This is a genomic window from Prevotella disiens, assembly GCF_900454955.1.
Taxonomy (GTDB): domain Bacteria; phylum Bacteroidota; class Bacteroidia; order Bacteroidales; family Bacteroidaceae; genus Prevotella; species Prevotella disiens.
This window is the reverse complement of record NZ_UGTL01000001.1, coordinates 1384114-1845486: the sequence shown is the minus strand read 5'-3', so window position 1 is coordinate 1845486 and position 461373 is coordinate 1384114. Positions and strand designations below refer to the sequence as shown.

389 protein-coding genes, 14 tRNA genes, 9 pseudogenes and 1 riboswitch (2 of these 413 cut by a window edge) are annotated in these 461373 nt (G+C 38.7%); of the genes and pseudogenes, 212 read left to right on the top strand and 200 right to left on the bottom strand.

The annotated features are described in order from the left end of the window. Window positions 1-457: the final stretch of an ATP-dependent zinc metalloprotease FtsH gene (gene ftsH, locus DYI03_RS08150; RefSeq protein WP_021668158.1), read on the top strand. The gene continues 1622 nt to the left of window position 1, outside the view; 457 of the gene's 2079 nt are visible here — the last part of the coding sequence; the start codon falls outside the window, past its left edge; its stop codon occupies window positions 455-457. A gap of 3 nt (window positions 458-460) precedes the next feature. Next, window positions 461-1324 (top strand): phosphatidate cytidylyltransferase, encoded by an 864-nt coding sequence (locus tag DYI03_RS08145; RefSeq protein WP_021668159.1) that lies wholly within the window; start codon window positions 461-463, stop codon window positions 1322-1324. A 519-nt stretch (window positions 1325-1843) separates the two neighbouring features. On the opposite strand, the pseudogene DYI03_RS08140 reads toward DYI03_RS08145, so the two are convergent. Next, window positions 1844-2213, bottom strand: a pseudogene (locus DYI03_RS08140) (IS1380 family transposase); the annotation flags it as partial. Window positions 2214-2439: 226 nt separating this feature from the next. Between DYI03_RS08140 and DYI03_RS08135 the strand changes: the two are divergent. Then, window positions 2440-2781: a hypothetical protein gene (locus DYI03_RS08135; RefSeq protein WP_021668422.1), complete on the top strand. Its 342-nt coding sequence runs from the start codon at window positions 2440-2442 to the stop codon at window positions 2779-2781. A gap of 7 nt (window positions 2782-2788) precedes the next feature. Further along, window positions 2789-3238: a hypothetical protein gene (locus tag DYI03_RS13585; RefSeq protein ID WP_021668421.1), complete on the top strand. Its 450-nt coding sequence runs from the start codon at window positions 2789-2791 to the stop codon at window positions 3236-3238. On the opposite strand, the pseudogene DYI03_RS14040 reads toward DYI03_RS13585, so the two are convergent. The 5 genes and pseudogenes from DYI03_RS14040 to DYI03_RS08105 form a co-directional block, all read right to left on the bottom strand. After that, a pseudogene (locus DYI03_RS14040) lies at window positions 3131-3506 on the bottom strand (transposase); the annotation flags it as partial. The gene DYI03_RS13585 and the pseudogene DYI03_RS14040 overlap by 108 nt on opposite strands. A 200-nt stretch (window positions 3507-3706) precedes the next feature. Next, window positions 3707-4282: a tetratricopeptide repeat protein gene (locus tag DYI03_RS08120; RefSeq protein ID WP_081686605.1), complete on the bottom strand. Its 576-nt coding sequence runs from the start codon at window positions 4280-4282 to the stop codon at window positions 3707-3709. 12 nt (window positions 4283-4294) lie between these two features. Then, window positions 4295-5164: a CvfB family protein gene (locus DYI03_RS08115; protein ID WP_004356961.1), complete on the bottom strand. Its 870-nt coding sequence runs from the start codon at window positions 5162-5164 to the stop codon at window positions 4295-4297. A gap of 22 nt (window positions 5165-5186) precedes the next feature. Continuing rightward, the gene (locus DYI03_RS08110) at window positions 5187-5864 is read right to left on the bottom strand and encodes an ABC transporter ATP-binding protein (protein WP_021668417.1); all 678 of its coding nucleotides are present in this window, start codon (window positions 5862-5864) and stop codon (window positions 5187-5189) included. Beyond that, the gene (locus tag DYI03_RS08105; RefSeq protein ID WP_021668416.1) at window positions 5861-7987 is read right to left on the bottom strand and encodes a cation:proton antiporter; all 2127 of its coding nucleotides are present in this window, start codon (window positions 7985-7987) and stop codon (window positions 5861-5863) included. The genes DYI03_RS08110 and DYI03_RS08105 overlap by 4 nt, the downstream gene beginning before the upstream one ends. A 325-nt stretch (window positions 7988-8312) precedes the next feature. Between DYI03_RS08105 and DYI03_RS08100 the strand changes: the two genes are divergently transcribed. After that, entirely contained in the window at window positions 8313-9326 is a 1014-nt protein-coding gene (locus DYI03_RS08100) for an aspartate-semialdehyde dehydrogenase (RefSeq protein ID WP_021668414.1), read from the top strand. Window positions 9327-9404: 78 nt separating this feature from the next. On the opposite strand, the gene DYI03_RS08095 is transcribed toward DYI03_RS08100, so the two are convergent. Continuing rightward, window positions 9405-9800: an FMN-binding protein gene (locus DYI03_RS08095; RefSeq protein WP_021668413.1), complete on the bottom strand. Its 396-nt coding sequence runs from the start codon at window positions 9798-9800 to the stop codon at window positions 9405-9407. Window positions 9801-10414: 614 nt separating this feature from the next. Between DYI03_RS08095 and DYI03_RS08090 the strand changes: the two genes are divergently transcribed. The 5 genes and pseudogenes from DYI03_RS08090 to DYI03_RS08070 all read left to right on the top strand — a co-directional run bounded on the left by DYI03_RS08090 (window position 10415) and on the right by DYI03_RS08070 (window position 20501). After that, window positions 10415-14878: a choice-of-anchor J domain-containing protein gene (locus tag DYI03_RS08090; protein ID WP_021668412.1), complete on the top strand. Its 4464-nt coding sequence runs from the start codon at window positions 10415-10417 to the stop codon at window positions 14876-14878. A gap of 69 nt (window positions 14879-14947) precedes the next feature. Then, a complete protein-coding gene (locus DYI03_RS08085; protein ID WP_172462592.1) occupies window positions 14948-17515 on the top strand; it encodes a C10 family peptidase in 2568 nt (855 codons plus the stop codon). 215 nt (window positions 17516-17730) lie between these two features. Continuing rightward, window positions 17731-18849: a DUF5074 domain-containing protein gene (locus DYI03_RS08080; protein ID WP_021668409.1), complete on the top strand. Its 1119-nt coding sequence runs from the start codon at window positions 17731-17733 to the stop codon at window positions 18847-18849. 231 nt (window positions 18850-19080) lie between these two features. Further along, window positions 19081-19927, top strand: a pseudogene (locus DYI03_RS08075) (IS982 family transposase). A gap of 166 nt (window positions 19928-20093) precedes the next feature. Further along, window positions 20094-20501, top strand: coding sequence for a hypothetical protein (locus DYI03_RS08070; RefSeq protein ID WP_021669018.1), 408 nt, complete (start codon window positions 20094-20096; stop codon window positions 20499-20501). Window positions 20502-20568: 67 nt separating this feature from the next. On the opposite strand, the gene DYI03_RS14035 is transcribed toward DYI03_RS08070, so the two are convergent. The 4 genes from DYI03_RS14035 to DYI03_RS08055 form a co-directional block, all read right to left on the bottom strand. Next, complete coding sequence (locus DYI03_RS14035) at window positions 20569-20733, bottom strand: hypothetical protein (protein WP_458693112.1); 165 nt, start codon at window positions 20731-20733, stop codon at window positions 20569-20571. Continuing rightward, window positions 20730-21419, bottom strand: coding sequence for a hypothetical protein (locus DYI03_RS08065; RefSeq protein ID WP_458693111.1), 690 nt, complete (start codon window positions 21417-21419; stop codon window positions 20730-20732). Before DYI03_RS08065 ends, DYI03_RS14035 begins: the two co-directional genes overlap by 4 nt. Further along, window positions 21403-21897 (bottom strand): hypothetical protein, encoded by a 495-nt coding sequence (locus tag DYI03_RS14030; protein WP_115367923.1) that lies wholly within the window; start codon window positions 21895-21897, stop codon window positions 21403-21405. Before DYI03_RS14030 ends, DYI03_RS08065 begins: the two co-directional genes overlap by 17 nt. A gap of 604 nt (window positions 21898-22501) precedes the next feature. After that, a tRNA-Met gene (locus DYI03_RS08055) sits at window positions 22502-22575 on the bottom strand. Between the two features lie 238 nt (window positions 22576-22813). Between DYI03_RS08055 and DYI03_RS08050 the strand changes: the two genes are divergently transcribed. The 9 genes from DYI03_RS08050 (at window position 22814) to DYI03_RS13310 (ending at window position 32773) form a co-directional block, all read left to right on the top strand. Beyond that, window positions 22814-24721, top strand: a complete 1908-nt coding sequence (locus DYI03_RS08050; protein ID WP_021668649.1) for an LptF/LptG family permease — start codon at window positions 22814-22816, stop codon at window positions 24719-24721. Window positions 24722-24794: 73 nt separating this feature from the next. Beyond that, entirely contained in the window at window positions 24795-26003 is a 1209-nt protein-coding gene (locus tag DYI03_RS08045; protein ID WP_021668650.1) for a bifunctional 3,4-dihydroxy-2-butanone-4-phosphate synthase/GTP cyclohydrolase II, read from the top strand. Between the two features lie 458 nt (window positions 26004-26461). After that, window positions 26462-27301, top strand: coding sequence for a MotA/TolQ/ExbB proton channel family protein (locus DYI03_RS08040; protein WP_004355835.1), 840 nt, complete (start codon window positions 26462-26464; stop codon window positions 27299-27301). A 31-nt stretch (window positions 27302-27332) separates the two neighbouring features. Then, window positions 27333-27986 carry an ExbD/TolR family protein gene (locus DYI03_RS08035; RefSeq protein WP_021668652.1) on the top strand — a complete coding sequence of 218 codons (654 nt, stop codon included), beginning with the start codon at window positions 27333-27335 and terminating at the stop codon, window positions 27984-27986. Window positions 27987-27988: 2 nt separating this feature from the next. Beyond that, entirely contained in the window at window positions 27989-28660 is a 672-nt protein-coding gene (locus tag DYI03_RS08030; RefSeq protein ID WP_004355849.1) for an ExbD/TolR family protein, read from the top strand. 33 nt (window positions 28661-28693) lie between these two features. Continuing rightward, window positions 28694-29575, top strand: a complete 882-nt coding sequence (locus DYI03_RS08025; protein WP_021668653.1) for an energy transducer TonB — start codon at window positions 28694-28696, stop codon at window positions 29573-29575. 10 nt (window positions 29576-29585) lie between these two features. Continuing rightward, on the top strand, window positions 29586-30548 hold the full coding sequence (locus tag DYI03_RS08020; protein WP_021668654.1) for a PstS family phosphate ABC transporter substrate-binding protein: 963 nt from the start codon (window positions 29586-29588) through the stop codon (window positions 30546-30548). Between the two features lie 68 nt (window positions 30549-30616). Beyond that, complete coding sequence (locus DYI03_RS08015) at window positions 30617-32032, top strand: tetratricopeptide repeat protein (RefSeq protein ID WP_021668655.1); 1416 nt, start codon at window positions 30617-30619, stop codon at window positions 32030-32032. 552 nt (window positions 32033-32584) lie between these two features. Then, window positions 32585-32773 (top strand): hypothetical protein, encoded by a 189-nt coding sequence (locus DYI03_RS13310; RefSeq protein ID WP_004355889.1) that lies wholly within the window; start codon window positions 32585-32587, stop codon window positions 32771-32773. 108 nt (window positions 32774-32881) lie between these two features. Here the strand turns inward: DYI03_RS13310 and DYI03_RS08010 are convergent, their stop codons facing one another. Next, window positions 32882-33277 (bottom strand): DUF3127 domain-containing protein, encoded by a 396-nt coding sequence (locus tag DYI03_RS08010; RefSeq protein ID WP_004355689.1) that lies wholly within the window; start codon window positions 33275-33277, stop codon window positions 32882-32884. A 214-nt stretch (window positions 33278-33491) separates the two neighbouring features. Between DYI03_RS08010 and dnaN the strand changes: the two genes are divergently transcribed. The 8 genes from dnaN to DYI03_RS07970 all read left to right on the top strand — a co-directional run bounded on the left by dnaN (window position 33492) and on the right by DYI03_RS07970 (window position 42716). Then, a complete protein-coding gene (gene dnaN, locus DYI03_RS08005; protein WP_004355786.1) occupies window positions 33492-34616 on the top strand; it encodes a DNA polymerase III subunit beta in 1125 nt (374 codons plus the stop codon). Between the two features lie 70 nt (window positions 34617-34686). Next, window positions 34687-35541, top strand: a complete 855-nt coding sequence (locus DYI03_RS08000) for a 3'-5' exonuclease (RefSeq protein ID WP_004355818.1) — start codon at window positions 34687-34689, stop codon at window positions 35539-35541. Between the two features lie 3 nt (window positions 35542-35544). Then, on the top strand, window positions 35545-36747 hold the full coding sequence (gene coaBC / locus DYI03_RS07995) for a bifunctional phosphopantothenoylcysteine decarboxylase/phosphopantothenate--cysteine ligase CoaBC (protein ID WP_004355734.1): 1203 nt from the start codon (window positions 35545-35547) through the stop codon (window positions 36745-36747). Beyond that, window positions 36683-37609 (top strand): type IX secretion system protein PorD, encoded by a 927-nt coding sequence (porD, locus tag DYI03_RS07990; RefSeq protein ID WP_021668659.1) that lies wholly within the window; start codon window positions 36683-36685, stop codon window positions 37607-37609. The genes coaBC and porD overlap by 65 nt, the downstream gene beginning before the upstream one ends. 6 nt (window positions 37610-37615) lie before the next feature. Beyond that, window positions 37616-39277, top strand: a complete 1662-nt coding sequence (gene recN, locus DYI03_RS07985) for a DNA repair protein RecN (RefSeq protein WP_021668660.1) — start codon at window positions 37616-37618, stop codon at window positions 39275-39277. A gap of 18 nt (window positions 39278-39295) precedes the next feature. Continuing rightward, window positions 39296-40963 carry a tetratricopeptide repeat protein gene (locus tag DYI03_RS07980; RefSeq protein ID WP_021668661.1) on the top strand — a complete coding sequence of 556 codons (1668 nt, stop codon included), beginning with the start codon at window positions 39296-39298 and terminating at the stop codon, window positions 40961-40963. Between the two features lie 62 nt (window positions 40964-41025). Beyond that, window positions 41026-41103 (top strand) — tRNA-Arg (locus tag DYI03_RS07975). A gap of 326 nt (window positions 41104-41429) precedes the next feature. Further along, a complete protein-coding gene (locus tag DYI03_RS07970; RefSeq protein WP_036882319.1) occupies window positions 41430-42716 on the top strand; it encodes an MFS transporter in 1287 nt (428 codons plus the stop codon). A gap of 275 nt (window positions 42717-42991) precedes the next feature. Here DYI03_RS07970 and DYI03_RS13675 read toward each other — a convergent pair whose 3' ends face one another. The 5 genes from DYI03_RS13675 to mutY form a co-directional block, all read right to left on the bottom strand. Further along, window positions 42992-43255, bottom strand: coding sequence for a hypothetical protein (locus DYI03_RS13675; protein WP_244916338.1), 264 nt, complete (start codon window positions 43253-43255; stop codon window positions 42992-42994). 4 nt (window positions 43256-43259) lie between these two features. Beyond that, window positions 43260-44654, bottom strand: coding sequence for a Spi family protease inhibitor (locus DYI03_RS07960; protein WP_021668666.1), 1395 nt, complete (start codon window positions 44652-44654; stop codon window positions 43260-43262). 177 nt (window positions 44655-44831) lie between these two features. Then, window positions 44832-45710 (bottom strand): transposase, encoded by an 879-nt coding sequence (locus DYI03_RS07955; RefSeq protein ID WP_004355790.1) that lies wholly within the window; start codon window positions 45708-45710, stop codon window positions 44832-44834. Then, entirely contained in the window at window positions 45676-46107 is a 432-nt protein-coding gene (locus tag DYI03_RS07950; RefSeq protein ID WP_021668668.1) for a transposase, read from the bottom strand. The genes DYI03_RS07955 and DYI03_RS07950 overlap by 35 nt, the downstream gene beginning before the upstream one ends. 593 nt (window positions 46108-46700) lie before the next feature. Further along, window positions 46701-47684, bottom strand: coding sequence for an A/G-specific adenine glycosylase (mutY, locus tag DYI03_RS07945; RefSeq protein WP_021668670.1), 984 nt, complete (start codon window positions 47682-47684; stop codon window positions 46701-46703). 184 nt (window positions 47685-47868) lie between these two features. On the opposite strand from mutY, the gene DYI03_RS07940 reads away from it, so the two are divergent. From DYI03_RS07940 to DYI03_RS07870, 15 genes are all read left to right on the top strand, one after another. After that, on the top strand, window positions 47869-48222 hold the full coding sequence (locus tag DYI03_RS07940) for a hypothetical protein (protein WP_021668671.1): 354 nt from the start codon (window positions 47869-47871) through the stop codon (window positions 48220-48222). Between the two features lie 269 nt (window positions 48223-48491). Further along, on the top strand, window positions 48492-49085 hold the full coding sequence (locus DYI03_RS07935) for an MGS-like domain protein (protein ID WP_021668672.1): 594 nt from the start codon (window positions 48492-48494) through the stop codon (window positions 49083-49085). A gap of 101 nt (window positions 49086-49186) precedes the next feature. Further along, window positions 49187-50209 carry a rod shape-determining protein gene (locus DYI03_RS07930; RefSeq protein ID WP_004355637.1) on the top strand — a complete coding sequence of 341 codons (1023 nt, stop codon included), beginning with the start codon at window positions 49187-49189 and terminating at the stop codon, window positions 50207-50209. A gap of 70 nt (window positions 50210-50279) precedes the next feature. After that, window positions 50280-51161: a rod shape-determining protein MreC gene (gene mreC, locus DYI03_RS07925; protein ID WP_004355742.1), complete on the top strand. Its 882-nt coding sequence runs from the start codon at window positions 50280-50282 to the stop codon at window positions 51159-51161. 93 nt (window positions 51162-51254) lie between these two features. Continuing rightward, window positions 51255-51758, top strand: coding sequence for a rod shape-determining protein MreD (gene mreD, locus DYI03_RS07920; protein WP_021668673.1), 504 nt, complete (start codon window positions 51255-51257; stop codon window positions 51756-51758). After that, on the top strand, window positions 51755-53890 hold the full coding sequence (locus DYI03_RS07915) for a penicillin-binding transpeptidase domain-containing protein (RefSeq protein ID WP_021668674.1): 2136 nt from the start codon (window positions 51755-51757) through the stop codon (window positions 53888-53890). The genes mreD and DYI03_RS07915 overlap by 4 nt, the downstream gene beginning before the upstream one ends. Before the next feature lie 30 nt (window positions 53891-53920). Further along, the gene (gene rodA, locus DYI03_RS07910) at window positions 53921-55396 is read left to right on the top strand and encodes a rod shape-determining protein RodA (RefSeq protein ID WP_021668675.1); all 1476 of its coding nucleotides are present in this window, start codon (window positions 53921-53923) and stop codon (window positions 55394-55396) included. Window positions 55397-55542: 146 nt separating this feature from the next. Then, the gene (locus tag DYI03_RS07905; protein ID WP_021668676.1) at window positions 55543-58272 is read left to right on the top strand and encodes a TonB-dependent receptor; all 2730 of its coding nucleotides are present in this window, start codon (window positions 55543-55545) and stop codon (window positions 58270-58272) included. Next, window positions 58269-58652: a hypothetical protein gene (locus DYI03_RS07900; RefSeq protein ID WP_021668677.1), complete on the top strand. Its 384-nt coding sequence runs from the start codon at window positions 58269-58271 to the stop codon at window positions 58650-58652. The genes DYI03_RS07905 and DYI03_RS07900 overlap by 4 nt, the downstream gene beginning before the upstream one ends. Further along, window positions 58653-60158 carry a DUF6850 family outer membrane beta-barrel protein gene (locus DYI03_RS07895; protein WP_021668678.1) on the top strand — a complete coding sequence of 502 codons (1506 nt, stop codon included), beginning with the start codon at window positions 58653-58655 and terminating at the stop codon, window positions 60156-60158. It begins immediately after the preceding gene. 35 nt (window positions 60159-60193) lie between these two features. Beyond that, window positions 60194-61420, top strand: coding sequence for a DUF4876 domain-containing protein (locus tag DYI03_RS07890; protein WP_021668679.1), 1227 nt, complete (start codon window positions 60194-60196; stop codon window positions 61418-61420). A gap of 55 nt (window positions 61421-61475) precedes the next feature. Further along, the gene (locus tag DYI03_RS07885; protein WP_021668680.1) at window positions 61476-64286 is read left to right on the top strand and encodes a M16 family metallopeptidase; all 2811 of its coding nucleotides are present in this window, start codon (window positions 61476-61478) and stop codon (window positions 64284-64286) included. Between the two features lie 923 nt (window positions 64287-65209). Then, the gene (locus tag DYI03_RS07880; protein ID WP_021668683.1) at window positions 65210-66331 is read left to right on the top strand and encodes a DNA polymerase III subunit; all 1122 of its coding nucleotides are present in this window, start codon (window positions 65210-65212) and stop codon (window positions 66329-66331) included. A gap of 83 nt (window positions 66332-66414) precedes the next feature. After that, window positions 66415-67686 (top strand): PSP1 domain-containing protein, encoded by a 1272-nt coding sequence (locus tag DYI03_RS07875; protein ID WP_021668684.1) that lies wholly within the window; start codon window positions 66415-66417, stop codon window positions 67684-67686. Continuing rightward, window positions 67679-68176, top strand: a complete 498-nt coding sequence (locus DYI03_RS07870; protein ID WP_004355760.1) for a gliding motility lipoprotein GldH — start codon at window positions 67679-67681, stop codon at window positions 68174-68176. Before DYI03_RS07875 ends, DYI03_RS07870 begins: the two co-directional genes overlap by 8 nt. Before the next feature lie 154 nt (window positions 68177-68330). Here the strand turns inward: DYI03_RS07870 and DYI03_RS07865 are convergent, their stop codons facing one another. From DYI03_RS07865 to DYI03_RS07855, 3 genes are all read right to left on the bottom strand, one after another. Beyond that, window positions 68331-69926: a dipeptidase gene (locus DYI03_RS07865; RefSeq protein ID WP_021668685.1), complete on the bottom strand. Its 1596-nt coding sequence runs from the start codon at window positions 69924-69926 to the stop codon at window positions 68331-68333. A 38-nt stretch (window positions 69927-69964) separates the two neighbouring features. Then, complete coding sequence (locus DYI03_RS07860) at window positions 69965-71200, bottom strand: transposase (RefSeq protein ID WP_458693109.1); 1236 nt, start codon at window positions 71198-71200, stop codon at window positions 69965-69967. 245 nt (window positions 71201-71445) lie between these two features. Beyond that, window positions 71446-72117 (bottom strand): Crp/Fnr family transcriptional regulator, encoded by a 672-nt coding sequence (locus DYI03_RS07855; RefSeq protein ID WP_021669564.1) that lies wholly within the window; start codon window positions 72115-72117, stop codon window positions 71446-71448. A 168-nt stretch (window positions 72118-72285) separates the two neighbouring features. Here DYI03_RS07855 and hcp point away from each other — a divergent pair, with 168 nt between their 5' ends. Beyond that, entirely contained in the window at window positions 72286-73935 is a 1650-nt protein-coding gene (gene hcp / locus DYI03_RS07850) for a hydroxylamine reductase (RefSeq protein WP_004355599.1), read from the top strand. A 411-nt stretch (window positions 73936-74346) separates the two neighbouring features. Here hcp and DYI03_RS07845 read toward each other — a convergent pair whose 3' ends face one another. The 4 genes from DYI03_RS07845 to DYI03_RS07830 all read right to left on the bottom strand — a co-directional run bounded on the left by DYI03_RS07845 (window position 74347) and on the right by DYI03_RS07830 (window position 77746). Then, window positions 74347-74670 (bottom strand): HIRAN domain-containing protein, encoded by a 324-nt coding sequence (locus DYI03_RS07845; RefSeq protein ID WP_004355616.1) that lies wholly within the window; start codon window positions 74668-74670, stop codon window positions 74347-74349. An 82-nt stretch (window positions 74671-74752) separates the two neighbouring features. Continuing rightward, the gene (locus DYI03_RS07840; protein WP_021669565.1) at window positions 74753-75655 is read right to left on the bottom strand and encodes a helix-turn-helix transcriptional regulator; all 903 of its coding nucleotides are present in this window, start codon (window positions 75653-75655) and stop codon (window positions 74753-74755) included. Window positions 75656-75886: 231 nt separating this feature from the next. Next, window positions 75887-76792: a DMT family transporter gene (locus DYI03_RS07835; RefSeq protein WP_004355791.1), complete on the bottom strand. Its 906-nt coding sequence runs from the start codon at window positions 76790-76792 to the stop codon at window positions 75887-75889. A gap of 174 nt (window positions 76793-76966) precedes the next feature. Then, window positions 76967-77746, bottom strand: coding sequence for a tRNA threonylcarbamoyladenosine dehydratase (locus DYI03_RS07830; protein ID WP_021669566.1), 780 nt, complete (start codon window positions 77744-77746; stop codon window positions 76967-76969). Between the two features lie 370 nt (window positions 77747-78116). Between DYI03_RS07830 and DYI03_RS07825 the strand changes: the two genes are divergently transcribed. The 8 genes from DYI03_RS07825 (at window position 78117) to DYI03_RS07790 (ending at window position 84555) form a co-directional block, all read left to right on the top strand. Next, window positions 78117-78875, top strand: coding sequence for a TPM domain-containing protein (locus DYI03_RS07825; protein WP_036858655.1), 759 nt, complete (start codon window positions 78117-78119; stop codon window positions 78873-78875). A gap of 33 nt (window positions 78876-78908) precedes the next feature. Next, window positions 78909-79493 (top strand): LemA family protein, encoded by a 585-nt coding sequence (locus tag DYI03_RS07820; protein WP_004355571.1) that lies wholly within the window; start codon window positions 78909-78911, stop codon window positions 79491-79493. 298 nt (window positions 79494-79791) lie between these two features. Beyond that, window positions 79792-81249: a S1C family serine protease gene (locus DYI03_RS07815; RefSeq protein WP_021669019.1), complete on the top strand. Its 1458-nt coding sequence runs from the start codon at window positions 79792-79794 to the stop codon at window positions 81247-81249. A 158-nt stretch (window positions 81250-81407) separates the two neighbouring features. Further along, window positions 81408-82271 carry a sigma-70 family RNA polymerase sigma factor gene (locus tag DYI03_RS07810; RefSeq protein ID WP_025064449.1) on the top strand — a complete coding sequence of 288 codons (864 nt, stop codon included), beginning with the start codon at window positions 81408-81410 and terminating at the stop codon, window positions 82269-82271. A 7-nt stretch (window positions 82272-82278) separates the two neighbouring features. Beyond that, window positions 82279-82749 carry a hypothetical protein gene (locus tag DYI03_RS07805; protein ID WP_021669021.1) on the top strand — a complete coding sequence of 157 codons (471 nt, stop codon included), beginning with the start codon at window positions 82279-82281 and terminating at the stop codon, window positions 82747-82749. A 12-nt stretch (window positions 82750-82761) separates the two neighbouring features. Continuing rightward, window positions 82762-83673, top strand: coding sequence for a hypothetical protein (locus tag DYI03_RS07800; RefSeq protein ID WP_021669022.1), 912 nt, complete (start codon window positions 82762-82764; stop codon window positions 83671-83673). Further along, the gene (locus tag DYI03_RS07795) at window positions 83651-84136 is read left to right on the top strand and encodes a S24/S26 family peptidase (RefSeq protein WP_025064450.1); all 486 of its coding nucleotides are present in this window, start codon (window positions 83651-83653) and stop codon (window positions 84134-84136) included. Before DYI03_RS07800 ends, DYI03_RS07795 begins: the two co-directional genes overlap by 23 nt. A gap of 26 nt (window positions 84137-84162) precedes the next feature. Continuing rightward, a complete protein-coding gene (locus DYI03_RS07790) occupies window positions 84163-84555 on the top strand; it encodes a PqqD family protein (RefSeq protein WP_021669024.1) in 393 nt (130 codons plus the stop codon). A gap of 212 nt (window positions 84556-84767) precedes the next feature. Here DYI03_RS07790 and DYI03_RS07785 read toward each other — a convergent pair whose 3' ends face one another. The 4 genes from DYI03_RS07785 to galE all read right to left on the bottom strand — a co-directional run bounded on the left by DYI03_RS07785 (window position 84768) and on the right by galE (window position 90163). Further along, window positions 84768-85679, bottom strand: a complete 912-nt coding sequence (locus DYI03_RS07785; RefSeq protein ID WP_004355897.1) for a Cbp1 family collagen-binding glycoprotein adhesin — start codon at window positions 85677-85679, stop codon at window positions 84768-84770. A gap of 42 nt (window positions 85680-85721) precedes the next feature. Continuing rightward, complete coding sequence (gene rsmI, locus DYI03_RS07780; protein WP_021669025.1) at window positions 85722-86423, bottom strand: 16S rRNA (cytidine(1402)-2'-O)-methyltransferase; 702 nt, start codon at window positions 86421-86423, stop codon at window positions 85722-85724. A gap of 398 nt (window positions 86424-86821) precedes the next feature. Then, entirely contained in the window at window positions 86822-88879 is a 2058-nt protein-coding gene (locus tag DYI03_RS07775; RefSeq protein WP_021669026.1) for a protein-disulfide reductase DsbD family protein, read from the bottom strand. A gap of 246 nt (window positions 88880-89125) precedes the next feature. Continuing rightward, window positions 89126-90163 (bottom strand): UDP-glucose 4-epimerase GalE, encoded by a 1038-nt coding sequence (gene galE / locus DYI03_RS07770; RefSeq protein ID WP_004355635.1) that lies wholly within the window; start codon window positions 90161-90163, stop codon window positions 89126-89128. A 224-nt stretch (window positions 90164-90387) separates the two neighbouring features. Between galE and DYI03_RS07765 the strand changes: the two genes are divergently transcribed. From DYI03_RS07765 to DYI03_RS07745, 5 genes are read left to right on the top strand one after another with little or no spacing between them, the layout of a single operon-like run. After that, entirely contained in the window at window positions 90388-90816 is a 429-nt protein-coding gene (locus DYI03_RS07765) for a hypothetical protein (RefSeq protein ID WP_004355868.1), read from the top strand. A gap of 18 nt (window positions 90817-90834) precedes the next feature. Then, complete coding sequence (locus tag DYI03_RS07760; RefSeq protein WP_021669027.1) at window positions 90835-92091, top strand: type IX secretion system plug protein; 1257 nt, start codon at window positions 90835-90837, stop codon at window positions 92089-92091. A gap of 29 nt (window positions 92092-92120) precedes the next feature. Further along, window positions 92121-93875 carry a bifunctional metallophosphatase/5'-nucleotidase gene (locus tag DYI03_RS07755; RefSeq protein WP_021669028.1) on the top strand — a complete coding sequence of 585 codons (1755 nt, stop codon included), beginning with the start codon at window positions 92121-92123 and terminating at the stop codon, window positions 93873-93875. 32 nt (window positions 93876-93907) lie between these two features. Beyond that, window positions 93908-94684 carry an NAD(+) diphosphatase gene (gene nudC / locus DYI03_RS07750; RefSeq protein ID WP_004355667.1) on the top strand — a complete coding sequence of 259 codons (777 nt, stop codon included), beginning with the start codon at window positions 93908-93910 and terminating at the stop codon, window positions 94682-94684. A 27-nt stretch (window positions 94685-94711) separates the two neighbouring features. Then, window positions 94712-96013 carry an NCS2 family permease gene (locus DYI03_RS07745; RefSeq protein ID WP_021669029.1) on the top strand — a complete coding sequence of 434 codons (1302 nt, stop codon included), beginning with the start codon at window positions 94712-94714 and terminating at the stop codon, window positions 96011-96013. 113 nt (window positions 96014-96126) lie between these two features. Here the strand turns inward: DYI03_RS07745 and DYI03_RS07740 are convergent, their stop codons facing one another. The 7 genes from DYI03_RS07740 to DYI03_RS07705 all read right to left on the bottom strand — a co-directional run bounded on the left by DYI03_RS07740 (window position 96127) and on the right by DYI03_RS07705 (window position 104822). After that, a complete protein-coding gene (locus DYI03_RS07740) occupies window positions 96127-96468 on the bottom strand; it encodes a hypothetical protein (protein ID WP_147287673.1) in 342 nt (113 codons plus the stop codon). 100 nt (window positions 96469-96568) lie between these two features. Next, the gene (locus DYI03_RS07735) at window positions 96569-97027 is read right to left on the bottom strand and encodes a hypothetical protein (protein WP_021669031.1); all 459 of its coding nucleotides are present in this window, start codon (window positions 97025-97027) and stop codon (window positions 96569-96571) included. Between the two features lie 445 nt (window positions 97028-97472). Continuing rightward, window positions 97473-97883: a tRNA (adenosine(37)-N6)-threonylcarbamoyltransferase complex ATPase subunit type 1 TsaE gene (tsaE, locus tag DYI03_RS07725; RefSeq protein ID WP_021669033.1), complete on the bottom strand. Its 411-nt coding sequence runs from the start codon at window positions 97881-97883 to the stop codon at window positions 97473-97475. Window positions 97884-97913: 30 nt separating this feature from the next. Then, window positions 97914-99485 carry a T9SS response regulator signal transducer PorX gene (gene porX, locus DYI03_RS07720; RefSeq protein ID WP_025064451.1) on the bottom strand — a complete coding sequence of 524 codons (1572 nt, stop codon included), beginning with the start codon at window positions 99483-99485 and terminating at the stop codon, window positions 97914-97916. Between the two features lie 67 nt (window positions 99486-99552). Continuing rightward, window positions 99553-103083, bottom strand: coding sequence for a type IX secretion system periplasmic lipoprotein PorW/SprE (gene porW / locus DYI03_RS07715; protein ID WP_021669035.1), 3531 nt, complete (start codon window positions 103081-103083; stop codon window positions 99553-99555). A 70-nt stretch (window positions 103084-103153) separates the two neighbouring features. After that, the gene (locus DYI03_RS07710; RefSeq protein ID WP_004355888.1) at window positions 103154-103549 is read right to left on the bottom strand and encodes a hypothetical protein; all 396 of its coding nucleotides are present in this window, start codon (window positions 103547-103549) and stop codon (window positions 103154-103156) included. A gap of 19 nt (window positions 103550-103568) precedes the next feature. Further along, on the bottom strand, window positions 103569-104822 hold the full coding sequence (locus tag DYI03_RS07705; RefSeq protein WP_021669036.1) for a 3-phosphoshikimate 1-carboxyvinyltransferase: 1254 nt from the start codon (window positions 104820-104822) through the stop codon (window positions 103569-103571). 155 nt (window positions 104823-104977) lie between these two features. On the opposite strand from DYI03_RS07705, the gene DYI03_RS07700 reads away from it, so the two are divergent. After that, a tRNA-Pro gene (locus DYI03_RS07700) sits at window positions 104978-105051 on the top strand. Between the two features lie 456 nt (window positions 105052-105507). On the opposite strand, the gene DYI03_RS07690 is transcribed toward DYI03_RS07700, so the two are convergent. The 5 genes from DYI03_RS07690 to hemW form a co-directional block, all read right to left on the bottom strand. Further along, window positions 105508-105744 (bottom strand): type I restriction-modification enzyme R subunit C-terminal domain-containing protein, encoded by a 237-nt coding sequence (locus DYI03_RS07690; RefSeq protein ID WP_115367922.1) that lies wholly within the window; start codon window positions 105742-105744, stop codon window positions 105508-105510. Between the two features lie 6 nt (window positions 105745-105750). Further along, window positions 105751-107067 (bottom strand): suppressor of fused domain protein, encoded by a 1317-nt coding sequence (locus DYI03_RS07685; protein ID WP_021669039.1) that lies wholly within the window; start codon window positions 107065-107067, stop codon window positions 105751-105753. 79 nt (window positions 107068-107146) lie between these two features. Further along, window positions 107147-107893, bottom strand: a complete 747-nt coding sequence (locus tag DYI03_RS07680) for a polyprenol monophosphomannose synthase (protein ID WP_004355770.1) — start codon at window positions 107891-107893, stop codon at window positions 107147-107149. A 194-nt stretch (window positions 107894-108087) separates the two neighbouring features. Next, window positions 108088-108729, bottom strand: coding sequence for a hypothetical protein (locus DYI03_RS07675; protein WP_021669040.1), 642 nt, complete (start codon window positions 108727-108729; stop codon window positions 108088-108090). Between the two features lie 273 nt (window positions 108730-109002). Then, window positions 109003-110169, bottom strand: a complete 1167-nt coding sequence (hemW, locus tag DYI03_RS07670) for a radical SAM family heme chaperone HemW (protein ID WP_025064453.1) — start codon at window positions 110167-110169, stop codon at window positions 109003-109005. 271 nt (window positions 110170-110440) lie between these two features. Between hemW and DYI03_RS07665 the strand changes: the two genes are divergently transcribed. The 5 genes from DYI03_RS07665 (at window position 110441) to DYI03_RS07645 (ending at window position 117984) form a co-directional block, all read left to right on the top strand. After that, window positions 110441-112603 carry an elongation factor G gene (locus DYI03_RS07665; protein WP_021669042.1) on the top strand — a complete coding sequence of 721 codons (2163 nt, stop codon included), beginning with the start codon at window positions 110441-110443 and terminating at the stop codon, window positions 112601-112603. A gap of 281 nt (window positions 112604-112884) precedes the next feature. After that, window positions 112885-114417, top strand: a complete 1533-nt coding sequence (locus tag DYI03_RS07660; protein ID WP_025064454.1) for a glycosyltransferase family 2 protein — start codon at window positions 112885-112887, stop codon at window positions 114415-114417. A 41-nt stretch (window positions 114418-114458) separates the two neighbouring features. Continuing rightward, window positions 114459-115313 carry a DUF4922 domain-containing protein gene (locus DYI03_RS07655; protein ID WP_242401794.1) on the top strand — a complete coding sequence of 285 codons (855 nt, stop codon included), beginning with the start codon at window positions 114459-114461 and terminating at the stop codon, window positions 115311-115313. Between the two features lie 12 nt (window positions 115314-115325). Further along, complete coding sequence (locus tag DYI03_RS07650; RefSeq protein WP_021669045.1) at window positions 115326-116669, top strand: SpoIID/LytB domain-containing protein; 1344 nt, start codon at window positions 115326-115328, stop codon at window positions 116667-116669. 31 nt (window positions 116670-116700) lie between these two features. After that, complete coding sequence (locus DYI03_RS07645; RefSeq protein WP_021669046.1) at window positions 116701-117984, top strand: MFS transporter; 1284 nt, start codon at window positions 116701-116703, stop codon at window positions 117982-117984. Between the two features lie 31 nt (window positions 117985-118015). Here the strand turns inward: DYI03_RS07645 and DYI03_RS07640 are convergent, their stop codons facing one another. Together DYI03_RS07640 and DYI03_RS07635 are read right to left on the bottom strand one after the other, a co-directional pair. Further along, on the bottom strand, window positions 118016-119236 hold the full coding sequence (locus DYI03_RS07640) for a hypothetical protein (protein WP_147287672.1): 1221 nt from the start codon (window positions 119234-119236) through the stop codon (window positions 118016-118018). An 18-nt stretch (window positions 119237-119254) separates the two neighbouring features. Next, window positions 119255-120418: a hypothetical protein gene (locus tag DYI03_RS07635; RefSeq protein WP_021669049.1), complete on the bottom strand. Its 1164-nt coding sequence runs from the start codon at window positions 120416-120418 to the stop codon at window positions 119255-119257. 949 nt (window positions 120419-121367) lie between these two features. Between DYI03_RS07635 and DYI03_RS07630 the strand changes: the two genes are divergently transcribed. Both DYI03_RS07630 and DYI03_RS07625 read left to right on the top strand, forming a co-directional pair. Beyond that, on the top strand, window positions 121368-122618 hold the full coding sequence (locus DYI03_RS07630) for a nucleotide sugar dehydrogenase (RefSeq protein ID WP_021669052.1): 1251 nt from the start codon (window positions 121368-121370) through the stop codon (window positions 122616-122618). Window positions 122619-122641: 23 nt separating this feature from the next. Continuing rightward, window positions 122642-123559, top strand: a complete 918-nt coding sequence (locus tag DYI03_RS07625; protein WP_021669053.1) for an alpha/beta hydrolase — start codon at window positions 122642-122644, stop codon at window positions 123557-123559. 32 nt (window positions 123560-123591) lie between these two features. Here the strand turns inward: DYI03_RS07625 and DYI03_RS07620 are convergent, their stop codons facing one another. Further along, a complete protein-coding gene (locus DYI03_RS07620; protein WP_021669054.1) occupies window positions 123592-124374 on the bottom strand; it encodes a radical SAM protein in 783 nt (260 codons plus the stop codon). A 166-nt stretch (window positions 124375-124540) separates the two neighbouring features. Between DYI03_RS07620 and DYI03_RS07615 the strand changes: the two genes are divergently transcribed. The 6 genes from DYI03_RS07615 to folK all read left to right on the top strand — a co-directional run bounded on the left by DYI03_RS07615 (window position 124541) and on the right by folK (window position 128907). Next, window positions 124541-125419, top strand: coding sequence for a cell division protein FtsX (locus tag DYI03_RS07615; RefSeq protein WP_021669055.1), 879 nt, complete (start codon window positions 124541-124543; stop codon window positions 125417-125419). A gap of 69 nt (window positions 125420-125488) precedes the next feature. Then, on the top strand, window positions 125489-125731 hold the full coding sequence (locus DYI03_RS07610; protein ID WP_004355753.1) for a DUF3098 domain-containing protein: 243 nt from the start codon (window positions 125489-125491) through the stop codon (window positions 125729-125731). Further along, a complete protein-coding gene (locus DYI03_RS07605; protein ID WP_021669056.1) occupies window positions 125731-126546 on the top strand; it encodes an undecaprenyl-diphosphate phosphatase in 816 nt (271 codons plus the stop codon). Before DYI03_RS07610 ends, DYI03_RS07605 begins: the two co-directional genes overlap by 1 nt. A gap of 25 nt (window positions 126547-126571) precedes the next feature. Continuing rightward, on the top strand, window positions 126572-127279 hold the full coding sequence (gene truB, locus DYI03_RS07600; RefSeq protein WP_021669057.1) for a tRNA pseudouridine(55) synthase TruB: 708 nt from the start codon (window positions 126572-126574) through the stop codon (window positions 127277-127279). Beyond that, window positions 127276-128460 (top strand): S-adenosylmethionine:tRNA ribosyltransferase-isomerase, encoded by a 1185-nt coding sequence (locus tag DYI03_RS07595; protein ID WP_021669058.1) that lies wholly within the window; start codon window positions 127276-127278, stop codon window positions 128458-128460. The genes truB and DYI03_RS07595 overlap by 4 nt, the downstream gene beginning before the upstream one ends. A 36-nt stretch (window positions 128461-128496) precedes the next feature. After that, window positions 128497-128907 carry a 2-amino-4-hydroxy-6-hydroxymethyldihydropteridine diphosphokinase gene (gene folK, locus DYI03_RS07590; protein WP_021669059.1) on the top strand — a complete coding sequence of 137 codons (411 nt, stop codon included), beginning with the start codon at window positions 128497-128499 and terminating at the stop codon, window positions 128905-128907. Between the two features lie 70 nt (window positions 128908-128977). Here folK and DYI03_RS07585 read toward each other — a convergent pair whose 3' ends face one another. The 3 genes from DYI03_RS07585 to DYI03_RS07575 form a co-directional block, all read right to left on the bottom strand. Next, window positions 128978-130348, bottom strand: coding sequence for a WG repeat-containing protein (locus tag DYI03_RS07585; protein WP_025064455.1), 1371 nt, complete (start codon window positions 130346-130348; stop codon window positions 128978-128980). A gap of 143 nt (window positions 130349-130491) precedes the next feature. Further along, on the bottom strand, window positions 130492-131001 hold the full coding sequence (locus DYI03_RS07580) for a Dps family protein (RefSeq protein WP_004355569.1): 510 nt from the start codon (window positions 130999-131001) through the stop codon (window positions 130492-130494). Window positions 131002-131408: 407 nt separating this feature from the next. Further along, window positions 131409-133922: a YfhO family protein gene (locus tag DYI03_RS07575; RefSeq protein WP_025064456.1), complete on the bottom strand. Its 2514-nt coding sequence runs from the start codon at window positions 133920-133922 to the stop codon at window positions 131409-131411. 97 nt (window positions 133923-134019) lie between these two features. Between DYI03_RS07575 and DYI03_RS07570 the strand changes: the two genes are divergently transcribed. Further along, complete coding sequence (locus DYI03_RS07570; protein ID WP_021669063.1) at window positions 134020-134718, top strand: 5'-methylthioadenosine/adenosylhomocysteine nucleosidase; 699 nt, start codon at window positions 134020-134022, stop codon at window positions 134716-134718. Window positions 134719-134729: 11 nt separating this feature from the next. Next, complete coding sequence (locus tag DYI03_RS07565; RefSeq protein ID WP_021669064.1) at window positions 134730-135212, top strand: S-ribosylhomocysteine lyase; 483 nt, start codon at window positions 134730-134732, stop codon at window positions 135210-135212. A 321-nt stretch (window positions 135213-135533) separates the two neighbouring features. Here DYI03_RS07565 and DYI03_RS07560 read toward each other — a convergent pair. Beyond that, a pseudogene (locus DYI03_RS07560) lies at window positions 135534-135821 on the bottom strand (MobV family relaxase); the annotation flags it as partial. Window positions 135822-136104: 283 nt separating this feature from the next. Here DYI03_RS07560 and DYI03_RS07550 point away from each other — a divergent pair. Beyond that, window positions 136105-137184, top strand: a complete 1080-nt coding sequence (locus DYI03_RS07550) for an LPO_1073/Vpar_1526 family protein (protein ID WP_021669067.1) — start codon at window positions 136105-136107, stop codon at window positions 137182-137184. A gap of 342 nt (window positions 137185-137526) precedes the next feature. On the opposite strand, the gene mobV is transcribed toward DYI03_RS07550, so the two are convergent. The 3 genes from mobV to DYI03_RS07530 form a co-directional block, all read right to left on the bottom strand. Next, window positions 137527-138783: a MobV family relaxase gene (gene mobV, locus DYI03_RS07540; protein ID WP_021669068.1), complete on the bottom strand. Its 1257-nt coding sequence runs from the start codon at window positions 138781-138783 to the stop codon at window positions 137527-137529. Between the two features lie 334 nt (window positions 138784-139117). After that, window positions 139118-140062, bottom strand: coding sequence for a toprim domain-containing protein (locus tag DYI03_RS07535; protein ID WP_025064457.1), 945 nt, complete (start codon window positions 140060-140062; stop codon window positions 139118-139120). A 386-nt stretch (window positions 140063-140448) separates the two neighbouring features. After that, on the bottom strand, window positions 140449-141639 hold the full coding sequence (locus DYI03_RS07530) for a VapE domain-containing protein (RefSeq protein ID WP_021669071.1): 1191 nt from the start codon (window positions 141637-141639) through the stop codon (window positions 140449-140451). A 28-nt stretch (window positions 141640-141667) separates the two neighbouring features. On the opposite strand from DYI03_RS07530, the gene DYI03_RS13440 reads away from it, so the two are divergent. From DYI03_RS13440 to DYI03_RS07520, 3 genes are all read left to right on the top strand, one after another. After that, entirely contained in the window at window positions 141668-141967 is a 300-nt protein-coding gene (locus DYI03_RS13440) for a hypothetical protein (protein ID WP_159105324.1), read from the top strand. 152 nt (window positions 141968-142119) lie between these two features. After that, complete coding sequence (locus DYI03_RS07525) at window positions 142120-142392, top strand: helix-turn-helix domain-containing protein (RefSeq protein WP_081784113.1); 273 nt, start codon at window positions 142120-142122, stop codon at window positions 142390-142392. An 8-nt stretch (window positions 142393-142400) separates the two neighbouring features. After that, on the top strand, window positions 142401-142688 hold the full coding sequence (locus DYI03_RS07520; RefSeq protein ID WP_115367921.1) for a helix-turn-helix domain-containing protein: 288 nt from the start codon (window positions 142401-142403) through the stop codon (window positions 142686-142688). Between the two features lie 68 nt (window positions 142689-142756). On the opposite strand, the gene DYI03_RS07515 is transcribed toward DYI03_RS07520, so the two are convergent. Then, the gene (locus DYI03_RS07515; protein ID WP_021669225.1) at window positions 142757-144082 is read right to left on the bottom strand and encodes an MATE family efflux transporter; all 1326 of its coding nucleotides are present in this window, start codon (window positions 144080-144082) and stop codon (window positions 142757-142759) included. Between the two features lie 200 nt (window positions 144083-144282). Between DYI03_RS07515 and DYI03_RS07510 the strand changes: the two genes are divergently transcribed. Beyond that, the gene (locus DYI03_RS07510) at window positions 144283-145206 is read left to right on the top strand and encodes a helix-turn-helix domain-containing protein (RefSeq protein ID WP_021669227.1); all 924 of its coding nucleotides are present in this window, start codon (window positions 144283-144285) and stop codon (window positions 145204-145206) included. Window positions 145207-145225: 19 nt separating this feature from the next. Here DYI03_RS07510 and DYI03_RS07505 read toward each other — a convergent pair whose 3' ends face one another. Beyond that, window positions 145226-146404 (bottom strand): site-specific integrase, encoded by a 1179-nt coding sequence (locus tag DYI03_RS07505; RefSeq protein WP_021669228.1) that lies wholly within the window; start codon window positions 146402-146404, stop codon window positions 145226-145228. A 5-nt stretch (window positions 146405-146409) separates the two neighbouring features. Then, window positions 146410-147639 carry a site-specific integrase gene (locus tag DYI03_RS07500; protein ID WP_021669229.1) on the bottom strand — a complete coding sequence of 410 codons (1230 nt, stop codon included), beginning with the start codon at window positions 147637-147639 and terminating at the stop codon, window positions 146410-146412. A 14-nt stretch (window positions 147640-147653) separates the two neighbouring features. Here DYI03_RS07500 and DYI03_RS13305 point away from each other — a divergent pair, with 14 nt between their 5' ends. Next, window positions 147654-147932, top strand: coding sequence for a hypothetical protein (locus DYI03_RS13305; RefSeq protein ID WP_021669230.1), 279 nt, complete (start codon window positions 147654-147656; stop codon window positions 147930-147932). A gap of 76 nt (window positions 147933-148008) precedes the next feature. Here DYI03_RS13305 and DYI03_RS07495 read toward each other — a convergent pair whose 3' ends face one another. Together DYI03_RS07495 and typA are read right to left on the bottom strand one after the other, a co-directional pair. Beyond that, complete coding sequence (locus DYI03_RS07495; protein ID WP_021669231.1) at window positions 148009-148713, bottom strand: porin family protein; 705 nt, start codon at window positions 148711-148713, stop codon at window positions 148009-148011. Between the two features lie 109 nt (window positions 148714-148822). Further along, window positions 148823-150625, bottom strand: a complete 1803-nt coding sequence (gene typA / locus DYI03_RS07490) for a translational GTPase TypA (RefSeq protein WP_021669232.1) — start codon at window positions 150623-150625, stop codon at window positions 148823-148825. A 200-nt stretch (window positions 150626-150825) separates the two neighbouring features. On the opposite strand from typA, the gene rpsO reads away from it, so the two are divergent. From rpsO to DYI03_RS07460, 6 genes are all read left to right on the top strand, one after another. After that, a complete protein-coding gene (gene rpsO / locus DYI03_RS07485) occupies window positions 150826-151101 on the top strand; it encodes a 30S ribosomal protein S15 (protein WP_021669233.1) in 276 nt (91 codons plus the stop codon). A 263-nt stretch (window positions 151102-151364) separates the two neighbouring features. Beyond that, window positions 151365-152177, top strand: coding sequence for a GSCFA domain-containing protein (locus tag DYI03_RS07480; RefSeq protein ID WP_021669235.1), 813 nt, complete (start codon window positions 151365-151367; stop codon window positions 152175-152177). Then, window positions 152174-152602, top strand: a complete 429-nt coding sequence (locus DYI03_RS07475) for a Fur family transcriptional regulator (protein ID WP_021669236.1) — start codon at window positions 152174-152176, stop codon at window positions 152600-152602. Before DYI03_RS07480 ends, DYI03_RS07475 begins: the two co-directional genes overlap by 4 nt. 93 nt (window positions 152603-152695) lie before the next feature. Further along, entirely contained in the window at window positions 152696-155176 is a 2481-nt protein-coding gene (locus tag DYI03_RS07470; RefSeq protein ID WP_021669237.1) for a bifunctional UDP-N-acetylmuramoyl-tripeptide:D-alanyl-D-alanine ligase/alanine racemase, read from the top strand. A 54-nt stretch (window positions 155177-155230) separates the two neighbouring features. Beyond that, a complete protein-coding gene (locus DYI03_RS07465) occupies window positions 155231-156547 on the top strand; it encodes a DNA recombination protein RmuC (RefSeq protein ID WP_021669238.1) in 1317 nt (438 codons plus the stop codon). A gap of 97 nt (window positions 156548-156644) precedes the next feature. Next, on the top strand, window positions 156645-157844 hold the full coding sequence (locus tag DYI03_RS07460; protein ID WP_021669239.1) for a C1 family peptidase: 1200 nt from the start codon (window positions 156645-156647) through the stop codon (window positions 157842-157844). A 271-nt stretch (window positions 157845-158115) separates the two neighbouring features. Here the strand turns inward: DYI03_RS07460 and DYI03_RS07455 are convergent, their stop codons facing one another. After that, on the bottom strand, window positions 158116-158856 hold the full coding sequence (locus DYI03_RS07455) for a nitroreductase family protein (protein ID WP_004355752.1): 741 nt from the start codon (window positions 158854-158856) through the stop codon (window positions 158116-158118). A 93-nt stretch (window positions 158857-158949) separates the two neighbouring features. Here DYI03_RS07455 and DYI03_RS07450 point away from each other — a divergent pair, with 93 nt between their 5' ends. From DYI03_RS07450 to dnaA, 5 genes are all read left to right on the top strand, one after another. Next, the gene (locus tag DYI03_RS07450; RefSeq protein WP_004355562.1) at window positions 158950-161547 is read left to right on the top strand and encodes an adenosylcobalamin-dependent ribonucleoside-diphosphate reductase; all 2598 of its coding nucleotides are present in this window, start codon (window positions 158950-158952) and stop codon (window positions 161545-161547) included. 19 nt (window positions 161548-161566) lie between these two features. Next, on the top strand, window positions 161567-161977 hold the full coding sequence (folB, locus tag DYI03_RS07445; RefSeq protein ID WP_021669240.1) for a dihydroneopterin aldolase: 411 nt from the start codon (window positions 161567-161569) through the stop codon (window positions 161975-161977). A gap of 22 nt (window positions 161978-161999) precedes the next feature. Further along, window positions 162000-163286 carry an N-acetylmuramoyl-L-alanine amidase family protein gene (locus DYI03_RS07440; protein ID WP_025064461.1) on the top strand — a complete coding sequence of 429 codons (1287 nt, stop codon included), beginning with the start codon at window positions 162000-162002 and terminating at the stop codon, window positions 163284-163286. 9 nt (window positions 163287-163295) lie between these two features. Then, the gene (locus tag DYI03_RS07435; protein WP_021669242.1) at window positions 163296-164276 is read left to right on the top strand and encodes an MlaD family protein; all 981 of its coding nucleotides are present in this window, start codon (window positions 163296-163298) and stop codon (window positions 164274-164276) included. 500 nt (window positions 164277-164776) lie between these two features. Continuing rightward, window positions 164777-166183, top strand: coding sequence for a chromosomal replication initiator protein DnaA (gene dnaA / locus DYI03_RS07430; protein WP_004355731.1), 1407 nt, complete (start codon window positions 164777-164779; stop codon window positions 166181-166183). Window positions 166184-166270: 87 nt separating this feature from the next. Here the strand turns inward: dnaA and DYI03_RS07425 are convergent, their stop codons facing one another. The 3 genes from DYI03_RS07425 to DYI03_RS07415 all read right to left on the bottom strand — a co-directional run bounded on the left by DYI03_RS07425 (window position 166271) and on the right by DYI03_RS07415 (window position 169947). Next, the gene (locus DYI03_RS07425) at window positions 166271-166921 is read right to left on the bottom strand and encodes a thiamine diphosphokinase (RefSeq protein ID WP_025064462.1); all 651 of its coding nucleotides are present in this window, start codon (window positions 166919-166921) and stop codon (window positions 166271-166273) included. Beyond that, a complete protein-coding gene (gene pnuC, locus DYI03_RS07420) occupies window positions 166902-167528 on the bottom strand; it encodes a nicotinamide riboside transporter PnuC (RefSeq protein WP_021669244.1) in 627 nt (208 codons plus the stop codon). Before pnuC ends, DYI03_RS07425 begins: the two co-directional genes overlap by 20 nt. A gap of 61 nt (window positions 167529-167589) precedes the next feature. Then, entirely contained in the window at window positions 167590-169947 is a 2358-nt protein-coding gene (locus tag DYI03_RS07415; protein WP_021669245.1) for a TonB-dependent receptor, read from the bottom strand. A gap of 19 nt (window positions 169948-169966) precedes the next feature. Beyond that, a riboswitch (TPP riboswitch) is annotated at window positions 169967-170065 on the bottom strand. Between the two features lie 447 nt (window positions 170066-170512). On the opposite strand from DYI03_RS07415, the gene DYI03_RS07410 reads away from it, so the two are divergent. After that, window positions 170513-171475 carry an acyltransferase family protein gene (locus tag DYI03_RS07410; protein WP_147287671.1) on the top strand — a complete coding sequence of 321 codons (963 nt, stop codon included), beginning with the start codon at window positions 170513-170515 and terminating at the stop codon, window positions 171473-171475. A gap of 108 nt (window positions 171476-171583) precedes the next feature. Here the strand turns inward: DYI03_RS07410 and DYI03_RS07405 are convergent, their stop codons facing one another. Further along, window positions 171584-172870 (bottom strand): IS1380 family transposase, encoded by a 1287-nt coding sequence (locus DYI03_RS07405; RefSeq protein WP_115367856.1) that lies wholly within the window; start codon window positions 172868-172870, stop codon window positions 171584-171586. Between the two features lie 292 nt (window positions 172871-173162). Here DYI03_RS07405 and DYI03_RS07400 point away from each other — a divergent pair, with 292 nt between their 5' ends. Beyond that, window positions 173163-174116 (top strand): NAD(P)H-dependent flavin oxidoreductase, encoded by a 954-nt coding sequence (locus DYI03_RS07400; RefSeq protein ID WP_021669918.1) that lies wholly within the window; start codon window positions 173163-173165, stop codon window positions 174114-174116. Between the two features lie 143 nt (window positions 174117-174259). Here DYI03_RS07400 and DYI03_RS07395 read toward each other — a convergent pair. The 7 genes from DYI03_RS07395 to DYI03_RS07365 all read right to left on the bottom strand — a co-directional run bounded on the left by DYI03_RS07395 (window position 174260) and on the right by DYI03_RS07365 (window position 178858). Beyond that, a tRNA-His gene (locus DYI03_RS07395) sits at window positions 174260-174336 on the bottom strand. A gap of 86 nt (window positions 174337-174422) precedes the next feature. Further along, a complete protein-coding gene (secG, locus tag DYI03_RS07390; RefSeq protein ID WP_021669919.1) occupies window positions 174423-174800 on the bottom strand; it encodes a preprotein translocase subunit SecG in 378 nt (125 codons plus the stop codon). An 8-nt stretch (window positions 174801-174808) separates the two neighbouring features. After that, the gene (locus tag DYI03_RS07385) at window positions 174809-175567 is read right to left on the bottom strand and encodes a hypothetical protein (RefSeq protein WP_021669920.1); all 759 of its coding nucleotides are present in this window, start codon (window positions 175565-175567) and stop codon (window positions 174809-174811) included. Window positions 175568-175604: 37 nt separating this feature from the next. Continuing rightward, window positions 175605-176126 carry an LptE family protein gene (locus DYI03_RS07380; protein ID WP_021669921.1) on the bottom strand — a complete coding sequence of 174 codons (522 nt, stop codon included), beginning with the start codon at window positions 176124-176126 and terminating at the stop codon, window positions 175605-175607. Beyond that, window positions 176110-177339 carry a sigma-54 interaction domain-containing protein gene (locus tag DYI03_RS07375; RefSeq protein ID WP_021669922.1) on the bottom strand — a complete coding sequence of 410 codons (1230 nt, stop codon included), beginning with the start codon at window positions 177337-177339 and terminating at the stop codon, window positions 176110-176112. The genes DYI03_RS07380 and DYI03_RS07375 overlap by 17 nt, the downstream gene beginning before the upstream one ends. Before the next feature lie 294 nt (window positions 177340-177633). Next, on the bottom strand, window positions 177634-178263 hold the full coding sequence (locus DYI03_RS07370) for a hypothetical protein (protein WP_004355733.1): 630 nt from the start codon (window positions 178261-178263) through the stop codon (window positions 177634-177636). Further along, the gene (locus DYI03_RS07365; RefSeq protein ID WP_021669923.1) at window positions 178244-178858 is read right to left on the bottom strand and encodes a hypothetical protein; all 615 of its coding nucleotides are present in this window, start codon (window positions 178856-178858) and stop codon (window positions 178244-178246) included. The genes DYI03_RS07370 and DYI03_RS07365 overlap by 20 nt, the downstream gene beginning before the upstream one ends. Window positions 178859-179280: 422 nt before the next feature. Here DYI03_RS07365 and DYI03_RS07360 point away from each other — a divergent pair, with 422 nt between their 5' ends. Both DYI03_RS07360 and DYI03_RS07355 read left to right on the top strand, forming a co-directional pair. Beyond that, window positions 179281-180504 carry a site-specific integrase gene (locus DYI03_RS07360; RefSeq protein WP_021669925.1) on the top strand — a complete coding sequence of 408 codons (1224 nt, stop codon included), beginning with the start codon at window positions 179281-179283 and terminating at the stop codon, window positions 180502-180504. After that, window positions 180501-180872 (top strand): hypothetical protein, encoded by a 372-nt coding sequence (locus DYI03_RS07355; RefSeq protein ID WP_021669926.1) that lies wholly within the window; start codon window positions 180501-180503, stop codon window positions 180870-180872. The genes DYI03_RS07360 and DYI03_RS07355 overlap by 4 nt, the downstream gene beginning before the upstream one ends. A gap of 519 nt (window positions 180873-181391) precedes the next feature. Here the strand turns inward: DYI03_RS07355 and DYI03_RS13670 are convergent. The 6 genes from DYI03_RS13670 to DYI03_RS07320 are packed head-to-tail and all read right to left on the bottom strand — an operon-like array spanning window position 181392 to window position 186110. After that, the gene (locus tag DYI03_RS13670; RefSeq protein ID WP_021669928.1) at window positions 181392-182309 is read right to left on the bottom strand and encodes a hypothetical protein; all 918 of its coding nucleotides are present in this window, start codon (window positions 182307-182309) and stop codon (window positions 181392-181394) included. 33 nt (window positions 182310-182342) lie between these two features. Continuing rightward, the gene (locus tag DYI03_RS07340; RefSeq protein WP_021669929.1) at window positions 182343-183212 is read right to left on the bottom strand and encodes a DNA-methyltransferase; all 870 of its coding nucleotides are present in this window, start codon (window positions 183210-183212) and stop codon (window positions 182343-182345) included. 19 nt (window positions 183213-183231) lie between these two features. Next, the gene (locus DYI03_RS07335; RefSeq protein ID WP_021669930.1) at window positions 183232-184074 is read right to left on the bottom strand and encodes a type II restriction endonuclease; all 843 of its coding nucleotides are present in this window, start codon (window positions 184072-184074) and stop codon (window positions 183232-183234) included. A 2-nt stretch (window positions 184075-184076) separates the two neighbouring features. Next, window positions 184077-184898: a type II restriction endonuclease gene (locus DYI03_RS07330; protein WP_021669931.1), complete on the bottom strand. Its 822-nt coding sequence runs from the start codon at window positions 184896-184898 to the stop codon at window positions 184077-184079. Beyond that, the gene (locus DYI03_RS07325) at window positions 184891-185862 is read right to left on the bottom strand and encodes a DNA adenine methylase (RefSeq protein ID WP_021669932.1); all 972 of its coding nucleotides are present in this window, start codon (window positions 185860-185862) and stop codon (window positions 184891-184893) included. The genes DYI03_RS07330 and DYI03_RS07325 overlap by 8 nt, the downstream gene beginning before the upstream one ends. Window positions 185863-185891: 29 nt before the next feature. Continuing rightward, the gene (locus tag DYI03_RS07320) at window positions 185892-186110 is read right to left on the bottom strand and encodes a helix-turn-helix transcriptional regulator (protein ID WP_021669933.1); all 219 of its coding nucleotides are present in this window, start codon (window positions 186108-186110) and stop codon (window positions 185892-185894) included. Between the two features lie 481 nt (window positions 186111-186591). On the opposite strand from DYI03_RS07320, the gene DYI03_RS07315 reads away from it, so the two are divergent. The 5 genes from DYI03_RS07315 to DYI03_RS07295 all read left to right on the top strand — a co-directional run bounded on the left by DYI03_RS07315 (window position 186592) and on the right by DYI03_RS07295 (window position 192447). Further along, window positions 186592-186822 (top strand): hypothetical protein, encoded by a 231-nt coding sequence (locus DYI03_RS07315; protein WP_021669935.1) that lies wholly within the window; start codon window positions 186592-186594, stop codon window positions 186820-186822. A 22-nt stretch (window positions 186823-186844) separates the two neighbouring features. Next, the gene (locus DYI03_RS07310) at window positions 186845-188389 is read left to right on the top strand and encodes a RapZ C-terminal domain-containing protein (RefSeq protein WP_115367919.1); all 1545 of its coding nucleotides are present in this window, start codon (window positions 186845-186847) and stop codon (window positions 188387-188389) included. Window positions 188390-188488: 99 nt separating this feature from the next. Continuing rightward, window positions 188489-189283, top strand: coding sequence for a nucleotidyltransferase family protein (locus tag DYI03_RS07305; protein WP_021669841.1), 795 nt, complete (start codon window positions 188489-188491; stop codon window positions 189281-189283). A 44-nt stretch (window positions 189284-189327) separates the two neighbouring features. Next, window positions 189328-190869, top strand: coding sequence for a glutamine-hydrolyzing GMP synthase (gene guaA / locus DYI03_RS07300; RefSeq protein ID WP_021669842.1), 1542 nt, complete (start codon window positions 189328-189330; stop codon window positions 190867-190869). A gap of 222 nt (window positions 190870-191091) precedes the next feature. Then, window positions 191092-192447: a tyrosine-type recombinase/integrase gene (locus DYI03_RS07295; RefSeq protein ID WP_021669844.1), complete on the top strand. Its 1356-nt coding sequence runs from the start codon at window positions 191092-191094 to the stop codon at window positions 192445-192447. Between the two features lie 49 nt (window positions 192448-192496). On the opposite strand, the gene DYI03_RS07290 is transcribed toward DYI03_RS07295, so the two are convergent. Continuing rightward, on the bottom strand, window positions 192497-193474 hold the full coding sequence (locus DYI03_RS07290; RefSeq protein ID WP_021669845.1) for a tyrosine-type recombinase/integrase: 978 nt from the start codon (window positions 193472-193474) through the stop codon (window positions 192497-192499). Window positions 193475-193619: 145 nt separating this feature from the next. Here DYI03_RS07290 and DYI03_RS07285 point away from each other — a divergent pair, with 145 nt between their 5' ends. Next, complete coding sequence (locus tag DYI03_RS07285; RefSeq protein WP_115367918.1) at window positions 193620-195497, top strand: IS1634 family transposase; 1878 nt, start codon at window positions 193620-193622, stop codon at window positions 195495-195497. A 48-nt stretch (window positions 195498-195545) separates the two neighbouring features. Here DYI03_RS07285 and DYI03_RS07280 read toward each other — a convergent pair whose 3' ends face one another. Together DYI03_RS07280 and DYI03_RS07275 are read right to left on the bottom strand one after the other, a co-directional pair. After that, complete coding sequence (locus DYI03_RS07280; RefSeq protein WP_021669595.1) at window positions 195546-195938, bottom strand: hypothetical protein; 393 nt, start codon at window positions 195936-195938, stop codon at window positions 195546-195548. 319 nt (window positions 195939-196257) lie between these two features. After that, entirely contained in the window at window positions 196258-197727 is a 1470-nt protein-coding gene (locus DYI03_RS07275) for a hypothetical protein (protein ID WP_147287670.1), read from the bottom strand. A gap of 244 nt (window positions 197728-197971) precedes the next feature. On the opposite strand from DYI03_RS07275, the gene DYI03_RS07270 reads away from it, so the two are divergent. The 3 genes from DYI03_RS07270 to DYI03_RS07260 all read left to right on the top strand — a co-directional run bounded on the left by DYI03_RS07270 (window position 197972) and on the right by DYI03_RS07260 (window position 199607). After that, window positions 197972-198265 carry a hypothetical protein gene (locus DYI03_RS07270; RefSeq protein WP_021669597.1) on the top strand — a complete coding sequence of 98 codons (294 nt, stop codon included), beginning with the start codon at window positions 197972-197974 and terminating at the stop codon, window positions 198263-198265. Window positions 198266-198280: 15 nt separating this feature from the next. Further along, entirely contained in the window at window positions 198281-198703 is a 423-nt protein-coding gene (locus tag DYI03_RS07265; protein WP_147287669.1) for a hypothetical protein, read from the top strand. Between the two features lie 265 nt (window positions 198704-198968). Further along, window positions 198969-199607, top strand: a complete 639-nt coding sequence (locus DYI03_RS07260) for a recombinase family protein (protein ID WP_021669599.1) — start codon at window positions 198969-198971, stop codon at window positions 199605-199607. A 135-nt stretch (window positions 199608-199742) separates the two neighbouring features. Here DYI03_RS07260 and DYI03_RS13860 read toward each other — a convergent pair whose 3' ends face one another. Beyond that, on the bottom strand, window positions 199743-199871 hold the full coding sequence (locus DYI03_RS13860) for a hypothetical protein (protein WP_021669601.1): 129 nt from the start codon (window positions 199869-199871) through the stop codon (window positions 199743-199745). 417 nt (window positions 199872-200288) lie between these two features. Between DYI03_RS13860 and DYI03_RS07255 the strand changes: the two genes are divergently transcribed. The 4 genes from DYI03_RS07255 (at window position 200289) to DYI03_RS07240 (ending at window position 202303) form a co-directional block, all read left to right on the top strand. Next, a complete protein-coding gene (locus DYI03_RS07255) occupies window positions 200289-200552 on the top strand; it encodes a hypothetical protein (protein ID WP_021669603.1) in 264 nt (87 codons plus the stop codon). Window positions 200553-200560: 8 nt separating this feature from the next. Further along, window positions 200561-201031 carry a hypothetical protein gene (locus DYI03_RS07250; RefSeq protein WP_147287668.1) on the top strand — a complete coding sequence of 157 codons (471 nt, stop codon included), beginning with the start codon at window positions 200561-200563 and terminating at the stop codon, window positions 201029-201031. Window positions 201032-201048: 17 nt separating this feature from the next. Next, the gene (locus DYI03_RS07245) at window positions 201049-201516 is read left to right on the top strand and encodes a hypothetical protein (protein WP_021669605.1); all 468 of its coding nucleotides are present in this window, start codon (window positions 201049-201051) and stop codon (window positions 201514-201516) included. Window positions 201517-201613: 97 nt separating this feature from the next. Beyond that, entirely contained in the window at window positions 201614-202303 is a 690-nt protein-coding gene (locus DYI03_RS07240; RefSeq protein ID WP_021669606.1) for a porin family protein, read from the top strand. Between the two features lie 54 nt (window positions 202304-202357). Here the strand turns inward: DYI03_RS07240 and DYI03_RS07235 are convergent, their stop codons facing one another. Beyond that, complete coding sequence (locus tag DYI03_RS07235; protein ID WP_021669607.1) at window positions 202358-202810, bottom strand: hypothetical protein; 453 nt, start codon at window positions 202808-202810, stop codon at window positions 202358-202360. 561 nt (window positions 202811-203371) lie between these two features. Between DYI03_RS07235 and DYI03_RS07230 the strand changes: the two genes are divergently transcribed. Next, complete coding sequence (locus tag DYI03_RS07230; protein WP_021669609.1) at window positions 203372-205129, top strand: phosphoethanolamine transferase; 1758 nt, start codon at window positions 203372-203374, stop codon at window positions 205127-205129. A gap of 340 nt (window positions 205130-205469) precedes the next feature. On the opposite strand, the gene mscL is transcribed toward DYI03_RS07230, so the two are convergent. Beyond that, window positions 205470-205850, bottom strand: coding sequence for a large-conductance mechanosensitive channel protein MscL (mscL, locus tag DYI03_RS07225; RefSeq protein ID WP_021669611.1), 381 nt, complete (start codon window positions 205848-205850; stop codon window positions 205470-205472). A gap of 220 nt (window positions 205851-206070) precedes the next feature. On the opposite strand from mscL, the gene gap reads away from it, so the two are divergent. The 6 genes from gap to DYI03_RS07195 all read left to right on the top strand — a co-directional run bounded on the left by gap (window position 206071) and on the right by DYI03_RS07195 (window position 213395). After that, window positions 206071-207090, top strand: a complete 1020-nt coding sequence (gene gap, locus DYI03_RS07220; protein ID WP_004355579.1) for a type I glyceraldehyde-3-phosphate dehydrogenase — start codon at window positions 206071-206073, stop codon at window positions 207088-207090. Between the two features lie 87 nt (window positions 207091-207177). After that, complete coding sequence (miaA, locus tag DYI03_RS07215; protein ID WP_021669612.1) at window positions 207178-208116, top strand: tRNA (adenosine(37)-N6)-dimethylallyltransferase MiaA; 939 nt, start codon at window positions 207178-207180, stop codon at window positions 208114-208116. A 79-nt stretch (window positions 208117-208195) separates the two neighbouring features. Next, window positions 208196-209134: a diacylglycerol/lipid kinase family protein gene (locus tag DYI03_RS07210; protein WP_025064534.1), complete on the top strand. Its 939-nt coding sequence runs from the start codon at window positions 208196-208198 to the stop codon at window positions 209132-209134. A gap of 82 nt (window positions 209135-209216) precedes the next feature. Continuing rightward, window positions 209217-210050: an EFR1 family ferrodoxin gene (locus tag DYI03_RS07205; protein WP_021669614.1), complete on the top strand. Its 834-nt coding sequence runs from the start codon at window positions 209217-209219 to the stop codon at window positions 210048-210050. A 26-nt stretch (window positions 210051-210076) separates the two neighbouring features. Continuing rightward, complete coding sequence (locus DYI03_RS07200) at window positions 210077-211855, top strand: M6 family metalloprotease domain-containing protein (protein ID WP_021669615.1); 1779 nt, start codon at window positions 210077-210079, stop codon at window positions 211853-211855. A 118-nt stretch (window positions 211856-211973) separates the two neighbouring features. Then, on the top strand, window positions 211974-213395 hold the full coding sequence (locus DYI03_RS07195; protein ID WP_021669616.1) for a chitobiase/beta-hexosaminidase C-terminal domain-containing protein: 1422 nt from the start codon (window positions 211974-211976) through the stop codon (window positions 213393-213395). A 524-nt stretch (window positions 213396-213919) separates the two neighbouring features. On the opposite strand, the gene DYI03_RS07190 is transcribed toward DYI03_RS07195, so the two are convergent. The 4 genes from DYI03_RS07190 to hflX form a co-directional block, all read right to left on the bottom strand. Further along, window positions 213920-215560 carry a fumarate hydratase gene (locus DYI03_RS07190; RefSeq protein WP_025064533.1) on the bottom strand — a complete coding sequence of 547 codons (1641 nt, stop codon included), beginning with the start codon at window positions 215558-215560 and terminating at the stop codon, window positions 213920-213922. A 147-nt stretch (window positions 215561-215707) separates the two neighbouring features. Next, the gene (locus tag DYI03_RS07185; RefSeq protein ID WP_021669618.1) at window positions 215708-218626 is read right to left on the bottom strand and encodes a M16 family metallopeptidase; all 2919 of its coding nucleotides are present in this window, start codon (window positions 218624-218626) and stop codon (window positions 215708-215710) included. Between the two features lie 80 nt (window positions 218627-218706). Further along, window positions 218707-220557 (bottom strand): DUF4954 family protein, encoded by a 1851-nt coding sequence (locus tag DYI03_RS07180; protein WP_021669619.1) that lies wholly within the window; start codon window positions 220555-220557, stop codon window positions 218707-218709. A gap of 101 nt (window positions 220558-220658) precedes the next feature. After that, window positions 220659-221924, bottom strand: coding sequence for a GTPase HflX (gene hflX, locus DYI03_RS07175; protein ID WP_004355886.1), 1266 nt, complete (start codon window positions 221922-221924; stop codon window positions 220659-220661). Between the two features lie 575 nt (window positions 221925-222499). Here hflX and DYI03_RS07170 point away from each other — a divergent pair. From DYI03_RS07170 to DYI03_RS07160, 3 genes are read left to right on the top strand one after another with little or no spacing between them, the layout of a single operon-like run. Beyond that, window positions 222500-222832: a 2-amino-4-hydroxy-6-hydroxymethyldihydropteridine diphosphokinase gene (locus tag DYI03_RS07170; protein WP_025064532.1), complete on the top strand. Its 333-nt coding sequence runs from the start codon at window positions 222500-222502 to the stop codon at window positions 222830-222832. 13 nt (window positions 222833-222845) lie between these two features. Further along, window positions 222846-223739: a tetratricopeptide repeat protein gene (locus tag DYI03_RS07165; RefSeq protein WP_021669622.1), complete on the top strand. Its 894-nt coding sequence runs from the start codon at window positions 222846-222848 to the stop codon at window positions 223737-223739. A gap of 53 nt (window positions 223740-223792) precedes the next feature. Then, on the top strand, window positions 223793-224758 hold the full coding sequence (locus DYI03_RS07160; RefSeq protein ID WP_021669623.1) for a bile acid:sodium symporter family protein: 966 nt from the start codon (window positions 223793-223795) through the stop codon (window positions 224756-224758). Between the two features lie 258 nt (window positions 224759-225016). Here DYI03_RS07160 and DYI03_RS07155 read toward each other — a convergent pair whose 3' ends face one another. Together DYI03_RS07155 and DYI03_RS07150 are read right to left on the bottom strand one after the other, a co-directional pair. Further along, complete coding sequence (locus tag DYI03_RS07155) at window positions 225017-225559, bottom strand: hypothetical protein (protein WP_021669624.1); 543 nt, start codon at window positions 225557-225559, stop codon at window positions 225017-225019. An 84-nt stretch (window positions 225560-225643) separates the two neighbouring features. Further along, window positions 225644-227632: an OPT family oligopeptide transporter gene (locus DYI03_RS07150; RefSeq protein WP_036870367.1), complete on the bottom strand. Its 1989-nt coding sequence runs from the start codon at window positions 227630-227632 to the stop codon at window positions 225644-225646. Window positions 227633-227806: 174 nt separating this feature from the next. Here DYI03_RS07150 and tsaA point away from each other — a divergent pair, with 174 nt between their 5' ends. Then, window positions 227807-228487, top strand: coding sequence for a tRNA (N6-threonylcarbamoyladenosine(37)-N6)-methyltransferase TrmO (gene tsaA / locus DYI03_RS07145; protein WP_021669626.1), 681 nt, complete (start codon window positions 227807-227809; stop codon window positions 228485-228487). A 328-nt stretch (window positions 228488-228815) separates the two neighbouring features. Here the strand turns inward: tsaA and DYI03_RS07140 are convergent, their stop codons facing one another. From DYI03_RS07140 to DYI03_RS07120, 5 genes and pseudogenes are all read right to left on the bottom strand, one after another. Beyond that, entirely contained in the window at window positions 228816-229883 is a 1068-nt protein-coding gene (locus DYI03_RS07140; RefSeq protein ID WP_021669627.1) for a relaxase/mobilization nuclease domain-containing protein, read from the bottom strand. Then, window positions 229867-230298 (bottom strand): plasmid mobilization protein, encoded by a 432-nt coding sequence (locus tag DYI03_RS07135; protein ID WP_004346518.1) that lies wholly within the window; start codon window positions 230296-230298, stop codon window positions 229867-229869. The genes DYI03_RS07140 and DYI03_RS07135 overlap by 17 nt, the downstream gene beginning before the upstream one ends. A 341-nt stretch (window positions 230299-230639) precedes the next feature. Continuing rightward, on the bottom strand, window positions 230640-231101 hold the full coding sequence (locus DYI03_RS07130) for a DUF3408 domain-containing protein (protein ID WP_021669629.1): 462 nt from the start codon (window positions 231099-231101) through the stop codon (window positions 230640-230642). A 4-nt stretch (window positions 231102-231105) separates the two neighbouring features. After that, on the bottom strand, window positions 231106-232068 hold the full coding sequence (locus DYI03_RS07125; protein WP_025064530.1) for a toprim domain-containing protein: 963 nt from the start codon (window positions 232066-232068) through the stop codon (window positions 231106-231108). A 180-nt stretch (window positions 232069-232248) separates the two neighbouring features. Beyond that, window positions 232249-233685 (bottom strand): annotated as a pseudogene (locus DYI03_RS07120) (virulence-associated E family protein). A 479-nt stretch (window positions 233686-234164) separates the two neighbouring features. Between DYI03_RS07120 and DYI03_RS07115 the strand changes: the two are divergent. Both DYI03_RS07115 and DYI03_RS07110 read left to right on the top strand, forming a co-directional pair. Next, window positions 234165-234455: a helix-turn-helix domain-containing protein gene (locus DYI03_RS07115; RefSeq protein WP_019967629.1), complete on the top strand. Its 291-nt coding sequence runs from the start codon at window positions 234165-234167 to the stop codon at window positions 234453-234455. Continuing rightward, window positions 234452-234754: a helix-turn-helix domain-containing protein gene (locus tag DYI03_RS07110; RefSeq protein WP_025064529.1), complete on the top strand. Its 303-nt coding sequence runs from the start codon at window positions 234452-234454 to the stop codon at window positions 234752-234754. Before DYI03_RS07115 ends, DYI03_RS07110 begins: the two co-directional genes overlap by 4 nt. Before the next feature lie 235 nt (window positions 234755-234989). Here DYI03_RS07110 and DYI03_RS07105 read toward each other — a convergent pair whose 3' ends face one another. Then, the gene (locus tag DYI03_RS07105; RefSeq protein ID WP_021669636.1) at window positions 234990-239192 is read right to left on the bottom strand and encodes an NACHT domain-containing protein; all 4203 of its coding nucleotides are present in this window, start codon (window positions 239190-239192) and stop codon (window positions 234990-234992) included. Between the two features lie 270 nt (window positions 239193-239462). Here DYI03_RS07105 and DYI03_RS07100 point away from each other — a divergent pair. Both DYI03_RS07100 and DYI03_RS07095 read left to right on the top strand, forming a co-directional pair. After that, a pseudogene (locus tag DYI03_RS07100) lies at window positions 239463-239871 on the top strand (HU family DNA-binding protein). Window positions 239872-240166: 295 nt separating this feature from the next. Then, the gene (locus DYI03_RS07095; protein WP_021669204.1) at window positions 240167-240496 is read left to right on the top strand and encodes a DMT family transporter; all 330 of its coding nucleotides are present in this window, start codon (window positions 240167-240169) and stop codon (window positions 240494-240496) included. Between the two features lie 288 nt (window positions 240497-240784). Here the strand turns inward: DYI03_RS07095 and DYI03_RS07090 are convergent, their stop codons facing one another. The 10 genes from DYI03_RS07090 to clpB all read right to left on the bottom strand — a co-directional run bounded on the left by DYI03_RS07090 (window position 240785) and on the right by clpB (window position 253134). Continuing rightward, the gene (locus DYI03_RS07090; RefSeq protein ID WP_021669205.1) at window positions 240785-241399 is read right to left on the bottom strand and encodes a GNAT family N-acetyltransferase; all 615 of its coding nucleotides are present in this window, start codon (window positions 241397-241399) and stop codon (window positions 240785-240787) included. 59 nt (window positions 241400-241458) lie between these two features. Continuing rightward, window positions 241459-241863 (bottom strand): hypothetical protein, encoded by a 405-nt coding sequence (locus DYI03_RS07085; protein ID WP_021669206.1) that lies wholly within the window; start codon window positions 241861-241863, stop codon window positions 241459-241461. Further along, window positions 241860-243104 carry a site-specific integrase gene (locus DYI03_RS07080; RefSeq protein WP_021669207.1) on the bottom strand — a complete coding sequence of 415 codons (1245 nt, stop codon included), beginning with the start codon at window positions 243102-243104 and terminating at the stop codon, window positions 241860-241862. Before DYI03_RS07080 ends, DYI03_RS07085 begins: the two co-directional genes overlap by 4 nt. Window positions 243105-243116: 12 nt before the next feature. Continuing rightward, window positions 243117-244298 (bottom strand): site-specific integrase, encoded by a 1182-nt coding sequence (locus DYI03_RS07075; RefSeq protein WP_036858807.1) that lies wholly within the window; start codon window positions 244296-244298, stop codon window positions 243117-243119. A 73-nt stretch (window positions 244299-244371) separates the two neighbouring features. Continuing rightward, window positions 244372-246249: an IS1634 family transposase gene (locus DYI03_RS07070; RefSeq protein WP_115367885.1), complete on the bottom strand. Its 1878-nt coding sequence runs from the start codon at window positions 246247-246249 to the stop codon at window positions 244372-244374. Window positions 246250-246856: 607 nt separating this feature from the next. Continuing rightward, complete coding sequence (locus DYI03_RS07065; protein WP_004355617.1) at window positions 246857-247180, bottom strand: hypothetical protein; 324 nt, start codon at window positions 247178-247180, stop codon at window positions 246857-246859. After that, a complete protein-coding gene (locus tag DYI03_RS07060; protein ID WP_021669215.1) occupies window positions 247181-247687 on the bottom strand; it encodes a zinc-ribbon domain-containing protein in 507 nt (168 codons plus the stop codon). Window positions 247688-247877: 190 nt separating this feature from the next. Next, a complete protein-coding gene (locus DYI03_RS07055) occupies window positions 247878-248471 on the bottom strand; it encodes a Crp/Fnr family transcriptional regulator (protein WP_004355784.1) in 594 nt (197 codons plus the stop codon). Window positions 248472-248486: 15 nt separating this feature from the next. Next, on the bottom strand, window positions 248487-250268 hold the full coding sequence (gene lepA, locus DYI03_RS07050) for a translation elongation factor 4 (protein ID WP_004355793.1): 1782 nt from the start codon (window positions 250266-250268) through the stop codon (window positions 248487-248489). 274 nt (window positions 250269-250542) lie between these two features. Next, a complete protein-coding gene (gene clpB, locus DYI03_RS07045; protein WP_004355863.1) occupies window positions 250543-253134 on the bottom strand; it encodes an ATP-dependent chaperone ClpB in 2592 nt (863 codons plus the stop codon). 203 nt (window positions 253135-253337) lie between these two features. Here clpB and DYI03_RS07040 point away from each other — a divergent pair, with 203 nt between their 5' ends. The 3 genes and pseudogenes from DYI03_RS07040 (at window position 253338) to DYI03_RS07030 (ending at window position 255642) form a co-directional block, all read left to right on the top strand. Continuing rightward, window positions 253338-254036 carry a carboxypeptidase-like regulatory domain-containing protein gene (locus DYI03_RS07040; RefSeq protein ID WP_021669216.1) on the top strand — a complete coding sequence of 233 codons (699 nt, stop codon included), beginning with the start codon at window positions 253338-253340 and terminating at the stop codon, window positions 254034-254036. After that, the gene (locus tag DYI03_RS07035; protein WP_021669217.1) at window positions 254024-254650 is read left to right on the top strand and encodes a radical SAM protein; all 627 of its coding nucleotides are present in this window, start codon (window positions 254024-254026) and stop codon (window positions 254648-254650) included. Before DYI03_RS07040 ends, DYI03_RS07035 begins: the two co-directional genes overlap by 13 nt. A 146-nt stretch (window positions 254651-254796) precedes the next feature. Further along, window positions 254797-255642, top strand: a pseudogene (locus DYI03_RS07030) (hypothetical protein). A gap of 101 nt (window positions 255643-255743) precedes the next feature. Here the strand turns inward: DYI03_RS07030 and DYI03_RS07025 are convergent. The 3 genes from DYI03_RS07025 to DYI03_RS07015 are packed head-to-tail and all read right to left on the bottom strand — an operon-like array spanning window position 255744 to window position 259272. After that, window positions 255744-257663 carry a heavy metal translocating P-type ATPase gene (locus DYI03_RS07025; protein ID WP_004355845.1) on the bottom strand — a complete coding sequence of 640 codons (1920 nt, stop codon included), beginning with the start codon at window positions 257661-257663 and terminating at the stop codon, window positions 255744-255746. A gap of 19 nt (window positions 257664-257682) precedes the next feature. Further along, window positions 257683-257895, bottom strand: coding sequence for a heavy-metal-associated domain-containing protein (locus DYI03_RS07020; protein WP_004355798.1), 213 nt, complete (start codon window positions 257893-257895; stop codon window positions 257683-257685). 18 nt (window positions 257896-257913) lie between these two features. Continuing rightward, the gene (locus tag DYI03_RS07015) at window positions 257914-259272 is read right to left on the bottom strand and encodes an MATE family efflux transporter (RefSeq protein WP_021669220.1); all 1359 of its coding nucleotides are present in this window, start codon (window positions 259270-259272) and stop codon (window positions 257914-257916) included. Between the two features lie 216 nt (window positions 259273-259488). Here DYI03_RS07015 and DYI03_RS07010 point away from each other — a divergent pair, with 216 nt between their 5' ends. The 4 genes and pseudogenes from DYI03_RS07010 (at window position 259489) to DYI03_RS06990 (ending at window position 262737) form a co-directional block, all read left to right on the top strand. Continuing rightward, a complete protein-coding gene (locus DYI03_RS07010; RefSeq protein WP_021669221.1) occupies window positions 259489-259914 on the top strand; it encodes a hypothetical protein in 426 nt (141 codons plus the stop codon). 109 nt (window positions 259915-260023) lie between these two features. After that, window positions 260024-261310, top strand: a pseudogene (locus DYI03_RS07005) (IS1380 family transposase). Between the two features lie 165 nt (window positions 261311-261475). Then, window positions 261476-261658 (top strand): hypothetical protein, encoded by a 183-nt coding sequence (locus tag DYI03_RS13435; protein ID WP_115367917.1) that lies wholly within the window; start codon window positions 261476-261478, stop codon window positions 261656-261658. Between the two features lie 131 nt (window positions 261659-261789). After that, window positions 261790-262737: an IS30 family transposase gene (locus tag DYI03_RS06990; RefSeq protein WP_021669561.1), complete on the top strand. Its 948-nt coding sequence runs from the start codon at window positions 261790-261792 to the stop codon at window positions 262735-262737. A gap of 263 nt (window positions 262738-263000) precedes the next feature. On the opposite strand, the gene DYI03_RS06985 is transcribed toward DYI03_RS06990, so the two are convergent. After that, the gene (locus tag DYI03_RS06985; RefSeq protein WP_115367916.1) at window positions 263001-263201 is read right to left on the bottom strand and encodes a hypothetical protein; all 201 of its coding nucleotides are present in this window, start codon (window positions 263199-263201) and stop codon (window positions 263001-263003) included. 204 nt (window positions 263202-263405) lie between these two features. Here DYI03_RS06985 and DYI03_RS06980 point away from each other — a divergent pair, with 204 nt between their 5' ends. The 4 genes from DYI03_RS06980 to DYI03_RS06965 all read left to right on the top strand — a co-directional run bounded on the left by DYI03_RS06980 (window position 263406) and on the right by DYI03_RS06965 (window position 267540). Beyond that, window positions 263406-264170, top strand: coding sequence for a GLPGLI family protein (locus DYI03_RS06980; RefSeq protein ID WP_025064870.1), 765 nt, complete (start codon window positions 263406-263408; stop codon window positions 264168-264170). An 8-nt stretch (window positions 264171-264178) separates the two neighbouring features. Next, a complete protein-coding gene (locus DYI03_RS06975) occupies window positions 264179-264949 on the top strand; it encodes a GLPGLI family protein (RefSeq protein WP_025064869.1) in 771 nt (256 codons plus the stop codon). An 8-nt stretch (window positions 264950-264957) separates the two neighbouring features. Further along, window positions 264958-266124, top strand: coding sequence for a carboxypeptidase-like regulatory domain-containing protein (locus DYI03_RS06970; RefSeq protein ID WP_021668181.1), 1167 nt, complete (start codon window positions 264958-264960; stop codon window positions 266122-266124). Window positions 266125-266253: 129 nt separating this feature from the next. After that, the gene (locus DYI03_RS06965; protein WP_115367856.1) at window positions 266254-267540 is read left to right on the top strand and encodes an IS1380 family transposase; all 1287 of its coding nucleotides are present in this window, start codon (window positions 266254-266256) and stop codon (window positions 267538-267540) included. A gap of 114 nt (window positions 267541-267654) precedes the next feature. Here DYI03_RS06965 and DYI03_RS06960 read toward each other — a convergent pair whose 3' ends face one another. Further along, window positions 267655-269184, bottom strand: a complete 1530-nt coding sequence (locus DYI03_RS06960) for an IS5 family transposase (protein ID WP_115367854.1) — start codon at window positions 269182-269184, stop codon at window positions 267655-267657. A 138-nt stretch (window positions 269185-269322) separates the two neighbouring features. On the opposite strand from DYI03_RS06960, the gene DYI03_RS06955 reads away from it, so the two are divergent. Beyond that, window positions 269323-270291, top strand: coding sequence for a hypothetical protein (locus DYI03_RS06955; protein ID WP_244916337.1), 969 nt, complete (start codon window positions 269323-269325; stop codon window positions 270289-270291). Window positions 270292-270339: 48 nt separating this feature from the next. Here DYI03_RS06955 and DYI03_RS06950 read toward each other — a convergent pair whose 3' ends face one another. Continuing rightward, window positions 270340-272217, bottom strand: coding sequence for an IS1634 family transposase (locus DYI03_RS06950; RefSeq protein ID WP_115367915.1), 1878 nt, complete (start codon window positions 272215-272217; stop codon window positions 270340-270342). A gap of 327 nt (window positions 272218-272544) precedes the next feature. Then, complete coding sequence (locus DYI03_RS06945) at window positions 272545-274074, bottom strand: IS5 family transposase (protein WP_115367858.1); 1530 nt, start codon at window positions 274072-274074, stop codon at window positions 272545-272547. A 134-nt stretch (window positions 274075-274208) separates the two neighbouring features. Between DYI03_RS06945 and DYI03_RS06940 the strand changes: the two genes are divergently transcribed. The 3 genes from DYI03_RS06940 (at window position 274209) to DYI03_RS06930 (ending at window position 275203) form a co-directional block, all read left to right on the top strand. Further along, complete coding sequence (locus DYI03_RS06940; protein ID WP_021670258.1) at window positions 274209-274532, top strand: hypothetical protein; 324 nt, start codon at window positions 274209-274211, stop codon at window positions 274530-274532. 62 nt (window positions 274533-274594) lie between these two features. Continuing rightward, the gene (locus tag DYI03_RS06935; protein ID WP_021670257.1) at window positions 274595-275002 is read left to right on the top strand and encodes a cysteine peptidase family C39 domain-containing protein; all 408 of its coding nucleotides are present in this window, start codon (window positions 274595-274597) and stop codon (window positions 275000-275002) included. 18 nt (window positions 275003-275020) lie between these two features. After that, the gene (locus DYI03_RS06930; RefSeq protein ID WP_004355840.1) at window positions 275021-275203 is read left to right on the top strand and encodes a hypothetical protein; all 183 of its coding nucleotides are present in this window, start codon (window positions 275021-275023) and stop codon (window positions 275201-275203) included. Here the strand turns inward: DYI03_RS06930 and DYI03_RS06925 are convergent. Then, window positions 275173-275985 (bottom strand): class I SAM-dependent methyltransferase, encoded by an 813-nt coding sequence (locus DYI03_RS06925; protein WP_021670256.1) that lies wholly within the window; start codon window positions 275983-275985, stop codon window positions 275173-275175. The genes DYI03_RS06930 and DYI03_RS06925 overlap by 31 nt on opposite strands. A gap of 239 nt (window positions 275986-276224) precedes the next feature. Here DYI03_RS06925 and DYI03_RS06920 point away from each other — a divergent pair, with 239 nt between their 5' ends. From DYI03_RS06920 to DYI03_RS06875, 10 genes are all read left to right on the top strand, one after another. Continuing rightward, complete coding sequence (locus tag DYI03_RS06920; RefSeq protein ID WP_021670255.1) at window positions 276225-276734, top strand: hypothetical protein; 510 nt, start codon at window positions 276225-276227, stop codon at window positions 276732-276734. 247 nt (window positions 276735-276981) lie between these two features. After that, a complete protein-coding gene (gyrA, locus tag DYI03_RS06915) occupies window positions 276982-279585 on the top strand; it encodes a DNA gyrase subunit A (protein WP_021670254.1) in 2604 nt (867 codons plus the stop codon). 76 nt (window positions 279586-279661) lie between these two features. Then, entirely contained in the window at window positions 279662-280915 is a 1254-nt protein-coding gene (locus DYI03_RS06910) for a tetratricopeptide repeat protein (RefSeq protein ID WP_021670253.1), read from the top strand. Between the two features lie 110 nt (window positions 280916-281025). Beyond that, window positions 281026-282126 (top strand): tetratricopeptide repeat protein, encoded by a 1101-nt coding sequence (locus tag DYI03_RS06905; protein ID WP_021670252.1) that lies wholly within the window; start codon window positions 281026-281028, stop codon window positions 282124-282126. A 37-nt stretch (window positions 282127-282163) separates the two neighbouring features. Continuing rightward, window positions 282164-283333, top strand: a complete 1170-nt coding sequence (locus DYI03_RS06900) for a tetratricopeptide repeat protein (protein WP_021670251.1) — start codon at window positions 282164-282166, stop codon at window positions 283331-283333. Then, complete coding sequence (locus DYI03_RS06895) at window positions 283320-284636, top strand: DEAD/DEAH box helicase (RefSeq protein WP_021670250.1); 1317 nt, start codon at window positions 283320-283322, stop codon at window positions 284634-284636. Before DYI03_RS06900 ends, DYI03_RS06895 begins: the two co-directional genes overlap by 14 nt. A 201-nt stretch (window positions 284637-284837) precedes the next feature. After that, window positions 284838-285908 carry a 3-phosphoserine/phosphohydroxythreonine transaminase gene (gene serC / locus DYI03_RS06890; RefSeq protein WP_021670249.1) on the top strand — a complete coding sequence of 357 codons (1071 nt, stop codon included), beginning with the start codon at window positions 284838-284840 and terminating at the stop codon, window positions 285906-285908. 78 nt (window positions 285909-285986) lie between these two features. Continuing rightward, window positions 285987-286904, top strand: a complete 918-nt coding sequence (locus DYI03_RS06885) for an NAD(P)-dependent oxidoreductase (protein WP_004355651.1) — start codon at window positions 285987-285989, stop codon at window positions 286902-286904. A gap of 83 nt (window positions 286905-286987) precedes the next feature. After that, on the top strand, window positions 286988-288235 hold the full coding sequence (locus tag DYI03_RS06880; RefSeq protein ID WP_004355885.1) for a DUF1015 domain-containing protein: 1248 nt from the start codon (window positions 286988-286990) through the stop codon (window positions 288233-288235). 35 nt (window positions 288236-288270) lie between these two features. Continuing rightward, window positions 288271-288861: an IMPACT family protein gene (locus DYI03_RS06875; RefSeq protein WP_004355853.1), complete on the top strand. Its 591-nt coding sequence runs from the start codon at window positions 288271-288273 to the stop codon at window positions 288859-288861. Window positions 288862-289265: 404 nt separating this feature from the next. Here the strand turns inward: DYI03_RS06875 and DYI03_RS06870 are convergent, their stop codons facing one another. The 5 genes from DYI03_RS06870 to rlmN all read right to left on the bottom strand — a co-directional run bounded on the left by DYI03_RS06870 (window position 289266) and on the right by rlmN (window position 295256). Continuing rightward, on the bottom strand, window positions 289266-290954 hold the full coding sequence (locus tag DYI03_RS06870; RefSeq protein ID WP_021670247.1) for a right-handed parallel beta-helix repeat-containing protein: 1689 nt from the start codon (window positions 290952-290954) through the stop codon (window positions 289266-289268). 186 nt (window positions 290955-291140) lie between these two features. Further along, window positions 291141-292142 (bottom strand): lysylphosphatidylglycerol synthase transmembrane domain-containing protein, encoded by a 1002-nt coding sequence (locus DYI03_RS06865; RefSeq protein ID WP_021670246.1) that lies wholly within the window; start codon window positions 292140-292142, stop codon window positions 291141-291143. 38 nt (window positions 292143-292180) lie between these two features. Further along, entirely contained in the window at window positions 292181-293290 is a 1110-nt protein-coding gene (locus DYI03_RS06860) for a PdxA family dehydrogenase (protein WP_021670245.1), read from the bottom strand. A 24-nt stretch (window positions 293291-293314) separates the two neighbouring features. Beyond that, window positions 293315-294235: a DUF4837 family protein gene (locus tag DYI03_RS06855; protein WP_025064672.1), complete on the bottom strand. Its 921-nt coding sequence runs from the start codon at window positions 294233-294235 to the stop codon at window positions 293315-293317. Then, the gene (gene rlmN, locus DYI03_RS06850) at window positions 294216-295256 is read right to left on the bottom strand and encodes a 23S rRNA (adenine(2503)-C(2))-methyltransferase RlmN (RefSeq protein ID WP_021670243.1); all 1041 of its coding nucleotides are present in this window, start codon (window positions 295254-295256) and stop codon (window positions 294216-294218) included. Before rlmN ends, DYI03_RS06855 begins: the two co-directional genes overlap by 20 nt. 468 nt (window positions 295257-295724) lie before the next feature. Between rlmN and DYI03_RS06845 the strand changes: the two genes are divergently transcribed. The 4 genes from DYI03_RS06845 (at window position 295725) to DYI03_RS06830 (ending at window position 302168) form a co-directional block, all read left to right on the top strand. Then, window positions 295725-297668 (top strand): glycogen debranching enzyme N-terminal domain-containing protein, encoded by a 1944-nt coding sequence (locus DYI03_RS06845; RefSeq protein ID WP_021670242.1) that lies wholly within the window; start codon window positions 295725-295727, stop codon window positions 297666-297668. 16 nt (window positions 297669-297684) lie between these two features. Continuing rightward, on the top strand, window positions 297685-298956 hold the full coding sequence (locus DYI03_RS06840; protein ID WP_036870585.1) for a glycosyltransferase family 4 protein: 1272 nt from the start codon (window positions 297685-297687) through the stop codon (window positions 298954-298956). A gap of 38 nt (window positions 298957-298994) precedes the next feature. Then, complete coding sequence (locus tag DYI03_RS06835; protein ID WP_021670241.1) at window positions 298995-300395, top strand: glycoside hydrolase family 57 protein; 1401 nt, start codon at window positions 298995-298997, stop codon at window positions 300393-300395. 243 nt (window positions 300396-300638) lie between these two features. Next, complete coding sequence (locus tag DYI03_RS06830; RefSeq protein WP_115367914.1) at window positions 300639-302168, top strand: IS5 family transposase; 1530 nt, start codon at window positions 300639-300641, stop codon at window positions 302166-302168. A 4-nt stretch (window positions 302169-302172) separates the two neighbouring features. Here the strand turns inward: DYI03_RS06830 and DYI03_RS13665 are convergent, their stop codons facing one another. Both DYI03_RS13665 and DYI03_RS06825 read right to left on the bottom strand, forming a co-directional pair. Beyond that, entirely contained in the window at window positions 302173-302472 is a 300-nt protein-coding gene (locus DYI03_RS13665; protein WP_244916336.1) for a hypothetical protein, read from the bottom strand. After that, window positions 302462-303193 carry a transposase gene (locus DYI03_RS06825; RefSeq protein WP_244916335.1) on the bottom strand — a complete coding sequence of 244 codons (732 nt, stop codon included), beginning with the start codon at window positions 303191-303193 and terminating at the stop codon, window positions 302462-302464. Before DYI03_RS06825 ends, DYI03_RS13665 begins: the two co-directional genes overlap by 11 nt. A 653-nt stretch (window positions 303194-303846) precedes the next feature. Here DYI03_RS06825 and DYI03_RS06820 point away from each other — a divergent pair. From DYI03_RS06820 to truA, 4 genes are read left to right on the top strand one after another with little or no spacing between them, the layout of a single operon-like run. After that, on the top strand, window positions 303847-305070 hold the full coding sequence (locus DYI03_RS06820; RefSeq protein WP_021669393.1) for an AAA family ATPase: 1224 nt from the start codon (window positions 303847-303849) through the stop codon (window positions 305068-305070). After that, window positions 305057-305563, top strand: coding sequence for a hypothetical protein (locus DYI03_RS06815; protein ID WP_021669392.1), 507 nt, complete (start codon window positions 305057-305059; stop codon window positions 305561-305563). Before DYI03_RS06820 ends, DYI03_RS06815 begins: the two co-directional genes overlap by 14 nt. An 11-nt stretch (window positions 305564-305574) precedes the next feature. Next, window positions 305575-307128 (top strand): ComEC/Rec2 family competence protein, encoded by a 1554-nt coding sequence (locus tag DYI03_RS06810; protein WP_021669391.1) that lies wholly within the window; start codon window positions 305575-305577, stop codon window positions 307126-307128. 24 nt (window positions 307129-307152) lie between these two features. Beyond that, window positions 307153-307920 (top strand): tRNA pseudouridine(38-40) synthase TruA, encoded by a 768-nt coding sequence (truA, locus tag DYI03_RS06805; RefSeq protein ID WP_021669390.1) that lies wholly within the window; start codon window positions 307153-307155, stop codon window positions 307918-307920. A 261-nt stretch (window positions 307921-308181) separates the two neighbouring features. Here truA and hutI read toward each other — a convergent pair whose 3' ends face one another. The 4 genes from hutI to ftcD all read right to left on the bottom strand — a co-directional run bounded on the left by hutI (window position 308182) and on the right by ftcD (window position 314808). Then, a complete protein-coding gene (gene hutI, locus DYI03_RS06800) occupies window positions 308182-309426 on the bottom strand; it encodes an imidazolonepropionase (protein WP_021669388.1) in 1245 nt (414 codons plus the stop codon). Further along, window positions 309423-310898 (bottom strand): histidine ammonia-lyase, encoded by a 1476-nt coding sequence (gene hutH / locus DYI03_RS06795; RefSeq protein ID WP_021669387.1) that lies wholly within the window; start codon window positions 310896-310898, stop codon window positions 309423-309425. Before hutH ends, hutI begins: the two co-directional genes overlap by 4 nt. Window positions 310899-310976: 78 nt before the next feature. Continuing rightward, window positions 310977-312974: a urocanate hydratase gene (locus DYI03_RS06790; protein WP_021669386.1), complete on the bottom strand. Its 1998-nt coding sequence runs from the start codon at window positions 312972-312974 to the stop codon at window positions 310977-310979. 130 nt (window positions 312975-313104) lie between these two features. Further along, window positions 313105-314808, bottom strand: a complete 1704-nt coding sequence (gene ftcD, locus DYI03_RS06785) for a glutamate formimidoyltransferase (RefSeq protein WP_021669385.1) — start codon at window positions 314806-314808, stop codon at window positions 313105-313107. A 729-nt stretch (window positions 314809-315537) separates the two neighbouring features. Here ftcD and DYI03_RS06780 point away from each other — a divergent pair. Beyond that, window positions 315538-316491: an aldose epimerase family protein gene (locus DYI03_RS06780; RefSeq protein ID WP_021669383.1), complete on the top strand. Its 954-nt coding sequence runs from the start codon at window positions 315538-315540 to the stop codon at window positions 316489-316491. Between the two features lie 27 nt (window positions 316492-316518). Then, a complete protein-coding gene (locus tag DYI03_RS06775) occupies window positions 316519-317484 on the top strand; it encodes a hypothetical protein (protein WP_021669382.1) in 966 nt (321 codons plus the stop codon). A 108-nt stretch (window positions 317485-317592) separates the two neighbouring features. Here DYI03_RS06775 and DYI03_RS06770 read toward each other — a convergent pair whose 3' ends face one another. The 3 genes from DYI03_RS06770 to rfbA all read right to left on the bottom strand — a co-directional run bounded on the left by DYI03_RS06770 (window position 317593) and on the right by rfbA (window position 321577). Next, entirely contained in the window at window positions 317593-318018 is a 426-nt protein-coding gene (locus DYI03_RS06770) for a BT0820 family HAD-type phosphatase (RefSeq protein ID WP_004358083.1), read from the bottom strand. Window positions 318019-318182: 164 nt separating this feature from the next. Next, a complete protein-coding gene (locus DYI03_RS06765) occupies window positions 318183-320675 on the bottom strand; it encodes a GumC family protein (protein WP_021669380.1) in 2493 nt (830 codons plus the stop codon). A gap of 17 nt (window positions 320676-320692) precedes the next feature. Then, the gene (gene rfbA / locus DYI03_RS06760) at window positions 320693-321577 is read right to left on the bottom strand and encodes a glucose-1-phosphate thymidylyltransferase RfbA (protein WP_004357993.1); all 885 of its coding nucleotides are present in this window, start codon (window positions 321575-321577) and stop codon (window positions 320693-320695) included. 629 nt (window positions 321578-322206) lie between these two features. On the opposite strand from rfbA, the gene DYI03_RS06755 reads away from it, so the two are divergent. From DYI03_RS06755 to DYI03_RS06730, 6 genes are all read left to right on the top strand, one after another. After that, window positions 322207-322842, top strand: coding sequence for a hypothetical protein (locus tag DYI03_RS06755; protein WP_021669379.1), 636 nt, complete (start codon window positions 322207-322209; stop codon window positions 322840-322842). Window positions 322843-322933: 91 nt separating this feature from the next. Next, window positions 322934-323227: a hypothetical protein gene (locus tag DYI03_RS06750; RefSeq protein ID WP_004358077.1), complete on the top strand. Its 294-nt coding sequence runs from the start codon at window positions 322934-322936 to the stop codon at window positions 323225-323227. Window positions 323228-323238: 11 nt separating this feature from the next. Continuing rightward, window positions 323239-323532, top strand: coding sequence for a cell division protein ZapA (locus tag DYI03_RS06745; protein WP_004357991.1), 294 nt, complete (start codon window positions 323239-323241; stop codon window positions 323530-323532). Window positions 323533-323559: 27 nt separating this feature from the next. Beyond that, complete coding sequence (gene rny / locus DYI03_RS06740; RefSeq protein WP_004357919.1) at window positions 323560-325098, top strand: ribonuclease Y; 1539 nt, start codon at window positions 323560-323562, stop codon at window positions 325096-325098. A gap of 375 nt (window positions 325099-325473) precedes the next feature. Beyond that, window positions 325474-326430 carry a helix-turn-helix transcriptional regulator gene (locus DYI03_RS06735; protein ID WP_021669378.1) on the top strand — a complete coding sequence of 319 codons (957 nt, stop codon included), beginning with the start codon at window positions 325474-325476 and terminating at the stop codon, window positions 326428-326430. Window positions 326431-326486: 56 nt separating this feature from the next. Further along, window positions 326487-327098, top strand: a complete 612-nt coding sequence (locus tag DYI03_RS06730) for a helix-turn-helix transcriptional regulator (RefSeq protein WP_004358053.1) — start codon at window positions 326487-326489, stop codon at window positions 327096-327098. 7 nt (window positions 327099-327105) lie between these two features. Here the strand turns inward: DYI03_RS06730 and cls are convergent, their stop codons facing one another. The 3 genes from cls to kdsA form a co-directional block, all read right to left on the bottom strand. Further along, on the bottom strand, window positions 327106-328362 hold the full coding sequence (cls, locus tag DYI03_RS06725; RefSeq protein ID WP_004358019.1) for a cardiolipin synthase: 1257 nt from the start codon (window positions 328360-328362) through the stop codon (window positions 327106-327108). A 104-nt stretch (window positions 328363-328466) separates the two neighbouring features. Beyond that, window positions 328467-329417, bottom strand: a complete 951-nt coding sequence (locus DYI03_RS06720; RefSeq protein WP_021669376.1) for a KpsF/GutQ family sugar-phosphate isomerase — start codon at window positions 329415-329417, stop codon at window positions 328467-328469. 19 nt (window positions 329418-329436) lie between these two features. Then, on the bottom strand, window positions 329437-330195 hold the full coding sequence (kdsA, locus tag DYI03_RS06715) for a 3-deoxy-8-phosphooctulonate synthase (protein ID WP_021669375.1): 759 nt from the start codon (window positions 330193-330195) through the stop codon (window positions 329437-329439). A 721-nt stretch (window positions 330196-330916) separates the two neighbouring features. Between kdsA and DYI03_RS06710 the strand changes: the two genes are divergently transcribed. After that, window positions 330917-331780 carry a hypothetical protein gene (locus DYI03_RS06710; protein WP_021669374.1) on the top strand — a complete coding sequence of 288 codons (864 nt, stop codon included), beginning with the start codon at window positions 330917-330919 and terminating at the stop codon, window positions 331778-331780. 34 nt (window positions 331781-331814) lie between these two features. Here DYI03_RS06710 and DYI03_RS06705 read toward each other — a convergent pair whose 3' ends face one another. Then, window positions 331815-332549 (bottom strand): SDR family NAD(P)-dependent oxidoreductase, encoded by a 735-nt coding sequence (locus DYI03_RS06705; protein WP_021669373.1) that lies wholly within the window; start codon window positions 332547-332549, stop codon window positions 331815-331817. A gap of 272 nt (window positions 332550-332821) precedes the next feature. Here DYI03_RS06705 and DYI03_RS06700 point away from each other — a divergent pair, with 272 nt between their 5' ends. From DYI03_RS06700 to DYI03_RS06650, 11 genes are all read left to right on the top strand, one after another. Continuing rightward, window positions 332822-333172, top strand: a complete 351-nt coding sequence (locus tag DYI03_RS06700; protein ID WP_004358054.1) for an NADH-quinone oxidoreductase subunit A — start codon at window positions 332822-332824, stop codon at window positions 333170-333172. Continuing rightward, window positions 333163-334029, top strand: a complete 867-nt coding sequence (locus DYI03_RS06695) for an NADH-quinone oxidoreductase subunit B (protein ID WP_021669371.1) — start codon at window positions 333163-333165, stop codon at window positions 334027-334029. Before DYI03_RS06700 ends, DYI03_RS06695 begins: the two co-directional genes overlap by 10 nt. Window positions 334030-334043: 14 nt before the next feature. Beyond that, the gene (locus DYI03_RS06690; RefSeq protein WP_021669370.1) at window positions 334044-335618 is read left to right on the top strand and encodes an NADH-quinone oxidoreductase subunit D-related protein; all 1575 of its coding nucleotides are present in this window, start codon (window positions 334044-334046) and stop codon (window positions 335616-335618) included. Window positions 335619-335662: 44 nt separating this feature from the next. Continuing rightward, window positions 335663-336757, top strand: coding sequence for an NADH-quinone oxidoreductase subunit NuoH (gene nuoH / locus DYI03_RS06685; protein ID WP_004357934.1), 1095 nt, complete (start codon window positions 335663-335665; stop codon window positions 336755-336757). A 35-nt stretch (window positions 336758-336792) separates the two neighbouring features. Further along, complete coding sequence (locus DYI03_RS06680; protein WP_004357941.1) at window positions 336793-337326, top strand: NuoI/complex I 23 kDa subunit family protein; 534 nt, start codon at window positions 336793-336795, stop codon at window positions 337324-337326. A gap of 11 nt (window positions 337327-337337) precedes the next feature. Beyond that, window positions 337338-337877 carry an NADH-quinone oxidoreductase subunit J family protein gene (locus DYI03_RS06675; RefSeq protein WP_004357948.1) on the top strand — a complete coding sequence of 180 codons (540 nt, stop codon included), beginning with the start codon at window positions 337338-337340 and terminating at the stop codon, window positions 337875-337877. Then, window positions 337874-338182, top strand: a complete 309-nt coding sequence (gene nuoK, locus DYI03_RS06670) for an NADH-quinone oxidoreductase subunit NuoK (protein WP_004358046.1) — start codon at window positions 337874-337876, stop codon at window positions 338180-338182. Before DYI03_RS06675 ends, nuoK begins: the two co-directional genes overlap by 4 nt. 7 nt (window positions 338183-338189) lie before the next feature. Next, on the top strand, window positions 338190-340214 hold the full coding sequence (locus DYI03_RS06665; RefSeq protein ID WP_021669369.1) for an NADH-quinone oxidoreductase subunit 5 family protein: 2025 nt from the start codon (window positions 338190-338192) through the stop codon (window positions 340212-340214). A gap of 4 nt (window positions 340215-340218) precedes the next feature. Continuing rightward, the gene (locus DYI03_RS06660) at window positions 340219-341730 is read left to right on the top strand and encodes a complex I subunit 4 family protein (RefSeq protein ID WP_021669368.1); all 1512 of its coding nucleotides are present in this window, start codon (window positions 340219-340221) and stop codon (window positions 341728-341730) included. Between the two features lie 12 nt (window positions 341731-341742). After that, entirely contained in the window at window positions 341743-343182 is a 1440-nt protein-coding gene (locus DYI03_RS06655) for an NADH-quinone oxidoreductase subunit N (protein ID WP_021669367.1), read from the top strand. A gap of 522 nt (window positions 343183-343704) precedes the next feature. Further along, on the top strand, window positions 343705-344292 hold the full coding sequence (locus tag DYI03_RS06650) for a hypothetical protein (protein WP_021669366.1): 588 nt from the start codon (window positions 343705-343707) through the stop codon (window positions 344290-344292). Between the two features lie 4 nt (window positions 344293-344296). Here DYI03_RS06650 and DYI03_RS06645 read toward each other — a convergent pair whose 3' ends face one another. The 14 genes from DYI03_RS06645 to DYI03_RS06580 all read right to left on the bottom strand — a co-directional run bounded on the left by DYI03_RS06645 (window position 344297) and on the right by DYI03_RS06580 (window position 354096). Further along, complete coding sequence (locus DYI03_RS06645; protein ID WP_021669365.1) at window positions 344297-345403, bottom strand: glycerate kinase family protein; 1107 nt, start codon at window positions 345401-345403, stop codon at window positions 344297-344299. Then, complete coding sequence (locus DYI03_RS06640; RefSeq protein WP_021669364.1) at window positions 345400-346365, bottom strand: hypothetical protein; 966 nt, start codon at window positions 346363-346365, stop codon at window positions 345400-345402. Before DYI03_RS06640 ends, DYI03_RS06645 begins: the two co-directional genes overlap by 4 nt. A 6-nt stretch (window positions 346366-346371) precedes the next feature. Continuing rightward, complete coding sequence (locus DYI03_RS06635; protein ID WP_021669363.1) at window positions 346372-348441, bottom strand: alpha amylase C-terminal domain-containing protein; 2070 nt, start codon at window positions 348439-348441, stop codon at window positions 346372-346374. 18 nt (window positions 348442-348459) lie between these two features. Next, window positions 348460-349557, bottom strand: coding sequence for an MORN repeat-containing protein (locus DYI03_RS06630; protein WP_021669362.1), 1098 nt, complete (start codon window positions 349555-349557; stop codon window positions 348460-348462). 212 nt (window positions 349558-349769) lie between these two features. After that, a complete protein-coding gene (locus DYI03_RS06625) occupies window positions 349770-350279 on the bottom strand; it encodes a 4'-phosphopantetheinyl transferase family protein (RefSeq protein WP_004358050.1) in 510 nt (169 codons plus the stop codon). Further along, the gene (gldE, locus tag DYI03_RS06620; RefSeq protein ID WP_021669360.1) at window positions 350251-351582 is read right to left on the bottom strand and encodes a gliding motility-associated protein GldE; all 1332 of its coding nucleotides are present in this window, start codon (window positions 351580-351582) and stop codon (window positions 350251-350253) included. The genes DYI03_RS06625 and gldE overlap by 29 nt, the downstream gene beginning before the upstream one ends. Beyond that, the gene (locus tag DYI03_RS06615) at window positions 351582-352001 is read right to left on the bottom strand and encodes a single-stranded DNA-binding protein (RefSeq protein WP_021669359.1); all 420 of its coding nucleotides are present in this window, start codon (window positions 351999-352001) and stop codon (window positions 351582-351584) included. Before DYI03_RS06615 ends, gldE begins: the two co-directional genes overlap by 1 nt. A gap of 18 nt (window positions 352002-352019) precedes the next feature. Further along, the gene (locus DYI03_RS06610; protein WP_004358064.1) at window positions 352020-352556 is read right to left on the bottom strand and encodes a hypothetical protein; all 537 of its coding nucleotides are present in this window, start codon (window positions 352554-352556) and stop codon (window positions 352020-352022) included. A gap of 47 nt (window positions 352557-352603) precedes the next feature. Beyond that, a tRNA-Gly gene (locus DYI03_RS06605) sits at window positions 352604-352676 on the bottom strand. A 25-nt stretch (window positions 352677-352701) separates the two neighbouring features. Continuing rightward, window positions 352702-352785 (bottom strand) — tRNA-Leu (locus DYI03_RS06600). A 28-nt stretch (window positions 352786-352813) separates the two neighbouring features. After that, a tRNA-Leu gene (locus DYI03_RS06595) sits at window positions 352814-352894 on the bottom strand. 46 nt (window positions 352895-352940) lie between these two features. Beyond that, window positions 352941-353013 (bottom strand) — tRNA-Gly (locus tag DYI03_RS06590). 29 nt (window positions 353014-353042) lie between these two features. Beyond that, window positions 353043-353116 (bottom strand) — tRNA-Pro (locus DYI03_RS06585). 296 nt (window positions 353117-353412) lie between these two features. Continuing rightward, window positions 353413-354096 carry a WG repeat-containing protein gene (locus tag DYI03_RS06580; RefSeq protein ID WP_036870288.1) on the bottom strand — a complete coding sequence of 228 codons (684 nt, stop codon included), beginning with the start codon at window positions 354094-354096 and terminating at the stop codon, window positions 353413-353415. A 160-nt stretch (window positions 354097-354256) separates the two neighbouring features. Here DYI03_RS06580 and uvrA point away from each other — a divergent pair, with 160 nt between their 5' ends. After that, entirely contained in the window at window positions 354257-357106 is a 2850-nt protein-coding gene (uvrA, locus tag DYI03_RS06575) for an excinuclease ABC subunit UvrA (RefSeq protein ID WP_021669358.1), read from the top strand. A gap of 490 nt (window positions 357107-357596) precedes the next feature. Here the strand turns inward: uvrA and DYI03_RS06570 are convergent, their stop codons facing one another. The 34 genes from DYI03_RS06570 to DYI03_RS06400 all read right to left on the bottom strand — a co-directional run bounded on the left by DYI03_RS06570 (window position 357597) and on the right by DYI03_RS06400 (window position 391792). Then, entirely contained in the window at window positions 357597-358706 is a 1110-nt protein-coding gene (locus DYI03_RS06570; protein ID WP_021669357.1) for a nucleotidyltransferase domain-containing protein, read from the bottom strand. A gap of 28 nt (window positions 358707-358734) precedes the next feature. Next, window positions 358735-360081, bottom strand: coding sequence for a DegT/DnrJ/EryC1/StrS family aminotransferase (locus DYI03_RS06565; protein WP_025064515.1), 1347 nt, complete (start codon window positions 360079-360081; stop codon window positions 358735-358737). A gap of 26 nt (window positions 360082-360107) precedes the next feature. Then, window positions 360108-361637: an IS5 family transposase gene (locus DYI03_RS06560; RefSeq protein WP_115367913.1), complete on the bottom strand. Its 1530-nt coding sequence runs from the start codon at window positions 361635-361637 to the stop codon at window positions 360108-360110. Between the two features lie 117 nt (window positions 361638-361754). Further along, complete coding sequence (locus DYI03_RS06555; RefSeq protein ID WP_021668706.1) at window positions 361755-362759, bottom strand: ATP-grasp domain-containing protein; 1005 nt, start codon at window positions 362757-362759, stop codon at window positions 361755-361757. A 10-nt stretch (window positions 362760-362769) separates the two neighbouring features. After that, window positions 362770-363957 (bottom strand): type III PLP-dependent enzyme domain-containing protein, encoded by a 1188-nt coding sequence (locus DYI03_RS06550; protein ID WP_021668707.1) that lies wholly within the window; start codon window positions 363955-363957, stop codon window positions 362770-362772. Further along, window positions 363944-364552, bottom strand: a complete 609-nt coding sequence (locus DYI03_RS06545) for a sugar transferase (RefSeq protein WP_021668708.1) — start codon at window positions 364550-364552, stop codon at window positions 363944-363946. The genes DYI03_RS06550 and DYI03_RS06545 overlap by 14 nt, the downstream gene beginning before the upstream one ends. 36 nt (window positions 364553-364588) lie before the next feature. After that, entirely contained in the window at window positions 364589-365797 is a 1209-nt protein-coding gene (locus tag DYI03_RS06540; RefSeq protein ID WP_021668709.1) for a glycosyltransferase family 4 protein, read from the bottom strand. A 76-nt stretch (window positions 365798-365873) separates the two neighbouring features. Next, the gene (locus DYI03_RS06535; protein ID WP_021668710.1) at window positions 365874-366986 is read right to left on the bottom strand and encodes a glycosyltransferase; all 1113 of its coding nucleotides are present in this window, start codon (window positions 366984-366986) and stop codon (window positions 365874-365876) included. Window positions 366987-367281: 295 nt separating this feature from the next. Then, the gene (locus DYI03_RS06525; RefSeq protein WP_021668711.1) at window positions 367282-368166 is read right to left on the bottom strand and encodes a glycosyltransferase family 2 protein; all 885 of its coding nucleotides are present in this window, start codon (window positions 368164-368166) and stop codon (window positions 367282-367284) included. Between the two features lie 6 nt (window positions 368167-368172). Next, the gene (locus tag DYI03_RS06520; RefSeq protein ID WP_021668712.1) at window positions 368173-369330 is read right to left on the bottom strand and encodes an EpsG family protein; all 1158 of its coding nucleotides are present in this window, start codon (window positions 369328-369330) and stop codon (window positions 368173-368175) included. A 2-nt stretch (window positions 369331-369332) separates the two neighbouring features. Beyond that, the gene (locus DYI03_RS06515; RefSeq protein WP_021668713.1) at window positions 369333-370304 is read right to left on the bottom strand and encodes a glycosyltransferase family 2 protein; all 972 of its coding nucleotides are present in this window, start codon (window positions 370302-370304) and stop codon (window positions 369333-369335) included. Continuing rightward, window positions 370301-371278: a glycosyltransferase family 2 protein gene (locus DYI03_RS06510; RefSeq protein WP_021668714.1), complete on the bottom strand. Its 978-nt coding sequence runs from the start codon at window positions 371276-371278 to the stop codon at window positions 370301-370303. Before DYI03_RS06510 ends, DYI03_RS06515 begins: the two co-directional genes overlap by 4 nt. Before the next feature lie 104 nt (window positions 371279-371382). Next, window positions 371383-371961, bottom strand: coding sequence for a serine O-acetyltransferase (locus DYI03_RS06505; protein WP_021668715.1), 579 nt, complete (start codon window positions 371959-371961; stop codon window positions 371383-371385). Continuing rightward, window positions 371961-372932 carry a glycosyltransferase gene (locus DYI03_RS06500; protein WP_021668716.1) on the bottom strand — a complete coding sequence of 324 codons (972 nt, stop codon included), beginning with the start codon at window positions 372930-372932 and terminating at the stop codon, window positions 371961-371963. The genes DYI03_RS06505 and DYI03_RS06500 overlap by 1 nt, the downstream gene beginning before the upstream one ends. After that, on the bottom strand, window positions 372932-374221 hold the full coding sequence (locus tag DYI03_RS06495) for a nucleotide sugar dehydrogenase (protein WP_021668717.1): 1290 nt from the start codon (window positions 374219-374221) through the stop codon (window positions 372932-372934). Before DYI03_RS06495 ends, DYI03_RS06500 begins: the two co-directional genes overlap by 1 nt. Before the next feature lie 21 nt (window positions 374222-374242). Next, on the bottom strand, window positions 374243-375355 hold the full coding sequence (locus DYI03_RS06490) for a CapA family protein (RefSeq protein ID WP_021668718.1): 1113 nt from the start codon (window positions 375353-375355) through the stop codon (window positions 374243-374245). A 10-nt stretch (window positions 375356-375365) separates the two neighbouring features. Then, entirely contained in the window at window positions 375366-376325 is a 960-nt protein-coding gene (locus tag DYI03_RS06485; protein ID WP_021668719.1) for an ATP-grasp fold amidoligase family protein, read from the bottom strand. Between the two features lie 4 nt (window positions 376326-376329). Further along, window positions 376330-377301 (bottom strand): hypothetical protein, encoded by a 972-nt coding sequence (locus DYI03_RS06480; protein ID WP_021668720.1) that lies wholly within the window; start codon window positions 377299-377301, stop codon window positions 376330-376332. 9 nt (window positions 377302-377310) lie between these two features. Then, window positions 377311-378219, bottom strand: a complete 909-nt coding sequence (locus tag DYI03_RS06475; RefSeq protein ID WP_021668721.1) for a GT-D fold domain-containing glycosyltransferase — start codon at window positions 378217-378219, stop codon at window positions 377311-377313. Between the two features lie 12 nt (window positions 378220-378231). Continuing rightward, window positions 378232-378501, bottom strand: a complete 270-nt coding sequence (locus DYI03_RS06470) for a hypothetical protein (protein WP_147287667.1) — start codon at window positions 378499-378501, stop codon at window positions 378232-378234. A 130-nt stretch (window positions 378502-378631) separates the two neighbouring features. Further along, entirely contained in the window at window positions 378632-378964 is a 333-nt protein-coding gene (locus tag DYI03_RS06465) for a GT-D fold domain-containing glycosyltransferase (protein ID WP_021668723.1), read from the bottom strand. A gap of 1 nt (window position 378965) precedes the next feature. Then, window positions 378966-379895 (bottom strand): glycosyltransferase, encoded by a 930-nt coding sequence (locus DYI03_RS06460; protein WP_021668724.1) that lies wholly within the window; start codon window positions 379893-379895, stop codon window positions 378966-378968. Further along, complete coding sequence (locus DYI03_RS06455) at window positions 379895-381325, bottom strand: lipopolysaccharide biosynthesis protein (protein ID WP_021668725.1); 1431 nt, start codon at window positions 381323-381325, stop codon at window positions 379895-379897. Before DYI03_RS06455 ends, DYI03_RS06460 begins: the two co-directional genes overlap by 1 nt. 53 nt (window positions 381326-381378) lie before the next feature. Next, complete coding sequence (locus DYI03_RS06450) at window positions 381379-381825, bottom strand: GNAT family N-acetyltransferase (RefSeq protein WP_021668726.1); 447 nt, start codon at window positions 381823-381825, stop codon at window positions 381379-381381. Then, a complete protein-coding gene (locus DYI03_RS06445; RefSeq protein ID WP_021668727.1) occupies window positions 381822-382934 on the bottom strand; it encodes an ATP-grasp domain-containing protein in 1113 nt (370 codons plus the stop codon). Before DYI03_RS06445 ends, DYI03_RS06450 begins: the two co-directional genes overlap by 4 nt. A 277-nt stretch (window positions 382935-383211) precedes the next feature. Then, on the bottom strand, window positions 383212-384429 hold the full coding sequence (locus tag DYI03_RS06440; RefSeq protein WP_021669577.1) for an ATP-grasp domain-containing protein: 1218 nt from the start codon (window positions 384427-384429) through the stop codon (window positions 383212-383214). Next, the gene (locus tag DYI03_RS06435) at window positions 384422-385531 is read right to left on the bottom strand and encodes a DegT/DnrJ/EryC1/StrS family aminotransferase (RefSeq protein ID WP_025064569.1); all 1110 of its coding nucleotides are present in this window, start codon (window positions 385529-385531) and stop codon (window positions 384422-384424) included. The genes DYI03_RS06440 and DYI03_RS06435 overlap by 8 nt, the downstream gene beginning before the upstream one ends. An 11-nt stretch (window positions 385532-385542) precedes the next feature. After that, window positions 385543-385752 (bottom strand): hypothetical protein, encoded by a 210-nt coding sequence (locus tag DYI03_RS06430; protein ID WP_021669579.1) that lies wholly within the window; start codon window positions 385750-385752, stop codon window positions 385543-385545. 77 nt (window positions 385753-385829) lie between these two features. After that, window positions 385830-387017, bottom strand: a complete 1188-nt coding sequence (locus tag DYI03_RS06425) for a hypothetical protein (protein ID WP_025064568.1) — start codon at window positions 387015-387017, stop codon at window positions 385830-385832. A gap of 31 nt (window positions 387018-387048) precedes the next feature. Continuing rightward, window positions 387049-388257 carry a GDP-L-fucose synthase family protein gene (locus DYI03_RS06420; protein ID WP_021669581.1) on the bottom strand — a complete coding sequence of 403 codons (1209 nt, stop codon included), beginning with the start codon at window positions 388255-388257 and terminating at the stop codon, window positions 387049-387051. 434 nt (window positions 388258-388691) lie between these two features. Further along, window positions 388692-388765, bottom strand: a tRNA-Arg gene (locus DYI03_RS06415). Between the two features lie 113 nt (window positions 388766-388878). After that, a complete protein-coding gene (locus tag DYI03_RS06410; protein ID WP_004358038.1) occupies window positions 388879-389514 on the bottom strand; it encodes a trimeric intracellular cation channel family protein in 636 nt (211 codons plus the stop codon). Window positions 389515-389547: 33 nt separating this feature from the next. After that, a complete protein-coding gene (locus tag DYI03_RS06405; RefSeq protein WP_021669582.1) occupies window positions 389548-390504 on the bottom strand; it encodes a D-2-hydroxyacid dehydrogenase in 957 nt (318 codons plus the stop codon). A 13-nt stretch (window positions 390505-390517) separates the two neighbouring features. Then, the gene (locus DYI03_RS06400; RefSeq protein ID WP_021669583.1) at window positions 390518-391792 is read right to left on the bottom strand and encodes a replication-associated recombination protein A; all 1275 of its coding nucleotides are present in this window, start codon (window positions 391790-391792) and stop codon (window positions 390518-390520) included. A 184-nt stretch (window positions 391793-391976) separates the two neighbouring features. Here DYI03_RS06400 and DYI03_RS06395 point away from each other — a divergent pair, with 184 nt between their 5' ends. From DYI03_RS06395 to DYI03_RS06360, 8 genes are all read left to right on the top strand, one after another. After that, on the top strand, window positions 391977-392789 hold the full coding sequence (locus DYI03_RS06395; protein WP_021669584.1) for a hypothetical protein: 813 nt from the start codon (window positions 391977-391979) through the stop codon (window positions 392787-392789). Between the two features lie 168 nt (window positions 392790-392957). After that, window positions 392958-393269: a T9SS type A sorting domain-containing protein gene (locus DYI03_RS06390; RefSeq protein ID WP_021669585.1), complete on the top strand. Its 312-nt coding sequence runs from the start codon at window positions 392958-392960 to the stop codon at window positions 393267-393269. An 86-nt stretch (window positions 393270-393355) separates the two neighbouring features. Beyond that, window positions 393356-393847 (top strand): RNA polymerase sigma factor, encoded by a 492-nt coding sequence (locus tag DYI03_RS06385; RefSeq protein ID WP_115367957.1) that lies wholly within the window; start codon window positions 393356-393358, stop codon window positions 393845-393847. Window positions 393848-393912: 65 nt separating this feature from the next. Further along, window positions 393913-394308: a hypothetical protein gene (locus DYI03_RS06380; protein WP_021669587.1), complete on the top strand. Its 396-nt coding sequence runs from the start codon at window positions 393913-393915 to the stop codon at window positions 394306-394308. Between the two features lie 31 nt (window positions 394309-394339). Continuing rightward, the gene (locus DYI03_RS06375; protein WP_021669588.1) at window positions 394340-394753 is read left to right on the top strand and encodes a hypothetical protein; all 414 of its coding nucleotides are present in this window, start codon (window positions 394340-394342) and stop codon (window positions 394751-394753) included. A gap of 60 nt (window positions 394754-394813) precedes the next feature. Beyond that, window positions 394814-396301, top strand: a complete 1488-nt coding sequence (locus DYI03_RS06370; RefSeq protein ID WP_051263447.1) for a glycoside hydrolase family 10 protein — start codon at window positions 394814-394816, stop codon at window positions 396299-396301. Window positions 396302-396384: 83 nt separating this feature from the next. Then, a tRNA-Thr gene (locus DYI03_RS06365) sits at window positions 396385-396457 on the top strand. A 67-nt stretch (window positions 396458-396524) separates the two neighbouring features. Continuing rightward, window positions 396525-396598: transfer RNA gene (locus tag DYI03_RS06360), tRNA-Gly, on the top strand. A 465-nt stretch (window positions 396599-397063) separates the two neighbouring features. On the opposite strand, the gene nifJ is transcribed toward DYI03_RS06360, so the two are convergent. Next, window positions 397064-400624, bottom strand: a complete 3561-nt coding sequence (gene nifJ, locus DYI03_RS06355) for a pyruvate:ferredoxin (flavodoxin) oxidoreductase (RefSeq protein ID WP_021669590.1) — start codon at window positions 400622-400624, stop codon at window positions 397064-397066. Between the two features lie 94 nt (window positions 400625-400718). After that, window positions 400719-401903 carry an ATP-binding protein gene (locus DYI03_RS06350; protein ID WP_021669591.1) on the bottom strand — a complete coding sequence of 395 codons (1185 nt, stop codon included), beginning with the start codon at window positions 401901-401903 and terminating at the stop codon, window positions 400719-400721. A gap of 206 nt (window positions 401904-402109) precedes the next feature. Here DYI03_RS06350 and DYI03_RS06345 point away from each other — a divergent pair, with 206 nt between their 5' ends. From DYI03_RS06345 to DYI03_RS06330, 4 genes are all read left to right on the top strand, one after another. Continuing rightward, complete coding sequence (locus DYI03_RS06345; protein WP_021669592.1) at window positions 402110-403180, top strand: hypothetical protein; 1071 nt, start codon at window positions 402110-402112, stop codon at window positions 403178-403180. A 430-nt stretch (window positions 403181-403610) separates the two neighbouring features. Beyond that, complete coding sequence (locus DYI03_RS06340) at window positions 403611-404831, top strand: site-specific integrase (RefSeq protein WP_025064566.1); 1221 nt, start codon at window positions 403611-403613, stop codon at window positions 404829-404831. A gap of 4 nt (window positions 404832-404835) precedes the next feature. Further along, window positions 404836-406104 (top strand): site-specific integrase, encoded by a 1269-nt coding sequence (locus DYI03_RS06335; protein WP_021668854.1) that lies wholly within the window; start codon window positions 404836-404838, stop codon window positions 406102-406104. Window positions 406105-406156: 52 nt separating this feature from the next. After that, window positions 406157-406624, top strand: coding sequence for a DUF1896 domain-containing protein (locus DYI03_RS06330; RefSeq protein ID WP_025064565.1), 468 nt, complete (start codon window positions 406157-406159; stop codon window positions 406622-406624). Between the two features lie 63 nt (window positions 406625-406687). Here DYI03_RS06330 and DYI03_RS13430 read toward each other — a convergent pair whose 3' ends face one another. Continuing rightward, window positions 406688-406999 (bottom strand): hypothetical protein, encoded by a 312-nt coding sequence (locus DYI03_RS13430; RefSeq protein ID WP_172462590.1) that lies wholly within the window; start codon window positions 406997-406999, stop codon window positions 406688-406690. Window positions 407000-407333: 334 nt separating this feature from the next. Here DYI03_RS13430 and DYI03_RS06325 point away from each other — a divergent pair, with 334 nt between their 5' ends. The 3 genes from DYI03_RS06325 (at window position 407334) to DYI03_RS06315 (ending at window position 408715) form a co-directional block, all read left to right on the top strand. Further along, window positions 407334-407600, top strand: coding sequence for a helix-turn-helix domain-containing protein (locus DYI03_RS06325; protein ID WP_004355514.1), 267 nt, complete (start codon window positions 407334-407336; stop codon window positions 407598-407600). A 23-nt stretch (window positions 407601-407623) separates the two neighbouring features. Beyond that, window positions 407624-407935: a helix-turn-helix domain-containing protein gene (locus DYI03_RS06320; RefSeq protein ID WP_004355529.1), complete on the top strand. Its 312-nt coding sequence runs from the start codon at window positions 407624-407626 to the stop codon at window positions 407933-407935. 360 nt (window positions 407936-408295) lie between these two features. Then, complete coding sequence (locus tag DYI03_RS06315; protein WP_099836916.1) at window positions 408296-408715, top strand: plasmid mobilization protein; 420 nt, start codon at window positions 408296-408298, stop codon at window positions 408713-408715. Between the two features lie 16 nt (window positions 408716-408731). Here the strand turns inward: DYI03_RS06315 and DYI03_RS06310 are convergent, their stop codons facing one another. The 8 genes from DYI03_RS06310 to DYI03_RS06270 form a co-directional block, all read right to left on the bottom strand. After that, the gene (locus tag DYI03_RS06310; protein WP_115367956.1) at window positions 408732-409211 is read right to left on the bottom strand and encodes a hypothetical protein; all 480 of its coding nucleotides are present in this window, start codon (window positions 409209-409211) and stop codon (window positions 408732-408734) included. A 1-nt stretch (window position 409212) separates the two neighbouring features. After that, the gene (locus DYI03_RS06305; protein WP_115367912.1) at window positions 409213-411411 is read right to left on the bottom strand and encodes a peptidase domain-containing ABC transporter; all 2199 of its coding nucleotides are present in this window, start codon (window positions 411409-411411) and stop codon (window positions 409213-409215) included. Window positions 411412-411674: 263 nt separating this feature from the next. Then, a complete protein-coding gene (locus DYI03_RS06295) occupies window positions 411675-413552 on the bottom strand; it encodes an IS1634 family transposase (RefSeq protein ID WP_115367866.1) in 1878 nt (625 codons plus the stop codon). Window positions 413553-413682: 130 nt separating this feature from the next. Next, on the bottom strand, window positions 413683-416112 hold the full coding sequence (locus tag DYI03_RS06290; RefSeq protein WP_021669943.1) for a carboxypeptidase-like regulatory domain-containing protein: 2430 nt from the start codon (window positions 416110-416112) through the stop codon (window positions 413683-413685). Beyond that, complete coding sequence (locus DYI03_RS06285; protein ID WP_025064828.1) at window positions 416112-416930, bottom strand: GLPGLI family protein; 819 nt, start codon at window positions 416928-416930, stop codon at window positions 416112-416114. Before DYI03_RS06285 ends, DYI03_RS06290 begins: the two co-directional genes overlap by 1 nt. A 2-nt stretch (window positions 416931-416932) precedes the next feature. Further along, on the bottom strand, window positions 416933-418426 hold the full coding sequence (locus tag DYI03_RS06280; RefSeq protein WP_021669945.1) for a cysteine peptidase family C39 domain-containing protein: 1494 nt from the start codon (window positions 418424-418426) through the stop codon (window positions 416933-416935). After that, window positions 418423-419214 (bottom strand): leucine-rich repeat domain-containing protein, encoded by a 792-nt coding sequence (locus DYI03_RS06275; RefSeq protein WP_021669946.1) that lies wholly within the window; start codon window positions 419212-419214, stop codon window positions 418423-418425. The genes DYI03_RS06280 and DYI03_RS06275 overlap by 4 nt, the downstream gene beginning before the upstream one ends. A gap of 72 nt (window positions 419215-419286) precedes the next feature. Next, window positions 419287-419496, bottom strand: a complete 210-nt coding sequence (locus tag DYI03_RS06270) for a hypothetical protein (protein ID WP_025064831.1) — start codon at window positions 419494-419496, stop codon at window positions 419287-419289. Between the two features lie 267 nt (window positions 419497-419763). Between DYI03_RS06270 and DYI03_RS06265 the strand changes: the two genes are divergently transcribed. Next, the gene (locus DYI03_RS06265; RefSeq protein ID WP_115367911.1) at window positions 419764-420996 is read left to right on the top strand and encodes an aminotransferase class I/II-fold pyridoxal phosphate-dependent enzyme; all 1233 of its coding nucleotides are present in this window, start codon (window positions 419764-419766) and stop codon (window positions 420994-420996) included. Beyond that, a complete protein-coding gene (locus DYI03_RS06260) occupies window positions 420997-421701 on the top strand; it encodes a TetR/AcrR family transcriptional regulator (protein ID WP_025064853.1) in 705 nt (234 codons plus the stop codon). It begins immediately after the preceding gene. Window positions 421702-422491: 790 nt separating this feature from the next. Here the strand turns inward: DYI03_RS06260 and DYI03_RS06255 are convergent. Both DYI03_RS06255 and DYI03_RS06250 read right to left on the bottom strand, forming a co-directional pair. Next, window positions 422492-423607: a porin gene (locus DYI03_RS06255; protein ID WP_021669767.1), complete on the bottom strand. Its 1116-nt coding sequence runs from the start codon at window positions 423605-423607 to the stop codon at window positions 422492-422494. Window positions 423608-423816: 209 nt separating this feature from the next. Next, the gene (locus tag DYI03_RS06250) at window positions 423817-424320 is read right to left on the bottom strand and encodes a DUF6591 domain-containing protein (protein WP_021669766.1); all 504 of its coding nucleotides are present in this window, start codon (window positions 424318-424320) and stop codon (window positions 423817-423819) included. A gap of 453 nt (window positions 424321-424773) precedes the next feature. On the opposite strand from DYI03_RS06250, the gene DYI03_RS06245 reads away from it, so the two are divergent. After that, the gene (locus tag DYI03_RS06245) at window positions 424774-425721 is read left to right on the top strand and encodes an IS30 family transposase (RefSeq protein ID WP_115367910.1); all 948 of its coding nucleotides are present in this window, start codon (window positions 424774-424776) and stop codon (window positions 425719-425721) included. Window positions 425722-425967: 246 nt separating this feature from the next. Here DYI03_RS06245 and DYI03_RS06235 read toward each other — a convergent pair whose 3' ends face one another. Continuing rightward, entirely contained in the window at window positions 425968-426294 is a 327-nt protein-coding gene (locus DYI03_RS06235) for a hypothetical protein (RefSeq protein WP_259299473.1), read from the bottom strand. 128 nt (window positions 426295-426422) lie between these two features. Here DYI03_RS06235 and DYI03_RS06230 point away from each other — a divergent pair, with 128 nt between their 5' ends. The 4 genes from DYI03_RS06230 (at window position 426423) to DYI03_RS06210 (ending at window position 430332) form a co-directional block, all read left to right on the top strand. Next, window positions 426423-427709 (top strand): IS1380 family transposase, encoded by a 1287-nt coding sequence (locus DYI03_RS06230; RefSeq protein WP_115367874.1) that lies wholly within the window; start codon window positions 426423-426425, stop codon window positions 427707-427709. 314 nt (window positions 427710-428023) lie between these two features. Continuing rightward, a complete protein-coding gene (locus DYI03_RS06220; RefSeq protein ID WP_021668227.1) occupies window positions 428024-428638 on the top strand; it encodes a hypothetical protein in 615 nt (204 codons plus the stop codon). Beyond that, complete coding sequence (locus tag DYI03_RS06215) at window positions 428628-428930, top strand: winged helix-turn-helix domain-containing protein (protein WP_004358087.1); 303 nt, start codon at window positions 428628-428630, stop codon at window positions 428928-428930. The genes DYI03_RS06220 and DYI03_RS06215 overlap by 11 nt, the downstream gene beginning before the upstream one ends. Window positions 428931-429003: 73 nt before the next feature. Further along, complete coding sequence (locus tag DYI03_RS06210) at window positions 429004-430332, top strand: S41 family peptidase (RefSeq protein ID WP_021668228.1); 1329 nt, start codon at window positions 429004-429006, stop codon at window positions 430330-430332. Window positions 430333-430404: 72 nt separating this feature from the next. Here the strand turns inward: DYI03_RS06210 and DYI03_RS06205 are convergent, their stop codons facing one another. Beyond that, window positions 430405-431154, bottom strand: a complete 750-nt coding sequence (locus DYI03_RS06205) for a nucleoside-specific channel-forming Tsx family protein (protein ID WP_021668229.1) — start codon at window positions 431152-431154, stop codon at window positions 430405-430407. Window positions 431155-431254: 100 nt separating this feature from the next. Here DYI03_RS06205 and trmD point away from each other — a divergent pair, with 100 nt between their 5' ends. Continuing rightward, on the top strand, window positions 431255-431932 hold the full coding sequence (gene trmD / locus DYI03_RS06200) for a tRNA (guanosine(37)-N1)-methyltransferase TrmD (protein WP_004358066.1): 678 nt from the start codon (window positions 431255-431257) through the stop codon (window positions 431930-431932). 314 nt (window positions 431933-432246) lie between these two features. Here the strand turns inward: trmD and DYI03_RS06190 are convergent, their stop codons facing one another. Then, window positions 432247-433533 carry an IS1380 family transposase gene (locus DYI03_RS06190; RefSeq protein WP_115367856.1) on the bottom strand — a complete coding sequence of 429 codons (1287 nt, stop codon included), beginning with the start codon at window positions 433531-433533 and terminating at the stop codon, window positions 432247-432249. A gap of 768 nt (window positions 433534-434301) precedes the next feature. On the opposite strand from DYI03_RS06190, the pseudogene DYI03_RS06180 reads away from it, so the two are divergent. Next, window positions 434302-434493: pseudogene (locus DYI03_RS06180) on the top strand (IS1380 family transposase); the annotation flags it as partial. Window positions 434494-434816: 323 nt separating this feature from the next. On the opposite strand, the gene secA reads toward DYI03_RS06180, so the two are convergent. From secA to DYI03_RS06165, 3 genes are all read right to left on the bottom strand, one after another. After that, the gene (gene secA, locus DYI03_RS06175; protein WP_021668213.1) at window positions 434817-438173 is read right to left on the bottom strand and encodes a preprotein translocase subunit SecA; all 3357 of its coding nucleotides are present in this window, start codon (window positions 438171-438173) and stop codon (window positions 434817-434819) included. Window positions 438174-438272: 99 nt separating this feature from the next. Then, window positions 438273-438638: a hypothetical protein gene (locus tag DYI03_RS06170; RefSeq protein WP_004357989.1), complete on the bottom strand. Its 366-nt coding sequence runs from the start codon at window positions 438636-438638 to the stop codon at window positions 438273-438275. After that, window positions 438638-439837 (bottom strand): Lnb N-terminal periplasmic domain-containing protein, encoded by a 1200-nt coding sequence (locus DYI03_RS06165; protein WP_021668212.1) that lies wholly within the window; start codon window positions 439835-439837, stop codon window positions 438638-438640. The genes DYI03_RS06170 and DYI03_RS06165 overlap by 1 nt, the downstream gene beginning before the upstream one ends. Window positions 439838-439972: 135 nt before the next feature. Between DYI03_RS06165 and DYI03_RS06160 the strand changes: the two genes are divergently transcribed. From DYI03_RS06160 to DYI03_RS06100, 13 genes are all read left to right on the top strand, one after another. Continuing rightward, window positions 439973-441280, top strand: a complete 1308-nt coding sequence (locus tag DYI03_RS06160; RefSeq protein ID WP_025064598.1) for a membrane protein — start codon at window positions 439973-439975, stop codon at window positions 441278-441280. A gap of 56 nt (window positions 441281-441336) precedes the next feature. Continuing rightward, window positions 441337-441990, top strand: a complete 654-nt coding sequence (lptC, locus tag DYI03_RS06155; protein WP_025064599.1) for an LPS export ABC transporter periplasmic protein LptC — start codon at window positions 441337-441339, stop codon at window positions 441988-441990. A 6-nt stretch (window positions 441991-441996) separates the two neighbouring features. Further along, a complete protein-coding gene (locus DYI03_RS06150; RefSeq protein WP_004358001.1) occupies window positions 441997-443256 on the top strand; it encodes a hemolysin family protein in 1260 nt (419 codons plus the stop codon). 103 nt (window positions 443257-443359) lie between these two features. Continuing rightward, entirely contained in the window at window positions 443360-445507 is a 2148-nt protein-coding gene (locus tag DYI03_RS06145) for a peptidylprolyl isomerase (protein ID WP_021668206.1), read from the top strand. A gap of 316 nt (window positions 445508-445823) precedes the next feature. Continuing rightward, window positions 445824-446666, top strand: coding sequence for a tetratricopeptide repeat protein (locus tag DYI03_RS06140; protein WP_021668205.1), 843 nt, complete (start codon window positions 445824-445826; stop codon window positions 446664-446666). Between the two features lie 144 nt (window positions 446667-446810). Continuing rightward, window positions 446811-446883: transfer RNA gene (locus tag DYI03_RS06135), tRNA-Lys, on the top strand. 21 nt (window positions 446884-446904) lie between these two features. Further along, a tRNA-Lys gene (locus DYI03_RS06130) sits at window positions 446905-446977 on the top strand. A 324-nt stretch (window positions 446978-447301) separates the two neighbouring features. Continuing rightward, window positions 447302-447898 carry a DUF3256 family protein gene (locus DYI03_RS06125; RefSeq protein WP_021668204.1) on the top strand — a complete coding sequence of 199 codons (597 nt, stop codon included), beginning with the start codon at window positions 447302-447304 and terminating at the stop codon, window positions 447896-447898. A 221-nt stretch (window positions 447899-448119) separates the two neighbouring features. Further along, complete coding sequence (locus DYI03_RS06120; protein ID WP_004358079.1) at window positions 448120-449382, top strand: nucleoside permease; 1263 nt, start codon at window positions 448120-448122, stop codon at window positions 449380-449382. Then, window positions 449382-449942, top strand: coding sequence for a UvrB/UvrC motif-containing protein (locus DYI03_RS06115; RefSeq protein WP_021668202.1), 561 nt, complete (start codon window positions 449382-449384; stop codon window positions 449940-449942). Before DYI03_RS06120 ends, DYI03_RS06115 begins: the two co-directional genes overlap by 1 nt. 11 nt (window positions 449943-449953) lie before the next feature. Beyond that, a complete protein-coding gene (locus DYI03_RS06110) occupies window positions 449954-450673 on the top strand; it encodes a 16S rRNA (uracil(1498)-N(3))-methyltransferase (protein WP_021668201.1) in 720 nt (239 codons plus the stop codon). A 172-nt stretch (window positions 450674-450845) separates the two neighbouring features. Further along, window positions 450846-454103 (top strand): TonB-dependent receptor, encoded by a 3258-nt coding sequence (locus DYI03_RS06105; RefSeq protein ID WP_025064600.1) that lies wholly within the window; start codon window positions 450846-450848, stop codon window positions 454101-454103. Between the two features lie 107 nt (window positions 454104-454210). Then, on the top strand, window positions 454211-454546 hold the full coding sequence (locus DYI03_RS06100) for a cupin domain-containing protein (RefSeq protein ID WP_004357916.1): 336 nt from the start codon (window positions 454211-454213) through the stop codon (window positions 454544-454546). A 291-nt stretch (window positions 454547-454837) separates the two neighbouring features. Here the strand turns inward: DYI03_RS06100 and DYI03_RS06095 are convergent, their stop codons facing one another. From DYI03_RS06095 to DYI03_RS06070, 6 genes are all read right to left on the bottom strand, one after another. After that, window positions 454838-455224, bottom strand: coding sequence for a DUF1573 domain-containing protein (locus tag DYI03_RS06095; RefSeq protein WP_025064601.1), 387 nt, complete (start codon window positions 455222-455224; stop codon window positions 454838-454840). Between the two features lie 430 nt (window positions 455225-455654). After that, window positions 455655-456596 (bottom strand): DNA/RNA non-specific endonuclease, encoded by a 942-nt coding sequence (locus tag DYI03_RS06090; RefSeq protein WP_004358010.1) that lies wholly within the window; start codon window positions 456594-456596, stop codon window positions 455655-455657. A 123-nt stretch (window positions 456597-456719) separates the two neighbouring features. Beyond that, on the bottom strand, window positions 456720-456971 hold the full coding sequence (locus DYI03_RS06085) for a type B 50S ribosomal protein L31 (RefSeq protein ID WP_004357932.1): 252 nt from the start codon (window positions 456969-456971) through the stop codon (window positions 456720-456722). A gap of 130 nt (window positions 456972-457101) precedes the next feature. After that, window positions 457102-458505, bottom strand: coding sequence for a choice-of-anchor J domain-containing protein (locus tag DYI03_RS06080; protein WP_021668198.1), 1404 nt, complete (start codon window positions 458503-458505; stop codon window positions 457102-457104). A 35-nt stretch (window positions 458506-458540) separates the two neighbouring features. Further along, window positions 458541-459869, bottom strand: coding sequence for a DUF5689 domain-containing protein (locus DYI03_RS06075; protein WP_021668197.1), 1329 nt, complete (start codon window positions 459867-459869; stop codon window positions 458541-458543). Between the two features lie 12 nt (window positions 459870-459881). Beyond that, window positions 459882-461373, bottom strand: partial view of a TonB-dependent receptor gene (locus DYI03_RS06070; RefSeq protein ID WP_021668196.1) — the 3' portion only. The gene runs 1088 nt beyond the window's last position; only the last 1492 of its 2580 coding nucleotides appear in the window; its start codon lies beyond the right edge, outside the window; the stop codon is at window positions 459882-459884.

Here is a 461373-nt window from a genome sequence, read left to right as displayed (position 1 = left end):
TGCGTTCGGTATGATAGCTTACGCTGGTATGAGCGATAAACTGCCAAACATTTGCTACTATAATAACGATCCAGGTTTCCAAAAACCATATTCAGAAACCACTGGAAAGGTGATTGATGAAGAGGTTTTGAAGATGGTGAATGAGCAATATGCTCGTGCAAAAGCTATTTTGACAGAACACAGTAGTGGTCATGCCAAATTGGCACAGTTACTCATTGAGCGTGAAGTAATTATGGCTGAAGATGTTGAAAATATCTTTGGCAAGCGTCCATGGGTTAGTCGCACAGAAGAATTGCTTGATTTGCAAGAAAAAGAAAAGTTATCTTTAGACGCAATGCCCGATAGTGTGAAGCAAGCACAAGCTGAACACGAGGCTGCAATGAAGCAAAAAGAAGTGGGCGATGAGGCAGGAATAAAAGAAGGAACAGAAGATATAGAACCCAATAACGAGCAATAAACAATGACGGAAAAGCAGAAAAATCTTGTTACTCGTGCCATTACGGGAGTACTTTTTGTAGCGATTATGGTCGGTGGATTTACCGACCCACGCTTCATGGTTATTCTTTTTGCCATTATTACAGGTATGACTTTGTGGGAATACACAGGGTTAGTATCTGAAATCAAGGGTGTTTCGGTCAATCGATTCATCTCCACCGTGGCAGGTGTTTATTTCTTTTTGGCAATAGCAGGACAGCGTATGATGTTGGTTCAAGGCTTTAGTGTCTTTATACCTTATATCCTTACCATTGTCTATCTGATTATTTCCGAATTGTATCTAAAAGCAGAAAATCCTATAAACAATTGGGCTTATACCATGTTAGGGCAGATGTACATCACGTTACCTTTCTCGTTGATTAATGTTTTAGCATTCCAAAACGATGCAAACGGCAATCTTACTGTTGATATGCTTCTACCTTTGAGTATCTTTATCTTCCTTTGGACAAACGATACGGGGGCTTATTGCTCAGGCTCATTGTTTGGAAAGCATAAACTTTTCCCACGCATTAGCCCAGCAAAGAGTTGGGAAGGTAGCATCGGAGGCGGTATTTTCGTCATTGGGGCAGCTGCTTTAATCGGTTATCTTACATACAATCCTGAAGCACCTAACCTTCTTGGCATACCTCAATGGATAGGTTTGGGCATTGTTGTTGCCGTGTTTGGTACATGGGGCGACTTGGTTGAAAGCCTATTTAAGCGCACGCTTGGCATTAAAGACAGTGGTAATATTTTGCCAGGACATGGTGGAATGCTCGACCGTTTCGACTCATCGCTCATGGCAATTCCAGCTGCTGTGGTTTATCTTTATGCCTTGTCGATATTTTAATGCAAGTTCCAAAACTTGCTTGCGTCTCATTTAACCCTACGAGAAAGGTCGATTTGTCATTTTTTTGCTCAACTTACTACAAATAGGTTGGTTATTGGACACAAGTTCCCTTACCCATAAGGAATGGGGAAGATAAAATTCAGCAAAGAGTTTGAAGCTATTCTTTAAAAATCTTGATATAATACTTTTTGGGTGTGTATAGGTTTAAGACGTATCTCCTTCCTGTTTTAATCCATTTGGCAGGTACGTTGATGAAGTGTAATATGAACTTCTTCAAACGACTGCTTTTCATTAGAGGTTCTTTTTTAGAGTGCAAAATAGCTGCTTTCTGGCAAGTTATGATACTTTGTAAGGGCGTGATTTATCACGTTCCTAATACACTAAAATTTGCGGAGAGGAACGTGATAAATCACGCCCTTACAAAGTATCATTGCTCGAAAGGTTCTATTTCTCGTCACGAGCATGTACAAATTTCGCTTTGCTCATTTATATAGTTCGTGTGGCTTAACGAAATCGTTGGTTTAATTTCTCAGCCTTATTGAACTTATAGGCGTGCTTGGATTTATCACAAGTGTAAACCACATTTGCTTCCTTAAGTTCTTTTTAAACCACGACCAACAGTGTCTGCCCCAGGAAGTGTACATTTGGGAGATAATGAAAACTGAGGAACGAGTGTGTTAATATCTTCCAAGCAATCAGCACCGCATAAATAGCTATAAAACAGCGATGAAATAATATCACTATATTGGAATGCCGTACCTGTACTGCCACGCTGACCAAGCGAGGAATCAATAATTTGATTGAGTTCAAGTTTGGAAAAAACATCCATTACGTGAAAAATTCCACCAAAAGAGGTTATTTTGTCAGATTTTATTGCTACCTTTGTCATGTCAGTTGGTTTATTGTTTTACATGTTTGATAGCACTAAGATAAGTGAATTTTCTGATATACGCAAGCGTTTGAATACTTTTATGTATCAGGCACTTGCATTTCTTGCAAGCAAAAACGCTGCGGAAATAAGGCGATGAAAAAAATAATTAGTCTTTTCTTGATATTTTTGGTTTCATGTATGCCATCGAATCTATTCGCACACCCTTCTATAAGGAGGGAGTACATTGGATTTACTCTCTGCAAAAATTATATTGGACATACCCACTCCTATCCATTTGGAAAAAGAAAATTATGAAGAGGGTGTGATATATACATTTATTTTTAAAGATGGTGGATGTATTCTCATTCATGAAGGGGCTTTAATGCAATTTGACATAGATACTTACAAGCCTTCAAAAGTGATACATAAAAAAAAGTATTCTATATATTGGGGAAGAGAAAATGGTAAATTCTGGAAAAAATATGTTTGTGGTAGTGTTCGATTATATTACTGTAATGTAAATAAAGACAACAAATTGAATTACGAAAAAATATTCAGAACAATAAAAATATTAAAAATGGAATGAGAATTTCATGACCATTCAGTATGAGTATGACTACGGCAGATTGGTTGGTATCAGCTATCCTGACCACCCTGAAAACAACGTGAAGTATCACTATGGTGGTATCAACTCGTCTTACAACCGCATCGGCAGATTGATGTTGCGGGAGGACGGAATCACGATTGATTACAAGGCGAAGTATGTCAAGCAACAGCAATCCATTAAGGACAGCTACAAGGACTTCGGTGTGGCTTATAATGGCGAGGACAACGACAACTATGTCAATGGCGAGGGCTTCTGCTGCAACGACAAATCATTAGAGGCTGCACAGGAAAGAGCGAAGGCTGCACGAAATGCCAAAACACGTGCCGTAGATAAAATTGCTTATCTGCTGCATGCTCTGACAACTGGCATAGAGACTGATGCTCTTATCAGAAAAGCCCTTGGCAAGAATGGTCTGACGCTTCTTGATAGTCGCTGATTCGAAGCTCCGTCACAATCATGGGAAGTCTCAACTTCTACAAGACCGTACTCGGTCTGTACCTGCTTACGCATCTTGCCGTTACAACCGTTGCCACTAAATGGTTTTGTATCTTCAAGATCGCTGTCCATCCCATCTTCCATTGCTGTATTAAGGAAGTCCTCTCAAAAATCTTGTGAAAGGAACCATTTTTACCAAACAAAGGCTTGCCCTCCTTAAACTGAGCCTTGCCCATTGCAAGCATCTCTTTGTACTCTTCTTGTGTCATTGAATAAACTATTTATGCTCCATAAACAGAGCAAAGTTAATAATTAATTGTCATTACTCATGACACAGTTGAGATGACATCCTCGGTCAAAAGCCTCTATTTTGAAAAAATAGCGCAACTGCTATTTTTATAGATGCTTTACTCGGTGATTTTACTACGCCAATATTTGGCTTTTTCCAAGTCTTTTTCTACTCCAAGACCTATTCGTAGCGGCGTGCCAATTCCTTTTGAGCATATTCATTGCCCCACTCTGCCGCCTCTTTTAAAAGTCGAACGCCTTCTTCTATATTCTGTTCAACGCCGTTACCTTCTATAAAGCAATCAGCCAAGAAGGCTGCGGCATCTTCAGATAATCCGCTTTCAGCTTTCCAAAGCCATTCTATTCCTTTCTGTTTATCAACTTCCAAACCTAATAAGCCTAAGAAATAGGCTCGTCCGAGCAAATATTGTCCCAAAGCAACACTTGCATAAGCCGATTTTTTATACCATTCTAATGCCTTTTCATTATTGATTTCTACTCCCCAACCTTGCTCATAACAGTCGCCCACCTCTACATAAGCATCGATGTACCCTGCTTTAGCCGATTGAAGATAATACTTAAAAGCGGCTTCATCGTCTTGATTTTCAAACGCTTGGTTGGCTTTTTCAAATAAAATTTCGCCTTTTGTCTTCATTTTACCAACATTGTTCGTAGCAACACGAGGTGGTACTTCCGATTGAGCCGATACCATTTGCGAAACACAAAAGGCACAAAAGATAAGACATAAGATTCTCATAAAAAAGTAATGCTATTTCCCCAATTCCACAAGTCGAATACTCAAAGGAGCAACCGTAATGAGATGACGTTTGTAAAGATCGCCAACAGCTTTTTTATAGACCTTTTTTGAAACTTGAAACGTGCGCTTTATATCTTCAGCATCGCTCTTATCGCTTAATTCACAAACGCCTCCATTGTCCTTTAAATATTGCAAAAGCACTTCGGCAAAGTCTGTTGCAAACTTTTGTCCTGTCGGTTGAAGGGTGCAATCAATCTTTCCATCGGGACGAACATTGGCAATATATCCTTTCATTCGGTCGCCCGTGTGGACATATTGAAACACTTGGTCGCCATAAACAAGCCCCGGATATTTGTTATCGATGATGACTTTAAAGCCTAATTCGGTCTTTTGCCATATCATTAAATCTACCTCTTCACCTTGATGATAAGGTGGTTGTTCTTCCGAGAAATATCGTTCCACCTTTGCCGAAGCCACCAAACGATAGGTTTCTTCATCAAGATGAATGTGAACAACGTAGGATTCGCCCAACTGCATACGTTTTTTCTGCTCACGGAATGGGCAGAATAAGTCTTTTGTAACACCCCAGTTAAGGAATGCTCCATATTCATTTACCCACGAACATTCCAAATAAGCAAAGCTATTCACCACTGCTAACGGCTGTTCAGTGGTTGCTATTGGTCGTTCTTCTTGGTCTAAATAAACGAATACACGCACGTTATCACCAATAGAAATGCCCTCGGGAACATATTTTTGTGGCATCAATATTTCGCCTTCACGTCCACCGTCAAGATACAAACCAAATGGGTCGCCGTTGCCTTCACGCAATGCTACCTTTAATACCGTTAGGGTATTATAATCACCAATTCTTATTTTTGTCATTTTTATTTCCTTTCTTACTTTATTATATGGTTTCCTCTTCACAGTCGTTATCCATTATCTTCCCATCTTTTAGGTGGATAGTGCGGTCAGTTAAGGTTGCTAAAGTTTCGTCATGCGTTACAATTACAAAAGTTTGCCCAAACTTATCGCGCAATTCAAAGAAAAGTTTGTGCAATTCTTCCTTATTTTTTGTATCCAAACTTCCCGATGGTTCGTCAGCAAGAATAACTGCAGGATTGTTCATTAAAGCTCTCGCCACAGCTACACGTTGCTTTTCACCACCCGAAAGTTCATTAGGTTTATGCGTAGCACGGTCGCTTAATCCCATAAATTCTAATAATTCTTCTGCCCTATTGCGTGCTTCTTTCGGTTTCATACCTGCAATATAAGCAGGAATCATGATATTTTCAATGGCAGTAAATTCTGGTAAAAGTTGATGAAATTGGAACACAAAGCCCAAATGTTTATTGCGAAATTCGCTCAGTTTATTAGCCGATAGCTTGTTCGTTTCTATTCCGTCTACCACCACCGACCCACTATCAGGCTTATCTAATGTACCAAGAATTTGCAACAATGTAGTTTTTCCAGCACCAGATGGTCCTACAATGCTCACTATCTCGCCTTTTTCGATGCACAAATCAATGTTTTTCAACACTTGTAGTGAGCCAAAACTCTTTGTGATACCTTTTATTTCTATCATATTTTATTAATTTTTCTATACGTCCAATCACGGAAAACATCGTATGCACTACGTTCCTCTGTGTGTTGCGGTTGTGCAAATGTCATGTCGTCCATGTGGTTTCCATATTGGTCAGGGAATATTATCATGAGCGTTTTGCCCTTAAAGAATTTATTTACCTCGTCAGGAATACGTTCCATGGCATTCTTATAGGATATGGTACCCTTTCGTGCCGCAATGATTACAAACAAATGGTCTTCTTTAACCTCCTTTGCCAAGCGTGGAAGTTCGTTCCAATGTTCCATTTCTGCATACTCTGCTCGCACATTTGCGTGTCTATTGCGAATGTAACTACGTATCAAATCTATAGTTTCTTGCCGTCCGTGGAACACAATTCTGCAATCTGTATTCGATGCCAAACGTGAAATTCGTTCCAACCAACGATAAAAGCCTGGTTCAAATTCGGCTCTTGATGGCACAGCCACTTGTATTCTGCGAATGGTATTGAGCGGTTGCACAATGCGAGCAATAGAAATTTGGCGACTTAAACCATTGTAAAGACTCTGCGTGAACTGTCCCCAAAAGCCTTTGGTGATGACTTGTCGTGCATGCAAACCCATTACTATTTCCGATGCTTGAAACTCTTTGAACGCATGTTTTATGCCGTTTGCGATGTTGGCAGCAATACGAACTTGTGTTACCATAGGCACATTGACAGATGATGCTTGCTTTTGTAAATGCTCTAACAATCGCTTTCCTTCTTCTTGGTTAGCCACTGCGTTCACATCATCGTAGACAACATTGAGACCAACAATCTCGCTTTTGAGTTTTGCATTGCGCATCATCATCGCCAAAGATAATAAATTATCGGCATATTCAGGGTATTTTACAGGAATAAGGATACGTTCATCACCATTGGCACGCACCATTTCGGGTTCTTCTTTCTTCGTTAAACGTATTTGTTGAGCCGCTCTTTCGGTTACAATGGTAGAAATGACACAGGTAAAGAGTATCATTATCACGATTCCGTTCAGCACTTCGTCATTGAAAAGATAGTGTCCTGGGGACGTTTCCAACTTCATTCCTACCATTACAATAGCAATTGCACCTGCCGCATGGGCGCTTGTCAAGCCAAACATCATGTTTGCCATATTGCGAGGCAACTTGAAAAGAAATCCAGCCAAATAAGCTGCCACAGCTTTTCCAAACGTTCCGAAGAACACAATGCACAGCACTACCCAAATGATATGACCTCCCTCAAAGAGCAAACGTACATTAATGAGCATACCTACGCCTATCAAAAAATAGGGAATGAACAAGGCGTTACCCGTAAATTCAATATGGCTCATCAATGGGGAAAGACGTGGTATAAATCTGTTAAGGATAAGTCCAGAGAAGAAAGCACCGAAAATGCCCTCTAAGCCAATAATATCAGAGAGCGCAGCAGAGAAGAAAAGTACGCCAAGAACGAAGATAAATTGCATTACCGCATCAGCATATCGGCGTAAAAACCAGCGTGTAATGCGTGGTATCAACCATATTAATCCACCAATATAAAGGGCTAATTTCAACAAAAACCACACCCAAAAAGCTCCGCCACTGCCTCCTTGAAACGAATTAACAATCATTGCCATGATGACTAACGACAAGAAAAGTGCAATCATTGTACCCCCAACACTCAACGTAGAAGCCGTGTGTTGCGACAATCCGTAACGCCCTACAATAGGGTAGGCTATCAATGTGCTTGACGACATGATACACCCTAAGAGCAAAGACGACATAGTAGAGTAATGCAACAAGTAGACTCCCATGCAAAATGTTAATATAAAAGGAGTTACAAAGGTCATTAAACCAAAGATAGCCACATGTCCTTTGTTCTTATTAAAGCCCTCTAAATCCATTTCAAGTCCTGCCAAAAACATAATGTAATAGAGTCCAACTTTTCCAAAAAGTTCAAAGGAAGCATCACGTTTCAATATATCCAACCCATATTCGCCCACCAAAACGCCAGCCAAAACCATTCCAATGATGTGCGGAATGCGCAAGCGTCCCATGATAATAGGCGACAATAAAATTAACATCAATACAACAAAGAAAATCAATGTTGGGTCGGTTATGGGGAAATATTGGGCAATATTGAACATCTTTTATTATCGTTTTTAATGTGAGCGTATTGTTTCTCCTTTTTGGGGTGTACTTTGCCCTTTGTAGGGGCGTGATTTATCACGTTCCTCATTGCAAGATTTTAGCTTATTTAGTGTTTTAGGAACGTGATAAATCACGCCCCTACATCTTGCCGAATGCAGCTATATCTTCTGCAAAGGTAGCAAAAACTTATGGGTTGCAGCGGTATAGTGGTTAGTTTTTTATATTTTTGCAATGTTTTAAATAAGTTGTGGCACAATCAATACATTATGTTGAATAAAAGTATTAATTTTGTCCACGAATAAAAATAAGATAAATAGGATAATGAAAGTTGCAATTGTAGGTGCCAGCGGTGCGGTAGGACAGGAATTTCTCCGCATATTGGCAGAGAGAAATTTTCCATTAGACGACCTTGTTCTCTTTGGTTCAAGCCGTTCGGCTAGTAAAAAATATACCTTTAAAGGTAAAGAATATGAAGTGAAACTCCTTCAGCACAATGATGATTTCAAGGATATTGACATCGCATTTACCAGTGCTGGCGGTGGAACATCGGCTGAATTTGCTGAAACCATTACGAAATACGGTGCGGTGATGATTGATAATTCAAGCCAATTCCGTATGGAAAACGATGTACCATTGGTTGTTCCTGAAATCAATGCAGAAGATGCGTTGAATCATCCTCGCGGTATCATCGCCAATCCTAATTGTACCACTATTATGATGGTTGTAGTTTTGAATCCAATCGAAAAGCTCAGCCACATCAAACGCATTCGCATCAGCTCTTATCAAAGTGCTTCGGGTGGCGGTGCGGCTGCTATGCAGGAGTTGGAACAACAATATAAGGAAATTCTTGAAACGGGTAAAGCAAAGACTATCAGCAAGTTCCCACACCAATTGGCTTACAACGTGATTCCTCAAATCGACAAGATGACGGAAACTGACTACACAAAAGAGGAAATGAAAATGTACTACGAAACGCAAAAAATAATGCACTCTGATGTTCGCACGAGTGCCACTTGTGTTCGTGTTTCATCGCTTCGTAGCCACTCTGAGGCTGTTTGGTTGGAAACAGAAAAGCCATTAGCGGTTGCCGAAATACGCAAAGCTTTAGAAAATGCTCCTGGTATAACTTTGGTAGACGACCCTCAAAACTATGTTTACCCTATGCCTTTAGAAAGTGCGGGCAAAGACGATATTTACGTGGGACGTATTCGTAAAGACCTTGCCGACGAAAATGGCACAACGCTTTGGCTCACAGGCGACCAAATTCGCAAGGGTGCAGCCCTCAACGCAGTGCAAATTGCAGAATATTTAATAAAGGTGGGCGATGTAAAGTAATGCCCCACAATCCGAAAGAATACCAAAAACGCCACGATGCAAGTTGTATCGTGGCGTTTTCGTGTTTTAAATGTAGCTTTATTTATGCTCTTTATAATATTTCACAGCAGCCTCAACATTGGCTTTTACTGCTTTTGAAGAAAAAGTAGCACCTGTTACACCGTCTACCGAACCTACTTTAGAAAAACTTTTACCACTAAATTTTGGTAACATTTGTTTGTTTACTCTATTGAAATAGGCAGGTGTTTCACGATTTTTCAATGCGACAACCTTCACAACTTTATTGTTTTTAATGTAAACTTCCAATGGAGTTGCACCTTTATATCCTCGCACATTGGCTACCAACGATGTTGTATTTACAACGTATGTTCCGTTCGCCTGCTTGCGCATAACGTTATCTTGCCCCAATGCAGCAAATGCTAAACTCGTAGCAAAAAGTATAGCAACTGAGAATACGCATAATTGTTTTTTCATTGTCTCTTTTTTTTAATTTGTTACAGATTTCTTATTGTTACAAAATTAAGAAATTATCTTGACCAAATATCAGTATTTTCAATTTTTAACCCATAGATTTGATTTTTTACACACTCAGAATATTGAACTATGCAAAATATTTTTTATAACAAATATCACTTCAAGTTATACCCTACTGATTATCAATAGAACACAAAATAGGCTGTTTTGAATTAAAAAACAGCCTGTTTTGAAACGCAAAACAATAGGTTTTGATTTTTAGTGGAGAAGATGACGCAAAAAAAAGAAAATCGTTCCTACTTTTTATTTGTCAGAAAAACTTTCAAAATATCTTGATTTTTTCAAATAATACATATCATTTAAATAATAACTTTGCAATTTCTTTTTCCAAAAAGAAAAATAATAAAATATCATTATGTAATCATTATACGGCAAATTTAGCCATCTAAGCCTACAAAAAGTAACATTCTGTAACGAGAAAAAACTTATGTTCAGTTTTTTTGAAATAATATTCGGAAAATATTAGGTTAAATAAAAAGTTTTTTTTATATTTGCCACACAATCTATTAGGAAATATCAATATCACATACAATCGTTAACAAAATCACAATGACATGAAAAAAAGATTTACTAACCTTTTCGCTTGTCTGATTGCTGTAGCTTTTGCTTTGCCTGGTTTTGCTCAGTCAAAGTATGAAATGCAGAAAATTCACAAGCGTGAAGTCCAAAAAAGGATTTTAGAAATGAGAGGACAAGCAGTTGAAAACCATGAACTGCTCGACCAAATGGCACAACCTACAAAGGGTGTTCGCGCTGCTTTCAAGCAAGCAATGCAACCTGTTGCTGTGCCACAAATGCTTAAAACACCTTTAACAGCACGCCAAATTGAAATGTTGGGTAGCTGCCTTATGGAAGACTACGGAACCTTAGTATCATTCTCTCCAGCAACAACCATTACCCTAAACAAACTGGCTCAATATGGTTATGACAACGTCTTTACAGGTGGTAGTGCGCTCATAGGCGACACATATTATGGCATGGCAGTTCAAAGTCTTGCAGGTATGACCATGCTTACGCTTTATGTTACAGATTTGAACACATTGAAAAGCGAAGAAAAATATGTGTTCGAAAAAACACTTATGGCAACAGAAACAGCCAAAGACCCTAATTCTAATACTGTATTTGGACAATTTTATAATGCAGATATGACCAAATTAGAATGGGGTATCATAGACTATGTGGCACAAAAGAGAACCACTATCAAAGCATCTGAACGCCGTTATGTAGCACTCGCATACGCTAAAGACGGAATGGTTTATGGTGTTGCAGTAGACGGAAAACTTTATAAAATTGAGCCAACTACGGGCATTGAGACTCCTATTGGCGACACTGGTGTCAAATTACTCACAGCTAACAAGAAAGTTTTCCCACAAAGTGCAGATATAGACCCTGTTAGCGGAACATTCTATTGGGCTGCAACCGATGCAAACGAAGTTTCTAAACTCTATACAGTGAACCTTCAAACTGGTCTTGCAACAGAAGTTGGTACCTTGCCAAACTCTATTTCAGGTCTCGCTATTCCTGGTGCTGCTGCTCAAGACGGAGCACCTGACCAAGTTTCAAACGTAACCTATGATTTCGTTGAATCTTCTCTCACTGGTAAAGTTACCTTCACTGCACCAACACAAACATATGGTGGCACACCTTTAAACAAAGCCGTTGAATTGAAATATGTGATTTATATTGACGGGCAACAAGCTGCAACAGGTAAAGTTCTGCCTGGTGCGGTAAAAACTGCTGACGTAACAGTAACAGAAGACGGACTTAAAAACTTCAAAATCGTTGTTTCTAATGCAGTTGGCAATGGTGCAAAATTCAATGACAACCACTATGTTGGCTTCGATGTTCCATACGCTCCTGAAAATTTAGTCCTTACTCATAGTACAACAGGACATGTAAAACTTACATGGACAGCTCCGATGGGTGTTGAAAACAATGGTTTCATGGGACCAATCACTTACAACGTCATTAGAGAATACAATGGAACAGGTACAATCGTAGCGTCTGGCTTGAAGGCTTTGACCTATGAAGAAGATTTGACAGCTGGCGAATATAGCTCTTACAAGTACATTGTAGAATCGGTTAATGGACGAGTTACAGGCGATTACAACGAAACTGAACCATTCTTCTTCGGAAGCGCTATTGAACCAAACTATGTTCAACCATTCGATACAGAAGCAAGCGCAACACTATGGGCAGATGTAAACCCAGTGAAAGGCAGCTATAACGAATGGAAATGGGACGAAGATAATCAGTATATGAAGTGTGGATATAGTTTTAAAGGAAAGAGCGACAATTGGTTAATCTCTCCTCCTATCCACCTCAAAGCTGGTTACACTTATTTTGTAAAGTATGATGTCATAACCCCTGCTGGTTCTGAAGAAAAAATTGAAGTAAAATGGGGACAAGATGCTGGCACAGACTTCAAAAAATTAGACAAAGAATTGATGCCTATTACTGCATATAAAGAAAAAAGGAACGTTACTCACAGCATCGAAAAGGAAATTAAAGTAGGTCCTGAAGGCAACTATAATTTCGGTTTCCACGCTGTTTCAGAGAAGGGCTCATATTTTATTGCAATCGATAACTTCCAACTTCTCCTTGGTCCATTGCCTACTGCACCTGACTCTGTTACTAATATCAAAGCTGTTACAGAAGCAAGTGGCTTAGACCAAGCTACCATTACATTCAATGCACCTACTAAAAATCGCAAGGGCGAACCAATTACATCACTCACAAAGATTGAAGTTAAGAACGGAGAACGCTTGGTAGGAACAATCCAACCAGCAGAAGTTGGAAAACAATATTCTATTACTGACCCAAGTGCAACCCATGGTGAAAACACTTATTCTGTATTTGCTTATAACGAAAATGGCATCGGAGAAAAAGCAACGGTAAATGTAAAAGTAGGACAAGACCGTCCTGGAAAATTCAAATTGACAGCCATTGACCAATTGAACTCTGTAAAATTAACATGGACAACCCCTACTGCGGCAGAAGGAGGATTCGTTAATCCTGACGGAATCACCTATTATATATACAAAGTTACTCCAGAAGGCGAAATGATTGAATTAGGTCGATCTGCAATGGGAGCAAAAGAATATGTAATAGAAAACTTCAAAACCATCGAGGGTCCTCAAACTGTAGCTTATTTTGCAGTAGTTCCGAAGAACGCATCAGGCAACGGAAAACTCCAAGCAGTAGCACTCCTCGTTGGAAAACCATATCAAATGCCTTACAAACAAAGCTTTAAGAACAATTCAGACCAAGGTCAATACTTACAAAGTGGACCATCTGAAGCTGGAGATGAATGGGTTATTACACCTTCAGCAGCTGCTGATAACGATGGTGGCGCAATGTACTTCAATCCAAAGGCAGCAGGTAAAGCACTTGCATTGTTTGGAAAAATTAGTTTGCGTGGTGCCGTTAAACCACAACTTTCATTCGATTATAAGTGTGAACCTGCTTCAAAACGACAATTAGTAATCATGTTAAAGGGTGTTGATGGTAGCGTTAAACCTCTTTATAGTAAGGATTTTGCAACCAGTAAAGAAGATAATGGTTGGCACAGAGCAATTGTAAATATACCTGCAGAGTATACAGAAATGGCTTATGTGCAAATACTTTTGTTCGGTATTGCTGCTGACCCTACAAAAGAAACAGCTCCTATTTATATCGACAACATTAACATCATTGACCCACTTCCTACTGATGCGGCAGTTCAACTCGTTGCTCCAAAGAAAACATTAAAAGGACATGAGGTAAAATTCAATGCAGAAGTTACCAACTGTGGTACTACTACATTAGACGAAAAGACTATGGTGAAAATCTTTGTAAATGGTAATGAAGTTTCACAACACCCATTGACAAAGAAACTTGCAACTACTGATATGGAAGAAATACCAGTAACTTATCAAACTTCGTTGAAAGATGCAGGAACACAGTTCATTGTAAAAGCGCAAGTAGTAACAGTGTCTGACGCAGACAAGCGTAACGATGTAAGCGAAAAGACGATTACATTCAATAGTTACGATGTTCCACAACCACAAAACGTTACGACAACTGGCAATAACAAGCCTACTGTTGGATTGCGTTGGGAAGCTCCACAAATTGAAACCCCAAGTGTTGTAGAAACATTTGAGGATTACGATTCATGGACAACCTCATTTGGCGATTGGACTCTCCTTGATATGGATAAGGGTTATGCCATCTCTCCAGCCCCAAAAGAATTCCAATATCCTCACAATAATGAACAATACGCCTTTATTATTGCTGAACCAAACGAATTCTTCTCGCCTGATAGCAAACTATACAATTCTGTTCAAGCTCATGGAGGACAAAAGTATGCAATGAATACTTATCAAGTAAATTCATTAACGTCTGGTGCAACACCTATAAATTCTAATAATTGGATGATTAGTCCTATTTTGCCTGGCAAATCTCAGACTATTAATTTCTGGGCAAAGAATATTAGCCGTTATGCAGAAACATTTGATGTACTCTATTCTAATGCGGGCAATCCTAGGGATATAAGAAAGTTTATCAAAATTGGCGATACTTACACAGTGAAGGAGAACAAATGGACAAACATTATAGTTGATCTTCCTGAAGGTGCACGTTATTTTGCAATTCATCATAATACATCATCAAAAACAACAACGATGTTCATGATTGATGATATCAGCTTTACAAAGGGTAATTTGCCTCTAAGTTACAACATCTATCGTGATGGAATTTTCATCGGTAATAGTTCAACGTTGGAATTTAACGACGGACAACCTGGTGTTGATGGCAACCATACTTATAGTGTTGCAGCCGTTTATGCTGACGGTTCAGTATCAACCCCAGTCGATGTAAACGTTGTTACAGACATTCACGAGATAGAAGAACTCAGTTCAGACAGTTACAATGTTTATACAATTGACGGTGTTCAAGTTCTTAAGAACGCTAAAGACCTCAAGTCATTGAAGCGCGGTCTTTACATCGTTAATGGCAAAAAGGTAATCATTAATAACTAATTTAACATTCCGAGGCAAGGCGACCATCGTTAATCGCCTTGCCAAAGCTAATTAAAATACAATATGACCATGTATAATAAAATACGAAATATAGCTTGCATGGGACTCTTATTGAGTTTAACCCTACCAAGTTCAGCTGCACCACGTAGCAAATCGGCTATCATGGCTGCTGCAAAACGCACATTAATGGCTAATTTTGGACGCCAGACACAACGTCGAATGGCTCCAAGCACTCCTCTTAAAGTGTTAAAGCAGAATGAGGCTTTCACAATAGTAGGCACAAAGCAAGGCGGCTTTGCTATCATTAGTAATGATGACCTTGTTCCTGAAGTATTAGGATATTCTGACGAAACATTTAATGCAGAGCAAATCAACGACAATTTCCGTTGGTATCTTGAAGCAGCAGAAGTTGCTATTAAGGATATTGTAGCGAAAGGTGAGGTTGTAAAAGGCATCAAACCAGACCCAACACTCTTCCAACAACGTGTTGATAACTTTATTACATCAAACTGGGGACAGCAATCCCCTTACAATAACCTTTGTCCTACAGCAACAAAGTCTGCTGAAGGCACATGGCAATCTTACAAACAGAGCAATATTGCCCTAACAGGTTGCGTAGCAACAGCTATGGCGCAGATTTTGCGTTATAACAAATACCCAACCAAAGGTATAGGTTCTGTAACGTTGAATGTCAAACAAGCAGATGGTACATCTAAAGATTTTACCGTTGATTTAAGCCAAAGCACTTATGATTGGCGTAATATGCGCGACGATTATAAGGCTAAAAATTACACTGATGTCGAAGCTAAAGCAGTAGCAACTTTAATGCGCGACTGTGGATTTGCGGTTAAAATGGATTATCATACCGATGCTTCAGGTTCAACAAATATAGTAGCAGCCGAAGGTTTAAAGAAACATTTCGGTTACAAAAATGTTCAATTTTATGAGCGTACCAAATATATAAGCAAGCCAACAGAATGGATGAACCTTGTCTTTAAGGAATTAAATGAAAAGCGCGCTATTCTGTACGGAGCTATAGACCCTAAAAAACGTGCTGGTCACGCTTTCGTTTTCAGTGGATATAACGAAGAAGGTAAAGTATATGTTAATTGGGGTTGGGACGGCTCTAACAACGGTTTCTATGATGTTTCTATCTTGAATCCAACTGGATATGAGTTCCGTTCAAATCAATCAATGGTCATCGGTATTGCGCCAGACCGCCCTGCTAAGGATTTGGTACTTAAACTTAACGTTACTACTCCTGGTTCTTTGAAAACTCAAATCACTGCGGAACAGATTGCAACCCTTAAAGGTGTTGTCGTTACAGGTAGTTTAAACTCTACGGATATTAAGTTCTTGCGCAACCTTGCAGGTCTTGATGAAGCCAACCAACAGACTCCAAACTCTATCGAAACTATCGATTTGACTGGTGCAAACATAGTTGAAGGCGGCGAGCCATACCTTATCGAGAATGACATTATGTTCACTACCACGAACAACGAAATGCCTGAACGTGCATTCTATGGCTGCCAAGGCTTGACAAAAATAGTACTTCCTAACTCAATAGTCAAGATTGGTGATGGCGTATTTGGCAACATTAATTCTTTGTCAGAGGTAGTTGTTCCAACAGGAACTGACAAGCAATTTAAGCTCATTGATAATGTTCTTTATTCACAAGACGGAACTGAAATTATCGAAGTAATGCCTATGGCATCAAAGAAGCTCAACATTAAAGCTCCTATCAAGAAGATTCACGCTTACGGATTTGCTGGTTGCCAACGCATTACTGATATAGTTTTGCCTGAAACCATTGAATCAATTGGTAACAAAGCATTTGCTAATTGCTTTACTTTCAACAGCATTCGCACATACAAGAAGGCTCCTTGCAAATTAGGAAAAGATGTTTTTGCTGATATTAACAAGGCCATCACTCCTCTCTATGTTCCTCTTTTCACTGTTGATACCTACAAGGAAGCTGCTCAATGGCAAGACTTCTTCAAAAATTATGGTAACTTAAAATCGTTCGGTACACAGATTACAGCACGCAACATAGTACGCCCTTATGGCGATGAAAATGGAAAATTTGGTTGGATTACTGTAGGCGATGAGTTTATAGGAACACCTGAATTTACTTGTGCAGCAGTAATAACATCAAAGGTTGGCACATATCCTATCCAAATTTCAAAAGGTTCTGTCGTTTCTGATATGCTCTTCTTGGTTCCTGGCGAACTCACAATCGTTAAAGCAAAGGCACAAATCAAGATTGTAAACAAACACGTTTATATTGCTGACAATTACAAACCAGAGTTTACTATCGAAGGTTTGAAGAACAACGAAACTGCAAGTGTACTCACCAAGCAGCCTACTTTCATCATTAAAGATAAGGACGGCAATGTTGTAAATGATTTCTCTAAGGAAGGACTTTACACTGTAACAGCATACGGAGCAGAAGCTGAAAATTATGATTTCGAGTATGTTCTTGCGAATGTAATGGTTTACAAAGATGCAGCAGGTATTGAAACTATTACGGAAAGCGATATTGATGACGCACCTTATTATAACTTGCAAGGTGTACGCATTGAGAAACCTACTCATGGCGTATATATCCACAACGGCAAGAAGGTGGTTATCAAATAATTAAAGTGATTATTTATCATCTATAAAGATAGAGTGCAGCCCCACAAGTTGCACTCTATTTTTATACCATATTTCATCTTTTTCACATTGTTCTTCTTTTATATCATAGTTTATCAGTACCTTTGTGTCCACATCACATAGCCTTAAAAACTTCTATCCAATATTAATATAGAGAAGATTAAATAATCGTAAACATTAATTCATATAAAAAACAAATGAAAAAAGTTTTATTTTTTTGTGCAATAGCACTCTGTGTAGGCTTTGCATCATGTTCTGACAATGACGCAGATGACTTTGAAAAGACTGACGGAGTTTCAACTTTTACAATGGGTGGCTTCCTTTTGAACGAAGGTAACTATGGTACAAACGGACACCTCGCTTACATTAACCGCAAAACGGGTGCTTACACCGACAGTGTTTACTACAAAGTAAATGGTAAGATGTTGGGAAACATAGCTCAAGCAATGACTTTCGCAAATGGTAAAGTTTATATTGTTTCTCAAAAGGGTGAAAATAATGGTAGCGAAGGTTTAATTGTTATTGCTGATGCAACGACTTTGAAACGTATCAAGTCTATATCACCAGCAGCATTAGCAGAAAAGAACCCAGACCAAATCTCTGTGCTTGGGGAAGACATGTACGTTCATAGTACAACTTACGGAGAGAATTATACTTCTATTTACGCTTTATATCGCATTCAACCTGATGGTAAAATCATAACCATTGCAGGTGGAGAAGATATTACCAATCTTCCTATGGTAGTTTATAATGGTAAAATTTATGCAGCTTCAAAGAATAAAGAAATCATCGTTATCGAAGCAGGTAAAATCATAAAGAAAATTGCTGTAGCAGGTACGCCTACTGGTATTCAAATAGACAACTATGGAAAACTTTGGGTTTCTACTGAAGGCGATTTCCAAGGTATTACACGCATTGATATTCGCAATCTTGATAATCCTGTCGCAACCCAGCATAAGTTAGAACAGCCTATTGGTCGTGGTTATGCTCATGCTCCAGCATTCGGAGTAATAAGAAATAAAGTTTATTTCTGCAATGGAACTTCAACTATCTATAAGCACGATTTTACCAACAACCAAACTTCTAAAATGGTAGATGTTACAACTTTTAATCCAAATGCTACAATCAACTATAACGGTGTAAGCGTTGACCCTATATCAGGCGATGTTTATTATTCAGGTATTAAGAGTTTTGAGCAATGGCAACAAAATGCAACATTCGTATTCTCTGATAGCGGAGTTGGTTTGGTTAAGAAATGGGAGTTTGTTAACAAGAATGCTTTTCCAGCAGGAATGTTCTTCAATAGTTCATTCTAAAAGTATGGCACATCAAAAGGTGGGATTTTTCTAACACAAACATACACAAAATTTATATTAAAGGTGGGATAGATTGCAAATCTATCTCACCTTTTTTTGCGCCTATATGGAAAATTTTGAACAATGTCTACCCCAGTTCGGGATAAGAAATAGTTCATAAAAAAGTTGGTAGTCTCACAAATATTTTGTATCTTTATAGGTGAAAATCAATTAGTTACAAAAATATTTGATATGACTGCCGATTACAAAGTTACAGAATTATTTTGTATAATAGACGAGTTTTGCAAACATTTTGATGCAGAAAATGCAGGAAATCTACTTGAAGACAATAGCGTAGTCAAGCGTAGACGTCGCCAAGCGTCGTTGTCCGACAGTGAAATCATGACCATTTTGTTGTATTTTCATTTTGGTACATTCCGCAATTTCAAGCATTACTATCTGTTCTTCATCAAGGGTACGATGAAGTCTTATTTTCCGAAAGCTCTCAGATTAAGGAAGATGTACCGGCATAACATTCGTTGATTCCACGATGATACCCGTATGCCATAATCTCAGGAGATATGCCAATAAGGTATTCAAGGGAATTGCCACTGACGGAAAAGGAACAATGGGTTGGTGCCATGGCTTTAAGCTCCACCTTGCGTGCAATGACAGAGGCGAGATAATAGCCTTTGTCCTTACAGGCGCAAATGTCAGCGACAAGGATCCGAATGTGTTCAAGGTTCTCGCTAAACGACTGTACGGCAAGCTATTCGCTGATAAAGGCTATATTTCACAGAAGCTGTTTGACTTCCTCTTTGAGGATGGAATACAACTGATAACTGGGTTGCGCGTAAACATGAAAAACAAGCTGATGCCGTTCTATGACAGAATGATGCTGCGCAAGAGATACATCATCGAAACAATCAACGATATGCTGAAGAATACGGCACAGATTGTACACTCACGCCATAGATCTATAAGCAACTTTATCATGAACCTTATTTCAGCATTGGGAGCATATTGCTTCTTCGACAACAAGCCAAAGGCATTGCAGGGATACTGCATCGAAGACACCAAACAGCTGTCACTATTCTAAGGGCAAAACAATAGGTTTTGAAAATAAAAGCATATCAACCATTATTTCAGAGGAATTTTTCTATTTTCCAATAGCAAAAACAAAAATTGGATAGGAAAAGATTTAAAAAGTTTGTATTATCTCGAATAAAAAAATTACCTTTGCATAAATTAAATAAAAAGTAATTATGAAAAAAAATATTGTCTTTTTGCTACTTACAATTATATTAGGTGCCTGCTCTTCAGATCAAACTCCCGATGTTCAACAACAAGTTTTTCATTCATATTATGTAAAATATGAGGTTAAGGATTTAACATCTCTTCATTTGTTTAGAGGCAATCATGGAAGAAAAGTAATTATGTTTACTACAGAAAACGGACTAAAATCTATTTCAAGGGAACCACATCAAAACTGGGAAGCAACTTATGGACCATTTAAGAAAGGAACAACCGTAAAATTAATTTGTCCTTCAGGTGATTGGACTGCTTTATCAGCGCGCATCTATGTTTCTCGAGATAAAGAACCATTTATCATAAAAGCAGAACAATTTGAAACACAAAATCCATTTATATTAAGTTATACTATAGACTTTTAATTATTCCACCTTTTAGATTAAGGCTAATTAAAATATAGCAATAGTTCGTTAAAATTTGAGTATATGGCTACGCAGCCTTAGGCTGCCAGCCAATGAGTTCTTTGACAATCTTACTAATTAAAGTTCGGTTCGGTCGGCATCGGGATATGTCGAAAATTAATTTCGTATAGTTCGCATTGAACATCAACGACTTAACTTTTGCCATGGAATTGTCCATGCCATTGTCTTTCATGAAGACTTGGCGGCATTTAGTGAGGCGAACGATGCGTTGAATGCAAAGTCCAGCTGGCTCTTGTGTCTCGCCTGACAATCCATAAGTCCCGTAAACTGCTTGCTGTCGCGATAGCAGAACTCTATCTGGAAACGAGTGCGGTATGTCTTCAATACTTCCTCACCCGTCATTGAGAGTTTTGTCGAGAAGAACAACTTGCACTTTCCACCGGGCATTCGCCAGATGACAAGTCGCACCCTCTTCTTCAGAGCCTTGGCATAAGCCTTGAGGGTGTACGCCTTTCCGTCCAGTCCATCAATGTGCAGTTCTTCCATACATGAGAGGTTGAGGTTTGCCAAGTCAATCTTGTCTCCCTTGACTCTTGGTCGTCCACGCCTCTTTTCCCTCTTGGGAATGTAATGCAGACAAGCGTTGTCACGGAAGCGGCTGACCAGATAGAAGCCAAGCTCCGATATGCCCTTCTCGAACGTGGATGTGGAGAAGAATGCGTCAGCCACTACTATATCAGTGATACTCAGCAGTTTCTTTGAATACCGCTTTATAACACTGATGTAATATTCGACGAGTGTCTTGTTCCTCATCTTCAGCGCGGAGTTCCCTATTGTCTGATGGGCACGCAGCATCATGCACTTGTTGTTGGCAACATCCAGCAAGCCGATGCCCATGATTTCAAATCCGTGTTTCACCGCCCTTGCACATCCCGACTAGAACCGTCCGATATGAGGAATCTTCTTCCCGGCCTTGCTGATATAGCACGGGTCTATAGCAATGGCAAGTAAGCCATCCATGTCCAACACACGCCTTGCAAGAGACAGGTTCAACAGAAGCCAAATTGCCACCAATAAATTGACCATCTTTTTGTTTGTAAATTCCAGAGCAGCCCAAAGAACCTGTAATATAAGTATCTTTATCTTTGCGTTGATATTTTCCACCAACATGCAACATAACAGATGAAGCGAATCCTATAATTCCACCAGGGGGAGGGGTTCTTTCAAGACTTGCTTCTAATTTATTTGTGCCTTTTGCATTTAACAATAAAACTGCTTTTAAATCTGAGCAAGAGAGCGCAGGATATGCGGAGAATAATGCACCGAATAAAAAGTAACTTGCTTTCTGTGGATTTTTTGAACTTTGTGACGGCAGAGAACTTATATACGATGCCATAAGACATAAGGTGATGAATGCAACATATTCTTCATTTGAAATGAAATAGGATATTGTAACTTCCTTAATATTACAAATGTAGGCTATATTTCTATAAAATGCAACTCTTTGCGTAATTATTTTAGGATTAAAAGAAGGTTTTTGGAAATAATGAATATTTTTAAAGAAAATATTATAATTATAAAACGGTGAGAGAATTTTAAAATTAATGAATATTGTTGCATAAAATACAAGTATACCTGAAAATAAAATTAGGGATTTTTTTGATAGTTTTGTGATTTTTACTTGTTGATGATAGTCATTGTGTATTTGTTTATCATTCAGATGTCGTGAAGTTAAAATTCCATCTTATTTTTACTGAACACAAAAGAGCCTATTTTGCAACTCAATATAGGCTCTTTTGTCGTTCAAAACAATCTGTTTTATAAAATTGAACCAATTTATTGGGTGCAAGGTTGTGCAATAATGTTATTTGCTCAACCTTGCAACTATCCATTTTTTTGAATCAAAATGTTCCATCAATGTTCCGTTTGAGCGTTTTAAATAAAAAAAGGAATCACAACTGTTGTTGTAATTCCTTGTATTTTTAAGGCTTTAATCTTTGTAGCGGGACGGGGCTACGATCCCCGGACCTCCGGATTATGAATCCGACGCTCTAACCAACTGAGCTATCCCGCCATCATTTTCAGCTTTTGTTCTTAAAAGCGAGTGCAAAGTTATAGATTTTTTTTTAATCGAACAAATCTTTTTATAAAATTATTTTAGTATTTGTGATTTTCTCTATGTTTGATGAAGATTTTGGTGTGCTTCTGCTGTTGAAAGTTTATAAAAAAGCAAAAATAGGTGGTTACATTGATTATTTTATGTACTTTTGCAAGGCAATTGTGCGTATGTATATGATTGCCCGAAAAAGAAAATGTTTCGTATCAAAAAATTAGATATATTCATTGCGAAGCAGTTTGGAATGCTTTTCGCAGGAACGTTTGTCATCAGTATGGTTGTGCTGATGATGCAATCTTTGTGGAAGTATGTTGACAAACTTGTGGGAAAAGGCTTGTCAATTGATGTTTTGGCTGAGTTTTTTGGATATTTGGGATTAATGTTTGTGCCGCAAGCTTTGCCGTTAGCGATATTGTTATCATCGTTAATCACGTTTGGTAATTTGGGCGAAAGTTCAGAATTGACCGCCATTAAGGCTTCTGGAATTTCGCTTGTGAAATCGTTTCGTGGTTTGATAGTGATAATTTCGTTCATAACGATTGGTTCTTTTTATTTCCAAAATACGATAGCTCCTGATGCTCAAAAGCATATTTTTCAGATGATTCTTTCGATGAAACAGAAGAGTCCTGAGTTGGAAATTCCTGAAGGAATATTTTATAATGGTATTCCACAAACCAATCTTTATGTTGAAAGGAAAAATTTGGAAACGGGACACCTTTATAATATAATGATATACCGCATGACTGATTCGTACGAAGACCAAGCTATTATTTTGGCGGATTCGGGTATGTTGCAGTCTACGGCAGAAAAAAAACACTTGGTGTTGAATCTTTGGAATGGTGAATGGTTTGAGAATATGCGCTCACAAGAGTTAAGTAGCAGTGCCAGTGTGCCTTATCGTCGTGAAAGTTTTTCTAAAAAGAAATTAATTTTAGACTTCGATTCCGATTTTAATCTTACCGATGTTGCTGGAATATCGAACGATGCTCGCACCAAGAGTATCAGTAAGATTCAGCATGATAAGGATTCGCTTATTCAAGTTTATGACAGCGTTGGCAAAGAGTATTATCAAGATGCACAGGTATATTATCCTACTTTCAAATTGAAAGCTAACGAATTAGCACAAGCTAAGCGTATGGCATCTTCTGAGGAGTTAAATCTTGACTCCATTTATGGAAAGATGAGTCCAGACGATAGACGTCGCACCATTGACCACGCTTTGAATAATGTTCAGCACGAGATTTCAGACCTTGATTTCAAGAGTATGATAACCAGCGATGCCGATAAAATGATAAGACAACACGATATTGAGGAAATCAATAAATACACTTTGGCTTTGACCTGCTTGATTTTCTTTTTCATTGGTGCTCCTTTGGGTGCTATTATAAGAAAAGGTGGACTCGGTGTGCCTATTATTGTCAGCGTGTTGGTCTTCATTATTTATTATATTCTCGATTTCACAGGTGGGCGTATGGCAAAACAAGGCTATTGGGCGATATGGTTTGGACGTGGATTGTCGCCAGCGGTCTTAATACCAACAGCCATTTTTGTAACCTATAAAGCCAACAACGATTCGGCAGTATTTAATATTGATTTGTATAAAAACTTGATGATGCGCATGTTGGGATTGCGTATGAAGCGCGGCATCAGTAGTAAAGAAGTGATTATTAATGCACCAAAGTATTTGGAAAATGCCAACTTGTTGCGCAAAATGAATAAAGATATTGCAATGTATGCGATGAAGAAGAAATTGAAATCGCCACCTAATTATATAAAAGTCTTTTTCAAATTTCACCCAGACCACGTTATAGAACGAATCAATGCAGAGTTGGAAAACATTATTGAAGATTTGGGAAATACTCGAAATAAAATTATCATGGGCGAATTGAACAATTACCCAATTCTTGTAACCAAAGCGCATACAAGACCATTCGAACGCCAATGGATGAATATTATAGCGGGAGTTTTTCTGCCTGTTGGACTTTTCTTATATATACGAATGTGGCGTTTCCGTTTGAGGTTAAATCGCGATTTGCAAGTCATTAAAGCAACAAACGACAGCATTCTTGCAGAGATAGAAATGATAATAGATAAGCAAAAATAAAATAAGTAACATAAAAAATAAAATGAAAGGGAAGCGGTTCAAGCAATTTCACCTTTCTATATAAGATAGAATTATGGAGAATTTCAAACTCAGTAGCATTGAAGATGCTTTAAAAGACTTTAAAGAAGGTAAGTTCGTTATTGTGGTAGACGATGAAGACCGTGAGAACGAGGGCGACCTCATCATGGCTGCTGAACTGATAACACCTGAAAAGGTGAATTTCATGTTGAAAAATGCGCGCGGTGTGCTTTGCGTTCCTGTAACACTCTCGCGAGCAGATGAATTAGATTTGCCACACCAAGTGAGCGATAATACTTCTGTGTTGGGAACCCCATTTACGGTAACTGTTGATAAACTCGAAGGATGTTCTACGGGTGTGTCTGCTCACGACCGTGCTGAAACGATTAAAGCATTAGCCGACCCAAATTCAACCCCTCGAACATTTGGACGTCCAGGTCATATCAATCCATTATATGCACAAGATAACGGCGTTCTGCGTCGCTCTGGTCATACCGAAGCAGCTGTTGACCTTTGCAAAATGGCAGGTTGCTATCCCGCAGGAGTGCTGATGGAAATAATGAACGACGATGGTACGATGGCTCGAATGCCAGAACTCATTGAAAAAGCCAAAGAGTGGAATATGAAAATTATAAGCATTAAAGATATTATTGCTTATCGATTGGCAACAGAATCAAGTATCGAAGTGGGCGTAGAGGTTGATATGCCTACCGCATTTGGCGACTTTCACCTTATTCCATTCAGACAAACAAGCAATGGATTGGAACACATGGCATTAATAAAAGGTACATGGGAAAAAGACGAATCCATACTTGTACGTGTTCATTCATCATGCGCAACAGGCGATATTCTTGGAAGTAAGCGATGCGATTGTGGAGAGCAGTTGCACAAAGCTATGGAAATGATAGAGGAAGAAGGAAAGGGCGTTCTGATTTATATGCAGCAAGAAGGTAGAGGCATAGGATTAATGAACAAAATGGCTGCTTACAAACTGCAAGAGCAGGGTCTTGATACTGTAGACGCCAACTTGCATCTTGGTTTCAAACCCGATGAACGTGATTATGGTTGTGGAGCGCAAATGTTACGCCACCTTGGTGTTCATAAAATGCGCTTAATGACCAATAATCCAACAAAGCGTGTAGGATTGGAAGCCTACGGATTGGAGATTCACGAAAACGTACCTATTGAGATTACTCCCAACCAATACGATTACCGATACCTCAAGACAAAAAAAGACAGAATGGGGCATGAATTGCACCTATAACGAGCTAACTTTGTAAGAAAAAGAACATATTTTAGATATTTTGGCATTATTTCATTGCATCGTAATGAAATAATGCCATTTTTTCTTCGTTAAATAATAAGAAATTCAGTATATTTGTACTTGAATTTAGACAATTTATGCAACTCATAATAATAATAATGTAAAACAGATGAAAAATCACACTTGACGCATGTCGTAAGAACCATAACAAAATCTGTAGACTAGCGAAAGTAAAAAGGATTTTACATCAATCAAAAGAAAGTAAAAAATAGAGCAAAAAAAATAACAGTTAAAAGATATTAATTGCAAGATTAGTTCTTCATTAATTGTTATCTTTGCCGAAAATGTGCGGAAAAATTTCGTCTTTATATGACGTTATATTATCCAATCAGTTTAAAATCAATAAGATAATAATAATTCAATTCATTTATAACTTAAAATTAAAATTTTATCAAATTATGGCAACTACACAACAAAAAGCAGCCCCACAAAAGAAATCAGAGGGCTTCACAGGAGTTAGAGGCGCATTTTGGATTATCGCCGTTTGCGCAGTCGTAGCATTCGTACTGTTCTTTACATGGTTCGGTCACGACATGCACTTCCAAGATCCAGGAACAAGAGAAACTCCTGCTGATGTATGGGGTACAATCTTTAAAGGTGGTATCGTTGTACCTGTTATTCATACATTGTTGCTTACCGTACTCGCTATGTCTATTGAGCGTTGGTTAGCTTTGAAGACCGCTTTTGGTAAGGGTGCTCTTCCTAAGTTCGTTGTAAACATTAAGCAAGCTTTGAGCGCAAACGATATGGCTAAGGCTAATCAACTTTGTGACAAGCAAAAAGGTTCAGTAGCAAACGTTGTTAAGGCTTCTTTGAATGCATATGCCTCAATGGAAAGCGGTGCAAACGCTAACTTGCAAAAGGCTCAAAAGATAGCTAAGATTCAACAAGCTCACGAAGAAGCAACTCAACTTGAGATGCCTACTCTTACAATGAATCTTCCTATTATTGCAACTCTTGTAACACTTGGTACACTTACAGGTCTTCTCGGTACTGTAACTGGTATGATTAAGTCATTCTCTGCTTTGGCTTCAGGTGGTGGTGCAGACTCTGCTGCTCTCTCTGCTGGTATTTCTGAGGCGTTGATCAACACCGCATTCGGTATTGCAACTTCTTGGTGTGCAGTAGTTTCTTACAACTACTTCTCAAACAAGGTTGACAAGTTGACTTACGCACTCGACGAGGTTGGTTATTCTATCGCTCAGACATACGAAGTAAATCACGCAGAAGAAGCTTAATTTTTGCTAACCCTTTTAATACATTATCGCTATGGGTAAAGTAAAAATTGAGAAAAAAGACACATGGATTGACATGACGCCGATGTCAGACGTTATGACCTTGTTGCTTACTTTCTTTATGCTCACCTCTACATTCGTAAAGAATGAGCCTGTGAAAGTGAATACACCAGGTTCTGTTTCTGACATGAAGGTGCCTGAAAATGGTGTCTTGACCGTGCTTATTAGCCCTGAAAAGGATGCTAATGGAAAGCCTACTGGCGAAGGCCAGGTATTTATGAACTACGACAACACTAATGAGTTGGGACAGATTGTTGATATGGTTGCAACATTAACACCAGAGCAGAAGAAGACATTCTTGGCTGAATCTACATTTGGTGCACCTATTGACCAACTTGCAGCTTATCTTACAAAACCTGCTCAAGCTCGTAGTAAAGAACTCCCAAAGATGGGTATCCCTCTCGATAGTATCCAAGGAAAGGACATGACAGAATTTCAACAATGGGTGAATGCAGCCCGTCAAGTAAATCCTAAAGTTAGAATTGCTTTGAAATCTGACGCAAACACTCCTTATGGTACAGTTAAGAAAGTGATGAGTGAACTCCAAGATATGGACGAAAGTCATTACTACATGATTACACAGTTGGACGCTAAAAAGGCTGTACAAGCAGCTGGTAAGGAGGAATAAGTATGGATATGATGAAAACAGGAAAAGGCGGCGGAAAACAAAAAAAGATAACCGTTCGTGTAGACTTTACGCCTATGGTAGACATGCTTATGTTGCTTATCACATTCTTCATGCTTTGTACATCTCTTAGCAAGCCTTCAACTATGGAGCTGACCATGCCAAGTAATGACAAAAACACTGATCAAGTGAAGAAGAATGAGGCTAAAGAATCTCACTCTATCACGATTTTCATTGGTGAAGATGATAAGATGTTCTACGGAGAAGGTAAACCTGAGCTTGGCAATCCCGCTTGGTTGAAGCCAGCTGATTGGACTACTGGTAAAACAGGTATTCGTTACATTCTTCAACACAAAGAAGTTGATAATGGCGCAAGTGTTCCTTATAACGACTTGAAGATTGCTGTTCAAGAACTTCAAAAGAAGAAGAATGCTAACCCAGATGCTTATCCAGATAGTATCTATCAGGCTGAACTTGCTAACATCAAGATGGGTAACGTGAATGGCAAGAAGGTTTCTACTCTGACAGTTATCATTAAGCCAACTGATAAGGCTTCTTATCGTCACCTTGTGGATATTCTCGATGAAATGCAGATTTCATATATTGCAACTTATGTCATTGATAAGTTGACCCCTGAAGAAAAAGAAGCACTTTTGAAGAAGGGTATCAACGCTTAATTCATTGATGTATAACAATTAAAGAAAAAGAACATGTCAAAAATAGATTTATACGATCCTAAATGGGTCGACATGGTGTTCGCTGACAAGAACAAGGCATACGGAGCCTACGAACTTCGTAAGTCTGTTTCTCAGCGTAATGTCAAGTCTTTAGCTATTCTGCTTGTTGCTGCATTCCTCGGTGGTGGTTACTTGGCTTACCAAGTAAAAAAACACAATGATGACCTTGCAGCGCAAGAAGCATACGCAGCTAAAATGGAATTAGCAGCTCTTGAACAAGCTAAGAAGGAACAAGCTGAACGTAAGAAGAATCAACCAAAACCAGAGCCAAAGAAGATTGAGCCTGAAAAGGTTGTGCCTGAAACACGTGCAACTGTGAAGTTTACTGCCCCTGTCATCAAAGATGATAAGGACGTAAAAGAGGAAATGCCTCCAATGGTCAAGATGAACAAGGAGACTAAAGCGGTAGGTGTTGAAAACAAAGAAGGTGTAGACGATCGTGCAGCGGTTGCTAATCGTACAACAGTAGTTACACCAGAAGCGATTCCTGAGATAAAGAAACCTGTAGAAGCTCCTAAGGTAGAAGCTCCAAAGGAAGATATCGAAAAGAAAATCTTTACTTTCGCTGAACAACAACCTGCTTTCAAGGGTAATGTAACCGCTTGGTTATCTTCACACATCGTTTATCCTCAAGTAGCTCAAGATAATAATATTCAAGGTAAAGTAATTGTTAAGTTCGTTGTAGGTCGTGATGGTTCTGTTAGCCAAGCAACTGTTGCTCGTGGTGTAGACCCAGCTCTTGACCGTGAAGCTCTTCGCGTTGTGAACAGTATGCCTAATTGGACTCCTGGTATGATGAATGGTACTCCAGTTAATGTATGGTTCCAACTCCCAATTACTTTCAAGTTGAACTAATTTGAAATTTATGAAAAGAACTAAATTCTGCATTTTTGTAGGATTGATACTATCCTTAAACTTTCTTTCCTCTTGTGGGGAAAGAAAGGCTAAGGACGGTAGAACAGATACACCGACGTCAGGGACGATTAAGTTCGCCTCTGACGAAAGTTTTAGCAACTTCATTGAAGAAGAGTTGCAAGTATATCAATATCGTTATCCTCAAACTCATCTTCTGCCAATTTATACTGATGATAACACAGGCATGAAGTTGTTGTTAGACCAAAAGGTCAATTTATTCTTTACCTCGCATGGATTGCTCAAAGGTGAAGATGCTATTTTACGCGGTAAAGGTCCAATTCCATCGGTTTTCCCTGTGGGTTATGACGGAATTGCTTTTATCATTAATAAAGATAACAAGGATTCTTGTATCACAGTAAACGATGTAAAACGCCTTCTTAAAGGTGAAGTTACAAAATGGAATCAACTTTATCCAACGTCAAATCAGGGCGATATAAAGATTGTATTCGACAATAAAGCATCGGCAACATTACATTTTGTTGTTGATTCTATCTTAGAAGGAAAAAATATTAAGAGTCAAAACATTGTTGCAGCAACGAATAGTAAGGCTGTAATTGAATATGTGAAGAAGACTTCTAACGCAATAGGTGTAATTGGTTCTAATTGGTTGAACGACCGTAGCGACCCTACCAACACCACTTTTAGAAATGATATTCGTGTAATGGCGGTATCAAAAACAAGCAAAGCGACTGATTCAAATAGTTGGCAACCTTATCAAGCTTATTTTCTTGATGGTCGTTACCCATTTGTACGGACGATTTATGCCATTGTAGCCGACCCACATAAGGCTTTGCCTTGGGCTTTTGCTAATTTTATCTCAGGTCCAATAGGTCAAAAAATCATACTAAAAACAGGATTGTTGCCTTATCGTGGCGAAATAAACATTCGAGAAGTAAAAGTAAATAGAAAATAATTGATTAAACTAAAAGGGATATTGTTACGTCAAAGTTCCATTAAGTTTAACTAAATGATACAGAGATTATGAAGACGAAAAAATATTTATTAGCTGGAGCGTTGGTACTAAGTTTATCAACTCCTGCAATGGCTCAAGAAGGTGGCTATAAGGCTGCTCTCAACCCAATTATTAGTGCAATAGAAGCTGCACCAAATGATGCTAAAGCTGGTAAAGACCTTATTAAGGCTTACATGAAAAGTTTCAAAAAGGATGAAGAAGCTCTTGCGGCACTTGGTAATGTGTATTTGGCTCAACGTAATTTCACCGAAGCTAAAAAGGTTGCAAATACCATTATTTCAAACAAAAAACTGAATGGTAGCAAAGGTTATCTTCTTCTTGGTGATATTGATGCGTTACAAGATAGTGTTGGTAACGCTGGTGCTGCTGCAGCATCTTATGAAACAGCAATTAGTTTAGACCCACATAACATTCCTGCTTACGAAAGATATGCAAAGATTTATCGTCATGTAAGCCCTGAAACTTCTGTAAAGAAACTTGAAGAATTGCGCAAAGTAGAACCAAATTACCCTGTTGAAGCTACTGCTGCTGAAATTATGATGGGTGATGGTAAGTATGAAGAGGCACTTCAATGGTTTGATAAAGCTAATTGCGCTAATCTTTCTGAAGATAACTTCTACAAATATGGTTACACAGCCTTTATTCTTCGCAAATACGACAAGGCACTTGAAGTAGTGCGAAAAGGTTTGGAAGCTAACCCAAGTAGTGAATATATTGCACGCGTTGGTATGTTGGCAGCGGTTGAAAAGGGTGCTTATCCAGAAGCAATCGAATTTGCCAATAAGATGTTTGCAGGTTCAGGTAAGAAAGTAGCTAACGACTATGCCGTTTATGGTAAGGCTTTGGTTGGCAATAAGCAATATGCTGAAGCTTTAGAAAATTTGAATAAGGCTTTGGAAATGGATAGCCAAAATCTTGAACCAATGAAGGCTCTTGCTGATGTTTATGCTGCACAAGGGGACGATGCAAAGGCTTTGCAAACTCAAATGGATTACCTTGCAAAGAATCCGAAGGCTAAAACAACCGATTGGTCAAAGCTCGCTCAAACTTGGATTTCAAAGGCTGAAACACTTGAAGATAAAGCACAAAAAGACGCATGCTTAGATAAGGCTATCTTGATTTATGATCGTATGGTAGAAAAATTCCCTTCAATATCTGACTGGATTTGGTCTAACCAAGCTAATGCTGCCCAAATGAAGAATGACGCTGATAAGGTAGCTGAAATTTATAAGAAGATTGTTGCTTTTGAAGAAGCTAAACCTTCATTAGACGCAGATTCTAAGGCTTATTTGGAACAAGTTTATTATGGTTTGGGTTATTATTACTCAAAGACTAATAAGCCTGATGAAGCTAAGGCATATTTCCAAAAAGTATTGTCAGTAAATCCTAATAACGAAAATGCTAAAAAGGCATTAGGCATGTAATGCACACAAATATTGTATAAAAAATAAAGAAAAAGAGCGATGACAATTATTGTTATCGCTCTTTTCTTTTATGCTTTTATTTTCAAAACAGGCTATTTTGAATGTCAAAACCTATTGTTTTTCACTCCAAAACAATAGGTTTTTAAAAAAAAAGAATTTGAATACCCCTAATTAGACGAAAAGAACTCGGCTAAACACCGAGTTCATTATAGGTGGTTCTAAAAATTACCATCGTTAATAGGTTACGTTTTGCTTTCTTTTGTCTTTTTATTGATACCAATCGTCAGTTCATTTGGTGGATAGTCTACCATGCTCCCTCGTTCACTGCTTATTTGTGTTCAATAAAAAAACTCAAAATAGGCAAACTATTTTTTAGACCCCATCTATAGAGAATTAAATAATTAAAACGCTTTGAAGTGTCAAACTTTTGGAGACACTTCAAAGTGTCTTATTTATGGCTCATCCGACATTTCGAGTGATACGTTGCAAATAAGTCAATAGAAAAGAAGAAAACTACCGTTTTTATGTATATTTGAGTTGCAGCAAAACAAAATGTACAAGATGAACAGTAGTTTTCTATATCATGCTTGGTGGATTTATAACCTTGAATGTAGTAGAGAGGAATACAAAGGTAATACAATTTTCCTGTACACCCACTCTAAAAAGCCACAAACCAAATGTCCCAAGTGCGGCAATTGCAGGTCAGCTAATAAAGACCAAATATTTGAAGCTGACAATTAAAATTTAGGTTAGTTATCCTTGATACAATCAAAAAAAGGTTCTAAAACCACATTTTTGTAGTTTTAGAACCTTTTTTCTGTACCTATTATATAAATAAGGTAGTTTTTTTTAGAAAGGCAGGTCGTCCGCATTTTCCTCTGTTGCTGTTGGAGGGAACGGAGCGGTTGCGCCTGTGGTTGGTGCTGCTGGTTGTGGAGTCGCTGTTGGTATAGGTGCGCCAGCTTGTGCTGCAGCTGCATCAATCTTTTGAATGTTCCATGCGCGAATGTTGTTGAACCAACGACCTTGATATTCGTGCGCGTCAATGTCGAAACTTACGATGATTTCTTCGCCAGATTGAATATTAAATTGTGCTATTCTGTCTGCTCCAAAAATGTCGAATACCATTTTCTTAGGATATTGGTCGTGTGTTTCGATAACATATTGTTGCGACTTCCATGGTCCACGTGCCGATTCTCCCTCACGAGCAGGCAATACTGCGATAACTCTTCCTTGTAAATCCATCTTTTGCTTTATTTTTTTATTTATTAGTTCTTTATTTTGTTTTGCGAAATTACTAAAATAGTTCTAAAAATAAAAACTTTTATCCTTAATTTTTGTTTTTCACGTTGCTTTTTCGTATTTTTGTACGGCAAAGAGGATTTTTCTTCTTAGGCGAATGCCTTTGTTGGGAAGTCCTTCATCAAAAAAGAGTTATAACTAAAACAATAGGATACTAATGAGATTTACTATTTCAAGCACTGCCTTGAGCAGTAGATTGCTGTCGCTTTCACGAGTTATTAACAGCAAGAGTTCTTTGCCAATTTTAAATTGCTTCGTCTTCGATGCTTCTAATAATCAGCTTGCCATTACTGCTTCTGATAGTGAAGTTGTCGTTCGTATGTCGTTGAATTTGGAAACATTGGATGGCAACGGAAGTTTTGCTGTGAACAATCAGAACATACTTGATGCTGTGAAAGAATTGCCAGAGCAACCGCTTACAGTTGATGTAAATATGGACGAACACATGATTTACATTAGCTATCAAAATGGTTCATATAATTTCCCAATCGTAAATTCAGATGAGTTTCCTATTCCTCAATCATTGTCTGACGATGCCACTAGCATTTTGATTAGTTCGGATATATTGGTTGATAACATTACACGCTCTTTGTTTGCAACTGCTCAAGACGAATTACACCCTGTGATGAATGGTATTTACTTTGACCTTACTGCTGAAAGTCTTGCCGTTGTTGCAACCGATGGTCATAAGTTGGTACGCAACCGCATTTTTGCTCTCAGTAGCAACGTTCCTGCATCGTTCATTTTACCAAAGAAACCAGCAGCTTTGTTGAAGAGTTTTGTTGCTAAAGGTGGTGGCGATGTTGTTGTTCGTTTCGATTCACGTTCGGCAGAGTTTACTTTTGCTGATGGTAATTTGATTTGTCGCCTCATTGATGGTAAATATCCAAAATACAATAGCGTAATTCCAGAGAACAATCCTTATCAAATTACGATTGACCGCAAGTCGCTCATCGGTGCTATTCGCCGTGTGCTGCCTTTCGCAAGCGATTCTTCTCAACTCATTCGCTTCCATATTGCTAACGGACAATTAGACCTCAATGCCGAAGATATTGATTTCTCAACAAGCGCAAAGGAAAGTATGACTTGTTCTTATGAAGGCAATCCTATGAGCATAGGCTTTAAAGGCAGTAGCATGTTGGAAATCCTTGGCAATTTGCAAAGCGAGGAAGTTAATATACAACTCGCCGACCCTTCACGCGCAGGCTTGGTTGTTCCTGTTGAACAACCTGAAGGCGAAAACGTGTTGATGTTGGTGATGCCAGTATTGCTCAACGATTAATCAAAACAAAATATAACGTATGGGCGGGTTTTTTGAAATCCGCCCATATCCATAAATATAAACCCACAGCATGTTATTAAATCTTACGAAGCCCCTCATTGTTTTCGACTTAGAAACAACGGGACTCGACCTTGTAAAAGACCGCATTATCCAAATTTCATATATAAAGGTTTCGCCTAATGGTGATGAAGAACGCGAAAATCTTTATATCAACCCTGAGAAAGAAATACCGAAAGAGGTGGTAGAACTTACAGGAATTTCAGATGCTGATGTGGCTTCTGCACCTACTTTTAAGCAAAAAGCAAAAGAATTAGCCGATAAATTCATAGGCTGCGACTTTGCTGGCTTCAATTCAAACCGATTTGATGTACCTATGTTGGCAGAAGAATTTTTGCGTGCAGGCGTAGATTTCGATTTTTCAAAATGTCGTTTGATTGATGCGCAAAACATTTTCCACAAAATGGAACGCCGCAATCTTGCTGCTGCCTACGAGTTTTACTGTGGCAGAAAAATGGAAGAAGATTTCACAGCCCATAAGGCTGACGAAGATACCGAAGCCACATGGCGTGTGCTGCAAGGACAAATAGAGATGTATTCTGCTGAGAAACAAGACGAACCAGAGCGCATTTTGAAAAACGATATGGACGAATTGGCCAACTTCTCAAGCATGAACGACAATGTCGATTTTGCTGGTCGTATCGTGTGGAAAGACCTTACCGACAAGGACGGCAACACACTGCTTGATGATAATGGCAAACCACGTCGCCACGAAGTGTTCAATTTTGGTAAATATCGTGGCTGGGACGTAGCTGAAGTGTTGCGAAAAGACCCTGGATTTTATAGCTGGATATTGGCAAACGATTTCACTTACAATACAAAACAAATTTTGACTCGTATTCGTTTGCGCGAATTTAACAACCGATAAGTTATGCTTACAGGAAAGAAAATTGTACTTGGTATTACGGGTTCAATAGCAGCTTATAAAAGTTGCCTTATCATTCGTCAACTCATTAAGCATGGTGCTGAAGTACAAGTGGTTATAACCTCATCAGGAAAAGAGTTTATCACTCCTATAACACTGTCAGCTTTGACGCATAAACCCGTTATAAGCGATTTCTTTTCACAGCGCGACGGTACATGGAACTCGCATGTTGATTTAGGATTATGGGCTGATGCTATGCTCATAGCCCCCTGTACGGCAGCTTCGTTGGGCAAGATGTGTCATGGCATAGCCGATAATATGCTCATTACAACTTATCTTTCCATGAAGGCGCCCGTGTTCATTGCTCCTGCAATGGATTTGGATATGTACAAGCACCCTTCAACACAAGAGAACTTAAAGACACTTGTTGAACGTGGAAATCATATCATTGAACCAGCAAGTGGCTATCTTGCAAGTGGTTTGGAAGGTAAAGGGCGAATGGAAGACCCCGATAATATTGTTGAGGCACTTGAACATTTTTTTAACAATGGAGTAGGGGAATATCAAGATTTGGCAGGTAAAAAAATATTAATTACCGCAGGTCCAACATACGAAAAAATAGACCCTGTACGTTTTATAGGTAATTATTCGTCTGGTAAAATGGGCTTCGCTTTAGCCGAAGAGTGTCGTCGTCGTGGTGCAAAAGTTACGCTCGTGGCTGGACCTGTAAGCCTAAAATGTGCCGAAGATATACACAGAATTGATGTTGAAAGTTGCCAACAAATGTATGATACTTGCATGGAGAATTTCGCTTCTTCTGATGTTGCAATACTTTGTGCTGCTGTTGCCGACTTTAAACCATTGGCTTATGCTGATAAAAAAATAAAACGCGAAAAAGATAATCTGCACATTGATTTGCAACCAACACAAGATATTGCTGCTTCATTGGGAAAATTGAAAACCAACCAGCAGCGCATAGTGGCATTTGCGCTCGAAACAAACGATGAAGAAACAAATGCTTCGGCAAAGTTGGTGAAGAAGAATGCTGATTTCATTGTGTTAAACTCAACGCGAATACCTGGTACAACGTTTCAAGCAGACGAAAACCAAATCACCATTATTTCAAAGGAAGGAAAGAAGGAATATGAAAAGAAAAGTAAAAGTTTGGTCGCTTGCGATATTATTGATAAGTTGGTTTCTATCCTTTAGCAACAATGCTTTTGCTCAAGAATTGCAAGCAAAGGTAAATGTGAATCATAACCAAATACAGGGTACTGATAACGCTGTGTTTGAGAATTTGCAACAAACGCTTGAACGTTTTATCAACGAACGACAATGGACTCATTTGAAGTTTCAAAAGAATGAACGCATTGTTTGTAATTTCAATATTACCGTAACACAGTATGACCAAAGCAGTAACACTTTTACTTGTACTGCGCTTATTCAAGCCAATCGTCCTGTTTTCAATGCGGCTTATTCGTCTACTTTGTTCAATATTCAAGATGCCGATTTTAATTTTGTTTTTGCTCAGTTCGACCAAATTGAGTTTAACGAGGAAAATATTGACAACCAACTTACTGCACTTTTGGGTTATTATGCTTACCTTATCATTGGGCTTGACTTAGATTCGTTTGCACCTATGGGCGGAGAAGACGTTTTACAGCGTTGCATGAATCTTACAAATAATGCACAAAACCTTAGTTTTACAGGGTGGAAAGCATTTGAAAATTCAAAAAATCGCTTTGCTATCATCAATGATTATCTTGACGGAGCAATGAAACCATTCCGCCAATTGCAATACGATTACTATCGTTTGGGCTTGGACGAAATGGCAAATAGCGTGGAACGCGGTAGGACAAATATTACTACTGCCTTGGAAAATAATTTGAAAAAAGCCCATGAAGACAAGCCTATGAGTTTGTTGCCACAGATTTGGACTGACTATAAAAAGGACGAATTGGCGAATATTTATAGTAAGAAGGGTACGCAAAAGGAGAAAGAATCTGTATATGATATTCTTTTCAACATCAATGCGAGCCAAAATGCAACATGGGATAAGATAAAACAATAAAGGGATATGCTCAAGCATCTTTATATTAAGAATTTTACACTCATCGATGAGTTAGACATTGATTTCTTTAATGGCTTTTCGGTAATCAGTGGTGAAACTGGGGCTGGTAAAAGTATCATTCTTGGTGCAATTAGTTTATTGTTGGGCAATCGTGCTGATAGTAAACAAATTAAACAAGGGGAGAAAAAATGTATCATTGAAGCTGTTTTTACGCTTGCGAAAGGTGTCTATGATGATTTTTTTAAGGCGAATGGCATTGATTTGGATATTGATGAAACCATTTTGCGCCGTGAAATTAACGATAGTGGAAAGTCGCGAGCATTTATAAATGATACGCCTGTGTCGCTTACTTTGATGAGAGAATTGGGCGACCAGTTGGTAGATATTCATTCGCAACACCAAAATTTATTGTTGCAAAAAGAAGATTTTCAGCTTAATATTGTTGATATTATTGCCCGAAATGAACAAGAATTGCAGCATTATAAGGAGGCTTACACTGACTATAAAAATACCGAAAAACGCTTAGCACAATTAAAAAAGCAGTTAGAAGAAAGTGCAGAAAACGAAGAATTTATGCGCTTTCAATACGAAGAAATAGCCAATGCTAACTTGGAAAAGGAAGAGCAGGAAGAGTTGGAACAAGAGTATAAAACACTTTCACACGCCGAAGATATAAAAGTTTCGTTATACGATGCTGATAACGAACTGAATGAAGACGAAATGGGAGTGGTGAAAAAGCTAAAGAAAACTGCCGACTTTTTGTCTTCAATCACTGCGGTTTATCCTAAGGCTGAGGAAATTAGTCAGCGTTTAGATGCGGTCTATATTGAGGTGAAAGACATTGCTGAAGAAGTGGGAATGGCAACAAGCGATGTGGATTTCGATCCTAAACGATTGGATTTTATTAATGAGAAGTTGGATAAAATCTATCATCTGGAAAAGAAATTCCATGTAGAATCAATTGCCGATTTGTTGGATATTGCTAATGATTTAAAGACAAAATTGAGTGCAATCGACAATAGCGATGAAGCTTTAAACGAAGTTGAGGCGGAAGTAAAAGCCAAGGAAAAAAGATGTAAAGAGTTGGCAATTGCTTTGACAAACTGTAGACAAAAAGCTGCGAAAATCATCGAGCAGGATATGAAAGAAAAGCTTGTACCAATGGGAATTCCTAATATTCAATTCCAAATAGCCATGGACAGCAAACCATTAGCAAGTGATGGTGCCGATAAAGTGGAAGTTTTGTTCTCAGCGAATAAGAATAGTCCGTTGCAACCCATAGCACAAGTGGCGTCAGGCGGTGAAATTGCACGAGTTATGTTGGCTTTAAAGGCAATGATAAGTGGTGCAGTGAAATTGCCAACTATCATTTTTGACGAAATAGATACGGGTGTGAGTGGCAAAGTAGCACAACAAATGGCATTCGTTATGCAAGAAATGGGCAATAAAAACAAGCAAGTCATTTCCATTACACACCTTCCGCAAATTGCTGCGTTGGGTTCTACGCATTACAAGGTAGAAAAACGCGATACAGAAAAGGGTACTACGAGTAGACTAAGACAACTCTCTGAAGAAGAGCGAGTAACCGAAATAGCACAAATGCTTTCGGGAACTGATATTTCTGAGGCAGCATTGATGAATGCACGCGAACTTTTAAAAATAAATTGATTATAACTTAAATAGAATATGAAATTACGAAAGATATTTTCTTTGCTTTTTGTCATGTGTTTTTGCGGCACATTGTTTGTAAATGCACAATCGTCGGCTGTGAAAAAGGTAGCCGATGCCACATTTACGCTTACAACTTTCGATAAAGAAGGTTCGATAATGTCTACGACCAATGGTGTTTTTGTTTCTTCCGATGGTGTCTGTGTAAGTACTTGGAAACCATTTATAGGAGCTGAAAAGGCTGTGATTATTGATAACAAAGGACAAAGATATGATGTTGAAATGTTGTTAGGCGCAAATGAAATTTACGACATTGTAAAGTTCAAAGTCAATGCAAAAACAATTGCAGCAAAGCTATCGTCAAGTGTTTCTGATAATTCTGAAGCGTGGATAGTTCAGCCTTCTAAAGTGGGAATGCCAGAAAAAGCGGTAGTTTCGAAAGTAGAAACTTTTATGAATAAGTATAATTATGCTGTACTTAACACTTCCGCACCAGAGAAAATGAATGGTGCTCCTGTGGTAAATGCACAAGGACAAGTCATCGGTATTTATAATAATTCGGGCGAATTGCGCAGCTCTACCGATGCAGGCTATGCCGTAGATTTTAAGCTTGTAGGACTTTCTCAAAATGATTTGACCATGCAGCAATGTGGTATTTGTGTTGGATTGCCTGATAATTCAGATGAGGCTGTCATTGCTTTGATGTTGTCTTCACGAGCAAAAGAGACGATAAAGCAACAACTTCTAAATGAGTTTATCAAGAAATTCCCAACGCTTAACAATGGATATTCTATGCTTGCAACCGATTTGATAGTGAAAGGTGATATTGCAAATGCCGATAAAATTTTGACAGAAGCAATCTCAAAAGCTACTGCCAAAGACGAAGCCCACTATAATTATAGTCGCCTGATTTATAAAGGAATAACACTTCCTTCATTAAAAGACAAGGTGAGTGCGCAAGGGTGGACGTTAGATAAAGCTATGAATGAGGTTGAAAAGGCTATAAAAGAAAAGGAATTGAATGTTTATAAGCATCTTAAAGCGCAAATTTTATATGCAAAAGGTGATTACAAACAAGCCAAAGACGGTTTTGAAAGTCTAACAAAAACTGATATAAAGAATCCAGAACTTTATTTGGAATTAGCACAATGTGCTGAACAAATGAAAGGAAATGATGATGAAATATTGGGGTATTTGAACAAGAGCATTGAACTTTGCGATACGCCTTATGTGCAAAATGCAGCACCTTATTTCTTTGCTCGTGCGCAGCAATACGACAAAATGGGGCAATATCGTGCAGCAATGAAAGACCTTTATGTTTATGAATTTCTGAACAGAGGGCGTCTTGATGCTTCGTTTTATTATATGCGTGAGCAAATAGAAGTAAAAGGAAAATTATGGCAACAAGCGATGCAAGATATTTTAATTGCCACACAGCTTGCCCCAGAAGAACCTATGTATTTTGCAGAAACAGGCAATTTATTCTTGCGATTAGGCAAATATGACGACGCTATTTTGGCTGCCCAAACTGCAGTAAAGCTAAATTCCGAATATTCTGAGGCTTATTTGATACTTGGAATTGCACAATGTAAAAGCAATAAAAAAGACGAAGGAAAGGCAAATATAGAGAAAGCAAAAGCATTAGGTAATCCCCAAGCTGATAACTTCTTGAAGGGATTACAATAAAATAAATACGCAATTATTTGGTAAAAACGAATAAAAGCAGTAATTTTGCACCCGAATTTAGGGGTTCCGTAGCTCAGTTGGATTAGAGCAACAGCCTTCTAAGCTGTGGGTCTTGGGTTCGAACCCCAACGGAATCACCACGCTATGAAAAGAGGATGTCAGCAATGATTTCCTCTTTTTTCATTTATCAATGCGGAATAGTAGGATTGGAAAGAATGGGTCGGAACTGAATGGAAGATTATAATTGCATTAAGCGCAACGGGTATTGAGCATTTTTAGCCTACTAAATGTCCATGACGCCTGAAGATATAAGAAGAGGAACTTTTCGGAGTTCCTCTTTTTTTTTGTTCAAATAGCCTTGCATTTGTTCATATTCGGTTATAATTCTGTTTTTATCTTAGCTTTTTTCTTTACCTTTGCAAACGATGTGCAAATCAGTGCATTATTTTATAGTTCATCTAAGCGTATGTCAAATCAAAATTCTAACAAGAAAATATCTCCTTGGGCGTGGGTTTCTACGCTTTATTTTGCCGAAGGTTTACCTTATGCAGCCGTTACTTTAGTTTCATTGGTATTTTATCAGCAAATGGGATTGACCGATGCTGAAATCACTTTTTACACCTCTTGGTTCTATCTTCCATGGGTTATCAAACCATTATGGAGTCCGTTTTTAGATTTAATTCGTACCAAACGGTGGTGGGTTTTATCTATGGAAATGTTACTTGGAGCAGCTTTTGCAGGTGTTGCATTTACTATTAATACTTCATTTTGGCTGCAAGGAACTATTTGTTTCTTTTGGCTTTTGGCTTTTTCCAGTGCTACGCACGATGTGGGAGCCGACGGCTTTTATATGTTAGGATTGGACGCTCACGAGCAAACTTTCTTTGTTGGCATTCGTTCAACCTTCTATCGCATTTCTATGGTTGTGGGAAAAGGTGGTTTGGTTGCCCTCGCAGGCTTGTTGCAAGAATATATGAAAGTGCAACTTTCGTGGGCTTTAGTATTCTACGGATTAGCTGCAATGTTCATAGGATTAAGCCTTTACCATAAATATGTCCTACCTAAACCTGATGCTGATGCCGAGCATTCAACGCTTTCGGTTACCGAATTATTGAACGAATTTGTAGGAACTTTCGTAAGTTTCTTCCGTAAAAAGCAAATCATTGTGGCTATTGCTTTTATGCTTTTGTTCAGATTACCAGAGGCTTTGCTTAATCCTGTTGCCCCATTGTTCTTGCGTGCTGATGTTGCAAAAGGTGGATTAGGACTTTCATTAGAGGCTTTTGGTGTGGCAAATGGCATTGTCGGAGTTGTGGGACTGCTCATAGGTGGTATATTAGGCGGATTAATGGCAAGCAAAGATGGATTAAAAAAATGGCTTTGGACGATGACTTTTGCAATAACCTTACCCAATATAGCTTATGTTTACCTTGGTTTTGTCATGCCACAAAGTATTTTTGCGGTTAGTGCTGCCATTTTCATTGAAAATTTTGGTTATGGTTTTGGTTTTAGTGCCTATATGTTATTTATGTTATATTTCAGTCAGGGCGAACATAAAACCAGCCATTATGCACTCTGTACAGGCTTTATGGCATTATCAATGATGTTACCTGGATTTTTTGCAGGTGCTTTAGCCGATGCCGTAGGTTACAATATTTTCTTTGTTATTGTTATGGCTTCTTGTCTTTTCCCTTTCATTGTTGCATCAATGTTAAAGATAGACCCAGCATTTGGGAAGAAAGGTAGAATATAAAGGTCCGAAAAGCCATATCAAAAGCCCCAATCCTCATCGTTTGAGGAGGGTTAGGGTAAAAAACTGCTATGGGGTAAAGGAATACCGCATGATACTCTATTCTGCCGACTGAAATACAGTAAACGAAGCACCAGGAATTTTCTGCCCCCAAGCCTCAAAGCATATTCCTCTTTCTTCTTTGATATCATTTTTTTCTACGAGTACTCTAATGTGTCTTTTATCCTTTGAAACAATAAAGGTAATCCAATCATAGTGAATTTTCTGTGTTCCATCACTTAAGGTAGAGATTTGTATCTTCTCTTTTTTATAGTTCCATCTTCATTATAATCTTCAGTATGCTTAGTGTGTGTAAAAGGATATTTTTCTAACCCTTTAAATGTCCATGAGATTTTTTTTATTTTTATTTGCACAGATTGCTCTCCTCCCTTTGCATCGAAAAAGAGTTTAGGAGTATTAACTTGAGGTTCTCCACTAATGTCATCGCATGATGATAGCATGGAAAGCGAAAAGAGTAAAATTAGCGTTAAGATGTGTTTCATACGTTTAATTGTTTCTTGGCCATAAAATTAAATATGCAACTTTAGAACGATAGTCCATTGCATCATTACTTCCTGTATATTTAAATTCATCATTTACATTTTGAACATATAAATAATAACCATTTGAAAGACCACCCCAACCAGCATTAACATGATAAAGATGTCTTATTCCATTTCTCCACTTTTTAAATAAGCCTGTTCCAAGAAAGCCACTGCCTTTTATTCTTTTTGTAAATTCTACCATTCCATCAATAACGAATGTATTATAATTAAGGCTACCAGCAGAGGCTGTCATTATGACAAAGGCATTTGGATGACTGAAAAAGTCTCTTGCGACTTTTTTGTCTTCAGACCAACCATACCCATCAAAGTCTCCATCACCAACGATACAATTGTCATATCGTGATTCAATATTTCCACCAATAATTTTTCTTAAAAATTTTGTAGCATTAATATTAAATACCATTGTACCTTTCTTAAGGTAAGTAGGCTTACAATTTGCAGCAAACCAACCAAGAAATCTCTTTCTTTCAATTCTCCAGTATTCCGAATTTTCCATGTTCTCCCAAAGAACTTTTTCTCCATTTGAGTACTTTAAATCTTTAAATCCAGGAAAATTCCTTAAGGCATACATAACTTGTCCAAAAGCAACAGGAGTGCATCCAAAAGCCGTTGCCTTACCAGCTGTGCTTCTTAAAGAAATAGAGATATTAGCAGAGATATTATTTATACCTTTATTAAAGTATGCTATAGCATACGGTACTCCATTGGCATTAAAATAAAAATTATCTCCATCTACATGTTGAGTCCAATTTGTTGTTAGGCGAATTCCTGTCTGTCTTTGCATCGCCCAACCATCTCGTAGCATATTATTTATTGCATTTTCGGTATTCTCACCTGGATATCCTTTATGCCCCCTTGTTGTATTTTGGGGTAAACTTTCTCTTATTGTATTATTAAAATCGTTTATTTCCATATTGCTTCCTCTAACCATACCAACTATACGAGAGCGTAAAGTTTCATTATTGTATAAGTCGGTTTCCTTAAACTCTCCTGAGTCTAAAATAGCATAAAGGGGAAAGGTTCTATTGTCTTTTGACACTATCGCATAACCCTGTTTATTCTTGAAAGTAATAACATAGAATTTTTCTGCGAATGTGTTCAGAAAATCATTAGTTCTGGTTTTGGGATTTCTTTCTAAATCTATAACTTGTTCAATACTCCTTGTGTCTTTTGAACTACGTGTTGAGATACTGTTAGAAAGAAATTCTCTTACAGCACTTTGTGCTTCAGAAGGTGTTCTTGTGAAAGGAGATGATTTTGTCTCAGACGTTTGCATTTCTTTTACACTTTGTTGCAACATAGTTTCGTCTTGTTGACAACTTACGATTGTACTCATAATTATACAGAGTAATGAGTACTTGGTTAATTTTTTTTATGAACATAATTTTTTTATATCATATTTTAATATTATATTAATGTATCATAGTTTTTTATATTACCTGCAAAGATAATATATTACTTCCTAACTACAAATATTTTACATCATTTTTTTATTTGTTGTTTACAACAATAGTTAGGGCGCAGAGTCAACCATGCAAGTTCGTGGTATAGAAAAAACTCCTGCAAGTCCATTGAATTTGACGATAATACTCTTTTTGAAGTCTCTCGACCCTGTTTTTTCAAAAAAGAGACAAAGAAGTCCCCTTAGGAATTTCATTATGTTTTTAGCGAAGAAGCAAGCTCCTATCCATGTGTCAGCCGTATCGTTTAGTTTCGCCCGGATGTTGTTTGCCCGGTAAATCCTCTTGGAGGTTCCAAACGTGGCTTCAATCCAGTTCCTCTCACCGACAGCCCTTCTCTTGTCCTCCGCATGCTCATCGTTTTCTTCTTTCGGTGGCCGACCAAGCGGATGGTTGTAACAGTCAACGTGGCATGCCTTGATATACTTTCTGTTCTCCTTTCCAAGGTAGAGTTTGTCGGCCTGAACCTCCCGCAGGAGCATGCCGAAACGCTTTTTGTAGAGTTCCATCTGGGTGACGAGGTCGGACGACTCGTTGTATGCGTCCCAGCTGAGATGATCCACATAAGTGTAGCCGTTGACGATGCTGGCACCAACCTTTGCCCCAAACTCGACCTTGGCCTTTGCCTTGCCCCTGACGATGGGACGGAGGTGAGGTTGGTAGATACTGATGATGCGGTCGGCACATCTGCGGACATTCTGCTCGAACATCATTTTCTGCTGCTCGAACATCTTGAATGCTGCATTGAGGCATTTGAAGTCATGCCGACTGAAACATGAGAGAAGGTCACTTGTGTGTCTACCGAGAAAATCAAGAAACGTTTGGAAATCAGCCTTCAAGCAACGTATCTGGATCAGCCTGGTCTTGTCTATGAGCTTCTTTCCCTTGCGCTTTTTCTTAATCAAGCAGATGAAAGCCTGGCTTGCTTCCATCCACCTCTGCAAGCATCAAGGTAAGCATGTTGAAGAAATCATGGTCAAGACGCTTGCGGACAAGGACGAACAACTCGGGAACGAATACCGGCTTTTCCGTGAACTTGTCAAGACCGAGCAGATATTGCATGTAAGGGTTCTCCTGAATGGCCTGAATGGTCTTCTCGTCACTCAAATTCTCCACATGCTTCACTATCAAGACACCTACCACCATGCGGACCGGTTTGTTGCTTGCACCGCAATGACTGTTCTTCAGGTGCTTGTTATATTCCTTCTCAATCCTGTCCCATGGAAGGTTGTCTGCAAGTTTGACCCAGCGGTTCAACTTGCTCAATCCTGAGAGGGACTCTTGGAGTTCAAACAAGTCGTGACTACGATATTGAGAGTAGTATTTCATTGTGCTTCGTTAATATTTTAACAACCAAAGTAGTCATTTTTGGTGAATTACACAAATAAAATAAGGCATATATTGTTGAATATCAGTGGCTTATATTTATTTAGTAGGCCCTAGATAAGTTTTTATTTTTGTGCCGAAATAGTCAAATTAGATGAATGTAGGAAGTCGAAAGCAAGTAAATGTTACCTGCTCGTTTTCAAATCGTTCCACAAGTTACTTTCTGATAATCAAAAGACGCTGATTATCAATTCTATAAATCCTATTATTTGCTTTTATGCGGAAACATCGAAGAATCCGAATTTATCAAAGATTCGAATCTATCGCCCTCTTCATCCAACTTGTCTTTGTTACTCCAAAAGCGGAAATTTTGACCAATTTTATATCTGTTTGAAAATCACAGGGTTACAAGTCGTTTTTTTAGACTATTGTTTTGCGTTTCAAAACAATAGGTTTTGGAGTTCAAAACAACCTGTTTTGAAACGCAAAACAGGTTGTTTTGAAAATAGCCTTATTTGCCATTATTTGCCATTGTTCTAAAATCCATAAATCTGCTATAATAATTTGGGGTAAAATATTAAAATTTTATTACAATTTTACAGTTTTTCAATCAACACTTCCAACAATCGTGGTAGAGCATAATTGTTAAGTTCATTTTCATTTATCCATATAAAATCCTCGGAAAGGGTAGGGCGTGTGTTGGTTTCTAAGAGATAAAAATCAGCAAAAATAATTTGGTGTGTAAGAATATGCTTTATCTTGCTAACTAAAAGTTGCAGTTTTTCTTTTTCCTTTTCTACCATTTCCAGCGTTGGGAGTTCCCAAAGTCCTTGCCAAATATCACCTTTGCCCCGTTTGCGAATGGCAATTTTATTTTTACACCTTATATATATAAAGGAGAACTTCCGTTCCTTCTGTTTTATTTTTTTCGATTTTATAGGCAATTCAGTTATTTTATGGTGTCGCATAGCATAGCAAGTTTCAACAAGTGGACACGATAAGCAATTAGGCGAAGTGGGGGTACATTGCATAGCCCCAAAGTCCATAATACCTTGATTGTAGGCTGCGGGGGCATCTTTTGCTAAATATTCCTCAGCCATAGCCTTAAATAGCTTTTTCCCTTCAGTAGAATCTATTGGGGTGTCAATACCAAAGTAACGAGCAAGAACCCGATAAACATTTCCGTCAACAACCGCTTTCTCTTCTCCGAATGCTATTGATGAAATAGCGCAAGCAGTATATTCGCCAATTCCACTAAGTTTTATTAACTCGTTGTATATCAATGGGAAATGTCCTATTTCTACGATTTGTTTTGCCGCTTTGTGCAAATTTCTTGCTCGTGAGTAGTAACCTAAGCCTTGCCATTCCCTTAAAACTTCGTCTTCTGTGGCCTTAGCTAAGTCTTCTACCCGTGGCCAACGCTTCATGAAACGTTCCCAATAAGCAGTGCCTTGTGCTATTCTGGTTTGCTGCATGATAATCTCACTCAACCAAATGGCATACGGATTTTTGGTTCTACGCCATGGTAAATCTCTGCCATTTTCGGCATACCATTGTAATATAGTATTTGTGAAGTCCATTTTGCAAAGTTACTTAAATACTTGAAGAAAGTAGTTCAAAAATTGTTTATTCACCTAAATTTGTTTATTTTTGTCCTATGAAGTGTAGAAACGGCGTAATGCGGAGGCGAAAAGTTCTGATGAATAAAATTAATCTTGCATAGAAAAAATATTTTCCAATCTGTTACGCAAAAATAGAAATGATATGAAAAAATCAATTTACGCCATATTAGTGGCAGTTTTTGTGCTTATGATAAGCTCATGCACAACCAAACAAAGTGCAATGAATAGTCTTGAGAACTTCTCTTATGAATTGCGTGACCATAGTCGTTACTATAACGCAGAGCAGTGGAAGAAGTCTTTCGATAGATTTGGACATATTAGAAAGAACATAGCAAAACACGATTATACCGCAAGCGAGAAGATGAAAATCGGAAAATTGGAAGGGCAATGTGCTAAATACATGGCACAAGGAGCCAAAGATGGCATTCTTGATAATGTAACAGAATGGGCCAGTGAGTTGCAAGGTATATTAGATGCTTTTGGAATAGGGAAGTAGTTTGGTAGGAAAGGTAACGTTTGGAGGATAAGTCGGACGAGTCGGACAAGTCAGACGAGTCCGGTTTTGACTTAAAACATTTTGCGAATAACGCAATAATGTCTATCTTTGATATGTATTCGCAATGATTTTCCTATATAATGTGCGTTCTCTTCAACTTGACTTCGAGCAAGAATCTTACTTGATTTATATTTTTTTTGTGTTATTCTCTTGTTTTAGCGTGTTGTTTTTCGTATCTTTGCACATCAATTTGAAATACAAAAGTACAAATGGCTGGTACAAAAAAAATTAAGACAGCATTAATCTCCGTATTCCACAAAGATGGATTGGACGATATTTTGAAGAAGTTGCACTCTGAAGACGTTAAGTTTCTTAGCACTGGCGGTACACGAGAGTTTATCGAATCATTAGGCTATGAATGCCAAAAGGTTGAGGACTTAACTACTTATCCATCAATTTTGGGTGGTCGAGTAAAGACCTTGCACCCTAAAATATTTGGTGGTATCTTAGCACGTCGCAACTTTGAAAGTGACCAACAACAAATGGAACAATATGAAATTCCGTCAATCGACTTGGTTATAGTTGATTTGTATCCATTTGAACAAACCGTAGCAAGTGGAGCAAGTGATGCTGATATAATTGAAAAGATAGATATTGGTGGTATTTCGTTGATTCGTGCTGGTGCAAAGAACTTCAATGATGTTATTATTGTGCCAAGCAAAGCTGAATATCCAGTATTGCTTCAGTTGCTCAATACACAAGGTGCACAATCAGAATTGGAAGATAGAAAGATGTTTGCCGAACGTGCCTTTGGTGTAAGTAGTCAATATGACACCGCAATTCATCAATGGTTTTCAAAGTAAACTATTAAGTTGCGTATAGAAAGCAGCAAGAATAGTAAAAAAGTAAATAAATAGACAATGGGATAATACCCATTTTTACTTCATATATTCAAATTTTTAGAATGGGATTTTTTTCATTTATCCAAGAAATAGCAATGGACTTAGGTACCGCTAACACCATTATTATCAGTGATGATAAGATTGTTGTTGACGAACCTTCAGTAGTTGCGCTCGACCGTCGAACAGACAAGATGATTGCTGTTGGCGCCGATGCAAAGATGATGTACGAGAAGGAACATCCAAATATTCGTACGATTCGCCCACTACGCGATGGCGTAATTGCCGATTTTACCGCTTGTGAGCAGATGATGCGAGGACTTATTAAGATGGTACATAGTGGTAATCGCTTGTTCTCACCATCTTTGCGAATGGTTATTGGAGTGCCTTCAGGTTCTACGGAAGTAGAATTACGTGCTGTGCGCGACTCTGCTGAGCACGCTGATGGTCGTGATGTTTATCTAATTTTCGAACCTATGGCAGCAGCCTTGGGTATGGGGCTTGATGTTGAGGCGCCAGAAGGTAACATGATTGTTGATATTGGCGGTGGTAGTACTGAAATTGCAGTTATTTCCTTAGGTGGAATTGTTTGCAATAACTCTATTCGTGTTGCAGGCGATGATTTAACAGCTGATATTCAAGAGTATATGAGCCGTCAGCACAATGTGAAAGTCAGTGAACGTATGGCTGAACGAATTAAAGTTCATGTCGGCTCTGCTTTGACAGACTTAGGCGAAGAAGCACCAGAAGACTATATAGTACATGGTCCTAACCGCATTACCGCATTGCCAATGGAAGTGCCTGTATGTTATCAAGAAATTGCACACTGCTTAGATAAAACGGTTGCAAAGATTGAAAATGCCGTGCTTTCAGCTTTGGAGAGTACTCCTCCAGAATTGTATGCTGATATTGTAAAGAACGGAATCTACCTTAGTGGTGGAGGAGCGTTGTTGCGTGGTATTGACAAGCGATTGACTGATAAAATCAACATACCATTCCACGTTGCTGAAGACCCATTGCACAGTGTGGCTAAGGGTGCTGGAATCGCATTGAATAATGTAGACCGTTTCTCATTCCTCATGAGATAACAAGATAAAATGCTGACTATTGGTGTTGGAAAATTCCGATGGTCAGTGTTGTTTTATCTAAATAGTAAGCATGAATAACCTAACTGAGTTTCTTGCCAAATATAAGCATTGGTTTCTTTTTGTTTTGCTGGAAGTTGCCAGTTTGGTACTCTTATTCCGCTTTAACAACTATCAAGGTAGTGTGTGGTTTACCTCTGCCAATATTTTAGTCGGGAAAGTCTACGAAATAAGTTCTTCGGTAACATCTTACTTCTCAATGGGTAAGATTAATAGCCAATTGACCGAGCGAAACGTAATGTTAGAACATCAGGTTGAGGAGCTATCAAAGAAACTTTACGAGAAGACACTCGACCCACAATATAAGCAAAAAGGACAATATCGCTTTCTTTCTGAATTTAAATTGATTCATGCAAAAGTAGTTTCTAACTCACTTGATAAGAACGAAAACTTCATTACCATTGATAAAGGTTCATGGGACGGAGTGAGAAAAGATATGGGTGTTGCTTGCGGAAATGGAGTTGTTGGCATTGTTTATATCGTTGGTACTCATTATTCTATTGTGCTTCCAGTGTTGAATGCGAAGTCAAATATTAGTTGTTCTATTCAAGGGCGAAACTATTTTGGCTATTTGCGATGGAATGGTGGGGCAAAAAATGTGGCATATCTTGATGATATTCCGCGCCATGCAAAATTTAAATTGGGCGATAGAGTTATCACAAGTGGTTATTCTTCTATCTTCCCAGCAGGCGTTTTAGTTGGGAAAGTAAAACATGTTTATAATTCCGAAGATGGTCTTTCTTATCGAGTAGCAGTGCAGTTGTCTACTGATTTTGGAAATCTACGTGATGTTTGTGTCATTGATGATGCCTCTATTAGGGAGAAAAAGAAGGTAATGGACATTGCGAAAGATTCTATTAAGCAGTTGAACACTGATTTTAGCACAACCGATTAGAATGGAAAAGACATAAATTCTTCGTGCTAATTTAAGTAATGTGTATTAAATTTTGCAGAGAGTTTTCTAAATAGCTGTCATATAAATTAAAGAATGAGTATAGATTTTGTAAAAAGTTTGGCTTGGTTTTTGGTATTGGTACTTGCTCAAGTGTTTGTACTAAACCATATCCATTTATTTGGTATTGCAACGCCTTTACTCTACATTTATTTTATATTTTTATTTAGAAGGAACTTTCCACATTGGGCAATTCTTCTTTCAGGCTTTATCATGGGTGTGGTGATAGATACCTTTACCAATACGCCAGGTGTTTCTTCAGCTTCTTTAACATTGATAGCTGCGGTACAACCTTATGTGTTACGTCCTTTCGTTCCACGCGATAGTGCGGACGATTTAGTGCCAGGTATTTCCACATTGGGTTTTGGTCAATACTTTTGGTATAGTATTACTTTGACCTTAATCTATTGTTTTATTTTCTTTACCTTAGAGATGTTCACCTTCTTTAATTTTGTTTATTGGCTTGAATGTATCGGTGGTAGCACGCTCTTGACATGGTTACTTTTATTAGTTATTGAACATGTAAGGAGTCGCGCATGAAGAATTTTGACCTTGAGAAACGTCGTTTGGTCCTCAGTGGAGTTGCAATAACTATCATTGTAGTCTATCTTATTCGGCTTTTTGCACTTCAAATTGCAAGTGATGATTATAGAAAGCGTGCTGATTCAAATGCTTTTTTAAAGAAAATAGAATTCCCTTCTCGTGGTATTATTACCGATAGAAAGGGAAAATTGCTCGTTTATAACCAACCTGCCTATGATATTATGGTGGTGATGAACGAAGAAAAGGGTAGGTTAGACACCTTAGAGTTTTGTAAAGCGTTGAATATTACGAAGGAATTCCTGATTCAACGCATGAATGATATTAAGGATAGAACCAAAAATCCAGGCTATTCTCGTTTCACACAACAACTCTTTTTGAGTCAATTAAGTGATAAAGAATTTAGTGCTTTCCAAGAAAAACTTTATCGTTTTCCAGGCTTTTATATCCAAAAACGCAGTATTCGCCAATATCATCGTCCCATTGCAGGACACGTTTTGGGCGATGTTGCAGAAGTTAGTCAAACCGATATTGATAAAGATGAATATTATCAGCCAGGTGATTATATCGGTAAGATGGGTATTGAACGTAAATATGAAATACCTTTGCGTGGTCAAAAAGGTGTTCAGATATTACTTCGTGATGCACATGGACGTATAAAAGGAAGATACAAAGATGGGCAATACGACCAAAAACCTCGTCCTGGAAGCGACATTCAGTTAGGTCTTGATGCCGATTTGCAAGCCCTTGGTGAGCGATTAATGGAGGGGAAATTAGGAGCAATAGTAGCTATTGAACCTAAAACTGGTCAGATTCTTGCTATGGTATCTTCGCCAACATTCGACCCACGAGATATGATTGGAAAAATGCGAGGTAAAAACCAACAAACAATGACCCTCGACCCAGCAAAACCTTTGTTGAATCGAGCTATCATGGGACAATATCCTCCAGGTTCAACCTTTAAAACAAGTCAGGCAATTACTTATTATAGTGAAGGTATTGTTAACGATTCTACTCGTTATCCTTGCCCACATGGGTTCTCGTTTCGTGGACTTCATGTAGGCTGTCATAGTCATGCTTCCCCTATTTCCATTGTTCCTGCATTGAGTACATCATGCAATGCTTACTTTTGTTGGGGCTTATATCACATGCTATCCAACCGACAAAAATATAAAAATCTTGATGATGCCATGAATCGTTGGCGCGATTACATGGTATCAATGGGCTTCGGTTATAAGTTAGGAATCGACCTTCCTGGGGAAAAACGTGGACTTATTCCGAATGCGGAGTTTTATAATAATGCTTTCGATAGGTGGAATCCATTGACGGTTATCTCTATTTCTATTGGGCAAGGTGAAATCAATCTAACCCCACTACAGATAGCGAATCTTGGTGCAATCATTGCCAATCGTGGTTATTATTATACTCCTCACGTTGTAAGACATATTCAAGGACAACGCTTGGATAAGAAATACACCACAAAACATATCGCCATGGGAACTCCCCAAGCCTATAAAGAAGTAGTTGCAGGTATGGCTTCTTCGGTTATAGGAGGTACTTGTGCCTTTGCACCACACCCAGGCTATACACTTGCTGGTAAGACTGGTACGGCACAAAACAGAGGCAAAGACCACTCTGTATTTATGGGTTTTGCTCCAATTGATACTCCAAAGATAGCCATTGCAGTCTATGTTGAAAACGGAGGCTTTGGCGCTGTGTTTGGTGTTCCTATCGGTGCGTTAATGATAGAGCAGTATATCAATGGAAAATTGACGCCTGCCGATGCTGTAAAAGCTGCTATTATCCAGAAGCGACACATCAGTTATCCTTTCAGACGAAAGTTAAGTTTAGCCGATTCGCTGCGATTAGATTCTATCAAGCGAGTGAACCAGATAAAAGATTCGTTGAAATTGGTTCGCGAAAAGCAGAAGATGAATGAGATGCAGAAGGATAAAGCACTAAAAGATTTGCAAGCAGCCAAGGACAAAGAAAAGAAAAAACAACCTCTGAACGACCCTGCAATACGAGTAGAAGAGGAGGTCAAGATAAAAACCGAGAAAGAAGATAAAGGCAAAGACTCCGAAAAGCCTACGAATGGCAAAAAGAAAGAAAATCGACCCAAAGACAGTTGATAATGAATAACGATTAGAAAGAATAGAAAAGTGGCAAGCAATTATAAATCAAATAAGCAACCTGGCGTGTTCCGTTCATTAGATTGGTGGACGATAGGCATTTATTTGGCATTACTCATCTTCGGTTGGGTTAGTGTTTGTGGTGCGAGTTACACTTACGGCGATACTGATATTTTCTCTTTATCATCGCGTTCAGGTATGCAAGTCATTTGGATTGGTACTTCCATTTGTTTGGGTTTTGTACTCCTTATGATGGACGACCGACTCTATGATACCTTTGCTTATGTGGTTTATGCGCTGCTTTTGTTATTGCTTTTTGCCACCATTTTCAATCCCCATTCCATAAAAGGTTCTCGATCGTGGATAGTTTTAGGACCAATTAGATTGCAACCTGCCGAATTTGCTAAGTTTGCCACGGCTTTAGCCATTGCTAAATTCATGTCTGCATACGGTTTTACCATATCGAATTGGAAGCATTTTGCTACTGCAGCAGGCATCATTGTCGTTCCTATGCTGTGTATTATTGGTCAACGCGAAACAGGTTCTGCTCTTGTTTACCTATCTTTCTTTCTTATGTTTTATCGGGAAGGAATGCCTGGTTCGTTTCTTTTTACGGGCATTGCAATGATTGTTTATTTTGTTGTGGGGGTAAAATACGACAATGTAATGCTTTGGGACACTCCCACTTCATCGGGTAAGTTCTTCGTTCTCCTATTGGTACAGCTTTTTTGTGCTGGTATGGTGTGGACGTATCTACACGATAAAGACAAAACTAAGAAGATTTTGTTGTTTGTTTTAGGTATTACACTGCTTGTTTTATTATTCTCCGAATTTGTAATACCATTCGATATTGTATGGGTTCAGCTTATTCTTTCAGCGGGATTGATAGCCTATTTGGTTTATGTTTCGATGAGTTCACGCATCATACATTATCTTTTCATTGGACTTTTTGCCGTAGGTTCAATTGCTTTCTTTTATTCTGCTAATTACGTTCTCAACGATGTGATGCAGCCCCATCAACGTGTTCGTATCAATGTACTTTTAGGCTTGGAAGAAGACCTTGCTGGTGCAGGTTATAATGTACACCAAAGTGAGATTGCCATTGGCTCAGGAGGTTTGCAAGGAAAAGGTTTTTTGAACGGGACGCAAACAAAATTGAACTTTGTCCCTGAGCAAGATACAGACTTTATCTTCTGTACGGTGGGCGAAGAAGAAGGTTTTTTGGGTTCAGCAGCCGTTTTACTTTTGTTTCTTGCCCTTATTTTGCGTTTGATGTATGTTGCCGAGCGACAGCCGTTTAAGTTTGGGCGAGTCTATGGCTATTGTGTGGCAAGTGTTTTTCTTTTCCATGTTTTCATCAATGTGGGCATGGTGCTTGGCTTAACCCCCGTTATTGGTATTCCGTTGCCTTTCTTTAGTTATGGTGGGTCGTCGCTTTGGGGCTTCACTCTGTTGCTTTTCATCTTCTTGCGAATAGATGCAGGGCGAAATCTTATCCGGCAGTAGTCATATATTGTTACTTCGAAAATAGCTCTAAATACTTTTATTTAGATGCTATTTCTTGTTTCTGCGTATTATAATTTACTTATTTTTAAGTATTGTAAGAAATTACAAAGCGTTGTAATTTTGTATTTGTAAAGTTAGAATACTAAATGAAACGAGCAAGATACATTCTTTTTATATATTTTCTTTTCTGCGCCATGGCTACTTTTGCGCAGAACATAACGAGTGGACTTGTTATTGAAAACCTAACAAATCAGCCTGTTATAGGGGCTTCTGTGATGTTTGAAAAAGGCAAAAGTGTATTGGCTATTACGGACATGAATGGGCGATTTCAGGCTAAAAACATAGAGGGAAAAACCATTCGCATTAGCTATATCGGGTACAAACCTTTGGTTGTAAAAGCTCAAAACAACGCTACCTACTATTTAGTAGCCGACACAAACGCTTTGGCTGAAGTTGTGGTTACGGCACAAGAGTCGCGTGGTTTGGCAGCTTCGTCCACCATAGGCAAACAAGCCATGGAACATTTGCAGCCATCAAGTTTCTCCGATTTGTTAGAGTTGTTGCCTGGTGGACGTTCGTCCGACCCATCGTTAAATGCCCCTAACAGCATTCGTTTGCGTGAGGCTACCCCCTACGGCAGCACCAATTACGGCACATCATCGTTGGGAACAAGTTTTATTGTAGACGGTGCGCCCGTGTCGAACAATGCCAACAAGCAAAGCATAGCAGGCGCATGGGAGTCGCAAGTAACGAAACGAGATTTTACAAATCAAGGTGTCGATATGCGTACCCTATCGACCGACGATATAGAAAAGGTGGAAGTGGTGCGTGGCATTCCCTCGGTTGAGTATGGCGACCTAACCAGCGGATTGGTAAAAATAGAACGTCGTCGTGGTGGACACAATCTTAACGCACGCTTAAAAGCCGATATGAGCAGCAAATTGTTCTACTTAGCCAAAGGATTTGAATTTGGAAAAACGTGGACACTCAACCTTAGTGCCGACTATCTGAAAGCCAATAGCGACCCACGCAATACGTTGGAAAACTATTCACGAATAACATTTTCGGCAAGAATGAGTGCTTTGTGGAAGAAAGACCGTTATAATATAATGTGGAAAAACAATTTTGATTATGGCGGTTCGTTCGATAGCGAAAAGTTAGATCCCGACCTTAACAGGGGAAAACGTGATACCTACAAATCACGTTACAATAGGTTTGCCCTCAACACGTCGCTCAATGTTACTTTCAAAAAGCAACAATGGCTGAAGAGCTTTGATGCTACGCTTTCCACAAGCTATCAACATGATGTTGTTTCCCGTTTGCGTTTAGTGCAACTTTCACGCATGATGCCAGCCCTAACCACTACCGAAGAGGGCGAACATACGGTGGCAATTCTGCCTTATACCTATTACGGTCAGCACGATGTAGACGGAAAGCCTTTCAATTTGTTTGCTCGAGTGAACGCAAAATTGCAAGTGCCAACCGACAGAATCGCCAATACACTGCTCGTTGGTGCCGATTTCTCGTTGGATAAGAACTATGGCGAAGGGCAAAAGTTCGACCCTTTAGCTCCACTTTATACAGGAACATCGGTTCGCCCACGAAAACTTTCACTCACACCAGCCCTGAGTACATTGGCTTTTTATGCCGAGGAACGCTTTAAGCTCCCTATTTTGCGCCATACTTTCGAGTTGAATGGTGGTGTGAGAGTGAGCCAAATGCTCAATTTACCAACCCTTTATGCCATGCACGGACAATGGTATGCCGACCCACGAGTAAATATTGGGTGGTCATTTCCACAATTTCATATTGGTAAATGGGTAGGAAAAATACGCTTACAAGGTGGAGTTGGTCAGCACACAAAGTTTCCAACAATGGGTTATATCTATCCCGACCCACGCTATTTGGACATCGTTCAGTTGAGTTATTACCACCCAAACGAGGCTTTGCGCACGATTAACGTTCGCACGTTTGTATTGAACGAGGCGAACAAAGACATTCAACCAGCACGCAATTTAAAGTGGGAAATGGGAACAGACGTATCCTTTGCAGGTAATCATCTGTCGCTTACACTCTTCCGTGAGGATATGAAATCGGGCTTTCGTGCCAATACTGTTTACCATTCCTTTAGCTTTAAGCAGTTTGATACGTCAGGTTTAGATGCCAATAGTTTGATAGCTCCGCCCGATGTAAGTATGCTTCCTTACAGCATGGAACAAGAATTGTTTGGCAATACGGAATATACAAATGGTAGTCGTACACTGAAAAGAGGATTAGAATATACCTTCTCAACCCCTCGTTTTAGGGCTTTGCAAACCCGATTGACCATTAATGGAGCGTGGTTTAAAACCCTCTACCGCAATTCACAAACGGTTGCTTATCGTCCGAGTGCGGTTTTGAATGGCAAACAAATTCAGTATGTGGGTTTGTATCGTGATAATGACGGAATAAAAACCGAAATGGCAAATACCAATTTTACATTCGATACCAATATTCCTAAACTCCGTTTGGGATTTTCTCTGTCGGCTCAATGCCTTTGGTTTACTTCTTCCCAACGTTTACCATTGAGCAATGAACCTGAAAAATACATGACTCCTAACGGAAATTTGCATGATTGGAAGGCGGAAGATGCTAACGATACTTATTTGCGTTTCCTTGTTCGCGACCATACGGCGAAGGAATACATCAAATATACCGTACCTTTCTCTATGAATTTGAATCTGAAAGTAACGAAAAAATTGTTGAACGACCGCTTGAATATAGCCATGTTCTGCAATCGTCTTTTAGACTATACGCCAAATTACGAGCAGAACGGAATAACCATTCGCCGTAGTGTGCGCCCTTATTTTGGATTAGAAATAAACTTGAAATTATGAAACAATATATTTTAATCATAGCATTAGCCCTCATGGCTTGCACTTTCAGTTCGTGTCATAACGAAGTGGACGAATATATGGCTGATGTTACCATTGCCATAAGCAGTGAGGAGGCAACCGAAATAGATAGAGTTCAAGCAACAGCAACGCTTACAAATTTGAATACAAAGCAAACTTTTACCTCAACAAATTTTATTGGTAACAGACTGACAGAAACGGTTTTGCGTGGCGCATACAAGATTTCGATTGATGGTGTGATACGTTATACTGACAAAAAAAACGAGGTTAGAGTGCGTTCTTTCCGCAGTACAACAGATTTTATTAGTGTTGGGGAAAGCAATAGCAAGCCTATTGAAATGCAAACCATATTTACCGACTAAATGAAACAGCTTCGTTTTTTACATATTATCTTCGGTATGGTGTGTGCAAGCTATGGTTTTGCGCAAGATTCAGCACGCATTGAACGAGCAACGCTAACAAATTTAAGTTGGCAAAGAGCATGGGAAAATCCTGCAAACTATGGAAATGCTTTTCAATATAGCCATTCCGAACTTACACTTAATGGTAATTTGGAACACAGCACATCGCCTTTCATACTTGAAAAGGGCAAAGGGCAAAGAAGCATTGAGGCAAAAGCAATATCTTATCTTCGCCTTACAGAACGCACAACGATATGGGGTAAAGCATCGTATCTTACAGGACGCAACTTAGGAGTCAGTTGGAATTCGACTGCCGACTATGATTTGCTTGCGCCATACATACTTGCTGATTCGGTGGGAGGTAATACCGAACGTGAAAGATACCAATTCTCAGGTGGTTATGCCACAAGCTTGGGACGTTGGAACATTGGTGCTGAACTGAATTTCCGTGCAGAACAAGAGTGGAGAAAGCAAGACCCACGCATGAAAGGCGTTGTCGCTGACTTGAATTTAAAGCTCGGTGCAACCTATTTGTTAGGCTCTTATCGTTTGGGAACAGCACTTTTAGGTAATGTTTACAAACAATCGAACGATGTAGATATTTACAATGAATTGGGCGGAACAGGCGAATACATCATGACAGGGTTGGGAACGCATTATAAACGCTTCTCTGGCGCAAACACAGATGTAAGTTATAAAGGAAAAGGCGGTGCGCTTTTGCTTTCAATAGTCCCTATTTCAAGGCGTGGAATTGTTGCTGATGCAAAATTTTCAAGGCAAAGTTACGAACGAATATCCGACGAATACAACTCGCTTCCGCTTACTACGCTGCACAATATTAAAGCCTCCACCCAATTAGGCTATCGATTTGAAAGTAAGAAAAGTGTACTTTGGTTGTACGGACACTATGATATTTTAAGTCAGCATGGTGTCGAACACATTGCAGGCGATGCTGTCTTAGGCGATTATCCTATCATTGCCGACCTCACAATGTATAAGCATTATGCAACAATGGCTTATCTTGGTACTACCTATACTGCGAAAAAACAAACAGAATGGAGTATTGGAGCAAAAATTGGTTTTGTTTCTAATCGTTCAAAATATGTATATCCTCACCGAAAAATAGAAGTTTCGCATTTTTTTAGTGAACTTTCAACACATATTTTGCAACCTTTTGCCAAACAATGGCTATTAGATTGTGGTTTAACGGCTACATATTTTGGAAAAAATAACAATAAAATAGAAATGCCATATGCTGACATTGAAACTTCATTTACACAATATATAAATTATAATTATTCGCAATTAAAAAGCAACAGAGCAGAAGTAAAAGCCAATATACGCACCGATTATAAGCTAAAAACACCTCGATATGGTGTATTTGCAGAATTATCGGGCGGTATTATATCCAATTCAGAACATACCCATAGTGCGGTAACAAGCCTAACATTAGGTTTTTCATTTTAAAATAATCAATTAGTAATAACTTAAAATAAAAGAAAATGACAAAGAAAATTTTAATGAGCATGACATTGCTCCTTACCTTATGTTTCTCTTTTGTGTCTTGTTCAGAAGATAAAGATGACCCACAAACACCTAAGACTTCGGCAAAAATTAATCTTGAATTGCCTATAAACATTCAAGCAAAAGACTTTAAAAACGCTCTTGTCCTACTTACCAACAAGGCAACAAAAGTGGTTTACAGTGTAAAAGAATTTAGTAAGACCGAAAAAGGTTACACTGCGGAGATTAAAGATATACCTGTTGGTACTTATTCTGTATTGGCACACGGCATTTTAACTTACGAAGCTGGTGGCAAAGAGGTGTCAATAGAGGTAAATACTATTAACGAAAATGTACAAATAACAGAAAATAGTTCTAACCAAATCAATCTTTTGCTCAATGTTTCGACAGGCAAAGAAGGGTTTGTTATATCTGAAATTTTCTTCCGTGGCACACAAACACCAAATGGAAAAGCTTATTTTGCTGACCAATATATCAAAATTACCAACAATACAAGCAAACTAATGTATGCTGATAGTTTGGTTATCATGGAGTCTGCCTTTACCAATGGTGTAAAACATAAGTATATCAAAGATTACAGAAATGAAGGTTTTGCTGCTGGTGCTATATATATGATTCCAGGAAAAGGTAAAGATGTACCTGTAAAACCCGGAGAAACATTGTTATTAGCATTGAATGGAAAAAATCATAAGAGTGTAAATGCTAACTCTTTCGACTTGAGTAATGCTAATTTTGAGTTCTATGATGTTTCAACTAACAACTATAAAGATGAGCAAAATGCCAATGTTAAAGATTTGGAACGCATATTTACCACCTCAGCCTCTATCCTTGTATTAAATATGAGAGGTAATAAAGCATACGCAATTGGTAAGATTCAAGGAACAATAAAAGACTTTTTAAAGAATAATTATTATGAAGCTCAATACAATAATGACGTAAATGGAAAATTAATGACACAAAAGGCTTACTTCCTTCCTTCAGCTTGGATTATTGATGCTGTCAATGTTGATATGAAAGATAATCCTCATGATTGGAACATTATCCCTGTTTCTATGGATAATGGTTTCACTTATTGCAGTGATAATGCTAAAGACAAGAGCGGTATTGGTACTGCCGTTGTACGCAAAATGAAGAATGGCAAGTATGTAGATACCAACAATTCTTCTGAAGATTTCACACCAAAGGCAACACCAACAGTAAAATAAAAACCCAACAACCTCCTCTAACAATAGGGTTGGAGGAGGTTTTTAAACAAACATTATGAATAAACTTTTTTCAACACTCCTTGTTTCGCTCCTTTTGCCGTTCTCTGTGGCTGCACAAACGGTAGAAATTGACAATTCGTACAGAGTGGGCAAGTTAGAAAACGGACTTACCTATTATATCAAACATAACGCAAAGGAGAAAGGATTAGCCGATTTTTTCATAGCCCAACGTGTCGGTTCTATTCTTGAAGAACCTCGCCAACGTGGATTGGCTCACTTTTTGGAACACATGGCATTCAATGGTACAAAGCATTTTCAGGGTAAAGGAAACTCATTGGGCATTGTTCCGTGGTGCGAAACCATTGGTGTAAAATTTGGAACAAATCTTAATGCGTACACGAGTGTAGACCAAACGGTTTACAATGTATCGGCTGTACCTATCAAGCGTGAAGGTATTGTCGATTCAACTTTATTGATTCTCCACGATTGGAGCCACTTTCTATTGCTCACCGATGAAGAAATAGACAAAGAACGTGGCGTTATTCACGAAGAATGGCGTACTCGCCGTGCTGGAATGGCAGTGCAACGCATGATGGAGCGTGTCATGCCTACCATTTATAAGGGTACAAAATATGAAGATTGTTTGCCTATTGGTTCAATGGATATTGTAGATAATTTCCCTTACAAAGACTTACGCGACTATTATAACAAATGGTATCGCCCAGACTTACAAGCCATTATCGTGGTGGGAGATATTGACGTTGATAAAATGGAGGAAAAGATTCGCCGCACCTTTGCTGATGTTCAAAAGCCTGAAAATCCAGCAGAACGCATCTACTATCCTGTGCCTGATAACGACAAAATGATTGTTGCCATTGATAAAGATAGCGAGCAACCCATTATGCTTGTTAATCTTTACATGAAACAGGCGGCTACTCCCGACAATGAAAAGAACCTTATAGCAACCCAACGCAAGAGTTATTTAAGTGCATTGGTTACGAATATGCTCAACGGAAGATTAGCCGATATGAAGAAAAAGCCCACGCCTCCATTCCATAGTGCATCGGTTGGTGCAGGTCAATTCTTCATTTCTAAAACCAAAGATGCTTTTTCTGTGTCGTTCGGTTGTTTGCAAGAGAATGTAAAAGGGTCGTTCGATGCTGTCATTGGAGAAGTGGAACGCGCTCGCCAACATGGGTTTACAGCAAGCGAATTGGAACGTGCAAAGCGAACTATCCTCAAGTCTGCCGAGCGAAAGTATACTGAACGCAACGACCGTCGTAATCGTTATTTAGTGAAAGCAGCTTTGCAAAATTTCTTGAACAACGAGCCTATCACGTCAGCCGAATACGATTATCAACTCACACAAGAGTTTAACGGCAGTGTAACCTTAGCCGAGGTGAACCAAGAAGCCATTGAACTTATTTCTGACAAGAACCAAGTGCTTACGGTTTATGCTCCTTTAAAGGCTGATTTCCCTATTGCTGACGAAGCAACTTTCGAGAAATATGTGTTGGAGGCACAGGCTAAGCAATACGAACCTTACAAGGAGGAAACAATGCAAGCCGAATTGATAACGAAATTGCCTAAGAAAGGTAAGATAAAAAAAGAAACGGATTGGGATAAATTTGGTGTAAAGAAACTTGTTTTGAGCAATGGCGTAGAGGTTTATGTGAAGAAAACCGACTTTGCGAAGGACGAAATCACGATGCGTTTCTATGGTGAAGGTGGAACATCAAGCTATCCTGATGCTGACGCAATTAACTTTTCTATGCTTTCAAGTGCCATTATCGATGCAGGAGTTGCCAACTTTGACAAGGTACAGTTAGACAGAATGTTGAACGGAAAGGCTGTTCGCATCAATCCAAGCATTGGTGTCGAAACGCAAGCTATCAATGGTAGTTCATCGGTAAAAGACTTTGAAACCATGATGCAACTTACCTATCTTTACTTTACTGCCCCTCGCAAAGACGAAGCGAAGTTTAAAGGTAGCATTGAAACCATGCGTTCGTTCCTCAAAAATCGTGAAGCCAATCCGCAAGTGGCTTATAACGATTCGGTTACGGCTATTCTTTACGGCAACCACCCACGCCTACAACCACTAAAACGCAGCACACTCGACCGTGTTTCTTACGACCGTATTTGGCAAATTTACAATGAACGTTTCAGCGATGCCTCTGGATTTAAGATGATTTTAGTGGGCAATGTCGATATGGAAACCTTACGTCCATTGCTCTGCCAATATGTTGCCACACTGCCCAATAAGGGGAAACGTAGCGTAGTGAAGGACTCTTATCCGCAAGTGCGCAACGTAAACGAAACGCATATCTTTAAAAAGAAGATGAACACACCATCTACTTTGGTAAGCGTTTTCTATACTTTCGATGAACCATTTACACCAAAAGCCGACCTTGCTCTTGATGTTTTCAAACGTGTCTTAACGATAGCTTACACCGATTCGGTACGTGAAGAAAAGGGCGGAACTTACGGCGTGAGTGTGCAAAGTCAGTTGGATAATACGGCAAAGCCTCACGGATTCGTTAAAATAAGTTTCCGCACCGACCCTGCAAAATACGAAATGTTGATGCCTATCATCTATCAGCAAATCGAAAACATTGCCAACAACGGTCCTTTGGCTTCAAGTATGGATAAGATTAAGAAATATTTGCTCAAAGCACACCGCCAATCTGTTAATACAAACGGTTATTGGGACTATGTCATCTACAATCGTTTGCACCGCAATATCGATTTCTTCACAGGCTACGAAGACCTTGTAAAAAGTCTAACACCGCAAGATGTGCAACAAATAGCAAAAGATATTTTGAAATCGAACCGACGGATAGAAATCACAATGATGTCTGAATAAATCAACATTCTCTCTCTGAATATTAAAAAAATGCTGTAAGCCACCATAGTTAAGCAAGTTGAAACTATGGTGGCTATTTTGTTTTCTATTAGGGCTATTCCATTTTTTGAAACTGTATATTATTTCATTCTCGTTGGTTATTTATCGAATAGTCCTTTAAATACTACTGAATTTTAAACCAATTTATATTTTGTTGAATTTCAACGCTTTACAGCGCATTTTTAAAACATTTTGTTTTGAGCTTCAAAACCCCTTGTTTTAAAGCTCAAAAGAGTATGTTTTGAAGTTCAAAACAAGGGGTTTTGAATTTCGATAAAATAAGCCTTGTCCTAAATTCCACAAAAGATTGTATATTCATTTATATTTTAACAAACAGTTTCTTAGCGAAAAATGAAACTTTGTAGGGGCGTGATTTATCACGTTCCTAACAGCATAATATTCGCTAAGAGGAACGTGATAAATCACGCCCCTACAAGACACCATAACTTGCTATATGCTATCTCATATTATGTTGAATTACAGACATTCGCTTCTCATTTCCCGACTTCGTCAATGTGTCCCTTTCGTAAAATAACGCAATGAGAATTGCTTATTTGGGTTATCAGTACGAGGAGTCTATTTTATATGAATTTCGGTGCATTACCCAAACGAAAAAAAACACCAATATTGATTATCAAGCACATATAAGGTCGATTGAGAAAAGTTATGAAGTCAGAAAAAGGTGGTTTTAATGTGTAATAAATATCTTTTGTCGTCAAGGGTCAATCGCTTTTCTGCTCAAATACAAAAAAAGAAGGCACACCGCCCACAGGTGCTCCATAATTAGTTGGCAATTTAAACAAGTTATTCGTTTTTATTTGCTAACTTTGTAGCCTAAGTATGCAATAAAAAAGGGGACAGAGCCCAATTTCGACAAAGCAAAAATGGATTTTTCAGAAGTTATAGGACAAGAAGAAACAAAGCAAAGGCTCATGAAAATGGCTGCAGACAAGCACGTTCCGCACGCGCTACTATTTTGTGGACCTTACGGAAGTGGCAAAATGGCGTTGGCTATGGCATTTGCTTGTCATTTATTAGAAATCTCATCGACCGCTCCAGAGAATACCAAAGCAATGTTGAATAAATGGGAACACCCCGATTTACATTTCACTTTTCCTACCATAAAAACGCCAAATATGGGCAGTGAACACCAACCCATAAGTAGCGATTTTGCAAAAGAATGGCACAATTTGATAAGCAAAGGTACTTATTTCAACATTCGGCAGTGGATGGAAGAAATGAATGCTACTAGCCAACAAGCCATTATAACAGCGGCAGAAAGTGATAATATTGCAAAAAACTTATCGTTAAAATCAAGCCAAGGAGGCTATAAAATTTCGATTATTTGGCTGCCAGAGAGAATGAACCAAACTTCGGCAAACAAAATTTTGAAACTATTGGAAGAACCATCAGAAGGTACGGTATTCCTTATGGTAAGCGAAGAACCCGAAAAACTATTGGAAACAATCGTTAGTCGCACCCAACGCATTGACGTAAAGCGCATTGATGACGAAGCCATAGAACAAGCATTGATAGCCCAAAGAGGATTAGAGGCTGATGCAGCACATCGTATAGCACGCATAGCACGAGGCAGTTGGCTCAAAGCAATAGAAACATTGAGCAACAACAACGAAGCAAACGAGTTCCTGCAACTATTCCAAAATCTCATGCGATTGAGCTATATGCGTAACTTAAAAGGATTGAAACAATGGACAGAAATGGTAGCTACGCTCGGAAGAGAAAAGCAACGCCGTATGTTAGTCTACTTTCAACAGCAAGTACGCGAGAACTTTATCTTTAATTTTGGCAATAGCGAACTCACCTACATGACAATAGAAGAGGAGCATTTTGCCAAAAACTTTGCTCGCTTCATCAACGAAACCAATGTGATAGAAATAAACGAACTATTTGAAACCTGCCACCACGATATAGGACAAAATGCAAATGCAAAGATTGTCTTCTACGATATGGCACTGAAAGTCATAGTTCTGATATTAAGAAAATAATAAATAAGCACATTTAAAATCAACATATACCCTTGCCATAATTGACAAACGAAAATTAGAAAGCAAGGCACAATCATTACAGAATGGATTACAAAGATATGAAATTTAAGCTATGGACAGGCTGCGACCGTGGGCTGTGCCATAAGGCTTGTGGACGTCAAGATAATAAATTGAATACATACGATTGGTTAGAAGACGTACCAGGCAATACAGATACTACCGACCTTGTGGAAGTGCAATTCAAGAACACACGCAAGGGATATTATCACAACGTGAACAACCTTGATTTGCAAAAGGGCGACATTGTTGCTGTAGAAGCAAGCCCTGGACATGACATCGGTGTGGTAACATTAACAGGAAGATTGGTGAAACTGCAATTAAAAAAAGCAACAGGGATAAAGTCGCCAGACGATATTAAAAATGTTTACAGAATTGCAAAAGAGGTGGACATGGAGAAATATCACGAGGCAAAAGCACGCGAACATCGCACCATGATAGAGAGCCGACAAATAGCGAAATCGCTCAATTTGGACATGAAAATTGGTGATGTAGAATTTCAAGGCGACGGCAATAAAGCCATTTTCTATTATATTGCTGACGAGCGTGTCGACTTCCGACAACTTATAAAAGACCTTGCGGCAGCCTTTCATGTACGCATTGAAATGAAGCAAATTGGCGCACGACAAGAGGCAGGACGCATTGGCGGAACAGGTCCGTGTGGAAGAGAACTCTGTTGTGCTACATGGATGAAAAGCTTTTCAAGCGTTTCTACCAATGCAGCACGTTGCCAAGACATCTCGTTGAATCCTACAAAGTTGGCGGGAATGTGTGCAAAACTAAAATGTTGCCTTAACTATGAAGTGGACGACTACATGGAAGCAAGTAAAAAACTGCCGAATAAGGATACTCATTTGTACACCTCTGACGCTGAATACTTCCTATTCAAAACCGATATATTGAATGGTCTTTGCACTTATTCTACCGATAAGTACTTAGCTGTGAACCTTGAAACGATTACAGCAGAGCGTGCAAAAGAAATTATTGAAATGAACCGCGAAGGAGAAAAACCTTTGTCGCTAACACATAACGGACAAGTCAAGCAAAGCAAAAAGCCTATTGACCTTTTGGAAGGAGCTGACCTTAGCCGTTTTGACAAAGAAAAAGCAAAGCGAAACAAACAAAAAAATAATAGAAAGAATAACAATCAGCAACGGGAAAACCGCAATCAGCAACGGGAACAACCGCAAGAACAATATAATCAACAACGCCCAAGAAGAAACGGAAGACCTAATCGTCGTCCTAATCAACAGGGCGACAGACCACAACGCAACCCAAACAGAAGAGATAATGAATAGGAAAAACATTTCCTTTTCGAGCTTTTTGGCATTGTTGGCTACCTTTTTTGCAATGGTAGCTTGCAATGATGGGCGCACGTTCGACCACTATAAAGCGGTGGCTTTAGAGGGTTGGGAACGCAACGATACGGCAATTTTTTCAATCAATAAGCAGAAAAAAGGCACGTATAGCATGGAGTTAGGACTACGAGCGACTCAAAATTATCCTTACAAAACTATCACGCTAATTGTTGAACGGACTGTTATTCACCCTGAAACAAAGAAAAAGCAAATGCAAGATAATTACCAAGATACGATTACTTGCAGGATTATTGACAATAATGGGCGTTTGGTGGGAAAGCGTGGGATAGCAAATACAGAATTAATGAACCATGTTTCATCATTTACACTACAAGAAAATGACTCTTTAAACATTGCTGTTCGCCACATTATGAGCCGTGATATGCTCCCTGGAATCAGTGATGTGGGTATTAGATTGACCCACAATTGACCTTGTTAAGCATAAGAGCAGGGCTACGCTCTCACACCTTTTTAGCATAGATTGGTAAACTTCAATAAAGAAATAGGCGGAATATCGACCCTCATTGGGTGATATTCCGCCTATTCTTATAGATTATATTTGGGCTTTTATATGCCTTGCATTTTTAGAAGCCCATACCGAATCTCTGCCACAATTTTCTTTCCATTTGTTGCCAATGATTGCTGGTATGTAGATATACATCGTAGGTATAATTGTTGAGAAGCGATGATATTTCATCTTTTGACGATGATTTTTTCACTTCTTGTTCCAGATTTGCCAATCCACGGAAAGCACGTTCTTGTTCGTCAAGGACAGCTTTATTCACCATTTTCTTGGTTTGCTGCCATGCTACAGTAGCCAATTTGTTAGCTTTGCGGTATTGCCACATCGCTACATCGTCGCCATAAACCTTGTTACCACAACGAGCAAAAGCTGAAGGCAATTTGGTAGTACCACAGAAAATTGGTATGCGAGGCGATTCTGCTGGATTGTCAAGACTCATCCATACTACACCACCGACAGCATCTGGTAAATCGCGGCGTAATTGAGCTACCCAACTGTAGCTACACCATGCCACACTAATGCCACGATGGAAAGTAACAGCCTTGCTATCAAGGTAGTTGAGCGTGCGCATCATGTTGCCTCCCATCCACGGATTGGCCACAGGACTTTGTATTGTATCTTTGTAGGCCTTACCGTCTTTATCTTTTTTGGTAACAACAGTCTTCAAATTCTTGCACATATCATATTGAGTTCCTTCGTAAGTAGCACGGAATAACTCCATAACTTTCTGTGCGCTAACCTTTTCTTTGGGCACAATAGAATAAGGAAGCTCGGGAAGATTCATGTTAAAACGTTCTTCTCCCAACAAACTATTGAAGATAAACATTTCACGTTCCAAAAAGTTTTTGCCCTTTGCATAGTCGCAATTATAGGCACGCCAGAAGCAAAATTCGCCCTTGCCGTCCCACAATTTATTCTTTAAAGCCACCTTTTCAACATTGTCGGAACACATAAAATCGGCACTGCCACGTTCTAATTTACCAATGCGAGGAATGTTGCATGATACTGCTACTTCGTTATCAGCCACACGTTTAGCCACCCAAACACCGCCAATAACATCTTTGCCAGCACCAATGATTTCCATTTGCCAAACTTCGTTGCGGTCGGCAATGGTCAAACATTCTCCATAGTCGCCATAACCATATTTTTTCACGAGTTCGCCAATTAATTTTATGGCATCACGAGCATTGTCGCAACGTTGAAGAGCTATGCGTTGTAATTCTTCAATAAAGAACCAGCCTTTAGGATTTTGCAATTTTTCTGGTCCAACGAATGTGCTTTCGCCAATAGCCAATTGTTTTTCGTTCAAACAAGGGTAGCCTGTGTTCAAATAAGCGTAAGTATGAGCAACTTCGGGCAGCTCTCCAATTACTTTTACGCCTACTGTGTCATTGCGAAAAGCGGTGTGTAATGTTCCACGAAGTACCTGATGCATAGCCCCTTTGGGGTAATCTCGCGCAGGTTCCATGGTCATCCATGAACGATAGTTGCCATCACAAGTGTGCGATGTAATCACTTCTCCCGTAGCGGAAGCATTTTTGCCCACCATAATACTGGTGCATGATTGCCCAACAGTCATATCTTCTGCTGTTACTTGGGCTGTAATTGATAGCGCAGCAAACCATACTGCACAAAAAAGCATTATTTTTTTCATCATAGTAGAGTTCAATAGTTCGTTAAAATTTGAGTATATGGCTACGCAGCCTTAGGCTGCCAACCAATGAGTTCTTTGACAATCTTACTAATTAAAGTTCGGTTCGGTCGGCATCGGGATATATCGAAAATTAATTTCGTATAGTTCGCATTGAACATCAACGACTTAACTTTTGCCATGGAATTGTCCATACCATTGTCTTTCATGAAGACCTTGGCGGCATTCAGTGAGGCAAACGATGCGTTGAACGCAAAGTCTAGCTGTCTCTTGTGTCTTGCCTGACAATCCATAAGTCCCGTAAACTGCTTGCTGTCGCGATAGCAGAACTCTATCTGGAAACGAGTGCGGTATGTCTTCAATACTTCCTCACCCGTCATTGAGAGTTTTGTCGAGAAGAACAACTTGCACTTTCCACCTGGCATTCGCCAGATGACAAGTCGCACCCTCTTCTTCAGAGCCTTGGCATAAGCCTCGAGGGTGTACGCCTTTCCGTCCAGTCCATCAATGTGCAGTTCTTCCATGCATGAGAGGTTGAGGTTTGCCAAGTCAATCTTGTCTCCCTTGACTCTTGGTCGTCCACGCCTCTTTTCCCTCTTGGGAATGTAATGCAGGCAAGCGTTGTCACGGAAGCGGCTGACCAGATAGAAGCCAAGCTCCGATATGCCCTTCTCGAACGTGGATGTGGAGAAGAATGCATCAGCCACTACTATATCAGTGATACTCAGCAGTTTCTTTGAATACCGCTTCATAACACTGATGTAATATTCGACGAGTGTCTTGTTCCTCATCTTCAGCGCGGAGTTCCCTATTGTCTGATGGGCACGCAGCATCATGCACTTGTTGTTGGCAACATCCAGCAAGCCGATGCCCATGATTTCAAGTCCGTGCTTCACCGCCCCTGCACATCCCGACCAGAACCGTCCGATATGAGGAGTCTTCTTCCCGGCCTTGCTGATATAGCATGGGTCTATGGCAATGGCAAGTAAGCCTTCCATTTCCAACACACGCCTTGCAAGAGACAGGTTCAACAGAAGCCAATCAATGCAGTCTTTCTTCTTGCGGTTGAAATTCTGACGATAGGTCTGCTCGCCATGCTTGCCGTAGCGAGCCATCTGTGTGAAGTTTATCTTTCTGGGTAGAATCATATATAAAGTCAGTATCTCGATGAGCAGAGTCTGGAAAGTTTTTGCTAACTTTGCACCAGATTCTTTCATTGATGTACGGATTGCACCCTTGAGGATCTCCTCATATTGGCTAAGTGGTTCTGAAATCATCATACTTTTAAAGTCTTGAATAAATTATAAAGGTACTGAAAATCAGGCACTTAGCCAAATTTATTTAGTTATGTTTTGTTAATCAATTCGCTCATTTTCAAACAATTATGTGATTATTAACAGAGTATTGAGAGTTAGATTGTCAGTAAAAACATTTCTTTTAAAAAGATGTTGCTAACGAGTGCAAAGGTAAGGTATTTTCTTTTATAAGCCAAAAGAATATTGAAAAGTATGGAAATTCTCTATGTTTATAAATTCATTTTGTTTCTATCAAGTATTTTTATGGTTTTGCCGTTTACCTCAATAGCCCCATTTTCTGTCAATTCAGACAGGCAGCGGAGCAGTGAAAATTTTTGTATGCCGAATGAATCAGCTATTTCTTGACGCGATTTGTCGAGTTTTACAATGTTCGACCCTTGCTCTTTGGCGGCTGAAAGAATAAAATAAACCACCTTTTCTCTTGCCGTAAGTAGCGATAATATGCGCATTTTTCGTGTCAAAAACACCTGAATGTTCGATAACGTTTGTATGTAGTTGCTACGAATCTGCTCGTTTGTGTCAATCAGTCGTTTTAGTTCCTGCGCACTCATACGGAAAATTGTTGTCGTTTCTTCGGCTTCCACCGTTACAGGGAGTTTGTTCTCTTTTGAAAAAATAAATGCTGGTGCTATCATATTGCCCGAAGTCAAACGACTAACTTCAACTATTTTGCCCGAAAGTCCCATCATTTTTGCCTTAAACTCGCCTTTTACTACGATGTCGGCATATTTTATAGGCATTCCCGTAATGCCGTAAATGTCTTTTTTAGCGTAAGTTACGAGTTCATATTGCACACTATCCAATAGATTTTCTATCTCGTAAAAATCCATTTCTGCAAATAATGGGCATGTAGCCAATGCGTTTATTATATCTTTCTCCATTTATGTTTCCCTCTGTTTTACTTTTGTAGCCTACAAAAATAGGGCTTTCACGCAATGTAACGAATTTATTTAACATCTTTTATGCAGCACAAGTAACATTTGTTACCTTTGGCAGATTTTTGAAAACGTAATTTTGCAACATAATTTTAAAACGAATAAGAAAGAAAAATGGAAAATCAAATGTTCTGTTATCAGTGTCAAGAAACTGCGAAAGGCACTGGCTGTACAATTAAAGGTGTGTGTGGTAAATTGCCTTCAACTTCAAAATATATGGACTTGCTCCTAAGTGTGGTTCGTGGTATAGCAACCATCGAGTATAATTTGCGCCAAAATAATGTTGAAAGTATTGCCGAAGTAGACCATTTTATTATGGACGCTTTGTTCTGTACCATAACCAATGCCAATTTTGACGACCCTTCTATTCTTCGTCGAGTAGATGCAGGCATTGCTTTGAAGAAAAAATTGATACTCATTGCAGAAACAAATAACGTAGTGTTGCCTTCTTATCGTGAAGTAGAGTGGGGTGGCGAAAAAGCCGATTACGACCATGAGGGCGATGCACAAACCATTCTTCGCACCGAAAACGAAGACTTGCGTTCGCTTAAAGAACTTACCATGTTGGGTTTAAAAGGTCTTGCTGCTTATTATGAACATGCCTCACGTTTAGGATTTTACGACAAGAAAATTACCGATTTTGTATGCGAGGCTTTGGCTATTATTACCAATCCCGATGCTGATATGAACACTTTGCTCAATACGGTTCTTGCAACAGGAACAAACGGCGTGAACGTAATGGCATTGTTAGACCAAGCAAACACTACCGCATACGGCAATCCTGAAATTTCAAAAGTTAATATCGGAGTGGGCAAGAATCCTGGTATTTTGATTAGTGGACACGACCTTCACGATATTGAAGACCTTTTAAAGCAAACCGAAGGCACAGGTATTGATGTTTACACACACGGCGAAATGTTGCCAGCTCATTACTATCCAAAGCTCAAGAAATACAAAAATTTAGTGGGTAATTATGGTAACGCATGGTGGCAACAGAAGGAAGAGTTTGCAAGTTTTAATGGTCCTATCGTTTTTACAACCAACTGTATTGTACCACCTTCAAAGAATGCCAACTATAACGACCGTGTATTTACAATGAATGCAACAGGTTTCCCCGGGTGGAAACATATTGAAACCAATACCGAAGGGCATAAAGATTTCTCTGAAGTAATCGAAATAGCTAAGAAGTGTCAAGCTCCAATCCAAATAGAAGAAGGCGAAATCATCGGTGGATTTGCCCATAATCAAGTACTTTCGTTAGCCGACCAAATTGTTGAGGCTGTGAAAAGTGGTGCTATTCGTAAGTTTGTAGTCATGGGTGGTTGCGATGGTCGTTTCAAAGACCGTAACTATTATACCGAATTTGCCCAACAACTACCAAAAGATGTAGTGATTTTAACTTCTGGTTGTGCCAAATACAAGTACAATAAGTTGAATTTAGGCGATATAAATGGCATTCCTCGCGTATTAGATGCAGGTCAATGTAACGACTCTTACACATGGGCGGTAGTAGCTTTGAAGTTAAAAGAAATTTTTGGAGCAAATGATATAAATGACCTTCCAATAGCTTTCAATATTGCATGGTACGAACAAAAAGCAGTTATTGTTTTGCTTGCTCTCCTAAGTTTGGGTATAAAGAATATCCACATTGGACCAACTCTTCCTGCTTTTGTTTCTCCAGCCGTTCTCAAAGTGCTTGTTGAGCAATTTGACTTAGGCGGAATTACAACAGTAGAAGAAGATTTGAAAACTATGATAGGTTAAGTGGATTGTCCCAACTCATTGGTGGAATACAAAATTGTTTTTCTCTTTTATTTAACAAATATATTTTAAAACAATGGGATAGTCTGTCAAGTATGATTTTTTCATAAACTCAACAACTCGTATTGTATTCTTTCACAAGAAATTAAAATTTTGAAAGTTAGAAATACAAGACGAGTAGTTGAGTTTTACAGTAAAATGACACTTTACGAAATAGTCTTCATTCGCTCACGTTTTTTGATGTTTTACCTAAAATAATGGTATGAGAGAAATAGATAAAAAATAAATCCACAATGATAGTCTTAGAAACTACCCATTTACCCATTGTGGATTTATGTTTTATATGAATAATTTTTATTTTACTTTTATGTACGAATGAAATTATTTTATTAGTTTTATATTCCCTTGTTCTGCTTATTTCTCGTTTTTTCTCACATATATATTAATAGCAATTTGTTTTTCAGGGTGTTGCTCTGGATTGTATTGACATATATACACTTCAAAAATATTACCCCAACCTTGGTCTAAAAAGATTGCAAGTTCTTCATTTTCATCGCTTGGAATGTACCCGATTTTACATTCATCGCAATATATCGCAATGGCATTTGGGTCGAATTTGTTATCTTCTTCGCGCACTAATTTAAGTTTCTTGCCATTTTTAAGCTCTTCAACACAGAATATAGCCTCATTATATTGTACTCCTGCAACTCTTGTGTTTATGTAATACTTTCTTTTCATAACTGTAATGTTTTTAAAGATTATGATGCAAAGTTAGGATAACACTGTGCTAAAACTTTTCCTATTGTGCAAAAATATTAATTTATTTGTTGATTTTTGCTATTTCTTCAGCTTTTTCTCGTACAGCTTTACGCAATGAAAGTGGTTCAATAACTTCGCAATGCGCGCCTAATCCCGTAATTGTATCAATTAATTCGTAATTTTCTATTAGATGAAACCGAAAGATGGTATAATCAGTTGTTCTTTCTTCAATTTCTTGTGAGTCGTGAATGGGTAGCGTTTCAATGTAATCTCTAACGTACCCTGTAACTTTTAGGCGTATCAATTCCACAGGACTATCCTCATTAGAATGCATTCCAATACAAGATTTAAATTTTCTTTTTGCCGAAAATGTAGGTGAAATTTCAAATGTTTTGTCAAGTTCTCTTACTTCAATGATGCGATCAAGTCCGTATGTAAATTCTTTATTGTGCTTGTCACTATGGGCTACGAGGTACCAACGTCGTTCATTTAATTTCAATGCGTATGGTTTTGTTTCAAAATCATAATCAGAATTTCCTCCAAAAGGCTTATATTTCATGTAAATTTGGTGATTATGACGCATTGCATTACAGATTATTTCCAATGTTTCGTTGGCTGTTGGAATATCTTCAAGCAGTATTCTTTCATGCAGCAATCTGTTTTCCGACATTATATTTCCAATAGAGTAAGCGTTCATTGTCCATTTTATTAAGTCGTTATGGTTACTCTCATCTTCCATAATATAATATCTGAACGGTGCTTTTCGGGCACATTCAACCCAAATTCCGAGTGCGGTTGGCAGTGCATTGAGCCAATTTCTAAATGTTCTTTTTGATAGTTCTGTGCCATATTCGTTTAAGCAACTCCTTTGCCAAGCATTGTTTATTTCTTCAAAAGTGAGTCCTTTCCCACGTCGTATGGTATCTACCAACCAAATGTATCGTCTAAAAATTTCTTTAGCCATTGTTTTTTATGAATTTAGTCTGTTTCTATTTTGTTTTATTGTTACATGGATTGGGTTTTGGATTACCTCTTATAAGATTTCTTTATTTTACGTTTAACCCCTCGAAAGAACCATTGGATTTTTTCGAGGGGTTAAATATAATGTGTTAATCTATTGTTTCTATTTCTCAAATAGCCTTAATTTTTTATTTGCTTTTGTGCGCCTATATAATATAATAAGGTGTAATTTGGCTTATTTTTTGTTCGCAAAGAATACTCCTACGAGGATTAAAGCACTACCGATAGCTGCTTCGATGGTCATTTGTTCGCCTAAGAAGATTGCACTAATGATGACGGTACAAATTGGACTGAGATAGTTGTAGTTGGCAATTTTCACTGCTCCTACTTTTTCTGTAACGTAACTCCATGCACCAAAACCAAAGAACGATGCCACCAAACCAAGGAAAAGAAGGTTGAAAGTAACAGGTAAGTCGGTCAAGAAATTTTGCAATGGATATTCCCAAGGAGTAATAATGAACAATGGAAGACTTGTCAATGCACCATAGAAGAACATTTTACGGGTGAGGAAAGCGGCGCCATATTTTTTTCCTAATGGTTTTAGCAGCAAGCAGTAAGCACCAAAACAAGCCGTAGAGAGCAATGCTAAAGCGTCGCCCAAGACACGATTGCTTGCTGTTTTGCATTCGCTATTGCCACCAAAGATGATGAACGACACACCGATGAGGGCTATGAGTGAACCTATTGCCAACGATTTTGTGAGTTTTTCTTTGCAGAAAAGTATCGCTAAAAACATGGTAAACAAGGGCGAAGTACAAAGGATAAAGCTAATATCATTTACGCTACCTACTTCTACCGCAAAGTTTTCTGGAATAAAATAGAGTGAACCTCCCAATACACCACAAGCTACCATTAGTAATTCGTCTTTGAGATTGGCTGACCATAGCTTCTTGTACGACAGTGTCCACATAGCGAGATAAGCAATGATATAACGTGAAAGAAAAACTTCATCAGGTCGCATGCCACCTTGAATAACAACTTTTGTATTTACCAAAGTTGCTCCCCAAATACTTACAACCAATATTGCGATAAGATGATAGAGTACCACTCTATTCTTACTCTCTTTAACTATGTTAGGCATAAAATTATTCTTGTATGATTTAAAGTAGCGCAAAGTTAGGAAATTTTAGATTAAGAACAAAATATTAACCGACTTAAAATTAGCAAAGATTGAAAATTATACGTTTTTTATGTTGCTTTTAACTATTTGAGGTCTAAAATCGGAAGAAAAGAATAATATATTGTTGTGATTTTACTATTTCTTTTCGTTCGATTTTCTTAATGTATTTTTTGAAATGCACAAATCTTTAATGACTTCACCGCCAATGATTAGTCCTGCCGTAGCGGGTACCCATGCGTTGGAAGCAGGTGTTAATCGTTTTTGGTGGGCTATGGTTTCTTCGTTTTCTTTGTTTGTGTTTGGCTTGTTTTGGCTTACTCTCATGCTTGTGAGCGGTTCTTCGGGGCTATAAACCACCTTTATATCGCGCACATTGGTCTTTCTTAGTTTTTTGCGCAATACCTTTGCTAATGGGTCGTTGATGGTCTTAAATAAATCGGTTACTATAAATTGGGTTGCATCTAATTTGAAAGCTGCTCCCATACTGCTTATCATGGGGACGTGTAAGTTGTGGCAACGGGTTATAATATCGAGTTTTGCTACGACCGTATCAATGCAATCTACCACATAATCGTACTGTGTAAAGTCGAATATATCAGCACTTTCTGGCAAATAAAACGTTTCAAATTTCGTTACCTTGCATGCTGGGTTGATGTCTTTAATGCGGCGTTCTGCTACGTCTACTTTCGCTTCGCCGAGTGTAGAGTGTGTAGCAATGATTTGACGATTGATGTTGGACAGTCCCACATGGTCGTCATCGACAATATCAATGTTGCCCACTCCGCTACGTGCCAATACTTCTACAACATAGCCACCAACTCCACCGACGCCAAAGACCAGCACATGGCTGTTTGTCAATGTTGTCATGGCTTCGCTACCCAATAAAAGTTCTGTTCTTGAAAACTGATTTTCCATAATGTATTTCTGCTTTTCGTGCAAAGTATTGCTGCTAAAATTTGATGCAAAGTTACGATATCATTCCCATAGAATGGCAGTTTTTCTGCTGTTTTTGTTATTTTTCTTGTGCTTTGCAAGCGGTGTGCTTGACGAATATATTATTTTATGGTTCATTGTACAATCGCTTTAAAATTTAAAATAGGCTCTTTTGAACTTCAAAATAGGCGGTTTTGCAGTGCAAAATAGCCTATTTGAGTTTTTGGTATGTTCTCTACTTTTTTATTTTCTTGAAAGTTTCATCAATTATTCTTAGCTTTTATCAACGAGAAATCTTGGTTTATTGTTGAAATGTGTTATCTTTGCAGCCATGAATAGGTATGCAATTGCAATGTTAGCATTTATTTTTTCATGCTTTAGTCAGCAAGTTTTGGCTAAAGTTTGGACAGCTAACGATATTCCTATGGTGCATTTGCAAGATGCACGCCGCTATGTTTGCGACCCTGAAAACATCATGTCGGACGCCTTACGCGATTCTACTGATTTATATTTGAGTAGGTTGGAAAAGGAAAGCGGCATTCAAGCCGTCTTTGTTATCGTGTCTAATGTTGAATCGGGCGATGCTTTTCGTGTGGCGCAAGATATTGGTAACAAACAAGGTGTAGGCGATAAGAAAACCGACAGAGGTCTCGTTGTGGTTGTTGCTGTGGAAGATAGACGCTACTTTATAGCCCCTGGCGACGGTTTGGAGGGCGACTTAACCGATGTGGATTGCGATGATATAGCCCAAGCATGTATCGTAAAAAATATGCGATTGGGTAACATTGATAAGGCAATGCTCAGTACTGCAAAAGCTGTTTATTCAAAGTTTAAAACAGGAAAAACGGGGGTAGAACAAGGCGAAAGCAATGATGCCGCAGACGCCATGAGTGCTATTATCTTGTTGATAGTAATCTTTTGGATTGTTTGGTCGATTAGCAAAGGAGGAAAAGGTGGCAATGGCGGACATGGAAGAGGCAGCCGCAGTTTTGGTCCTTTCTTTTGGGGTAACCCAGGACATATAAATGATGGACACTTTGGTGGAGGTTTTGGTGGCGGAAGTTTCGGCGGTGGCAGCTTCGGTGGCGGCGGTGCTGGCGGCGGTTGGTAAGAAAAACAGAATAACATTATTAACTATAAGGAAATGAAAAATAAAACATTATTAATTGTGATAGCGATTGTGGCTTTGCTCGGTATTTGGGCATTCTCAGGCTACAATGGTATGGTGGATAAACAAGAATTGGCTACTACTGCTTTAAGCAATGTGCAAGCGCAATATCAGCGCAGAACCGACATGATGCCACAGTTGGCAAAGATTGTGAAGGCATACGCAAAACACGAAAAAGAAACATTCGAAGCCGTAACGAAGGCACGCAACGCAGCTACACAAATACATTTGGACGCTGATAACCTCACACCTGAAAAGATGAAAGAGTATGAAATGGCTCAAAACCAAGTGACACAGGCGTTTTCACGCTTAATAGCTGTGGCTGAGGCTTACCCAGAACTCAAGGCAAGCGAGAATTTTAAGGCATTGCAAGTGCAGGAAGAAGGTACAGAAAATCGTATCAATGAGGCGCGAAAGAAGTACAATGAGTCGGTACAAGAATACAATCAAACAGTGCGCCACTTCCCTAATTCAATCTTAGCAGGCATGTTTGGTTTCGACAAAATGACCAAGTTTGAGGCTGCGACAGGTGCCGAAAAAGCACCAGATTTGGATATTTAAGAAAGTTTTTGGAAAGAGGAAGCATCGGATTTGTCTGACTTTGCGCAAATTAATACCCACGTCAGACTCGTCCAGATCGTCCTCTTTTTCTCTTGAGCTTTTTGTATTTTAATGAAAAACTACCATGTTGAACTAATGTAAAATTGGCTATCATTCTAATAAATGGACGTTAAGGTAGCTTTTTTAATTGTTAAATACGAATAAAGAATACTGACAAATTGGCAAGGTTACAAAAAATGGGTCTATATTTGCAACACGTTTAAGCAAATAAGACAAATAAATATAAAAGTAACAGATTATGAAAAAAATGGGAAATTTTTTAGTGGGTGCTTCTTGTGTACTTGCACTCACATTTTCTACAACAGCTTTCATCAAAGCATATGGAGCTGAAACAAAAGCTGTAGCACCAGGACAACCTGTCGATTTGACTTATGCTGCCGAAAAAGCATTGCCTGCGGTGGTGCATATTAAGAACGCACAAAACTCGAAAACACAGATGGTGGAAGTGCCTGACGACCCATTTGGAGGATTTTTTGACTTCTTCGGCTTCGGAAACCCTGGCGGTGGTTCACGCCAACAACAAATTCAAACTCCTAAACGCCAACTTACAGGTAGTGGTGTCATCATTTCGGAAGACGGATATATCGTTACCAACAACCATGTGGTAGAAGGTGCTGACGAACTTACTGTAACGCTGAACGATAACCGCGAGTTTTCGGCTCGTGTCGTAGGAACTGACAAAAGTACCGACTTGGCATTGATAAAAGTGAGTGGCAAAAACCTACCAACATTGCCTATTGGTAATTCTGACAATCTAAAAGTGGGCGAATGGGTAATCGCTGTGGGCAACCCATACAATCTTAATAACACTGTAACGGCAGGTATCGTGAGCGCAAAGGCACGCGGATTGGGCGCAACACAAGGTGGTGTTGAAAGCTTTATACAGACCGATGCTGCTATCAATCAAGGCAACTCTGGTGGTGCATTGGTGAACGTTCAAGGAGAATTGGTAGGTATTAATGCCATGCTTTACTCACAGACAGGCTCTTACAGCGGATATGGTTTTGCCATTCCTACTGTGATTATGAATAAAGTTGTTGATGATATTAAGAAGTACGGAAGCGTTCAACGTGTCATTTTAGGCATTCAAGGAGGCGATGTTATCAACTATATCAACGCACAAAAGGAAGAAGGAAAAACAGTAGACCTCGGTACAAACGAAGGTGTGTATGTTGATAAAGTTTCGGAAGAAGGCAACGGCGCAGAAATAGGATTGCATAAAAAAGACGTAATCGTTAAGTTTGACGGAAAGAAAGTTACCAAGATGTCTGAATTGCAACAACTTTTGAATACAAAACGCCCAGGCGATAAGGCTTCAATAACTTTCTTGCGTGATAAGAAAGAAATAACAAAGACCATTACTTTGAAGAATGCTCAAGGTACAACAAAGCCTATCGAACAAGCTGATATAGATGTTCTTGGAGGTCAATTCCGCCCAATTACAGATGCAACAAAGAAACAATTGAACATTAAGTTCGGTTTGGAAGTAATGAAAATCAATAGTGGTGCATTGCGCAATGCAGGCATTAATCGTGGCTTTATTATCCAAAAGGTAAACGATGAAGTCGTAAATTCAATCGAAGGATTACAGAGATTAGTTAAAATAGCATCAACAAGTAAAGACCCAGTACTTTATATTCAAGGTGTTTATCCAACAGGAAAGAAAGCCTACTATGCTGTTCCATTGGTGGATTAAAAGACTTGACGGTACATTATCATTTTAATTAATAAGAAAGCCTTGTTGTTAGCGCAGCGAGGCTTTTTATATTAAAAATAAGACTTTATTTGTTTTTTTTTCGTTTAACTCGCTGATTTTCCGTAATTTTGTGCATCTTAATGTCAATCCGCATACAGATGAGACAATTGAAAATCACCAAATCGATTACAAATCGAGAAAGTACAGCCTTAGAAAAATATCTTCAAGATATAAGTCGTGAAGCTATGGTGGGGTTGGACGAGGAAATAGAACTCGCAAAACGAATAAGAGAAGGCGACGAGAAAGCACTCGAACGACTTACAAAGGCTAACCTTAGATTCGTTGTGTCGGTGGCAAAGCAATACCAAAATCAAGGTTTAGCTCTGCCAGACCTTATTAATGAAGGAAATTTTGGACTGATAAAAGCAGCACAAAAATATGATGAAACAAGAGGATTTAAGTTCATTTCGTATGCAGTTTGGTGGATAAGACAAAGCATTATGCAAGCCATTTCCGAGCAAAGCAGAATGGTGAGAGTGCCTATCAACCAAATGGGGTCGGCAAACAGAATAAGAAAATTTATCAATCAGTTCGAGCAAGAGCATGAACGCTATCCGAGCCTATCGGAATTGACCGAACATATTGATTTGCCAGAAGAAAAAATTGTCGAAGCATTAGCAATGGCTACCACACAAGTGTCAATGGACGCACCTTTTACAAGCAATGAAGAGGGCAGTTTGCTTGATGTCTTGCCTAACAAAAACGCTCCTTCGGCTGACGATTTGTTGGTAGCAGAAAGTTTAAGTACCGAGGTAGCCAATGCTTTAGCATCGCTTTCGGAGCGTGAACAAATCATTATAAAATGCTTTTTTGGTATTAATCAACCCGAAATGTCGCTCGAAGAAATCGGCGAAAGGACAGGTTTGACACGCGAAAGGGTAAGGCAAATAAAAGAAAAAGCCATTATTCGACTACGCAAAAATTCACTGAGTGAACGATTAAAAAGTTTTTTAGGAAAATAAAAGAAAAATGAAATACGGAAAATTATTAATTATTTTGACAATGTTGATGGGAATAACCACAACGATGTCGGCAAAAGATGGATACAAAGCCATGAAAGTTTATATGTTTGGAGTGTCTATTTCGTTCAACGATTCCATTGTAAATTTTACGGATATACAAGCTGTTGATGTGTATATAGCCAATGATAAACCTCATTTCTTACTCAATCGTGAAGATTATTCCTACCAATTGCGTTATTGTATTGAGCGCATACAGGCAAATAATCACCCAACTTGTTTGGTAGTATACGGGAAAACAGAAAAGGAAGCAATGAAAAAGTACCTTAAAATGCAAGCAAGGTATACCAAAAAGGCAAAGAAAACTTATGTGATAAATGCTATTCCATCTACTCAATTTAAATTTCAAACGATGCTACCAGATGATTTGAGAGAAGAAAAGATAAAAAATAGTAACGTAAAACAAGAAGAAAAGAAATAAAAACACAAAAGCATGCAAACCTATAAATTCAGGATAGCCGAACTAAATATTCGCATTGTTATTGCAAACGATGCGTACAATGGAATGAAACTCATGTATTCGATGCAGCCATTCATGGTGGACGAGCATGACGACGAATTGTTTTTTCAACTTATTGTTGATGATAGTTTAGCAAGAGTACCTGAAACGGAATGCAGACGGATAAGAACATTTGATACAGGTAACGGAGATATCATTGTTGATAAACTTGAAAGTGGTGGCTATCAATATATTATAAAGGATATTAGAGGTGAAACATGTTGCTTATTAGTAACAAATAAAGACTTCTCTGATTGTAAATGTGCGCTCAAAGGGGGACATAACATGCGACGTTTTGGACTCAATAATGCACTGATGCTTATCTTCGCATTTGCTGGAGTCCACAAGAATACATTATTGATGCATGCATCTTTGGTGAGAAATAACGGCTATGGCTATGCTTTTATAGCAAAGAGTGGAACTGGAAAATCAACGCAAGTAAGCATGTGGTTGCGCTATATTCCTGGCTCAGACCTTATGAATGACGATAATCCGATTATTCGTTTAATTGATAATGAGTTCTGGATTTTTGGTGGACCATGGAGTGGAAAGACACCATGTTATCGTAATGTTAAAGCAAAATTAGGAGCCATTACGCGTATAGACCGTGCAGAAACGAACTCGATAGAGAAACTTTCACCAATTCAGGCCTTTGCCTCGGTGTTGCCATCATGTTCCAGTATGAAATGGGACAAGGATATTTACAATGCTTTTTGCAACTTAATAAGTAAAATTATAGAGACAACCAGCATTTATACTTTACATTGTTTGCCTAACAAAGAGGCTGCGGAAGTGTGCTACAATACAATAGCAAAGCATAAAGATGCCGAAGATGATAAAAAATAAAACGGAAATTCAATTTGAGAATGCATTAATTCTACCAGAAATAGTGAGTTTGTTGAATGAAGGGCATACTGTAACGTTACAGTTAAAAGGTTTTTCCATGCGACCATTTTTAGAAAATAATAGGGATAAAGCCTTGTTAGTAAAGCCGAAAGAAATCGCTGTTGGCGACCCTGTATTGGCTGAAGTGGAACCTAAAAATTACGTATTGCATCGCATTATAGCGATTGAGGGGGAGGAGGTTACCTTATTGGGCGATGGAAACTTAACGCCTGAACATTGTCAAAGAAAAGATATTGTAGGTGCTGTTATTGGATTTTACAGAAAAGGACGAACAGAAATAGACCGAGTAGATGGTAAAAAATGGAAAATATATAGTCGTGTTTGGACTGCATTGCGCCCCATTCGACGTTATCTTTTAGGTTTTTATCGTCGGTTATGGATACCCATCTTTGGTGTGATTTAAGCAGTACTAAATAAAAAAGAAAACGAATGAAGACAAAATTAGGTTTTAATTTACGCCAAGTTTGTGGCGAAAATATTATTGTTGCTGAGGGTGAAGAGAACATAGACTTTAGCAATATTATTTCAATGAACGAAAGTTCCGCCTTTCTTTGGAAAGAAGCACAACAGTTAGACAATTTCTCTGTCAGCGATTTGGTACGCATTTTAATGAATGAATACGATATTGATGAGGCTATCGCTACGGCTGATGTTACCAATTTATTAGAACAATGGGCGGGAGCAGGCATTATTGAAGGCGATGATATGCCTATTGTTGAAACATCAGAATTAGCAAATCAACCAGCAGAAAATGCTCCAATAGTTGAAAAAGAAGAGCCTAAGCCAGCGAAGAAAGGTTTCTTTAAGCGACTGTTTGATTAGAATGATTTGCCTAAAAAGTAGGGAAAAATTAAGCAACAAGGCAAATATTAGGGTAGGGATATTGCATTTTCAACATTGAAGTGTGATAAATGGAATCTTACCAACCAACTTTTTATAGCTTCAAGAATATTCCTATTTCTCTCAAATAGGTATAAAACAAAAACGAACACCTCTTCTCGAGATGCTCGTTTTTTATTTATTTCACTCTTATTTTACTTTACTTGAACTACAAGATACTTGCTTGTACTCCAGAATGTTTGTGGGTCGCTGATGCGTAGAACATATTGTCCCGATGCGTCCTTAGCGAGTGTGTAGCTATTGCTTGGGTGTGCCGTGAGCAATGTAGCACTCTTGCTGTACAATTTGATTTCCTTTGTTGAACGGATATCAATCTTTGTAAAATAGTTTTTGTTGAAACTACCTTGAAGAACCTTACCGCTTGCAAGAATTTTTTGACCTTTCAATTCACTCTTTGTACCGAAAACATACCAACCAGTGTTCAATTGCATGTCTTGAGTAGAGATAGTTTCGCTCTTTTGCTTAGATTCTGTTTGCAAATTAGCCTTTTCCGTCTCCAAGTTATTCTTTTGTGTTGTAAGATTTTCCTTGTCAGTTTTCAAGTTAGAAACATCGGTATTCAAACCTGAAATCGTTTGGTCGAGTTCCTTAATATGAATATTTTTTGATTCCAATTCAGCACGAAGTTGCTTTAACTCGTTGTCTTTTTGAGCCATTTGGGCAGTCATTTGTCCAAGCGTCTTGCGCATTTCTTCGCCCTTGAATCCAGTTTCTTGCAATTGTTGTTGAAGTTTCTTAATCAATTCTCGGTTCTGTTGCATGCGTTCTGCAATGAACTTGATGTTTTCTCTAATCTGTGTTGCCTTGTCAGAGCTTTCGCCTTCCTTGGCTAAAGTAACACGATTTTCAGCCGCGTTGATTTCTGCGAAGCCCTGTTGTATTTGGTTCAAAGTTGCCATCATGTCGTTTACTTCGTTGTCACGAGCATTGATGATAGCACGCAATGAGTCATTTTGAATATCAGCAGGGTTGATTGTAGGTTTGTTCTGGTTACATGCAGTGAGTGCCATGGCACCACAAGCTGCGTAAATTAATAGTTTTTTCATAATCTATCTATTTTCATTTATAATTCTGAAGAGTATTCTTCATTAAATGTTTTTGTTTAATTTCTTTTTCTCTTTATCTTTGCCTGCGAGTACAATTACAAATTCGCCTCGTGGGGCTGTTTCTTTGAAATGTTGGAGTACTTCCTCCAATGTTCCTCGTACACTTTCTTCGTGTAATTTGGATATTTCTCGGCAGCAACTCACCATTCTATCTGCTCCGAAAGCTTCGATGAACTGTTCCAATGTTTTTATAATTCGGTAAGGCGATTCATAAAAAATCATGGTTCGAGTTTCGTCTTGCAAACTTTCTATGTGGGTTTTACGGCCTTTTTTCTGTGGTAAAAATCCTTCAAAACAGAAGCGGTCGCATGGAAATCCACTTGATACCAAGGCAGGAATCATGGCTGTTGCGCCTGGTAGTGTTTGAACGGTTACTCCAGCAGCTATGGCTTCGCGTGCTAAATAGAAACCAGGGTCGCTTATGCCTGGTGTTCCTGCATCGGAAATCAATGCTATGGTTTCACCAGCTTTTAGTCTGTTTACGATATTTGCTGATGTTCCGTGTTCATTGAACTTATGGTGCGCCATTAAATGGTTCTTAATATCGAAGTGTTTAAGCAGAATTCCCGATGTTCGCGTGTCTTCACACAACACAAGGTCTGCTTCTTTGAGGATTCGGACGGCACGAAATGTCATGTCTTCCATATTTCCTACTGGAGTTGGCACAAGATATAAAATACCCATATATGTTTGCAAATGTAAAGGAAAACTCTTAATGAGCAAAATAAATTAGCATTTTTTACATGTCATTTTATTTCATATTCATTAAAAGTCTGCTTTAATCGAAGTCTATTGTTGCTTTTGTCGGTTTTCACGCTTGGTATTTGAATGACTAAAAGTGCCTATTTTGAAAGTGAAAACAGGCTCTTTTTAGCACCAAAATAGCCTGTTTTGAAATCTGCTGCAATAACCTTTTTTTATAAGTTTGTTATGAACTGACTCTCATTGTGTTGTAAGATTACGATTGCTAGAATAAGCAGAACGCCAATAAACTATTGATTTCTCAATGTTTATTGGCGTTCTTGTTGTCTTATTTTCAAAACTTATGGAGGCTTAGTCCACAAGTTTTGAATGTATTTCTTTTATTTTTTGTAGTTCTCTACACCCTTATCAAGGAAGTCGATATATGCTTTGATGTCTTCTTTGTAAGTAAAGCTACCGCTCAATGGGTTTCCGTGATTGTCTATTGTAACATAGAATGGTTGAGCTAAGTAGCCGAATTTTGACTCTTGGAGATAGCTCCACTTGTCGCCAATGGTGCGTAATGTGCGTGTTGTGCCATCAGGACGTTTCACTTTAACAGGTTGAGCTAATGGTGTTTTATCGTCTACATAGAGTGAAATCAAGATATAATCATTGTTCAACTTGCTTGCTACTGTTGCGTCAGTCCATACTGCACCTTCCATTTTACGGCAGTTTACACAACCAAAGCCTGTGAAGTCGAGCAATACAGGTTTGCCTGCCTTTGCCGCAGCGAGCATTCCTTCTTCGTAATCCTTATATTTTGGTTCTACTTCTTGGTGATGTAGGTTGAAATCCTGAGTGTAAATTGGTGGTGCAAAAGCACTAACTGCTTTCAAAGGTGCACCCCAAAGTCCAGGAATCATGTATACGGTGAATGCTAACGCCATCATACCGAGCATGATTGCAGGTACAGGCATTGCTTTTTGTTCAGGGTCGTCGTGTGGGAACTTCACTTTACCAATGAGATACAAGCCCATTATGCCGAAGATGACAATCCAAATTGCTAAGAAAGTTTCTCTATCGAGTATGCGCCAACTGTATGCTAAGTCGGCAACTGACAAGAATTTGAAGGCAAAAGCCAATTCGATGAAGCCTAATACCACCTTTATCATGTTCATCCATGAGCCTGATTTAGGTGCTTGCTTTAACCATGTTGGGAACAAAGCGAAGAGGGTGAAAGGCAAAGCTAAAGCAAAAGCAAAACCAAACATACCCACGGTTGGTGCTACCCAGTCGCCACTGGTTGCTGCTTGTACGAGAAGCAAACCTACGACAGGTGCTGTACAAGAGAAAGATACCAATGAAAGGGTGAAAGCCATCAAGAAAATAGAGAGCAAACCTGTTGTTGCTGCGGCTTTATTGTCAATAGCATTACCCCATGAAGAAGGCAAGCTAAGCTCGAACCAGCCGAAGAAACTTAATGCAAATACCACCAACATCAAGAAAAAGAATATGTTAAATGGAGCATTGGTTGCCAATTCGTTCAGTTTTTGTGGACCAAACAATGCTGTAATAATCGCTGCTAAGCCCATATAAATCACGATAATTGAAATACCATAGGTGATAGCATCGCGTATTCCCTTCTGTTTGTCGCCCTTTGCACGCTTCAAGAAGAAGCTAACAGTCATCGGAATGATAGGCCAAACGCATGGTGTTAGCAAAGCAACCAAACCACCTACGACACCCATAATAAAGATATACCACAAAGAATGGTTCTCTCCGTCTTGCCCATTGCTAAATGCTTTGAGTTCTTTTATTACAGGACGCCAAAGTTCATTAGGGTTTACTGAAGCGTTAGACGTAGCTGCTAACGTGTCATTTTTAACGGCAGAATCACCTTTTAGGGTAGCTGTTGAGTCAGCTGTTCCACCCATTAAAGCTGCAAGACCATCGGCTGCGGCATCGCCTTCAGCTGTTTCCGTTGTTGGAGTAGCTGCTGGTGCATCAGCAGGACCTGCTCCGTTGTAGCTAAATTCTACGCTGGTTGGTGGCATACACATTTCATCGTTACAAGCACCATATTCCAAATAGCCTGCAACCTTGTAAGTTTTGCCTGTAATTTTATATTTTTGAATGAAAGTTACTGCATGTTCAAAATAGCGTAACTTCATTTCAAACACTTTATCAAACACGTTCAATTCATTGCCGCGTGCCATTAATTTTCCCATTGCTTTTACGCCTTCCGCCTTGGTGGTAGTTAGTGTCGCAGAAGTAGGACCATCGGCTGGTAAACCAGTTGAATAAACGTGCCAACCGCCGTCAATCTTACCTGTAAAGATAACATCTACTTCGGTAGGCGATACTTTCTTTTGTTGTACACTGAAATGTACAGGATTTTGAGCAATCGCTGCTAAGTTGAATAATGCTAAAAGAGCTAATAAAATCTTATATTTCATTGTTCCAGTATGTTACGTTTTTCTTTTATTTTTTTTGAATTTAAGATTGTTTGCCTCCTTGTTTGTTAGAAATAAGTTCTGCATAACGAATTACAAAGGTAATGTTTTTTTTCAAAAACAAAACCTTTGCAGCTATTTTTTTTGTTATTTATTCATTTTTGTAAGTTCCTAATATCTTAAATATTAAGCACTTTAAGTATTTTTACATGTGAAAAGGAAGAATTTTCACCTTAATAAAATGTATTTTTACATCACTCCGTCTTCACGTAACTTCTGTTGCCATTTCCAAGCCGAAGCTAATACGTCTTCGAGTGGTGTGTTGGCTTTCCAACCTAACACCTTATTTGCTTTGGTGCAATCGCCCCATATCTTTTCAATATCTCCCTCTCTGCGTGCGCCATACTTCCAATTAAGTTTCACACCTGTAGCTTTTTCGAAAGTGGTAATGATTTCTAAGGTAGAGTTACCACGCCCTGTTCCGATGTTGAAATACTCAATCTTGTCAGTTTCTTTGTCTAATACGCGTGTCATTGCAGCCACATGCGCTTTGGCAAGGTCTACTACGTAAATGTAATCGCGTATGCAAGTGCCGTCTTCAGTGTTGTAATCGTTTCCGAAAATAGTGAGTTGTTGGCGTATGCCCATGGCCGTTTGCGTAACATAAGGAATTAAATTGTTCGGTACACCATTAGGCAATTCGCCAATATGTGCCGAAGGGTGTGCGCCAATAGGATTGAAATAACGAAGCACAATGCTCTTAATATTAGCTCCGCTGTGTATGTAATCGTAAATGATTTGCTCGTTTATTTCCTTTGTATTACCGTATGGAGAAGTCGCTTTTTGATGTGGAGCGTCCTCTGTAACAGGAAGATTTTCTTGATTAGGCTGACCATAAACGGTGCAAGAACTTGAGAAAATAATGCCTTTAACATTGTATTTAGGCATGAGTTCCAAAAGATTTATGAGCGAAACAACATTGTTACGATAGTACATTAAAGGCTTTTCAACGCTTTCACCTACTGCCTTTGAAGCTGCAAAATGAATGATTCCTTCAATGTTTGGATACTTTTGGAAGATTTTTTCTGTAGCAATTTTGTCTTCAAGATTGGCTTGTTCGAATGCTGGGCGCACCCCTGTTATCTTCTCAATACCATCAAGTACTTCTATTTTTGAGTTTGAAAGATTATCAACAATCACAACATTGTAGCCTGCTTCTTGCAATTCTACCGTTGTGTGTGAACCAATAAAACCAGTTCCACCAGTAACTAAAATTGTTTGCTTCATATTCTATTCTCGTTTATTTCCCAAGTAAATGTTTTTATTTTGTAGTGAAATGTAAGCTATTTCCAGCTTGATATAAGTGCAAAGGTAGTTAGATTTTACCATTTTGAGCCATAAAAGTGCTTGAAATAATTAAAAAAGGTGTGATATAAGAGTATTAAACAAAAAGTTTTCTTACCTTTGCGATAATTAATTTCGCATTCAAACGTTCTTGAAATACAATTATTATGGAACAAACAAAGCAACAAATTGAGCGCTTTTTAAAGAAAATTGCTCAAAAGTTTCCTACAACGGAAGAACCTACTTTAATGACAGATATTCACATTATGGTATCGCAATTTAGTGGCGACCTTATGGCTTTCAACGATGAAGGCGTGGAAATAACACGCTGTGTTGTAGAGAAATGGATTGAAAATACTGACGATGATTTCTATGAACAAGTAACTTCTTTGTTGAGATGCGAATTGTTAAAGCACAAAGATATTATTGAAAATTTTGGTATTATACAACCTTTCAACTTTGTTTTAGAAGACGAAGAAGGCGAACACATTGCTGAACTTTATTGTGAAGACAATGATACTATCATTGCAGACGGCGACTTGTTGCCTGGATTGGAAGAAGACCTTGATGATTTTCTAAAGAAACTAATTCCATAAAGAAAGGAAAGGTGATTCATGCGAAAGGAGATTAGGTTTACTTTTTTGCTTATATCATTCTTTTTCTCTATTGCGACAACTGCGCAACGACACGAAATTTTGAATGAAAACATACGTTCGTTGCAGGTGGTAGCCAATGGAGATTGGCTTTCTATGCCTATCATGGAACTTGGAAATGGAGGAATTGATATTGATTTCGATGACCTTACGCATGAATATAACCGCTATACTTACAAACTTGAGCATTGTGAAGCTGATTGGAAACCATCTACTTCATTGTTTGAAAGCGACTTTGTAGAAGGTTTTGCTGACGGAAATACGATAGAGGATGTGGAACAATCGTTGCTTACAAATACCATTTACACGCACTATCATCTTAGTATTCCGAACGAAAAATGCCGTCCAAAAATATCAGGAAACTATCGATTGACGATTTTTAATGCTGATAATGAAGCGGTTGTAAAGACATGTTTCATGGTGAAAGAACCTTTGGAGAACGCAATGGGGGTGGGTTTGAACATTACAACCAATACTGATGCAACTATCAACATGGCTCATCAGCAGGTTGAAATGGAATTGAGTTACGGTAAATACAATATTACCAATCCACAAATGCAGTTGAAAACTATCGTGTTACAAAACCGTCGGTGGGACAATGCACGTTGGAACGCTAAACCTCAATACGTTATGAGTGATGGATTGCGTTGGAATCATAATGCCGATTATATTTTTTTAGGTGGAAATGAATACCATAAATTCGAAATTCTTTCTACCGATGTAGCAACAACAGGCATTGACCATATCAGCTGGGACGGTCAGAATTTTCACGCTTATCCTTTCGTTGCTGTTCCACGCATGAACTATTTGTATGATGAAGATGCCAATGGAGCGTTCTTAATTCGTAATTCGGATAATTATAATATCCATACCGAGAGCGATTACATGTTGGTACATTTCCAATTGGAATGCCCTGAACCAATAAATGGGGAGGTTTATTTAAATGGCGATTGGACAAACGATAGTTTCTTGCCTCAATACAAGCTTGATTACAATGAAGAAACAAAACGCTATCAGGCAGTTGTTCCATTGAAATTGGGCTATTATAGTTATCAATTCTTGGTGCTTTCACCCGATGGGCGCATTACTTTTATGCCAAACGAAGGTAGCTATTTCCAAACAGAAAATACTTATCAATCCTTGGTTTACTATCGTGAACAGGGTGGTAGAACCGATAAACTTGTTGGGTATAACTCTGTTAAGTTTAGAGCAAAATGAGTTTTAACAACTAAATAATAACAAACCAAATGAATAGAATTTTAATTGCATTTATGGCACTTATTTTAAGCGGTGTGGAAGCAGCTGCACAGAAAAATATAACGATTAAATTAGTAGAAACATCAGACGTTCATGGCTCGTTTTTTCCTTACGATTTCATTACGCATAAACCAAAAGCGGGGTCAATGGCAAGGGTTTCTACTTATGTGAACGAACTAAGAAAGCAAAAAGGCGAGCAAAATGTTTATCTTTTAGACAATGGCGACATTCTCCAAGGGCAGCCTATTTCGTATTATTACAACTACATTGCAACACAAAAGCAAAATATTGCTGCAAGTGTTATCAACTATTTGAAATTCGATGTTTCGGGTGTTGGTAATCACGATATAGAAACTGGACACGCTGTTTACGATAAATGGATTCGTGAAATGAATTGTCCTGCTGTTGGAGCAAACATCATTGACACCGAAAAACAAGCACCATATGTCTTACCTTATTATATTATTAAGAAGAAAAATGGCGTAAAAGTGGCTGTCATAGGTATGCTTACTCCTGCCATTCCTAACTGGTTAGAAGAGGGATTATGGAAAGGTTTGCATTTTGAAGAAATGGTTTCATCGGCTAAAAAGACCATTCAAGCATTGAAAACAAACGAAAATCCTGATGTTATCGTAGGACTTTTCCACTCTGGTTGGGACGGTGGCATCGCTACTCCTACCTATCTTGAGGACGCTTCCAAGAAGGTTGCCGAAGAAGTGGAAGGTTTCGATGTTGTCTTTTTCGGACACGACCATAAACCACGCAACATTAATGTAACCAACAAATTAGGAAAAACCGTGCTTTGTCTTGACCCTGCCAACAATGCACAGAAGGTTGCTGTGGCTACGATTACATTGAAAAAGACGAAGAAAAGCAATAAGCATGAAAAACAATATGAGGTAGTTAGCAAGTCGGGCGAGTTGGTTGATGTAACTAATCTTGCAGTAGATGAGGCTTATATGAACCATTTTGAAAAAGAAATCAATGAGGTTAAAGCGTGGGCTGACCGTAAAATAGGTAGTTTTCAGAACACCATTAGCACAAAAGATTGTTTCTTTGGCAGTTCAGCTTTCAATGATTTAATTCTCAATTTAGAACTCCAAATCACCAAAGCCGATATTGCTTTTAACGCTCCTTTGGGCTTTAACTCTTCTATTTCAGCTGGTCCTATCACTGTTGCAGATATGTTTAATCTTTACAAATACGAGAATCAGCTTTACGTTATGCGACTAACGGGCAAAGAAATTCGTAACTATTTGGAAATGAGTTATAATCTTTGGATAAATACTATGCGCTCGGCTGATGACCATTTGCTATTGCTTTCTGAAGATACTCGTGATGATTCACAACGTTTGGGGTTTAAAAATTTCTCTTTTAACTTTGATTCTGCTGCTGGAATCGACTATGAGGTGGACGTAACGAAACCATACGGCGAAAAAGTTCGCATACTAAAAATGAGCAATGGAGAGCCTTTCGACGAATCAAAATACTACAATGTGGCAGTAAATAGCTATCGTGGCAATGGTGGTGGCGAACTTTTAACAAAGGGAGCAGGCATTCCGCAAGACCAATTGAAGCAAAGAATTGTTTGGCGCAGCGAGAAAGACCAACGCTACTACCTTATGGAAGAGATTGAAAAGGCGGGTATTATGAACCCACAACCTAATCATAACTGGAAGTTTGTACCAACAGAATGGACTGAAAAAGCCGCAGTACGCGACCGTAAAATTCTCTTTGGCGAATAAAACAAAGAACTGAAAAATAGAAAAATAAAGCAATGAAGTGTTATTGGTTTGTATTTTGCAAAACCGACTTGGTGTTAGAAAAGACCGATATAGGCTATACGATACCACTTTCAGAAGAATGTCCCATACCATTAAAGGCGTGGTCGCAGGTGTTAAGCATTGAAGCCATGCCTGAAGGGGAAAGCGTAAAGGCGGTAAACATTGATATGCCTGTTACGAACAATCCTAAATTGGAAATGTGTGGACTAAGAGCCAGTTATTACAAGCTGAACACTGAATTTTATTTAAAGGCTGGCAAATGTGCTGAACTACTTTATTGGAATCAGAATACCCAGTTTTGTGGTGTTTGTGGCTCCCCTATGAAGTTGCATACCGAAATATCTAAGCGTTGCACCAACTGTGGAAAGGAGGTTTGGCCACAACTTTCTACTGCCATTATTGTGCTGATACATCGAGGCGAAGAGGTACTTTTAGTGCGTGCCAATAGCTTTAAAGACAACCATTACGGCTTGGTTGCAGGATTTGTTGAAACGGGTGAAACCTTTGAAGAAGCCGTACACCGAGAGGTAATGGAGGAAACTGGCATTACCATAACCAATCTTCGCTATTTCGGTTCGCAACCTTGGCCTTATCCTTGTGGTGTTATGGTGGGTTTCAATGCCGACTATGTAGCAGGCGAAATACATTTGCAACACAGCGAACTATCAAAAGGGAATTGGTTTACAAAAGATAATTTACCAAATCTTCCCGAAAAACTATCAATAGCAAGAATGCTAATTGACCATTGGATAGAAGAAAATAACAAATAATACATATCATTTCAATCCAACAATCTTATGAAGTTTTTAGAAAAGACTTTGGGTTTCGACCCTAAAACCATGAAGTTACGCACCGAATTAATCGCTGGCGTAACTACATTTCTCACTATGAGTTACATTTTGGCAGTCAATCCGTCAATCCTTATGTCTACAGGAATGAGTCAAGGTGCGCTCTTTACCGCTACCGCTTTGGCTTCGGCAATTGCTACTTTGCTATTGGCTTTTATGGCAAAACTACCATTTGCCCAAGCACCGTCAATGGGATTGAATGCCTTTTTTGCTTATACGCTTTGTCAAGCAATGGGTTATTCATGGCAAAACTCATTGGCAATTCTCTTGATTGAAGGTATTGTGTTCATTTTGATTACTTTTTTCAATGTGCGAGAAATGATTTTCAATGCCATTCCTAACAACTTACGCTATGCCATTTCGGCTGGTATTGGTATGTTTATCGCCTTTATCGGACTCAAAAATGCTGAAATCATTGTGTCGAAAGAAGGCACATTCGTAGGTCTTGGAGCTTTTACTGCACCTTGTTTATTGGGTATTTTTGCCACTTTATTGAGTGGTGTTCTTATGGCACGCAATGTGAAAGGTGCTTTGTTTTGGAGCATTATCGCAGCCACTTTGTTGGGTATCCCAATGGGCGTAACCAATATTCCGTCAGGCTGGTTGCCAGTTTCTGCTCCACAAGATATTTCGCCTATCTTCTGTCAATTCGATTTCTCTGGTTTATTGACACTTAAAACAGGATTGGTGGTATTCTCTTTGCTCATTATCAATATTTTCGACACCATCGGAACGCTCATGGGACTGGCTGAAAAGACAGGTATTGTGCGCAAAGATGGTAGCATTCCACACGTTAGCGAAGCCATGATGAGCGATGCTATCGGTACTACTTGCGGCGCAATGTTGGGAAGTTCTACCATTTCAACCTACATCGAAAGTGCCAGCGGCATTGCTGAAGGTGGTCGTTCGGGCGTAACCTCGTTTGTGGTGGGGCTGTTGTTCATTCTTGCCTTGTTCCTTTCGCCAATTTTCTTGCTCATTCCGAGTGCGGCAACTAGTGGTGCGCTCATCATGGTGGGTGTCCTCATGCTCGATTCTGTTAAGAAAATAAATCTTCAAGATATGACCGAAGCCTTTCCAGCCTTCATTACCATGATAACCATGGTACTTTGCTATTCAATTGCTGACGGCATTTGTCTTGGTATTCTGTCGTTTGTCATCATGAAATTATGTACACGCCGTTGGCAAGAATTAAATTGGACTTTGTGCATTCTCTCCGTCCTCTTTGTGTTGAACTTCATTTTTGGATAAACGCAAAGGTATAAAACACAAAAGAGCCTATTTGGACGCTCCAAATAGGCTCTTTTTGTGTTCAAAACAATAGGTTTTGCTTTTCGTAGGGGCGTGATTTTAAAATCACGCCCCTACAAGGTTGAAATGTTGTTTATCTTACGTTGGTCAGCTTTATAGGCGAAGAAGGTAAGCAAAAAAGTTAATAGCAACTCTAAGGCGATGACCAATAAACATTTATCGAGTTTAAACTGATAGGCATTATGGTTAAGGTGCAATAGGTCTGTACCCAATATAAGGGGAAATGGAAAGTGGAAAAGATAGATATACATTGAAACATTGCCTAACAAAACGAGTTTACGAGAACGGAGTAGGGTGGAAATCTTTCCCCTTTCAAATGCAAAAACATAGACGAGAGCCGCCGCTAAAAGTATATCGAACGTGTCTTTTACATCTTCATATTGACCGTAAAACATAGCGTTTCTGCCTAACCACCAACCTATTAATAAAAGTATGCAGAAAGTTTCAAGCCTTGTTGCGCTCGACTTTTCTACCCTTTCAGTAGGCAATGCACTATTAGTCTTGTGAAAAAACAAGTCGCAAAGTAATATTCCTATTGTGAAATCGAAGATACGCAGCAGCGGTGAAGCAAAGTTTAAGTCGTTGAAACGTGTGTTGGAAGCAATAAAACTGAAGAAAAGCAGGCACAAAAAGCGAAGTAAAAAGACCCCAAAGAGGTAGCTTAGTGCGAGTCTTCGGGTCGATACAAGTTGGCGATTGGAGCCGTTCTAAAACGGGATAAACAGCGTAAAGAACAAGCAAAGCCGATAGAAACCAACCCACTCCGTTCAGTATATAGCTGAAATTAGACATGCTTGGAATTGTTTGGAGGAGGGTGAGCGACAAAGCAAACTTCGCTATGATGTTCGGAATAGCCATGATTCCTTTGTCATTCCATAAAGTTAGAAGGGTGGTAGGCAGCATGATGAGCATCGAAAGCACATACCACCGATATAGTTTTTGCAGCTTTCGCATACCAAACCGATAACCTCGTCATGGATTCTACGTGTCCATGCACGGCTGTTGCGTGGCGAAAGACTTGTAAGTGAGTCCGAAACCCGGCATGATGAAGAAGAAATCGACGGCTAAAGTGGCATTATGAAAACCAAATCATACCAATTTTGCGTCTGAGAATCCATGAATTCGAAGTGAGAAATCACCACCATTACCATCATAGGAAACCGCAAACCAGTCAAAGTATCAATGCGTTTTATCTTCGTTTTCATTTTTATCTTATTCCGTTTTAACTCACATTCCTTCAGGTTAATGTTGAAGGAGTGGCACAAAAGTACAAAATAAATTTGTAATGCAGCCTTGCAAACCTTTGTAAGCATGATAATTTATAAAAAAAGAGAAGTGAACTTTGAAAGTATTGTGTTGCTTTCAAAGTTCACTTCTCTTCTTATTGGTTTGGAAAGGATTAGAAAGTAACTACTCGTGTGCCGTCGGGCTGTTCTTCTATCGTTACTTTTATCGTATTTTCGGGTAGTATATCTTCTATCAACTCTGGCCATTCCAACAAACAAAGGTGGTTGCTGTAGAAATAATCTTCGTATCCCATATCGTAAACCTCTTCCAATTTCTTGATTCTATAGAAATCGAAATGGTAAATGGGTTGCCCTTCTCGGTCGGTATATTCGTTTACGATAGCAAAAGTAGGTGAGGTGATGACATCTTCCACACCCAAAACTTCGCAAATGGCTTTGGTAAAGGTGGTTTTTCCTGCCCCCATTTTACCGTAAAAGGCAAACACTTTGTTGTCGCCGATACCTGCTATGAATTGTTTTGCCGCCTCGTGTATGGTGGCAAGGCTTTCTATTTTAATTTCCATGCTGTTTATTTTATTTTTATTTCTTGTTGCTCAACGCTTCTTTGGAGTAAGTGTAATGAGTGGAACGACCATTTCTTCGATAGAAATTCCACCATGTTGGAACGTATCTTTGTAATAAGAAACGTAATAATTGTAGTTGTTTGGATAGGCAAAGAAATCGTTTCCAGTTGCAAAAACATAGGTTGTGCTAAGATTTGGAACAGGTAATTGTGCTTGACGTGGGTCTTTTATAACAAAGACTTCCTTTGGATTGTAATTCAAATTCTTGCCCAATTTGTAGCGCAAGTTGGTATTGGTGTTCCTATCGCCAATGATTTTCACAGGCTTAACAGTACGAATAGACCCATGGTCGGTAGTCAAAATGATTTTGTAATTGCTTCTTGACAACTCACGGAACACGTCGGATAAAACATTATGCCTAAACCAACTCAAAGTTAAAGAACGGTAGGCACTTTCGTCGCTTGCCAATTCTCGAATCATTTTCATTTCGGTGCGTGCGTGCGAAAGCATGTCTATGAAATTCACAACCAATACATTCAAATCGTTTTGCTCCAAGTTTTTGAGTTGTTGCATAAACTTTTCTGCTCCACTCGAATTGTTTATTTTGTGGTAAGAGAACTTATCATGACGGCGGAAACGGTCGATTTGCGTTTGGATTAAAGGTCCTTCATTCAAGTTTTTCCCTTCCTCTTCGTCCTCATCAACCCAAAGTTCTGGATACATTTTAGCAATTTGCGCTGGCATTAATCCACTAAAAATAGCATTTCTTGCGTATTGTGTTGCTGTTGGAATAATCGTCATATACAATTTTTCGTCTATGTCGTACAGCTCAGCAAGTTCCTCTGACAGTATGCGCCATTGGTCGAAACGTAGGTTATCCACCACAATTAAAAAGACTTTATTGCCCTCATCAATCGTTGGGAATACTTGTTTTTTGAAAATATCGGGACTCATCAGTGGGCGAGAATCGTCTGTTTTGCCCTTTCCGTTGGTTGGTGCTACCCAATCTAAATAATGCTTTGCAATGTATTTAGCAAATCCATTATTGGCATCTTCCTTCTGCATAGTGAGCATTTCCGTCATATTGCTATCGGTACTGCTCAACTCTAATTCCCATTTCACCAATCGTTTGTAAACTTCCGCCCAATCATTGAATGTTCTGCAATCGCTAATTTGCATTGCTAATTGCTGGTATTCTTGTTGGTACCCCGATTGTGTAACTTCGGTTACAATCTCTTTGCGGTGAATATTTTTCTTTAAAGTAAGCAGAATTTGACTTGGATTGACAGGCTTTATCAAGTAATCGGCAATCTTAGAACCAATGGCTTGGTTCATAATATCCTCCTCTTCGCTCTTCGTTACCATAACGATAGGCGTTGCAGGTTGTATCTCTTTGAGTTTCTGCAAGGTTTCTAAGCCCGATAAGCCAGGCATTTGCTCGTCTAAAAGGACAAGGTCAAAGGTTTGTGTACGAAATTGGTCAATGGCATCAGCACCATTGCTGACGGTTACAACCTCATAACCTTTCTTTTCTAAAAAGATAATATGGGCTTTTAAAAGCTCTATCTCATCGTCTACCCATAATAACAATCCATTTGTCATATTGCGTTTTTTCCTTTCTTTATGTTTTATTTGCCACAACCCGTTAGTTCTTGTTGGGAAACTGCCTTTAGAAACCATCTAAATCGTAGTATTCGTCTTCAAAATCGTAATCGAGTGTTGTCTGATTTTCCTGCTTCTTTTCTTTATTCTCGTCCTTTTTTGAATCGTCAGAGAAGTAAATATTTGGTCCATCAGGGGTTTGTTTCTTTGTTTCTTCCTTCTTTCCCGTTGTCTTTTTCTCTGTTGTAGCTTGCTTTTTAGACCCAGTTTTCGCTTTCTTTGGTTGCGCTTTTGGTTCGTCAATAGGCACTTCAAATGTTGTTTGTGGCACTGTTGGTTCAGGTTCCACTGGAATTACAAATGAATTGTCGTCTATTGGTACTGCCTTTTCTTCCTTTTTCTTGGTTGGTTTTGGCTGCCTCTTAGGTTCAACCTTCTGTGGTTCAGTCTTTGGAGCAACAGATTCTTCCATTGGAATAACCATTTCCGTGTTCTCAATCATGTTCTTTGGTTCTTCCTTCTTTGGAGTTTCAGGAACAGGAATAACCATTTCCGTGTTCTCAACATTCTCTTTTGGTTTTTCTTGCTTCTTTTCTTCAGCAGGAATAACCATTTCGGTAGGTGCAGAAACGTCCTCTTTCGTTGTTTTTTCCTCCTCCATTGGAATTGTTATACCATTATCAACAGGTTCTATTTCGCCTTGTTCTTGCGCATTTAATTCAGCTTCTGTTGGATTTTTACTTTCTATTTCTTCTTGCAAATCACTTTCTATTTCTCGTGGTGTAGCAATTTCGGCAGGTTCAGACAATAGGTAACGTGATGTAACCTTTAGTGGAGCGAAATGCTTTGCATAGAAGTCTTCATAATCTTTGTAACTGAACGATTTGCCAATAAGTTGCAAGTTTTTATCGCTAATGATAATGGCTCGCGTGTCTTTGCTGATTTGTTCTGTTACGTTTCGGCTGCTAAAGAGTTGTCGTGCATATTGATAAGCCTCGTCAAAACTTCTGAAACCTGACAATTTCATTTGATGTAAGCCCTCAATATTCTCAATTTCTATTTCAAAATTGCGTACATAGAAACTCGTGAAATTAAACCTTGCCATTTCGAAAAGCAACTTGTTTTCCTTTAAAGAATCAGGGTTGTAAACTAACAAGAACTTGAAATCAATGTCTCTATCTGGCGAGAACTTCACTTGCTTGATACTATCACTATCGTTCAAAACATTGGTTCTGTAACTCCAAACATCGCCTAAATCAAATTTACCATTTCTGATTTTCTTACCTGCTTGCACACCATTGACTATCATTCCAGCCATTTCACTAATGCGGCTTTGTGGGAACTTTTCGACAACTACCTTCATATCGCTCACGCAACCGTCTATATCGCCTTGATTTAACTTACTCAAACCACCGATAAACAAGAACTTATCACGGTTTGCACCCATTGGAAAACGACTGTCGGAAATGCGTTTATTGCCACTAACCTCACTAAATCTGTTGTTTTTAAAGGCTTCGTATGTAGCTGCATAAAGCGAGTCTTCGATGTGTTCGCCAAACTTTGCATTTTCTTTAAAGTATGGGTCGGTAAGCACAGCCGTCCATTGGCTCTTCGGATAGTTGGCTTTTAGTTTGTTGATATAGCTATCTGCCAACTGCGGTTGATTCTTCCTCATGTAAAGTAAGTACAGATGGTAATAAACATCGTCCATTTCTTCATAGTCAGGATAGTTGTCGCTCACTCGTCGTAAGTTCTTTTCAGCCAATCGTAGGTTGTCCAATCTATCTTTGAAAATAACACCAGCATGATGCAAACCAGTCTCTAAAATCTTATTGCTTGCCTGCATTTGCTCTTCTGTAAATGGTATTTGAGCCAAATAAAACTCTCTGCGGTGTGGGTCGTTCTGTACCGAATCGGTTTTACTTTCTATTGAATCTAAACGAGCTTCCTCCTTTGCTATGGAATCACGCTGCTCGTCTGTCCATTCCATGTTGTTGTTCATACCCCCGACAACGGTTTTATTAACACGCTGCCAGTTGTCTACGTTCTCACGTTTGCCCCATAGTTTCTGGAATTGTGCTTTACCTTGTTGCACAGCCATAGGGTTATAGAAATACCATGTGCCGTTTTCTTGCTGTTGGCTACGTGGCATTGGTGTTGCCATGTTGGAATTATCAGCATTTGCACCCATTCCTTGGTTCTCAGCCATACGCTTTTCAGCATCTAATTCGGCTTGCTTGTTACGCTCTTCCTTTTCCTTTTTCTTAAGCGCATCTATCACTCTGTCGATGGTTGCCAATCGTTCTGGTTCAGAACATTTGGCTAAATGCTGCAAAGAATCTTGCAATTCTATCGCCTCTGTATGCGGGGTCAAATCGTCCAATACCTTTGCGCGATTAGAAAGTTGTTCGTAATCTTTTCGGTCTTTGTCTAAAAGTCCGAGTGCTTCATTGTAACATCTATGTGCATCGCTAAATTTTTCCTTTGTCCAATATAAATCGCCAAGATGTAAAAGCAGAACACCCTTTTCTACACCGCCCCGAGTAGCCTTTTTATTGCCTTGCTCGTAAGCCGAAATAGCGTTCAATGTATCTTTATCCGCCAAATAAATATTACCCATTGCGTAATATACTTGGTCTAAATAATCCTTATTCTTGTCCGATGCCGCCATTCGTTTTAGTCGACTCACCATTTGTTTGGTTTGTCCTGCTGCCATTACTTCTGTTGCAGCTATGCGTGCATTAAATTCTAATTCGTAAGGAGGGTTGGCTTTAATGACGTGTTTAAACGAATTGTAAGCAGCTTCTTTATTACCCAAAGCAGCTTGCAATTGCCCCATTAAGTACCACTCTCTTGCTTTTTGCTTCTTGCGCATCTCGTGTTTGATGACTTTTTGCAAGTAGGGTACAGCTTTTTCAAATTCGCCTGTGTGGATATAATAGTCAGCGTAAGTGTAATTCCATTCTCTCACTGCACGCCAATCTAACGAATCACGCTTCATATTTCGGATTACATCTTCCGCATCGTAAAGCCAACCTGCCTCAATATACGATTTTGCCAACCACGCACGCGCTTTTCCATAGATAGCTGGTTGCGTTTTATACAATCGGCTCATGTAGGAAAACGTTGTTGCGGCATCTTCAAAAGCTCCTTTATAGAATTGAGAACGCCCCATGAGCATCCATGCTTTCCATATAAAAGGGTTGTATTCCTTACGATTCAACCATTCTATATCTTTTTCTGTTTTGCGTCTTGATTTATTCCATTCAGGTTTTTTCTTTATACTGTGTCGGGCAATGGCTTTCTCTGCTTTTTCAATAGCACGCTCATAGTTACCTTTTCCTAAATCTTTGCTTGATTTATTGCCTACGGTATAGAGTGGAATTATTTCTGTAAAGTTATCCTTATTGCCGTTTTCTTTTTCCAAAGATGCATCGATGTAGGCTTGCGCTCCATTATAATAGGTGTTGTATTTGGCATTAAAAGAGTGCCACCAACGCGATTGCGAGGTGTTATTTTTGGTAGAACAACTTACGATAACTAATAAAATGCTTGCTACCAAAAGGGCTGTAAAATATTTTGCGTAACTTATCTTCACGTTATAATAAACTCTAAGTGCCTTGCTTTATTGTCTTTTAAGCGAAATACTTCACTACTTCATTTCCATTTTACCCTTCAATCATGGCGATGAGTTCGTCTTTTATTTGATTGGGAACATTTATTCCTCGTAGAATCAAACTTCTATTCCACCCCTTAGCCTCCTCTGGACACATGGTGTAGAGTATTTCCGAAAATTCTTCCGCTTCTTTGTCAGTATATTCTGTAGCCTCTCTCCCTTTGAAACGGTCTAATTCTTCATCGTCATAATATTCTATGGGCTTTGTGGCAGCTTCCATTGTACACGTTTGTTCGCAACTTTCATCTATGCCTATACAGGTGGAACAATCGCCTGAAGCATGATTTATCACATCTTCTTCGCCTTTTTGTCGGTTCAGAAGGGTAGCGATACCTACCAATGCTCCCATGCCTAAAATGGCTAACAAACCTATTATAATAATGTCCATTCGTTTTTCTTCTTTGTTTTTATTCTATCTCTTCGATTTCAAACCCTACATTGCGCAACTCGTTCCAAAAGTTGGGATAGGATTTTGATACCACTTCTGGATTGTTAATAGTGAGTTCGCCCAACTTAACGCTGAGCGGAGCAAATGCCATTGCCATGCGATGGTCTTTGTAAGTGTCAATAACGATAGATTTTTCAGCTTCACAACGTTCTCCGTCCCATATTATTTCAGAGTCGTTGCTATCGTGCAAGACATATCCCAACTTTGTCATTTCCATTTTCATAGCCTCTATGCGGTCGGTTTCTTTCAGTTTCAAACTGCTCAATCCCATAAACTTGAACGGAATATTCATAACACAACAAGTGGCTATCATTGTTTGCGCTAAGTCGGGTTGATTTTTGAAATCATATTCTAATCGTGGCAACATTCGTTGTTGCTTGCAAATGGTAACTTCAGTAAGTTCATCTTTCTCCTTATCAGCGAAACTTGTTTTAATACCAAGCAGGGAGAAAATATATTTCACCGCAGAATCGCCTTGACGTGAACCATTCTTCAACCCTTTGAACGTGATGTACGAATCGGTATCGTTTAGTAAAGTAATGATAGCATACCAATAGCTTGCTGCCGTCCAATCGTTTTCTATCGTGTAACTTCTTTCCTTATATTTCGTTGGACGAATAGTGATAGTATCCACGTCTGTCCATTCTGCATCAGCACCATATTCGTGCATCAAATGAAGGGTTAAATCGATGTATGGACGAGAAATAATGTTGCCTAATAACTTCAATTCTAAACCTTTTTTCAATGTGGGAGCTATCATCATCAATGCCGAAATGTATTGCGAACTAACATTGCCCTCAATTTCTACACGACCACCCATGAGCTTTTTACCTTTAATACGGAGGGGAGGAAAGCCCTCTTTTTCTGTGTATTCCACTTCAGCACCGAGAAATCTTAACGCATCAACCAATATTTTAATAGGTCTTTGCTTCATTCTTTCAGTTCCCGTAATGACGTGTTCACCTTCCGAAGCAGCGAGGAAAGCCGTCATAAAGCGCATTGCTGTCCCTGCTGCCATAATATCAATTTCGTAGGGTTGCTGCTTAAAAGCTTTGCATATAACCTTTGTGTCGTCGCAGGTAGAAATATTTTCAGGCCATTTGTTGCTCCCTGTTAGTGCATTGATAATGAGCGCTCTGTTGCTAATACTCTTCGATGCAGGCAAGTCAATGTTTGCCTCAATGTGATGTGGTGGTTTTATTTTGTATTGCATTCTTTTTTCTTCTTTCTTTTTTTGTGTGGACTTTTATTCAAGCCCCACTTTTATTTCATACAAAAATACGAATAAAGTTGGGAACAAGTGAAAAACAACTCTAAAAGTTTGCTAATGTCTTAAAAAGTGAGTAAATTTGCATTATAATTCAATCACGAGATGTAGTTCAGTTGGTTAGAATGCTGGTCTGGGGGACCAGTGGTCGGGCGTTCGAGTCGCCTCATCTCGACTTAAACAGTAAGGATTTCCTTGCTGTTTTTTGCAAAAATATTGCCAATAAGTGTAAAATGAACTTGCTTTCTTTGTAGAGCGTGCCTTTTCGCAAAAGGGTTACGATTTTCCACCCCATACATTATTTGTTTGTGGGTTACGATTCCCCCCCATACATTATTTGCTTGTGCGGAACGGAAAGACGAGTTGTTGAGCTTGCAAAAAACTCTGCCCCTACTGCTGCCTGCTCTGGCAAATTGCAGAGGATAGTTATCTTTTGCAAAGTTAGCAAAAGCAATCACTATTTGCAAGCCTTTGCTGTGTAGTTCGCTGTATGCAAACTTCTTTTTCTCTTCTCGAAAGTTTTTAAATATAAGGTAAGAATATGTCTGTCTTACCGAAAATATCTGCCAAAGGGGCTAATTATCCGATAATTTTCACCCTCTATGGGGTAAATTATCGGATATTTTTCCCTTTACACTGCGTAAAGCGTTTGTTGCAAGTTTAAATAAAGGCTACTAATGGTTTGCGGATTGCCTAATTTCTTGACAGCATCAGCGGTTGAACCATATTTCTTTCTTAGGAAATGAGGGAGGTTATCTCGATAAAGCTCCATTGATCTACGGGCAATATAGTGGTTTAAAACATATTTTGCAAACTCCACTTGCTCTTCCGAAAACTCGAAAGTGGGGAATTTTTCGAGGGGTTGAATTGTGCTTTATTTTTTAGTAGGATACATTGTAACTACATTTGCACCTTTTTTGTGGCGTTCAAAGTGGGAAATTAGCGCATTGGTATAGTGCTTTTCTTTCACATCAAGGGTTTCTTCGTCCAATTTTATAATGTCCAATTCCATGTATTTCTTCATAAAGTCGGCAGGTGAATTGTGCCCAAGATAGTCTAATTCTTCGGTTGTTATCGGCATAACTTGGTGGAATTGAATGGTGCGACCGCCTATATTGGCATACGTTTCATTAGGAACGTCGGGTAAAGGGCAAAGTATCAACACGCCGAAGAAGTCGGTTGAGGGGTCGAAAGATACTTCTGTGTCGTCCCCAGCGTTAAAACTCATGGTGTCGCCCAACTGGAATTGGAAGTTGTCGAAGGTGTCATGACCAATCCCATTGAGTACTCTTATCGGCCAATAATTACTTTCTTTCTCTAATGCTTCGGCAGAAAGATTCCAATCGGCAGGCAAATACATGACGTATTCGTAGTGTTCGATGAGCGAATCGTGTTCTTCACCACAATTCAGCACCTCTTCCCCTTCTTTAGAACGTTTGTATTCTTCCGAATTTCTTACTCTATAAGTGCCTGCCCCAAGGGTGCATAGTGTCCAATAATTGCGTGTCTTTGTTGGCGGAATGACCATAATATCAATAGGTTGCTCCCTATTTAAGGTGTCACGGAATATATCGGTTGGCTTGCCGAATCGTTCTATAACAAAGTCTTTTATTTCATCTAACTCTTGATTGGCATAAACGGAAGGCAAATTCTTAATTTCCTGTTTCTCTTCGAGTTGCATATACGACACAATATTGCCCAAAACACGTTCTGTATCTTCGGTAATCAAATAGATAATGCCAATTTCAGACGTTTCTTCCAACTCGAAATAGACGTAATCTTTGCTTAAATAAATGTCTTTTATCTGCGAATAAGGGGTGGTAATGTATCGGATAAGTGTACCATCGTCTGCTGTTATGTAGAGCGAGATGCCGTCTTCGTCCATACGATAAGTAAAGGTTTTGATAGCCTTATAAACTTTTCGGTAGGTGTAGAAGTAATAAATGTTGAGTCCAAACAGTGCTAAAAGAAATCCCAATACGCCCCAAAGTGTCCCTAAACGCAAATAAGATAAGCCAAAAAGGAGCCAAATAAAATTGGTCAAAGCCATGCGTTTAGGCTGTTGTCTCCACAATCCTAAAACCGCACGAGGCACAAACCACCACAACGATTTATTGCATTGGTTTACAACGGGTTCTGGTCTACCATGGATAAGTAGTTTAAGTGCTTCGTCTTTCGTTATATGTTTCATTGCGAAACCACAACTTAGCAGATTATTTTAGGGGCAAAAAGAACGTTCTATGGGTAGTAACGTTCTTTCTACGTTGTATTTAATTTTTGATAGTAGGGTATTTTCTGAACCAACCGTCCATTCTTAGGCGCATCACCCCAAAGAAAGCTTCCGAGAAAATGCCTCCACTCATCTTGCTTGTTCCCTCTCTTCGGTTCACAAATATAACTGGCACTTCCTTGATTTTAAATCCAATTTTGTGCGAAGTGAACTTCATTTCTATTTGGAAAGCATAGCCTTTGAAGCGAATTTCTTCTAATGGTATGGTTTCTAATACTTTGCGGCGATAGCAAACAAAGCCTGCTGTGGTATCATGAACGTGGAAACCCGTTACAAATTGCACGTATTTGCTGGCAAAATAGCTCATCAATACACGTCCAATAGGCCAGTTCACAACGTTTACTCCGCTTACATAACGTGAGCCAATAGCCACATCGAAGCCTTCATCGTGGGTAGCTGCATACAAGCGAGGCAAGTCTTTTGGGTCGTGACTAAAGTCGGCGTCCATCTCAAAGATGTATTCGTAGTGATGTTCTAATGCCCATTGGAACCCACGAATGTATGCTGTGCCAAGACCTAACTTGCCAGAACGCTCAATAATAAATAGTCGGTCGGCAAATTCTTCCTTGATTAAGTTGTGAACAATCTGTGCTGTTCCGTCTGGACTTCCATCATCGATGACTAAGATATGGAAAGTTTTCTCCAAGCCAAATACGGCTCTGATGATTTTTTCCATATTCTCTTTTTCGTTGTAAGTCGGAATAATTACTATGCTATCGCTTGTCATATACAAAATTATCTTTGATGCAAAAGTAAGATAAATATCCGAAAATCCCAAATGTTATGCGGAAAAAGGTAAACTGTAACCTTTTAAAACCGAAGAAACACATGATATTTTGACATGACATAAAAACAAGCGAGGGATAGACTCGTATCCACCCCTCGCTGATAGTATCGCCGTTCGGACGGCGTATCGTTGTATTAAAACACCACTTTCTTGCCATTCACGATATACACGCCTTTGCCTATCTTGCTCACGCGACGCCCCTGCAAATCGAACACCTCTGGTGTTTTCTTGTATGCGTTCACATGGTCGATACCCGCGGGGTTTAATTTCTTTTTCTTTCCCTTGAATACATATTGTATATGTGAGTCTTCCTTAAAAGACAAGAAAAAACTAAGTTTCAAATTGCCTTCCTTATCCACCAAACTCTCTTTCTCGTCAATACTGCCCGAGAGCAATACCGTGTGCTGTTTGTCCTTGGTAGCCACCTCGTCATCAAGATTGTTGTATGCCTCTATATGCCATTTGTTGTTATTAGGCAACAGATAGCAATCTTTGAAAGGAATTGCCGCGAACTCATATTGGCCGATTGTAACGTCTTTTAAGGTTAAAACCGTAAACAAACGCTCACCCTTGCTTATCTCTATGGTCATATGTTTCTTGCCACTTGGAGTCTTGGTCCCGGTCGTGCGGTCGAACAATTCCGTGGTGGCCTCACCCTCATAAGTGCCCCAAACAACTGGCACCTTCTCAGGCTTGGCTTCTTGGGCCATCATTATATTCACCTGCGCACATAGCACAATCAATAACATGGGAATTTTGTGAAAGATTCTCATCATTGTTTTTTTCTTTTAATTTTTAATTAATTATTTAATGAAGTGACCACAACAATTCACATATCACATTGCGAGCTGTTTGCGACCACAAAAAAAATGCGGCGCAAAGGTATGAAAATAGTGGTAAAAAATCGAGACTCCACTTGCAAAAAAAATATAAATATGCCATTTATAACCAAATCGTTGTATGCTTTAAAATTCAAAATAGGCTGTTTTTTATCTCAAAAGAGCCTATTTTGCAGTTCAAAACAGGCACTTTTGAAATTCTACTTGTTTTTAAACCCAGACGAGTTCGCTCATTATCGCATCGCTAACGTATATACCTTCGCGCGTAAGGTGTAAATGTTCGTTCCCCAAACTTAGTAATCCACGTTCTATAAAAAGTTTGGAAGCCTTGATAATGTGCGTTTTAAAAGGTTCTTCCAAGTTTTTCAAATCAATACCCTTGCGTGTTCTTAGTGCCGTTGTTACGGTATCGTTAAAATGCGTTGGTTTATCAATGTTTTCAGCCTCATAAATAGGCGTTCCATTTTCGATACCTTCCATGTATTTTTGGAGGTTGTCCACGTTCCAACGGCGTTGTTGATGATTGTAACCATGTGCCGATGCGCCCACACCAATGTACGATTGATTTGCCCAATAGGCACTATTATGGCGCGAACGATAAGGCGATGAGCCGTTATTGATAAGCTTTGCAAAATTACTGATTTCATATTGCTCGTAATGAGCTGCTACAAGGCGGTCGATTAGTTTATCGTACATAGTCCGATACAACTCCTCGTCCATATCTTTTACCTTTCCTTGTTCTAACAAGCGATAGAGTGGGGTGCCTTCTTCGTACATTAAACTATAAGCCGAAAGGTGTTCCACATTCAAAGCAATCGCCTTTTCAATATCATCTTCCCACTCTTGTAAGGTTTCTTCGGGGAAGCCAAACATTAAATCAATAGAAATGTTATGAATATCAGCACGATGCAAACGGTCGATAGCCATCTTTACATCGTTCGCTTTGTGTCGCCTTCTCAGAAATTTCAACCGAGTTTCAGAGAACGTTTGCGCCCCCATTGAAATGCGATTGATAGGAAAATGGCGCATGTTTTCAGCAAATTCTTCGGTTACATCATCGGGGTTACATTCAAAAGAAATTTCCATATCAGCCAACTTTTCCATCTTGTCGGAATAGTTATCTTCTATGGTTTGAAATATTTTCTCAATGTGTTGAGGTGCTAATTGCGAGGGAGTGCCGCCTCCAAAGTAAATTGTTTCTAAGGTTTCGTTGTTATCTTGGAATACGAAATTCTTTTGTTCCACCAATTCTTTGCACACTGCTACCACATAGCGGTCAATGGTTTCGGTTCTCGTTTTTGGGGTTAGTGTAGAATAAAACCCACAATAAATGCAACGTGAAGCACAAAACGGAATATGAATGTAAAGACTTGCCATTATATATTAATAAGGAGAACGCCTTACGAGCGTTGATTTCCTTGCAAAAGTACTAATTTCTTTTAAAACTTTGCAAAATTCTTATAAATTGTTTTGGTAGTATAAAATAAAATGACTAACTTAGACGACAGATTCAGTAAGTATTGCTTATTGTAATCGAAAAAAAAACAATAATACTAACAACCTAAAGGTGGGCTTCTAAAAGAATCTATCAAGATTAACGACCTACACATAGAAATTTTGGAACAACCTTTTTAAATCTATCGTGGTTATGAGAATATATCAGACAAACGAAATTAAGAACATTGCATTGCTTGGCAGTGCGGGTAGCGGCAAGACTACACTTGCCGAGAGTATGTTGTTTGGCGCAGGTGTCATTAAACGACGTGGCACCATTGAGGCGAAAAACACAGTTAGTGATTATTTCCCAGTAGAACAAGAATATGGTTACTCGGTCTTTTCTACTGTTTTTCATGTCGAGTGGAACAATAAGAAGTTAAACATAATTGATTGCCCAGGAAGCGATGACTTCGTTGGTGGTGCTATCACAGCATTGAACGTAACCGATCAAGCCGTAATTCTCATTAATGGACAATATGGTCCAGAAGTAGGCACACAAAATAATTTCCGATATACAGAGAAATTAAAGAAACCTGTTATCTTCTTAGTCAATCAATTAGATTCCGATAAATGCGACTTCGATAATGTTATGAACAGCATGAAGGAAATTTATGGTTCTAAATGTGTTCAAATTCAATATCCAACCGCAACTGGTTCGGGTTTTAATAGCATCATTGATGTTCTTTTGATGAAGAAATATAGTTGGAAACCTGAAGGTGGTGCGCCTATTATTGAGGATATTCCAGCTGAAGAAATGGATAAAGCATTGGAACTTCACAAGATTTTGGTTGAAGCAGCTGCCGAAAACGATGAAACATTAATGGAAAAGTTCTTTGAAACAGAAACGCTTACAGAAGATGAAATGCGTGAAGGTATTCGCAAAGGACTTGTTGCACGCAGCATATTCCCAGTTTTCTGTGTTTGTGCAGGGAAAGATATGGGCGTGCGCCGCTTAATGGAGTTCTTAGGCAATGTAGTTCCTTTCGTTGATGAAATGGATAAGGTTCACAATACTCGTGGAGAAGAGGTTACACCCGATACAAATGGGGCGGAATCTGTTTATTTCTTTAAGACTGCTGTTGAGCCTCACATCGGTGAAGTGAGCTACTTTAAGGTGATGAGTGGCTCTATAAAAGTGGGCGATGATTTGACAAATGCAGATAGAGGCTCAAAGGAACGCATTGGGCAAATCTTTGCTTGTGCAGGTGCTAATCGTATTCCTGTTGAACAACTCAACGCTGGCGATATTGGTTGTACTGTAAAATTGAAAGATGTCAAGACGGGTAATACTTTGAATGGTAAAGGTGTTGAACAACATTTCGATTTCATCAAGTATCCTAACCCAAAATATATGCGTGCCATTGAGGCTACCAATTCGCAAGAAACAGAAAAACTCATGGCTGCACTCTTAAAGATGCGTCAAGAAGACCCTACATGGATTGTAGAACAGAGCAAGGAATTGCGCCAAACCATTGTGAAAGGACAGGGCGAATTCCACTTGCGTACCCTCAAATGGCGTTTGGAAAACAATGAAAAACTTCAAACTGTATTTAAGGAAGCACGCATACCATATCGTGAAACCATTACAAAGCAAGCAAAAGCTGAGTATCGTCATAAGAAACAAAGTGGTGGTGCAGGTCAGTTTGGCGAAGTTCACCTCATTGTAGAACCATACGCTGAAGGAATGCCAGACCCTACTATGTACAAGTTTAATGGGCAAGAGTTTAAGATGAACATCAAGGGTAAGGAAGAAAAAGATTTACCTTGGGGCGGTAAACTCGTCTTTATCAACTCAGTAGTAGGCGGTGCTATTGATACACGCTTCATGCCTGCCATCTTAAAAGGTATCATGGATTGTATGGAACATGGTCCATTGACAGGTAGTTATGCTCGCGATGTACGCGTAATTGTTTACGATGGTAAGATGCACCCAGTTGATTCTAACGAACTTTCATTTACGCTTGCTGCTCGCCACGCTTTCTCTGATGCGTTCAAAGTTGCTGGTCCAAAGATTTTGGAACCAATTTACGATTTGGAAGTATATGTACCAAGCGATTATATGGGCGATGTGATGAGCGATTTGCAAGGTCGTCGTGCCATGATTATGGGTATGGATTCGGAGGCAGGCTACCAAAAGTTGCAAGCTAAGATTCCTTTGAAAGAATTGTCAAGCTATAGTATTTCGTTGAGTTCGCTCACTGGTGGTCGTGCAAGTTTCACAACTAAATTCTCAAGTTACGAACTTGTACCTAACGAATTGCAACAAACCCTCATCGCTGAACATGAAGCAGAGGTGAAGGACGAAGAAGAATAAAATAGAAATCGTGATTTGCCCATACCATTGGGTTATATTAATAATGAGGTTGGCAGCTTTTTGAGCATGCCAACCTTTTATTTTTTTTGAAATATTTTGGTAAAGGAATTTTGATTTACTATCTTTGCATAAGATATAGCTGCACTCGGCAATTAGAAAGTAAACTTTCTTTGCACTCGTTGGCAATATCTTTGCATAAGATATAGCTGCACTCGGCAAATAGAAAGTAAACTTTCTTTGCGCTCGTTGGCTATCTAATAAATTGTAAATAAATGACACGAATGGAAATAAAACATACTATCGACTGTTTTGTTCCTTGCAATAATGTATTGCAAGCTGAAGAAATAGCGAAGCAATTCATAAACGAAGACGAAGTAAATAAAGTTTGGTTGCTTAGAACAGAGGCTGCCAATATGGATAAAACACTTCCCGAAGGAGTGGAAACCATGCAAGTTGGCAATATTCTTTCAGTAGAAACCATGCTCGCAATGGCAGAGAATTGTACTGCCGATTATGTGCTTTTTTATATGAAAACTTCGCCCATTACATTGGGTTACCATGCTTTGAAACGTTTTTTGAATGTTGCCAAGGACACTAAAGCAGCGATGGTTTATGCCGACCGTTACTCGGTTGAGGCTGGAAAAGTGGTGCACCACCCTGTTATTGATTATCAAGTAGGAAGTATTCGTGATGATTTCGATTTCGGTTCTTTGGTCTTGATAGATGCAAAGCAATTGAAGGCTTATGCTAAACAAGCTGAAAAGCACGATTATAAGTTTGCTGGTTGGTATGATTTGCGTTTGTTCTTGAGTCGCCAAGAACGAATTTTCCATTTAGATGAATACCTCTATACCGAAGAGGAAGACGACTTGCGCCGTAGTGGCGAGAAGCAATTCGACTATGTAAACCCACGCAATCGTGAGGTGCAAATAGAAATGGAAAAAGCGGCAACCGCCCATTTGAAAGCCGTAGGAGCGTTGGTTGATATATCAAAATATCAACAACCCGACTTTGAAGGGGGGAATTTCAAGGTGGAAGCATCGGTGGTTATTCCTGTTTTCAATCGTGAAAAAACAATTCGTGATGCGGTGGAATCGGCATTAAGTCAGCAGACTAATTTTGAATACAACGTAATCGTTGTGGATAATCATTCTACCGACCAAACCACAGCGATACTTTCTGAAATGGCAAAGAGTAACGCCCGCCTTGTTCATCTTACCCCACAACGCACCGACCTCGGTATTGGTGGTTGTTGGAACTATGCTGTGAATAACGAAAAGTGTGGGCGTTTTGCCGTCCAATTAGATAGTGATGACCTTTATTCATCGGAACTTACCTTGCAAAAGATAGTTGATGCTTTCCATAAGCAGAAGGCTGCCATGATAATAGGTTCGTATCGAATGTGCGATTTTGAGTTAAATACCTTACCACCAGGATTGATTGACCATGCAGAATGGACAGACGAGAATGGTTGTAACAATGCTTTGCGCATCAATGGTTTAGGTGCTCCACGTGCGTTTTATACACCATTGGCACGCGAAATACAATTCCCAAATACCAATTATGGGGAAGATTATGCCATGGGATTGGCTTTTAGCCGACAATTCCGCATCGGTCGTCTTTACGAAGAACTCTATTTGTGTCGTCGTTGGGGTGGAAATAGCGATGCAGCATTGAGCGTTGAACGTGTCAATGCCAATAATTTATACAAAGACCGATTGCGTACCATCGAATTAACGGCACGTCAGCAACTCAACAAGCAAGGCGATGAGGAGGGCGCAAAGAGTTTAGAGCCTTTTTTTACAGCCAACTGAACCAATGGGCAGATGCCAAACAGCGGTTCAGTGATTTAGAATTGGTGCAAATAAAAAATATCGGTGATGGCTTAAAGGCGCAGTTTAATCCTGCAAGAATGGTCAGCACGGGGGCTAAAATAGATAAAACAACGATAGCAAAACGTCCTTGTTTCCTTTGTGTAGCTAATCGCCCAGCGGTTCAAACAAGTGTTTCGTTTGGTTCATCGTTTGAGATATTAGTCAATCCGTTCCCTATCTTACCGATTCATTTCACCATTCCTGCACGCCAACATCAATTGCAAAAGATAAAAGAGTATTACGCTGATTTGCACAACCTTGCTAATGCGTATCCAAATCTTATGTTCTTTTACAATGGACCAAAGTGTGGCGCAAGCGCACCAGACCATTTGCATTTTCAAGGTGGTACAAGTGGGTTGTTGCCTATACAAGAAAGGTGGGACGATTTGGAGGCTTCGGCACTGCCATTGTTGAACCTCAGTGATGTGGAAGGTATATTCTTGATTCAAGATTTCGCCTATCCTGCCCTTGCTATTAAGAGTCGTAGCGTTGAAAACGATGAATATTTGTTTCGCATAGTTTACGATTCGTTGCCACAAAGAGAGGACGAAATTGAGCCAATGATGAATATTGTGGTTTGGAAGAAAGGACTTGACACTATTTCTGTTGTCTTTCCACGTCAGAAACATCGTCCTGAATGCTATTCAAAGGAAGGAGATGAGCAGTATTTGATAAGTCCTGGTGCTTTGGATATGGGCGGTTTGCTCATTCTTCCACGACAAATTGACTTTGAAAGAATGAATGCCGACTTATTAAAAGAGGTGATGAAAGAAATTGTTCTTGCACCAACGGAGATGGAAAAGGTGTGCGAAAAAATCAAAAATACAAAGGTATAACGAACTGAAACAATGGGAATAAGTAAGATAACAGCAGAACCGAACGTATCGGTAGGCATTGTTAGTGCAAGCAAATTGTGCTTTTCGCTCAATCATGTTTATTCGGTAAATGGAGTAGCGTGTAGCGGAAAACAGAAGGTAGAACTGGCTGAAGGACGCATTTTATGGCAAAATAAGACTTATGATACGCTTGTTTTTAAACCTATTGATGCTCAATCATCGTTTACACTCGAAGACGTTACCATTGGAGTGAATTTCCATTGGGAGCGAAAAGAGGCACAAACATTCTTAGGGAAATTGCGTTTTGTGGTGGAAAACGGTAAGATTTGCGCTATAAATGAACTGCCTGTTGAAACTTATTTAACCAGTGTTATATCGTCAGAGATGCGTGCCACGTCTTCATTAGAGTTGCTTAAAGCCCACGCGGTAATATCACGCAGTTGGCTTTTGGCGCAAATGCAGCAACGAAAAGCAAGTGAAAGCAATGCAGAAGCACTTGTTTCGTTTGTAAAAACCGATGACGAAATCATACGTTGGTACGACCGTGAAGACCATAAACTATTTGATGTATGTGCCGATGACCATTGTCAACGCTATCAAGGCATTACAAAGGCAGCCAATAAGCATGTGGTGGAAGCTATAAAACAAACCGCTGGAGAAATATTAACAAGTGGCGATGAGATTTGCGATGCACGTTATAGCAAGTGTTGCGGTGGTGCAATAGAGGAATTTCAATATTGTTGGGAGAACATCAGAAAGCCTTATTTGGTGGCACTACCCGATGTTCTGCCCGACGAAAAGCCTTTGCCCGACCTTACCGATGAGGCAATTGCAAGAAAATGGATATTGTCTAAACCTGAAGCGTTTTGCAATACAAACAATAAAAAGGTGCTTTCGCAGGTGTTAAACGACTTTGACCAAGAAACAACAGACTTCTATAGATGGGAGCAAATCTACTCGCAAGCAGAAGTAAAGCAGCTTTTAGAAGAAAAAATAGGGGTTGATTTTGGTGATATTCTCGACCTTATTCCATTGGAAAGAGGCAAGAGTGGGCGCATCTTTCGACTGAAAATAGTGGGTACAAAGCGCACTTTGATTATCGGAAAGGAACTTGAAATTAGGCGAGCATTAAGCAAAAGTCATCTTTATAGTTCGGCATTTGTGGTTGAACGAGCTGATTTGAAAGACAATGTTCCACAAACTTTTACGATAAAAGGTGCTGGTTGGGGGCATGGAGTAGGGCTTTGCCAGATTGGCGCTGCCATGATGGGCGAACAAGGTTATCGTTACGACCAAATACTTTTACATTATTATAAAGGTGCAGATATAACAAAGGCATACGAAAGACGTTCTTAATACAGAGCAAAGCAGCGCAAACGCAAATTATATGGATACGAACGAAACTTTAAACAATAAAAAATGGCTATGGCTACCCACTATTTATTTTACGCGTGGATTGCCTTACGTCATTGTGTTTCTCGTTTCATTGGTATTTTTCAATAGAATGGGCTTGTCAAATGGTACGATAACGCTGCTCACCTCATGGTTTTTCATTCCCTTTATTCTGCGTCCTTTGTTGGGTAGAGTTGTTATTGGCTATGCCACAAAACGCTTTTGGATACTCGCAATGGAGTTCTTAATGGCTGCTTCCATGTTTGGAATTTCAAAGCTAATAACTGCTTCCTATTGGGAAATAGGTTCCATGCTGCTCTTTATTATAATAGCTTGTGCTGCTGTAATACATGATGTTGCGGTAGCAAGGTTCTATAAACTGAGTATATCTCGTAAATCGCCTGGGGTAAGCAGTTTGCATTCGGTATTCTTGCTCATGGCTATTGTGGTCGGAATGGGTATTCCTTTAACCTTAGCAGGTAATCTTGAAATGCTCAATCGTGTCGTTGCGAAGTCGTGGGTATCTACTTTTTATTTATTATCCGTAACGTTTTTATTGCTTTTTATTTATCATTTTTGGGTGATTCCTCGACCCAAAGACAAGCCGTCTATACCTGTACGTAGCGGATTGACCCGTCGTTGGTGGTTGGAAACCAAAACTACTTTCATGCAATTGCCTAACTATGTGGCGTTGCTTTCTTTTCTTTTGCTTTATTTAATCCCCGAAGGAATGTTTTTCCGCATAGCTCCTTTGTTCTTAATCGACCCTGGAAGCAATGGCGGATTGAGTCTTTCGCCACAAGAATTGGGCTTGGTTCAAGGTTCGGTAGGTGCGTTTGCTGCCATTTTTGGTTGCATTTTAGGTCGTCAGTCTATCGTAAAAAGAGGATTAATGGGTAGCCTTTGGCTCATGGTTTGTGCTATAACGTTGCCCAAAATGCTTTATATTTACCTTAGCTACAACTTTGTTTCCACACTTTCTGTTATCAATATTTGCGTGGCAGTGGAACAATTTGGTTTTGGTTTTGGCATTACTGCCTATATTTTGATACTTCTTTATTGTTCGCAAGGTAAGTATGCCATCTTCCGTTACTCTATTGCGAGTGCCATTGCAGCTTTATCTCTTATGGCATCTGGTTGGTTTACAGGCATTCTTCAAGAATATTTAGGCTATCGTCGCTTCTTTGTTATTGTGGCAATCGTTAATATTTTGCCTTTTATCGTAACGGCATTTTTAAGTCGTTCTACCCAATTTGAAAAGGAAAATGAAATAAGATAGAAACGCTTAGTTTCTATCTTATTCTCATATCTTATTCGTCTTCTGGAAAAATCTCTTCTGGAATTTCGTCAGTTTCATCATCTCCATCGCCAATTAATATTTGGTTTCCCGTGAGAATTTTCTTCTTTCCGTCCATGTAAGTCAATATAATTTTGGTAATTCTGAGCCTTGTTGCATCGCCAGCATAACAGAAAGTGTACGATGAATCGTAATCCCAATCCCATGTACCTGCATCATATTGTTTTATAGGACCTGTTCCTTTGAAGTTGCCTGACACTCTAATATCGCCCACATCGTTCAAAACATTATAGAAAACTTGAATGTATCGGATTGTTTTTGCGTTCAAATTTCTGAATGTTAGTTTTAGCGTTACAACATAATTTTCATTGTCCCAACTATAATCAGAAACGAATCCCCAAGGCACAGCTTTCTTTATTTTACCAATTACTTCGTTAATTTTATCTGCATTAAAATACTCTATTTCTTCAAGAGGTATATGAGTTTTACCTAATGAATCAACAAATGCCGTTGCGTGCTTTTGAAAAGCCTCGTGTTCGAGTATATCGTCTGTTAATTTATAAACGTGAATTTGCGTACAACTGTAACCTAAATCGAATGGTTCGTTATGTATACTTAATATAGAATCGTTTTGAATGCCTATGCAATATAGTCGATTGGTCTTTATTTCCCTCTCGCATAACTCACATTTGTATGTATCTAAAGGAACAGGAAGGAAATTCCAAATGTGCGAACGGCGATATTCTTCCTTTTCTTTGCGTGCTTTTTCAGCTTTTTCAGCTTCTTCCTTTTTGCGCCTTTCCACCTCTTCTCGCTCTCGTCTGATGCGTTGTTCTTCTTGATATTTAAGTTCTTGATTATGCGCCTCACACTTTTTGACGAGTGTAGCCGACTTTAAATCAATCAGATTTTGCAGGTCTGCGCCCGAAACCATAGGAATAGTTTTGGCTTTTTTATAGTTTTTGAACACCGATTTGTCGAGTGTTATGGCAAAATTTCCTGTTGCAGTGGTAGCATAAAGCGTTAAAGTCTTCTTGTTGAGCGCATACATTTCCGTAATGTTATCAATGCTCACAACAGGCATATTCTCCTTTTTCACATAATAACCCTGCTCGTCAGTTTCGTACATGACAATGGCACGGCGCATTAACGAATTGAAAGCCGTGAATTGGGCATATGAAAACAAAGTTGCAAAGCAACCAATGAAAAGTAAAAATAGCTTTTTGAAGTTCATATATACGTTTTTAAGAATTTACAAATAGAACACGAGGGAGGCAGAAACCACATTCAACTGTTTTTCTTTGGTAAGGTATCCCACTTGCGAAATACGGTTTGGCGTGTTCAATATATGCTCAAAATTAAGTTTTACCATACCCAATGAAAGCGTTGCACAAACGGAATTAACCATTTTTTTCTCCGTTATTATGTTCTGTCTGTCCACAGGAATGCCCACCGTATAGCCCAAATGAAGTCCGTATGACTTGTTTTTAAAAGGCACAAACATAATCTTTGGAGCAATTCTGACGTATGATATTCGTGGATTTCCTTGATAAATAAATTCGTCAGCATCTCTGGTAAAATCAACTTCAGCGTATGAACCCGTCAATTCAAAGCCAATGAACGAATTAGTAGTGCGTATCTGTGCGCCAATACCAGCCTCCCATTCATAATTATTTTGCGTGTCTAAGAGTGTTCCAAAGCTACCAAAGATTATTCCTTTAGAATGCCAACGCACTTTGCGGCGTTCTTTTCGGTAGTTGGCATAGTATTTTGCCGATTGTATACTGTCGGCTTTTGCCTTTGCTTCCAATATCTTTCTTTCCTCCGCATCTTTATGATTCGTGAATGCTTCATATAGTGTGCGATATTCACTACTCTTTGCTGGCATGAGTTTTTCGTCATTATTGAGCAATGAGCAGCCAAATTCGGTAGGCGTAAAGTAAGCAAATAAGGAGCTGAGTCGGTCGTATTCATGCCCACTTGCATACTGATTGGCATTGGCAAGCACGTTTGTCCATAAGCGTTGTGTTTGTCTGTCCAATTCGTTCTTTGTCATTTCTTCCTGTACATCGAGCAAAAGTCGGCGAATACCGATATTGTCGTTTACAACAATCATTTCAGAAACCTTATTATTAATGTAAGAATTGAACTTTATTTGTGCAATTTCCAATGCGTTATAAAGATTTTTTCGGTCGGCTTCGTTCATGCTTTCTTTGGTCAAAGCGGTGTAAATAAAAATAGCCTCCTTCAAATCGCCACTTTTTTCTTTCGCTTTTGCTTCGTCCATTCTACTCGAAAAATAGCGTTTACTTTCGATTTGACTTTTCGATTTAAATGTTTCCATTGTTACCTGACCATAAACTTCGCCTTGTTCAAAAGCGAATAATAAGGCTACGAGTACAAAAAAATGTTTCATTTTTACTTTGATAGTTCGGTTATTTGTTTCTAAAATATAGGTTGTATTAATTTACTTTACGTTGTAGGGGGTAGATTGTTACTGTTTACTTTGCGAATAATGTAACTTTGTAGGGGCGTGGTTTATCACGTTCCTTATTGCAAAACTACTTACTTTTAGGGTGTTAGGAACGTGATAAATCACGCCCCTACGGAGTCCATTGTGCAGCTTATCTTATGCAAAGATATTGCAAACGAGTACAGAGAAAGTTTACTTTCACTTTGTCGAGTGCAGCTATATCTTATGCAAAGGTAGTGTAAATTAAGCATAATACCAATATATTCACTTTTTTTAAAAAATAAAATATAAGATTTTGGTAATTGGATATTTTTTGTTTAACTATTTTTGGTCGTGCGTTAGAGAGAAATGAAGTAGACGGTCTCGAACTTTTTTATCTTTTTAGGTGTGCATAAATGTAGCAGAATTGCTAACTTTCGGTGCATTTTACTCCATTTTTTACACTCAAATTGTTCTAAATTCGTGTTCTAAAAATGGACAAAATTAGATGAGAAATGTACTTCTCTGTATCTTGCTGATTATCAATTTATTATGTGGTTTTTATATTTTTGCCTTTCAAAACAGTATATTTTAGCGTTCAAAACAATAGGTTTTAAGCTTCAAAACAGTCGGTTTTGCAGAGCGAAACAATAGGTCTTGTTTTTTAAAGCCTAATTTTAAAGAATTGTCGGAGCTATATTGTTCTCTTTTTCCGTATTCAAAAAATGATGCTAAAAATACCAATTAATTTTGAACACCTATTTAAATTTTGTATCTTTGCATCATAAAGGCTGCAATCAATACTTGCATTTTTGTAAATGAAGCGACACAATATTTAATATATTGTCGTGGTAGAAAATCGCACTTTTATATAAAAAAAGACATTTTTGCAGTCGTATAACGCAGAAAAATTATGAAAAGCAAAATTAAAATAGCGGTTGCTGGAACAGGTTATGTAGGGTTGAGCATAGCAACATTGTTGAGTCAGCACCACGAAGTTGTGGCGGTCGATGTTGTAAAGGAGAAAGTAGACCTTATCAATAATAGACAGTCGCCCATTCAAGACGACTATATTGAAAAATATTTAGCCGAAAAGGAGCTACATCTTACGGCTACATTGGACGGCGAAAAGGCGTATCGTGATGCCGACTTTGTGGTCATTGCTACGCCTACCAACTATGACTCAATGCGCAATTACTTTGATACAACCCATGTAGAGGAGGTGATTGAGCAAGTAATGCGTGTCAATTCAAAGGCTATTATGGTGATTAAATCCACAATCCCAGTGGGTTATACCGAAAGCGTACGACAGAAATTCAATTGCGAAAACATCATCTTTGCCCCCGAATTTCTACGAGAAAGCAAAGCGTTATACGATAATTTGTACCCAAGTCGCATCATTGTTGGACGACCTGAAGGCGACGAACGATTGGACAACGCTGCTCATGAATTTGCCGAACTCTTGCAAGAAGGAGCGATAAAGGAAGACATTCCAACGCTTTTCATGGGACTCACTGAGGCCGAAGCCGTGAAACTATTTGCCAATACCTATTTGGCTTTGCGTGTAAGCTACTTCAATGAACTCGACACTTACGCCGAAGTAAAAGGCTTAGACACCTCAAACATTATTCAGGGTGTTTGCCTTGACCCACGCATAGGGGCGTTTTACAATAATCCTTCGTTCGGTTATGGAGGGTATTGTTTGCCAAAAGACACGAAACAATTGTTGGCAAACTATTCTGATGTACCCGAAAATTTGATTCAAGCCATTGTGGAAAGCAACCGAACACGCAAAGATTTCATAGCCGACCAAGTGCTGCACAAGGCAGGTTATTACGACTATTTTGAGCAAGGAAATTACAATCCGAAAGTAGAAAAAGATTGTGTCATAGGCGTTTACCGATTAACTATGAAATCGAACAGCGATAATTTTCGGCAAAGTTCTATACAGGGTGTCATGAAACGCATCAAGGCAAAGGGCGCAACTATTATTATTTATGAGCCAACTTTAGAAGACGGCACCACATTTTTTGGTAGTTTGGTGGTGAACGACTTACAAAAGTTCAAAGCTGAGTGCGATGAAATTATAGCCAACCGATATGATAGTGCGTTGGACGATGTAAAAGAAAAAGTTTATACACGCGATATATTCCAGTGCGACTAAGAGAATGAAGCGAAGGAAGAACTATGAAGATTGAAAAAATAGAGGAAACTAAAGAATATTTTAAAGGAAAAATTAGCGTTGAAGTAACCCAACCACGTATTGATATAATAAACGAAGTGGTTTATGCTCAATACTTTGGCAACGGCACACGCTCGCTCCACATGACAATATTCATGCCCAATACAACGAAAAAGAAACCTTGTGTGGTCTATTTTCCAGGTGGAGGGTTCACCACTTCCGATTATGGCAAGTGGAGCAGACTGCGTATGGCGTTGGCATTAGAAGGATTTATAGTGGCAGCAGTGGAATATCGTCCGTTGCCAGATGCTTTCCCAGCCATGCTTATCGACGGAAAAGCAGCCGTAAGATACCTACGCGCTCATGCCGAACAATTCGGAATTGATACAGAACGCATAGGTGTTATGGGCAATTCGGCAGGTGGTTATTTGGCGCAACTTGTGGCAATGACCGCAAAAGAAACCGAGTTTGAAGTGGGCGACTACCTAAACTATTCGTCAGAAATACAAGCTTGTTGCGATATTTTTGGTCCTTACGATTTTACACGCATCGTGGAAGATTTTCCCGCTGAGGTGCAACAATGGCATCAATCAGCCGCTGCCTCGGAAGCATTGTTGGTAGGTGGAGTGAAATATGGAAAGAAACCAATGGGAACAATTGCTGAAAACAAAGAGAAAGCCCTATGGGCAAGTCCGATAGGGCATATACATTCCGACTTACCACCGTTCTTAATTTTGCACGGAACAGCCGATAAAATGGTTACAACCTTGCAAAGTGAACATTTATACAATGACTTAAAAGCACGCAATGTACCTGCTACGTTTTATCTTTTAGAGGGCGCTGGGCATGGCGACGACCCTTGGTTTCAACAACCTATTATTGATTTAATCGTGGAATGGTTCAAACAGCAACTGAATAAGTAGATAGTAAAAGATGTAGCCGATTATTTTTTAGTTTAATACGATGCGCTACATGAAATGCCCATAGCCTTTACACGTTCGCAAATAGTGTTCAATTCTTCCTTTGTAGCTTTTTTGAGGTTTGGGTCGGGTGTCTCTCGGTCAATGGTATAAATCATAACTTTGCGTGGAGCAATGGTTTTCAGGGCTGCAAGCCATGGGGAAATGTACTCCTCCTTTACGTTGTTTACGTCAATGCCGTCTTGCGATGTGCCTTTCATGAACATGGTTTGAATGATGAGCTTACCTTTAAAAGCCTTCATGCCTTCAATGATTTTCGCTGCACTATAAGACGGAATTACAGGGCGGTCAGTATTCTGAATATAAGCATCGTTAATCGTATCAAGTTTTAGAATGTTATTGTCCACTTTCAAAAGCGCATCAAAAACCTTTGGGCGATGTATGAACGTGGAATTGCTTAATACAGAAACCTTTGCATTGGGACAATATTGATTGCGAAGCCGAATAGTATCGTCAATAATTTCTGCAAATTCAGGGTTAGAAGTAGGCTCGCCATTGCCAGCAAAGGTGAGTACATCTGGATATTCTCCCGTTTTGGTCATTTCTTTTAACTTTTCTTCAAGTTTTATAGCCACCGCTTGGCGAGTTGGGAAAATCGATTTTGTGCGGTGGTCTTTGTTAAAACCACATTCGCAATAAATGCAATCGAAGGTGCAAACTTTGCCATCGCTCGGTAAAAGATTAATGCCTAACGATAGACCGAGACGGCGACTTTTGATAGGACCGAAGATAGGAGAAGGATAAATAATGGTACTCATATTAAAAATCTTATTCGTTGCACAAAGGTAACAATTAAGTTTAAAATAGGAAGAGGTTGAATTGGAAATATGTTTTGTTTGTAAATAAAATTTAAAATCTTTTGCTATTACCTTATTTTACAGTATCTTTGCATCAACTTTGGTGTATTATCCCCAATTTAGAACAATGGCAAAACAACATAAAAAGGCAGGAAAGCCACGCAGCTTACAAATAATAACGCTTTGCATTAGTACGGCAATGGTGCTTATTCTCATTGGAATGGTAGTTTTGACGGTGTGTACAAGTCGCAATCTCAGTCAGTTTGTTAAGGAAAACCTTACGATAACCATGATTCTTCAGCCCGATATGAGCAACGAAGAATGTGCTACTTTGTGCGAGCGTGTAGACCAATTGAATTATATCAGCAACTTAAACTTTATCAGCAAGGAAGAAGCCTTGAAGGAAGGAACAAAAGAATTGGGAGCAAACCCTGCCGAATTTGCTGGCGAAAATCCGTTCACCGCTGAAATAGAGGTACAATTGAAGGCGAATTATGCCAATAACGATTCGATAAAAGCTATTGCAGCGCAATTGAAAACCTACAAAGGGGTGAGCGATATTACTTATCGTCAAGATTTAGTAGAGAGTGTGAATAACACATTGGGCAAGATTAGTCTTGTGTTGTTGGTTATTGCAGCATTATTAACAGTCGTTTCTTTCTCGTTGATAAACAATACAATACGATTAAGCGTATATGCTCAACGATTTACAATCCATACAATGAAGCTCGTAGGAGCATCGTGGAATTTCATACGAATGCCTTTCTTGCGTACAGCTATCATCGAAGGATTGGTTTCGGCACTGATTGCTATTGCTGTTTTAGGGGTTGGAATGTATTTCTTGTATTCTTACGACCCTGAAATTGCTGTGGTTTTGGATTGGAACGTAATGATAATAACCGCTTTGACTATGCTTGCTTTCGGTGTTCTCATTACTTTCTTCTGCTCATGGCTATCGGTAAACAAGTTCTTGCGCATGAAAGCAAGTTCACTTTATAAGATTTAAGTAAACATATTTTCAAGAGTTCAACCTTTATATTATATATAAGGTGTGGCTTAACAATTCATAAACGAAATGGATAAAAAGAATTTAGCATTTAGCAAAATCAATTTCATCTTGTTGGCTATTAGTGTGGCTATCGTGATTTTGGGTTTTATATTGATGAGCGGTAGCGGTTCTACTGAAACAGAGTATAACCCTGAAATCTTCAGTACCATGCGTATTAAGGTCGCTCCAGTCGTAACTTTCATTGGTTTCATCTCGATTATTGGTGCAATTATGTATCAACCAAAACGTAAAGACGAGGCTGAAGAATAATGGATTTAATTCAAACAATTATTATTGCCATAGTTGAAGGTTTGACAGAGTTCTTGCCTGTATCGTCAACAGGGCACATGATTATTACGCAACACCTATTAGGCGTTGAGCAAGGCAATCCCTTTGTTCACGCTTTTACATTTATAATACAGTTTGGAGCAATCCTTTCTGTGGTTTGTTTGTATTGGAAAAAGTTTTTTTCATTTACAAAAGAAATGTGGAAACTCTATGGACTGCTGATAATTGGTGTGCTTCCTGCCGTTGTTGTGGGTTTAGCTGCAAAGAAAAGCGGACTCTTAGATTGGCTTTTAGACTCTATTTGGGTGGTAGCCATTACGCTTGTTTTGGGCGGAATCTTTATGCTTTTCTGCGACAAACTATTTAATCAAGGCAAAGAAGAAAACGAAGTTACACCTAAACGCGCCTTCTTTATAGGAATGTTTCAATGCCTTTCAGTTATCCCAGGTATGAGTCGTTCCATGTCAACCATTGTTGGTGGTATGGCAAACAAACTCACTCGCAAGAAAGCAGCCGAGTTTTCGTTCTTCCTTGCTGTGCCAACCATGGCTGGCGCAACCATTTTGGACGTTTACGATATGATGAAAGAAAACGTAAGTTGGGCAACTTCCGACAATCTTATGCTCTTAGGCGTAGGGTGTGTCATATCGTTTTTCGTGGCAATCTTAGCCATGAAATGGTTTGTTAGCTTCCTTACCAAATATGGTTTTAAAGCCTTTGGGTGGTACAGAATCATTGTTGGTGGTATTCTTTTAGCCATGTTGCTTTCTGGCGTATCGCTCAATATGGTTGATTAATGTTTATTCTTTTAATAAAATCAGAATGAATTTCAAAGAAGGAGTAATCATACCGATTGACAAACCATACGGAATAACGAGTTTTAAGGCTTTGGCTCATGTGCGTTACCTTTGTTCTCAAGCGCAAGGAGGACGAGTAAAAATAGGGCATGCAGGCACACTCGACCCATTGGCAACAGGAGTCCTCATACTTGCAACGGGTAAGATGACCAAGCAAATAGAGAATTTGCAGACGCACACGAAGGAATATGTAGCCACAATGCAGTTGGGAGCAACTACGCCAAGCTACGATATGGAACACGAAGAGAACGAAAAGTTCCCAACGGAGCATATCACTCGTGAACTCATTGAAGAGAAACTGCAACATTTTGTAGGCGATATTGAGCAAATACCCCCTACTTATAGTGCAGTAAAAGTGAATGGGCAACGAGCTTTTGATTATCGTCGCAGAGGCGATGACGTGGTTTTGAAACCTAAAAAGATACGAATTGATGAAATAGAAATCATCAGTTTCGATGTAGAAAAAATGCAACTTACCATGCGAATTGTATGCGGTAAAGGTACATACATACGCGCTTTAGCACGCGATTTAGGGAGAACACTTAGCAGTGGAGCCTATCTTACAGCATTAAGACGCACAAAAGTTGGCGAAATTAAAGTAGAAAAATGTGTTAATTACGACCATTTTCAAGAATGGTTGAACCAACAGAACATAGAAAATATAGATAAATGAAGCTTTCACAATTTAAATTCAACTTACCTCAAGAGCAGGTAGCTTTGTATCCACATTCGTCTGAACGTGTGTTAAATCGTGCTGACGGAACAAGTCAAGTATTCAAAGTAACTCGCAGAGATGAAGCGCGGCTTATGGTTTTGCATAAAAAATCGGGAACGATTGATATGTATAACAAAGAAATAGAGGGTGACCCAACTGAGGAAGACTACATACGCTTTAAAGATGTTGTGAATTATTTTGATGAAGGCGATACTTTTATATTTAACGATACAAAGGTTTTTCCTGCACGTTTGTATGGTACGAAGGAAAAAACAGATGCCAAAATCGAAGTGTTCTTGTTGCGTGAACTCAATCAAGAGATGCGTTTATGGGACGTTTTGGTAGAACCAGCACGCAAAATTCGTATTGGTAACAAACTTTTCTTTGATGAATCAGGCTCAATGGTAGCTGAAGTTATCGACAATACAACTTCTCGTGGTCGCACGCTTCGTTTCCTTTATGACTGTCCGCACGAGGAGTTTAAGAAAGAACTCTATGCTTTGGGCGAAGCTCCATTGCCCCGTTACATCATAGATAATCGTGAAAAAGAAGCAGGAGAAGACTTTGCTCACGCTGATGCAGACGATTTAGAGAATTTCCAATCGGTCTTTGCAGCACATGAAGGTGCTGTTACTGCCCCTGGAACCAACCTTCATTTCTCAGAACATTTAATGAAAATGATGGAAATAAAAGGCATACAGTCGGCTTTTATTACGTTGCATTGTGGCTTAGGCAATTTCCATGATATTGAGGTGGAAGACCTTACAAAGCACAAAATGGACTCAGAGGAAATGCACATTAATGCTGATGCTTGCAAAATTGTTAATGAAGCAAAACTTGCTAATCATCGTGTTTGTGCCATTGGAGCAAGTGTTGTTAAGGCAACGGAAACTGCTGTGGGGACAGACGGAATGTTGAAAGAATATGATGGATGGACAAATAAGTTTATTTTCCCTCCATACGATTTCGGATTGGCTAACTCAATGTTGGTGAATTTCTATCACCCTTATTCTACTTTATTAATGGAAACTGCTGCTTTTGGTGGTTACGACCTTGTTATGGAGGCTTACGATAAGGCTGTTAAGGGTGGCTATCAGTTTGGTTGCTTTGGCGATGCACTTTTAATTTTGAACGATTAATTTGGGATTAGCAATTTAAAATAGACTGAATAGAGAATGTCGCACATCGTTTATCTTGGTTTAGGTTCTAATCTTGGCAACCGAAAAGCAATACTGAATGAAGCCATTGCTCTTATTTTTGAAAGGGTAGGGGAGGTTATTCGGCAGTCTTCGTTTTTAGAAACCAAACCTTGGGGCTTTGAAAGTCCTAACCAATTTCTCAATGCGTGTCTTTGTGTGAATACGGAACTTGCTCCTCGCCAGCTTTTGGAAACTACGCAAGCCGTAGAAAAGGAAATGGGAAGAGCACACAAAACAGTTAATAGAAAATATCAAGACCGCATTATTGATATTGATATTCTGATGATTGATGACTTGAAAATAGATGAACCAGACTTCAAAGTTCCTCACCCCCTAATGAAAGAACGCGACTTTGTAATGATTCCTTTAAAGGAAATTATGCCGTAAACGATTATTTTTTTTCACATTAATATAATAAGGTTCGCAAAAGCGAGCCTTATTTGTTATTTACCCATTGTTACCTTTTTATTTCCTTCAAGTTGCAATCTAATTCAGGATTGTTTCTGCTTATGTCCATAATTTGGAAAGAATCACTGTAAGCAATAATAGGGTGAGGAATCATACCATAGATGATTTCGTTCTTTAAATTGATGATACCATATTGGTTATCTTTCTTTACAACAAACTTATTACCACACGAAGGGTACAGCGGCTCGTCGTATATGCATGGAATAAACACCTTGTCGTTTTTGTCAACAAGACCATATTTGCCATTCAGACTTACTGTAAAAAGACTGTCTTCGGTCGATTCTGAAATGTCTTCGTATTTAAAAGGAAAAACCAACTCAAGCGTTACCTTATTCAAAAAGGCAGCTTTCCCACCTTTCTTAATTAAGGCATACGGACCGCTTGATTCTCTTATATAGTCGAAATGCAGCGAATGAAAAATGCTGTTGTCTTTCAGTGAGTAAAGCATATACCCCTCTTCGTCTTCCAAAACAATATGGTTGCTTATGTAAATGTTGGCAAACGATTTATACTTAAGTGGAACTAAAACATCATTTGAAAGACTTATTATACCATAGAGCGAGTTTTGTTGCACAACAAGATAGTCAGTTCTGCCGCTCGATATATTGTAGTATGGAGTCATACTTTCGTATTGTGGTTTTATCTGTACATTGCCTTCAATGTCTAACAAACCGATTTTTCCGTTCTTATCTTCAAATATAAAATAATTTATTCTCTTAGATTCACCGTTTTGTTTTATCCAGTTGGTTATCTTGTCTTTTATTGTAATGCCTTTTATCAGTGTCTGTTTATGCTTCATCAGATAGCCTTTTTCGTTACCTCTTATGAAGATTTGGTGTTGGTCAGCATACTTTACTTCATCGTATTCTGGCTGTATCATACAGTCGCCTTTAGCATTGAACATTCCATATTTGCCCTTTTCTTTCACAACAAAGTCGGGGTCTAAGTTCCAATCTCTGTACAAATAGATAATTTCATCATACTTTGCAGGCAGCACTTTCTTTCCATCAAAGGTGTAAATGCCTTGTTGTCCATTCAGAAAAACCTTCCAAAAGAAATTGCCAAAAGCCTCCATTCTGTCGTATTTCATTGGTATTACTTCCTTCCCCTTGCTGCTGTAAACTCCTTTCAGTTTGTTTTTAGTAACGATAAACAAGTTGCTTTGTATGCGTTTAATGCTGTCAAGACCATTTAAAAGCCTTTTGCCTTCCGATGTGTAAAGCGCAAGTTTCCCTGTTTTATCATCTTTTTTAATGTTCCAACCTTCGTCCGCTGCTGCTACCGCTACTGCTACTTGCGCCTTTGCACCAATGCAGCACAGCAGGAAAAGCGTGTAAAATATTGTTTTTAGAGTCTTCATTTTATGTAAAATAGTCTGTCTGATTGTTTCAAAATGCAAAGATAACAATAAAATATCAAAGCTCTGCACCCTTATATAACTAACAAGAGAATGTATCTGAAATAGATACATTCTCTTGAAAATTTAATCTTTATGGCTGATGCTTACTTGCTCTCGCAACCACATTCGTTCTTATGGTGGTGTTCAGCGAAAGCGAGGAGCATCCAAACAGTCTTTTCCTGTGCTGCAATGTAGCCCGTCATAAGGTCGGCAGTTACATCGTCGTTTGCTTCGCCTGCCAATTCGATGAGCGCACGCTCTTGTGCAATGAGGTTCTTAAAGTAGCCCATGATATACTCAATAGCCTCGCCAGAACATTCCGTTTTGTCAAGTTCTTTGATAGTTGAAACCTTCAAATATTCGCTGAACTTGCTTTCAGGAGTTCCGCCCAATTGAAGAATGCGCTCTGCAATTTCATCAATTTGCAGTGCTGCTGCGTTGTACATTTCTTCGTATTTTGCGTGCATGATAAAGAAACCATGTCCCTTAACATTCCAGTGCAAGTTGCGAAGGTTGGTGTAATATATTTGGAAGTCTGCCAAAAGTTGTGCCAATCCTTCTCTAACCTTACTTACTTTGTTTTCGTCTAAACCGATAAAATCTAAATTCTTCATAATCTTTATATTTTAAATTGTTATTTTTTTTGTTTTCTGTTGCAAAGATAGACTATATTTCTGTCCCCTCCAATCGGTTTTGTCTATATATTTATAGATTTAATCAATATCGTTGCTTAAACTAATGAATGCAAATGAGTTATGCAAGATAATAAAAAGTGTGTTCCTCTGTGTTTTTTCTTTTGAAAAAAGTAATTGGTGGTAAAGACGATTTTAGTTGTCCTATTTTCTTCGTCTGTAGCGTGCCATTTTAAAAGTGCCTATTTTGAACCGCAAAATAGGCTCTTTTTGATGTTGAAACCTATTGTTTTGCTTTTCCAACTTACTATCCGTGTACAAGAAAGCCTTCAAAATCGGCTTGTAGTAGCACGAATTTGAAGGCTTTCGTTGTGGATTGATGCGTTAAACTATGCTTGTTGAGCCTTTTTCTTCTTCCATTCCATGAATCCACCACCGAGAATAGCAAGAAGAAGAATGAACAAAGCTATATAGGCTATCGTTTCTGTTGTTGAAATGCTCGTTGGGTGGAAATCTAATACCACTTCGTGTTTACCTGCTTTCACATTCAAAGCACGGAGAATATAGTTCACACGACCGAGTTCAGCAGGTTGTCCGTCAATGGTAGCTGTCCAACCTGGATAGTAAATTTCAGAGAAAACCACTACGCCACCTTTCTTTGAATTAATGGTATAAGTCAGATTATTAGGCGCATATTTGGTCAGTTGAACCATTGATGTAGAGTCGTTTTGCTGAGTTTTACCCAATACTGACTCGAATTTCTTGTCGGCTACAGCCTCGTGGCTTACGTCTATTTTGCCAACTTCTGCATACTCTGCATTAGCATCGGCAACATAAACGAGCTTATCAACAAACCAACCATTGCCTTGTGCGTATGGGTTTTGAATTTCAGTTGTAGCTTCTCCTTGCAATGGAACAATGAAATACTTGGCATTCAACATATTCAAAACTGGGAAGATTTTGCGCCCGTCCACTGCTGCCATGTTGCCTCCCTTGGTGGCAATGGCTTGCATTCCTGCTTGCATTTCAGGGGCTACATACTTCTCTATCATCTCTTGGTAACGGCGGAGTTTCGCTGGGTGATAGCCACCAATGCTCTTATGGAAGTACGAAGTATTATTTTCATTGAATGCACCCGATGCAAAATTGAGTACACGATAAGACAAAGCCTTGTCTTTCAAGATTGCAATATCGGCTGCTGTGGCTTGTTGCGGTGTGTCGCGCTCGCTCTTTGGTACAAACATATCGTCGTTCAAGTAGCGTTTATCCACTTGCCAAAGGTCGATTAAACAGAGTGCCGACAAACCAAGAATAAGGTATAAAGGCTTAATTTTCTGTCCTTTGTAGAAATAAAGTAGGGCAACACCAACAAGAATGATAAGGATTGAACGCCACGCATCACTGCTTACCATGGCTGCACGCATATTGGCAACATTAGAAAGCATCATGTTTTGAACATCAGGCGTCATGCCTTGAATGCCTGAAAGCATCGCACGCTCTTGGTCAGAAATGAAAGGCGACATCATGCTTGGCATGAGTGCCATGATGAGCGCCAATCCAACGGTGAGCGCAAGCGATATGCCAATGGCTTTCTTTTGCTTAGAAAGTAGTTCGGGTTCTTCGACAATGCGCTTCAAAGCAAGGATTGCCAACAAAGGAATTGTAAATTCAGCTATGACCAATATGCTGGCAACCGTGCGAAACTTGGCATACATTGGCACATAATCTAAGAAGAAGTTGGTAAAGCCCATGAAATTATGACCCCATGAAAGCAATACCGAGAGGATTGTTGCGCCCAACAAAGCCCATTTCAGTGGACCTTTCACAATGAACCAACTCAATACAAAGAGGAAGAAGACGAAAGCACCCACATAAACAGGACCGCTCGTCCCAGGTTGTGTTCCAAAGTATTGAGGCATAGCATCGTAGAGTTGTGGAAGCGAAGATTGTACTTCTGGATTAGCCTCTTTCATTGCCGTTTCGTTCTGACTTAACGGAACACTCGCACCACCTTTAGCGTTTGGAACAAGCAAAGTAAGGGTTTCGTCTATGCCGTAACTCCATTGTGTAATGTAGTCGCGGTCGAGTCCAGAGTTGGTTTGATTGGCACTATTGGCTTTGGTCAATTCGCTTTTCCCACGCATACTTTCCTTTTGATACTCCCATGTGTGGTAAAGATTGGAAATATTGATAGCAATAGCAATCAATCCAGCTGCTAAAAGTACACCCGAAGCTTTTAGGAAGTGGGCAATTCGTTGTTCTTTAATGGCTTGCACAAGGTAGGCTATGATGATGAAAAGAACAATGAACAGGTAGTAATAAGTCATTTGCACGTGGTTGGCTTTTATCTCAAAGGCTGCAAAAAGTGCGGTTATAATAAATCCCCATAGATATTTGCCCCGATAAGCTAAGACGACACCGCCTATCATTGGAGGTAAATAAGCCAAAGCCATGACTTTCCACAAGTGTCCTGCGGCGATAATGATAAGGAAATAAGAAGAAAAAGCCCATATAATACTGCCCAATGCTGCCAACGATTGGCGGAAATTGAACGCACGAAGCATGATATAGAAGCCTAAAAGATAGGCGAAAATGAACCAAACATAGTCGGGAAGCCAAAGATGATAGGCTGACATAACGGCAGAAAGTCCGTCGGTAGAATTGTAAGACGGTGCAATCTGATAGGTAGGCATTCCGCTAAACACCGAGTTTGTCCAACGACTTACTTCACCTGTTTGAGTTTCATACTGTGAAAGTTCTTGTCCTAAGCCTACACTGGCTTGCGAATCGTGGCGAAAAAGTATTTTGCCTTGCGATACAGGAACAAAGAAATAAGCAAAAGAGATTACTGCAAAAAGGGCGATGACAATGGCATCGGGCAGACATTTCTTCAAAGTATTCATATATTTAATGTTTAAATCTTCTGTGATATGCGTGCAAAGATACAAAAAACTCATAACTTACAACTCCCTACTTGCAACTTTTTAGTACCTTTGCGGCATGAAAATAGGAATAATAGTTGCAATGGATAAGGAGTTCGTACAACTCAAATCCATTCTTGAAGAAACAATAACAGAAAGCCGTAACCACAAAAAGTTTGTCGTTGGACGAATTGCTAATAAGGAAATCGTGTTGCAAAAGTGTGGCATTGGCAAGGTAAATTCAGCCATTGGCGCAGTAGAAATGATAAATAATTACCACCCCGACCTTGTTATTTCGAGTGGTTGTGCAGGTGGAGCAGACACAACATTGAATGTTATGGACGTGGTTGTGGCTTCAGAATGTGTTTATCATGACGTTTCTTGTGGCAGCGAGGCAGCAAAAGGGCAAGTAATAGGTATGCCTGCTCGCTATGTTTGTCCACAAGAATTGGTTGAAAAGGCTTTGTCGTTGAACGAAAATCAAGGCGAAAACGCACTCACTATCAAGGCTGGACTAACCGTTAGTGGTGATTATTTCGTTACATCGAAAGAGAAAATGCAGTCGATTATGAACGATTTTCCAGAAGCTACTGCCGTAGATATGGAGAGTTGTTCCATTGCTCAAGTATGCTATATCTATCATGTTCCGTTTGTTTCCTTCCGTGTCATCAGCGATATTCCGCTCAAAGATACCGATGCAAGCATGTATTACGACTTCTGGAACAAAGTAGCTGAGGGAAGTTTCGAGGTTACAAAACACTTTATCAACACACTTTAAACTCTGAAAACATGGATAAAATACCTTCATTCACCATTGACCACGAACGTTTATTGCGTGGAATTTATGTCAGTAGACAGGACAAAGTAGGCAACGAAACCATTACTACTTTCGATATTCGTATGAAAGAACCAAACCGTGAGCCTGCTCTTCACGTTGGAGCAATACACGCTATGGAGCATTTAGCAGCCACTTACCTAAGAAACGATACAGAATGGAAAGACCGTATCATCTATTGGGGACCAATGGGCTGTCTTACGGGCAACTATTTAATACTAAAGGGCGACTTAAAATCATCGGATATTGTAGACCTTATGCGTCGCACTTTCGAATTTGTAGCTTCGTTTGAAGGCGAAATACCAGGTGCAGCACCAAAGGATTGTGGCAACTATTTACTTCACGACCTACCAATGGCACGCTGGGAAAGCCGCAAATTTGTAGACGAAGTGTTGAATAAAATCACAGAAAAGAACCTGATTTATCCAACTTTGTAAGTTGTTGGAAACATTATATTGTACGTTTCTAAGAAAATATAATTGCGAATTAGATAAAATGTCCTCCGTAATTTTTTGGTCTCGGGCTATCTAGCTGAGAAGCAATAGGTTACCGTTTGGGTGAATGTGGATAGGTAACGATTTAGAAATGAGCGGAATGCTTTAAGGCACACTGTTTTGAATAACCAAAGAACGCTCACTATTATCACTTGCAAAGGTACAGATTTGCGAGGGAAAGTGAGCGTTCTTGTGTAATTTTCTTCTTGAAAAGTTTTGTCGGGACTGAAATACAACGATGAAAGAGAAAGAGGATTTTCGGTTTTACAACCGATGTGAGCGTTTACGGTTGATAAGCTGTTTCCATTTTTGCTCGCACCAATCGGCAATGGGAAGTCCGTTGATGGTCAAACGCAATCGCTTCTTCTCGTCTTTGATAATACGGATTTCGCAGTCCTCTTCCGTAAACTCTCTCTTGTATAATCCCGAATAGGCTTTTGCCGTGCCACGCTGGGAAGTTTCCGTGCGATACATCTCCGCTATTCTGTCGTCAGAAAAATCCATCTTTTGGAGCATCAGACGGATATTCAAAAGCTGGTAGAAGCTGGAAAAGCCACTTTGTCCCAATCTACAATAGTTTTATAGAATAGAAATTCTGCCAAAATGTCACCTCTTTAATTCTGGCACACTACTTGCATCTTAATTTGTAAGACAATAATGGTGGTTATGGATTTTTTGAAAGACAACTCAGTATGGATAACTCCTCTTCTTGTTGCTATTGTTGGAGGTGTTATTAGTGGTATTTTTTACTTGATTAAAAAAGGAGGAAAAAGTAACAAGCAGACAATTAAAGATGTTCACAATAGCACTATAAATCAGGTAAACGGCAATAACAATGAATTTCGGAAATGATCAGAAAATAGAGAGTGTTAATCAATCCACCATAGTACAAGCAAAAGGTGACATTAACTTTAATGGCATTACAGCTGAAACTGCTATGGAGATCTGCAAATATGTAGTAAAAGCAGAGTTGGCTGTTTATACTCAGGATGCAAGGGTCGAGGCCGAGAAAAGATTATCGGACATAACGGAAAAAACAATAGACCGAATAACTTCATTAAAGGAAGATTTATTACATCGTTTCAAAGAGCCTGCAATTCAGATGGCATTAAATGAGACATTTAAAAATTACATCGCATCTGGTAATGAAGAATTAGGCGAAAATCTTATAGATTTACTAATAGAACGTTTGAATGTACAAGAAAGAACAACAGAGCAATCTATAATAGATGAGGCAAGAAATATAATACCCAAACTATCTTCCAACACAGCTTCATTATTGGCAATATTGGTTTTTAGTAACCTGATATTCCCATACAACAAAAAACAATATGATGACTTGTTATTGAAGTTGGCTCCGTTAGTGGAAAGATTAAAAAATATCAGTTCATTGGATATAGCCCACCTAAAGCAAGTCGGATGTGGCTATGGAATATCAGCATTTCATGTTGTGGAACCACTTGAAAAATACCTACTTTCTAGTTACGATTTGTTTTTTAGACACAACTTTCCATTGAATGAATTAAACGATATTTTTCAGAAGTATCCACAACTAATGAATGTTTCTCAGCGAACTAATTTACCATATATAATGGGGTTGTTTTCTATTGAAGAACAACATGTGTCTTTTAATGTCGCAAACACCAAGACTGTAACAGAAGTATTCAATCAAGCGAATAAAGACCTGTTAATCCCCCTGTTTGAAGATTTAAAAAATAAAGCAATTCCATTTACAGAAGACGAGGTTCGTAACTATCATATTAAGAAGGATACTCGATGGCAATATGCATTTGACGTTTTCAAAAATAACCAAATAACAACTTTCCAATTAAATCCTGTTGGAGTGTATATCGGAATCAGGCAATTGACTAAAATATGCGAAATGCCTATACCAATGTCATTATTCTACGTTTAGAGTAGAACTATGAGTAATTACACCTATTGGCGAATCAATTAAGGATAATCTATAATGCGTCACCCCTGCATCCACTTGTAAGAGTGAAGATAGTTGCGTAACTTCACAAAAAATAGCGGACTCGATTTTTTTCGTTTACAGACTATCTTATTGAGGAGCAGAGTATTACCATTTAGCGACGGGTGAATAGGTAACGATTTAGAAATGAGCGGAGTGCATTGATACACATTGTTTTGAATAGCCAAAGAACGCTCACTATTTCACTTGCAAAGATAGCCCTTTGCGAGGAGAAGTGAGCGTCTTTTCTTGTTTTTTCTTCTTGTCGGTGAAAGAAAATAGCAATTATAGTCGTTGCGAGCGATTACGATTGACAAGTTGTTTCCATTTTAGTTCGCACCAATCGGCAATGGGAAGTCCGTTGATAGTGAGGAGCGGTCGCTTCTTCTCGTCCTTGGCAATGCGGATTTCACTGTCTTCTTCCATAAACTCTCTCTTGTACAGCCCCGAATAGGCTTTAGCCGTTCCTCGCTGGGGAGCTTCTGTGCGATACATCTCCGCTATTCTGTCATCAGAGAAATTCATCTTTCGGAGCATCAGACGAATGTTCAGCAATTGATAGAAGCCATTGAAGAAGCGTTTTATCCAATTCCGCTCTTCCGCGTAAACTTGCACGGTCTCTTTCAATTCGGCAATGGCTCTGTCTCTTCCTTTAATAGTATCCTGCAAACACACAACCTCCTTGCGGATTTCGGCTTTCTCCTTTTCCGAAAGATGTTGTTGCCGTTTGACTTCTTGCTCTAACTCTTCGATGCGCTGTTCCGCCTTGTCAAGCTCGGAGTTCCCAAAGAGCGAGTAGAGCGTACCCTTTACTCGGAGCTTGCCCGCCTGCTTTTCCAACTCTCTGACCTTTTGAATTAGTTCTTCTTCCTCAAGTTGTTTCTGCTTCGTCTCTTTGAGGAGCTCTTTGTAATACTCCATATTAGTTCGATGCTTTGCTTCAGATCCTTGTACCCCTCTACTCAGCCCAAATGGTCGCATTTGCTCTGCGTAGGAGGTTTGATACTCCTCCAACTTCTTGGGTGTAAGCAGATCATCAGCACAGAGCCGTATCTTGTTTGTCTTTGTCTTGTACTTTCGCTTGCCATTCTCAGCTTCCTGTTTGGCTTTTCTCCTTTCTCCCATGACAATTGGGACAACTGTCGCATGTATGTGCGGGGTCTTTTCATCGGCATGAAGTGTGGCTGCTACCACGTTTGCCTTGCCAAAGGTGGTATAAAGCCACTGCATCGTACTATTGCACCACTCCTCTAAGCGTCCATCGCTTTCAAGTTGGAGCATATCTTCGTGTGATCCTGAGAGGATGAAACGAAGTGCTTTAACTTGATTGTCCGCAACCTTTCGGTAGATACCAGCCGTTGCTATGCGATGTGCAATAGCTTCTGTACGGTTGGTGACATTTGTGGGGAATTGCACCAAGTCTCGATTGAGGTGCGTGCGAGAGGCATCGACATTGTTCGGCACAAATGTTCGCTCGATGTGGGCACTCATTGCCGAGTCGTTGCCCCGAGCCTTGTCTATGTGTAATACTGCGTAGCCCATAAGTTGAATATAGCTTTAGGGGGTATCCAAAGGGGCTGCTTCCCCTTGGCTCAGGAGGGCTTTTTTAGCGGTAACGGAGTGGAGCGTGAAGAAAATGCCCTAATGAGCTATGGCATTTCTCCAAATGCCCGCTCCGCCCTGTTCCGCAGCCTGCCTTTGAAGTGCTTGCATTCTCTGAATGCACTGAGTCTTTGTTTCTAAGTTTGCCCCTGCAAACTTGCAACTCCGAGGGAGTGCCATAACTCTTGAAACAAAGGCTCACATCTATACGCTTTACAGCTCTAGTCTCTTCGAATACCCGATTGTTCCGTTGTTGAAATTTCTCTCTTTTGCGTTATCGTCTAAGCCCCTTTTTGCGAGGGACTATTTTCTGTTTCTGCGCTTCTCGTTGTGCTACAAGAAACTCGTTGAGGTCTTTGTGTCGGGCATAGTGCCTGCTCATATCCTCTACTGTCACACCTGATGATTGGATAGTCAGGAGTGCCTGCCGTCCTACTGGGTCATTATCGAGGAACGCTCGAACGGAGTCAATCTCTTTCTCTTGGAGATAGGCGATGGCTCGTGAAATGTTGCTGACTGAGTTCAATACAAGACAAGGAGCCGTTTCTTTTCCGTTTATCGTAAGAAGGGAAAGGAAATCCATAAAGCCTTCAAAGATGCAGAGAGGGGCGTTGTCCTCTCGTCCTGCAATCACAGATATATCCTTTGGAGCAATAGTTCCCTTGAATGCGTTGTCATCCCGAAGCTCATATCCTCCAGAACGATTGGGAAATCCGATGGCGGAATATTCTCGTCCTCCTACCTCGTAGTGAATGTGACGGAGATAAGCACTTGCCACTGCAAGATCTATCTTGCGAACCTCTCGAAGATAGCGTTGCAGATGTGAGGGCAACTCATCGCTGATGGAAAGAATATGCCTTCTATTATTTGCTCTCTGCTCATCTCTTCTGTGCTCTATGTGATCTTCACGATGAAAGGAAGAGGGTGCAACTATTGTCTCTCGCTTTCCAGCAAGATGCTTCATCGCTTCATAAGCACTACACCCTTGCATACGCATCACAAGGTCTATGATGCTCCCGCCTTGACCTGTGCCGTAGTCGTGCCACAAGTTCTCCCGAAAGTCTACCTTCATACTAGCATTGAAGTCTTCTCGGTAAGGTGCATGATAAAGGGCATACCCGTTGTACCGCTTGGCCGGTTCGATACCATAGGCAGTATGCAGATATTCGGCTATTGGTATTGCCTTAAGGTGTTGTAGATCGTAATATTCGTTGTTCATTGCTGTTGTCTTTGGATTGTTCGTATTCATTGTTCACGGATTCTTCGTATTCTTTGTTTGCAGTCTCATCGCATATTCTATTTTCTCTTTTTGGAGTTTTCCCCTTTTTATCTTACTACCTTTCTACACTAGGATAAGTGATTGACAGTGAAAGAGAAAAGTATAACACTTTGTCGGGGTTTATCCTACTACACCATCTGTCTACACCACTTATTCTCTATCAAGCTGTAGAAGCGTAGAAGGATTGTAGTAAGCTATGTCGTAAGATGAATATCTACTGCAATCCTTTCTCTTTCACTGTATTATCCTTAGTTGTAGTAACGTAGTAAGGAGAATAGGAAAGAAAAGAGAAAGGGGTATTACAAAGGGAGTGCAATAACAGAGTGCTATGGTGGTTGCTCGGGATAAATCTTACGGACGGCATAGACATATACGGGATTGCCATTTATCCTGCGACACTCCCTCGTATAGCCCGCCCTGCGCAGGGCTTCGCCCATTCGTTTCGGAGAGAGGGGTTGTCGGGTATAGCAGGAGAGATACCCTACAATCTCCGAATTGGTCATATAGAAGCGTTTCGTAGCCATCTCAGCTTCCGAGGGAAATGTGAAGTAGCGGAGCAACAGCTCCATCTCTGCTGTATAGACTTGGAATGCTTCGCTGTTTCTATGCAACTCAACAATCTCTTCATCATTGAACCAATAGCGAAAGCCGTTATTCAACAGGGTCTTGGCTTCGCTGTAAACGGCATCCATCGAAATGCTCTTGGCTCTGTCTATTTCTATTGCCAAGACTTCAAAGGGGAGGAAACGCCTACTTCCAGTCGGATCTGTGAGAAAATCGTTGCCATTGACCGAAGCCACGAAGCTTGCCAAGTGGGGGCGCTCCTCGATATGCTTCTCGTAAGGCATGCGGTACTTTACCTGCGGACAGGTAATCAAGTTCTTCAGTTCGTTTTCATCTCGCTTGTTGAGGGCTTTGAGCTGGTCATCAATGTTGATGATGAGGTTTTGCCCGATAAGGCTCAGCACATCTTTTTCCTGCGGATATATCTTTCCTGTATAACGGTAGTCGGATAGAGCTGGTGGGCAGAGCAGGTCTAGAAAGGTCGTTTTGAACTTGCCTTGCTCGCCTGTCAGCACAAGGCAGGTGTGATTGCGACACTGCTTGTCGTCCATAGCATTGGCTATTACGGCAACGAGCCACTTGGTAAGGTATTCCTTCCATTTCTCAGAATTGGTTACACGCACACAGTCGGCAAGAGCTGTGATAGCTTCCGCATTACCTTTCGTCAGCGGTAAGGCTCGGAAATAGTCTTGCACAGGATTGATACGTGGGGAGAAATCGCTTTCGATGATGCTGTACAGGTTCTCGGGTGAGGTCTGTACATCGGCTTCCTTGTCCAAAGCCCGTTTGAGGGTATTGATGCGGTAGCGGTCTACGGCTGTGTAATCGTCCGTTCCTCGTGGACGGTACTCCGCTCGGTGCAGTACGGTATTGTATCGAAACTCGTACCGATCCGAAAGAAACTCTTCTATTTGAGCGTTCTTGGATGGGGTGTCATGCTCTTCTTTTTTCATTGTTCGTACTTCTTCTATTTACTTGGTTTTGAACTTTCATCCGAAAACGGATGCTGAAACCAAGTTAGAGAGCCGAACGCACAATGCCAAGGTTTGCGAGGCTGTTGCTTCGAGATACTGCAAAATGCTCCGAAAATGGACGGGGCAAACAGGAGAAATCGGGACAAAACCATTCAAAAGGAGCGAATCGAGAGGAGAATGGCTCGGAAACCAACTTCATCGGATTGCCAATACATGCACACTTTTTCTTCGAGGGATAAAGGAGCGTCTGTTTTCATTGACAAGAGAGCCACTTCATACCATATCAGAGCCACAAGTACGCACTTAGAGAGAAGTGGGAGAATTAGGCAATTCATGCTTGTACATTTGCCTACGACTTCCTTCTATTTCCCTTGCTTTCATCGGAGCTGGTAATAAGGATTTTGACTGCGTACATTTGCACCAAACGAGGTGGAAATGACAATTAAAAATGATATTGATATGAGATTTACAGCCATCGACTCCTCCGCCTGGGAGGAACTGAAAAAGAGCATCGAAGAACTGGCTCTTTGCATGAGAGAACAATTCGGCACGAAGCCCGAAATGCCCGACCTGCTGCACAACGGAGACGTGTGCCGAATCCTGAACATCAGCAAACGGACGCTCCAACACTATCGGGACACTTCCGTGTTGCCCTTTATCCAAATCGGGCATAAGTGCTATTACAAACGAGAGGATGTGGAAGCACACCTTGCCAAGTCCAACCGTCAATAACCGCAACTATGGAATACGAAACCATCAACAAAGAAACGCCCGAAATGAAACAACTCATTTCGGGCATTCAAGAAGTAAGCAGACGTATTCGGGAGATTGCTCAAACGCACCGTCCGCTCTTCGGGGGAGAAATCTACCTTACGGGGCGAGAGGTTTGCGAACGGCTTTTTATCAGCCCTCGCACCTTGCAAGACTATCGGGACAAGGGGATTATTCCCTACACTCAAATCGCAGGGAAAATACTCTACAAACTCTCCGACATCGACCGACTACTGCAAGAGAATTATCACTCATAAATCATTTGTTTGTGCATTTGACAAAAAAAACAGTCTCATCGCTGACATAATAGTCTTATTCGTTCCTGTTACATTTGTTTTAATTCTCGATGTATGCTCAACGCAAAAAAGAAGGTTAATAAGGTTGTAAAGAAATCTGCAATTGCTTGGGTGTAAAGCACACCTCCGAGTCCGAAATAAAGGGGAAGAATTAAAATGGTAGGTATAAAGAAAATTCCTTGTCGGCTAATGTTCAGTAAAAGTGTTTGCTTAGCCTTTCCCATAGCTGTGTAAAGTGTAGAATAGACAAACTGAAATCCGAAGGTAAAAAATAGAATTGTGTTGGCACGCAATGCTTCTTCGGCAATGACTTTCACCCCTTGGTCATCACCGAAACAAGAGATAATAGAGTCGGTAAAAAGGAGAATAACAAGACTCCATACGATACAAAACGAGGTCGTGAGAATGAGAGAATAACGTATCGCTTCACGAACTCTTGTATAGTTTTTTGCCCCATAGTTGTACCCAGCGATAGGCTGAAGTCCTTTTACAAAACCGAAGACAACATTCGTTCCAAGTGTTACAATTTTCAACACAATACCGATGGCTGCGACTGCCTCACTTCCATAACGCGCAGAAGCATTTTGTAATAAACTGATGGATAAACTTTGAAGAAACTGAAACAGAAGCATAGATATTCCTATCTTAATGACTTCACAATACATTTGTCGGGTTGGCTTGAATCGTGTCAGCGAAACTTTGACGGGAGATTTGCGGAAATAAAGTACATAAATAAATGTCGTTAAGAGCTGTGCGACAATGGTTGCCCAAGCAGCTCCTTCTACTCCCCCATTTAATGTATAAATAAAAAGCGGATCCAATAGCATATTGACAACAGCACCGAATATCATTGCCATCCCTGAAATCTTGGAAGCTCCTTGCGAAACTACAATATTACCAGAAGATACGTTTATGGTACCAATAATACAACTGACAATAAACAACTTACCATAACTTGTTGCTAATTGCATTGTCGTATTATCCGCCCCCATAAAGACTAATATTTTAGGGAGAAACAGGTAGCAAGACAATGCAGTCAATAACCCTGTGAGAAATGCTGTTATAATGGAAACAGAAGCAACTTTCCCTGCTTTATCCACTTGATTTGCTCCCAGCAGTCGGGAAATGTAGGCTCCTCCACCAATCCCGAAGGTTAATCCTATTCCTGTAAAAAACAAGGAGGTAGGAAATGCGATAGAGACCGCTGCAATGGGCAATGTTCCCAATCGGGCTACCCAAAAAGTATCGACGACATTGTTCACCGCCATCACGAGCATGGCTATTACTACTGGCATTCCTAATTTGATAAGCGACTTCGTCATGTTTCCGTCGCGAAGTATATTGATTGTTTCCATAGAAAAACTTTTTATGTTACGTTGCAAAGGTAGGTTGCTATCCGCAAAATATTCCCACGAAAATGGAAGTTATTTCTACGAATCCCGTCAAACAGAAAGGTTTTGATTTTCTGTTTTTCAACCGATAAAACCACAATAATTGGGTATTGTGTAAGATATAGAAAAAAGCGACCTTTGCGAGATATAAAAAAAATGTATGCATGACATCATTTCAATCATATAGAGACCAACGTTTTCCCGTATCAAATATCAGACTTTTAGAGACTGATGGTATGAGCATTACATGGGGTACATTTCATTTGACGGATGAATTGTATATACAGAAATATCCTGCCGATACAAATAATCCTGAAAATAAATACTTCCTATCACATTTCTGTATATCAGGTAATACTGAGTCAACTATTACAAAACGTCAATTCAGCATTTTCGGAGGGCAGCATAGCTTCTTTTCTGTTAGAGAATTGTCTTCTGTCCATCTGCATATTGCTCCATCTCGAAGGGGAGATAATTCATTTTTTGAATACTCGCTCTCACAACAATACTTTAAGGAGCATTTCATACAAGACAGTCGTGTGCTAAATGATATGGCAAATCGTATAGAAAAAGAGCCTTTTTGCTGGGTGGGTAAAAATCCATCTATAACTCCTTCAATGACATATCTCATATCCGAAATTACTAGACAGCCATATTCTGGAGCAATGAGGAGCTTATTTTTGGAATGTAAAATCATTGAATTGTATCTTGCTCAGATTCATTCTTTTGATTCTTGTGATTGTAAAATCTTAAAACTGTCAAGAGGTGATATAGACAGACTCTATGACGCACGAGATTATATCTCTGAAAATCTGAATAAAAAAGTTTCAATTTCAACGCTTTCACGTGAGATAGGTATAAACCAGACCAAACTGAAAGCTGGTTTCAAACAGTTGTTTGGAACTACTATTTTCGATTATGCCATTGATCAAAAAATGAAACTTGCCATAGCCTTATTGGAAGAGAATCGCTTATCATTGACAGAAATTTCTGATAAAACAGGTTATAGCCATCCCAATCATTTCTCTTCGGCATTCAAAAGAAAATTTGGAGTATCTCCAAGTATGTTTGAGTTCCGACATCAATAGATTGCTGTAAGAATACAAGTTATGTATTCTCATGCTGCATCAACTTCTCCATATCCCTTGCAATCTTCTTGTCGGTGATTTGGGCGTAGATTTGCGTGCTGGCAATGGAGGCGTGTCCCATCATCTTGGCGATGCTCTCTATCGGAATACCAGCCTCCAAAGTCAGCGTGCCGAACGAATGTCTGCCGACATGGAAGGTGAGCGGAGTACGAATGCCACACGCTAGCCCAATTGCTTTAAGGTGTTTGGATAGCTTGTCTTTACTCATCGTATCGGGGAATACCTTGTAGTCTCCCTTGCTTTTCTCCTTTGTGTAAAGCGAAAGTATCTGCTCCGCTATCGGGTGTAGTGGGATTAAGCTTTCGACTTCTGTCTTTTGGCGTGCTTTGCGAATATACCGCTTCCCCTCGCTGTTCGTTTCGATTTGCGAAGCTCGCAAACTCTGCAAGTCGGCAAATGCCAACCCCGTAAAGACGGAGAAAAGAAACATCCTTCGGCTTAGTTCTGCCCCCTCGTCTTGCAACGGGAAAGCCAAGAGCTTTGCCACATCGCCCTTGCTCAAGAAACGAGGTTTGCGCTCCACGGCTTCGTACTTCACTTCCTCAAACGGATTGAAGCGTATTGTCCCCTGACCAACGGCTCGATACATCAGTCGGCTCAACCAGCACAAAAGCCTGTTTATCGTTGCAGGGGCGTAGCCCTCCTTCTTCAAATGGAAGCGATAATCATCAAAGAACTCAATGGAAATAGCCGTTAGAGGAATATCCTCCTCGCCAAGACTTCTCACAAAGGAATTGAGCTGCTTATCAGAATTTCTATTGTTGCAACACGTTCCCTCACTCTTGCTTTCTTTCTGTTCTTTGAGTTCCTCCGCGCTAAGAGCAAGAAGTGTCGTCGGAGTTCTCCCGATACCTTGCAGGTGGTTCTTCAGAAGCTCGGCACTCACCGCTCCATATTTGTAGAGCAAGGTATTGTACCCTTGTTCGACTTTCTCCCGAAAGGTTTGCAAGCGTTGGTTGGTCTTCTTCTCCTTTGTTTCTCCTCGCTTCACACTCCAATCGTGGGGATTTGTGTTTTCTCCTGTGCTTATCACTACGTTTGCTCCGTCTATGGTGATACGACAAAGGACTGCCGTTGTACCGTCCGCTTTGGTCTTGCTCTTATTGATATAGAATAGGATTTTGAATGTACTGCGCATAGTTTTTATAAGGTTAAGGTTAGGTTTTCAGTGAAAGAGAGAAATCGCTCGAACTCATCGAAAAGCTTCTTCGGAGTCACATGAGCATATCTCTCGGTCGTTTGGATATTGCTATGCCCCAACATTCGGCTCACCGTTTCAATCGGCACTCCTCGCTCCAAAGTAATCAACGTGGCAAAGGTGTGGCGACCAACGTGTGCCGAAAGGGGAATAGAGATGCCAGCTCGAAGTTGTAGGGCTTTGAGTTGGGCGAGGTAAACCGAATAAGCAATGGGAGCAAAGAGCGTAGTTCGTTCTTTCGATTGATGTCGCTCCATCAGACGGACCGCTTCAGATAAGAGCTTTACACGACAAAGCGTATTGGTCTTCTGTCTGCGGAACTTAAGCCATAAAGCCCCCTCATCATCCGTAAATAGATGCTCCCGATTAAGGGCAACCATGTCGCAGTAGGCAACACCCGTATAACAGGTGAAGAGAAAGAGGTCTCGAGCAGTTTCCAACTCCACCTCATACGGCTCAAAGGTCAGGCTCTGCAACTTATCCAACGATGCCCTATCCAATGCACGAGGTTGTTTGTTCTCCCCTCGTTCGATCGTTACGTGAGCAAACAGTTGTCGTGTTATCAACCCTTCACGATACGCCAGACGGCAGACCTTCTTCACCGCTAATGCCATCTTACGATAATGACCTTGCGAATGCCTCAGCTTTCCGACAGAGTAGTGTTGTAGGCAATCCAAGAAGTCTTCTTCAATCTGACTGAAAGCAATATCTGAAGTGTGGAACTTCTCCTCGATAAAGGCTCGCAGATGCTTTCGAATAGTAAAGTAACTATTCAGAGCTGTTGCCTTTATCTCGATACCCACTTTTTGCTTCATCTCTTCGAGCATTCGATCGTACCGCTCCAAGAAAGTGATTTGGCTTTGCATACTACCTTGCAGCAACTCCTTGATGTCAGTCGCTGTAAAGACAACTCCTCGCTCATAAAGGGTTTGATAAGCCGACTGCGCCGAGAGAAGCAAGCGTTCCAACTTGCCATTCGTTGCCACAGCTTCACGACTCTTGCCGTTCAGCCTGCTCTCACGAGCATTCCACAGCTTGGGGTCGCACGACAGCTTGCAACTGAACTGAGCGATGGTTCGCCCATAGGTTATCCGCCCCATAATCGGAGCTTGCCCCGACCTGTCCAATCCGCTCTTTTTGAGGTAGAGCAACACCTTCATTTTGTCTGTTTGCATACGCTTCTGTTTTTATGGGCAAAGTTACCCGTTACCGAAGCGTTCTCAGCTATGCAAAGCATTGTATATCAGAGCAACAGCAACGAAATCGCAGAGAGTTCACTTACCGAATACTCTTCCGTCAGTTACCTACTCCTACCTCTTCGTTACCATTCGGAGAATGGGCTAACGATTTGGTAACGGAACTTCTGCACAAATCCACGCTTTCTGCACTTTACCTCGCAGTGCAAACCACGGAGATATCGTGCGAACCGCTCTCATTTCCATCTACTTACACACAATCCTCTTCCTAATGCCCTTCCCCCTAATAGTTCCGTACTTTTTGTGCAAAAAGTACGGACATTTTGAGTAAAAGGCATATACCTTATATTATAGATTGAACTTGTAACCCACCGAAACGGTGATGATTTTATTCTTGTTATCGCCTAAATCATAAGCATAAACCTTTGATAAGCCAAAATTATAATGCGCATTTAAAACTACGTTTTCATATTCATAGCTTATACCAATAGGGATTGAAAATGCTGTTTTCTTGAACAAATTTTTAGAATTTCCCTCATCAACTTTATTCTTATCATACTTTATTCCACCTTCTTTATTTGTTTCATAGTCTTGCATTTCATAATGCCCTGTGGCATTTGTAAGGAATGAAGGTTGGAAACCAAAAGAAAATGCTAAACCTTTCGATACATAAACATGAGCCAACAAAGGCACATCAACATAACCAAGGTTATAATAAGTATCATGCAACACCGTACCATGCTCCGCAGAAAGGTTGGCTGGTACGTCCTCAAAGTTACAACCTGCTTGTGTGTATGCAGCTCCAAACGATACCGCAAGCATATCGGTGGCTTGATAAACTGCATCTAATCCGCCTGAAAATCCTATGCGTGTTTTAGATTTTGACACTTTATCAAAATCTGAAAAGAAACCACCAGCATAGATTTTATCGCCTGAAATGTTTGAAAAACTAACGCCAACGTGTGGAACTATTGACCATGTTCCCCACTTAGGTTGCGCTTGCGCTGTCATAGTAGCTAATGCAATTGCCACAAATAGAAAAAATCGCTTCATAAGTATTATTGTTTTTACTTACAAAACGATTTTTAATATTCTTTATTGCATTAACAGCAACTTTTCTTTTGTCTATATTCTTCTCCCAATAGGGGAAAGGCGAAGGCATTTATTCCTTATTATCGCGTTTACGTTCAAGGTGGTCGAGCAAAATCTTGCGCATACGAATACTTTTTGGTGTTACTTCGATGTATTCGTCCGCCTTAATGTATTCAATACATTCCTCCAAACTCATTTCAACCTTAGGGATTACGCGTGCCTTATCATCAGAACCTGACGCACGAACGTTGGTCAATTGCTTGGCTTTTGTTACGTTAATCACCAAATCTTTATCGTGAACATGCTCGCCAACTACCTGTCCTCCGTACACTTCTTCGCCTGGGTCGATGAAGAATTTACCACGGTCTTGCAACTTATCAATAGAATAAGCGTATGCTGTTCCGTTCTCCATTGCTATCATAGAACCATTTGTGCGGCGTGTAATCTCACCTTTGAATGGTTGATAATCCTTAAAACGATGCGCCATAATAGCCTCACCTTGGCTGGCAGTAAGTACATTTGTACGCAATCCCATGATGCCTCGTGAAGGAATTTCAAACGAAATATTCACACGGTCGCTCTCAGTATCCATGCTCAACAGTTCACCTTTACGGCGTGTAACCATATCAATCATTTTGCTTGAGAACTCGTCTGGCACATTTATCGTAAGTTCTTCAATCGGTTCGCAACGTTGTCCGTCAATTTCCTTATAGATAACTTGTGGCTGACCTACTTGCAATTCGTAACCTTCACGGCGCATTGTCTCTATCAATACCGAGAGGTGCAACACACCACGACCACTAACGAGCCACTTATCAGTTGAATTTTCAAGGTTAGAAACACGCAAAGCAAGGTTCTTTTCCAACTCCTTTTCCAATCTGTCGTTGATATGACGTGAAGTACAGAACTTACCTTCCTTGCCAAAGAATGGCGAATCGTTAATGGTAAAGAGCATGCTCATCGTTGGCTCATCAACTGCAATTGGTGGCAATGGTTCTGGATTTTCGTAATCGGCAATGGTATCTCCAATTTCAAAACGTTCCAAACCAATAATCGCACATATATCGCCAGAGCCAACCTCGGTAGTTTTGCGGTGGGTCATACCTTCAAATGTGTGTAATTCCTTGATTTTCGTACGTTCTGTTGTACCATCTCTGTGGCAAATCGTAATGTTTTGTCCGTCTTTTAATGTACCACGATGAACACGACCGACAGCAATTCGACCCGTATAACTTGAATAATCCAAAGACGTAATCAACATTTGTGGCGTACCTTCCAATTGCTTTGGAGCAGGAATAGCCTCAACAATTAAGTCTAAAAGATACTCTATATTATCGGTTTGTTCCTTCCAATTCTTGCTCATCCAGCCATTTTTAGCCGAACCATAGACAACAGGGAAGTTCAATTGGTCTTCCGTAGCATTCAAATCGCACATAAGGTCGAACACCATTTCATAGACTTCCTCTGGGCGACAGTTAGGCTTATCCACCTTATTTACTACCACCACAGGCTTCAACCCCAACTGTAAAGCCTTTTGAAGTACGAAACGAGTTTGTGGCATAGGACCTTCAAACGCATCAACCAATAGCAAACAACCGTCTGCCATGTTTAATACACGTTCCACTTCACCACCAAAATCGCTGTGTCCAGGTGTATCAAGAATATTGATTTTAGTATCTTTCCAATTGATACTTACGTTCTTACTGAGAATTGTTATCCCTCGCTCACGTTCCAAATCGTTCGAGTCTAAAACTTCGTCGCTATTATTCTGTCCATCTCGGAAAAGTTTTCCAGCGAGCATCATTTTGTCTACCAACGTCGTTTTACCATGGTCGACGTGCGCAATTACTGCGATATTTCTAATATTTTGCATTCTTTCTTCTTACTCCATTCTTAAAATATGTGTGCAAAATTACAAATAATAATCGTAAAACTATTGCGTAATGAAATAAAAGTTGTAACTTTGCACCGCAGTTTCGGAAAACCCGAAAGCATTTGAAGCTGTGAGCCGCTACGATTAAGGCGACTTTACAACTGAAAGATGGCATTGCAACAACAATTTAATCGAAAAAAATGTATTTAAGCAAAGAGAAGAAAGAAGAAATCTTCACACAATTCGGTAGAGAACAAAAGGCTGGCGACACAGGTTCAGCTGAAAGCCAAATCGCATTGTTCACATTCCGCATCAAGCACTTGACAGAACACGTTAAGAAGAATCGTAAAGACCACGTTACAACACGTTCATTGACTCGCCTCGTAGGTAAGCGTCGTGGTTTGTTAGACTATTTGAAGGAACGCGATATCGAACGTTATCGTGCTATCATTAAGGCACTCGGTCTTCGTAAGTAAGATTTTAAGCAAAAGAATAATAATCCCTGCAACCCATGGTTGTGGGGATTTTTTTGTATCGAATGGCTTGGAAATATTGAGCCGAGAAAACTATTTCTTTTTCAAAACCTATTGTTTTGCGCTTCAAAATAGGCTCTTTTTCACTTCAAAACAATAGGTTTTTGTATGGCGTTTATTTTCTACGAAACAGAAAAACAAAGATTTTTGAAAACATTATACTCGATTTGGTGGCTATCCATAAAAACTATTGTACCTTTGTCATCATGGAATTTAGAACGATTATTGACATACCAAAACCTGTTTTTACCATTGATGCATGCGAACGTGTGCTGTTTGTTGGTTCATGCTTTGCAAGTAGCATAGGCAAAAAGTTTGTTGATTGGAAGTTTCGTGCCACAGTCAATCCTTTTGGAGTGATGTATAATCCTGCATCAGTGTTGCATACCATTGAGAAAATGAATGAAACATTCGACACCGTTGTGCTGACTTTGGGGACAAATCACGTCTACATTGAGCGAGCAACGGGCGAAATTGTGGACAATTGCAATAAGCGTCCGCAGCGATTGTTCGAGGAAAAGGAATTAGACATTGCCGAATGTAAAGCCTATTTGCAGCAAGCCATGAATCATTTGTGGGCAATAAATCCCGAAACAAAGATTGTTTTGACAGTCAGTCCGATACGATATGCCAAGTATGGTTACCATGAAAGCCAACTTTCTAAGTCGGTTTTGTTGCTTGCAATCAATGGGTTAATGCAAACTAACGATGGTCGTATCGCTTATTTCCCAGCTTATGAAATTGTGAACGACGAGTTGCGCGATTACCGTTTCTATCAATCCGACATGCTACACCCTAATGAGCAAGCCGTAGAATATATTTGGGAGCGATTGGTAGAAACATGGTTTTCCGCTTCGGCAAAGGCTTTTCTCGCAGAATGGAAACCTATAAAACAGGCTTTTGAGCATCGTCCTTTCAATCCAGATAGTGCCGAATATAAGCAATTTATAGCACAAGCAAAGGCGAAAGCAAGGGAACTTTCGTTAAAATATAATGGACTTAACATAGAAACGTTATGAATATTGAAGACGTTTTAGAACATCTTGTCAAGCATGGCGTAAAGCCTACTGCCAACAGAATATTGATTGCCAATGCCATATCGGAGCATTATAGTCCTATCTCAATGAAAGAATTGGAAACAAAGCTCCAAACAATTGACAAATCAAGTATCTTTCGCACATTAATTCTCTTTCGTGAACACCATATTGTTCACCAAATGGAAGACGGAAACGGTATTGTGCGCTACGAAATTTGCAGGAGTAACGATGCAGAAATCGACAGTGATATGCACGCACACTTCTATTGTCAATGCTGCCACAACACCGTTTGTTTGCCCGAAATGGCAATCCCTGAAATCAATTTGCCCGACGGCTATCAACTGAAAAACGTAAATTTCATGTTGAAAGGGATTTGTCCAACGTGCGCAGAGAAGATGAAACGCTAAGTATAAAAAAGGTAAAAACAACACCAAATATAGGCTGTTTCTGTCATTTTCTGTAACTTTGCAAATCAATAAGTCTATAAAAAGATTAAAAAAATGAACTATTCCATAGATAAAATCGCCGAAAATATCAATGCAAAACGGTTGGGTGATGCCGAAGCACAGATTAGTTTTATTCTCACAGATAGTCGTTCGCTCTGTTTTCCAGAGGAAACGCTCTTCTTTGCGTTACGCTCTGAACGCAACGATGGACACCATTATATAGACGAACTCTATCATCGTGGGGTGAGAAACTTTGTGGTTGAGCAACTGCCCGATGCGTTTTCTTCCATTTATAAACAAGCTAACTTTTTGCAAGTGGACAATTCTTTGCTTGCACTTCAGCAACTAACCACTTGGCATCGCAGTGCTTTTACGATTCCAATCGTTGGTATTACAGGCTCAAATGGTAAGACTATGGTGAAAGAATGGCTCTCGCAACTGCTTTCTTTCGACCATAATGTAACACGTTCGCCTAAGAGCTACAACTCACAAATAGGTGTTCCATTGTCGGTTTGGCTACTGAATGAGAGTTCAGAGATTGGAATTATTGAGGCAGGTATTAGCAAACGTGGCGAAATGGAAGCCTTGCAAAAAATCATTCAGCCCACTATTGGTGTATTGACAAGCCTTGGTGCAGCCCACCAAGAAAACTTTTCGTCAATAGAAGAAAAATGTAAGGAGAAACTTTTGCTGTTCAAAGATACGCAAGCGTTGGTCTATCAGATGGACGATGCGATTGCTGCAAAGTGCATAGAGGACTTTTCGTATGACGGAACCTTGTTGGGTTGGTCGGAAAAGAATAAAGATGTTGCGCTTTTTGTAGAGAAAATCAGCAAAGATACCACTACTTCAACCATAGAATATTGTTGGCAAACGGCGACAAAAGGGAAGTTTACATTGCCTTTTATCGATGATGCTAGCATTCAAAATTGTATTACTTGTGCTGCCATTTCTCTATATTTGGGCATGAAACCCGAAACTTTGGCAGAGCGAATGCCAATGCTTGAACCTGTAGCTATGCGCCTTGAGGTGAAAGAAGGACAGCATGGTTGCACGCTAATCAATGACTCTTACAACTCAGATATTAATTCTTTAGACATCGCACTCGACTTTATGAACCGTCGTCCCGACCAACAAAAGCGAGCGAGAACACTTATTTTAAGCGATATTTTGCAGAGTGGTCAGACTGAAAAGCAACTATATTGCGATGTGGCAGAGTTGGTTCAAAAGCGTGGAATAAAGAAGTTTATTGGAATTGGTAGTGCTTTGATGCGCCAACAAGAGGCTTTTGATGGTGTCGAAGAACGATATTTCTTTGAAAATGTAGCCGATTTTATCAATAGTAAGGTATTTAATAGCTTGGCTGATGAAGTTATTTTATTGAAAGGCGCACGCTCTTTTGGCTTCGACCAACTCACAGAATTGTTGGTAAAGAAGGTGCATGAAACGGTTTTAGAGGTCAATTTGAATGCTGTTGTCGATAATTTGAATTGGTATCGCAGTTTTTTAAAACCTGAAACTAAACTCGTTTGCATGATAAAAGCTGATGCGTACGGGGCTGGAGCTGTGGAAATTGCAAAGACTTTGGAGGAACATCGTGTTGATTATTTGGCTGTTGCCGTTGCCGATGAAGGAGCAACGTTGCGCCGTAATGGTATCAAAAGCAACATTATGATTATGAATCCAGAGATGAGTTCGTTTAAAACGTTGTTTGATTACGAACTTGAACCAGAGATTTATAGTTTCCGTTTGCTTGATGCACTGATAAAAGCAGCCGAAAAAGAAGGCATAACAGGTTATCCTGTGCATATAAAATTTGACACAGGCATGCACCGTTTGGGCTTTAATCCGCGCACTGATATTGCCCAACTCATTGAAAAGTTACGCCATCAAAATGCTTTAATTCCACGTTCGGTATTCTCTCATTTTGTAGGGTCGGATAATAACGACTTTGATTCGTTCTCTGCTGAACAATTTAAGCTATTCGATGAAGGCAGCAAACAATTACAATCGGCATTCAGTCATCGCATTTTGCGCCATATAGACAACTCTGCTGGTATCGAACATTTCCCTGAACGTCAGTTAGATATGTGCCGTTTAGGACTTGGGCTTTATGGTATTAACCCTCGCAATAATGAAATTATCAACAACGTTTCTACGCTAAAGACTACGATTTTGCAGATGCGCAATGTTCCAAAAGGCGAAACGGTGGGCTATTCGCGCCGTGGTGTCATTGAAAAAGATAGCGTGATTGCGGCTATTCCTATTGGTTATGCCGATGGACTTAACCGAAAGTTGGGCAATCGGAATTGTTATTGTTTGGTAAATGGGCAGAAAGCCGATTATGTAGGTAATATTTGCATGGATGTAGCCTTGATAGATGTAACGGGAATAGACTGTAAAGAAGGCGATAGCGTGGAGATTTTTGGTGATAATCTGCCTGTTACCATACTTAGTAATGTGCTGGAAACGATTCCGTATGAGGTACTTACAACCGTTAGTAATCGAGTAAAAAGAGTTTATTTCCAAGATTAAAATTATTGGGACGAATGGGTTTAATGCTTGGAATCAAGATTAAAAGTAGTAAAGATGAGTGTTGTTTATTTTCTTTTGGGTATCATAATAGGGGGTATTCTTGTTTATTTTTGGTCAAAAAATCAGACCTCTGCTGTTTCACAGAAGCTATCTTCCGACCTCGCAGTGGCAAAAAGTCAGTTGGAAATGGCTCGAAAAAATACGGAAGAACGTGTACTTGCTGAGCAAGAATATTCTAAAAAAATGCTCGAAGAACTGCGTAAAGACATGGAAACCAATAAGAAACTCATGCAAGAAGAGATGCGCACGATGATAGCCAAGATGCTTGATGATAGTAAAACCCAATTGAACGATGCTGATAAGGAAAGGTTAGACACTTTATTGAAGCCATTGCACGAGCGCATAGAGGCTTTTAATCAAAGCGTTACAGCGGCAGCAAAGGAGGGAAGTAGCAATAAAACAGAAATCAAAACCACCTTTGCAGAAACGATTAAGTTGTTGCAAGAGGTTCAAAACCAAACCGTAAAAACGATAAGAGAGGATAACGAGCGTGCCATTAAGGCATTGAACGAACAAACAGAACGTATCGGAAACGATGCAACATCGCTCACACAAGCCTTAAAAGGTAACTCCAAGATGCAGGGCGATTGGGGAGAAATGATTTTAGAAACTACGCTTGAAAGCTGCGGACTCGTCAAAAATGAACAATTTTTCTTGCAGAAAAGTTTTCAAGATACTAAGGGTAATACTTTCAGACCTGATGCTGTGATTGATTTACCTGGTGGCGAACATGCTGTAATTGATGCCAAAGTGTCGCTGATAGCCTATCATTCGGCAGTGAATGCGACCGACTCTGATGAACAAAAACGTTTTTTACAAGAACATTCTAAGTCCATTCGCAAGCATGTAGATGAACTTTCGGCTAAGCATTACGAGAAAATTGTTCCTAAATGTATCGGTTATGTGCTGATGTTTGTGCCTTACGAAAGTGGCTATTCGGCTGCCATAAAAGCGGATAAAGATATTTTGCAGTATGCTTATGCCAAAAAAGTGATTATGTTAAGCCCAAGTAATTTGTTAATGGCACTGCAATTGACCACCACCATGTGGCAAAACTATCGTGTAAACAAGAATGTTGAAGAAATAAGGAACATAGCCAACGGCTTATATGAGAAGTTTGCAACCTTTTGTGAGCAATTTATTGAAATAGGAAAGCGCATTGAAAAGTTGCAAAGTGAATACAATAAGGCTAATAATCAGTTGCAAGAAGGGAAAGGAAATATGGTTCGTAGGTTCGAACAAATGAAAGAATTAGGTTTAAATCCTAAGAAACAAATCCCTGAACCTATGACAGAAATATTAGAAAAATAAATAAACAAGGAATTTTCATTACAGAAAGGCTTGTTTATTTCCCTAAAAATCAATAAGTTTGTAGGCAGAAAAAATAATCAAACAATAATAATAAACGATGAGAAGATACATTACGTTAGCTTTGTTGCTGCTTACTCTCCATGTAAGCGCACAACAAAAGGACGAACAGAATGATGCTGCGTTCCGCTTTACAACCCTTAAAGCAAATCCAATTACCCCTGTAAAGAATCAATACAAGAGTGGAACTTGCTGGTGTTATGCCACTTTGGGTTATTTTGAAAGCGAGATTTTGCGTGCGACAGGTAAGACTTACGACCTTAGCGAGATGTTTGTTGCCAACAAAAACTACCTTGATGAGGCTATTTTCCACACCCGTATGCATGGTGAAAGTCGCTTTTCTGAAGGTGGAAGTTGCGACGATGCGTTGGAAATGATTAAGGCTCATGGTGTTTGTCCAGAGAGTGTTATGGCAAAACCTGGTTCAATGGTAGGCGATACTTTGGCTAACTTTACTGAATTTTTCCCTTTATTGGAAAAATATGTGTCTATGATAGCCGATGGCGACCACACAGAATTGAGTCCAGCATGGACAAATGGTGTGCAAAGTGTCATTGATACTTATATGGGGAAATGCCCCGAAACGTTTGTTTACGAGGGTAAAAAATATACACCTCAATCGTTTGCTGCTACCTTAGGTTTGAATTGGGACGACTATGTTTCTGTTACAAGTTTCACACACCACCCATTTTATAAACCATTTGCCATTGAAGCACCTTACAAATGGCGTTGGAGTTTGAGCTACAATGTTCCGATGGACGAAATGATGCAGGTGATTGACAAGGCGCTCGATGCTGGTTACACCGTTGCATGGGGTGGCGATGTCAGTGAAGACGGCTTCACTCGCAATGGCTTAGCACTGAATATTGACAACCAAAAGATGCAGAATTTGGGTGGTACAGATGCTGCTCGTTGGTTGAAACTATCTAAAAATCAGCGTGCTGAACGTATAGAAACGCTTGGCGTAAATACGCCTGAAGTAAAGGCAACGCAAGAACGCCGCCAAAAACGCTTTGACAATTGGCGCATGACCTACGACCATGTAATGCTCATTTATGGTAAAGCGAAAGACCAAACAGGTCGTGAATTCTACTTGGTTAAGAACTCTTGGGGAACCAACAACCAATATAAAGGCACATGGTATATGTCAAAGGATTACATTGCAGAGAATACAATTTACGTTTTCCTCAACAAGAATGCCATTGCAAAGGATATTGCAAAGAAAATAAAACTCCAATAATGAAGTGAAATAGGTGGAAAAATAGACCAAATAGCGACTTTGTTTTGTTAAAATAATTCGTAAAAAAGTTGTAATTTTACTATTTCATGACCCAAAATAGCCTCTTTTCTTGAAAAAAAGAGGCTATTTTGCGTTGCAAAACAATCGGTTTTAAATGTTAAAATAAATAGGCTTGTAACTCGTTTGTAACCAGTTGGTTATACGAATTTGTTGTTTTGTGAAAAATTTCAACAAAAATATTGTGGAATTTTAGAACAATTGTCCTGCTTTATCACTTCAAAAAACCTTGTTGTTTTAAGGCTTCCAACAATCCAACCGATATGGCTTCGTTGTCAGACTTTTTGTAACGAATATCGGTAAATATTTGTGCCAACGTTTCTGTTTTGTTGATTTCCACAAAATGCAGGTTTTCTTCCAGCGATTCTTTCTCCTTATAATATCGGTCAATGCTTTCTGGGGTATAATCGTTGTAGGTTTCTTCGTGCAAAATGCTCTCAATCGGCAATCGGTCAGACACCTTTGGCGATTCGTCAGGGTAACCCACAGTGAGCGTAGCTACTGGCATGACCAATTTAGGTAACTTTAAAATGTCTATAATCTGCTTTGAATTGTAGATGGTTGTTCCAAGGAAACATGTGCCAAGTCCCTCTTCTTCAGCAAGATTGGTGAATGTTTGGCAATACAGCAAAGTGTCGGTAGCCGCATTTAGGAACGAAAGAAAGTTGCCGTAACCAGGGTTTCCTTTTCTGTTCTCAGCCCAAATGGTCGTACGACGGAAGTCGGCACAAAAGGTTAAAACTACTGCTGCGTTTTCAACCATAGGTTGTCCGAAGTGAGCAGGTGCTAATTTGCGTTTCATTTCTTGGTCGCGTGTTGCCACAACCGAGTATAATTGCAAGTTGCCCATCGTTGGCGTATGTTCAGCACGAGCCAACAATTCTCTTAAAAGTGTATTGGAAAGTTCTCTATTTGAATACTTCCTGATAGTAGTTCTGTTTTCTATTGTTTTCATTTTTGAAAATTTTACGCTACAAAGTTATTAAAAAGTTTTCTTTTTTGGAAAACAATTTGTATCTTCGCAAACACATTTTTACTAAACAAGTCAATGAAGGAAAGTAGAACTTACACGTTTGACGAGGCGTTTGAAGCCTCTTTGCGATATTTTAATGGCGACGAGTTGGCCGCACGAGTATGGGTAAATAAGTATGCGATGAAAGATAGTTTTGGTAAGATTTATGAAAAATCGCCAGAAGATATGCATTGGCGCATTGCCAACGAAGTCGCTCGCATCGAAAAGAAATATAAAAATCCAATCAGTGCGCAAGAAGTGTTCGACCTTCTTGACCACTTCCGTTATATCATACCCGCAGGTAGTCCGATGACAGGTATCGGAAATAATCACCAAATCGCCTCATTATCCAATTGTTTTGTTATAGGTTTAGACGGTGATGCCGATTCTTATGGTGCTATTTTGCGCATTGACGAAGAGCAAGTACAGTTGATGAAACGCCGTGGAGGAGTAGGGCATGACCTTAGTCATATACGTCCTAAAGGCTCGCCTGTGAACAATTCTGCTTTGACTTCAACAGGACTTGTGCCATTTATGGAACGCTATTCTAATAGCACGCGTGAGGTTGCACAAGACGGACGCCGTGGCGCATTGATGCTTTCGGTAAGCATCAAACACCCCGATTCAGAGGCTTTTATCGATGCCAAAATGGAAGAAGGCAAGGTTACGGGTGCAAATGTGTCAGTAAAAATAACCGATAGTTTCATGGAAGCAGCTGTAAACGATAAAGAATTTGTACAACAATTTCCTATTGATTCGGCTCACCCGACTTTCAAAAAAGAAATTTCGGCAAAGAAACTTTGGGATAAAATAGTTCATAATGCTTGGAAAAGTGCTGAACCAGGTATTCTCTTTTGGGACACTATTACAAGAGAAAGTTTGCCAGATTGCTATGCCGATTTAGGTTTCCGCACCATTTCTACCAACCCTTGTGGCGAAATTCCTTTGTGTCCGTATGATAGTTGCAGATTGTTGTCTATCAATCTTTATTCGTATGTGAAGCACCCATTTACAAAAGAAGCTACTTTCGACTTTGATTTGTTTAAGAAGCACGTTCAGTTGGCGCAACGAATCATGGACGATATTGTAGACCTTGAAATGGAAAAGATAGACCTCATTATGGAAAAGGTAAAAGACGACCCACAAAATGATGAGGTGAAATTAGCTGAATACCATCTTTGGGAGAAAATAAAAGATAAAAGTGGAAAGGGACGTCGTACAGGTGTGGGCATAACTGCCGAAGGCGATATGATAGCAGCTATGGGATTACGCTATGGAACCGAAGAAGCAACAGCGTTTTCGGTAGAAGTACATAAGACATTGGCACTCTGTGCTTATCGTTCATCGGTAACAATGGCACAAGAGCGTGGCGCATTCTCTATTTTTGATGCCAAGCGTGAAGCTGAAAATCCATTCCTTTTGCGCATTAAAGAGGCTGAACCTGCATTGTATGATGACATGATAAAATACGGACGTCGCAACATTGCTTGTTTAACCATTGCACCAACAGGAACAACATCGCTCATGACGCAAACCACATCAGGCATTGAACCAGTCTTTATGCCTGTATATACTCGCCGTAGAAAGGTAAATCCGAACGACACAGGTGTGCATATTGATTTTGTAGATGAAGTGGGTGATTCGTTCGAAGAATACATTGTTTACCATAAAAAGTTCATCGAATGGATGAAGGTAAACGGTTTAGATACCGAAAAGAAATACACGCAAGAAGAAATAAACGAACTTGTTAAACGTTCACCTTATTATAAAGCGACTGCAAACGATGTAGATTGGTTGATGAAAGTGAAAATGCAAGGTGCTATTCAAAAGTGGGTTGACCATTCAATCTCGGTAACGGTAAATCTTCCCAACAATGTTGATGAGGTATTGGTCAATAAACTTTATGTTGAAGCATGGCGTTCAGGTTGTAAAGGTTGTACCATTTATCGTGATGGTTCTCGTTCTGGTGTAATGATTTCAGTATCAAAGAAAGACAAAAAAGAAGCCTTAGAGAACGAGCAAACTACCGAAAAAGACTTGACATCAGCCGAAGAAACACACGAACACATTTGTATGCCGCCGCGTGTTGTTGAAATTCGTCCACAAGTGTTAGACTGTGATGTGGTGCGTTTCCAAAATAATAAAGATAAATGGGTTGCATTTGTGGGACTTTTAGATGGTCAGCCTTATGAAATCTTTACGGGTTTGCAAGATGACGATGAAGGCATTGTGTTGCCAAAGAGTGTTACAAAAGGTAAAATTATTAAGCAAACCAATCCAGACGGGACACATCGTTACGATTTCCAATTTGAAAATAAACGTGGCTACAAAACTACTGTGGAAGGACTTTCAGAGAAGTTTAACCCTGAATATTGGAATTATGCTAAACTGATTTCAGGCGTATTACGTTATCGCATGCCAATAGATCACGTCATTCACCTTGTTAGTTCATTGCAATTGAAAAGTGAAAGCATCAATACCTGGAAAGTTGGTGTGGAACGTGCATTGAAAAAATATGTAACCGATGGAACGAAAGCGTCAGGACAGACATGCCCTGTATGCGGACAAGAAACATTGGTTTACCAAGAAGGCTGTTTGATTTGTACAAATTGTGGCGCATCACGTTGTGGATAAATAAAAAGTTGATAAAAATATGCAGCTTGAATCCAGTTATATTTACATAAAAGGCATAAAACTTCATGCCTTTATCGGTGTGAGCGAGTTAGAACGTAAGGTTGGCAATGATTATGTTGTCAATCTTCGTTTGCGCTATAACATTGAAAAGGCTATGCTTTCAGACGATGTGGCGGACACTTTGAATTATGCTGAAGTGTACGAAGTTTTTAAAAAAGTAATGCTTACACCGGTAAAACTTTTAGAACATGCAGCGCATAATATTGAAGTAGAATTAGGAAAACAATTCCCCCAAATCGAAGAAATACATTTGCAGCTAACCAAATTAAATCCACCTATGGGTGCAGATTGTTATGGTGCAGGTGTAGAATTACATGTAATTAACGAAAAATCACACCCTAACTTTAGGTTTTCGAACGAAAATGCTTAACTTTGCGTGTGATAACAAGATTATGAGTAGGAGAATTTCTATAGTTCTTATATTGTTTTGCCTTTTTACACTTACTTCGGTGAGTGCAAAAGATATTTTTACGCTCGTTATTGATGCAGGACATGGAGGAAAAGATGCGGGCGCATTAGGGGCTTTTTCAAAAGAAAAAGACATCAATTTGAATGTTGCACTTGCTTTCGGAAAATATGTTGAACAGAATTTAAGTGACGTAAAAGTCGTTTATACGCGTACTACTGATATTTTTATTCCATTAAACAGAAGAGCGCAAATTGCCAATAAGGCAAAAGCAAACTTATTTATTTCGATTCATACGAACTCTGTTCCACCAACGAAAACCCCACCACAAGGTTTCCAAGTTTACACTTTGGGTATGCACCGTGCCAAGGATAATCTTGATGTAGCGATGCGTGAAAATAGCGTAATCTCATTAGAAAAAGGCTATGAACGTACATACGAAGGGTTCGACCCTAAGTCATCGGAAAGCTATATCATGTTTGAAATCATGCAATCGGCAAACATGGAGAAGAGCGTAGAGTTGGCTCGACTTATTCAGTCGTACGTTTGTAAAAAGGCAAATCGCAGCGATAAAGGAGTGCATCAAGCAGGTTTCCTTGTATTGCGCGAAACATCTATGCCAAGTTGTTTGATAGAATTAGGCTTCATTACGCACCAAGAAGAAGAACGATTTCTTAATTCGGCAGAGGGAATAGACCTCATGGCACGAGGCATATACGAGGCTTTTGTGGAATATAAAAATAGGTATCATGGTCAAATCCAAATACCATACCGCCCTCAAAACGATAATAAATTGTCAGTTGTCAATGTTTTACCAAACATTGCTGGGGTTAAAAATAAAGTCGTTGAGAAACCCGTTAAAGCCAAAGATATAAAGGTAAAACCGCAAACGCAAGTGCAATCGCCAAAAAAGCAACCTACAAAAACGGTTACAAAGAAGCCCGTTGTGGTTGAGAAGGAAATTGTTAAGAAAAAAATAGTAGACTCCAAGAAAGAATCTCTCATATTTAAGGTTCAGGTGTTTGCTATCAATCATCAATTAACTTCAGGTAGTTCGCAATTTAAAGGTCATACGGATATAACTTATTTCGTAGAAGGTCGTTGGTATAAATACACTATCGGGAATAGTACAGATTACAATGAAATAAATCGTTTGTTGAAGAAAGTAAAAGCCGATTTCCCAGAAGCATTCATCGTTGCATTTAAGAATGGAAAGCGCATTGATACAAGCGAAGCCATTAAAGAATTTTTACAAAACAAAAAGAAAAAGTAAATAGATAGTATGAAGAAGTCTATAACCCCTGAAATAAAAATAGCATTGGTTGCCATTTTAGGAATCATTATCCTATTTTTTGGAATGAAATTTTTGAAAGGAATCAACCTTTTCTCTTCTGATATGCATTATACCATGCAGTTTGATAAGGTTGATGGACTCACACCAACCACTCCTATTTATTCTAATGGATTTAAAGTTGGGTCTGTAAAAGATATTGTTTACAATTACGATGACCCTTCGAAAGCAATTAAAGTTGATGTGAATATTGACAAGAATATGCAAATTCCTGTTGGCTCAACGGCTGAAATTGTAAGCGACTTTATTGGTAACGTGAAAATAAATCTGATATTAGGTGCTGGAAATAAGTATCTTGCAGAAGGTGATGTAATTACAGGTGGTGTGAGTGGAGGCGTATTTGGAAATGTCAAAGAGATGGTTCCAGACATTCATCGCTTGATTCCAAAGATGGATAGTATCCTTACAAGTGTCAATGCAATCGTGTCTGACCCAGCTATGAAGCATACTTTGCACAATGCGGATAAGATTAGCACCGATTTAACAACTTCGAGCCAGCAGTTAAACTTATTGTTGACGCAGCTCAATGGCACTCTTCCTACAATGACTACAAAGGCTAACGGATTATTGACCAATGCAAATCTTATGATACTTGATGCTAAAGCGGGAGTTGCTGATGCAAGAAATACAATGAAAGGAGCTAATGTTTTTGTGAATAATCTGAATACTAAGGTAAACGAATTAGACGTGAAAACAACTATTGCCAAGCTAAATGCAGCGTTGGATAATGTAAATCAATTGACAGCAGCATTAAATAGCAAAAAAGGTTCTTTGGGTCTTTTAGTGAACGACCCTGCACTTTATAATAATCTCAATAGCACGTTGCGCAACGTTGATAGTTTGGTTGTGAACCTAAAAGCACACCCAAAACGTTACGTTCACTTCTCTATTTTCGGGAGAAAAGATAAGTAAAAGAATATCTAAAGCAGCAATTAGCTCATATAAAATAGTTGATTATTGCTTGAAACAATAGAAATGACGAATTGATGGAAACTATTTATTTCGTCATTTCTATTTTTTATTGGTAAAATGCTGCAAAATCTTAGTTATTTAAATTGAGTCTAAATATTATAATTAAAGTTCCACACTTTAAAAGGAATGGCTAAATAGTTTGAAAATCAATCTTTTAGCAATGTTTTTTTATGTTTCATGTTTTACGACGTATCTTTGATAAATCATTTATAAAGCATTGATTCTTAAATTGTTAGATATACGCAAAAGATACCTAAGTAGGATAAAATCTTAAAGCTGTTATAAGCCTCGTAATTATAGGGTTTTAGCGTTTGGCTATCCTAATTTAGTAAATCAAATAATTCTTTCTTTGCTAATTTTTTAGTATCTTTGCATTAACCTTTTATAAAGGACACGAATTGATTTTACGGAGAAAGATTTTTTAGATATATTTTATAAGCATGAATGTTCAACTTAATGCTCAATGGAAGCAGTGTCTTCAACTTATTAAAGATAATGTGACAGAGCAGCAGTTCGCCACATGGTTTGAGCCTATATTATTCGAAATGTTTGATAAGGACACCCATACTATTTTGGTACAGGTGCCAAGTTTGTTCATTTACGAATATTTAGAGGAGAATTATGTCGATTTGTTGAACAAAGTGATTACGCGTGTATTTGGAAAAGGAATTCGATTAAATTACAGAGTTGTAACAGATAAGGCACATAATCTTACTCAAGATTTGCAATCTGAGAATGTAGAGCATGTTGAAACAAAGTTGCCTACTAATCGAGGAAACCAAAGTCCGACACCATTAGATATTGCTCCACAAGAAATTGATTCACAATTAGACCTCCATAAGTCTTTTTCAAATTATATTGAAGGCGATAGCAATAAGTTACCTCGTTCTATTGGCTTGTCAATTGCTGAACACCCCAATACCACACAGTTCAATCCAATGTTCATTTATGGACCTTCTGGTTGTGGTAAAACGCACCTTATAAACGCAATAGGCTTGAAAATAAAGCAGCTTTATCCACAAAAGCGTGTGCTTTATATATCGGCTCGTTTGTTCCAAGTGCAATATACCAATTCTGTATTGAACAATACAACGAACGATTTTATTGGCTTTTATCAAACCATTGACGTGTTAATTGTCGATGATATTCAAGAATGGATTACTTCAATAAAAACTCAAGATACGTTCTTCCATATTTTTAACCACCTGTTTATGAATGGTAAACGCATTGTTTTAGCTTGCGATAGACCACCTGTTGAGTTGAAAGGAATGAACGATAGATTGCTTACGCGTTTTTCTTGTGGCTTAATAGCTGAACTTGAAAAGCCAAACATCCAACTTTGCATTGATATTTTAAATAGTAAAATCAAGCGCGATGGTTTGAATATTCCTGACGAAGTGGTACAATTTATTGCTCAAACTGCGAATGGAAGTGTAAGAGATTTGCAAGGTATTATTAATTCTTTGTTGGCTTATAGCGTAGTTTACAATAGCAATGTAGATATGCGATTGGCTGAAAGAGTTATCAAGCGTGCTGTGAAGATTGACGATGAGCCTTTGACTATCGATGAAATTCTTGATAAGGTTTGCGCCCATTTCAATGTAACGACCAATGCTGTAAACTCTCGTTCACGCAAACAAGACATTGTTTTGGCTCGTCAAGTGAGTATGTATTTGGCTCAGAAATTCACAAAGATGCCTGCTAAGCGTATTGGTAAGTTGGTAGGTGGTCGCGACCATAGCACTGTGTTGCATAGTTGTTCGCAAATAGAAAAGCGTTTGGAAGTAGATAAGGGCTTCAATGCAGAACTTTCCAGCATTGAAAACTCTTTTAAATTAAAGGGATAAGTATCTTTTGAGAAGATAGACAATATAAAAATAACCATTAGAGCAGTTGGCTTTAATGGCTATTTTTTTATTTTGACATTGCAAATTTTATTCTTTTGGTTGGTGAGTTTGGTAAACCAAGTAGGTGGAATCGGAATAAATGGTGAACGAGTAGCCTGTGGCTTCGTTTAAAGTACCTTGCCAAAATTCTTTGAAAGGATAAAGGTTCCATTTTAATCCTTGACTTTCGATGTGTTTACAATAGCTTTGGAAGACGCTCACTTGTTGCCTTGGAAAGCTTTCAAAGGTAGTCTTTCCGTGCGAGGGTGTAAACCAACCATAATCGGTAAGCATGGTTGGATTGATTTTGAAATGCTTGTAATAATGTAGCAACAGCGCAATGTTGCCCAAAGTATGGTCTTCTCGCTTGCCCGTCGCACCAAGATAGCAGAATGAAGCACCGTCAGTTAAATTGAAATGTTGTAAGACATATTTTGTAGCTTTGGTCAAATCGTTGTCTTCTTGTTCCGCTATGGTGTGGAAAATATGCTGATATTTCTCCTTTGTCGTTTGGGAAATAGAATCACCATCACCCACGATTATCTCTGGTTCTATTTCCATTTCCAATAAATCTTCCACAGCTCCGTCGCATGCTATCAAATGTTTTGCATGGCGGAGAATGCGCATTGCCGTTACACTTGTAGGAAAATCGCCTGCGGCAAGTATAACAACATCATATTCAAAGTTTAATGTTTTCATCATTTTCTTTCATCATTTTCTTCCACTTATAGAATCCTGCAACAGCTATGATAGCATAAAGTGCGTAAAGCCCAGCTGTAAATGGAATGTTTTTGTAAATGTAAAGAGCCGACAATTCAATATCGGCTACTACCCAAATCCACCATTGTTCGATGTATTTCTTTGCTAAAGCCCAAAGTCCAACAATGCTGAGTGCATTGCCAAAACTATCTAATACAGGGACGTTTGAATTGGTAAAGGTAATTAAAACATAGTAAATTGCGCCCCATAAGAGCAAGAAAACAAATAGAGTAGGTAGTATTTTCTGTTTTGGAAATCGGGTTATTGGAACTTCAATATTTTCTTTTTTCTTTCTTCCAAACTGCCAATAAAGAAAGCCATAGACAGCTGCGAGAATGTAATAAATCTGCATTCCGAAGTCAGCATATAGTTTTGCTTCATAGTAAACAAAAGTGTAAGCTATGGGCATAATAAGTCCTGTGAGCCAAAGCCAAATGCTTGCTTTATATTCTTGGTAGATGTAAACGAGTCCGATGACGGTTCCCACTACATCTAATATTTGGTAAGTATCGGCTTCTTGGAAGTATTGAATGATGTTGTTCATCATTTGCGTTTGTAAAAATAGTAAAACCCTCTTCGCAGCATAACCACGAAGAGGGCTTTTTGTATTAGAATTTCAGCGTAATATTACCCATCATTGTGAATCCAGCCATTGGCATGAATCCTATTTGATAGTAACGCTTCTCGTTCGTATATTTGTATTTTTCGCTTACTGCACTATAAACCCAACCGCTTGCAGCATAGTGGTTGTTGAAAATGTTGTTGAAATCTAATCCCAATACAACACCTTTCAACCATGAAACCTTCTTACTTAGATTCAAATTGTAAGTAAGATTAATATTGGTTTGCGAGAAAGCTGGCAGCGAACGGTCTTTATTCTCTGAATTATCCAAATATTGGCGGCTCACATAATTGGTATGCCAAACAAGTTGTGCGCCTTGATAATGGAAGTTCATAAATCCATTTAAGATAGCCGAAGGCGAGTAGGCGAGGGTAGAGTTGTCGTAATGCACCTTTAAAGGTTGCTTTTTGTTGTCCCAATTGTCTACGTACTCATCGAAATTCTTGATTTTATTGATGCTCAATGCTGCGTTACCTTCGAGTGTAAACCATGATGTTGCGTCCCAACCAGCGGTAAGTTCTGCTCCCATACGGTAAGATTTATCAATGTTTGTGGTAAGCTTTTCGCCAATATCGCTCTTTTCTCCCGTTTGAACAAACTGGTCTTTATAGCCCATATAGTAAAGGTTAGCCCCTATGCGCCAATCATTTGCAGCATATTGGTAGCCCAATTCAAGGTCGAGCAAGTGTTCGGCGTTTGGTGCAGGATACTTTCCGTTGTCGGTAAAGTTGTTGCGTTCTGGTTCACGACTTGCGTATGCAAGCGACAAATAAGCCTTATGTCCGCCGTTATGGTAACTAATACCTGCCTTTGGATTCACAAAATTGTAATTTTTTGCTATGTTTAATATTTGATTAGCGTATGTTCCGTCAGCTTGCTCATAGAAACGGTCGTTCTTTCCTGTTGCTTCGTAATATACATGGCGGTATTGCAAATCGGTAAACAAATCCCAATTTTCATTCAAATAGTAGGTTGCTTTAGCATAAGCACTATAATCGTCCTTCTTTCCGTCCGAGTCATAATACTTCAATTCGCCAAATTTTTGTGTCTGTCCCTTATCGGCAATGTAGGTAAGATAGCCGAAATGACCACCCATAAATTTCTGTAAATTGAGTCCACCGAGAATGTTCCAACGTTCGTTTCTATAATTTACGTTGTAGACAATGCCTGCTGTGTGCTGTGTAAGTCCCTTCTTTCTAACGAAATCGCCATACTTAATCTTCTTTCCATTCTTATCGGTTGCCACCAAACCGAATTTAGCAAACTTGTTGTTTGGGCGAAATTCACGATAGTAACCATGTCCGTAGGTGTAGTGAAGAACTATATTGTGCGACCACGCAGCGTTTGGTTTGAATGTTGCCGAAAGTATGTTATGGTTCTGATAAAAGTTATCGGTTGTCTTGTCCCAATAACTTCCGTCGTCCATTTTGTATCGGTAGGTTTGATATTTTCCGTTCTTATCGGTTGGGAAAGCGTATTTATCGTAGTCGAAAACCAGACCTTCGTAAAGCGGATTAAATCTGCCTAAACCACGCTCGTACAAGTCTTTATAGGTTTTTATGTCGCCTCCCATGAGTGAACCATCATCGTTTCCAGCCACAACACCATTCCATGCTTGTCCAGTCTTTTCAAAGTTGCCAATGTTTTTGTATTTTATTTGGAATTTATCGGCAATATAAGTCAAACCACCATAGTAAGAACCCGACCTGCCAGCTGTGCCATGGAGGAATCCGTCAGTAGCTGTTTCGTGGTAAGCACCATCAAAAATGAAATGATTGGCAAACAATCCCGTTGAGAATTTTACGCCTGTGTTGTAAGTTTTGTATGTTCCGAACGAGCCACTCAACTCTACTGAAGGTTTGAAATTAGGAGTTTGAGTTGCCAAAGATATAGAACCACCGAAAGCACCGTCGCCATTGGTTGATGTTCCTATACCTCGTTGAATTTGAACGCTACCCATAAGCGCACCATACGAGTTCATGTTTGCCCAAAAAACAGTTTGGTCTTCAGGCGAATTGAGCGATACTCCGTCGAGTGTAATATTGATTCGACTGCCTGCTGCACCACGAATGCGCATTGCAGCAGTACCCGTTCCGAGACCATTTTCGCCCCAAGCAAATATGCCTGGTGTGTGTGCAAAGAGGAAAGGTAACTCCCGTCCACTTTTTGAAAAACGGTCTAATTCTGTTTTTTTAATGTTAGTCACTGCAAATGGAGCGTTTTTCTGCGCTCTAACGCCTGAAACAACAACCTCTTGTAGTTCTCGACTTGCCAATGTATCTACCGTTTGTGCGTGCGCACCTGCCGTAGAAACCATTGTTGCAAGCAATAATAGTTTTTTCATTTTAAATATTTTGATAAAAAAGTAGTAAAAGGGGAATCCCTACGACGGCATTATCCGTATCAGGTTTATGGGTCTATTCTCAGCAAGTTCAAACGAACAAGCACCCCTTAGTTATCATTTTGAAAACCAATGCAAAAGTACAACATTTAAGCCAAATAGCCAAGAAATGTAGGGCATTTTAAAAATGGAATTTATAAGTGTTTGATAATAATTTTTTGTATATGTTAGTAGTTTTTTTAAGCAGCCTCTGTTTATATCAATTATTTATTGTAATTTTGCAGCCGAATGGAGCGATAACTTGTTTGTTGTGAAATTTATTTTTAGTTAAAATATTAGCGTTTGCTATTTATTCTATACGTTCCTGAAACTTGCCGGTAGATAGAACGAACCCCAGAATAAATAAGTGAGCGTCTACGATAGCGTGGGCGTGTTTGCTTATCTGGGGTTATAGGTTTCCGGCAAGTACCTAAGGAACGTGGATAAGTTCAACGTCCACGTTTCTTTGTACTTGTTTTGAAACCTATTTTTATTGAATATAGTGGCTCGCATAAATTGTATTCAAATTATGTCAAAAGAAACGAGTCTGATGCTCAAAGGTGTAGCTATCCTTATGATGATTTTTCTTCATCTTTTTGCAAAACCTGATATTGTGAATAACTGTCACCCATTATTGTTTATTGGTGGTAAACCTTTGGTTACACTCTTAACTCATAGTTGCCTTCCTGTTGGATTCTTTCTGTTACTTAGCGGATATGGATTTCATTACCTTTATGTCTCTGGACGTGATATAGGACCAATATCACAAGTAAAACGACTTCTTAAATTGTACATTGCATATTGGTTTATTTTGCTTATTTTCGTAAGTATAGGTTCTTATGTGAATCCTGAAATATATCCTGGAAACTTGCAAAATATTATAGGAAATGTAGTAAGTTGGGAAAACTCTTATAATTTAGAACATTGGTTTTTGTTCTTTTATGCTCTATTGAGTTTAACATCTTTATATCTTTTTAAAATAGTTGATAAGTTAGGAAATTTGAAGGCGTTTCTTTTCTTTTGTCCTTTGTATTTTGTAACAGCCTATATAATAAGCCACCATATCGCTCCTGCACATGCACTTCATACTGTATTTGGAAAGGTAATTACTTATTTAGAATTAAGTTTTATTTTTGTTTTAGGCGCTCTGTTTCACCGCATTAATGATAAACGCGGATTGAAAATTAAGTTTTTTGAGGGTAAAAAGTGGTTAGTAGTATGTTTGATTCTATCCTTGGTAACAATAAAATGTTTCATAAGTCCTGGAGCAATTGATTTTATTTTTATATTGGCTTATATTATCTTGTTTTTGCAAATAAATATTAGCAAATTAACATCATCGATTCTTATGTTTTTTGGTAAATATTCAATGATAATGTGGCTAACACATTCGTTTTTTTGTTACTATTTGTTCCAAAAATTTATTTATCCTCAAATCCGCAACTTAACTTTTCAACGTCCTTCTTGCGTGTACACATCCTCTCATTACTGAATTTGCAGATAATTAGAACTGAAATCCCCCACTTCAGCCTACAACATCCCCTTACCCCACAATGCGACTTGAGGCAATACGCAGTATCATACCCATAAATTGTAGGCGTTATCCAAAATCTGTCTGGAACACATCCGCGTAAGCATTGTTACAAGTATAGATATTCAGCACATACTGCCTTGATGTCCTGATCCACTTTGCTGGTACAGAGACAAACCTGAAGACAAGCGCTTTTATGCGGCTTGTTGTATTGAGTCCGAACCTCTTTACATCAAGTCTTTGGATAATGGCCTTGTAGAAGTTACGGATAAGTGCTGTAAGAAGAAGGAACACGGTGTTCTCTGCCATGAAGGATTTGGGCAATCGGTCCCATCCGAAACCATTGTTCATATCATCGAAGATACGTTCCTTTCCCCCTCGAAGGTTATAGAACTCGACAATCTCTCTTACGGAAGATACATAGTCGTTAGTCAGGATACAACGGTATGTGTATTCTCCTTCCCAGAGATCCAATACACCATCCAACCGTTTCTGTCTTTGAATCACAAGTCGGTATGCTTTACCCTTCCACTTTTCAATAAGGATAGAGTTCAATTCGAACTCAATGCCATTGATTTCCTCAGTTTTCCAACCTCTGAGAGCAAAGATTTCATTGTAGAGCGAACTGCAGCGGTTTGCGCGGATATAGAAGGATTTGCAGTGTTCCTCTACTTCTTCTACGATTTCCTCGGAACATGATCCACAGTCAGCTCTGAAACGATTGATAGTAAGGCCGTTCTGTTCAAATCTCTCAAAGAACCTCTTCAGCGTGTCCTTCTGATGAAAACGAACATTTGTGTTGCCATCGCTATTCTCAATGCCAACGATTAAGTCGCCAATAACCGCCACGCCAGGGCGATAACCAGGGAACTTCTTGTATGTAGGCTTTGCATCATACTTCTCTGTCTCTATGAACTGATGGTCGAAATCAACATCATACATCTCGTCCTCTTTCAGTTGGCCAGATGCAAACATACAATTGAGCAGTAAAGTATTGAGAGTGTCAGCCGTGTTGAAATCGTAGTTCTTACCCGTATCTGACGTGTATGAGATGTTTTCTTGCGTCAGCTCCTTTATCGCTCTGAGGATAGTATCAGAGCTACAAGTTCGAAGTGTCGGATGAAGCGAGAGATGGCTCATCAAATGAGTAGTGACATCCTCAACACATGAGCCACCACAGAAGTAGATACTCATGAGTGAACGGATGATTTCGCTGTACTGATAACCGAATGATCTACACCTTAGACCGAGGGTCGAGTCGATTACAGATGACAATGTGGAGTCAAATTGCTCCATGATTGAAAATATTCCTCCAAAAGGAGTGAGTTTATCGGATTTAATATGTATTTTTGCCATGCCATATCAGAGTTTTGCTTGCTTGTTTTGCAACACTAAGATAAGTGAATTCTTTGACATGGCAAAATCCTGGGCAACTTTTTGTTGCTCAGGTACTTAAAAAGTTTAAGTTATAATAGTGTTGCGGAATTAAGGTTTATAGTTTTGATAGACCTATATTAATTTTTATTATTTTAGTGGCAATAACAACTTCTGTTTCTATCCCGATTAAATTTTGTGTTGATAGAAATGTCAAAGCTGTTGGTCTATAGAAGTTAGATTAATCGAAAATAATGTTATAATTTGTGGAACAATGGAACAGACGGAACTATTTAAAAATAATCGTATTTGCCAACTCTTTGGCATTCAATATCCCATTATATCGGGCGGAATGGTGTGGTGTAGTGGTTGGCATTTGGCAGCTGCTGTGAGTAATGCAGGAGGGTTAGGACTTTTGGGAGCTGGTTCTATGCACCCCGAAACATTGAGAGAACATATCGTTAAACTAAAACGAGCTACTCGAAAGCCATGGGGCGTAAATGTTCCGTTGATGTATCCGAATATTGAGGAAATAATGCAATTGCTGATAGCCGAAGAGGTCTCTATTGTCTTTACTTCAGCAGGCAGTCCGAAGAAATATACAGACCTTTTACATGCGCATGGCATAAAGGTTGTACATGTAGTATCGAGCAGTAAATTTGCTACGAAATGCGACCTTGCTGGAGTTGATGCCATTGTTGCCGAAGGATTTGAAGCTGGTGGACATAACGGAAGAGAGGAAACCACCACGCTAACATTGATTCCGCAAGTGAGAAAAGCTACTACAAAACCACTGATTGCAGCGGGTGGAATAGCATCGGGACAAGCTATGTTGGCAACCATGGTGTTGGGAGCGGAAGCTGTACAAATTGGTACGCTCTTTGCATTGAGTCAAGAAAGTAGTGCTTCCGAAGCGTTTAAGCAAGCCTGTTTGCAGGCAAGCGAAGGTGATACCATGTTGTGTCTAAAGAAGTTAGCACCTACACGTATGTTGCGAAATGACCTTTTCTCTCGCATAAATGCCGCAGAAAGTGAAGGCGCAACGCCCAATGAATTGCAAGAAATATTAGGAGAAAAAGCCTCAAAGCGTGGAATTTTTGAAGGTGATGTAATGAATGGCGAATTAGAAATTGGTCAAATTGTTTCTGCAATTCATTCAATCGATTCCGTTGAAACCATCGTTCAAAACCTCATTTCCGAATATGTCAAAGCCAAGCGTTCACTATAATGTAAATTGGTAGTGCGTGTTTTGCACCATTTTCCTAATATGTACAAAATATCCGCAGAGCCTATACTATTTCATTTTATGAGCATTGTTTGCTACAGAATAATGAAAAACGAGAACCATCTTTCGATAATTCTCGTTTCTGTTGGGGTGGAAGGTGGGACTCGAACCCACGACATTCAGAACCACAATCTGACGCTCTAACCAACTGAACTACGTCCACCATGTATTGCTTTTTGAAAGCGAGTGCAAAAGTACAACTTTTATTTGTTATCTCCAAACAAAAGTTGTATTTTTTTTGTTTCGTTTTTATTTTGCAGGTGCTGCTGGTGCCTTTGCAGGTGTAGCAGGTGCTGCTGGAGCAGCTTGTTTTTGTTGGCTTGCACCGAAGTTAGGCAAGTTATTAGGGTTAGTTGCACTACCTTCTGTTGCTGCTTTTTCAATTACGCTTTGACTTGTTGCTGCTTGTGGAGCAAGTCTTGTTGAGATGACACTGACAACTACCATAAAGATAGCGCAACCCCAAGTTACTTTTTCTATAAAATCGGTTGTTTTTCTCACGCCCATAATGGCATTTGATGATGAGAAGTTAGATGAAAGACCACCACCTTTTGACTCTTGAATGAGAACAACGCCAATCATGAGGAAGGCTGCAATTACGATAAGTATTACTAAAAGCGTATACATTTGATGTGTTATTTTTTATTATTATTTATTATCAATTTCTCCAAAAATCGGATTTGGTCTGCAAAGTAACGATTTTTTTTCGGATATACCAAATTTAATCGCTGAATAATTTCCAAAGCCTTAGAATATCTGCCTTGTTTGATATAAATTCGTGCCAAAGTCTCGGTAAAATATCCATTATCTTCTATTTCTATGTCTTCATCCTCTTCCGTTTCTTCGGGTTGATATTCTGTTTCTTCTTGCAAAGTGAAGTTGCCACCTTTGTTGTTGATGAAGTTATCAATAAGACTTTGTCCTTTTAATTCTGGTGTTTCTTCCTTTTTTTCTTCTTCCGATTGCAGCAAGAAAGCTACGTAGTCGATAGTAGCATCGGCTGGTGTCGGCTTTCTTTTGATTTCGGTTTCTTCTTTTGACTCTTGAGGTATTTGTTCTAAGAAGTTGTCAATGAGTGAAACTGTTCTGTCGTTTTCTTCTTCTTTCTTTTCTTCTTGGTTGTTTGCCTTTGCCTTTGTCGCTTTTTCATTTTGCGAAACCAACTGATAGTGGGCTGCTTCGACAAGGTCGAATAGTACACGGCGGTCGGTTATATAGACTGTAGCACGGCGCAATTCCTCATCGAAAGTAGCATCGTGCAATAGGAAAAGGTTTTTCAGCAATAATATTCGTGCAGGTTGATAGAATGGATAGAGCGCAATAAGACTTCTAAGGTCGTATAATGTTTCCTTATTCAAGTCCTCTGGGTGATTGAAATAATGTGCTATATCCATATTTTTTTTGTTCTTTCCGTATGTGTTTATTGCTTGATTACCAATTTGCTACCGTTGCATTAAATATTTGGTCGGTAAGGTCTTTTATCATTTGTTCTACCAATTCTTCTTGTACCGAGTTCAAACTCTTCCTTGTATCGTAGGTTGCAGAAGCTGTGAATTGGCGTTCAAAGTCTTCGCTGTGGTTTGCTTTGTTGGTGAAACGCACGTTTACAGTAATTGAAAGTTCTGTTTGTACCGAATTTCCTTCACTTGAAACACTTTTATTTCGCTGTTGATATTGTGTGATTTCACCTTCGATAATCATATCGCCATTGCGTTTTACCTGCTCTAAGCGTGTATGACTGGCATAAATATCTTTCAATTTATTGTTGAACATTGGTCCCATGGGTCCCCAAACGTAAGCCGAACGAATAGGAAAATCGGCAATTTGAATGGTGTGAACCTTTGTATAATCGATGCTTGCACCATTAAATTTATAGCTAATAGAGCAAGCCGATAGGCTCAATAAGCCCACTATTATATATATAAGGTGTAATTTTTTAACTGTCCAACCCATATTGTTTGATTCTTCTGTAAAGCGTTCTGTCACTAATTCCCAATTCTTGTGCTGCTTTTTTACGATTTCCATTGCTGCGTTCCAAAGCCTTTTCTATCATCTGTCTGCCTACATCACTAAGATTTAGCACCTCAGGTTCTGATATTTCTTCTGCTTCGGCAAACTCAATCATGTTTTCAGGTTCTACTGCTGCTTTGGTTGGTACAGGCATTGTTTCAGAATGCTTTTTTGGTAGCGGCTCAAAACCTCTTGCGCCATTCAAAGCACGTGTTTCTTCCAACTGTTTACGCACATTGTTTAAGTCCCTTCGTAGGTCGCTTACATTGCCTCTTAGTTCATAAAGAATCTTGTAAAGCAAGTCGCGTTCGCTCTTGTAGCTGTGATTTCCGCCTTTCTCAATGATAGCTAACTGTGTACTTTCTGGGTCGTGTGGAATGAAGTGCCCCAACATTTCGGCAGTAATCTCACGTTGCTCACTCAAAACCGACATTTGTTCGGTGATGTTTTTCAATTGGCGCACGTTTCCAGGCCATTTGTAGTGCAACATAATTTGCTTGGCATCGTCAGTCAATGTAACCTTTGGCAAGCGATATTTCTCAGCCATTTGCATGGCAAAGAGTCTGAATAACAACAAAATATCTTCGCCTCTATCTCGCAAAGGTGGCATTTGAATAGGAATTGTATTCAAACGATAGAATAAGTCTTCACGAAACTTTCCTTCACTCACCGCTTTTCGCACATTAACATTGGTAGCTGCCACAATGCGCACATCAGTTTTGCGCACTTCTTGCCCACCCACACGGATATATTCTCCAGTTTCCAACACACGCAATAGTTTGGCTTGTGTTGCTAATGGCAATTCGCCCACCTCGTCAAGGAAGATAGTTCCTTTATTAGCCGTGCCAAAATAGCCATTGCTTTCGCCAATTGCGCCTGTAAATGAACCTTTTTCGTGTCCGAAAAGTTCGCTGTCAATGGTTCCTTCAGGGATAGAACCACAATTGATAGCAAAATATTTTTCACGCTTGCGAGGCGAATTATCGTGAATGACACGAGGTACAATTTCCTTGCCCACACCGCTTTCGCCCACGATGAGTACAGACAAATCGGTTGGTGCCACCTGCAATGCTACGTCTAATGCTCGATTGAGCGCATTGCAGTTGCCCACTATGTTGTAACGCTGTTTGATGCGTTGAAGTTCTGAATTGTTCATTTTGCTGACAAATTTACCTATTTTATTTTAAAAGTCTGCAATTTTGGCAGAGTTTTAACAAGTTTTCGGTACTTAAAATCAAATTATTCTTTCTTCAATGAAGTGGATAACAAGAAAATTATTATTATTGAAATAGATTTCTATATATTAAATATGAAATTTCGGGGTAAGAATTTTAGGCAGTTAAAACTGTTTCAAATTCTTACCCCGAAATTTGCATAATGACATATAGTAGTCGAACTCTCAAATTGGTATTTGCAACTGATGAGTTCGAAAGAACAAATAGAGTTTTACCTACATCATGATTAGTCCAAGACTTACTGTTAGCATACCGCCGAAATGCCCAGCTACGGTAATGGCACCAACTTCTACACCCCACAACCAATTAGCCGAGGTGCGATATTCTATTGCCACACCTCCATAGGCAGCAAATCCTCTGTCTGTGTTTTCTGTAGTGGGAAAGCTCTCTCCATTCCAATCTTCTTGTTTGCAATGTCTTCTTCCATAACCTATATATGCATCGGTGTAAAGACAAAAGCGCTTGGTGGAGTTTTGCCAAAAATCGTAGCCAGCACCGCCCATGATCGCCCATTCTTCAAGATCTTGGTCAAATTCTACCATTTTCTTTTCATAGGGTACATAGAAATCCTTTTTGTCAGAACGTAATCCCACATAGGTTTTTACTCCACCGAAAATTTGGTCGCTGAAATAGTGCCGCCCTGTTAAATGAAACCCACCACCTGGATTTGAGCCAAACTGACTGCTGAAGAACTCTGGACCACCGCCAAGGCTAATATGTAAGTAGCCCTCTTTCAGATAGTCTAGCTCACTCTGTGCAACGGCATTTACTGGGGCAAATAACATACCAACAGATACTACTGCTGCCAAGAGCATACTTTTGAGTTTATTTTGGATTATATTCATCAGCTATTGTTTTAAAGTCCCAAACATCAATTTCCTTATTGGTAATTTTGTTCACAAGCGAAGGGTCGTCTTTGAGTTTCTCTGCCCACATCTTACGCATGCTTTTTTTCGTTCTATTGCTGTTTGCGAAATACATAGGCATATTTGCATTGCGCAACAGATAGTATTGTATCCCATCGGTATTAACATAAGAAATGATAAGGTCACCCTTAGGTGTTATCTGATAATAGCTTCCACTACCAAGAATAATAAGATTGTCGCCTGCTCCTTCTACATACATCCAACGTTTATTATAACATTTTTTACCTTTTCTTCCTTCTTTTTCAAATTCTACATACATGAGAGTATTCTTGACAGTGGGGTAATCCTTATCCCATAGCACAAGATATTGCACATTGTTAGCACTAATTTTCTCGCGCGACGTGACTGTTTTTATGCTTACCGTTTTAGTGTTGGCATAGAAATTAGAAGACCTCAATCCTCCGATACGTCCAGATACAATACTGCCATCTTTTTTGTGTACCTCGCATTGATAGAAAGTTGTAGCCGCTTTTACGGCAGAATAAATTTCACACGAGGTGATTGCCAAACACATGATAACGGCTGTGGCGGCTGCTAAACCTTTAATAGTCTTTTTTTCATTTTTTCTTTTTTTAAGTTAGTATATTTGGTTACATATGTGATATATGCAAAGATATATTTTTTATGTGAAAACACAAACTTTTAGTCTGTATTTTTTTCAAAAAATAATGCCTAAAAAGCAAAAAATAGCAGAATTATGCTTTTATTTTGAGTTTCAAGTGGTTGTGGCAGTCGTTGGCTTTAAGTGGCATGAACGAGGAAAAGCGAAAAACGCAGATTGATGAAATAGAAACGCTTTCAAATCATTACCTCGCAGAAACGCCCTAATAAGCATTTTTAACGGTGACGGTTCATATTTCCCCATTCTGCGTAAGTTTTGATTTTGCCATGCAGCTCTCATAGTTTAATTTTGCACCGAACAAAAAAGTAAGAATTATGAGATGCACTTTCAAGACAGTCTTCTATGTAAATGGAAGCAAGGAGAGAAACGGAATTGTTCCTATCATGGGACGAGTGACAATCAACGGAACTATCGCACAGTTCAGTTGCAAGCAGAGCGTGACCAAGGCTATTTGGGATGCCAAGGGCAACAGAGCCATCGGCAAAAGCAAGGAAGCCAAGGAGGTGAATTTTGCGCTTGACAACATCAAGGCTCAAATCGCCAAGCATTACCAACGATTTTCCGACCGTGAGGCGTTCGTTACCGCAGAAATGGTGAGAAACGCCTACCAAGGCATAGGTACGGAGTACGAGACTTTGCTCAGAGCCTTTGACAAGGAGAACGCAGCCTTTGCCAAACGTGTCGGCAAGGACAGAGCCAAGAACACTTACAACAAGTATCTTGTGGTGAGAAAGTATGTCGCTGAGTTCATCAAGTATCAGTACAAGCGCAGCGATATGGCCATGAATGAGCTTACCGAGGAGTTTATCCGTGACTATTGCCTGTACTTGAAGAATGTTGTCGGACTTGCACAGTCTTCCATTTGGATTTACTCCATACCGCTGAAGCATATCGTGACGGCAGCTCACTACAACGGCAAGATACCGAGAAATCCTTTTGCCATGTACCACGTTGATCCAGACCACAAAGAACGTAAGTTTTTGACCTTGGACGAGCTTACTGCCATGACTGATATAAAGTTGGAAGACCCCAATATGGCATTTGCAAGAGACCTCTTTATCTTTGGTTGTTGGACAGGTATATCATTCATTGACATCAAGAACTTGACTGAGGACAACATCAGCATGGTAAATGGTGCTCCTTGGATAGTTTCAAAGCGTCAGAAGACAGGGGTACCGTTCCAAATCAAGCTGATGGATATCCCTATGCAGATTGTTGAGCGGTACAAATCTTTCAGAAAGGGCAACCATTTGTTCAACATCGGCAACCTTGACAGCATCAACAAGCGCATCAAGAAAGTTGCTGCAATGTGTGGCATCAAGAAGCGAGTTTCATTTCATGTCTCTCGCCACTCTTGGGCTGTTTTAGCCTTGGAGTATGGTATGCCGATTGAAAGCGTGAGCAAGATTCTTGGGCACACGAACATCACCACGACGCAGATATACGCCAAGGTAACAAGCACCAAGCTTGACCATGACATAGCTGTCTTTGAAAGTCGAATCAAGGGGCATTTGTCTGTGATGGGAGGAATGGTATGAAAAGGACTGTAATCACCGTGGACGAAAATGGAATGCTTTCCATTCCGTCCAACTTGGAGAACTTGTGGATGAGTGAGGGAGAGTTGGTCAATATGCTTTATGTCACAGCCCCGAAACTCAACTCTGTGATACGAGCCATATATAAAGAAGGTATGTTGTTGATGTCGGAAGTCCAACAGAGGCAAGAACTTTCCAAAGGTATTTGGCAAACATTGTATGGATTCCCTATAATTTTTGCCCTTTGCTTACGTCTAAACTCTAATGGGGCAGCACAACTTCGTAATGCCATTTTCAAAAGATTATACGAAGCAAAAGAGAAAATAGCTATTATCCTGCAACTCTACGGAGGGACAAATAACTTTAGCTGAATATAGTCGTTTCTTTGACGCTTCGGTTATTTACTGTCGTATTGACGTACTGATTCACTGTCGTATAGAAATGCAGTTATAATGTGATAAAGAAGTATCCATGCAAAGAAGTGTGTAAACATAAATGCACTGATGTCATACATTTTACATGTTTATCGTATGACATATAAAACGTATGACATGCAGGAATACATTTTTGTTCATCCCGAGGAATGGTATTGGCGGTACCCATTCCTCGGGATTTATCTGTCTCATCATTTAGTATAGGAAAAACGAGCCGTTCCTTGGAGACTTTGCGCCTCCAGCCACTGGGCGAACTACCGCAGTGTTTTCAATGGTATTAGATTTGTTCTTTCCAAAACATTGTGTCCATAACGACACAGCAAGGTATGTTTTGAGTTACTCAAAACCTTTCGAGTTACTCACCAAAAATTGCCTTATTATTGGTAATAGTTCTCCGAAGTCGCTCTATTTAGACAACAACCAAAATGACACCAGAGAGTACAAAAATAAATAAAGTCATAAATCAAAATCCAACGTAAGTTGTCTATCATCTGCTTTTTGCTTTTTGTATCGTTTGGTATCTCTTTGAAAACATTGGTCATCAGCCCAAGTTTGTACACTTTTCACAATGTATGTGTTTTCTTCTTTTACTGTAGCTTCATCTTCAGCTATAATACGTTTTGTTTTAATTTGCAACGTACATTTTATAGTCGTGGCAGAACCGAATTTTATTTCATTTGCGTAAACCTGTTTCAGAAAATCTTTATCCTCAATTTTAAATGGAATTGTTTTCCCAGAATAGATACCATTCCAAGTTTTACTATGTCCTTTTTGTAAAACAGGTGAAAGTATGGCTATCGTCGTTCCTTCTATCGTTTGAGTGTCCTCTGAACTTTCTGTATCTATGATATGCGTATGGAAATCTCCTCTACATATATTTGAACAGATTGGTTGGGTTTCTGGTTGCTCTGATGACACTTCTATCCTTTGTATTTGTTGGTCATGCTCTGCTGCCTTATAATAGTCACTTATTATTTTCTTAAGTTTTTTATCATGTGCGACTAATGCCAATGCTTCTTCTTTACAGAAATTACCATTTTTGATCTTTTCTACAATGTCTAAACCTTTAAGAATATCATCTCTGACATTTGTTTTCTTCGTAAAATAATAAGTAATGAAAGCTACTACAAAATCTCTTATTAAATCTACTAAAGAAGAATCTGCTATCTTTATAAGAAATTCATCAATGTAGCCTCCTTCATTGGGTACAGAAACTTCAATCTGAAAGTCACCTGTGTATTGCTTTATAGCATCCAATGCACGCAAGAAATGTCGTTCACATTCATTATGAACTTTTGCATCCATGACATGTATACCTTCTTTGCTGAGAAGATAGTGTAAATGTATCTTGTAATCTTCTAAGTTTGTTGCCATACCTTTTCTTATTATTTTATCCTTATTCTTTATTTAAAATGGAGTTTGTATATATCCACTTATAGATTCATTCACCATTGAGTAGTCTTGCAATTTTTTCAAATCTTCAATATGACTTATCAAGTTGTCAAAACTTGCAAGATTATCCATTTCCTCACGCCTTGCCTTGCTCAGCTTACAAAACTCCTCTTCCTGTTCAAGCCCCGCAAATCTTCGTCCACAAAGATTAGCAGCAATTCCAGTCGTTGAACTTCCACTAAATGGGTCAAGAATCCAATCACCTTGGTTGGTTGATGCAAGAATCGTTCGGACGAGCAAACGCAAAGGTTTTTGTGTTGGATGTTTGCCACAAGTCTTTTCCCAACGACCGATTGCTGGCATTCGCCATACATCAGTCATTTGCTTTCCGTCATTCAGTTCTTTCATTAACTCGTAGTTGAACTTGTGAGGTACTTTCTGCATCTTCCTTGCCCAAATGACGAATTCGGTAGAATATTTGAAATACCTACATGAGATGTTGACAGGTGGGTTTGTCTTCTCCCATATGATTACATTCAGAATCTTGTAGCCAAGCTCTGTAAGACAATTTGCCACAGAAAAGATATTGTGATAAGTGCCACTTATCCATATCGTACCGTTGTCTTTCAACTTGTCACGGCACAAACGCAACCATTCCATATTGAACGACATCATGTCCACTTGCGATTTACCTTTGTCCCAATCCCCTTTATCAACGCACACGACCTTACCGTTCTGCAACGATATTCCACCGTTAGAGAGAAAGTAAGGAGGGTCGGCAAAAATCATGTCGAATTTAAAGTCAAACTCTTTGAGAAGTTTGAAACAATCTCCATGGGCAAGGATGAAGTCGTTGTTGGATGATTTATAGTATGATTGTACCATTTGAAAATTCCATATAATCTTAGTTCTTGGTGTCTTGAAGAATCTTATTTATAAAATCTTGCAACGTGTTTAGATTATACACATTCGGAATTTCATCATAAGCCTCGTTCAGTTGTTCTTTAGCTTTTTTCCATCCAATTCCATCTGTAATCCAAACGAACTCAAACCCTTCGACAGAATTTATTTTCTTGGCAACATCCATGTACGAGCGTGGAATTTCCGTAACTTTTGAACCTTGCGTTCCATAATAGTTTACTTCGACCAAATATTTTTTGCTTGGGCATGAAATAACAAAATCAAATCTTTTAGAATCCTTTCCTAATACTGATTTTATAGCAGGAAATTTCTTTGATTGAACTTCACGCTCATAAGATATATTTGCCTCATCAAATTGCTGGGCGATTTTGGAGGCCATGATTTCTCCGATACGATTTTTCCGTCCATGAGTATCAAGACCTGTTTCTACACCAAAAACATAGTCAACAAGATTTTTAATGTGTTTGTCTTGTAGAACTGTAAGCAATCCAGAGTCTTCAATAAACTCCATGATATGGTCAACACTATCAAAATAGTTATATACGAGACGCTCACTTCCGTCACGTCCCCATGCTTTTTTATTTTGTTTTTTTCTGACTGCAACAAGTATTCCCATAACAGAGAAAGCTTTAGGGTTCTCTTCCCAAACTTCTTCTACAGCCTTACGCATATCTTTTTGCCCTACCAAATAGTTCAATTGGGTAAGTCGCAAGGATATGGTATTGACATTGTTTATGACTTTTTTGAAGTCTGTATAATAATCAAGACCTATTTTTATTTCTGTTATATTATCAAAGAATACTGAGAATTTTTCCTTTTGTATCATAGCTATCTTATGTTATTTATAAAATCTTGAACAGATGAGAGATTGTACACACTTGGAATAATTCCGTATGCCTCTTGCAATTTATTTTTTGCAGACTTCCAGCCTATGCCATCTGTAATCCAAACGAACTCAAAACCCTCAACGGAGTTTATCTTCGGTGCAATATCTGAGTACGAGCGCGCAACCTCATTCAGTTTTGAACCACCACCACTATAAAAGTTGACTTCAATCAGATATACTTTTGATGAGGTCTCAATAACGAAGTCAAAACGCTTTTCGTCGTCTCCCAACACTTCGGTAATTGCAGTCCATTCTCTCGAATACACTTCTTGTCTGAAAGGAACGCCAGCATTAGCAAGAATATTGGCTACCGTATTTTCCATAACGTGTCCGCTTCTATTCTTTCTTGCATTCGTGTCCAATCCTGTTTCAATGCCAAAGACATAATCCACAAGATTCTTGACATTCTGATTTTGAAGAACATCACCAAGTCCTGTTTCTGCCAAGAATGTCATAACAGAATCAACAGAAGTGAACATGCTTTCCAAAGGAACGCAGTTTCCTACAGAATCAAGTATCTTTTTCTTGTCACGAGTACGAACTGCTACCAATATGTCCATAACGGAAAAGGCTTTCTCGTCCCTGTTCCATATTGTTTCGACACTTTTACGTAAGTCGGATGCCCCAATGAGACTATTGAGCATACACAGGCTTAACTTTATATCCTCCACGTTCTGTGAGATTTTTTCAAAGTCACAGAAGAAGTCCAACGTTTGGTTTGTCTCTTTTAGTTGAGACATGAACTTATCGAAATCTTTAAGCATAAGCCTTTTGTTTTATAGCCACACGTTGTGACTTGTGGTTGTTAATGTCGTTCAATTGCCAATCTTTCGTGTTGCGATAACTATGGACTAACAGTTCGGAAATCTTTCCTCGTTTCGCTCCGTTTGCATTCACATTACGAGAAGCCATAACTCTATCAATATAGTAATCAGCATATAGCACATCGAAGAAATTATCTGCTTCATTTTTTCCTTTGCAGTCAGAATTGCTCAACATAAAGCTATGTCCCTCAGCTACCACTTTGTCACAGAACTCTTTCAGTCTAACTTGTGAATCATCATTGAACGCTTCTTTAGTATAGTCATTAAAACTTGAAGTGTCACTAAGCGGACGGTAAGGAGGATCAAAATAGAATAATGTTTTGCCATTAGCACAAAGTAAGGTATTTTCAAAATCACCTTCCAAGATTTCCACTCGCTTCAATAATTCACTATCAGCCCTAAGTGTTTCTTCATCACAAATCTGTGGCTGCATATACTTTCCGCAAGGAACATTGAACAAACCTTTCTTGTTAACACGATACAACCCATTGAAGCAAGTACGATTTAGGAAGAAAAACTTTGCTGTATTTTCTATTGTGTCAAGATTTTTCTCATTGTAGCGTTGGCGTACAGCCATAAACATCTCACGTTTTGCGTCCATATTTTGCAAAGCGTAATATTGGGCTTGAATATCCTGCAATGCAGGAATCAACTCTTCCACATTGTCCCGAACAGTTCGGTAACACGTAATCAAGTCACTGTTGATGTCATTGATTACGGCACGTTTGATATTTGGATGCTGTTGCAGCATGTAGAACAACATAGCACCACCGCCAACGAATGGCTCTATGTATGTCGCACTATCCCAATTATCAAAGTCAGCTGGGAGTTTTGCTTCCAGTTGTTCTATGAGCTGTCCTTTTCCACCAACCCATTTGATGAATGGTTTTGCTTTTGTATTCATTATTAATCCTTTTTTGAACTAATGATTTTTCAATCATCAGTATTTATACCTTTTGTTTTATTGATAAGCTGACGAACATCAACATCCAGTAGAGCAGCTACCTTGGTCAATGTTACTAAATCTGGTTGTGAGGTATTGGTGCACCATTTTGAGATTGTTGCAGGATCTTTTCCTAATTGCTCGGACAACCATTTGCTTGTCCGCTTCTTCTCTACCAACACGACTTTTATGCGATTTATATCTTTCATCGTTTATCTTTATTATTGCGTTCAGCGCAAAGATAATGGAATATTTTTGAAATCAGATTATTTTTATTACACTTTTATTATTATTTAGCATATCAGTCAGAGGAAAATCAAAATTTAATTGTATCTTTGCAGCGAGAAATAAAGAGTTGTTTGACAAGCAAACTTATGCATAATGCAGAAATTAGAACTATTGCCAAACCATTACCTCTATTGAGGCGAGAGACTCATAAAATGCTCATTTTAAGCTATTCTGTATAAATTAGCGGAATTTTTATAAAAAAGGTTCAATAATTCCGTTTTAATGAAAAATGTTAATTAAATCCTGTGCATCGTAACTTGTAAAACTCCAGTTATGCCATAAAAGTCAAAACAACCTATTTTCTCCTCCAAAACCTATTGTTTTGCGCTTCAAAATAGCCTATTTTAGAAAATCTTACCCATCGGGTATATTTGTTTGCAATCTTTTTTCTAACTTTGTAGCATGAAGATAAAAATCAATTGGAAACTATTTTTAGCGTTCTTTATTATCATTGGAGGACTCTATTACGTTACGCATAACGTGTGGCTTGCGGCAGGAATTATGCTTATCTTACTCTTTATTGACGGCTTTTTGCGTGAATACGAAATGAAAAAGAAAGGCGAAAAGCAAGCGCAAGATATTTTAAAGAGTCTTGAAGAAGAGGAAAAGAACAACAAAAAGGAAACAAAATAAGGCAGAAAAGCAGAAATAAAGCATGGAAAAACTCATAGACTTATATAACAAATGGTCGGGAAAAGCACCTGCAAATGTTGAAAAAATGGAAGGAGCGGGGAGCAATCGCAGCTATTACAGAATGACCGATGAAGACGGAAAAACCGTTATTGGAGTTGTAGGAACAAGTAGGGACGAGAACCATGCCTTTGTTTATCTATGCCAACACTTTACCCAACGCCAATTGCCTGTGCCTAAAATACTTGCTGTTACCGACGATGAGACACGTTATTTGCAAACCGATTTAGGTACTACATCGCTTTTTGATGCCATTCGTGGAGGTCGTCAAGCTGGTGGAAGATACAACCTTTACGAACAAGAATTATTGCGCAAAGCCATAAAAGAATTGCCAAATTTACAAATTCGTGGCGCACGAGGTTTGGATTATAGTTATTGCTATCCGCAACCTGAATTTAACCAGGAGAGCGTTCTCTTTGATTTAAACTACTTCAAATACTGCTTTTTAAAGGCAACCGAACTCGATTTTCATGAATTAAAGTTGGAGGCTAATTTCAGAATGTTTGCCAAAGACCTCACATCAGAGAAAATGGAGGCTTTCCTATATCGTGATTTTCAAGCACGAAACATAATGCTTGATGCGGACGGAAACCCACAATTTATTGATTTTCAAGGCGGTCGAAAAGGTCCTTACTACTATGATCTCGCCTCGTTCCTATGGCAAGCAAGTGCAAAGTATTCTTTTAAACTGCGCCGTGAATTGGTTTTTGAATACTACAATAGCTTAATGAATTTCACGGAAGTACCTTCGAAACGCCATTTTGTAAATCGTCTGTCGCTATTTGTTCTTTTCCGTTTGTTGCAAGTATTGGGCGCATACGGTTTTAGAGGCTATTTTGAACGCAAAAAACACTTCATAGAATCTATTCCCCCAGCCATTCAAAACCTCCGTGATGTATTGGATTTGGGCGAAGAAGTATTCCCATATCCGTATATGTTAGATATGTTGCGCCGATTGACCGAACTTCCACAATTCGCACACATAGAGGAAGCTGCCAAAAACAGAACAGACGGATACAAGGTAGTAGAGAATGACGTGTACAAAGCCAACCCTTTAGACGGACCAGCAACCTTCTCTAAATATGACGGAAAAGGTCCGTTGGTGGTTCGTGTGTTTAGTTTTTCATTCAAAAAAGGCATACCCGAAGACACATCGGGCAATGGTGGCGGCTATGTTTTCGATTGTCGCAGCACCCACAACCCGGGACGTTACGAGCCTTACAAGAAAATAACAGGACTTAACGAAGCCGTTATACGCTTCTTAGAAGACGACGGCGAAATCGTAGATTTCCTTCGCCCTGTTTACCAACTTGCCGAACACCATGTGGAACGCTACATGCAACGTGGTTTTACCGACCTCATGTTCTCTTTCGGTTGTACAGGTGGGCAGCATCGTTCCGTTTATAGCGCACAACATTTGGCAGAGCATTTAAACCAAAAATACGGCATCGAGGTGCATATAACGCACCGAGAACAGGGCATAGAACAAGTGTTGGAAGCAAAGAAATAGAATTTATAAGGTTTCTTGATGTTACATTTTTATAGTGTATCATTTCTTTGCTGTCTAAAAAATAATTAGTAAATTTGCACGCATTAAAATAAGTCGATAATGCAATCAATGATATTTGCTGCTGGACTTGGCACACGTCTGAAGCCTCTGACCGATAGAATACCGAAAGCATTGGTTAGGGTTGGGGGCAAACCGCTTATTGAACACGTTGTCAAGCAATTAGTTGCGGCGGGTAGCCAACGTGTGGTTGTAAATGTACATCACTTTGCTAACCAAATAATTGAATACTTACACGAAAACGATTTCGGTGCAGACATTCGTATTTCTGATGAATCGGCAATGCTTTTAGATACGGGGGGTGGAATAAAAAAGGCAGTGTCGCTTTTTAATGCCAACGAACCTGTATTGATTCACAACGTAGATATTTTGAGTAATGTAGATTTGCAGGGGTTGTACACTTATGCTTGTGAAGCAGGAGTAGAGAAAAAAGCTGATGCTGTGCTATTAGTCAGTCCACGAAAAACAAAACGTTATCTTGTTTTTGATAAGGATATGCGTTTAGTAGGGTGGACAAATGTTGATACAGGTGAGGTAAAATCGCCTTATGAAGCCTTAAAAAACTTGACTTTTACGCAACCTTATGGCGACAATGCTACCAACGAACAACATGGTTACATGCTTTTTGCTTTTTCGGGAATACACGTTGTGGGCGGGAAAGTGTTTGAAACCATGAACGAATGCCCCGAAAAGTTCCCTATCATGGACTTCTATTTGAAATACGCAAAGGACTTACGTTTTATAGGAAAGGTGAAAACCGACCTTCAACTCATGGACGTTGGCAAGTTAGATACCCTCGCAGAAGCTGATAAATTTGCTCAAAAATTGGGTTATTAAGCAGCAATAAAGACAAAAGAATAGAAAATAACAATATACAGAATATGCAAAAAATCATTATTTTGGATTTTGGTTCACAGACAACGCAACTAATTGGTCGCCGTTTGCGCGAATTAGATACGTTCTGTGAGATACTTCCATACAATAAATTCCCAAAGGACGACCCGTCAGTGATTGGTGTTATTCTTTCTGGTTCGCCTTATTCGGTTCATGACCCAAAGGCTTTCCAAGTGGATTTAAGCCAATTTGTGGGCAAAATACCAGTACTTGGCATTTGCTATGGTGCGCAATATATTTCGCATAAGAATGGCGGTAAGGTGGAACAAACGGGTACACGCGAGTACGGACGTGCCAATTTAGCAACCGTTGATACCGAAAATCCATTGTTCCGTGGCTTCGATGCGCACTCACAAGTGTGGATGAGTCATGGCGATACCATTACTTCAATTCCTTCAGATTGCAAAACCATTGCTTCAACAAGCGATGTAAAGTTTGCTGCTTACGCTTCTACAACACAGCCTTTGTGGGCAGTTCAGTTCCACCCAGAGGTGTTCCACAGCTTACAAGGTACAACTCTTTTAAAGAATTTTGTGGTAGATATTTGCGGTAGCAAGCAAGAATGGAGTCCTGCTTCATACGTTGAAACAACCGTAAAGGAACTGAAAGAGCAGTTAGGAAACGACCGTGTGATACTCGGACTTTCTGGTGGTGTCGATTCTTCCGTATGTGCTACCTTGTTAAATCGTGCCATTGGAAAGAATCTTACCTGTATTTTTGTAGACCATGGTATGCTCCGTAAGAACGAGTTTGCAAAGGTAATGGAGGCTTACGAGGGTTTGGGATTGAATGTAATCGGTGTTGATGCGTCAGAAAAGTTCTTTGCCGACCTTGCTGGAGTTACCGAACCAGAGCAAAAACGCAAAATTATTGGTCGCGACTTTGTTGAAGTTTTTAATGCCGAAGCTAAGAAAATAACCGATGCAAAATGGTTAGCACAAGGCACAATCTATCCCGACCGCATTGAAAGTTTGAGCATTACGGGTATGGTTATAAAGAGCCACCACAACGTAGGTGGTCTGCCTAAAGAGATGAACTTGAAACTTTGCGAACCATTGCAATGGTTGTTTAAAGACGAAGTGCGCCGTGTGGGTTACGAATTGGGTATGCCTGAACGTTTAATCAAGCGCCACCCATTCCCAGGACCAGGTTTAGCTGTGCGTATTTTGGGTGATATTACTCGTGAGAAAGTACGTATTCTCCAAGATGCTGACGATATTTACATTGAAAATATGCAAAACTATGTTTGCGAAGATGGCGAAGCATTGTACGATAAAGTATGGCAAGCAGGCACCATTCTCTTGTCTACAATCCGCAGTGTGGGCGTTATGGGCGATGAACGCACCTATGAACACCCAGTAGCATTGCGTGCTGTAACCAGTACCGATGCAATGTCAGCCGATTGGGCGCAACTTCCTTACGACTTTATGGCAAAGGTTTCAAACGAAATTATCAATAAAGTAAAAGGAGTAAACCGAGTTTGCTACGACATTTCTTCAAAACCACCTGCAACAATCGAGTGGGAATAGTAGAAAGTGCCTAAATACGGCATTTACAAGCCATAAGAAAGCCTCAACTTCGTAATAAGAGTTGAGGCTTTTTGCTTATAATCAGTTAGTTAAGCTCGCTTACTGATTGGACACCTATTTTGAACACCAACCTGCTATCATCTCTGTTTCTATTGGACTTAGACACCACTTCTTGACACCAGTAATCGCTGGGCATTTAAGGAACGCATCAGAAGCAAAAGTATGAAGATAGAGATTAAAGACAAGTTGGCAATGAATGTGAGCTACACGCTCAAGGACTTATCCCGTTTGGGTGTGTCGAAAAGTCAAATATGGCTCGGCACTACCATTTACGGCACACGAGTAAGGGTTTACACCCATCTGCTTATAGAGCCTCGTCTGTGGCTTAAAAATAGCAGTAGGGGCAATGGTGGTATGGCATTGGAAGATGCATCGCTCGGACAAGTCAATCTGAAAGAGTGCAAAGCAATCAATAAGAGGCTCAAGGAGATACTGGGCTTTTGTCAAGACTATGCGGATGCGGTTACGAAGAACACTTTGCACGATGAGGCATTGGAACATTCTGCCGAAAACTTTAAGACATTCATTTATGCCAAGATTGATGGCAAAGACGAGAAGAGACAATTAGATGTTGAGGATTATATCGGCAATTACATACAAGCCAAATGTTCGATGCTCAACAAAGATACCAAAAGGCAACTATCAAAAGGAACGATTTACAACCATAGAAATTCCTTGAGGCGATTGCAACAATTCTGCAAGGAGAAACGCATCAAGCTCACTTGGAAACTCTTTGACCGTAAGTTTGAAACGAAATTCACCGAATGGCTTTGCTCTCAAAGTTATTCAGCCAATACTATAGCTTGCCAATACTCCGTGATGAAAGTATGGCTCACAGAGGCAGAGACCGACAATTTGGTAATGGACAGAGCTTTCCATAAGTACCCTACAAAGGTCTATAATGTGGAGAACATCTATTTGACGGAAGAAGAGATACAGAGGCTTTACGATATAGACTTTAAGAGTGATGAAGTTCAAAAGGAGTTGGGCTATCAAATATCAAAAGGTGGAAAGTACGAACAATCAAGAGACCTCTTTGTACTCGCTTGTTGGACGGGCTTACGCTTTCACGATTGGCATAATATCATGGCTGTGGCTGAGTTTACGGATGATTACATGACCGTACACACGCACAAGACCAACAAAGAAGTGATTATCCCTTTGCATCCGATGGTGAAAGCCATCATCAAAAAGTACGATGGCAATCTTCCTCGAAGTGGAGATAAAACAGCTTGTTTGAAGCACATTAGGGAATGTGGGCGAATAGCCCATATAGACGAAGCGACTTCGCTGTGCAGGGTGAGAGGGGGAAAGAGCGTTATAAGCCGTGGAGCTAAATACGAGTTCATCTGCAACCATACGGCAAGACGCTCCTTCTGCACTAATATGTACCTCAAAGGTGTACCCACCATCTCTGTGATGGCGATTTCGGGACATACCTCGGAAGAGAATTTCTTGAAGTACATCAAAGTAGATAAGAAGCAGCACGCTGACATCGTGGCTCGTGCGTTCAGATAGGTATAACAAGGCAAAAGCCCCACTGTGGGTTACAGTGAGGCTTTTGCCTTTATGCTATTAGGCGTGAAATTCTCTCGATGTCTGTTTGCTTGTCATAACCTTCTAAGATAGACAAGGTGGTATGCCCTGTTGCCACTGCAATGTCTTCCGATGCAATGCCTTTCTTTTTTAGGTTGGTTACGAAACTTCTTCTTGCTGTATGCGTACCTATTAGGTTGTACTTTTTATCTTGTTTAGTTTCGCCTGTATCCGTATGGTAAGTAACATCATCAGCGATATTTGCTAACTTTGCAGCTAACCTTATATAAGTCAACGCTGTACTCTTACATGGTGCTTTGGGCAATGAAGCAAAGTTGCCATATTTATTTACTAATTTTCTAACGGTGTCATTCATAGGGCATTTTACATATTTCTTCGTTTTGCTATTATATACCTTGATGCATTTCTCTGTTATAATCTCTGCATTTCTGAGATTTTCATCCCAATCAGAAAATCTTAAGGCTGTATGGCAAGCTATAATAAAAAGGTCTCTACATTCATCCATCCTTTGGAGGTTTAAGTTGTGAGCCACCTTTCCTTTGATGGTATCTGAATTGAAGTCAAGCTGATAAATGCGCTCAATCTCTTCTTCGCTTAATACGATGGATGTCTTTTCATTTTTTACATTATGCTTGGTGTGCCAATGATGGTATGACAGTGAGACGAGTTTACCCTTCTCTTCTGCTTTCCTAAGCCATACTTTGAATGTGCTGAGGGTACAATCAACGGTGCTGAGGCTGTACGATGATTTTTTAGCATTTGCCCAACATCTAAACTCATCCTCAAATTCTTCATTGAATAGTCTCCAAGACAGGTTATATCCTTTATCCTTACAAAATTGCTTTAGTCGCTCTAAGCAAATTCTATGATTTCTTATCGTACCAATGGAGAGAAGTTTGCCATCCTCTTTCTTGTAGATGTAGTCTGTTATAAAAGCATCGGGATTGTCTGCTACCTTATCTCCTTTTAGCCCAAGTTTAACGGGCATAATTATTTTTCATAAATTTTCAGTGTGTTTTGAGGGTTTCAGGTTTGCTAAGTACTTAATAATCAGCCGTAGCGTTTTCTGAATACGGAGTAAATCTGATTTGTAGGACACCAGCATATCAATTTTTTTTTGTTACTTTGCACCTATGCACGCAAATGTACAGACACGTTTTAATCCGGCAACTGGTGAAAAGGCTCTTTATTATAGACTAAAAGAGTCATATCGTGACGTGGCTGGACACGTACATTCGCTCATCTTGCTCAATATTGGTTTTGACCCTTCTCTCACAGCCTTGCAGGTGAGAAGGATTGCTTTTGCACTTACAGAGCGTTTTAAGAACAGAGGAACTAATTCTTTATTTGGCAAGCATTTGGAGGGGCTTACTGAACTGGAACAGGCTAAGGCGGATGAGTGGTGGCAGCGGATGAAAGAGGAAGGTGGAATTGATAGATTCGATAAGAAGGAACAGAAGGCAAGAAAGGAGTCTGAACGTTATATCGATCTTGCTACGGCAGAACATACTGACGCAAGGAATGTTGGTGCAGAATGGCTCTGTAAGCAGACTATTGATAAGCTGGGACTGGAAGAGTTCCTGCGTGACCAAGGATGGAGCAACCATTCTATCCACACCGCACTCTCTGCGCTCATCATCCGGACTGTGTATGCCGTGTCTGAACGTTCCTCGTATTATTATCTCAGGGATAATTCGGCTGCCGCCGAACTTTACACTGGTTCGCAAGACTGGACTCCGGGTATCAATGCCCTGTACAAGGTAACAGACAAACTCTATGAACTCAAAGAGAAGATAGAATGTCACTTGTGCAATGTAACAGATAACCTTTTTAATATAGATAACAAGCTGATGCTCTTTGACTTGACAAACTTCTACTTTGAGGGTAGTAAGCGTGAAAGCAAGAAGGCACAGTTTGGTAGGTCAAAAGAGAAGCGATCAGATTGTAAACTTCTCGTCCTGGCCCTGTGTATCAATAAGGAGGGCTTCATACGCTATTCTTCTATCCTGGAAGGCAATACGGCTGACCCTAAATCACTGCCTGATATGATAGATACGCTGGCAGACAGGAATCCTGTACAAAAAGAAAAATCGCTTATTGTGATGGATGCAGGTATTGCAACCGGAGAGAATCTAAATCTTATTAAGGCAAAGGGTTACAACTATCTCTGCGTATCCCGCACCAAGCTGAAAGATTACACGCTCAGTGAGGACCATAAGAGCGTGATGGTAAAAGACGCCCGAAAGCAAACGATAACGCTCAACAAGGTACACACCGAAGGTGAGGACTACTATCTTGAGATAACCTCTCCATCTAAGGCTATGACCGAATCGTCAATGAACAAACTTTGGCGTGAAAGGTTTGAGACAGAGCTGAAGAAGATAAATGATGGTATTGCAAAGAAAGGTGGAACGAAACTCTACGAGAAGGTTGTAGAGCGTACGGGACGAGCCATACAGAAATATCCTTCTATCGCAAGATACTATGCGATAGACTACATTAGAAACGAAGAAAAACCAAAGGAAATGCTACGTGTAGACTGGAAGCTCAAAGACCTCTCAGCCATCGAGTCCGGACACGGCGTATACTTCCTACGGACCAATGTAGAAACACTCGACGAGCGTACCACATGGGACTATTACAACCTCATACGGGAAATCGAATGTACCAACAGGCAGTTGAAGACCGACCTGAACCTCCGTCCTATATACCATCAGACCGATGACCGGAGCGATGCGCATCTTTTCTTCGGTCTGCTTGCCTACTGGGTGGTAAATACCATCCGCTGCCAGTTGAAGCGAGAAGGCGAATCCTGCTATTGGACCGAAATCGTGCGGAGGATGAGCACCCAGAAACTTGTAACCACGGAAGGTAGGAACCCGTTAGGAGACATCGTACAGATGCGACAATGCAGCAATCCCTCAAAGCAGGCAACTGCTATATACGATAAATTAAAACTGAAATATGCACCATTCAGAAAAATAAAAATTTGTAGGACACAGAGTCCATAGCCAAAACTGAAAAAGTATAATAATAGCAAGATTCTACGATGATAGGTGTTAAACTTGGGTTAGCTTTTTTTGAATAAACTCTTTGAAAGTGGATGCATTATACTCTATGATTTCATTTTCAGTTGGCGCAATATTCACTGCATCTGCATAATCGTGGCAATAGCTCAATAGCTTCTCAATTTTCTTATTGATAGCCTTACATTCTTTCTGCTTCACTGCTCCACTTGAACTATCCACCTTAGCCTTCTCATAAGGATGTGTAGCATCTCGCTTAATCCAAAAGTCTTTTTCAATCTTAGCTCCTATTGGAATTGATACTTTTTCCCCTTTTATCTTTGATTTGAGTACAATCTCATACTTGTTATTCTTGTACTTCTTGTTCAAGTTGAAGTACACATTAAACGAAAATTCATCCTCAATAGAAATGTTTGTGCTTATCATGTGTCAAAATATTTTATTTGAAGAATATTTTAATAGAGGTATATTCTTCTTAACCTCAACTTAAAAAAGTATAGGGACGGCCCTCCCATGTAGAGAACGAGGCCGTCCCCCTAACTTTCAAAAGCATTTAATCATACTCATCTGTTTAGCGAATATTCCTGAATATATTTTTTGATGGTTTCAAGAATGACCATCTCTTGGAATATTCCTCATTCAAGTATAAGCGTTGAAATCAAGGTAGGCTTATATCTGAATGATACTACCAAAGCAAAGGTATAAGAAATAAAATCTAAAAGCAAACACCAAATCTAAATAATTGTTAATTTGTCAAGGTATTTTTGTTAGGATTGGTTTCTATATGATGCCTTTTACAAAAGCTGTATAGCCTATCTTTCCCAATGTGTATTCCATTCTGCTTAAGATTTTGTAAGTTATCCTTCAACGATTTTGAGACATCGTATAACTCTCCAATCTCATCATCAGTATATCTCCTTTTTTCTGGAATTGGACTTTGAAACATAATTGTTGGAGGGTTATTATTATATGCTTTATTGTCCTTTCCCGAAAAACCATTTTGAATATGCTCCCAAACCATACTTACATCTCCATCTTTCAAATACCTTGATAAGGTTTTCTCTGAAATCTTGATACCATCATTTCTTAGGTTCTCAACATTCTCTATAATAGTTAGAGTAGAATTGTATAAAGGTAAAATCTTTTCCATCCTCAAAAGTTTAGCAACTGTTTTGCAATAAGATTTAGGTTCAAGATGATGCTTCTTACAATAGTCATTATCAAGACGAAATAAGTGCTTGTTTCCTTTATATTCACTTTGCATTATTTCTTCAATGGATAACGATGATGCATAGTCAGCTATCTTATAGACTTCAAAAGTATTCAGTACATTGTCGGTATTATCGTATTTTCCAATGACATAGATTTCATACATCAAATCATAGACTAAATTTTCAAGAGTTATCTTTGGGTTAATGCGCCTATATTGGATGGCATCAGCACAGAGCTTCTTTCTTCGGTGTTGTCCATCCTTGATGGTAACAACTTTTAGATTATCCTTGCTTGCGATTAGCCTATCTTTGATTAGGGGACGGCAAACCTCTTCATACTTTTTCCCATCAAAAATAAAAGCACCATATCTGTATGCTATAGGGTTAGAATGGTCTTGCACTTGGAATACCGAACGATACTTGTTGAGAAAATCCCAAGGAGAGAATTTGCATAGGTCATTGAAAAAATCTGTTTGAGGCATCTTTGCTTTAGCTTTCTTTTCCTTTCTGCCCTCCATTTTCTCATTGTTCTTAGGCTCATGTGGAAATTCGCTTAGGTGATAGATGCTATCTGCATTGACTATCAAATTTGTTTCAGAGCAATCGCATCCAAAGTAAAGCTGATTGATGTTTTCCGAACAGTTGTCATCGTTTTCAAATTCAGGAACACAGTCTTTCAAGTAATGGTTGATGGAACAAACCAAAGGTTGATAATGGCACTTGTCTATAAGTTCATCAAAGAGATAGATAAAACGGTATCTGAAACCTTCTCCCTTATACCCATTGCTTGCCGTGTAGTAAGCCATCGTAGGCTTCTTGGCAATCCTCTCAATCATCATAGGCATATCAATCGGACATCCATCTATGTCAAGACAAATAAACGAGGTACACATATAGTTATCCTTAATTCGTCTGTTGTCTTTGAAAATATGTGTGATGGCATGACCGTTCTTTACATACTCTACGAAAGCCTTTAGGTCAGTGTCTCTACTCTCAAACTTCATCGCTTGGAAGTTTATTTTACTCTCTCGTTTTTGTTGGTACGAGTAAACCTTCGTTGAGGTACTATACATATTTTATACCTCCTTCTTCTACCTTTCTTATCATGTTAAAATATTATGTTTTCGGTCTCACGACCAAATCTCATTTGAGCAAAGATATAAAAAAAATATCCTAAAAGCAAGTTTGAACTTACTTTTTATAACTTACTTGATATTTATATATAGTAAGTAAAAAAGAAAAGTAACGATGATAATTTACGGAGAAGAAAATAAGAAACGCTCTCAACCTCACACCGATGAGGCTAAAAGGAAAATCAGTGAGAGCCAAAAGAAAAGATACGATAGGTTGAGGCAAAAGGCAAAGCTATACGATGCGATTTTAGTCCATCAACAAGAAACGGATGGACAAGGCCTTGAAGAGCAAATGACAAAGATTAAGGGCAAGGCAGATGTAAATTTTGAGGAACTAAAAGATGCATTGCTCGACCTTTCGATGCTTAAACAAACCATAGAAAGAACTGAAAATAAAAAGATAAAATAGAGAACGATGAAGACTATGAAGAATATCAAAAGACATTTTAATAAGGATGTGATAAAGAAAGGAATGAAGAAAGCTGCAAAAGAACATAATACCATAGATGATGAGCGTTGTATAAACCACTTTCAGAATATACTCTTCCGTGTGCTTGATACAACGGATGGGGTTGCCGAAATTATTGAGGGTAACGACTTATTAAGGGATGCTATTGATGGATTGGCAATGAGCTTAGAAGAGAGAGTGGGCTGCAATACATTTAATGTTGAAAATGTGCAAGCCATTTGGGAGATTAGCAGAACCGACCTAACCCGTGCTGTAACAGAAGTTATAACATCATTGCTTTTCCACCTCAAGGTTGATATGCTTTTAAGAGCTATGCTTGGAAATGGCAATCAAGAGTATGATTTTGACATCTTCAACTCAAGGTTGGGTACGGCCTAATAAGGCTAAAATGCGATAAGTCATTGAGTATCAGCACAGGCTATCTGTTTAGTGTGATTGATGCATCAATTTTCTATCTTCCACAAGCAAAGCAATATCTTTAATGTAGTATATCTTATTGAAAAACAGGGATTTATAACATTATATAGTTGCAGGATAACTGGAAATCCTGTATCTTTGTATCAAATTAAATGTGATGCAATTTAATCTTATAAGCAAGTAGGTTTCAAAGATTTTTGCGTGTCATTCTAACTTAAAAGATTATATGTGTACAAAGACAAGGGTTTGCATCTATGCAAGAGTTTCAACGAGTAGCCAAGACTACGAACGACAATTAGCCGACTTGAGAGAGTATGCTGAGAAAATGGGCTATATTGTGGTCAAAGAGTTCTCGGAGAAGATTAGCGGAGCGAAGAAGATTGCAGAGCGTGATGCACTGACCGAGCTTCTTAACTTTGTTGTAAGCAGCAAGATTGACAAGGTGCTTATATATGAGTGTAGCCGACTTTCAAGAAGGGCAGTTGATTTCTTGAGTATCATCGAACAGTTCAACACGATGAAGGTGAGCCTCTTCATTCTACAAAATGGTTTAGAGACGCTTCTTCCCAATGGTCAAGTTAATCCCATCGCAAATCTCGTCTTGGGCATCCTTGCTCAATTCAACTCGATGGAACGCTCACTTATCCGTTCACGCATGGAAAGCGGTTACAATCACTTTCGCACGCAAGGAGGTAAGGTGGGGCGCAAAGAGGGCTATCGAAAAACGGATGAGCAGATGCTCGAGCAGTATAAGGCAGAAGTGAAGTTGCTCAAAAAAGGCTTGTCTCTTCGCAATGTGAGCCAAATCACAAATACAGCGGTGAATACATTGAGAAAGGTAAAAGCTATTGCAATGGCTGTATGATATAATAAGGTGGGGCGTAATGCTCCACCTTATTTTGTTTCAATAGGTAGCAAGGTCAAAGTCTTGTTTTTCTTAAACTCACTTATGAACTTAGCGTTGTTCTGTGGATGTCTTTTGTCAATCCTCCCTTTGTTCTTAGGTTTCTTCATGCTTGTTTCGTGTGCCTCGGATGCTTCCTCTATGAAAAGGATACCGCTGGAATGCCGTTACATCAGTTTCTTTCACTTTCTTAAGCACCTCATTTATACCTTCTTCTTTTAGCATTTTTACCGATTTATTATGCAAAGATTAGAAATTTATATCGAAAACGGCAAATATATGCTTGTTTATTTGTACATCTTAGTTAAAATCTGTATATTTGCACCATCGCATTGCTGTCAATACTGTTTTGCGGTAGACATATTGATAAAAGTGTATCTTCACTAAACACTGCTCTGTGAAATCTGGACAATTTCAACTGGCAAGCAGGTTAGCGGGATTACACTCTCTGTTTGTATTCGTATCAACGAAATACATCCAGTGGAGTTGTACCCCCTCTCCTTTTTGCCATTGGGAGTCCAGACCCACACAGAGAAGGATTGGTAGGTTTTCGACTCCACTTTTTCTGTATGGCTGTGATAATATTTCTTTTTGTTGTAGTTTAGGGTCGAAACTACATATCACAGATTAAAGCCTATCCCTATGGAAGACAATCTGAAACAATCAGAAAAGAAGACCATCAAATTTTCATGGTCAGATGAGCAAATAAGGGAGTTTCGTAAATATATGGAAGATTACGAAGGAGACCTTGATGATGAAAGTTATGAACGACTAAATGCCGCTTTAGACAAAGTAGAGCAGGTTAGTGAACTCAATACAGAAGAATTGAGACTACTGAAAGAAACGAAAATATATCCTGCCTTTCAGCATTTTTTATCTTCCAAGGGTATTGAGTATCCTTTCTAAAACACCCTTTGGCAACTTGTATTTTGGCAATCATCTATCATAATCTACACCGCATACCGAAGCATCGTGTAATAGCTTTTTCGCTCTTATGCCTTGGTCTGTCATCTTGCAGCACGATGGTTACATTAGTGAAAGCAGGAGCAGGAGCAGTAAAGGTAGGAAGTATTGCCCTTACACCAAGGTCAGGTTATTTTGAAACAAAAGAGCTAAAAGAAAGGTATTGCAATGGCGATACTATAAAAGCAGACACTTGCATGGCAGTCGCCATCTATATGAGCGAGCGAGAATTGGACAAAGATTTTGAGGTCGTGGCATTTGGCTCTTATTATCCTTGGTTGTTTCCATTAGTAAGAACGGAACGCACCTTGATAGGAAGAAACCTTTTGAAGAAGGCTGTACGGCATGCTCGTAAGTTAAATGCCAATGGTGTAATTATAGATACCAAAAATGATTTTAGAATTATCAATGTTAAACTATAAAGCAAACAACAAATTTTATGAAGAAAATTAGTTTAATCTTTTTAGTACTGCTTATGGCCGTGAGTAACCTTAATGCCCAAAGCAAGAAATGGCAGGCAACAGCAGGAGTAGGTGTAGATGTGAGTTATGTAGATGTGAGCATCGGAAGATACCTCTCCAAGTATGGCGGAATTGAAATTCAATTCAGACAGCAGTTAAGAAACACAGACCTTGAGCAGATGTCGCTTATGATAAACTGGGTGAAAAATCTTACAAAGGATAAAGTAAGAAAGCTGCCAATCAATACAGAGCTAATTCTTGGTATCGGCGGTACTAAAAACAAATATGAAGAGACAAATCATCAAGCATTTGCCTTCAATGGAGGTGTAAGAGTGAATTATAATATAAAAGATAACTTCGGTGTCTTTATTGCTCCTAACGCAATATGGATAGGCTTTGAAAAATTAAAAGCAAATGTTACGCTTGGGGCAAAATATAAGTTCTAAACGAATTGTTGTTTTATACTCTGTCAATGCAGTTTATAAACAAGACAATGAAGATACTATGAATAGGTAGATTTAATAACAGATAATTTATTTAATTATGAAGCAAAAATTTTATTTAGTTGTACTTTGCTTGATTGTTGCATTGCAAGTTCAAGCACAGTCTACTGCCAAGTTGAGCAACATTAAATGGGAAGGATTGGTAGAATTTAATTCTTCCAAACTTGGTTCTATGGGGTCTCGTTTCGGCTTTGGTGTGGGAGTAAAGGGCATTTTAGAAATGCCAACTATTTCAGATGGAATTTATCTAAGTTCTGGAGCTTTCTTGGAAAGAAAAGGAACAGACTTAGATTTAGGTGATTTGGGTAGATGGACCGTTTCTTCATATTATTTGGATATACCTATCCACATAGGGTATCACTATTCGGTAAATCCAAAATTTGCTATCTTTGGAGAGGCAGGACCATATATCGGAGTTGGTTTGTTTGGTAATTCTGAGGGTAAAGAACTTGATGAAGAACTCTATAACAAGGGAAAAATCAAGCATAACGAAAGAACTGTAAAAACTTTTGATGGACTCAAACGATTTGATGTTGGTCTCGGTTTACAATTTGGTGTAGAATTGGCACAAAAGTTCACCATTTCTGTTGGATATGACTTTGGATTTATTGATTTATATAAAGGCTCTAATTTGGAGAAAGAGGGAACAGAAGAAAACTCCGAAGTGTTAGATTTAACTCCTGGTGCAAAGAATAGAAGTCTAAGTATAAAGTTAGGCTATAAGTTCTAAACTAATAATAATTCTGCCTATAATGCCCTTTGCCCATACGGAGACAAGGGGCTTTTATTTTGTGGTTTTGTAAACCAACAGTGCAAAGGTTTTGAAAATTTCAAGCACCTTGATACGCTCTGTTGTATCGTGCGTGTATATGTCATCTATGAGCTGGTAGCAGATGTATTCGTAAGCCGAAGGATGCTCAAAGTTTACCAAGGGGCTATGCTCTCCAAAGTAGGCAATGAGGCGTTGCTTCTCAATGTCTGTGTTTGAGCAATCGCAAAGTTCAGCCTCCTCCCAAAACTTCTTGTTGAACACCTTACGATTGACGAAGTAGAGAAAGGCGTTATATTCATCCACTTCTTCAAGCCCATGCCCCTCCTTAAAGTAAACACAATTGCCTATAAGTTTATCAACTTTCACTATTCTGTCTTTGGCAACGCCCAAAGCCATCCGTAAGAGATTGCCCATAGTAGCTGCAAACCTCTCGTTCTTGCTCATGTCCTCGTATCTTAATGTCATCTTGCTTGTTTTGGTTTCTGCCTACAAAGTTTACTAAAAAAATCCGAGAAAAACGAATAAATCACCTATAAAATAAGGACTTACCACCATATATTATTATAAATCCTTGCTGGTACGGGCTATTTTCCCTATATTTGCAGCACGAAAGACGGTAGCACAACGATGCAAGATGAGGCGTGTGCTTGCAGGTCTTAGTTTATAAGAAAACAGAATGAACACCAGAAACGGACACCAGCTAAGTAGCTATAATGCCAAGTATATGGTATAAATTACTGATAATATGATGATTATAAGCAAACCAAAAGCTGCTTTGCCGTGTTGAGTGGGAATAGAAACAAGCTATTCGTTAAATCATAAAAATAGAAGCCTTAACTTTGCTAATAGGAGTTGAGGCTTTTTTTGATAAAGATAGTTTTAGGTTGGATTCTAAAAACTACCACCGCAAGAAACCCACCTTAAATATTAGAAGAAGGAACAAACTTTCAGCCATTCAGCCATACGAAGGCGAATGAGAGAATACCCCTCTTAGCCAAAAATGAATCAAAGAAAAATGAAAAAGCAATGCAATTAAAACAAAGAATGCGTAGTTTAACGTTTGCAACGTATTTGCTAAAACCCATAGAAAAGAACAAATTATTTTTTGTTTTTATGCTTTTGGTGGGCGCAATAACCCATATAAGTCATCGAAATCTTTGGGGTTATATCGAACTTTTAGCTGATGTTTATTGGCTTTGTGCCATATTAAGCATTTTCAAATCTACCTTGCGCCGTGTGTTGCGCTTCGTTTTAAGTTGTGGCATTTATGCAATAGCCATTGCCGATGCAGGGTGTAAAACACTCTTTGGTACGCCACTTTCGCCAACCATGTTGCTATTGGCGCAAGAAACTACAGGCAGAGAGTCGGCAGAGTTCTGCTCACAATACATTAAACCCGAAATTTTGTTTTCCACAGTAGGCATAATTCTCTTACTTGCCCTTTGTCATGCGTTCATGGCGATAAGGAAAACCCAAATAAAAGACCATTTTTTACGACATCATCTTATTTCTTTCTCACTGTTTATCAGCATTTTAATAGGAACAACAATCAGTCTTTTCGATAAAATTCAATTGTATTCTGCAAAGAATTTATCCGAACTCGAAGTAGCTGTTGTCAATGGTTTTGCCCATATTTACCACCCCGTTGAACGTGTTGCTTACGGACTTTACACCAATTATTTAATAGGAAAGCAAGTGGAAGGCGTTATAAAAGCCAATACTATGGTTGCGGTTGATTCGTGCAAATTCACTTCCCCTACCATTGTTTTAATAATAGGTGAAAGTGCCAACCGTCACCATTCTCAACTCTATGGCTACAATAAACCCACCACTCCCAACCAATTAGCCATGATGAAAGGCAAAGATTCGTTAGCTGTTTTTACCGATGTCATTGCCCCATGGAACTTAACGAGCAGAGTTTTCAAACAAATTTTCTCCCTCCAATCTGTTGGCGACAAGACCGATTGGAGCGAGGTGGCACTTTTTCCCACATTATTCAAAAAAGCAGGCTATCGTGTTAGCTTCTTGTCGAACCAATTTCCCTATGGCGTGAATTATACTCCAGATTGGGTAAACAATCTTTCTGGTGGATTTTTCTTGAACCACCCACAACTAAATGAGCAAATGTTTGACGATAGAAATGCCAATATTCATGAATATGACGACGAACTTTTAAGCGATTATCAGGCTATTGTTGGAAAGAAAAGGCAACCACAATTGGTTATTTTTCATCTTTTAGGACAGCATTTTCAGTATTCTATGCGTTGTAAACCCACCATGGCAAAATTTGGAATCAGCGATTATCCACGCAAAGATTTAACCAATGAGGAAAAAGAAACCATAGCTCAATATGACAATGCTACGCTTTATAACGACTTTGTGTTGAGCAAGATAGTAGAACAATTCAGAAATGAAAATGCAATTGTGATTTATTTATCCGACCATGGCGAAGAATGTTATGGTAAAGACGTAAGAATGGCAGGCAGACTGACCGAAGTCGAGCAAATAGACGTGAAGAAATATCATGAAGAGTTTGAAATACCTTTTTGGATATGGTGTTCGCCTGTTTATAAAGCTACTCATCACGAATTGTTCAAGCAAATTCATCAAGCCCGAACCAATAAATTTATGACAGACGATTTGCCTCATTTGCTCTTCTATTTGGCTGGAATCGAAACAAAAGCCTATAAGGCTGACCGCTGTATGCTTACACCACAATACAATAAGCAACGTTCTCGCAAGGTGTTAAACCGCATTGATTACGATGTAGCTATGCGACAATAAAAGGTTAAGAAATGTTGATTTTTTCTACTTGTTTGTGGATTTTAGAACAACGCCTAATAGCTATGATTTTAAAAGTGTCTATTTTACCCTTCAAAACAATAGGTTTTAACGCTCAAAACAGGCTGTTTTCTGTGGTAAAATAATAGATTTGAAACGTGTAAGTATAAGTTGTTGATTTTCAGTGTAATATGCGATTGTTTAAAATTTCCTATGGTTCAAGAAACAAAACTTCATTTATTTTGCCCCCATAATGATTTTACAGAGCAATAAAAACAGAAAGGCGCACCGAAAGAAGTGCGCCTTTTTGTATATATACCTCTTACGTTTAAAGGAGGAAAAATTACTTATTTTTCAACAAATCACGAATTTCACCGAGCAATTTCTCTTCGTTAGAAGGTTCAGCTGGTGCTGCTGGTTCTTCTTCTTTCTTCTTGGAAAGACTATTCATAGCCTTAATCATCGTGAAGATACAAATAGCGATAATGAGGAAGTCAATGATGTTTTGAATAAACATACCATATTTTACTTCCGCATCGCCTACCATAATGCTCACTTTGCTGAAGTCTATTCCACCAGTAAGAACACCAATTATTGGCATAAAAATATCGTCAACTAATGAAGATACAATCTTCCCAAATGCCCCACCGATGATAACACCGACAGCCATGTCCATAACATTGCCACGCATGGCGAAAGCTTTAAATTCTTTTAGAAATCCCATAAAATAATTTTTTAATAGATGTAGTAAGAGAGAAGCAATGATTAAATTTCTTAATATAAATCATGTTATCCTCAAATGCACCTTTATTTAATAATGTTTAATACTCTTTTCGATTGCAAATATAATATTTTTTTTGTATCTTTGCATACGAAAAGATTAAAATATTACTTTTTTCTTTTGTAAGAAGTTGTAATATAGTATTCACTTTAAATAAAGACAAATGATTAAAATTGGTATTAACGGCTTTGGCCGTATCGGTCGTTTCGTATTCCGCGCAAGTCTTGAAGAGGCAAACGCTAAAGATGTAGTTGTTGTAGGTATCAATGACCTCTGCCCAGTTGACTATCTTGCTTACATGTTGAAGTATGATACAATGCACGGTATCTTCAACGGAACTATCGAAGCTGATGTTGAAAAATCACAACTTATCGTTAATGGTAACGTAATCCGTGTTACTGCTGAGCGCAATCCTGCTGACTTGAAGTGGAATGAAATCGGTGCTGAATATGTAGTAGAATCTACTGGCCTTTTCCTTACAAAGGAAAAATCTCAAGCTCACATCGATGCAGGTGCTAAATATGTTGTTATGTCAGCTCCTTCTAAGGACGATACTCCAATGTTCGTTTGCGGTGTAAACCACGATAAATACGTTAAAGGAACTCAATTCGTTTCTAACGCATCTTGTACAACCAACTGTTTGGCTCCTATCGCTAAGGTTTTGAACGACAAGTTCGGTATTACTGATGGTTTGATGACAACAGTTCACTCTACAACAGCTACTCAAAAAACTGTTGACGGTCCTTCTATGAAGGATTGGCGTGGTGGTCGTGCTGCTGCAGGCAATATCATTCCTTCTTCAACAGGTGCTGCTAAGGCTGTAGGTAAGGTAATTCCTGAACTTAACGGCAAGCTCACAGGTATGTCAATGCGTGTTCCAACTTTGGACGTTTCTGTTGTTGACCTTACTGTAAACTTGGCTAAGCCTGCTAAATATGAAGAAATTTGCGCTGCTATGAAGGCTGCTTCAGAAGGCGAATTGAAGGGTATTCTTGGTTACACAGAAGACGCAGTTGTTTCTTCTGACTTCCTTGGCGACCCACGCACATCTATCTTTGATGCAAAGGCTGGTATTGCACTTACAGATACTTTCGTAAAAGTTGTATCTTGGTACGACAATGAAATTGGTTACTCACACAAGGTTGTTGAATTGATTAAGCACATGGCTAAGGTTAATGGCTAATCCAACAGCAAATTTGTAAGAAAACAATATTAAAAAGCCATTCGGTGATTGCCGAATGGCTTTTTTTTATTATATTTGTGCGGTAATATGGAGAAGATGATAACGATAATAGGTCCCACGGCAAGTGGAAAAACTAATTTTGCCACTGCGCTTGCTGCTTCAATAGGGGCAGAAGTTATTAGTGCAGATAGCCGACAGGTCTACCGAAGAATGGATATTGGCACAGGAAAAGACCTTGCCGACTATGAAATAAATGGCAAAAAAGTGCCTTATCATTTGATAGATATTGTCGAACCTGGTACCAAATACAATCTTTTTCAATACCAAAACGACTTTCAAAAGGCATACGAAGATATAAAAAAGCGAGAGAAACCTGTTATACTTTGTGGAGGAACAGGACTTTATGTTGAGGCTGTTTTAAAAGGATACGCCTTGTCGCCAGTTCCACAAAACCCACAGTTGCGTGCCAATTTGGAAGATAAAACGCTCGAGGAATTGACAAACATTCTTGCAGAGTTGAAAGAAAAGAATCATTCGGCTATGCACAATCGCACCGATGTAGACACTACAAAGCGTGCAATTCGTGCTATCGAAATTGAAACCTACGAATTGGAACACCCAACTCCTGACCGTGCAATGCCAACTATCGATTCTATCATTGTTGGCGTGGATATTAGTCGTGAAGAACGTCGTCAGAAAATTACAAAACGCTTGCGAGTTAGGTTGGAAGAGGGCATGGTCGATGAAATAAAAACATTGCTCGAATCGGGCATTCCTGCCGACGACCTTATCTATTATGGGTTGGAATATAAATTTGTTACCCAATATGTCATTGGCAAACTCACTTACGAAGAGATGTTTCGCAACTTAGAAATTGCCATTCATCAGTTTTCCAAACGCCAAATGACGTGGTTTCGTGGCATGGAACGTCGTGGCTTTCATATAAATTGGATAGATGCAGGAAAGCCATTGGACGAGAAAATTGCTTACGTTCAATCGCTTATAGAAAAAGAAAAAATAGGCTAATTTGTTATTATCTATTACTTTTTTTGTTAAAAAGAGTGATGATTTAATGTCAAAAGCCATTATTATAAAAAGGGAAAGTATGGTAGACGAAAAGAAATGGGGCATACTTTATTGCCCAAAAGGCGGATTATTAAGCAATCCACACAAACGTTGGGAGCATGTTGAGCAATGTCTTAAAGCTAACAACATTGATTTTGATATGATACAGAGCGAAAGTTCTGCTGGTGTTGATAGGCTTATCAGAATGATGATAGGCAACGGCTACCGAACTATCATTATCTTTGGAGGCGATTCTGCTTTGAATGATACCATAAATGTCCTCATGCACGAAGACAAAGAAGTTCGCGAGCGCACTTGTATCGGTGTAATTCCTAATGGAGTAATGAACGATTTTGCTCATTTTTGGGGCTTCGAAGACGATGATATTGAAACGACAATAGAGTCGTTGAAGGCACATCGTGTTCGCAAAATAGACCTTGGTTGCATTCGTTACACAAATAGGAAAGGCGAAAAATGCCATCGTTATTTCTTGAATTGTATCAATGTCGGGTTGATAGCCACCATTATGAACCTTCGCCGCCGTACCCGTAACCTCTTTGGTTCACGCAGTTTGTCTTTCATTTTCTCTTTTATTTTGTTGGCTTTCCAACGATTAGATTTCCACATGCACATTAAAATCAATACCGATGTCATTAAACGTAAAGTGATGACCGTATGTGTTGGCAACGCAAAAGGCTATGGACAAACGCCAAATGCTGTTCCTTACAATGGGCAATTAGACGTTTCTGTGGTCTATCACCCCGAAGTAACACAACTCTTTGAAGGCATTTATCTATTCTTGCGAGGGAAGTTTTTGAATCATAGAAGTGTCCACCCATATCGTGCGCAGGAGTTGGAAATGCAAGTTGAACCACGCACTTTAATCGGTATTGATGGACGTTTGATGTCAAAAACCCCTGTTGGCCCTTTTAAAATAATGGTAGAAAAGGAAGTTATTAATTTCTTAATTCCAGTTTAAGGTTTCCTATTAAGTAAAGAGAATAAATATTATTAACCTCTAACTTTTGGGTATTTCGGAATTTTTCTCATATATTTGCAATATGATATTCTACTTTTCGGGGACTGGCAATAGTCGTTGGGCTGCCCAAGAACTTGAACAGAAAACGGGAGAACCAATTGTTTCTATCGCAGAAGCATTACAAACTAATTGTCATTTTACGCTCAATCGAGGCGAAAGCATTGGCTTTGTGTTCCCTGTACATGGGTGGCGCGTACCGAAAATAGTTATCGAATTTATGCAATCTTTGTCGCTTAGCGAAGCCGATAAGCAGGCAACAGAAGAGCATTATGCTTTCTGTTTGCTTACAACAGGCGATTCTACGGGACGAACAATGGAACGATTTGTGAAACTTCTGGGCAAAATTAAATCTAAAAATCCAATAAAACTCCACGCAGTAGCTTCTGTTTTAATGCCAGAATCCTATGTTGGGCTCCCTGGAATGGACGTTGATACGGCTGAAAAAGAACAAGAAAAGATTGCAACAGCAAAGAAAAGGATAGTCCATTTCGCATCTATCATTAACAACAAAGAAAGAAAAGCAGGCAAACACCCAATAGGGTGGGAGAGCATACATCGTGGTACATGCCCTGATATTCTCTCTGGACCTGTTGGAGCATTCTTCACTCATTGGCTAATTACGGACAAACCTTTTCGTGTGGAGCGTGCAAAATGTGTAAAATGTGGCATCTGTGCCAATGTTTGTCCTGTCAATGACATTGCGGGCGGACTGGGAAACGAGCCACAATGGCTCAATAATGGCAAATGTTTGACATGTTTTTCGTGCTATCATCATTGCCCACATCACGCCATAGAATACGGAAATAGAACCAAAAATAAAGGACAATACTTCTTTGGAAGACGTAAATTGAGATAAGAAATAAATTTAAAAGTTAAATAAGAATGAGAAAAATCTTACTTACTCTTTGCTTGATAGCAGTAGCTATCCTTGCAAAAGCTGCAAAGGCAAATCCTCGTCCGTTTGTTGTAACTCAACCTGATGGAACTCAAGTAACACTTATCATGCGTGGTGATGAGCATTTTAGCTGGATTTCAACGCTTGATGGTACAATTGTAACTCAAGTCAATAAAGGCTATTATGTAGCTAAAATAGATGAAAATGGCAATATCATAGCTTCTGAAATCTTAGCGCATGATGTAGAGAAACGTAGTGTTGCTGAACAAAAATTGGCTAAGGCGCAAGCTAAAGACCTTTTCTTTGGAGTTGCAGAAAGCCGTCTTCATAAAGCAAGAAGAACACCTCCTATCGGGAAAGCTACACCTCCTTATTTCCCACATCTAAACTCTCCAAAAGTTTTAGTAATTCTTGTTGATTTTGATGATGTTCCTTTCAAGTTGGATAATGTTAGAAAAAGTTATGACCAATACTTGAATAAGGAAGGAACAATGGAAGATTTTGGCAATTCGGATAAGAAGAACTACGGAAGTGTGCGCAACTATTTTAAATTCGTAAGTGGTGGAAAATTTACTCCTGAATTTAAACTTTATGGTCCCGTGCGTATGCCAAAAGACCAAAGTTATTATGGTGCTGATGAAAATGGACGTACAGATGTACATTATAGAGAAATGGTAAAAGATGCGGTAAATCTTGTTGCAGCAGAAGTAAATCCAAAAGAATTTGATAGCAATAGTGATGGTAAAATTGATTTGGTTTATATCATTTATTCTGGATATGCGCAAAGTTGGGGTGGAAATGACAGTAAAACACTTTGGCCAAAATCGTTCTATATGACATCATCGGATAATTTAAAAATAGGTGATTATTTGGTAGGACGTCTTGGAATTAGTAACGAATTGGGTGGCACACCTGCTAAAATGGGAGCAAATGGCAAACCTAAAATCAATGGTATAGGACTTTTCTGTCATGAATTTTCTCACACAATGGGATTGCCAGATATTTATCCAACCCGGCCAGTAGACAATCCTGACGACCAAGGCATGGAGTGTTGGGATATAATGGACGGTGGTGAGTACACGGCAAATGGCTATTGTCCTACTCCTTATACCCCATGGGAGCGAGAAGCAATGGGGTGGACAAGAATGGAACCTTTGGAAGATATTCCACAAAAGGTTACTTTGAAAGCTGATGAATTTCGTAAGATTACTACTCCAATGGGCGAAAAAGAATATGTAGTGGTACACAATATTCAGAATGTTGATTGGTATGCGGGGGTTGTTAAATATTTTGGTCATGGCATGTTGGTTTATCGAATCAATTATAATTATAATTTTATCAATATGTACGACCCTGTAAATAATACTTCTGGACGTCCGGGTGTAACGATTATTCCTGCTGACGGGAAACTACTTTCGCAAAGTTCTGTTGATGGTAAGAAAGTTAAATTTAAGGATTGGCTGGAAAGTCATCGCAATGATGTATATCCGGGACCATTGAAAGTAACTGAAATTACAACTATGAAGTTGAATTTGCAAACTATTACGGACAAGCCTATCTATAATATTAAAGAGGACGTAACTGCAAAAACCATTATGTTCGATTTTATTGAAAAGCAAAATGCGGATAGTATTAGTGCAATAACAAATCTGCAAACGCCAACTGATGATAAGATTTTTACTATCGATGGACGTTTCGTAGGTATTGATAAAACCATGTTGCCTAAGGGAGTTTATATACAAGGAGGAAAGAAGTTCGTTAAGTAAGATTATTTCATAGCATTTTTATAGCATTTTAATGTTAGATTTTATGCTAAGTCATTAAAATGTCGTACTTTTGTATACAGATATTTTACAAATTATATTAACATAAAAAAGATTGAAAATGAAGAAAAATCTACGAAATGCGTTTATTGCCGTCTTGGCAATGGTAGGAGTAAGTGCTAATGCACAAACTGTTGTAACTTTCACAGCAGGTACTGAGAAAGGTACAAGTATGAAAGACAAGAATAAAGACAAAATGGAAAAAGAAGGTGTTGTTATCGAAAGTAGCAATGCTGCTTTGGCTCAAAATCCATATCGTATCTACAAGAATTCTAAGACAACTTTTTCTTGTTCAACCGCTAATATAACAAAGATTGTTATAACAGAGGCTAAAAAGGCTTTTGATAATAAAATTACAGGCTTTGCTGCTGAGAATGGTTGGGTTGTTGACGGAGATGCTAAAACAGCAACTTGGACTGGTAACGCAAGTAGTGTTGATATTGCTGCACCAAACCATCAAGTGCGTGCTGGCAAAATAGAAGTTACTATCGCTGCAGCTGACCCTACTACTGTTGCTGCTCCAACTATCTCTGGTGAAACAACATTTACAGAAAAGACTACTGTAACTTTGACAGCTGAAGGTGCAAAGATTTATTACACAACAAATGGCGATGTACCAACTGAAAAGTCAGGATTCCTTTATACAAAACCATTCGACCTTACTGCAACTACCACAGTTAAGGCAATTGCTGTAAAAGATGGCAAGACAAGTTCAGTAGCTGAAAAGACTTTCACTAAGGAAGAGGTTAAAGTTGTAAATTCTATTGCTGAATACAAGCAACTTGCTGCAAAGGAAAAGGCTACTTTGAAACTCAACGATGCTCAAGTTCTTTATACTTGGACAACAAATAAGGGCAATACTTCAACTTACGTTCGTGATAACTCAGGTGCAATTCTTTTCTATCAAGTTGGTGCAAACTTAGAATTGAAGCAAAACGAAATGTTGAAGGGCGAAATTACAGGTACATTCGACCTTTATAATAAAATCCCTGAATTGGTTTATGCTGCTGGTTTAACAAATCTTGCTAAGGTTGAGCGTACAGCAGGTAGCGATGCAACACCAAAAGCAATCAAGGTTGGTGAAGCTATGGATAACCTTTGCGACTTAGTTGCACTTGATAAAGTTAAGTTCACAGTTGAAGCATCAACAGATAAAAAAGGTAATCCAGTTAAGAAATTCTATGTTGTAGACGGCGATAAGAAGGTTCAAATTTATAATGGTTTCCATCTTGACGCATACAAAGATATGGCTTTTGATGCTGAAACAGAATATAATGTTGTAGGTATCGTTGCTTCTGTTTACAAAGAAGTTCCTTCTATCAATATCATCAAAGTTGAAAAGAACACAACTGAAGGTATCAACACTGTTGCAACAGAAACTATCAATGCAAACGCTCCTATGTACAACCTTGCTGGACAACGTGTTGGCAAGAACTATAAGGGTGTAGTTATTCAGAATGGTAAGAAATTCATCAACAAGTAATTTCATTAATACTTATTGAATGTTTCATAAATCAAGGCGGTTCCAAATGCGGAGTCGCCTTTTTTAGTTTTATATCAAAACGTAGACCTATTGTTTTGCGTTTCAAAATAGCCTGTTTTGCACCACCAAATAGCCTATTTTGCGCTCCAAAACCTATTGTTTTGAAAATATTCTTGCTTGCTAATGATTTTGAAGTCGTTACACCAACTATGATTAGCAGTGTTTCGTGCCAGTACTCTTGTGAAAGTACTGGAGTACTCTTATGAAAGTACTGGAGTACTCTTATGAAAGTACTGGGGTACTCTTATGAAAGTACTGGAGTACTCTTATGAAAGTACGTTGTGTCCCAATAGTGAAACTCCTGCGAAATGCCTTGCATCGTGGTTGAAACTCTATTGGATAGTGTTCAAAGGATTATGGAGTTGCGTTTTTGGGGTAGGCTTTGGGGAGTTGTGATGATGTAAAATAAGGAAAGAGAGAACCCGTAATGAGTTCTCTCTTTCCTTGTTTTATCGTGTTCTAAATTACTTTGTGCAGCCTGTAAATGGCTTCAATTGCTTGAAGAAATCGTTACCTTTATCGTCTACAAGGATAAAGGCTGGGAAGTCTTCCACCGTAATTTTGTAAACGGCTTCCATGCCGAGTTCAGGATATTCCACGCACTCGATACTCTTAATGCTGCTTTGTGAGAGTACCGCAGCCACGCCACCGATAGTGCCAAGATAGAAACCACCATACTTTTTGCAAGCATTGGTAACGGTTTCGGTGCGATTTCCCTTTGCTATCATTACGAGCGAACCGCCCAAAGATTGGAATTCATCAACGTATGGGTCCATTCTGTTGGCAGTTGTTGGTCCCATAGAGCCGCAAGGCAGTCCGTTTGGAGTCTTTGCAGGTCCTGCATAAAGCACTGGGTAGTCCTTGAAATATTGTGGCATTGGTTCGCCTGAATCGATGCGTGCTTTGATTTTAGCGTGCGCAATGTCACGTGCTACGATGATTGTACCCTTCAAATTGACACGAGTAGCGACTGGATATTTGGTGAGTTCGGCACGAACAGCATCGATGCCTTTGTCCAAATCGATTTCAATACCCTTTGTTCCTTCGCCTGGTTTGCGATATTCTTCAGGGATAAGTTCACCAGGATTGGTGTCCATTTTCTCCAACCAAATACCGTCTTTGTTGATTTTACCTTTGATGTTGCGGTCGGCTGAACACGAAACACCCATGCCAATAGGCACACTTGCGCCGTGGCGAGGGAGGCGAATGATGCGAATGTCGTGAGCAAGATACTTGCCACCAAACTGCGCACCGAGTCCAATCTTATGAGCTTCTTCGAGAATTTTCTTTTCTAACTCAATATCACGGAAGGCACGACCCGTTTCGTCGCCTGTGGTAGGGAGTGCATCGTAGTATTTAATGCTACCCAATTTCACAGTGAGCAAGTTCTTTTCAGCCGATGTGCCGCCAATTACAAAGCAAATATGGTAAGGAGGACAAGCTGCTGTGCCGAGGCTCTTCATCTTTTCCACCAAGAACGGAACGAGCGTTCCATCGTTCTGAATGGTAGCTTTGGTCATTGGATAGAAATAAGTCTTGTTGGCAGAGCCACCACCCTTAGCTACCATTACAAATTTATACTCTGCACCTTCAGTTGCTTCGATGTCAATTTGTGCTGGAAGGTTACATTTTGTGTTCACCTCGTCGTACATATTGAGCGGAGCATTCTGTGAATAGCGCAAGTTTTCTTGTGTAAATGTATTGTAAACACCACGCGAAAGGGCTTCTTCGTCCTCGAAACCAGTCCAGATTTGTTGTCCTTTTTCGCCGTGGATAATCGCTGTACCTGTGTCTTGACAGAATGGCAACACACCCTTTGCAGCCGTTTCGGCATTGCGAAGGAATTGTAGCGCAACGTATTTGTCGTTCTCTGACGCCTCGTTGTCGTTCAAGATAGCTGCCACTTGCTTGTTATGCGCGCGACGAAGGAGAAATTCGCAATCGTGAAAAGCCTCTTGTGCCAACAAAGTAAGGGCTTGAGGGGTTACCTTTACAATTTCTTTTCCTTCAAAATTAGTTACTGAGACCCCTTCTTTTGATAGGAGTCTGTACTCTGTTTCATCTTTTCCCAATTGGAACATTGGGGCATATTTGAATTCAGCCATAATTAAAAAATAACCTAACACCATGCAATGAGGCATTTAATCCTCATTTTTTTTTCATGGTGTCAGGTCTTTATTGAATAATTAAATAATGTTTTTGTAGAGTCTCACTGCTTAGTTTGTACTATTTAGTAAGCCGTTTGTTATGACTTAATAGCCAAAAATTTCTTCTGTTGTTACACGCTTAATCGGTGCAATCTTTTCCAAAGCTTTCATGTCAAGTTCCTTTTCATTACCGAGAATGAGGTATTTACAAGGTTTGTTTGCCATGTTTGCCTTCTCGAAATCAATTAAATCTTGAAGTTTAACGTTTGGAAGGTCGTTGTAAATCTTCTCGCCTAAGCTGCAATCTAAGCCCAATTTCTGTGCTGCCATGTAGCTTGACAAGATAGAGAACTTCGTTGTGCGTGAAGAAGCAAGGCTCTTTAAGAGGTTTTGTTTTGCCAAATTAAAGTTTGCTTCGCGTACAGGAACGTTGTTAAGGAGCTCGTTGAATTGTGTAATACAATCCATCATCTTGTCATTTTGTGTGATAATGTAAGTGAAGAAACTTTCTTTATCGCCCAAACGAGCAGGGGTACGATAGCGCGCACTTGCTGAATAAGCCAACGCACGAGCCTCACGCATTTCTTGGAACACGATAGCATTCATACCGCCACCGAAGTATTCGTTGAACAAAGTAATCTTTGCTGCATCGTTAGCGTTCCAGTCTTTGTTTTCATTATGGAACTGTACGAGATAAGTATTCTTAGCATCGTAAGGTGCAATAAGTATTTCGTTCTTAGGAGTTTCCTGCAATGTGTAACGCTTTTCCTGTGGAAGTGGAGTGAACTTCTTGTTTGTTTTGAAAGTTTTTGCAAGCAATTTATCAATGTCTTTCAGTGTAGAAGGACCATAATAAAGCACAGTTTGCTTGTAGTTCTTCAACCCTTTCAAAGAATTTAATAGCTTTTGTGGGTCCATGCTTTTGAGTTGTTGTTCGCTCAATATGTTGCGAGTAGGACTGTAAGTACCATACATACCATAATCAAACAACGCATTAAAGTTTTCTTCTTGGTCTAATTTGCTATCTTTGCGTGCCTTTATCATCAAATCAACAGCAGCATCGTAAGCCTTCTTATCTACCTTTGCGTTTTCAATAACATAGTTAATGAGACTCAAAGCCTTAGGAAGATTTTCGTTCAAACCATTCATAACGAAGTAAGTTTCGTCCTTAGTTTGACCGATATTATAGTCGCAAGCAAGTTTGTAAAGCTCTTGTTTGATTTGCGCATTTGTCATCTTGTCTGTGCCAAGATAGTCGAGATACATCTTAGCATAGCCTGGAAGCATGTCGCTTTCCTCACCAAACGGAATGCTAAGATAGAGCGTGAACAAGTCGTCTTGTGTGTTTTGCTTGTAAAGGATAGGCCAACCCTTCTTCGTTGTAGCCTTTGTGAGGTCTTTCTTGAAGTTTACGAATGAAGGTTGGATAGGTGTAACCTTATGATTTACGATTTCCTTCAAGAAATCAGAGTGCTTATCGTTGTTGGTTGGGATTGGAGTAATCTTTGGTTTGTCTACCTTTTGAATAGAATTATCAGTACCTTGAACCTTGTAAATGGCAGCATAACCATTGTCGAAGAAACGATTAGCAAAGGCAACAATGTCGGCTTTTGAAATCTTAGAGATGCGGTCAATCTTACCAACCTCTTGTTTCCAATCAATATTGTTGATGAATGAATTTACGAAAGCCTTACCACGGAATTGGTTATTATCCAATCTTTGGTAGTAACTACGCTTGTAATTGTTAATAATAGAAGGCAAAAGGTCGTCAGAGAAGTCGCCTTTCTTGAGCTTTTCAATACCAGAAAGCAATAACGCTTGTACCTCTTTTAGTGTTTGTCCCTTCTTTGGAGTACCTACAGCAATGAACATTGAGTAGTCAGCAAGGTCACTAAAGCCTGTACCAGCAGACTGAACCTTCATGGTTTGGTTAAGGTCTAAGTCGTAAATACCGACACGACCATTGCTCAACAAATCGCTAATAATACTCAATGTGTCGCATTGCAATGAATTTCCTTTCTCTGCTCTCCAACCAAGGTAAAGATATTCAGCTTCTTGACCAACGATAGTTGTGTCCACAGGCTCTGTATACTTTGGTTGAGGTCCATATTGAGGTGCACTTAAATTTTCTTTTTTCTTCCAACTACCAAAGTATTTTTCGAGAATAGCAACGGTTTGGTCTGGATCTAAATCACCAGCCATACAGATAGCAATGTTGTTTGGCACGTAATATCTGTGGTAATAATTCATGATATTGGTGATTGAAGGATTCTTCAAATGCTCGCCTCTACCAATAGTTGTTTGAGTTCCGTATGGGTGAGAAGGGAAAAGTTTACTCATTAAGCCAGTAAACATCTTACGATTATCGCTTGTCAATCCCATGTTATATTCTTCGTAAACGGCTTCAAGTTCTGTGTGAAAACCGCGGACTACCAAGTTTTGGAATCTATCAGCTTGCACACGAGCCCATGAATCGATTTCATTGCTTGGAATATTCTCAACGTAACAGGTTACGTCGTTGCTGGTATAAGCGTTTGTTCCTTGGCTACCAATGGCTGCCATGAGTTTGTCGTACTCGTTAGGGATATTGTATTGAGCAGCTAATTGAGATACAGAGTCGATTTTATGATACCAAACCTTGCGTTTTTCTGGGTCTGTTATATGGCGATACTCTTCGTAAAGATTTTCTATTTGCTTCAAATAAGGCTTTTCAGCAGCATAGTTTGAAGTACCAAACTTGTCTGTTCCCTTGAACATAATGTGTTCAAGGTAGTGAGCCAAACCAGTTGTTTCGGCTGGGTCGTTACGACTACCCGTGCGAACAGCGATGTAAGTTTGGATACGAGGTTTGTCTTTGTTTACACTAATGTAAATTTTCAAACCATTGTCGAGTGTGTAAATGCGTGTCTTCATGGGGTCGTTAGGCACGCTTTCATAGGTACGGGTCTGTGCTTTCATACCTACTACTCCAAGAAGGAGCAATAGCGACATACCCAATTTACTAAAAGAATGTTGTTTGAACATAATATTATATTGATTTTAAATAGTTTCCTACTTTGACTCCAAGTTGTTTACAATTCATCTTGTCGTTTAGGAATGGATTTTTAATTATTTTCTAATTCGTTTTGAAGTTTGTTCACAAAGTCGTTGAATACTTCTTCATCAACATCTCCCATTTCAAATTCTTTTTTTGCGTCTTTGTTTATCTCTTCAACCCATAGGTTTTTCGCCCTATTATAGTTGCTTTCGATGATTGTTTTGTCGGTTTCTGTAAGCTCATTAATATTGTAATAATGATGAATTAAATTCTTTGCCCACTGCCATTCTCTTTCTTTATAGCTTTCATTGATAGCTTTAAATCGGTCGTTTACGTCTTCAATAGTTTCTAAATCTCCGTTCTTAATAGCTTCAACGAGGTCGTTTTCTTCTGCTATGGGGAGTAAAAGTCCAGCTAAATCGCTCCATTCTTCTATTTCCGCTGATGCGTTTAACTCCATGTTCAAGCCTAAATTATTGGCTTGTTGGAGCATTTTTCCCATATAAAGGGATAACGCAATATCGTAATAAAGAATGCCTTTGCTTAAACTTGACGCTTTTATGACATAGCCTTGATAATTGTATGATGTTGCATTTTCGCCACTAATAGCCTTTAAATTCTCCAAAATTTGTTTGCCTTTCCATATTTCTCCCACAGTAAAAGGCGATAACCAATTGAAGTTAATAATGCTTTTTTGCGCATTCAGAGGGCGCAAATCGCGTTTTGGCCATTTCTTTATATCACGATAAAGACCTACTGTTCCGATGTTTCGTCCTGGAATTAAGTAGTTTGTATCGCTGTATGCCATGAGATAGGAGAACGGAAGCGACTGTGTATTTGGGTGATTCATGATTTTTCCGAAGCAAACCGAAAACGCTCCGATATTGGCTGGCATTACGATATGACTACCACTTGCTGTTTTACAACCACGTTCTAAGGTTCCATAGTGTAATGGTCCCATTTTGTAAGCATGGTTTGAGAAATTAGTAGCTGACCCAGCATTGTAGAACGAGTACATACCGCCTATGAGCAGTGAACTTTTATGGTGCGAAGCCGTGAAAGGACCGCAAAAAGCAGCGCAAGCCTCGCCGTTTGCCATGTATGAATTAGCGAAGAAAACACTCTGCGAAGCAGTAAAACCATTGGAAATTTGACAAGTTTCACCAATAAAACAATCTTGTATTTTCGTACTATTGATGATGCTTGACCCCTCTGAAATGATAGAGTTTTCGCATATTACGCCTGTTCCAATAAACACGTTGGCATGCTGCGAACTAAGAATGGTGCAATCGCTTAACCTGCTTGCCCCTGCAATTTCGCAATCATCGTGTATGATAGTATTTGAAATCTCCTTGGTATTGACAATCTTTACGCCATTGCCAATGGTGCTAACATCGGGTATAAGGCGTGTTATTTCTTCGGCAGCCAAGCGGCGAATGGCGTTGCGCAAGTCTTTATCGTGGGCGTGTTTCACCATTAACGCAGCAAATTGGCTATTCAATTCGGGGAACATAATGATGTTTCCGTCGCCCGCTTCGTTCAAAACCGATATTACATTGCCCTGCCCATAGGTTGCCCCTTCGGTTGTTTCTATGACCGAAACGTTGGCTATGAGGCAGTCGTTGCCGATAGAATAATTGTTAATGTAGTTTCCTATTTTTTCAATCAAGCAGTTGTCGCCAATGCAAACATTGCGCAGTGTAGCGTCATTGATGCCCGAATGCTTAAAAAATCCCTTTGAAACTTCGATTTCTTTCTCGAAAGTTCCCAACCGAATGTCGCCATAAAAGAGGACACGATGTAGGAATTTAGGTTGAAATCCTTCTTCGGCAATCTCAATTCTATCCCAATCCTCAGCCCAACAATTGTTGTTCTCAAGAATGATAATCTCGTCTTCTGTTAATGGTCTGTACATCATACTTTTATATTTATGGAGCGGTTATGGTTCTTTTTCAAGTGCGATTTCTCGCCACGAGCATGTACAAATTTCGCTTTGCTCATTTGCATGCTTTGTGTGGCTTAACGAAATTGTTCGTTTTCTACATCAATGTTATACAAGAAGTCGTTGTAAGGATATTTTTGTACATGCAATTCTCTTACTTTCTTGTATAAAACATCTCTGAACTCGTCTACATTTTCTTTTTCTTTGGCTGAAATGAACAAACAATCCTCGTTCAGTTTTGCCATCCATGTGCGTTTCAATTCTTCAAGCGACACATTTTCTTTGGTCATTGGGGTTAAATCGTCTTCTTCCTTTTCCTCCCAAGTGTAATTGTCTATCTTGTTGAACACTATCATTGATGGCTTATCGGCACATTCAAGTTCCTTCAAGGTTTCGTTTACGACTTGCAATTGCTCTTCAAAATCGGGGTGAGAAATATCTACAACATGCACCAATAAATCGGCTTCGCGCACCTCATCGAGTGTTGATTTGAAGGAATCGACCAAATCGGTAGGCAATTTGCGAATAAATCCTACGGTGTCGGCTAAGAGGAAAGGTAAATTTTCCAATACCACTTTGCGTACCGTTGTGTCTAATGTTGCAAACAATTTGTTTTCTGCAAAGACCTCGCTTTTTGCCAACATGTTCATAATGGTGGATTTTCCGACGTTGGTGTAACCTACCAATGCCACACGAATGAGACGTCCACGATTCTTTCTTTGTGTAACTTTCTGTTTGTCAATTTCTACCAAGCGTTGTTTGAGCAATGTCATACGCTGCAAAATGATACGGCGGTCCATTTCTAATTGGGTTTCACCAGGACCACGCAGACCCACCGAACCTTTACCACCACCAGAACCAGAGCCACCTCCTTGTCGTTCAAGGTGAGTCCAAAGACGTTGCAAACGGGGTAGCATGTAGCGATATTGAGCCAATTCTACTTGTGTTTTAGCACTCGCTGTTTGCGCACGCATGGCAAATATATCGAGAATGAGAGAGGTTCTGTCGAGAATTTTTACCTGCAATTCGGCTTCAATATTTCTCAATTGCTTTGCCGAAAGTTCATCGTCGAAGATAACCATACCGATAGGTTCTTCTTCGTCTTCCTTTTCTTTGATGTATTGTTTTATTTCCTCGAGCTTTCCTTTACCCACATACGAGGTCATATTAGGACCTCCCACACGTTGGGTAAATCGCTTTACGGTAACGGCACCTGCCGTGTCAGCTAAAAATTCAAGTTCATCTAAATATTCAGTCGTCTTGGCTTCGTTCTGTTCTTGTGTGATAAGTCCCACAAGAATGGCAGTTTCGGCTTTAACTTCTGATATAACAAATTCTTTCATTCAGTTTATCTTATATATAATGTGGCTACAAAGTTACTAAAAACTTAATGGTTCATGTCTTTTGCTCGCACGTTTTTTGGGTGATAATTGTTATTTTTTACAAATAAAGAGGGGTTTCTCGGGTGTGTTGTCGAAAAAACATAGTATCATCGTGTGTTTTTAGTGTATCTATCTGCCATTTTTAGAATGTAAATTAATGCAAGTTTTGGGCTTTATTTTATGCAATTTCTAATATTTTAATGCGCTTTGCAAAGTTTTAATAATCAATCAGTTACACGATAGCTTATTTTTTAGTTCAAAAAACCTATTGTTTTGTGCTTCAAAAGAGCCTATTTTGAAGTAGAAAACAATAGGTTTGCGTTGTCTAATATGGGCATGTATATGCAAAAAGAGTGTATATTCGTTATGCTTCTTCCATGTTTGAACTATTATTGCGGTTTGTTTAATTGTTATTTTTTATAAATTGCGCCTTGTTTAGCGTGGAAAATCTTACTTTTGTAGTGCATTAAGCTGTTATTTTACAGTGAGATAAGAAAGAAACGAGTGCGATGTGTAAGGAAGAACAAGCAGAACGAGTGGAAATAATGATTTCTTTGGGTTCGAATACGAATCAAGAAGCGAACATAAAAACGGCTATCGAAGAACTCAAAAAAGAGTTTAATGACATACATTTTACGGAACCTATATGGACAGAACCCATTGGGGTTCAGTCTGATAAGTATTTGAATTGTTTGGCATCGTTTACAACTCAACGCTCGTTAGAGGATTTAAACAAGGTTTTAAAGCGCATAGAAACATCAATGGGCGACTCACACGAAAACCACAAACAGGGCATCGTGCTAATGGATTTAGACGTGATAAAATATGGCAACAAGGAGGTTAAGAAAATTGCTTGGCTGGAATCATAAATATAGGAGTAGCATGTTGATGATAAATCGCTTAAAACTTTGGTGTTTAGCCGTATTGTTTGGCTTGTCAATCACACAAGTTTTGGCTCAAAATTCAGACCCCGACCCTGTGCAATTGGACAAGGCTGTGGCTTATTTCAATTCGGGAAAATATCACGAAGCCTTGCTCATTTTTCAAGATTTAGACAATCGTTACAAGCTAAACGACCGCTTTAAGGCATATATTGGTTTATGTTATTACCATGAATGGGATTATAAAAACGCTGTAAAATACTTAACTTCTGTTATTCCACGACTTGGAATGTTGGCTCCGCACGAGCGTTCTGTTTATTATTTTAGTGCCGCTGAAAGCCATTTTTTAATGGAACAATACAAACTTGCCATACCTTTTTATGAGCAAGCCCTCACGGTTTGTTACGAGAAAGAAAAGGGAGAAATCTATTATCGATTAGGTTTTTGCTATATGTTTGGGAAAGATTGGGAAAAAGCGCGCGATAATTACGTGTTAGCCGAAGAGTTTTTCCGCGCCCATAAGGCTGGTCAAGGCGTTGAGGCTCGCCTCGCTCAAGTCATCAATATGCGCAAAGGGTGTCAAACAAAAATAGATGAGAAGTTGGCAGCCGATAGCATTGCAAGAGCGAAAGCAAAAGAAGATAGCTTAAGAAGCATAGCTGCAAAGATTCCTTTGGACTCTATTATAACCGAAAAGCCTGAGGTTAAAGTTGATACAGCAACAATTTCAAAGTCTGAAAAGCCTATTATCACCACGCAAGATGTAGACGAAAAGACGAAGAAACCAACGCCACCAGTTGATAATAATCCGAAGAAAAAGGCAAAAAAACAGGAAGATGTTGCCCCCATCAATCTTAATGACTTATATAAGAATAAAATCGAAGTGGGAGAATAAACAATTATATTCCAAACGGTATTGCAATTAAAAACTAAATAAATAGAATAAAAGTGGAATTAATAAGTATTTTAAAGAAATGGACGTTGCCAATAGCTATTGCAACAGGTGGTATTGTTTATCTACTATTTGCTTTTATACCCCTACTTGCTCCTGTTTCAGACATATTCGAGCCAGTATTCAACTTTCTGCTACCCATTTGTATGTTCTTAATGCTCTATGTTACTTTTTGTAAAGTAGACTTTCGTAAACTAATTCCTGTCAAATGGCATTTTTGGATAGGAGTATTCCAAGTTTTATTCGTCTTCATTGTGGTGGGCATTATTCTCTTTTTTAAGTTACAAGGCGATGGATTGATACTCATGGAATCTGTATTAGCGTGCATCATTTGTCCTTGTGCATCGGCAGCAGCCATTGTTACGCAGAAATTGGGCGGCAGTATTGAGGATATGACCACCTATACTTTCCTCTCAAACTTTATTTGTGCTGCCCTTATTCCTACTTGCTTTCCATTGATAGAACCCAATGTTAATGTTGATTTTATGGAGTCTTTCCTTATCATTCTTAACCGTGTTTGCATGGTTTTGGTTGCTCCGATGTTGGTAGCCTACTTTACAAAGCATTGGCGCATATTACGTCCACTTTATAATTGGATTATTAGTGTGCGCAACCTTGGCTTTTACTTTTGGGCTTTCACGCTCACTATTGTAACAGGAACGACAGTTAAGAATATCGTTCATGCCGATACTACCGCACTTTTCCTCGTTTTTATAGCCTTGTTGGGACTCTTGCTTTGCTTAATACAGTTTGCTGTTGGTCGGTTTATTGGTCGCTTTTTCGGCAGTACGATTGAGTCTGGGCAAGCCTTAGGACAGAAAAATACAACTTTTGCTATTTGGATTGCCTTCACCTACCTTAATCCTTTGTCGTCAGTGGGGCCAGGTTGCTACATTCTTTGGCAAAACATTATCAATAGTATTGAAATGTGGTATTACGAAAAACACTCTAATAAGGAGTAGTTTTGATTTTTAAATGAATAGGAAGACTCAACAACTTGATTCACATTCCTATAATCGTGGGTATTAGGAACGTGATAAATCACGCCCTTACGGCATACGCCCTTGCTCGTGGATAAGGGTTAGACAAGTTGGATTTTGCAAAAAACGATACCTTGTAAGGGCGTGATTTATCACGTTTCTTTTAATAACTTAATTCACGTCCCAACGGCTAAACGCCCTTATTCACTGATAGTTTTTACACTTTTAAAAAGAACAATTTTATTCTATTTCCTTATAATTTTGGTAGCTTTTAACGTATTTACCATTTTGAAAAAGATGATAACTTGCATAATTTATGGATTTAAGCGGAACGCCTAACAAGTCTTTATGGAATAGTTCGGTATATTTTCCTCTCAATTTGGTTTTATATACTGTGTTGTCTATCATGAGTAAAGGAAAATTACTGCCCACGGAAATAAACGCATCTGCGTAAGTATCCGATACGATTAAAGTTGAATAGCCTTTCGCTTTCATATCGTCTATAAGTGTTTTGGGCGAAATGCAATTCTTTGAGGTACAGAAAGGTACATAACTATAGACCACTACATTTTGTTTTTCTGTAATAAATTGTTTTATCTGCGCTACATTGACGACATAAAGTTTGTTGAAATCGTTTATTTTGGAAATATCTTCCGTACACTTTACTACTTTTTCTTTTTCCTCTTGGGTCAATTGGTTGTAATCAGTGAATATGCCGCTAATACTACAAGCACTTAAAAGTAGGCAAAAAGCAAGGGTTGCAAACGTAAAATAATGTTTCATAATGGTGGAAAGAATGATAAAAGGTGGGGAGTAAAATAAAAGTAGCAAACAGCCCATAGCCATTTGCCACTTTTTTAAGCGTGTTTATGCTTCTTTTTCCTTGTCTGTTAGCTTTGTAGCAGTGATAAAATAGAGTATCAAAGCAATGTAAGCAACGAGGGCAAGCAATTCTGATGTATGGTTTTGCCACCATTCAGCGTGGTCGAACTCAACGCCAAAGAACTTAATCAAGGCTGAAACAACGCCCATTAAAGCACCTCCTGCAATGAAACCAGAGGCAATAAGTGTACCTTTATCGCCACGAAGTTTATTGATTTGTGCGTCCTTAGAACGTGTTGTAACATACCAATTCACCGCGCCACCAATCATCAATGGAATATTCAACTGGATTGGAATGAACATACCCAAAGAGAAAGCCAATGCAGGCACTTTGCAACGGTCTAAAATCAATGCCAACGCAGCACCAATTCCATAGAGAATCCAAGGTGCACCTTGTCCACTCATCAATGGTTTGATAACAGCTGCCATTGCGTTTGCCTGTGGTGCAGCCAACTGACCAGAGTTGAAACCATAAGTTTTGTCTAATACTATCATCACGCCAGCTACGGTTGCAGCTGAAACAATCGTACCGAGGAATTTCCATGTTTCTTGTTTCTTAGGAGTAGTACCGAGCCAATAACCTATTTTTAAGTCGGTAACGAACGAACCAGCCATTGACAAAGCCGTACAAACAACGCCACCCATGAGCAAAGCTGCCAACATTCCAGAGTTTCCTTTTAAGCCTACTGCCACCATAACCACTGATGCTAAAATCAAAGTCATGAGGGTCATACCTGAAACAGGGTTAGAACCAACAATGGCAATGGCGTTTGCAGCTACAGTTGTGAAGAGGAAAGCAATTAAAGCCACGAGAATGATACCTACAACAGCGTGCAATAAGTTGAATTGCATAACGCCAAAGTAGAAAAAAATAAAGGTAATAACCAAAGTGGTGATACTACCGATAGCAATTATCTTAAACGAAATATCGCGTTGTGTGCGGATAGCTTCTGCTTGGTCGGCACCTTTGCCTTTCATTTCGCGCGAAGCCAAACTTACAGCACTCTTAATGATGCCCCAAGACTTAACGATTCCGATGATACCTGACATGGCAATACCACCAATACCAATAGAACGTGCGTAGTTTTTAAAGATTTCTTCAGCACTCATACTACCTACTGTTGCCACAATACTTGGGTCCCATTGATTCAAAACAGTATCGGGGAAAACAAGAGCCATGCCTGGTACAACCAACCACCAAATGGTTAATGAACCCATACAAATGATAAAGGCATATTTAAGACCAATGATGTAACCCAAACCGAGTATGGCAGCACCTGTATTTACCTTGAAAACCAACTTTGCTTTCTCGGCAATGGTTTCACCAAAGCCTATCATACGACTTGTTACAATCTCGTTCCACCAACCGAAAGTGGCTACACTGAAATCGTAAAGACCACCAATTAAACCTGCTAAAAGCAAAGGTTTAGCTTGACTTCCACCCTTTTCGCCACTGACCAATACTTGTGTAGTTGCCGTAGCTTCTGGGAATGGGTATTTACCGTGTTGTTCCTTTACGAAATATTTACGGAAAGGAATTAAAAAGAGGATACCTAACACACCACCAAGGGCAGCAGCGATGAAGATTTGAAAGAAACTGGCTTGCAAATCGAGCATATAAATAGCAGGCATAACGAAGATACCGCCAGCCACAACTGCGCCTGAACAAGCTCCAATACTCTGAATGATGACGTTTTCGCCCAATGCGTTCTTGCGTTTTGTTGCCGAAGACATACCAATAGCGATGATAGCAATTGGAATAGCAGCCTCGAATACTTGACCAACTTTTAAGCCTAAGTAAGCGGCAGCGGCAGAAAAAAGCACTACCATAATTAATCCCCATGATACAGACCATGGAGTTACTTCTGGATAAACCTTGTTAGGGTCCATCACGGGTTTGTACTCCTCGCCCTCATGTAGTTCGCGGAAGGCGTTTTCAGGAAGTTCAATGTTTTGTTTTTCGTTATTTTCCATATTCTTTTGTTGATAATAGTCATGGTTTAGTTGGGTGCTTGCAATGGCTTTTGTCATTTATAGCAGTCGCAAAGATAGATAAAAAATGGGAATATGTATCTTTTTTACGATTAAAATTCCAGTTTTCATAGTTTGATAGGCTATATTTAGCAGTTTTTTATGTAAGTTTGTCGCATGAAAGAAATAGAACCAATCGCTTATTTTCGCTCTCCTTTTCCAACAAAGTTTGGCATTCCTCGCCAAAGTGGTGTCGTAAAAGCGTTGCGAGGTCGTGTTGTTTTTGAACCAAAATTTAGCAAAGAAGAGGCTTTACGAGGCATGGAAGGCTTCGATTATATTTGGTTGATTTGGGGATTTTCTGCCAATGAACGAGAAAAGAGAGCGGAAAGTGATGTAAACAATAGTCTTACTGTGCGTCCACCACGTTTAGGCGGCAACGAAAGGGTAGGGGTTTTTGCTTCACGGTCGCCCTTTCGTCCCAATGGCTTAGGCTTATCATCGGTGAAAATTGTTGAAATAGGCAAAGGATTTATAGAAGTTGCAGGTGCCGACCTTATGGACGGAACCCCTATTTACGATGTAAAACCTTATATTCCCTACGTTGATGCGCATTCAAATGCTCGTGGTGGCTTCACCGATTCGCACGAATGGCAACCGTTAGAGGTGGTTTTGCCCGATAATATACTTGATTTCTTCACCGAAAGCGAGGCAAAAACGTTATCAGATATACTTGCTCAAGATCCACGCCCGTCCTATCAACACGATGCAAACCGCATTTATGGTATGCAATTTATAGACAAAGACGTCCGCTTTCGAGTAGAAAATCAATGCTGCATAGTGGTTGAAATTCTTTGAGTTAGTGTCTTTTCATCAAGTATATAGTGTTTCTTCGTTTTCATTAGCGTTATTCTATACTCATACTCTTGTGAAAGTACTGTGGGAGATAATTTTCAAAATGTATCTAATTGAAAATAAAGAAGTTAGCTTGTTGCATAAACTAAACAGGTAACGATTTGGAAACGAGCGAACTGCTTTTGGTCGCGGGTTTCTGCATTAACAAAGAACGCTTGTTATTCTATTTGCAAAGATAATCATTTGCTTTGAATAACAAGCGTTTTTGATGAAGATTTCTCTCTTTTGCTTTGTCTTCGTTTTGGGGAAAGACAGGGATAACGAAAAGTGGTTACAATCCTCTTCCTCTTTTCTTCTTTTTCTTGGCTTGGTTTCTGAGCCTGTGTTGCCATGCTGTCTCGGCATAATCATCACCGTGTGTCTGTGGGTTGATTAACTCACCTGCTCCGGAAATGATTTCTTTGGCTGCATTTATGGCAGTACTTGCCACATTACCTACGGCTTGTGCAATAGATGAATTTTCATTTGTGTTGGCAGGTGACGTATAGGTGCGGCTGAGAGGAACAAGTTGATAATCTGTATCGGATTGAATTTTGTTCTTTGCCAGCTCATCTGCCATTGTCGTAGCTTTCTTTGGTTCTGTCTTGTTACTTATCTCAAAATTCTTCTGCAAGGAACGATAGCCGAACTCCCTGCCGATTTCAGATGCCTTAAAAGTCTGTCCTCTATATGCGAACTTCAATCCATATATCTTTCCCTGTTTGTTCTTTAAGCGTTCAATGGTTACACCACTCTTGCTAAGGTCGTAGAGGAACATCGAATGCCCTGTGATGCCTGTGCCTTTGTACCTATCAAGTAAAGCATAGCATATCTTCTGTACCTGCTGCTTTGTTTGTTCTCTTGTTGGGCTAGCTTTTATCTTTTTGTGTGTCCTTTCCGTCTTGACTTCCTTTGCGATGGTCATACCATACTTGCGGCTGAGTTCCTCTGCAACCCTTGCTGCCTTGTTACTCACAAAGGTAGTGTCATAAACGTTGCCATACAGACTAATGCGATTGGCGATGATATGGATATGCATATTGTCGGTGTCTTTATGTGTAACCGCCACCCATTGATGGTTGGCAAGTCCCATGCGTATTGCAAAGTTTGACGCAAGGTTACGGACGGATGCAAGACTCAATCTTTTCTCGTCCTGTGGTGCTATGCCGATTTCGATACGCAGGAACTTGTTTCTGCACCGTGTGTTGTAATCGCTGACCATCTTCATTTCCTCGTAGATCTCCTTTGGCGTAGTGCCGCAGAGATTGTGAAAGAGAAGCGTTTTTCCGAGTTTTCCCTCTCTGAAAATATACTCCAGTGCATTACTGCCATGTGCTATTGCTTTACATTTTCCTATCATTCTCCATCAGATTTAAGAGTTTAATTGCCCTTTCCTCAATACGGTATTTGGGATTAAAGAAACGTTTAAAAGCTTCCCTTGCCAGATAGGAAAGGCTTTGGGTAATCAGTACCCACGCATCATCCTTTACCTTGATAAGGTTGGAAATATGCATAAAGAAGTAGGCAGTTCGTCTCAACACCTCTATGGCTTCCTTTTCATTGTCCGTCATCTTAGGAACAGAAATAACTTCTCCACTAAGAAGCATCTCGCGGCAGTAATCAGAGAACTTCCGTCCTGTGCTTTCTGCCTTTGATTTAATTCGTTGCTTTTCCTCTAAGGTGCATCTTACCTTGATGAACTCCGTCTTGTTCATCCGCTGTTCTTTCTTCTCCTGTTGCTGCCATCGGGCAGTCTTTCTGTTGTTTCTGTTCATATAAAAGTCCTCTTTTCGTTATTTCTTAATTTCTGATGGCTGACCGATGAGAACGGAGTGATTACGGTCTAATCTCTCCGACTGTCTGACAAGGGGAGCAAGAGCAGTTTGTGGGTACAAACTGACGTCTTGCAATGTCAGCTAACGAAACGTTTACGCATAAAGCGTTTTGCCGTCCAAAAACGAATGCCGTGCATTCAGTATCTAACTGCGTTCGTGGCATTCCCTCCATTCAATGTATTCAGCAAAAAACTGTTATCGGTACTACCCTAAAACGGTCGAGGATTTTGAGTGAAAGGAACGTCCCTTTTTCTGAAAACCGTCAACCCTTTTCTTACGGCTTACAGTCTTCTCCACTTCTCTATGTCTTCACCATATTCCTCCAGATGCTGACGAACGATGTTCTCCACAAAGCTTGAAAGGTTGCTGCCTCTGTCGCCCAGCCTGCGTACGATGAAGTCGGCACGTTCCTGTGTCTCCCTGCTCAGATAGACCGCCTTTCTCTCGCTTAGCTTTGTTGGAACAAGGAACGCCTGCTTATAGGCTTCGAGAGTCTCCTTTCTCATTTTGGCACTGATGCGTCGTTGAACGGTTGCGCTCTCTGTATGCTGTGCAGGCTCGGATGGCGTGGCATGCTCTATGGCATGTCCTGTTTCTTGTTGTTTTTGCTCTTGAATAGTTTTCATTCCCTTTTCCCGGAATTCAGAGACAGATTGTTCACTTGAATTTTCAGCTTGGCTCATACCAAAAGTTTTTCCTATGAAACGATCTATTTCTTCCATGTTTCTTCTTTCCTTTTTCATCACTCTATCTTATTTTAAGTTTGACTTGTTTTATTTTGTTGCTTGTATTTGGAGTTTTCTCCAACTCTTCCCGTTGCTCACGGACACGTCTGACGTGAAAATCGTTGAGATCTTTGAAGTCTCCATAATACACAGCCATATCTTCTACCTTAAAACCTGTGTTTACAAATTCCTGCACAGCTTTTCGCCCTGCATCGTCATTGTCAAGAAAAGCACGAACGGAGGTTATATTTCTTTCATTCAGGTAGTGGATACTCCTTACTACATTACTCACGGAATTCATCACAAGGCATTGGTTGGAGACCTCCCCTTTCATTGAAAGAAAAGAGAGAAAGTCCATAAAGCCCTCGAACAGACAGACGGGCTGTGCCTTGTCCTCAAATATCGGAGTGATGTTCTTCGGGGCAATCGTTCCCTTGAACGTATTGTTGTCCCGAAGTTCATAACCACCCGAAGAATTGGCAAAGCCGATGGCTTCATATCTCTTTCCCCTTACCTCGTAGTTGATACATTTGAGAAAGGGTGTTGCCTTTTTCAAATTGATGCAACGTTCCTTGATAAGGTATTCCTGCAAATGCGGCGGCAAGGTGTCTGATATGCTTATCAGTCTCCTTGTTTCGCTTGCTTGTCTTGTAGTTGTCTGGTTGAGACCAATACGGGGTTCAGTCTTTGAATAGCTGTGCGCTGTATTATCGGAAGCGTTCTGCCCCAAACGGCAGATGGCTTCCGAGAGCGTACAGCCTTCCAAGCGCATACAGAGGTCGATGATGCTTCCGCCCCTGCCTTCGGCATAGTCTATCCAAAGGTTCTTTTCCCTGTCCACTTTGAAACTCGGACGCGTTTCCTCCCTGAGCGGTGAACGGTACATGGCATAGGCTGGTGTTTTACGGACAGGCCTGATACCCCTCCTTTCGAGATACTCTACGATGGGATATCGCTTGATAAGTGATAAATCTTCTTCTTTCATTGTTTTGATACTTTAATGGGTTGAATGATAATTATTTATGCTTGTCTGTTTTATGGTTTTACCGTTTCCAAAGTTTTCCCCTCCAAACTTTTTCATCATTCTTCTTACTACATACTATTTCGTGATAAATGATTGATAATCAGCAGCATTTTTTAGTATAGGACGATACTACACATACTACTACATTTGGCTACTACAAGTCTGAAGGAGCGGGCATGGCAAGATTTTCCTAATCTTGTAGGCATAGATGGGGCTACCTCCGTTTCTTCGCTTGCTCACCTTTATGTATCCTGCTTTCTTCAAGGCTTCGCCCATACGCTTGGCAACAAGTGGTTGGTGAGTATAAATACCCAAATAGGTGAGTATCTCCGTAGTAGTCATTAACGAATAGTTTTCATCCTCCGTTGGCTTTTCAAAGCAACGCAGCAAAAGTTCCATCTCAGCGGTTTGTACCTGAAAGTCCTCACTCTCTCTGTATAGTTCGGCAATCTCTTCATCATCAAACCAATAGCGGAAACCTGACTTTAATAGGGTTTTGGCTTCAGCATAGACATTGTCCATTGAAATACGCTTGGCTTTCTCTATGTCTATGGATAGAACTTCAAAGGGCAGAAACCTTCTGCTGCCTGTCGGGTCTGTAAGAAAGTCGTTACCGTTCACCGATGCCACGAAGCTTGCCAAGTGGGGATGCTCCTCCACATATTTGTCATACGGCATACGGTACTTGACCATCGGACAGGTGATAAGGTTCTTCAGTTCGTTCTCGTCTCGCTTATTGAGGGCTTTGAGCTGGTCATCTATATTTACGATAAGGTTCTGACCGATATAAGTGAGTGTGTCTTTCTCCTGCGGATATATTTTTCCTGTGTAACTGTAACCGTGCAGTTTGGACGGACAGAGCAAATCGAGAAACGTTGTCTTGAACTTACCCTGCTCACCTGTCAGTACAAGGCAGGTATGGTTACGGCACTCACGGTCGTCCATCGCATTGGCGACCACCGCCACAAGCCATTTGGTAAGATACGGCAACCATTTGTTAGAATTACGGACAACAACGCAGCTTGCCAAATCGGAAATTGCTTTCGGTGAAAAAGAAGGCACATTACTATCCCTACAACCAGCATCATCACAGCTACAGCTATCACCTATATCTATCAATGGCAACCCTTTTAAATACTCCTGAACGGGATTGATACGGGGAGAAAAGCTGCTTTCAATGATGGAATAAAGGTTCTCGGCAGAAGTCGCTATGCCTTCATCGCAATCGAGTTCCCTGCGAAGTGTGTTGATTTCATAACGACCAACCTTTACAAAACGATTATTACCCTTACTGCAATATTCGGTTCTGCCCAATACTGTGTTGTATCTGAACTCATAGTGTGTGGAGAGGTAGGTTTCTATCTCTACGTTCTTGGATGAACTACCCCTTCGATGGGGATTTCTCCTGCTGCCTGTATTGCCTGCATCTGCGTTCTTTTTCATTATTCCCTTGAATTAGTTTCCAAGAGTGAAGTTAGGGTGAGAATGCGTAACTTCCAAGCATTCAGAGCCCTCTTGTATAATGTTGCGCTCGTCCGCTTTAAAATTCTTAGGAGAACAGGCTGTCAAGAAGGGCATTTATAGCCTCATTAAGAAAAAAAATGGATGACAGGAAAGAAAGGTTAACAGAAATACGGATTGTCGTTGTTTGCTTTCAGATGCGGTCTTTTGCTTTGATTACCTTATTAACCTCATTTGTGCAGTGGCAAGAACATCAATCTGTCTCTTTTGTCTTTGTTATAGCGCCACAAGCTGCCACGTGAATGAAAAGTGATGGAATAAGAAATGCCCGATATTAATTTTGCATAAGACAAGCTGCGCTCGGCAAAGGATAAGTGAACTTTCCTCTACACTCGCTTGGATTGTCTTTGCAATAAAAGAAAAAAGACGGGGCAGGAACACGCAAATGTGAACCGATGAAACGGATTGCTCTTTTCCCGATAGTTCCCGATACTTCCCTGCTGTTCCCCACGGCTTTGAGAGGTGTACGCACGCCATTATCTTTGCCGATGGAAACTGGAAAGATTTGAAACAACAAACAATAACAATATAAAATTATGAACTATTACATCATTACAGAAACCAATTGGGCAAAGCTTCGAGATGAAATCTTAAGCCTTGCAGAATGCTGCCACAAGGCATTCGGAGAGAAAAGCAAGCACACGGACTGGCTGCACAACGGCGATGTGTGCCGACTGCTGAACATCAGCAAACGCACTTTGCAGCATTATCGCGATACGGGCGTGTTGCCGTTTACGCAAATCGGGCACAAGTGCTATTACAAGCGCGAGGATGTGGAAGCATTACTTCTTACGAAGTCTAACAAACCTAAAAACAGACAGATATAATGGAAACAGCAAGAGACTTGAACATGGAGACGGACGAGATGCAGCTGGTTGTCTCGGCATTGAGAGGTGTAGGCAAACGGATTGTGGAAGTGTCGGATACACACAAACCACTCTTTGCAGGAGAACTTTTCCTCACGGGCAAGGAAGTGTGCGAGCGACTGTACATCAGTCCCCGTACCTTGCAGGACTACCGAGACAGGAAGATTATCCCTTACACGCAGTTTGCAGGAAAGATACTCTACAAGGCTTCGGACTTGGAAAGGATGCTGGAGGAGAATTACAAAGGAAACGTCATATAGCTTTAACGAAAAATGTGTTTCCGACACACTAAAAGGATACTTTTCATGTGTCGGGAACATTGTTTTTAAGGCTCAAATACGCATGTTTATAATTCACTGGCAATCAAAATCTTACATGGGGAGCTTTGTCTTATAAGAGAATTTCAATAAAGATATAGGGCTAACTCGTTAAGCAACTTTCTGATATGAGGGCAACTTAGTTAATGTCTTATACCTATAATCTCGTGCGGCATACTTACTCAATATTCTCTTCTTTTTTGATAATCTTATTACTTTCAGCAGCTTTCTTCAACCATTCCGATACATTGGGAATGCTGTCAAAAATATCTATTTTGGAGTTTCTTAAATACATATAATCTATACCATAATATAGCTCTTCCTTCTTATTTTTGGGTAACCAAATAAGATGGTGTTTGTGAAGCCAAAGTAAAACAGTATTAGTTTTCTTGATAATCAAGCTTTTAAACTTTGAATATTTCTTTTCTATATTTGAAGGATCATAACATCTAAGTTTCTGATGTATAGCGCCTTTCTCATCCATATAAGCACAGCCACCATTCTGACTATGATTAGCATAACCTACCCCTCTTGAACGAATCATCCTCTCAGTTAGGATTGGCCAAAACATTATCTTTTCGTTAGCATTGAGATAATTAAGAAGATGGTCTTTGCGTACTAATAATGCGCTATGTCCACTTGAGAACATATAGTTGTCCAATACAACAATCTCATTTTTATCATTCACCCATACTCCAACATCATTAGAAAATTTCAATTGGAGCCCATTGAATAACCACTCATTAGGCAGAAGCAGATTGACAAAATCATCGGATGACACATCATCGTCATATGAGAGGGTGTACTGCAAATAAGCAGGTTCCATGATAATTTCATCGAAAATCTTATGTCCTACAGAGAATGGTATTCTTTTGTGGTTCTCAATACTTACAGCATTCTTATAAGCTGTCGACCAATAAAATTCACGAGTAAATACATTGTAAATCTTGTTATTCTCATGAAAGGAACGTCCCTCAATTCCTATATGGTATAAGTTGTCACGCACAGTACTCAAGGCCTCCTTATTGACAACATATGCCTGTATGAAAGTCCATAAATCTCTTATAAGAGCTTTATCGTCATCTGGTTCATGCACAAACTTGCTGTATGAAAATAAATTTACCCATTCAATTCCATCTTCATCAGTAATAAAAACATACTCCCTAATTCTTGGCATATTTTTCCACGTCTTCAACCATTTGAGATCATTTTTCGGTACCGATATATCAAAATCAGGAAGTTTATATTTGCTCTGATAATGTAATGACTTACGTCCAGGATATATTGTAGGGTCAATAGTTCTGGCTCTTCGTACAGGATCAGACCATTCATTACTCCAATCTTTATCAGGGTATTTGTCTAACATCCGAGCCATAATGCGATACATGGCTATCCACTGATATTTCTTTCCTATACGTTCAATTTTGCCATGAGATCGATTATGGCTATCGTTGTTCTTATCGAAGTGAACAAAAACATTAGGATCATATCCATACTCTTCAAATATCATATGTATGGCCCAATTCGACAACATCTCTACATTCTCCCCAAAGCCACCAAGATTAGATTGGAATACATATCTTCCAAAATCTCCATAACTTCTTACTCCATACTCTGGAGCCATAGACGATAATATTGAGTGCTGAACCATATATACGTCTCGTTCATTTTCTGGAACTGTTTTCCAATCTCTATCATACTTTGCAGTAATTTCATCGTTTGAAGGAATGGGAGGTAAGGTCCCGTCTGTAAAGGGAACTTTTATGTGTCCCTGTTCTATCCTTATATCCAAACCTCTACTAATACCAAACTCTACAATATTACAAGCATAGTCACGCACCAAAATGTGTTCAGGTACATGTTTCTTGACGAAGACGTTACTATATACCCACTGTGCAACTGTACAGCTATTTTTATCATCTTGCATTAGGAGTAACGCTCCATAGACAGCACACCACAAACGTTCTTGAATGTAAGGATCATTAACAAAATAGTATTTCTCTAGTAATGGCAGAAGAAGTTTTTTATGCTGAACTAAAATATTTACAATGGCATGTGTAGCACAATCTCTCAGTTCTCGCCAAGTAGTGGATAGTGTCCATACCAAAGTCTCAAGACATGCCTTAGCTATCTGATTATCTATTGATTTAAGAGTGTTGTTCGAAGCTTCACACCCCCATCGTGCCAAATCCAGAACTTTCCTGCCATGCGACCAAGGATCAGAAATTAAAACAGTCCATATAGCGTCTCGTTGCGCCATACTTAAATTCCATAACATATCATACAAGGCAAATCCATTTGAAGCTACATCTGTTCTGTAAGGGCGAGATAATATAATTTCAAACATCAAACCGTATTTGTTTGCTTCCTTTATTTTGCATATCAATTCATCTCCTTTCATGGTGAAACTATCTCGCCACATTGCACTATCAATAAATGATTGATATGCCTCTTCTTTATCATTCTCCTCAACTAGTTCTATCAGTTCTTTATTTTTAATTGAGGGAACAAGAATTGCTAAAGCTTCAGAAAGATTTCCCAAGTTATATTTGAACCATTCTTTGGCTGGTGTATTTGAAATCAGATATTCTGCGATAAAATAATCGCCTATCCTTTCAAAGCCAAAATTTACATATGTGACACCACCGTCATAGACATCTGTTCTTAATAATCCCTCATCTATTAGCAATTCAAAGAATTCGTTGGGCGTCCTTGTATATTTAGCATCCTGTGCCAATCTTTCCATTACAACTTGATATTTAAGATGCCAACGACTACCAGTTGTAACCATTAATTCAGCTACCGAACGCAGAGCTTTAGTTACAAGATTTTGAGCTTTGTTATACTTAAATTTTATCGCTATTTCATGATTGGCATCATCACAATATTCTAGAATAGTTGTCCAGAAATTTGCAAACACCAATGGACGATGACTTTTTTCATGATTGCGACAATACTTGATTAAGAAAAGTGGATTAGAGAATTCTTCTCCATATACAGGCCAAGTTGGTTGGTCTATACCAAAAGATGAGAACATGTACTCACATGCTTCTCTCTCATGTCCTTTGAATCCATGATGCTGATATACTGCGTATTCAGAATTATGAGCAATATCATAAAACCAATTTTTACAATCTGATATACGAAAGCTTATAATAAGACGCAGATACTCACATGAGTCTATACTTTGCAGAAAATCCAACAGAAATTTGTTCCATAACTCATCACCAGCTCCTTCGTTAATTGCATCAATAAATAGCACTACAGGCTCCCCTATTCTCTTACCATAATTATCGAGTTCTTTTAGTAATTTTTCCTTTCTACATTTTATATCCAACAACTCGCGAATTTGGGAGAGAGGGTCTGATGATGCTGTAAAATGTTGCCCTAAAAGTAATATGGATGGTTCATGGGCACGTTTACGTTGAGTAACCATATCGCCTATAAGATGAGACTTTCCCGTACCAGCAACACCCGTAACTATAATTGTATGATGTTTCTTGAACTCAATCCAATTATTGGAAAGCACTTTCTGTAAGGCATGTCCATCTTCACGAATAAAATACCCTTTTGTTCGAATGTCATTTCTATTGTTACTTTCAGAATTGTAACAGAAATTGTTAAATATAGAGAGGAATCCATTTACTGATTCTCTTAATTCAATATAAGAAGTTGCTGTTCCACTTAAGCTGTCCATCTTTTTAACAAGATGCCTACATTGAGCAGAAATTTCAGAGCAAGAAGGTTCTTTGTCTGTACTTATTATAAATGATTTCAATGTATCTCTAAATTTCTCTATTTTCTCTTTTAGTAAAGGCTTGAACCTATCAGTAATGTGCAATGAAGCCAATGCGAAATCCATATCTTCAAATGGGAAGTTACGGTTCTCTGAATAACGCTTATCCAAATTCTTAATCTGCTTGATATTCTGTTCTTCAAACCACTTCTGCGTGGGAATGAAGTTTAACTCTTCATCTATCAAACGACATGCCTCAACTATTTTTTTCCACTCTTCAGGCTTTTTCTTATTAGACTGCCAAAGATACAGAAAATAAGCAATGGCAATTAGCACTGCTATTCCAAAACTCAACCATTCAGAGTTTTGGGACAGAACCCCCAAAAAAGTTATTTCCTTATCAGCGTAACGGAAAGAAATGTGTGCTCTCAGAAGTTGAGGTATAAGACCGGAAAGAGAAGCCTCTGTTGCCATAAAAGTGTAGAACACTTTACGCTCAGCACGCTTCTTCAGAAATCCTACAATTATATTAATCCATTCCTTCCAATTTGCCTTACGCACCTCCTTTATAATAAGAGTGAGTGAAGTAGTTTGTATAATACCCCATAAGAGTAAGGCTAGAAATATACTGAATATGATAATCATTGTGTTGTTTTGTTTATATTTTTAAAGTAGCATTCATTATCCTATGATAGTATGTCTGCTGCTTATAATTTTAATATTTTAAGCGCAAAGGTAGATATTTCTCTTCAGGTATTAGCAACATTAATTAACTTTTCCTGTTTTGCTATTTTAAATGAGTTAAGTTAGAAAATTAACTCGTTTGATTGATGGTTAAAGAATTTGTGACAATATTGCACATAGCAATGTTATTTGCACCTTTGTAGCATTACTAACCCTTTACTTCTAAGCGAGATGATAAAGTACGTAATTCAAGCGAAGAAGAATCCACTGAAAAAAAGAAGTGAAGTTTTATCCGCAGGCTGCACCGACCACGCCGGTAATGCTGGCACAAATCGTAAAGCGGATAGAGAAACGCTCCACCGTGTCGAGTGCTGACGTAAAGGCTGTGTTGGACGCCTTACAGTACAAAGTTATTGAGGCCTTAGAGAATGGCAACACCGTGAGACTGGGCGACATCGGTTCGTTCTGTCTCACCATCAAGGCGGAGGGTGCAGCAACGGCCGTCGAAGCCAAGACAAAAGGCGCAAAACTCATCAAGCAGGTGAATGTGCAGTTTACCAAGAGTACGGCAATACGTGATTCTTTCGACATCCGAAGTCTCGACTTCGCCCCGCAGGAAGACATTGTAAACGCAAAATAGCATGCTGGCAGTATCGTAATGCCTTAACGAAAAACGTGTTTCCAGCATACGAAAAGGATATTTTTCATGTGTCGGAAGCACCGTTTTCAAGGCTAAAAAATACACCTTTATAACTCATTGATAATCAGCGCCCTACAGAGTAGTAAAATTATCCTATAAGACAATTTTGAACGGATGCGGAGGAATACAAAAACTCATAGACTTTTCGGCAATCTCAAATAAAAATTGTACCTTTGCAGACGAAAACGCAGAAGGGTGACGGCGTACACTCGGCCCTTACTTTATTATTTTTACTATGGCTTACTTATTTCTTACACTTGCCATTATTTTAGAAACAGCAGGAACGGTGTGCATAAAACTCTCTGATGGCTTCACAAAGCCGCTACCGGTAGTGGGGACCTGCCTTGCTTACATTTCTTGTTTCTATTTCCTCTCGTTGTCCTTGAAAACTATTCCGTTAGGAATTTCCTATGCAGTGTGGGCTGGGCTGGGAATTGTATTGGGTAATATTATTTCCGTTGTATTTTTCGGGCAAAAATTCGATTTTGCGGCAGGCATCGGCGTTACACTCATCGTTGCAGGAGTAGTCGTTCTCAATCTCTTTTCAGCGGCATCTGCGCATTGAGAAGAGGCGGCATGAGTATTTAGGAAAAAGTCGTGAGGTATAAAAGGACTTGCTCCGTATTAGTGGGGCAAGTTCTTTCTGTTTGAGGTGTCTTTACATCAATCTATCCAAACAGGTGAATTATGAGAGTTGTCGGACGGGATAAAAGACGCAAGGCGGACCGTATTGGTGGACAGAAAAACAGCACTTGGGTAGAGACGTATCTGCTTCAAGTACCGTTTTTTATCTTATAAATTAATTTACTGTTTCTTAAACTGTTTTGTTGTATTGAGTTAGATAAATTCGGATTTATCTGCATCTCTTCATAATGTATTTCAGCCTTGGACTCTCAATTACCTCATTGATTTCAAACCCAAGTTTCTCATAAATCCTCTTTGCTTTTTGGTTGAAATCAAAGACCGTTAGGGAAATACTTTTAATATTATCATCCTCAAGAATGAAATCTACAAATCTTTTTAGGGCCTCAGTCCCAAAGCCCAATCCTGTTTTTCGGGGATCTATTACAAATCTACCTATGTGTATGTTATCCTTGCCAATTCGTACTTCTTGTATCATTCCGATAAATTCCCCTTGGTTGAATATCGAAAACACATTTCCCAAGTCCTTTATTTTATCATAGTCCAGCGGGTAAGAAATTTCGGAACCTATCCATTGCTTCTGAAACTCTTTTCCTTGTTCATTGGACCATTCACATAAAAGCAAGGCATTGTCTTTATTTATTCCCTTTTCAATTCTAATATCCCTCATCTCGTTAAAGTCTCGGTTATATTGCAAAGATATACAAATTGTTTGAAATATAAAACAAGCATCGCCTTGCTTTTCGTTGTAACTTTGCAAACTGTAGTTTGTTGTCGTAACAGCGATTTCTCCTTTCTGACTACACGCCAATCCTTTTTCTTTCACCGTATTGCCTTTCCTTGTAGTTATGTAGTAAGATAATATCGGTGAAAGAGAAAAGCATATCAATTGATACTGCCATTGCAGTGTAGGTATATCTGCTCCCTCACAGGTACAGGGCGTTGCAGTTCTCGACAGATGTATTTCCTGAACAAGTGTACTTCCGTGCTGTCCAATTGATAAGATAAAGCGATGATGATTGAAAGCGGATAAAGTGGGGCATAACCTTTTAACAGCCCATTTACGAATACTTCCAACTCCCCTGTATCCCTTTCATCGGGACGTAGGGAAGATACTTTTAGTAGTTGCTGCAGACGATAGTTGAGTTTCTTCCATGTTACACCAAAGAAATCTACGAGTTCGTTCTCCGTCATGGAGATTTCGCCTTTTCCTTTGCGAGTGATTTGCATATTATCGCCCCACTCGAAATAGCTGCGGTCTCTTTTTGTTTGCTGGTGATTGACATTCATACGGTTTCCTCCTTTGTTTCCTCTTTTTGATGTTTCCTTATCAACCTATCCATATCCTCCGAAATCTTGTTGTCCGTTACTTGTGCGTAGATTTGAGTGCTTGATATGGAGGCGTGCCCCATCATCTTGGCAATACTCTCGATAGGTATTCCTGCACTTAAACTCATCGTGCCGAACGTGTGTCTTGCCATGTGGTAAGACAACCGTTCTCTGATGCCACACGCCTTACCCACGATGCTCAGCTTTGCACTCATCACGCTACGGCTACAAGCACAGTGAAAAATAAAGTCGTCGCCTTTTCCTTTCACTGTCTGCATTTCTTTCATGCTCGGTTGTTCTTTCTTGTATTGATTGATGATGGTCTCCGCTATCGGGTGCAGGGGCACAATAAACTCCACCTTTGTCTTCTGCCTTTCTTTACGGATATATTTCTGTCCGTCGGCTGCCGTTTGAATGTGTCCAAATTGCAAATGTTCCATATCAGCAATAGCCAAGCCCGTAAAGCATGAGAAGATAAACATCCGTCTTGCTTGTTCTGCTTCCTTATCAATTACTCTCAATGCCATGAGTTTGGCAACATCGCTCTTTTGCAGAAAGCGTATCTTCTGTTCCGCTTTCTCATACTTGGCATTCTCAAAAGGATTACAGCGAATGAGCCTTTGACTGACCGCACGATACATCAGCCTACTCAGCCAACAAAGATAGCGATTCATGGTTGCTGTTGCCAAGCCTCGTTTTTTCAAATAGAAACGGTATTCTTCAAACAAGTCTTCCGGTATAGTGGCTATGACTATATCCGTCATTCCCTTATCCTTTACAAACTCCGTAAGTAACTTATCTGAATAGAGAAGATTCTGATAGGTTCCCTCAGCTCTTGATTTGCCCACGCACTCTTTAACGGATTGCAGTTCTGCCTTGCTCATGGCAAGAAGTGTTGTCGGCATGGTGGCTATCCCCTGCAAGCGGTTCTTGAGCAGTTCCACGCTTACCACTCCGTCCTTTATCAATATCTCCTGATAGGTCTTTTCTACAAGTTCTTTGAACTCGCCGATTCTTTGATTGGTTTTCTTGTCGGTTGTCAGTCCTTTCCTGCTGTTCCACTCGGAGGACTTGCACTGCTCACCTGTGGTGATAGCAGTGCTCTTACCATCTATGGTGATACGGCAGTGAATAGCTGTCTTGCCGTCTGCCTTTGTTTTCTGTCTGTTGATGTAAAACAATATCTTGAATGTACTTCTCATAAAAAATCTTGGTTAAATGGTTAAACGTAAATCTTCTGTGAAAGAAAGGAAACGGTTAAACTCCTCAAAGAGTTTCTGTGGTGTTACCTTTGCATAACGTTCGGTCATACTTACGTTCGTATGTCCGAGCATCTTGCTCACCGTTTCAATAGGAACGCCCTGCTCTAAGGTGATAAGTGTGGCAAAGGTATGCCTTGCCGTGTGCGAGGTAAAGGGAAAAGAAATACCTGCCCGTAGTCGCAAGGCTTTAAGACAGGACTGATAAGTGGGATATTTGATGAAAGGCAGCAGTGCTTCCCTTTCATCGCTATGCATTTTCTCAATTAACCGAACAGCTTCCGGCAACAACTTGATACGACAAAGCACCCCCGTCTTCTGTCGGTTGAACTTCAACCACAAACTACCTGCATCATCACGGACAAGATGCTTCTTGCTTAGCTCCATCAAATCACAATAGGCTGCACCGATATAACAGGCGAAGAGAAACACATCACGAACGGCTTCCATTTCCTCTTCCAACTCATCAAAGCGGAGTGCTTTGAGTTTGTCCAATGCTTCTTTGTCAAGAGCTTTAGGTGCTTTCTTGTCTCCTCGTTCTATATGTACTTTATCAAACAGAAGCGTATCAGCCAGTCCCTCACGATAAGCCAGCCTACAGACGGTCTTCAAATCTGCTGCAACTCTGAAAAATGTGCTTTGCTGATGACCGAGTTCACCGAGACAGAACGTCTGCAATTCGTAGATGAAGTTTTCTGTCAACAGTGAGAAAGCCAAGTCCGAAACATGGTATTTCTTCTGAATGAACTCCTGTAATCGTTTCCGAGTGGAATGATAGGCAGACATAGACTCTTCCTTGATGTCTATACCGATATGGCTTTCCTTCTCCTTGATAAGCATATCCAGCCTCTCAATAAGTCTGCATCGTGCCTGCACGCTGCCTTGAAACTGTTCTTTCACATTAGTTGCATCAAATGGCTGCCCTTTGGCAATCAACGACTGATAGGCTGATTGAATGGAAAGCAGCAGGTTCTCCAATCTCCCATTAATCTCCACCGCCTCGCGGCTCTTGCCGTCCATCCTGCTCTCACGTGAATTCCACAAGTCGGGGGTGCAGGAGAGTTTACAACTAAACTGGGCAATGGAACGCCCAATGGTAATACGTCCCATAATCGGGGCTTTACCTGATTTGCCTATACCGCTCTTTTTAACCCAAGTTTAACACCTATCATCGTAGAATCTTGCTATTATTATACTTTTTCAGTTTTGGCTATGGACTCTGTGTCCTACAAATTTTTATTTTTCTGAATGGTGCATATTTCAGTTTTAATTTATCGTATATAGCAGTTGCCTGCTTTGAGGGATTGCTGCATTGTCGCATCTGTACGATGTCTCCTAACGGGTTCCTACCTTCCGTGGTTACAAGTTTCTGGGTGCTCAACCTCCGCACGATTTCGGTCCAATAGCAGGATTCGCCTTCTCGCTTCAACTGGCAGCGGATGGTATTTACCACCCAGTAGGCAAGCAGACCGAAGAAAAGATGCGCATCGCTCCGGTCATCGGTCTGATGATATATAGGACGGAGGTTCAGGTCGGTCTTCAACTGCCTGTTGGTACATTCGATTTCCCGTATGAGGTTGTAATAGTCCCATGTGGTACGCTCGTCGAGTGTTTCTACATTGGTCCGTAGGAAGTATACGCCGTGTCCGGACTCGATGGCTGAGAGGTCTTTGAGCTTCCAGTCTACACGTAGCATTTCCTTTGGTTTTTCTTCGTTTCTAATGTAGTCTATCGCATAGTATCTTGCGATAGAAGGATATTTCTGTATGGCTCGTCCCGTACGCTCTACAACCTTCTCGTAGAGTTTCGTTCCACCTTTCTTTGCAATACCATCATTTATCTTCTTCAGCTCTGTCTCAAACCTTTCACGCCAAAGTTTGTTCATTGACGATTCGGTCATAGCCTTAGATGGAGAGGTTATCTCAAGATAGTAGTCCTCACCTTCGGTGTGTACCTTGTTGAGCGTTATTGTTTGCTTTCGGGCGTCTTTTACCATCACGCTCTTATGGTCCTCACTGAGCGTGTAATCTTTCAGCTTGGTGCGAGATACGCAGAGATAGTTGTAACCCTTTGCCTTAATAAGATTTAGATTCTCTCCGGTTGCAATACCTGCATCCATCACAATAAGCGATTTTTCTTTTTGTACAGGATTCTTGTCTGCCAGCGTATCTATCATATCAGGCAGTGATTTAGGGTCAGCCGTATTACCTTCCAGGATAGAAGAATAGCGTATGAAGCCCTCCTTATTGATACACAGGGCCAGGACGAGAAGTTTACAATCTGATCGCTTCTCTTTTGACCTACCAAACTGTGCCTTCTTGCTTTCACGCTTACTACCCTCAAAGTAGAAATTTGTCAAGTCAAAGAGCATCAGCTTGTTATCTATATTAAAAAGGTTATCTGTTACATTGCACAAGTGACATTCTATCTTCTCTTTGAGTTCATAGAGTTTGTCCGTTACCTTGTACAGGGCATTGATACCCGGAGTCCAGTCTTGCGAACCAGTGTAAAGTTCGGCGGCAGCCGAATTATCCCTGAGATAATAATACGAGGAACGTTCAGACACGGCATACACAGTCCGGATGATGAGCGCAGAGAGTGCGGTGTGGATAGAATGGTTGCTCCATCCTTGGTCACGCAGGAACTCTTCCAGTCCCAGCTTATCAATGGTCTGCTTACAGAGCCATTCTGCACCAACATTCCTTGCGTCAGTATGTTCTGCCGTAGCAAGATCGATATAACGTTCAGACTCCTTTCTTGCTTTCTGTTCCTTCTTATCGAATCTATCAATTCCACCTTCCTCTTTCATCCGCTGCCACCACTCATCCGCCTTAGCCTGTTCCAGTTCAGTAAGTCCCTCCAAATGCTTGCCAAATAAAGAATTAGTTCCTCTGTTCTTAAAACGCTCTGTAAGTGCAAAAGCAATCCTTCTCACCTGCAAGGCTGTGAGAGAAGGTTCAAAACCAATATTGAGCAGAATGAGCGAATGTACGTGTCCAGCCACGTCACGATATGACTCTTTTAGTCTATAATAAAGAGCCTTTTCACCAGTTGCCGGATTAAAACGTGTCTGTACATTTGCGTGCATAGGTGCAAAGTAACAAAAAAAAATTGATATGCTGGTGTCCTACAAATCAGATTTACTCCGTATTCAGAAAACGCTACGGCTGATTATTAAGTACTTAGCAAACCTGAAACCCTCAAAACACACTGAAAATTTATGAAAAATAATTATGCCCGTTAAACTTGGGTTAAGGTAGAGCAACACTTTCATCTTTTCTTTTTCCATACGCTTTAATATTTGTGGGCAAAATTACCCGAATTAAAGCGTTCCTCACTTACGCAGAAAACTGCCGACCAAAGCAACAGCCACACGAGCTAAAATAATTCAGTTACCTATTTCTTCTCCATCGTTACCAACATCAAAACAAGGTAACACTCTGGTAACTGAACTTCTGCCTAAATCTGCATATTTCTGCCCTTTACAATAGAGCAGTATTATGCCAATTCGTGTATTCCCTCCTCATTATCAGTTAGTTTACATCAACTTCGATATTTCTTCATTTTCATTGATTAGTTACTCGAGTATTCCCATAGGAGTACTGCGGTATTCTCATAGAAGTACTGCGGTATTCCCATAGGGAAACTACCATGGAATAACGCTAACGATGGAAGGAAAGATACTATGCTTTGTATTAATGTTTGCGCAAATATTTCACCCAAGCGTATGGTTTGCGATGTTTTAGATAATGTAAATTGTGCATGTTTGCGTAGGCTTCACGCTCAAAGGAAATGTTGAGGTAAGCACGATGAGGTAAAAAGCAGCGGATAGCCCATTCTATAACGTACCAAAGATAAAAGGGAAGAATGAGCATTTCGAACATTTGATGCGTGTGAATGCGCTCGTGGTTGATGAGTTCTGGCTCTAATTTCACGTCAGGGTGAACAAACAGCATTCCCAAGATGTTGATAGCATCATAGTTTTTAGCAGGGAAATGCTTTGTTCTGAATACTTTCATTTATTGAACTTCGATTTTTTCAATGTGCGGTTTAGCCACAGAAGGAGTTGCAGGAACAATGTTTAGGTTGCGGTTAGCACCATCTGGTTGCGATGGAACAATCACTGGTACAACCTCTTCTGCGCTCTCTTGCTCTTCCGAGTGAGAAGAATTGCGCTTGTGTCGTTTTCCTCTGATACTGTTCAAGACCTTTTCTGCCTGTTTTGCTTCGTCTACTGAGTCTTTCGACGTAGTGTCTTTGGCAATAGTATCGAACTTTACAACATTTTTGTCCGCTAAATTAGAGTCGGGTTCAATAGCTGTTTGCGTGTATTCGGGGTCATTTTTGTGGTTGTGATAATATAAAAAACCGAATGCAACAAGGAAAATGGTACCAATAATGATAAATACTACCAATCCACGTCCTATGGTTGGTTCGTCGTTATACTCGTTATGGAGTGGCGTTCCGCAGTTAGGACATTGCTTTTGGTGTTCATTTATCTCTGAATTACAGTTCGGACATCTCATTTTCTTTTCTGTTATGCTATTTGTTCGCAAAGGTACATCAATTCAAACATTATTCAAAATAAAAACCATTCTTTTTTGCTTCTTCAATTTTTAGAGGGATAGAGGGCAAAGTTGAAATAATAAAAAAAATAAAAAGTCCTTTCGTTTCAAGCGAAAGGACTTTTTATTGATGTATTTATCCATTTATTTTTTATTCCAATAATGTAGCGGCACGCACACGGCTGAGGGTTTCGGGAGTCATTTGCAAGTAGCTGGCTATGTAAACCAAAGGGGCGCGAAGAATAACTTGCGGACTTAGTTTGCACATTTTCTTATATCTGTCTTGTGCTGTTTCAAAGCGAACAAGGTCGGCGTGTACTTGCGAAATAATCAGACTTTCCTCTAAAATCTTACGATAGAGTATTTGAATATTCACATTGTGGAGCGCAACTTGCTCCAATCGTTGTTTAGGCAAGGCGTAAACAATGGTTGGTTCTAAGGCTTCTACTTGGAGTTTGGTTGGTTCTTCACGGAACAAACTCTCAATACACATGAATATGGTATGGTCTTCGCCCAAGTGTTCGGTGATTTGTTTCCCATTCTTAAAATAGAATTGACGGATAAGACCACGCTCAACGTAGTAGATATTTTCACATACCTCACCTTCGCTCAAAATCATTTCACCCTTAGAATACTTTATGGGAACGAGAATGCTTTCAAGTACATCAAGTTCTTCGTGAGTCATGGTGCTATATTTTCGCGCCAACTCCCGTGCAATATCTCTTGTTTCAAAGGCTTCTTTCATATCTTTTTCTCCTTTTTAATCTAATTTCAAAACAGCTAAGAATGCTTTTTGTGGTACTTGAACGTTGCCCACTTGCTTCATGCGCTTCTTACCTTTCTTTTGTTTTTCCAAAAGTTTACGTTTACGGCTAACATCGCCACCATAACATTTTGCAGTAACGTCTTTACGCACTTGCTTTACGGTTTCGCGTGCCACAATCTTTCCTCCAATAGCAGCTTGTATGGCTATGTCGAATTGTTGGCGTGGAATTAACTCTTTTAGTTTCTCACACATACGGCGACCAAAGTTTACGGCATTACTTTCATGCGTTAAAGTAGAGAGCGCATCAACTGGTTCGCCATTCAAAAGTATATCTAATTTTGCAAGTTTAGAAGGACGGAACGAGTCGATATGATAATCGAATGAGGCGTAACCTTTAGAAATACTTTTTAGTTTGTCGTAGAAGTCAATGACAATTTCTCCTAAAGGAATCATGAAAATGAGTTCCAAGCGGTTGCCACTCACATAGTTTTGGCTTATTAATTCGCCACGTTTGTCAAGGCAAAGGGTCATAATCGGACCGATATATTCGCTTGATGTGATAATCGAAGCCTTGATATAAGGTTCTTCAATATGTTCTATCATCGTAGGTTCAGGCAGTCCTGAAGGGTTATGCACCTCTTTAGATTCGCCCAACTTATCGTAAACCATGTAACTAACGTTTGGTACGGTCGTGATAACATCCATATTAAACTCACGGTCAAGGCGTTCCTGTATGATTTCCATGTGCAACAAGCCTAAGAAACCGCAACGGAAACCAAAGCCTAAAGCTTGTGAACTTTCTGGAGAGAAGGTAAGCGAAGCATCGTTTAATTGGAGTTTCTCCAACGAAGCACGCAAATTTTCATAATCGTTAGGGTCTATAGGATACAAGCCGGCAAAGACCATTGGCTTTACTACTTGGAATCCTTCAATAGCTTTTGCGCAAGGATGTTCCAAATGTGTAACGGTATCGCCCACTTTTACCTCTCGTGCATTCTTGATACCCGATATAATGTAACCTACTTCGCCTGTTGAAAGCTCGCTTTTAGGTTTCATTTCCATTTTTAAAACACCCACCTCATCGGCATCATACTCCATTCCTGTTTGCACGAACTTTACTTTATCGCCCTTTTTAATAGAGCCATTTGTAATTTTCACCAAGGTAATAATACCACGGAAAGAGTTGAAAATAGAGTCGAATATCAGTGCTTGCAGCGGTTCTTTGGGGTTTCCTTTCGGACTTGGTACTCGTTCGATAATGGCTTTCAATATCTCTGGTACACCTTCGCCCGTCTTTCCGCTTGCACGAATAATGTCGCTGCGTTCGCAACCTATGAGGTCAATGATTTCGTCTTCTACCTCTTCAGGCATGGCATTGGGCATATCAATCTTGTTGATTACAGGAATAATTTCAAGATTGTTATCAATTGCCATGTAAAGATTAGAAATCGTTTGAGCTTGAACACCTTGCGTTGAGTCTACAATGAGTAGCGCACCCTCACAAGCAGCGATACTTCTTGATACTTCATAAGAAAAATCAACGTGTCCTGGTGTATCAATCAAGTTGAGAACATACTTTGTTCCCTCGTATTCATGCTCCATTTGTATCGCATGACTCTTAATTGTTATACCACGTTCACGTTCCAAATCCATATCGTCAAGCATTTGTCCGCTCGTTACTTGAATCGTCTTTGTATATTCTAACAGGCGGTCGGCAAGAGTAGACTTACCATGGTCGATATGTGCAATGATGCAGAAATTTCTTATTTTATCCATTTAAAATTATCGTCTTTAACTTGCAAAGTTAATATAAAAAGCGAGAAATACGAAAAAAAGTGCTTATAAAAATGCTCAAAAACACTTAAAACACTTGGGCTGTAGAGTCAATCAACAAGTGCAAAATTAGGATATATTTAAAAAAAACTTGCATTTAGGGGTAAAAATAGTTTTTCCTTGGTCTTTCATTTCTCACAACAGAAGGAGTGTAACTTTGCCGTTACACTCCTTCATCGTGATACTTATCCATTTAAAGCAAACTTGTTCGATTCATTTATTCATTGCGGAATACCAATCCATCGCCAAAGTAATCAATGATAATAGGCTTTTCTCGACTGACGGTTTCGGCAAGAATGGCTTTGCTAAGGTCGTTCAAAACATAGCGTTGAATGGCTCTTTTCACAGGACGTGCGCCAAATTCTGGGTCGTAACCTACTTGTGCAAGATAATCTACCGCACTGTCTGTCCATTGCAACGTAAAGCCTTGCGGTTCAAGCATTTGTTTTGCACGTTCCAATTGAAGGCTAACCACCTTTGAAATCTCCGTTTGCGTGAGCGGAAGGAACATGATAGTTTCATCAATACGATTTAAAAACTCTGGGCGAATGGTCTTTTTCAACATATCCATGACCGTTGTGCGAGTTGAATCAATGATGTTCTGACGATTATCCTCCGTTAATTTTGCAAATTCTTGTTGGATATACTGTGAGCCAAGGTTTGAAGTCATGATGATAATGGTATTCTTAAAGTTTACCACACGACCTTTATTATCGGTCAGATGTCCGTCATCAAGCACTTGCAACAAGATGTTGAATACATCGGGGTGTGCCTTTTCGATTTCATCGAACAATACCACAGAGTATGGTTTGCGTCGAACTGCCTCTGTAAGTTGTCCGCCCTCATCGTAACCTACATATCCTGGAGGCGCACCGATAAGGCGTGATACACTAAACTTCTCTTGATACTCGCTCATATCGATACGAGTCATCATGGTTTCATCGTTAAACAAGTATTCAGCCAAAGCCTTTGCCAACTCAGTTTTACCCGTACCAGTTGTTCCAAGGAAGATAAACGATGCAATAGGTTTCTTTGGGTCTTGCAAACCTGCACGAGAACGGCGCACCGCATCGGCTACTGCAGTAATGGCTTCTTCTTGTCCGATGACACGTTTGTGCAACTCGTGTTCAAGATTGAGCAACTTTTCTCGCTCGCTTTGCAACATTCTTGTAACAGGAATGCCCGTCCAACGGCTCACCACTTCGGCTATATCGTCAGCTGTAACCTCCTCTCTAATCATGGCTTCGCCTCCCTGTGTGGCTTGCAATTGCAGTTGAATGTTCTTGATGTCGTCTTCTAATGCCTTCAAACGAGAATAACGAATCTCTGCAACACGCTCATAGTTGCCTTCACGTTCAGCCTTTTCAGCCTCAAACTTTAAGTGTTCTATTTCTTCCTTGTCCTGTTGAATCTTGTTTACCAAGGCTTTCTCGCCTTCCCATTTAGCTTTGAAACTTGTTTCTTGCTCTTTGAGTTCGGCAATCTCCTTATCCAATAGCGCAATCTTCTCTGTATCATTTTCACGCTTAATGGCTTCACGCTCAATTTCCAACTGCTTCAAACGGCGTGTAATTTCGTCTAACTCTTCAGGAACAGAATCTCTCTCCATGCGAAGTTTCGCTGCTGCTTCGTCCATGAGGTCAATTGCCTTATCAGGGAGAAATCTATCAGAAATGTAACGTTCTGAAAGTTGTACGGCAGCAATACAAGCATCGTCTTGAATACGTACTTTGTGGTGGTTTTCGTAACGCTCTTTCAACCCACGGAGTATGGAAATTGCGTCCAACTCATCAGGTTCGTCCACCATAACGGTTTGGAAACGACGTTCCAATGCCTTGTCTTTCTCGAAATACTTTTGGTATTCGTTGAGTGTTGTTGCACCAATGGCACGCAATTCTCCACGAGCAAGGGCTGGTTTCAAGATGTTGGCAGCATCCATTGCGCCTTCTCCGCCACCAGCACCCACCAAAGTGTGAATTTCATCAATAAAGAGAATGATGTTACCCTCGGCATTTGTTACCTCTTTAATTACACTTTTCAAGCGTTCTTCAAACTCTCCTTTGTATTTTGCACCTGCCAACAATGCTCCCATATCCAGCGAATAAAGTTGCTTGTCTTTCAAGTTTTCAGGTACATCTCCACGAATTATACGCCCTGCCAAGCCTTCGACAATAGCAGTTTTTCCTGTTCCAGGTTCACCTATGAGAATAGGATTGTTCTTTGTGCGGCGTGAAAGTATTTGCAGAACACGGCGTATTTCGTCATCACGCCCTATTACTGGGTCGAGTTTTCCTGCTCGTGCATCTTCCACTAAGTTGCGTGCATACTTTGAAAGAGCTTGATAATTCTCATCACCACTTTGTGTTTGCACTTTTTCGCCTTGTCTTAATTCCTTAATTGCTGTCTTTAAAACTTGTTCGGTACACCCTGCGTCTTTCAAAATGCGACTTGCTGTGGAATTGACCGATAGCAAAGCCAACAATAAAGGTTCGATACTTACGAACTCATCGCCCATTTTTTGCGACTCGTCCATCGTGGTTTGCATCACTTTATTGGCATCGTTTGAGAAATAAGGTTCGCCTCCCGACACCTTTGGCAAGTGTGCAATTTCACTTTTAACGGCATTTTCTACGATTTGTAAACTAATGCCCGATTTTTGGAAAAGATAGTTTACCACATCTTTTCCCTTTTCCATTACACCTGCAAGAAGATGCAATGGTTCAATCACTTGTTGTCCGTTGCGACTTGCTAAGCCCACTGCGGCTTGTATAGCCTCTTGTGCTTTGATTGTAAATTTGTCTAATGTCATTGTTTTTCTCCTTTCTTTTTTATTTCTGTTGAGTATATTTCAAACCTCGTGCCGAGGAATAAAAGGCTGACAATTTGGCAAAATAGCTGACTATTTGACAATTTTGCGTTTTCGTTTCTTTTTTTTGAAATATTATTTGTACCTTTCCAATCTAAAAATCCCTCCTAATGGAAACTGAAAAGAAACATTAAAATATTTGGCTTATGAACAAAGGTAAATCAACTTGTAAAGTTTTGAAGGATATTCGCCAACAAATAGCTAATGTAAATGGGATACATTATGTTCCGAAAGAATGTAATTTTGAAGGCGAATGCAAGGGAACATGTCCAGCGTGTGAGGCTGAAATACGCTATTTGGAAAATGAAATAAAGCGCAAACAACGCAATGGATTGGCAGTAAAGGTGGGTGGCATTGCTGCGGGCTTGTGTGCTATGGTTGCTCCCATGCAAGTTGAGGCACAAAATACGACCGAAGATTGCACAACAGGTGCTGCCCCACATCGTAATTTTTTAGATTCAATAGCTGTAACAGACCTTTCCAATGGTGTAAAAGATGCTATTGTAGTGAATGGCTGCGTTATTTCCGAAGAAGATAAAGAACCAGTCATTGCTGCAATCATAAAAATTGTTGGTACAGATAAAGGAACAGTGACAGATTTAGATGGCAATTTTGCTATAAAAGTGCCACAAGATGCAAGTTTGGAAGTATCTTTTATAGGAATGAATAACAAGATTATTAAGGCAAAAGATTTGTTGGAAACGAAGAATAGAACCATTGTTTTAGATTCTCATGGGGTGGTATTGCAGGGCGAAGTATTGGTGGTGCATAATCGCTATCGTGATGATGTTTACAACCGAACCACGCCTAAATACAAGTCGCACGAAAAGAAATGCAAGAAGTAACAGCCTCTATTATAGGCATTGTTCGCCACCGTATGGCTACCGATGGGGTAGGGGTTACTACACTTGTGGCTTTTCATGGGTGTCCATTGCGTTGTCAATATTGCCTTAATCCGCAGAGCCTATCGCCTAATGGAGCGTTGCGAACCATTACCCCTACCGAACTTTATAGCGAAGTGGAGATAGACGACCTGTATTTTATGGCTACCAATGGCGGCATTTGCTTTGGTGGTGGCGAACCATTATTGCGCAGCGAGTTTATTGTTGCGTTTTCAAAAATTATGAATCCAGCGTGGAATCTGACATTAGAAACCTCATTGAACGTTCCTTTTATGCATTTGAAACGTGTAGCACCCCTCATCAGCGAGTTTATTATCGATATTAAAGATATGAATCCGACAATCTATAAAGCCTATACCACGCAAGAAAACTCCATAGTATTGGACAATTTGGCATGGCTTGTAGAAAATGGATATAATGAGAAAACTCTTATTCGTTTGCCCCTTATACCTTATTATAATTGTTCTGAAGATGTGGAAAAAAGTAAAACAATACTCTCACAAATGGGATTTTCGCAATTTGAGTCTTTCACTTATAGAAAAAATAAAATGGTATAAATAAGTAGATATTCTCAATACGAAACAATGCTTTTTGTAGTTCAATGAATTATTCAGGGTTAAATACTACCCACTGAATCATAGAAAAGATTAATTTCTTTTAATTTCTTTGGTGGTTTATTTTCAATCAGCTAAATTTGCAAAGTATGAAGAAGTTATTAATCATTTCAGCAATTATGCTTTTGTGCATATCAATATATGCACAAAAGTCGAAAAGTGTTAGCTTAAGTACCGACACAACTATCGTTGCCCCCATAGAGTCTTCACGTTTGTAAGGAGTTAGAAAGGCTACTGAAGCTGAAAAAGAATATGCACGCCGTTTGTCGGAGGCTCGTGAAGAGCAAAGGCAGATAGATAATAATTTACCTATGGTGGACGAATATGGGCAGGTCATTACCCCTGACAATTATGAGTATCCTTATTGGAATTATAGTTGGGCAGCAGTTCCGTGGCGATTGCATAGGGGGTTGAATGTAAATCTTGGTGCGTCTGTATTTGCCAACTTGGGCAAAGGAAGGCATCATGGGGCTGGCTTTACACAAGATGTATCGTTGATGTATGTTACCAACCTGTCGAAAAAAGCAACATTGGCTTTGGGCGGTTACTTAACTAATACCACTTATTGCGGTAATAATTACACAGTGGCAGGAGTAAACGCATTGTTCGGCTATCAGTTTGACGAACATTGGAGTGCATATGCCTTTGTACAAAAAGCCTTTACATCAAATAATTGTACACCATGGGCTATGGGTTATGGCACATTTTACAATGGTTTTGGCGGTTGGGGAATAGGCTTTTCTCCGATGTATAATGCTTGGGGCATAGGAATGGTAAATCCTCGATATATGGACCGCATAGGTGCTGGTGTAACTTATCAATGGGGCGAACACAATCAGAATGCAGTTTCTGTTAGTTTTGAATATGACCACCTACCAAATCAGCAGGGAAACTTCTACGATTTTAACAGATATAGTTACCCTGTTGGGTATTAAACCTAAATGGTTATTAGCTCATAAAGTTGATAATAGCTTATAAAATAGATAAGAAACAAAAAGGACAGGACTTAAAATCCTGCCTTTTTCATTTCAATTAGTTATTTAATATAGCGCAATCGCAAACTATTTAAAACTACGCTAACACTCGAAAAAGCCATTAAAGCACTTGCCCATGATGGTGTTATTTGCCATTGTATGCCGAAAAGAAAGAGTAAGCCTGCGGCAAGAGGTATGCAAATTATATTGTAAATAAATGCCCAAAATAAGTTTTCCCATATCATGCGTACAGTGTTTCGGCTCAAACGTACTGCATCGGGCAAGGTTTGTAAATCATCGCCCATGAGTGTAATCTGTGCAACATCAATCGCCACGTCCGTACCTTTGCCTATCGCAATGCTAACATCGGCTAAAGCCAATGCTTGTGTATCGTTTATTCCATCGCCTACCATTGCCACTCGTTTTCCTTCAGCTTGTAAACGGCGCACAATATTCTCTTTGTCTTGTGGTAAAACCTTACTTTCATAGTGCCAAATACCAGCTTTTTCAGCCCAATACTTCACTGCTTCGTCCTTATCTCCACTCATCAGATAAACTTCTATGCCGTTTTTTTGTAATGTTTGCATCGCTTCTTTGGCATTAGGTTTCAGTGTTTCGCGTTCTTCCAAAGGTAGTTGGTCGGCTTTTGTGAAGTCTATATTTCGATTGGGCAGGGTCAGCGTTCCTGTTTTATCGGTTACCAAAGCATCAATCTTACGCAAACTTTCCAATGCAGCAGCGTCTTTAATTAGAATTTGGTATTGGGCAGCCTTTCCTATTCCTACCATTAAAGCCGTTGGAGTAGCCAGTCCCATTGCACAAGGGCAGGCTATGACCAAAACAGAAATAGCAGAAAGTATGGCTTGAGGCAGGTATGTGTTTCCACCAAAGCCCCACCAAAGCAGGAAAGTAAGGAGAGCTACGAGTGAAACCACAGGTACAAAAATCAAAGCTACTCTGTCTACAATGCGCTGAATGGGAACTTTTGAGCTTTGTGCCTCTTGCACCATGCGAATGATGTGTGCCAAAGTCGTGTCTTCGCCTATCTGTCTTGCTCGCATACGAAGTTTCCCCTGATTGGGAATAGTACCTGCTAAAACCTTATCGCCTTGTTTTTTCTCAACAGGATTAGGTTCTCCTGTGAGCATACTTTCATCAATGTAAGCTGCATTGGGTGTCATAAAACTTTCAGCCCATGTAACTTCACCATCGACAGGGATTTTTTCACCAGTGCGAACTTCCAATAAATCGCCAGCTTCGATGGTTGATATAGGTACTTCCTCTATATTTTCTCCATTTACGATATGTGCAGTTTTAGGTGCTATACCCAACATTTGGCGAATGGAAGATGCCGTACTGTCTTTGGCTTTTTCCTCTATTAATCGTCCAGTGAGAACGAAAGTTATTATCATAACTGCCGCATCAAAATAAGTATGCCACTCTATGCTACGACTACCCCATACTGCTTCGCCCCAAAAAGTGTTGAACGTACTGAACAAAAATGCAATCAAAGTGGACAAAGCTACAAGTGTGTCCATATTTGCAGACCCATGACGGAGTTGACGGAAAGCCGAAATATAGAAATTTTGCCCACAAAAAACGATATTGGCAAAGGCAAGTAGAAGGGCTATTTGGTTGGTAAAATAGGTATTACCCACAACTATCCACCGCATAGAAACTGCCATTATAGCCATGGAAAAGAACCATGAAAGAAGTGTTTTGTGTTTCAAAAGTGTGTACGAACGCTTTTCTATTTCTTCCAACGATTGGTCTTCATCAATAATAAGGTCATAACCTATTGCGTTAATTTCTTTTTTTAATCCTTCCAAACTTATCTCTTCAGGGTTAAAATCAACAAGTGCGGTGCGTCCAGCCAACGAAACCGATGCTGAAGTAACACCTTTCAGACTATTAAGTCGTTTTTCTACATTGGCAGAGCATGCCGAACATGCCATGCCTAATACAGGAATTGTTTTCTTCAATGTATAAATGCTCCTTATTTTACAATATCATTTCAAATTTTCCTAAACCGTCTACGGCATTTTTTAGTTGGATAGGCGAGGTCAATTCATCGTTGTAAGTAACTTGAACCGACTTATTAGCAAGGTTTACTTCAGCCATTTCAACTCCCAAAACATGCTTTATAGCATTTTCAACATTGGTTTTACAATGCTCACATTTCATGCCATTTACGGAAAATATTTCTGTTTTCATCTTTTATTATTATTTAAATTAAACTTTTATATTTTTCTTTTCTAAATTAAATTCTTTGAAAGTATAAATAATGATAGGTACTGTCGCTATAAATGAAAGTACATCACTTACAGCTTGGCATATTTCCACACCATATAATCCCAAGAATTTGGGCAAAATATAGATTAAAGGAATAAAAAATAAGCCTTGTCGGGCTGCTGCTAAAAAGTTGGCTCGTAGTGGTTTACGACAAGTTTGCAACAACATATTGCTCGCTATAATAAAGGCATTTAAAGCGTAAGTGCATAATTGCCAACGCAAAGCAACAATACCAATAGCAATTACTTGTTCATCGTTTCGGAAAATTTGGATAAGTGAACCACTGAAAATACAACCAATAAGGGAACAGAAGATAAGAAAAATCGTGCCTGTTTTCACAGTAAACTTGTAGGCTTCTTCTAAACGGTCATATAGTTTTGCACCATAACAAAATCCGCAAAGCGGTTGAAATCCTTGTCCTAAACCTATAACTATGGCAAGGATAAGCAACGAAATACGAGAAACTATGCTCATGGCAGCAATGGCAGCATCGCCATAAGCTCCAGCAGCAATATTGAGCGACATGGTTGCAAAACAGGCTAAACCTTGACGAGAAAGGGAAGGACTGCCTCCATAGAATATTTCCTTAAAGGCTGACCATGAAGGGGAAAAGTTTCGGAAATAAATTCCTATATTTTTACCATGACGAGCCATGAAAAATAGTATAAGAAAGGAAGTAATCTGACCAATAAGGGTAGCAATGGCTGCCCCAGTAATGCCCAAATTAAGCCCAAAAATAAGCAATGGGTCGAATGCCACATTAAGAATTGCTCCTGCAACAATGCCATACATAGCGTAGGAGGCATTGCCTTGTAGACGCATTTGATTATTTAGTGTGAGTGAAGAAGTAAGAAAAGGTGTGCCTAAAAGTATGATTTCCAAATATTTTTCGGTGTAAGAAAGAATGGTTGGGGTACTGCCTAAAAGCAAAGATAGGGGACGAATAAATACCAAACCGCCTATCATGATAAGAATACCAAAGAAAAAAGAATAGAAAAAACCTGTAGATGCCATGCGAGTGGCATTATCATGGCGGCGAGTACCCAATTCTCGTGAAATATAATTGCCCGAACCATGTCCGAAAAAGAATCCGCAAGCCTGAATAAAGAACATTAAAGAAAATACAATGCCCACTGCTGCAGTAGCTTGCGTATTGATTTGCCCTACAAAGTAGGTATCTGCAATATTATACAAACTTGTTACCAACATTGAAATGATAGTTGGCACAGCCATTTTAACGACTACTTTATGGATACCTCCTTCGGTTAGGAACGTAAAATTGCTATTATCCTTTTCCATATCAGCGACAAAGGTACAAAAAACAAGAAAAGAATGAGAAAATAAAAGTTTAATTAGAACTAAAAAAGCGATTAAAACCAAGAAAGGAAATTATTAAAAACTAAGGAATGAATGATTTTTATTTACAAGTACATCACTATTTGGAAATAAATCATTAACTTTACCAACAAATTTAAACCTTTTTATGAGAATATATAAATTACTTATAACAAAAAAATGATAAAATTTAAATTACTACTCTCGAGTTTGTTCATTGCAACTTCGATGAATGCACAAATAAGTGGCAATGAAGAAGAACCTAATTTTGACGGAAAACAAGACACATATTTCTGTTATGACGACCAGATGTATGTAAATCATTGTGGTTACACTATGAGAAGTTTGTTAGACGAGCAGGTTTATTTTTTAGAAAACGATGTAGTCTATTTGCGTGAGTTTATTGATTTTACAGGATTTATAAAAGGTAAAATTGATAAGACGAAAGGAACTATTACTATAAAAAATGGACAAAAAGTAAAAACTAAGCAATTTAATGGTAGTAAAGAATTTAAAAACGTTTACTTTGCTGCGTTAGATGCTACAACCAAACAACCCCTTGAAGGTGAATTTATCCTTACCCCTAATTCCGCAACACTATTATAAATTAAACTTTTTAAGTACCTGAGCAACAAAAAGTTGCTCAGGATTTTGCCACGTCAGAATTTTCACTTATCTTAGTGTTGCAAAAAAACAAGAAAATCCGACGATAGACATGGCGAAGATACAAATTAAATCTGAGAGACTCACTCCTTTTGGGGGATTATTTTCAATCATGGAGCAATTTGACTCCACATTGTCATCTGTAATCGACTCAACCCTCGGTCTAAGGTGTAGATCATTCGGTTATCAGTACAGCGAAATCATCCGTTCACTCATGAGTATCTACTTCTGTGGTGGCTCATGTGTTGAGGATGTCACTACTCATTTGATGAACCATCTCTCGCTTCATCCGACACTTCGAACTTGTAGCTCTGATACTATCCTCAGAGCGATAAAGGAGCTGACGCAAGAAAACATCTCATACACGTCAGATACGGGTAAGAACTACGATTTCAACACGGCTGACACTCTCAATACTTTACTGCTCAATTGTATGTTTGCATCTGGCCAACTGAAAGAGGACGAGATGTATGATGTTGATTTCGACCATCAGTTCATAGAGACAGAGAAGTATGATGCAAAGCCTACATACAAGAAGTTCCCTGGTTATCGCCCTGGCGTGGCGGTTATTGGCGACTTAATCGTTGGCATTGAGAATAGCGATGGCAACACAAATGTTCGTTTTCATCAGAAGGACACGCTGAAGAGGTTCTTTGAGAGATTTGAACAGAACGGCCTTACTATCAATCGTTTCAGAGCTGACTGTGGATCATGTTCCGAGGAAATCGTAGAAGAAGTAGAGGAACACTGCAAATCCTTCTATATCCGCGCAAACCGCTGCAGTTCGCTCTACAATGAAATCTTTGCTCTCAGAGGTTGGAAAACTGAAGAAATCAATGGCATTGAGTTCGAATTGAACTCTATCCTTATTGAAAAGTGGAAGGGTAAAGCATACCGACTTGTGATTCAAAGACAGAAACGGTTGGATGGTGTATTGGATCTCTGGGAAGGAGAATACACATACCGTTGTATCCTGACTAACGACTATGTATCTTCCGTAAGAGAGATTGTCGAGTTCTATAACCTTCGAGGGGGAAAGGAACGTATCTTCGATGATATGAACAATGGTTTCGGATGGGACCGATTGCCCAAATCCTTCATGGCAGAGAACACCGTGTTCCTTCTTTTTACAGCACTTATCCGTAACTTCTACAAGGCCATTATCCAAAGACTTGATGTAAAGAGGTTCGGACTCAATACAACAAGCCGCATAAAAGCGCTTGTCTTCAGGTTTGTCTCTGTACCAGCAAAGTGAATCAGGACATCAAGGCAGTATGTGCTGAATATCTATACTTGTAACAATGCTTACGCGGATGTGTTCCAGACAGATTTTGGATAACGCCTACAACTTATGGGTATGATACTGCGTATTGCCTCAAGTCGCATTGTGGGGTAAGGGGATGTTGTGGGCTGAAGTGGGGGATTTCAGTTCTAATTATCTGCAAATTCAGTAATGAGAGGATGTGTACACGCAAGAAGGACGTTGAAAAGTTAAGTTGCGGATTTGAGGCTTACTTATACGGATAAAGGAAATGGACAAGTTTGTGTCGATGGCGGTTCACAACTCTTTGCTTTGTATTATTTGGAAGCAGAAAAACCTGTTGTATTCCTTCATACCAAAGGTTTGAGCATGGTTAAAACGCAAGTTCAACATAGAACTGCAATCCCAAGTACGGGTGTAGCTTAATAATCTATACCTGAAAACACCGAGGGGTTTGGGGGCGAGCAGCCCCCATGAGTGGAAAAATCAGCAAGCAATGCATAAAAATGAAAAAGGGAGACCTCTGTCTCCCAAAGATTAATTAAATTTGCATTGCTATGTACAAACAATTAACCTCGGAGCAAAGGTACACAATTTCTGTGCTACTCCAAAACGGAATGAAACAAAAAGACATTGCCAAAGCGATAAATGTAAGTCCAAGTACAGTGTCACGTGAAATAAGACGTAACAGTGGGATTAGAGGACACTACAACTGGGAGACAGCCCAAGCAAATGCAGTACGCACAAAACGCAAGAAGCCAGGTAATCGTTCAGTTGACAAGGATGTCATGGAAGAGGCGAAACGCCTTCTTGTTACCGAACAGTGGTCTCCGGAACAAATATCCGGTGCATTGGCCAATGATGGCAAGTATATTTGTCATGAAACCATATACCGTATGATACGTAAAGACAAGGCAGAAGGAGGGAAACTATACCAACACTGTCGTCACAGGCTAAAGCATCGTGCCAGACCTGTCGGGGGCAGACGCATATCTATAGTCAATAGAACAAGCATCAGCGAAAGACCTGCAGAAGCTGACGGCAAGCGCTTTGGGGACTTCGAGATGGATACTATCGTAGGAAGAGGAAATCACGGTGCCATCGTTACACTGATAGAACGCAGTACAAACATGCTGTTTATGAGAAAACTTAAAAAGGGAAAGAATGCCATAGAGCTGGCACGTACTGTAATACATCTGCTATCTCCATTCAAAGGGCATGTCAAGTCTATTACAACAGACAACGGTACTGAATTCGCTTGCCATGAAATGATAGGAAAAAGCCTTGGTGTCAACATCTATTTTGCCGATCCATACTCTTCATGGCAGAAGGGCGGCATAGAAAATGCAAACGGACTGATTAGGCAATACGTGCCAAAATCAGAAACGTTTGAACATGTCAGCCATCAACAAATCACAAAGTGTTCAAGGAAAATTAACATGAGACCAAGAAAGAAATTAGGATTTAAAACACCATACGAGTGCTTTTACGAACAAATTAAGTAAATTTGCACTTGCTTGTTGAATTCACGATACACTAAAATTTGCGGAGAGGAACGTGATAAATCACGCCCCTACAAAGTATCATTGCTCGAAAGGTTGGTTTAATTTCTCAGCCTTATTGAACTTATAGGCGTGCTTGGATTTATCACAAGTGTAAACCACGTTTGCTTCCTTAAGTTCTTTTAAACCACGACCAACACTGTCTGCCCCAGGAAGTGTACATTTGGGAGATAATGAAAACTGAGCAACGAGCGTGTTAATATCTTCTAAGCAATCAGTACCACATAAATAACTATAAAAAGCAATGAAATAATATCACTATATTGGAATGCCGTACTTGTACCGCCACGCTGACCAAGCGAGGAGTCAATGACTTGATTGAGTTCAAGTTTGGAAAAAACATCCATTACGTGAAAAATTCCACCAAAAGAGGTTATTTTGTCAGATTTTATTGCTACCTTTGTCATGTCAGTTGATTTATTGTTTTACATGTTTGGTAGCACTAAGATAAGTGAATTTTCTGACATACGCAAGCGTTTGAATACTTTTATGTATTAGGCACTTGCAATTCTTGCAAGCAAAAACGCTGCGGAAATAAGGTTGTGTATAATTTAATTAATATCCTCATAGTTGGAATTTTCCAGTTATGAGGTATTGAAAAATAATTTAAAATGAAAACAATTATATCTTTTATAATGCTCGCTTTTAGTGTACATCTTTGTGTCGCACAAGAAACTCATACTATTGAGCCAGCAGAGTTTGAAATAACATATTCTATAAAAGAACCACCATTTTGGGATATTTATATTTTTCGATGTGGTAAAAAGGCAAGCCAATATTTTTGTCAAGCCAAGTTAAAAAAAAATATAATGTTAGCGAATGATGACCCAGCTTACTTTATTCTATCAAATGAAGAGATGAAATATTTAAATACACCTGAATATGAAAAAAAATATCCGCTAAGCACAGGCAATAATGACAGAATTTACCGCAATCTTGAGCAAGGGAAAATTAGCACCTATTCAACTGTTTTTGGTACTCATTATTTGATAACCGAAGATATAACCATTCCCGAATGGACAATCTACGAAGATTCTACTCTCACAGTGTTGGGTATGGAGTGTAAGAAAGCTACTACCAATTTTCGTGGTCGCTATTGGGAGGCTTGGTACACTGAAGAAATTCCTATCAGTCAAGGTCCTTGGAAGTTGTGCGGCTTGCCGGGCATGATATTAAAAGCGAATTGCCCCAAGTTTATGTTGATAGAAGCAACCGGTATCAAGAACAAAAACCTTGACCCCGTAACCTTTTATAATTATCTGAACTATAAATATGCCCCGATAGACCGCATGGAATATCTAAAGAAAGTGCATAAACCGGGTATCTATCCAACCGGAGGTAGTCATGAAACAATAGAAATTGACGATAAAAAATAAGAAACAATATGAAACGAAACTCCTTTTTCTTGACTTTATGTTTTGTGCTAAATGCTGCAATTTGTTTTGCACAAGAAACCCACGCTATTGAGCCAGCAGAGTTTGAAATAGTTTATTCTATAAAGCAACCACCTGCTTGGGACATTTATATCTTTCGCTGTGGAAAAAATGTAAGTCAATACTTTAGTCAACCTAAATTGAAAAATAATAAAATGTTAGCTGATGACGACCCTGCTTATATGATTATATCAATGGAAAGAGTGAAAGCCTTAGATACTCCTGAATATAACAAAAAATATCCGCAAAGCACAGGCAATGATGACAGAATTTATCGCAATCTTGAGCAAGGGAAAATTAGCACCTATTCAAGTGTTATGGGTTCTCATTATTTGATAACCGAAGATATAACCATTCCCGATTGGACAATCTACGAAGATTCTACTCTCACAGTGTTGGGTATGGAGTGTAAGAAAGCTACTACCAATTTTCGTGGTCGCTATTGGGAGGCTTGGTACACCGAAGAAATTCCTATCAGTCAAGGTCCGTGGAAATTGTGCGGATTACCCGGTATGATATTAAAGGCTAATTGTCCCGATTTTATGTTGATAGAGGCAACCGCTATCAAGAATAAAGACCTTGAACCAGTTACCTTTTATAACTATTTGAATTATAAATATGCCCCCATAGACCGTATGGAATATTTAAAAAAGGTACATAAACCAGGAATATATCCAAGTGGCAATAGTCATGAAACAATAGAAATTGACGATGAAAAATAAGAAACAATATGAAAAGAATATTTGCCTTTATCATTATAGCCTTTCTTGCTCAAGTAGTGCAAGCACAAGTAACAATATCTGGTACAGTAACTGATATTGGTGGTAGTCCTTTGTCGGGTGCTATTGTAAAAAACATTGACGCTTCTACAAAGAAAATGCTTGCATTTTGTAATACTGATAGTAAAGGAAAATTCAGTATAAAGGCAAAAGTAGGCAGTTTGCTGCAAATATCTGCAATGAGTTATAAAAAGCAACAAATTGTCGTCAAAGAAAATATGGGCGTTCAACAAATAGTATTGGAAGATAATGCAAAGGCATTAGACGAAATTACAGTGAAAGCTCAACCTGTTCGGATTAACGGAGATACCATAAAGTATCTTCTCGGTGTATATGCTAAGCCTGGCGACCGTACTTTAGCAGATGTTTTAGCTCGTGTTCCTGGTTTTGAGGTTAATAAAAGTAATGGACAAATATCATACGAAGGACGTAGCATCAGCAATTTTTACATAGAAGGTATGGATATGTTGGGCGGAAAATATGGCGTTGCCTCAAAGTCTTTGCCACAAAACGATGTTGCAACGGTAGAAGTAATGAAACATCATCAACCCATTAGAGTGTTAGACGACTTTGTTTATTCCGATGAAAATGCACTCAATGTTCGTATGAAGAAAGGTGCTAAAGCACATTGGATAGCAACATTTAATGGAGGAATAGGCTGTAAGAATAATGGTGTTTTATGGGACTTTGAAAGTTTTGCCATGCGCTTAAAGCAGAATTGGCAAACAATGATAACCTATAAAACTAACAATAGAGGTAAAGATATTATTCACGAAACAAATAAAGTTTTTACGTATGGTGAATTGGACAGTAAGTTAAATCCTCTTATTTCGTTACCTTTACCTCCAAACGGACGATTAGGTCGTCGTTCTTTATTCAATCAAAGCCATGCGCTGACCCTTAATGTATTACAGCGTATCAATGAATCATCGCAAATAAGTGCGCAAATCACTTATACTAATGACCGTCAAGAGGCTTTTTCAGAACGAAAAGCAGAGTATTTTACAAATAGAGGAAACAGAATTTCTCAAAATCAGAAACAATATGTTTCAAGAACTAATGAGCTTTTTGCAAAGGTAAAATATGAAAATAATGCCAACAAGCAATATTTACCTTAATTCCGCAACACTATTATAACTTAAACTTTTTAAGTACCTGAGCAACAAAAAGTTGCCCAGGATTTTGCCATGTCAAAGAATTCACTTATCTTAGTGTTGCAAAACAAGCAAGCAAAACTCTGATATGGCATGGCAAAAATACATATTAAATCCGATAAACTCACTCCTTTTGGAGGAATATTTTCAATCATGGAGCAATTTGACTCCACATTGTCATCTGTAATCGACTCGACCCTCGGTCTAAGGTGTAGATCATTCGGTTATCAGTACAGCGAAATCATCCGTTCACTCATGAGTATCTACTTCTGTGGTGGCTCATGTGTTGAGGATGTCACTACTCATTTGATGAGCCATCTCTCGCTTCATCCGACACTTCGAACTTGTAGCTCTGATACTATCCTCAGAGCGATAAAGGAGCTGACGCAAGAAAACATCTCATACACGTCAGATACGGGTAAGAACTACGATTTCAACACGGCTGACACTCTCAATACTTTACTGCTCAATTGTATGTTTGCATCTGGCCAACTGAAAGAGGACGAGATGTATGATGTTGATTTCGACCATCAGTTCATAGAGACAGAGAAGTATGATGCAAAGCCTACATACAAGAAGTTCCCTGGTTATCGCCCTGGCGTGGCGGTTATTGGCGACTTAATCGTTGGCATTGAGAATAGCGATGGCAACACAAATGTTCGTTTTCATCAGAAGGACACGCTGAAGAGGTTCTTTGAGAGATTTGAACAGAACGGCCTTACTATCAATCGTTTCAGAGCTGACTGTGGATCATGTTCCGAGGAAATCGTAGAAGAAGTAGAGGAACACTGCAAATCCTTCTATATCCGCGCAAACCGCTGCAGTTCGCTCTACAATGAAATCTTTGCTCTCAGAGGTTGGAAAACTGAGGAAATCAATGGCATTGAGTTCGAATTGAACTCTATCCTTATTGAAAAGTGGAAGGGTAAAGCATACCGACTTGTGATTCAAAGACAGAAACGGTTGGATGGTGTATTGGATCTCTGGGAAGGAGAATACACATACCGTTGTATCCTGACTAACGACTATGTATCTTCCGTAAGAGAGATTGTCGAGTTCTATAACCTTCGAGGGGGAAAGGAACGTATCTTCGATGATATGAACAATGGTTTCGGATGGGACCGATTGCCCAAATCCTTCATGGCAGAGAACACCGTGTTCCTTCTTCTTACAGCACTTATCCGTAACTTCTACAAGGCCATTATCCAAAGACTTGATGTAAAGAGGTTCGGACTCAATACAACAAGCCGCATAAAAGCGCTTGTCTTCAGGTTTGTCTCTGTACCAGCAAAGTGGATCAGGACATCAAGGCAGTATGTGCTGAATATCTATACTTGTAACAATGCTTACGCGGATGTGTTCCAGACAGATTTTGGATAACGCCTACAATTTATGGGTATGATACTGCGTATTGCCTCAAGTCGCATTGTGGGGTAAGGGGATGTTGTAGGCTGAAGTGGGGGATTTCAGTTCTAATTAGGGTCTGCTGAATTATTATCTCTTCACAGACAGAGGGTAGCAGACGTAGCCCCTCATAGTGACGATAATGATGAAAAACCACCAGATTTCGGTCAGGGCAAGACAAAGTTCCCTGAGGAACTTCATCACGTTTTTAACGAAGTAGCACATTCCTGTCCAGCATCGTGCTGTATCTGGAAGCTTGGCTCTTATGTCATTGGCTCGATAGATTCTCTTGCCAGTACCGAATGAGCATTCGATTTCATTGCGCTCCCCGATGGCTTTGGCCATTCTGGATTTCATCTCATCTGAAGGAGGATCCTTCGGTGGTCGCCCTAACGGTTTGCAGTATGAATGGATTTCAAAATCCTCAAGTATATCTCGGTTTGACCTGTTTAGGTAAATCTTATCCGCAAGGATGGTGGCCGGAAGATAGCCGAAGCGTTCTTTGAAAAGTTGAATCTGTAGCAAGAGATCCTGGCTCTCGTTGTAGGCATCCCAGCTGTGGTGGTCGATGAACGTATAGCCCTCGACTATGCTTGCACCTATCTTGGCCCCGAACTCAGTCCTTGCCTTAGCCTTTCCACGGACAATGGCACGGACGTGTGGCTGAAAGATGCTCAGTATGCGGTCTGCACAAGTATGAGTCTTTGACCTGTACATCTCCTCCTGCTGATGGTACATCGTGAGGATTGCAGTCAAGGTGCGTTTCTCATATAGGAATAGGCTCTCGTAGTACGTCTTGTTCTTTGCAAGCAAGTCCATTAAGATGCGGATGTCCTTGCGCAAGTAGTTGAGCATCACCCCGATAGTATCACGCACCATCTTGCCTTTCTTCTTGGCTTTCTTGACAAGCTGAAGGTATGCCTGACGTGCATGCTTGTAGTTCGTGCGTGGCTTGTGCAGCTCAAACATCTCGCACACCTTTATAATATAGTCGGTAACCTTGCGGCAACCATCATGTATTATATCAACGTCAACAGGATAACGCATCTCTGCATCGGCACAGGTAGCATCAATCTTCAGCACTCCCTTGTGCTCGCGACCTTTTGAGTCGGTGAAGGAAGCGGCATTCGGATCCTCTGGTTTCGGAGCCGGCGGGTCCTCATCATTCCTCTTCGCCTCTTCTTCTTCACGCTTGCGTTTCTCTTCAAGAAGACGCCTCTGCTTGTCGAGAAGCTTGACTGTCATCTTGTTGAGTTCTTCCTCTGAGATTCGCTTGCGTATCGTGACGAATAGGCTCGGGTCGAATATAGGCTTGTCGGTGAACTCATGCAATCCACAAAAGTACTGCATGTAGGGACTCTCTCTGATAATCTCGATGGTCTCGGCATCACTCAGGTTTAGTTTGTGCTTGATAATCATTGCGCCGAGAATCATGCGTGCCGGCTTGTTCCCTGCACCTTTCTTCTGATTGTCCAACCTTGAGTTGTATTCCTTCTCAAGTTCTGTCCATGGAAGAAGGTTTCCGAGAGCCACCCATCGGTTTGTCTTGTCCAACTCATCAAGGGATGAGCGGAGCAAACCGAGGTCAAGTTGCTTGTATTTTGGAGCGTAAAACTTCATCTTGCTATGGATTTAACTATATAAAGGTACGATTTTCTAGTTAAACAAACAAAGAAATAAAGTTATATAAACTTAAATATCAGAGAGTTATAAATTATTCAGTAAACACTAATTATCTGCAAATTCAGTAATGAGAGGATGTGTACACGCAAGAAGGACGTTGAAAAGTTAAGTTGCGGATTTGAGGATTTAAAGAACGAACTTTCAACCAACTTAAATTGGAACAAGCAACAACTAACTGAGCGTGGCACAAATCCTCACGATATGGAAGGCAACTTACCCGTGTTTAACTTGAAAGATAATCTCACTATAATACGTAAATATGGTAATCGTTTGTTTTCATTTGAATCGAAAAATATAATGGACGTGCGTCCACAGCAAATGTTTATGGATTCACTTAAACAAGATATAAATCAACATTATTACGAAACTGACAATAAAGTATCAGGGAGTTTTCGATTTGGTAAATTAGTTTTAACAGGAAAAGTTGGTGCAAATGCAGCCTTGCACAATTTTTCTTCACATCTTGTTGGTGTTCCCGATAGCCTTGGTTTGCTTTCTGGAAACAGTCGCTTTTCTACGTTTAAACTCTATGCAAAGCCAAATGTAGAATATAAATTATCAGATTTCATTTTTACCATCACCACGGATATTGCCTACCATCGCTATAAATACAGCTTAGACAAGGTCTATTCTTGTCTAAATTTTTCACCTAACTTACATATTCGTTGGAACGCAACACCCCATTGGACTTTTGCTATCAATGGAAATATCGGACAAGCAGAAGTAGATGTTAATCAATTTTATCCAACTTTGGTATTAGCAGATTACGAATATATCAATAAAGGTTTCGCAGATTATAGAATCAGTAAAAATAAAAGCGCAGATTTTATTATCCGATATGCCAACGCATTGCAAGGCACTTCGTTATTTTTAACGGCTAATAGAACTTTTAGTACACTGCCTTATATAACTTCGCAAGATTATGTTGGTAATTTTATAATTCTATCGCTACTGCCACAAGAAACAAAGAGTAATGCGTGGACTATCAATTTTATGGGGTCGCAAGGCATAAGATTTTTGAAAGGAAAACTAACCCAAGTTTAACACCTATCATCGTAGAATCTTGCTATTATTATACTTTTTCAGTTTTGGCTATGGACTCTGTGTCCTACAAATTTTTATTTTTCTGAATGGTGCATATTTCAGTTTTAATTTATCGTATATAGCAGTTGCCTGCTTTGAGGGATTGCTGCATTGTCGCATCTGTACGATGTCTCCTAACGGGTTCCTACCTTCCGTGGTTACAAGTTTCTGGGTGCTCATCCTCCGCACGATTTCGGTCCAATAGCAGGATTCGCCTTCTCGCTTCAACTGGCAGCGGATGGTATTTACCACCCAGTAGGCAAGCAGACCGAAGAAAAGATGCGCATCGCTCCGGTCATCGGTCTGATGGTATATAGGACGGAGGTTCAGGTCGGTCTTCAACTGCCTGTTGGTACATTCGATTTCCCGTATGAGGTTGTAATAGTCCCATGTGGTACGCTCATCGAGTGTTTCTACATTGGTCCGTAGGAAGTATACGCCGTGTCCGGACTCGATGGCTGAGAGGTCTTTGAGCTTCCAGTCTACACGTAGCATTTCCTTTGGTTTTTCTTCGTTTCTAATGTAGTCTATCGCATAGTATCTTGCGATAGAAGGATATTTCTGTATGGCTCGTCCCGTACGCTCTACAACCTTCTCGTAGAGTTTCGTTCCACCTTTCTTTGCAATACCATCATTTATCTTCTTCAGCTCTGTCTCAAACCTTTCACGCCAAAGTTTGTTCATTGACGATTCGGTCATAGCCTTAGATGGAGAGGTTATCTCAAGATAGTAGTCCTCACCTTCGGTGTGTACCTTGTTGAGCGTTATTGTTTGCTTTCGGGCGTCTTTTACCATCACGCTCTTATGGTCCTCACTGAGCGTGTAATCTTTCAGCTTGGTGCGAGATACGCAGAGATAGTTGTAACCCTTTGCCTTAATAAGATTTAGATTCTCTCCGGTTGCAATACCTGCATCCATCACAATAAGCGATTTTTCTTTTTGTACAGGATTCTTGTCTGCCAGCGTATCTATCATATCAGGCAGTGATTTAGGGTCAGCCGTATTACCTTCCAGGATAGAAGAATAGCGTATGAAGCCCTCCTTATTGATACACAGGGCCAGGACGAGAAGTTTACAATCTGATCGCTTCTCTTTTGACCTACCAAACTGTGCCTTCTTGCTTTCACGCTTACTACCCTCAAAGTAGAAATTTGTCAAGTCAAAGAGCATCAGCTTGTTATCTATATTAAAAAGGTTATCTGTTACATTGCACAAGTGACATTCTATCTTCTCTTTGAGTTCATAGAGTTTGTCCGTTACCTTGTACAGGGCATTGATACCCGGAGTCCAGTCTTGCGAACCAGTGTAAAGTTCGGCGGCAGCCGAATTATCCCTGAGATAATAATACGAGGAACGTTCAGACACGGCATACACAGTCCGGATGATGAGCGCAGAGAGTGCGGTGTGGATAGAATGGTTGCTCCATCCTTGGTCACGCAGGAACTCTTCCAGTCCCAGCTTATCAATGGTCTGCTTACAGAGCCATTCTGCACCAACATTCCTTGCGTCAGTATGTTCTGCCGTAGCAAGATCGATATAACGTTCAGACTCCTTTCTTGCTTTCTGTTCCTTCTTATCGAATCTATCAATTCCACCTTCCTCTTTCATCCGCTGCCACCACTCATCCGCCTTAGCCTGTTCCAGTTCAGTAAGTCCCTCCAAATGCTTGCCAAATAAAGAATTAGTTCCTCTGTTCTTAAAACGCTCTGTAAGTGCAAAAGCAATCCTTCTCACCTGCAAAGCTGTGAGAGAAGGGTCAAAACCAATATTGAGCAAGATGAGCGAATGTACGTGTCCAGCCACGTCACGATATGACTCTTTTAGTCTATAATAAAGAGCCTTTTCACCAGTTGCCGGATTAAAACGTGTCTGTACATTTGCGTGCATAGGTGCAAAGTAACAAAAAAAAATTGATATGCTGGTGTCCTACAAATCAGATTTACTCCGTATTCAGAAAACGCTACGGCTGATTATTAAGTACTTAGCAAACCTGAAACCCTCAAAACACACTGAAAATTTATGAAAAATAATTATGCCCGTTAAACTTGGGCTAAATGTAAGGGCTATGTACAATAACTTGCAATCACAAATGATACAAAACAAGGAAATTATGCCTTTTAATACAAATATATTAACGCTGAAAGCAGGTTTAACCGTTGGAGTGTTTTCTAAAATGGATTTAGGTTATAATCTTAATTAGGGTCTGCTGAATTATTATCTCTTCACAGACAGAGGGTAGCAGACGTAGCCCCTCATAGTGACGATAATGATGAAAAACCACCAGATTTCGGTCAGGGCAAGACAAAGTTCCCTGAGGAACTTCATCACGTTTTTAACGAAGTAGCACATTCCTGTCCAGCATCGTGCTGTATCTGGAAGCTTGGCTCTTATGTCATTGGCTCGATAGATTCTCTTGCCAGTACCGAATGAGCATTCGATTTCATTGCGCTCCCCGATGGCTTTGGCCATTCTGGATTTCATCTCATCTGAAGGAGGATCCTTCGGTGGTCGCCCTAACGGTTTGCAGTATGAATGGATTTCAAAATCCTCAAGTATATCTCGGTTTGACCTGTTTAGGTAAATCTTATCCGCAAGGATGGTGGCCGGAAGATAGCCGAAGCGTTCTTTGAAAAGTTGAATCTGTAGCAAGAGATCCTGGCTCTCGTTGTAGGCATCCCAGCTGTGGTGGTCGATGAACGTATAGCCCTCGACTATGCTTGCACCTATCTTGGCCCCGAACTCAGTCCTTGCCTTAGCCTTTCCACGGACAATGGCACGGACGTGTGGCTGAAAGATGCTCAGTATGCGGTCTGCACAAGTATGAGTCTTTGACCTGTACATCTCCTCCTGCTGATGGTACATCGTGAGGATTGCAGTCAAGGTGCGTTTCTCATATAGGAATAGGCTCTCGTAGTACGTCTTGTTCTTTGCAAGCAAGTCCATTAAGATGCGGATGTCCTTGCGCAAGTAGTTGAGCATCACCCCGATAGTATCACGCACCATCTTGCCTTTCTTCTTGGCTTTCTTGACAAGCTGAAGGTATGCCTGACGTGCATGCTTGTAGTTCGTGCGTGGCTTGTGCAGCTCAAACATCTCGCACACCTTTATAATATAGTCGGTAACCTTGCGGCAACCATCATGTATTATATCAACGTCAACAGGATAACGCATCTCTGCATCGGCACAGGTAGCATCAATCTTCAGCACTCCCTTGTGCTCGCGACCTTTTGAGTCGGTGAAGGAAGCGGCATTCGGATCCTCTGGTTTCGGAGCCGGCGGGTCCTCATCATTCCTCTTCGCCTCTTCTTCTTCACGCTTGCGTTTCTCTTCAAGAAGACGCCTCTGCTTGTCGAGAAGCTTGACTGTCATCTTGTTGAGTTCTTCCTCTGAGATTCGCTTGCGTATCGTGACGAATAGGCTCGGGTCGAATATAGGCTTGTCGGTGAACTCATGCAATCCACAAAAGTACTGCATGTAGGGACTCTCTCTGATAATCTCGATGGTCTCGGCATCACTCAGGTTTAGTTTGTGCTTGATAATCATTGCGCCGAGAATCATGCGTGCCGGCTTGTTCCCTGCACCTTTCTTCTGATTGTCCAACCTTGAGTTGTATTCCTTCTCAAGTTCTGTCCATGGAAGAAGGTCACCGAGAGCCACCCATCGGTTTGTCTTGTCCAACTCATCAAGGGATGAGCGGAGCAAACCGAGGTCAAGTTGCTTGTATTTTGGAGCGTAAAACTTCATCTTGCTATGGATTTAACTATATAAAGGTACGATTTTCTAGTTAAACAAACAAAGAAATAAAGTTATATAAACTTAAATATCAGAGAGTTATAAATTATTCAGTAAACACTAATTACACCTTTCATCAATCAGAAATGCCAGCTCTTTCTACTACTTCTACCCTTAATAATTGGGAACATAATGCTTATTTGACCTTCTCGCTTGCAAAGAATTTAAGTGTAACATCAAGAGCAGAATATTACCATAATCAAATAGAAAAAAATAAATTCAAAGATATTTTCTTTACCGACATTGCCATGAAATATGCTGCAAAGAAATTTGATATTACAATGGAATTGAATAATATTTTGAATAAGAAGAATTATGGGTACGGAATCAATGGAGCCTTTGTTCATAGCTATAGCAACCTGAATATTCGGGGAAGAGAATTAATGGTAACACTATACTATAAACCATAAAAATAAAAAAGTTTACATCAAAACTTAAAATAGACGTTAAACGATATTTGGTCATATAAAAAATGGAGAAACCTTTTCCACTTATCCAGCAGCGTGATTCCATGCAATGTGGTGTGGCATGTTTAACTATGATATGTACTTATTGGGGGAAGAAATACCCAATGGAGTACATATCTGAGTTATGTTTTGCAACAACTGAAGGCGTTTCGCTTCTTAGCATTATTCTTGACGAGGCTACCAATTCACTTGATGCCAACAATGAACGTATGATAGTGGAACATCTTGACGAGTTTTACAAAGGTAAGACCGTTGTTATCGTTGCCCACCGACTTAGCACCGTAAAAAATGCCGACCAAATCGTTGTTTTAGACAAAGGAAAGGTGGCTGAAATAGGCACTCACGAAGAACTAACGCAGAAGCATGGCGCTTATTATAACCTTGTAAAAAATCAATTAGAATTAGGAAATTAACCAAAAGAATGAGTATTTATGGCAGATAACAAAATAGAACTTCGCAGCGAGAAAGTCAGAGAAATTATAGACGAAAAGCCTTCGCCTATTGTTCGTTACGGTATAACACTTATTACCCTCATTTTGCTCATTCTTTTGATTATTGTTTATTTTGTAATAAGGAATACTCCTTATTTTATATCCAACGTAACGATGCGTTGATTGAAACGTTTGTAGAAACGAGGAAATTTGTAGAACAAACGTATCAATAGTGGAAAGCGTCCTTGGTCGTAGTCACTCATGTAATATTCTTTGGTAATATGAATTTTCTTATGCCACGTTTCCATAATCTTTGTATCCAATTCCGACCATAAAAATTCAGCTTTACCATTCACCTTTCTTAATGTATCATGATGTTTTGCATGTTTTACTGCCCCAAAAGCAAGCATATCAAAAAGAATAGTTGCTTCGTTGAATTGTTCACACAAAGTAATGAAAAATTTCTGAACGTCCTCTGGTTTGAAATACATTAACACCCCTTCAATAATAATCAATGTTGGTTTCTCGAATGCCTTTACTTTTTCAATCCAACTATAATCGAACATAGAAAGTTCCAAATAAGTATTGTTTTCCGATTCAGGAATAAGTTGTCGTCGAATGTCAATCGATTCTTTTAAATCAAGGTCGAACCAATGCGTTACTTTCGGATAGTTCATGCGTTGATAGCGAGCATCTAAGCCTGCTCCTAATTGTATTACCACTGCATCGGGGTGTTTCTCAAGAAACTTTTGTGCTTCTTTGTCTATCAAACTTCCACGAATGCAGCACCCAACCTGTGAGAGCTTTCCGTTTTTAAACTTACTAAAATCGTAATCAATTTGCTTGATGATGTTTTTAGCAATCTCATCATTTATCAATCCACCTTTATTTTCAGTTTCCCATGCCCTTGCCCAAAGTGGTATCAGCATTGTTTCAGGCACACTTGATAGTTGTTTTGTTTCCATAACTTGTTTTTTAGTTTATAATCTTAGGCAAAAGTAGCAAGAAATGGCAATGCCTGCAATACCTAAAATCGTGTATTTTTTCGGTATGGGAACTTTTGCAGTATTCTGTTTCTGAATAGAATACGTTAAAATTTTTCACTTAAATAAGATGAATGAAGTTCACTTTACTTTTGTTTTTACAATAAACAACCACGAAATGCGTTTCTTAAGCAAATTATTAACTTAAAAATTAAATAGAAATGAGAAAACTTTTGGTCATTCTTTTGGCACTTTTATCCTTTACAACCCTTCTGACATCGTGTCATGGCGATAGAGAACTATCACAAGAGGAAGAGAGAACATTGGCAGTGCGTAAACTTTACTACCACAAGATGATTGGCGAATGGTATTACGAAGAACGAACCGATAGAGATATTGACTATATTTCGTATAATTGTAAGGAAAAAGGCAAGTTAGAAACTTATAAAAAGAGACTTACTCGAGAAGCAATAACTAAGGACAGAAAGGTGGAATATGGCGATTGGGAAGTAGTTGAAGACGAAACCACAACGGGAGAATGGCGATTGGGTTGGTCGGAAGCGGAAAATGCTAATTATTTTTCTACTTCGATTCATTATGGCAATAACGCTACAAATGTGGAAATCCACTACTTTGAATACGTTAATGACGCAGAATTGGTTATCGGATATTTTGGAACAGGTGGGAAGATGTTTCATTTTAAACGAGGAAATCCTGGCATAGCAATATAATATAAATAGGTGAAAAAGATTTTTTGTTGGAGTTATCATTACTTTGTGTAACATCTATAACAATCCTTAAAATCGTTTTTATTTTCGTTTTAAAGCGTTTCTGTTTCATTTTTATTTTGTACTTTTACACCTTGAAATAACAATTAAAAGCCCTTAAAACGAAAATAAAAGCCATTTTCGGCTATTTTGATAGAAAAAACAGGCGCTTTTTATCGTGGAAAGAATAAGAAGATAAAAAACAGATATAATGGACGAAAATCAGACAATAGACCAAGACCGCATTTTAAAAATTAATATTGAGGAAGAAATGAAGAGTTCTTACATCGACTATTCTATGTCGGTGATTGTGGCTCGTGCGCTTCCTGATGTACGCGATGGTTTTAAACCCGTACACCGCCGTATTCTTTTCGGTATGCGAGGTATTGGTAACTTTAGTAATCAACCTTATAAGAAATGCGCCCGTGTTGTAGGTGAGGTGCTTGGTAAGTATCACCCACACGGCGACTCATCAGTTTACGGTGCATTGGTACGCATGGGTCAAGAGTGGAATATGCGTTACAAGCTCGTAGACGGACAGGGTAACTTTGGTTCTGTCGATGGCGACTCGCCAGCTGCGATGCGTTATACAGAGTGTCGTTTGGCTAAAATGGGTGAACACGTCATGGACGATATTGAAAAAGAAACCGTTGATATGGTTTCTAACTTTGATGACACCTTGAAAGAACCATCGGTGATGCCAACAAAAATTCCTAACCTTCTTGTGAATGGTGGTAACGGAATTGCCGTAGGTATGGCAACCAATATGCCTACTCACAACCTAAGTGAGGTGTTGGACGGTTGTTGTGCTTACATTGATAATCCTGAAATTGCGGTAGAGGAATTGATGCAATACATTCCTGCTCCAGATTTCCCAACAGGAGCTTATATCTATGGTCTGCAAGGTGTTAAAGATGCTTACGAAACAGGTAGAGGTCGTATTATTATGCGTGCTAAAGCCGAAATAGAAAGCGATGATACACACGATAAGATAGTTGTAACCGAAATTCCATACGGAGTAAACAAGGCACAACTCATAGAATATATTGCCGACTTGGTAAAAGAAGGCAAATTGGAAGGCATTTCAAACGTGAACGATGAAACGGGTCGTCAGGGTATGCGCATTGTGGTTGATGTGAAACGTGATGCCAATGCTAATATTATTTTGAACAAATTGTTCAAGATGACAGCTTTGCAAAGTTCGTTCTCAGTAAACTGCATTGCCCTTGTAAAGGGGCGTCCACGCTTGTTGAGCTTACAAGAATGTGTGAAATACTTTGTTGAACACCGCCACGATGTAACCATTCGTCGCACACAGTTCGACTTGAAAAAAGCGCAAGAACGTGCTCATATTTTAGAAGGACTTATCATAGCGTGCGATAATATTGACGAAGTTGTTAGGATAATCCGTGCAAGTCAAACTCCAGCTGATGCACAAGCTAATTTGGAAAAACGTTTTGACTTAGACAAATTGCAGTCTAAAGCCATCGTTGATATGCGCTTGTCGCAACTGACAGGCTTGCGTATGGAAGAATTGCACGCTGAATACGATGAAATCATGCAAACTATCAAAGATTTGCAAGAGATTTTGAACAATCCAGAGCGTTGCAAGGAAGTAATGAAAGAAGAATTGCAAGAGGTAAAAGAAAAATATGGCGATGTGCGTCGTACTGAAATTATCCCTGATGAGCATGAGTTTAATGCAGAAGATTTCTATCCTAACGACCCAGTCGTAATTACCATTAGCCACCTTGGTTATATTAAACGTACACCATTGGCTGACTTTAAGGAACAGGCACGCGGTGGAGTAGGTTCGAAAGGCGCTCGTACAAGAGAGAAAGACTTTACAGAATTTATTTATCCAGCCACAATGCACCAAACCATGTTGTTCTTTACCAAGAAAGGACGTTGCTTCTGGATGAAGTGTTACGATATTCCTGAAGGCGATAAGACCGCAAAGGGACGTGCTATACAAAATATGTTAGCACTTGACCCTGATGATAGCGTAAATGCATTCTTGCGTATTCAAGGTTTGAACGATGAAGAATTTTTGGATTCACACTATGTTGTCTTCGCAACAAAATGTGGCTTGGTAAAGAAAACATCTTTGCGTCATTATTCACGTCCACGTACAAATGGTGTCATTGCTATTAACATTAACGAAGGCGACGAGGTGGTAGATGTACGTTTAACGAACGGAAACAACGAACTTATCATTGCCAATCGCAATGGACGCGCTTGCCGTTTCCACGAAGATGCTGTACGCACAATGGGTCGTGTTTCAACAGGTGTACGTGGTATGCGCCTTGATGATGATGGAGAAGATGGCGTTATTGGCATGATAGTTGTTAATGACACAGAAAAGGAAACCGTCATGGTAGTTTCGGAAGAAGGCTACGGAAAACGTTCAATGGTAGAAGATTATCGTTTGACCAATCGTGGTGGTAAGGGCGTTAAGACACTCAATATCACCGAGAAGACAGGTAAACTCGTTGCTATTAAGAACGTAACCGATGAAAACGACCTCATGATTATTAATCAAAGTGGTATTGTAATTCGTTTGGCTGTGGCTGAATGCCGAGTAATGGGACGCGCAACACAAGGGGTACGCCTCATTAATTTGGCTAAAAAGAACGATGTTATTGCTTCTGTATGTAAAGTTATGAACGCAGAACTTGAAGAAGAATTAGAAGAAGAAAGTCGTTCAAAATTTAATAAAACAAACGAAGAAATAGAAAATAATCTTGTTGGAAGCGAAAAAGTAAACGAAAATGGAGAAGATGAAGAAGACGCTCCAACCGTAGACTTTGAATAAAATAATTCAAAAAACGTTACGTTAAAACAAAGATAGAGAGAAAATAAAGAATATTAATCTTTAAAATTATATCAAAATGAAAAAAGTAATCATGGCAGCCATGATGTTTTTAGCAACATCAACTGCATTTGCTGGTGACAGCGAGCCATTGAAGGCTATTATGAAAGCTCATAACTATTCTGAAGCAGTAAGCCTCTTACAATCAACTTTAGACCAACTCGCAGGCAATGGCGAGAAAGCTAAGGCTTACAATCGCCTCTATGAATTGGCTATGAAGAAAGTTAATTACGAGCAAGGTATCCAGCTCGAAAACGAAACCCAAAAGCAAATGGGTAGAGAAGGTAATAAACCTGTTGATGAAGCTGGTCTTTATCAAGCTGTAAAAAACGCTTTTGACGCAGGTGTTGAAGCTGTAAAGTATGACAATATGCCTAATGAAAAAGGTAAAATAAAACCAAAATTTGATGGATTATTGGAAAAAGTATATCAACTTCGTCCACATTTTATCAATGGCGGTATTTTCTATCAAGGAAAAGATGATAAATTGACTTATCAATATTGGGCAGAATATGTTGAATCGGCTGATAATCCAATTTTTGCTAAATTCGATAAGGCGCAAGATCAAAACTTGACCGAAATAGCTTTTTTTGCAGCACAATATGCATTTCAAAATAAAGATTATACAAAAGCTGAAAAATATGTTGAATATGCTTTGCAAAACAAAGACCGTGCAAAAGATGCACAAAATTTGAAGTTGGCAATTTTAGGCTCACAACTCAAAACTCATGAAGATTCTGTTGCATACGCACAAAAACTTGCTGGTGTTTATGAGCAGGACCCAAGCAATGAAGCGGTACTTTCGACTTTGGTTGGTACATACACATTGTTGAAAATGAGTGATAAGGCAAGCCAACTTATTGATACACACCTTGCTAAAAATCCTAATAGCTACAATGCTCTTATGCTGAAAGGACAATTTGAAAGCATACAGAAAAATTATGATGCTGCTGCTACAGCTTTAAAAAAAGCTCTCCCAATGGCAACAGATGACAATGGTAAAATTCTTCTCAACTCTTTGATAGGTCAATGCTTCTTTTATAAAGCTCAAGATCGTGTAATGGCTGTTAAGAATTTAACAAAGCAAGCTCGCGAACAATTCAATGTTGTTTACAACGAAGCAATTTCTTATTTGGAAACAGCTAAGAAACTTGATGTTACAAAGGAAAACAAGAACCTTTGGGCTTATCCTCTTTATGGAAGTTACTACTTTGTAAAGGGTGCTAATGCTCCTGAAACTCAGGCTTGTGCTGCTGACGCAGGTCAACAATAATAAATATTCCCCTCTTTTGGCATAGTTGATATTGTCAAAAGGGGGATTTTTTTGTTAATCCTAAAATAGAAAGAATTCTTTAGGATTGGCTTCACTTAAAATTATAGCCAATGAGAAGAGTACTCACGTTTATCTTATTTTTTATTTTTTGTCTCGTAACTCAAGCACAAGATAATAGAGCTAATGCAGCAGACTTCAATAAAAAGGCAAATCAAGCTTTTAATATAGTTCATTCGAACTCGAATAGGGATTCGCTAACAATCTACCAAGCTGTAATCAATGGCGTAGATTATTCGTTAAAAAGCGATGAATACGATCGAATGCCTAATCGTAAAGGAAAAGTCAAGCCTGAATTTGAAGACGATAATGCAATACGTGTGGCAACTTTGTATCCAATGCTGATAGATGCTGGACTATTTTTAATAAAGAGTAATTACACTACGCAAGACGGAATAAAGGCATGGGAACTTTATCTCACTGCAAGGAATAATCCGTTGGTTGCCGATATTGCAGATGAAAGTGGTATTGCTGCTTATTATTTGGCCTACAATTATTTGAAATCAAGGAACTTTAGATTGGCTGATAAGTATGCTGACCTCGCTATGCAGTATGATGAAACCGTACAAAGTGCAGTGGAAGTAAAGGCAGCATGTATGCGTGAGCAAATGAAAACAGCCGAAGATTCAATGCAATATTTGGCGGTTTTAGAAAAATTGTATGAAACAGAACCCACCAATCAAAAGTATTTTTCATGGATAATGTCGTTCTATCAACACCCTACTCAGCGATTTAACATTGAAAGATTCATAGATCACCTATTGATGAATGATGCAAAATCGGCTGTGTCGTGGATTTTAAAAGGTGAAATAGCCATGCAAGCTGGACGTTGGGAAGAGGCGATAGAGGCTTACAAAATGGCTGATGAAATTTCTCCAGAACTTATACCCATACCTTTTAATATAGGTGTTTGCTTGAATATGAAGGGTATTGAGATGAGAAACGAAGTACTTGAAAAGAAGAAAAAAGGAGAATTTGCCTCCGATAATGAATTTATGTCGTACTTTGCTGAAGCCCGAAATTATTTAGAACGAGTAAAAGTAAAAGACCCGAGACGCAATAAAGTAGATTGGGTAAACCCATTATATATGGCTTATAATATTTTAGGAAACACTATCAAGGCGCAAGAATTAGAGTCGCTAATCAATAAATAAAAAAACTGATTTGAAAAAGATTGTAATATTTATATTAATGGTTTGTCCGTTGTTGGTATCTGCCCAAAAGAAGCAAATATCAACAGCAAAAGACTTAGTAAGAGCTGGCAAAGATTTGACAAAGGCAGAAAAATCAATGAGAATATTGTTGAGTGACTCGGCTAATCATTATAATGTGAAAGCGTGGGTGGTACTTTGTGATGCCCTTACGAAACAATATGAACAAGGAAACGAAAAACTTTATTTGAAGCAGAAGTATGATACTGCTGCGTTTTTCAAGATAACAAAACGAATGTTTGAAACGATGGCAAGTTTCGATAGCATAGATGCACGCATTGACACCGAACGCCCTGTGCAACCTAAATATAGGGAAAAACATGCCAAATTGCTCAATTCTATTCGTCCAAATCTTTTCAATGGAGGAGTATATTTTATTCATACAAAAGATTACCAAACTGCTTTCAAATATTTTGATAATTACATCGTCAGCGACAAGCAATCGCTTTTTGCGGGATATGATTATGCTAAAAATGATAGGCTTATGCCACACGCGGCTTATTGGGCGATGTATTGCGGTTACAAATTGAAGGATACGGAAAAAACAATGCGCCATTTGAAGTTAGCAGAACGAGATTCTTCGATGCTTAATTTTGTAAGGCAATACGAAGCCGATGCCTATTTGGTGAAAAAAGATACGATAAGATACATTAAAGCACTGAAAGAAGGATTTGAAGCCTATCCTAATTTTGCATTTTTCTTTCCCCGTTTAGTAGAATATTATGCTAAAATAGGTGATTACCAAGCTGCTTTAGAAGTAACAAATCGTGCCTTAGAAGCAGATTCTACAAGTGTTCTCTTTCGTTTTGCAAAGAGTACAACCCTTCTAAATTTGGGTAAATATAAGGAATGTATTGCCATTTGCGAAAAACTTTTAGCAGAAAACGATAAGTTTGCTGATGCTTATTGTAACATTGGATTGGCTTATTTCGACCAAGCAATAGAGTTAGACAAGGTGCAACAGGGTAGGGCTAATCGAGCAAAAATAAATAAATTATATGAAAAGGCATTGCCTTTTTTAGAACGTTATCGAACAATGGCTCCTTCAGAACGCGATAAATGGTTGGCTCCACTCTACACCATTTATCTGAATTTGAATATGGGAACCGAATTTGACGAGATTGATAAATTAAGAAATGGAAAGAAATAAAATTATAGAAAGATTAGGAATAGAGTTGAACCCAATGCAAACAGAAACTTCGGAGGCTGTTTTGCGCTCTAATAAAGATGTTGTTGTCTTATCGCCAACAGGTTCAGGAAAAACATTTGCCTATTTACTACCACTTGTTCAACTCCTTAACGCCGATTCTAATGATGTGCAAGCAATAGTACTTGTGCCTGGACGTGAATTGGCAAAGCAATCTTTTAATGTTGTACAAAATATGAAATCAGGTTTACGTTCTATGGCTTTATATGGCGGACGCCCTACAATGGAGGAGCATAGAGCGTTGCGCGACACGTTTCCACAAATCCTGTTCACAACGCCAGGAAGATTGAACGACCATTTGGACAAGGGAAATATATTGCCCAATGCTATAAAATGGTTAATTATAGACGAATTTGATAAATGCTTGGAAATGGGCTTTCAAGCTGAAATGGAGCAGATTGTAAGTAAATTATCTTTTGTTGAACGTCGTATTTTACTTTCCGCAACCGAGTCAGAATCAATCCCTAAGTTTGTTAGCATGGGGCGTACCATTCGTGTAGACTATCTTGAAAACGAAGAGCAAGTTCCTGATAGAGTGCAATTACACGAAGTTCGTAGTGCTGATAAAGATAAATTAGAAACACTTTCCAATTTGTTAAGATGTTTGGGAAACCAAAGTACAATCGTCTTTTTGAACTATCGTGATGCAGTGATTCGTACAGCTAACTTCTTAAAAGAAGCTGGCTTTTCGGTGTCAATGTTCCATGGAGGGTTAGAACAAAAGGAGCGTGAGGCTTCGTTATATCGCTTTTCAAATGGTTCTGCCAATATTTTGGTGAGTACAAACCTTGGGGCACGTGGTTTGGATATTCCTGATGTTGATAACATTGTTCACTATCATTTACCCGAAAATGAAGACGAATATATCCATAGAGTAGGTCGTACGGCTCGTTGGGACAAGGAAGGAAATGCCTTTTTTGTGTTAGGTCCAGAAGAAAATCTTCCTGAATATGTAGCGCAGACCGTTGAAAAAATGGAAATTCCAACAGATTTGCCTACCATTATGCCACCCAAAATGGGTACGTTGTATATTGGTAAAGGAAAGAAAGATAAACTTTCAAAAGGCGATATTGTTGGTTTCTTGTGTAAAAAAGGTGGTTTGACTCAAAAGGAAATTGGAAAAATAGATGTGATGCCTCGTTTTACTTATGTTGCCGTTCCAAATGAAAAAATATCCCATATTTTAAAAATGACCAAAGGTGAGAAAATAAAGGGGATAAGTACCATTGTGGAAGAGGTTCGCTAAAACAGATGTAATAATGCTATTTTATTAGCAAAATGAGAACAAAAGATCATTATTGCATATTAAAATAGAATGTGAAAATATCCTTAAATATTTGCCTATGTCAAATAAAATTATTAACTTCGCAGACGTGTAATGATACTATGCACACCTTTTGAAAATTAATAACAATAACATAAGTTCAACTTAAAAATTAATATCATCATGAAGAAGTACAATTTTGGTGCTGGACCATGCATTCTTCCACGCGAAGTAATTGAAAAAACAGCAAGTGCTATCTTAGATTTTAACGGAATAGGTCTTTCAATCGCTGAAATTAGCCACCGTTCAAAGGATTTTCAACCAGTAATGGACGAAGCAATAGCTTTGGTCAAGGAAGTTTTGAATGTACCAGAAGGTTATTCAGTTCTTTTCTTGGGTGGTGGTGCATCACTCGAATTCTGTATGATTCCTTTCAACTTCTTGGTAAAGAAAGCTGGTTATTTGAATACTGGTGTTTGGGCAAAGAAGGCAATGAAGGAAGCTAAATTGTTTGGCGAAGTTGTTGAAGTTGCATCATCTGCTGATGATAACTTTACATACATTCCAAAGAATTTCGAAGTTCCAACAGACTTGGATTACTTGCACGTAACAACTAACAATACTATCTACGGTACTGAATTGCACAAAGATTTGGACGTTCCAGTTCGTATGATTGGTGATATGTCTTCAGATATTTTCAGCCGTCCAGTAGACGTTTCTAAGTACGATTGTATTTATGGTGGTGCTCAAAAGAACCTCTCTATGGCTGGTGTAACATTCATCATCATCAAGGACGAAGTTCTTGGTCGTGTACAACGTGAAATTCCTACTATGTTGGATTATCGTACACACATCAAGAAGGGTTCTATGTTCAACACTCCTCCTGTAGTTCCAATTTATACAGCTCTGGAAAATCTCCGTTGGATTAAGGCTAATGGTGGTGTTACAGCTATGGAAAAACTTGCTAAGGAACGTGCTGACATTGTTTACGGCGAAATCGACCGCAACAAGTTGTTCCATGGTACAGTTAAGAACGAGGAAGACCGTTCTTACATGAACATTTGCTTCGTTCTCAATGATGAATATGCTGACCTCCAAGATGAGTTCTTCAAGTTTGCTACTGAGCGTGGTATGGTTGGTATCAAGGGACACCGTGATGTAGGTGGTTTCCGTGCAAGCTGCTACAACGCTATGACAGTTGAAGGCTGCAAGGCTCTCGCTGAAACAATGAAGGAATTTGAAGCTAAGCACTAATTAAAAAACAAATAGCAAATACACGGATAGAACTGAAAGGCGTTTATCCGTGTAATTTGCATTAAAAAATTTATTACTATGAAAGTTTTAATAGCAACAGAAAAGCCATTCGCAGCAGCTGCTGTTGAAGGCATCAGAAAAGAAGTAGAAGGTGCAGGACACGAACTCGCTCTTCTCGAAAAATATACAGAAACAGCTCAATTGTTAGACGCAGTGAAGGACGCTGACGCTCTTATCATTCGTTCAGACAAAGCTACTGCTGAAGTTTTTGAAGCAGCTAAGAACTTGAAGATTATTGTACGTGCTGGTGCAGGTTACGACAACATTGACCTCGCTGCTGCAACTGCTCACAATGTAGTAGCTGAAAACACACCAGGTCAAAATTCAAACGCAGTTGCTGAACTCGTTTTGGGTATGCTTGTTTATGGTGTTCGTAACTTCTACAACGGCAAGAGTGGTTCTGAATTAATGGGCAAGAAACTTGGTATCCTCGCTTTCGGTAATGTTGGCCGCAACGTTGCTCGCATTGCTAAGGGTTTCGGCATGGAAGTTTATGCTTTCGACGCTTTCTGTCCAAAGGACGTTATCGAAGCAGCTGGTGTTAAGGCTGTTGATAACCAAGAAGCTTTGTTTGAAACTTGTGACATTGTTTCTCTCCACATTCCAGCAACAGCTGAAACAAAGAATAGCATCAACTATGCTCTTGTAAACAAGATGCATAAGGGTGGTATCCTTATCAATACAGCTCGTAAGGAAGTTATCAACGAAGCAGAACTCATTAAGTTGATGGGTGAACGCGAAGACTTGAAGTTCATCACAGACATCAAGCCTGATGCTGATGCTGACTTCGCTAAGTTTGAAGGTCGTTACTTCAGCACACCTAAGAAGATGGGTGCTCAAACAGCTGAAGCTAACATCAATGCAGGTATTGCAGCAGCAAAGCAAATTAACGCTTTCTTCGCTAACGGCGATACCAAATTTCAAGTTAATAAGTAATTTTTAAACCATAAAGCAGATTATTAGGAACTATGCTCATATAGCACAAGCCCTGATAATCTGTTTTTATTTTCAAATATAATATGGCAATAGTAAAACCATTCAAAGGCGTACGTCCTCCAAAGGAGTTCGTAGAGCAAGTAGAAAGCCGTCCTTACGACGTATTAAACTCTGAAGAAGCTCGTGAAGAAGCAAAGGGCAACGAAAAGAGCCTTTATCATATCATTAAACCAGAAATTGATTTCCCAGAAGGCACAAGTGAATACGACCCACGTGTTTACGAAAAGGCTGCTGAGAACTTCAAAATGTTCCAAGACAAGGGTTGGTTGGTTCAAGACGAAAAGGAGCAATATTACATTTACGCTCAAACAATGAACGGCAAGACTCAATATGGTATCGTTGTTGGTGCTGCTTGTCAAGACTATGTTAATGGTGTAATTAAGAAGCACGAACTTACTCGTCGCGACAAGGAAGAAGACCGTATGAAGCACGTTCGTGTAAACGATGCTAATATTGAACCTGTATTCTTCGCTTACCCTGACAATGCAGTATTGAAGGAAATCACTACACGTTACGCAGCAACAGAACCTGAATACGATTTCATCGCTCCTATCGATGGTTTCGGTCATAAGCTTTGGGTAGTTTCTGACGATAAGGACATCAAGACTATCACTGAAGAGTTTGCTAAGATGCCAAGTCTTTACATCGCAGATGGACACCACCGTTCAGCAGCTGCTGGTCTTGTAGGTGGCGAAAAAGCAAAAGCTAATCCAAACCACACAGGTAAGGAAGAATACAACTACTTCATGGCTGTTTGTTTCCAAGCATCTGAACTTACAATCCTCGATTACAACCGTGTTGTTAAGGACTTGAACGGTATGACTCCAGCTCAATTCCTCGAAGCATTGAATAAGAATTTCATCGTTGAAAAGAAGGGTGCTGCTAACTATAAGCCAGCTGCTTTGCACGAGTTCTCACTCTATTTGGAAGGCGAATGGTACTCACTCACAGCTAAGGAAGGTACTTACGACAACACAGACCCTATCGGTGTTCTTGATGTTGATATTTCAAGCCGTTTGATTCTCGACGAATTGCTCGGAATCAAGGACTTGCGTTCAAGCGACCGTATCGACTTCGTAGGTGGTCTTCGTGGTCTTGACGAACTCAAGAAACGTGTTGATAGTGGCGAAATGAAGATGGCTTTGGCTCTCTATCCTGTTTCTATGCAGCAAATCATGGACATCGCTGATAGCGGTAAGATTATGCCTCCAAAGGCTACATGGTTTGAGCCAAAACTCCGCTCTGGTCTTATCATTCACAAGCTTTCATAAGTTTGCGTGTTATTAATTTACAGAAAAGTTAATTAATGACAGATAAGTACAAGACAGTACATAAAAACACAATAGGCGAGGGGTTTTATTCCGAAAAGAGGAGTAAATTCCTCGCCTTTGTGCATCATATTGATTCTGCTGACGAGGCGTTAACTATCGTGAAGCAATATAAGAAAAAATATTACGATGCACGTCATTGCTGCTATGCCTACCGCTTGGGTGCAGAAGGAGCAGAATTTCGTGCTAATGACGATGGAGAACCTTCTTCTACTGCAGGTAAACCTATTCTTGGGCAACTCATTAGTAACGAAATTACCGATACTTTGATTTGCGTTATTCGTTATTATGGAGGTGTAAATCTTGGTACAAGCGGACTGATTGTAGCTTATCGTGAGGCTGCGGCTGATGGTATAGCACATGCTACAATCGAAGAAAAATTTGTGGAACGCCTTGTTCGTTACACTTTTTCTTATCCGATGATGAACGATGTTATGAAAATTGTCAAGGATATGAATCCTCGCATTGTAGAGCAAAACTTTGATAACACCTGTGAAATCATCTTGTCCATTCGTGAATCGCTCGCTGATGAGTTGGAAGCACGTTTAAAAAAATTATCTTTCGAATAACTTCTCGCTTATAATCCTTTTTAGTAGAAAAAAAGAAACAGGCTATATTCTACTAAAATATAGCCTGTTTTTCGTTGTAAAACAATAGCTTTTGCAAGTTTTCAGCACCAACCTTCTTTTACAAGTTCTTATCGAAATGTATAAGCGGCTTTGTTTTGTACACGTTTGTACAACCTTTTGTACACGTTTGTACAATTCGTTATACACGTTTATACAATTTTGTGCTTGCAAATAGATGTAGTGGGATTTGAATTTCTATCTTTCCCCTATTTGAAGTGCTTGTAGTAATCTTGTAAGGGCATGATTTTTCGCAAGCTCAACAACTTGTATCACGTTCCTATCAGGTTAATATGTTTCCTTTTAGTTTTGAGGAACGGAATGAATTCCACCCCTACAAGTTCCTATTATCTCACAATGACCTTGCAAACCTTGATGGTTTGTTGGTTGTTAGTAGTCTTTGCGATGTAAATACCTGCTTGGCTTGGGCGCTTGTTGCCAATGTATTGTCCGTTAATGGTGTAATAATTGGTTTGAGCATTAGCTACGTTATTTACATTTTGAGTAATTCCTGCTGTTTTGGGGTTAGATTCTATTGCACCAAAATCAATGCCTTTGCCCATGACTCTTTTATTTCCCAAAACGTCTTTATCGTAATTTTCAATGGTGATAGCCTCGCCTTTGTCAATAAATTCGCTCTTGTTCTTCAAATTCCAATCGGCTTCAAAGACTTCTTTCATGAGCTTTTCGTCTAATGTGCAACCCTTAAATTCAGTTGGTTTTACGAAGTTAGCTTTTATATCAATGCCGTTTCCAAGTGTATTGATGACTTTGGTTGGGTCTTCTTTACCATCTTTGAAGGCGATATTTTCATTGTCTGTACCTTTGCGAAGAGAGTTATTTTGCACGGTACAATTAATAATTTTGCCACCTTCGTTGAAGATTCCACCGCCAAGGAAAGAAGTACAATTATAAACAAGACCGCCTAAGAAAGTGCCTACGTTATAAACGCCACCACCTTGACCGCCTTTGTCTTCGCCCAATAGCGTGTAGTCGGCAAAGCAATTGGCTACGATATTATTGATTGCAACACCAGAATTGTAGATGCCACCACCGAAAACGCCGCGACAAGTGTAAATTTTATTATTGCGCATGATGCCGTCTGATACTACTGCACCGCCTTGACGAGCGTAGCAATCTTTGAATGTGCAATTGTCTACGTTACCCTTTACGTTGAAGAGCGCACCTCCGAAGTCTAACGAAACACATTCTGTGAAATCACAATTGCTAATGTTTACGTTCTCTGCATACACTGCTCCACCTTTTGCTTGGCTACTTGGAGCATGGGCATAAGTGCGATAGAAGTAACAATCTTTTATTTGTGCATTACCTTTTCCTACTAAATAAATGGCTGAACCATTTGCATATCTATCACCATCGGCTTTAAAATAACAAGAATTTTCTATGAATTGACAAGTAGTAATAGTTACATTTCCTAAAGCGTAAATCGCTCCACCAGCGCATATTGACTTATAGTCCATTGCGTTTGCTCCCTTGAGTGTAAGACCATCAATGGTAACAGGGGCGGTGAGTTCTACTTTGTTGAACAATAAGTGGTTGGCATTTCCTTCTGTTCCCAGCACTACATTTTTCTCAACTTCCCAACCATAGATGAAAGGGTTTTCAGGAGTTTCTGTACGCACCCACTTGTCCTCAACACCGTCGTCATCGCCGCTTAATATGGTTTCATTTACATATTCCCACGCTTTCCCGCTGTCTTTCATCTTTCGCTGCGCCTTATCTGTTTCCGTTCCTTCGAATCCTCCGTAGAACGAAACACCATCTTTTAAAAGAAAGTGGCGAGAGTTTTTGGCTCTGTTTTTAATAAGTTTTGTTGGTTTGTAAGTGCCTGCTGCAATCCAAATTTCATCGCCAATCGCAGCTTTGTCGATAGCGTCGTCTAATGTTCCGCAGGCTGTTTCCCATGAAGAACCGTCTCCAGTACCATTAATTTTTACATGATAAACCTTTGCTTGTAGTTGTGTTGATGCAAAAAATAGGCTCAGGCCAATTGTTAAAATGTGATTTCTTTTCATTGAAATAATATTGTTTAGTTAATAATACTCTCAGTTTGATGCTTTTAATAGGGGTATAAGAAGCATTCATAGTAATTGATTAGTATGCTACAAAAGTATTAATTATTTATTAAATAAACAAAATTATACGATGAAAAATGTTATATTCCTTGGTAAACCGAATTTTATATTACTATTTGTTTAGTTTTATTCTTCTTTTTTCGTCTTTGAAATCTTAATGAAAAGAAGTCCTATCGCTGTCCAAATGAGTTCACGAATGCGGACAATGAGAGCAACAAAAATACCAGCACTCGTTGTTAATCCTAAACCTGAAACCGACATTAGGAAGCCGCCTTCTCGTCCACCCAATTGCAAAGGCATGAAAAAAAGTAGGTTGGCAAACAACGTTGTAAACGATATGATGAGAATGCAATTCAGATAATTTACACTCGGAAAGAGTACAAGGAGAATGAAAAATATCTCTAATGCACTGCAAATGCGACATGCCAACTCTATAAGTACAATGGAAATGAATGTTTTCTTGTCTTGATTGTGCAAGGCAGCAATCTGTTTATCGATGTTTTCCAATTGTTCTTTATTCTCAGTAATATACTTTTTAGCCCAGTTTCTGACTCCAGGAATACGTCCTAATAGGTTCATAGAACGCACAGCGAGTCCTTTTTTATAGCCTGAAAGAAAGAACCAAATGGCTAAAATGCACACCAAGCCTATTACGGAAAGCATTGTTCCCATGAAGAAGTTCACGGGTTGAGTGAGTAAAAAAAGCGGAATTGATAAGAGCCAAAACCAAAAATGACTGAAGATATGGGTCATTACGAAGAGCAAAACCGATGACGTGGCACGTTCAACACCTATTCGTGGTGTGAGCTCCATGATGCGATAAGGCTCTCCGCCCATTAGTCCTCCTGGTGTAGCATAGTTTAACGCAAAGCCAGAAACGCTCAATTTATAGAGTAACCAAAACGGAATGGTGCGCTTGTCTTCCTCTTTTTCTTGGCTTTTGATGATGATGTACCACGACGCAGTATTAAAAATGTAGAGAAAAGCCCATAGGAAAACTACAGCAAAGAACCAATAGCCAGCGTGTTGCAACCCTTTCCAGACTTCTGCAAAGTCGAGTTGAGTAACCATAATACCTAATACGACGATGCCAAAGATAAAAAAAACGTTTTGGTACTTCTTTTTCATTGTTTATTTTGTTCGTGAATACAAGAAAATAGTTCTATTTAATCGTTACTACCCTCCCTATTGTCGCGACGTTTAGGAATTGAAAAGCGCACTTTTTCGCTATCGTCTCTGCGCTCTTTGTATAATTTCTGCAATGGATTTCTCATTGGTTCGTCATATTCTAAACGATGTCTAAAGGTGTCAATTGCAAGATAAATGGCATGTCGCATAGATATTGGGTCGGCAATGTTTTTGCCTGCAATCTCCAAATTATCCGTTATTTCGGGTGCAGTACATATTAATGGCAGTCCTGCCAAATAGTTTACGCTTCCTTCAACCGTGAGCGCACGGAACGGAGTGAGTCCCTGTTCGTAGTACATGGCGAGTATTCCGTCAAATTGTTCCCAATAGCTATCACCAAAAAACTTATCGGCTGGGTATGGACCAAAGGCTTGAATGCCTTCGCCAACTAATGCTTCGATAGCAGGAGTGATGATTTCTTGTTCCTCAGAACCAAGTAAACCATTGTCGCCAGCCTTAGGGTTTAGAGCTAATATGGCAAGGCGTGGATTAGAAATACGGAAGTCGCGCATGATACTATTGTATAGTAATTTGCCACTTTTTGTAATTCTTTCCACTGACAAAGATGCTGAAACTTGATTCAATGGTAAGTTTCTTGTCGCCAAAGCGATGCGCAATTTTTCGTTCACTAAGACACTAATGCTCGGTACTTCGGCGCATAAATGGTCTTCGATGTATCTGCTTTGTCCGCTAAATTGAAAGTTTTCGTTGTTGTTGAGCGGTGCTGTAACCAAAACATCGAACCCTCCTGCACGATAATCTTCCAATGCTCGGTCAATCGCTACTAAGCCAGCATTGCCCGATTCCTCGGTAGGTGCGCCCAATTCCACCTTTATTTCTTCATCGAAAACAGGGATAAAATTAATTCTATCAGGTTGAACTTCGTTGATGTCTTTGATGATTGTAAAGTTAGCTTCTATCCCTAAGGCATTGCGATGATAGGTTGCAACTTTTGGCGAGCCATAGATGATAGGTGTGCAAAGCTCCAACATTGCAGGCTCTTCAAAGGTTTTAAAAATGAGTTCATATCCTATTCCGTTCGTATCGCCATGAGTGATGGCCACTCGGATTTTATTTTTATTGTTCATACGTTATATTGTGTATTTTTGTTCTTATTTTGTTCTTGTGTAAAGGACTGCTTCTAAACGCCTTAAAGCGTTACGCTTTTTTGCTCCTGGGGCATAGATGAAAGCCTCGCTCACGATGATTTTACCTCCGTTTTCTTTCCAATAAGCTATGAAAGGACCTCCCATTGCATCGTCTTTCATTTCCCATAAGCCACGAATGGTAACCGATTTACCTTTGTTCTGTGTGGTTTCGGTGATTGCTGCGGTGCGCATATACATTCCTTTGCGTTCGCCTTGTATGTTTTTGCGCATGACACTGTCGCATTGTTGCCTAAAATTGGTTGCATGAATGGTGTAAAAACACATATTTTGCATGCTTGAAGGCGAATTATTTGAGAGCCAAAGGAAGTCTTTCCCCACTTTGCTGGCAGTCATATCAGGCGGTATTTTCACCTTAATGCCAAACATTTGTTGTATTTTAGCTTCGGCTTCTTTGTTCGAATGTTTGACCAATTCGTTTTGCGCTCGCTTCAATTCTGCTTTAATGAAGTAGTTTCGTAACTTTTCGCCTTGCTGTTTCACAAAACCCATGTATGCCTTTTCCGTTGGAGAAGTTATGGTTACAACAACTTGTTGCCGTGCATAAATATCTTGTTGGCTACTCAATTCCGTCGTTTTGTATTGTTTGTCTATTTTAATGATGACAATATTGCTGAGCAATTTCTCATCTCCGTTGAGTGTATCTGCTGCTGATTTTATAACATCGAATGTAGGTTCCGCTTGTGGCAATCCGTTCATTGGAGAAGAAAGCACATTGGAAATGGAGTTTTTTCTATCGCCTACAATCAACACTTCGAATGGTTTTCCGTAACTTGTTGGCTTTAAGGAATTTTCATTGCAAGCCATTAGTGTTAGGAACAACACCAAGTAACAGAACCATTGTAACTTACGCATGTTTGTTGGCATTCTTTTTTGCTGTAGAAAGTAGTCCACATGCTGCAAAAATATCTTGTCCCCGACTTGCACGAATGGTGGTGAAAACTCCATGAGCGGTTAGATAATTTCTAAACTCTTCCATCTTTTTATCGTCCACTCCTTGCAATGGAACGTTGGGAATGGTGTGGAAACGAATGAGGTTGAACCGACATTCCAAGCCTTCTACCAACTTAATGATAGCTTTGGCATGGGCGACAGAGTCGTTTTTACCTTTGAAAACAATGTATTCGAACGACAAACGGCGTTGATGCGAGAAGTCGTAATTGCGCAACATTTCTACGATTTCTGTAATCGACATGGCTTTTTCGCTTGGCATTACTTCTATTCTCTCTTCTGGAATAGGGTTGTGCATGCTAATGGCAACGTGGCAATCGCTCTCTTCAAGGAAGCGTTTTAGTTTACTTTTTATACCAATTGAACTCACTGTGATGCGTTTTGGCGACCATGCGTAAGCGTAATCAGCCGTCAGCAGTTGCGTTGTTTTCAGTACATTATCGTAGTTATCCATTGGCTCGCCTTGTCCCATGAACACAATGTTGGTTAGCTTTTCGCGTTCAGGGAGCGAGTAGATTTGGTTCAATATATCGGCTGTTGTGAGGTTTCCCTCAAATCCTTGTTTGCCTGTTTGGCAGAAAAGACAATTCATTTTGCAGCCTACTTGTGAGGAAACGCATAATGTAGCACGATTTTCGTCAGGGATATAAACCGACTCAACAAACTTTCCGTTGTCTGTTGGGAATAGATATTTGATGGTGCCGTCCTTAGAATATTGGGCGTCTATGTGCTTTTTGCAACCAATGGTGTAGTTTTCTTTCAGCTTTTCCCGATTGTCTTTTGAAATATTGGTCATCTCGTCAATAGATGTTACATGCTGTGTGTAAAGCCACTTTGCCATTTGTCCGCCCGTAAAGGCAGGCATGCCCAACTCCTTGGCTACATTTTTCAGCTCCAATAGATTCATTCCCACGAGCGGCTTCTTTCCTACTTCCATAATCTTTTCTCGTTTATTGTTGGTGCAAAGATAGCGAAAAAATAAGGAAAAACTATGTTTTTGGCTTTAATCTTCATATGTATAAAAGGAATAAGCTTTACTTCTTTGCAACGATTATCCTTTCTTCTCTGGTGCTTAGTAGCGTTATCTACTGCTGTTTCTCTTTGCGGACACGGTAGTTTCCCTGTGGGGAAACGATGATAGTACCCTTTTGAGCGTACTCGAGTACTTAAACAAGATTACTCCAGTACTTCTGTGGGAGTACTTTTGTGAGAATATTGGCGTCTTATTCGCCTTGTTATGGTAAAATAATAGGGTGTTTTGGTGAAAAAAATGTTACAAGTGTTTTGTTTATAAATATTATTTGTAACTTTGGAGTGTAGTGGTAGAAGCGTTAAACCTATTGCAACGTACTGCGCAAAGGCGAAAAACTACTAACCAAGAATGTTAATTATGAAAAGATGATATATGGGATACCTTAAATTTGAAAAGGTTTTGATGACCAATTTGCAAGATTCTCTTCCGCGTGAGTTGTTACGAACCAATCGCTCGGGTGCTTATGCTTGTTCAACAATAGTAGATTGTAACACCAGAACTTATCATGGCTTGTTGGTTGTGCCTATTCCTGAATTAGACGACGAGAATCATGTGCTGTTGAGTTCGTTAGACCCTACTGTAATTCAGCATGGTGCAGCTTTCAACTTAGGTTTGCACAAATATCAAGGAGGCGACTTTAGTCCGAAAGGTCATAAATATATTCGCGAGTTCGATTGCGACAAAGTGCCAACCACCTTGTACAGAGTGGGAAACGCAATCCTTCGGAAAGAAGTTGTGTTCCAACATTACGAAGACCGCATTCTTATCCGTTACACTTTGGTAGAAGGCGCACCGCAAACCATTTTGCAATTTCGTCCGTTCCTTGCTTTTCGTAGTGTCAAAGAGTTTACACACGAGAATGCAGGCATCAATAAGGATTTCCACAATGCGGAAAACGGCATTGCTACATGTTTGTATGAAGGCTATCCGCAATTGTTTATGCAATTTTCGAAAGCCAACGAATTTCATTATGAACCCTATTGGTACAGAGGATTAGAATATCCAAAGGAACAAGAGCGTGGATATAATTCTACGGAAGACCTTTATGTGCCAGGCTATTTTGAAATGAAAATACGCAAAGGAGAAAGCATTGTCTTTTCGGCTTCTACATCAGAAATAAAGACTTCGGGACTGAAACGATTGTTCGATAAAGAAGTTGAAGCACGCCAGCCTCGCGATAATTTTTTCCATTGTCTTGTCAATGCTGCTCACCAGTTCCATAACCGCAAGAAAACAAGTGGGCGATATATCCTTGCGGGTTATCCTTGGTTCAAATGTAGAGCGCGCGACCAATTCATAGCATTGCCTGGACTAACATTGAGCATAGGCGAATCAGACTACTTTGAACTCGTTATGGCAACTGCCGAACAAGGTTTAAGAGAGTTTATGGAGAGGAAAGATTTGTCGGTTGCTATAACCGAAATGGACAAACCCGATGTGATGTTATGGTGTATTTGGGCTATTCAGCAATATGCTAAAGAAGTTGGAACAGAGCAATGTATTGAAAAATATGGAAAACTTTTGCACGATTTGCTTACTTACATCATAGACGGAAAGCACCCCAATCTGTTGCTTCACGACAATGGATTGGTCTATGCAGAAGGTAAAAACACAGCAATCACATGGATGAACGCTATGCTTGATGGTCGCCCTGTCAATCCACGTTCGGGGTATATTGTTGAGTTCAATGCCCTATGGTATAATGATATTAGGTTTGCAGCCGAACTTTTGCGCAATGGAGAAACCGCTGAACTCGTAGAACAATTAGACACAATAGCCACGAATTGTAAGGAATCGTTTGTTAAAACCTTCGTCAATCAGTATGGTTATCTTTACGATTATGTGGACGGAAATATGGTAGATTGGAGTGTTCGCCCCAATATGATATTGGCTGCCGCTTTAGATTATTCGCCTTTGGAGCAAAATCAAAAGAAAAACATCGTAGATATTTGCACGCGTGAACTATTAACACCAAAGGGCTTGCGCTCGCTTTCGCCCAAGAGTGAAGGTTTTACACCTGTATGTGCTGGCGACAATAACTATCGTACACGCATTTATCATCAAGGAACAGCGTGGCCATGGTTGGGCGGTTTCTATTTGGAAGCGTGTATGAAGCTTTATAAGCGCACACGTTTGAGTTTCATAGAACGTCAGTTAGTGGGCTATGAAGACGAAACGATAACCCATTGTTTGGGAACTATTCCTGAATATTTCGACGGTAATCCGCCTTACAAAGGACGTGGCGCAATATCTTTTGCAATGAATGTAGCAGGAATATTGCGTACCTTAGCGTTGCTTGAAAAGTATAAATATTAAAATTAGGAGGAACAGAATGAAAGTATTAATGTTTGGTTGGGAGTATCCACCACATGTTTTTGGCGGACTGGCTACTGCTAATTTTGGTATTTCAGAGGGACTTTATGCGCAAGGCGACATAGAAACTACGCTCTGTTTGCCACACCCTTTTGGCGATGAAGATAGAACTTACGCCAATATTGTTGCCATGAACAAAGTGCCAATTGTGTATCGTGAGATGAGCCACGACCACCTAAAGGAACTTTTAGGCAACCTGATGGACACTGACTTGTATTACAAATTGCGTAACAACATCTATGCAGATTTTAGCGAAATGTACACCAATGAGGTGGGAGCGATGGAATTTGCGGGTGGTTATCCAAGTAATTTGAATGAAGAAATAAACAATTATTCTATCATTGCAGGGGTAGTTGCACGGACAATGGAGTATGATATTATTCACGCTCACGACTGGCTTACCTTCCCAGCAGGCATACATGCCAAACAAATATCGGGTAAACCATTGTGCATTCATGTGCATGCTACCGACTTTGACCGTTCTCGTGGAAATGTAAATCCTACGGTTTACAGCATTGAAAAGAATGGTATGGACTATGCTGACTGCATCATGTGTGTGTCGGAACTTACTCGTCAGACAGTTATTAAGCAGTATCATCAAAACCCTGACAAGGTGTTTACGGTGCATAATGCCGTTTATCCGTTGCGAAAAGAAGTTGCCGAATTGCCACGACCTTCACATAAGGGAAAGGAAAAAATCATTACTTTCCTCGGTCGCATTACGATGCAAAAAGGTCCAGAATACTTTGTTGAAGCAGCCAATTTGGTATTACACAGAACACGAAACGTACGCTTTTGTATGGCTGGTTCGGGCGATATGATGAACGAAATGATTACGCTTGCTGCCAAACGAGGCATTGCCGACCGTTTCCACTTCCCTGGTTTTATGCGAGGCAACCAAGTTTACGAATGTTTGAAAGCCTCTGACGTGTACGTTATGCCGTCTGTGAGCGAGCCTTTTGGCATTTCGCCCTTAGAAGCCATGCAATGCGGAACGCCAAGTATTATTTCTCATCAAAGTGGTTGTGCTGAAATTCTACACAATTGCATTAAAGTAGACTATTGGGACATAGAAGCCATGGCAGATGCGATGTATTCTATATGCCAAAACGAGAGTCTTTTTACTTATCTTTCAGAGAAAGGAAAAGAAGAGGTAGACAACATAACATGGGAAAAGGTGGGCGCATGGATTCGTGAACTCTATATGCGCACATTGGGTTGGAATAATTGATAAAAGAAATCAGCCACAACAATAAAAAAAGAAGAACAATGAAAACAATCTGTTTATATTTTGAAATTCACCAAATCATACATTTGCGCCGTTATCGTTTCTTCGATATTGGCACAGACCATTACTATTATGACGATTACGAGAACGAACGTAGCATCAGAGAAATCGTAGAACATAGCTATATTCCTGCACTTGATACACTTTTAGAAATGATAAACGGAAGCGGAGGTTACTTTAAAGTGGCATTTTGCATATCGGGTGTGGGCATAGAAAGTTTGGAACAATATGCGCCAGAGGTAATTGAGAAGATTCAAGCGTTAGCCCAAACGGGTTGCGTTGAGTTTCTTGCCGAACCTTATTCGCATGGTCTTGCGGCTTTAGGCAATGAGGAAAGTTTCAAACGGGAGGTGAAACGATTGAGCAAGAAAATTAAAGAATACTTTGGGTATACGCCAAAAGTATTGCGTAACTCTTCGCTCATTTATAGCGATGATATTGGTTTAATGGCAGCCGATATGGGTTTTAAGGGAATGATAACCGAAGGTGCAAAGCACATTTTGGGTTGGAAGAGTCCGCACTATTTATACCATTGCGCCCTTGCTCCAAAGTTAAAACTTATTTTGCGTGATGTTACGTTGAGCGATGACATTTCTTTGCGTTTCAACAACTCCGAATGGGAGGGGTATCCGTTATTTGCCGAAAACTATATTGAGCGTATTGCAACCCAGCCAGAAGACGAAAAAGTGTATGGAATATTTATGAATCTTACCGCTTTAGGCATGGAACAACCGCTCCATTCCAATATTCTTGAGTTTTTCAAAGCATTGCCTGAATGTGCAAGAAGTAAGGGTGTTACGTTCTCTACGCCGATAGAAATATGCAATACAGAGCAGTCGGTTGATGAATTGTCTGTGCCCTATCCAATCAGTTGGCGTGATGAGGAGCGCGACATTAGCACTTGGCTCGGAAATGCCATGCAACGTGAGGCGTTCAATAAACTATATTCAGTAGCCGATAGAATAAGAATTTCGAACGACCCACGCATTAATCAAGACTGGGACTACCTTCAAGCGAGCGACAACTTTAGTGCAATGAGTACGAAACCTGTGCCTGTGGGGGTAGACCGTGGCATTTATAGTACACCATTCGATGCCTTTACCAACTATATGAATATTCTTGGCGATTTCATCAATCGTGTAGATGCGCTCTATCCTGTTGAAATTGACAATGAAGAACTCGACGGATTGCTCACGACAATTCATAATCAAGAAAAGAAAATCGAATTGCGCGACAAGGAAATAGTCTTGTTGAAAGCCAAAGTAGAGAAGTTAGACCAAGAATGCGACAAACTTCGTGTCCAACTTTCCGACTGCAAGAAGAGTGGGAAAGCCACTAAATCAAAGGCAAAAGCTGTAAAAAAGTCGGCAAAAGAAGAATAAATTATTTATAACTGAGCCTTAATTATTTTCTGTTAGGGTGTGATTTTTATAGCAATAGTTCGTTAAAATTTGAGTATATGGCTACGCAGCCTTAGGCTGCCAGCCAATGAGTTCTTTGACAATCTTACTAATTAGTGTTTACTGAATAATTTATAACTCTCTGATATTTAAGTTTATATAACTTTATTTCTTCGTTTGTTTAACAAAAAAATCGTACCTTTATATAGTTAAATCCATAGCAAGATGAAGTTTTACGCTCCAAAATACAAGCAACTTGACCTCGGTTTGCTCCGCTCATCCCTTGATGAGTTGGACAAGACAAACCGATGGGTGGCTCTCGGAGACCTTCTTCCATGGACAGAACTTGAGAAGGAATACAACTCAAGGTTGGACAATCAGAAGAAAGGTGCAGGGAACAAGCCGGCACGCATGATTCTCAGCGCAATGATTATCAAGCACAAACTAAACCTAAGTGATGCCGAGACCATCGAGATTATCAGAGAGAGTCCCTACATGCAGTACTTTTGTGGATTGCATGAGTTCACCGACAAGCCTATATTCGACCCGAGCCTATTCGTCACGATACGCAAGCGAATCTCAGAGGAAGAACTCAACAAGATGACAGTCAAGCTTCTCGACAAGCAGAGGCGTCTTCTTGAAGAGAAACGCAAGCGTGAGGAAGAAGAGGCGAAGAAGAATGATGAGGACCCGCCGACTCCGAAACCAGAGGATCCGAATGCCGCTTCCTTCACCGACTCAAAAGGTCGCGAGCACAAGGGAGTGCTGAAGATTGATGCTACCTGTGCCGATGCAGAGATGCGTTATCCTGTTGACGTTGATATAATACATGATGGTTGCCGCAAGGTTACCGACTATATTATAAAGGTGTGCGAGATGTTTGAGCTGCACAAGCCACGCACGAACTACAAGCATGCACGTCAGGCATACCTTCAGCTTGTCAAGAAAGCCAAGAAGAAAGGCAAGATGGTGCGTGATACTATAGGTGTGATGCTCAACTACTTGCGCAAGGACACCCGCATCTTAATGGACTTGCTTGCAAAGAACAAGACGTACTACGAGAGCCTATTCCTATATGAGAAACGCACCTTGACTGCAATCCTCACGATGTACCATCAGCAGCAGGAGATGTACAGGTCAAAGAGTCATACTTGTGCAGACCGCATACTGAGCATCTTTCAGCCACACGTCCGTGCCATTGTCCGTGGAAAGGCTAAGGCAAGGACTGAGTTCGGGACCAAGATAGGTGCAAGCATAGTTGAGGGCTATACGTTCATCGACCACCACAGCTGGGATGCCTACAACGAGAGCCAGGACCTCTTGCTACAGATTCAACTTTTCAAAGAACGCTTCGGCTACCTTCCGGCCACCATCCTTGCGGATAAGATTTACCTGAACAGGTCAAACCGAGATATACTTGAGGATTTTGAAATCCATTCATACTGCAAACCGTTAGGGCGACCACCGAAGGATCCTCCTTCAGATGAGATGAAATCCAGAATGGCCAAAGCCATCGGGGAACGCAATGAAATCGAATGCTCATTCGGTACTGGCAAGAGAATCTATCGAGCCAATGACATAAGAGCCAAGCTTCCAGATACAGCACGATGCTGGACAGGAATGTGCTACTTCGTTAAAAACGTGATGAAGTTCCTGAGGGAACTTTGTCTTGCCCTGACCGAAATCTGGCGGTTTTTCATCATTATCGTCACTATGAGGGTCTACGTCTGCTACCCTCTGTCTGTGAAGAGATAATAATTCAGCAGACCCTAATTAAAGTTCGGTTCGGTCGGCATCGGGACATGTCGAAAATTAATTTCGTATAGTTCGCATTGAACATCAACGACTTAACTTTTGCCATGGAATTGTCCATGCCATTGTCTTTCATGAAGACCTTGGCGGCATTCAGTGAGGCGAACGATGCGTTGAACGCAAAGTCCAGCTGGCTCTTGTGTCTTGCCTGACAATCCATAAGTCCCGTAAACTGCTTGCTGTCGCGATAGCAGAACTCTATCTGGAAACGAGTGCGGTATGTCTTCAATACTTCCTCACCCGTCATTGAGAGTTTTGTCGAGAAGAACAACTTGCACTTTCCACCTGGCATTCGCCAGATGACAAGTGTTGTCACGGAAGCGGCTGACCAGATAGAAGCCAAGTTCCGACATGCCCTTCTCGAACGTGGATGTGGAGAAGAATGCGTCAGCCACTACTATATCAGTGATACTCAGCAGTTTCTTTGAATACCGCTTCATAACACTGATGTAATATTCGACGAGTGTCTTGTTCCTCATCTTCAGCGCGGAGTTCCCTATTGTCTGATGGGCACGCAGCATCATGCACTTGTTGTTGGCAACATCCAGCAAGCCGATGCCCATAATTTCAAGTCCGTGCTTCACCGCCCCTGCACATCCCGACCAGAACCGTCCGATATGAGGAGTCTTCTTCCCGGCCTTGCTGATATAGCATGGGTCTATGGCAATGGCAAGTAAGCCACCCATATCCAACACACGCCTTGCAAGAGACAGGTTCAACAGAAGCCAATCGATGCAGTCTTTCTTCTTGCGGTTGAAATTCTGACGATAGGTCTGCTCGCCGTGCTTGCCGTAGCGAGCCATCTGTGTGAAGTTTATCTTTCTGGGTAGAATCATATATAAAGTCAGTATCTCGATGAGCAGAGTCTGGAAAGTTTTTGCTAACTTTGCACCAGTTTCTTTCATTGATGTACGGATTGCATCCTTGAGGATCTCCTCATATTGGCTAAGTGGTTCTGAAATCATCATACTTTTAAAGTCTTGAATAAATTATAAGGGTACTGAAAATCAGACACTTAGCCAAATTTATTTAGTTGTGTTTTGTTAATCAACTCGCTCATTTTCAAACAATTATGTGATTATTAACAGAGTATTGTTATAAAGTTCTTCATTGCAAATTTTGAGTGATTTAATTTTCGGAACGTGATAAATCACGCCCTAATAAGAAAGAAAAGCATATAATCTATTGATTATTAGTAGATTATATGCAAATATACCAACTATAAACGCCATTAAGAAAAATGGAAATTTTGACCAATCTGTATCTTTCTGAAAATCAACAAGTTATATATTGTGTTTTCAAACCTATTGTTTGGTATTTCAAAACAATAGGTTTTGTGGTTCAAAATAGGCTCTTTTAAGCTCCAAAACAATAGATTAAAAAAACGCAATAATTTTCCATTGTTCTATATTTCCTATTATCTAAATGTTTCATGGGTAACGGAAAATTGATGAAAGGACAAAGTTTGAAAAGTTATTTGTTATTTACGGAATTAAAAACCTTGAATAGCAAAACTTTATAATAAGTTTTCATGGTTCAAAAAAAATATCTAACTTTGTGAAATGAATCTGTAAAAAACTTTGAATTCATTTATAGATTTGATAAATCAGCAAGGAAGAAAATGGGAAATCAAGAAAAGTTAATTATTAAGACGTTTGGTCCGATTCAAAATGCAGAAGTTATTTTCAACAAAGTAACTATATTTGTTGGTGAGCAAGGAGTGGGAAAGAGTACAATTGTAAAACTTTATTCACTATTTACATGGTTGGAAAAAGCCATAACACGCCATCAAGTTAAGATTTCAGACCTTGAAAAACCAGCACGTTTTAAGAATAAATACTGTCTTTACAATAATCTTTCATCGCTGTTTAAAGACGAAACCGAAATAACTTTTCATGGTTTACACTATTGCTTTACTTACGAAAAAGGTGGAATTAACATTACAGAAAATAAAGAAAACACTGATGATTTCAACCTTGCAAAGGTAATGTATGTGCCTGCAGAACGCAATATATTAGGTAGCATTGACCACCCATCTTATTTAAAAGGGCTGCCCCCTGCTTTATTTACGTTTTTAGAGGAATATGATAAAGCAAAAAATGCATTGAAAACAGGTTTTGAATTGCCTTTCAACAATACTTTTTTTGAGTATGATGCACTCAACGATATGCCTAAAATTCGTAACAATGATTACGAAATAAAGTTGTCAGAAGCATCAAGTGGTTTTCAATCAACTTTGCCTTTATTGCTGGTTTCAAAGCATATATCAGATATGGTGTTCGACCGTTCAAAGAGTTCTGAATTGACAGAAACAGAAAAGAAAACTTTGAAGAGGGAGGTAGAAAAAATAATGGGGAACGAAAATCTGACAGAAGAAGTGAAGGTAGCGTCGTTAAAGTCACTTTCGGCTAAATATAAGTATTCTCGTTTTTTGAATATTGTCGAAGAGCCAGAGTTAAATTTGTATCCTACCTCGCAACGAAACGTATTGATTCGACTGATAGAAGATGCTAAGAAGATGGAAAACAATAAGTTGGTTATGACAACGCATAGCCCTTACGTTATAAATTATCTAACTATTTTTGTAAAAGCAGCACAGTTGGCAAAGCAAATAAAAAAGGATAAATGGTTGAAAGAAGTGGAAAAGATAGTACCATTAAAGGCTCATTTGTGTTCTTCAGAACTTGTCATTTTTCAAGTATCTAATGGTAGAGTTGAGCAATTAGCAAGTTCAGAGGGTATTCCGTCTGATGCAAATTTCTTAAATGAAATGTTGCAAGTTACAAATGACGATTTTGACCGCCTTTTAGAGATAGAAGAAGAGATTGAAAATGGAAACAATTAACTTTTTCAAAGACGAGGAAAAGATTGAAGAAAAATGTTTTGGTTTGTGCGATGATTTTGATGAACAAGCCAAAACACCAGCTTATTGCAGCATAAATCTTGAAGAAAAGGAAAATTGGATAGCTACAGTAAGCAACAAAACAGATAATAGCATAGCCTTTATTGCTGTTGATAACAAAATAGAATTACGGAGGGCGAATGGCGAAATGGATTATCGCTGTGATGCAATGCTGCATAATGAGGATTACATTGTATTTGTAGAATTGAAAAATCAACGTGAAAATTGGATAAAACATGCAGTGGAAGACCAACTATTATCAACGATTAATGCCTTTAAAAACGCACAAGATATAACCCAATTTAAGCACAAAGTAGCCTACGCTTGCAATAAAAAGCAACCCAAATTTGCGGTTAGCCATAAGCAATACATGAATGATTTTAAACGAAAAAATAATGTTCGATTGATTATTAGCAATGAAATAACACTGAAGTAATACTACTTTACATGATGCAAAGTAATGTCTTGAACATGAATCCCTTAGTAAAAATCGTTGTTACCCTTATCGGTGGCATGGCGGTTGGGCGTTATACGATGGGCATAATGTCGGACGTTTCATGGTTGGTGGTGGCTATTTTCGGATTGGGGATTGTTGGTCTTAGTAAACGAAATCGTTGGTTGCAGAGTGGGGGAGTATTGATTTCTGTGGCTGCTGTGGGAGGTTTGCTCATGATGCAAGCTGAAAAAAAGATGTTGCAAACCATTCCCGAAGGCGAAAAACTATACGATGCGGTGTTATTGTCTGAACCAGTGAAGCATGGAAAGGTCATCATGACCGATTTAGCAGTGCAGACCAACAACGGAAACATCAAAGTGAAAGCGTCAATTCTTTGCGACACGCTTACGGAACGCTATAAACGATTGCACGTAGGCGACGGTATTACGGCTTATTCAGCATTGGAAAAACCTATCAATTTTGCTGATTCACAGTTCGATTATGTCCGTTGGCTGCGCGCTCATGGCTACTATGCTAATACGTTTATTTATTATCGAAATTGGCAAAAAGCAGCAATCGACTTGTCGTTTCTGAGTTATGTAGACAGAACAATGATAGAATTGAAGCGCATCAAACGACAATGTGTGGAAACTTACACCCACGTTGGTCTCAGTGGAGAGGCTGCTGCGGTGGCAATAGCGATGACGTTGGGCGATAAAAGTTTGATAAATAAAGACTTAAAAGACGATTATTCCATTTCTGGAGCCAGCCATGTGTTGGCACTTTCGGGCTTGCATCTTGGCATTATTTACGTTTTTCTTATCTTTGCATTTAATCTTTGCAAAGGCATTCCTTACCTTTATGTGCTACATCGTTATCGGGTGGGCGAGTTGTTTGCCATGCTTTTCATTTGGATTTATGCCTTGTTGGTCGATTTTTCTCCCTCCGTAGTGCGCTCGGCCACCATGCTTACCATTTATTTCTTTGTTCGTTTGCTCAATCGGGATAAGTTTTCGCTCAACACTTTGGCATTGACGGCAATCATTATGTTGGTGGTTAATCCGCTGAACTTGTGGGATATAGGTTTCCAATTGTCGTTTATAGCTGTGCTTTTCATACTCCTTTTCTCTCCATTGATTTATGGAATAGTACCGAGAAAACGCTTACAAAGGTTTTGGATTTTGCGTTGGGTGTGGGGATTGGTAACTGTTTCGGTGGCTGCACAAATAGGAACTGCACCATTAGTAGCCTACTATTTTAGTCGGTTTAGTTGCTATTTTTTGCTTTCCAACTTCGTTGTTATCCCTTGTGCAACGCTCATTCTCTATGCTGCAGTATTGCTTTTCTTGTTCTCCTTTATCCCTGTTATACAAGCATTTATAGGTAATTTTATGCTTTTAACTATTCAATTTATGAACAATAGTTTGCATACCATCGCTCATTGGCAGGGGGCAAGCATAGAAAACTTACAACCTAATGAATTGCAAGTGGCTTTACTCTATTTCGTTATATTTTGTATCGGGTGGATATGGAGTTTTTTTGCCAATCGAAGCTATTTGAAATAAAAATCATTATCTTTGCAACCACTTATGCAAAGGTACTTTATAAAATTCTCATACGACGGAACCAACTATCATGGTTGGCAAATTCAACCCAACGGAATATCAGTTCAAGAAGTCTTAGAAAAGGCTTTATCAACGCTTTTGCGCACAAAAATGAGCGTAACAGGTGCTGGAAGAACAGATGCGGGGGTACATGCACGCTTAATGGTGGCACATTTCGATTGGGAAGCACCTATTAACGGACAACAATTGGCTTATAAATTGAACCGAATGTTGCCCCGTGATGTTTCGGTAATAAGCGTTGAGGCAGTTGAGAATGAACTTCATGCTCGTTTTTCAGCTACATCGCGCACTTACCATTACTATATGCATCATGGTCGCAACCCTTTTAGTCGTGCTTATTCCTGCGAAATGCCCTACGAATTAGACTTTGAACGTATGAACGAAGCAGCAAAATATTTGGTAGGTGAACGTGATTTTAAGTGTTTTTGCAAAGCTGGTGGCGATAATAAAACTACAATTTGTAACTTGACTGAGGCTGGTTGGCAGCGCTGTAATACAGAGATAGCGATTCATGAAGCCGAAAAAGCGGAAGAATGGTGTTTCGTTATTACTGCTAATCGTTTTCTTCGCAACATGGTTCGTGCCGTAGTTGGGACATTAGTAGAGGTGGGGCGTGGTCGTATTACGATTGATGAGTTTCGCAAAATAGTAGATAATGGTACGCGAAGCGATGCTGGAGAGAGCATGCCAGGCAATGCTTTGTTCCTTTGGGACGTAACTTATCCAAAGTAAAAAGTGAAGTGTAAGTACCAATTAGGAACTTGCATAATTAGCAGACCCTAGTTACTGACATTGCTTCGCCAATATCAATCCACAACGATGTTACCACTATTTACAACCTCAGCGGTATGAAAATATGGCAAGGTCAAACTGAAAAATATCAGCAAGTTTGGCAAACACTGCCTCGTGGCATTTATATTGTGAATGGAAATAAGGAATTATAAAAAACAAAAATCCCACTGCTACAAAATGTGAGCAGTGGGATTTAAGTGTTTACATTGCATATTCTTCGCCTTTGAGGAATACTCGGCGAATAATAGGTGTGGTGTAAGCGTAAGGAATAAAGTCGATTGAAGGGATTGGGTCGGTAATGTAGAAGTTGGCTACCTTACCTACGCTGATAGAACCATATTCTTCGCTTAATCCCATGGCGCAAGCAGAGTTAATTGTTGCTGCGTTAATGGCTTCAGCTGGCATCAAACGCATCTTGATACATGCTAAAGAAACTGCAAATTTCATGTCGCCCGATGGGGTAGAGCCTGGATTGTAGTCAGATGAAATTGCCATTGGTAAACCAGCATCAATCATCTTTCTACCTGGAGCAAAAGGCATATTAAGGAAGAAAGAAGTACCTGGTAATGCAGTTGGCATGGTTTCTGAATCTTTTAGCAACTCTATGTCGTGGTCGTCCATGGCTTCAAGGTGGTCTACAGAGAGTGCGTTACACTCAACGGCTACTTCAACACCGCCTGAAACAGCGAGTTCTTCGCCATGAATTTTACCACGAAGACCGTATTTTGCACCTGCTTGGAGCAAACGACGTGTTTCGTCAGGAGTAAAGAAACCTTCATCGCAGAATACATCAATGAACTCTGCAAGATTTTCTTTGGCTACTGCTGGCAACATATCGTTGATAATATGGTCTACATATTCAGCTTGACGACCAGCATATTCACGACCTACTGCGTGCGCACCAAGGAAATTGGCTACCACTTTTACAGGGGCTGTCTGTTTGATGCGGCGAATGACACGCAACATTTTTAGCTCGTCTTCAAGATTTAAGCCATAGCCACTCTTGATTTCCATTGCACCTGTTCCCTTGCGAATGACTTCATCGACACGCTTCATAGCTTGTTCGTAAAGTTCATCTTCGGTTAATTCGTGCAAACGGTCGGCTGAATTGAGGATACCACCACCACGTTTTGCGATTTCTGCATAGCTCAATCCACGAATTTTATCTACAAATTCGCCCTCACGGCTGCCTGCATAAACCACATGGGTGTGAGAATCGCAGAAAGAAGGCATTACTGTTCCGCCTTCAGCATCAACAACTAATGTATTTCTCTCAATTTGTGGCATATCAACACGTGAGCCGTATGACACAATTCGACCATCTTCAACGTATAAAAAAGCATTTTCAATGGTGTTTAGTTGTGCCATTTCAGCTCCTCGCAAGCATCGTTTACCTTCGTGTCCGATGCCTGCGAGAATGCCAATATTTGTGATTAAAAGTTTCATTTGCGGAGGAAATCTACTGACTTAGCGATGTGTGGAGCCATGAATTGGTCGTTTTCAACGAATGGTACCACCTTGCGATAAGCTTCGAAAATAGCTTCGATTGCTGGAGAAGACTTCAATGGACGGCGGAATTCAAGTGCCTGTGCTGCATTGAAAAGTTCGATAGCGAGTACACGCTCTGTATTCAGTACTACTTGATAGAGCTTTGTAGCTGCGTTCGCACCCATGCTGACGTGGTCTTCCTGTCCTTGTGAAGAAGGAATGCTGTCGGCAGAAGCAGGTGTACAGTACATTTTGCTTTGGCTTACGATAGAAGCTGCGGTATATTGTGGAATCATAAAACCGCTGTTTACGCCTGGTTTAGCTACTAAGAAACTTGGAAGGTCGCGTGTACCAGATACCAATTTATAGATACGGCGTTCTGAAATATTGCTCAATTCGCAAAGAGCGATAGCGAGAAAGTCCATTGGCTGAGCGATAGGTTCGCCATGGAAGTTACCAGCAGAGATAACCAAATCTTCGTCAGGACAAACAGTTGGGTTGTCAGTAGCTGCGTTTACTTCAATGTCAATTACTGATTTAACGTAACGGATAGTATCCTTTGAAGCACCATGAACCTGTGGCATACAACGGAAAGAGTAAGGGTCTTGTACGTTTACCTTAGGTTGCTTGATGAGTTCGCTACCTTCGAGCAATTCACGAATACGTGCTGCTGTTTCTATTTGACCTTGGTGAGGGCGAACAGCGTGTACTGCGTGTGTGAAAGGTTCTATTCTACCATCGTAAGCCTCTAAAGACATGGTACCAATCTTGTCTGCCCAGTCGCTCAAACGTTGAGCTTGGAGCAAGCACCAAACTGCAAATGAATTCATGTTTTGAGTACCATTGAGGAGCGCAAGACCTTCTTTAGAAACGAGTTGGATAGGTTGCCAGTTCATCTTCTTCAACATTTCTTCGCCTGAAATAACCTCGCCGTTCATTTCAACGCTACCAATGCCTAAGAGTGGCAAGCAGAGGTGAGCCAAAGGAACAAGGTCGCCAGATGCACCAAGTGAACCTTGCATGTAAACAACTGGGTAAATATCGTTGTTGAAGAAATCAATCAAACGTTCAACAGTTACCAATTGGCAACCTGAGAAACCATAGCTCAAAGATTGAATCTTGAGTAACAACATGATTTTAACGATTTCGTTAGGTACTCTATCACCTACACCACAAGCGTGAGACATCATCAAATTCTTTTGAAGGTCAGAGAGTTGTTGCTTGTCGATAGAGATTTTGCACAATGAACCGAAACCTGTTGTTACACCATAGATAGGTTTGTCTGAAGTTTCGATTTTCTTATCCAAATATTCACGGCAACGAACAATGCGATTACGAGCATCGTCAGAAAGTTCAAGCTTAATATTGTTGTCGATAATTTCGCCAATTCTTTCGATTGAAAGATGTTCGGCACTAATCTTATGTGTCATAATTTTATTTTAAAAGTTAACTTGTTATTAAATGAAAATTCACAGATAGAGTTTTGAAACCCTATCTGTGAATAAATTTTATTTATATGCTTCGTTGATAATATCGTCATCAACAAGGTTAGGCATAGTAACGCAAAGTCCTGGAGTACGCTCCATTTCACGTTTGATAGCGTCCATAGAACCCTCGTTGCGAGCCCAACTGCGACGAGAAATACCATTGTTTACGTCCCAAAGGAGCATTTGACGGATATGGCGTTCTGAGTCTTCGCCACCATCGATAACCATACCGAAACCACCGTTCATAACTTCTCCCCAGCCAACGCCACCACCGTTGTGGATAGAAACCCAAGTAGCACCACGGAAAGAGTCGCCAATAACGTTTTGAACCGCCATATCAGCGCAGAATTGAGAACCATCGTAGATATTACTTGTCTCACGGAATGGAGAATCAGTACCAGAAACATCGTGGTGGTCGCGACCTAAAACGATAGGACGGCTAATTTCGCCACGCTTAATAGCTTCATTGAAAGCCAAAGCTATCTTTGTACGACCTTCAGAATCAGCGTAAAGAATACGAGCTTGAGAGCCTACAACGAGTTTATTCTTACCTGCTTCCTTAATCCAATGGATATTATCGTCCATTTGTCCAACAATATCTGGAGTAGAAACCTTACGCAAATCTTCGAGAACTTCGGCTGCAATGCGGTCTGTTGTTTCCAAATCTTTAGGGTCGCCTGATGTACATACCCAACGGAAAGGACCAAAGCCATAGTCGAAGAACATAGGACCCATGATGTCTTGAACGTATGAAGGATAACGGAATTTGCTGTTTTCGCCCATAATATCAGCACCAGCACGACTTGATTCCAAAAGGAAAGCGTTACCATAGTCGAAGAAATACATACCATTAGCGGTAAGTTTGTTGATTGCTGCAACCTGACGACGCAAAGATTCTTGTACCTTTTCTTTGAACTTTTCTGGTTCTTCAGCCATCATGCGCTTGCTTTCTTCCAATGAAACGCCTACAGGATAGTAACCACCAGCCCATGGATTATGGAGCGATGTTTGGTCAGAACCAAGGTCTACACGGATATTTTCTTCAGCCAAACGTTCCCAAAGGTCTACTACATTACCAACGTAAGCCATTGAAACAACACGTTTTTCTTCCACTGCCTTGCGGATAGCAGGTATCAATTCGTCAAGACTTTCGTGCAATTCGTCTACCCAACCTTGGTCATAACGCTTGCGAGCAGCCAATGGATTGATTTCTGCTGTTACGCTAACAACGCCTGCAATGTTACCAGCCTTTGGTTGTGCGCCTGACATACCGCCAAGACCAGCAGTAACAAAGAGTTTCATATTGTCGCCACCTACCTTACGAGCAGCGTTCAAAACGGTAATAGTTGTTCCGTGAACGATGCCTTGAGGACCGATGTACATGTAAGAACCAGCTGTCATCTGACCATACTGGCTCACACCCAATGCGTTAAAACGTTCCCAATCGTCTGGTTTTGAATAGTTAGGGATAACCATACCATTTGTTACAACCACGCGTGGAGCATTTTTATGAGATGGGAAAAGACCAAGAGGGTGTCCAGAATACATCACGAGGGTTTGCTCATCGGTCATTTCGCTTAAATATTTCATAACCAAGCGATATTGCGCCCAGTTTTGGAACACAGCACCATTACCGCCGTATGTAATCAATTCGTGTGGGTGTTGAGCCACAGCTTTGTCCAAGTTGTTTTGAATCATCATCATGATGGCAGCAGCTTGTTGCGAATTGTGTGGATACTCATCGATTGGACGTGCATACATTTCGTATGTAGGGCGGAAGCGATACATATAAATGCGTCCGTAGGTTTCTAATTCTTTAGCAAATTCAGGTGCTAAAGTAGCGTGGAATTTCTTTGGGAAATAGCGCAAAGCATTGCGAAGAGCCAATTTTTTTTCTTCGTCAGTAAGTATTTCCTTACGCTTTGGCGCATGGTTAATGTTTGGGTCGTATGCCTGTACTTCAGGTAATGTGTCAGGTATTCCTGCACGGATATCTGCAATAAATTGTTCTTTAGTCATTTTGCATTGTTTTTATATTCATCAAAGAAATCGAAAGGAGTTAGAGAAGTTTTGTTTCCACCTATTATATTAAGGTGTAAAAGTAAACAATCTTTTCTAAAAAACTCCTTTAACTTCTTCGAAACTTGTTTTATAATTTTGCTTCTACAATCTTCATGATTTCTGCTTCAAGCTCATTAGCTTCCTTAATGAGTTCGTTAGCCTCGCCAACAAGTTTGTCTGCTGTTTCACGGTCTTTCAATCCTGAGGCGTTAATCTTAACGTTTAAGCCTGCACCCAAGACTGCTGCACGAGCTGCCAACACGCCAACACCAGCGTCAGAAACACTATTTGGATTGCCTTCCTCTGCCATTGCCTTGCAAAGTTCAAACACTTTGAACGATGCTTGCATAGTGTGGAGAGGAACTTGAGTAGCAAACAAAGTTGCAGCTTGTATCGCAGCAGAGCGAGCAGCCTTTTCTTCGTCTGTTCCCTTTGGCAAACCGAAGGCTTCCATAATGCGGTTGAACGCTTCGGTATCCTCATCAACGAGATTCATCAATTCTGATTGAATCTTCTGACCCTTGTCTGCCCAGTTGCTAAACTCTTCCCAACGAGCGTCCCAACCTGCCTTATGGCTTGAAAGATTGGCTACCATTGTGCCGAGCGCAGCACCTAAAGCACCCATATAAGCAGAGATTGTACCACCACCAGGAGCTGGAGATTCGCGTGAAGTTTCGTCTGCAAAGCCTTTAACAGTAAGGTCTATGAGTTTAGCACTCTTATCTTCGTCTTCTAAAAGATATTCAATTACTTTTTCACGTGGGTTAAATTCTTTCAAATCGTCTAAGCCCATAGACTTGATAGCGATTTGTAAAATATCTTCTTCTGGGATACCTGTTGAGCGATTTTGCTTTCTCAAGAAGTATTTACCAGCATCTATCAAAGTGCGTTTTGGTATCAAACCAACGATTTCTGTACCTGTTACTCGAATGCCACGATTGGTAGCGCAACGACAAACTTCGTCGAAAGCAATGTGCAATGGAGTTTCGTTAATGTTGGTAATGTTCATAGAAACCTGTGCAATACCGTATTCATCGATGAACCAACCGATAGCCTTTGTACCCTTTAAGGTGCCAGGAATCATAATTGTTTTGCCGTTTTCGTCCTTCATTGGTTTGCCTACTGGAGAACCACCTTCACGTTGTGGACGACCTTTTTCGCGTACATCGAACGCAATAGCATTAGCACGGCGAGTAGAAGTTGTGTTCAAATTGAAGTTTGTAGCAATCAAGAAATCGCGTGCGCCAACGGCTGTACAACCTGTGCGAGCAACACCTTCGTCCCAAGCACGTGCACCAAAGTCAGGTGCTTCAGCCTCAATAGTCATTCTTTCTTGCAATCCTTCGTATTCGCCCTTACGGCAAATAGCGAGGTTACGGCGTTCTGGAGTTCTTGCAGCAGCCTCGTAGCAATAGCAAGGAACTTGCAATTCTGTTGCAATACGTTCAGCCAATTTGCGTGCCAACTCTGCACATTCTTCCAATGTAATACCTGAAACAGGGATTAATGGGCATACGTCAGTTGCGCCCATACGTGGGTGTGCGCCATGATGTTGGCGCATATCAATGAGTTGAGCAGCTTTCTTTACACAACGGAAAGCAGCTTCTACAACAACGTCTGGAGTGCCAACAAATGTTATAACAGTGCGGTTTGTAGCTTCTCCTGGGTCTACGTCCAAAAGTTTAACACCTTTTACTGCTTCAATTTCGTCGGTAACTTGTTTAATAACTTCTTTGTTTCGTCCCTCACTGATGTTAGGGACACACTCAACGATTTGTTTTTCTTGTACCATTTTTATTATTTAATATTAAATTTTAGGCAATAGTTTCTTTACGGTGTAAAAGTAAGAAATACGTTGCAATCTACAAAATATTTCTCCTTAAACTATTCAAAAAAGTCTTTTTTTTACCGCAATCTGGTTGTTTCGTATCTCAAAATTTGTTTTAAATAGGTTTATTGTTTCGTGTTAATTCGTAACTTGACGATGTTTAGTTTCTTTTTATTTCTTGTTTTAGGGGTCTAACATTGTGTTTGTATAATGCTGGTAATGAAGAATAGTTTTTTAGCTCGATAGGAATTAAAACTATGTGGCATAAAGACTTATATTCATGAGAAGAATTGTTCTAAATTCGTGTTCTTAATAACTAAAAAATGCTCCTAATTGGAATTTGTTTTGTAATCATTTGATTATTAGCTTGTTATGTCATTCTTGTACTTCTGCTTTTTAAAAACCATTGTTTCGCTCAAAAAAAGAGCCTATTTCGGGGCTCAAAATAGGCTCTTTTTTAGTTCTATACAATAGGTTTTATTTTCAAATATATAATTTAACTTCCTTCAAATACGAAAATTGTTCTATTTTTCCATACTTTTCCGAAGAGAATGAACTTTAATATTTCAGACAAACAGCATAGGACTAAACTATTTTTTATATTTTTCAAGTGGTATATAACATTTTTTTATTATATTTGCAACAGAACAATGTCATACGTTTCAGCGGATTTGACAATAAAACGCACGCAAAATGAAGCACTTTAGTCTTACCATATTAGCATTTTTATATGCCTTTACAATGTTTGGACAAGAGATTCAAACATTCCAATTGACGAACGATATGGGTATGAAAGCCGTAGTTACTAATTACGGAGCACGCCTAATGTCGCTCTATGCTTACAATTGGAACGGTCGTTTGGAACCTGTTGTGAAAGGTTATCAACATGTTTCTGACTACAAAGATAACCCTACGCTGGGAGCAACTGTTATGAGTTTTGACGGAAAAGTAAACAATACTTTGTCGGAAAAGGTTTGGGACGTGGTTGTTGCTGATAAGCAATCGGTTACGTTTCGTTATATAGCAGAAGGGGAGGAAGGGAAATTTGACGGGAAAATGAACTTTACAGTTACTTATACCTTGTCTGACCAAAATGCTTTGGACATTGATTATCGTATGATATCGACTGCGCCTACGCAATTTAAACTATCAAACGGAATTGTTTTTAATCTTTCAGGCGACTTAGAACGCTCCATTTTGAATCAAAACTTATGGATTAATTCGTGTAAAACAAATTTATTTAACGACAAATTTGAACTTACTGGCGAACAAGAAAATGTAAGATTTACACCATTAAATTTCATTCAGCCACGAGAAATAGGGGAACGAATAGGGGAATTGGAAGATGGTTATAATCATGCTTTCCAATTGCGTTACCCTTCAAATATACAGAAACCTGCTGCCATCTTGTTTGATGCACAAAGTGGAAGAGTGATGACTATTTACACGTATGAACCGACATTATTGGTCAATTCGTATGGTAAAAAAAGCAAAGGAATATCGTTTCAACCTTTGCATACGGGATATGATGAAAATAAAGAAAGAATTAATACAAATATAAACCCAGGTCAAGTTTTTCATGCAGCAACAGTTTTTATCTTTACAACTGATCCACCATTGATAATGAAGACTGCTGTGGAAAAATAAAACCTATAAATTTATCGTTTAATACTAATGAAACATCTTAAATTTTCATTCATTGCAGTAATCATTGTAATGCTATTTTCATCGTGTGGAAAGGAAATTTTGGACGAAAACCCAGATGAACCTCTTAAAAAAGGTAAGAAAAAACAAGTGTCATTGGTTATCAATGAAGATATAACCGTGTCTGAAATGTCTTTGTTTGTCCCTAAATCTCGAGCTGTAAAACAGAAATTGTATGCAGTAAATGTTTTTCAAAAGAAGCCTGGGCAGGCTGAGTTTAGTAAGTTTGCTTACGGTTTATTCGATGATAGTTCAAAGATGAATATTGTTTTGGACGAAGAAAATACATATTCATTTGAATGTTTGATAGTTGAGGAAGGCGAAGATGCAGTGTTTAATAGTACTGAAGGCTACATGGCACCATTCTTAAAAGGTACGAAAATGATTCCTACAAAACTTGAAAACAAATTTGTGAAATCATCATCAGTAAACTTTTCGAATCTTTCAGGGGTGCAAACTCAAATCTCAGAAGCCCAAAAAGTGTGGAGTCCTCGCATGATAAAGCAATATGGGAAATCAGAAGAATTTGCACCAAAGACTGCCGATAAAGTTAAATTGGCAACCAAATGTACAGTCTTTGGAGTGCGTTTGGTGGTTGCTCCGCCCGAAGAAGGAACGTTGGAGGTAACATTCTTGGAGGATTATGTCCTTACGATTACTTCTAAAGACCCAAAATATGACCATGCATCCATCTATTCTTTTGCAACTTTGGAGAAAGCTATTGAAGAAGGCTACAATGGGAAGTTCTACTTTATATTGAAGTGGACAAAGGCTGACGGTACTATAAAAACGGAAAATCGTACGATAGTGATGAAGCGAAACGTAATGACAAAGGTCAATATTGAGGTAAAAAATCCTGACCCAAAGGCTTTTTCTATCATTGAAGACAGTGCTGAAATGTCGGAGGAAACCATAGATTGGATATTCAAAGGATAGTGTTTTACTTTACATTTAGAAGGGAAATGTAAAGATTAGGCATCTTAATGATAAAAATATAGGCTCTTTTGATTGCGCAAAAGAGCCTATATTTTCTTGTAATCTATCTTAAAAATTCCACCAATGTTTCTTTCTTTTGGGCTCTTGGTCTTGAAGATTGTGCAAACCATAACCCATACTTTCCCATGTGGTATGGTTTTTAATCATTTGATAGATAGTCCCCCAATCGGGAAGACCGCCTAAATTTCTATCATCAATGAACATTTCAACTTTTAATTTGCGTGAGAAATTATTGTTTTTATGTTCTTCTTCTTCAGGATAGTCCCTATTGATTGCCCAAAAATCAACACCACGCTCATGACACCAGTCTACTGCTTCTTGTAAAAGGTCGCCTTCGCGGACGCTCCACAAGATGAGTTGATGACCATCTTTTATCAATTCTTTTAATGTTTCTGTAGCAAATGGAATCTCATTTCCTATCTTTGGGTATCTGTGTTCGACGATTGTACCATCGAAATCAACTGCAATTACCATGTTATCTTATCCTTGTAAATAAATTAAAATGCTGCTTGTAAAAAAATAATTTGTTATTGAGAAAAGCGGAATATGTTATTAAGAAAATAATGAAGTCGTTTATAAAATAAAAAATAGGAAGTGTGGTAATGTAAATATCCCCCACTTCCTATCTTATATTTCTTTTATCGTTTTATGGATTTATCATTCTTATTGCCATAGTGGCTATTTGAGTAATTTCCATAGTTCCCGTAAGAACCATATTTCCCATATTTTCCGTAACCATAGCGCCCATATTTTCCATATTTTCCGTAGCCATAGTAGTAGCCATACTTCTTCTTCGACATATCAACACCATTGAGAACAATATTCATCTTAGGCAGTTTCTTTTCTTCTGCAAGTGTATTAATCATATCGAATGATGACTTTAATGTGTAATCGGCGCGGCATATATAAACTGTTGCATCAACAATTCTACCTAATTGGAGTGTGTCTGTAACCAATCCAACAGGGGCTGTATCAACAAGAATGTAGTCATATTCTGACCGCAAAAGCTCAAATACAGTGTTCAATGATTGGCGTGCAATCAATTCTGCTGGGTTTGGAGGAATAGGACCTGCCATTAACAAATCCAAATTGCTATTTATACCTGATGGAAGGATTTGCTCTCGCAAGTCTTCTACTGTTGGTTCATTCTTTAATAACAAGTTCGTTATACCATGTTTGTGGTCATTTATCTTAAATTGCTCTGCCAAACGTGGACGACGAATATCCAATCCTACAAGGATAGCCTTTTTGCCTAAAAGTGCGAAACTTACTGCAAGATTGGCAGCTGCAAAGGTTTTTCCCTCACCAGAGGTAGATGATGTAAAGAGAATAACCTTTTGTCCTTCCGTTAATACAAACTGAATATTGGTACGCATTGCACGGAAAATCTCTTCCATTTGGTTGTTTTGATTTTCGTGAACAACGATATCTGCTTTACCTTTTGCTGCTTCATTTGCAACAGGAACGTCTGCAATGATAGGTAGTGTCGTAAGTCTTGCAACATCATCGTGCCCTTCAATCTTATAGCGAAGTAATTGAATGAGGAGCAAAATAAGTGCTGGTAAGGATAAACCTATAATCAAACCGATGAGATAAATGAGGTTTTGGTTAGGGCTAACCTGTCCTGCAAACTGAGGTTCATCTATCAATTTACCTTTATCTACGATAGCTGCCAATGAAATATTGTTTTCTTCACGCTTTTGAAGCAGCATCAAATACAAGCCAGAACGGACTTCTTGTTCTCTTCCAATCGATTGTAACATTCGTTCTTGGAGAGGAGCTTCTGTTACTTCATTGTTGTATTTTGTGAATTGACCAGCAATTGCATTGCGTTGAATTTCTAAGTTTTTGCGAGCTGTTTCAATCGCACGTCGAATATTTACGTTTAGGTTTTTTATCTGGTCAGTTAGTGGTGCAACTACTGGAGAATTAATAGATGCACTGCGAAGGAGTCTGTTTCTCTCTAAAACGAGTTCGTTATATTTGTTAATAAGGCTTGATGCGGTGGCATCAGACAAGCCAATGTTTGAAGGAATAACCTGAGTTAGGTCTCTTGCAGAAGTTTTTATTTCAGAAGCAATGCTGTTGAATAACTCTATTTGAGTTTCAATATCAGCCATTTTTTGTTCTGAAGCATTTTGATTAGAGAAACTATTTGAGGCATTTATTTGTTGCTCAATTACTCCATTTTGTTGCTTATAATTTTGAATTTTTCCTTCAGTTTCTCCTAATTCTTTACTGATTTTATCCAAACGAGTATTAATAAAGCGGTCAGTACGGAGTGCAATTGTATTTTTGTCTTCGTTCGCTTGACGGTTGTAAACAATGACGAGTTGTTTTAAATAGTCAATGCTGCGATCAGGAATCTCATCTATAATGGTGAGTTGAGCAATGCTTGTTCCCTTTGCATATGAGTTGACTGTCAGTGAATTGACATACTTATCGCAAGCCATTTTAGGAGAGTATATGACAACATTCAATTCTTCTCCCTTTCTCATTAATTTTCCTTCGTTTGAAGTAATGGTGATAGCTCCAGCACGAGTGAGAATAGTTTGTGGCAAAGATGAGATGGTACGATTTATTGAATATGGTCCTTGCGAACTTCTTTCTCCCGTAGGAACAGAATAAGAACCTGATATTTTGTAAGTCATACTATCACGTTTGATATTCAAAGTGATTGGGCTATTGATTCGCTCTAAGTGTTCTTTGTCAATATCAACGTTTAGAGGTTGGTTGCCATAATAGGTAATTTCTTTTACTCTTCCTTTTGTAGAATAATTTACATAGAGTTTTAAATCTCGCACGGCATCTTGTGAAACGGAACGTGATTTGATAATTTCCATTTCATTATCTATACCTGCAGAGTTTGACATAATGCCAAGGTTTGTGGCATTTGCGATGGATTGTCTTTTATTATTTTCTTGGTCTTTGATGAGCAGTTTTGCTATTGTTTGATACGTTGGTGTCGTGTAGCGCAAATAGATAGCAGCTAAGCCCATACAAATGATGGTTGATAAGATAAACCAATACCAATTAAGGATTATTGTACGAATAATTAGCTGAAAATTTATAGATGATTTTTCAGCCTTTTCCTGTCCGTAATCCTTGTCTACATTCTTATTTTCTTCCATTATAAAATCGTGTAATCCTATTGATTCTTTTCGTTTGCAAGTCTTAAAAGGTATTGTCCGTATTCGTTTTTCTTCATTGACTCTGCATTCTCTTTTAATTGTTCTGTTGTTATCCAGCCTTTTTTGTAGGCTATTTCTTCAAGGCAAGCAATCTTTAAACCTTGTCTTTTTTCGATACATTCAATGAATGTACTTGCTTCGTATAAGCTATTGTGTGTACCCGTATCTAACCATGCGAATCCGCGTTGCAATGTTTGTACCATCAATTCCTTTTGACTTAGATAAACTTGATTAACGGTTGTTATTTCAAGTTCGCCACGTTCAGAAGGTTTAATGTTCTTGGCTATTTCGACAACACTATTTGGATAGAAGTACAAACCTATGACTGCGTAATTACTTTTTGGACTCTTTGGTTTTTCTTCGATGCTTAAACAATTACCCGATTTGTCAAATTCTGCTACTCCATAGCGTTCTGGGTCATTCACAAAATAGCCGAAGACGGTAGCTTTTCCTTGTTCTTCAGCTGTTTTAACGCTTTCGTTAAGCAATCCAGTGAAGCCTGCTCCGTAAAAGATATTATCGCCGAGTACTAAACAAACGGAATCGTTTCCAATGAATTTTTCGCCTATAATAAATGCTTGTGCAAGTCCATCTGGAGAAGGTTGTTCTGCATATTCAAACTTAACACCGAGTTCATGTCCGTCTCCAAGAAGACGTTTGAAACCTGGCAAGTCGTATGGAGTAGATATAATCAAGATTTCCTTAATTCCTGCAAGCATAAGAACGGAAATAGGATAATAAATCATTGGTTTATCATATATCGGTATCAGTTGTTTACTTATACCCTTTGTTATCGGATAGAGGCGTGTGCCTGAGCCTCCTGCAAGAACAATACCTTTCATTTTTCTTTGATTTTGGTTCTATTGTGATAAGATTTTCCCAGTAAGAATGAGTATTTACGCAAGAAAATAGACTTATTGTAGATATGAAATCTTAATAGTAAGCTTACTTTTATGGTCTATTTCTCATTCCATTCCGAGTTATTTTGTTTTATGTTCGCAAAGGTAATCAATTAAATTGGAATTTAACGCATATTGTATAAAAAATATTTTTATTATTACAAAACTTATCGTATGGGTCGAAAAAGTTTGCTAAAATTCAACTTGTCTACCGAAAAAGTTTCGATAAGTTTTGGTTTTATCTGACGAAATGTAATGTTTCACGGTCAATCAAAATAGAACTAAAATCCATATCTATTGTTTCAAAAAGCAAAACAATAGGTTTTGAACTTCAAAATAGGCTCTTTTTTATTGCAAAACAATAGGTATCGTTTTTTCATAGCATTTCATATAACTTAAAAATAATGTTTCACGGTGTTGGATTTAAGTCGTTTTTATTTATTTTTCACCCCCTCACACACAGCGATGAGCAAAAAATATCAACATCTTTCACTTTATGTTATTTTATTTTCTTAACTTTGCACTTCAAAAGATGTTCGTTCTTTTTGTTAACAAATTTATAACGATTAATAATGGGAATATTTTCAAAAATATTTAAAGGAAATACCGAAGGACAAGAAAAGGTCGGCGGAATGAATGACTATATGACTTTAGTTCGTGTTTACTTCCAAGCGGCTTTGGCAGAAAAGTTAGGTATAACGAGTTTAGCAATGTTACCCGACTTGCGCACTTATAAACAAACTTTCCATGTGCCTACTGTTAATAACAAATTAGGAGTAGGAGAGAAAAGTAGTGTCCGCAAAACAATGAGAAGTTTATATGGTACTGATGATAATTTCTTCAAAGAAATAGATGCAAGTATTAAGAAAAATTGTAAGAAAATACAAGATGCTCAGAGCTATCTTTTCCAATTTCAGGCTTACACGCAAGACCTTATGATGCTCATCGGAAACCTTATGAAGTATAAATTACGTTTGCCAGGTTTTTTCAAAAAGATGATTTACACTTTGACAGAAAAGACCATCAACGATATTTATGATAAAAATGACTTCACAGACCCGGGCATAATCAAGACCGTTATGTCGGTAAGAAAACTCTCACAACGTTTGGGATTCTCTCGTAAATGGGCAACAGATTTCGTTTATCAAGTCGTGCTTTTAGCCAAAAAAGAGCCGAAACAACAGGACGAAGAAGCATCAAAAAAATAGCAAAACTCAACATTACGGAAAGAAATAATCGGTAGAAAATTTTGTTAAATTAAAACTTTAATGTAAATTTGTAGCCAAAATGATTATATAAATGGATGCGAATGAGAAGACACTAAACACGTTTGCGACTCGTGTACGCCAAATGATTCTTCAATACGAAGAACTAAAAGGCGAAAACAGCGAGTTGTATGATTTGGTGGATCAGCGTGAAAAGGAAATAGAAACCTTGAAAGCACAGTTGAGACAGGCGCAAAGTGATTATAACTCATTGAAAATGGCTAAGATGATAACGATTTCTGATGGCGATATGGAAAGCGCACAAAAGAGAATATCGAAACTTATCCGTGACGTAAACAAGTGTATCACACTTATTAGTGGTAAATAACTTGAATATCAATGGCTGACGTAAAATTGCAAATAAAGCTGCATGTATATGATACAGAACTCTCCGTAAACGTTCCACGCAACGACGAAGAGTATTATCGTTCTGCGGCAAAACTCATTACAGATACTGTAAACAAGTATGCTCAAATCTTTAAAACAAAAAAAAGCGATAAAGACATTCTGTATATGGCAATGTTGGAAATAGCTTTAAAATATAAAAAAGATGGAGTGCGCAATGATACTGCACCATACATAGATATTCTTGGAAAATTAACCGCTGAAATAGAAGATACATTAAAGAAGTAACCAAGAATAATAAACATACAATTTTAAATGACGATTACATCAATTATAATAGCTTTTGCATGCCTAATAGTTGGCTTTGCAGCAGGCTATGCAGTTTTCCGTTACCTTATTACAGGAATATATAAGGACACTATCACAAAAGCAGAGAAAGAAGCAGAAGTTTTAAAAGAGAAAAAGCTATTAGAAGTAAAGGAAAAGTTCCTCAATAAGAAAAGTGAACTTGAAAAAGAAGTACAGCAACGCAACCAAAAAATTCAGCAAAACGAGAATCGTTTGAAGCAAAAAGAAACCACTCTTGTACAGCGTCAAGACGATTTAAATCGTCGTAAACAAGAAGTTGAACAACAATTGCAGCGTGTAGAGAACGATAAAAAACTCTTAGCACTCAAGGAACAAGAGTTGGAAAAACAAAAAGGTTTGGAGCGAGCTAAGTTGGAAGAACTCTCAGGATTAAGTGCTGAAGAAGCAAAAGCACGCCTTGTTGAGAGCTTAAAGGACCAAGCAAAACTTGATGCAGCTTCTTATATCAATGAAATTGTTGATGAAGCAAAATTAAATGCTAATCAACAAGCAAAAAAGATAGTGATACAAACTATCCAACGTGTTGCTACTGAAACAGCTATTGAGAACTCTGTCAGTGTTTTCCACATTGATAGCGATGAAGTTAAGGGACGTATTATTGGTCGTGAAGGTCGCAATATCCGTGCATTGGAAGCAGCAACAGGCGTAGAAATCGTTGTTGATGATACACCTGAAGCTATCGTTATTTCTGCGTTCGACCCTGTTCGTCGTGAAATTTGTCGCTTGGCACTCCATCAATTGGTATCCGATGGTCGTATTCACCCAGCTCGTATTGAAGAGGTTGTTGCCAAAGTGAAAAAGCAATTGGAGAACGAAATCATCGAAACGGGCAAGCGTACAGCTATCGATTTGGGTATTCATGGTTTGCACCCAGAGTTAATTCGTATTGTAGGTAAGATGAAATACCGTTCATCATACGGACAAAACTTGTTGCAGCACGCTCGCGAAACAGCCAATCTTTGTGGAATTATGGCAAGCGAACTTGGCTTGAACCCTAAAAAAGCTAAACGTGCTGGTTTGTTACACGATATTGGTAAGGTGCCAGACGAGGAAACAGAACTTCCACATGCTTTATATGGTGGTCGTATAGCTGAGAAATTTAAGGAAAAACCAGAGGTTTGTAACGCTATTGCATCACACCATGATGAAGTAGAAATGACTAGTCTTATTGCACCAATCGTACAAGTTTGTGACGCAATTTCAGGCGCTCGCCCTGGTGCTCGCCGTGAAATTGTTGAGGCTTATATCAAACGCTTGAACGATTTGGAAGCAATCGCAATGAGTTATCCTGGAGTTACCAAGACTTACGCTATTCAAGCAGGTCGCGAACTTCGTGTCATTGTCGGTGCAGACAAGATGGACGATGCAGAAAGCGAAAAGTTAAGCAGCGAAATAGCTGAGAAAATTCAAAACGAAATGACTTATCCTGGGCAAGTTAAAATTACAGTTATTCGCGAAACACGTAGCGTTTCCTACGCTAAATAATAAAGATTTTCGAAGGTTTATAGGGTAGTTGCTCTGGTGGGTGCTACCCTTTTTTGTTTTAAACATAATGTTTTGATGTTATTTTCGCAATATCTTTTGCAATGAAACATAAACAAAAATATTACTTTTTCATTGTTTATAGCGATTTTTTATATTTAAGATAGTAATTTTCAACTATTTATTCGTATTTTTGCAAACTATAAAATAAAAGAGTATTATACAAAAAGATGCTTTATATCTTTGTTTTACAAAGTTTTTTGCTCATAAATTGTATTCAAATCTAATAAAAAAAGGTATACAATACCTACTTTTAGTGATTGTACAATTGTGAAAAAATGCTTTATTTTGTAAGAACATTCATAAAATGCGAACTAAATGAAAAATCATAAAATGTACGAAGCTGATGACAAGATGATTAATCTTATCAGCGATAATTACAACCTATTACAAGCTTTTGGAAGTTTTGGAATTAATTTGGGCTTTGGCGACAAGACCGTACGTGAGGTATGTGAAAGTCAAGATGTTGATACTTACACTTTTTTGACCGTCGTAAATTTTACAATGAATGGATATAAAGAGTTTGACAATGCTGACCGACTCTCTATTTCAACCTTAGTTCAATATTTAAAGGCAAGCCATACTTATTATTTAGATTTCCAGTTACCTTTCATTCGTAAGAAACTTGTTGATGCATTGGACGAAAGCGACAATCTTGCAAGGCTTATTTTGAAACTCTATGATGAATATGCTCACGATATTCGCAATCACATGAAATACGAGGAAAAGAATGTTTTCCCATACGTTGATACCCTTCTTTCAGGTCAAAATAATGACAATTACGATATAGAAACGTTCTCAAAACATCATAAACAAACCGATGTTAAGTTGAGAGAATTGAAGAATATTATCATAAAATACCTCCCTTCTGACGCTCACCACAATAGTCAATTAACGGCAGCCCTTTATGATATTTATAATTGTGAAGATTGGTTAGACCAACATGCCAATGTTGAGGACGAAATCTTTATTCCTGCTATTCGTCATTTAGAGGCAAAAACCAAACAAAATGATGTAACGGTGAAGATTTCTAGTATGCTAAATCGAAAGAGTGATACAGGTGATACGCTTAGTGACCGTGAAAAAGATGTTATTATCAGTGTGGTTCAAGGCATGACCAATAAGGAAATAGCCAATCATCTTTGTATTTCTACCAATACAGTTATTACCCACCGTCGTAACATAGCACGCAAATTGCAAATTCATTCACCAGCAGGCTTAACGATATACGCTATCGTCAATAACTTAGTGGATATTAGTACGGTAATTTTATAAGCTGCTTTTCTTGTAAAGCAGACCATCTTTTCAAACATTAAATAGAAAACATTTTTATGGATTTTCCCAAAATGATGAACGGACGACCTCGTATTGCGGTAGTAGACCCCAATACTTTAGCTGTTCTTGGTTTAAAAAATATACTTCAAAACATTATGCCTATCATCGATGTTGATACTTTTTCAACTTTCGATGAGTTCACTGATGCCAATCCAGACTCGTTCTTTCATTATTTTGCAGCGCAAACCATTGTTTTAGAAAACCTTTCTTTTTTCACTGCATGCCGCCAAAAAGCGATAGTTTTATCGGTATCTAACGACCCCAATGCGCAACTTTCAGGATTCCATACTATTTGTATTAATGGTAGCGAGGAAGAACTGGTGCGAAGTTTGCTTATGATTGAGCAACACGGACATGCTGGTGGAAAGAATTTACCAGAGATGCCCCAAGTTTTAAAGAACAAAATCTTGAGCAATAGAGAGATAGAAGTACTCTCATTGGTGGTTCAAGGTTACATTAATAAGGAGATTGCCTCTAAACTTTGCATTAGTTTAACAACGGTAATCACGCATCGCAAGAATATTATGGACAAACTTGGCATGAAGAGTGTGTCTGCTTTAACCATTTATGCAGTGATGCATGGGTATGTAGACATCAACAAAATTTAGCCAAACATTAAAGGAAAGGCGAAATAAGGTGTCCTATCCAACCTTTAAATTTATCCCATGGTGTACGCCATTGGTTCCATTTTTCTTCGGTAAGTTTAAAACTATGTTGCTTTTGGTTCTCAAACAAAGTATCCAATTCCTTGGTTGTTTCTTTGTCAATGATGACTGCGTTCAGTTCTCTGTCCCATCTTAAACTGCGTGCGTTAAGATTTGCTGACCCCACTGTGCAGAATTTTCCGTCTACAAGAATAATTTTTGTATGATGAAAGCCTGGCTCAAATAACCAAATAGTACAACCTTCTTTCATTAATTTGTGGGCATTGTAAAACCCGCAATCGGGTGTTAGCGGAATATCGCTCTTAACACTCAGCATTATTTCTACTTTCACACCCCTATGAACGGCATCTTTTAAAGCCTTTTTCAGCCTTTTGCTCAATGTAAAATAGGGGTTTATCAGTTTGATACTATCCTTTGCGTCGTTGATAGCATTGATGTAAAATTCACGAATAATTTCGTTTGAAATGAGCGGTTCACGATTAATTATGCCAACAACCTTACTACCTGCTGTGCTTGTTGTGTCTGTTTTCAAGCCTTTTAAGTAGTCAGGAGTCGTGTAGCCACGATAATATTTTGCGCCATGAACATCTTTTCCCGATACTCTTTTCCACATTTTCAAGAATACTTTTTGTAAGGTATTTACCTCAGTACCCTCTATTCTGCAATGCAAATCGTGCCATTCGCCCACTACTGGCGTGCCTTTTATGTAATAATCGGCAACATTCATGCCCCCCGTATAGGCTATTTTCCCATCGATAATGACAATCTTTCTGTGGTCGCGATTGAATACATCGTGTATCCAAGGAAATTCAACGGGCTTAAATTCGTAGATTTCTATGCCTTGATTGCGAATTGCTTTCAAGTGTTTTTTGCGCATTGGGCGATTGTTACTTGCATTCCCGAAACCGTCAAAGATAGCTCTAACTTCAACTCCTTCGGCTGCTTTCTTTGCCAAACGCTTTATGAGTTCATCGTTTATGGAGTCGTTTCTAAAGTTAAAGTATTCCATGTGAATACTTTCTTTCGCCTTTTCAATGGCAAGAAACAAGTCGTCAAATTTTTCTTGTCCAGAGGTTAGTAGCGTAATACTATTATCGTTGCTAAATGTAATCCCCTTTGCTTTTAATTGTTTCATTATCAACGAGTCGGAACTTGTTGATAACTCATCTTTATTTTCTTTAGCCACGCTTGGCTTTATGGCTTGCATTGGTATTGCAAACCCTATGAATAAAAACGTTAGTATCACCCAGTTTTGTTTAATCTTCCTCACTTATGAATCTTCTAAATGCTGTTTTTGCGCTTTTAAGTATTTTAAATCATGCAACTATAATGGTCTACAACACCCAATAACTTGCCGTTTTCGTTGCAAACCAATACGGTATGTATTTTGTTTTGTTGCATAATACGCTGAATTTCAGCTATCTTTGTGTTTGGTAAAACCTTCTTTGGTTGTCGTGTCATAATATCTTCCACCGTGTGGTCGAAGAATTTTGCTTGCCATTTTTCCATGGCTCTACGAATATCTCCATCGGTAATCAGTCCGATAACCTTATCGTTTTCTATTGAAACACCCAATCCTAATTTTCCATTACTTACATGAATAATCGCTTCGCCCAAGTGCATATCTTTTGGAATAATAGGCATATCCTCCGACCGCATAACGTCTTGTGCAGTAGTAAGCAATCGCTTTCCGAGTTCGCCACCTGGGTGGAATTGAGCAAAATCAGTAGGTCTGAACTTTCTTTTCTCCATTAATGCCACTGCCAAAGCGTCTCCCATGACCAAAGCAGCTGTTGTTGAGCTGGTTGGAGCTAAGTTGAGCGGACACGCTTCCTTCTCTACCCACACTTTTATGTGTGCTGTTGCATATTTTGCCAATAGCGATTCTGGGTGTGCGCTCATGCCTATAATTGGAATATTCATGTGAAGAACCATTGGAATAAAGCGCAAAAGTTCGTCTGTTTGCCCTGAATTAGAGAGTGCCAATACCACATCGTCTTTTGTCATAGCACCTAAATCGCCATGAAACACATCTAACGGGTTGGCAAAAAAGGCTGGAGTGCCTGTAGATGAAAGGGTTGCAGCAATTTTAGCACCAATATTTCCACTCTTGCCAACGCCTGTAACAATAACTTTTCCTTTGCAATGATACATTAATTCGACAGCTTTGTCGAAGTTTTCATCTAACTGGTCGATTAAAGCCAACGTTGCATTGGCTTCATCTTGAATACATTGTATGGCGTACTCTCTTATACTTTTCATGATTTTCTTTCAGGTATTTTTATTCTAATTGTCCTATTAGATTATCTAATTTGTCTAATTCCAACATATTGGCAGCATCGCTCAGTCCCATATCTGGGTTAGGGTGTACTTCTAAGAAATAGCCATTTGCACCAAAAGCCTTTGCTGCCAATGCCATTGAAGGCACAAACTTGCGGTCGCCCACCGTCTTACCCTCGCCTGCGCTTGGACGTTGAACGCTGTGCGTGCAGTCCATAATGACCGTTTGGCTAAACTCTTGCATATCAGGGATATTTCTAAAGTCTACCACCAAATTGTTATAACCAAAGCTATTGCCACGTTCCGTAAGCCAAACTTCCTTTGCCCCACTTTCCAAACACTTCTCTACGGGGTAGCGCATATCACGTCCGCTAAGGAATTGGGCTTTCTTTATGTTCACAATTTTGCCCGTTTTTGCCGCTGCTACCAATAAATCGGTTTGGCGACAAAGGAATGCTGGGATTTGAATAACGTCTACAACCTTGCTAACCTCTTCTGCTTGCCCACTCTCATGAATATCAGTGAGTAAGCGCAAGTGATAGTTTTCTTTGATATTTTGCAACATTTCAAGTCCTTTTTCCATGCCTGGACCACGAAAAGACTTTAAACTTGTGCGATTAGCCTTGTCGAAACTGGCTTTAAAAATGATGTCAATGCCATATTTCTCGTTCAGTCTAACCAATTCTTCGGCTACTGTGTTGAGCAATTCTTGACTCTCAATGACGCATGGACCTGCTATGTAGACGTTTTTATTGTTCATTTTTTGTATTTCAAAAATAGAATTTCTTCTGAATTTAGCCTTATTTTGGGAGGAAAGGCTTCCGAGTGTAACTATATTAGGGTGCAAAGGTAAATATAATAAGGTGAAATTACAAACAAAATCTATTTCTTTTTGTAATCACAACGTGTCATAACCTCTCTAACATCTTGTGATATTCATCATAGGTGACGCTACTATTCATCAGCACCTTACTACCTTTCTATCGGAAATAATAAAGTTTGTAAATTGTTTGTACGCTTCAAACTTGCCGTCAAAGTAACATAACAAAGTGGAGGCTATTATGAATTCCACTTAAATTTAGTCTATTTCTTTCAAATGTTTGGTTATAGTTTTGCTTTATAAATATTCAATTTTGGTTGTTTCGTGATTTCTCTTTTTATAATAAAAACTATTGTGTTTTAATTTATTGGTATTCAGATAATTATAGTTATAATATTAACACCTTAAAAAAGACCTATTGTTTTACACTTCAAAATAGGTCGTTTTGAATACAAAAACAGCCTATATTTAATTTTATAATAGCAGCCTTTGTTCTTTTTAATGTGCAATTTATACTTGTTTTAACATTAAATATACGTTTTAAAGAATAATCTTTCCTTTTCTTCCGATGCGCTATTTCGTTGGTCAGAAATAATTTAACGAGAGGGTAAACGCAAGGGTTCACAATAATTTTTGTATTTTTGCAAACAAAAAGCACAATATGATACTGATAGCCGATAGTGGAAGTACAAAGACAGATTGGGTGATAGCAGATTTAAAGTCTGACACAAAAGCTGTTATAACAACACAAGGAATTAATCCTTTTCATCAGACCGATGAGGAAATCAATTCAATTTTGGTAAGCGAATTGCTGCCTAAATTGGAAGAAAACTGTTTGTTTGAAGGTGCTGAAACCATAGCGCAAGTACATTTCTATGGTGCTGGTTGCGTGGAAAGTGTGCAACCGAAAATAAAAAATTGCCTGTCGTTTATTTTTAATAGTGCTGAAGTATCGGTCAATGGCGACCTCTTGGCAGCTGCACGCGCCTTGTGTGGTAAGGAGAAAGGCATTGCTTGTATCTTGGGAACAGGTTCAAATAGTTGTTATTATGACGGCAAAAATATCGTGAAAAATGTTCCACCATTGGGCTATATACTTGGCGATGAAGGGAGTGGGGCAGCGTTAGGGAAACTTTTTATGAATGGAATCTTTAAAGAAAGTTTGCCTATTGAAATTCAGAAACAATATTTAGAAGAAGAGAAAATAAGCTATAAGGACATCATAGAAAAAGTTTATAGAAAGCCATTGGCTAATAGATTCTTGGCTTCTACCTCTAAATTTATTTTCCGTCATATAGAAACGCCAGAATTACAAGCATTGGTGCGTGAGAATTTTGATTTGTTCTTTGAAAAAAATATCACGCATTATAATGAATTTGGTATAAAGAAAGTGAGTGCTGTTGGCAGCATTGCCTTCCACTTTAAAGATTATTTCATAGCGTCAGCCCATAAGTATGGTTATGAAGTTGAGCATGTTGAGAAGTCGCCTATCATGCGAATGTTGGATTATCATCGCAGTTTTTAGTTTTATTCTGCACCATAAAAGATTCTAACGAAGTTCATAATTTTATTCTACGCCATAATACATTCGGAATCATTCGCCATGCTGCTGTGATAATGCGCCATTTCCAATCGATAACAATGATGTGCTTTTGGGAATAGATAGCTTTGATAATCTTTTTTGCTACCTCTTTCGGATTCATCAGCAACGGAAAATGTGTTCCGCTCAACAACTCTGTGTCCACAAATCCTGGGCGAATATCAGTAAAATGAATATTCAACTTGCGTGAATTAGCCAATTGTTCTAACGCTTGAATATAAGTATTTTGCAATGCTTTTGAGGCAGAATAGGCTGGGGCTGGGGCTAATCCCTTCGTTCCTGCTATGGAAGAAATATGCGCAATGTGTCCTCCGCCCTTCTTTTCAAAGTATCGGAAAGCAGTACCTATCATCTTTGTAAAAGCCAAAGCGTTTGTTTCCATTGTGCGCAATTCCTTTTCCTCCTCAAGATTTTTATTTTGCCAACCTATTCCAGCTGCGTAAAACAATAGGTCTACGCCTCCTAAAGCGGTGATTAACGCATTGAAATCGGCTGTTGCCGTGTCGCTGCAAACATCAATTTTTCTTGCAAAAACCCTTTCAGGTGCCATAGAACGCAATGATTCTAAGCGTTCCATTCGGCGTGCAGCCACTCCAATGTACCACCCGTCTTGCAACAATAACTTTGCTACTTCATAGCCAATTCCTGACGATGCACCTATTATAATACAGCGTTTCGATGTTTTTTCTTTCATGATATAAAAGTAAGAAAATTATTAGAAACACGATGAAGTTGGTTGTTAAACTTTGTAGAAACCATAATTATTTCACAAAATTCTCAAAATATAAGTAAAAAGGCAATCGTTGAAAACCGATTATCATTCCGTTTTTGTAACCTTGAGTTTGCAAAAAGCGACATTTTTTGAATTTTCCTTGCAACTTTAATATTTTATTTTGTATCTTTGCAAGCGTTTTAAAACAAGCAGTACTTTGAGAAATAATATTATTATAGCTATATAAAAATTTTATGTATTTTACACTTTTTATCACCGTCTTTATAACGGCAGCCTTTTTGGTTGTAGCGGCATACGTTACTGCTAAATTATTAGGCCCCCGTTCTTACAATCCGACAAAAGGCGAGCCATACGAGTGTGGTATCCCAACTTACGGAACCTCTTGGTTACCAATGCACGTTGGTTACTACTTGTTTGCTATCCTTTTCTTGATGTTCGACGTTGAAACCGTGTTCCTCTACCCTTGGGCGGTAGTGGTAAACACCTACGGTACATTGGCGTTGGCAACAATTGGATTCTTTATGTTGGTGTTAGTTTTTGGCTTGGCATACGCTTGGCGGAAAGGAGCACTTGAATGGAAATAAGAAAACCAAAAATCAAGGCTATGCCTTATAATGAGTGGAAAGATAATGATACACTCGAGCAAATGGCAAACGACCTTAACGATGGCGGTACAAACCTCGTTTTGGGTAATCTTGACCAATTGATAAATTGGGGACGTAGTAACTCGCTTTGGTCATTGACCTTTGCTACATCATGTTGTGGTATTGAGTTTATGGCAGTAGGTTGCGCACGTTACGATTTCTCACGTTTCGGTTTTGAGGTAACGCGTAACTCGCCACGTCAGGCTGACTTGATTATGTGTGCTGGTACGATTACCAACAAAATGGCACCAGCTTTGAAACGTTTGTACGACCAAATGGCAGAACCTAAATATGTCATTGCCGTTGGCGGTTGTGCTATTTCGGGAGGTCCATTTAAGGATAGCTACCATGTCATGCGTGGTATCGACGAAATTATTCCTGTTGATGTTTACATTCCAGGGTGTCCTCCACGTCCAGAAGCTATCATATATGGTATGATGCAATTGCAACGCAAAGTGAAAATTGAAAAATTCTTTGGTGGAGCTAACCATAAGCAAACGGAAGCAGAAAGCGAATTTGGAAAGAGTAACTCGGCACTTATCTTTGAAGAGAAACTCGGTATTGCTGCTGAAGAAATCAAAGAAAAGCGTGAAGCAGCATGGGCAGAAAGCAAGAAGCCAGCTCCAAAGCCAGTTAGACCAGTTGCGGCAGCTAAACCAGCAGCAGCTCCGAAGAAAGAAACAATAGTTGTAGACAAGCCTGTAACAAAAGAAGAAGTAGAGAAGTTGGGCAAAGAGTTGGACAAACTCAATGAGCAAACGCAACAATCTACAGAAAATGCAGCTAATAATAAATAATAAGGTACGGAAAAATGAAATTAGAAAACAAAGAATTTGGTTTTGAGCATTTTGCCAACGAAATGGCAAAGCTTAGAAAAGGACAGCATTTCGACTACCTTGTTACAATTGTTGGCGAGGATTTTGGCAAAGAAGAAGGTCTTGGTTGTATTTACATACTCGAAAATACAGAAACGCACGCCCGTTGTTCAGTGAAACAAATGGCAAAGCAAGTGGGCGATGAATATGTTATCCCTTCTGTATTCAAACTTTGGGCTGATGCTGATTTGTTAGAGCGTGAGGTTTACGATTTCTACGGAATTAAATTCCTCGGACACCCTGATATGCGTCGTCTTTATTTAAGAAACGACTTTGTGGGCTATCCACTTCGCAAGGATTACGACATGGATCCAGCGAAGAATATGTACACAACAGAGGACGACATTGAGGTGGATACAACCACAGAATGGAATTTAGATTCTGATGGTAAGTTGGTTTCAACCACTCATAAACTCTTTACAGATGACGAGTTTGTGGTAAACATTGGCCCTCAACACCCTTCTACTCACGGTGTATTGCGCTTGCAAACCATCTTGGACGGTGAAAAAGTAAAACGTATTTACCCACACTTAGGCTATATTCATCGTGGAATAGAAAAGATGTGTGAATCTTACACCTATCCACAAACGTTGGCACTTACCGACCGTATGAACTATTTGTCTGCGATGATGCACCGCCACGCGTTGGTAGGCGTTATTGAAGAGGCAATGGGCATAGAATTGACCGACCGCATTCAATACATTCGTACCATAATGGACGAATTGCAACGTATTGATAATCACTTGCTTTATACTTCATGTTGTGCGCAAGACTTGGGTGCGCTTACGGGTATGCTTTATGGTATGCGCGACCGCGAACACGTTTTGAACGTAATGGAAGAAACAACAGGTGGTCGTTTGATTCAAAACTATTATAGAATAGGTGGTTTACAAGACGATATTGACCCTAACTTTGTTGCAAATACAAAGGCATTGTGTAAATATCTTCGTCCAATGATACAAGAATATCTTGACGTCTTTGGCGATAATATTATCACTCACCAACGTTTTGAAAACATCGGTACGATGAATCAAGAGGATTGTATCAGCTATGCTGTAACAGGTCCTGCTGGTCGTGCAAGTGGTTGGAGAAACGATGTTCGTAAATATCACCCATACGCTGTATATAATAAGGTGAACTTTGAAGAAGTTGTGATGAGCAACGGCGATTCAATGGATAGATATTATTGCCATATTAAGGAAATGTATCAAAGTCTTGACATTATCGAGCAATTGATTGATAATATTCCTGAAGGCGATTTCTATATCAAACAAAAGCCAATCATCAAAGTTCCAGAAGGACAATGGTATTTCTCTGTTGAAGGCGCAAGCGGTGAATTTGGTGCTTATCTCGATTCACGTGGGGATAAGAGTCCTTATCGCTTGAAGTTCCGTCCTATGGGATTGACTTTGGTAGGTGCTATGGATAAGATGTTGAAAGGTCAAAAGATTGCCGACTTGGTAACAACAGGTGCTGCACTCGACTTTGTAATTCCAGACATCGACCGTTAAGTGAGTTATGATTTTAGTAATGAATTAAGAAATTTATCAAATACATGTTCGATTTTAGTATTGTAACAAGATGGTTCGACGAGCTTCTAAGGGTAACCTTGGGACTTGGTGATTTCGCAACCATTCTTATCGAGTGTGTGATAGTTGGCTTGGCTATTATTGTTGGCTATGCCGTTCTTGCTATCATACTCATTTTTATGGAACGTAAGGTTTGTGCTTATTTCCAATGCCGTATCGGCCCTGTTCGTGTGGGTTGGTGGGGTACGTTACAAGTATTTGCCGACGTTTTAAAGATGTTGATAAAGGAAATTTTCACAGTAGATAAAGCCGATAAATTGCTTTACTATCTTGCACCTTTCCTTGTTATCGCTGCCTCAATCGGTACTTTCTCGTTCCTTCCATGGAACAAGGGTGCTGCCGTATTGGATTTTAATGTAGGTATTTTCCTTGTAACCGCTATTAGTTCTATTGGTGTTCTTGGAATCTTTATTGCTGGTTGGGCAAGTAACAATAAGTACTCTGTGCTTTCTGCGATGCGTGCTGCCGTGCAAATGATTTCTTATGAACTCTCATTGGGAATTTGTTTGATTTCAGCAGTTATCCTTACAGGTACAATGCAGATTTCAGGAATTGTAGAAGCACAAACAGGTCCTTGGCAATGGTTAATTTTCCAAGGTCATATTCCTGCAATTCTTGCATTCTTGGTATTCTGTATTGCTGGTAATGCTGAAGCTAACCGTGGTCCTTTCGACTTGGCTGAGGCTGAAAGCGAATTGACAGCAGGTTATCACACTGAATATAGTGGTATGGGTTTCGGTTTCTATTATTTGGCTGAATACCTTAATCTCTTTGTTATCTCTGGTCTTGCAACAGCTATCTTCCTTGGTGGTTGGGCACCTATTAATATAGGTATTGAAGGATTCGACGCTTTGATGGATATGATTCCAGGCATCGTTTGGTTCCTTGGTAAGGCCTTTGTAGTAGTATTCCTTCTCATGTGGATTCGTTGGACATTCCCACGTCTCCGTGTAGACCAAATCTTGAAACTCGAATGGAAATATTTGATGCCATTGAGTCTTATCATTTTGGTACTTATGACAGTTTGTGTAGCGTTCGGTTGGACATTTACTGCTGCATAATTAGGAAATATAGGATTTAAGAAATTATAATTCTAATGGAAAATAAAGAATCATATTTCGGTGAAATAGGAAATGCTTTTAAGACATTGGCTACTGGTTTGAAAACAACCATGAAGGAATACTTCACACCAAAGTCTACAGAGCAGTATCCTGAAAACCGTAAAACAACGCTGCACGTTGCTGAGCGTCATCGTGGGCGCTTGGTATTTAAACGTGATGAAAGCGAAAATTATAAATGCGTTGCTTGCTTGATGTGCGAAAAAGCTTGCCCTAATGGCACTATTCGTATTAAAAGCGAAATGCGTGAAAACCCAGAAACTGGTAAGAAGAAGCGCGTGCTTTTGGATTATCAATATGATATGGGTGATTGTATGTTCTGCCAACTTTGTGTAAACGCTTGTAACTTTGATGCAATTAAGTTTACCAACGATTTTGAAAATGCTGTTTTCGACCGTTCAAAACTTGTACTACATCTTAATGAAGAGGTTTATCAAGGTGGTTCTTTGCCAAATATTATTGATGGTGGAGCAGATTGGGAAGTTGGAAAGTTTAACACTAAAACCAAATAAGGAGATATAATATGGCAAAATTAATAATATTTGCGATTTTGGCAGTAGTGATACTCGGTTCAGCAGTATTCTGCGTATCAACAAAACGTATTATGCGTGCAGCAACAGCCTTGTTGTTTGTACTTTTTGGCGTAGCAGGACTTTATTTCTTGCTTGATTATACATTCCTTGGAGCTGCCCAAATTAGTATTTATGCTGGTGGTATCACGGTCATGTATATTTTCGCTATTCAATTGGTTAGTAAAAGAACTTTGCAAGGTCTTTCTGAAAGATGGCTTGGCAAGCGTACCCTTTTGGCTGGTATTATCGCCTTAATTGGTGCTGGAACCGTATTGGGTGTGTTTGTGAAGAATAAGGTTTTTGCAGAGTTAGTTTCAATAAACGCTACAAGTACCGAAGTTCCAATGCAAGTAATTGGTAAGAATTTAATGAGTGCAGATAAGTATGGTTATGTTTTACCATTCGAGTTTATCTCTGTATTCTTGTTGGCTTGTATCATTGGTGGTTTGGTTATTTTGAATAATCGTAATAAAGAGGAGGTAGAAAAATGATACCAGTAGAATATTTTTTCGTCCTTAGTGGATTGTTATTTTTTATTGGAGTCTTTGGCTTTGTAACTCGTCGCAATCTTGTTGCAATGCTTATCTCCGTAGAGTTAGTTCTTAATAGCGTAGACCTTAACTTTGCTGCATTCAATCGTTTGCTCTACCCAGAAGGTTACGAAGGCATGTTCTTCACCATCTTTTCTATCGGTGTGAGCGCAGCTGAATCAGCAGTTGCTTTGGCTATTATTATAAATGTTTACCGACATCTCCACAGCGACCAGGTGAACAGTATTGAAAATATGAAATTATAAAAAAGCTATGTTTGATTACGCATTTTTAATACTTCTTCTACCATTCCTGAGCGCACTCGTTTTAGGATTGGCTGGTATGAAGATGCCGAAACCTGTAGCAGGTATCATCGGTACATGTATGTTGGGCGTGCTCTTTGCATTAAGCCTTTACACTGCTTATCATTATTTCTTTTACACTGGCGAATATACTGCCATGGGGCAGACATTCAACGTTGTAGACGGTAGATTGTCAAGCGGTGTTTACCCAACAGTAACAGTCTTCAACATTACTTGGTTGAAGTTCTCAGAGTTTTTGACTTTTAATATTGGTTTCAGATTGAGCCCAATCAGTGTAATGATGCTTGTTGTTATTACCACTGTAAGTTTCATGGTTCATATCTATTCGTTCGGTTACATGGCTGAACGTGATAAGGATTATAAGTTTGAAGAATACGAACATGGTTTCCAACGCTTCTATGCTTATCTTTCTTTGTTTACCATGTCTATGTTAGGTCTTGTTGTTGCAACAAACGTTTTCCAAATGTATCTCTTTTGGGAGTTGGTGGGTGTTTGTTCTTATTTGCTCATTGGATTCTATTATCCAAAGCATACTGCAGTTCACGCAAGTAAGAAGGCGTTTATTGTTACACGCTTTGCCGACTTGTTCTTCCTCATTGGTATTTTGTTCTTCAGCTTCTATGTTGGAACATTCAACTTTGATTTATCTGCCGATGCATCATTAGCTGATAAATTGGCTGGTGTTGCTTCTAATCCAGCTACTGCTTGGGCTATCCCAACCGCATTGTTCTTAATGTTTATTGGTGGTGCTGGTAAGTCAGCAATGTTCCCACTTCACATTTGGTTGCCAGATGCTATGGAGGGGCCAACACCTGTTTCTGCGTTGATTCACGCTGCTACCATGGTTGTTGCTGGTGTATTCCAAGTGGCAAGTATGTTCCCAATCTATATTAAGTTCGGTGCTATTGAACAACTCCATTGGATTGCTTACATTGCAGCGTTTACAGCTTTCTATGCTGCTGCTGTAGCTTGTTGCCAACGTGATATTAAGCGTGGTTTGGCTTTCTCAACAATTTCTCAGATTGCTTATATGCTCGTAGCACTCGGTGTTTGCTATGCTATTGAGAATGAAGAAGGTGGTCTTGGCTATATGGCTTCTATGTTTCACCTCTTTACACACGCTATGTTCAAAGCGTTGTTGTTCCTTTGTTCAGGTGCTATTATTGTTATCATTGGTAGCAACTTTAAGGAATACATGGGCGGCTTGCACAAGTATATGCCAATCACAAATGCTTGCTTCTTAATTGGTTGTATTGCCATAAGTGGCGTTTGGCCATTTGCAGGTTTCTTCTCTAAGGACGAAATTGTAAGTGCTTGTTTCCAATTCTCTCCAGCTTTAGGTTGGTTCATGACTTTGGTTTCAGGTATGACAGCTTTCTATATGTTCCGTTTGTATTACGTTATCTTCTGGGGCAAATCTTATTATGAAGAAGACCCAGAGAACCGTCGTAAACCAAAGGAAGTTCCTTTTGTAATGTGGGGTCCATTAGTATTCCTTGCTATTATCTCAATCTTTGCAGGTTGGATTCCATTTGGACATTTCGTTTCAGCAACAGGTCAGAGTGCTGATATTCATTTGCAACATTTCCACTTCTCAAGTGTAGCTTGGTTTAGCCTTTTAGCAGCTGCTATTGGTATTAGTCTTGCAACTTGGATGTATATGCCTAAGAACAATCCTGCCGCTGATTTGCTTGCTAAGCGTATGCCTGGATTGCATAAGGCTGCTCTCAACAGATTCTATATTGACAATGCTTGGCAGTTCTTTACCCACAAGGTTGTGTTCCGTTTCTTCTCTATTCCTATTGCATGGTTCGACCGTCAAGTTATTGATGGCACGTTCAATTTCCTTGCTTGGGGAACACAAGAAGCAGGCGAGAGCATTCGTCCTTGGCAGAGTGGCGATGTTCGTCATTATGCAATATGGTTCATTACAGGAACTGTGGCTTTAACTTTAGTTTTACTTTGCTTGATATAAAGAAATGAGTTGGATTTTAACGATATTTGTAATAATCCCCGTACTAATGCTTTTTGGTCTTTGGGTAGCCAAGAACGATAATCAAGTACGCGGTGTAATGGTAGCAGGTTCTACAGCTTTGTTGGCTGGTGCTATTTGGCTCACCATTTATTTTGTTCAGCAGCGCGCAGCAGGAAATACTGACACCATGCTGTTGGCTAATTCTATGATGTGGTTCAAACCTTTGAACATTGCCTTTGCAGTAGGTGTCGATGGTATCTCTGTAGTTATGATTTTGCTTTCTGCAATCATCGTCTTTACGGGTACATTTGCCAGCTGGCAACTTGAACCAATGAAGAAAGAATATTTCCTTTGGTTTGTATTGCTCTCTTCTGGTGTGTTCGGTTTCTTTATTTCAACCGATATGTTCACCATGTTTATGTTCTACGAAGTAGCTTTGATTCCTATGTACCTTCTCATTGGTGTATGGGGAACAGGAGCTAAGGAATATTCAGCAATGAAACTTACCCTCATGTTGATGGGAGGTTCAGGTTTGTTGATTTTCGGTTTCCTTGGCATCTACTATTTCAGTGGTGCTTCTACAATGGACGTTATCGAATTGGCAAAAATGCACGCCATGTCTAAGGAGGTTCAAAACATCTTCTTCCCATTCGTGTTTGTCGGTTTCGGTATTCTTGGTGCGTTGTTCCCATTCCATACATGGTCGCCTGACGGTCATGCTTCAGCCCCAACCGCCGTTTCAATGCTCCACGCAGGTGTATTGATGAAGTTGGGAGGTTATGGTTGCTTGCGCATTGCCATGTTCATTATGCCTGACGCTCTTGAAATGTGGGCACCAGTATTCCTCGTGCTTACCACTATTTCAGTTGTTTACGGTGCACTTTCTGCTTGTGTTCAAACCGACTTGAAGTACATTAACGCTTACTCTTCAGTGTCTCACTGTGGTATGGTACTTTTTGCTTTGGTCATGACAACACAAACCGCCATTACAGGTGCTATCCTTCAGATGCTTTCACACGGTTTGATGACAGCCTTATTCTTTGCATGTATCGGTATGATTTACCATCGTGCAGGAACTCGTGATGTTCGTTACCTTGGTGGTTTGATGAAGGTGATTCCTTTTCTCGCTGTGTCATACGTTGTAGCAGGTTTGGCTAACCTTGGTTTACCAGGTTTCTCTGGCTTCGTTGCCGAAATGACCATCTTTGTAGGTTCGTTCGAGAATGCTGGTACTTTCCACCGTGTTTGTACACTCATCGCTTGTACATCAATCGTTGTAACAGCGGTTTATATTCTCCGTGTGGTTGGTAAGATTTTGTTCCAAACCATACCTAACAAGAAATTCTACGAGTTACACGATGCAACTTGGGACGAGCGTTTTGCAATTGCAGGACTTATCTTCTGTGTTGCAGGTCTTGGTCTTGCACCTCTCTTCTTCGAGAATATAATTTTAGATGCTGTTGGTCCTATCTTCGACCACATCATTGCGTATGTTCCAAATTTGGGTAACCTTTAATAAAGTAGCGAAATGAATTATAGTGATTTCTTTAAAATGATTCCAGAGGCAAGTCTTGTTGCCGTTCTGATAATCCTATTCATTGCTGATTTTATTTCAGCAAAGACTGAAGAGCGCAAGTGGTTCAATCCGCTGGCTTGTGTACTGATGCTTGTTAACACTGTTATCTGTTTGCTTCCAATGGAACCACAACAGGCTTTCGGTGGCATGTATGTTACTTCAACAGCAGTAGACGTTATGAAGGCTATCCTTTCTTTGGGTACTTTCATCGTTGTCTTGCAAAGCCGTGTATGGGCAGCAAAGAGCGAAAAAGAAGGCGAGTTTTATATGCTTATCGTTTCAACCCTATTGGGTATGAATATGATGATGAGTGCAGGCAACTTCCTTATGTTCTTCCTTGGCTTGGAAATGGCATCTGTGCCTATGGCTTGCGCTATTGCTTTCGATAAGTATCGTAACAATTCTGCTGAAGCTGCGGCTAAGTTTATCATTACTGCTACTTTCTCAAGTGGTGTAATGCTTTATGGTATCAGCTTTATTTATGCAGCTTTCGGCACAATGTATTTCGACGATATTGCTGCCAATATGCAAGCTACTCCGCTCACTATTATGGGTTTGGTATTCTTCTTTAGTGGTCTTGGTTTCAAAATTTCTTTGGTTCCTTTCCACTTTTGGACAGCCGATACCTATCAAGGTGCGCCAACTACTGTTACTAGTTACTTGAGCGTTATCTCTAAAGGTGCAGCAGCATTCACTTTGTTGAGCATTCTTTTCCATGTATTTGGTGGAATGATACAATATTGGCATGTGTTAATGATGATTGTCATTGCTTTATCAATCACCATTGCTAACCTTTTTGCCGTTCGTCAAAACGAATTAAAGCGTTTCATGGCGTTTAGTTCTATCTCACAAGCAGGCTACATCATGTTGGCAGCTTTGGGCAACGACTGGAACACCTCTATTGCATCGTTGAGCTATTACGTTCTCATTTATGTGGTTGCTAACATGGCTGTGTTCACCATTATTTCTGTGGTTGAACAAAACAACAATGGTAAGACAAACATTTCAGACTACGATGGCTTTTATAAGACCAATCCACGTTTGTCTTTCCTCATGACACTCGCCATGTTCTCTCTTGGTGGTATTCCTCCATTTGCAGGTATGTTCTCTAAATTCTTTGTCTTCATGTCAGGTGTTAAGGGAGCAGATATTACCACAACCGAGGGTGCTTGGATTTACTTCGTACTCTTTATTGCTTTGATAAATACAGTGATTTCACTTTACTACTATCTCAAGATAGTGAAAGCCATGTATATTAACCATTGCGATAACCCATTGCCTACTTTCAAGAGCGATTGCAACACAAAGTTTGCATTAGCCGTTTGCACAACAGGCATCGTCCTTTTCGGAGTTTGCAGCTACGTTTACGAATGGATTGCAGCAGCAGTTTAAAATAAAATACCCTATAATAGAAAAGCCCATCAGATATATTCTGGTGGGCTTTTCTATTTAACGGCTACCTTCCAAACCGATTAAAGGTGTTTCATGATAGTACTTTTACAGGATTACGGGAGTACGTTCATGAAAGTACTGGGGTACGCTTATGAAAGTATTGGAGTACTCCTGTGGAAGTACTGCCGTTTTACCTTATATTCTGTGATAGTTTCCCTGTGGGGAGACGCTTGTAAATCATTGGGTTTTGGCTTGTCATTTCTATAAGAGTTGCGTTCGAATCCTTGCGAAACCTTTTGTTTAGGAAGAGTTATTCTTGATAATTGGTAATAGCGAGTGGCGATATGGTTGTATAAGGCAATTGTTTCATTTGCGCAAACCTATTGTTTTGTGATTTAAAATAGGCTATAATCAAGTTCAAAACAATAGCTTTTATTTTTTTCTGAATAGTTTGTCCTGTGGCGATGAAGATTGTAGCGACCCCATTGCAATATTTTGTAAAGGAAGAACGTTATTACTGATATGAAACATTTTTTGGTGATTATTCTAAGTTTTGTTTGTTTATGTGTTGCAGCGCAGGAGACAAAAGATTATGTCCGTCCACATTTGTCTTTTTGTGGAGTGTCAATGAATAATCGTTTGGAAGATTTTACAGATTCACTGCTTGCGAAATCGTTTGTAAAAGTGGATAGTGTGAAAGATGTTTCACCGCTTCTCGACCATGTTTATTTGCAAGGACGATTTGAAAATATAGTTTGTACGGTTGATGTGGGGCAGAGCGTTACACATAAAGTTGATACATTGAAGGTTTATTTGAACGATGTAAATAACCCTGTGCTAAGTTTCAAAATTCTGACTAATTTCTATCGTTCGAAGTGTGGAAGTCCTGTTTTCGATAATTATTATTATCCACCAATGGGTACTGATGATTTGAAACAGCAATTGTCTATTGAACCTTACGTTATCGCTTTTAGCGTAGCGGGGGGCGTTATTCAGTTTGAATTGAAATATATTCCCCTAACTCATCGCTTTGTTTATAGCGTTCTCTTCGTTGATACAGAGAATGCGTTGCCCGTAATTCCACAAGATGATGCGGTGATAGAGTGGTAAGAATTTAGTTTTTCAGGGTTATACAAAGTTTTCCAGTGGTTTCTGTCAAATGCTTTTTTGCTATGGTAGAGTTCATACATTCCGTTAAAGGCATATCGTCTTCATTGATGCAATGAATAGCATGGAAACCAGCAGCGAGCAATTCCTCTATGTTGGCAACTTTTCCCGCTAAAGCAATCGTTGGAATATGGTGCTTTTGGGCGACTTTCATAACACCAAACGGCAATTTGTTGTTGAGTGTTTGGTTGTCTACCTTGCCTTCACCCGTGATAACCATATCTGCACCTTTTAGATGTTCTTCAAATTTCGCTGCTTCGATGATAGCATCAACCCCTTTTTTGAGCGTTGCTCCGATGAGCGCAAGCCCATATCCTAATCCGCCAGCTGCGCCACTCCCTGGATAGTTGGGGTTAATGCCACAGATATTTGCCACATTCTGTAAGCCCTTGTCAAGTATTTCGATTTCTTTTTCATTTGCACCTTTCTGCTTTCCATAAACATAAGCAGCACCTTCTTTGCCAAATAGCGGATTGGTTACATCGCATATAGCATTGATTTCAATCCCTTGCAGTGAAATATTTGATAAATCTATGGTCGTTATATCCTTGCAATCTTGCCCTTTGGGGTAGCTCAACCGTTCTTTTTTTGTTTCAATCTTTCCTCCCAAAGCTGCCAACATGCCCATTCCACAATCGTTGGTTGCACTGCCTCCAATACCAATCAATATTTTTTTGCAACCTTGTTCAATCGCATTTGCTATCATTTCTCCTACTCCGTATGTGGTCGTTCTCATAGGATTGCGTTCTGTTTCGTCCAATAAGGTAAGTCCAGCTGCCGCAGCCATTTCCATTATTGCGGTTGTTCCGTCGGTGGTAATGGCATATTTTGAAATGATAGGGCGCATGAATGGGTCGTGAGCAGGGCAAGTTGTCCACTTCGTTTTTAGACTTTTGCAAATTGCTTCGGTCGTACCTTCGCCTCCGTCAGCCATTGGTAGTCGTATAATTTTAGCATGTGGGCATACTTTTATGATTCCTTTAGCCGCTGCATTGACCGCTTCTTCAGCTGTCAATGAACCTTTAAATGAATCGAAAGCAAGGATTATTTTCATAGTTTTTCATAGTAATACTTCGTGTAACTACCTTTTTTATAAGGTGGTACAGGCTTTCTTCGCTTATCAATGATTTTTTTTAAGTTATAGGCTTCTTTATAATATCTTGGCAGTAAACTATCGTTGGGGTAATAAATTCGAACGTAATGCGCAAATTTTTCTAAGTTTTTATCTAATAAAAATCCTACAAGTTGGTATTGGGCAGATTTCTTCGTAGCCTTGTGAATGATGCTATCTTGAATCAACAATGAATGAACCTTTCCAGGACGTAAGACATCTTTACCGCCTACTAAGTTATATTCGAATAATTTGTTGGCAAGTTGCCCCTTGTGCGCCAAGCTATAAATGGTGAGCATGGTGGTTGTGGAGTCCGATAAACCACACTTTTGGATAACTTTTAATGCTTCGCTATACTCCTTGTTGCGAACCAATGCTTCGATATGCGCTTTTTTATGAAAAAGACTATCGGAATTGCTGTAAAGTCCCATGCTGCAAAACATCAAAAGCATAATGAGATTGTTTACCCAAAATAGTTGCGAACCTAAGCCTTCGCCCCTTAATGCTGGTTCGTATGGTTCGTAATTTTTGATGTAAACCATTGATGCGCCCCAAATAACAAGGAGTAGGGGAGCAATCCATGCCCACGCTCCAAACGTAATCGTATTGGAAGTGTCTGGATTAATATCAGTTATGACGGTCAAAAATAAAACTGACGGGAAGAAAGTGAGTGCATAACCTCGTTTTTTTAACTTAAATAACGAGTTTACAGCCCATTGTAGTAATTGCAAAGTTAGAGTGATTAAGATTGCTCCCAACCACGAAACATAGTGGGTTTGTCCGTTTGACGCAATATGCTGTGCTATGGTCAGCGTGTCTGCTTGGTAGAAAAATACAAAACAGAAAGTGAATATGCAAAACAGAAGATTGCAAAATAACCTAATTAGTTTACTCTCGTCTTTCATTCGATATTATTTTTTCTTTAAAACCAATGCGCTGCGTGCAGGAATATAGACTTTTAACCAACCTTTCTTTTGTTCTTTGTATAAAGGGTCGGTTATGGTAGTATGATTTATCTTTTCGTCTACAAAGCCATTTCCGCCAAATTCCCATGAATCGGTGTTCAAAACTACGTTGTAAGTGCCTTCAGGAACAAGGAAACCATAATCAGAGAAGGAATGATTAGGCGAGAAATTAAAGATAAATATCAAGTCGTTACGGCTGAAAGCTAATATTTGGTCGCTATCGTTGTGCCAAATTTCTTGTAGAGGTGTGTTGTTAAAGTCCTTTTCTAACTTTAATGTTTCCAACATTTTCTGGTCGAAATCGCCTAAATAGTGGTAGCATAACTCCTTGTTATCCACTAAATTCCATTGCCTCCGCGCATATTTATGGCTCCAACCATTGCCTTCTCTTGGGAAATCAATCCATTCGGGGTGTCCAAATTCGTTCCCCATGAAGTTTAAGTAACCACCATTTATGGTTGCAGCTGTAGCCAATCTTATCATTTTGTGTAAGGCAATGCCACGTCTTGCACGGTCGTTTTCATCTCCTTTCTTAAAGTGCCAATACATATCGGCATCGATAAGACGGAAAATAATGGTTTTATCGCCTACCAATGCTTGATCGTGTGATTCGCAATAAGATATTGTTTTCTCGTCAGCACGTCTGTTTTTAATCTCCCAAAAGATAGATGAAGGCTTCCAATTTTCGTCAGATAGTTCTTTAATAGTTTTTATCCAGTAATCAGGAATGTTCATTGCCATGCGGTAATCAAAACCATATCCACCATCTTTGAACTTTGCTGCGAGTCCTGGCATTCCAGAAACTTCTTCAGCAATGGTAATCGCATGCTTATTAACTTCATGGATAAGACAGTTTGCTAAGGTTAAGTAGCAAATCGCATTGTCGTCTTGATGTCCATTGAAGTAGTCGGCATATCCACCAAATGATTCTCCTAAGCCGTGACTATAATATAGCATTGAGGTAACGCCATCGAAACGGAAACCATCAAAATGGTATTCTTCTATCCAATATTTACAGTTTGAAAGTAAGAAATGTAATACTTCATTTTTGCCATAGTCAAAGCAAAGAGAATCCCAAGCAGGGTGTTCACGGCGTTGTCCAGGATAGAAATATTGGTTAGGGTCGCCAGCTAAATTGCCTAAACCTTCTAACTCATTTTTTACAGCGTGTGAATGAACAATATCCATGATAACTGCCAAACCGTTTGCGTGTGCTTCGTCAATGAGTGCTTTCAATTCTTCAGGAGTACCAAAGCGTGAACTTGCTGCAAAAAAAGAACTTACATGATAGCCAAAACTACCATAATAGGGGTGTTCTTGGATTGCCATAATTTGAATTGCGTTGTATCCCGCTTTTACAATTCGTGGCAATACGTTGTCTTTAAATTCAGTATAAGTGCCTACTTTTTCAGCATCTTGTCCCATACCGATGTGGCATTCATAGATAAGGAGTGGGTTTATGGTAGGTTTAAATGATTTCTTTTTCCATGTATATTCTTCATCTGGAAACCATACTTGTGCCGAAAATATCTTTGTTTGTTCGTCTTGAACAACTCTATCAGCCCATGCTGGAATGCGTTCTCCTTCTCCTCCGCACCAGCTAACCTGCATTTTATACAAATTGCCGTGCTTTATTTTATCTTCGTCAATGGTTAATTCCCAATCTCCGCTATCTGTGATATGATTACATTTATATTCGTCAGTTTTCTGCCATTGGTTGAAATCACCTATTAAATAGATATTTGTAGCATTCGGTGCCCATTCACGGAAAATCCATTTTCCATTTGCTTTGTGTAATCCATAATACTTGTAACCATTCGCAAAGTCAGAAAGTGTTTGTTTTCCGTCATTGGTTAATTGTTTTATTTTATTGACAGCGTTTTGATGTCGCCCACAAATCGCTTCGTTATAAGCTGCTAAGTAACTATCATTTTTAGCAATACCCATTAATTGCACCTTGTTATTTATTGCTTCTTTTTTAGCAGAAGACTTCTTTTCCTGAATCTTTTTAATCATGATAGTTCTTTGATTTTATTAATTTGTATGGCGAATACCATTTTCATAGTATCCGCGTGTTGTAACGTTTCCATTGCGGTCGCGTTCTGTAAATTGTCCGTTTCGAATATTGTTTTTGTACGTTCCTTCGAATCGTACACCATTTTTATCTTCTTCTATTGCATTTCCAAAACGTTTCCCTTCTTTATAATCCCCCCGAAATTTACTTCCGTCAGCAAAATAAATCGTTACCGTGCCGTTCATTTTTCCATTTTTGAACAGACCATCTATAATGTCTTTATTATGCTTGGTGAGTTTTCCTTGTCCATTTTGCAAGTCATTCTCCCAATTACCAACATAAACATCACCATTTTTCCAAGTCATTGAGCCGTATCCATTTCTCATTCCTTTTAGGAAATGACCTGTATAAATGTCGCCGTTTTTATAGCGCATAATCCCTTCTCCTGTGCGTTCGTCTTCAAAATAGTCGCCTTCATATACGTCGCCATTACTAAATTTATACACGCCCTTTCCATGGCGTAAGTCGTTTTTCCAATCGCCGCTATATTCTTCGCCTCGTGTGTAGAGGTAAAAGCCTTTTCCTTCTTTTAGATTGTTCACCCAATTGCCGATATAGGTAGTTCCATCTTCCCAAACGAATTTGCCATGACCATTTTTTTTGTCATCTTCCCATTGACCATCATAGTATGCACCATTGGAAAAAGTGTAACGACCCATGCCGTTGCGTTTGTCCATTATCCATTTCCCGTCGTATTTGTCCCCATTAAAATAGTACATTACGCCGCGTCCTTGTTGATAATCTTTGTACCAAAGTCCATCGTATTTATTGCCGTTTTTAAATGTAAAAACGCCTCTACCATGTTGTTGGTCTTGAAACCATTGTCCAATATATTTTTCTCCGTCAGAAAAAACGTATGTTCCTTCTCCCTGACGTTTCCCTTTCACGTATTCGCCTTCGTAGTAGTCCCCATTTTTATAGGTTGCTTTTCCTTTTCCTTCAGGTCTTCCGTGCAATAATTCGCCTTTATATTGTCCTCCGTCCCTTGTTGTAACATTTTGCCCTAACGAAAATAGGGGTAAAACGGAGAAGATGATTGTTATATATAGATTTTTCACTGTTTTATTTTCTTTAAAAAGTAACTTCCGTACTTATGCTTTTGATATCAACACAAAGAAAGTTTATTTTCATTTTGCCGAGTGCAGCAACATCTTATGCAAAGATACATTTTAAAAACGGCTTTAGCAAAAATCTAAACTTTTTTTCACTAATTCCAATTCTGTTTAAAAAATATCCTTTGGTAGATTTCTTGTTTTTAGCAATCAAGAAATTATGGCAACCAAGTCGTTACCATGATATAATCCTTGTGAAAAGTAATATTTATTTTGACAGAAATATTATTCTTTAAGTTTGTAACTTCTTGTCTTTCAATGTCCACTTTCATATCTTGATAACCTAAATGCTCTTCAGAAAACAGCTTGTAAACAGCTTCTTTTGCACACCATGTTATCAATAAATCTTCTGTTGTCGTGTAATTTTCGTCTTTATGTAAAAATCTTTTTGCAATTTTCTGAATACGTTCCGACCAATATTCTATATCAATACCCACGCGTAATGCTTTGGAAAGCAGTATGGCAAGGTAGCCTTTCGAATGTGAAATGCTGATGTTATAATCTTGAATGACTGGTTTTCCATTTTCATCGTGGGTGATTTTGACTTCTTTTTCTAATATTTTAGAAAGTAGTTCGTTTGCACCTTTGCGCTCTTCTTGGCGTCCTAATCCTATTGTTTGGACTCCCAAAATTACATCTTTAGCAAGATTTTTGATGCTTCTTTCCATCTTTGAGCGTTACTTTTATCTTGTTAATGCGACGATTATCAATGGCAAGTATTTCAAAAATGAAATGTTTGAACTTTAAACGTTCATGTAAAACAGGAAACTCTCCTTTTATTTGGAGCAACAAACCTGCTAACGAGTCAGCTTCAGCATGTAATTCTTCTGAAGTTTCATCGTCTATATCCAATACTTTTGCAAAGTCGCCAATAGAAGTTTTGCCTTCAAAAATATAAACATAATCAGATATTTTTCGATAGAATTGCTGGTCGTCATCAAATTCATCATTGATTTCTCCAACAATTTCCTCTAATATATCCTCTAAAGTAACAATGCCACTTGTGCCGCCAAACTCATCGACCACAATGGCAATATGTACTTTGTTTTCTTGAAATTCACGCAACAAATCGTCAATTTTCTTTGTTTCTGGAACAAAATAAGGTGGGCGAATCAAACTTTGCCATCTAAAAGTTGTTGGCTTATTAAGATAGGGTAGAAGGTCTTTAATGTAAAGAATCCCTCGTATATTGTCTTCATTGTCTTGATAAACAGGGATTCGCGAGTAATTGTTTTCTACGATACACTTTAAAACTTGCGAATAATTAGACCGAATATCAAGGTCAATAATATCTTGTCGTGATGTCATTACCTCTTTTGCAGTTTCATCAACAAAGCGAATAATGCCTTCTAACATTTCTTGTTCGTTGCTAATTTCGCTTTTGTTTGTAAGCTCTAACGCTTGCTCCAACTCGTCCATGGAGAGTTTTCTATTCTCTTTTTTTACAATCTTTTCGGCGAAAGTACTGCTTTTGAGAAGAATAGATTCGAATGACCAAAACATTTTTCTTGCTAACATAATACCTTTTACAGTACGACGACAGAATTTTAAAGGATTCATGCTGCTATATACTTTCGGCATAATTTCGCCAAATAGGAGCAGAAGGAAAGTAAGAAAAACAGTAGCACACAATATTTCAACCCATTCAACCTTAAAGATAACCATGCGTCTGAGGGCATATCCCGAAAGCATGACAATGGTAACATTAACTAAATTGTTTAAAATCAAAATCGTAGCTAATGTTCTTTCGCTATCTTCTCTTAATTCTTGAATGTGTTTATCGGTGTTACTTTTATTGGGTTCAAGTTCGTCTAAATCGTTAGGAGTAAGACTAAAGAAAGCAATTTCCGAACCACTTGCAAATCCTGATATGTAGAGCAAAATACAAACTAAGGCGATAGCAATAAGCACGCCTATTGAAGGTGCTTGAAATTCTACATACGAGGGTAGTAAATTAGCAATATCGTTCATTAAAATGGAGTTTCTTCCTGTGCTTGTGCAGGAATATTATTTTGGGCATTTGTTGTAAGATTTTGTGTTTCTTTTGTTCCTTCTGTCTTTTTGGGTGCAGAAAGCCATTCCAATGTGTCCGCATAGATTTCCGTTACTTGACGTCTCATGCCCTTTTTATCATCGTAACTTCTGTATCTAATTTTGCCTTCAATACAAATTTTATCGCCTTTGTGAATATATTGCTCAGCATATTTTGCTAATTGTTTGAACAATACGATGTTATGCCAATCGGTATGGTCAGGAACTTGCGTGCCGTTCGCCAATGTATAGCCTCTTTCTGTTGTTGCCAAAGAAAAGGAAGCAACACATTGGTCTACATCGTAATAGCGCACTTCAGGTTCTTTCCCCACATGGCCAATGAGCATAACTTTATTCATAGCGATGAAAATTTATTATTATTTCCACATACCGAGGTATCTGAAAGTAAAGTTTTTTCCTTTAGCTGAAGGAAATTGGCTTCTTCCATCTACTCTTTCTTTCAAGTAGTCGACAATTCTGTTGTAGCAATCAATTCCTGAGATAGATTTACATCTTGCTACGAACTGTGTATCACGATATTCGTGTTTGCCAGTTGCTGCGGTATAAACCACACGTTTGAAGTTTAACGCACCTTCGTACCAACCGTCACGTTCTTCGTTGAGGTGCATAATCGTTGGATTGTCCTTTTTCAGCATTACAGCGCTGCTTCTGACTGCCTTCTTTTGTTTGAAATCAAGCATCGTTTGTGCTTCTGTTTTTATGATGATAAAGTAAATCCGTGGACGTACTTTGTATCTTTTCGGGTAATAAACATCGCTATCAGCGTAAACTCTGATGTCATCTTCTAATTCAGGTGTAAGCTGAATGTCTGGAATCGATGCAAGGAAATCTAAAGCTTCTTCAACATTGTATGCCAATGTTTCATTGTCAAAATATCTTAAATATAAATTCATTTAGTCGGTGCTAGTATGTTTCTCTAAAAAATAAAATAAAATGAATGAGCGGAAAACGAGACTCGAACTCGCGACCCCAACCTTGGCAAGGTTGTGCTCTACCAACTGAGCTATTTCCGCAACTTGTAAGAACTTTCTTACTAAGTGAAGAGGAGGAGACTCGAACTCCCACGAAGCAATTTTCACTACCCCCTCAAAGTAGCGCGTCTACCAATTCCGCCACCTCTCCAAAAAAATCTTTTATTTCTATAAGTAAGTGCCCAAGACAGGACTCGAACCTGCACGTTATAAACACACGCACCTGAAACGTGCGCGTCTACCAATTCCGCCACTTGGGCTAATCGAGAACAGGTCTCTAAAAGATACTTATATCAATAAATAATGAGCGGAAAACGAGACTCGAACTCGCGACCCCAACCTTGGCAAGGTTGTGCTCTACCAACTGAGCTATTTCCGCAATAAAACATTTCGCTAAATGTTGATTTGTCGGGGCGACAGGATTCGAACCTGCGACCACCTGTTCCCAAAACAGGCGCGCTACCGGACTGCGCTACACCCCGTGCTTTTCGTTGTGGATTGCTCCATTTCTGAATTGCGAGTGCAAAGATACTATGTTTTTTTTATTCCACCAAAAAAAATAAACTTTTTTTTTCTCGATTTTTTGCGAGTTTCGTTAGCTAAAACATATATCTCGGTAAAATTGAGATAGTTACGAGAATTCTTAAATTTTAAACAAAATTGCGTAGAATGAAAATGCTCACATTATTTAATAATAGTATTGTACTTTTCATTTTATCCGAGGCTTCTGAAATTCAAAACAGGTTGTTTTTAGATGAAAAACAACCTGTTTTGAACGTTAATATATATCCTTTTTAGATTTCTCTATACCATCGGTTGTTAGCAAAATTTCTTTATCGCCAATTTTTGCTTCGTAAAATGGTGGTTGTTCTCTCAATGAAATGCTATCATATTTGAAAGGCGCAACGACTGTTTCCTTGTAATCGGGCAAAACTAATCCCATTTTTCCATTTTTTTGTGCCATGATAGGCATGGTGCGGAGGTCGTCTACATATACATACGATGTGCGCAGAAATTCGTATTCTGGCTTTAAAATGGTTTTACCATGGTGGTCAATGATGCCAAATTTCCCATTTTCCTCTATTACTTTGTGGAATTGAATGTAAGTGTCTTCTAATATTTTTAGGTATTTCTCCATTTTCTGCTCATCATTGATAAGCATAATTAAATATTCGAAAGTGTCGCAATAATTTGCCATGGAACGTGCTAACACTACTTTCATGTCTAATCCGTTCAATGCTTTCCGATTTAAATCCAAATAACGTGCGATGGCTTTTTCTTTTTCTTCAAGACTGAGTGCTTCTAAAGCCTCTTCAAATCTAAGCATGTGGGCTTTCGACCCTTTCATCGCCTTAATGTATCGGTGAATTTGTCGTCCCATTTCCTTGCAGGCGAAATGTCTAATTTGTCTTTCTTCAATCGGGTCGGTATATTCGCGTATGATTTTTTCTTGCTCTTTCATCTTATAATCTCCTTTTCTTTCTAAATTAGACATACGATTTCTTACTTCCTATTGCGTGTTTACGCAAGCTGTATAGTGCAAATATACTGTAATTCGTCTTATGAACCAAATCTTTTTTGTATTTTTGTCGTGGAAAATTAAATATACTTATTGTAAGTAGATGGAGCAAAGCAAAAATCAAGAAAATAATTATATAGAAGTAAAGGGCGCTAAAGTTAATAATTTAGCGAATATTGATGTTAATATTCCTCGCGAAAAATTGGTTGTTATTGCAGGTGTTTCAGGTTCAGGAAAATCATCTTTGGCATTTGACACATTATATGCAGAAGGTCAGCGTCGTTATGTAGAAAGTTTATCGGCTTACGCACGCCAATTTTTAGGACGAATGGCTAAGCCTGAAGTTGATTTTATTAAAGGTTTGCCACCTGCAATTGCAATCGAGCAGAAGGTGATTTCGCGCAATCCACGTTCTACGGTAGGCACATCAACTGAAATTTATGAATATTTGCGTTTGCTTTATGCTCGCATCGGGCGTACTTTCAGCCCCATTAGTGGCGAAGAAGTGAAGCGTCATACGGTGGAAGATGTCATTGAAAAGGTGGGAACTTTCTCGGCTGGAACGAAGTTTTGTATTCTTTCTCCGCTGCATGTAGGAGAAGGGCGCACCATAGCTGACCAATTGGAAATGCAAGTGCAAGAAGGCTATGCGCGTATTTATGTGAATGGAGAAATTTTGCGTATTGACGATTGGCTGGAAACACATCGTGAAAACGAAGAAATCTCAGTTTCTGATATTTATCTCGTTATCGACCGCCTGTCAGTTGATACTTCCAAAGAAGCAATTTCGCGTTTAACCGATTCGTGTGAAACGGCTTTCTATGAAGGCGATGGTGTTTTGCGCTTGTTGGTGATGCCTTCAAACTTGATATATGATTTTTCTACGCGCTTCGAAGCTGATGATATAAAGTTTGAAGAACCTAACGATAATATGTTTGCGTTCAACTCTCCGCTCGGTGCATGCCCTACTTGTGAAGGCTTTGGGCAAGTAATGGGAATTGATGAACGTTTGGTCGTTCCTAATTCTACGCTCTCTGTTTACGAAGGGTGTGTACAATGTTGGCATGGCGAAAAGTTAAAAGTATGGCAAACAGAGTTTTGTCGGCGTGCAGCTGTGGATAATTTCCCTGTTTTCAAGCCTTATTTTGAATTAACACGTGAGGAAAAAGACCAACTTTGGCATGGTTTACCAAGTGAGCGAAAGGCTAAATTAAGCGATAGAATTTGTATTGATGCTTTCTTTGATATGGTAAAAGAGAACCAATACAAAATTCAATATCGTGTACTTCTTAGTCGTTATCGTGGTAAAACGCTTTGTCCTGACTGTCACGGACGTCGTCTAAAAAATGAAGCAACATGGGTAAAGATAGGAGGAAAAGCCATTACCGACTTGGTGGATATGCCTATTGGAAGCTTGAAAGAATGGTTTGACACTTTAAAACTCACCGAACAGGAACAAAAAGTAAGTAAACGTTTGATGATAGAAATTACCAATCGCATTCAGTTTTTATTGGATGTGGGCTTAGGTTATTTAACGCTTAACCGACAATCTAATACTTTGAGTGGTGGCGAAAGTCAGCGCATTAACCTCACTACTTCCTTAGGTTCGTCATTGGTAGGTTCGCTTTATATCTTAGATGAACCAAGTATAGGTCTTCATAGTCGTGATACCGACCGATTAATTCATGTTCTTAAAGAATTGCAAGCCATTGGAAATACGGTCGTTGTGGTGGAACATGATGAGGAAATAATCCGTGCTGCTGACCATTTGATAGATGTTGGTCCCGATGCAGGTCGTTTGGGTGGTAGAATCGTTTATGATGGAGCTGTTCCTGTGATTGATGATAAGAATAAAGCGCAGTTATTAAAAGATTTTCCAGAATCGCATACCATAAAATATCTTACCGAAGCCGAAACGATTGCAGTTCCAATGAGTCGTCGCCCATGGAATCTTTTCATTGAAATAAAAGGCTGTCGTATGAACAACCTGAAAGGTTTGGACGCAAAAATACCGCTCAACGTGATGACAGTCGTTACGGGTGTTAGTGGTAGTGGCAAGTCTTCATTAATAAAAGGTACGTTATACCCCGCCTTAAAGCGAAGAATGGACGAAGTTGCCGATTTACCTGGAGAATTTAGTTCACTAACTGGCGATGTAGACCAGATTAAACACATTGAATTTGTAGACCAAAACCCGATAGGAAAGAGTTCCCGTTCAACGCCAGCAACATACGTTAAGGCGTACGATGAGATTCGCAAACTTTTTTCCGAGCAGCAATTAGCAAAGCAATTGGGTTTTACACCACAATATTTTTCGTTCAATGCTGACGGCGGACGTTGCGAAGAATGCAAGGGAGCAGGCGAAATTACCATTGAAATGCAGTTCATGGCCGACTTAGTTTTAGAGTGTGAGGAATGTCATGGTAAGCGTTTTAAGCGTGAAGTATTAGACGTTACGTTTGATGGAAAAAATATTCATGATGTGTTGAACATGACCGTCTCCGATGCCATTGGATTCTTCAAAGAGCATAAGCGCAAAGCTATTGTTGCTCGATTGCAACCACTTGAAGACGTAGGCTTAGGTTATATCAAGTTGGGACAAAGTTCTTCAACCTTATCAGGTGGTGAAAGTCAGCGTGTTAAGTTAGCTTATTTCATAGGGCAAGAGCGACAAGAACCATCATTATTTATCTTTGATGAACCTACAACAGGTTTGCATTTCCACGATATTAAGCGACTTTTGAAAGCCTTCGATGCTTTAATCTTGAAAGGACACTCGGTATTGGTCATTGAACACAATATGGAAGTGATAAAATGTGCAGATTACATTCTTGATATTGGTCCCGATGGTGGTGAGAAAGGCGGAAAACTTGTAGCTTCTGGCACCCCCGAAGAAATTGTAAAGTGTAAAGATAGCCTAACTGGTAAATATCTTGCCGAAAAATTAGCGTAGTAAAAGCCGTTGAAGTGGCAGTTGGGTGAAAGCCTACGAAATCTCTATTATCTTCCCAAAGTTTTTCTTTGGGAAGATTTTTTGTATATATTGTTTATTTAAAACCGTTATTTTGTTAATAAATGTTTTATTCTGCCCATTTATTTGGATTAATTATCAATAAAGTGTATATTTGCTATGTGTTTTTTAGGATTTAGATTTTTGCTAAATCCCTTTCTCGAGGTTGGTAGCTTCCTGCACCAACCTCTTTTGATTACGTCTATTGGAAAAATCCAATACCCCTATAAATCTAAAACTATCCTGCAATTTGACCTATGCTTACATTGTAAATATCTCGGTACTATTCATTTTGCAAAGGTAACATTTTGACGAGAAATATTCGCTACCTACCCACACGATTCGTTATAGAGCCGTAATAAAACAAAAAAGAGGATAGTCCGTTTTGGACTATCCTTTTTTGTTTATCAGTTGAATAATATTACTACACGTATCACCTTTTTATTGCTTGGAAAATCTTTTTAGGAATTTCTTTTGTAATAAGTGCAATGTTTTCTTTTCTGCTAAGATTAAACAGATGATAATAATGAGATAGTTTTATATTCGTTTGCTCAATATAATACTTTATCCCTGACCTTACTTTTGTTGTACGACCATATTTTCCAAAGTTTCCTCTCTTATACACAACGTCAAGAATGTATTTCTTTCTTTTATAATCTTTCTTCGTCAGTGTATAGGGAAATTCTGCTTTTGGCAAACCTATCTCGTCTACGAGGACTGTTCCAATTGCAGTAAATGCCTTGAGGAAATCTAATCGTGTTAGTATTTCTATAAGCTTTGTTTTATCAATACAATTCTTTCTGTCTCCTTCTTGTTCAGCCATCGCAGCTATGTGGCACAATATTGCAACATCGCAGAATTGGCGAAGCCCCACACCTAATTCTATAAGGTGATGAAACAGATGAAGAAAAGTATAAGCAAGATTTAATGTTAGATTTAAAGTTGGGATTTTTTTATTATCAATGAATGTATAACTCAGTGGCTCGGAGTTTATCAGATTATCGAAATATTGTTGATTTTCTTTATTAGCAAACTTGTAAAGTGTAAAATGTAGTTCGAATAAGGTTTTATTAAATAGGAAAGTATAATGCTGTTCCGATTCATCACGTTTCGGTTCTACATTTAATTCTTTATGCAATATATTAAGTAATCTTTCTAAATCTTCTGCGAAACAGTAGAAATCAATATCTCCACCTACTCGATGGAGTGGGCGAGGGTAAGAGTTTGCTATTGTTTGTCCTTTTACAACAAAGAACTTTATATTATGTTTTTCTAATAACTCGGTAAGGAATATTAGGTTTTTATTAAGGAGTAGATTTGCTTTCTTGGTGTTTTCCAAACTTCCAAATGCAACCAAAGCTTCTTGCTGTGGAAGTTTTACGTTGTTGTTGATAAGTGAAGAATATACCAACCCATTTACAGTCTGCATATTTGCAATATTCTGTAAAGCAGAGAAATCCTTTTTATCTATTGACGAAAAACCAAGCTGTTCGCCCCATAGTTCATTATGTATTAACTCCTTTAGCAGTTTAGTAACACACATAAAGTTATTATTGTAGAAGTATAGAAGTTTATTCTATGATAGATTGTTTTATCGACTCAATAATAAATCTTGCATCTTCATCACTAATCATTGGACCAGAAGGAAGACAAAGACCTGTCTTAAAGAGTTCTTCACTTATGCCATTAATGTAGGCTGGAGAGTTTTTATAAACTGGTTGTAAATGCATTGGTTTCCAAAGAGGACGACTTTCTATACCTAATTTATCCAATGCTATACGCATCGCCTCGATATTTGTGTTTGGTTCGCAATCGGTATGAGCCTTTCCTGTTGAGTGAACTACACCAGCGGCACCGCCAACAGCACCAGCAATTGCTTCGTTATAAGCATTTTCTTGACCTATAACCTTTAAATCTTTATCTAATGTGATAGTATTCAGCCAGAAATTAGAATCATATTCTTCATTTGGATTGTTATGGAATGTGATGCCTTTCACATCTTTAAATCCTTCTTTATAGAGATTTGCCAGATATTTATGATGCGTAATATGTTCATCAAGTACCGTCATTTGCCCACGCCCTATACCTGCACAAATATTGCTAAGTCGATAATTGTAGCCAATTTCTTCGTGTTGGTAGTACGGAAAAGCCTCGCGTGCCTGTGTTGCAAAGAACATGATACGTTCTTTTGCTTCTTTGTTAGGACAAATTAATGCACCGCCACCAGAAGTGGTTATCATCTTATTGCCATTGAAACTCATCACACCATATTCGCCAAATGTACCGATAACTTGCCCATTATACCGACTGCCAAGTCCTTCAGCAGCATCTTCAACGATAGGAATACTGTAGCGTTCTGCTATTTCTATGATTTCTTTTATCTTTGCAGGCATACCATAAAGATAGACTACGATAATGGCTTTAGGCTTTCTGCCTGTCTTTTCTATTCTATCCTTAATTGCCCTTTCGAGTAATTCTGGAGACATATTCCATGTATCAGCTTCAGAATCTACAAAGACAGGAGTTGCACCAAGATACATTACGGGGTGAGAACTTGCACAAAAAGTAAAACTCTGACAAATAACTTCATCGCCAGCTTTAACTCCTAAGCTTATCAATGCTAAATGAATAGCTGAAGTGCCAGAACATAGTGCAACAACTTCTTTGTTCTCCAGCTCTTTATACCCATCGTTCCATAGTTCATCAGGATTATCGTTGTGTGCCTGAATACTTTGTGGATAAACTTCATTAGAGAAATCTATATTGCTTGGTTTTGATTTACAAAACCTTGCTAATTCTTCTTCAAATGCATTCACATTAGGGCCTAATGGCACCACCCAATTTGTGTCAAATGCTTCTTGAATGTATTTCTGTTCATTGCCACTCATATGAGCAAGGCATAGATATTTTCTTTCCATTTTATTAATTAGGGTCTGCTGAATTATTATCTCTTCACAGACAGAGGGTAGCAGACGTAGCCCCTCATAGTGACGATAATGATGAAAAACCACCAGATTTCGGTCAGGGCAAGACAAAGTTCCCTGAGGAACTTCATCACGTTTTTAACGAAGTAGCACATTCCTGTCCAGCATCGTGCTGTATCTGGAAGCTTGGCTCTTATGTCATTGGCTCGATAGATTCTCTTGCCAGTACCGAATGAGCATTCGATTTCATTGCGCTCCCCGATGGCTTTGGCCATTCTGGATTTCATCTCATCTGAAGGAGGATCCTTCGGTGGTCGCCCTAACGGTTTGCAGTATGAATGGATTTCAAAATCCTCAAGTATATCTCGGTTTGACCTGTTTAGGTAAATCTTATCCGCAAGGATGGTGGCCGGAAGATAGCCGAAGCGTTCTTTGAAAAGTTGAATCTGTAGCAAGAGATCCTGGCTCTCGTTGTAGGCATCCCAGCTGTGGTGGTCGATGAACGTATAGCCCTCGACTATGCTTGCACCTATCTTGGCCCCGAACTCAGTCCTTGCCTTAGCCTTTCCACGGACAATGGCACGGACGTGTGGCTGAAAGATGCTCAGTATGCGGTCTGCACAAGTATGAGTCTTTGACCTGTACATCTCCTCCTGCTGATGGTACATCGTGAGGATTGCAGTCAAGGTGCGTTTCTCATATAGGAATAGGCTCTCGTAGTACGTCTTGTTCTTTGCAAGCAAGTCCATTAAGATGCGGATGTCCTTGCGCAAGTAGTTGAGCATCACCCCGATAGTATCACGCACCATCTTGCCTTTCTTCTTGGCTTTCTTGACAAGCTGAAGGTATGCCTGACGTGCATGCTTGTAGTTCGTGCGTGGCTTGTGCAGCTCAAACATCTCGCACACCTTTATAATATAGTCGGTAACCTTGCGGCAACCATCATGTATTATATCAACGTCAACAGGATAACGCATCTCTGCATCGGCGCAGGTAGCATCAATCTTCAGCACTCCCTTGTGCTCGCGACCTTTTGAATCGGTGAAGGAAGCGGCATTCGGATCCTCTGGTTTCGGAGTCGGTGGTTCCTCATCATTCTTTTTCGCCTCTTCTTCCTCACGCTTGCGTTTCTCTACAAGAAGACGTTTCTGCTTGTCGAGAAGCTTGACTGTCATCTTGTTGAGTTCTTCCTCTGAGATTCGCTTGCGTATCGTGACGAATAGGCTCGGGTCGAATATAGGCTTGTCGGTGAACTCATGCAATCCACAAAAGTACTGCATGTAGGGACTCTCTCTGATAATCTCGATGGTCTCGGCATCACTCAGGTTTAGTTTGTGCTTGATAATCATTGCGCCGAGAATCATGCGTGCCGGCTTGTTCCCTGCACCTTTCTTCTGATTGTCCAACCTTGAGTTGTATTCCTTCTCAAGTTCTGTCCATGGAAGAAGGTCACCGAGAGCCACCCATCGGTTTGTCTTGTCCAACTCATCAAGGGATGAGCGGAGCAAACCGAGGTCAAGTTGCTTGTATTTTGGAGCGTAAAACTTCATCTTGCTATGGATTTAACTATATAAAGGTACGATTTTCTAGTTAAACAAACAAAGAAATAAAGTTATATAAACTTAAATATCAGAGAGTTATAAATTATTCAGTAAACACTAATTATTTTATAATAAAGAAAAATCACCTTCCATTAATTCTGACTTCTTACGAATAACAACAGCATCGTACATCATCATCAGAATATCTTCTTCATAATTACCAATGGTAGACTTATTAGTTTTTCCTTCTATATTATTCAAAATGAGTTGGATAAAATCAACACCAGCACCGTATGCATGCAAATATGCACCACCAAAACGTGGGTTAATTTCAGATAGATAGTATTCACCATCTTTTATAAAGAAATCCATGTCGCAAGGTCCATTTAGCTCCAAAGCATTACATACTTCTTCTATAAAAGAAAAGAGTTGGGGATCTTTGAATGAAATAGTTTTGTTTGCACCTCCAATTCTTGTTTCTATCTTTTTCTTAGAGAAAGCAGCAACAGGTTTGTGAGAAATAGTATCTACATATACATCAGCATCACAATCGCCTTCAGTCATCAGCTCTTGAATGATATATGTAAAATCTCCTTTATTCCAATCGTTTTCAAGTTGTTCAAGAGTATCTACTTTGTGTGCACCAACACTTCCACTACCAGATATTGGCTTCATAAAGACAGGAAAAGAAATCTGGGAATCTTTCAGTGCTTTTTTAAAAATATCCAAATCTTTATAAGTGAGGACAGTTCTAACACCTTTTTTCTGGAAATGTTTAAACATTTCGTATTTATCAAAGCAAATATGAGCGGAAACTTTATTAGGACAAAGAGGCAGAATTCCATTATTGACATATTGTTCATAATGGTTTGCCATTATTTCTATTTCAGGGTCAATGAGCGTAGTAAGTGCATTAATATTTTCTTTTTTACATATTTCCAATATTTTATTTGTATATTGCTCGTCAGTTATACGAGGCACTTGATAAATACTGTCTGCAAAATACAATGCTGGTGCTACGGGGCTGTTATCTGTGGCAACGATTTTTCCACAACCATTCATTGACTTTCTAACATTCTGTAGCAGTGTCCCTCTTCTTCCTACACTGCAAAATAATATGTTTTTTTTCATTTTTCTATTTTTACATTTTACATTGGGCTACATATTCTGTTGCACCCCATTCTTCTCTAAGTAGTTCTTTTGTTGTTTTAGAATAAACTTTAGGTATATATCTGATAAAAAGCGGGCTTAAGCACATTGTATAGGCACCGACGTTTTTATAGCATATTTTATCACCGATATTCAGTTGTGGACTATTTGTCAACTCAAAAAGTCTGTCAAATTCTAAACAAGTACAACCTGATATTATTTGTTTTGTGATATTACCATTATTTTTTTCTTTGTATATAATTTCTTTTATATAATCCTGCTTCTGAAACAAAGGGTCTATATCGTTTCTTGTACCATCGGTTGTTATGAATACTTTATTTCCTACTTTTTTGCAGTCTATTACTGAAGTATGATAATCAAAAACAGAAGCTGTAAGGGCGTTTCCAGGTTCTACTATGATGGTTGTTTTCCTTAATAAATCTTTAGATTGTTGATTTTCAAAAACTTCTGATATAGTAGCACAATAATCGTTATAAGTTGGTTTATTATCGAATATTCCAAAATATCCTCCGCCAATATCAATGTAATTTAATGATAACTGATATTTGGAAATAATATCTATACTGTATTTTACAAGATTTCTATAAAAGTTTATGCTTCGTGTTCTCGATGTTCTGTGAATATGCAAACCATTTAAAGTAACGTTGGAAATACTTTTTATTTTCTTTAAGGCTTGTTCAAACTCTTCGTTCTCTGCTGAAAAACCAAAACGACTGTCATCTTTGTCGTGTTTGGCATCTTCAGGAGAAATAAGGGTTATATCTACATTTAGTCTAATACCTATGTTGTAATGTTTAGAAGCATTCAACGAATTTAACCATTCAATTTCTCTTTTGGTTTCAATATTTACGATAGCACCATTTTCCAATGCGTCAATAAAGGTTCCTTTTGACTTCATTGGACCGTTATAAATGATTCTATTTTTTGGAAAGCCGCATAGTAAAGCTAATTCGTATTCGGTATAGGAAACAACTTCTGCATAACAACCTTGTTCCCTTGCTATTTTCAGTAAATATGGAAAGGAGTTGGTTTTCACAGAGAAACCTATAATGCTTTTTTTGAAATACTTCTTTAATGCATTTTGAAAAGAAGTCGTATTTTTGACAAAGTCTTCTTCATCAAGTAAAAAATATGGTGTTTGCATATTAATTGTATCCATTGAAATCATCTATTGTTACATTGTTTTCTGCTGAAATTCCATCACGTTGTACTACAGAGATTATAGTTTTCCAGATAATTCGTATATCTGTCCATAACGATATATTGTCTACGTACCACACATCGTACTCTAATTTTTGTGTCCATGAGATAGCATTACGACCATGGCATTGTGCCCAGCCAGATATTCCTGGTCTCACTTCGTGTCTGCGTGCCTGTTTTTTAGAGTATAGCGGTAAATATTTAACTAAAAGTGGTCTAGGACCAATTAAAGCCATATCTCCTTTCAAAACATTAATGAGTTGTGGAAGTTCGTCTATAGATGTAGAGCGAATAAATTTTCCTATCGGGGTCAGTCTTTCTTCGTCGGGTAGTAGATTACCGTTCGTATCTTTTTCATCTGTCATTGTTTTATATTTTACGACTTTGAATATCTTGCCATAACGTCCTGGTCTTTCTTGTAAGAAAAACACCCCTGCTCCCTTATTAGCAAAATGTAGCCAAACAGCAACAGTAATTATTAGAGGACTGGCTATTACTATTGCAAACAGAGCTATAGAAAAATCGAAAACTCGTTTAAGATAGTTTTTATACATTGACATTTATCTTTAAGATAGGGAATGTTCAGCACTCTATAAGCAATTCGTTTCCCCCACATTAGTATATTCTTTAAGTACTGCTTCCCATACATCTTTCTGTTCGTATCGTTCTACTATCATTTTTCTTGCTTTTTCAGACATAGTATTTTTTAAATGCTGTTGTTCTATAAAACACGTCATTGCTGTGCATAATGATATTTCATCTTTAGGCGGAATGATGATACCATTTTCTCCTTCTCTGATTATTTCATTGCAACCATTTATATCAGTAACTATTGAAGCTAATCCCATTGCCCCCGCTTGCATAACAACATTTGGAAAGCCTTCGCGATAGCTTGGGAATACGAGTGCGTCAGCTGAAAGAAGATAGGGACGGACATCATCTTGATACCCCACAAAGTGAACAGCAGGATTATTTTCAAAAAACACTTTATCTTCTTGCTGTAATGGGTCTAAATTATCTTCAAAGTTACCAACAAGTATTAACTTACAATGTGGAAAGATAGGAACCAATTTGCTAAAAGCACCTGCTAACTCGTGCATTCCCTTGTCATTTACGATTCGCCCAATGAAAATAAAGGCAAAATCGTTTTTAGATAGTCCGATGCTTTCTCTAAATAAATCTCTTACCTTTTCAGAATCTGTTTCTTTAGAAAGATTCAGACTTTGTTTTATTTCTTCTATCGTAGCTTGTTCAGAAAAGTAAGTCGTATCTATACCATTGATGTTTCCATTATGGATTATGTGCATTTCTTTACTTGTAATATTATCTTCAAGCAAGGTCTTTTTTACTCCTTCTCCTTCTGGAATAACTTTCGTTGCACAATAACAGCTAATACGTTCCATTGTCATAAGCAAAGTGCGGAAAAGCCCACTTGCTCCTTGATAGCGTAATCCTGTAACTGTATATAAACGATGAGGAACAGAAGCTAACCTCGAGGCTATCATTGACAGCATACTACCTTTTGGAGTATTGGCATGAACAATATCTGGTTTTTCTTTACGGAATAATCTATAAAGTAGCCAAAGGCATTTCATGTCGGAGAGTAAGGAAATTTCCCTGTGCATAGGAACTTCAATGGTTCGAATTCCCTCGCGTTCTCCTACCATTGCTAAAACTCCCGTATTGTTAGAAACGCCAATAACTTCAAATTCAGAACTTAGAAATTTAAGTTGTCCTTTGATAAGTGAATCTAAACTTATATCTGAAGTCGTAACTCTTATTAGTTTCTTTTTTGCCATCTTTTAATTCTTATGACATAATATGCTTGTAGGTATTGCAATACACCTCAACGGTTTTAGATTTATCAGTATCAGTTTATTCAAAATTTCCAATTACTTTTTGATAGACTTGATTATAACCGTTTACCATCTTGTTGATATCAAATTCTAGTGCTCGATTATAACAGCGGTTGGCAACTTTATCATAATAATCCTTATTTCCTGCCAATTGATTAATTTCATTTGCCAAAGCCTTGGCATCTTCATGTGGAAAAAGAATACCATATCCTTTTGTAACCTCTCGTAAGCCATTTACATCAGAGGCAATAAAAGGTTTATGTGCACTCATACCTTCCACATTACTAAGACTCAAACCCTCCCAATGAGAAGACATAACGATAATATCTGCTGCCTTCAACACATTCGGTATGTCTGTTCTTAATCCAAGAAACCGAACTCTATCATCTACACCTAACGACTTAGACAACTGTTGAACTTCTTCCATTCGTTCGCCAATACCAGCAAACCAAACTTCAAATTTATCTTTATCTAATTGGTTTACTGCACGAAGAATAGTATCTTGATCTTTTTGTTCACGAAAGCCAGCCACCATTAGAATAGCCTTACGTGCCTCTTTCTTACTTAATAGGTCCTTGCAAGGAAGTGCTTGAGAAATTGCATTGACATCAATCCCATTATTAATTGTAGTAATTGTTTTATATCTATTTGAAGATTGAATAATCCATTCTCCTTTCATATATTCTCTCAACCTTTCTTCTGCAATCTTACTAATGCATATAATATGGTTGTACTTCCCATACATCCAACTCTCAATAGGACGATACCACTTCCAGTTACGCTTGCGGTTTGACGTATTATGTTCTGTAGATACGAGTTTTGTATGGCGATACAAATTCGCAATTGCAACAAATAACTGTGGTGAAGAATTATGTGTATGAACAATATCATATCCTTTCATTATCTTCATCAGCTTTAATATATAAAGTGGATTGTATACACTATGTCCCAATGCATATATCTTCGTTTGTGGACTTTCAACTTTCAATCTTTGTATCAATGGTGTTTCCGTACCATTAAAGATACATAAATCCACAGTATGTCCTAATACAGACAATCTTGGAATCAAGTTAACAACCAAGGTTTCTGCGCCTCCTATTTCTAATGATGTAATGACTTGAAGGATTTTCATCTACTCATATTAAGTTAAAGAATTTAAGCTTTAAATGTCTCTTCTTGAAAAGTTTTAATAATGGAAGAAAGAAGTATATTTTGTAAAAAGAATTTTATCAAAATACAATAAATTCATTTTGGCAATACAAAAGCGGCTGTTTTGCGATACAAAACCTACGCTTTTACCGTGTAAAATAGCCGCTTTTAGGATGCGAAACAATAGGTTTTACAATATATTGATAGAAAGAAAGTTGAGCAATAGTTACGCTTGTGAAAAAGATTTACAACTATCAAGCCTTTTTTCTACCTATAATCTACTTCTTATTAATTCTTATTCGGTCTTTTATATGAAAAGCCCAACCTATTGGTAAGAGTCCTACCCACAAAAGGTTTATTCTTTTTCTTATTTTCGATTTATCCTCAATACAGAAATAGAATCTCCAATAATTTATAGCTGCTTTTATTTTACTTTTAATTGGAATATGTAAATCTAACATTTCCCCATAACATATCGTCGTTGCAATTGGACTCTTCATTCTGATTTCAATAATCTTAGATGTAAGTCCACCTTCTTGATATTCTACTTGATAAATCGGTTGATTGATATATCTTAATTTATATTTTTGTGCTATTCTATTCCAAACCAAAACTTCTGGCACAAAACGCTCATTAACAATCTCAGGGAATGGAAATTCCTTTAATACATTTGTATAGAAAACCTCTTTTAAATCACCTGTAACGTAATGATGATTTCGTATTTCAATGGAATTACTATCTATAAAATCCTTCTTTAAACCTGTCCCAATTATCTTCCCATCAGCATAACAATCCAAACCACAAATACCTCCAAGATCTTTGTTTTCTTTTATCTTAGAATATTGTTGATATACTATTTCTAAAGAATTAGGCAGTAGGACATCGTCGCTGTCTGTAATAAAGAATAATTCTCCTTTCGCTTCTTTTACTCCTTGATTTATTGCAGTATGTTTTCCTCCATTTTCTTTATAGAAATATCGAATTGGAAAATCATTATCTTGTTGTATTATTATATTATCTATAACTTCTTTTGTATTATCGGTACTCCCATCATCAACAATAACCCACTCAAAATCTTTGTTAGTTTGAACTTGTAGGCTTTTATGCAACCTTGGAAGCAGTTTTGCCCTGTTATAGGTTGGAGTGAATACGGTTATCAGCATATAATATTACTTATAAAATTTATCTTTGTCGTAATTATAATCGTATTCATATCTTTCAAAAATATAATCGTTTTCTCTATGCCCATTAGTGAAAAACGTTTTATACGGATACAATAGAACTCCCCATGAAGTGAGAATACGCAAGAAAAGAACAAAACTAACAATAGAAAGCTGTAAGCCCATCTTTATTTTTTTTCCATAGTTGGTAGTTGATAGCTGTGTTAGTGAAAATATTAATCCATATACGAAATACCAACTTAAGCGTCCTCCGTTTTCAGAACGAATAAACAACAACAAAATAGCACAAAATGCTAAAGCTATGTTGTATAAAACTATATTTTGTTTGGTATCTGGTAGATGATAATAAGACTTTATCAGGAAAAAGAGAAAGAATCCAGCCTCTAAGATGTAGGCTATTCGTGTATCTTCTTGAACTGCATAATCAGCATGCGCTGCACGAGTTGATATATCATCAAAAAGATTATAAAGGTTACTTGTTATTCCTGTTACACCAATAATGAAACATGCGGACATTAATAATAATATACGTGCTTTTGAGTATTTCTTATTTGCAATGAAATACATGGGGAAGAAAATAATAGCAGAATTATGGAACGAAAACGCTGCAATGATAATAGCACAGTACTTTAAAAACTTTCTTTCGATGATATATCTAATAGACAGTCCTATAATAGCAGCAGCGAACATCTGCCGAAGATATGTAAATGAGAAATAAAATACCAATGCCATAAACAAGATAGATGCCAAGGGATAATTCTTTGCATACTTTCTAAAACTATGTAAAATAATGGCATACATACAGATAGTATAGAGGAAAATAAAAATATATCTGTTGCTTGTTATATGAGCTATTGCCCAGTTAAGTCCTATATAGCCAAATTCAGTACTGTATGCTTGGTAAATATTAGATAATTTTATTGAAGTTCCAACTCTTAACTGGTCTGCCAAATTATCAAACAGTTCGCTATAGATATAGCGATCGTAACCGCCTAACATATCTCCCAATCCAACAAATAATGCAATACCATATATATATATAACAGCAAAACGCTGGTCGTCAAGTTGCCTGATATTGGTTTCTCTAATTATAGAAAACCAATAAAATAGAAAAGGTATACTAAAAATTAAAAGATATAATAACATAATTAATTAGTCAGAAAAAATTTGCTAATCCTATAACCAAGCGAATTATTAAGAATATAGGTTACAAGATGAAGACGTTTAGAGCGCATTTTGGGCTTTATAGGATAAAGCTTACATTTCTTTAACCGCTCAAGCATTTTTAAATCATAATTATCAGAATATTTATAATTAACTAAAGAATATATAAACCCTAATAACCATAAAGAGAACCAAATATTAAGTATATCTTGTTCGTATTTTGATGTTGAAGAAACATATGTATAAATTTCATTTCCTAAAGAATAAGAGCCTTCTGCCCAATCAATTCTCACCTTTTCTGTTAGATCTTGTGAATACGACTTTGGATTAACTATATGATAATAGCCTGTTTTATGAATAGTTTTTATTTCCGTGCATTTTGCCATTAAACAAAATGAAAGAAAAAAGTCGTCCATACCATTATACTTACCAAACGACAAGTTATTTTTAAGAAGAAACTTTTTATTTATAATCTTATCCCAAAGTGCATTATTTCTATACCCCTCCTTCACCATTTGAAGACCAGAGACATATCTTTTCTCTTTTGGTAAATATTCTTCTATTATCTCATTTGAAGTACTAATTTGTGTATGACCAATATTAATTAAATCATATTTTTCTTCTATTATAGGAATAATTTCCTGTAGAATATTTTTCTCTATAAAATCATCTTGATCAATATACCAAACGAACATACCACTTGCCAATGATAACATTCGATTGCGAGTAATGCCGATTCCTTCATTCTCTTGCGTTTCTATTTTTAAAATATCAGGATAACGTGCTGAATACTCTTTTAACATACTAAAAGAGTTATCCTTACTTCCATCATTAATTAGTAGAACCTCAATATCTTTTTCTATCGTTGGGGTTATTTGGCTTAATATGTTATTCATTAAACCGTCAATATATTTTGCGCCGTTATAGATTGGAATTAATAATGATAGTTTTTTCATTTTTTATTTATTTTATTACGTATCCAGCATAAAAAGATAAATAATGGTTTTATGTTGGCACCTATTAAAAATATATTTGCTCGTTTGTTTTTGGTAAATGGAACAGGATATAATCCTCTTTCTTTTTCAATACTTAGAATACGTTTGATTTCTTCAGATGAGATATTGTTAGTATAAAGAGAATAGAAAAAACCTGCAATATTTAAATAAAGTATTTCTGATAAACTTTTTTTTACCTTTTTGTCCCTTTGTAAGTTTATAAGTTTTAAGAGCTCTTTTTCTGCTAATAATGTATTTTCTATATCTCGTTTATTAGAAGCTGGCGTATTTAAGTGCAAAATAGAACTTTGATTGTCTTGAAAATAATTGTATGAATAAATGCCCGTTAATAACATTTTTTTGCATAGAATAAATGCTTGTATATTGAAAAGCCAATCTTCTTGCGAATTCAGATTTTCGTTAAAGCAAATGTCATTATCTTTTAAAAAACAGAGTTTATAAATTTTATTCCACAAAAAACCATCAACTTTTTCTGATGTTAAATAATTTGTACCACTTATTAAGTTCTGTCTTGATGGCTTGTTTTCTAATTCGCCATATTTATTATTACCAAATCTCTTGAAACACATAGAAAGAATTTCAATCTCTCCATCTAATTTCTCTAATATGGTATTTAGTATATTTTCTGTTATAAAATCATCGGAATCAACAAACCAGACATACTCTCCTTGTACGTTGTTAAGTAATGAATTTCTTGTAACTCCTGTACCTCTATTTTCTTGATGAAAAACTCTTATTAGGTTTGGATATTTATTTTGATATTCATTACAAATACCTCCACTACCATCTTTACTACCATCATTGATAATAACTAATTCGCACTCTTCATTTAACTGATTACATATAGAATCTAAACATCTGTGTAGATATTTTTCGACATTATAAACAGGAATCAATATTGATATTTTTTTCATAAATTGAATAATAAACTCTGTTTTTATTAAAAATCAGGAAAAAGTGTATCCTTAAATTTTATAATATAACGAAATGATAAAAATACAACATATTTAATATTTAATTAAATATTATTCCTCCATACTTTAAGTCTTAAGTCTGAATGATCTTTATATGAGATTATTTTAGCAGGATTACCTGCAACTGTTGCATTATCTGGAATATCTTTTACAACAATGGCTCCAGCTCCAATTGTTACATTATTTCCAATACGAACATTTTCTATAATACAGACATTGGGACCTATATAAACATTATTGCCAATTATTGCAGCATTGCAGTTTTTAGAGCCTATATTTACCCCTTTATTTATACAACAGTTATCGCCGATTATTGTTGAAGAATTAATTGTAATGGAAAAAGGGTGTGGAAGAAATAGACCATATCCTATTTGAGTAGACCAAATTATTTCTGTTCCATATTTTATTCTATTTTTATAATGTTTCCAACGTCCAATTATTCCCATTATTCCTTTTACATTTGCTATTCTTAACCAAAAACAATATGTAAAACCAGGTATACGCCCGAATAGGGCAAATATTATTATTTTAAGATGGAAGAACCTTCCTCCTCCATTATTTCTGGAAATCCTTGTCCAACGATAATAATCACTTTCAATATATAACCAATCTTTTTGTTTCATTAGAAAAATAAATTATAAACATTATAGTAAATATTTAATAGCTTGCTAAAAAGCAATACTTTCCATGAAACAAAAGGACCTTGAAGAGGAAAGACGCCATGACTTTTCATATCAGTGAGAACTTTCTTTCTGAAGTTTTTATCTATTAATGGGTTATTACTACATTTTATGGATAACACGAGATTAAATAAAATATTATTACTCCATCTAAGAATATAATCTTGCAGTTCTTTATCTTCAAGTGTTTCTATAAACTTCTGATGAGATAATGCAACATACATATCGCCAATAGTATAGAAATATTGTTTTTCTACTGTTTTCGGCTTAGAAACAGAGCCACTATGTTTTATATAGATATAGGCTTGGTAATCTGAGAAATAAATATTTTTAGCTAATGCTACTGCCCGCATTGAAAATTCAACATCTTGATGAGAGATACCAACATAAAATCTTAGCTGATGTTTTTTGATAAAATCTCTCTTACAGATTAAGGCACATGCCGATGAAGGCTGATAACCACTTAGAATAGCATTACGTCCTTTTAAGATAACGTTATGCTTTACCTTTTGTTGCGAACACTCTATACATGTCGTTTTACCATCAATAAGTTTTAATTGAATAGCAAATATATCGGGAAAATTATTTTCTATAATGTCGTTTTTAATTCTTCCTAATAATGAAGAATCTAAATAATCATCGCTATCTATGAACCAAATATAATCGCCTGTAGCTTTTTCTATACCAGCATTACGAGCTACACTTGAACCTTGATTTTCTTGTTCAAGAAGCATCGTATTTTTGTATTGTTGGCATATTTGTTTTGCAACTTCTACACTATTGTCAGTCGAGCCATCATCAATCATAATGATTTCTAACTCTGTATCAGGTAATTCTGAATTATAAATGCTTTTTATGCATTTATTTAAATATAACTCAGCATTATAGACAGGAATAACAAAACTTATTTTCATTATAATCTTGCATCTATTATATCAGTAGAGAGTACTCCTTTAACATCATAAACGACTCCTGTTTCTTTATTCTTTAGTAAGGAGCGTATATCCATATTAAGAAATTCTTTGTGCGAAACTGCTAAAATTACAGCATCATATTTAGTGTCTTCTACTTGTGTTAAGTCTTGCTGTATATGGATGTTATAATGCTTTTTTACAATTTCAGGATTTGCCCACGGATCATATACCCTTATATTATTGCTGTATTCTAATAGTGTTTGGTAAATATCTACTACTTTGGTATTTCTTACATCGGGGCAGTTCTCTTTGAATGTTATACCAAGAATAAGAATATTGGCATCTTTTACCATTACCCCTTTCTTATTCATCAATTTTATAGTCTGATTAGCAACATAAGCCCCCATACCATCATTCAAACGGCGTGCATTCGACATAACCCGAGGTAAAACACCATATACTTGTGCTTTTTGGATTAAATAATAAGGGTCAACGCTAATACAGTGCCCGCCTACCAATCCTGGACTTAATTTAATAAAGTTCCATTTCGAGGCAGCGGCATCAATAGCATCATGCGTGTCTATGCCCATTGCATTGAATATCTTTGCCAATTCATTCATAAATGCTATATTGACATCGCGCTGAGAATTCTCAATAATTTTCGATGCTTCAGCGACTTTTATTGATGGTGCTTTGTGTGTTCCATTTATTAAAACTGAATTATAAATATTATCTACAATATCAGCAATTTCAGGTGTCGAGCCAGATGTTACCTTTTTTATCTTTTCAACAGTGTGCTCTTTATCTCCAGGATTTATGCGTTCAGGAGAATAGCCTGCAAAAAAATCTTCATTGAATTTCAAGCCCGATACTTTTTCTACAACAGGCAGACATTCTTCTTCCGTAACACCAGGGTAGACTGTAGACTCATACACAACGATATCGTCTTTAGATATAACCTTTCCAACAGTTTCACTTGCACTGATTAGCGGAGTTAAATCTGGTCGATTGTTGTTATCTACTGGTGTCGGAACAGCTACAACATAGAAATTACAATCCTTTATCTCGTCCAAATTAGTTGTGCATTTAAAACCATTCTTACTAATGGCCTCTTGAAGCAAATCATCAGCTACCTCCAAAGTTGCATCGTGTCCGCTCATAAGTGCATCAACACGAGCTTGGTTCATATCAAATCCTATAGTCTTGTATTTGGTAGAAAACAATCTTGCCAATGGAAGACCTACATATCCTAAACCTATTACTGCTATTTTAATATTTTTTTTATCCATTATTCTATCTATTTGGTTTATTTATTTTAAAAGATAGTCTACAAAGCGTTCGCGATGCGACTCACATCTTATACAATTTAATAGAATTTCTTTACTTTTTTTATTAAAATATAGAGGAATTATATTTTTTATCCACGAAATAAAAAATTTTTTGTTGTATGGTCTTGATAAAAATCTATAGATATTTGTATTATTATCTTTCCACTTTTTATTTATTTTCGTCAATTCCGAATCATCTCCTATAATTTGGTTAATATGTTGAATCTCTTTTATAAATACTTCTTCTTCGGTTGATTTTAATAATCTAACAATAGGTTCTTCAGCACATTGTATATAGGGTATTAATTTAAACTCTATATTCTGTTGTATTTGTAATTTGACCATATAGCCATAATTCCATATAGTAGATTTTTCATATTTATCAAAGCTATCAAAAAAGAAATTTCCTAATCCGTAAAATATAGGTTTTGATTTATAAACTTCATAGCCTGAAAAACAATGTTGATGAGTATTTATAACAGCGTCAGCTCCTACATCTATAAAAAAGCGATATGTTTCTTTCATTCTTATAGAAGGATATTGAAAATGTTCCATTCCACCATGGACAAAAACAATAATATATTTTGCTTTTTTTTTAGCTTCTATTATTTTATAGTATTGAGATATAGGATTTAATGGATTTGCACCAGCTGTTGTAGCTGTAGCAATTCCAAATTCATTTTCGCAACAATTAATAACGGCTAAATCTTTTTTGTATTCTATTTTAGAGGCCTCTTCAATATTATTTCCTGCACCTATGGTCATTATGTTCAAGGATTTAAACACATTAATTGTATTGCGTAATCCTTCAATTCCATAATCTGATGTATGATTATTTGCTAATGCAACCATATCAAACCCTAATGATTTTATATATGCGCCACTCTCTTTTGTGCTTTTTAGAGAAGGTCCAGATTTATCTATAGGTTTAAATTCAGTCCCATCTATTATAGGTGATTCAAAATTTAAAAGAGAAAAATCGGCTTCTGAAATAATCTTTCTGATCGATGAAGTAAAAATGGATTCTTTTTGTCGAAGAACAGGTTCTACAGCTCGGTTGTTAGGGAAAAAATCACCCGCTAAAACTACATCCATACTAAAAACGTTATCTAATTCTTTTTATTTTACTTAAGTCAATTGCATTTCCCATTTCTTTCTGTCCTAATTTTGAATAGAAATAATTAAGTCCTCCTGATGATGTAAAAGTTAATTCTCCAAAGTAAGGTTTATTATTAATTACATAGAAATCTACTCTTACGAGCGGAAACTCGGCAGAAAGATTCTTAGCTATGTGTAACATCTCATCAAGACATTTAGGTTTGGGAATGTTTTTATAATTTGCATTCTTTTTACTTAGGAATTCTCTTTTGGGAGTCCAATCATCTAAAGTAAAGAGGTCGTATGTAACTCCAATCAGACCATTTTCCATTCGTTTACGGTCATAACAAACAAAAGCTATATATGGTTTACCATTAAAACACCATATTTTGTAATCAATTAAAGATGTAGACCATTTTGCATCTTCAAAATCTTCTAATAATTCTTCTGCAATTATTCTTGGTTTAATTTTTAAATAATGAGGTTCACAGGTTGTTATTCCCATAGGCTCAAGTTTCTTGCGTAGCTCGTTATTTATTTCTTCAAGATTACTTTTTGCTTTGTTTTTTATGATAAACGTAGAGCCACTGTCATGAGTGCATTTAATAACAAATTTATCTGGAAGAGTAGTATAATCTATATCTTCTACTCTATCCCAAACACCATAACATTTTGGTAGGTTATCAGCATAGCCTTTTTGTTCAATATATTTTCTGACGTTGTACTTGTCTGTCAATTCTGACCAAATACTGGTATCAGTCATAACTTCCAACCACATTATTTTTGCATCTAAGGTTTGTGGGTTGTCCCAATTAAGTTCCTCATGATGCTGAGCTTTATATTGTAGGCTTAATGCCTTTTTCAAATCTTTCTTTATCAGTTCTTTATAATAATTTGAGCGAAATAATTCTGCATAGAATTTATTTCTTAGTGTTTCTATTGGGTATCTTAAATAGTTGCAGTTCATTTTATTATCCTTTATTGCTTAATATGTTATTATGAAAAAAGTCTGGAAGTCCCAATAATTTCCCCCATTCACTTATGTTTTTTATTTGTTGGTCATTTTCGTCTATATTTGAATCATAAAGAGTGACATTATTTTTAATATCTATAGTAATATTTCCATAACACCAATCTATCATTACTATCTTACTGCCTTGAAGTCTGCACATATAATTTAACCACAAATCATCAGCTTTATAACATTTTTCTTTTATAGCTTTTTTGTCAAAAATCTTTTGTGAATAACTAAGGGGGGGGTATAAGACCCCACCAATACCAATTGGAAGTAAATTGGCCATCTGGATATTCTTTTCTTTAGGACGTACCCAGGTATGATATTTAGCTTTGGGATTAATAACGCATGCTCTGCTACTTATAATACAACCAACATTCTTTTTATGTGAGTGATATAAATATTCTAAAATATGTGATTCATAGAAAACATCATCATCAAATGTAACAACATTTTTATTAGCATATTCTTGAAATGCATAATAATATTTTTTGTGAGAACGCAAGTCATCATCTACAAATTTAATTTCGAAGAGTTCATCACATTCATTAAGTAAATTTTGTGGTAAATCATTATCTTGATTAGGAAATTGTTCTTTTGAAAGGTATAAAATTATTTTAAATGGTCTTATGGTCTGCCTTTTAATAGTTTCAATTGTGAGCCAAACATAGTTAATGCGAGCTGGAAAAGAGGTTAACGAGACTACAATATTCTCTTGTATAGAGAGATTCTTAGATTTTGTATAATGTAAATATAATGGTAACGTTTTGTTAGCAATCCACGCAATAAGTGTGAGAATCGAATAGAAAAATCTAAACCAAATTATTTTTATAGGTTTTACAGCAAAGAAACTCGTATCCCCTTCTGCTAATTTGTAGCAGTTTCTGATATGCTTGTAAGAGTGAATGTAAATATCATGTAATTGCATTTGTTATAATTAATTTATTTTGCAAATTATAGAATTTATATATGCTTCGTTTATGATAGAATCATCTACCTTACAGCCATTGGCAATTTCGTTGACATATTTACCTGGTATTTTAATTCTTTGTCCATCAATTGCACCATGTTTCATATATTCATATTCTATATCTAAATGTCCTAAATCTAAAGCCTTATATCCTTCTTTTCCCAAGTCATATGCTAATATAGAGGCTGTTGGGCCTAAAGCTAAGTAAACAACTGCTTCTTTTGGGATTAATTCCTTGCATTTTGAAAGTATATCCTGATATTTGTCATATGCATTTTCTGAAGGACAAATTATTCTTTTTACAGATTTACATAGTGCAAATAAGTCATTTCCTATCCCACATCGGCATTTATCTCCTTCTACTACATATAAATCTTTCTTTTCCCATATTTTTTTTATCTGTTCAAAAACTTCTTTTGCATCAATATTTTTATAAGTTGTTATGGGTCTTGAAATATAGGCATTAGCAAATTCTTTTCTCTTAAAAGTACGAATTATTTTGGGGAGGTTTTTTATACAAAATTGTTTTGCATAGGAGTTTTGTTTTTCTCTATTATTCGAGTTTTTATGGTAGAAATCAGCAATTCCTATTAGAATATTAGGCTCGTTGCTATTAAGAATTTCTTTTAATCTATATCCTAAATTTCTATCTGCTTTCTGGAAACCTTCAGTCGCTCCCCACATAATGTCTAATTCACCATCTCCAAAACGCGATATAGAGTATTTCTCTTCTTTTAATTTTTCAAGTGTTTCCTCTATAGTTTCTGCTTTAGGAAATTTCCAAAATAGATATAAAATAGGAAAGAATATATAATATCTAATAATAGTACTTCTGTATTTTATCGAAGTAAGTATATCTTGTAGTAAATAGCTCATAATTTCTATTAATTATATTATGTGATGTTGTTTACGCCATAAAAACCTATATTCTCTTAAACAATTAAAAAAAGGTACGATGCCATTGAATTCAACGCTTTTCCAATATACTTCTTTAGCCTTTTTGTAATTTTCTACTTTTTGATAAAAAAAGCAAAGTCTTCTATAGAAACGCATTTTAAACCAATTATCATATTTGAATTCTGACCATCTGTTTAAATCTTCTAAAAGTTTGTGTTCTCCTTTTAATATTTGTTTTTCAGCATTTACATCATTTTCCATGTGTCGTGAAGACCATGAACCAGGAACGTAAGCACGGTAAACGCACATCGGCTCTGCTATATATCTCACTTTTCCCATAATAGCGAAAGAAATCTGATAGACATAGTCTGTTACGAATTGGTTGTAGGTTTCAAAGGGCATGTTTATTGTCATTACTCAAACTATGGAAAGCATGTGGAAGACATATAAGTAAATTAGGATTATTAGATTGAAGTACTTCTTTTAATCTTTCAGCCAATCTCGTATTTTCTTTGTTAAAATTATTTGACTCATTAAACAATGACATGTACTCATAATCACCAAATCTCGAAATTGACAAGTTATGTTTAATAATACAGCTTATAGTCTCAATCCCATCTCGAATATCTATTTTCTTTGAAAATAGATAATATCTATATGGAACTATTATATGTGCATAAATAAAGTTCTTAACAAACGTCCTTAAATCTTTTATTGTTCCCATTCTACGTTGTTTTATTTGCCAAAAAATATTTAATGGTGCTAAAGAAGTATCTAATCGGCATTCTTTTAATTATGCACAAATACTCTTTGACGACGGTTAAATATCTATATTCTGCTATCAAGCATTTTATATATTCAATTTCATTATAATGCAAAGCTGGAAGTATTCTTTTTTCGCGATCCAGCTTATAAATAGTAGAAAGATTAGCAATATTTCTATAATGATTGAACTTGGGGCTTGCACCAGAATAAATTCCTCCAGAGTGCACACGATAGACAGCCATACGATCTTTTAATAGAGCCCCCTTACCATGCTTTAATAAATAATAATAAAACACCGTATCTATAAAATATGGAAATTTTTCCGTAGGCATATGATACACAAACTCCTCATTTCTGTACATGCAAGTCAAAGGTGATGTGTACCATCCGTCAAAATAGTTGAATGTTAAGAAATCAAAACTTCCCTTGCGCTGATAATTAACATCAACAAAACCGGGATTTGCTTTCAATTCACCTGTTGATTGATTCAATACTAAATAATCATGGCAACATACTACATAATCCTCATGCGCTTCCAAAAAGTCTACTTGTTTTTGCAATTTATATTCATCCCTCCAATAATCATCGCCCTCACAAAAGGCAATGTATTTTCCTTTTAGATACTTTGGATTCATTGTGACTTCTCTGAAACTTTGGTCATGCTTAGAATATAAGTTTTCTTTTTCATAATATGGTTTGATAATTTCTGGGTATTTCTTAGCATACTCTCGGATAATTTCAGCCGATCTGTCCGTAGATGCATCATCGTGAATCCACGCTTCAAACCTAAAATTAGTTTTTTGCATGACAAAGCCATCCAAACATTGGCGTAAAAATGGCTCATGATTATACACTAAACACTTAATTGTTACCAAAGGTAAGTCTTCCATTATTTTCTTTTTATTACATTCATCACTTCTATGTACTCATCTTTAGCAAAAAAATTACTTAAGATAAGATATGTAATACCACCTATCACAACAGCCATGAACAGTTTGATCCACTCTGTAGAAAAAAGCCATGTGGATGCATAGGCGAAAGTACCCATCAACAATGAAATAAAAATGATAGGCAATAAGTCTTTCATCTGTGTGAGATATCCTACATTAATCAATTTTCCTGTATAATATGTATTAATAAAAAGCGCATTGATTGATGTGAACACCATTCCAAAACACATCGCTGTGACACCCAATGGAATTGTCACACACATGACCGACACTCCAACTACTTTTTTGATAATCTCAAGTCTGAGAAACAAATCAGACCGACCCTTCACCTGCAAGAGATTTAGATTGATGGCATGTATAGGATACCACATCATGGAAAAACAAATAATCTGCAGATACGGTACACAAGCATCCCACTTTGCTGTAATAACCACTCGTACCAAAGGCGAAGCGACAGCTGCCAATAGCATCATCAACGGAAAAACAACAAAGGCAGACAATCGCAGTAATTTCCTGTAATTGGTGGCAAGACGTTCATCATCATCTTGCATCTCAGTTAGGACAGGAAAAGTAACACGCTGGAGAATATCTGTAATATTCGATGACGGGAGCGACGCCCATCCCTGTGCACGTGAGAAATTACCCAATTGAGCCGGACTGTAGAATTTTCCAATGACAATTGGATATATGTTGTTGTAGGTGGTATCTAATAATCCAGAAGCCAGCAACTTTGAACCATACCCAAAAAGATAATGGAACGAGTCTTTAGAAAAAGACTCTCGCGGTCGCCACTTTGAAAATAGCCATAAGAGAAGCATTCGTATAAAAGACCCTATCACTCCCTGCCAAACCAAAGCCCATACACCATAACCTAAGTATGCCAATAGTATTCCAAGAATGCCGGATATGACTGTACTCGTTAATGTTACTTTTGCTTGTGTCTTAAAATCAATCCGAATCGTAAATTGGGCTTGCTGAACGATGCACAGCGAATTGATGAGAACGGTGAGTCCGGATATTTTTACGATAGGAGATAAAATTGGCTGGTCATAAAAATCGGCAATGAAAGGAGAACACAGGAACAGCAAAATATAAAAACCAAAGCCAACCAATATATTAAAATAGAAACAAGTAGACAAATCCGCTTCCGTTCTGTTTTTTTTTCTTACAATTGCACTGCTAAAACCACTGTTAACAAAAGTTTGCGCTATGGCAAAAAAGATTACCACCATAGCCACAATACCATAATCCGAAGGGGCAAGTAGTCTTGCTAACATTATAGAAAATAAGAATTGAACACCCTGGTTGGAAAAGCGTTCAATGCTACTCCAAAGTAATCCGCTTTTTGTTTTTTGCTTTAATGACTCCATTTTACTATTTACTCGTTTGGAAAAATATTTTGATGTACAGAATATTTAGTCTTTTATTCTAAATCCAATGCAAATAAATTAAGCTCATCTTTTTTTATGTTTCTTTCTTTAAAACCAAATGATTTATACATATTAAGTGCTATATTATTTTTCGGATTACAATATAAGGTTAAAACTTTAAATTTGTTTTTGCACAAATTAACACCTTGTGTTAATAATTCTTTTCCTATTTTCTTTCCTCGATACTCTTTTAGTACATTTAATCCAGCACAATAGGCGGTTAATGTGTTTATATTATTACAATAGATGAGAATCCAACCTCTTATTTGTTGTGCTTGTTCATTATAACTAACAAATATATCTCCGTATTTTATGATTTTTTCTTGCCATGTAATATTTAGATATACTTTAGAATCATTATCTTCTTCTGAAAGTGTATGAATATAATCCTTAAGTTTTATATCCCAATTATCTATATCTTGTAATCTTTTTATGCTCATTTTAATTCGTTTTTAAATGCTTGTTTAGAAAAAAGTATATATCCATTGCGTTCGTAGTTCGTGTGTTGTTCTATCAATGGGTTTCCATCATATTTGTATTCTATGATTTCAGGATAATCTTTGGCATTGATAGCATAATGGAGCAGATGTTTTGTTTGCTCACATAGGAAGCGAATACCACAAAAGGCTGTATTTGTCGTAGGCTTGTAAGCATACGACCCTATTGAAATATTTATCAATTCTTTGATATAATCGCAATCCGTGCTTAATGTTACAAGCCTATTCGATATTTGGCCGCCTCCACCTCTTGGATTTATCTCTATGAGGTATATTCTATTATCTGGCGATATTTTCAATTCTATATGTGATGCACCATTTGTGAAATTTACTGCTGTTAATATTTCAGGAATCAATTTGCAGATTTGTTCTGAAATATGCTGTGGCAAGTCGGCTGGCTGGTTGTGTCCTAATTCTGCAAAGTGTGGTGCACCTGTTGATATTTTATCCGTAATCTGAATAACATTATGTTGTCCTTCGTAAGATAAGGATTCTACTGACACTTCTCTTCCTTTTATGTATTCTTCTATTAGGAAATCGCTTTCTTTGAGTGCTTCGTCTATTTGCAGGGTGTTGAAGTCATTTTCTGAATTGAGGAAGTTTACCCCCACTTTTGCAGCCCCTGTGATGGGTTTTATCACACAAGGATAGAATATTTTTTCTTTGATGCGTTGGAAGTTTACTTTCTCAAACCTTATACTTGTCAGTCCAAGTATATTGTTTGTTTGCTGGCGCACCCAATTTTTATCCTTAATCTTTAACAGTTGGCTGTAAGGTGTTGTGTGTAGTCCTAATTTTTCGGCGACATAGGCAGTTGTCAGGGATGTCTTGTCCGAAGCATTACTAACTACTCCGTCTATCTTGAGTGCTTTACATCTGTCTGCTATGGCATCTTTTTCCATAATAGATATAGGCACGAAATGGTCTACCAAGTCTTTGCATACAGCACCTTTTTCCCATGCAAAGCAGTATGTTTCTAAGTTTGGAATTTCTTTTGCCTTTTTACAGACTTCTATCTGACCGATGGAGGCACCTATGATTGCTAATTTCATTATGTTTTGTCTTTAGGCTGGTTCTATAAATTAGCTTTGTTAGATTTTGAACTTATTTTTGAGGTCAAAATGCAAGAGCGTGAAGGAGTGTAGCGAGCTACACGACTGAACGAACTTACATTTTGAACCAAAAACGGAGCAAGCCGAATGCAATCAAACTTGTTTGAATTGTTGAGGCGCAGCCTGTTTTATATAAAAAGAAGCCAAAAGATAACAAAACGTATTTCATAAAAATTTAATGACTATATGCGGTGGTAATTTATAGAACCAGCCTTTACTATTTTAAATTGACTTTGACAAGTTGTTCGTGGTTTTTGCAGAAGTATTCCATTTCCTCTATGGTGTTAAATTTAAGGAATATGATACCAATAGCTTTTCCTGCTCCATCAAAGAATTCTATTTTATCACCTTCTGTTTTATAAATTACTTTTCTATAAACAGATTTTTCAATTTCAGGTGCGATCTCTATTTTATCAAATTCGCCTTCTTCATAACTATGGAGTACGTAATGCATAAAACAACCTTCCTGTTCTTCCAAGGAAAGGTCGAAATGGATACCTATGGCAGCAGCTATATTGGCTTTGACCAAGTCTACCTTAAAGATGTCGCTCAACTGGATGGGTATCATATTACCTCCTGCCCGTGGACCTATTTCTAAGAAATGTACTCTGTTTTGTTTATCAATAAGCAGTTCTATATTTAGTTCTCCAAAGCGGATATTAAGGGCGTTGATAATCCTTTGTAAATCCTTGTGTACAATTGTAACTTGCTGACTATCAAGTCCAGAGGGCTTTTTTTCCCCAATTGGGATAAGTGCGCTGTTAGCATTGTCCCGTAGGCAGCTCATCTCTCCGAAGAGGATAATTTTGCCTTCTTTTACAAAAATATCCCCTCCTATTACATAGGGAAAGCCACGTTCTATAAATTCTTCTGCTATAAGAATTTGGTTATGTGAGTATTGACTCGCATACGTAATAGCCTCGTCTAAATTATGATGAATTGATTCTATCTTTGTTACTCCTTTCGAGCCTGAAGAGTCGGTAGGTTTAATGATAATTGGAAAGGAAAATTTAGAAATGAGTTCTTTTAGTTCTGTTTCGGAAGTTTTAGGGGTAAATGTTACATATTGGGGACAAGCAAAATTATTGTCTGATAAGAATTTTCTAAATTGATATTTTATTCCCAATATAGCAACAGAGCTTGAAGGATTTGTAGGAAGATTTAATCGTTCTGAAACGATTGCTGCTGGTAAAGCCGCTGGGTCGCTTGCATAGGCAAGTATTCCGTTTACTTTTTCTTGTTCGGCTACTTTGTATACGGCTTCAACATCGGTAGTACTTACGTTATAAAATTTATCTGCAACGAATTGTCCAGGATTATCTGGTAAGTAATCACATAAGATGGTATAAATGCCCATCTCTTTTGCTTTCTTGATGGCAATAACCTGCTGTGGCGATCCTCCTAATAAGAGAATACGTGGCTGTGTTTTATCCATTTATTAACTTTATAATGCGTGTAATACTTTCTTCTGTCAAGCTGTGATACATCGGCAGACAAATTACGCTGTTTGCTATGCTGTGTGCCACAGGTAGGTTTTCGGGATTTGCACTTCTAAGCCCACGATAGGTTGAGAACTCGCTGATGAGAGGGTAGAAGTAACGGCGACCGAGTATGCCTTGCTCCTTCATCTTAAAGTAGAGTTCGTCACGTGTCATACCATATTTTTCTTTGTCTACAAAGATGGGGAAGTAGCTGTAGTTGTGGCGTACTCCTGGCATATCGTCCATAAAGGTGATGCCTTCTACGTTGCGTAAGGTTTCACGGTAGGCGTTGGCTACACGTTGGCGAGCTGCAATGGCGTTGTCTACTTGTTTCAGATTGAGCAATCCGTATGCGCTACGTACCTCATCCATTTTTCCGTTGATGCCCGAAGCTATAACGGTGGTTTCGCCTGCAAAGCCAAAGTTTTTCAGATAATCTATGCGTTGTTTCGTCTTTTCATCATGGCAAATCAATGCTCCACCTTCTATTGTATTGTAAACCTTTGTTGCATGGAAACTTAAAGTAGACATATCGCCAGCTTCAAGGATGGATTTGCCACAAACTTCTACACCAAAGGCATGAGCAGCATCGTAAATCACTTTTAGACCATATTTGTCTGCTATTGCTCGAATACGCTCCACATCACATGGTTTTCCGTAAACATGTACAGGCATAATGGCAGTGGTTTGTGGTGTGATAGCAGCCTCTATTTTGTCAGGGTCAATATTACACGTTTCAGGGTCAATATCTACGAATACAGGTTTTATATTGTTCCACCATAAGGAGTGAGTTGTAGCAACAAAACTATATGGGGTGGTAATAACTTCGCCTGTTATGCGTAAGGCTTGCAAGGCACATAGCAATGGTAGAGTTCCATTTGTGAAAAGTGCCACATAAGGCACTTTTAGATATTCTGCTAATGCTTTTTCAAGTTCTTGGTGGTAATGCCCATTATTTGTGAGCCATTTTCTATTCCAAATATCTTTAAGCATTTCTTGAAATTCATCAAGATTGGGTAATAATGGCGATGTTACTGTAATTTTTTCGTTATCCATATTGACTGATTTTAATATTCTCCCCATAAATCACCATTGAAAGGCTTAGCATGTGCAGTAGCTGCGTCTGTTGTTCCAACCTCTCCGCCAGTGTTGACGATAGAACCTTGTATGTTGCTTAGATTGGCAATAGGGTCAGTTGCTGCAATGATGTTGTTGGAAGTTTCTATATTTATTATGCTTGTTTTTGGATTTATATACTTTTTTCTTGTGTGATTCATTTATTAAAGTTCTTTTGTGTTTCTTATTTCATAGTTTTTCCTTGTTAGTTTTCACTTTATGATGAAAAGTTGGGATATTATTGCACGAGCAATTTTTTGCCGTTTTTGATATAAATTCCAGGCTTTAATATTGAAGTAGGGTAGAGTTTTCTTCCATCTATAGTGTATATTTGGTCTACTTCTATCTTCTTTGTTGTTGGAATACTGATATTTGCTGTTGTTTTGTCTATTATTGAATACTTTTGTTCAGCGTTATTTACCTTATTGGGTATTCTAAAATAGGCTCTATTCCCAAATATTTTATTGCCTGTTGGAGTTGGTTTGAACAATGCATCACCATCGCCGAGGAAAAGTTCTGTTCCATCTGTCTTTATTTCAGTAGGACTGTAAGTACCTATAAAGCTATATTCTCCATTTATAGTTGAAATTGTTTCAGGAGTTTCAGCCGTGAATTCAATATATTTGAATATTGGCTTTTCTTTTGTTCTGGTTGGTTTGATAATATAGGGTATGCCAGCTTTTATTTCTGCAACATCTCTGAAAATCATGTTAGTACCATTAACTCCACCTGTAAATTCTTTTATTTGAACATTTTCCAAAGTTTCTTTTATTTGTGTACTTGTAAGATTGAAGGGTACGCAGAAAGTGTTCCAATAGTCTTTCGAAATGGTGCGGTTGAGCTGTATAATATTATCTTTTTGTTCAATATTTTGTTTGATATATTCAGCATTTTCGGATTTATCGTCCATTAAATTGGTAACTTCAATTTCTTTTAATATAATTTTATTTGTTAAGTTACCTTTTGTATTTATGCGAATTTCAATATTTCCTTTTATAGGAGTGTTGGGAGAAAAAACGAACCAATATCCTTCATAAACTCCTTTGGAATATTGTATTTCTTTTGCTTGAAATGTTGCGTTGCCAATTTTTAAAATACCTTCTGCAGGATTTTTAAGTAATGTCCATACTATTACTTTTGAAATATTGTGAAAGACTTTTTCAGTGCTAATATGAAGATATTTTGCAGGTGTAGCTTGTGTTCCTGCGTATAAATATGAACCATAAGTTATAAAAGCATCAGATTCAAATTTCCATTTAGCGTTGTTGGTAATTGTTATTGCTGAAAATGGTTTCTCTCTGGTTGCATTTATAATATTAGTGAAAGGCGTGTATTTTTGCGCAAACCCTTTATTTGCAATGCCTACGAGAGCAAGAATCAATATAGTTGAAACTCGGAGAAAGTTGTTTATTTCTTTTGATTTCATTGCGTATTTTAGGAATTGCATAAGATTAGAACTATTGTTCTAATGATGCTTGATACCATTGGTATAGTTTCTTGACTCCGTCTTCAATTTCTATTTTATGTTGCCAACCTAATGAATGTAGCTTTGTTACATCAATGAGTTTGCGAGGTGTACCATCTGGCTTTGTTTTGTCCCAAACGATTTCGCCTTGAAAATCAACAGCCTTGACAACTAATTGGGATAAATCTTTGATAGTTAGTTCGATACCTGTACCTACATTGATGTGGCAATTGCGAATTTCTCCTAAGTTTGGTATTGCTCCACCACGCCCATCGCTATTGTTACGGTTTACTTCGCCATCGGCTTTTACACCATAGAACACGCTTGAATACTTTTCGATGCCAATAATATCCTTGAAATCAACGTTTAAGAGTACATGGACTGATGCGTCTGCCATATCTTCGCTCCATAGAAATTCGCGTAATGGAGAGCCTGTCCCCCAAAGTGTAACTTTATTATCCTCTATGCCATAGAATGCTAATGCTTTAAGAATGCGTTCTTTAGGCGCATTGCCATCAACATTTTCAGCACCAATTTGTTCGCTAAGTTTTGCAACGGGATTGATAGGACGCTTGTTCATATCTATTTTTATTGCTTCCCAATTGCCTTCATGAATTAATTTTGCCAAATAAACTTTGCGCATCATGGCTGGCATGACGTGGCTATTCTCTAAATGGAAGTTGTCGTTAGGTCCATAGAGGTTAGTCGGCATCACTGCAATATAATTTGTTCCATATTGCAAATTATAGCTTTCGCACATTTTCAGACCTGCAATCTTCGCAATGGCATATTCTTCGTTGCTGTATTCCAAAGGTGAAGTCAATAACGCTTCCTCTTTCATTGGCTGTGGTGCATTCTTCGGATAGATACAAGTAGAACCAAGGAAGAGTAATTTTTTTACTTTATATTTATAAGCGCACGAAATAACGTTGCATTGCATCATCATATTTTGCATGATGAAGTCGGCACGATAAAGGCTGTTTGCCATAATTCCTCCCACAAATGCTGCTGCCAAGACAACTGCATCAGGACGTTCTGTTGCGAAAAAATCTTCAACAGCTTGCTGATTTGTAAGGTCTAACTCGTGATGAGTACGACCTACAAGATTTTGAAAACCACGTTGATAGAGATTGTTCCATATTGCTGAACCCACCAATCCGCGGTGTCCTGCAATATAAATCTTAGACGATTTTTCTAACATTGAGGATTTGTTAATTATTTGAATCTGAACATTCTTTTTACCAACTCTTGAAAAAGAAATAGGTGCAATATTCGTGTATAAATGTGATGTTGAAGATAGTTGCTAATAGAGACCAACAACTCTCCCTTTTTTATTGTAAAAAGGGTTTAGTTGGAATTTTCCTAACTCTTTCTCCACCTATAGGTTGTTTTACCCGCAGAGCTATTTTGTCAGATTCCTTATTCTTATTTGCATGCAAAGGTACAAATATTTTTTTGTTAGTAACAACTTATAAGTGTAATTTATTCGATTTTTTTTTAACGAAAATATAGTGATTTTTGCAAACCTATTATTTTGCTCTTTAAAAGAGGCTGTTTTGACGCTCTAAACCTATTGTTTTGTGTTTTTTTGAGGTTCATAAAAAAAGAGTTTAGAAATAGTTTCTAAACTCTTTGTGATTCCGGCGGGATTCAAACCCACAACCTTCTGATCCGTAGTCAGATGCTCTATTCAGTTGAGCTACGGAACCATTTTTTAATGGTTGCATTTCGGATACTTAGTGTTGTTCCTTAATTGCGAGTGCAAAGGTATTGTTTTTTCTGAAACCCACCAAATTTTTTCGCAACTTTTTTACAACTTTTTTTAGCTTTCATCGTGTAGCGTTGGCAATGAAACGTGGTAATAAACTGCAATAAAGCGAATTGCGATGATTAAGAAGAAAGTTACAATTACCGTAAAAGTTAGTCCACAATTGAGTGAAAGCATAGCCCAGTATAGTATTCCGCCTGCCACGCTTGCGATAGCATAGATTTCTTTGTGGAAAATTACAGGTACATTGTTGAGCAGTACATCACGAATAATGCCTCCTGCTACTCCTGTGATACACCCCATGATGATAGCGAGCCAAAAAGGGTGTCCTAATGATAAAGTTTTTTGCATACCTGCTATTGTAAAGAAAGCCAATCCTAAACTGTCGAATACAAACCATGTATTGTTTAATCGTTTCATGTGCTTCCGTAAAATTACGGTAATGAGCAGTGCTATCGCTGTTACGAGTATATAGCGAACGTCAGTTGTCCAAAATGGTTTTACTCCTAACATGGTGTCGCGTATTGTTCCGCCACCGATAGCTACGGCAATGCCGCAAACGTAACCTCCGAACCAATCGAAGCGTTTTTCTGCGGCATGCCTAATGCCTGATATTGCAAAAGCAAGAGTTCCTAATCCCTCTATCAGTTGTAGAAGCGCATTAACGTAATGCGGGTCATTATATGTCATGTTAGTTTTCCTTAATGATAGTAACTCTTTGTTTTATTTATTTACCACATTTTGAGGATTGCCATTGATAAATGCTTTAATATTTTCTACGCAAATATCCATCAATCGTTGTCTTGCTTCGACAGTTGCCCAAGCTATGTGTGGTGTGATGTATGCGTTTTCAACTTTCAGCAGTGGATTGTCTTTTGCTGGTGGTTCTTGTGTCATCACGTCAGCACAATATGCTTTGAGGTGTTTCTTTTTTAATGCTCGCGCCACGGCTTCTTCATCAATGAGTGCGCCACGTCCCGTGTTGATGAGAATAGTGTTTGGTCGCATTTGGGCTAATACATCATCGTTTATCATGTGGGTATTCTCCTTTGTCAATGGGCAGTGAAGTGTGATAATATCAGCTGTGTTGTAAAGTCCTTGCAATGTAGTTTTTCTAATCCATTCAGGCAAATCGCTACTATTTTTACTTGTGTAGGCTGAAATATCCATGCCTAACATGTGTCCTACCCAAGCAACTTTTGAACCAATATTGCCTAATCCTACAATACCTAATGTTTTCCCTGCAAGTTCGAATAGAGGTTCGTCCCAATAGCAGAAAGCTCTTTGTTCGCTCCAAACTCCTTTTCGTGTTTCGTTAGCGTAATGGTCAGTATGCGTTGCGACATTCAATAAATGAGCAAAGACAAATTGTGTTACGCTATCTGTGCTATAAGCAGGAATGTTGGTTACGATTACTCCATGTTCTTTGGCAGCCTGAAGGTCAATGTTATTGAATCCTGTTGCCAATTCTCCTATGTATTTTAGCTTGGGAAGTTTTTCTATCACTTCTCTTGTCATGTTAATTTTATTGACAAGGATAATATCTGCGTCCTTTGCTCTTTCGATAATTTGGTCGTCATCAGTGTAATCATAGAGTACAAACTCTCCCAATTCTTTTACGCCGTCCCATGAAATATCACCAGGATTAGCGGCATAACCATCTAAATCTACAATTTTCATCTTTCTTCTTATTTTATTTTTTATATCTTTCTCCCCAGCATTGCACCATCCATTGATAGTGTTTTTCTTCCTGAGGAGAATGTTGTGCATACCAGAAACGTTTGTTTTTCAACGCATCAGGTAAATATTGTTGTTCTGTGAAATGCCCAGGATAATCGTGAGGGTATTTGTATCCATCGTTATATCCTAAGGATTTCATTAATTTTGTCGGTGCATTTCTAATTGGTAACGGCACGGGTTGGTTGCCACTTTCTTTCACTTCTGCTAAAGCAGCGTCAATTCCAAGGTATGCCGAATTGCTTTTGGGTGATACCGCTAAGTAAACAGCAGCTTCAGCTAATGCTATTCGTGCTTCTGGCCAACCAATTTTCATGACAGTATCAAATGCTGCGTTTGCCAATAACAGCGCATTAGGATTTGCCAATCCAATGTCTTCTGAAGCACTAATCACCAATCTTCTTGCAATAAATTGTGGGTCTTCCCCCCCTTCAATCATTCTTGCCATCCAATACAGCGTTGCATCTGGGTCGCTACCTCGTATAGATTTTATGAAAGCCGAAATAATATCGTAGTGCATTTCTCCATCTTTGTCGTAAGCCAATGGGTTCTGCTGCAAACAATTTACTACGTTTTCATTCGTGATAATTACTTTATTATCTTCCTCGGAAGCCTCTATTACTAATTCAAGGATATTCAATAGCTTCCTTGCATCGCCTCCACTGTAACGCAATAGTGCTTCAGATTCCTTAATTTTTATATCTTTTTCTTTTAAATAAATATCTTTCGTAATAGCTTGGTCAAGTAGTTTGAGCAGTTCTTTTTTATCTAAACTTTTTAAAACATATACTTGGCAGCGTGAAAGAAGAGGTCGAATTACTTCGAAAGATGGATTTTCTGTTGTTGCTCCAATGAGTGTTACCACGCCTTTTTCCACCGCTCCAAGCAATGAATCTTGTTGCGATTTTGAAAAACGATGTATTTCATCAATAAATAGAATGGGGGAGGGGGCATTGAAAAATCGGTTGCTTTTTGCTTTTTCAATAACACTTCTAACATCTTTTACACCACTTGCTATCGCCGAAAGCGTATAAAATGGTGTTTCAAGCTTGTTTGCTATGATTTGAGCCAATGTTGTTTTGCCAACTCCAGGAGGTCCCCACAAGATGAACGAGGAAATGTGTCTTGAGTCTATCATATTCCTCAAGACAGCACCTTTGCCAACTAAATGGCTCTGCCCAACATATTCGTCAAGCGTACGAGGTCTCATTCTTTCTGCTAATGGTTCCATTCCAAATTATATAATGTATATATGCAAAGTTAAGAAATCTATTTGATTTTTCCAACCACTTTATGGGATTTTTCATTATAGATTGATTTTTAATATAAAATTCTTGCAAGATTAGTTTTTAGTATATACTTTTGCACCACAATCTTCGAATGATTAATAAAAAGCAACGTTTATAATAAAAAATATGAAGCGACAAGGAAAATCACTTTCACTGAAAAATTTAACAAAGACAACTGTTTGGGACATACAAGAAAATGATATTTTCAGATTATGGAGTCAAGCCGAACGCGATACAGATTTAAAAGGAAATGAGAAAAGTTTTCTTGATGTTATAAAAAGTGCTTTTATAGTAGAAGAGGTGAAAGTTGATAGACCCGAAGTAATCAAAAAATATGAAGATAGAGGTTGCAAAGTTGGTCAAGTTCGCCTTGATGATAATACAACCATTAAATGGGCAATCAAGAAAAAGCCTATTAATCGTATTTCAGACTTAACAAAAAACAATATTCATCGTGTTTCTGCTAGCAAAATAGTAGAAGTTTTAGAAGCAAATTTCGGTGGCGGTTGGGATAGTCTTCCACAAGAAACTCAAGATATTATACTCTCAGCTTTTGAAGTAACTACAACAACATTGCCAACTGCTCGCTTGAAAAAAGAGGGTGGGTTGTATGATAAAAAAGTAGAAGAAGGTTACGAAGTTCTCGAAATTAGTAAAGGTGCATGGACGGAAGCTATTTTTGTGAAAGAAAAGACCGAAGTTCCTATGAGTGAAGAGGATATTGATGACTTTGAAGACATCATGCCAAAGAGTAAATCTTCTTCTAATGGTGATGAAGAGGAAGACGAACTTCCACTTGAGAGTGAAAACGAAATGGAAGATGACGAAGATGATTTTGATGAAGAAAAACTTATTGAAGAAAGTTACAGAACTACATTTGAAGAAAGTCCTGAAGATTTAGATATACGGGCAGAAGATATTTCTGATGAAGATTTCTAAAGTTCAAATATATGATTAAGAACAAGGCTCTGCACTATTTTTTGCAGAGTCTTTTTGTATCGAATTAAAACGTTTAATTAACCTTAAAATTTTTAATTGCAAATAGTTTTTTCTTTAGTTCTGAAATAAAATCACTATCTTTGCATAAATAAGATATTTAAACTGCGTATGAATAAGAAAATATACACTTTATTATTGGCTTTCATTTTGCTCGGTGCTGCTTTGCCTAATATGGTTCAAGCTGCAACAACCATTGAAATGCAAGAGCAAGAAATTAATACAATTTCTATTTCAATAAGCGGAAATGTTCTGCGAGTAGAAGGTGCTGATAATGAAACATTATACATTTATAATGTTGTGGGCGTTCGTGTTATGAGCATTAAAATCGACGGTCAAGACAAACGCTATAGCCTTAGTTTGCCAAAAGGTTGCTATATAATTAAGGTAGGAAAGGTCGTTCGCAAGATTTCAATACGATAACCTTATCACCTTTAAAGCCATTTCCCGTTGTGGAACGACTTGAAACAGACCTACTAAAATTATTATCAGATTCCAATAAACGGCAAATTTTATTTGCTGAGTTGGTAAAAAAATACAGTGAACCGCTGTATTGGAAAATACGCAGTATTGTTTTGTCACACGAAGATGCCGATGACGTGTTACAAAATACATTCATGAAAGCATGGAAGAATTTAAGCAGCTTTCAAGGAAAATCAAAATTTTCCACATGGTTATACCGAATAGCTATTAATGAATCATTAGATTTCATACGCAAGCAGAAAAATAAGACAGCTATTAGTTCAGATAATTTTGAAAATGGTATAGCCAATGTGCTAATTGCAGATGATTATTTTGACGGAGATGAAGGGCAAGCACTTTTACAAGAGGCGATTGCTACGCTTCCTGATGTGCAACGAATGGTGTTTTTGATGCGCTATTATGATGAAATGAAATATCCTGAAATTCACGAAGTATTAGGAACATCGGAAGGAGCGTTGAAAGCATCTTATCATATTGCGGTAAAGAAAATTACGGAATATATCAAACTTCATCAATAATTCATTAAACCTATCCTTGGTAGACGCGTCATATAAATATCGTAATAAAATAAAGTACATTTGTCATGAACTTAGAAGAAAAACTACTTTCAGAATATGGAAATAAACGGCCCTTTAAATTGCCAGAAGGTTACTTTGACAATTTAGATGAGCAGATTATTTCTCAAATTGTGGAAGTTAAAGATGACACTAATAATCACGAAAAAGTAAATATCAAGCCTATTAGACGTTTTCGCCCGCTCCTTATTGCGGCTTCTTTTGTTGGACTTATCGTTGTAGGTGTGGCTAGCATAAATTTATTCCAGCAATATCAATCTGCTGAAAAGGTTGAAACAAAAGTTAATAAACTTATGATGCAACCCACTTCGCAAAAGAAAATAGATTCGTCTGAAATGGAAGAGGCTGAAGAGTACATGATGATAGACCAAGATGATATGTACAATTATTTAGCGGATAATTAATCATTAATGTTTTTCTTATAACATATTGAATATGAAAAAGATAATTATTTTATTTATAGCTTTGAGTTGTGCAATAAATACTTTTGCGCAGCATAAGTTTGACCCCAATAAATTTAAGACAGAATTACGTCAATACATATTGTCTACGGTAAATTTGACAGAGAAAGAAGCGAATAATTTCTTCAAAATATACGATGAAATGCAAGTTAAAAAGCGTGCATTACATGCGTCAGTTTGTGCCAAACAAAAGTGTGTGCCTCAAAATAATAATGTGGCTCGTACAGCTATTATGACCAGTGATAACCTGCGTATTCAAATAAAACAAGTTGAAAAAGCTTACCACCAGAAGATGTTACTTGTCATTCCTGCAACAAAACTATTCAATGTTTTGAAGGCAGAGCGACGTTTCCACAAACAATATCTTAAGAAAGCATCACGCAAATAATAATTATTTTTTATAAGACAAACCAAGGAGATGAGACAATTCCGTTTTCTAAAGATTTTCATGCTTGCATTGTTGTTTTTTACTAATGCAAGCACAGTTGTTTCTGCTGCAAATCTACCTCACAAACGTCAATTTAGAGGAGCATGGATACAATGTGTGAATGGGCAATTTCAAGGCATTGGCACAGAAAAGATGCAGCAAACACTTATTTCGCAATTAGATAAATTGCAGCAGATGGGTGTAAATGCGATTATATTTCAAGTTCGTGCCGAATGCGATGCGCTATATCCAAGCAAATTAGAGCCATGGAGTAAATTCTTAACGGGGCAACAAGGCACAGCTCCAATGCCTTATTGGGACCCTTTGGAGTGGATGATAGAGCAATGCCACAAACGAGGAATGGAGTTGCACGCATGGATAAATCCTTATCGTGCCAAAACGAAAACGACAACGCAATTGGCTTCAAATCATATTGCAATGCGTTCTCCTGAGCGAGTTTTCGATTATGATGGGCTTAAAATATTGAATCCTGGAATACCTGAGAATCGTGATTATATTTGTAAAATTGCGGAGGATATTTTGACGCGATACGATGTTGATGGCTTCCATATAGACGATTATTTCTATCCTTATCCAGCTGCTGGACAACGCATTCCTGATTTGAAGGAGTTTAGTTTGTATGGTGGTAGCTTTGGGATAATTCAAGATTGGCGTCGCGATAATGTGAATATGTTTATAAAGCAATTAAGCGAAACCATACATAGAGTTAAACCATGGGTTAAATTTGGTGTATCGCCTTTTGGAATCTATCGCAACGAGAAGAGCGCACCTAATATTGGAAGCAAAACCAATGGTTTGCAAAATTATGACGACTTGTATGCCGATGTGCTTAAATGGGTAAATACTGGTTGGATAGACTATTGTGTGCCGCAACTTTATTGGGAAATTGGCAATCGTGCCGCAGATTATAAAGAACTTATCACTTGGTGGAATCGTTATGCCAGCAATCGTCCTTTGTATATTGGCGAAGATGTTTTGCGTACAGTAAAGAATGCTGACCCTCAAAATCCGAAATCTCATCAATTGCCTGCGAAACATCGTCTGCACGAGGCTTGTGAAAATGTGAAAGGTGCCGTTCTTTGGTATGCTGCTTCGGTCGTTAATAATCCTGGTAATTATGCAAAAGTGCTTGAAACAGCCTATTGGCGTTACCCTGCTCTTCAACCAGAAATGCTTTTCCTTGACGATAAAGCTCCCAAAAAGCCACGTTCATTGAAAGCAAAGTGGACAGAAGAGGGTTATATTTTGAAATGGAAAGCTCCAAAGGCTAAAGTTTGGCAAGATGAAGCCAATAAATATGTTGTTTATCGGTTTGCTAAGGGTGAAGATATTGATTTAGAAGACCCTTCAAAAATCGTAGCAATCACTTATGATACCACTTTAAAACTAAAGTATGATGGTGGTAGTGAGCGTTTTACATACGTTGTAACTGCGCTTGACCGAGTAGGAAACGAGAGTGTTGGTAAGAAAAAGAAAGTACGATTGTAATGAAATATAGGCAAAGAAACATCTTATTTCGCAAATAATATTTGCAAATTTGCAATTTTGTATGTATCTTTGCATTCGCTTTTGCCGATATGGCTCAGTTGGTAGAGCAACGCATTCGTAATGCGTAGGTCCCCGGTTCGAGTCCGGGTATCGGCTCTTCTCTTGGAGAAGGGAAGTTGTTAAAAGCAGTAACTTGAACTTTTTTCATTAAAAGTTGCACTAAGCGGAATTAGCATATCGGTAGTGCACGGGCTTCCCAAGCCTGCGAGGCGGGTTCGATTCCCGTATTCCGCTCCATATTTAATCATAAATCAGGGTTGCCGCTTCATTCACGAAGTGTCAGTCCTTTTAGTTTCCCTTGTTTTCAGTAGTTTTCATGCGATGGTTTACTCGTTTTCGCTCTGTTGAGTGAGTCTAAAAATAGTCATGCGAGCAAGTCTGCCGACTGTTGTCTTTGTTTTTCTTTTATTTATGACGTCATTTTTGTCAGAATATTCCGTCATATTTTGGGAAATATGACGGCATATTTTGAGTTTTGATCTTTATCTTTTGTCTTTTTATTTCTCAGTCATGTTTTGAAGTTCTTCTGTGAGGAAATGTAGTGCCCCCGTTGGAAAACTGCGGTAAAATCTTGTATGTATTAGCCGACAATAATTGTTTCTTGTTTTAGCGGTCTATTGGTGGATAAGACAGATATATTCAATGAAAAAAGGAATCTCAATCATTGAGATTCCTTTTTATCTGTATTAGCTTTTAATTACTTTATTCGCTCCAATCTTCTTTGCTCTTGCGAACATAGCTTTGGTAACGGAGTTTCGCCATTTGTTCTGCTGCATTGAAGAGTTCTTGTGCTTCGTTAGGATAAGCCTTCTTTACTGAGAGGTAACGAACTTCACCCATTAAGAAGTCTTGGAACTTGCTCCAATCTGGCTCCTTAGAGTCGAGTGTGAATGGGTTCTTACCTTCTTCTGCCAATTGTGGGTTGTAGCGCCACAAGTGCCAGTAACCGCTCGCAACGGCACGTGCCTCTTCTGCTTGACTCTTACCCATACCACCTTTCGCTTTCAAACCATGGTTGATACATGGTGCGTAAGCAATGATGAGTGATGGACCTGGATATGCTTCAGCTTCGCGGATAGCCTTCAATGTTTGAGCTTGGTCTGCGCCCATTGCGATTTGAGCAACATATACATAACCGTATGTTGTTGCCATTAAGCCGAGGTCTTTTTTGCGGATACGCTTACCAGAGGCAGCGAATTGAGCAATCGCACCAAGTGGGGTAGACTTAGAACTTTGACCACCTGTGTTAGAGTAAACCTCAGTATCGAGAACGAGGATATTTACATCTTCGCCTGAAGCGATAACGTGGTCAAGACCGCCGTAACCGATGTCGTAAGAAGCACCATCACCACCAATAATCCATTGTGAACGTTTTACCAAGTAGTGGTCTAATGTTTGCAATTCCTTGCAAATAGGGCAACCAGCCTTAGCACCTTCAGCAATCATTGGTTTCAAAACAGCACTTGTTTCCTTTGACTTGTCTGCATCGTTTTTGCTTTCAATCCATGCTTGAGCAGCTGCTTTGAATTCAGCTGATACATGTTCTTCGGTCAAAGAATCGGTCAAAAGTTTGGTGATACGCTCACGCATCTTCTTGTTACCGATAGTCATACCCATACCAAATTCGCAGAAGTCTTCGAACAATGAGTTGTCAAATGCAGGACCTTGTCCTTCTTCGTTGGTTGTATATGGAGTAGAAGGGATAGAAGCAGAGTAGATTGAAGAACAACCTGTTGCGTTTGCAATCATTTCACGGTCGCCATAAAGTTGAGAAACCAACTTAACGTATGGAGTTTCGCCACAACCTGCACAAGCACCAGAGAACTCGAACAAAGGTTGAGCAAACTGCGAGTTCTTAACGTTGCTCTTAATGTCTACTAAGTGTTGCTTTGTCTTAACATTCTTGATTAAGTAGTTCCAATTGTCAATTTGCTTTTGTTCGCGAACGAATGGAACCATTGCGAGCGCCTTACCTTGCTTGTTACCAGGACAAACGTCAGCACAGTTACCACAACCAACACAGTCGAGAATGCTTACTTGAATACGGAAGTTCATACCAGCCATAGGCTTTGGAACTTTCATTTCCAATGTCTTATCGTTGAATCCCTTGATTTCTTCGTCATCAAGAACGAATGGACGGATACAAGCGTGAGGACAAACGTATGCACACTTATTACATTGGATACAGTTTTCAGAAGTCCATTCTGGGTGGAAAGCCTCAACACCACGCTTTTCGAAAGCTGACGAACCATTTCGCATAGTACCATCAACCATGTCGTACTTGATGAAGTCAGAAACCTTTAATAAGTCGCCTGCTTGTGCGTTGATAGGACGTACGATTTCTTTGATGTATGCTGGCGCATCATCGGTTGAATCTTCTGCATCGTCAGCAAGGTTAGCCCATGCTGGGTCGATTTCCAATTTCTTGTATTCACCACCACGATTTACAGCTGCATAGTTCAAATCAACCACATCTTGTCCCTTATTGCCGTATGACTTAACAATAAATTTCTTCATTTGTTCAACTGCCAAATCAACAGGAATTACCTCAGTAATGCGGAAGAAGGCGCTTTGAAGAATTGTGTTGGTACGGTTACCAAGACCTATTTCTTGAGCAATCTTTGTTGCGTTGATGTAGTAAACAGTTATATTGTTTTGAGCGAAGTAGCGCTTAATCTTGTTAGGGATAAAGTTAGCAAGTTCTTCGCCTTCAAAAATAGTATTCAAAAGGAATGTACCATTCTTTTGCAAACCACGAATTACGTCGTACATGCGCAAGTAAGCCTGAACGTGGCAAGCAACGAAGTTTGGTGTATTCACCTGATAAGTAGAATGAATTGGGCTATCACCGAAACGGAGGTGTGAGCAAGTGAATCCACCTGACTTCTTAGAGTCGTAAGAGAAGTATGCTTGGCAGTGCTTATCTGTGTTATCACCGATAATTTTCACTGAATTCTTGTTAGCACCTACTGTACCATCAGCACCTAAACCATAGAATTTAGCTTCGAAAGTACCTTTGCCACCCATTGGGATTTCCTCAATTAAAGGAAGAGATGTAAAGGTTACATCATCAACGATACCTACTGTAAAGTGGTTCTTTGGTTCAGCGAGTTCAAGGTTGTTGAATACAGAAATGATATGAGCAGGTGTAGTGTCAGAAGAACCGAGACCATAACGGCCACCAACAATCATTGGCTTGTTTTCAACATCGTAGAAAGCACTCTTCACATCGAGGTACAATGGTTCGCCTTCAGCACCTGGTTCCTTCGTTCTGTCGAGAACAGCAATGCGTTTAACAGTCTTTGGAACGGCTGCCAACAAGTGTTTAACAGAGAAAGGACGATACAAGTGTACTGAAATCATACCCACTTTCTTGCCTTGCTTCATTTGGTAATCAATAGCCTCACGAGCAGCTTCCGATGCAGAACCCATAAGGATAATGATATTTTCAGCATCTTCAGCACCATAGTAAGAGAAGAGGTGGTATTCACGACCTGTAATTTCCTTAATCTTAACCAAATATTCTTCTACAACTTCTGGAATATTTTCGTAGTATTGGTTGCAAGCCTCACGGTGAGTGAAGAATGTTTCTGGGTTTTCAGCAGTACCACGAGTTACAGGACGCTCTGGAGAAAGCGCACGGTCGCGGAAACGCTTAATATCATCGTGATTTACAAGTTTTGCAATTGCTTCGTCATCGATTAATTCTACTTTTTGGTATTCGTGTGATGTACGGAAACCATCGAAGAAGTTTACAAAAGGAATACTTGTCTTCAAAGTTGCAAGGTGTGGCACTGCGGTAAGGTCCATAACCTCTTGTACAGAACCAGAGCAGAACATTGCGAAACCAGTTTGGCGACAAGCCATTACGTCTGAATGGTCGCCGAAGATACACAATGAGTGTGTTGCGATAGTACGTGCCGAAACATCGAACACGCATGGCAACATTTCACCTGCGATTTTGTACATATTTGGTATCATCAGCAACAAACCTTGTGAAGCGGTAAATGTTGTTGTTAATGCACCTGCTTGCAATGAACCGTGCATTGCGCCAGCTGCGCCACCTTCAGACTGCATTTCTTGAACTGTTACAGTCTGACCAAATAAATTCTTTCTGCCTTTAGCTGACCATGTATCAACATGTTCTGCCATCGGAGAAGATGGAGTAATAGGGTAGATAGCTGCTACCTCTGAAAACATGTAGCTCACATGAGCTGCGGCTTCATTACCATCACAGGTGATGAATTTCTTTTCTTTAGCCATTTTCTTTATTTTATTAATTGATTCTATAATGTTTTTGGTCTTTGTATAGGCCTGTTTAATACTCTCTGTTACGTTTTTGTGTGCTTAGCTCAGTTTAATATAAAAATCCCAATAACCATAATGGAATTTTATTATCCTTTCCTACTTCTGTATTATATCTTGCATAATACGTGTCGCTATTTAAGCGCATTTTCGTATTTTCAGCATCGCATACTCTAAACTTTTTTGTTTCGTCAATAATATAATTCCCCTGTTTGTTACCCTCGTTAATCTTGTGTCCTTTTATCAATGCGTTCACGAAAAATGTTTCCATTACATCTTGTTGCTCCACCTGAATAGGGTATATCGCATAGATAAGGTTGGAATTATTCATTATTACCTTAGCAGGTTTCTTCGGAAAGTCTTGTCCTGTGGGATAGATAATATTAATGAGTCGCGAGTCGGCTAAATATTTAATGTAATTCATTACGGTTGCACGACTCGTATTTATTTCTTTTGCTAAATTGCTAATATTTGGCGACTTTGGTCCCTCTAATGCTAATAAATAAAATAAGGTCTTAATCTTTGTCAGATATTTCAATTCTATTTGCTTAATGAGCAGAATATCAACCTCTGTCATCATGTTCATGGTTTTCAACAAATTCTCCGAAAAATTACGATTCTCTAAGAAAAATGGATAATAACCATGATGAATATAATTCTGAAAATATTTTAGCGGACTAACTTTTGGCAAGATTTCCATTGCTATTTCTTCGTGATGTTTCAGAATTTCTTCAAATGTATATGGCTTGAAGTTATTGCCTGTCATGTAATTGAGAAATTCTCTGAACGAAAACCCGCTAAGGTTATAGCTCTTTACAATGCCATTGAGCTCTGGATTTTCCTCTTTCAACCGCATTACGCTCGACCCTGTAAACACAATCTTGAGTTCAGGGTATTGGTCGTAACATTTGCGCAACTCGCTGCTCCACTCTGGTTGTTTAAACACTTGGTCTATCAGCAAAACCTTGCCACCAGCTCTATAAAAATCACCTGCAAAATCAGCGATACCTCTACCTTGAAAGTAGAAGTTATTCATATTAATATAAAGGCATTGACGGTCGCGAGCATCGAAATTTTCTTTAGCATATTGTAAAAGAAAGGTTGTTTTTCCAACGCCACGTGTCCCTTTGATACCAATCATTCTGTCGTTCCAATTGATTTCGTCCATGAGCATGCGACGAATTGGTGCATGGTTATGCTCCACAAGGTAGGTGTGAGTACGGAAAAATGCGTCCATTGCTTTGTTTAATTATTTCATCTAAAGATGATGCCAAAGGCATTTCATAATTTTAGAACCTATGCCACTTGACAAATCTCACATGCAAAGATAATGTTTATTTCTCTAATTTGCAAACTCTACATTGCAAAAATATATTTTTTTACTAATATTTTTATTTTGCGTTATAGTATCTTTCCCGTAACTTTGCAGCTGATTCAAACACAATGATGATGAAACTGCATATTTTTAACCCAGAACATGATATGGCATTGGCGCAAAATAGTGAAAACTATACGCCGACAAAGGCTGCATTGCAAATAAAATCTGACCTTAGCTATATTCCGTCTATATGGGCTAAAGAGGGTGATTTCATTATGGTAGACGATGTTGTTAAGGCTGAAAACTTGTGCAAAAAGCTGCCCTTCAAGGTTGAAAATATAAATTTTATAACTCGTTCAGAGATTCAAAATTGTTTAGATTCTATTACTGAAATTTCTCCTTGGGGGTGGGATAAAACGATAGTCAAACAATTAAAGCAAATTGGTTTTCGAGCAGACTTGTTGCCTTCTACCTCAATGCTAAAAGATATTCGTCGATTGAGCAATCGGAAAATTGCAGTAAAGAGCCTATTTTACATCAAAAAAGCTATTGAAAACGAAAGCATAATAGGCTCTTCTTATTATTTATCTAATCTTGAAGATTTAAAAAAGATAGCGCAACAATATGATAAAGGTGTAATAAAAGCCCCTTGGAGTAGTAGCGGTCGTGGATTACGATTTGTTGATAGTGAAATTTCCAAAGTGCATTTAAATTGGGCAAGAAATGTGATAAACCAACAAGAAGGGATAGTTTACGAACCTTATTATGATAAAATTCAAGATTTTGCAATGGAATTTTGTGCTTTTCCTGACAGAGTTGTTTATGAAGGTTTATCTGTTTTTTCTTCCAATCATGGTGTTTATTCAGGTAGTATAATAGAGAGCGAAACCGAAAAGCTCCGCTTATTATCTAAATACATTGATTCAAAACTCTTAGAAAAGGTTCAAGCTACTCTGTTATGGCATCTTTCAAATATCTGTGCGCACCAATATATTGGTCCTTTGGGAGTCGATATGATGATAGTAGCCAACAAGACCTCGCCACAAAGTTACGCTTTGCAGCCTGTAGTTGAAATCAATTTCCGTAATACAATGGGGCATGTCGCTTTAAGATTATCGAACAAAATGCAACCAACTAATAAGTTGATGCAATTAGCCTTTGATGGCTCGCACCATTCGGTAATAATAAGCGATTGATAGTCTTTCTTTGAGGTTGGAGTCAAGGTTAATGGGTATATAACCATTGAACAGCAAACAACACGATGACAGCAATTGCACAAACAATAATAAGAAAAACACGTGAAGTCGTTTGTCTTCTTCGTTGCATAATCAGTCATTAAGAATGAAGGGAAATAGGGGGAAACGCAAGGAATGTAACTATTTGAAATATCATCATTTAGCATTTTTATGCTATTATCGAGTTAGGCGAAAGGAAGCATCAAACGGCAGGAGTTCCGTTACCAAATCGTAACCCACCCGTGAAAAAGCAAAAAGGGGTTACGAATTGAAGGTAAACAACTGTGTCATAGGTTTTTATTCTTCATCTTTCATTTTTCTGCATCGATCAAGAATACTTGTTCATCTGTACCTTTGCAAGCAAAGGAAATTTAGAAAAAACGACAGAAAAATGAAAGAAAACAAACTCAAAGTATCGTTCTTCGTTCAGGCGAAACGAACCGACAAGAAAGGACTTGTGCCTGTCATTGGGCGCATCTCTGTAGGCAGAACCCATTCGGGCTTCTCCACCAAGTGTAAGACTCCGCTCGCTCTTTGGGACAGCCGCAAGCAAAGGCTCATCGGCAAGAGCGCAATGGCGGTGTCCGTCAATCAGAAACTTGGTGAATGCACCGCACTTATCCACACACGCTTTCACGAACTCTGTGAAAGAGAAGAATCCTTTACAGCCACAGACGTGAAGGATGCCTATCAGGGGCAAATCCACCGCCAAGCTCTGCTCTTGGAGAGTTTCGGGGAGTATCTTACACAGACAAAGGAGCGTATAGGCATCGACCGAGCCTTGAAGACGTTCAAACTCCGTACCTATCAGCTATCCTTGCTCCGTGAGTATGTGCAGAAGAAGCACAAGGTAAGCGACATCCCACTCTCACAGCTGGACAAAGCATTTATCGAGGGTTTCGAGTATTATCTCACTATTGGCCGCAAACTGAAGCGCAGCAGCATATCGAGTGCCTTGTCCACCTTGCAGACCATCGTCCGCATGGCGCTGAAGAAAGGTGTGCTGGACTTCTATCCATTCTTGGGCTACAGTTACGAGCGACCAAAGGGCGAACCGAGAAGCATTACGCAGGAAGAACTTGAGCACATCATCGACTTGGAGATTGAGTGGGAGAACTACCGCATTGTCCGTGATCTCTTTGTCTTTTCCTGCTTCACAGGTCTGGCAATCTCAGATGTCCGTAATCTTCGGGAGGAGAATATCGTCACTGAAGAAGGCAAACTCTGCATCAAGGGCAGACGCATAAAGACCAAGACCCCGTATCGGGTACAGGTGCTTCCCCCTGCGCTGACTATCATGAATCGTTATAGAGGGATAAGGGCAGGCTTTGTCTTTGACGTGCCGACCACCGACGTTATCCTCAATGGCATGCACTATATACAGCGAAACATCGGCATGGAAACTCCGCTGACCTTTCACATGGCAAGACACACCTTTGCATCGCTTATCACACTCTCTGCAGGTGTACCTATTGAAACGGTAAGCCGTATGCTCGGACACACCAACCTGAGAACGACACAGGTATATGCAGCGGTTTCCTCCGAAAGAATCCATCGGGATATGCAAGCGATACAGCAGCGAATACAAGATACATTCACCTTAAAACTTTGAAATTATGGCACGAAGTACATTCAAGACACTCTTTTATATCAACCGCTCCAAAGAGAAAAAGAACGGCAAATGCCCGATTATGGGGCGCATCACTATAGACGGAGAGCAAGTGCAATACAGCACGAGAAAGGAAATCGCTCCTGAACTTTGGGATAGTCGTAAGGGAAGATGCAAGGGAACGGGCGAAGAGATAAAGGAAATCAACCGCTATTTGCAAACCAAAGAGGAACAAGCCAAAGCAAAGTATCAAGAATTGGTATGGCAGCGTGGCTATATCACCGCCGAACTGTTGAAACGTGAACTTATGAAAGAGGACAAGCCCAAAGGTTTTCTTATGGAGGAAGCACGACTTTTCATAGAGGAAAAGTGTCCTTGCGTAGGAATAACGGTAGCCAAGCCGACCTTTGCCAACTACATCTATGCCACACAACTCATTGAGGCTTATTTGCGTGAACGCTTAGGGCTGGAGGATATCCGCTACTCATCGCTTGACTATGGTTTTATCGAGGGGCTGGACTTCTACCTTAAATCAGAGCGCAATCTTTCTCTTGCCACTATTCAGGTAGCGGTCATCTTCCTTAGGAAACTCATCGGCATCGGCCAGCAGAAGAAGTATATCCGCATCGACCCTTTTGCGGACTACAAGGCAGAACAGCCACACCGCACAAGGCGTTATCTCACAACGGAAGAACTACAGCGGATACTGCAAACACCCATAATTGACAAGCAGTTCGAACGGGCAAGGCAACTCTTTCTTTTCTGCGCCTTTACTGGTCTGGCTCGTGTGGATATGCAACGGCTCAGGCTAAAGCATATCATCCGTAATGCAGACGGCACGGAGGAAATCCGAATCAAAAGGCAGAAAACCAATGTGGAAGCGATTATCCCACTTCTGCCCATTGCCAAACAAATCCTTTCGCTCTATATAAAGGACAAGAAAGCGGACGACTTGATATTCCCCAATCTCACAATTAGGAAGGCATCTTTAGCTTGTGTGAACATCGGTCAGATATGCCGAATAGAGAAAGGCTTGACCTTTCACATGGCTCGCCACACATTCTCTACCACGATATGCCTTTCCAACGGCATATCAATGGAAACACTCAGCAAGATGCTCGGACACAGTAATATCGGTACGACACAGATTTATGGAAAGATAACCGACCACAAGATACAGGAGGATATGACTGCACTCACAGACAGGGAGCATACTGTATTTGAGGGTTATTGTGAGTCGATAGCACGGCAGAACGTTCCATTGCAACAAGCATAAAAAGGAAGTAATTACCAAACATTTATTATTCACGATTGAAAACCAAACGATTATGAAAGAGAACAACAAACAGGAACTTTCCTACTTTCGATTGAAATTAAGAAGTTACATGAGTGAGCATCACCCCGAGAGATTGCAAGATACGGAGTTTATCACTGCAAAGGCAGATATGGCTCTCACAGTTTACTGCGATGCCGTGGCGCAAGGTTTCACGCACCCCGAAGCGGAAAGCATGGCAAACGAGGTTTTGTATTATGGCTTGCATTTTTCCAAGTATGACACGCTTGTATCTGTATTGGAAAACGAGTTTGAAAAGGAACTGCCTGCACCTCTTCCAGAGAAACTCGTACCTATACTGCTGTCGAACAAGGCTATTCAAGCCACATTCGACAAGTTCGGTTTGACGGACACATTTGCTTCTGACGAGCAATACGGCCGTCTTTACACCGAACTCACAGGCACGATAGTGCTGCTCATCGAGAGCAATCATCTGCCAATAATCGGTCAGACAGGTGGATAACCCCAACATTTTTCTTCGTACACTTCGTAAGCCATACTTATGCAAAGCCCCTGAAGCCGTTTCTTATCGTGCAAAGGTATAACGGCAGCCTATCTGCCCTGACAAGGTCGAGTCCTGCGGATGGAGAGAAGAATCTCCACCGCAGGATTTTCCTTTTTTTATGGCTGTATGGCAATTCCCAATATCCGTGCGGTCGTATTCATCTCTCCCAACCTTGCAGGGAAGGGCTGCCGTAAGAGAGTATAGGCACGACAAGAATACGGCATACTCAGGCTCTTTGGACGCAAGGCGTAACAGCCAACAATAGATAGGACTGACGATAATACGGACTATCTGTTGTTTGTACAATTTATTGTCATGACTATCTGTTGTCATGACTATCTGTTGTCAAAACTATATATCGTCAAAATAATCTATCGATAAAACTATCTATCGACACTTCGACATATCGATTTGTCGAACTATCGAATTATCGATAAAACAACAAAATAATAAAAGGAAAGAGCCGGCACCTCATCTCATTACCGCAATAACACAAATGGATCTCCTTTGGTCTTTTCTCTTGTTTTCTTTCTATTTCCCTGCTTTTCCTCATTTCTTGCAGCGGTGCTTCCGAGGGTTTACTTTTGCACTCGATAAGTACGGCAATGGACTGCATAACAGTTTGTTTGCCGAGTAACAATAAAGTAATCAAAACAAAATCAAGGCAATGAAACTCATTATCATCGACCGCAAAGCGTGGGAGCGGCACTGCTCCGAATTTGCAGACTTTATCCACAGTATTGAACAGCTTATCGGCAATCCGCCCGAAACGGACGAATGGCTCGACAATGAAGCCGTATGCCGCAGGCTCGGCATCAGCAAACGCACCCTGCAATCCTATCGCGATACGGGTAAAATCCCCTTCTCCATCATTGGGCATAAATGCTATTATAAGGAGAGCGACATCGCAGAGTTACTGAATGCAAACAATTAATGAAATCAAACACAGAATGAACTATGGAAGAGAAAGAAATCATTACACAGCAAGACCCTCAAATGCAGATGTTTGCACAGTTGATGGAGGGAATATTGAAGAAACTGAAGCGTTATTGTTCTACAGCCCGTCCAATGTTAGGCGGAGAGGTTTACCTAACAGGCGAGGAGGTTTGCAGCCAATTACGGCTCAGCACACGCACGCTCCAAGAGTACAGAAACTTAGGAACGCTTCCTTTCTACAAAATCGGAGGGAAGATACTATACAAGCAGAGCGACATACAGACAATGCTTGAAAGGCATTATAATCCAATACCGCAAACAGGTAAGTTATGAGTTAAGTTAAGAAATCAGTCGCGACTTAAGTCAAATGGTCAATTGTGACTTTGGTCAAGAAATTAGTTTCGACCTAAGTCAAAATTAACTTTAGTCAAAAATATGTCAGTTCATTAAGTCAGTAAGTCAAGAAATTAGTCTAAACTTATCTCTTGATTTACTTCTTGAACTTTGAACTCTCGTCTATTAAAAGCACCCCAGAAAGGTTACTTTATGGAACATAACAAACTGTCTCTTTCTTTATACAGGCAAGGTGTGTCTTTGTGACACAAACTGCCGTTTGTCCCACAAAGACCCTTGCCCCAAATGGGGAATAAAATCACTCCGAAGTCGTGATTAGAGAAATAAAAACAAGAGAATATGGCAAGCGATAAATCAAGGAAAAGAGTAGCGAAAAAGTATGGTGATATGCCCGACAAGTGGGACGATTGGCACGTCCGTTTACCAGACCCGAAAGACCAAATACGAGTGATAGACCTCTATCACAAATCAGGCTCAATGTCCAAGTCAGAGTTCGTGCGCGCAAGATTATTGGGGGAGCAGTTCAAGGTGATAACGGTGGACAAGTCCGCCGTGGAGTATTATCGCAAGCTCTCTGAACTCACAGCCCAAGTATATAAAATTGGAGTGAACTACAATCAGGTGGTACGACTGATGCGCCTTTATACGGCAGAGAAAAGCATACAGGCTTTGTTGCGGGAGCTTATCGGTTTGACAAAAGAACTCACTGCCTTGCAAGAAAAAGCAGTGAGTTTAACCATTGACTATCGAGAGAGATAAGGAATGTGCGATGGAATTAGATGTCCCCAAGCATTTTTTGCAGCAGATTGCCCGATGTTCGAGTTATCTGGAAATCCACCGTTTGGTTTTCTACAGTTTTTATGTCGGCTGACTTGAAACGGCATAGTGCTTCCTGGCGCTCCAATGTGTCACGGACGGAAGAAAGGTCTTGTATCTGTCCTACAAACGTTCTATATGGAGATTGCAGACAAATTATTTGTCCCTTCACTTTGTCTGGGCATTTGTTCTCAAACTTAAGCAAGATGGTTATATTCGTGCTGTCCACTGGTGTGGTTGCCGTTTTGTGTATGGTAGCCGTACCCGAATATACTTGTTTATAGGGTAGGAAATAGGCTACAGCAAAAAGACAAAGCAACACCATTCCGATGGCGGTAATGCCATAACGGATAAGCGAGGAGGGTATCTGTCCTACGATACTACGAACTTTTTCGCTACGAAGTTCGTAACTGCGTTCTGGTTTCTTTTCTTCTTCCATATTAGTTGCCAAGTTCTAATTGATTCTTTACTAAGGCAAAATATTTACCACGTTTAGCAGTCAGTTCCTCGTGTGTACCTACCTCTACAATTTTACCTTCATCCAAAACTACAATTTGGTCGGCATCGCGAACAGTGGAAAGGCGGTGTGCCACTACTACAACTGTTTTTCCCTTGTAGAACTCCGAGAGGTTTTCTGTAATGGCTCGTTCATTGTTGGCATCGAGGGCATTGGTCGCTTCATCCAAGAAGACGAACATTGGATTCTTATAAACTACCCTTGCAATAAGGATGCGTTGTCGTTGCCCTTGACTAATGCCTTGTCCGTCCTGTCCTATCATCGTGTTGTAAGCCAAAGGCAGGGCTTCTATATAGTCGGCTATGTTTGCTACACGGGCAGCATGACGGATACGTTCGATGTCGGGCTCATCGTCAGATATGGCGATGTTTCTCGCAATGGTATCGGAGAAGAGATATCCCTCCTGCATCACCGCACCGCATTGGCTTCGCCACCAGCCGAGGTTATATTCACTCAAATTGGCATTGCCTATCTCGATGTTTCCATTCAGTGGCTCATAGAATCCCAAAAGGAGTTTTACGAGCGTTGTCTTTCCGCTTCCACTCGCTCCCACGATTGCCGTTACCTTGCCGTTGGGAATAGAGAGGTTGATATTCGATAGAATATCTTTCGGACTGTAGATATCATATTTGAAGGATAGGTCTTTTATCGTGAGGGAATGTCCTTTGGTGGTCTTGTCCGTATAGGCGGTACGTGTCCGTTCGACATTTTCCTCGTTGGTCTCGGTGTGGATTTCGTTCATGCGGTCAAGGCTGATGCTTACGTCTTGCCATGAGTAGATAAACTGAATAAGTTGTTCCACAGGGCTGTTGAGCTGTCCGATGATGTACTGCACCGCCAGCATCATACCGAGCGTCATATTTCCGTGTATCACGGCAGTGGCGGCAAGAACGGTAATGAGGATGTTCTTCACCTCGTTGATGGTGATGCTGCCCGCCTGCTGTACCTGTTGCAGATTGAGGGATTGCAGGTTCACCTTGAACAGGTCGGCTTGCACGTCCTCCCATTCCCAACGTTTGCGCTGTTCGCACCCCTGCAGTTTGATTTCCTGCATACCGCCTATGAGTTGGTAGGTGACGTTGCGGTTGCGCCCTGCTTGCTCGAAGTATTTGTAATCGAGCTGTCTGCGCTTTTTGAGGAAAAGGATAATCCAACCTGCATATAGGATTGTGCCGATGAGGAAGACGGCAAAGATACCGAGGTTATAAACAGCCAAAATTCCCCCAAACACTAAGAAGGTAAAGAATGAAAAAAGTAGGCTCAGGCTACTTGATGTAAGAAATTGTTCTACTCTCCTATGGTCTTCGATACGTTGCAAGATATCACCCATTTGCTTAGTATCAAAGAACTTCATTGGTAATTTCATCAATTTTATAAAAAAATCAGAAACTAATGAAATATTGATACGGGTTGAAATATGCAGAAGTATCTTGGAACGAATAAATTCATTAGTTGTTCGACTGAACAATAGCATAAGTTCTGCTAATAGAACAAGCCAGATAAAATTTATATCTTTCCCTCCAATTCCCATATCTACAATAGATTGAGTAAGAAACGGAAAGATTAACTGTAAAAGCGAACCTATTAAAAGACTAATGATTAGCTGAAGAAAATAATATTTATATTTTCCAATATACTTATATAAGAATTTCAGATTCTTTGAATCCCCTTCTTGTACCATGTTATAATTATAAAAGGTGGGAGTAGGTTCAACAGATAGTATAACTCCGCAAGGAATACCATTGTTTTCTGTACTTGCCCAATGTCGCTTAAAACTATCTATATCGTACTCGAGTATTCCTTTCCCTGGATCTGCAACAACAACCCCTCTTTTTTTATATTTACATAAGATGACAAAATGATTCTGATCCCAGTGTAGGATACAGGGATTTTTATAAGTCTTTAGAATATCAAGAGATACTATTTTCCCATTACATTTTAATCCTATTTTTTTTGCTAGTTCACTAATATCATACATAGAAACTCCACCTTTTGAACTTTCTAAGCTCTTTGATATTTGTTGTAGAGAATATTTTTTGCCATAGAAATGGCATAACATTACTAAGCATGCTGCTCCACATTGCATAGCGTCATGTTGCTTTATAAAAACAAAACCTGCCATTCTTATTTTGTTAATGAAATAGTAAAAAGCAACTCTCTTCCTCTCATGTGATAACTGTAAGCGTAGGTATTCATCATGTTAAAAATGGTGTAACTATAATACTGTTGATTGAAAATATTTCTCATATCAATACTGAAACGAAATGCTTTGTGTCTGTAACTGACCCCTGCATCGAAGATAGCCATAGTCTTGGTAAGATCTTGACCCAAGTTTAACACCTATCATCGTAGAATCTTGCTATTATTATACTTTTTCAGTTTTGGCTATGGACTCTGTGTCCTACAAATTTTTATTTTTCTGAATGGTGCATATTTCAGTTTTAATTTATCGTATATAGCAGTTGCCTGCTTTGAGGGATTGCTGCATTGTCGCATCTGTACGATGTCTCCTAACGGGTTCCTACCTTCCGTGGTTACAAGTTTCTGGGTGCTCATCCTCCGCACGATTTCGGTCCAATAGCAGGATTCGCCTTCTCGCTTCAACTGGCAGCGGATGGTATTTACCACCCAGTAGGCAAGCAGACCGAAGAAAAGATGCGCATCGCTCCGGTCATCGGTCTGATGATATATAGGACGGAGGTTCAGGTCGGTCTTCAACTGCCTGTTGGTACATTCGATTTCCCGTATGAGGTTGTAATAGTCCCATGTGGTACGCTCGTCGAGTGTTTCTACATTGGTCCGTAGGAAGTATACGCCGTGTCCGGACTCGATGGCTGAGAGGTCTTTGAGCTTCCAGTCTACACGTAGCATTTCCTTTGGTTTTTCTTCGTTTCTAATGTAGTCTATCGCATAGTATCTTGCGATAGAAGGATATTTCTGTATGGCTCGTCCCGTACGCTCTACAACCTTCTCGTAGAGTTTCGTTCCACCTTTCTTTGCAATACCATCATTTATCTTCTTCAGCTCTGTCTCAAACCTTTCACGCCAAAGTTTGTTCATTGACGATTCGGTCATAGCCTTAGATGGAGAGGTTATCTCAAGATAGTAGTCCTCACCTTCGGTGTGTACCTTGTTGAGCGTTATTGTTTGCTTTCGGGCGTCTTTTACCATCACGCTCTTATGGTCCTCACTGAGCGTGTAATCTTTCAGCTTGGTGCGAGATACGCAGAGATAGTTGTAACCCTTTGCCTTAATAAGATTTAGATTCTCTCCGGTTGCAATACCTGCATCCATCACAATAAGCGATTTTTCTTTTTGTACAGGATTCTTGTCTGCCAGCGTATCTATCATATCAGGCAGTGATTTAGGGTCAGCCGTATTACCTTCCAGGATAGAAGAATAGCGTATGAAGCCCTCCTTATTGATACACAGGGCCAGGACGAGAAGTTTACAATCTGATCGCTTCTCTTTTGACCTACCAAACTGTGCCTTCTTGCTTTCACGCTTACTACCCTCAAAGTAGAAATTTGTCAAGTCAAAGAGCATCAGCTTGTTATCTATATTAAAAAGGTTATCTGTTACATTGCACAAGTGACATTCTATCTTCTCTTTGAGTTCATAGAGTTTGTCCGTTACCTTGTACAGGGCATTGATACCCGGAGTCCAGTCTTGCGAACTAGTGTAAAGTTCGGCGGCAGCCGAATTATCCCTGAGATAATAATACGAGGAACGTTCAGACACGGCATACACAGTCCGGATGATGAGCGCAGAGAGTGCGGTGTGGATAGAATGGTTGCTCCATCCTTGGTCACGCAGGAACTCTTCCAGTCCCAGCTTATCAATGGTCTGCTTACAGAGCCATTCTGCACCAACATTCCTTGCGTCAGTATGTTCTGCCGTAGCAAGATCGATATAACGTTCAGACTCCTTTCTTGCTTTCTGTTCCTTCTTATCGAATCTATCAATTCCACCTTCCTCTTTCATCCGCTGCCACCACTCATCCGCCTTAGCCTGTTCCAGTTCAGTAAGTCCCTCCAAATGCTTGCCAAATAAAGAATTAGTTCCTCTGTTCTTAAAACGCTCTGTAAGTGCAAAAGCAATCCTTCTCACCTGCAAGGCTGTGAGAGAAGGTTCAAAACCAATATTGAGCAGAATGAGCGAATGTACGTGTCCAGCCACGTCACGATATGACTCTTTTAGTCTATAATAAAGAGCCTTTTCACCAGTTGCCGGATTAAAACGTGTCTGTACATTTGCGTGCATAGGTGCAAAGTAACAAAAAAAAATTGATATGCTGGTGTCCTACAAATCAGATTTACTCCGTATTCAGAAAACGCTACGGCTGATTATTAAGTACTTAGCAAACCTGAAACCCTCAAAACACACTGAAAATTTATGAAAAATAATTATGCCCGTTAAACTTGGGTTGATACATTTCCTTTGTTGAAATATCTGCCATTGCCTTGAATTGCAGATTTTTTACAGGCTGTAATACCAAGTTGATATCATGTGTTTGCGACAAGAAAGATTTTGACACGTTTTGTACCTTTGTAAAGTTCTTTGAAAAGCTATAAGTATAATATAACTCCATAAAAGAAACAGGTTTGAATGAAACAGATGGAGCAACATTTAGACTGTTCCACGAATAGCTGTAAATCATACTGTTTTGCATCATCAAGCTTTTGCTGTGCATATAAATTCCGTACAGCGAAAACTTGGTGTTGATAGCTTTTACCTGTTTTGTAATATTGAAATAGGTATTAATATTGTCAGTGCTGTTAGGACTTAGTACCGGACATTCCTTAATCAATGTTTGCGACACATTCTGCGCCGACAATAAATTGTTATGCTGATGTGTGTAGCCTATACCAAAATTAAAAAAAAACATTTCTATTGGATATTTTAAATCGTAAATAGCATTGAGCGTAACACTCCTATTCTCACTCAAGATCCCTAAACTGTACCTTTGATAGTTCAGACTGGTTTGTATCGGTGCTGTTATAAAATCAGCCAAATCACCTATCTTGTTTGCAAAAGCCCCTTGAAGCCTTATCGTAGCTCTTGGTGTAACATTGTATAGAAAATAAAATGAAGGATTAATTACAAAGCTCCATTTCTGCTTCTTTAATGGAGTTGTTCCTTCGTTTTCAAAATCGATTCTTGTTGTAGCCAATGATACGCTTGCTTTGAAATTATATTTCCGTTGTGGGTGGGTATATTCATATTGTGGAGAGAATGAAAAATCTAATTCATTTCCCTTCACGAGGTTAAAGCCTGAATAGTCATCAGTTATCAAAGCTGAATTAACCCTATCGCTACGATATTGGAATGAAAGAGGAAAATAAAATCGTGAGGCTCTTCTTTCATAAGTGGCAGAAATAGTTTCCTGATTCGTAAACTGTTTGCTGTCTGCACTTTGCAGAAAAGAGGCTACTCCTACGTCTGAAACACGAATAGTGCCATTAGGCATAGTAGTATAATTGAGAAGAGAAGAAAGACTCCAGCGAAACTTATTTGTTTTCCAACGTATGGAAAGATTGTTGGAAAACCCTAAATCGTGATATTTCTCATTTTGAAAGACCGAATTGCTATTGTTTTCAACTGTTGGCAATTCCGATTTTACGAACAAAGCCACTGATGAAAACCGATTGGTGATATATCTTTTATCGCTATTGTCCTTGTATTCGATAGTCAGGGTAGGCTTGTGAAGTGTGAAGGCAGGTTGGTATTGATAATCTTGCACTAATTCGTCCAAACCATTACCAAAAAACATCTTATGATTGTAAGCATAGTTGCATTGGGAATAAGCATAGCCTACATTTGTTCTTAACGACTTGTTTTCCGACAGTTTGTTGAGTAGATTGAAACTAACGGAATAATCTTTGGGATGGATATACCTTTCTCTTTTGAGTGGTGCACTAGAAGAAGATAAGTTGCCCAATAGTTTTACACCGAAAGATTCTAACTGGTCGTTTAGAAAATGATTGATATTTTCATCGGTAGCAAACTCCCTTATGTTCCCTATCTTAAATGTTCCCAAAAGTTGCATACGCGATTTGAAGAGCATACCAGCTCCATTAGTTTGGTAAAGTCCTCCATTACTGCCTAAACCTCCAATGGCTTCATATGTCCCGACTGGTTTAAACTTGGCGTGCTTTGAAAGTTTTATATTTATTGCCACATCATCAGATAGCACGTCTTTGTCCATTTTGGCATCTTTATGATTATTCAACACCTGCACAGATGTAACGTAGTCTGCTGGGATATTGTTTGTGGCTACATTATATTGTCCACCAAGAAGATCCATTCCCTCAATGTAAAAATTGGAGATATCCTTTCCTAGATATTTTATACTTCCCGAACTAGTTACTTCTATACCGGGCAATCGCTTCATTGCATCTCTAAGCGTGTAATCGCCCTTCCCTGCGAAAGAACTCAACCGATAGGAAAGTGTATCGCCGCGCTGAATTATTTGTGGAGCCTTTACAACAACTTCCCTTAACTGCGTCTTTTTTTCAAGTAAAGTAATGTTCTTTTTTGTTTCTTTACTATCTATTACTAGCTTGGTTTTCTCAAACGAGATATGGCCGATAGAAAGTAGCACCTGCGTTTTAGAACTATTGTAGCTTAAAGCATAGCTTCCCTTCTCATTGGTAAAGCTATAGGCAATGGGCTTGTTATTTTCTAAAATCTGCACATTGGCATTGCTTATTGGCATACCATTAGAGTCCGACACAATTCCAGTCAACGTATAGTTTTTTTGAGCTTGTGCTTGCATCCAAACGAAAAGACAGAGAATATAAAGGAGTAATCTTTTCATCATTATTTAATCTCTAAAGGCACATAGCCATTTGTCCGTAGGCGTACTTGTACCCCATTGATAAAAACAGAGTTGCTTCCACCGTCGCCTTTTTCCACTCTCATGTCCGTAATGCTCTCAGTAGGGATGTTGGCTATCGGGTTTTCTTCAAAGTGATTTTTTGCCTTGATAAATTTTTCACGGCTGGTAGTAATGCTATTAGATATTTTAGGCGCAGTGATTGGCGTAGTACCTTGTCTAAACGTAATAGCTTTAAAGCGGTGGATATTCTCGGTATCACAAGCATACATTATCAGTCCAGGCAATCCACCAAACTTCCAAGGTCCGAATTGGGATGGAATTTCTGATGAGAACCAGACATTCCAAGTACGTCCGCCATACTCTCCTACCGCTTTATTACATAGATAGCCGCATATAGTATCGATCTCTTCGGTAAGTTGCCATGAAATACCGTTCACCCCCTCTTGATAATAATAAAGACTTGGAGGGATAACACTATACACGGAGATTGTTTTGTCTGCTACATTTACAAAGGTAGTTTGGTCAAAGTAGTAGGCTGTTTTCACCACGCGCTCTTCTGCTTTCTTTACCTGCTCTTCGGTTGCTTGTCCTGTCTGCATCAAAGAGTCTAACTGAAAAGTAGCATAGTCGACAAACTTAGCGTGAATAGCATCAAACTGCAATATCGTTGTAAAAGTTTCTGTTTCGGCATTCGCTGTTTTTACAGTGTATTCGTAAATACATTCATAATTATTATTTGTTTTCTGAGCGAAAACTTGTAAAGGAATGAGTAAAAAGAGGACTAAATAATTCTGTTTCATAACTAACATGCATTAATAATATCTAATATCGTTATTCCTGATGGAAGTTTTTCTCCATTTAGGATATATGTAGGAGTTTCTCCTATATGATTATTTTTAAACCATTTATAATGTGATAATATTATATAATTTTTTGTGCTATCTTTGCTCTTATTTTTTTTGCAATAATGTTTTATAAACTTTTCTCTTCCAAAATAAAACCAATCAAAAATAAGTTTATCAATAGGAAGAGTAGGAGTATGAAGTGATAATAAAATACTAAAATCATATTTTTGCTCTTTTGACCAGCAAGCTACCACAAATTTCGTTTTAACAGTTCGGCTAAGTTTTAATAAATTATAAGATTTAATGAATTCAACTCCACAAGAGTGACAATGTAGATTGATAACTATGGTTAAGTTGTTACTGGCACATTCCATTCCAAGTTCAATATTATGAGGAGCTTCGTCATAGATAGGTCCTTGTCGCTTATCATTTAACTTTTGCTTTATTAATTTTGTTTTACAGACATTTAAATTATATGTGTTCTCAAAGAGGGCAACAATATTTTCATAATATGGTCTATATAATGTTTCTATTAGAAGCAATAAGAACATAAAAATAACCGCTATCGCTATAACATCTATGAATCTTATACATCCTCCAAAAGTAAACTCTAAATTATAAAGAGCAAGAAATAAGACTAATATTTGAATAATTGTACAATAAGGGCATATTTTTTTTATCCATATCCACTGATAAAAAATGCTCCATAAACTAAAAGGTATTGCTAAAATATAATATACAGAAAGTTCTGGATATAAAGTAGGAAAGAGCAGTGATACGACTATAGCTGTTCCAAAATATGAGATTCCTATATCTGATAAGTCTATCTTAAATATATTCTTTTTCGGTAAGTTACATTGAAATATATTTAAGATAGAACAGATATTAGGTTTCTCAAATGGAATAAAAGACTTATTGAAGAGTGTAATAGACGCATGGCATGCTATGATATTTACTCCAATATTTATTAACGTTTTTATTGAAAAGATAACTGAATGTTGCGCTGCTACTAAAATTAAAGTTAAAATAAAGAAAACAAAAAATAGTACGACTTTCTCAAATGCACGTTTCCTGTTTTTTTGATAAAAAGGCTCAATTGCTGTTTCTGTTTTTTTTAGTTGTAATACAACTCCGTTCCATTGATTTATAAACTTTGTTCGCGATAGCCTCTTTTTACGAAAACCATCATGAATTAATACATCTGAGTATGTAAAATTTTCAATTAAAACGAACTTATAGTCAGTTAAATATGAAAGGTATGGAAGTTCTTGTTTGTCTATAGAATCTAAACTATCGATTTTTTTTGCATTTATTTTAATCCCATAATAAGATAATATCCTTGCATACCCTAATAGATTGTCCCTATCAGGGTGAGTCCAAAAAATTCCTCTCAAATTCTTATTTGTAAAGGGTACTTTCAGTAGTCTAAGAATATAAGCTATTAATGTCACTTTTGAATTTCTTTTATTACAACATTCTTGCACAAGTCAAAGGCATTATTTTCTATTTCCACCTTTGGGGGTAGGATAACTAATCTTAATGAAGTGCAACCAATAAAAGCTTGTATCCCTATCTTTTGAATAGATGCAGGTAAGGAAATCTCATCCAAACTTAAACAACGTGCAAAAGCATATTTCTCTATAGTTTGCAGAGAATTGGGAAGTTTTATTTTTTTTAATCCTTTACAACCTGCAAAAGTGCGTTCTTTTATTTCTATGATAGAATCGGGCAATACCAATTCCTGTATGCTTTCACACAATGTGAATGCCTTACCCCCTATATAAGTAACAGTATTTGGTATTTTTGAAATTGTAATCCTGCAACAATCCCAAAATGCCCCATATTCTATCCTTTTAAGATTTGGGGGCAGTGAGTCTAAACGTAAATTTTCGCACATATTAAAAGAATTTTGTCCAATAATTCTCAGAGAATTTGGCAGATATATATGATGTAGATTTTTACAAGTATCAAAAGCTCTTCCTTTGATTATTTCCACCCCTTCGGGAAGTATGACCGTTTTAATGTAATCGTTAAAAACAAAACAGCAATTTCCTATAGCCTTAACCTGTTTTAAATTATCTTCTTTAGTTAAATCCACTATACTATCTTTTCTTTCCCATTTTACAAGTTCAAGGACCCCTGCAGAGTCCGAGACCTCATATCCAAGTTTAGAGGTCTGACCTTTGACAAATTCAAGTGAGAAAAAAAATAACAAAAGGACTATAAATATTTTTTTCATAAAATGTATAAATTGAAAAAAACACGAAGACTGGTCAAAATTTAGTACTGACCAGTTTTCGTTACCTTGTCATTAACACATTCCTGCAAACTCTAAGCATTCTTGAACGGAAGAAACTTGCTTTGTGCGTGTTGAACCATCTGTCTCTCTTACTGTGCATGGAAAACTTGCTTCACTTTCATGGTTATTACTTGTTAAATTTTCTGCACTTCCACCACGAATTGCACGCAAATCTTCGGGTTGCAAACATAAGTTTTCGGATTGTTTTTTGAATACTTCCATACTATTAATTTTTAGATAGACTCGAATATTATACATTCTCATTGATTCGCCGAGTCTGTTAACCGAAACAACAAGTTTTTATTTTTTCTATACAATAGAACCATTTGATCAATTCATTTTTTATTCTAATTATATTTTGCAAATATACATATTTATATTGTTTATAACAAGAAAAATCAGTATTTTTTTTAAAAAAAATTGTATTTTATGAGTATTTGCGGTATATTTGTAGTATCGTTTACTATTTACACATTATTTATTGTCTATATGGATACAAAATTAATTTCATTAAAAGATTTTGAAATTTCTCCTAACGAGAATGTCATTGAACGTAGCCAAAACTTCCAAAGTTATATAGACCAGATGGATCAGTTCGGCTGCAAGAGCTATTGGGTCATGGCAAGAACAGGAGTTGGATCCAAGATGCAGATCGAGGGCTATGACGGTGAGGTTTCCGCATACATTTCTAATGATTACCTTGGTATGTCGCAAAGGACTGAGACCAAGGAGGCTGGTATAAATGCCGTCCTGAAATACGGTACAGGGGCAAGTGCCGCTCAAGCCATAGGAGGCTATTTAGACATCCATCAGCAGTTGGAACAAGGCATTGCAAAGTTTGTAGGACAAGGAGATGCCATTCTATTTTCATCAGGTTTTGGTGCCAACGCAGGTCTGCTTCGTGCTATATTGGGAAAAAATGACATAGCCTACATTGATTCGTATATCCATACCAGTGCCACAAGTGGTTTAATAGGAACCAATGTAAAGCATATAGGACACAACGACATTGACTATCTTGACATGATCCTTGAACGGGAAACGGGAAAATATCAGACTCGATTGGTCATCATTGATGGGGTCTATTCCCAAAATGGAGATTTATCAAAACTTCCAGAGTATATTGCAGTCTGCAAGAAACACAATTGTCTTCTTATGATGGATGATGCTCACGGCATTGGTGTTATGGGAGAAAGCGGCAGGGGAACTGCCGAATATTATAATTGTCTAGGGCAGGTTGATATTATTACAGGTACTTTCAGTAAATCTTTCGGTTGTGTCGGCGGTTTCGTTGCCGCGTCAGAAAAACTGATTCAGTATCTGAGATATTATGCTGACAGTAATGTCTTTTCCGCAGCAATGACTCCACAGGTTGCAGCATCTTCACTGAAGGCACTGGAACTCATACAGACACAACCAGAGATTCGCAAGAAGTTGTGGGCTAATGTCAATTATCTGCGCAAACGACTAACAGAGGAAGGCTTTGATATAGGCTGCTCGGTATCAGCCATATTTCCTATTATGGTGAGAGACAATAGAAAAGTATATGAAATAGCACGTGAATTACAAAAAAGATGTATCTTTGTAAGCGGTATCACATATCCTGCGGTAAGAACCAAAGAAGCACGGCTTAGAGTTAGTGTATTGGCTTCTCACGAGATAGAACAGTTAGAGCAATTAGTGACTGCTCTTTTGGAAATCAGAAAATCAATTCCTTTTTAGATGGCAGAAGAAGAAAATAAACCCAAAAGATACAGAAGGACAAACGTCGATATACAGGCAGACATTATCAAGGCAGCAGAAAGTCTGATTAAGAAAAAAGGCTTTGCATCAATGCTGGTGACAGAGCTTATCAAGAAAGCCAGAATAGAGCCGCTTGTGTTCTATAACAGATATGACAATCTTAGCAAATTTTATGATGAATTCGTTAAGAGGTATGACTATTGGTTTAAGAATGTGCTCACTGGTGTTCAATTTCCTACAGATTCAGAATTGGGCTATATCAGTATTTTCAAGGATGTACAGAAAGCACTTCAAGATAAATCAGTGATGTTGGAACTGTTACGCTGGGAGATTGCTGAAGGAAATGAGACCACAGTCCGTACGGCCATGCTCAGAGAAATGCACACTTTACCTCTTGTCAATATCTATGAAGAGAAATTCAAGGACACTGGTATTGATATATCCGCCATATCATCCCTGATAATCGGTGGCATTTATTACCTTAACCTTCACAGAGAACGTTCCAAATTCTCAGACATTGACTTGAACACGGCTGAAGGGCAGCAACGCATCGAAAAAGCCTTGGATACATTTGGTAAAATGATTTTCCATTTTCACGAACAGGTCAATTATAAGAGAGTGATTGCCAAACGTCTTAAGGAAAAAGGAATAAGTGATGAGATTATAAAAGAGTGCCTGATTTAATGAATACTTTTCATAATATCGAAGATGTGTCAAAACTAAGATATTACTGTCACAGTCTTACAATCTAAAACTAAACCTCTCTTAAAGACAATGAAAAGAGGAAGGAGCCATATCAGCACTTGAATGCAGCGTTTGATATGGCTCTTTTATATTTAACAGTTACAATTAGTATTACCGGGCAGCCCCTATTTTAGTTTTGACGCATTCTCTTTTTGTATCTTTACCTTTTGTACCATCACCGACAGAACTCTTTTCTCATTTTACACATCAAAATGATTAATTATGAGCCTTTTTGATAGCATAATAACAGCACTAAAACTTGAACAAATTACTTCCATTAGAATTAGATGTGACTAATTTAAGGTGTATCTACGATTTATTTCCATAAAACCCCACTGTTTTCATCAGAATATATTATCTTTGCATTATCGAATTGATGTGTTCCTTGAGGCATTGCAGGATAAAGAAATGGAAAGAAACTCGCTCGTTTCCAAGTCGTAACCCATTTATCCTTTATTCGTTCTTAGTTTGTTGATTATCTGAAAGATACAAAATTCTTGAATCTTTTGCGGGCGTATATGCGTGTTTTTCTGGAATAAAAGCACTATATTGGTCGTGATTACGACTATAACCTTTGTTTATTTTTTTGCCAAGTATATTTAAGTTAGCCATCGTTATCCTCTAATTTTAAAATACGTTATCTCTTGTTAATATAATTACAAAAGTACGGATATAATCGCAAATATCTGCAATTTTATCCGTACTTTTTTGTGTTTTACTAAAATTTCCTTTAAAATTGGAAACTTAATTGGGCGTCTATTACTGAATAGTTTGGTTCAGGAAGAGCCTTGTCGTGGATATAAGCATATTCTGTTGTGAGTTGAATATTCTTATTAAATTTGTAGTTGAGACCTATTTCGTATTGTGTGCATTGTTTTTCAGCTCCCTTTGAAGGTTGATACATATCGTATCGCGCCTTTGCATATAATTTATTCTTGATTACAGGGGCTATCATCAAAGCATAAACACCTTGGGCTTGGTCGCCATTCTTGCTCAAATTACAGTTCGTTGCTGTTGCATCGTTTGTATTAGTCATTGTCTTTTCGAAACCATAGCCTGTAGAATGAATATATTCAGAGCGGAAAGTCCAATCGTTAGCAACGTATTCGGCAGAAAAAGCATAGCGGCGTTGTTGCAATTTACGCAATCCTTCTACCTTTTTGTCATTCTCTGTCCATGTGCCTTTGCGAGCGTATGAGCCCCTCCAACCGAACCAACCTAAGCGCAAGCCTTCGACTGGCATTACCCAAATGCCACCAATGATGTTTTTTTGTTGGTCTACATCTTTCATATTGATACCTTGACCATTGAATACACCTATTTGGTAGTGCAGCAAGTTTCTACCCTTACTATTCTTTAAGAAATCGCCTTGAAATTGAACACCAATATCACGACCATTCGAAGGGTGTGCGCCAGCTCTGTCGTTAAATCCTGCTAATTTTGTAACTACTTGCGCATAGCCCATAAACCCTTGCTTTACAGGGTGCATTGGATTTTCGAATGTGAAAGGATTTTTAAATTGTCCAACCTTTACACGGAAAAAGTCGTATTTTTGCCATTCAGCAAATAAGTCAACCACACGTGGCGATGCTCCCAAGGTAGATGTATTACCATTGAATTGAATTTGGGCTTTCCAATACCAGTCATTTAGCACTTTACCGTCAAGCGATATACGTGCCATACGCAAATTAAAAGAGTTTGCCTTTGCATCTTTCCGACTTGTATATTGGTACTGAGTTATGCCATACCCTGATAGCTTTACATTATTAATCCATTTCGGAGTGGTTTGTGCATCAGCGTTTAAGAAGCAACATGCTGTTGCAGCTAATAAGAAAAACTTTTTCATGTGTTTATTTTATTAATGAATAAATTTTAATTGACCCTGCAAAGATAAGTATTATTTGTAATAAAAAGAAACAATTCTTAACCTTTTAGCAAAAAACTGTTTTTGAAAGCATTGATTTTATTATACAGATAAGAGGGTGTGTCAAAATGACACACCCTCATTAAATAAGTTTTTATAATTTAGGCAGTATATAAAAATCAAATATATTTCTATTGCATATTTTTAACTGCATCTAACATTTTTCCAGAAGCATCAATAGCATCACCAGCAGCTTCAATGGATTCTGATGATGCTTTTGCCAATTTAGAAACGATTTTATTAAAACGCTTTAACTGTTCAGGTGTCATCTCGCCTTCAACAGCATTCAATTTTTCCTGTAAATCTTGAGCATTTTCAAGCATTTGAGCATAATCTTGCATTGCAGAAACATCACCCTTTTGTGCTTTCTTCGCAAAAGCAATGTAATCTGTAACATATTTATCATAGCTTTCTATCAGTTCATCAATATTTGATGAAGAACTTTCACTACTTTCAGAAACAGAACTTTCGTTATTGCCACTCCCATCTATCGTATCATCTGATAACAAAGTGTCAACACTATTTGTCATAGTATCAGTTACTGCTGAATCATTCTTTTTTTCATTACAAGATGTTAAGCTAACTAGCCCCATACTTGTAAGAGCCAAAAATCCACTAAAAATTAACTTTTTCATACTTTTTTGTTTTTTTATTGTGTGTAAATAATATTGTTTAGAATTTAAATACTGCCTTTTTACTACAATTTTGATTTATAAATTAATTTCACTATAAACAAACTTAAGAGTGTTATTATTGCATTGGGAATTATCATTGTAGAAACTTCTAACGCAAAGAATGCAAAAGCAAAATCTATGATAGTTATAGCTATCAAAGCTATACTTATAACCACTTTTCCATTTGCTTCTGAACGTGGATATTTTGGTATTTTGATACCTTAAGTTCAATATAGAACTGCAACAAAATATGGCGTAGCTCTTAATAATCTATGCCATAAAACACCGAGGGGTTTGGGGGCGAGTAGCCACCAAGATAGCCGCCGTCAATAGTGAATAACAACTAGCAATACGATAAAAAAGAAAAGGAGACTCTCACGAATCTCCCTGAAATCAATTAATTTTGTATTGCTTATGTATAAACAACTGACTTCGGGGCAAAGATACACAATTTCTATCTTACTCCAAAAGAAAACACCAAAAAGTGAAATAGCAGAGTTAATCGGGGTAGACCGTAGTACGGTTTATCGTGAAATAAAACGCAATAGTGGTAAACAAGGTAAATATAATGCGGAGACAGCCCAAGCTAATGCTGTCTATCGAAAGCATCGTAATCCTGGCAACCATACTATAAAGAAAGAAGTATGGAAGGAAGTAATCCGTTTATTGGTAGAAGAACAATGGTCTCCCGAACAAATCTCTAACGTATTGAGAAAAAGAGAGATGAAGATTTCTTATGAAACTATTTACAAGCTAATCCGCAAGGATAAAAGAAATGGAGGCTGCCTTTATAAGTACTGTCGATACAGGCTAAAACACAGAAACAGACCTGTTGGGGGTAAGCGTACAACAATCCTAAACAGGACGTCTATTGCTGAACGACCAAAAGAAGCTGACGGGACAAGATTTGGCGACTGGGAATTGGATACTATTGTTGGAAAAGGAAACAAAGGAGTTATCGTTACGCTCGTAGAGAGGCAGACGAACTATATCCTCATAAGAAAGTCGAACAAAGGAAAGGATGCGGACGAGGTTGCAGATATAGTTGTAAAACTATTGATGCCATTTAAGGATACCCTCAAAAGTATAACTACAGACAATGGCACAGAGTTTGCAAATCACCAGTATATTACAAAGAAATTAGGTGTTACGGTCTATTTTGCCGACCCACATTCACCGTGGCAGAAACTGCTCATTGAAAATCAAAATGCATTAATAAGGCAATTCATACCAAAGGGAACAGATTTTGACAACATAACACATCAACAAAATGCAAAAATACAATATAAAATTAACACAAGACCAAGAAAAAAATTGGATTATAAGACACCACAAGAATGCTTTTACGGCAATATAGTGTAAATTTGCACTTGCTAGTTGAATTCACCTTGTCCATATTTGTTAAAATAATAATAAATAAAATTATTATCATCTTCATGTTCCTTTGTTTTCCAAAAGCAATAAGAACCCTCGCAAATAATTTCAGCACCATTTTTTTTATGAGGTTTACATGATATTATCCAAAATAAGAGAACAATAAAACCTAGAAAATAAAAATAATGTATTTTGCAGTCCATTAACTTCTTGCCAGTGGACTGCACTTTATATTTAAAATTGTATTTCATTACCACCATTTAAATAAATAGGAACACTATTTACACCATTTGCTTTTAAAAGTTCGGATGCTTTTCCTATATACTTATTAAATATGCGATTATTTTCTTTGTATAATTTTTGCAATTCTTCTTGAAGGTATCCAGCCGTTCCTTCCCTAAATGTATCTGTTGTCTTCTTGAACTCTGGTGCTTGCATTTGTCTCATTATAACTTGAATTTCTTCTTCACGAGACTTTCCACGTATTTGTGTGTGGAAACTTTCGTGAGATAGCGTACTACTCATATTATATATTTGTGATAATTCTTTATTAACCTTAATTCCGCAACACTATTATAACTTAAACTTTTTAAGTACCTGAGCAACAAAAAGTTGCCCAGGATTTTGCCATGTCAAAGAATTCACTTATCTTAGTGTTGCAAAACAAGCAAGCAAAACTCTGATATGGCATGGCAAAAATACATATTAAATCCGATAAACTCACTCCTTTTGGAGGAATATTTTCAATCATGGAGCAATTTGACTCCACATTGTCATCTGTAATCGCCTCGACCCTCGGTCTAAGGTGTAGATCATTCGGTTATCAGTACAGCGAAATCATCCGTTCACTCATGAGTATCTACTTCTGTGGTGGCTCATGTGTTGAGGATGTCACTACTCATTTGATGAGCCATCTCTCGCTTCATCCGACACTTCGAACTTGTAGCTCTGATACTATCCTCAGAGCGATAAAGGAGCTGACGCAAGAAAACATCTCATACACGTCAGATACGGGTAAGAACTACGATTTCAACACGGCTGACACTCTCAATACTTTACTGCTCAATTGTATGTTTGCATCTGGCCAACTGAAAGAGGACGAGATGTATGATGTTGATTTCGACCATCAGTTCATAGAGACAGAGAAGTATGATGCAAAGCCTACATACAAGAAGTTCCCTGGTTATCGCCCTGGCGTGGCGGTTATTGGCGACTTAATCGTTGGCATTGAGAATAGCGATGGCAACACAAATGTTCGTTTTCATCAGAAGGACACGCTGAAGAGGTTCTTTGAGAGATTTGAACAGAACGGCCTTACTATCAATCGTTTCAGAGCTGACTGTGGATCATGTTCCGAGGAAATCGTAGAAGAAGTAGAGGAACACTGCAAATCCTTCTATATCCGCGCAAACCGCTGCAGTTCGCTCTACAATGAAATCTTTGCTCTCAGAGGTTGGAAAACTGAGGAAATCAATGGCATTGAGTTCGAATTGAACTCTATCCTTATTGAAAAGTGGAAGGGTAAAGCATACCGACTTGTGATTCAAAGACAGAAACGGTTGGATGGTGTATTGGATCTCTGGGAAGGAGAATACACATACCGTTGTATCCTGACTAACGACTATGTATCTTCCGTAAGAGAGATTGTCGAGTTCTATAACCTTCGAGGGGGAAAGGAACGTATCTTCGATGATATGAACAATGGTTTCGGATGGGACCGATTGCCCAAATCCTTCATGGCAGAGAACACCGTGTTCCTTCTTCTTACAGCACTTATCCGTAACTTCTACAAGGCCATTATCCAAAGACTTGATGTAAAGAGGTTCGGACTCAATACAACAAGCCGCATAAAAGCGCTTGTCTTCAGGTTTGTCTCTGTACCAGCAAAGTGGATCAGGACATCAAGGCAGTATGTGCTGAATATCTATACTTGTAACAATGCTTACGCGGATGTGTTCCAGACAGATTTTGGATAACGCCTACAATTTATGGGTATGATACTGCGTATTGCCTCAAGTCGCATTGTGGGGTAAGGGGATGTTGTAGGCTGAAGTGGGGGATTTCAGTTCTAATTATCTGCAAATTCAGTAATGAGAGGATGTGTACACGCAAGAAGGACGTTGAAAAGTTAAGTTGCGGATTTGAGGTATATAATAATGTGTGAAGCTACGAAACTATAATTTTATAGTTAAAATATGTTGTAATAGATTGATTATTAGTGTTTATATTTGGTTTATAATATAAACTACATTATTTTTGCAGTATGATAATAACTTAAACAGTATTCATTATGAAAGAGAAAGATTTAACAGCAGTAGAGAGTTTGAAACTTATTGAGAGTACTATCGAACAAAGTAAGCGTGATATAGCCAAGGCTTCGGCGCAACCTTTGCTTGTGTGGGGTACATTGGTTGTAGCAACATCGCTTACAATTTGGGGACTTATGACAAACACGCCAGCAGGTGAAGGGGCAAACAAATGGCATTTGCTTTGGATTTTAATGGCTTTAATAGGTGGAGTATATCAATACAGATTTAATCGTACTTGGTCTGTGCCAGAAAGTATTGTCAGCAAAATCCTTGGTAGTATGTGGGGCGTATTTGGAATATCGGTATTTGTTTTATGGGCAATGAATGTATGCGCCATAACTTGGGGAGGTATTTCTGTCAAGGAAACAATTCCAATGACACCGACCATTATTTTATTTATGGGTATGTCTGTTGCCATTACAGGAAAGATTATTAACCGATTGTTCATCTCTATTGTTGGAGCGATAGCATGTGCAATTTGTGCTTATTTTGCGCTTGTCAATCAAGGCGTAAACGAGTTGCTATGCACTGCTATTACCGCTGTATTTACATTATTAATTCCTGGTTTATATTTAAAGTTTAGCAATGGCAGATAACGATTTCCTCCCCCTCGACCCTTTGCTGAACAACGAACTTCGTTTAGCAATTATTTCAATTCTTATGAGTGCCGATAGTGCCGACTTTACCTATATCAAAAACACTACGAAAGCCACTTCTGGCAACATAAGTGTGCAGATAGATAAGTTGGAAAAGGCTAAATATATAAAGGTGAAGAAAGGCTACAAAGGTAAAGTTCCTCAAACCATTTGCCGAATAACTCCGCAAGGAGTACAAGCATTGGCTGACCATGTTGAGGCTTTGAAGTCTTATCTTAATATGGAGTTATAAAGAATGGCATGTATTTGTAGTTTGAATTTAAAATTTTGTATATTTGCACTTTAGTAATTTAAACTAACTTTATATGAAACGTTTATTTCTTTTTATCATTTTACTACAATTGGTTGTCTGTACAGTGAAAGCAGACAACCAAAATGGTGGAAAAATTAGCAAAGAGCAGGCTATTGAAGATGTTGATAGTTTGGTTTATATGCTTTGCGAAGTTCACCCTAATGTATTTTCGATGGTTACTCCAACAAAGTTTCTGATGCAAGTTAATGCTATCAAACAATCTTTTCGAGATAGTTTAACCACATTGGAACTCTATCAAAAGGTTGCGCCTTTAGTTGCGTCTGTTGGTGATGGACATACATCTTTGACTTTTCCTTTTAATGATGTGTTTAGAAAAGAAACGCCACGTTTTCCTTTAATGGTTTCTGTAAATTCTAATGACTCTACTATTACCACTCGTGGGGCTTTATTTGGCGTTCCAGAGGGCGTGAAGATTGTTTCAATCAATGGAATAGGCAGTAAAGAAATTATACAGAGTATGATGAAGTATGTTTCAGGCGAACGAACATTCTTTAAATTAACTTGCGTGAATAACGATTTTATAGCTTGGTTTCACATGCTTTATCGTGCCAATGAATATAAAATTGAGTACCTTGAAAATGGAAAACTTACTACAAAGAGGTTGCGTAGCGTTTCAGTCATTGAAAAACGGAACGAGATGAGCAAAGGACTGAAAGAAGTTGAAATCAATAATTCCGTGCATTATGATATTCTTAATAAGAAGGCAGCTTTAATGAATATTCCAAGTTTTAGAAGTGCGAACGATATGGCAAAAGTTTGTCAAACAATGGTAGCCGATTTGAATCGTAAACGCATTGAAAACTTGATAATTGATGTGCGTGATAATGGTGGCGGAACGTCAATGGCAGTAGACACATTGCTCACTTACATTGCCAACAAACCTTTTATGCAATACGAAAAAGTGTGGGCTAAGATAACTCCTACAACTCAAACCATGACTCGCCGCCCCTATAATAAAGGTTGCTTTTTCGGTGTGAACGAAGAAAAAATACAGCCAATAGCCGATGAAACAAAACGATTTAAAGGAAATGTTTGGGTATTAATGAATCATCATACTTTTTCGGCAGCCGCAAGTTTTGTCTGGACTATTAAGGCTTTTAAAATAGGCACATTGGTTGGAGAAGAGGCTGGAGGAATGAATGTCGCTTATGGCGATGTTGTAAGTTACGCCTTACCTCACTCAAAATTACATTTAGGAATTTCGTTCAAGCGTTTTTGGCTATATGGTGCTGATGAAACAAATATACATGGTGCATTGCCCGATATTTTTGCAGAAAGCGATAATGCCTTAAAAGTGGTGTTAGATAAAATTCATAAGTGAGATAAGGTTCAATAAAAAATCCTCCCATTTTTGTTGAGAGGATTTTTTATTTTGTTTCTATCTTTTATTGCTTTAGAAAGTCCATTTGGCTGCAATGGTAGGAATTGCATAAAACTTATTGTTCTTTCCTTTATTGTTCCATACAAAGTTATTGCTGATTTCTACTTCCGTACCCAACGAAAGGTTTACGCCTTGCATACCTTTTAGTGTGTTGAGGTTTACCCAAAATTGTGGTTCAGAAAGCAAAATCAATTTTCCATTCACATTATTGTCGTACCATAAGTCGCAAAAACCGCTAAATGTGCAAAGACCTTTGGCAAAGTTTAAGCCCCAAACTTCGGTCAATTGGAAACCATTGAAAGGGCGTGCGCCAATGTGTTTGTTCTTGAAAGTGTACTTGTACATTAATTGAACGCTGAAGGTTTTAGAGAAATCTTTTGAAGCCCAATTCCATGCACCACCCACTAAGGCTGCGTGTTGGAAACGATTGCCAAAATAACCTGCTGGTATTTCGCCTGTTGCTGCACCACCATTATATTCAATGTGGGCTGCCCATTGCTTGTTTTTAGTAAGGTTAAATTCGCGAGCTATTTCCCAATAAGCACCAACTGTACCGTCGTTTTTGTAATCAATATCGGTAAACAAGAAAGTAGAACCCCACTTGTCGGGTTTAAACATTTCAACCGTTGACGTAACTGATGGTCTGTTGCTTAAATCATCATACATAGAGCGACCAAGGTCATAGTGTAATTGTACATTTTGTGCTTGTACATTTGTAAAAGCTGCCATTGCTAAAATGGCGAGGGAAAAGATTTTTTTCATAAGTATTTTAAGTTTGCATTAAAATTTGAGTGCAAAGTTACAAAAAAAACTTAATGTGTCAATTGTTTAACGAAAATATTGCTAACTTTGTATTTAAATTATGCGAATAGATATTATTACAGTTTTGCCCGAAATGCTTGAAGGTTTCGTCCATGAAAGCATATTGGCACGAGCAGAAAAAAAAGGTTTAGCCGAGGTTAGACTACATAATTTGCGCGATTACACGAATGATAAATGGCGCCGTGTAGATGATTATCCCTTTGGAGGACAAGCTGGTATGGTGATGCAAATAGAACCTATCGACCGATGTATTAGTGCGTTGAAAGCTGAACGTGAATACGATGAGGTTATCTTTACTTCGCCCGATGGTGAACAATTTAATCAAAAAATAGCAAACGACCTTTCATTGGGTGGCAATTTAATTATCTTAGCTGGTCATTATAAAGGCATTGACCAACGTGTTCGTGAGCATTTGATAACCAGAGAAATATCGGTTGGCGATTTTGTGCTTACGGGTGGAGAGTTGCCAGCTGCCATAATTGCCGATGCAGTGGTGAGAATTGTACCAGGAGTGATAGGCGACGAGCAGAGCGCATTGTCTGATTGTTTTCAAGACGATATGCTTTCAGCCCCAATCTACACACGTCCAAGAAGTTATAAAGGATGGGACGTTCCTGAAATTTTATTGAGTGGTAACGAAGCTAAAATAAAACAATGGGAATTTGACCAAGCCATGGAACGTACCAAACGGTTGCGTCCCGATTTATTGAAAGATTGATAATTCCGAAAAATACTCTCTTGAGGCAAACCTATTGTTTTTTACATCAAAATAATAGGTTTGGAAGATTAAAATAGCCCCTTTAGATGAGGTTAATAGAATATTTTTGGAAATTTGCAAACACTTGTTAGGTTTTACTAACTCCTCAAATCCGCAACTTAACTTTTCAACGTCCTTCTTGCGTGTACACATCCTCTCATTACTGAATTTGCAGATAATTAGAACTGAAATCCCCCACTTCAGCCTACAACATCCCCTTACCCCACAATGCGACTTGAGGCAATACGCAGTATCATACCCATAAATTGTAGGCGTTATCCAAAATCTGTCTGGAACACATCCGCGTAAGCATTGTTACAAGTATAGATATTCAGCACATACTGCCTTGATGTCCTGATCCACTTTGCTGGTACAGAGACAAACCTGAAGACAAGCGCTTTTATGCGGCTTGTTGTATTGAGTCCGAACCTCTTTACATCAAGTCTTTGGATAATGGCCTTGTAGAAGTTACGGATAAGTGCTGTAAGAAGAAGGAACACGGTGTTCTCTGCCATGAAGGATTTGGGCAATCGGTCCCATCCGAAACCATTGTTCATATCATCGAAGATACGTTCCTTTCCCCCTCGAAGGTTATAGAACTCGACAATCTCTCTTACGGAAGATACATAGTCGTTAGTCAGGATACAACGGTATGTGTATTCTCCTTCCCAGAGATCCAATACACCATCCAACCGTTTCTGTCTTTGAATCACAAGTCGGTATGCTTTACCCTTCCACTTTTCAATAAGGATAGAGTTCAATTCGAACTCAATGCCATTGATTTCCTCAGTTTTCCAACCTCTGAGAGCAAAGATTTCATTGTAGAGCGAACTGCAGCGGTTTGCGCGGATATAGAAGGATTTGCAGTGTTCCTCTACTTCTTCTACGATTTCCTCGGAACATGATCCACAGTCAGCTCTGAAACGATTGATAGTAAGGCCGTTCTGTTCAAATCTCTCAAAGAACCTCTTCAGCGTGTCCTTCTGATGAAAACGAACATTTGTGTTGCCATCGCTATTCTCAATGCCAACGATTAAGTCGCCAATAACCGCCACGCCAGGGCGATAACCAGGGAACTTCTTGTATGTAGGCTTTGCATCATACTTCTCTGTCTCTATGAACTGATGGTCGAAATCAACATCATACATCTCGTCCTCTTTCAGTTGGCCAGATGCAAACATACAATTGAGCAGTAAAGTATTGAGAGTGTCAGCCGTGTTGAAATCGTAGTTCTTACCCGTATCTGACGTGTATGAGATGTTTTCTTGCGTCAGCTCCTTTATCGCTCTGAGGATAGTATCAGAGCTACAAGTTCGAAGTGTCGGATGAAGCGAGAGATGGCTCATCAAATGAGTAGTGACATCCTCAACACATGAGCCACCACAGAAGTAGATACTCATGAGTGAACGGATGATTTCGCTGTACTGATAACCGAATGATCTACACCTTAGACCGAGGGTCGAGTCGATTACAGATGACAATGTGGAGTCAAATTGCTCCATGATTGAAAATATTCCTCCAAAAGGAGTGAGTTTATCGGATTTAATATGTATTTTTGCCATGCCATATCAGAGTTTTGCTTGCTTGTTTTGCAACACTAAGATAAGTGAATTCTTTGACATGGCAAAATCCTGGGCAACTTTTTGTTGCTCAGGTACTTAAAAAGTTTAAGTTATAATAGTGTTGCGGAATTAAGGTAACTCTTTTTTTATGCTTTTATATAGAATGTATAATTTTGAAAACCCGCATAGTCAACCAGCAAGTGCAAAATTATAAAACGTATTTGAAGAATTCACACTTTGGAGTAGAAAAGTTTAATTTTTCTCTCGGTCTTTCGTTCAATTTCTTTTGTATCGACATAATTCCTGATGAACCTATTTTTATGTTCTTGCTCATATCAAATACAAGTGAATTTTAAAACCTATTGTTTTGGCATTCAAAATAGGCTATTTTGGAGTTCAAAACAATAGGTTTTGAAAATAAAAGCATATCAACCATTATTTCAGAGGAATTTTTCTATTGGTTTAAAAGTACTTAAAGAAGCAAATGTGGTTTACACTTGCGATAAATCCAAGCACGCCTATAAGTTCAATAAGGTTGAGAAATTAAACCAACGATTTCGTTAAGCCACACGAAGCATGTAAATGAGTGAAACGAAATTTGAATATGGTCGTGACGAGAAATAGAACCTTTCGAGCAATGATACTTTGTAGGGGCGTGATTTATCACGTTCCTCTCTGCAAATTTTAGTGTATTAGGAACGTGATAAATCACGCCCCTACAAAGTATCATAACTTGCCAGAAAGCAGCTATTTTGCACTTTGAAAAAGAACGTTAAATTCCATCAAGCAGATACGCTGGAACGTATTATGACACGTGTAAAAGATACATTAGGTGTAACCATCAATCGTTTCCGTGCTGATTGTGGTTCCTTTTCAAAAGACATCATTAAAACCATTGAGAAACATTGTAACCTATTCTATATCAGAGCTAACAACTGCTCAAGAAGATATGAAGATTTTTAAAGAATAGCTTCAAACTCTTTGCTGAATTTTATCTTCCCCATTCCCTATGGGTAAGGGAACTTGTGTCCAATAACCAACCTATTTGTAGTAAGTTGAGCAAAAAAATGACAAATCGACCTTTCTCGTAGGGTTAAATGAAACGCAAACAAGTTTTGAAACAAACAAGGAAATTGTTTGCGAAAATAAGGATAAATTTAATATTGCACTGGAGAAAAAATAATATTTGTAACCACGTCTTTGCTTACAAATTTAAAATAAAATAGGAGTGAAATTCAATCGTAGAATTTCACTCCTTTATTTATATAAGCACCTTATGTTGTTTATCTCATATTGCGACCATGGCAATTCTTAAACTTTTTGCCACTTCCGCATGGACATGGGTCGTTAGGACGTGGCATCTTCTCTGCCATATAAGGTGTGCGTTGAGGCTGTTGGGCAGTTTCACGCGTATCGTGATGAGCGGCAGCTTGCTGATTTTGGTCAATCAAGTCGTCTTTTGTTTCCTCATAACGTTGTACATGTTGCTCTGGAGCAGCTTCTCGTATTTCTTCAGCTGGTTGCATTTCTGGAATCTGACCACGCATCAATACGCTTGCTGTACGATTGTTCATGTCGTTAATCATGTTGTCCCAAAGTTTCACACTTTCAAGTTTGAAGATGAGTAATGGGTCTTTTTGTTCATATGACGCATTTTGTACAGAGTGGCGTAAATCGTCCAATTGGCGTAAGTTTTCTTTCCAATCATCGTCAATGAGGTGGAGAAGAATAACTTTCTCAAACTGCTTTACAACTGATTTTGCTTCCGAATCGTATGCTTCTTTTAAGTCGCAAGGAATATTGTAAACACGCTTACCATCAGTAATAGGCACCATGATGCGTTCATACATCGCACCTTGATTTTCGTAAACTTCTTTAATGATAGGCCATGCTACGGTTTGAATGCGTTCGGTCTTACGTTCAAAGTTTTGGATTGCAGCTTGAAAACTACGTTCTGCCAACTCTTCTTTATTTGCACTTGCTAATTCAGCTTCGGTAAATGGGCATTCCATAGCCAAAACTTTGAGGAATTCTTCTACGCAACCTTCATAATCGTTTGATTCAATAATATTCAAGCAACGGTCCCAAATGATGTTTGAAATATCCATACCGATGCGTTCACCCATGAGAGCGTGGCGGCGCTTTTCGTAAATTACGGTACGTTGCTTGTTCATCACATCATCGTATTCGAGCAAACGTTTACGAATACCGAAGTTATTTTCTTCAACCTTCTTCTGAGCGCGTTCAATACTATTTGAAATCATTGAACTTTCGATGCGTTCACCTTCCTCGAAACCGAGTTTGTCCATCACCTTTGCAATACGTTCTGAACCGAAAAGACGCATCAATTTGTCTTCCAAAGAAACGTAGAACACAGAAGAACCTGGGTCGCCTTGACGTCCTGCACGACCACGTAACTGTCGGTCTACACGACGACTTTCGTGGCGTTCGGTACCGATAATTGCTAAACCACCAGCTTCTTTTACTTCTTTAGAAAGCTTGATGTCGGTACCACGACCTGCCATGTTGGTAGCAATGGTAACTGCACCGAGCCCATTGATTGACTGACCAGCTTCTGCAACGATTTGTGCTTCCTTTAAGTGTTGCTTAGCGTTCAATACTTGGTGTGGAATTTTGCGCATATTGAGCATCTTACTCAGCAATTCACTGATTTCCACAGAGGTAGTACCTACCAAACAAGGACGACCACTATTGCGCATTTCTTCGATTTCTTCGATAACGGCAGCATACTTTTCACGAGCGGTCTTGTAGACACGGTCTTCCATATCCTTGCGTTGGATAGGACGGTTGGTAGGAATTTCAACAACATCAAGTTTGTAGATGTCCCAAAATTCACCTGCTTCAGTTGAAGCCGTACCCGTCATACCTGACAACTTGTGGTACATACGGAAGTAGTTTTGAAGGGTAATGGTAGCAAAAGTTTGTGTAGCAGCTTCCACTTTTACATGTTCTTTTGCTTCTACAGCTTGGTGTAAACCATCGCTCCAACGGCGTCCTTCCATGATACGACCCGTTTGTTCGTCAACGATTTTTACTTCACCGTCAAGCACAACATACTCATCGTCTTTATTAAACATGGTATAAGCCTTGAGCAATTGTTGCAAAGTATGTACACGTTCGCTTTGTACACCATAGTTGCTCATCATTTCGTCTTTCTTATCGATATAAGCTTGCTCATCAATTTTCTTTTCTTCTTTTTCCTTTTCAAGTGCTGATAACTCGGTTGTAATATCAGGAAGAACGAACAAAGTATCATCGCTAACTTCTTTTGCAAGCCATGCTCCACCCTTATCGGTAAGGTCGCATGAGTTCAACTTCTCGTCTGTTACAAAATAAAGAGGTTCTACAGCCTTTGGCATTTCACGGTTGTTGTTAGCCATATAATACTCTTCAGTTTTTAACATGCCCGACTTGATGCCTTCTTCAGAAAGGAACTTAATGAGCGCCTTGTTCTTTGGAAGTGCTTTGTGTGAACGATAAAGGGCAAGGAAACCTTCTTCAAGCATCGTTGAACGCTCTTTGTCGTCCTTTATGTTGAGCGCTTGTGCTATCTTTGTACGAGCTTCGGCAAGAAGTTCGGTAGCTTGTTTGCGTTGAACCTCAAAGAGTTTTTGTACCAATGGTTGATATTCTTCAAACATTTGGTCATCGCCCTTTGGAACAGGTCCACTAATAATAAGAGGTGTACGAGCATCATCGACCAGAACTGAGTCCACCTCATCGACAATCGCATAATTGTGCTGACGTTGTACAAGGTCAGCAGGTGAAACTGCCATATTGTCACGCAAGTAGTCGAAACCAAATTCGTTATTTGTACCGAAAGTAATGTCAGCTTGGTAAGCTTTACGACGTTCAGGAGAATTAGGTTGGTGCTTGTCAATACAATCAACTGAAAGACCATTAAACTCGTAAAGAGGCCCCATCCATTCAGAGTCACGTTTAGCAAGATAGTCGTTCACTGTAACAACGTGTACACCATTGCCAGTCAAAGCGTTAAGGAATACAGGCAAGGTAGCCACGAGAGTTTTACCTTCACCCGTTGCCATTTCTGCAATTTTACCTTGGTGAAGTACGGTACCACCGAAAAGTTGCACATCATAGTGTACCATTTCCCATTTAAGGTCGTTGCCACCAGCTGTCCAATGGTTGTGATAATAAGCCTTATCACCTTCAATGGTAACGAAATCTTTATTTGGGTCGGCTGCCAACTCGCGGTCGAAGTCGGTAGCAGTAACGATTGTTTCTTCGTTTTCAGTAAAGCGACGAGCAGTATCTTTTACGATTGAGAAAGCTACTGGCATTACTTCGTTCAAAGCATTCTCGTAGTTTTCTAACGCTTCTTTCTCAATTTTATCTATCTTATTGAATATTTCTTCACGTTCGTCGATAGGTGTTGCTTCAATTTGCTCACGGAGTTTTGCTATTTCTTCACGTTGTTGCTTACCTGCATCTTGAACAAATTGTTGAATTTCCTTTGTTTTAGCACGTAAATCATCGTTGCTTAATTCTTTGATTTGTGGATATACTTCCTTTACTTTATTAACAAACGGCTGAATGAGTTTCATGTCGCGTGTTGATTTATCGCCGAAGAGCGATCTCATTAATTTTGTAAAATTCATTATAATGTATGTTTGTGGTGGGCATTTTACGCTTTATTTCCACCTTTATTAATATGTTTTATTTCCTTTTAATCACTATTTTGCACTACTAAAGCGCTATTATGAAATAAAACAACTGGGTGCGCGAATAAGAATAGCAGAGCTTATCGAAGGATTTGGTAGGTAGATAGATTCTACTTTGCTTTGCTTTTCTAATTTTCCAACGTTATAATAAAATACTTTGTTGTGTCTGTCGAGTAGGGCAATGCGTGTGGTTAACGGCTCTTTATTGTCCTCTTTGTGTATATTTTTATAGGCTTCAATGACTGAAAGAATATCAGTCTCAACTCCTTTCAGTTCTAAATGGTTGCAAAACTCCTCCAAAGTAGAATTACCCAATGCCGCTTTGAGCGCAGACTGATAGGTCTGAGCTTCAACGCCAGTAGCTGCTAAAACAACGAGCAATGCGGTAATGTACTTATTCATTATATTGCAATTCTTTCGTTTGTAGTATTACTAAACTTTGCCAACCACAAATGGTAGCCGCAATTAACAAGCAAGAATAGTGCCACAATTAGTATTGGCAGTGGTATTCTTTGAAAAAAACTTCCCAAAAGCCCAATAAAAATCGATATTCCCCAAGCTCCAAACCACCAATGACTCTTCTTTTGGCGAATGTTTTTGATTATTTTAGGGAGGAAAATTAAGCATAGAGGATTGAAAATGAAGATAATCATGTTCAAACTTACGCAAGGGTGTTGCGAGAATACCATTGCGAAAAGTAATAAACCAATCATTCCAGCAATCAATAGCAAGGATAAATCCCATACCCAATACACTTTCTTTTGTTTGTATTCTATTAAAACAATGACAGTTGCAAAAATTCCAAAGATAATTGCTACTTGCATTGGTGTGATAGGATATTCCTTTTCGGTAAGCGTCTGATTGGGTTGTAGTAAAATTGCTGTACTTTTTACCAATGGTTGCCCATTATGCAGTCCGCTTTCTATATACTTTCTAAGATTATCAGGTAGGAAAAGCTTTTGCTCTCTCGTAGCAACAGACAAGTCAGCTGTTACACCTAATAATATATCTTCGCCAAATTGCGTCCAAATATCGTTTTTATTCCATTCGTGAATCATCTCACGATAAGTAGGGAGTACCGTTTTGGTGTCAGCGTAAAAGGTAGTTTTGCCTTTTAGTTTGTCAAGTAAAATGTGTTGCGCCCTTGTTGTGCAGTTATCGTAGAAGAAATTGTAGCGATAAACAACATTTTCGGGACGTAAATTTTCCCTTAAAGCCGTGAAAATTTGATATTTTTCCTCTTTCGAAAGATTGAGTTTTTGCTCTATAACGCCACGTCCTTCGTAAGAATATTGAAATAACATTTCTTCCATAGACTCAATGCCGACACGATAATCGGTAAGTCCAAAGATGAAACGTGGAATAAACATGGATTGAGAAAGTGAGAAAAGACCGTAATTAATGGAAAGGTCGTTGCCATTGCGTAAGTCGTTGTATCTGATAGCAGTATGTCCATATTGCGACCACGACTCTTCTCCTGGTGTACAGGTGAGTAAAGAAATCTCAACCGAGTCCGAATATGTCAATGTTTGAGAATTTGCGACCAGTGGAAAGACTGAAAGCAAAAATAAAATTGTAATATATTCTACAACCTTCTTCATTTACTCCGCAAAGGTAATGAAAAAGTGTGATACCGCAAAGAAAGCTTATTAAAAATCAAAATACCATATATAATTTCCATGATATCATTTTTTTTTAATAACTTTGCACTGTTTATATTTTGAAATAACAAATAAATGAAGAAAATATTATCTGCAGTCCTCTTCGTAGCCATGTCTGTTTCAGCATGGGGACAGAGTGGTACGAACTCTCCTTATAGCCAATTTGGCTTAGGAACATTGGCACCGCAATCAACAGGGTTTAATAGAGGTATGAATGGATTGGCTTATGGTTTCCACGAACATAACCAAATTAACTATCAAAACCCTGCTTCGTATTCTGAGTTAGACTCTTTGTCATTCATTTTTGATGCGGGAGTAAGTTTGCAAATAACTAACTTTGAAGAATATGGGCGTAAGAAAAATGCAAATAATGGTGATATTGAATACATTAATGCTGCTTTTCGTGCATTCAAACATGTGGGTGTTAGCTTTGGTTTGATGCCTTATACGAATGTAGGATTCAAGTATAGTAATAAAGAAAATGTAAACGCATTTCCAAGTACATCTATCCAAAATGCTACTTATTCTAATACCTTCTCTGGAAAAGGTGGGCTTCGTCAGGTTTATCTTGGTATAGGTTGGGAACCTTTCCGTGGCTTTGCATTTGGTGCAAACATTTCTTATCTTTGGGGAAGTTTAGAGAGAAATATCGAAAACAGCTATAGCGACAAGTTCATAAAGACACTTTCAAAGGAATATAATATTGACGTGAATAGTTATAGAGCCGATTTTGGTTTGCAATATACCCAGAAATTATCAAGAAAAAATGCTTTAACGTTCGGCTTGACCTACGCTTTGGGACATAAACTCAATTCAGATGCAGAATGTAATATTATCTCAAAAAACTCGCAGACAGGCGTTAGCGATACAACGCATTATAGTCTTGAAGATGCCATAAAGTTACCTCATGTGTTTGGAGTAGGTGTGATGTTTAATCATAATAACCGCTTAAAATTAGGGGTTGATTATCAATTACAGCAGTGGGGTGCTTTAGAAATTCCTCAATTTAATGTAATTAATAATGTGGCAAGCTATAAAGCGGCTAAAGGATTGCTTTCTGACCAACATAAAATTACATTAGGTGGAGAGTATTGTAAGGGCGAACGCTATCGTGGATTCTTCAGTCGTATGCATTATCGAGCAGGTGTAAGTTACGCAACCCCTTACGTTAAAATCAATGGACAGGACGGTCCTCGTGAAATTTCAGCAAGTCTTGGCTTTGGTATTCCAATAGTAAACAATTATAACAATAGAAGCATCTTAAATATTAGTGCTGAATGGGTAAACCGTAGTGCGACAGGATTAATAAAGGAAAATATGTTCCGCATTAATGTTGGACTTACTTTCAACGAGCGTTGGTTTGCTAAATTTAAGGTGCAATAAGATATTAAAAATATAGAATAGGTGGATTTTAAAACGACAGGTCATAAGAAATTAGCATGAATAAGAGCAAGTTTTTCATAGTATGTACGTTTATTGCATCTTGTTTCGTGTCATTTTTAACTTCATGTAATAAAAGTCGTTCGCATACAGCTCCTGCCATTCGTGAGAAAGACTCTGTTCCTATCATGACAACCTATGGTGTAAATACATTAATTTCAGATTCTGGTGTCATAAAATATCGCATTGTGGCAGAAGAATGGGAAGTGAATGAAAATAAAAAACCATCACGGTGGAGTTTTAATAAAGGGCTTTTATTGATGCAATTTGATTTAAAAAAGCATGTTGTTGGTTACATGCAATGCGATACCGCTATCTATTTCGATAAAATTCATCGTTGGGAATTACATGGAAATGTGAGGATTGTAACTGCTCAGAAAACACAATTTTATAGTAATGAACTTTTCTGGGACGAACAAAATCACGAGATTTGGTCAAATGTTTATTCTCATTTAAAAACGCCAGAGAAAGAATTAGAGGGAAATTGGTTTAAGAGTGATGAGCAAATGACTCGCTATGAGATACGCCAAGTTAAAGGGTGGGGTATCTTCAAAGAGCAAGAATTTAACCCAAATTCAATGCAAAATGTGCCGTTAGCTCCTATTGATACATTATCAAAAGCCAATTTTAAAGGCAAAATATTTAAACGATAAAAGAAGTTGGATACAAGTTTAATAGTTGGAATTATCATATCATTGACATTATCTGCATTCTTTTCAGGAATGGAGATTGCTTTTGTTTCGAGCAATAGAATGTTAGCAGAAATGGATAAAGAAAAGAATGGATTTGCTCAAAAGTGTATTCATATCTTTTATAAGAATCCAAATGGTTTTGTTTCCACCATGCTCGTTGGGAATAATATCGTGCTTGTTTTGTATGGAATATTATTTGCTAACCTCTTCAATGCTACATTATTTTTATCTTTTCCACCCGCCACACAAGTAATTTTAAATACTCTCCTTTCTACTTTAATCGTTGTTTTTACAGGCGAATTTATTCCGAAATTATTATTTAAGAGTAGTCCCAATAGTCTACTTACCTTCTTTTCTCCTTTAGCTTACTTGTTTTTTATAATTCTTTGGCCTATAAGCAGGTTCTCCACTTTCCTCTCTCGCATGATTTTGAAGTCTATTGGCGTTAAAATGGACGAGATAAAGAACAATGGAACTTTCACAAAAGTAGATTTAGACTACTTGCTTCAGAGTTCTATTGATAATGCAAAGAATGATGGAAGTATAGAGGAGGAAGTCAAAATATTCCAGAATGCGTTAGATTTTACAGATACAAAAGTAAAAGATTGTATGATTCCTCGTACAGAAATTAACGCCGTTGATATTGATTGTACTGCCACTGATTTACAACAAATGTTCATAGAAAGTGGAAATTCTAAAATTATTGTGTACAAAGAAGATATTGACCACATCGTAGGATACATACACTCTTCCGAAATGTTTAAAAACTTTCAGGAATGGCGTGAGCATGTTCGTGAAATGCCTTTCGTACCAGAAACAATGCCTGCTCAGAAATTGATGCAAACTTTTTTACAGCAGAAGAAAAGTTTAGGAGTAGTGGTTGATGAGTTTGGAGGAACGAGTGGTATCATTTCTTTGGAAGATATAGTCGAGGAAATCTTTGGCGAAATTGAAGATGAACACGACAACTCAAACTATATTGCCAAGCAAATAACCGATAACGAATACATACTTTCTGCTCGATTAGAAATAGAAAAAGTGAATGATATGTTTGGTTTAGATTTGCCAGAAAACGATGATTATATGACCATAAGTGGTTTCATTTTATACGAATATCAGAGTTTTCCTAAATTAAATGAATTAGTGAAAATTGGTAAGTTTGAGTTTAAGATAATCAAGAATACAATGACAAAAATAGAACTTGTAAAGCTAAAAGTCAAGAAATAGTGCATTTTCTTCGGTAAATATTACTTTAATTATGTTTTTCTTTGTATTTTTGTAGGCAATTTTTTGCAAACATAAGGAATAATCAAAAATAAAAATAATAAAAATGGCAGCATTAGGAAAAATTAGACAGAGAGGCATCACGCTGATAATTATTATCGGTTTGGGTCTTTTTGCATTTATTGCTGAAGAAGCTTTCCGCTCATGTAGCGGTATTAAAGGTGAAGCCAAACAGCAAGTCGGCGAAATCTTAGGTGAAAAAATTAATGTACAAGATTTTCAGAAACTTGTAGAAGAGTATCAAGATGCTATTAAGTTCACAATGCAACGTGATAACTTATCTGAAGATGAGCTCAATCAAGTAAAAGACCAAGTTTGGCAGCAAATGGTTACAAATCATGTAATCGAAGCTGATGCAAAGAAAGTTGGTTTATCGGTTACGGAACAAGAATTGCAAAATGTACTTAACGAAGGTACCGACCCAATGCTTGCACAAACTCCTTTTAAAAATCAGCAAACAGGTCGTTTCGATGTTACTATCTTGAAGCAATTCCTTGATGAGTATAACAAGGTTAAGACTGCTAATCCACAGCAAGCTGAACAAATGAAGGCTGCTTACAACTATTGGATGTTCGTAGAGAAAAATCTTCGTTCGCAATTATTAGGACAAAAGTTCCAAGCACTCTATGCTGGTTGTGTTCTTTCTAACAAGGCTGAAGCTAAACTTGCTTTTAAAGATGAAAATGAAGAAGCTCAAGTGCAATTGGCATCTATGGCTTATAGCTCAATTAAAGACGCTGATATAAAAGTTACAGACGAAGACTTAAAGGCTAAGTATGAAGAACTAAAGCCAATGTTCCGTCAAACTATCGAAACACGTGATATTAAATATGTAGACTACAAGATTTCAGCAAGCCAAGCAGACCGTAATGCCTTGAATAAGGATATGGCAGCTTACCAGCAACAATTGGCAACAGCAGTTGACCCAGCTTTGGTTGTAAGCAAGAGCGGTAGTCTTATTCCATATTTAGGACTACCTGTTAGCAGCAAGGCTTACCAACAATACCCTGATATTGCTTCAAAAATTGACTCTTTGGGTGTTGGTACAACAGCTGTTACACCAAATGCACAAGACAATACATTGAATATTGTACGCATAATGAGCAAGGCTCAATTGCCTGACTCTGTTCAATTCCGTCAAATTCAAGTGGGAGCTGCAACAAAAGAACAAGCAGCTACAAAGGCAGACTCTATCCAAAAGGCATTAGCAGGTGGTGCTGACTTCGAAGCAATTGCTAAGCGTTATGGTCAAGCAGGTGAGAAAGTTTGGTTTACAGGTCAGCAATATGAAAATTCAACATCAATGAACCAAGATAACCGCCAATACATTAATGCTATTATGAATGGCGAAGTTAATGGCATTCAGAATGTTGTACTCACACAAGGCAATGTAATTCTTCAGGTTCTCGATAAGAAAGCAATGACAACCAAAACTACTGCTGCTATCATCAAGAAGGTTATAGACTTCTCTAAGGATACTCGTAGCGCAGCATTCAATAAGTTCTCTGAATATGTAGCTAAGGGTGCAACTCTTGCTGATTTAGAAAAGAATGCTGGTAAGTATGGTTATAGAGTTCAAGAGCAAAAGAACATCTCTACTGCACAGCACGATGTTGTAGGTGTTCGTGCTACTCGCGAAGCTTTGAAGTGGATATTTGAAGCTAAGGAAGGCGATATTTCTCAGCTTTACGAATGTGGCGATAACGACCACTTTATGGTAATTGCTCTTACAAAAGTACACCCACAGGGCTATCGTTCATGGGACGATGCTGAAGTAAAGGAAATCTTGAAGCGTGAAGTTATCAAAGATAAGAAGGCAGAACAATTCATGGCGAAGTTGAAAGGTGTTAATACCATTGCAGCTGCTCAAGCTAAGGGTGCTAAAGTAAGCATGGTTAATCAAATTACATTTGCTGCTCCTGCTTTCATTCAAGCAACTGGTGCTGCAGAACCTGCTCTCTCTGGAGCTGTTGCAGCTACTGCCACAGGTAAATTCTCTAAGAATCCTGTTAAGGGCAATGCTGGTGTGTATGTTTTCCAAGTTATTAAGAAAGCAATGCGTGCTGGCGTTAAGTATGATGAAGCTAAGCAAATGCAAATGTGCATGCAACAAAACATGCAAATGGCAAGCAGCTTTATGCAAGATTTGGTTTTAAATGCAAATGTTGTAGATAACCGCTACTTGTTCTTCTAAGCTAAGTTTTAAATATTAAATATAAAAAAAGGGGGATTTGTAAATAGCAAATTCACCTTTTTTTACTTTTTGATTTTGTATATCATACGAGAAATTAAATGTTAAGGCTGGTTCTATAAATTAGCTTTGTTAGATTTTGAACTTACATTTTGAACCAAAAATGGAGCAAGCCGAATGCAATCAAACTTGTTTGAATTGTTGAGGCGCAGCCCGTTTTATATAAAAAGAAGCCAAAAGATAACAAAACGTATTTCATAAAATTTAATGACAATATGTGGTGGTAATTTATAGAACCAGCCTTAAGACTATTCCTTTAATGATGAAACTTTTTTATATTGCACTATTTCTCTTGTTTATGTCTACCAAGACTGCTGCACAGAATGAAATTCATGTAGCTAATATAGCCAAAATAGAAGTTAACGACTTAAAGAAAGCAAAAGCATATTATAAAATAGCTCAGCAATATTCTTCAGAACTTAAATACGAAGAAGCCCATCATTATTATTTACTTGCTGCCAATGAAGGATTGGTAGCTGCCTATTTAGAGGTTGGAATGGATAATTTCAGTGGTTGTGGCACAGCGCAGAATTATGCCGAAGCCTTAAAATGGGTGCGTAAATCGGCTGAAGTAGGCGAAGCGAATGGACAATTTCAATTGGGTGAATTTTATTTTTATGGAAATTGTGGACTTGAAAAAGATGCAACAAAGGCTGTTGAGTGGTATCTACTTGCCGCCAAACAATCCTATAGCGATGCTATTACAGCGTTAGCTTATTGTTATGAGCAAGGAATTGGCGTTCAAGAAAATAAAGAAGAAGCATATAACTGGTATTTATTATTGGCAAAAGAAGGCGAATTGATTTCACAATATGAGGTTGGGAAATATCTTTTGGAGCGTAACATGCCGCCAAATGATACCAAAGAAGGAATTAAATGGCTTAAAAAATCAGCGAAACAAGGCTATCAAGAAGCCCAATGTTTATTAGCAAAACAATACGCAGACGGAAAATTAGTTTCAAAGGATATAAAAAAAGCCATTATGTGGTATCGCAAAGCCGCAGTAAGCGGTTGGAACGCAGCACGCATAGCACTTGAAGAATTAGGAATAGAACCACCAAAATCTGAGGAACAACATCTTCAACTATATCACGAGAAATAATCTTTGCAACCGAAGAAATATTTGTTTTTATGAAACCAATCAAAATATAAATGCTGAAATCATAGATATTTATAAAAAAAAGATAGTTTTCTTTGGTTAATTAGCGGAAAATAGCTATCTTTGCACTCGCAAAAACGAAAGAATGCACCCTTAGCTCAGTTGGTAGAGCAACTGACTCTTAATCAGTGGGTCTAGGGTTCGAATCCCTAAGGGTGTACTTTTAAGAAATTTCGTTTATGCACCCTTAGCTCAGTTGGTAGAGCAACTGACTCTTAATCAGTGGGTCTAGGGTTCGAATCCCTAAGGGTGTACAATTTATAATTGAGCCTCGAAGTTTTCTTCGAGGCTTTTTTTCTTTTAATAGCTTTATAGATATTGTTTATAAACTTATACGAAATCTAATATAAAACTAATTTGAATTATGAAATAGGCTCTTTTGAGCTTCAAAACCTATTGTTTTGAATGGCAAAACAGCCTGTTTCTTATTTTGCTTTAATTGTGGCTGGGGGCAAATTTCTATCTACTTAACGTGATGAATAAAATGTTTCCCTTAGAGTTTTATACTTGTAATCGCCATGAAAAGATAGTAAAGCCATTTTTTTTATGTATCTTTGCAAAAAATAAATAGGAAGAAAATGAAGAAATATTTTATTTTACTTTTCGCAATATTGGGCATTATTCAAGCTGATGCGCAAAATATGCGAGAGATTTGGATTAATATGCCAGATTCTATCATACCCTACATCAATAAAAGTCAGCGAACAGAATTGGCTGATTATGTGAACATGTCAATGAAAGCCGAAGTGCAGAATAAATTGTCAGACACAACAAGAATAGAAAAACTTACCGACAACTATATTTTAGTGCATCTAAATAATGTTAGTAGATTGGAAATCAAATTATTAGATAATTCACATATAGCAATGGTTCAAACTTGGAATGCCCCTGTTGCTGAGAGTAAATTGTCATTATTCTCAAAGAATTGGGAATCGAAAACGTTGAACTTGAATACAAATGCAATCTTTGAAAAACCAGATTCCATGTCGCAGAAACGATATGGAGAAATTCTGGAACTGACAAAGGATATTATGTGCGAGATGAAACTATCCGCAGCAGATAACAATCTGATGCTCATCTATTCAGCTCCACTATTATCTAATGCCGAAAAAAAGGACTTAACAGCTATTATTAAGCAAAGAAAACTAAAATGGAATGGCATAGATTTTAATTAATGTTAAATGGAATAATTTTCTATTTGAAATATTTGCAAATTTCACGGTATAGGTCTATCTTTGCAACGTGTTTTTCATGGTATTAGATTATTAAGGTTAATAAAGATTGATTGTCGAGAGACAATCAATTTTTTTTATATCATTTTTTTAAAAAAATCCCACATGTTTGGTAGTTCATGAGAAATTCAGTAATTTTGTTGCCAAACAATTAAAATCTAAAGATGAATTTAAAGATACGTTTATCATTGATGAACTTTTTAGAGTTCGCAGTTTGGGGAGCATATTTAACGTCTATGGGACGTTATTTGGGTAATATTGGATTAGGAGGCAATATTGGTTTATTTTATTCAATGCAAGGAATTGTCTCTATTTTCATGCCCGCTTTAATGGGTATTGTGGCAGATAGATGGATTCCAGCGCAACGATTGTTAGGTTTATGTCATTTATTGGCTGGGCTTTTCATGGGTTTTACAGCATGGTATGGTATGACAGAAGGTAGTAATGTTTCTTTCACGACAATTTTTACGCTTTATTCTTTATCGGTAGCGTTCTATATGCCAACAATTGCATTGACCAATTCTGTTGCTTATAATGCTCTTACACAAGAAGGAATGGACACGGTAAAAGAGTTTCCACCTATTCGTGTTTTTGGAACCATCGGTTTTATTATAACAATGTGGTTGGTTGATATTATGGGATTCCAAAGTAATCAAAATCAATTCTTTACCTCTGGAGCAGTAAGTGTTTTACTTTTCCTATATACTTTCACATTGCCAAATTGTCCAATTGATAAAAATAATGAAAAGAAAAGCCTCATTGATGCTTTCGGTTTACGTGCTTTTGCCTTGTTTAAGCAAAAGAAAATGGCTATTTTCTTTATCTTCTCAATGCTTCTTGGCGTTAGTTTACAAATTACAAATAGCTTTGCCAACCCATTCTTGTTCAGTTTCGCTGCACAACCAGAATATGCACAAGCATTTGGTGTACAACATGCTAATATATTGATAAGCCTTTCGCAAGTAAGTGAAACTTGTTGTATTCTCCTAATCCCATTCTTCATGCGCAAATATGGCATTAAAAATGTAATGCTTATTGCTATGTTTGCTTGGGTTTTACGCTTTGGATTCTTTGGATTAGGCAATCCTGGCACTCCAGGAGTATTCCTTTTCGTGCTTTCAATGATAGTATATGGAGTAGCATTCGATTTCTTTAATATCTCAGGTTCACTCTTTGTGGATAAGAGTACCGATGCTTCTATACGCTCTTCGGCACAAGGTTTATTCATGTTAATGACCAATGGTATTGGTGCAACAATAGGAACTTTAGCTGCACAAGCCATTATTACCCATTATACGCATGCAGAAAAATTCGGAAATGATACTCTTACTGTAGGTGATTGGCAAACTTGTTGGTATATTTTTGCAGGGTATGCATTGGTAGTAGCAGTTAGTTTTGCTATTATTTTCCGACCAAAAGAAGATTAATGAACAAAGTACAAGTTTTATTTAAAGGTATAACAGAAATTGTCGGTGGGTCTGAGATGGCACTTCTCATACTCACCGACCAAGTAGAAGAAAAGCAAATTGCCATCGTTTGTGATAAAGCGATGACACGTGAATTTAATATTCGTATTGGAAAAGCTCCTCTTCGTCATAAACTTTTGCCTGAAGTTTTATGTTGGATTAATCCTAATATGAATGCAGAACAATATGAAATATTGTTCAATTCTATTTCTGACGGACAATATAAAGTGGTATTACTCAATAAAAATATATTAGAAATGACACCTATTAGAGCCTCTGATGCAATACTCTTAGCATCGATAGCTCAACTCAATATGTTTATGGAGGAGAAGCTTTTTATACGTCAGAGCGTTCCTTTTGAAGCTGGAAAAAGCAGAATGGCATTGCCTGTGAATGTTTTAAGCACTGCAATGTTGGAAGATGCGTTGCAGAAAGCAATTAAAAATGAAAATTATGAGTTAGCTTCAAACCTGCGTGATGAATTGAATAAACGTAAGGAAGAAAGCGAAAAAGAAGATTAAAGAGTGTAGAAATGAAGGAAGTAAGATATTTTTATGTACCCAATGCTGCAAATACCAATGAGTTACCAACCGAAGAAGCAACCCATGCTGTGCGTGTTTTGCGATTGAAAAGTGGGGACGAAATATATCTTATGGATGGTGAAGGTACGTTCTTTCAAGCTGAAGTAACCCTTGCCAGTCAAAAGCACTGCCTCTATAATATTAAAAAAGCCATTCCCCAAGAGAAAACTTGGAACTCAAAAATACATCTTGCAATAGCTCCTACAAAAGATATTGGGCGTATTGAGTGGTTGGTTGAAAAGGTTACAGAAGTGGGATTTGATGAAATTTCTTTTCTCAATTGTAAGTTTTCAGAGCGTAAATCCCTACGCTCCGACAGAATAGAACGCATTGTTGTATCGGCAATGAAGCAAAGTAGGAAACCTTGGAAGCCTATAGTTAATGAGTTAATTAACTTCGATGATTTTATAAACAAAGATTTTAAAGGCGCAAAATACATTTGCCATTGTTACAATGAAATTGAAAAAATAGATTTTTTTAATTCTATTAATCTACAAACAACTGAAAATATAACTGTATTAATTGGTCCAGAAGGTGATTTCAGCATTGACGAAGTGCGCAAAGCCTTAGCCAATGGCTATCAAAGTGTAACACTTGGTAATAGTAGATTACGTACAGAAACTGCGGGATTGGCAGCTGTTATGATGGCAAATCTATCTCGCCGCATTTAATCTTTTCTTCTTTTTTGTGATTTTCCTTCATGCAATAAAGTTTGAAGTGACTTCCTTTTTGTTCTTAATCTTCATTTTTAATAGATTTGTAATGCGATGTTGCAAAAAAATGGCTATATTTGCAGCATATTATAAAACAACGTTATAATTTATTAAAATAAAATTTATGGGCATGAAGAAAAGATTACTCTTTCTTATCGTAATGTTTTTCAGCTTGACATCAGCGGTTATGGCACAAATAACCACGTCAGGCATCAGCGGTAAGGTAACTTCCAAAGGTGAAGAAGTAATAGGTGCAACTATTACAGCTACTCACCAACCATCAGGAACTATTTATCGTGGTTTGACAAACCTGGACGGACGATTCACCATACAAGGTATGCGTGTTGGCGGTCCCTACAAAGTTGAGATTGCTTACTTAGGGAAACAAACTAAAACTTTCGAAGGTGTAATGCTTCATTTAGGTGAAGTTGAAGATTTATCATGTAAATTGGAAGCTGACGCAAAAGAACTTCAGGAGGTTGTAGTAGTAGGAAAAGCTGGCTTAAATGGTACTAAAACAGGTGCAGCACAAAGTTTAACATCACGTCAGATAGCTGATATGCCAAGTATCACGCATGGTATTGCTGATGTAGCACGCTTGAATCCACAACTTACAACATCAAGTAATGGAGCAATGTCGTTTGCTGGAACAAACAATCGTTATAACTCTTTCATGATTGATGGAGCGATGAATAACGACGTATTTGGTCTGACTGCCGATGGTTCTAATGGTGGACAAGCTGGCGCACAGCCTGTTTCAATGGAAACAATTGAACAAATTCAGATTAACGTAGCACCATTCGACGTTCGTCAAAGTGGTTTTACAGGTGGTGCAATCAATGCTATTACAAAGTCAGGTACTAATAAATTCCATGGTAGCGTATATGGTTTCGGTAATAATCAAAACCTTATTGGACATCATTATCCATACTCTGACGGAACAGGATATGCTCCTAAATATCAGGAACAACAAGAATATCAATGGGGACTTACCTTGGGTGGTCCTATTATTAAGGATAAATTGTTCTTCTTCTTCAACTTTGAAGATGCCAATAAGAAATATCCAAATATCAATGGCTATGGTCAAACAGGTTCAAGAGTATTGAAAGAAGAAGCTGATGACGTTTTGGCTAAGATTAAAGCTATGGCTAAAAAGCAAGGTATTGATTATACTGGTAGCTATGGCAACCCTGATATTTATACAAAGAGTAGAAAATATGGTGCTAAAATCGACTGGAACATTAATGATTTTAATAAGTTCTCGTTCCGTTGGAGTTATGTTGATGCGCAACAATTAAATAATGTGAGCGGTGCTTCTTCGTTGAATGACGATAATTATTATTATCCATTTAACAGTAAAACTCACTCTTTTACAGCTGAATTGCAAAGCCGTATTTCTCCAAAGATAAGCAATGAAGCTCGTGCAAGCTATGTTCGTGTGCGTGATGAAAGAGCCGTTTCTAATCCTTTCCCAATGATTTCACTCCAAGTAACAGGTGGAACTGTGAACATTGGTAACGAGCGTTCTTCAATGGCGAACCAACTTGACCAAGATATTTATACTATTGAGGACAACCTTACATGGTATAAGGGCAATCATACCTTTACTTTTGGTACACATAACGAATTCTATAAATTTGCAAACCTCTTCATTCAAGATGCCAATGGTACTTATAATTTTGCCGACCTTGAGCATTTTAATAAGTATTATGATGATTTCATGAATAACAATTTAGACCCTACCTATGCTTATTTCAAGCAATATCGCTTCGGTATGGCTAATACTGCTGTTACAGGCGACCCACGGTGGAAGGCTCCTTTCTCTGCTGGTCAATTAGGATTTTATGCTCAAGATAAGTGGAATGCTACTCCTTCTTTCCAACTTACATATGGTTTGCGTATGGAAATCCCTCTGTTTTTCGATACACCAACAGCAAACACTGGTTTCAACGAGTATGCTGCAAAGCGCAATTGGGGTGTTCGTACCGATCATAAGCTATCAAGCCGCCCACTTTGGAGTCCTCGTGTAGGTTTCCGTTGGGATATTAATAACGACCGTCGTTATATTCTTCGTGGTGGTATTGGTATTTTTACAGGTCGCATACCATACGTTTGGATTAGCAATAACTTCACAAACACAGGTATTCAAATGTCAAAATACTCTGTTTATAATCCAAAAGGACTTGAAATGCAGTTTGACCCTAATAAGCAAACTGAAAATGCTGACAAGTTGAAGGCAGCAGGCAGCCAAGAAGTTAATATCTTTGCTGATAACTTCAAGTTTGCTCAAACCTTAAAACTCAATCTTGGCTTTGATTTCAAGGCATTAGGTATTGATTGGACAGCAGAAGCTATCTATTCAAAGACTTTGAATGATATTTACTACAAAAACCTTTCTATCGAAGAGACTGGCAAAACATTTGGTCAAGAAACAGGTTACGAATGGGATAATCGCCCAATGTTTACAACAACAACAAAAGGAACTCCTTACGCTTACGTTTATGGACTCTACAATACCAATAAAGGTTACACTGTAAACTTATCTTTGAAGGCAGAAAAGCATTTCAATTTTGGTCTTGACCTTATGGCAAGCTACACTTGGACACGCTCTATGAGTGTCAATAGTGGTACTTCTTCTGTTGCAGGTAGTAACTGGATGTTCAATACAACCTATCGTAATCCAAATAATCCTGAACTTGGTTTCAGCGCATACAATGTTCCTCATAACATTCAAGCAAGTGCTTACTACCATGTTGCTTATGGTTCAAGCAAGCAATGGCAATCAACTATTGGTTTGATTTATCAAGCAAAGAGTGGCTCACCATACGTTATTGAAATGTATGGCGATATGAATGGCGATGGTGCGCGTGGTAATGACTTGATGTGGATACCTACTGACGAGCAAATTGACAAGATGCACTTTGTTGCAACAACTGTAAACAACTCCAACAACACTTATCCTTTGATAACAAGAGTGTTGGGTGAAGGATACAAAGGTAATCTTTCAGAAGAACAACAACGTGCTTTGTTGAAACAATGGATTGCTGAAGATTCATATATGCGTGACCACCGAGGTCAATACTTCGAGCGTTATGCTGATAATCTTGCCTTTGAACATCATTTTGATTTGCACTTTGCACAGAAATATAGCTTCAAGGTTGCGGGACAAATTAATTCTTTGGAATTGAGTTTCGATATTATCAATCTTGGAAACTTATTGAATAAGGATTGGGGACATACCTATGGCGACGGATTTGGACGCTATTTCAGCCCATTCAACTATGAAGGCGATGGCATGTTTAAGTTTGATGGAACACATGTAAATCGTGATTACAATAGCTACAACAGCCGTTGGAGAGGTCAAATAGGTTTGCGTTATACCTTCTAAGCTGTTATTTGCAAAAATAAATCGTATAAAATAAATAATTGGGCGGTACTCTTTTTGGAGTTACCGCCTTTTTTCTTATATTTGCAAAGATAATAAATAATAACATTATGATTATTGATTTTGAAAAAATAGCCGAGGAACATATCGAAGGTTTCAAGGGCGGTGAAGGTAAATTAGATACGCGTAACTATGTAGACGATAAAGCTCGCATCATGTATTCGACACTCCGTCCAGGTGCGCGCAGTGGAGAACATGCCCATAATGGGTCGTTCGAAGTGATGTATGTTATTAGTGGCGAACTTACAGTGCATTTCGATGGAGTGGAGGAGAAGATAAAAATGGGACAAGTACACTATTGTCCTGACGGGCATCGACATTGGTTTGAAAATAAAACCGACCACGATGTAGTTTATTATGCCATTGTGCCTACTTTAGGGAAGTAATATTAGAGCTGAGAAAAGGTTAAAAGCATATTTATACGCCATAAAAAATCTGTTCAACCACTTGATATTTTCTGTCAAAAGTTTAGATGTTTTATCAAAAAATAAAATATTTATAAGGTTTTAATTATAAATGTGTTACGAAATAACATAATAGGCTCGAAAAAAAAGTATACACTTTTTAGTCGAAAAGATAGTACTTTTTCTAAGAACCTATATTGTTTCTAAAATCAGCCTACAAAAAAGCGAGTAACCAAACATTTGATTACTCGCTTTTTGCATATATATTTCCTTTTATTTTGCTTCCATGACGCCTTCTATATAAAGGCGTGTCATTTCTGTTTTGGCATTCGTTCTAACCGTAATGCTTTTCTTGAAGTGTCCAGGGAATTTACCTTGACCATTGTAAGTAATGTTTATTGAACCTTTTTGACCAGGTGCAATAGGACGTTTGTCATACATTGGTACCGTGCAACCACAGCTTGCTACAACTTGATTAATCACCAAAGGGGCTTTTCCTGTGTTTGTAAATGTGAATGTAGCCTTTTTAATAGGGGCTTTTTCAGAGAATGTACCAACATTAATGGTTATTTGGTCAAACTTAATTTCTGCTTGATTTTGGGCTGATGCCATTGTTATCCCAATGAACATCAATAATGTTGCTAATAAAAATTTTTTCATTTTCTTATCCATTTTGTTTTTATAATATGATGCAAATGTAATGATAAAGTTTAGTGTTTTACTTCTATTTTACAAAAATTAATAGAGAATCATACTAACTTAACGTAACTTAGTAGTTTGAAAATGCTTTAAGAACTATATTTATGGCTTTAAAATTAATAGCTATCAGTTCTATTTCTTTTTTGAGGTAAACGCTTACGAATTTAAAACCGATTGTTTTGCATCGCAAAATAGGCTCTTTTGAGGTTCAAAATAGGCTCTTTTATTTTTCAGCGTAAATTTTATAGAAATGTTATCGTTTGGAGTACGCTTGTAGGATTACTGTTGTACGTGAACAAGAGTAATCCAATAATTCTGCAAGCGTACTTGCCACTATGATATTAATACAAAAATCCCCAACAAGTTGCAGCCTGTTGGGGATTGGAAATGTTTATTGTATGTTCCAAAGATTGATAATTGTTTCTTTTGGAAGACTTTCAACTTTGTTTTCAATATCATCTGGTAAGTTGCAGAAGAAATCTAAACCTGTAAGCGATTCAAGTTCTTTGATGTTCACAACGTAGGGGCGAAGCGACGGGTTTTGGTTATTTTCATGCTTAAACCAAAATCCAATGGCTTTGTATTCCCATTTGTTGCGTGTAGAATTGTAGTATTTCATCAACGCAGCAGAAAAGAAATAGCCTGGAACAATGAATCCATCACGGCGTGTTTCCTTAATTTGTGAAAGTTTGTCGATAGTTCCACCACGGCAGATAAACATAGTGTCTTTTGAGTTTTTATTAAACTCGCCACGTATTTTTTTCTCCATTGTGAGCCAAATGCCACCACCTCTTGCACTGCCATTGAAGGCTTTGAGTTGAGGTTGCATGTTGCTGATATAGAAAGTTTGCTGATTAGCTTCCAACGAATTAAGTCTGTCGGCTGAAGGGCATAGATGTCCGTGGTCGTAACCTGTGTTCCAATAGTGGTCATTAGCAAACTTCATGGTTGAAGATATGAGTGGGTCAGCAGGATATTGGTTAGATGGGTTGTACCATCTATTTGTATTCTGCTGAGCGTTACTTTTATAGATTTCATAACAAGTCCAACGATTCGACTTTTTTTCACCGTCCCATTCCAAACTATAGTTTATTTCATCTCTTTCATTATTGAGTCGGTGGGTAATGATAATGCTTTTACCGCCTTTAACACGTGGAAATTCTAAAAGATGTGTGTTGCGATTTGCCTCTTTTAAGTTTGAATTAAAATTGTTAGTCGTAGGTGCTTCGCCACCACCAATAGGTTTGTCGTTGTCTTTACTACAAGCTGTAAAGGCTAATGCTGCAAAAAAGAGCAGGGCAGTAGGTCTGATTTTGAATGCTTTTAATTCCATATTATCCTTTCATTAGTTAAGTTTTTGTAGATAGCATAGCGTTTTGTGCTATAAAAAAAGTGCGTGCAAGCGCATATGCAACTACGCTTGACCGCACTTTATGTCTTTTGTGGGTATATCGTCTTACTTCTTCAACTTACCGTAACGGTTCATGAAGCGGTCAACACGACCTGCAGTGTCCACAAGTTTGCTCTTACCTGTATAGAATGGGTGAGAGGTGCTTGAGATTTCGACTTTAACCACTGGGTAAGTTTCGCCTTCAAATTCTACTGTATCGTTTGTCTTACATGTAGATTGTGAAAGGAACATATCGCCGTTGGACATATCTTTGAATACGACGGGGCGATAGTTTTCTGGATGAATACCTTTTTTCATTTTACTTTTTATTGTTTATTATTAATAATATTCTTTGTCTTGTAAAAAATGCTATTAAACATTATATACTCAACAGGGTGCAAAATTACGAATAATTCTGCACCCTGCCAAATATTTACGTTAGTTTTTGTTACTTAACTACTACGTTTCTGATTTCCCAAGTTGGAGCTGATGCTGTTGTACTTGTGTAAAGGAACGAAATGTAAACCTTGCTCTTACCTGCGTATGGGGTAAGGTCAATTGTTGCATTAACAAAAGTCCAATCTAATTTATTATCTTTCTTACCACCTGTTGGTTTCTTTTCAATAGCAAGGTCAGTCCAATTTATTCCATCAGTAGAAACTTGAACCTTCATGTTTGCATCAAAATTCTTAAAGAATTGTGCTGTATGAGAGAATGTTAGTGTAGCTGAAGTACGTCCTGCAAGACTAAATTCAGGAGATTGCAAACGGCTTTCTGTTGCATATTTCACATATTTTCCAGAAGCTTTTTTAATTGAACCAGTAGCTTTCACTTGCTTGTATTTTTTATCAAGAGTCCAAATTTTTTCTACTTCAGCAGGTTTTGTTTTGTCTACAACGGTGAAATTGCCCATGTCTTTGTCGAAAGGAACGTTTAAAACATCGCCAGTAGGTTTTGTTGTTGTACCACCGCCATTGCCATTAATACTAACGAGTGCACCAAATTGAACTTGTGGAGAGTTGCCTTTGAAGTTGTTCAATTTTCCTTTTACTACAACTTTATCGCCAACCTTAATTTGGTTTTCAGCTGTGAACTTCGTGCCATTGAGGTATTTGCCATGGTAAATAAGAAGTTGTCCAGGAGTTTTACCATCGTCAGAAATATAATATTCTGCACTACCGTATTGTTTAAGGTCGAAACTCTTGATTTCAGAGATGATACCTGAAACATAAACTTCCTTTTCTGTTGGCAATGTTGTAGCGGTTTTGATAACCTCTTGTGCCTTTGCTACATTGTAAGGAGATGCTTCTGTGCCTTCGCCAGCAGGGGTTACAGTAGAAGTGCCACCTGTTGAACCGCCCTCAGCTGTCTTGCCATTAAGCGAATAGATATAATTGTATTGACCAAGTTGCTTAACACCATTGGTATGAGTCATTAATTTACCACAGATAATAACTTCATCGCCTGGTTTGATTTCGTCTTGACTCTTAAACTTTTTGTTGCCTAAAGCGTTACCACGGAACACAAAGAACTGATTGACTGTTGTACCGTCTTCAGAAATGTAATAGGTAGCATTACCAAATTGAGTATTTATTTCTTTAATGCTAACGATTTTGCCTTTTACATAAACCTCTTTGTCAAGGTTTTGCCCTTTATTAATATAGTCGATGGCACCAGCTATATTGAAAGGGTCGTCCTTTGTACCTGTTCCTTTGGCTACTTGTTCTGGTGTTTCGGTCTTATTACCGTTTTCATCGTAAGTCAAGCTATATGGCATTGGTACATCTTCGCAGCTTGAAAAACCGAATACTGCTACTGCCAATGCAAACATTGATTTAATTAACTTCTTCATATTTGTTTGATTTTTATAGTTATCGTTACTTTAATTTATTTTATTATCAGGTTTTTAAATTCCCAAGTCGCTGCTTTTGTTGCCGTACTATTGTAGAAGAAAGAGATATAAACTTTCTTACCACAATATGATGTTAAATCAACTTTTGCAGAAACGAAGTCCCAATTTTCACCTGTTGGCTTGTTGTCAATGGCAAGGTTCTTCCATGTTTTGCCGTCTGTTGAAATTTGTAACATCAATTCTTTATCAAAATCGTTAAAGAATCGTGCAGCATGGTCGAATGTTAATGTAGCCTTTTTCACCTTTGTGAGGTCAATAGCTGGCGAAGTTGTACGTCCATGAACTTCATAATTTTTACCTCCAACGTATGCAGTAGCCTTCATTCCGTATTTAGCAGATGCCCATTTCCAAACGTATGTCATTTCAGCAGGGAGCTTACCGTGGTCGTAAGTCCAATCGGTTGGTGCTTCTGCAAAGGCGTTAGCATAAATAGCTTTAACCTCTGGTGCTGCTGGTTGTACGTCGTCAAGCGTTCTGATGATGATTTCCCATTTGTTATTGAAACGCTTCATGATACCTGTAATATCAACTTTGCCTGTTGGAACTTTAGCGTTTGCAAAGTCAGCAAAGTTGCTATTGTAAACAATCACGCTGTTTCCGTCTTGTTCAGCCAAAGTCCATTCTACGCTACCTGCTCCGCCTGTTGCGTTAGCGTACGTTCCGTTTACTATTGGTCTACTTGACTTGAATGTAACATTGCGGATAACACCGAGTTTTCCACAATCTTTGGTCAAATCCCATGTAGTAGGATTGCTGCCATTGGCAAATTCTGTAGCTTCAACCACATTGCCAGTTGATATAATTTTATAGTGTTGGTTCCAAACAGCACGGCTAATTCTTCCGATAGAAGTTGCCCCTTTGGCATTCATAGAAGGTACACCAATCTGTGCTTGCTTGCCATAATTACCTACATAAAGACCTTTTAGGTTTACAAGAACTTCTGTTCCAATAGGCAATGGACCATAAAGACCGCCTTGTGCAATAGAAATGATAATTGCACTTGTTTTATCTTGAATCGCCAATTCGCTATAAATATTACCTTGAACGTCAGTGCTGGTTACAATACCCTTGATTTGAATATCTTCAGTAACCTCTTCGTAACTTTTTCCGTTGCGATAATCTGTTGCAATAGCAGTGGCATACTTTTCTTTTAAAGCAGCTATTGACATAACATTGGTTTCTGTCAAAGCATTATTTCCGTAAGGTATTGGCTGATTTTCGTCTATTTCAGCATACTTATCGCCCATACATGATGCGAAAAAGATGCTGATAGCCATCATCATTAAATATTTTATATTCTTCATAATCTTTCTCTTTTAGAATTTATAAGCGATGTTCAACATACCATTGATTCCATTTACATAATACTTCTTAGGATTTTTTGAGAAGTTATAAGCACGCATATTGGTTTCACCTGTATTTGCATTGATAGTATAATTGCTTCGTCCTTGTTGGTAACCACCTGTTACAATCTGCTGATTGTTGAGTAAGTTGGTAATCATCAAGTTGATAGAGAGGCTACCGCGCTTCAAATAAATACTCTTACCAATTGAGGCATCGAGCATAAAGCCACCTTTGCCTTCCATTTGTGGAGCTGGAGTAAAGTTTCCTTCTGCGTCCATACCACCTAATTTAGTACCCATTGTGCGCAATGTGTTACCATAATAGAAGTTAGGAGCATATGAAAGATAGATTCTATCGTAATAGTTTCCAGCTAAATCGATAAACCAACCACCTTGGTGGAAACTTAAAATACCGCTGTAAACAGATAGTGGAGTACCATTTTCGCGCATTCCTTTGTTGTAAACTACGTCCTTATAAGAAGTACTTTTGGTAGAGTTCATGTAAACAACATCAGCGTTATTAATGTTTTTAGCCTCGTTCCAAGTACCTAAAGCCTTAAAGTTTAAGAAACTTGTAAGCTTGAAATCAAGTCCAAGTTCTATGCCATAGAAGTCTTTTTTCATATTCGTCATGCTCACATAAGTGAAAGAATTGACATCATCAAAGAAGAAGTTTTGCCATTCTGTTACATGAGTAAGGTGGTTGTAATATGCGCTTAAATTAGCGTGAAGCCAACTTCCTGCATATTGATAGCTTAATTCGCTTGAGAAAATTCGTTCGTTTCTTAAGTTCTGAACAAAGTCATTGTTCATTTCAGGTGATACAAAAGCATTTGCAGCTTGTGGCGCACGATGTTCATAACCCAGACCTAAAGAGAATGTATTGACACCACTAACTGTCCATGAACTTGATGTTTTAAAGCCGCCAGTTACAAATTCTGCATGTTTACTTTTGCCGTAAGAGTTGTCAGCAAACATACCATTGCGCATGTGTCCATTGCGATAAATATTGTCATAGCCTAACTTTCCAGCCACAATATAGTGCATATTGCCGATAGTTTGAGCAAAGTTTGTCCAAACTGTACCACGGCGTACATTCAAATTATAGTCGAAACCAAACTTATCACCTTCATAAACGAGCGCGCCAAGTCCTTGAGTTCCCATTGTGTTAAGGTCGTATTGAACACGTGGGTCATTGGCTGCGTAAGTACCAATTGCGTATGTATTGATATTATGGAAACTTTTTGCACCTAATAAATCCTCCATTGTCTGATAATGGCGACCTAAGTTTTGTCCAAGCATAATACCAGCATTGAATACTTTATCTTTCCCAATATGGGTGTTGATGCTTGATGATAAAGTTATCATTGCATTGTCGTTATGCTTTGCTTGAACGTAGTACAAAGCGTCTTGTCCATTGGCTGCTGCTTGACGGTTAGCATAATAAAGTCTATCCCATTGTATT

Excerpts from the sequence above, each read along its gene's own strand:
- DYI03_RS06565 (WP_025064515.1), bottom strand. The coding sequence starts at position 360,081 with ATGGAAAGAAAATATCTATGCCTTGCTCATATGAGTGGCAATGAACAG.
- DYI03_RS06440 (WP_021669577.1), bottom strand. The coding sequence starts at position 384,429 with ATGGATAAAACACAGCCACGTATTCTCTTATTAGGAGGATCGCCACAG.
- DYI03_RS07460 (WP_021669239.1), top strand. The coding sequence starts at position 156,645 with ATGAGAAGATACATTACGTTAGCTTTGTTGCTGCTTACTCTCCATGTA.
- DYI03_RS07135 (WP_004346518.1), bottom strand. The coding sequence starts at position 230,298 with ATGAACAGAAACAACAGAAAGACTGCCCGATGGCAGCAACAGGAGAAG.
- DYI03_RS07265 (WP_147287669.1), top strand. The coding sequence starts at position 198,281 with ATGAAGAATATCAAAAGACATTTTAATAAGGATGTGATAAAGAAAGGA.
- DYI03_RS07950 (WP_021668668.1), bottom strand. The coding sequence starts at position 46,107 with ATGAAATACTACTCTCAATATCGTAGTCACGACTTGTTTGAACTCCAA.
- DYI03_RS06445 (WP_021668727.1), bottom strand. The coding sequence starts at position 382,934 with ATGAAATTAGCAATCATAGGTGCCTCCATCGGTCAGATAGAAGTCTGT.
- DYI03_RS13675 (WP_244916338.1), bottom strand. The coding sequence starts at position 43,255 with ATGAAACACATCTTAACGCTAATTTTACTCTTTTCGCTTTCCATGCTA.
- DYI03_RS07675 (WP_021669040.1), bottom strand. The coding sequence starts at position 108,729 with ATGATGAGAATCTTTCACAAAATTCCCATGTTATTGATTGTGCTATGT.
- DYI03_RS07405 (WP_115367856.1), bottom strand. The coding sequence starts at position 172,870 with ATGGCAAAAATACATATTAAATCCGATAAACTCACTCCTTTTGGAGGA.
- DYI03_RS07665 (WP_021669042.1), top strand. The coding sequence starts at position 110,441 with ATGAGAATATATCAGACAAACGAAATTAAGAACATTGCATTGCTTGGC.
- rny (WP_004357919.1), top strand. The coding sequence starts at position 323,560 with ATGACGATTACATCAATTATAATAGCTTTTGCATGCCTAATAGTTGGC.
- DYI03_RS07500 (WP_021669229.1), bottom strand. The coding sequence starts at position 147,639 with ATGCAAACAGACAAAATGAAGGTGTTGCTCTACCTCAAAAAGAGCGGA.
- DYI03_RS06400 (WP_021669583.1), bottom strand. The coding sequence starts at position 391,792 with ATGGAACCATTAGCAGAAAGAATGAGACCTCGTACGCTTGACGAATAT.
- DYI03_RS07380 (WP_021669921.1), bottom strand. The coding sequence starts at position 176,126 with ATGGGTTGGACAGTTAAAAAATTACACCTTATATATATAATAGTGGGC.
- DYI03_RS06555 (WP_021668706.1), bottom strand. The coding sequence starts at position 362,759 with ATGAAAAAAAACATATTATTTTGCAGTGTAGGAAGAAGAGGGACACTG.
- DYI03_RS07585 (WP_025064455.1), bottom strand. The coding sequence starts at position 130,348 with ATGAAGACTCTAAAAACAATATTTTACACGCTTTTCCTGCTGTGCTGC.
- DYI03_RS06695 (WP_021669371.1), top strand. The coding sequence starts at position 333,163 with ATGGAAATAAGAAAACCAAAAATCAAGGCTATGCCTTATAATGAGTGG.
- DYI03_RS07280 (WP_021669595.1), bottom strand. The coding sequence starts at position 195,938 with ATGATAAGCACAAACATTTCTATTGAGGATGAATTTTCGTTTAATGTG.
- DYI03_RS07205 (WP_021669614.1), top strand. The coding sequence starts at position 209,217 with ATGATATTCTACTTTTCGGGGACTGGCAATAGTCGTTGGGCTGCCCAA.
- DYI03_RS07185 (WP_021669618.1), bottom strand. The coding sequence starts at position 218,626 with ATGTTCAAACAACATTCTTTTAGTAAATTGGGTATGTCGCTATTGCTC.
- DYI03_RS07790 (WP_021669024.1), top strand. The coding sequence starts at position 84,163 with ATGAAGACAAAATTAGGTTTTAATTTACGCCAAGTTTGTGGCGAAAAT.
- DYI03_RS07285 (WP_115367918.1), top strand. The coding sequence starts at position 193,620 with ATGCACGCAAATGTACAGACACGTTTTAATCCGGCAACTGGTGAAAAG.
- DYI03_RS06640 (WP_021669364.1), bottom strand. The coding sequence starts at position 346,365 with ATGAAAGACGAGAGTAAACTAATTAGGTTATTTTGCAATCTTCTGTTT.
- DYI03_RS06115 (WP_021668202.1), top strand. The coding sequence starts at position 449,382 with ATGAACAAAGTACAAGTTTTATTTAAAGGTATAACAGAAATTGTCGGT.
- DYI03_RS07155 (WP_021669624.1), bottom strand. The coding sequence starts at position 225,559 with ATGAAACATTATTTTACGTTTGCAACCCTTGCTTTTTGCCTACTTTTA.
- DYI03_RS07305 (WP_021669841.1), top strand. The coding sequence starts at position 188,489 with ATGCAATCAATGATATTTGCTGCTGGACTTGGCACACGTCTGAAGCCT.
- rfbA (WP_004357993.1), bottom strand. The coding sequence starts at position 321,577 with ATGAAAGGTATTGTTCTTGCAGGAGGCTCAGGCACACGCCTCTATCCG.
- DYI03_RS07685 (WP_021669039.1), bottom strand. The coding sequence starts at position 107,067 with ATGAAACATATAACGAAAGACGAAGCACTTAAACTACTTATCCATGGT.
- tsaA (WP_021669626.1), top strand. The coding sequence starts at position 227,807 with ATGAAAGAAATAGAACCAATCGCTTATTTTCGCTCTCCTTTTCCAACA.
- DYI03_RS06090 (WP_004358010.1), bottom strand. The coding sequence starts at position 456,596 with ATGGAATTAAAAGCATTCAAAATCAGACCTACTGCCCTGCTCTTTTTT.
- mreC (WP_004355742.1), top strand. The coding sequence starts at position 50,280 with ATGAATAACCTAACTGAGTTTCTTGCCAAATATAAGCATTGGTTTCTT.
- DYI03_RS06460 (WP_021668724.1), bottom strand. The coding sequence starts at position 379,895 with ATGGAAGACTTACCTTTGGTAACAATTAAGTGTTTAGTGTATAATCAT.
- nuoH (WP_004357934.1), top strand. The coding sequence starts at position 335,663 with ATGTTCGATTTTAGTATTGTAACAAGATGGTTCGACGAGCTTCTAAGG.
- mscL (WP_021669611.1), bottom strand. The coding sequence starts at position 205,850 with ATGGGATTTCTAAAAGAATTTAAAGCTTTCGCCATGCGTGGCAATGTT.
- DYI03_RS06475 (WP_021668721.1), bottom strand. The coding sequence starts at position 378,219 with ATGAGCTATTTACTACAAGATATACTTACTTCGATAAAATACAGAAGT.
- DYI03_RS07260 (WP_021669599.1), top strand. The coding sequence starts at position 198,969 with ATGTGTACAAAGACAAGGGTTTGCATCTATGCAAGAGTTTCAACGAGT.
- DYI03_RS07905 (WP_021668676.1), top strand. The coding sequence starts at position 55,543 with ATGAAACGAGCAAGATACATTCTTTTTATATATTTTCTTTTCTGCGCC.
- DYI03_RS06720 (WP_021669376.1), bottom strand. The coding sequence starts at position 329,417 with ATGAAAAGTATAAGAGAGTACGCCATACAATGTATTCAAGATGAAGCC.
- DYI03_RS07495 (WP_021669231.1), bottom strand. The coding sequence starts at position 148,713 with ATGAAGCGATTTTTTCTATTTGTGGCAATTGCATTAGCTACTATGACA.
- DYI03_RS07040 (WP_021669216.1), top strand. The coding sequence starts at position 253,338 with ATGAACAAAGGTAAATCAACTTGTAAAGTTTTGAAGGATATTCGCCAA.
- DYI03_RS07940 (WP_021668671.1), top strand. The coding sequence starts at position 47,869 with ATGAAAAAATCAATTTACGCCATATTAGTGGCAGTTTTTGTGCTTATG.
- DYI03_RS06700 (WP_004358054.1), top strand. The coding sequence starts at position 332,822 with ATGTATTTTACACTTTTTATCACCGTCTTTATAACGGCAGCCTTTTTG.
- DYI03_RS06535 (WP_021668710.1), bottom strand. The coding sequence starts at position 366,986 with ATGAAAATCCTTCAAGTCATTACATCATTAGAAATAGGAGGCGCAGAA.
- DYI03_RS07840 (WP_021669565.1), bottom strand. The coding sequence starts at position 75,655 with ATGGCTAAAGAAATTTTTAGACGATACATTTGGTTGGTAGATACCATA.
- DYI03_RS06940 (WP_021670258.1), top strand. The coding sequence starts at position 274,209 with ATGCCAGCTCTTTCTACTACTTCTACCCTTAATAATTGGGAACATAAT.
- DYI03_RS08015 (WP_021668655.1), top strand. The coding sequence starts at position 30,617 with ATGAAGACGAAAAAATATTTATTAGCTGGAGCGTTGGTACTAAGTTTA.
- DYI03_RS06540 (WP_021668709.1), bottom strand. The coding sequence starts at position 365,797 with ATGGCAAAAAAGAAACTAATAAGAGTTACGACTTCAGATATAAGTTTA.
- DYI03_RS07505 (WP_021669228.1), bottom strand. The coding sequence starts at position 146,404 with ATGCGCAGTACATTCAAAATCCTATTCTATATCAATAAGAGCAAGACC.
- folK (WP_021669059.1), top strand. The coding sequence starts at position 128,497 with ATGTCGCACATCGTTTATCTTGGTTTAGGTTCTAATCTTGGCAACCGA.
- truA (WP_021669390.1), top strand. The coding sequence starts at position 307,153 with ATGCAAAGGTACTTTATAAAATTCTCATACGACGGAACCAACTATCAT.
- DYI03_RS06745 (WP_004357991.1), top strand. The coding sequence starts at position 323,239 with ATGGCTGACGTAAAATTGCAAATAAAGCTGCATGTATATGATACAGAA.
- DYI03_RS06450 (WP_021668726.1), bottom strand. The coding sequence starts at position 381,825 with ATGAGCATAAAAAGATTACAAGATATAGATAATTGGGATATAAAACTT.
- DYI03_RS08020 (WP_021668654.1), top strand. The coding sequence starts at position 29,586 with ATGAAAAGAACTAAATTCTGCATTTTTGTAGGATTGATACTATCCTTA.
- DYI03_RS07795 (WP_025064450.1), top strand. The coding sequence starts at position 83,651 with ATGCCGAAGATGATAAAAAATAAAACGGAAATTCAATTTGAGAATGCA.
- DYI03_RS07150 (WP_036870367.1), bottom strand. The coding sequence starts at position 227,632 with ATGGAAAATAACGAAAAACAAAACATTGAACTTCCTGAAAACGCCTTC.
- DYI03_RS06165 (WP_021668212.1), bottom strand. The coding sequence starts at position 439,837 with ATGAAGAAGGTTGTAGAATATATTACAATTTTATTTTTGCTTTCAGTC.
- DYI03_RS07980 (WP_021668661.1), top strand. The coding sequence starts at position 39,296 with ATGAAATTACGAAAGATATTTTCTTTGCTTTTTGTCATGTGTTTTTGC.
- DYI03_RS08010 (WP_004355689.1), bottom strand. The coding sequence starts at position 33,277 with ATGGATTTACAAGGAAGAGTTATCGCAGTATTGCCTGCTCGTGAGGGA.
- DYI03_RS06395 (WP_021669584.1), top strand. The coding sequence starts at position 391,977 with ATGAAGCGACAAGGAAAATCACTTTCACTGAAAAATTTAACAAAGACA.
- DYI03_RS06120 (WP_004358079.1), top strand. The coding sequence starts at position 448,120 with ATGAATTTAAAGATACGTTTATCATTGATGAACTTTTTAGAGTTCGCA.
- DYI03_RS07970 (WP_036882319.1), top strand. The coding sequence starts at position 41,430 with ATGTCAAATCAAAATTCTAACAAGAAAATATCTCCTTGGGCGTGGGTT.
- DYI03_RS07270 (WP_021669597.1), top strand. The coding sequence starts at position 197,972 with ATGATAATTTACGGAGAAGAAAATAAGAAACGCTCTCAACCTCACACC.
- DYI03_RS06840 (WP_036870585.1), top strand. The coding sequence starts at position 297,685 with ATGAAAGTATTAATGTTTGGTTGGGAGTATCCACCACATGTTTTTGGC.
- DYI03_RS08040 (WP_004355835.1), top strand. The coding sequence starts at position 26,462 with ATGGCAACTACACAACAAAAAGCAGCCCCACAAAAGAAATCAGAGGGC.
- DYI03_RS06480 (WP_021668720.1), bottom strand. The coding sequence starts at position 377,301 with ATGCAATTACATGATATTTACATTCACTCTTACAAGCATATCAGAAAC.
- DYI03_RS07180 (WP_021669619.1), bottom strand. The coding sequence starts at position 220,557 with ATGATGTACAGACCATTAACAGAAGACGAGATTATCATTCTTGAGAAC.
- DYI03_RS07825 (WP_036858655.1), top strand. The coding sequence starts at position 78,117 with ATGTTAGCATTTATTTTTTCATGCTTTAGTCAGCAAGTTTTGGCTAAA.
- DYI03_RS07510 (WP_021669227.1), top strand. The coding sequence starts at position 144,283 with ATGACATCATTTCAATCATATAGAGACCAACGTTTTCCCGTATCAAAT.
- DYI03_RS07195 (WP_021669616.1), top strand. The coding sequence starts at position 211,974 with ATGAAGAAAAATCTACGAAATGCGTTTATTGCCGTCTTGGCAATGGTA.
- DYI03_RS06845 (WP_021670242.1), top strand. The coding sequence starts at position 295,725 with ATGGGATACCTTAAATTTGAAAAGGTTTTGATGACCAATTTGCAAGAT.
- DYI03_RS07740 (WP_147287673.1), bottom strand. The coding sequence starts at position 96,468 with ATGTTTTACGGTCAATATGAAGATGTAAAAGACACGTTCGATATACTT.
- DYI03_RS08070 (WP_021669018.1), top strand. The coding sequence starts at position 20,094 with ATGAAAAAAAATATTGTCTTTTTGCTACTTACAATTATATTAGGTGCC.
- DYI03_RS07820 (WP_004355571.1), top strand. The coding sequence starts at position 78,909 with ATGAAAAATAAAACATTATTAATTGTGATAGCGATTGTGGCTTTGCTC.
- DYI03_RS06610 (WP_004358064.1), bottom strand. The coding sequence starts at position 352,556 with ATGAATTTATATTTAAGATATTTTGACAATGAAACATTGGCATACAAT.
- DYI03_RS07785 (WP_004355897.1), bottom strand. The coding sequence starts at position 85,679 with ATGAAAAAACTATTAATTTACGCAGCTTGTGGTGCCATGGCACTCACT.
- miaA (WP_021669612.1), top strand. The coding sequence starts at position 207,178 with ATGGAGAAGATGATAACGATAATAGGTCCCACGGCAAGTGGAAAAACT.
- DYI03_RS07190 (WP_025064533.1), bottom strand. The coding sequence starts at position 215,560 with ATGGCTGAATTCAAATATGCCCCAATGTTCCAATTGGGAAAAGATGAA.
- DYI03_RS06735 (WP_021669378.1), top strand. The coding sequence starts at position 325,474 with ATGAAAAATCATAAAATGTACGAAGCTGATGACAAGATGATTAATCTT.
- DYI03_RS07465 (WP_021669238.1), top strand. The coding sequence starts at position 155,231 with ATGAGTGTTGTTTATTTTCTTTTGGGTATCATAATAGGGGGTATTCTT.
- DYI03_RS07480 (WP_021669235.1), top strand. The coding sequence starts at position 151,365 with ATGGAATTTAGAACGATTATTGACATACCAAAACCTGTTTTTACCATT.
- rsmI (WP_021669025.1), bottom strand. The coding sequence starts at position 86,423 with ATGGGTATTTTATATCTTGTGCCAACTCCAGTAGGAAATATGGAAGAC.
- DYI03_RS06780 (WP_021669383.1), top strand. The coding sequence starts at position 315,538 with ATGAAGCACTTTAGTCTTACCATATTAGCATTTTTATATGCCTTTACA.
- DYI03_RS06505 (WP_021668715.1), bottom strand. The coding sequence starts at position 371,961 with ATGAAACAAAAAGATTGGTTATATATTGAAAGTGATTATTATCGTTGG.
- DYI03_RS07890 (WP_021668679.1), top strand. The coding sequence starts at position 60,194 with ATGACAAAGAAAATTTTAATGAGCATGACATTGCTCCTTACCTTATGT.
- typA (WP_021669232.1), bottom strand. The coding sequence starts at position 150,625 with ATGCAAAATATTAGAAATATCGCAGTAATTGCGCACGTCGACCATGGT.
- hcp (WP_004355599.1), top strand. The coding sequence starts at position 72,286 with ATGGAAAATCAAATGTTCTGTTATCAGTGTCAAGAAACTGCGAAAGGC.
- DYI03_RS06880 (WP_004355885.1), top strand. The coding sequence starts at position 286,988 with ATGGCAATAGTAAAACCATTCAAAGGCGTACGTCCTCCAAAGGAGTTC.
- DYI03_RS07630 (WP_021669052.1), top strand. The coding sequence starts at position 121,368 with ATGAAAAGCAAAATTAAAATAGCGGTTGCTGGAACAGGTTATGTAGGG.
- DYI03_RS06690 (WP_021669370.1), top strand. The coding sequence starts at position 334,044 with ATGAAATTAGAAAACAAAGAATTTGGTTTTGAGCATTTTGCCAACGAA.
- DYI03_RS07650 (WP_021669045.1), top strand. The coding sequence starts at position 115,326 with ATGGGAATAAGTAAGATAACAGCAGAACCGAACGTATCGGTAGGCATT.
- DYI03_RS06315 (WP_099836916.1), top strand. The coding sequence starts at position 408,296 with ATGGCAAGCGATAAATCAAGGAAAAGAGTAGCGAAAAAGTATGGTGAT.
- DYI03_RS07055 (WP_004355784.1), bottom strand. The coding sequence starts at position 248,471 with ATGAAAGAAGCCTTTGAAACAAGAGATATTGCACGGGAGTTGGCGCGA.
- DYI03_RS06580 (WP_036870288.1), bottom strand. The coding sequence starts at position 354,096 with ATGAAAGAGCAAGAAAAAATCATACGCGAATATACCGACCCGATTGAA.
- DYI03_RS06655 (WP_021669367.1), top strand. The coding sequence starts at position 341,743 with ATGAATTATAGTGATTTCTTTAAAATGATTCCAGAGGCAAGTCTTGTT.
- DYI03_RS07835 (WP_004355791.1), bottom strand. The coding sequence starts at position 76,792 with ATGCCTAACATAGTTAAAGAGAGTAAGAATAGAGTGGTACTCTATCAT.
- hflX (WP_004355886.1), bottom strand. The coding sequence starts at position 221,924 with ATGAAAGAATTTGTTATATCAGAAGTTAAAGCCGAAACTGCCATTCTT.
- DYI03_RS08025 (WP_021668653.1), top strand. The coding sequence starts at position 28,694 with ATGTCAAAAATAGATTTATACGATCCTAAATGGGTCGACATGGTGTTC.
- coaBC (WP_004355734.1), top strand. The coding sequence starts at position 35,545 with ATGCTTACAGGAAAGAAAATTGTACTTGGTATTACGGGTTCAATAGCA.
- DYI03_RS06945 (WP_115367858.1), bottom strand. The coding sequence starts at position 274,074 with ATGAAGTTTTACGCTCCAAAATACAAGCAACTTGACCTCGGTTTGCTC.
- DYI03_RS07625 (WP_021669053.1), top strand. The coding sequence starts at position 122,642 with ATGAAGATTGAAAAAATAGAGGAAACTAAAGAATATTTTAAAGGAAAA.
- DYI03_RS07775 (WP_021669026.1), bottom strand. The coding sequence starts at position 88,879 with ATGAAATATAAGATTTTATTAGCTCTTTTAGCATTATTCAACTTAGCA.
- DYI03_RS07875 (WP_021668684.1), top strand. The coding sequence starts at position 66,415 with ATGGATTACAAAGATATGAAATTTAAGCTATGGACAGGCTGCGACCGT.
- DYI03_RS06430 (WP_021669579.1), bottom strand. The coding sequence starts at position 385,752 with ATGAATCACACAAGAAAAAAGTATATAAATCCAAAAACAAGCATAATA.
- mreD (WP_021668673.1), top strand. The coding sequence starts at position 51,255 with ATGAGTATAGATTTTGTAAAAAGTTTGGCTTGGTTTTTGGTATTGGTA.
- DYI03_RS06410 (WP_004358038.1), bottom strand. The coding sequence starts at position 389,514 with ATGACATATAATGACCCGCATTACGTTAATGCGCTTCTACAACTGATA.
- DYI03_RS06905 (WP_021670252.1), top strand. The coding sequence starts at position 281,026 with ATGAGAAGAGTACTCACGTTTATCTTATTTTTTATTTTTTGTCTCGTA.
- DYI03_RS06345 (WP_021669592.1), top strand. The coding sequence starts at position 402,110 with ATGATGATGAAACTGCATATTTTTAACCCAGAACATGATATGGCATTG.
- DYI03_RS06790 (WP_021669386.1), bottom strand. The coding sequence starts at position 312,974 with ATGACTAAAGAACAATTTATTGCAGATATCCGTGCAGGAATACCTGAC.
- DYI03_RS14030 (WP_115367923.1), bottom strand. The coding sequence starts at position 21,897 with ATGGCATCGTATATAAGTTCTCTGCCGTCACAAAGTTCAAAAAATCCA.
- DYI03_RS06935 (WP_021670257.1), top strand. The coding sequence starts at position 274,595 with ATGGAGAAACCTTTTCCACTTATCCAGCAGCGTGATTCCATGCAATGT.
- DYI03_RS06470 (WP_147287667.1), bottom strand. The coding sequence starts at position 378,501 with ATGGAAAATGATGTAAATGCTGAAAAACAAATATTAAAAGGAGAACAC.
- DYI03_RS08095 (WP_021668413.1), bottom strand. The coding sequence starts at position 9,800 with ATGAAAAAACAATTATGCGTATTCTCAGTTGCTATACTTTTTGCTACG.
- DYI03_RS07425 (WP_025064462.1), bottom strand. The coding sequence starts at position 166,921 with ATGAAAACATTAAACTTTGAATATGATGTTGTTATACTTGCCGCAGGC.
- DYI03_RS06645 (WP_021669365.1), bottom strand. The coding sequence starts at position 345,403 with ATGAAAATAATCCTTGCTTTCGATTCATTTAAAGGTTCATTGACAGCT.
- DYI03_RS08030 (WP_004355849.1), top strand. The coding sequence starts at position 27,989 with ATGGATATGATGAAAACAGGAAAAGGCGGCGGAAAACAAAAAAAGATA.
- DYI03_RS06145 (WP_021668206.1), top strand. The coding sequence starts at position 443,360 with ATGGCAGCATTAGGAAAAATTAGACAGAGAGGCATCACGCTGATAATT.
- DYI03_RS06455 (WP_021668725.1), bottom strand. The coding sequence starts at position 381,325 with ATGGAGTCATTAAAGCAAAAAACAAAAAGCGGATTACTTTGGAGTAGC.
- DYI03_RS06770 (WP_004358083.1), bottom strand. The coding sequence starts at position 318,018 with ATGGTAATTGCAGTTGATTTCGATGGTACAATCGTCGAACACAGATAC.
- DYI03_RS06730 (WP_004358053.1), top strand. The coding sequence starts at position 326,487 with ATGGATTTTCCCAAAATGATGAACGGACGACCTCGTATTGCGGTAGTA.
- DYI03_RS07745 (WP_021669029.1), top strand. The coding sequence starts at position 94,712 with ATGAAGTTTTTAGAAAAGACTTTGGGTTTCGACCCTAAAACCATGAAG.
- mobV (WP_021669068.1), bottom strand. The coding sequence starts at position 138,783 with ATGGGCTACGCAGTATTACACATAGACAAGGCTCGGGGCAACGACTCG.
- mutY (WP_021668670.1), bottom strand. The coding sequence starts at position 47,684 with ATGGACTTCACAAATACTATATTACAATGGTATGCCGAAAATGGCAGA.
- hemW (WP_025064453.1), bottom strand. The coding sequence starts at position 110,169 with ATGGCAAGTCTTTACATTCATATTCCGTTTTGTGCTTCACGTTGCATT.
- DYI03_RS06405 (WP_021669582.1), bottom strand. The coding sequence starts at position 390,504 with ATGAAAATTGTAGATTTAGATGGTTATGCCGCTAATCCTGGTGATATT.
- DYI03_RS07415 (WP_021669245.1), bottom strand. The coding sequence starts at position 169,947 with ATGAAAAAACTATTATTGCTTGCAACAATGGTTTCTACGGCAGGTGCG.
- DYI03_RS06295 (WP_115367866.1), bottom strand. The coding sequence starts at position 413,552 with ATGCACGCAAATGTACAGACACGTTTTAATCCGGCAACTGGTGAAAAG.
- DYI03_RS13310 (WP_004355889.1), top strand. The coding sequence starts at position 32,585 with ATGTACAAGATGAACAGTAGTTTTCTATATCATGCTTGGTGGATTTAT.
- DYI03_RS06820 (WP_021669393.1), top strand. The coding sequence starts at position 303,847 with ATGGGAAATCAAGAAAAGTTAATTATTAAGACGTTTGGTCCGATTCAA.
- DYI03_RS06525 (WP_021668711.1), bottom strand. The coding sequence starts at position 368,166 with ATGCTGATAACCGTATTCACTCCAACCTATAACAGGGCAAAACTGCTT.
- rpsO (WP_021669233.1), top strand. The coding sequence starts at position 150,826 with ATGTATTTAAGCAAAGAGAAGAAAGAAGAAATCTTCACACAATTCGGT.
- DYI03_RS06985 (WP_115367916.1), bottom strand. The coding sequence starts at position 263,201 with ATGACAAAGGTAGCAATAAAATCTGACAAAATAACCTCTTTTGGTGGA.
- DYI03_RS06495 (WP_021668717.1), bottom strand. The coding sequence starts at position 374,221 with ATGGATAAAAAAAATATTAAAATAGCAGTAATAGGTTTAGGATATGTA.
- DYI03_RS08145 (WP_021668159.1), top strand. The coding sequence starts at position 461 with ATGACGGAAAAGCAGAAAAATCTTGTTACTCGTGCCATTACGGGAGTA.
- DYI03_RS06265 (WP_115367911.1), top strand. The coding sequence starts at position 419,764 with ATGGATACAAAATTAATTTCATTAAAAGATTTTGAAATTTCTCCTAAC.
- DYI03_RS06435 (WP_025064569.1), bottom strand. The coding sequence starts at position 385,531 with ATGGATAACGAAAAAATTACAGTAACATCGCCATTATTACCCAATCTT.
- DYI03_RS13585 (WP_021668421.1), top strand. The coding sequence starts at position 2,789 with ATGACCATTCAGTATGAGTATGACTACGGCAGATTGGTTGGTATCAGC.
- DYI03_RS06885 (WP_004355651.1), top strand. The coding sequence starts at position 285,987 with ATGAAAGTTTTAATAGCAACAGAAAAGCCATTCGCAGCAGCTGCTGTT.
- dnaA (WP_004355731.1), top strand. The coding sequence starts at position 164,777 with ATGAATGTTCAACTTAATGCTCAATGGAAGCAGTGTCTTCAACTTATT.
- DYI03_RS06665 (WP_021669369.1), top strand. The coding sequence starts at position 338,190 with ATGTTTGATTACGCATTTTTAATACTTCTTCTACCATTCCTGAGCGCA.
- DYI03_RS07640 (WP_147287672.1), bottom strand. The coding sequence starts at position 119,236 with ATGAACTTCAAAAAGCTATTTTTACTTTTCATTGGTTGCTTTGCAACT.
- DYI03_RS06230 (WP_115367874.1), top strand. The coding sequence starts at position 426,423 with ATGGCAAAAATACATATTAAATCCGATAAACTCACTCCTTTTGGAGGA.
- hutI (WP_021669388.1), bottom strand. The coding sequence starts at position 309,426 with ATGAAACTTTTAATCACAAATATTGGCATTCTCGCAGGCATCGGACAC.
- DYI03_RS07210 (WP_025064534.1), top strand. The coding sequence starts at position 208,196 with ATGGTAGACGAAAAGAAATGGGGCATACTTTATTGCCCAAAAGGCGGA.
- DYI03_RS06305 (WP_115367912.1), bottom strand. The coding sequence starts at position 411,411 with ATGGCAGGTTTTGTTTTTATAAAGCAACATGACGCTATGCAATGTGGA.
- DYI03_RS07400 (WP_021669918.1), top strand. The coding sequence starts at position 173,163 with ATGGAACAGACGGAACTATTTAAAAATAATCGTATTTGCCAACTCTTT.
- DYI03_RS07870 (WP_004355760.1), top strand. The coding sequence starts at position 67,679 with ATGAATAGGAAAAACATTTCCTTTTCGAGCTTTTTGGCATTGTTGGCT.
- DYI03_RS07955 (WP_004355790.1), bottom strand. The coding sequence starts at position 45,710 with ATGGAAGCAAGCCAGGCTTTCATCTGCTTGATTAAGAAAAAGCGCAAG.
- DYI03_RS07330 (WP_021669931.1), bottom strand. The coding sequence starts at position 184,898 with ATGCTTAAAGATTTCGATAAGTTCATGTCTCAACTAAAAGAGACAAAC.
- DYI03_RS07800 (WP_021669022.1), top strand. The coding sequence starts at position 82,762 with ATGCAAACCTATAAATTCAGGATAGCCGAACTAAATATTCGCATTGTT.
- DYI03_RS08120 (WP_081686605.1), bottom strand. The coding sequence starts at position 4,282 with ATGAGAATCTTATGTCTTATCTTTTGTGCCTTTTGTGTTTCGCAAATG.
- DYI03_RS13670 (WP_021669928.1), bottom strand. The coding sequence starts at position 182,309 with ATGGCAACAAACTTAGAAGATTACAAGATACATTTACACTATCTTCTC.
- DYI03_RS06500 (WP_021668716.1), bottom strand. The coding sequence starts at position 372,932 with ATGAAAATAAGTTTTGTTATTCCTGTCTATAATGCTGAGTTATATTTA.
- DYI03_RS06170 (WP_004357989.1), bottom strand. The coding sequence starts at position 438,638 with ATGAATAAGTACATTACCGCATTGCTCGTTGTTTTAGCAGCTACTGGC.
- DYI03_RS06755 (WP_021669379.1), top strand. The coding sequence starts at position 322,207 with ATGGGAATATTTTCAAAAATATTTAAAGGAAATACCGAAGGACAAGAA.
- DYI03_RS07705 (WP_021669036.1), bottom strand. The coding sequence starts at position 104,822 with ATGCAATACAAAATAAAACCACCACATCACATTGAGGCAAACATTGAC.
- DYI03_RS07620 (WP_021669054.1), bottom strand. The coding sequence starts at position 124,374 with ATGAGTACCATTATTTATCCTTCTCCTATCTTCGGTCCTATCAAAAGT.
- DYI03_RS06875 (WP_004355853.1), top strand. The coding sequence starts at position 288,271 with ATGACAGATAAGTACAAGACAGTACATAAAAACACAATAGGCGAGGGG.
- DYI03_RS07275 (WP_147287670.1), bottom strand. The coding sequence starts at position 197,727 with ATGAAGTTTGAGAGTAGAGACACTGACCTAAAGGCTTTCGTAGAGTAT.
- DYI03_RS07525 (WP_081784113.1), top strand. The coding sequence starts at position 142,120 with ATGAGATTTACAGCCATCGACTCCTCCGCCTGGGAGGAACTGAAAAAG.
- DYI03_RS06910 (WP_021670253.1), top strand. The coding sequence starts at position 279,662 with ATGAAAAAAGTAATCATGGCAGCCATGATGTTTTTAGCAACATCAACT.
- folB (WP_021669240.1), top strand. The coding sequence starts at position 161,567 with ATGCAGCTTGAATCCAGTTATATTTACATAAAAGGCATAAAACTTCAT.
- DYI03_RS07360 (WP_021669925.1), top strand. The coding sequence starts at position 179,281 with ATGAGATGCACTTTCAAGACAGTCTTCTATGTAAATGGAAGCAAGGAG.
- DYI03_RS07310 (WP_115367919.1), top strand. The coding sequence starts at position 186,845 with ATGGAAAAACTCATAGACTTATATAACAAATGGTCGGGAAAAGCACCT.
- DYI03_RS13665 (WP_244916336.1), bottom strand. The coding sequence starts at position 302,472 with ATGACGGGTGAGGAAGTATTGAAGACATACCGCACTCGTTTCCAGATA.
- DYI03_RS06370 (WP_051263447.1), top strand. The coding sequence starts at position 394,814 with ATGCTTGCATTGTTGTTTTTTACTAATGCAAGCACAGTTGTTTCTGCT.
- DYI03_RS06160 (WP_025064598.1), top strand. The coding sequence starts at position 439,973 with ATGAAGAAAATATTATCTGCAGTCCTCTTCGTAGCCATGTCTGTTTCA.
- DYI03_RS07735 (WP_021669031.1), bottom strand. The coding sequence starts at position 97,027 with ATGCGAAAGCTGCAAAAACTATATCGGTGGTATGTGCTTTCGATGCTC.
- DYI03_RS06335 (WP_021668854.1), top strand. The coding sequence starts at position 404,836 with ATGGCACGAAGTACATTCAAGACACTCTTTTATATCAACCGCTCCAAA.
- DYI03_RS07680 (WP_004355770.1), bottom strand. The coding sequence starts at position 107,893 with ATGACAAGCGATAGCATAGTAATTATTCCGACTTACAACGAAAAAGAG.
- DYI03_RS07580 (WP_004355569.1), bottom strand. The coding sequence starts at position 131,001 with ATGAAGAATTTAGATTTTATCGGTTTAGACGAAAACAAAGTAAGTAAG.
- DYI03_RS06110 (WP_021668201.1), top strand. The coding sequence starts at position 449,954 with ATGAAGGAAGTAAGATATTTTTATGTACCCAATGCTGCAAATACCAAT.
- DYI03_RS06250 (WP_021669766.1), bottom strand. The coding sequence starts at position 424,320 with ATGAAAAAGTTAATTTTTAGTGGATTTTTGGCTCTTACAAGTATGGGG.
- DYI03_RS08035 (WP_021668652.1), top strand. The coding sequence starts at position 27,333 with ATGGGTAAAGTAAAAATTGAGAAAAAAGACACATGGATTGACATGACG.
- DYI03_RS06675 (WP_004357948.1), top strand. The coding sequence starts at position 337,338 with ATGGCAAAATTAATAATATTTGCGATTTTGGCAGTAGTGATACTCGGT.
- DYI03_RS06710 (WP_021669374.1), top strand. The coding sequence starts at position 330,917 with ATGATACTGATAGCCGATAGTGGAAGTACAAAGACAGATTGGGTGATA.
- DYI03_RS07805 (WP_021669021.1), top strand. The coding sequence starts at position 82,279 with ATGAAATACGGAAAATTATTAATTATTTTGACAATGTTGATGGGAATA.
- DYI03_RS07065 (WP_004355617.1), bottom strand. The coding sequence starts at position 247,180 with ATGAAAGTATTCAGAACAAAGCATTTCCCTGCTAAAAACTATGATGCT.
- DYI03_RS06545 (WP_021668708.1), bottom strand. The coding sequence starts at position 364,552 with ATGTATAAAAACTATCTTAAACGAGTTTTCGATTTTTCTATAGCTCTG.
- DYI03_RS07815 (WP_021669019.1), top strand. The coding sequence starts at position 79,792 with ATGAAAAAAATGGGAAATTTTTTAGTGGGTGCTTCTTGTGTACTTGCA.
- DYI03_RS06485 (WP_021668719.1), bottom strand. The coding sequence starts at position 376,325 with ATGAACTGCAACTATTTAAGATACCCAATAGAAACACTAAGAAATAAA.
- DYI03_RS07085 (WP_021669206.1), bottom strand. The coding sequence starts at position 241,863 with ATGAATGTCAATCACCAGCAAACAAAAAGAGACCGCAGCTATTTCGAG.
- DYI03_RS13305 (WP_021669230.1), top strand. The coding sequence starts at position 147,654 with ATGGGCAAAGTTACCCGTTACCGAAGCGTTCTCAGCTATGCAAAGCAT.
- DYI03_RS06960 (WP_115367854.1), bottom strand. The coding sequence starts at position 269,184 with ATGAAGTTTTACGCTCCAAAATACAAGCAACTTGACCTCGGTTTGCTC.
- DYI03_RS06260 (WP_025064853.1), top strand. The coding sequence starts at position 420,997 with ATGGCAGAAGAAGAAAATAAACCCAAAAGATACAGAAGGACAAACGTC.
- DYI03_RS07335 (WP_021669930.1), bottom strand. The coding sequence starts at position 184,074 with ATGATACAAAAGGAAAAATTCTCAGTATTCTTTGATAATATAACAGAA.
- DYI03_RS07915 (WP_021668674.1), top strand. The coding sequence starts at position 51,755 with ATGAAGAATTTTGACCTTGAGAAACGTCGTTTGGTCCTCAGTGGAGTT.
- DYI03_RS06330 (WP_025064565.1), top strand. The coding sequence starts at position 406,157 with ATGAAAGAGAACAACAAACAGGAACTTTCCTACTTTCGATTGAAATTA.
- DYI03_RS07435 (WP_021669242.1), top strand. The coding sequence starts at position 163,296 with ATGAAGAAGTCTATAACCCCTGAAATAAAAATAGCATTGGTTGCCATT.
- DYI03_RS06520 (WP_021668712.1), bottom strand. The coding sequence starts at position 369,330 with ATGTTATTATATCTTTTAATTTTTAGTATACCTTTTCTATTTTATTGG.
- DYI03_RS07125 (WP_025064530.1), bottom strand. The coding sequence starts at position 232,068 with ATGAAAGAAGAAGATTTATCACTTATCAAGCGATATCCCATCGTAGAG.
- DYI03_RS06970 (WP_021668181.1), top strand. The coding sequence starts at position 264,958 with ATGAAAAGAATATTTGCCTTTATCATTATAGCCTTTCTTGCTCAAGTA.
- DYI03_RS06750 (WP_004358077.1), top strand. The coding sequence starts at position 322,934 with ATGGATGCGAATGAGAAGACACTAAACACGTTTGCGACTCGTGTACGC.
- lptC (WP_025064599.1), top strand. The coding sequence starts at position 441,337 with ATGAATAAGAGCAAGTTTTTCATAGTATGTACGTTTATTGCATCTTGT.
- DYI03_RS07610 (WP_004355753.1), top strand. The coding sequence starts at position 125,489 with ATGGATAAAAAGAATTTAGCATTTAGCAAAATCAATTTCATCTTGTTG.
- cls (WP_004358019.1), bottom strand. The coding sequence starts at position 328,362 with ATGCAAGCCATAAAGCCAAGCGTGGCTAAAGAAAATAAAGATGAGTTA.
- DYI03_RS06380 (WP_021669587.1), top strand. The coding sequence starts at position 393,913 with ATGAACTTAGAAGAAAAACTACTTTCAGAATATGGAAATAAACGGCCC.
- nudC (WP_004355667.1), top strand. The coding sequence starts at position 93,908 with ATGAAGTGTTATTGGTTTGTATTTTGCAAAACCGACTTGGTGTTAGAA.
- DYI03_RS06955 (WP_244916337.1), top strand. The coding sequence starts at position 269,323 with ATGTGTACACGCAAGAAGGACGTTGAAAAGTTAAGTTGCGGATTTGAG.
- DYI03_RS07455 (WP_004355752.1), bottom strand. The coding sequence starts at position 158,856 with ATGAAAACAATAGAAAACAGAACTACTATCAGGAAGTATTCAAATAGA.
- DYI03_RS07325 (WP_021669932.1), bottom strand. The coding sequence starts at position 185,862 with ATGAATACAAAAGCAAAACCATTCATCAAATGGGTTGGTGGAAAAGGA.
- DYI03_RS06100 (WP_004357916.1), top strand. The coding sequence starts at position 454,211 with ATGATTATTGATTTTGAAAAAATAGCCGAGGAACATATCGAAGGTTTC.
- porD (WP_021668659.1), top strand. The coding sequence starts at position 36,683 with ATGAAAAGAAAAGTAAAAGTTTGGTCGCTTGCGATATTATTGATAAGT.
- DYI03_RS07845 (WP_004355616.1), bottom strand. The coding sequence starts at position 74,670 with ATGAAAAGAAAGTATTACATAAACACAAGAGTTGCAGGAGTACAATAT.
- DYI03_RS08105 (WP_021668416.1), bottom strand. The coding sequence starts at position 7,987 with ATGTTCAATATTGCCCAATATTTCCCCATAACCGACCCAACATTGATT.
- DYI03_RS08115 (WP_004356961.1), bottom strand. The coding sequence starts at position 5,164 with ATGACAAAAATAAGAATTGGTGATTATAATACCCTAACGGTATTAAAG.
- recN (WP_021668660.1), top strand. The coding sequence starts at position 37,616 with ATGCTCAAGCATCTTTATATTAAGAATTTTACACTCATCGATGAGTTA.
- DYI03_RS07880 (WP_021668683.1), top strand. The coding sequence starts at position 65,210 with ATGGATTTTTCAGAAGTTATAGGACAAGAAGAAACAAAGCAAAGGCTC.
- DYI03_RS07080 (WP_021669207.1), bottom strand. The coding sequence starts at position 243,104 with ATGAGAAGTACATTCAAGATATTGTTTTACATCAACAGACAGAAAACA.
- gldE (WP_021669360.1), bottom strand. The coding sequence starts at position 351,582 with ATGAACGATATTGCTAATTTACTACCCTCGTATGTAGAATTTCAAGCA.
- DYI03_RS06320 (WP_004355529.1), top strand. The coding sequence starts at position 407,624 with ATGGAAGAGAAAGAAATCATTACACAGCAAGACCCTCAAATGCAGATG.
- DYI03_RS07365 (WP_021669923.1), bottom strand. The coding sequence starts at position 178,858 with ATGTGTTTGGCAATCACCTCGTGTGAAATTTATTCTGCCGTAAAAGCG.
- DYI03_RS07575 (WP_025064456.1), bottom strand. The coding sequence starts at position 133,922 with ATGAATACTTTGAAGAAATGTCTGCCCGATGCCATTGTCATCGCCCTT.
- DYI03_RS07255 (WP_021669603.1), top strand. The coding sequence starts at position 200,289 with ATGGAAGACAATCTGAAACAATCAGAAAAGAAGACCATCAAATTTTCA.
- DYI03_RS07810 (WP_025064449.1), top strand. The coding sequence starts at position 81,408 with ATGAGACAATTGAAAATCACCAAATCGATTACAAATCGAGAAAGTACA.
- DYI03_RS06810 (WP_021669391.1), top strand. The coding sequence starts at position 305,575 with ATGATGCAAAGTAATGTCTTGAACATGAATCCCTTAGTAAAAATCGTT.
- DYI03_RS08100 (WP_021668414.1), top strand. The coding sequence starts at position 8,313 with ATGAAAGTTGCAATTGTAGGTGCCAGCGGTGCGGTAGGACAGGAATTT.
- pnuC (WP_021669244.1), bottom strand. The coding sequence starts at position 167,528 with ATGATGAACAACATCATTCAATACTTCCAAGAAGCCGATACTTACCAA.
- DYI03_RS07235 (WP_021669607.1), bottom strand. The coding sequence starts at position 202,810 with ATGACATTAAGATACGAGGACATGAGCAAGAACGAGAGGTTTGCAGCT.
- DYI03_RS06975 (WP_025064869.1), top strand. The coding sequence starts at position 264,179 with ATGAAACGAAACTCCTTTTTCTTGACTTTATGTTTTGTGCTAAATGCT.
- DYI03_RS07010 (WP_021669221.1), top strand. The coding sequence starts at position 259,489 with ATGATAAAATTTAAATTACTACTCTCGAGTTTGTTCATTGCAACTTCG.
- DYI03_RS07015 (WP_021669220.1), bottom strand. The coding sequence starts at position 259,272 with ATGGAAAAGGATAATAGCAATTTTACGTTCCTAACCGAAGGAGGTATC.
- DYI03_RS06635 (WP_021669363.1), bottom strand. The coding sequence starts at position 348,441 with ATGATTAAAAAGATTCAGGAAAAGAAGTCTTCTGCTAAAAAAGAAGCA.
- DYI03_RS13430 (WP_172462590.1), bottom strand. The coding sequence starts at position 406,999 with ATGACAACAGATAGTCATGACAATAAATTGTACAAACAACAGATAGTC.
- DYI03_RS07900 (WP_021668677.1), top strand. The coding sequence starts at position 58,269 with ATGAAACAATATATTTTAATCATAGCATTAGCCCTCATGGCTTGCACT.
- DYI03_RS07470 (WP_021669237.1), top strand. The coding sequence starts at position 152,696 with ATGAACTATTCCATAGATAAAATCGCCGAAAATATCAATGCAAAACGG.
- hutH (WP_021669387.1), bottom strand. The coding sequence starts at position 310,898 with ATGACACATAAGATTAGTGCCGAACATCTTTCAATCGAAAGAATTGGC.
- DYI03_RS07320 (WP_021669933.1), bottom strand. The coding sequence starts at position 186,110 with ATGAAAGATATAAATCGCATAAAAGTCGTGTTGGTAGAGAAGAAGCGG.
- DYI03_RS06075 (WP_021668197.1), bottom strand. The coding sequence starts at position 459,869 with ATGAAGAATATAAAATATTTAATGATGATGGCTATCAGCATCTTTTTC.
- DYI03_RS07930 (WP_004355637.1), top strand. The coding sequence starts at position 49,187 with ATGGGATTTTTTTCATTTATCCAAGAAATAGCAATGGACTTAGGTACC.
- DYI03_RS06290 (WP_021669943.1), bottom strand. The coding sequence starts at position 416,112 with ATGATGAAAAGATTACTCCTTTATATTCTCTGTCTTTTCGTTTGGATG.
- DYI03_RS06270 (WP_025064831.1), bottom strand. The coding sequence starts at position 419,496 with ATGGAAGTATTCAAAAAACAATCCGAAAACTTATGTTTGCAACCCGAA.
- DYI03_RS06900 (WP_021670251.1), top strand. The coding sequence starts at position 282,164 with ATGGTTTGTCCGTTGTTGGTATCTGCCCAAAAGAAGCAAATATCAACA.
- DYI03_RS07570 (WP_021669063.1), top strand. The coding sequence starts at position 134,020 with ATGAAAATAGGAATAATAGTTGCAATGGATAAGGAGTTCGTACAACTC.
- DYI03_RS07140 (WP_021669627.1), bottom strand. The coding sequence starts at position 229,883 with ATGATAGGAAAATGTAAAGCAATAGCACATGGCAGTAATGCACTGGAG.
- DYI03_RS06775 (WP_021669382.1), top strand. The coding sequence starts at position 316,519 with ATGAAACATCTTAAATTTTCATTCATTGCAGTAATCATTGTAATGCTA.
- DYI03_RS08110 (WP_021668417.1), bottom strand. The coding sequence starts at position 5,864 with ATGATAGAAATAAAAGGTATCACAAAGAGTTTTGGCTCACTACAAGTG.
- DYI03_RS07635 (WP_021669049.1), bottom strand. The coding sequence starts at position 120,418 with ATGAAACATTTTTTTGTACTCGTAGCCTTATTATTCGCTTTTGAACAA.
- DYI03_RS07605 (WP_021669056.1), top strand. The coding sequence starts at position 125,731 with ATGGATTTAATTCAAACAATTATTATTGCCATAGTTGAAGGTTTGACA.
- DYI03_RS07245 (WP_021669605.1), top strand. The coding sequence starts at position 201,049 with ATGAAGAAAATTAGTTTAATCTTTTTAGTACTGCTTATGGCCGTGAGT.
- DYI03_RS06275 (WP_021669946.1), bottom strand. The coding sequence starts at position 419,214 with ATGAAAAAAATATTTATAGTCCTTTTGTTATTTTTTTTCTCACTTGAA.
- DYI03_RS06220 (WP_021668227.1), top strand. The coding sequence starts at position 428,024 with ATGAAAGAGAAAGATTTAACAGCAGTAGAGAGTTTGAAACTTATTGAG.
- DYI03_RS06510 (WP_021668714.1), bottom strand. The coding sequence starts at position 371,278 with ATGAAAAAAATATCAATATTGATTCCTGTTTATAATGTCGAAAAATAT.
- DYI03_RS07535 (WP_025064457.1), bottom strand. The coding sequence starts at position 140,062 with ATGAACAACGAATATTACGATCTACAACACCTTAAGGCAATACCAATA.
- DYI03_RS06095 (WP_025064601.1), bottom strand. The coding sequence starts at position 455,224 with ATGAAAAAATTTTTATTAGCAACATTATTGATGTTCATTGGGATAACA.
- DYI03_RS07860 (WP_458693109.1), bottom strand. The coding sequence starts at position 71,200 with ATGATGATTTCAGAACCACTTAGCCAATATGAGGAGATCCTCAAGGGT.
- DYI03_RS07410 (WP_147287671.1), top strand. The coding sequence starts at position 170,513 with ATGTCAAAAGAAACGAGTCTGATGCTCAAAGGTGTAGCTATCCTTATG.
- DYI03_RS06830 (WP_115367914.1), top strand. The coding sequence starts at position 300,639 with ATGAAGTTTTACGCTCCAAAATACAAGCAACTTGACCTCGGTTTGCTC.
- DYI03_RS06855 (WP_025064672.1), bottom strand. The coding sequence starts at position 294,235 with ATGCCAACAAACATGCGTAAGTTACAATGGTTCTGTTACTTGGTGTTG.
- DYI03_RS07595 (WP_021669058.1), top strand. The coding sequence starts at position 127,276 with ATGAAGCTTTCACAATTTAAATTCAACTTACCTCAAGAGCAGGTAGCT.
- DYI03_RS07315 (WP_021669935.1), top strand. The coding sequence starts at position 186,592 with ATGAAGATAAAAATCAATTGGAAACTATTTTTAGCGTTCTTTATTATC.
- DYI03_RS08050 (WP_021668649.1), top strand. The coding sequence starts at position 22,814 with ATGTTTCGTATCAAAAAATTAGATATATTCATTGCGAAGCAGTTTGGA.
- DYI03_RS06465 (WP_021668723.1), bottom strand. The coding sequence starts at position 378,964 with ATGGGAACAATAAAAGATTTAAGGACGTTTGTTAAGAACTTTATTTAT.
- DYI03_RS06925 (WP_021670256.1), bottom strand. The coding sequence starts at position 275,985 with ATGGAAACAAAACAACTATCAAGTGTGCCTGAAACAATGCTGATACCA.
- DYI03_RS06340 (WP_025064566.1), top strand. The coding sequence starts at position 403,611 with ATGAAAGAAAACAAACTCAAAGTATCGTTCTTCGTTCAGGCGAAACGA.
- DYI03_RS06550 (WP_021668707.1), bottom strand. The coding sequence starts at position 363,957 with ATGGATACAATTAATATGCAAACACCATATTTTTTACTTGATGAAGAA.
- DYI03_RS06570 (WP_021669357.1), bottom strand. The coding sequence starts at position 358,706 with ATGTGTGTTACTAAACTGCTAAAGGAGTTAATACATAATGAACTATGG.
- rlmN (WP_021670243.1), bottom strand. The coding sequence starts at position 295,256 with ATGGAAGTAGGAAAGAAGCCGCTCGTGGGAATGAATCTATTGGAGCTG.
- DYI03_RS07450 (WP_004355562.1), top strand. The coding sequence starts at position 158,950 with ATGAAGGAAAGTAGAACTTACACGTTTGACGAGGCGTTTGAAGCCTCT.
- DYI03_RS06375 (WP_021669588.1), top strand. The coding sequence starts at position 394,340 with ATGAAAAAGATAATTATTTTATTTATAGCTTTGAGTTGTGCAATAAAT.
- secA (WP_021668213.1), bottom strand. The coding sequence starts at position 438,173 with ATGAATTTTACAAAATTAATGAGATCGCTCTTCGGCGATAAATCAACA.
- DYI03_RS14035 (WP_458693112.1), bottom strand. The coding sequence starts at position 20,733 with ATGAAAGACAATGGCATGGACAATTCCATGGCAAAAGTTAAGTCGTTG.
- nifJ (WP_021669590.1), bottom strand. The coding sequence starts at position 400,624 with ATGGCTAAAGAAAAGAAATTCATCACCTGTGATGGTAATGAAGCCGCA.
- DYI03_RS06255 (WP_021669767.1), bottom strand. The coding sequence starts at position 423,607 with ATGAAAAAGTTTTTCTTATTAGCTGCAACAGCATGTTGCTTCTTAAAC.
- DYI03_RS13860 (WP_021669601.1), bottom strand. The coding sequence starts at position 199,871 with ATGCTAAAAGAAGAAGGTATAAATGAGGTGCTTAAGAAAGTGAAAGAA.
- DYI03_RS06560 (WP_115367913.1), bottom strand. The coding sequence starts at position 361,637 with ATGAAGTTTTACGCTCCAAAATACAAGCAACTTGACCTCGGTTTGCTC.
- DYI03_RS07385 (WP_021669920.1), bottom strand. The coding sequence starts at position 175,567 with ATGGATATAGCACATTATTTCAATCACCCAGAGGACTTGAATAAGGAA.
- DYI03_RS07230 (WP_021669609.1), top strand. The coding sequence starts at position 203,372 with ATGCAATTAAAACAAAGAATGCGTAGTTTAACGTTTGCAACGTATTTG.
- DYI03_RS06615 (WP_021669359.1), bottom strand. The coding sequence starts at position 352,001 with ATGAATAAAGTTATGCTCATTGGCCATGTGGGGAAAGAACCTGAAGTG.
- clpB (WP_004355863.1), bottom strand. The coding sequence starts at position 253,134 with ATGACATTAGACAAATTTACAATCAAAGCACAAGAGGCTATACAAGCC.
- DYI03_RS06680 (WP_004357941.1), top strand. The coding sequence starts at position 336,793 with ATGGAAAATAAAGAATCATATTTCGGTGAAATAGGAAATGCTTTTAAG.
- DYI03_RS06515 (WP_021668713.1), bottom strand. The coding sequence starts at position 370,304 with ATGAAAAAACTATCATTATTAATTCCAATCTATAACGGCGCAAAATAT.
- DYI03_RS07865 (WP_021668685.1), bottom strand. The coding sequence starts at position 69,926 with ATGATGAAAAAAATAATGCTTTTTTGTGCAGTATGGTTTGCTGCGCTA.
- DYI03_RS07760 (WP_021669027.1), top strand. The coding sequence starts at position 90,835 with ATGCGAAAGGAGATTAGGTTTACTTTTTTGCTTATATCATTCTTTTTC.
- DYI03_RS07290 (WP_021669845.1), bottom strand. The coding sequence starts at position 193,474 with ATGCCCGTTAAACTTGGGCTAAAAGGAGATAAGGTAGCAGACAATCCC.
- DYI03_RS06950 (WP_115367915.1), bottom strand. The coding sequence starts at position 272,217 with ATGCACGCAAATGTACAGACACGTTTTAATCCGGCAACTGGTGAAAAG.
- guaA (WP_021669842.1), top strand. The coding sequence starts at position 189,328 with ATGCAAAAAATCATTATTTTGGATTTTGGTTCACAGACAACGCAACTA.
- DYI03_RS06310 (WP_115367956.1), bottom strand. The coding sequence starts at position 409,211 with ATGGAAGAAGAAAAGAAACCAGAACGCAGTTACGAACTTCGTAGCGAA.
- DYI03_RS07565 (WP_021669064.1), top strand. The coding sequence starts at position 134,730 with ATGGATAAAATACCTTCATTCACCATTGACCACGAACGTTTATTGCGT.
- DYI03_RS06285 (WP_025064828.1), bottom strand. The coding sequence starts at position 416,930 with ATGAAACAGAATTATTTAGTCCTCTTTTTACTCATTCCTTTACAAGTT.
- DYI03_RS06990 (WP_021669561.1), top strand. The coding sequence starts at position 261,790 with ATGTACAAACAATTAACCTCGGAGCAAAGGTACACAATTTCTGTGCTA.
- DYI03_RS07520 (WP_115367921.1), top strand. The coding sequence starts at position 142,401 with ATGGAATACGAAACCATCAACAAAGAAACGCCCGAAATGAAACAACTC.
- DYI03_RS07475 (WP_021669236.1), top strand. The coding sequence starts at position 152,174 with ATGAATATTGAAGACGTTTTAGAACATCTTGTCAAGCATGGCGTAAAG.
- DYI03_RS07355 (WP_021669926.1), top strand. The coding sequence starts at position 180,501 with ATGAAAAGGACTGTAATCACCGTGGACGAAAATGGAATGCTTTCCATT.
- DYI03_RS07755 (WP_021669028.1), top strand. The coding sequence starts at position 92,121 with ATGAATAGAATTTTAATTGCATTTATGGCACTTATTTTAAGCGGTGTG.
- DYI03_RS07830 (WP_021669566.1), bottom strand. The coding sequence starts at position 77,746 with ATGGAAAATCAGTTTTCAAGAACAGAACTTTTATTGGGTAGCGAAGCC.
- DYI03_RS07200 (WP_021669615.1), top strand. The coding sequence starts at position 210,077 with ATGAGAAAAATCTTACTTACTCTTTGCTTGATAGCAGTAGCTATCCTT.
- DYI03_RS06895 (WP_021670250.1), top strand. The coding sequence starts at position 283,320 with ATGGAAAGAAATAAAATTATAGAAAGATTAGGAATAGAGTTGAACCCA.
- DYI03_RS06490 (WP_021668718.1), bottom strand. The coding sequence starts at position 375,355 with ATGGATGTAGTTTTAGCGGGTGATTTTTTCCCTAACAACCGAGCTGTA.
- DYI03_RS07895 (WP_021668678.1), top strand. The coding sequence starts at position 58,653 with ATGAAACAGCTTCGTTTTTTACATATTATCTTCGGTATGGTGTGTGCA.
- DYI03_RS07020 (WP_004355798.1), bottom strand. The coding sequence starts at position 257,895 with ATGAAAACAGAAATATTTTCCGTAAATGGCATGAAATGTGAGCATTGT.
- DYI03_RS07070 (WP_115367885.1), bottom strand. The coding sequence starts at position 246,249 with ATGCACGCAAATGTACAGACACGTTTTAATCCGGCAACTGGTGAAAAG.
- DYI03_RS06210 (WP_021668228.1), top strand. The coding sequence starts at position 429,004 with ATGAAACGTTTATTTCTTTTTATCATTTTACTACAATTGGTTGTCTGT.
- gap (WP_004355579.1), top strand. The coding sequence starts at position 206,071 with ATGATTAAAATTGGTATTAACGGCTTTGGCCGTATCGGTCGTTTCGTA.
- DYI03_RS07440 (WP_025064461.1), top strand. The coding sequence starts at position 162,000 with ATGAGTAGGAGAATTTCTATAGTTCTTATATTGTTTTGCCTTTTTACA.
- DYI03_RS07240 (WP_021669606.1), top strand. The coding sequence starts at position 201,614 with ATGAAGCAAAAATTTTATTTAGTTGTACTTTGCTTGATTGTTGCATTG.
- ftcD (WP_021669385.1), bottom strand. The coding sequence starts at position 314,808 with ATGGTACAAGAAAAACAAATCGTTGAGTGTGTCCCTAACATCAGTGAG.
- DYI03_RS06835 (WP_021670241.1), top strand. The coding sequence starts at position 298,995 with ATGAAAACAATCTGTTTATATTTTGAAATTCACCAAATCATACATTTG.
- DYI03_RS07960 (WP_021668666.1), bottom strand. The coding sequence starts at position 44,654 with ATGAGTACAATCGTAAGTTGTCAACAAGACGAAACTATGTTGCAACAA.
- DYI03_RS06650 (WP_021669366.1), top strand. The coding sequence starts at position 343,705 with ATGAAACATTTTTTGGTGATTATTCTAAGTTTTGTTTGTTTATGTGTT.
- DYI03_RS06190 (WP_115367856.1), bottom strand. The coding sequence starts at position 433,533 with ATGGCAAAAATACATATTAAATCCGATAAACTCACTCCTTTTGGAGGA.
- DYI03_RS07855 (WP_021669564.1), bottom strand. The coding sequence starts at position 72,117 with ATGGAGAAAGATATAATAAACGCATTGGCTACATGCCCATTATTTGCA.
- DYI03_RS06860 (WP_021670245.1), bottom strand. The coding sequence starts at position 293,290 with ATGAACAATAAAAATAAAATCCGAGTGGCCATCACTCATGGCGATACG.
- DYI03_RS06865 (WP_021670246.1), bottom strand. The coding sequence starts at position 292,142 with ATGAAAAAGAAGTACCAAAACGTTTTTTTTATCTTTGGCATCGTCGTA.
- DYI03_RS07340 (WP_021669929.1), bottom strand. The coding sequence starts at position 183,212 with ATGGTACAATCATACTATAAATCATCCAACAACGACTTCATCCTTGCC.
- DYI03_RS07765 (WP_004355868.1), top strand. The coding sequence starts at position 90,388 with ATGGAACAAACAAAGCAACAAATTGAGCGCTTTTTAAAGAAAATTGCT.
- DYI03_RS06080 (WP_021668198.1), bottom strand. The coding sequence starts at position 458,505 with ATGAAGAAGTTAATTAAATCAATGTTTGCATTGGCAGTAGCAGTATTC.
- DYI03_RS07885 (WP_021668680.1), top strand. The coding sequence starts at position 61,476 with ATGAATAAACTTTTTTCAACACTCCTTGTTTCGCTCCTTTTGCCGTTC.
- DYI03_RS06215 (WP_004358087.1), top strand. The coding sequence starts at position 428,628 with ATGGCAGATAACGATTTCCTCCCCCTCGACCCTTTGCTGAACAACGAA.
- DYI03_RS07115 (WP_019967629.1), top strand. The coding sequence starts at position 234,165 with ATGAACTATTACATCATTACAGAAACCAATTGGGCAAAGCTTCGAGAT.
- DYI03_RS06325 (WP_004355514.1), top strand. The coding sequence starts at position 407,334 with ATGAAACTCATTATCATCGACCGCAAAGCGTGGGAGCGGCACTGCTCC.
- DYI03_RS06870 (WP_021670247.1), bottom strand. The coding sequence starts at position 290,954 with ATGAAAAGAAATCACATTTTAACAATTGGCCTGAGCCTATTTTTTGCA.
- DYI03_RS06350 (WP_021669591.1), bottom strand. The coding sequence starts at position 401,903 with ATGGACGCATTTTTCCGTACTCACACCTACCTTGTGGAGCATAACCAT.
- DYI03_RS07660 (WP_025064454.1), top strand. The coding sequence starts at position 112,885 with ATGGAAATAAAACATACTATCGACTGTTTTGTTCCTTGCAATAATGTA.
- DYI03_RS07295 (WP_021669844.1), top strand. The coding sequence starts at position 191,092 with ATGAAGATAGAGATTAAAGACAAGTTGGCAATGAATGTGAGCTACACG.
- serC (WP_021670249.1), top strand. The coding sequence starts at position 284,838 with ATGAAGAAGTACAATTTTGGTGCTGGACCATGCATTCTTCCACGCGAA.
- secG (WP_021669919.1), bottom strand. The coding sequence starts at position 174,800 with ATGTATACGCTTTTAGTAATACTTATCGTAATTGCAGCCTTCCTCATG.
- DYI03_RS06105 (WP_025064600.1), top strand. The coding sequence starts at position 450,846 with ATGAAGAAAAGATTACTCTTTCTTATCGTAATGTTTTTCAGCTTGACA.
- DYI03_RS07515 (WP_021669225.1), bottom strand. The coding sequence starts at position 144,082 with ATGGAAACAATCAATATACTTCGCGACGGAAACATGACGAAGTCGCTT.
- DYI03_RS07375 (WP_021669922.1), bottom strand. The coding sequence starts at position 177,339 with ATGAACAATTCAGAACTTCAACGCATCAAACAGCGTTACAACATAGTG.
- porX (WP_025064451.1), bottom strand. The coding sequence starts at position 99,485 with ATGACAAATGGATTGTTATTATGGGTAGACGATGAGATAGAGCTTTTA.
- DYI03_RS06815 (WP_021669392.1), top strand. The coding sequence starts at position 305,057 with ATGGAAACAATTAACTTTTTCAAAGACGAGGAAAAGATTGAAGAAAAA.
- DYI03_RS07370 (WP_004355733.1), bottom strand. The coding sequence starts at position 178,263 with ATGAATATAATCCAAAATAAACTCAAAAGTATGCTCTTGGCAGCAGTA.
- uvrA (WP_021669358.1), top strand. The coding sequence starts at position 354,257 with ATGGAGCAAAGCAAAAATCAAGAAAATAATTATATAGAAGTAAAGGGC.
- DYI03_RS06205 (WP_021668229.1), bottom strand. The coding sequence starts at position 431,154 with ATGAAAAAAATCTTTTCCCTCGCCATTTTAGCAATGGCAGCTTTTACA.
- DYI03_RS07710 (WP_004355888.1), bottom strand. The coding sequence starts at position 103,549 with ATGGACATTATTATAATAGGTTTGTTAGCCATTTTAGGCATGGGAGCA.
- galE (WP_004355635.1), bottom strand. The coding sequence starts at position 90,163 with ATGAAGCAAACAATTTTAGTTACTGGTGGAACTGGTTTTATTGGTTCA.
- DYI03_RS06765 (WP_021669380.1), bottom strand. The coding sequence starts at position 320,675 with ATGGAAGAAAATAAGAATGTAGACAAGGATTACGGACAGGAAAAGGCT.
- DYI03_RS07130 (WP_021669629.1), bottom strand. The coding sequence starts at position 231,101 with ATGAAAAAGGAAAGAAGAAACATGGAAGAAATAGATCGTTTCATAGGA.
- DYI03_RS08045 (WP_021668650.1), top strand. The coding sequence starts at position 24,795 with ATGGAGAATTTCAAACTCAGTAGCATTGAAGATGCTTTAAAAGACTTT.
- DYI03_RS06825 (WP_244916335.1), bottom strand. The coding sequence starts at position 303,193 with ATGATGATTTCAGAACCACTTAGCCAATATGAGGAGATCCTCAAGGAT.
- lepA (WP_004355793.1), bottom strand. The coding sequence starts at position 250,268 with ATGGATAAAATAAGAAATTTCTGCATCATTGCACATATCGACCATGGT.
- DYI03_RS06125 (WP_021668204.1), top strand. The coding sequence starts at position 447,302 with ATGAAGAAATATTTTATTTTACTTTTCGCAATATTGGGCATTATTCAA.
- gyrA (WP_021670254.1), top strand. The coding sequence starts at position 276,982 with ATGGACGAAAATCAGACAATAGACCAAGACCGCATTTTAAAAATTAAT.
- DYI03_RS06930 (WP_004355840.1), top strand. The coding sequence starts at position 275,021 with ATGGCAGATAACAAAATAGAACTTCGCAGCGAGAAAGTCAGAGAAATT.
- tsaE (WP_021669033.1), bottom strand. The coding sequence starts at position 97,883 with ATGGAAATTAAAATAGAAAGCCTTGCCACCATACACGAGGCGGCAAAA.
- DYI03_RS07035 (WP_021669217.1), top strand. The coding sequence starts at position 254,024 with ATGCAAGAAGTAACAGCCTCTATTATAGGCATTGTTCGCCACCGTATG.
- DYI03_RS06625 (WP_004358050.1), bottom strand. The coding sequence starts at position 350,279 with ATGGAAAGAAGCATCAAAAATCTTGCTAAAGATGTAATTTTGGGAGTC.
- DYI03_RS06245 (WP_115367910.1), top strand. The coding sequence starts at position 424,774 with ATGTATAAACAACTGACTTCGGGGCAAAGATACACAATTTCTATCTTA.
- DYI03_RS08000 (WP_004355818.1), top strand. The coding sequence starts at position 34,687 with ATGTTATTAAATCTTACGAAGCCCCTCATTGTTTTCGACTTAGAAACA.
- DYI03_RS06980 (WP_025064870.1), top strand. The coding sequence starts at position 263,406 with ATGAAAACAATTATATCTTTTATAATGCTCGCTTTTAGTGTACATCTT.
- DYI03_RS07550 (WP_021669067.1), top strand. The coding sequence starts at position 136,105 with ATGAATTTCGGAAATGATCAGAAAATAGAGAGTGTTAATCAATCCACC.
- truB (WP_021669057.1), top strand. The coding sequence starts at position 126,572 with ATGAATTTCAAAGAAGGAGTAATCATACCGATTGACAAACCATACGGA.
- DYI03_RS06390 (WP_021669585.1), top strand. The coding sequence starts at position 392,958 with ATGAATAAGAAAATATACACTTTATTATTGGCTTTCATTTTGCTCGGT.
- DYI03_RS07060 (WP_021669215.1), bottom strand. The coding sequence starts at position 247,687 with ATGAGATGTCCGAACTGTAATTCAGAGATAAATGAACACCAAAAGCAA.
- DYI03_RS07530 (WP_021669071.1), bottom strand. The coding sequence starts at position 141,639 with ATGAAAAAAGAAGAGCATGACACCCCATCCAAGAACGCTCAAATAGAA.
- DYI03_RS07615 (WP_021669055.1), top strand. The coding sequence starts at position 124,541 with ATGGCAAAACAACATAAAAAGGCAGGAAAGCCACGCAGCTTACAAATA.
- DYI03_RS06140 (WP_021668205.1), top strand. The coding sequence starts at position 445,824 with ATGATGAAACTTTTTTATATTGCACTATTTCTCTTGTTTATGTCTACC.
- DYI03_RS07165 (WP_021669622.1), top strand. The coding sequence starts at position 222,846 with ATGTTGATGATAAATCGCTTAAAACTTTGGTGTTTAGCCGTATTGTTT.
- DYI03_RS06920 (WP_021670255.1), top strand. The coding sequence starts at position 276,225 with ATGAGAAAACTTTTGGTCATTCTTTTGGCACTTTTATCCTTTACAACC.
- DYI03_RS06705 (WP_021669373.1), bottom strand. The coding sequence starts at position 332,549 with ATGAAAGAAAAAACATCGAAACGCTGTATTATAATAGGTGCATCGTCA.
- trmD (WP_004358066.1), top strand. The coding sequence starts at position 431,255 with ATGCGAATAGATATTATTACAGTTTTGCCCGAAATGCTTGAAGGTTTC.
- DYI03_RS08085 (WP_172462592.1), top strand. The coding sequence starts at position 14,948 with ATGTATAATAAAATACGAAATATAGCTTGCATGGGACTCTTATTGAGT.
- nuoK (WP_004358046.1), top strand. The coding sequence starts at position 337,874 with ATGATACCAGTAGAATATTTTTTCGTCCTTAGTGGATTGTTATTTTTT.
- DYI03_RS06085 (WP_004357932.1), bottom strand. The coding sequence starts at position 456,971 with ATGAAAAAAGGTATTCATCCAGAAAACTATCGCCCCGTCGTATTCAAA.
- DYI03_RS06425 (WP_025064568.1), bottom strand. The coding sequence starts at position 387,017 with ATGAAATCAAAAGAAATAAACAACTTTCTCCGAGTTTCAACTATATTG.
- DYI03_RS08090 (WP_021668412.1), top strand. The coding sequence starts at position 10,415 with ATGAAAAAAAGATTTACTAACCTTTTCGCTTGTCTGATTGCTGTAGCT.
- DYI03_RS06420 (WP_021669581.1), bottom strand. The coding sequence starts at position 388,257 with ATGTTAGAAAAATCGTCTAAGATTTATATTGCAGGACACCGCGGATTG.
- DYI03_RS06660 (WP_021669368.1), top strand. The coding sequence starts at position 340,219 with ATGAGTTGGATTTTAACGATATTTGTAATAATCCCCGTACTAATGCTT.
- kdsA (WP_021669375.1), bottom strand. The coding sequence starts at position 330,195 with ATGAACAATAAAAACGTCTACATAGCAGGTCCATGCGTCATTGAGAGT.
- DYI03_RS08080 (WP_021668409.1), top strand. The coding sequence starts at position 17,731 with ATGAAAAAAGTTTTATTTTTTTGTGCAATAGCACTCTGTGTAGGCTTT.
- DYI03_RS06965 (WP_115367856.1), top strand. The coding sequence starts at position 266,254 with ATGGCAAAAATACATATTAAATCCGATAAACTCACTCCTTTTGGAGGA.
- dnaN (WP_004355786.1), top strand. The coding sequence starts at position 33,492 with ATGAGATTTACTATTTCAAGCACTGCCTTGAGCAGTAGATTGCTGTCG.
- DYI03_RS07095 (WP_021669204.1), top strand. The coding sequence starts at position 240,167 with ATGGCTTACTTATTTCTTACACTTGCCATTATTTTAGAAACAGCAGGA.
- DYI03_RS07105 (WP_021669636.1), bottom strand. The coding sequence starts at position 239,192 with ATGATTATCATATTCAGTATATTTCTAGCCTTACTCTTATGGGGTATT.
- DYI03_RS07935 (WP_021668672.1), top strand. The coding sequence starts at position 48,492 with ATGGCTGGTACAAAAAAAATTAAGACAGCATTAATCTCCGTATTCCAC.
- DYI03_RS07645 (WP_021669046.1), top strand. The coding sequence starts at position 116,701 with ATGGATACGAACGAAACTTTAAACAATAAAAAATGGCTATGGCTACCC.